Origin of the sequence: Oxalicibacterium faecigallinarum, from assembly GCF_014635705.1 — a bacterium.
GTDB classification, from domain to species: domain Bacteria; phylum Pseudomonadota; class Gammaproteobacteria; order Burkholderiales; family Burkholderiaceae_D; genus Oxalicibacterium; species Oxalicibacterium faecigallinarum.
Genome location: NZ_BMDI01000001.1, coordinates 450,008 through 911,380, shown reverse-complemented (window position 1 = coordinate 911,380; position 461,373 = coordinate 450,008). Strand labels below are relative to the sequence as shown.

At 54.3% G+C, this 461,373-nt stretch carries 434 protein-coding genes, 4 tRNA genes and 2 pseudogenes (1 of these 440 running past the window's edge); 222 read left to right on the top strand and 218 right to left on the bottom strand.

Going from position 1 to position 461,373, the window contains the following annotated elements; translation table 11 throughout:
* Positions 1–142: the 3' portion of a cold-shock protein gene (locus IEV29_RS04385; RefSeq protein WP_188380026.1), read on the top strand. Its footprint begins 62 nt before the window's first position; 142 of the gene's 204 nt are visible here — the last part of the coding sequence; its start codon lies beyond the left edge, outside the window; the stop codon is at positions 140–142.
* 65 nt (positions 143–207) lie between these two features.
* Here the strand turns inward: IEV29_RS04385 and IEV29_RS04380 are convergent, their stop codons facing one another.
* Positions 208–627 (bottom strand): thioredoxin family protein, encoded by a 420-nt coding sequence (locus IEV29_RS04380; RefSeq protein WP_188380025.1) that lies wholly within the window; start codon positions 625–627, stop codon positions 208–210.
* 96 nt (positions 628–723) lie between these two features.
* On the opposite strand from IEV29_RS04380, the gene tsaB reads away from it, so the two are divergent.
* From tsaB to IEV29_RS04360, 4 genes are read left to right on the top strand one after another with little or no spacing between them, the layout of a single operon-like run.
* Entirely contained in the window at positions 724–1,422 is a 699-nt protein-coding gene (tsaB, locus tag IEV29_RS04375; protein ID WP_188380024.1) for a tRNA (adenosine(37)-N6)-threonylcarbamoyltransferase complex dimerization subunit type 1 TsaB, read from the top strand.
* On the top strand, positions 1,419–1,916 hold the full coding sequence (rimI, locus tag IEV29_RS04370; RefSeq protein ID WP_188380023.1) for a ribosomal protein S18-alanine N-acetyltransferase: 498 nt from the start codon (positions 1,419–1,421) through the stop codon (positions 1,914–1,916). The genes tsaB and rimI overlap by 4 nt, the downstream gene beginning before the upstream one ends.
* Positions 1,913–2,722 (top strand): uracil-DNA glycosylase, encoded by an 810-nt coding sequence (locus IEV29_RS04365; protein ID WP_188380022.1) that lies wholly within the window; start codon positions 1,913–1,915, stop codon positions 2,720–2,722. Before rimI ends, IEV29_RS04365 begins: the two co-directional genes overlap by 4 nt.
* Position 2,723: 1 nt before the next feature.
* The gene (locus IEV29_RS04360; protein ID WP_229726229.1) at positions 2,724–3,695 is read left to right on the top strand and encodes a DUF1853 family protein; all 972 of its coding nucleotides are present in this window, start codon (positions 2,724–2,726) and stop codon (positions 3,693–3,695) included.
* Between the two features lie 2 nt (positions 3,696–3,697).
* Here the strand turns inward: IEV29_RS04360 and lplT are convergent, their stop codons facing one another.
* Positions 3,698–4,957 carry a lysophospholipid transporter LplT gene (gene lplT, locus IEV29_RS04355; RefSeq protein ID WP_188380021.1) on the bottom strand — a complete coding sequence of 420 codons (1,260 nt, stop codon included), beginning with the start codon at positions 4,955–4,957 and terminating at the stop codon, positions 3,698–3,700.
* A gap of 145 nt (positions 4,958–5,102) precedes the next feature.
* Between lplT and alr the strand changes: the two genes are divergently transcribed.
* The gene (alr, locus tag IEV29_RS04350) at positions 5,103–6,185 is read left to right on the top strand and encodes an alanine racemase (RefSeq protein WP_188380020.1); all 1,083 of its coding nucleotides are present in this window, start codon (positions 5,103–5,105) and stop codon (positions 6,183–6,185) included.
* 11 nt (positions 6,186–6,196) lie between these two features.
* Positions 6,197–7,570: a DNA repair protein RadA gene (gene radA / locus IEV29_RS04345; RefSeq protein ID WP_188380019.1), complete on the top strand. Its 1,374-nt coding sequence runs from the start codon at positions 6,197–6,199 to the stop codon at positions 7,568–7,570.
* A gap of 28 nt (positions 7,571–7,598) precedes the next feature.
* Here the strand turns inward: radA and hpnE are convergent, their stop codons facing one another.
* The 3 genes from hpnE to hpnC all read right to left on the bottom strand — a co-directional run bounded on the left by hpnE (position 7,599) and on the right by hpnC (position 10,687).
* The gene (gene hpnE, locus IEV29_RS04340; protein WP_188380018.1) at positions 7,599–8,924 is read right to left on the bottom strand and encodes a hydroxysqualene dehydroxylase HpnE; all 1,326 of its coding nucleotides are present in this window, start codon (positions 8,922–8,924) and stop codon (positions 7,599–7,601) included.
* A gap of 25 nt (positions 8,925–8,949) precedes the next feature.
* Complete coding sequence (gene hpnD / locus IEV29_RS04335; RefSeq protein ID WP_188380017.1) at positions 8,950–9,783, bottom strand: presqualene diphosphate synthase HpnD; 834 nt, start codon at positions 9,781–9,783, stop codon at positions 8,950–8,952.
* Positions 9,784–9,868: 85 nt separating this feature from the next.
* Positions 9,869–10,687 carry a squalene synthase HpnC gene (gene hpnC / locus IEV29_RS04330; RefSeq protein ID WP_188380016.1) on the bottom strand — a complete coding sequence of 273 codons (819 nt, stop codon included), beginning with the start codon at positions 10,685–10,687 and terminating at the stop codon, positions 9,869–9,871.
* A 262-nt stretch (positions 10,688–10,949) separates the two neighbouring features.
* Here hpnC and IEV29_RS04325 point away from each other — a divergent pair.
* The 5 genes from IEV29_RS04325 to lon all read left to right on the top strand — a co-directional run bounded on the left by IEV29_RS04325 (position 10,950) and on the right by lon (position 17,163).
* Positions 10,950–11,036 (top strand) — tRNA-Leu (locus IEV29_RS04325).
* A gap of 29 nt (positions 11,037–11,065) precedes the next feature.
* Positions 11,066–12,415: a trigger factor gene (tig, locus tag IEV29_RS04320; protein ID WP_188380015.1), complete on the top strand. Its 1,350-nt coding sequence runs from the start codon at positions 11,066–11,068 to the stop codon at positions 12,413–12,415.
* Between the two features lie 31 nt (positions 12,416–12,446).
* A complete protein-coding gene (clpP, locus tag IEV29_RS04315) occupies positions 12,447–13,076 on the top strand; it encodes an ATP-dependent Clp endopeptidase proteolytic subunit ClpP (RefSeq protein ID WP_308632705.1) in 630 nt (209 codons plus the stop codon).
* A 146-nt stretch (positions 13,077–13,222) separates the two neighbouring features.
* The gene (clpX, locus tag IEV29_RS04310; protein WP_188380014.1) at positions 13,223–14,494 is read left to right on the top strand and encodes an ATP-dependent Clp protease ATP-binding subunit ClpX; all 1,272 of its coding nucleotides are present in this window, start codon (positions 13,223–13,225) and stop codon (positions 14,492–14,494) included.
* A 254-nt stretch (positions 14,495–14,748) separates the two neighbouring features.
* Positions 14,749–17,163, top strand: coding sequence for an endopeptidase La (lon, locus tag IEV29_RS04305; protein WP_188380013.1), 2,415 nt, complete (start codon positions 14,749–14,751; stop codon positions 17,161–17,163).
* On the opposite strand, the gene IEV29_RS16135 is transcribed toward lon, so the two are convergent.
* Positions 17,153–17,386 carry a hypothetical protein gene (locus IEV29_RS16135; protein ID WP_229726228.1) on the bottom strand — a complete coding sequence of 78 codons (234 nt, stop codon included), beginning with the start codon at positions 17,384–17,386 and terminating at the stop codon, positions 17,153–17,155. The two genes, lon and IEV29_RS16135, sit on opposite strands and share 11 nt — an antisense overlap.
* 23 nt (positions 17,387–17,409) lie before the next feature.
* Between IEV29_RS16135 and IEV29_RS04300 the strand changes: the two genes are divergently transcribed.
* The 4 genes from IEV29_RS04300 (at position 17,410) to IEV29_RS04285 (ending at position 19,966) form a co-directional block, all read left to right on the top strand.
* A complete protein-coding gene (locus IEV29_RS04300) occupies positions 17,410–17,682 on the top strand; it encodes an HU family DNA-binding protein (RefSeq protein WP_188380012.1) in 273 nt (90 codons plus the stop codon).
* 96 nt (positions 17,683–17,778) lie between these two features.
* Positions 17,779–17,854: transfer RNA gene (locus IEV29_RS04295), tRNA-Val, on the top strand.
* Between the two features lie 41 nt (positions 17,855–17,895).
* Positions 17,896–17,972: transfer RNA gene (locus IEV29_RS04290), tRNA-Asp, on the top strand.
* 80 nt (positions 17,973–18,052) lie between these two features.
* Positions 18,053–19,966, top strand: a complete 1,914-nt coding sequence (locus IEV29_RS04285) for a SurA N-terminal domain-containing protein (protein ID WP_188380011.1) — start codon at positions 18,053–18,055, stop codon at positions 19,964–19,966.
* Between the two features lie 77 nt (positions 19,967–20,043).
* On the opposite strand, the gene IEV29_RS04280 is transcribed toward IEV29_RS04285, so the two are convergent.
* Entirely contained in the window at positions 20,044–20,694 is a 651-nt protein-coding gene (locus tag IEV29_RS04280; protein ID WP_188380010.1) for an arylesterase, read from the bottom strand.
* Between IEV29_RS04280 and IEV29_RS04275 the strand changes: the two genes are divergently transcribed.
* Positions 20,693–21,376, top strand: a complete 684-nt coding sequence (locus IEV29_RS04275; protein WP_188380009.1) for an ABC transporter ATP-binding protein — start codon at positions 20,693–20,695, stop codon at positions 21,374–21,376. The genes IEV29_RS04280 and IEV29_RS04275 overlap by 2 nt on opposite strands.
* On the opposite strand, the gene IEV29_RS04270 is transcribed toward IEV29_RS04275, so the two are convergent.
* From IEV29_RS04270 to IEV29_RS04260, 3 genes are all read right to left on the bottom strand, one after another.
* On the bottom strand, positions 21,377–22,903 hold the full coding sequence (locus tag IEV29_RS04270) for an NAD(P)H-hydrate dehydratase (RefSeq protein WP_188380008.1): 1,527 nt from the start codon (positions 22,901–22,903) through the stop codon (positions 21,377–21,379).
* Positions 22,904–22,999: 96 nt separating this feature from the next.
* Positions 23,000–24,247 (bottom strand): D-amino acid dehydrogenase, encoded by a 1,248-nt coding sequence (locus IEV29_RS04265; protein WP_188380007.1) that lies wholly within the window; start codon positions 24,245–24,247, stop codon positions 23,000–23,002.
* Positions 24,248–24,479: 232 nt separating this feature from the next.
* A complete protein-coding gene (locus IEV29_RS04260) occupies positions 24,480–24,629 on the bottom strand; it encodes a lmo0937 family membrane protein (RefSeq protein WP_188380006.1) in 150 nt (49 codons plus the stop codon).
* 272 nt (positions 24,630–24,901) lie between these two features.
* Here IEV29_RS04260 and IEV29_RS04255 point away from each other — a divergent pair, with 272 nt between their 5' ends.
* The 3 genes from IEV29_RS04255 to purL all read left to right on the top strand — a co-directional run bounded on the left by IEV29_RS04255 (position 24,902) and on the right by purL (position 30,804).
* Positions 24,902–26,092, top strand: a complete 1,191-nt coding sequence (locus IEV29_RS04255; RefSeq protein ID WP_229726227.1) for an AI-2E family transporter — start codon at positions 24,902–24,904, stop codon at positions 26,090–26,092.
* 115 nt (positions 26,093–26,207) lie between these two features.
* A complete protein-coding gene (locus IEV29_RS04250) occupies positions 26,208–26,612 on the top strand; it encodes a DoxX family protein (RefSeq protein WP_188380005.1) in 405 nt (134 codons plus the stop codon).
* Positions 26,613–26,796: 184 nt separating this feature from the next.
* Positions 26,797–30,804, top strand: coding sequence for a phosphoribosylformylglycinamidine synthase (purL, locus tag IEV29_RS04245; RefSeq protein ID WP_188380004.1), 4,008 nt, complete (start codon positions 26,797–26,799; stop codon positions 30,802–30,804).
* 214 nt (positions 30,805–31,018) lie between these two features.
* Here the strand turns inward: purL and IEV29_RS04240 are convergent, their stop codons facing one another.
* From IEV29_RS04240 to IEV29_RS04220, 5 genes are all read right to left on the bottom strand, one after another.
* Positions 31,019–31,792, bottom strand: a complete 774-nt coding sequence (locus tag IEV29_RS04240) for a peptidylprolyl isomerase (RefSeq protein WP_188380003.1) — start codon at positions 31,790–31,792, stop codon at positions 31,019–31,021.
* Between the two features lie 70 nt (positions 31,793–31,862).
* Positions 31,863–32,132, bottom strand: coding sequence for a BolA family protein (locus IEV29_RS04235; protein WP_188380002.1), 270 nt, complete (start codon positions 32,130–32,132; stop codon positions 31,863–31,865).
* Between the two features lie 10 nt (positions 32,133–32,142).
* Positions 32,143–32,763, bottom strand: a complete 621-nt coding sequence (locus IEV29_RS04230) for a septation protein A (RefSeq protein WP_188380001.1) — start codon at positions 32,761–32,763, stop codon at positions 32,143–32,145.
* A gap of 61 nt (positions 32,764–32,824) precedes the next feature.
* A complete protein-coding gene (gene msrB, locus IEV29_RS04225; RefSeq protein ID WP_188380000.1) occupies positions 32,825–33,232 on the bottom strand; it encodes a peptide-methionine (R)-S-oxide reductase MsrB in 408 nt (135 codons plus the stop codon).
* Positions 33,229–34,779, bottom strand: a complete 1,551-nt coding sequence (locus IEV29_RS04220) for a protein adenylyltransferase SelO (RefSeq protein WP_188379999.1) — start codon at positions 34,777–34,779, stop codon at positions 33,229–33,231. Before IEV29_RS04220 ends, msrB begins: the two co-directional genes overlap by 4 nt.
* 121 nt (positions 34,780–34,900) lie before the next feature.
* Between IEV29_RS04220 and IEV29_RS04215 the strand changes: the two genes are divergently transcribed.
* From IEV29_RS04215 to IEV29_RS04195, 5 genes are all read left to right on the top strand, one after another.
* The gene (locus IEV29_RS04215; protein WP_188379998.1) at positions 34,901–36,154 is read left to right on the top strand and encodes a branched-chain amino acid ABC transporter substrate-binding protein; all 1,254 of its coding nucleotides are present in this window, start codon (positions 34,901–34,903) and stop codon (positions 36,152–36,154) included.
* Positions 36,155–36,248: 94 nt separating this feature from the next.
* On the top strand, positions 36,249–37,184 hold the full coding sequence (locus IEV29_RS04210) for a branched-chain amino acid ABC transporter permease (RefSeq protein ID WP_188379997.1): 936 nt from the start codon (positions 36,249–36,251) through the stop codon (positions 37,182–37,184).
* Positions 37,185–37,226: 42 nt separating this feature from the next.
* Entirely contained in the window at positions 37,227–38,444 is a 1,218-nt protein-coding gene (locus IEV29_RS04205; RefSeq protein ID WP_188381068.1) for a branched-chain amino acid ABC transporter permease, read from the top strand.
* On the top strand, positions 38,441–39,214 hold the full coding sequence (locus IEV29_RS04200; protein ID WP_188379996.1) for an ABC transporter ATP-binding protein: 774 nt from the start codon (positions 38,441–38,443) through the stop codon (positions 39,212–39,214). Before IEV29_RS04205 ends, IEV29_RS04200 begins: the two co-directional genes overlap by 4 nt.
* Complete coding sequence (locus IEV29_RS04195) at positions 39,211–39,912, top strand: ABC transporter ATP-binding protein (protein WP_188379995.1); 702 nt, start codon at positions 39,211–39,213, stop codon at positions 39,910–39,912. Before IEV29_RS04200 ends, IEV29_RS04195 begins: the two co-directional genes overlap by 4 nt.
* Positions 39,913–39,961: 49 nt before the next feature.
* Here IEV29_RS04195 and cls read toward each other — a convergent pair whose 3' ends face one another.
* The gene (gene cls / locus IEV29_RS04190) at positions 39,962–41,371 is read right to left on the bottom strand and encodes a cardiolipin synthase (protein ID WP_188379994.1); all 1,410 of its coding nucleotides are present in this window, start codon (positions 41,369–41,371) and stop codon (positions 39,962–39,964) included.
* A 277-nt stretch (positions 41,372–41,648) separates the two neighbouring features.
* On the opposite strand from cls, the gene IEV29_RS04185 reads away from it, so the two are divergent.
* Both IEV29_RS04185 and IEV29_RS04180 read left to right on the top strand, forming a co-directional pair.
* The gene (locus tag IEV29_RS04185) at positions 41,649–41,849 is read left to right on the top strand and encodes a YjfB family protein (RefSeq protein WP_188379993.1); all 201 of its coding nucleotides are present in this window, start codon (positions 41,649–41,651) and stop codon (positions 41,847–41,849) included.
* 56 nt (positions 41,850–41,905) lie between these two features.
* Positions 41,906–42,520, top strand: a complete 615-nt coding sequence (locus IEV29_RS04180) for a DUF924 family protein (RefSeq protein ID WP_188379992.1) — start codon at positions 41,906–41,908, stop codon at positions 42,518–42,520.
* 22 nt (positions 42,521–42,542) lie between these two features.
* Here IEV29_RS04180 and IEV29_RS04175 read toward each other — a convergent pair whose 3' ends face one another.
* The 5 genes from IEV29_RS04175 to IEV29_RS04155 form a co-directional block, all read right to left on the bottom strand.
* Entirely contained in the window at positions 42,543–43,319 is a 777-nt protein-coding gene (locus tag IEV29_RS04175) for a phosphatase PAP2 family protein (protein ID WP_229726226.1), read from the bottom strand.
* A complete protein-coding gene (locus tag IEV29_RS04170) occupies positions 43,309–44,997 on the bottom strand; it encodes a phosphoethanolamine transferase (RefSeq protein WP_188379991.1) in 1,689 nt (562 codons plus the stop codon). The genes IEV29_RS04175 and IEV29_RS04170 overlap by 11 nt, the downstream gene beginning before the upstream one ends.
* 102 nt (positions 44,998–45,099) lie before the next feature.
* Entirely contained in the window at positions 45,100–46,347 is a 1,248-nt protein-coding gene (locus IEV29_RS04165) for a sensor histidine kinase (protein WP_229726225.1), read from the bottom strand.
* Positions 46,334–47,014 carry a response regulator transcription factor gene (locus IEV29_RS04160; protein WP_188379989.1) on the bottom strand — a complete coding sequence of 227 codons (681 nt, stop codon included), beginning with the start codon at positions 47,012–47,014 and terminating at the stop codon, positions 46,334–46,336. The genes IEV29_RS04165 and IEV29_RS04160 overlap by 14 nt, the downstream gene beginning before the upstream one ends.
* Positions 47,015–47,130: 116 nt before the next feature.
* Positions 47,131–47,760 carry a TetR/AcrR family transcriptional regulator gene (locus IEV29_RS04155; RefSeq protein ID WP_188379988.1) on the bottom strand — a complete coding sequence of 210 codons (630 nt, stop codon included), beginning with the start codon at positions 47,758–47,760 and terminating at the stop codon, positions 47,131–47,133.
* Between the two features lie 252 nt (positions 47,761–48,012).
* On the opposite strand from IEV29_RS04155, the gene IEV29_RS04150 reads away from it, so the two are divergent.
* The 5 genes from IEV29_RS04150 (at position 48,013) to IEV29_RS04130 (ending at position 55,735) form a co-directional block, all read left to right on the top strand.
* Positions 48,013–48,198, top strand: coding sequence for a hypothetical protein (locus IEV29_RS04150; protein ID WP_188379987.1), 186 nt, complete (start codon positions 48,013–48,015; stop codon positions 48,196–48,198).
* Positions 48,199–48,431: 233 nt separating this feature from the next.
* Positions 48,432–49,649, top strand: coding sequence for an efflux RND transporter periplasmic adaptor subunit (locus tag IEV29_RS04145; protein ID WP_188379986.1), 1,218 nt, complete (start codon positions 48,432–48,434; stop codon positions 49,647–49,649).
* Positions 49,650–49,704: 55 nt separating this feature from the next.
* Positions 49,705–52,920, top strand: coding sequence for an efflux RND transporter permease subunit (locus IEV29_RS04140; RefSeq protein ID WP_188379985.1), 3,216 nt, complete (start codon positions 49,705–49,707; stop codon positions 52,918–52,920).
* Position 52,921: 1 nt separating this feature from the next.
* Positions 52,922–54,355 (top strand): efflux transporter outer membrane subunit, encoded by a 1,434-nt coding sequence (locus IEV29_RS04135; RefSeq protein WP_188379984.1) that lies wholly within the window; start codon positions 52,922–52,924, stop codon positions 54,353–54,355.
* Positions 54,356–54,550: 195 nt separating this feature from the next.
* Positions 54,551–55,735 (top strand): multidrug effflux MFS transporter, encoded by a 1,185-nt coding sequence (locus tag IEV29_RS04130; protein WP_188379983.1) that lies wholly within the window; start codon positions 54,551–54,553, stop codon positions 55,733–55,735.
* An 18-nt stretch (positions 55,736–55,753) separates the two neighbouring features.
* On the opposite strand, the gene IEV29_RS04125 is transcribed toward IEV29_RS04130, so the two are convergent.
* From IEV29_RS04125 to IEV29_RS04115, 3 genes are all read right to left on the bottom strand, one after another.
* Positions 55,754–56,581 (bottom strand): DUF3014 domain-containing protein, encoded by an 828-nt coding sequence (locus tag IEV29_RS04125; RefSeq protein ID WP_188379982.1) that lies wholly within the window; start codon positions 56,579–56,581, stop codon positions 55,754–55,756.
* Positions 56,582–56,732: 151 nt separating this feature from the next.
* On the bottom strand, positions 56,733–57,845 hold the full coding sequence (locus IEV29_RS04120; protein WP_188379981.1) for an alpha-hydroxy acid oxidase: 1,113 nt from the start codon (positions 57,843–57,845) through the stop codon (positions 56,733–56,735).
* 25 nt (positions 57,846–57,870) lie between these two features.
* Positions 57,871–58,551 carry a Fe2+-dependent dioxygenase gene (locus tag IEV29_RS04115; protein ID WP_188379980.1) on the bottom strand — a complete coding sequence of 227 codons (681 nt, stop codon included), beginning with the start codon at positions 58,549–58,551 and terminating at the stop codon, positions 57,871–57,873.
* Positions 58,552–58,776: 225 nt separating this feature from the next.
* Between IEV29_RS04115 and IEV29_RS04110 the strand changes: the two genes are divergently transcribed.
* On the top strand, positions 58,777–60,294 hold the full coding sequence (locus IEV29_RS04110; protein WP_229726224.1) for a TonB-dependent receptor: 1,518 nt from the start codon (positions 58,777–58,779) through the stop codon (positions 60,292–60,294).
* A complete protein-coding gene (locus IEV29_RS16130) occupies positions 60,194–61,003 on the top strand; it encodes a TonB-dependent receptor (RefSeq protein WP_229726222.1) in 810 nt (269 codons plus the stop codon). Before IEV29_RS04110 ends, IEV29_RS16130 begins: the two co-directional genes overlap by 101 nt.
* A 77-nt stretch (positions 61,004–61,080) precedes the next feature.
* Here IEV29_RS16130 and IEV29_RS04105 read toward each other — a convergent pair whose 3' ends face one another.
* Complete coding sequence (locus IEV29_RS04105; RefSeq protein WP_188379979.1) at positions 61,081–61,293, bottom strand: hypothetical protein; 213 nt, start codon at positions 61,291–61,293, stop codon at positions 61,081–61,083.
* A 228-nt stretch (positions 61,294–61,521) separates the two neighbouring features.
* Between IEV29_RS04105 and IEV29_RS04100 the strand changes: the two genes are divergently transcribed.
* Positions 61,522–62,403, top strand: coding sequence for a DNA ligase (locus IEV29_RS04100; protein WP_188379978.1), 882 nt, complete (start codon positions 61,522–61,524; stop codon positions 62,401–62,403).
* Between the two features lie 49 nt (positions 62,404–62,452).
* Complete coding sequence (locus IEV29_RS04095) at positions 62,453–63,148, top strand: DUF4197 domain-containing protein (protein ID WP_188379977.1); 696 nt, start codon at positions 62,453–62,455, stop codon at positions 63,146–63,148.
* A 104-nt stretch (positions 63,149–63,252) separates the two neighbouring features.
* Here the strand turns inward: IEV29_RS04095 and IEV29_RS04090 are convergent, their stop codons facing one another.
* Both IEV29_RS04090 and IEV29_RS04085 read right to left on the bottom strand, forming a co-directional pair.
* Entirely contained in the window at positions 63,253–64,257 is a 1,005-nt protein-coding gene (locus IEV29_RS04090; protein ID WP_188379976.1) for a zinc-binding alcohol dehydrogenase family protein, read from the bottom strand.
* A gap of 94 nt (positions 64,258–64,351) precedes the next feature.
* Entirely contained in the window at positions 64,352–65,275 is a 924-nt protein-coding gene (locus tag IEV29_RS04085) for an NAD-dependent epimerase/dehydratase family protein (protein ID WP_188379975.1), read from the bottom strand.
* Between the two features lie 121 nt (positions 65,276–65,396).
* Between IEV29_RS04085 and IEV29_RS04080 the strand changes: the two genes are divergently transcribed.
* Positions 65,397–66,278 (top strand): LysR family transcriptional regulator, encoded by an 882-nt coding sequence (locus IEV29_RS04080; RefSeq protein WP_188379974.1) that lies wholly within the window; start codon positions 65,397–65,399, stop codon positions 66,276–66,278.
* A gap of 62 nt (positions 66,279–66,340) precedes the next feature.
* Here IEV29_RS04080 and IEV29_RS04075 read toward each other — a convergent pair whose 3' ends face one another.
* Positions 66,341–66,883, bottom strand: a complete 543-nt coding sequence (locus IEV29_RS04075; RefSeq protein WP_188379973.1) for a M15 family metallopeptidase — start codon at positions 66,881–66,883, stop codon at positions 66,341–66,343.
* 129 nt (positions 66,884–67,012) lie between these two features.
* Between IEV29_RS04075 and IEV29_RS04070 the strand changes: the two genes are divergently transcribed.
* On the top strand, positions 67,013–67,606 hold the full coding sequence (locus tag IEV29_RS04070) for a restriction endonuclease (RefSeq protein WP_229726216.1): 594 nt from the start codon (positions 67,013–67,015) through the stop codon (positions 67,604–67,606).
* Positions 67,607–67,760: 154 nt separating this feature from the next.
* Here IEV29_RS04070 and IEV29_RS04065 read toward each other — a convergent pair whose 3' ends face one another.
* The 3 genes from IEV29_RS04065 to IEV29_RS04055 all read right to left on the bottom strand — a co-directional run bounded on the left by IEV29_RS04065 (position 67,761) and on the right by IEV29_RS04055 (position 69,710).
* Positions 67,761–68,219, bottom strand: coding sequence for a PAS domain-containing protein (locus tag IEV29_RS04065; RefSeq protein WP_188379972.1), 459 nt, complete (start codon positions 68,217–68,219; stop codon positions 67,761–67,763).
* A gap of 53 nt (positions 68,220–68,272) precedes the next feature.
* The gene (locus IEV29_RS04060) at positions 68,273–69,460 is read right to left on the bottom strand and encodes an HPP family protein (protein ID WP_188379971.1); all 1,188 of its coding nucleotides are present in this window, start codon (positions 69,458–69,460) and stop codon (positions 68,273–68,275) included.
* A 79-nt stretch (positions 69,461–69,539) separates the two neighbouring features.
* Entirely contained in the window at positions 69,540–69,710 is a 171-nt protein-coding gene (locus IEV29_RS04055) for a hypothetical protein (RefSeq protein ID WP_188379970.1), read from the bottom strand.
* Between the two features lie 51 nt (positions 69,711–69,761).
* On the opposite strand from IEV29_RS04055, the gene IEV29_RS04050 reads away from it, so the two are divergent.
* Together IEV29_RS04050 and IEV29_RS04045 are read left to right on the top strand one after the other, a co-directional pair.
* On the top strand, positions 69,762–70,928 hold the full coding sequence (locus IEV29_RS04050) for an alpha-hydroxy acid oxidase (protein ID WP_188379969.1): 1,167 nt from the start codon (positions 69,762–69,764) through the stop codon (positions 70,926–70,928).
* A 62-nt stretch (positions 70,929–70,990) separates the two neighbouring features.
* Entirely contained in the window at positions 70,991–72,157 is a 1,167-nt protein-coding gene (locus tag IEV29_RS04045) for a PA0069 family radical SAM protein (protein WP_188379968.1), read from the top strand.
* A gap of 6 nt (positions 72,158–72,163) precedes the next feature.
* Here IEV29_RS04045 and IEV29_RS04040 read toward each other — a convergent pair whose 3' ends face one another.
* Positions 72,164–72,919: an SDR family NAD(P)-dependent oxidoreductase gene (locus IEV29_RS04040; RefSeq protein ID WP_188379967.1), complete on the bottom strand. Its 756-nt coding sequence runs from the start codon at positions 72,917–72,919 to the stop codon at positions 72,164–72,166.
* Positions 72,920–73,046: 127 nt separating this feature from the next.
* Between IEV29_RS04040 and IEV29_RS04035 the strand changes: the two genes are divergently transcribed.
* From IEV29_RS04035 to IEV29_RS04020, 4 genes are all read left to right on the top strand, one after another.
* A complete protein-coding gene (locus IEV29_RS04035; RefSeq protein WP_188379966.1) occupies positions 73,047–73,955 on the top strand; it encodes a LysR family transcriptional regulator in 909 nt (302 codons plus the stop codon).
* A gap of 184 nt (positions 73,956–74,139) precedes the next feature.
* Entirely contained in the window at positions 74,140–74,451 is a 312-nt protein-coding gene (locus IEV29_RS04030) for an ArsR/SmtB family transcription factor (protein ID WP_194428270.1), read from the top strand.
* Between the two features lie 29 nt (positions 74,452–74,480).
* The gene (locus tag IEV29_RS04025) at positions 74,481–75,659 is read left to right on the top strand and encodes an MFS transporter (protein ID WP_188379965.1); all 1,179 of its coding nucleotides are present in this window, start codon (positions 74,481–74,483) and stop codon (positions 75,657–75,659) included.
* Positions 75,660–75,706: 47 nt separating this feature from the next.
* A complete protein-coding gene (locus IEV29_RS04020; RefSeq protein WP_308632704.1) occupies positions 75,707–76,762 on the top strand; it encodes an alkene reductase in 1,056 nt (351 codons plus the stop codon).
* Here IEV29_RS04020 and IEV29_RS04015 read toward each other — a convergent pair.
* Positions 76,744–77,070, bottom strand: coding sequence for a GNAT family N-acetyltransferase (locus IEV29_RS04015; protein WP_188379964.1), 327 nt, complete (start codon positions 77,068–77,070; stop codon positions 76,744–76,746). The genes IEV29_RS04020 and IEV29_RS04015 overlap by 19 nt on opposite strands.
* A gap of 81 nt (positions 77,071–77,151) precedes the next feature.
* On the opposite strand from IEV29_RS04015, the gene IEV29_RS04010 reads away from it, so the two are divergent.
* Positions 77,152–77,580 (top strand): YybH family protein, encoded by a 429-nt coding sequence (locus IEV29_RS04010; protein ID WP_188379963.1) that lies wholly within the window; start codon positions 77,152–77,154, stop codon positions 77,578–77,580.
* Between the two features lie 19 nt (positions 77,581–77,599).
* On the opposite strand, the gene IEV29_RS04005 is transcribed toward IEV29_RS04010, so the two are convergent.
* The 4 genes from IEV29_RS04005 to IEV29_RS03990 all read right to left on the bottom strand — a co-directional run bounded on the left by IEV29_RS04005 (position 77,600) and on the right by IEV29_RS03990 (position 80,738).
* On the bottom strand, positions 77,600–77,998 hold the full coding sequence (locus tag IEV29_RS04005) for a lysozyme inhibitor LprI family protein (protein ID WP_188379962.1): 399 nt from the start codon (positions 77,996–77,998) through the stop codon (positions 77,600–77,602).
* Positions 77,999–78,149: 151 nt separating this feature from the next.
* On the bottom strand, positions 78,150–78,911 hold the full coding sequence (locus IEV29_RS04000; protein ID WP_188379961.1) for an ABC transporter permease: 762 nt from the start codon (positions 78,909–78,911) through the stop codon (positions 78,150–78,152).
* 41 nt (positions 78,912–78,952) lie between these two features.
* A complete protein-coding gene (locus IEV29_RS03995; RefSeq protein ID WP_188379960.1) occupies positions 78,953–79,873 on the bottom strand; it encodes an ABC transporter ATP-binding protein in 921 nt (306 codons plus the stop codon).
* A gap of 76 nt (positions 79,874–79,949) precedes the next feature.
* On the bottom strand, positions 79,950–80,738 hold the full coding sequence (locus IEV29_RS03990) for an oxygen-binding di-iron domain-containing protein (RefSeq protein ID WP_188379959.1): 789 nt from the start codon (positions 80,736–80,738) through the stop codon (positions 79,950–79,952).
* 209 nt (positions 80,739–80,947) lie between these two features.
* Between IEV29_RS03990 and hemN the strand changes: the two genes are divergently transcribed.
* The 4 genes from hemN to IEV29_RS03970 all read left to right on the top strand — a co-directional run bounded on the left by hemN (position 80,948) and on the right by IEV29_RS03970 (position 90,189).
* Positions 80,948–82,396, top strand: a complete 1,449-nt coding sequence (hemN, locus tag IEV29_RS03985) for an oxygen-independent coproporphyrinogen III oxidase (protein WP_188379958.1) — start codon at positions 80,948–80,950, stop codon at positions 82,394–82,396.
* 319 nt (positions 82,397–82,715) lie between these two features.
* Positions 82,716–84,992: a cellulose biosynthesis cyclic di-GMP-binding regulatory protein BcsB gene (gene bcsB / locus IEV29_RS03980; RefSeq protein ID WP_188379957.1), complete on the top strand. Its 2,277-nt coding sequence runs from the start codon at positions 82,716–82,718 to the stop codon at positions 84,990–84,992.
* A 23-nt stretch (positions 84,993–85,015) separates the two neighbouring features.
* Positions 85,016–86,179 carry a cellulose synthase complex periplasmic endoglucanase BcsZ gene (gene bcsZ, locus IEV29_RS03975; RefSeq protein ID WP_188379956.1) on the top strand — a complete coding sequence of 388 codons (1,164 nt, stop codon included), beginning with the start codon at positions 85,016–85,018 and terminating at the stop codon, positions 86,177–86,179.
* Positions 86,176–90,189, top strand: coding sequence for a cellulose biosynthesis protein BcsC (locus tag IEV29_RS03970; RefSeq protein WP_188379955.1), 4,014 nt, complete (start codon positions 86,176–86,178; stop codon positions 90,187–90,189). Before bcsZ (IEV29_RS03975) ends, IEV29_RS03970 begins: the two co-directional genes overlap by 4 nt.
* A 63-nt stretch (positions 90,190–90,252) precedes the next feature.
* Here IEV29_RS03970 and bcsG read toward each other — a convergent pair whose 3' ends face one another.
* The 4 genes from bcsG to fnr form a co-directional block, all read right to left on the bottom strand.
* Positions 90,253–91,812, bottom strand: coding sequence for a cellulose biosynthesis protein BcsG (bcsG, locus tag IEV29_RS03965; RefSeq protein WP_188379954.1), 1,560 nt, complete (start codon positions 91,810–91,812; stop codon positions 90,253–90,255).
* 19 nt (positions 91,813–91,831) lie between these two features.
* The gene (gene bcsA / locus IEV29_RS03960) at positions 91,832–94,456 is read right to left on the bottom strand and encodes a UDP-forming cellulose synthase catalytic subunit (protein WP_229726214.1); all 2,625 of its coding nucleotides are present in this window, start codon (positions 94,454–94,456) and stop codon (positions 91,832–91,834) included.
* Between the two features lie 154 nt (positions 94,457–94,610).
* Positions 94,611–95,378 (bottom strand): YoaK family protein, encoded by a 768-nt coding sequence (locus tag IEV29_RS03955; protein ID WP_188379953.1) that lies wholly within the window; start codon positions 95,376–95,378, stop codon positions 94,611–94,613.
* A gap of 116 nt (positions 95,379–95,494) precedes the next feature.
* Positions 95,495–96,247 (bottom strand): fumarate/nitrate reduction transcriptional regulator Fnr, encoded by a 753-nt coding sequence (gene fnr / locus IEV29_RS03950; RefSeq protein WP_188379952.1) that lies wholly within the window; start codon positions 96,245–96,247, stop codon positions 95,495–95,497.
* 306 nt (positions 96,248–96,553) lie between these two features.
* Here fnr and IEV29_RS03945 point away from each other — a divergent pair, with 306 nt between their 5' ends.
* A complete protein-coding gene (locus IEV29_RS03945; RefSeq protein WP_373868083.1) occupies positions 96,554–98,971 on the top strand; it encodes a penicillin-binding protein 1A in 2,418 nt (805 codons plus the stop codon).
* Between the two features lie 87 nt (positions 98,972–99,058).
* Here the strand turns inward: IEV29_RS03945 and IEV29_RS03940 are convergent, their stop codons facing one another.
* Entirely contained in the window at positions 99,059–100,606 is a 1,548-nt protein-coding gene (locus IEV29_RS03940; protein WP_188379951.1) for a sensor domain-containing diguanylate cyclase, read from the bottom strand.
* Positions 100,607–100,791: 185 nt separating this feature from the next.
* On the opposite strand from IEV29_RS03940, the gene IEV29_RS03935 reads away from it, so the two are divergent.
* Positions 100,792–101,118, top strand: coding sequence for a hypothetical protein (locus IEV29_RS03935; protein ID WP_188379950.1), 327 nt, complete (start codon positions 100,792–100,794; stop codon positions 101,116–101,118).
* A gap of 2 nt (positions 101,119–101,120) precedes the next feature.
* On the opposite strand, the gene def (IEV29_RS03930) is transcribed toward IEV29_RS03935, so the two are convergent.
* From def (IEV29_RS03930) to cadR, 4 genes are all read right to left on the bottom strand, one after another.
* Entirely contained in the window at positions 101,121–101,624 is a 504-nt protein-coding gene (gene def, locus IEV29_RS03930) for a peptide deformylase (protein ID WP_188379949.1), read from the bottom strand.
* 132 nt (positions 101,625–101,756) lie between these two features.
* Positions 101,757–102,182: an OsmC family protein gene (locus IEV29_RS03925; RefSeq protein ID WP_188379948.1), complete on the bottom strand. Its 426-nt coding sequence runs from the start codon at positions 102,180–102,182 to the stop codon at positions 101,757–101,759.
* Positions 102,183–102,396: 214 nt separating this feature from the next.
* A complete protein-coding gene (locus IEV29_RS03920) occupies positions 102,397–102,780 on the bottom strand; it encodes a response regulator (protein WP_188379947.1) in 384 nt (127 codons plus the stop codon).
* 127 nt (positions 102,781–102,907) lie between these two features.
* Complete coding sequence (gene cadR / locus IEV29_RS03915) at positions 102,908–103,363, bottom strand: Cd(II)/Pb(II)-responsive transcriptional regulator (protein ID WP_308632703.1); 456 nt, start codon at positions 103,361–103,363, stop codon at positions 102,908–102,910.
* A gap of 104 nt (positions 103,364–103,467) precedes the next feature.
* On the opposite strand from cadR, the gene IEV29_RS03910 reads away from it, so the two are divergent.
* From IEV29_RS03910 to IEV29_RS03830, 17 genes are all read left to right on the top strand, one after another.
* Complete coding sequence (locus IEV29_RS03910; protein ID WP_188379946.1) at positions 103,468–105,687, top strand: heavy metal translocating P-type ATPase; 2,220 nt, start codon at positions 103,468–103,470, stop codon at positions 105,685–105,687.
* Positions 105,688–105,739: 52 nt separating this feature from the next.
* Positions 105,740–106,084 carry a DUF2946 family protein gene (locus IEV29_RS03905; protein WP_188379945.1) on the top strand — a complete coding sequence of 115 codons (345 nt, stop codon included), beginning with the start codon at positions 105,740–105,742 and terminating at the stop codon, positions 106,082–106,084.
* A gap of 95 nt (positions 106,085–106,179) precedes the next feature.
* Entirely contained in the window at positions 106,180–107,514 is a 1,335-nt protein-coding gene (locus tag IEV29_RS03900; protein ID WP_188379944.1) for a TolC family protein, read from the top strand.
* 11 nt (positions 107,515–107,525) lie between these two features.
* Positions 107,526–108,812: an efflux RND transporter periplasmic adaptor subunit gene (locus IEV29_RS03895; RefSeq protein ID WP_188379943.1), complete on the top strand. Its 1,287-nt coding sequence runs from the start codon at positions 107,526–107,528 to the stop codon at positions 108,810–108,812.
* A gap of 12 nt (positions 108,813–108,824) precedes the next feature.
* On the top strand, positions 108,825–111,980 hold the full coding sequence (locus IEV29_RS03890) for an efflux RND transporter permease subunit (RefSeq protein WP_188379942.1): 3,156 nt from the start codon (positions 108,825–108,827) through the stop codon (positions 111,978–111,980).
* Positions 111,961–112,173 carry a hypothetical protein gene (locus IEV29_RS03885; RefSeq protein WP_188379941.1) on the top strand — a complete coding sequence of 71 codons (213 nt, stop codon included), beginning with the start codon at positions 111,961–111,963 and terminating at the stop codon, positions 112,171–112,173. Before IEV29_RS03890 ends, IEV29_RS03885 begins: the two co-directional genes overlap by 20 nt.
* A gap of 54 nt (positions 112,174–112,227) precedes the next feature.
* Complete coding sequence (locus tag IEV29_RS03880) at positions 112,228–112,947, top strand: DUF4198 domain-containing protein (RefSeq protein ID WP_188379940.1); 720 nt, start codon at positions 112,228–112,230, stop codon at positions 112,945–112,947.
* 20 nt (positions 112,948–112,967) lie between these two features.
* Entirely contained in the window at positions 112,968–113,258 is a 291-nt protein-coding gene (locus IEV29_RS03875) for a DUF3649 domain-containing protein (RefSeq protein ID WP_188379939.1), read from the top strand.
* A complete protein-coding gene (locus IEV29_RS03870; protein ID WP_188379938.1) occupies positions 113,255–114,898 on the top strand; it encodes a PepSY-associated TM helix domain-containing protein in 1,644 nt (547 codons plus the stop codon). The genes IEV29_RS03875 and IEV29_RS03870 overlap by 4 nt, the downstream gene beginning before the upstream one ends.
* The gene (locus IEV29_RS03865; RefSeq protein WP_188379937.1) at positions 114,895–115,248 is read left to right on the top strand and encodes a DUF3325 domain-containing protein; all 354 of its coding nucleotides are present in this window, start codon (positions 114,895–114,897) and stop codon (positions 115,246–115,248) included. Before IEV29_RS03870 ends, IEV29_RS03865 begins: the two co-directional genes overlap by 4 nt.
* 281 nt (positions 115,249–115,529) lie before the next feature.
* The gene (gene ggt / locus IEV29_RS03860) at positions 115,530–117,122 is read left to right on the top strand and encodes a gamma-glutamyltransferase (protein ID WP_188379936.1); all 1,593 of its coding nucleotides are present in this window, start codon (positions 115,530–115,532) and stop codon (positions 117,120–117,122) included.
* A 24-nt stretch (positions 117,123–117,146) separates the two neighbouring features.
* Positions 117,147–118,469, top strand: coding sequence for an amidohydrolase family protein (locus IEV29_RS03855; RefSeq protein WP_188379935.1), 1,323 nt, complete (start codon positions 117,147–117,149; stop codon positions 118,467–118,469).
* A gap of 27 nt (positions 118,470–118,496) precedes the next feature.
* Positions 118,497–119,051: a DUF1097 domain-containing protein gene (locus IEV29_RS03850; RefSeq protein ID WP_188379934.1), complete on the top strand. Its 555-nt coding sequence runs from the start codon at positions 118,497–118,499 to the stop codon at positions 119,049–119,051.
* A gap of 18 nt (positions 119,052–119,069) precedes the next feature.
* On the top strand, positions 119,070–120,767 hold the full coding sequence (gene ggt, locus IEV29_RS03845; RefSeq protein WP_188379933.1) for a gamma-glutamyltransferase: 1,698 nt from the start codon (positions 119,070–119,072) through the stop codon (positions 120,765–120,767).
* Between the two features lie 129 nt (positions 120,768–120,896).
* Complete coding sequence (locus IEV29_RS03840; protein WP_188379932.1) at positions 120,897–121,961, top strand: PAS domain-containing sensor histidine kinase; 1,065 nt, start codon at positions 120,897–120,899, stop codon at positions 121,959–121,961.
* Positions 121,958–122,596: a response regulator gene (locus tag IEV29_RS03835; protein ID WP_188379931.1), complete on the top strand. Its 639-nt coding sequence runs from the start codon at positions 121,958–121,960 to the stop codon at positions 122,594–122,596. Before IEV29_RS03840 ends, IEV29_RS03835 begins: the two co-directional genes overlap by 4 nt.
* A 220-nt stretch (positions 122,597–122,816) precedes the next feature.
* Positions 122,817–123,233 carry a response regulator gene (locus IEV29_RS03830; protein ID WP_268234302.1) on the top strand — a complete coding sequence of 139 codons (417 nt, stop codon included), beginning with the start codon at positions 122,817–122,819 and terminating at the stop codon, positions 123,231–123,233.
* A 66-nt stretch (positions 123,234–123,299) separates the two neighbouring features.
* On the opposite strand, the gene IEV29_RS03825 is transcribed toward IEV29_RS03830, so the two are convergent.
* The 6 genes from IEV29_RS03825 to IEV29_RS03800 all read right to left on the bottom strand — a co-directional run bounded on the left by IEV29_RS03825 (position 123,300) and on the right by IEV29_RS03800 (position 132,650).
* The gene (locus tag IEV29_RS03825) at positions 123,300–125,651 is read right to left on the bottom strand and encodes an ATP-dependent DNA helicase (RefSeq protein WP_229726213.1); all 2,352 of its coding nucleotides are present in this window, start codon (positions 125,649–125,651) and stop codon (positions 123,300–123,302) included.
* Positions 125,648–127,303: a VRR-NUC domain-containing protein gene (locus IEV29_RS03820; RefSeq protein ID WP_188379929.1), complete on the bottom strand. Its 1,656-nt coding sequence runs from the start codon at positions 127,301–127,303 to the stop codon at positions 125,648–125,650. The genes IEV29_RS03825 and IEV29_RS03820 overlap by 4 nt, the downstream gene beginning before the upstream one ends.
* A 299-nt stretch (positions 127,304–127,602) precedes the next feature.
* A complete protein-coding gene (locus IEV29_RS03815; RefSeq protein ID WP_188379928.1) occupies positions 127,603–130,005 on the bottom strand; it encodes a hypothetical protein in 2,403 nt (800 codons plus the stop codon).
* 44 nt (positions 130,006–130,049) lie between these two features.
* A complete protein-coding gene (locus IEV29_RS03810; RefSeq protein ID WP_188379927.1) occupies positions 130,050–130,799 on the bottom strand; it encodes an ABC transporter permease in 750 nt (249 codons plus the stop codon).
* 1 nt (position 130,800) lies between these two features.
* Complete coding sequence (locus IEV29_RS03805) at positions 130,801–131,835, bottom strand: ABC transporter substrate-binding protein (protein WP_188379926.1); 1,035 nt, start codon at positions 131,833–131,835, stop codon at positions 130,801–130,803.
* Positions 131,832–132,650 (bottom strand): ABC transporter ATP-binding protein, encoded by an 819-nt coding sequence (locus IEV29_RS03800; RefSeq protein ID WP_188379925.1) that lies wholly within the window; start codon positions 132,648–132,650, stop codon positions 131,832–131,834. Before IEV29_RS03800 ends, IEV29_RS03805 begins: the two co-directional genes overlap by 4 nt.
* A gap of 196 nt (positions 132,651–132,846) precedes the next feature.
* On the opposite strand from IEV29_RS03800, the gene IEV29_RS03795 reads away from it, so the two are divergent.
* Positions 132,847–133,587 (top strand): GntR family transcriptional regulator, encoded by a 741-nt coding sequence (locus tag IEV29_RS03795; protein ID WP_188379924.1) that lies wholly within the window; start codon positions 132,847–132,849, stop codon positions 133,585–133,587.
* Between the two features lie 30 nt (positions 133,588–133,617).
* Here the strand turns inward: IEV29_RS03795 and IEV29_RS03790 are convergent, their stop codons facing one another.
* Positions 133,618–133,971 (bottom strand): S24 family peptidase, encoded by a 354-nt coding sequence (locus tag IEV29_RS03790; RefSeq protein ID WP_188379923.1) that lies wholly within the window; start codon positions 133,969–133,971, stop codon positions 133,618–133,620.
* 156 nt (positions 133,972–134,127) lie between these two features.
* On the opposite strand from IEV29_RS03790, the gene IEV29_RS03785 reads away from it, so the two are divergent.
* The 5 genes from IEV29_RS03785 (at position 134,128) to IEV29_RS03765 (ending at position 139,349) form a co-directional block, all read left to right on the top strand.
* Entirely contained in the window at positions 134,128–134,562 is a 435-nt protein-coding gene (locus IEV29_RS03785) for a DUF2231 domain-containing protein (RefSeq protein ID WP_188379922.1), read from the top strand.
* Positions 134,563–134,591: 29 nt separating this feature from the next.
* Positions 134,592–135,851, top strand: a complete 1,260-nt coding sequence (locus IEV29_RS03780; RefSeq protein ID WP_425531689.1) for a PQQ-dependent sugar dehydrogenase — start codon at positions 134,592–134,594, stop codon at positions 135,849–135,851.
* 118 nt (positions 135,852–135,969) lie between these two features.
* Entirely contained in the window at positions 135,970–138,096 is a 2,127-nt protein-coding gene (locus tag IEV29_RS03775; RefSeq protein WP_229726212.1) for a TonB-dependent receptor family protein, read from the top strand.
* Between the two features lie 91 nt (positions 138,097–138,187).
* Positions 138,188–138,766: a TetR/AcrR family transcriptional regulator gene (locus tag IEV29_RS03770; RefSeq protein ID WP_188379920.1), complete on the top strand. Its 579-nt coding sequence runs from the start codon at positions 138,188–138,190 to the stop codon at positions 138,764–138,766.
* Between the two features lie 91 nt (positions 138,767–138,857).
* Positions 138,858–139,349, top strand: coding sequence for a hypothetical protein (locus tag IEV29_RS03765; protein ID WP_188379919.1), 492 nt, complete (start codon positions 138,858–138,860; stop codon positions 139,347–139,349).
* Positions 139,350–139,489: 140 nt separating this feature from the next.
* Here the strand turns inward: IEV29_RS03765 and gdhA are convergent, their stop codons facing one another.
* A complete protein-coding gene (gene gdhA, locus IEV29_RS03760) occupies positions 139,490–140,851 on the bottom strand; it encodes an NADP-specific glutamate dehydrogenase (protein WP_188379918.1) in 1,362 nt (453 codons plus the stop codon).
* Between the two features lie 574 nt (positions 140,852–141,425).
* Between gdhA and IEV29_RS03755 the strand changes: the two genes are divergently transcribed.
* Both IEV29_RS03755 and IEV29_RS03750 read left to right on the top strand, forming a co-directional pair.
* Positions 141,426–142,298 carry a hypothetical protein gene (locus tag IEV29_RS03755; protein WP_188379917.1) on the top strand — a complete coding sequence of 291 codons (873 nt, stop codon included), beginning with the start codon at positions 141,426–141,428 and terminating at the stop codon, positions 142,296–142,298.
* A gap of 65 nt (positions 142,299–142,363) precedes the next feature.
* Positions 142,364–142,984 carry an N-acetyltransferase gene (locus IEV29_RS03750; RefSeq protein ID WP_188379916.1) on the top strand — a complete coding sequence of 207 codons (621 nt, stop codon included), beginning with the start codon at positions 142,364–142,366 and terminating at the stop codon, positions 142,982–142,984.
* Positions 142,985–143,043: 59 nt separating this feature from the next.
* Here IEV29_RS03750 and IEV29_RS16125 read toward each other — a convergent pair whose 3' ends face one another.
* On the bottom strand, positions 143,044–143,415 hold the full coding sequence (locus IEV29_RS16125) for a c-type cytochrome (protein ID WP_229726209.1): 372 nt from the start codon (positions 143,413–143,415) through the stop codon (positions 143,044–143,046).
* A complete protein-coding gene (locus IEV29_RS16120; protein ID WP_229726208.1) occupies positions 143,412–143,954 on the bottom strand; it encodes a c-type cytochrome in 543 nt (180 codons plus the stop codon). The genes IEV29_RS16125 and IEV29_RS16120 overlap by 4 nt, the downstream gene beginning before the upstream one ends.
* A 186-nt stretch (positions 143,955–144,140) precedes the next feature.
* On the opposite strand from IEV29_RS16120, the gene IEV29_RS03740 reads away from it, so the two are divergent.
* The 4 genes from IEV29_RS03740 to IEV29_RS03725 are packed head-to-tail and all read left to right on the top strand — an operon-like array spanning position 144,141 to position 148,510.
* Positions 144,141–144,536: a c-type cytochrome gene (locus IEV29_RS03740; protein WP_229726206.1), complete on the top strand. Its 396-nt coding sequence runs from the start codon at positions 144,141–144,143 to the stop codon at positions 144,534–144,536.
* Positions 144,533–145,525 carry a cytochrome c oxidase subunit II gene (locus tag IEV29_RS03735; protein ID WP_188379915.1) on the top strand — a complete coding sequence of 331 codons (993 nt, stop codon included), beginning with the start codon at positions 144,533–144,535 and terminating at the stop codon, positions 145,523–145,525. The genes IEV29_RS03740 and IEV29_RS03735 overlap by 4 nt, the downstream gene beginning before the upstream one ends.
* A gap of 53 nt (positions 145,526–145,578) precedes the next feature.
* Positions 145,579–148,152 (top strand): cytochrome c oxidase subunit I, encoded by a 2,574-nt coding sequence (gene ctaD, locus IEV29_RS03730; protein WP_188381057.1) that lies wholly within the window; start codon positions 145,579–145,581, stop codon positions 148,150–148,152.
* A 10-nt stretch (positions 148,153–148,162) separates the two neighbouring features.
* Entirely contained in the window at positions 148,163–148,510 is a 348-nt protein-coding gene (locus tag IEV29_RS03725) for a hypothetical protein (RefSeq protein WP_188379914.1), read from the top strand.
* A 26-nt stretch (positions 148,511–148,536) separates the two neighbouring features.
* Here the strand turns inward: IEV29_RS03725 and urtE are convergent, their stop codons facing one another.
* The 8 genes from urtE to atzF all read right to left on the bottom strand — a co-directional run bounded on the left by urtE (position 148,537) and on the right by atzF (position 160,771).
* Complete coding sequence (urtE, locus tag IEV29_RS03720) at positions 148,537–149,235, bottom strand: urea ABC transporter ATP-binding subunit UrtE (protein ID WP_188379913.1); 699 nt, start codon at positions 149,233–149,235, stop codon at positions 148,537–148,539.
* 26 nt (positions 149,236–149,261) lie between these two features.
* A complete protein-coding gene (gene urtD / locus IEV29_RS03715) occupies positions 149,262–150,071 on the bottom strand; it encodes an urea ABC transporter ATP-binding protein UrtD (RefSeq protein ID WP_188381056.1) in 810 nt (269 codons plus the stop codon).
* 38 nt (positions 150,072–150,109) lie between these two features.
* Positions 150,110–151,219, bottom strand: a complete 1,110-nt coding sequence (gene urtC, locus IEV29_RS03710; protein WP_188379912.1) for an urea ABC transporter permease subunit UrtC — start codon at positions 151,217–151,219, stop codon at positions 150,110–150,112.
* On the bottom strand, positions 151,216–152,832 hold the full coding sequence (gene urtB, locus IEV29_RS03705) for an urea ABC transporter permease subunit UrtB (protein WP_188379911.1): 1,617 nt from the start codon (positions 152,830–152,832) through the stop codon (positions 151,216–151,218). Before urtB ends, urtC begins: the two co-directional genes overlap by 4 nt.
* Before the next feature lie 147 nt (positions 152,833–152,979).
* On the bottom strand, positions 152,980–154,233 hold the full coding sequence (gene urtA / locus IEV29_RS03700; RefSeq protein WP_188379910.1) for an urea ABC transporter substrate-binding protein: 1,254 nt from the start codon (positions 154,231–154,233) through the stop codon (positions 152,980–152,982).
* Positions 154,234–154,562: 329 nt separating this feature from the next.
* Positions 154,563–155,285, bottom strand: coding sequence for a GntR family transcriptional regulator (locus IEV29_RS03695; RefSeq protein WP_188379909.1), 723 nt, complete (start codon positions 155,283–155,285; stop codon positions 154,563–154,565).
* Positions 155,286–155,325: 40 nt separating this feature from the next.
* Positions 155,326–158,925, bottom strand: a complete 3,600-nt coding sequence (gene uca / locus IEV29_RS03690) for an urea carboxylase (protein ID WP_188379908.1) — start codon at positions 158,923–158,925, stop codon at positions 155,326–155,328.
* A gap of 25 nt (positions 158,926–158,950) precedes the next feature.
* On the bottom strand, positions 158,951–160,771 hold the full coding sequence (gene atzF / locus IEV29_RS03685) for an allophanate hydrolase (RefSeq protein WP_188379907.1): 1,821 nt from the start codon (positions 160,769–160,771) through the stop codon (positions 158,951–158,953).
* 473 nt (positions 160,772–161,244) lie between these two features.
* On the opposite strand from atzF, the gene IEV29_RS03680 reads away from it, so the two are divergent.
* Both IEV29_RS03680 and IEV29_RS03675 read left to right on the top strand, forming a co-directional pair.
* A complete protein-coding gene (locus IEV29_RS03680) occupies positions 161,245–161,826 on the top strand; it encodes a M23 family metallopeptidase (RefSeq protein WP_188379906.1) in 582 nt (193 codons plus the stop codon).
* A gap of 67 nt (positions 161,827–161,893) precedes the next feature.
* A complete protein-coding gene (locus tag IEV29_RS03675) occupies positions 161,894–162,967 on the top strand; it encodes an alpha/beta fold hydrolase (RefSeq protein WP_188379905.1) in 1,074 nt (357 codons plus the stop codon).
* Here IEV29_RS03675 and IEV29_RS03670 read toward each other — a convergent pair.
* Both IEV29_RS03670 and IEV29_RS03665 read right to left on the bottom strand, forming a co-directional pair.
* The gene (locus IEV29_RS03670; protein WP_188381055.1) at positions 162,939–163,427 is read right to left on the bottom strand and encodes a gluconokinase; all 489 of its coding nucleotides are present in this window, start codon (positions 163,425–163,427) and stop codon (positions 162,939–162,941) included. The two genes, IEV29_RS03675 and IEV29_RS03670, sit on opposite strands and share 29 nt — an antisense overlap.
* A 170-nt stretch (positions 163,428–163,597) precedes the next feature.
* A complete protein-coding gene (locus IEV29_RS03665) occupies positions 163,598–163,882 on the bottom strand; it encodes a PsiF family protein (protein WP_188379904.1) in 285 nt (94 codons plus the stop codon).
* Positions 163,883–164,115: 233 nt separating this feature from the next.
* On the opposite strand from IEV29_RS03665, the gene gntA reads away from it, so the two are divergent.
* From gntA to IEV29_RS03615, 10 genes are all read left to right on the top strand, one after another.
* Positions 164,116–164,922, top strand: a complete 807-nt coding sequence (gene gntA, locus IEV29_RS03660) for a guanitoxin biosynthesis heme-dependent pre-guanitoxin N-hydroxylase GntA (protein ID WP_188379903.1) — start codon at positions 164,116–164,118, stop codon at positions 164,920–164,922.
* Positions 164,922–165,524, top strand: coding sequence for a DUF1989 domain-containing protein (locus IEV29_RS03655; protein WP_188379902.1), 603 nt, complete (start codon positions 164,922–164,924; stop codon positions 165,522–165,524). Before gntA ends, IEV29_RS03655 begins: the two co-directional genes overlap by 1 nt.
* A 249-nt stretch (positions 165,525–165,773) precedes the next feature.
* Positions 165,774–166,067 carry a hypothetical protein gene (locus IEV29_RS03650; RefSeq protein ID WP_188379901.1) on the top strand — a complete coding sequence of 98 codons (294 nt, stop codon included), beginning with the start codon at positions 165,774–165,776 and terminating at the stop codon, positions 166,065–166,067.
* A 90-nt stretch (positions 166,068–166,157) separates the two neighbouring features.
* Positions 166,158–169,229, top strand: coding sequence for a formate dehydrogenase-N subunit alpha (gene fdnG / locus IEV29_RS03645; RefSeq protein WP_188379900.1), 3,072 nt, complete (start codon positions 166,158–166,160; stop codon positions 169,227–169,229).
* 12 nt (positions 169,230–169,241) lie between these two features.
* Positions 169,242–170,189: a formate dehydrogenase subunit beta gene (gene fdxH / locus IEV29_RS03640; RefSeq protein ID WP_188379899.1), complete on the top strand. Its 948-nt coding sequence runs from the start codon at positions 169,242–169,244 to the stop codon at positions 170,187–170,189.
* A gap of 9 nt (positions 170,190–170,198) precedes the next feature.
* A complete protein-coding gene (locus IEV29_RS03635) occupies positions 170,199–170,819 on the top strand; it encodes a formate dehydrogenase subunit gamma (RefSeq protein ID WP_188379898.1) in 621 nt (206 codons plus the stop codon).
* A gap of 22 nt (positions 170,820–170,841) precedes the next feature.
* Positions 170,842–171,855, top strand: coding sequence for a formate dehydrogenase accessory protein FdhE (gene fdhE, locus IEV29_RS03630; RefSeq protein ID WP_188379897.1), 1,014 nt, complete (start codon positions 170,842–170,844; stop codon positions 171,853–171,855).
* On the top strand, positions 171,855–173,303 hold the full coding sequence (selA, locus tag IEV29_RS03625) for an L-seryl-tRNA(Sec) selenium transferase (protein WP_188379896.1): 1,449 nt from the start codon (positions 171,855–171,857) through the stop codon (positions 173,301–173,303). The genes fdhE and selA overlap by 1 nt, the downstream gene beginning before the upstream one ends.
* A gap of 7 nt (positions 173,304–173,310) precedes the next feature.
* A complete protein-coding gene (gene selB, locus IEV29_RS03620; RefSeq protein WP_188379895.1) occupies positions 173,311–175,221 on the top strand; it encodes a selenocysteine-specific translation elongation factor in 1,911 nt (636 codons plus the stop codon).
* 9 nt (positions 175,222–175,230) lie between these two features.
* Positions 175,231–175,326 (top strand) — tRNA-Sec (locus IEV29_RS03615).
* 43 nt (positions 175,327–175,369) lie between these two features.
* Here IEV29_RS03615 and IEV29_RS03610 read toward each other — a convergent pair.
* The 7 genes from IEV29_RS03610 to mnmH form a co-directional block, all read right to left on the bottom strand.
* On the bottom strand, positions 175,370–175,984 hold the full coding sequence (locus IEV29_RS03610; protein ID WP_188379894.1) for a class I SAM-dependent methyltransferase: 615 nt from the start codon (positions 175,982–175,984) through the stop codon (positions 175,370–175,372).
* An 18-nt stretch (positions 175,985–176,002) separates the two neighbouring features.
* Positions 176,003–176,800, bottom strand: coding sequence for a phosphonate ABC transporter, permease protein PhnE (gene phnE, locus IEV29_RS03605; protein ID WP_188379893.1), 798 nt, complete (start codon positions 176,798–176,800; stop codon positions 176,003–176,005).
* Positions 176,797–177,627: a PhnE/PtxC family ABC transporter permease gene (locus IEV29_RS03600; RefSeq protein WP_188379892.1), complete on the bottom strand. Its 831-nt coding sequence runs from the start codon at positions 177,625–177,627 to the stop codon at positions 176,797–176,799. The genes phnE and IEV29_RS03600 overlap by 4 nt, the downstream gene beginning before the upstream one ends.
* A gap of 11 nt (positions 177,628–177,638) precedes the next feature.
* Entirely contained in the window at positions 177,639–178,463 is an 825-nt protein-coding gene (locus IEV29_RS03595) for a phosphonate ABC transporter ATP-binding protein (protein WP_188379891.1), read from the bottom strand.
* A 60-nt stretch (positions 178,464–178,523) separates the two neighbouring features.
* Positions 178,524–179,399: a putative selenate ABC transporter substrate-binding protein gene (locus tag IEV29_RS03590; protein ID WP_188379890.1), complete on the bottom strand. Its 876-nt coding sequence runs from the start codon at positions 179,397–179,399 to the stop codon at positions 178,524–178,526.
* Positions 179,400–179,534: 135 nt separating this feature from the next.
* Positions 179,535–180,590, bottom strand: coding sequence for a selenide, water dikinase SelD (selD, locus tag IEV29_RS03585; RefSeq protein WP_188379889.1), 1,056 nt, complete (start codon positions 180,588–180,590; stop codon positions 179,535–179,537).
* Between the two features lie 55 nt (positions 180,591–180,645).
* Entirely contained in the window at positions 180,646–181,710 is a 1,065-nt protein-coding gene (gene mnmH / locus IEV29_RS03580; RefSeq protein ID WP_188379888.1) for a tRNA 2-selenouridine(34) synthase MnmH, read from the bottom strand.
* A 149-nt stretch (positions 181,711–181,859) separates the two neighbouring features.
* Between mnmH and IEV29_RS03575 the strand changes: the two genes are divergently transcribed.
* The 4 genes from IEV29_RS03575 (at position 181,860) to IEV29_RS03560 (ending at position 188,701) form a co-directional block, all read left to right on the top strand.
* Complete coding sequence (locus IEV29_RS03575) at positions 181,860–183,989, top strand: response regulator (RefSeq protein WP_188379887.1); 2,130 nt, start codon at positions 181,860–181,862, stop codon at positions 183,987–183,989.
* Positions 183,990–184,187: 198 nt separating this feature from the next.
* On the top strand, positions 184,188–186,185 hold the full coding sequence (locus IEV29_RS03570; protein WP_188379886.1) for a hypothetical protein: 1,998 nt from the start codon (positions 184,188–184,190) through the stop codon (positions 186,183–186,185).
* A 21-nt stretch (positions 186,186–186,206) separates the two neighbouring features.
* Positions 186,207–187,208, top strand: a complete 1,002-nt coding sequence (locus IEV29_RS03565) for an ATP-binding protein (RefSeq protein WP_188379885.1) — start codon at positions 186,207–186,209, stop codon at positions 187,206–187,208.
* Between the two features lie 17 nt (positions 187,209–187,225).
* A complete protein-coding gene (locus IEV29_RS03560) occupies positions 187,226–188,701 on the top strand; it encodes a hypothetical protein (protein WP_188379884.1) in 1,476 nt (491 codons plus the stop codon).
* A gap of 521 nt (positions 188,702–189,222) precedes the next feature.
* Here the strand turns inward: IEV29_RS03560 and IEV29_RS03555 are convergent.
* From IEV29_RS03555 to IEV29_RS03545, 3 genes are all read right to left on the bottom strand, one after another.
* The gene (locus IEV29_RS03555; protein WP_188379883.1) at positions 189,223–189,876 is read right to left on the bottom strand and encodes a hypothetical protein; all 654 of its coding nucleotides are present in this window, start codon (positions 189,874–189,876) and stop codon (positions 189,223–189,225) included.
* 199 nt (positions 189,877–190,075) lie between these two features.
* The gene (locus IEV29_RS03550; RefSeq protein ID WP_188379882.1) at positions 190,076–191,236 is read right to left on the bottom strand and encodes a hypothetical protein; all 1,161 of its coding nucleotides are present in this window, start codon (positions 191,234–191,236) and stop codon (positions 190,076–190,078) included.
* A 65-nt stretch (positions 191,237–191,301) separates the two neighbouring features.
* Positions 191,302–192,213, bottom strand: coding sequence for a sulfite exporter TauE/SafE family protein (locus tag IEV29_RS03545; RefSeq protein WP_188379881.1), 912 nt, complete (start codon positions 192,211–192,213; stop codon positions 191,302–191,304).
* Here IEV29_RS03545 and IEV29_RS03540 point away from each other — a divergent pair.
* The 9 genes and pseudogenes from IEV29_RS03540 to arsH all read left to right on the top strand — a co-directional run bounded on the left by IEV29_RS03540 (position 192,185) and on the right by arsH (position 197,903).
* Positions 192,185–192,565, top strand: a complete 381-nt coding sequence (locus IEV29_RS03540; protein WP_188379880.1) for a winged helix-turn-helix domain-containing protein — start codon at positions 192,185–192,187, stop codon at positions 192,563–192,565. The genes IEV29_RS03545 and IEV29_RS03540 overlap by 29 nt on opposite strands.
* A 14-nt stretch (positions 192,566–192,579) precedes the next feature.
* Entirely contained in the window at positions 192,580–193,563 is a 984-nt protein-coding gene (locus tag IEV29_RS03535; RefSeq protein ID WP_373868082.1) for an arsenic resistance protein, read from the top strand.
* A complete protein-coding gene (locus IEV29_RS03530; protein ID WP_373868081.1) occupies positions 193,535–193,909 on the top strand; it encodes a DMT family transporter in 375 nt (124 codons plus the stop codon). Before IEV29_RS03535 ends, IEV29_RS03530 begins: the two co-directional genes overlap by 29 nt.
* Positions 193,910–194,020: 111 nt before the next feature.
* Positions 194,021–194,422: a hypothetical protein gene (locus tag IEV29_RS03525; RefSeq protein ID WP_373868080.1), complete on the top strand. Its 402-nt coding sequence runs from the start codon at positions 194,021–194,023 to the stop codon at positions 194,420–194,422.
* 73 nt (positions 194,423–194,495) lie between these two features.
* Positions 194,496–194,831, top strand: a complete 336-nt coding sequence (locus IEV29_RS03520; RefSeq protein ID WP_188379878.1) for an ArsR/SmtB family transcription factor — start codon at positions 194,496–194,498, stop codon at positions 194,829–194,831.
* 32 nt (positions 194,832–194,863) lie between these two features.
* Positions 194,864–195,376 carry an arsenate reductase ArsC gene (locus tag IEV29_RS03515; RefSeq protein ID WP_188379877.1) on the top strand — a complete coding sequence of 171 codons (513 nt, stop codon included), beginning with the start codon at positions 194,864–194,866 and terminating at the stop codon, positions 195,374–195,376.
* Positions 195,377–195,437: 61 nt separating this feature from the next.
* Entirely contained in the window at positions 195,438–196,724 is a 1,287-nt protein-coding gene (locus IEV29_RS03510) for an arsenic transporter (RefSeq protein ID WP_188379876.1), read from the top strand.
* Positions 196,725–196,766: 42 nt separating this feature from the next.
* Positions 196,767–197,099 (top strand): annotated as a pseudogene (gene arsC / locus IEV29_RS16115) (arsenate reductase (glutaredoxin)); the annotation flags it as partial.
* A 111-nt stretch (positions 197,100–197,210) separates the two neighbouring features.
* Complete coding sequence (gene arsH / locus IEV29_RS16110; RefSeq protein ID WP_268234301.1) at positions 197,211–197,903, top strand: arsenical resistance protein ArsH; 693 nt, start codon at positions 197,211–197,213, stop codon at positions 197,901–197,903.
* Between the two features lie 30 nt (positions 197,904–197,933).
* On the opposite strand, the gene istB is transcribed toward arsH, so the two are convergent.
* The 7 genes from istB to IEV29_RS03470 all read right to left on the bottom strand — a co-directional run bounded on the left by istB (position 197,934) and on the right by IEV29_RS03470 (position 205,725).
* Positions 197,934–198,641 (bottom strand): IS21-like element helper ATPase IstB, encoded by a 708-nt coding sequence (gene istB / locus IEV29_RS03500; protein ID WP_229726205.1) that lies wholly within the window; start codon positions 198,639–198,641, stop codon positions 197,934–197,936.
* Between the two features lie 576 nt (positions 198,642–199,217).
* Positions 199,218–200,129 (bottom strand): cation diffusion facilitator family transporter, encoded by a 912-nt coding sequence (locus IEV29_RS03495; RefSeq protein ID WP_188379873.1) that lies wholly within the window; start codon positions 200,127–200,129, stop codon positions 199,218–199,220.
* Between the two features lie 82 nt (positions 200,130–200,211).
* Positions 200,212–201,846 (bottom strand): phosphoethanolamine transferase, encoded by a 1,635-nt coding sequence (locus tag IEV29_RS03490; RefSeq protein WP_188381052.1) that lies wholly within the window; start codon positions 201,844–201,846, stop codon positions 200,212–200,214.
* 138 nt (positions 201,847–201,984) lie between these two features.
* Positions 201,985–202,971, bottom strand: coding sequence for a glycosyltransferase family 2 protein (locus tag IEV29_RS03485; RefSeq protein WP_188379872.1), 987 nt, complete (start codon positions 202,969–202,971; stop codon positions 201,985–201,987).
* Between the two features lie 176 nt (positions 202,972–203,147).
* Positions 203,148–203,531, bottom strand: a complete 384-nt coding sequence (locus IEV29_RS03480; RefSeq protein WP_188379871.1) for a hypothetical protein — start codon at positions 203,529–203,531, stop codon at positions 203,148–203,150.
* Positions 203,532–203,650: 119 nt separating this feature from the next.
* Positions 203,651–205,057, bottom strand: a complete 1,407-nt coding sequence (locus tag IEV29_RS03475; protein ID WP_188379870.1) for a heavy metal sensor histidine kinase — start codon at positions 205,055–205,057, stop codon at positions 203,651–203,653.
* Positions 205,054–205,725: a heavy metal response regulator transcription factor gene (locus tag IEV29_RS03470; protein ID WP_188379869.1), complete on the bottom strand. Its 672-nt coding sequence runs from the start codon at positions 205,723–205,725 to the stop codon at positions 205,054–205,056. Before IEV29_RS03470 ends, IEV29_RS03475 begins: the two co-directional genes overlap by 4 nt.
* A 205-nt stretch (positions 205,726–205,930) precedes the next feature.
* Here IEV29_RS03470 and IEV29_RS03465 point away from each other — a divergent pair, with 205 nt between their 5' ends.
* The 9 genes from IEV29_RS03465 to IEV29_RS03425 all read left to right on the top strand — a co-directional run bounded on the left by IEV29_RS03465 (position 205,931) and on the right by IEV29_RS03425 (position 215,068).
* Positions 205,931–206,242, top strand: coding sequence for a DUF4148 domain-containing protein (locus IEV29_RS03465; RefSeq protein WP_188379868.1), 312 nt, complete (start codon positions 205,931–205,933; stop codon positions 206,240–206,242).
* A 103-nt stretch (positions 206,243–206,345) separates the two neighbouring features.
* On the top strand, positions 206,346–206,705 hold the full coding sequence (locus IEV29_RS03460; RefSeq protein WP_188379867.1) for a hypothetical protein: 360 nt from the start codon (positions 206,346–206,348) through the stop codon (positions 206,703–206,705).
* Positions 206,706–206,779: 74 nt separating this feature from the next.
* Complete coding sequence (locus IEV29_RS03455; protein ID WP_188379866.1) at positions 206,780–208,084, top strand: TolC family protein; 1,305 nt, start codon at positions 206,780–206,782, stop codon at positions 208,082–208,084.
* Between the two features lie 2 nt (positions 208,085–208,086).
* Positions 208,087–209,397, top strand: coding sequence for an efflux RND transporter periplasmic adaptor subunit (locus IEV29_RS03450; RefSeq protein ID WP_188379865.1), 1,311 nt, complete (start codon positions 208,087–208,089; stop codon positions 209,395–209,397).
* A gap of 9 nt (positions 209,398–209,406) precedes the next feature.
* The gene (locus IEV29_RS03445) at positions 209,407–212,577 is read left to right on the top strand and encodes an efflux RND transporter permease subunit (protein WP_188379864.1); all 3,171 of its coding nucleotides are present in this window, start codon (positions 209,407–209,409) and stop codon (positions 212,575–212,577) included.
* A gap of 123 nt (positions 212,578–212,700) precedes the next feature.
* Positions 212,701–213,498, top strand: coding sequence for a hypothetical protein (locus IEV29_RS03440; RefSeq protein WP_188379863.1), 798 nt, complete (start codon positions 212,701–212,703; stop codon positions 213,496–213,498).
* A gap of 75 nt (positions 213,499–213,573) precedes the next feature.
* Complete coding sequence (locus IEV29_RS03435; RefSeq protein WP_188379862.1) at positions 213,574–213,951, top strand: hypothetical protein; 378 nt, start codon at positions 213,574–213,576, stop codon at positions 213,949–213,951.
* Between the two features lie 178 nt (positions 213,952–214,129).
* Positions 214,130–214,555, top strand: a complete 426-nt coding sequence (gene flgB / locus IEV29_RS03430) for a flagellar basal body rod protein FlgB (protein WP_188379861.1) — start codon at positions 214,130–214,132, stop codon at positions 214,553–214,555.
* 108 nt (positions 214,556–214,663) lie between these two features.
* Entirely contained in the window at positions 214,664–215,068 is a 405-nt protein-coding gene (locus IEV29_RS03425; protein ID WP_188379860.1) for a diacylglycerol kinase, read from the top strand.
* A gap of 371 nt (positions 215,069–215,439) precedes the next feature.
* On the opposite strand, the gene IEV29_RS03420 is transcribed toward IEV29_RS03425, so the two are convergent.
* Complete coding sequence (locus tag IEV29_RS03420) at positions 215,440–216,642, bottom strand: hypothetical protein (RefSeq protein WP_188379859.1); 1,203 nt, start codon at positions 216,640–216,642, stop codon at positions 215,440–215,442.
* A complete protein-coding gene (locus tag IEV29_RS03415; protein WP_188379858.1) occupies positions 216,639–217,658 on the bottom strand; it encodes a DNA-binding protein in 1,020 nt (339 codons plus the stop codon). The genes IEV29_RS03420 and IEV29_RS03415 overlap by 4 nt, the downstream gene beginning before the upstream one ends.
* A 184-nt stretch (positions 217,659–217,842) precedes the next feature.
* On the opposite strand from IEV29_RS03415, the gene IEV29_RS03410 reads away from it, so the two are divergent.
* The 9 genes from IEV29_RS03410 to IEV29_RS03370 all read left to right on the top strand — a co-directional run bounded on the left by IEV29_RS03410 (position 217,843) and on the right by IEV29_RS03370 (position 230,518).
* Positions 217,843–218,790, top strand: coding sequence for a tyrosine-type recombinase/integrase (locus tag IEV29_RS03410; protein ID WP_188379857.1), 948 nt, complete (start codon positions 217,843–217,845; stop codon positions 218,788–218,790).
* A gap of 87 nt (positions 218,791–218,877) precedes the next feature.
* Entirely contained in the window at positions 218,878–220,035 is a 1,158-nt protein-coding gene (gene iteA / locus IEV29_RS03405; protein WP_188379856.1) for an anti-phage ATPase IteA, read from the top strand.
* Positions 220,001–222,334, top strand: a complete 2,334-nt coding sequence (iteS, locus tag IEV29_RS03400; RefSeq protein WP_188379855.1) for a S8 family anti-phage peptidase IteS — start codon at positions 220,001–220,003, stop codon at positions 222,332–222,334. The genes iteA and iteS overlap by 35 nt, the downstream gene beginning before the upstream one ends.
* 64 nt (positions 222,335–222,398) lie before the next feature.
* Positions 222,399–223,505, top strand: coding sequence for a hypothetical protein (locus tag IEV29_RS03395; protein WP_188379854.1), 1,107 nt, complete (start codon positions 222,399–222,401; stop codon positions 223,503–223,505).
* Positions 223,506–223,817: 312 nt separating this feature from the next.
* A complete protein-coding gene (locus tag IEV29_RS03390; protein ID WP_229726201.1) occupies positions 223,818–224,117 on the top strand; it encodes a hypothetical protein in 300 nt (99 codons plus the stop codon).
* Positions 224,118–224,320: 203 nt separating this feature from the next.
* Positions 224,321–225,496 (top strand): TolC family protein, encoded by a 1,176-nt coding sequence (locus IEV29_RS03385; RefSeq protein ID WP_229726200.1) that lies wholly within the window; start codon positions 224,321–224,323, stop codon positions 225,494–225,496.
* The gene (locus IEV29_RS03380; protein ID WP_188379852.1) at positions 225,493–226,983 is read left to right on the top strand and encodes an efflux RND transporter periplasmic adaptor subunit; all 1,491 of its coding nucleotides are present in this window, start codon (positions 225,493–225,495) and stop codon (positions 226,981–226,983) included. Before IEV29_RS03385 ends, IEV29_RS03380 begins: the two co-directional genes overlap by 4 nt.
* Entirely contained in the window at positions 226,980–230,132 is a 3,153-nt protein-coding gene (locus IEV29_RS03375; RefSeq protein WP_188379851.1) for an efflux RND transporter permease subunit, read from the top strand. Before IEV29_RS03380 ends, IEV29_RS03375 begins: the two co-directional genes overlap by 4 nt.
* Positions 230,133–230,149: 17 nt before the next feature.
* Positions 230,150–230,518, top strand: a complete 369-nt coding sequence (locus tag IEV29_RS03370; protein ID WP_188379850.1) for a copper-binding protein — start codon at positions 230,150–230,152, stop codon at positions 230,516–230,518.
* 182 nt (positions 230,519–230,700) lie between these two features.
* Here IEV29_RS03370 and IEV29_RS03365 read toward each other — a convergent pair whose 3' ends face one another.
* Positions 230,701–232,149, bottom strand: coding sequence for a Cu(+)/Ag(+) sensor histidine kinase (locus tag IEV29_RS03365; protein WP_188379849.1), 1,449 nt, complete (start codon positions 232,147–232,149; stop codon positions 230,701–230,703).
* Entirely contained in the window at positions 232,139–232,822 is a 684-nt protein-coding gene (locus IEV29_RS03360; protein ID WP_188379848.1) for a heavy metal response regulator transcription factor, read from the bottom strand. Before IEV29_RS03360 ends, IEV29_RS03365 begins: the two co-directional genes overlap by 11 nt.
* A 229-nt stretch (positions 232,823–233,051) precedes the next feature.
* Here IEV29_RS03360 and IEV29_RS03355 point away from each other — a divergent pair, with 229 nt between their 5' ends.
* The 14 genes from IEV29_RS03355 (at position 233,052) to IEV29_RS03290 (ending at position 244,171) form a co-directional block, all read left to right on the top strand.
* The gene (locus IEV29_RS03355) at positions 233,052–234,878 is read left to right on the top strand and encodes a copper resistance system multicopper oxidase (protein ID WP_188379847.1); all 1,827 of its coding nucleotides are present in this window, start codon (positions 233,052–233,054) and stop codon (positions 234,876–234,878) included.
* 2 nt (positions 234,879–234,880) lie between these two features.
* Positions 234,881–235,954 carry a copper resistance protein B gene (locus tag IEV29_RS03350; protein ID WP_373868079.1) on the top strand — a complete coding sequence of 358 codons (1,074 nt, stop codon included), beginning with the start codon at positions 234,881–234,883 and terminating at the stop codon, positions 235,952–235,954.
* Positions 235,955–235,975: 21 nt separating this feature from the next.
* A complete protein-coding gene (locus IEV29_RS03345) occupies positions 235,976–236,458 on the top strand; it encodes a DUF411 domain-containing protein (protein ID WP_229726199.1) in 483 nt (160 codons plus the stop codon).
* 25 nt (positions 236,459–236,483) lie between these two features.
* Positions 236,484–236,870, top strand: coding sequence for a copper homeostasis periplasmic binding protein CopC (gene copC / locus IEV29_RS03340; protein ID WP_188379846.1), 387 nt, complete (start codon positions 236,484–236,486; stop codon positions 236,868–236,870).
* 4 nt (positions 236,871–236,874) lie between these two features.
* Positions 236,875–237,813 carry a copper homeostasis membrane protein CopD gene (copD, locus tag IEV29_RS03335; RefSeq protein WP_188379845.1) on the top strand — a complete coding sequence of 313 codons (939 nt, stop codon included), beginning with the start codon at positions 236,875–236,877 and terminating at the stop codon, positions 237,811–237,813.
* A 54-nt stretch (positions 237,814–237,867) separates the two neighbouring features.
* Positions 237,868–238,197 (top strand): glutaredoxin family protein, encoded by a 330-nt coding sequence (locus IEV29_RS03330; RefSeq protein ID WP_188379844.1) that lies wholly within the window; start codon positions 237,868–237,870, stop codon positions 238,195–238,197.
* A 72-nt stretch (positions 238,198–238,269) separates the two neighbouring features.
* Positions 238,270–238,536, top strand: coding sequence for a copper-binding protein (locus IEV29_RS16105; RefSeq protein ID WP_188381048.1), 267 nt, complete (start codon positions 238,270–238,272; stop codon positions 238,534–238,536).
* Positions 238,537–238,881: 345 nt separating this feature from the next.
* Positions 238,882–239,217, top strand: a complete 336-nt coding sequence (locus IEV29_RS03320; RefSeq protein WP_188379843.1) for a four-helix bundle copper-binding protein — start codon at positions 238,882–238,884, stop codon at positions 239,215–239,217.
* Between the two features lie 160 nt (positions 239,218–239,377).
* Positions 239,378–239,716 carry an ISC system 2Fe-2S type ferredoxin gene (fdx, locus tag IEV29_RS03315; RefSeq protein ID WP_188379842.1) on the top strand — a complete coding sequence of 113 codons (339 nt, stop codon included), beginning with the start codon at positions 239,378–239,380 and terminating at the stop codon, positions 239,714–239,716.
* Between the two features lie 104 nt (positions 239,717–239,820).
* Positions 239,821–240,147, top strand: a complete 327-nt coding sequence (locus IEV29_RS03310) for a hypothetical protein (RefSeq protein ID WP_188379841.1) — start codon at positions 239,821–239,823, stop codon at positions 240,145–240,147.
* A 51-nt stretch (positions 240,148–240,198) separates the two neighbouring features.
* Positions 240,199–242,601 carry a heavy metal translocating P-type ATPase gene (locus IEV29_RS03305; RefSeq protein ID WP_188379840.1) on the top strand — a complete coding sequence of 801 codons (2,403 nt, stop codon included), beginning with the start codon at positions 240,199–240,201 and terminating at the stop codon, positions 242,599–242,601.
* Positions 242,602–242,621: 20 nt separating this feature from the next.
* On the top strand, positions 242,622–242,984 hold the full coding sequence (locus IEV29_RS03300; RefSeq protein WP_188379839.1) for a hypothetical protein: 363 nt from the start codon (positions 242,622–242,624) through the stop codon (positions 242,982–242,984).
* A gap of 60 nt (positions 242,985–243,044) precedes the next feature.
* Positions 243,045–243,593: a c-type cytochrome gene (locus tag IEV29_RS03295; RefSeq protein WP_188379838.1), complete on the top strand. Its 549-nt coding sequence runs from the start codon at positions 243,045–243,047 to the stop codon at positions 243,591–243,593.
* A gap of 128 nt (positions 243,594–243,721) precedes the next feature.
* Entirely contained in the window at positions 243,722–244,171 is a 450-nt protein-coding gene (locus IEV29_RS03290) for a DUF305 domain-containing protein (RefSeq protein WP_188379837.1), read from the top strand.
* A gap of 175 nt (positions 244,172–244,346) precedes the next feature.
* Here the strand turns inward: IEV29_RS03290 and IEV29_RS03285 are convergent, their stop codons facing one another.
* The 4 genes from IEV29_RS03285 to IEV29_RS03270 all read right to left on the bottom strand — a co-directional run bounded on the left by IEV29_RS03285 (position 244,347) and on the right by IEV29_RS03270 (position 247,040).
* Positions 244,347–244,823 carry a 3'-5' exoribonuclease gene (locus IEV29_RS03285; RefSeq protein WP_188379836.1) on the bottom strand — a complete coding sequence of 159 codons (477 nt, stop codon included), beginning with the start codon at positions 244,821–244,823 and terminating at the stop codon, positions 244,347–244,349.
* Positions 244,824–245,255: 432 nt separating this feature from the next.
* Positions 245,256–245,576 (bottom strand): DUF4148 domain-containing protein, encoded by a 321-nt coding sequence (locus tag IEV29_RS03280; protein WP_188379835.1) that lies wholly within the window; start codon positions 245,574–245,576, stop codon positions 245,256–245,258.
* Between the two features lie 187 nt (positions 245,577–245,763).
* Positions 245,764–246,540 (bottom strand): tyrosine-type recombinase/integrase, encoded by a 777-nt coding sequence (locus IEV29_RS03275; protein WP_188379834.1) that lies wholly within the window; start codon positions 246,538–246,540, stop codon positions 245,764–245,766.
* Positions 246,541–246,725: 185 nt separating this feature from the next.
* A complete protein-coding gene (locus IEV29_RS03270; protein ID WP_188379833.1) occupies positions 246,726–247,040 on the bottom strand; it encodes a DUF3693 domain-containing protein in 315 nt (104 codons plus the stop codon).
* A 229-nt stretch (positions 247,041–247,269) separates the two neighbouring features.
* On the opposite strand from IEV29_RS03270, the gene IEV29_RS03265 reads away from it, so the two are divergent.
* The 23 genes from IEV29_RS03265 (at position 247,270) to IEV29_RS03155 (ending at position 257,756) form a co-directional block, all read left to right on the top strand.
* Entirely contained in the window at positions 247,270–247,485 is a 216-nt protein-coding gene (locus IEV29_RS03265) for a hypothetical protein (protein WP_188379832.1), read from the top strand.
* Between the two features lie 2 nt (positions 247,486–247,487).
* Positions 247,488–247,892, top strand: a complete 405-nt coding sequence (locus IEV29_RS03260; protein WP_188379831.1) for a hypothetical protein — start codon at positions 247,488–247,490, stop codon at positions 247,890–247,892.
* Positions 247,889–248,164 (top strand): DUF3850 domain-containing protein, encoded by a 276-nt coding sequence (locus IEV29_RS03255; protein ID WP_188379830.1) that lies wholly within the window; start codon positions 247,889–247,891, stop codon positions 248,162–248,164. Before IEV29_RS03260 ends, IEV29_RS03255 begins: the two co-directional genes overlap by 4 nt.
* On the top strand, positions 248,164–249,987 hold the full coding sequence (locus tag IEV29_RS03250) for a replication endonuclease (RefSeq protein ID WP_188379829.1): 1,824 nt from the start codon (positions 248,164–248,166) through the stop codon (positions 249,985–249,987). Before IEV29_RS03255 ends, IEV29_RS03250 begins: the two co-directional genes overlap by 1 nt.
* A gap of 142 nt (positions 249,988–250,129) precedes the next feature.
* Positions 250,130–250,267 (top strand): hypothetical protein, encoded by a 138-nt coding sequence (locus IEV29_RS03245; protein ID WP_188379828.1) that lies wholly within the window; start codon positions 250,130–250,132, stop codon positions 250,265–250,267.
* Between the two features lie 204 nt (positions 250,268–250,471).
* Positions 250,472–250,819: a hypothetical protein gene (locus tag IEV29_RS03240; protein ID WP_188379827.1), complete on the top strand. Its 348-nt coding sequence runs from the start codon at positions 250,472–250,474 to the stop codon at positions 250,817–250,819.
* Positions 250,819–251,343 carry a hypothetical protein gene (locus IEV29_RS03235; protein ID WP_188379826.1) on the top strand — a complete coding sequence of 175 codons (525 nt, stop codon included), beginning with the start codon at positions 250,819–250,821 and terminating at the stop codon, positions 251,341–251,343. The genes IEV29_RS03240 and IEV29_RS03235 overlap by 1 nt, the downstream gene beginning before the upstream one ends.
* A complete protein-coding gene (locus IEV29_RS03230; RefSeq protein WP_229726198.1) occupies positions 251,330–251,938 on the top strand; it encodes a hypothetical protein in 609 nt (202 codons plus the stop codon). The genes IEV29_RS03235 and IEV29_RS03230 overlap by 14 nt, the downstream gene beginning before the upstream one ends.
* A gap of 126 nt (positions 251,939–252,064) precedes the next feature.
* Positions 252,065–252,217 carry a hypothetical protein gene (locus IEV29_RS03225; protein WP_188379825.1) on the top strand — a complete coding sequence of 51 codons (153 nt, stop codon included), beginning with the start codon at positions 252,065–252,067 and terminating at the stop codon, positions 252,215–252,217.
* A gap of 104 nt (positions 252,218–252,321) precedes the next feature.
* Positions 252,322–253,152 (top strand): major capsid protein P2, encoded by an 831-nt coding sequence (locus IEV29_RS03220; protein WP_188379824.1) that lies wholly within the window; start codon positions 252,322–252,324, stop codon positions 253,150–253,152.
* 53 nt (positions 253,153–253,205) lie between these two features.
* Positions 253,206–253,463 carry a hypothetical protein gene (locus IEV29_RS03215; RefSeq protein ID WP_188379823.1) on the top strand — a complete coding sequence of 86 codons (258 nt, stop codon included), beginning with the start codon at positions 253,206–253,208 and terminating at the stop codon, positions 253,461–253,463.
* Positions 253,460–253,753 (top strand): hypothetical protein, encoded by a 294-nt coding sequence (locus IEV29_RS03210; protein ID WP_188379822.1) that lies wholly within the window; start codon positions 253,460–253,462, stop codon positions 253,751–253,753. The genes IEV29_RS03215 and IEV29_RS03210 overlap by 4 nt, the downstream gene beginning before the upstream one ends.
* Complete coding sequence (locus IEV29_RS03205) at positions 253,732–254,142, top strand: hypothetical protein (RefSeq protein WP_188379821.1); 411 nt, start codon at positions 253,732–253,734, stop codon at positions 254,140–254,142. Before IEV29_RS03210 ends, IEV29_RS03205 begins: the two co-directional genes overlap by 22 nt.
* Positions 254,129–254,521 carry a hypothetical protein gene (locus IEV29_RS03200; protein ID WP_188379820.1) on the top strand — a complete coding sequence of 131 codons (393 nt, stop codon included), beginning with the start codon at positions 254,129–254,131 and terminating at the stop codon, positions 254,519–254,521. Before IEV29_RS03205 ends, IEV29_RS03200 begins: the two co-directional genes overlap by 14 nt.
* Positions 254,521–255,069 (top strand): hypothetical protein, encoded by a 549-nt coding sequence (locus tag IEV29_RS03195; protein WP_188379819.1) that lies wholly within the window; start codon positions 254,521–254,523, stop codon positions 255,067–255,069. Before IEV29_RS03200 ends, IEV29_RS03195 begins: the two co-directional genes overlap by 1 nt.
* 2 nt (positions 255,070–255,071) lie before the next feature.
* Positions 255,072–255,503 carry a phage tail protein gene (locus IEV29_RS03190; protein WP_188379818.1) on the top strand — a complete coding sequence of 144 codons (432 nt, stop codon included), beginning with the start codon at positions 255,072–255,074 and terminating at the stop codon, positions 255,501–255,503.
* A gap of 4 nt (positions 255,504–255,507) precedes the next feature.
* Positions 255,508–255,924 (top strand): hypothetical protein, encoded by a 417-nt coding sequence (locus tag IEV29_RS03185; protein WP_188379817.1) that lies wholly within the window; start codon positions 255,508–255,510, stop codon positions 255,922–255,924.
* Positions 255,917–256,570: a glycoside hydrolase family 24 protein gene (locus IEV29_RS03180; RefSeq protein ID WP_188379816.1), complete on the top strand. Its 654-nt coding sequence runs from the start codon at positions 255,917–255,919 to the stop codon at positions 256,568–256,570. The genes IEV29_RS03185 and IEV29_RS03180 overlap by 8 nt, the downstream gene beginning before the upstream one ends.
* Positions 256,571–256,578: 8 nt before the next feature.
* Positions 256,579–256,947 (top strand): hypothetical protein, encoded by a 369-nt coding sequence (locus IEV29_RS03175; RefSeq protein ID WP_188379815.1) that lies wholly within the window; start codon positions 256,579–256,581, stop codon positions 256,945–256,947.
* Positions 256,944–257,249: a hypothetical protein gene (locus IEV29_RS03170; RefSeq protein WP_188379814.1), complete on the top strand. Its 306-nt coding sequence runs from the start codon at positions 256,944–256,946 to the stop codon at positions 257,247–257,249. Before IEV29_RS03175 ends, IEV29_RS03170 begins: the two co-directional genes overlap by 4 nt.
* A gap of 2 nt (positions 257,250–257,251) precedes the next feature.
* The gene (locus IEV29_RS03165; protein ID WP_229726196.1) at positions 257,252–257,425 is read left to right on the top strand and encodes a hypothetical protein; all 174 of its coding nucleotides are present in this window, start codon (positions 257,252–257,254) and stop codon (positions 257,423–257,425) included.
* A 14-nt stretch (positions 257,426–257,439) separates the two neighbouring features.
* Positions 257,440–257,622, top strand: coding sequence for a hypothetical protein (locus IEV29_RS03160; RefSeq protein WP_188379813.1), 183 nt, complete (start codon positions 257,440–257,442; stop codon positions 257,620–257,622).
* The gene (locus IEV29_RS03155; protein WP_188379812.1) at positions 257,619–257,756 is read left to right on the top strand and encodes a hypothetical protein; all 138 of its coding nucleotides are present in this window, start codon (positions 257,619–257,621) and stop codon (positions 257,754–257,756) included. Before IEV29_RS03160 ends, IEV29_RS03155 begins: the two co-directional genes overlap by 4 nt.
* Positions 257,757–257,857: 101 nt before the next feature.
* Here the strand turns inward: IEV29_RS03155 and IEV29_RS03150 are convergent, their stop codons facing one another.
* Positions 257,858–258,040, bottom strand: a complete 183-nt coding sequence (locus IEV29_RS03150; protein WP_188379811.1) for a hypothetical protein — start codon at positions 258,038–258,040, stop codon at positions 257,858–257,860.
* A gap of 289 nt (positions 258,041–258,329) precedes the next feature.
* On the opposite strand from IEV29_RS03150, the gene IEV29_RS03145 reads away from it, so the two are divergent.
* Entirely contained in the window at positions 258,330–258,497 is a 168-nt protein-coding gene (locus IEV29_RS03145) for a hypothetical protein (RefSeq protein ID WP_188379810.1), read from the top strand.
* On the top strand, positions 258,497–258,691 hold the full coding sequence (locus IEV29_RS03140) for a hypothetical protein (protein ID WP_188379809.1): 195 nt from the start codon (positions 258,497–258,499) through the stop codon (positions 258,689–258,691). Before IEV29_RS03145 ends, IEV29_RS03140 begins: the two co-directional genes overlap by 1 nt.
* Positions 258,692–258,805: 114 nt before the next feature.
* On the opposite strand, the gene IEV29_RS03135 is transcribed toward IEV29_RS03140, so the two are convergent.
* From IEV29_RS03135 to IEV29_RS03110, 6 genes are all read right to left on the bottom strand, one after another.
* Positions 258,806–259,147 (bottom strand): copper-binding protein, encoded by a 342-nt coding sequence (locus tag IEV29_RS03135; RefSeq protein ID WP_188379808.1) that lies wholly within the window; start codon positions 259,145–259,147, stop codon positions 258,806–258,808.
* A 19-nt stretch (positions 259,148–259,166) separates the two neighbouring features.
* The gene (locus tag IEV29_RS03130) at positions 259,167–260,444 is read right to left on the bottom strand and encodes a multicopper oxidase family protein (protein WP_188379807.1); all 1,278 of its coding nucleotides are present in this window, start codon (positions 260,442–260,444) and stop codon (positions 259,167–259,169) included.
* Between the two features lie 21 nt (positions 260,445–260,465).
* Positions 260,466–261,887, bottom strand: coding sequence for a TolC family protein (locus IEV29_RS03125; RefSeq protein WP_188379806.1), 1,422 nt, complete (start codon positions 261,885–261,887; stop codon positions 260,466–260,468).
* On the bottom strand, positions 261,877–262,218 hold the full coding sequence (locus IEV29_RS03120; protein WP_188379805.1) for a hypothetical protein: 342 nt from the start codon (positions 262,216–262,218) through the stop codon (positions 261,877–261,879). The genes IEV29_RS03125 and IEV29_RS03120 overlap by 11 nt, the downstream gene beginning before the upstream one ends.
* Positions 262,219–262,304: 86 nt before the next feature.
* A complete protein-coding gene (locus IEV29_RS03115) occupies positions 262,305–262,730 on the bottom strand; it encodes a hypothetical protein (RefSeq protein WP_188379804.1) in 426 nt (141 codons plus the stop codon).
* A gap of 75 nt (positions 262,731–262,805) precedes the next feature.
* Complete coding sequence (locus tag IEV29_RS03110; protein ID WP_188379803.1) at positions 262,806–263,078, bottom strand: metal/formaldehyde-sensitive transcriptional repressor; 273 nt, start codon at positions 263,076–263,078, stop codon at positions 262,806–262,808.
* 63 nt (positions 263,079–263,141) lie between these two features.
* On the opposite strand from IEV29_RS03110, the gene dmeF reads away from it, so the two are divergent.
* The gene (dmeF, locus tag IEV29_RS03105; protein WP_188379802.1) at positions 263,142–264,074 is read left to right on the top strand and encodes a CDF family Co(II)/Ni(II) efflux transporter DmeF; all 933 of its coding nucleotides are present in this window, start codon (positions 263,142–263,144) and stop codon (positions 264,072–264,074) included.
* 24 nt (positions 264,075–264,098) lie between these two features.
* Here the strand turns inward: dmeF and IEV29_RS03100 are convergent, their stop codons facing one another.
* The gene (locus tag IEV29_RS03100) at positions 264,099–264,800 is read right to left on the bottom strand and encodes an alpha/beta hydrolase (RefSeq protein WP_188379801.1); all 702 of its coding nucleotides are present in this window, start codon (positions 264,798–264,800) and stop codon (positions 264,099–264,101) included.
* Positions 264,801–264,956: 156 nt separating this feature from the next.
* Positions 264,957–266,537, bottom strand: a complete 1,581-nt coding sequence (locus IEV29_RS03095) for an OpgD/OpgG family glucan biosynthesis protein (RefSeq protein WP_188379800.1) — start codon at positions 266,535–266,537, stop codon at positions 264,957–264,959.
* A 278-nt stretch (positions 266,538–266,815) separates the two neighbouring features.
* Between IEV29_RS03095 and IEV29_RS03090 the strand changes: the two genes are divergently transcribed.
* Positions 266,816–267,043: a hypothetical protein gene (locus IEV29_RS03090; protein ID WP_188379799.1), complete on the top strand. Its 228-nt coding sequence runs from the start codon at positions 266,816–266,818 to the stop codon at positions 267,041–267,043.
* A gap of 286 nt (positions 267,044–267,329) precedes the next feature.
* Positions 267,330–268,151 (top strand): D-alanyl-D-alanine carboxypeptidase family protein, encoded by an 822-nt coding sequence (locus tag IEV29_RS03085; RefSeq protein ID WP_188379798.1) that lies wholly within the window; start codon positions 267,330–267,332, stop codon positions 268,149–268,151.
* Between the two features lie 60 nt (positions 268,152–268,211).
* Here IEV29_RS03085 and IEV29_RS03080 read toward each other — a convergent pair whose 3' ends face one another.
* Genes IEV29_RS03080 through IEV29_RS16100 form a run of 3 tightly spaced genes read right to left on the bottom strand, consistent with a single transcriptional unit; the run spans position 268,212 to position 270,609 of the window.
* A complete protein-coding gene (locus tag IEV29_RS03080) occupies positions 268,212–268,520 on the bottom strand; it encodes a DUF6587 family protein (RefSeq protein WP_188379797.1) in 309 nt (102 codons plus the stop codon).
* Between the two features lie 7 nt (positions 268,521–268,527).
* Positions 268,528–270,360: a ferrous iron transporter B gene (feoB, locus tag IEV29_RS03075; RefSeq protein WP_188379796.1), complete on the bottom strand. Its 1,833-nt coding sequence runs from the start codon at positions 270,358–270,360 to the stop codon at positions 268,528–268,530.
* Between the two features lie 9 nt (positions 270,361–270,369).
* Positions 270,370–270,609 carry a FeoA family protein gene (locus IEV29_RS16100; RefSeq protein WP_229726194.1) on the bottom strand — a complete coding sequence of 80 codons (240 nt, stop codon included), beginning with the start codon at positions 270,607–270,609 and terminating at the stop codon, positions 270,370–270,372.
* Positions 270,610–270,772: 163 nt separating this feature from the next.
* On the opposite strand from IEV29_RS16100, the gene IEV29_RS03065 reads away from it, so the two are divergent.
* Entirely contained in the window at positions 270,773–270,991 is a 219-nt protein-coding gene (locus IEV29_RS03065) for a DUF3820 family protein (RefSeq protein ID WP_188379794.1), read from the top strand.
* A 13-nt stretch (positions 270,992–271,004) separates the two neighbouring features.
* Here the strand turns inward: IEV29_RS03065 and IEV29_RS03060 are convergent, their stop codons facing one another.
* Positions 271,005–271,658, bottom strand: a complete 654-nt coding sequence (locus IEV29_RS03060; protein ID WP_188379793.1) for a TetR/AcrR family transcriptional regulator — start codon at positions 271,656–271,658, stop codon at positions 271,005–271,007.
* A 98-nt stretch (positions 271,659–271,756) separates the two neighbouring features.
* Here IEV29_RS03060 and IEV29_RS03055 point away from each other — a divergent pair, with 98 nt between their 5' ends.
* From IEV29_RS03055 to IEV29_RS03045, 3 genes are read left to right on the top strand one after another with little or no spacing between them, the layout of a single operon-like run.
* Positions 271,757–272,191: a YybH family protein gene (locus tag IEV29_RS03055; protein WP_188379792.1), complete on the top strand. Its 435-nt coding sequence runs from the start codon at positions 271,757–271,759 to the stop codon at positions 272,189–272,191.
* A gap of 12 nt (positions 272,192–272,203) precedes the next feature.
* Positions 272,204–272,395: a hypothetical protein gene (locus tag IEV29_RS03050; RefSeq protein WP_188379791.1), complete on the top strand. Its 192-nt coding sequence runs from the start codon at positions 272,204–272,206 to the stop codon at positions 272,393–272,395.
* Positions 272,392–272,886: a VOC family protein gene (locus tag IEV29_RS03045; protein WP_188379790.1), complete on the top strand. Its 495-nt coding sequence runs from the start codon at positions 272,392–272,394 to the stop codon at positions 272,884–272,886. The genes IEV29_RS03050 and IEV29_RS03045 overlap by 4 nt, the downstream gene beginning before the upstream one ends.
* Before the next feature lie 12 nt (positions 272,887–272,898).
* On the opposite strand, the gene alkB is transcribed toward IEV29_RS03045, so the two are convergent.
* From alkB to IEV29_RS03025, 4 genes are all read right to left on the bottom strand, one after another.
* Positions 272,899–273,555, bottom strand: coding sequence for a DNA oxidative demethylase AlkB (gene alkB / locus IEV29_RS03040; RefSeq protein ID WP_188379789.1), 657 nt, complete (start codon positions 273,553–273,555; stop codon positions 272,899–272,901).
* 18 nt (positions 273,556–273,573) lie between these two features.
* Positions 273,574–274,656 carry a bifunctional DNA-binding transcriptional regulator/O6-methylguanine-DNA methyltransferase Ada gene (gene ada, locus IEV29_RS03035; RefSeq protein WP_188379788.1) on the bottom strand — a complete coding sequence of 361 codons (1,083 nt, stop codon included), beginning with the start codon at positions 274,654–274,656 and terminating at the stop codon, positions 273,574–273,576.
* 130 nt (positions 274,657–274,786) lie between these two features.
* Positions 274,787–276,100 carry an MFS transporter gene (locus IEV29_RS03030; RefSeq protein WP_188379787.1) on the bottom strand — a complete coding sequence of 438 codons (1,314 nt, stop codon included), beginning with the start codon at positions 276,098–276,100 and terminating at the stop codon, positions 274,787–274,789.
* A 181-nt stretch (positions 276,101–276,281) separates the two neighbouring features.
* Complete coding sequence (locus IEV29_RS03025; protein WP_188379786.1) at positions 276,282–277,190, bottom strand: LysR family transcriptional regulator; 909 nt, start codon at positions 277,188–277,190, stop codon at positions 276,282–276,284.
* 105 nt (positions 277,191–277,295) lie between these two features.
* Here IEV29_RS03025 and IEV29_RS03020 point away from each other — a divergent pair, with 105 nt between their 5' ends.
* From IEV29_RS03020 to IEV29_RS03000, 5 genes are all read left to right on the top strand, one after another.
* The gene (locus IEV29_RS03020; RefSeq protein WP_188379785.1) at positions 277,296–277,910 is read left to right on the top strand and encodes an NAD(P)-dependent oxidoreductase; all 615 of its coding nucleotides are present in this window, start codon (positions 277,296–277,298) and stop codon (positions 277,908–277,910) included.
* Positions 277,911–278,022: 112 nt separating this feature from the next.
* Positions 278,023–278,718 carry a tRNA-uridine aminocarboxypropyltransferase gene (locus IEV29_RS03015; protein WP_188379784.1) on the top strand — a complete coding sequence of 232 codons (696 nt, stop codon included), beginning with the start codon at positions 278,023–278,025 and terminating at the stop codon, positions 278,716–278,718.
* 162 nt (positions 278,719–278,880) lie between these two features.
* Positions 278,881–279,126, top strand: coding sequence for a hypothetical protein (locus tag IEV29_RS03010; RefSeq protein ID WP_188379783.1), 246 nt, complete (start codon positions 278,881–278,883; stop codon positions 279,124–279,126).
* 361 nt (positions 279,127–279,487) lie between these two features.
* Complete coding sequence (locus IEV29_RS03005; protein ID WP_188379782.1) at positions 279,488–280,078, top strand: TetR/AcrR family transcriptional regulator; 591 nt, start codon at positions 279,488–279,490, stop codon at positions 280,076–280,078.
* 34 nt (positions 280,079–280,112) lie between these two features.
* Positions 280,113–281,393 (top strand): MFS transporter, encoded by a 1,281-nt coding sequence (locus IEV29_RS03000; protein WP_188379781.1) that lies wholly within the window; start codon positions 280,113–280,115, stop codon positions 281,391–281,393.
* Between the two features lie 24 nt (positions 281,394–281,417).
* Here IEV29_RS03000 and smpB (IEV29_RS02995) read toward each other — a convergent pair whose 3' ends face one another.
* Entirely contained in the window at positions 281,418–281,867 is a 450-nt protein-coding gene (gene smpB, locus IEV29_RS02995; protein WP_188381045.1) for an SsrA-binding protein SmpB, read from the bottom strand.
* A gap of 147 nt (positions 281,868–282,014) precedes the next feature.
* Between smpB (IEV29_RS02995) and IEV29_RS02990 the strand changes: the two genes are divergently transcribed.
* The gene (locus IEV29_RS02990) at positions 282,015–282,740 is read left to right on the top strand and encodes a sulfite exporter TauE/SafE family protein (protein ID WP_188379780.1); all 726 of its coding nucleotides are present in this window, start codon (positions 282,015–282,017) and stop codon (positions 282,738–282,740) included.
* A gap of 265 nt (positions 282,741–283,005) precedes the next feature.
* Positions 283,006–285,228, top strand: a complete 2,223-nt coding sequence (locus tag IEV29_RS02985; protein WP_188379779.1) for an ATP-binding protein — start codon at positions 283,006–283,008, stop codon at positions 285,226–285,228.
* On the opposite strand, the gene IEV29_RS02980 is transcribed toward IEV29_RS02985, so the two are convergent.
* Positions 285,208–285,657: an NUDIX hydrolase gene (locus tag IEV29_RS02980; protein ID WP_188379778.1), complete on the bottom strand. Its 450-nt coding sequence runs from the start codon at positions 285,655–285,657 to the stop codon at positions 285,208–285,210. The genes IEV29_RS02985 and IEV29_RS02980 overlap by 21 nt on opposite strands.
* 427 nt (positions 285,658–286,084) lie before the next feature.
* On the opposite strand from IEV29_RS02980, the gene IEV29_RS02975 reads away from it, so the two are divergent.
* Together IEV29_RS02975 and IEV29_RS02970 are read left to right on the top strand one after the other, a co-directional pair.
* Positions 286,085–286,501: a GreA/GreB family elongation factor gene (locus IEV29_RS02975; RefSeq protein ID WP_188379777.1), complete on the top strand. Its 417-nt coding sequence runs from the start codon at positions 286,085–286,087 to the stop codon at positions 286,499–286,501.
* Positions 286,498–286,635 (top strand): hypothetical protein, encoded by a 138-nt coding sequence (locus IEV29_RS02970; RefSeq protein ID WP_188379776.1) that lies wholly within the window; start codon positions 286,498–286,500, stop codon positions 286,633–286,635. Before IEV29_RS02975 ends, IEV29_RS02970 begins: the two co-directional genes overlap by 4 nt.
* Before the next feature lie 111 nt (positions 286,636–286,746).
* On the opposite strand, the gene IEV29_RS02965 is transcribed toward IEV29_RS02970, so the two are convergent.
* From IEV29_RS02965 to IEV29_RS02940, 6 genes are all read right to left on the bottom strand, one after another.
* Complete coding sequence (locus tag IEV29_RS02965; RefSeq protein ID WP_188379775.1) at positions 286,747–287,427, bottom strand: MarC family protein; 681 nt, start codon at positions 287,425–287,427, stop codon at positions 286,747–286,749.
* A gap of 12 nt (positions 287,428–287,439) precedes the next feature.
* Positions 287,440–288,375 carry a DedA family protein/thiosulfate sulfurtransferase GlpE gene (locus tag IEV29_RS02960; RefSeq protein WP_188379774.1) on the bottom strand — a complete coding sequence of 312 codons (936 nt, stop codon included), beginning with the start codon at positions 288,373–288,375 and terminating at the stop codon, positions 287,440–287,442.
* Between the two features lie 160 nt (positions 288,376–288,535).
* The gene (asd, locus tag IEV29_RS02955) at positions 288,536–289,396 is read right to left on the bottom strand and encodes an archaetidylserine decarboxylase (protein WP_188379773.1); all 861 of its coding nucleotides are present in this window, start codon (positions 289,394–289,396) and stop codon (positions 288,536–288,538) included.
* A 51-nt stretch (positions 289,397–289,447) separates the two neighbouring features.
* Positions 289,448–289,669 carry a hypothetical protein gene (locus tag IEV29_RS02950; protein ID WP_188379772.1) on the bottom strand — a complete coding sequence of 74 codons (222 nt, stop codon included), beginning with the start codon at positions 289,667–289,669 and terminating at the stop codon, positions 289,448–289,450.
* Positions 289,670–289,775: 106 nt separating this feature from the next.
* On the bottom strand, positions 289,776–291,671 hold the full coding sequence (locus IEV29_RS02945; protein ID WP_188379771.1) for an AsmA family protein: 1,896 nt from the start codon (positions 291,669–291,671) through the stop codon (positions 289,776–289,778).
* A 180-nt stretch (positions 291,672–291,851) separates the two neighbouring features.
* Positions 291,852–293,045, bottom strand: a complete 1,194-nt coding sequence (locus IEV29_RS02940) for an NAD(P)H-dependent flavin oxidoreductase (protein ID WP_229726193.1) — start codon at positions 293,043–293,045, stop codon at positions 291,852–291,854.
* 162 nt (positions 293,046–293,207) lie between these two features.
* Here IEV29_RS02940 and IEV29_RS02935 point away from each other — a divergent pair, with 162 nt between their 5' ends.
* The 3 genes from IEV29_RS02935 (at position 293,208) to IEV29_RS02925 (ending at position 295,276) form a co-directional block, all read left to right on the top strand.
* The gene (locus IEV29_RS02935; protein ID WP_188379770.1) at positions 293,208–293,906 is read left to right on the top strand and encodes a VIT1/CCC1 transporter family protein; all 699 of its coding nucleotides are present in this window, start codon (positions 293,208–293,210) and stop codon (positions 293,904–293,906) included.
* A 106-nt stretch (positions 293,907–294,012) separates the two neighbouring features.
* Complete coding sequence (locus IEV29_RS02930) at positions 294,013–294,948, top strand: DnaJ C-terminal domain-containing protein (protein ID WP_188379769.1); 936 nt, start codon at positions 294,013–294,015, stop codon at positions 294,946–294,948.
* Positions 294,949–294,958: 10 nt separating this feature from the next.
* The gene (locus IEV29_RS02925; RefSeq protein ID WP_188379768.1) at positions 294,959–295,276 is read left to right on the top strand and encodes a chaperone modulator CbpM; all 318 of its coding nucleotides are present in this window, start codon (positions 294,959–294,961) and stop codon (positions 295,274–295,276) included.
* A 12-nt stretch (positions 295,277–295,288) separates the two neighbouring features.
* On the opposite strand, the gene IEV29_RS02920 is transcribed toward IEV29_RS02925, so the two are convergent.
* The 6 genes from IEV29_RS02920 to IEV29_RS02895 all read right to left on the bottom strand — a co-directional run bounded on the left by IEV29_RS02920 (position 295,289) and on the right by IEV29_RS02895 (position 301,021).
* A complete protein-coding gene (locus tag IEV29_RS02920) occupies positions 295,289–296,185 on the bottom strand; it encodes an efflux RND transporter periplasmic adaptor subunit (RefSeq protein WP_188379767.1) in 897 nt (298 codons plus the stop codon).
* A 9-nt stretch (positions 296,186–296,194) separates the two neighbouring features.
* Complete coding sequence (locus tag IEV29_RS02915) at positions 296,195–296,395, bottom strand: DUF1656 domain-containing protein (RefSeq protein WP_188379766.1); 201 nt, start codon at positions 296,393–296,395, stop codon at positions 296,195–296,197.
* The gene (locus IEV29_RS02910) at positions 296,385–298,601 is read right to left on the bottom strand and encodes an FUSC family protein (protein WP_188379765.1); all 2,217 of its coding nucleotides are present in this window, start codon (positions 298,599–298,601) and stop codon (positions 296,385–296,387) included. The genes IEV29_RS02915 and IEV29_RS02910 overlap by 11 nt, the downstream gene beginning before the upstream one ends.
* A 2-nt stretch (positions 298,602–298,603) precedes the next feature.
* On the bottom strand, positions 298,604–299,095 hold the full coding sequence (locus IEV29_RS02905; protein WP_188379764.1) for a MarR family winged helix-turn-helix transcriptional regulator: 492 nt from the start codon (positions 299,093–299,095) through the stop codon (positions 298,604–298,606).
* Positions 299,092–300,582: an efflux transporter outer membrane subunit gene (locus tag IEV29_RS02900; protein WP_188379763.1), complete on the bottom strand. Its 1,491-nt coding sequence runs from the start codon at positions 300,580–300,582 to the stop codon at positions 299,092–299,094. Before IEV29_RS02900 ends, IEV29_RS02905 begins: the two co-directional genes overlap by 4 nt.
* Before the next feature lie 148 nt (positions 300,583–300,730).
* A complete protein-coding gene (locus IEV29_RS02895; protein ID WP_188379762.1) occupies positions 300,731–301,021 on the bottom strand; it encodes a DUF378 domain-containing protein in 291 nt (96 codons plus the stop codon).
* A 260-nt stretch (positions 301,022–301,281) separates the two neighbouring features.
* Here IEV29_RS02895 and hpf point away from each other — a divergent pair, with 260 nt between their 5' ends.
* Complete coding sequence (gene hpf / locus IEV29_RS02890) at positions 301,282–301,632, top strand: ribosome hibernation-promoting factor, HPF/YfiA family (RefSeq protein WP_188379761.1); 351 nt, start codon at positions 301,282–301,284, stop codon at positions 301,630–301,632.
* Between the two features lie 58 nt (positions 301,633–301,690).
* On the opposite strand, the gene IEV29_RS02885 is transcribed toward hpf, so the two are convergent.
* The 3 genes from IEV29_RS02885 to IEV29_RS02875 all read right to left on the bottom strand — a co-directional run bounded on the left by IEV29_RS02885 (position 301,691) and on the right by IEV29_RS02875 (position 303,515).
* Entirely contained in the window at positions 301,691–302,590 is a 900-nt protein-coding gene (locus IEV29_RS02885; protein WP_188379760.1) for a DMT family transporter, read from the bottom strand.
* Between the two features lie 69 nt (positions 302,591–302,659).
* On the bottom strand, positions 302,660–303,052 hold the full coding sequence (locus IEV29_RS02880) for a tautomerase family protein (protein WP_188379759.1): 393 nt from the start codon (positions 303,050–303,052) through the stop codon (positions 302,660–302,662).
* 46 nt (positions 303,053–303,098) lie between these two features.
* Positions 303,099–303,515 (bottom strand): MarR family winged helix-turn-helix transcriptional regulator, encoded by a 417-nt coding sequence (locus tag IEV29_RS02875; protein WP_188379758.1) that lies wholly within the window; start codon positions 303,513–303,515, stop codon positions 303,099–303,101.
* Positions 303,516–303,618: 103 nt separating this feature from the next.
* Here IEV29_RS02875 and dbpA point away from each other — a divergent pair, with 103 nt between their 5' ends.
* Positions 303,619–305,016, top strand: coding sequence for an ATP-dependent RNA helicase DbpA (dbpA, locus tag IEV29_RS02870; protein ID WP_188379757.1), 1,398 nt, complete (start codon positions 303,619–303,621; stop codon positions 305,014–305,016).
* Here dbpA and IEV29_RS02865 read toward each other — a convergent pair.
* Positions 305,010–305,225, bottom strand: coding sequence for a hypothetical protein (locus tag IEV29_RS02865; RefSeq protein ID WP_188379756.1), 216 nt, complete (start codon positions 305,223–305,225; stop codon positions 305,010–305,012). The two genes, dbpA and IEV29_RS02865, sit on opposite strands and share 7 nt — an antisense overlap.
* Positions 305,226–305,255: 30 nt before the next feature.
* Complete coding sequence (locus IEV29_RS02860) at positions 305,256–306,395, bottom strand: N5-glutamine methyltransferase family protein (RefSeq protein ID WP_188379755.1); 1,140 nt, start codon at positions 306,393–306,395, stop codon at positions 305,256–305,258.
* On the opposite strand from IEV29_RS02860, the gene IEV29_RS02855 reads away from it, so the two are divergent.
* The 3 genes from IEV29_RS02855 (at position 306,394) to ppnN (ending at position 309,167) form a co-directional block, all read left to right on the top strand.
* Complete coding sequence (locus IEV29_RS02855; protein WP_188379754.1) at positions 306,394–306,582, top strand: hypothetical protein; 189 nt, start codon at positions 306,394–306,396, stop codon at positions 306,580–306,582. The genes IEV29_RS02860 and IEV29_RS02855 overlap by 2 nt on opposite strands.
* A 139-nt stretch (positions 306,583–306,721) precedes the next feature.
* Positions 306,722–307,678 (top strand): DnaJ C-terminal domain-containing protein, encoded by a 957-nt coding sequence (locus IEV29_RS16320; RefSeq protein WP_188379753.1) that lies wholly within the window; start codon positions 306,722–306,724, stop codon positions 307,676–307,678.
* Between the two features lie 118 nt (positions 307,679–307,796).
* Positions 307,797–309,167: a nucleotide 5'-monophosphate nucleosidase PpnN gene (gene ppnN, locus IEV29_RS02845; protein ID WP_188379752.1), complete on the top strand. Its 1,371-nt coding sequence runs from the start codon at positions 307,797–307,799 to the stop codon at positions 309,165–309,167.
* 30 nt (positions 309,168–309,197) lie between these two features.
* Here the strand turns inward: ppnN and IEV29_RS02840 are convergent, their stop codons facing one another.
* Positions 309,198–311,666: a DUF1631 family protein gene (locus IEV29_RS02840; RefSeq protein ID WP_188379751.1), complete on the bottom strand. Its 2,469-nt coding sequence runs from the start codon at positions 311,664–311,666 to the stop codon at positions 309,198–309,200.
* Positions 311,667–311,903: 237 nt separating this feature from the next.
* Between IEV29_RS02840 and IEV29_RS02835 the strand changes: the two genes are divergently transcribed.
* Both IEV29_RS02835 and IEV29_RS02830 read left to right on the top strand, forming a co-directional pair.
* The gene (locus tag IEV29_RS02835) at positions 311,904–313,532 is read left to right on the top strand and encodes a tetratricopeptide repeat protein (protein WP_188379750.1); all 1,629 of its coding nucleotides are present in this window, start codon (positions 311,904–311,906) and stop codon (positions 313,530–313,532) included.
* A 1-nt stretch (position 313,533) separates the two neighbouring features.
* Positions 313,534–314,139 carry a sensor histidine kinase gene (locus IEV29_RS02830; protein WP_188379749.1) on the top strand — a complete coding sequence of 202 codons (606 nt, stop codon included), beginning with the start codon at positions 313,534–313,536 and terminating at the stop codon, positions 314,137–314,139.
* A gap of 52 nt (positions 314,140–314,191) precedes the next feature.
* On the opposite strand, the gene apbC is transcribed toward IEV29_RS02830, so the two are convergent.
* On the bottom strand, positions 314,192–315,280 hold the full coding sequence (gene apbC / locus IEV29_RS02825; protein WP_188379748.1) for an iron-sulfur cluster carrier protein ApbC: 1,089 nt from the start codon (positions 315,278–315,280) through the stop codon (positions 314,192–314,194).
* Between the two features lie 231 nt (positions 315,281–315,511).
* On the opposite strand from apbC, the gene moaA reads away from it, so the two are divergent.
* The 3 genes from moaA (at position 315,512) to moeA (ending at position 318,644) form a co-directional block, all read left to right on the top strand.
* On the top strand, positions 315,512–316,624 hold the full coding sequence (moaA, locus tag IEV29_RS02820) for a GTP 3',8-cyclase MoaA (RefSeq protein WP_188379747.1): 1,113 nt from the start codon (positions 315,512–315,514) through the stop codon (positions 316,622–316,624).
* A gap of 31 nt (positions 316,625–316,655) precedes the next feature.
* Positions 316,656–317,246, top strand: coding sequence for a molybdenum cofactor guanylyltransferase MobA (gene mobA, locus IEV29_RS16070; RefSeq protein ID WP_195805469.1), 591 nt, complete (start codon positions 316,656–316,658; stop codon positions 317,244–317,246).
* A gap of 99 nt (positions 317,247–317,345) precedes the next feature.
* Positions 317,346–318,644 carry a molybdopterin molybdotransferase MoeA gene (gene moeA / locus IEV29_RS02815; protein ID WP_229726312.1) on the top strand — a complete coding sequence of 433 codons (1,299 nt, stop codon included), beginning with the start codon at positions 317,346–317,348 and terminating at the stop codon, positions 318,642–318,644.
* 293 nt (positions 318,645–318,937) lie between these two features.
* Here moeA and IEV29_RS02810 read toward each other — a convergent pair whose 3' ends face one another.
* Genes IEV29_RS02810 through mltG form a run of 7 tightly spaced genes read right to left on the bottom strand, consistent with a single transcriptional unit; the run spans position 318,938 to position 324,031 of the window.
* Positions 318,938–319,627 carry an ankyrin repeat domain-containing protein gene (locus IEV29_RS02810; RefSeq protein ID WP_188379746.1) on the bottom strand — a complete coding sequence of 230 codons (690 nt, stop codon included), beginning with the start codon at positions 319,625–319,627 and terminating at the stop codon, positions 318,938–318,940.
* A 10-nt stretch (positions 319,628–319,637) separates the two neighbouring features.
* The gene (locus IEV29_RS02805; RefSeq protein ID WP_188379745.1) at positions 319,638–320,417 is read right to left on the bottom strand and encodes a TatD family hydrolase; all 780 of its coding nucleotides are present in this window, start codon (positions 320,415–320,417) and stop codon (positions 319,638–319,640) included.
* Between the two features lie 57 nt (positions 320,418–320,474).
* The gene (locus tag IEV29_RS02800) at positions 320,475–320,993 is read right to left on the bottom strand and encodes a GNAT family N-acetyltransferase (RefSeq protein ID WP_188379744.1); all 519 of its coding nucleotides are present in this window, start codon (positions 320,991–320,993) and stop codon (positions 320,475–320,477) included.
* An 18-nt stretch (positions 320,994–321,011) separates the two neighbouring features.
* Positions 321,012–321,386, bottom strand: coding sequence for a PilZ domain-containing protein (locus tag IEV29_RS02795; protein WP_188379743.1), 375 nt, complete (start codon positions 321,384–321,386; stop codon positions 321,012–321,014).
* A gap of 10 nt (positions 321,387–321,396) precedes the next feature.
* A complete protein-coding gene (locus IEV29_RS02790) occupies positions 321,397–322,419 on the bottom strand; it encodes a DNA polymerase III subunit delta' (RefSeq protein ID WP_188379742.1) in 1,023 nt (340 codons plus the stop codon).
* A complete protein-coding gene (gene tmk, locus IEV29_RS02785) occupies positions 322,416–323,042 on the bottom strand; it encodes a dTMP kinase (protein WP_188379741.1) in 627 nt (208 codons plus the stop codon). Before tmk ends, IEV29_RS02790 begins: the two co-directional genes overlap by 4 nt.
* A 5-nt stretch (positions 323,043–323,047) precedes the next feature.
* Positions 323,048–324,031: an endolytic transglycosylase MltG gene (gene mltG / locus IEV29_RS02780; protein ID WP_188379740.1), complete on the bottom strand. Its 984-nt coding sequence runs from the start codon at positions 324,029–324,031 to the stop codon at positions 323,048–323,050.
* A gap of 116 nt (positions 324,032–324,147) precedes the next feature.
* On the opposite strand from mltG, the gene ygfZ reads away from it, so the two are divergent.
* Genes ygfZ through IEV29_RS02765 form a run of 3 tightly spaced genes read left to right on the top strand, consistent with a single transcriptional unit; the run spans position 324,148 to position 326,289 of the window.
* Positions 324,148–325,194: a CAF17-like 4Fe-4S cluster assembly/insertion protein YgfZ gene (ygfZ, locus tag IEV29_RS02775; protein WP_188379739.1), complete on the top strand. Its 1,047-nt coding sequence runs from the start codon at positions 324,148–324,150 to the stop codon at positions 325,192–325,194.
* Positions 325,195–325,213: 19 nt separating this feature from the next.
* The gene (locus tag IEV29_RS02770) at positions 325,214–325,507 is read left to right on the top strand and encodes a DUF4936 family protein (RefSeq protein ID WP_188379738.1); all 294 of its coding nucleotides are present in this window, start codon (positions 325,214–325,216) and stop codon (positions 325,505–325,507) included.
* Positions 325,498–326,289 (top strand): NRDE family protein, encoded by a 792-nt coding sequence (locus IEV29_RS02765; protein WP_188379737.1) that lies wholly within the window; start codon positions 325,498–325,500, stop codon positions 326,287–326,289. The genes IEV29_RS02770 and IEV29_RS02765 overlap by 10 nt, the downstream gene beginning before the upstream one ends.
* A gap of 52 nt (positions 326,290–326,341) precedes the next feature.
* Here the strand turns inward: IEV29_RS02765 and IEV29_RS02760 are convergent, their stop codons facing one another.
* Positions 326,342–327,238 carry an SDR family oxidoreductase gene (locus IEV29_RS02760; protein WP_188379736.1) on the bottom strand — a complete coding sequence of 299 codons (897 nt, stop codon included), beginning with the start codon at positions 327,236–327,238 and terminating at the stop codon, positions 326,342–326,344.
* A gap of 13 nt (positions 327,239–327,251) precedes the next feature.
* On the bottom strand, positions 327,252–327,674 hold the full coding sequence (locus IEV29_RS02755; RefSeq protein WP_188379735.1) for a PaaI family thioesterase: 423 nt from the start codon (positions 327,672–327,674) through the stop codon (positions 327,252–327,254).
* Between the two features lie 342 nt (positions 327,675–328,016).
* Here IEV29_RS02755 and IEV29_RS02750 point away from each other — a divergent pair, with 342 nt between their 5' ends.
* The 5 genes from IEV29_RS02750 to nadB all read left to right on the top strand — a co-directional run bounded on the left by IEV29_RS02750 (position 328,017) and on the right by nadB (position 335,914).
* Positions 328,017–329,678, top strand: a complete 1,662-nt coding sequence (locus tag IEV29_RS02750; RefSeq protein ID WP_229726191.1) for an MFS transporter — start codon at positions 328,017–328,019, stop codon at positions 329,676–329,678.
* 222 nt (positions 329,679–329,900) lie between these two features.
* Positions 329,901–331,121, top strand: coding sequence for a formate-dependent phosphoribosylglycinamide formyltransferase (gene purT / locus IEV29_RS02745; protein ID WP_188379734.1), 1,221 nt, complete (start codon positions 329,901–329,903; stop codon positions 331,119–331,121).
* Complete coding sequence (locus IEV29_RS02740; RefSeq protein WP_188379733.1) at positions 331,121–333,778, top strand: putative bifunctional diguanylate cyclase/phosphodiesterase; 2,658 nt, start codon at positions 331,121–331,123, stop codon at positions 333,776–333,778. Before purT ends, IEV29_RS02740 begins: the two co-directional genes overlap by 1 nt.
* On the top strand, positions 333,775–334,173 hold the full coding sequence (locus IEV29_RS02735) for a GFA family protein (protein ID WP_229726189.1): 399 nt from the start codon (positions 333,775–333,777) through the stop codon (positions 334,171–334,173). The genes IEV29_RS02740 and IEV29_RS02735 overlap by 4 nt, the downstream gene beginning before the upstream one ends.
* A 139-nt stretch (positions 334,174–334,312) precedes the next feature.
* Entirely contained in the window at positions 334,313–335,914 is a 1,602-nt protein-coding gene (gene nadB / locus IEV29_RS02730; RefSeq protein WP_188379732.1) for an L-aspartate oxidase, read from the top strand.
* Positions 335,915–335,982: 68 nt separating this feature from the next.
* Here nadB and nadC read toward each other — a convergent pair whose 3' ends face one another.
* The 14 genes from nadC to cydD form a co-directional block, all read right to left on the bottom strand.
* Complete coding sequence (gene nadC / locus IEV29_RS02725) at positions 335,983–336,843, bottom strand: carboxylating nicotinate-nucleotide diphosphorylase (protein WP_188379731.1); 861 nt, start codon at positions 336,841–336,843, stop codon at positions 335,983–335,985.
* On the bottom strand, positions 336,840–337,979 hold the full coding sequence (gene nadA / locus IEV29_RS02720) for a quinolinate synthase NadA (RefSeq protein ID WP_188379730.1): 1,140 nt from the start codon (positions 337,977–337,979) through the stop codon (positions 336,840–336,842). Before nadA ends, nadC begins: the two co-directional genes overlap by 4 nt.
* Positions 337,980–338,204: 225 nt before the next feature.
* Positions 338,205–339,806: an ABC-F family ATPase gene (locus IEV29_RS02715; protein ID WP_188379729.1), complete on the bottom strand. Its 1,602-nt coding sequence runs from the start codon at positions 339,804–339,806 to the stop codon at positions 338,205–338,207.
* An 84-nt stretch (positions 339,807–339,890) separates the two neighbouring features.
* Positions 339,891–340,874 (bottom strand): muramoyltetrapeptide carboxypeptidase, encoded by a 984-nt coding sequence (gene ldcA, locus IEV29_RS02710; protein WP_188379728.1) that lies wholly within the window; start codon positions 340,872–340,874, stop codon positions 339,891–339,893.
* Positions 340,875–340,876: 2 nt separating this feature from the next.
* A complete protein-coding gene (locus IEV29_RS02705; protein ID WP_188379727.1) occupies positions 340,877–341,791 on the bottom strand; it encodes an alpha/beta fold hydrolase in 915 nt (304 codons plus the stop codon).
* A gap of 139 nt (positions 341,792–341,930) precedes the next feature.
* Entirely contained in the window at positions 341,931–342,446 is a 516-nt protein-coding gene (tadA, locus tag IEV29_RS02700; RefSeq protein ID WP_188379726.1) for a tRNA adenosine(34) deaminase TadA, read from the bottom strand.
* Positions 342,447–342,456: 10 nt separating this feature from the next.
* Positions 342,457–342,906, bottom strand: a complete 450-nt coding sequence (queD, locus tag IEV29_RS02695) for a 6-carboxytetrahydropterin synthase QueD (RefSeq protein WP_188379725.1) — start codon at positions 342,904–342,906, stop codon at positions 342,457–342,459.
* Positions 342,907–342,908: 2 nt separating this feature from the next.
* Positions 342,909–343,544: a 7-carboxy-7-deazaguanine synthase gene (gene queE, locus IEV29_RS02690; RefSeq protein WP_188379724.1), complete on the bottom strand. Its 636-nt coding sequence runs from the start codon at positions 343,542–343,544 to the stop codon at positions 342,909–342,911.
* Positions 343,545–343,672: 128 nt separating this feature from the next.
* Positions 343,673–345,316, bottom strand: a complete 1,644-nt coding sequence (locus IEV29_RS02685) for a Na+/H+ antiporter (RefSeq protein ID WP_188379723.1) — start codon at positions 345,314–345,316, stop codon at positions 343,673–343,675.
* Between the two features lie 196 nt (positions 345,317–345,512).
* The gene (gene cydX, locus IEV29_RS02680) at positions 345,513–345,635 is read right to left on the bottom strand and encodes a cytochrome bd-I oxidase subunit CydX (protein ID WP_188379722.1); all 123 of its coding nucleotides are present in this window, start codon (positions 345,633–345,635) and stop codon (positions 345,513–345,515) included.
* A 50-nt stretch (positions 345,636–345,685) separates the two neighbouring features.
* On the bottom strand, positions 345,686–346,840 hold the full coding sequence (gene cydB, locus IEV29_RS02675) for a cytochrome d ubiquinol oxidase subunit II (protein WP_188379721.1): 1,155 nt from the start codon (positions 346,838–346,840) through the stop codon (positions 345,686–345,688).
* Positions 346,837–348,438, bottom strand: coding sequence for a cytochrome ubiquinol oxidase subunit I (locus tag IEV29_RS02670; RefSeq protein ID WP_188379720.1), 1,602 nt, complete (start codon positions 348,436–348,438; stop codon positions 346,837–346,839). The genes cydB and IEV29_RS02670 overlap by 4 nt, the downstream gene beginning before the upstream one ends.
* Before the next feature lie 76 nt (positions 348,439–348,514).
* Positions 348,515–350,254 (bottom strand): amino acid ABC transporter ATP-binding/permease protein, encoded by a 1,740-nt coding sequence (locus IEV29_RS02665; RefSeq protein ID WP_229726187.1) that lies wholly within the window; start codon positions 350,252–350,254, stop codon positions 348,515–348,517.
* Complete coding sequence (gene cydD, locus IEV29_RS02660; RefSeq protein WP_188379719.1) at positions 350,251–351,939, bottom strand: thiol reductant ABC exporter subunit CydD; 1,689 nt, start codon at positions 351,937–351,939, stop codon at positions 350,251–350,253. The genes IEV29_RS02665 and cydD overlap by 4 nt, the downstream gene beginning before the upstream one ends.
* 228 nt (positions 351,940–352,167) lie before the next feature.
* Between cydD and IEV29_RS02655 the strand changes: the two genes are divergently transcribed.
* From IEV29_RS02655 to IEV29_RS02645, 3 genes are all read left to right on the top strand, one after another.
* Positions 352,168–352,785 carry a TetR/AcrR family transcriptional regulator gene (locus IEV29_RS02655; RefSeq protein ID WP_229726183.1) on the top strand — a complete coding sequence of 206 codons (618 nt, stop codon included), beginning with the start codon at positions 352,168–352,170 and terminating at the stop codon, positions 352,783–352,785.
* 130 nt (positions 352,786–352,915) lie between these two features.
* The gene (locus IEV29_RS02650; RefSeq protein WP_188379718.1) at positions 352,916–353,395 is read left to right on the top strand and encodes a nuclear transport factor 2 family protein; all 480 of its coding nucleotides are present in this window, start codon (positions 352,916–352,918) and stop codon (positions 353,393–353,395) included.
* A gap of 116 nt (positions 353,396–353,511) precedes the next feature.
* On the top strand, positions 353,512–353,916 hold the full coding sequence (locus IEV29_RS02645; RefSeq protein WP_188379717.1) for a group III truncated hemoglobin: 405 nt from the start codon (positions 353,512–353,514) through the stop codon (positions 353,914–353,916).
* Positions 353,917–353,932: 16 nt separating this feature from the next.
* Here IEV29_RS02645 and IEV29_RS02640 read toward each other — a convergent pair whose 3' ends face one another.
* The 4 genes from IEV29_RS02640 to IEV29_RS02625 form a co-directional block, all read right to left on the bottom strand.
* Entirely contained in the window at positions 353,933–356,248 is a 2,316-nt protein-coding gene (locus IEV29_RS02640; RefSeq protein WP_229726181.1) for a TonB-dependent siderophore receptor, read from the bottom strand.
* 140 nt (positions 356,249–356,388) lie between these two features.
* Positions 356,389–357,375, bottom strand: coding sequence for a FecR domain-containing protein (locus IEV29_RS02635; RefSeq protein WP_188379715.1), 987 nt, complete (start codon positions 357,373–357,375; stop codon positions 356,389–356,391).
* A 2-nt stretch (positions 357,376–357,377) separates the two neighbouring features.
* Positions 357,378–357,881, bottom strand: a complete 504-nt coding sequence (locus IEV29_RS02630; RefSeq protein ID WP_188379714.1) for a sigma-70 family RNA polymerase sigma factor — start codon at positions 357,879–357,881, stop codon at positions 357,378–357,380.
* 149 nt (positions 357,882–358,030) lie between these two features.
* On the bottom strand, positions 358,031–360,172 hold the full coding sequence (locus IEV29_RS02625) for a TonB-dependent siderophore receptor (RefSeq protein ID WP_188379713.1): 2,142 nt from the start codon (positions 360,170–360,172) through the stop codon (positions 358,031–358,033).
* Positions 360,173–360,573: 401 nt separating this feature from the next.
* Here IEV29_RS02625 and IEV29_RS02620 point away from each other — a divergent pair, with 401 nt between their 5' ends.
* Both IEV29_RS02620 and IEV29_RS02615 read left to right on the top strand, forming a co-directional pair.
* Positions 360,574–362,115, top strand: a complete 1,542-nt coding sequence (locus tag IEV29_RS02620; protein WP_229726179.1) for a DUF1800 domain-containing protein — start codon at positions 360,574–360,576, stop codon at positions 362,113–362,115.
* Between the two features lie 17 nt (positions 362,116–362,132).
* Positions 362,133–363,371 carry a DUF1501 domain-containing protein gene (locus tag IEV29_RS02615; protein ID WP_188379712.1) on the top strand — a complete coding sequence of 413 codons (1,239 nt, stop codon included), beginning with the start codon at positions 362,133–362,135 and terminating at the stop codon, positions 363,369–363,371.
* A 43-nt stretch (positions 363,372–363,414) separates the two neighbouring features.
* Here IEV29_RS02615 and IEV29_RS02610 read toward each other — a convergent pair whose 3' ends face one another.
* The 6 genes from IEV29_RS02610 to IEV29_RS02585 all read right to left on the bottom strand — a co-directional run bounded on the left by IEV29_RS02610 (position 363,415) and on the right by IEV29_RS02585 (position 370,943).
* Positions 363,415–365,742 (bottom strand): TonB-dependent siderophore receptor, encoded by a 2,328-nt coding sequence (locus tag IEV29_RS02610; protein ID WP_188379711.1) that lies wholly within the window; start codon positions 365,740–365,742, stop codon positions 363,415–363,417.
* Between the two features lie 97 nt (positions 365,743–365,839).
* A complete protein-coding gene (locus tag IEV29_RS02605) occupies positions 365,840–366,181 on the bottom strand; it encodes a DUF4880 domain-containing protein (RefSeq protein ID WP_188379710.1) in 342 nt (113 codons plus the stop codon).
* Between the two features lie 3 nt (positions 366,182–366,184).
* Positions 366,185–366,694, bottom strand: coding sequence for a sigma-70 family RNA polymerase sigma factor (locus IEV29_RS02600; RefSeq protein ID WP_188379709.1), 510 nt, complete (start codon positions 366,692–366,694; stop codon positions 366,185–366,187).
* A 258-nt stretch (positions 366,695–366,952) separates the two neighbouring features.
* A complete protein-coding gene (locus tag IEV29_RS02595; protein WP_188379708.1) occupies positions 366,953–369,295 on the bottom strand; it encodes a TonB-dependent receptor in 2,343 nt (780 codons plus the stop codon).
* Positions 369,296–369,432: 137 nt separating this feature from the next.
* A complete protein-coding gene (locus IEV29_RS02590) occupies positions 369,433–370,440 on the bottom strand; it encodes a FecR domain-containing protein (RefSeq protein ID WP_188379707.1) in 1,008 nt (335 codons plus the stop codon).
* Positions 370,437–370,943 carry a sigma-70 family RNA polymerase sigma factor gene (locus tag IEV29_RS02585; RefSeq protein ID WP_188379706.1) on the bottom strand — a complete coding sequence of 169 codons (507 nt, stop codon included), beginning with the start codon at positions 370,941–370,943 and terminating at the stop codon, positions 370,437–370,439. Before IEV29_RS02585 ends, IEV29_RS02590 begins: the two co-directional genes overlap by 4 nt.
* Positions 370,944–371,153: 210 nt before the next feature.
* Here IEV29_RS02585 and IEV29_RS02580 point away from each other — a divergent pair, with 210 nt between their 5' ends.
* Both IEV29_RS02580 and IEV29_RS02575 read left to right on the top strand, forming a co-directional pair.
* Positions 371,154–371,510, top strand: a complete 357-nt coding sequence (locus tag IEV29_RS02580; protein ID WP_188379705.1) for a type II toxin-antitoxin system prevent-host-death family antitoxin — start codon at positions 371,154–371,156, stop codon at positions 371,508–371,510.
* On the top strand, positions 371,510–372,136 hold the full coding sequence (locus IEV29_RS02575) for an ATPase (RefSeq protein WP_188379704.1): 627 nt from the start codon (positions 371,510–371,512) through the stop codon (positions 372,134–372,136). Before IEV29_RS02580 ends, IEV29_RS02575 begins: the two co-directional genes overlap by 1 nt.
* Positions 372,137–372,184: 48 nt before the next feature.
* On the opposite strand, the gene IEV29_RS02570 is transcribed toward IEV29_RS02575, so the two are convergent.
* From IEV29_RS02570 to guaB, 11 genes are all read right to left on the bottom strand, one after another.
* Complete coding sequence (locus tag IEV29_RS02570; RefSeq protein WP_188379703.1) at positions 372,185–373,642, bottom strand: efflux transporter outer membrane subunit; 1,458 nt, start codon at positions 373,640–373,642, stop codon at positions 372,185–372,187.
* An 11-nt stretch (positions 373,643–373,653) separates the two neighbouring features.
* Entirely contained in the window at positions 373,654–376,782 is a 3,129-nt protein-coding gene (locus IEV29_RS02565; RefSeq protein WP_188379702.1) for an efflux RND transporter permease subunit, read from the bottom strand.
* A 10-nt stretch (positions 376,783–376,792) separates the two neighbouring features.
* Entirely contained in the window at positions 376,793–380,014 is a 3,222-nt protein-coding gene (locus IEV29_RS02560; RefSeq protein ID WP_188379701.1) for an efflux RND transporter permease subunit, read from the bottom strand.
* 6 nt (positions 380,015–380,020) lie between these two features.
* On the bottom strand, positions 380,021–381,229 hold the full coding sequence (locus IEV29_RS02555; protein ID WP_188379700.1) for an efflux RND transporter periplasmic adaptor subunit: 1,209 nt from the start codon (positions 381,227–381,229) through the stop codon (positions 380,021–380,023).
* A 259-nt stretch (positions 381,230–381,488) separates the two neighbouring features.
* The gene (locus tag IEV29_RS02550) at positions 381,489–382,655 is read right to left on the bottom strand and encodes a methionine aminotransferase (protein ID WP_188379699.1); all 1,167 of its coding nucleotides are present in this window, start codon (positions 382,653–382,655) and stop codon (positions 381,489–381,491) included.
* 128 nt (positions 382,656–382,783) lie between these two features.
* A complete protein-coding gene (locus IEV29_RS02545) occupies positions 382,784–383,113 on the bottom strand; it encodes a DMT family transporter (protein WP_188379698.1) in 330 nt (109 codons plus the stop codon).
* Positions 383,114–383,124: 11 nt separating this feature from the next.
* Positions 383,125–384,114 (bottom strand): arsenic resistance protein, encoded by a 990-nt coding sequence (locus IEV29_RS02540; protein ID WP_188379697.1) that lies wholly within the window; start codon positions 384,112–384,114, stop codon positions 383,125–383,127.
* A gap of 50 nt (positions 384,115–384,164) precedes the next feature.
* Positions 384,165–386,372, bottom strand: a complete 2,208-nt coding sequence (locus tag IEV29_RS02535; protein ID WP_188379696.1) for an OsmC domain/YcaO domain-containing protein — start codon at positions 386,370–386,372, stop codon at positions 384,165–384,167.
* A gap of 93 nt (positions 386,373–386,465) precedes the next feature.
* The gene (guaA, locus tag IEV29_RS02530; protein WP_188379695.1) at positions 386,466–388,085 is read right to left on the bottom strand and encodes a glutamine-hydrolyzing GMP synthase; all 1,620 of its coding nucleotides are present in this window, start codon (positions 388,083–388,085) and stop codon (positions 386,466–386,468) included.
* Positions 388,086–388,149: 64 nt separating this feature from the next.
* On the bottom strand, positions 388,150–388,542 hold the full coding sequence (locus IEV29_RS02525) for a GAF domain-containing protein (protein ID WP_188379694.1): 393 nt from the start codon (positions 388,540–388,542) through the stop codon (positions 388,150–388,152).
* An 18-nt stretch (positions 388,543–388,560) separates the two neighbouring features.
* Positions 388,561–390,021, bottom strand: coding sequence for an IMP dehydrogenase (gene guaB / locus IEV29_RS02520; RefSeq protein ID WP_188379693.1), 1,461 nt, complete (start codon positions 390,019–390,021; stop codon positions 388,561–388,563).
* Between the two features lie 175 nt (positions 390,022–390,196).
* On the opposite strand from guaB, the gene IEV29_RS02515 reads away from it, so the two are divergent.
* On the top strand, positions 390,197–390,670 hold the full coding sequence (locus IEV29_RS02515) for a DUF4124 domain-containing protein (protein WP_188379692.1): 474 nt from the start codon (positions 390,197–390,199) through the stop codon (positions 390,668–390,670).
* A gap of 33 nt (positions 390,671–390,703) precedes the next feature.
* On the opposite strand, the gene IEV29_RS02510 is transcribed toward IEV29_RS02515, so the two are convergent.
* Complete coding sequence (locus IEV29_RS02510) at positions 390,704–391,018, bottom strand: RnfH family protein (protein WP_188379691.1); 315 nt, start codon at positions 391,016–391,018, stop codon at positions 390,704–390,706.
* Positions 391,011–391,442, bottom strand: a complete 432-nt coding sequence (locus IEV29_RS02505; protein WP_188379690.1) for a type II toxin-antitoxin system RatA family toxin — start codon at positions 391,440–391,442, stop codon at positions 391,011–391,013. The genes IEV29_RS02510 and IEV29_RS02505 overlap by 8 nt, the downstream gene beginning before the upstream one ends.
* Positions 391,443–391,504: 62 nt before the next feature.
* Here IEV29_RS02505 and smpB (IEV29_RS02500) point away from each other — a divergent pair, with 62 nt between their 5' ends.
* Positions 391,505–391,954 carry an SsrA-binding protein SmpB gene (smpB, locus tag IEV29_RS02500; RefSeq protein ID WP_188379689.1) on the top strand — a complete coding sequence of 150 codons (450 nt, stop codon included), beginning with the start codon at positions 391,505–391,507 and terminating at the stop codon, positions 391,952–391,954.
* 61 nt (positions 391,955–392,015) lie between these two features.
* On the opposite strand, the gene IEV29_RS02495 is transcribed toward smpB (IEV29_RS02500), so the two are convergent.
* The 3 genes from IEV29_RS02495 to ppsA all read right to left on the bottom strand — a co-directional run bounded on the left by IEV29_RS02495 (position 392,016) and on the right by ppsA (position 395,967).
* Positions 392,016–392,942: an SPFH domain-containing protein gene (locus tag IEV29_RS02495; RefSeq protein ID WP_188379688.1), complete on the bottom strand. Its 927-nt coding sequence runs from the start codon at positions 392,940–392,942 to the stop codon at positions 392,016–392,018.
* A gap of 52 nt (positions 392,943–392,994) precedes the next feature.
* A complete protein-coding gene (locus IEV29_RS02490; RefSeq protein ID WP_188379687.1) occupies positions 392,995–393,432 on the bottom strand; it encodes an NfeD family protein in 438 nt (145 codons plus the stop codon).
* 96 nt (positions 393,433–393,528) lie between these two features.
* Positions 393,529–395,967, bottom strand: coding sequence for a phosphoenolpyruvate synthase (gene ppsA / locus IEV29_RS02485; RefSeq protein WP_188379686.1), 2,439 nt, complete (start codon positions 395,965–395,967; stop codon positions 393,529–393,531).
* A gap of 173 nt (positions 395,968–396,140) precedes the next feature.
* Here ppsA and ppsR point away from each other — a divergent pair, with 173 nt between their 5' ends.
* Positions 396,141–396,980, top strand: a complete 840-nt coding sequence (gene ppsR / locus IEV29_RS02480; protein ID WP_188379685.1) for a posphoenolpyruvate synthetase regulatory kinase/phosphorylase PpsR — start codon at positions 396,141–396,143, stop codon at positions 396,978–396,980.
* 19 nt (positions 396,981–396,999) lie between these two features.
* On the opposite strand, the gene IEV29_RS02475 is transcribed toward ppsR, so the two are convergent.
* From IEV29_RS02475 to rpsB, 16 genes are all read right to left on the bottom strand, one after another.
* Complete coding sequence (locus IEV29_RS02475) at positions 397,000–397,788, bottom strand: TrmH family RNA methyltransferase (protein WP_188379684.1); 789 nt, start codon at positions 397,786–397,788, stop codon at positions 397,000–397,002.
* Between the two features lie 2 nt (positions 397,789–397,790).
* Positions 397,791–398,429 carry a ribonuclease HII gene (rnhB, locus tag IEV29_RS02470; RefSeq protein WP_188379683.1) on the bottom strand — a complete coding sequence of 213 codons (639 nt, stop codon included), beginning with the start codon at positions 398,427–398,429 and terminating at the stop codon, positions 397,791–397,793.
* A 13-nt stretch (positions 398,430–398,442) separates the two neighbouring features.
* Positions 398,443–399,579, bottom strand: coding sequence for a lipid-A-disaccharide synthase (gene lpxB / locus IEV29_RS02465; RefSeq protein WP_188381038.1), 1,137 nt, complete (start codon positions 399,577–399,579; stop codon positions 398,443–398,445).
* A 25-nt stretch (positions 399,580–399,604) separates the two neighbouring features.
* Positions 399,605–400,390, bottom strand: coding sequence for an acyl-ACP--UDP-N-acetylglucosamine O-acyltransferase (gene lpxA / locus IEV29_RS02460; RefSeq protein WP_188379682.1), 786 nt, complete (start codon positions 400,388–400,390; stop codon positions 399,605–399,607).
* 2 nt (positions 400,391–400,392) lie between these two features.
* A complete protein-coding gene (gene fabZ, locus IEV29_RS02455; protein ID WP_188379681.1) occupies positions 400,393–400,878 on the bottom strand; it encodes a 3-hydroxyacyl-ACP dehydratase FabZ in 486 nt (161 codons plus the stop codon).
* Between the two features lie 9 nt (positions 400,879–400,887).
* Positions 400,888–401,943, bottom strand: coding sequence for a UDP-3-O-(3-hydroxymyristoyl)glucosamine N-acyltransferase (gene lpxD / locus IEV29_RS02450; protein ID WP_188379680.1), 1,056 nt, complete (start codon positions 401,941–401,943; stop codon positions 400,888–400,890).
* Between the two features lie 14 nt (positions 401,944–401,957).
* Positions 401,958–402,485, bottom strand: coding sequence for an OmpH/Skp family outer membrane protein (locus IEV29_RS02445; protein ID WP_373464199.1), 528 nt, complete (start codon positions 402,483–402,485; stop codon positions 401,958–401,960).
* A gap of 50 nt (positions 402,486–402,535) precedes the next feature.
* Positions 402,536–404,938, bottom strand: coding sequence for an outer membrane protein assembly factor BamA (gene bamA, locus IEV29_RS02440; RefSeq protein WP_188379678.1), 2,403 nt, complete (start codon positions 404,936–404,938; stop codon positions 402,536–402,538).
* A 48-nt stretch (positions 404,939–404,986) separates the two neighbouring features.
* Positions 404,987–406,351, bottom strand: a complete 1,365-nt coding sequence (rseP, locus tag IEV29_RS02435) for an RIP metalloprotease RseP (RefSeq protein WP_188379677.1) — start codon at positions 406,349–406,351, stop codon at positions 404,987–404,989.
* Entirely contained in the window at positions 406,351–407,520 is a 1,170-nt protein-coding gene (gene ispC, locus IEV29_RS02430) for a 1-deoxy-D-xylulose-5-phosphate reductoisomerase (RefSeq protein ID WP_188379676.1), read from the bottom strand. Before ispC ends, rseP begins: the two co-directional genes overlap by 1 nt.
* A 7-nt stretch (positions 407,521–407,527) precedes the next feature.
* Positions 407,528–408,346, bottom strand: coding sequence for a phosphatidate cytidylyltransferase (locus tag IEV29_RS02425; RefSeq protein ID WP_188379675.1), 819 nt, complete (start codon positions 408,344–408,346; stop codon positions 407,528–407,530).
* Positions 408,340–409,104, bottom strand: a complete 765-nt coding sequence (uppS, locus tag IEV29_RS02420) for a polyprenyl diphosphate synthase (RefSeq protein ID WP_188379674.1) — start codon at positions 409,102–409,104, stop codon at positions 408,340–408,342. The genes IEV29_RS02425 and uppS overlap by 7 nt, the downstream gene beginning before the upstream one ends.
* 49 nt (positions 409,105–409,153) lie before the next feature.
* The gene (gene frr, locus IEV29_RS02415; RefSeq protein ID WP_188379673.1) at positions 409,154–409,714 is read right to left on the bottom strand and encodes a ribosome recycling factor; all 561 of its coding nucleotides are present in this window, start codon (positions 409,712–409,714) and stop codon (positions 409,154–409,156) included.
* 70 nt (positions 409,715–409,784) lie between these two features.
* Positions 409,785–410,501 carry a UMP kinase gene (gene pyrH, locus IEV29_RS02410; RefSeq protein ID WP_188379672.1) on the bottom strand — a complete coding sequence of 239 codons (717 nt, stop codon included), beginning with the start codon at positions 410,499–410,501 and terminating at the stop codon, positions 409,785–409,787.
* Between the two features lie 193 nt (positions 410,502–410,694).
* On the bottom strand, positions 410,695–411,576 hold the full coding sequence (tsf, locus tag IEV29_RS02405; RefSeq protein ID WP_188379671.1) for a translation elongation factor Ts: 882 nt from the start codon (positions 411,574–411,576) through the stop codon (positions 410,695–410,697).
* Between the two features lie 128 nt (positions 411,577–411,704).
* Positions 411,705–412,451, bottom strand: a complete 747-nt coding sequence (gene rpsB / locus IEV29_RS02400; RefSeq protein WP_188379670.1) for a 30S ribosomal protein S2 — start codon at positions 412,449–412,451, stop codon at positions 411,705–411,707.
* A 253-nt stretch (positions 412,452–412,704) separates the two neighbouring features.
* Here rpsB and map point away from each other — a divergent pair, with 253 nt between their 5' ends.
* The 3 genes from map to IEV29_RS02385 all read left to right on the top strand — a co-directional run bounded on the left by map (position 412,705) and on the right by IEV29_RS02385 (position 416,901).
* Positions 412,705–413,535, top strand: a complete 831-nt coding sequence (gene map / locus IEV29_RS02395) for a type I methionyl aminopeptidase (protein WP_188379669.1) — start codon at positions 412,705–412,707, stop codon at positions 413,533–413,535.
* A 1-nt stretch (position 413,536) separates the two neighbouring features.
* Entirely contained in the window at positions 413,537–416,089 is a 2,553-nt protein-coding gene (locus IEV29_RS02390) for a [protein-PII] uridylyltransferase (RefSeq protein WP_188379668.1), read from the top strand.
* Between the two features lie 65 nt (positions 416,090–416,154).
* Positions 416,155–416,901 carry a pseudouridine synthase gene (locus IEV29_RS02385; protein ID WP_188379667.1) on the top strand — a complete coding sequence of 249 codons (747 nt, stop codon included), beginning with the start codon at positions 416,155–416,157 and terminating at the stop codon, positions 416,899–416,901.
* A 52-nt stretch (positions 416,902–416,953) separates the two neighbouring features.
* Here IEV29_RS02385 and def (IEV29_RS02380) read toward each other — a convergent pair whose 3' ends face one another.
* The 4 genes from def (IEV29_RS02380) to smc all read right to left on the bottom strand — a co-directional run bounded on the left by def (IEV29_RS02380) (position 416,954) and on the right by smc (position 424,437).
* Positions 416,954–417,490 (bottom strand): peptide deformylase, encoded by a 537-nt coding sequence (gene def / locus IEV29_RS02380; protein ID WP_188379666.1) that lies wholly within the window; start codon positions 417,488–417,490, stop codon positions 416,954–416,956.
* A gap of 29 nt (positions 417,491–417,519) precedes the next feature.
* Complete coding sequence (gene ligA, locus IEV29_RS02375; protein ID WP_188379665.1) at positions 417,520–419,592, bottom strand: NAD-dependent DNA ligase LigA; 2,073 nt, start codon at positions 419,590–419,592, stop codon at positions 417,520–417,522.
* A gap of 8 nt (positions 419,593–419,600) precedes the next feature.
* Entirely contained in the window at positions 419,601–420,713 is a 1,113-nt protein-coding gene (locus IEV29_RS02370; RefSeq protein WP_188379664.1) for a cell division protein ZipA C-terminal FtsZ-binding domain-containing protein, read from the bottom strand.
* A 208-nt stretch (positions 420,714–420,921) separates the two neighbouring features.
* The gene (smc, locus tag IEV29_RS02365; protein ID WP_188379663.1) at positions 420,922–424,437 is read right to left on the bottom strand and encodes a chromosome segregation protein SMC; all 3,516 of its coding nucleotides are present in this window, start codon (positions 424,435–424,437) and stop codon (positions 420,922–420,924) included.
* 262 nt (positions 424,438–424,699) lie between these two features.
* On the opposite strand from smc, the gene dapC reads away from it, so the two are divergent.
* The 8 genes from dapC to IEV29_RS02325 all read left to right on the top strand — a co-directional run bounded on the left by dapC (position 424,700) and on the right by IEV29_RS02325 (position 433,429).
* Positions 424,700–425,908, top strand: a complete 1,209-nt coding sequence (dapC, locus tag IEV29_RS02360; RefSeq protein WP_188379662.1) for a succinyldiaminopimelate transaminase — start codon at positions 424,700–424,702, stop codon at positions 425,906–425,908.
* 56 nt (positions 425,909–425,964) lie between these two features.
* Complete coding sequence (gene dapD / locus IEV29_RS02355; protein ID WP_188379661.1) at positions 425,965–426,789, top strand: 2,3,4,5-tetrahydropyridine-2,6-dicarboxylate N-succinyltransferase; 825 nt, start codon at positions 425,965–425,967, stop codon at positions 426,787–426,789.
* Positions 426,790–426,846: 57 nt separating this feature from the next.
* Positions 426,847–427,971 carry a PilT/PilU family type 4a pilus ATPase gene (locus tag IEV29_RS02350; RefSeq protein ID WP_188379660.1) on the top strand — a complete coding sequence of 375 codons (1,125 nt, stop codon included), beginning with the start codon at positions 426,847–426,849 and terminating at the stop codon, positions 427,969–427,971.
* 5 nt (positions 427,972–427,976) lie between these two features.
* A complete protein-coding gene (locus tag IEV29_RS02345; protein WP_188379659.1) occupies positions 427,977–428,330 on the top strand; it encodes an ArsC family reductase in 354 nt (117 codons plus the stop codon).
* A gap of 4 nt (positions 428,331–428,334) precedes the next feature.
* Positions 428,335–429,462 (top strand): succinyl-diaminopimelate desuccinylase, encoded by a 1,128-nt coding sequence (gene dapE / locus IEV29_RS02340; RefSeq protein ID WP_188379658.1) that lies wholly within the window; start codon positions 428,335–428,337, stop codon positions 429,460–429,462.
* 84 nt (positions 429,463–429,546) lie between these two features.
* Positions 429,547–430,437, top strand: coding sequence for a 50S ribosomal protein L3 N(5)-glutamine methyltransferase (gene prmB / locus IEV29_RS02335; protein ID WP_188379657.1), 891 nt, complete (start codon positions 429,547–429,549; stop codon positions 430,435–430,437).
* A gap of 129 nt (positions 430,438–430,566) precedes the next feature.
* Positions 430,567–432,567, top strand: a complete 2,001-nt coding sequence (locus IEV29_RS02330; protein WP_188379656.1) for an ATP-binding cassette domain-containing protein — start codon at positions 430,567–430,569, stop codon at positions 432,565–432,567.
* A gap of 19 nt (positions 432,568–432,586) precedes the next feature.
* Complete coding sequence (locus IEV29_RS02325; RefSeq protein WP_188379655.1) at positions 432,587–433,429, top strand: Rossmann-like and DUF2520 domain-containing protein; 843 nt, start codon at positions 432,587–432,589, stop codon at positions 433,427–433,429.
* Positions 433,430–433,464: 35 nt separating this feature from the next.
* On the opposite strand, the gene ehuA is transcribed toward IEV29_RS02325, so the two are convergent.
* The 8 genes and pseudogenes from ehuA to phaR all read right to left on the bottom strand — a co-directional run.
* The gene (ehuA, locus tag IEV29_RS02320; RefSeq protein ID WP_188379654.1) at positions 433,465–434,244 is read right to left on the bottom strand and encodes an ectoine/hydroxyectoine ABC transporter ATP-binding protein EhuA; all 780 of its coding nucleotides are present in this window, start codon (positions 434,242–434,244) and stop codon (positions 433,465–433,467) included.
* Positions 434,241–434,924, bottom strand: coding sequence for an ectoine/hydroxyectoine ABC transporter permease subunit EhuD (ehuD, locus tag IEV29_RS02315; protein ID WP_188379653.1), 684 nt, complete (start codon positions 434,922–434,924; stop codon positions 434,241–434,243). Before ehuD ends, ehuA begins: the two co-directional genes overlap by 4 nt.
* Positions 434,924–435,580, bottom strand: a complete 657-nt coding sequence (ehuC, locus tag IEV29_RS02310; protein WP_188379652.1) for an ectoine/hydroxyectoine ABC transporter permease subunit EhuC — start codon at positions 435,578–435,580, stop codon at positions 434,924–434,926. The genes ehuD and ehuC overlap by 1 nt, the downstream gene beginning before the upstream one ends.
* Positions 435,580–436,425, bottom strand: coding sequence for an ectoine/hydroxyectoine ABC transporter substrate-binding protein EhuB (gene ehuB, locus IEV29_RS02305; protein WP_188379651.1), 846 nt, complete (start codon positions 436,423–436,425; stop codon positions 435,580–435,582). Before ehuB ends, ehuC begins: the two co-directional genes overlap by 1 nt.
* A 336-nt stretch (positions 436,426–436,761) precedes the next feature.
* Positions 436,762–437,928, bottom strand: a complete 1,167-nt coding sequence (locus IEV29_RS02300; RefSeq protein WP_188379650.1) for a cystathionine beta-lyase — start codon at positions 437,926–437,928, stop codon at positions 436,762–436,764.
* Positions 437,929–437,946: 18 nt separating this feature from the next.
* Positions 437,947–438,411 carry a hypothetical protein gene (locus tag IEV29_RS02295; RefSeq protein WP_188379649.1) on the bottom strand — a complete coding sequence of 155 codons (465 nt, stop codon included), beginning with the start codon at positions 438,409–438,411 and terminating at the stop codon, positions 437,947–437,949.
* On the bottom strand, positions 438,408–439,772 hold the full coding sequence (rimO, locus tag IEV29_RS02290) for a 30S ribosomal protein S12 methylthiotransferase RimO (RefSeq protein WP_188379648.1): 1,365 nt from the start codon (positions 439,770–439,772) through the stop codon (positions 438,408–438,410). The genes IEV29_RS02295 and rimO overlap by 4 nt, the downstream gene beginning before the upstream one ends.
* Before the next feature lie 219 nt (positions 439,773–439,991).
* Positions 439,992–440,333 (bottom strand): annotated as a pseudogene (phaR, locus tag IEV29_RS02285) (polyhydroxyalkanoate synthesis repressor PhaR); the annotation flags it as partial.
* A 270-nt stretch (positions 440,334–440,603) separates the two neighbouring features.
* On the opposite strand from phaR, the gene IEV29_RS02280 reads away from it, so the two are divergent.
* The gene (locus IEV29_RS02280) at positions 440,604–440,831 is read left to right on the top strand and encodes a hypothetical protein (RefSeq protein WP_188379646.1); all 228 of its coding nucleotides are present in this window, start codon (positions 440,604–440,606) and stop codon (positions 440,829–440,831) included.
* A 46-nt stretch (positions 440,832–440,877) separates the two neighbouring features.
* Here the strand turns inward: IEV29_RS02280 and pgeF are convergent, their stop codons facing one another.
* Together pgeF and IEV29_RS02270 are read right to left on the bottom strand one after the other, a co-directional pair.
* A complete protein-coding gene (gene pgeF, locus IEV29_RS02275) occupies positions 440,878–441,642 on the bottom strand; it encodes a peptidoglycan editing factor PgeF (protein ID WP_229726177.1) in 765 nt (254 codons plus the stop codon).
* A 7-nt stretch (positions 441,643–441,649) separates the two neighbouring features.
* Positions 441,650–442,645, bottom strand: coding sequence for an RluA family pseudouridine synthase (locus tag IEV29_RS02270; RefSeq protein ID WP_229726175.1), 996 nt, complete (start codon positions 442,643–442,645; stop codon positions 441,650–441,652).
* A 77-nt stretch (positions 442,646–442,722) separates the two neighbouring features.
* Between IEV29_RS02270 and IEV29_RS02265 the strand changes: the two genes are divergently transcribed.
* Positions 442,723–443,523 (top strand): outer membrane protein assembly factor BamD, encoded by an 801-nt coding sequence (locus tag IEV29_RS02265; protein WP_188379643.1) that lies wholly within the window; start codon positions 442,723–442,725, stop codon positions 443,521–443,523.
* 105 nt (positions 443,524–443,628) lie between these two features.
* On the opposite strand, the gene IEV29_RS02260 is transcribed toward IEV29_RS02265, so the two are convergent.
* From IEV29_RS02260 to IEV29_RS02215, 10 genes are all read right to left on the bottom strand, one after another.
* Positions 443,629–444,777 (bottom strand): alginate O-acetyltransferase AlgX-related protein, encoded by a 1,149-nt coding sequence (locus tag IEV29_RS02260; protein ID WP_188379642.1) that lies wholly within the window; start codon positions 444,775–444,777, stop codon positions 443,629–443,631.
* A 14-nt stretch (positions 444,778–444,791) separates the two neighbouring features.
* Positions 444,792–446,207 carry an MBOAT family O-acyltransferase gene (locus IEV29_RS02255; RefSeq protein ID WP_188379641.1) on the bottom strand — a complete coding sequence of 472 codons (1,416 nt, stop codon included), beginning with the start codon at positions 446,205–446,207 and terminating at the stop codon, positions 444,792–444,794.
* A gap of 18 nt (positions 446,208–446,225) precedes the next feature.
* Positions 446,226–446,897 (bottom strand): cell division protein FtsQ, encoded by a 672-nt coding sequence (locus IEV29_RS02250; RefSeq protein WP_188379640.1) that lies wholly within the window; start codon positions 446,895–446,897, stop codon positions 446,226–446,228.
* Positions 446,894–447,562, bottom strand: coding sequence for an SGNH/GDSL hydrolase family protein (locus IEV29_RS02245; protein ID WP_188379639.1), 669 nt, complete (start codon positions 447,560–447,562; stop codon positions 446,894–446,896). The genes IEV29_RS02250 and IEV29_RS02245 overlap by 4 nt, the downstream gene beginning before the upstream one ends.
* A gap of 17 nt (positions 447,563–447,579) precedes the next feature.
* Positions 447,580–451,587, bottom strand: coding sequence for a cellulose biosynthesis protein BcsC (locus tag IEV29_RS02240; protein WP_188379638.1), 4,008 nt, complete (start codon positions 451,585–451,587; stop codon positions 447,580–447,582).
* Positions 451,563–452,804: a cellulose synthase complex periplasmic endoglucanase BcsZ gene (gene bcsZ / locus IEV29_RS02235; protein WP_229726174.1), complete on the bottom strand. Its 1,242-nt coding sequence runs from the start codon at positions 452,802–452,804 to the stop codon at positions 451,563–451,565. Before bcsZ (IEV29_RS02235) ends, IEV29_RS02240 begins: the two co-directional genes overlap by 25 nt.
* On the bottom strand, positions 452,797–455,046 hold the full coding sequence (gene bcsB / locus IEV29_RS02230) for a cellulose biosynthesis cyclic di-GMP-binding regulatory protein BcsB (protein WP_188379637.1): 2,250 nt from the start codon (positions 455,044–455,046) through the stop codon (positions 452,797–452,799). The genes bcsZ (IEV29_RS02235) and bcsB (IEV29_RS02230) overlap by 8 nt, the downstream gene beginning before the upstream one ends.
* A complete protein-coding gene (bcsA, locus tag IEV29_RS02225) occupies positions 455,043–457,265 on the bottom strand; it encodes a UDP-forming cellulose synthase catalytic subunit (protein ID WP_188379636.1) in 2,223 nt (740 codons plus the stop codon). Before bcsA (IEV29_RS02225) ends, bcsB (IEV29_RS02230) begins: the two co-directional genes overlap by 4 nt.
* A 5-nt stretch (positions 457,266–457,270) precedes the next feature.
* Positions 457,271–458,503 carry a cellulose biosynthesis protein BcsQ gene (gene bcsQ, locus IEV29_RS02220; protein ID WP_188379635.1) on the bottom strand — a complete coding sequence of 411 codons (1,233 nt, stop codon included), beginning with the start codon at positions 458,501–458,503 and terminating at the stop codon, positions 457,271–457,273.
* Positions 458,504–459,257: 754 nt separating this feature from the next.
* On the bottom strand, positions 459,258–461,373 hold a 2,116-nt coding region (locus IEV29_RS02215), incomplete at its 5' end, for a beta strand repeat-containing protein (protein WP_188379634.1).

The window sequence follows — 461,373 nt, the reverse complement described above, 5'->3', positions numbered from 1 at the left end:
CGAAGGCGGCGAAGATCTGTTCGCACACTTCTCGGCAATTCAGTCGACCGGCTTCAAATCTCTGCAAGAGAACCAACGTGTTTCCTTTGAAGTGACTTCGGGTCCTAAAGGCAAACAAGCTTCGAACATTCAAGCAATCTAAGCTGAATCGAATTCAAAGCAAAAGCCCCGGCATGCCGGGGCTTTTTTGTTTCTGGTCGCCTGTTCTCAGGCAGATAACGTGCGTCGCAGATTACGTTCTTCCTGCCATGCCCGATAGTCCGGATTGCTGACCGATTGTGCGGCGCGTTGTTCTGCCGTGCTGTCTGCATGTGCATTGAGAAGACGCAGTGCAATACGTGGATCTGGCAGCGTCGTGCCGTAAAAGGCTACTTCGTCACCGCGCTGTATCAAAATGGTCGGGAAATTCTCGACATCAAAATCACCGATCAAATCGGCACGATCCTCGATATCGATCCAGACGAACAGCTTGTCCGCATGTTCGCTGGCAAGTGCATCAAAGCCGGCACGGTAAGAGGTGCAGACATCGCACCATGCTGCACACAGACAGGCAACGACCCACGTGTCATCGCGCATCTTTTGCAGCAGATCGTTGCGATTGTTTTCTTCAAGAATGAGGCTTGGCATGCCGCTATTTTAGCTGCTTGTTGTTCAGCGTGCGAATTGCAAATAAGGCGTGGACTGGCATTACGAAGCCTGGCGGCACACGGTAAAATACGACTTATGTCTACGATTCTCGCCATCGAAACCTCTGCAGAACGCGCCTCGGCAGCACTTTTGCACCGCGATACGCTTATTTTTCGTGAAGTGGATGGCGTGACGACGCATTCGCAGACGATTTTGCCCATGGTGCAGAGCTTGCTGCAAGAGGCGCACATTACGCTCAAGGATTGTGATGCGATCGCCTATGGCGCAGGGCCCGGTTCGTTCACGGGTGTGCGCACCGCATGCGGGATTGCACAAGGTTTGGCGTTTGGTGCGCAGCGTCCGGTAATTCCTCTGGTGACCTTGCTGGCGCTGGCGCATGCTTGCCGGGAGAAGAGCGGTGCATCGGATGTGCTGGCCGTGATGGATGCACGTATGGGCGAGGTCTACTGGGCGCAATACCGGTACGAGCAGGAATGGCAGATCGTTGTGCCGCCGACTTTGTCTGCGCCATCTGATGTGATTCCGGTGCGTGAGGTGACTGCATGTGGCAATGGATTGCGCGCTTATGCCGCAGACTTCAAGGATAAGCCTTATTACTCGCCCGTCTGGCAGGATCTGATGCCGCACGCAGCCCAGCTTGCTGTGCTGGGAGCTCGCGCTTTTGCAAATGGGCAGATTGTTGATGCTGCACATGCCGAGCCGTTGTATCTGCGTAATAAGGTGGCACTTACAACACGGGAGCGGCAGGAAAAAGCGGAGCGTACGGCAGCATGAGTTCTGTTCCAAGTCCTATCCGCTTGCACGAGCCGGCTTCGGCACATGGGCTCTTCTTCTATCGTATGCAGCTGTCGGATATCGATGATGTGCTGGCGATTGAAAATGACTTGTACCCTTTCCCGTGGACACATGGCAATTTTGTGGATTCCATCCGCAGTGAGTATGAAACCTGGGTGCTGCGTGATGGTCGCGGCACAATGTATGGCTATTTTCTGTTGATGCTGCTGGTGGATGATGCGCATTTGCTGAATATCAGCGTGCATCGCAATTTGCAGGGAAAAGGTATCGGTTTGCTGTTGCTGGACAAAGCGCGTTCAATCGCCGTCGATAACAAACTGGAGTCGATGTTGCTGGAAGTGCGTCCTTCCAATGAGCGTGCGGCCAAGATTTATGTGCGTTATGGTTTTGACCGTATCGGAATCCGCAAAGGGTATTATCCGGCACCGAATAACACGCGCGAAGATGCAATCGTCATGAAGCTGATGCTATGACGGATCCCGCACGCCGTTTTGCTTTCCTGCAGGAAATGGGCTTGGGGCCGATCTGGTCCCGACGCGATATCGTTTCGGGCACCGTGAGCGAGTTTCAAGAAGCGCCCGCTTTGGAACAGGTTCAGCCTGTGCCGAGCGTGCCGGCGACGGCATTGATCCCGACCGCCGACGCGGTACAAGAGCAATCCGTTCAGGTTACGCCACGCGTTTCGGTCGATGCCTCTGTACAGCACATGGATTGGCTGCAACTGCAATCTGCCGTGAGTGGATGCCGGCAATGTACCCTGTGTCATAGTCGTACACAGACTGTTTTTGGCACGGGAGACCAGAAGGCGCGCTGGTTGTTTGTCGGCGAGGGCCCGGGTCGGAATGAAGATATTCAGGGTGAGCCATTTGTCGGCCCGGCGGGCAAGCTGCTCGATAACATGATGGGAGCGATGGGGCTTAAGCGTGGCGAGAACACCTACATCGCAAATATCGTCAAATGCCGTCCGACTGATGGCAACCGCAAAGATCGTCCACCTGCACTGGATGAAGCGACGGCTTGCATGCCGTACCTCGAACGGCAGATTGCCCTGATCGATCCGACGGTCATCGTTGCACTGGGCAAGACGGCCGCACTGTCATTATTAAAGCTGGATCCGGCAACGCCTGTCAGCCGTCTGCGCGGATCGGTGCATCGCTACGGTGACAAGCCGGTGATCGTTACCTATCATCCTGCCTATCTCTTGCGAAACCTTGCTGACAAGGGAAAGACGTGGGCCGACCTGTGCCTGGCAATGCGTTCTTTCGAAACAGCTGACTAGCGTGTTTGTTTCGCACAATTTCCAACGTGAATTCCATCAGCGCTGGAGTCATCTCACTCATCCGCATGTACGCAGTCTGGCGTGGTTGCTCGATGCACCAGATTTACTTGATCAGGATGCCAGTCAATGGCATGGGCAGATTGCAACGCTCAATCAGGTAACCGGCTCGCGGGATATCAATACGTTTCTCACTGCACTTGATCAACAGCCGGCACCATTGCTGGCTTCTCTCGAAATCAACCCTTTCACCAGATTGGGCCGTTATGCAGAAGCACTGATGGCGTTCTACCTGCGTGAGGAAGGCCTGCTGGTTCAGCATGGTTTGCAGGTACGTGCGGATAAAAATAGCACGATAGGCGAGTTCGATTTTCTGCTACGGTTGAACGATGCGCTGGTGCATTGGGAGTTTGCGACCAAATTTTATCTGCTGGAATCCAGCGGAGCCGGTCACGATGCCGATTACTTTGTCGGTCCGAATCTGGCGGATACGCTCGGTGCAAAAATGAACAAGATCTTTGCGCGCCAATTGCATCTTTCACGGCATCCTGCCGCGCAAGCCTTATTACCCGAGCCTGTTGCAACAGCACAGGCATTGGTCAAAGGCTGGTTGTTCTACAAGGATGGGGATTCCGAGCAGACTTTGGACGGATTGAATGCAGCTCATTGCCGTGGATTCTGGGCCACGAGTTCCGATTTGTTTGCGAGAGCTGATATTGATAGCATGCGTTTTGCCGTTCTTCACAGGCTGGCCTGGCTGGCACCAGCACGGATGTCATTGGATCATGTGCTGTCAGCCGACGCATTGGCAGACATGCTGCAGGCACATTTCATCGATGAGACGATGCCGGTGATGGTCGCCCTTATGGAAGTCAGGGGGAACGAAGCGCTGGAAGTCGAGCGAGGTTTTATTGTGCCGGACGACTGGCGCACACGCGCCGGTCAACGCATTGGACTAAGTCGCCAGCAGAGCTGAGATCAATGCTTTGCTTCGCCGATCAGTGAGAGCGAGTCATGCTGACGTTGGTTTGCCGCATGTCTGCGCATGATCAGATACATGATGCCGGAAACAAACAGGCCAAACATGCCGATCACGATATTGATGTTGAGATCGATCTTCACCATCAGGGCATAGATCATCAGCATCGTCAGCACAGACAGATTTTCGTTGAAATTCTGTACCGCAATGGAGTGACCTGCGCTCATCAGAACGTGGCCACGATGTTGCAGCAAGGCGTTCATCGGCACGACGAAGTAGCCGGACAGCGCACCGATGATGACGAGCAGTGGATATGCATACCAGATCGAGTCGACCATGGTCATGGCCAAAACCACGAATCCCATGATGACGCCGAGCGGCATGACAGTCAGCGATTTTTTCAACGGCACGAAGCGGGCGGCAGCGACGGCGCCAAGTGCAACGCCAACAGCGACGATACCTTGCAAGATTGCAGCCTTGTCGAGCGGCATGCCGAGTGAGCTTTCTGCCCACTTCAGCACAATGAATTGCAAGGTTGCGCCGGCACCCCAGAACAGCGTAGTCACAGCCAGCGAGATCTGGCCTAAACGATCTTTCCAGAGCGTCTTGAAGCAGCCTGCGAAATCGACAATCAACTTGATCGGATTGCGTTCCTGATGTGCATAACGTGCGCCGGTGTCCGGAATCTTCAGATTGAAAAGCGCTGCCAGTACATACGCAAGCGAAATGATGCATAGCGCCGCTTCTGCCGGCGTATCAATGCCGATCATGTGAAAGCCGTCAAAGGACAACAAGTAGGCAGCGACCTTGGGATTGACGAGGGCGCCCCCCATGACAGTGCCGAGAATGATCGATGAAACGGTCAGGCCTTCAATCCAGCCGTTGGCGGCAACCAGTTTTTCAGCGGGCAGTAGTTCGGTCAGGATGCCGTATTTGGCGGGCGAATAGGCAGCCGCGCCAAAACCCACCACTGCGTAAGCCAGCAAAGGGTGAACATGGAAGAACATCATGGTGCAGCCGGCGATCTTGATCAGGTTCGTGATGAACATGACACGACCTTTGGGCAGAGCATCAGCAAAAGCGCCCACAAAAGCGGCGAGCAGCACATAGGAAAGGACGAAGAAAAGCTTCAGTAATGGCGTCATCCATTCCGGTGACTCCATGACCGTTAATAAGGCGATTGCCGCTATGAGGAGAGCATTGTCGGCGAGCGAAGAAAAAAACTGCGCCGCCATGATGGTGTAAAAACCGCGATTCATTGGATCGATCTTATTTTTAAGCTTTGTCTCTGTTCTGCTTTATACCATATAAAGGGTAGGCGAAATATGACAACCGTTGCCGCGAGCCAGCGGCGTGTCCGGTAAAATACACGCTTGACTGATTGACTACGTTTTTGATTAATCCATGCCAAGACCGCTTGTTGCCACTGTCGATATCGCTGCACTCCAACATAATCTCGACGTTGCAAAGGCACATGCGCCCCACGCAAAGATCTGGGCGATCGTCAAAGCCAATGCCTACGGACATGGCCTGGAACGCGCGATACGCGGGTTTTCCAAGGCAGATGGCCTGGGGCTGATTGAGCCCGAGGCGGCGCTTGCCCTGCGTGAATTAGGCTGGAGCAAGCGTATCCTGTTGCTGGAAGGTTGCTTCGACGCTGCAGACCTGCATGCCGCCGCCGCCCATCACATCGATATTGTCGTGCATTCGATGGAACAGCTGGTACTGCTGGAGCGCGCTGAGCTGGCTGAGCAGGTCGATGTACACCTGAAAATCAATTCCGGAATGAATCGTTTGGGCTTCATTCCGGCAATTTGCCGCGATGTGTATGAAAGACTGCGTTCCTTGCCGTATGTTCGCAATATCTCTTTTCTTACGCATTTTGCCAATGCCGATGATGCATTCAATCCTGCCTTGCCATTGAGCGAGCAGATGCATCGTTTTCAGATGGCAACGCAAGGTTTGGAGGGCGAGCGTTGCCTGTCCAATTCGGCAGCTGATTTATTGCATGCCGATTGCGCGGCGGACTGGGTACGCCCCGGCATCATGTTATACGGTGCGACGCCGTCACCGCAAACCGCTGCCTCCTTTGGTTTGCAACCGGCGATGACGTTACGCAGCGAAATCATTGGTATCCAGCATATCGCCCGGGGTGACGCGGTTGGCTACGGCAGCCGCTTTGTTGCGGAAAGCCCGATGACTATTGGCGTTGTTGCATGTGGTTATGCCGACGGTTATCCACGCCACGCACCAACCGGCACGCCTGTTCTCGTGGATGGCATCAAGACACGTATGGTGGGGCGCGTCTCGATGGATATGATTACGGTCGATTTGACACACCTGCAGAACGCGAAAGTTGGCAGCAGCGTGACCTTGTGGGGGGACGGCTTGCCAATCGATGACGTTGCCAGTGCCGCCGGTACGGTTGGATATGAGCTTATGTGTGCGGTAGCACCACGTGTTCGCATGATTGAAGTAAACGGATAAGAAAACAGAGCATGGCCAAGGTTAAAACGAATTACACCTGCACGGAATGCGGTGGTGTCACGAGTAAGTGGACGGGCCAATGTCCGGCGTGCTCAGCCTGGAACACGCTGGTGGAAACCGTGATCGAGACAGGTGCCAACAATCGTTTTTCCAATCAACATCAGGGGCTGGCACAAAGTGCGCCCGTGCTGAGTCTGGCTGACATTGAAGCCATTGATGTGCCGAGATTTGGTACGGGCATTGAAGAGTTTGATCGCGTACTGGGCGGAGGGCTTGTATCTGGCGGCGTCGTCCTGATCGGTGGCGATCCAGGTATTGGCAAGTCGACCTTGCTGCTGCAGGCACTGGCAAATCTTTCCAAACTGAAGAAGGTGCTCTATGTCAGCGGTGAAGAGTCCGGCGCACAGATTGCCCTGCGAGCCAAACGTCTGGCTGTGGATGCCAAAGAGCTCAAGCTGCAGGCAGAGATTCAACTGGAAAAAATCCTGGGAACGCTCGCCGAGCACAAGCCAGATGTTGCCGTGATCGACTCGATCCAGACCATGTATTCCGACGCCTTGAGTTCGGCACCAGGCTCGGTGGCGCAGGTGCGCGAATGCGCAGCGCAATTGACGCGTGTGGCGAAACAAAGTGGCGTGACGATCATCATGGTCGGTCATGTGACCAAGGAAGGGGCGCTGGCCGGACCACGTGTGCTGGAGCATATCGTGGATACCGTTCTGTACTTTGAAGGCGATACCCATTCCAGTTTCCGTCTGGTACGGGCGATCAAGAATCGTTTTGGTGCCGTCAACGAACTCGGTGTGTTTGCGATGACAGAAAAAGGATTGAAGGGAGTTTCCAATCCTTCTGCACTGTTTTTGTCGCAGCATGACAATCCTGTTCCCGGTTCCTGCGTGATAGTCACGCAGGAAGGAACACGGCCGCTTCTGGTCGAAATTCAGGCGCTGGTCGATTCTTCGCCTTTGCCAAACGCAAGACGCTTATCCGTTGGTCTGGAACAGAATCGTCTGGCAATGCTATTGGCGGTCATGCATCGACATGCAGGTGTCGCGGCCTATGATCAGGATGTGTTCATCAACGCGGTGGGTGGCGTCAAGATAACCGAGCCGGCAGCTGATCTTGCCGTTCTGCTGGCGATTCAGTCGTCGATGCGCAGTAAGCCGTTACCACGCGGTCTGGTGGTCTTTGGCGAGGTTGGTCTGGCGGGTGAAATTCGTCCTGCACCACGTGGTCAGGAGCGTTTGCGCGAGGCAGCCAAGCTGGGCTTTTCTCTCGCGCTGATTCCCAAATCAAATGCGCCCAAACAGAAAATCGAAGGCTTGAAAGTCGTGGGTGTCGAACGTATTGACGAGGCGATCAACCGCATTCGAGAATTTGAATAAGGTCATTCATTTCGTTTGGCGGCGATGCTCAGGCGAAATGCTTGGTCAGTAATGCCGCAGCTTTTTTGCCGCTGCGCACTGCAGATTCAATCGTCGCCGGGTAAGGGCCGTTCAAGTAATCACCTGCAAGTGCAAAGCTTGCATACGCTGTTTTTTCCTCAGCACGTTGCAGCGATGGTGTACAGGAGAACGTGGCGCGTTTTTCCGTGATGACCTGTCCCCAGAGTGGCTGTGCCAGTTGTGGTTGCTGCAGCGCGTCGGCAAGCTGTGCGGCAACTGCCTGTATTAATTCGCTATGTGTCAGGTCGGTCGCGGCGTTCGCCGTGCTGATGACGACAGCCAACAGGCCTTTGTTGTCATCCTGCAGTTGGCCGCGATCAAAAACAAACTGGCCCCAATGGCCGATGGCTGGATCATCGAGCAAGGCAAACATAGGTTGCGCGAGGCTTGTCTCTTCCGTGTACTGCAAATAACAGGTTGTAATGGGTTCAAACGTCATTGCCGGAATGGGGATATCGTCGATCGATTGCAGCAACCCAGACGCGATCGAAGGCGAGGTGGCGAGTACGATCCCATCGAACGTTTGTGTCTCGCCGATACTTTTTTGTAGTGCCCATCCATCGTCTGTCTTCTGGATGTTTTTGATGCTGCAAGCGGTGGTGACCTTGCCGCCCAGATTTTGCACGTATGCCGCGGCGCGTTCCGGATACAGACTGCTCAGATCGATGCGTGGCAGCAGCATGTCCGATGCGGTACGTTTTTTGGCACCCAGGCTGTCGCGTAGCACGTTGAGGAATACTTGCGCCGATGCTTGCTCGATCGGTGTATTGATAGCGGCAATACACAATGGGCGCCATAGCAATCTGATCAGGCGCTCGGTCTGATCAAAACGTTCCAGCAAGGTGAGGACGTCACAGTCTTCGTTGAGCTGCCAGTCCATCCAGCGTGCGCTGGTGCTGAAGCGTGCCAGCGCCATTTTGTCATCGCGCGCCAGGCCGCTTGCGCGGAACAGGGCAACCAGCATGTGCAGCGGCGCAGGTAAACGCGGCGCAAGGAAATCCATGCCGTCGCATCCTGCCGGGTAACGCATTTGCAAGGGCAGACGAAGCAGGGCAGATTCGGGATCGACGCCGACTTTGCGCAGCTGAGCGAGGGTGTCGGCATAAGCACCGAGCAGAATATGCTGGCCGTTGTCGAGAAGCTGGTCATGGATGCTGACAGCGCGGGCGCGTCCACCCAGCGTGCGTGATGATTCGAACAAGGTGATGTGAAAGCCGGCATCGGCGAGTTCCACGGCAGCGGTGCAACCAGCCCAGCCACCGCCAATTACTGCAATCGATGTATGCGTTTTCATGCAGCGAGGGCAGCAGACACCATCATCAACCGCGGATGTAGGTGATCCACGCCAGCCACAGTTTGCGGATAGGCGTCAGCGAGATGCGTTGATTCAACACATGGAATCCATCGCGCTGAATTTCGTTGAGCAAGGCGCGATAGATCGATGCCATGATCAGGCCCGGACGCTGTGCGCGGCGATCCTCTTTGGGCAGAATCGACAGGGCCTCGTCATAGCAGTGTTGTGCACGCTCGGCTTGAAACTGCATCAGCTTTTCAAAATCTTCGGTATGGCGCGCATTGAGAATATCGGCCGCTGTTACATTGAATTGCTGCAACTCATTGATGGGCAGATAGATGCGACCCTTGCGTGCGTCTTCACCCACGTCACGGATGATGTTGGTGAGTTGAAATGCGAGTCCCAGTTTTTCTGCGTATTCAAGCGTGCGGATGTTGGTTACACCAAAAATCTTGGCGGAAAGAATCCCGACCACACTGGCGACATGCCAGCAATATTTGCGCAGGCCGGCGAAGTCCAGATAGCGTGTCTGGTCCAGATCCATTTCCATGCCATCAATGATCGCCAGCAGATGGGTCACTTCCAGTGAATAGACGTCTAGATGAGGTTGCAAAGCCTTGGTGACAGGATGCGTGGGCGTGCCGTTGACCATGGTGCCGATTTCTGTGCGCCACCAAGCCAGTTTGGCGCGCGCAATGGACACATCCGTGCACTCATCGACCGTGTCATCAACTTCGCGACAAAATGCGTAGAGTGCCGTGATGGCACGGCGTCTCTCCGGAGAAAGAAACAGGAAGCTGTAATAAAAGCTCGAACCGCTTTGGGCTGCTTTTTGCTGGCAGTATTCGTCAGGTGACATAAGATGGACGCGCTTCGGGCGAAAACAATCCGCTATGCTAGCCGACTACGTCGCGCAGGACAAATAAAGTAAAGGCGAGACGACATTAATATCGACGCATACGCCATGCGCGCGCGGCCAATAGAAACCAGTCAAGCTTGCCTAGTGTAGGGCGGCGATGAAAAACGTCGTAATCGACGGCTTCAATTTTTTCCAGGATACGCAACCCGCCTTGCACGACAAGTCGCAGTTCCCAGCCAACGCGTCCCGGTAATCGGGTTGCGAGCGGGGCACCCGAAAGGAGCAGAGCGCGTGCGCGATCCACTTCAAAGCGCATCAGCTTTTGCCAAGCGGCATCCGTGGTTCGCGCTGCAATCTGCTGTTCGCTGACCCCAAATTGCATGCGATCGTCGTTTGGCAGATAAATACGTGCCTTGGCCCAGTCGATCGCCACATCCTGCCAGAAGTTGGTTAGCTGCAAGGCGGAGCAAATCGCATGCGAGTCACGGAGGTTATCTTCTGTCGCTGCACCATAAAGATGAAGCATCAGGATGCCAACCGGATCGGCGGAACGGCGGCAGTAATCAAGCAAACGTGGATAGCTCTCGTAACGCGTTGTCACGACATCCTGGCTAAACGCAGATAGCAGATCGTGAAAGGGTTGCAAAGGTAACCGGTAATCCGCAATAACAGCAGCCAGATCCCGGAATAGCCTTGTTTCCGGCGTTCTTCCTTCCGCAATGCGTCTCAACTCTTGTTGATAGGCGTCGAGCGCTTGCAGGCGTTCCGCAGGCGATGCGTCACCTTCATCGGCCAGATCGTCTGCGCTGCGGGCAAAGGCATAGATGACTTGTACCGGTGCACGTAATCTTGCGGGAAGAAGAATGGATGCGACGGGAAAATTTTCGTAGTGATCAACGGACATGGGAAGGCAGGGCTGCCGGGCGGCGGTGGAAAGAAAGCTCGGATGATCGAGTACGCATGGTAAATGAAAATGGCGGCACGCTTGCAATTTCGTCATGGCAGGGACAGGCATCATGGTCAAGTTGTCAAAAATAAGCGCAAGATAGGCAAAATCCGTTAAAATCGCGGGCTGAAGTCGAGCAGCCGATCAAAAAGTAGTCCGGGCGACCCCATTTTCACTTCGCGGTCGCCTTTTGCTTTTTATAACGCTGCAAGCACATCCTGCGAGGATGGCGAAATTGGTAGACGCACCAGGTTTAGGTCCTGACGCCAGCAATGGTGTGGGGGTTCGAGTCCCCCTCCTCGCACCACAGAATTCTTTATTTTTTGGACAAAACACATGGCAACTGCAGTCGAAACTCTGGACAAACTCGAACGCCGTATCACGATCACCGTGCCGACCGCCGATATTCAGGCTGAAGTCGAAAAACGCCTCAAGGTGCAAGCACGCAAGGCCAAGGCACCTGGTTTCCGCCCAGGCAAAGTGCCGATGAAAATGGTTGCTGCACAATACGGCTACCAAATCGAAAACGATGTGCTGAATGACAAAGTCGGCAAGGCATTCAACGATGCGGCTACCGAAAACAACCTGCGTGTCGCAGGCTTCCCGCGTATCGAGCCCAAGTCGGATGACGTGGCTGAAGGCACCGTCGCATTCAACGCGACGTTTGAAATCTATCCGGAAATCAAGGTCGGCGACCTGGCAACAGCCGATGTTGAGAAAACCGTTGCAGAAGTCAGCGACGCCGAAATCGACAAGACCATCGACATCCTGCGCAAGCAGCGTGTGCATTACCACGTCAAAGGCGAGCAGAGCGCGCACGGCGATGGTGGTTCCGATCTGACCGCGCAGAATGGCGATCGTGTGACGATCGATTTCGTTGGTACGATCGATGGCGTTGAATTCCAGGGCGGTAAAGCGGACGACTACGCATTTGTATTGGGCGAAGGCCGCATGCTGGCTGAATTTGAAGCCGGCACCATCGGTTTGAAAGTGGGCGAATCCAAAACCTTTCCGTTGTCGTTCCCGGCTGATTACCACGGTGCGGACGTCGCTGGCAAAACGGCTGAATTCACGATTACCCTGAAGCAGATCGAGTGGGCACACCTGCCGGAAGTTGATGCGGAATTTGCCAAGTCGCTCGGTATTCCAGACGGCGATCTGGGCAAAATGCGCGAAGACATCAAGGTCAATTTGCAACGCGAAGTCAGCAATCGCGTCAAAGCCCGTACCAAAGAAAGCGTCATGGATGCGTTGATCAAGATCAGCGAACTGGATGTGCCGAAAGCGCTGATCGATCAGGACGTCGAGCGCTTGATGGAAATGACCCGTCAGGACATGCAGCAACGCGGCATGAAAGTTTCCGACACGCCTTTCCCACGTGAGTTGTTCACCGAACAAGCGGAGCGTCGCGTTCGTCTGGGCCTGATCCTGGCGGAAGTCGTGAAAGCCAATGAACTGCAAGCCAAGCCAGAACAGGTCAAGGCGCAGGTTGAGGAATTTGCGCAAAGCTACGAAGACCCGCAGCAAGTTCTGAAGTACTATTTCAGCGATCGCAGCCGTCTGGCTGAGGTGGAAGCTCTTGTATTGGAAGAAAACGTCGTCAATTACGTGCTTGGCAAAGCCAAGGTTGCCGAGAAGTCGGTTGCCTTCGACGAATTGATGAGCAATAACGCACCACAGGGTTAATCACCCTTGTGCGTCTCCTGAGGAAAGCACAATGACTACTAGCATGATTCGTACTTCCGCTCTCGATACCGATATGCTCGGTATGGTTCCAATGGTGGTCGAGCAGAGCGGTCGCGGCGAGCGCGCCTATGACATCTATTCCAGATTGTTGAAGGAACGCATTATTTTTCTGGTTGGGCCGGTCAATGACCAGATGGCCAATCTGATCGTCGCGCAGTTGCTGTTCCTTGAAAGCGAGAATCCGGACAAGGATATTTCGCTGTACATTAACTCGCCAGGCGGCTCGGTTTCGGCCGGAATGGCGATTTATGACACCATGCAGTTCATCAAGCCGAATGTCTCGACGCTGTGTACCGGTCTGGCGGCATCGATGGGTGCTTTCCTGCTGGCTGCCGGTGAAAAAGGCAAGCGTTTTTCGCTGCCGAACTCGCGCATCATGATTCACCAGCCTTTGGGTGGTGCACAAGGTCAGGCTTCCGACATCGAAATTCAGGCACGTGAAATTTTGTATCTTCGTGAGCGTTTGAACGGCATTCTCGCGGAACGTACCGGTAAATCGGTCGAAGAGATTGCAAAAGACACGGATCGCGACAATTTCATGTCTGCTGAAGCGGCCGTCAGCTACGGTTTGATTGATGCGGTATTGACACACCGCGAATAAATCCGGTTTGCCTTGACAAGACGCCCGGACGGTAACGTTCGGGCGTTTTTATTTGGATGTTGCTATTATTCAAACGGATGCCTGCGTGACGAATTTCCAATTCGCAGGTAATATCAAAGCCATACTTAACCAGAGAAACGCGCACCATGTCAGACAAAAAATCTTCAAGCGGCGAGAAACTGCTTTACTGCTCGTTCTGCGGCAAGAGTCAGCACGAGGTGAAGAAATTGATCGCCGGTCCTTCGGTGTTCATCTGCGACGAGTGCATTGACCTCTGTAACGATATCATCCGCGATGAAGCAGCCAGCGTGGAAACGGTTGGCGGTTCGCCGCGTAGTGATCTGCCGACACCGCTGGAGTTGTGTGAATTGCTGGATCAATACGTGATCGGGCAGCAATCCGCCAAGCGTATTCTTTCTGTTGCGGTCTATAACCATTACAAACGTCTTAAGCATCTGGGTAAAAAGGACGATGTCGAATTGGCCAAGAGCAATATTCTGCTTGTTGGCCCGACCGGTTCCGGTAAAACCCTGTTGGCGCAAACGCTTGCACGTACCCTGGACGTGCCATTCGTGATCGCTGATGCAACCACCCTGACCGAAGCGGGTTATGTCGGCGAGGACGTTGAAAACATCATTCAAAAGCTTCTGCAGAGCTGCAACTATGAAGTTGAGAAGGCGCAGAAGGGGATTGTTTATATCGATGAAATCGACAAGATTTCGCGTAAATCCGACAACCCCTCGATTACCCGTGACGTCTCGGGTGAAGGTGTGCAGCAGGCCTTGCTCAAGCTGATCGAAGGCACGATGGCTTCCGTGCCACCGCAAGGCGGCCGTAAGCATCCGAATCAGGATTTTGTGCAGATCGATACCACGAATATTCTGTTTATTTGTGGCGGCGCGTTTGATGGCTTGGCCAAGATCATTTCGGAACGTTCGGAAAAGAGCGGCATTGGCTTCTCGGCAAGCGTGAAAAGCCGGGAAGAGCGCTCAACCAGCGCGGTGATGATGGATACCGAACCGGAAGATCTGGTCAAGTTTGGTCTGATTCCCGAATTGGTTGGTCGTCTGCCTGTGATCGCTACGCTGCGTGAACTCAACGAGGACGCGCTGATTCAGATTCTGGTTGAGCCGAAGAATGCGCTGATCAAGCAGTACACGAAGCTCTTGCAAATGGAAGGTGCAGAACTTGAGATTCGTCCTGCAGCCTTGCAGGCCATTGCCAAAAAAGCGATTGCGCGCAAGACGGGTGCACGTGGTCTTCGTTCCATTCTTGAACATGCTCTGCTCGACGTGATGTTCGAGTTGCCAAGTGAGCAAGATGTTGCGAAGGTTGTCATTGATGAAGGCACGATTACCAATGGCGCCAAACCTCTGCTGATTTATCACGAGCAACCGAAGGTTTCTGGGTCGAAATGATAAGAAACGAACAAATATCCGTATAAATCGTATGGAAATCATGAAAAACAGGCCAAAAAGGCCTGTTTTTTTTTGAAAAGCAGTACAATAAATTCAGCAGGACACAATTCAGGCTTCCATCGTAGAGCCACTTCGAAGATTTCCCTTCGTAGGTGGCTTTTTTGTTGGCTAAATTGCGTTTTTGTTTGCTGTTCGGGCTTGTGTTTTGGCCATTAGCGCCAACATCATCAACACGTTTAACGATAAGGCTCGCCATGACGACTACTACTTCACTCGAACAAACTCAATTGCCGTTATTGCCTCTGCGGGATGTCGTTGTCTTCCCGCACATGGTGATTCCGCTTTTTGTCGGTCGTCCCAAATCCATCAAGGCGCTTGAAGCGGCCATGGAACAAGGCAAGAGCATCATGCTTGCTGCTCAGAAGGCGGCTGCCAAGGACGAACCATCCGCATCCGACATTTACGAGATCGGTTGCGTTGCCAATATTCTGCAAATGCTGAAGCTGCCGGACGGCACCGTCAAGGTGCTGGTCGAGGGCGCGCAGCGTGCACGCATCCATCACATCAGTGAACTCGAAACGCATTTCGTCGCTGATCTGACGCCAATCGAATCCGAAGCCGGCGATGAGTCGGAAGTGGAAGCAATGCGCCGCGCGATTGTTCAGCAGTTTGATCAGTACGTCAAACTCAACAAGAAGATTCCGCCAGAAATCCTGACTTCGCTGGCTGGCATCGATGATGCAGGTCGCCTGGCGGACACCATTGCTGCTCACTTGCCGCTCAAACTCGAGCAGAAGCAGGTCATTCTGGAAATCTTTGATGTCGCCAAGCGTTATGAGCATCTGCTGGGACAACTCGAAGGCGAACTCGACATTCTGCAAGTCGAGAAGCGTATTCGTGGGCGCGTCAAACGCCAGATGGAAAAATCGCAGCGCGAGTACTATCTGAACGAGCAAGTTAAAGCGATTCAGAAGGAACTGGGCGAGGGCGAAGATGGTGCCGATCTCGAAGAACTCGAGAAGAAAATCATCGCAGCCAAAATGCCAAAAGAGGCATTGGCAAAAGTACAGAGCGAGCTCAAAAAGCTCAAGCTCATGTCGCCCATGTCTGCCGAGGCGACTGTTGTGCGCAATTACATCGACACCTTGCTCGGTTTGCCATGGAAGAAAAAATCCAAGGTCAACAATGATCTGGCAAATGCCGAAAAAGTGCTCGACGCGGATCATTACGGCCTTGAAAAGGTCAAGGAACGCATTCTCGAGTATCTTGCTGTGCAACAGCGCGTTGATAAAGTGAAAGCGCCGATCCTGTGCTTCCTCGGGCCTCCAGGTGTGGGTAAGACTTCGCTGGGTCAGTCGATTGCCAAGGCAACGAACCGTAAATTCGTTCGTATGGCATTAGGTGGTGTGCGCGATGAAGCAGAAATCCGCGGCCACCGTCGAACCTACATCGGCTCGATGCCAGGCAAGATTCTGCAAAGCCTGTCGAAGACTGGCGTGCGCAATCCATTGTTCCTGCTTGATGAGATCGATAAGCTGGGCATGGACTTCCGCGGCGATCCTTCATCGGCATTGCTGGAGGTTCTTGATCCTGAACAGAACCACACGTTCTCTGATCACTATGTCGAAGTCGATTTCGATTTGTCGGATGTGATGTTTGTTGCGACATCAAACTCGTACAACATTCCACCGGCATTGCTGGATCGTATGGAAGTCATTCGCCTGTCCGGTTACACGGAAGATGAAAAGACCAATATCGCCCAGCGTTATCTGTTGCCGAAGCAGATCAAGAACAACGGTCTGAAAGAAGATGAGATCAGCGTCAGCGAAGCAGCGATCCGCGACATCATTCGTTATTACACGCGTGAAGCAGGTGTACGTTCGCTCGAGCGCGAGATTTCGAAAATCTGCCGCAAGGTCGTCAAGATGCTGCTGTTGAAAAAGCAGGATCGCAAGATCAGCGTTACACCAAAGAACATCGACAAGTTTCTCGGTGTCCGTCTGTTCGACTTCGGTGTGGCCGAGAAAGAAAATCAGATCGGTCAAGTCGTTGGTCTCGCATGGACGGAAGTGGGTGGCGATCTGCTGACCATCGAATCGATGAGCATGCCGGGTAAGGGTGGTGTCATTCGTACCGGTACCTTGGGCGATGTGATGAAAGAGTCGATCGAGGCGGCACGTACGGTTGTACGCAGTCGCGCGAGGAAGCTCGGCATCAAACCTGACGTGTTCGAGAAGAGTGACATCCACATTCACGTTCCGGAAGGGGCGACACCCAAAGACGGCCCGTCCGCAGGTATCGCGATGACTCTGGCGATGGTGTCGGTCTTCACCGGTATTCCTGTTCGTGCCGATGTTGCCATGACTGGTGAAATCACCTTGCGTGGCGAAGTATTGCCAATTGGCGGCTTGAAAGAGAAGCTGTTGGCAGCGCATCGTGGCGGCATCAAAACGGTCTTGATTCCTGAACAGAACGTGAAGGATCTTGCGGAGATTCCAGACAATGTGAAGAACAAGCTCGAGATCGTGCCAGTAAGATGGATCGATAAAGTGCTTGAGATTGCATTGGAGCGTGCGCCGGAACCATTGTCGGACGAAGAGATTGCAGCGATTGATAATGCCGTTGCCAAGCCTGCAGAATCGACAGAGTCTTCACAAGTCAAACACTAAAGTGATATGTCGCTAAAAGCGCTCTTCGGAGCGCTTTTTTTTCGTCTACTGCGCTGGAATGCATGTTTTCTGATCCGCAAACAAGCGCAAACATGCAGTTTTCCAGAGGGGAATCTTGGGTAAAGCGCTTGACACATGGCGTTGCCGCTTGTTTAATACTTGCTGCAGATTTTGCTGCCACCGCACGATCGTGATTCCAGATTGGTTTGGCGATGTGCGGCATTCAACCTTTGTGAGGGGACGTAAGTGAACAAAACCGAATTGATCGACCACATTGCTGGTTCCGCCGATATTTCCAAAGCTGCCGCAACGCGTGCACTTGACTCCATCATTGGTGCAGTCAAGACCACGTTGAAAAAGAACGGCACCGTGACCCTCGTTGGTTTCGGTACTTTCTCGGTTGGCAAACGTGCTGCACGTACCGGCCGTAATCCACGTACCGGCGAAGCGATCAAAATCAAATCGGCTAAAGTGCCTAAGTTCAAACCAGGCAAGGCACTGAAAGACGCCGTCAACTGATAAGAATTGCGTAGTGCAAATTACGCGGTCCTGTTGTAAAATCTTTGTTCTTTGCGGCGTGGTGACAACGCTGTATGTTTGACGGGTCAAGCGCTTGGGTGCTTAGCTCAGTTGGTAGAGCGGCGCCCTTACAAGGCGTAGGTCGGGAGTTCGAGCCTCTCAGCACCCACCACCAACGCTCCGTCAGGCTCGCAAGGAATCTTCAAGTAGTCAGGAGTGGTAGTTCAGCTGGTTAGAATACCGGCCTGTCACGCCGGGGGTCGCGGGTTCGAGCCCCGTCCACTCCGCCAAGAAAAAGAAAAGGCGAACGAGAGTTCGCCTTTTTTTACATGCAACGTACGCATCGTGTTTTATCCGTGATTGGTTAGTCATGTTTGAATATATCCGTTCCCACCAGCGCCTGATGATGCTGCTTTTGCTGCTCATCATCTTTCCCTCCTTTGCATTCTTTGGTCTTGAGAGCTACACCAGCATGGGAGATGCGCGCGATACCGTTGCCAAAGTAGATGGCAAGGAAATCACGCAGCCTGAACTTGATGCCGCACAACGCGAGCAAACCGATCGCATGCGTCAGATGTTTGGTGCGCAGTTCGACGCCAGCATGCTCGAAACGCCGGAAGCGAAACAGGAAATTCTCGACGACCTGATCGCACGTCGCGTACTCGCTTCTGAAGCGCGTCGCAATGCACTTTCCGTGTCGGACCGCACATTGCAGCAGACAATTGGCGGCATGGCCGGCTTGACCCTGCCGGATGGCAAATTCGATATCGAACGTTACAAGGCATTGTTGGCAGCGCAAGGCATGACGCCAGCGATGTTTGAAGCGCGTCTGCGTCAGGACATGGCGATTCAGCAGGTCAACGCAGCGATTCAGACCACCGCATTTGCGCCAGTTTCGCTGGCACAGCGTTTGTCCGAACTGAATGAGCAAGAGCGCGAAGCGCAGCAATTGCTGTTCAAGTCATCCGACTATGCGTCGCAGGTCAAGGTAACGGATGAGATGCTGCAGTCCTACTACGACAACAGCAATGCATTTAATGTCCCGGAACGTGTCAAGGCGGAGTACGTCGTCCTGAGCATGGATGCACTGGAATCCCAGGTCACGGTCAGTGATGCAGATATCCAGTCCTACTACGACCAGAACAAATCGCAGTACGGCGTGCCTGAACAGCGTCGTGCGAGCCATATCCTGATCGCGGTCGATAAGAATGCACCGGAAGCGGACAAGAAAGCGGCAAAGGAAAAAGCGGAAAAATTATTGGCAACACTGAAGCAAAGTCCTCAGGAGTTTGCAGAGCTTGCCAAGAAAAACTCGGATGATCCGGGTTCTGCCGAGCGTGGTGGTGACCTGGACTTCTTCGGTCGCGGCATGATGGTTAAACCGTTCGAAGATGCTGCCTTCTCCCTCAAGCAGAATGAAATCAGCAATCTGGTGCAGTCTGATTACGGTTACCACATCATCAAGGTAACGGGCATCAAGGCGGCATCGGAGCGTCCTTTGGCGGAAGTGAAAAACGAGATCGCCAAGGAAATCAAAAAGCAACTGGTTGCCCGCAAGTTCACCGAGACTGCAGAAGTCTTTGGTAATACGCTCTATGAGCAGTCGGAAAGCCTGCAGCCTGTCGCCGAGAAACTGCAACTGAAAATTCAGTCTGTCGACAATCTGTCGCGTCAGGTGAGCCAGACAGCGGGCGCCAGCGCACCTTATAACAATCAACGTTTCCTGTCTGCCTTGTTCTCTGACGATGCACTGCGTAACAAGCGCAATACTGAAGCCGTGGAAATCGCGCCGAATACGCTGATTGCTGGTCGTGTCGCGGATTACAAACCGAGCAGCAAACGACCATTCGAGGAAGTCAAGGCAGCGGTGCGTGAGCGCGTCGTGCAGGCAGAAGCACAAGTACTGGCAAAGAAAGCTGGCGAGGCCAAGCTGGCTGCACTGAAAGAAAAAGATGATGCCACCGGTTTTGCGGCGGCTCAGACATTTTCACGTGCCAAGAGCCAAAATGCCAATCCTGCTGTCTTTCTCGCTGTCATGAAGGCGGATACGAGTGCGCTGCCATCGTATGTTGGTGTCGAAACGCCGGGCGGATACAGCGTTTTGCGTTTGATGCGCGTGGTCCAGCCGACCAATATCGATCGCGCTAAGCGTGATGCCGAAAAACAGCAGATTGCAGAAGTGCTCGCGCAGGAAGAAACGCTGGCTTATATCGACGTCTTGAAAGAGCGTGCGAAGGTCAAGATCGTTAAGCCGATTGCGCAGGGCAACAAGGAAACAGATTAATACGCCGCCTTGTTCGTAGAAAAAAGCCGCATGTCATGCGGCTTTTTTATGCGGTTTTTCCTGGTGATGGATGAAGTCTATTTTGCGACCAGCAGAGGTTTGATCTCGGGCCAGATGTTATCGAGAATGATTGGGTGCGCAGCCGGAGCGGGATGAATGCGATCGGCCTGAAATAAATTAGGATTCTCCGCCACGCCTTTCAGCATGAAGGGCACCAACGCGGCATTGGTTTCCTTGGCAACAGCCGGAAACACGGCGCTGAACTGGCGTGTGTAATCACCCCCGTAATTCGGTGGGATCTGCATGCCGACTATGAGCACCTTGGCTTTGATTGCTTGTGCATTCTGCGTCATGGTCATCAGATTGTCGCGCGTTGACGAGAGTGCCAAGCCGCGCAAGGCATCATTTGCGCCCAGTTCGACGACAACCACATCAGGCTTGTGCTTATTGAGAAGGGCGGGCAAACGCGCACGTCCGCCACTGGTGGTTTCTCCACTGATACTGGCGTTGACGATACTGGCCTGAATGTTTTCCTTGGCCATGCGCTGTTCCATCAGGTGTACCCATCCTTCTCCACGGGCAAGACCATATTCGGCAGACAGGCTATCGCCAAGCACGAGCACCACTTTTGATGCAGAATGGGCATTCAAGGAAAACGCCATCGATACAACCAGCAAACCTGTGCGCAGCCATTTTCCTGCTGCGTCGCCAACAATCTTATTCCGCATGCCTGAATCCTTTCTTTCGTTTCCTGCAATTGAAGCAATCAGCCTGACCAAACGCGTTGCCGACGCAACGGGAGAGCTCATCATTCTGCATGGCATTGATTTTACCGTGCAGGCTGGTGACACGCTGGCGATTGTCGGTGCCTCGGGTTCTGGAAAATCGACCTTGCTTGGCCTGCTTGCCGGGTTGGATACACCTTCGGCCGGAACAGTTCGACTCGGCGGTACGGATATTTTCGAGATGGATGAAGATGGCCGTGCCGGTCTGCGCAAGGAACGGCTTGGATTTGTATTCCAGTCATTTCAGTTGCTGGGGCATTTGAATGCGTTGGAAAACGTGATGTTGCCGCTGGAACTCCGCGGTGATGCCGAAGCGCGCAGCAAGGCAGAGGCGATGTTGGCACGTGTTGGTTTGGCCAGTCGCCTCAAGCATTACCCCAAATATCTGTCGGGTGGCGAGCAGCAGCGCGTTGCCCTGGCGCGGGCATTCGTGAGCGAACCACCGTTGCTGTTTGCGGATGAGCCGACGGGCAGTCTGGATGCGGCAACCGGCGAATCGGTCATCAAGCTCATGTTTGAATTGAATCAGGAACGAAATTCGACACTCGTGCTGGTGACGCATGACAAGTCGATTGCGGCATTGTGTAAGCGCACGATCACAATTGCAGCAGGGCGACTTGCCTGATCAGATCTGCCTTGGTTGATGCGCGTTTACCAGCTGATTGAGAGTGCTGCGTATTGCGGGAATCAGCTCACTCGCTGTCAGGCCGATCGGTCCGATGCCTTGTTCGACGAGATCGTCGGCCGCATGACCGTGCATCCATGTTGCCGCAAGCGCGGCCTCCCACGCTGGCCAGTCTTGCGCCAGTAGTGCGCCACATACACCAGCGAGTACGTCTCCTGCGCCGGCCGTTGCCAGACCAGGATTGCCGGTTGGATTGATCATGATCTCGCCATCCGGTTTGGCAATGATGGAGCCGGCCCCTTTCAGAATCACAATGGCATGCAGGCGCGAGGCGAGCGTTCGTGCTGCGGCGACGCGATCAGACTGTACGGCTGCCGTATCGCAGTCCAGCAGCCGTGCTGCTTCAAGCGGGTGGGGCGTCAGAATGAGTGGACGTCGCGTGCCTTGCAGCTTTTTTTGCAGGCTCATTTCCATGGCCAGAAGATTCAGTGCGTCGGCATCCAGAACCAGTGCGGCGTTCGTTTGCAGGGCTTTTGCCAGTACATCGTGTGCCGCACGTGCGGTACCGAGGCCGGGGCCGACGACGAGTGTCTTGGCGTCCGATGGCATGTTGTCGATGGCGCGACACATGATTTCCGGCTGCTGCAAGTCCAGCGAGAAGTGAGGGTCCAGCATCGCCAGAAACACGCGTCCCGTACCCAGTTTGGCTGCCGTGCGAGCGGAAAGAATCGCCGCGCCGAGCATGCCCGCCGCTCCGCCGATGATCACCGCATTCCCGTAGCTGCCCTTGTGCGTATTCTGTCGGCGTGCACGCAGCATGTTGCCGAAATCTGCGATACGAGTGCGTTGCATGCGTGTCGTATGCAGCAGCGCCGGATCGAGCGAAAGATCGGCAACATGCACGATCCCCGCATGATCCGGCCCATCGCCCGTATGCAGACCAGCCTTGTTTCCGATGAAGGTCAGGGTATGCGTTGCCTGGATCGCGCATCCGCTTGTCAGGCCGACGATATTGCCGGTGTCGGCATCCAGTCCGCTCGGTACATCCAGTGCAAGTACGTAGCGTGCGTGCAGTGCGTTGATCGTCCGGATCAGTTGCGCATTATTTTCTGTGACCGCACGCATCAGGCCGATGCCAAATAAGCCGTCGATGACCAGGTCCCAGGATGTTTGCTTCAGCTGATCCTGATTGTCTTGGGCAAGCCAGTGCACATGGCTGTCTTGCGCATGTCGCCATGCTGTCTGCGCATCTGTCGGCAGGTTGCCGGGTGCAGTGGTCAGGACGACGGTCACGTCGCCTGTCTTGGACAACAGATGTGCCGCCTCCAGCGCGTCACCACCATTGTTGCCGGGACCAGCGATGATCAGAATTTTTGGAGCGTCAAGGTCTTGCAACAACTCGCTGGCCAATGCCGCGCTGGCGGCACCGGCACGCTGCATCAGGGTAAAAGGTGGCAGGGTACGCAATGCGGATTGCTCGATACGCCGAATCGCACCAACGGTGTACAGCCTGTGAGCAAGCGTCATGCAGTAAAGTCCTTCACGCGGCGAGAGGGAGTCAATGCGTACGACATGTGGAGTCGTATCGTGCGCATGCTGTCGTCGATTTTAGCCGATCCCTGTTCAGGACTGGTAACGCAAGGCTGTCAGGCCATCCATGTCAATCTCGGTGGCGCGATCCGAGATGATGTCGGCAACGACCTTGCCGGAACCCGCCGCCATGGCCCAGCCAGAGGATCCATGACCGATGTTGAGGAAGACATTCCGGATACTGGTCGCGCCGAGCAGGGGGACGCCATCCGGCAAGGAAAGACTGCTGCCGCTCCACAAAGTCGCCGTGTTGTAATTTGCCGCATCCGGTAACCAGTCATAGGCAACCTGAAACAGGGTATGCATGGCAGGATTTTTCAGGCCTGCCGATCGTGTGCCGAGTTCAGCCGTGCCAGCGATACGGATGCGATTGCCCAGTCGCGTGATGGAAACCTTGTGCTGATCATCAAACAGCGCCTGATTGGGCAAGGACTCAAAATTACGGACGCTTGCTGTCACTGCATGGTGGTGATGGGTGATGGCAGGCAAGGCGAGCTTGAGCGGTTGCAGCAATTTTTTGCTATCTGCGCCGGTTGCCAGCACGACCGCATCTGCCGAGTAGTGGGCACCATCGACTTCCAGCATGACACCACGATGCGATTGCTGAATGCTTTCGACCTTGCAGCCAAAGTGAAACTCGACGCCCAACTGCTGCGCGAGCTGTCTGATATACCGTGTGAAGAGCGGACAATTACCGGATTCGGCGTCAGGTAAATGTAAAGCGCCCGCAAACGATGTTTGCGGTGATAGTGCAGGTTCGATCGCACGTGCCTGTTCTGTTGTCGCAACGGTATGCGGAATTCCCGCCGTTTTCATGAATTCGATTGCTGTTTGCGCGCGTTGCCAGTCCTGCTCGCTGCGGAATAGCTGCAGCAAGCCGTTGCTTTGCTCGTAATCAAACTGATAGTGCTCGCGCAGTTGCACCATCAACTGATGGCTGTATGTTGCCAGCCGATGCATGCGTGAGCGATTGAGCTGGTAGCGCGTGAGTTCGCATTCGCGGCTCCATTGTCGCAACCAGCGCCAGATTTCCGTATCCCATTTCTTGTTGATCAGAAAAGGAGCGTTGGCTTTGTGCAGAAGGGCGAGTACGCTGGTCGGCATGCCGGGAGCCGCCCACGGTGAAACGGCATCGGCTGCAAGCAGACCAGCATCGCCGAAGGTCGCTTCTTCGGCAACATGGTTGCGACGTTCCATGACGACGACGTCATGACCGGCTTCTGCCAGAAAATAAGCGGTACATACGCCAATGACACCTGCACCGATGACCGCAACTTGCATTTACTCTGCATCCGTCTCTTGAGAAGGCGCCATGTTACCAAGCCGATGCCGGTTTCGCAGTAGCCATGTGGAAATTTTGCCTAAACAATCGTAATTTACGTTGCGTTCAGGAGGGCCTGGCATCAACTTGAAGGCAGAGTTCGTTCGGCCGCCGGTGTATTGGCCATATTCATAATAAAAACGTAAAAAAGCCGCTTTCAGAGCGGCTTTTATTTGCTTCTCATTGAGAGAGCTACATGGGTTTGCGGCCAGAGATAATGCGCAGCAGAACCAGGACAATGGCAATGACCAGCAGAATGTGGATAAACCCGCCAATCGTGTAGGCACTCACCAAGCCCAGCAGCCAAAGGATAAGCAGTACGACAGCAATGGTATAGAGCATGATCTTTCCTTTCTTATTGATGGTTGTCTGCGATGTGGAAGACATGTCTCAAAGGCTTGAAATGAGCTTCTGGCAATCCAAAAAATCGTTTCAAACGCTCTTTTCACATCAGGCCCATGTGCAGAAGCAGCAACTTTTCTTGAGCTTCGAGGCCAGTCTAGCGTCCGCATCCTGCGCAAATCTGTACGTTAGCGAACATTGATGCATTCCGGAACGGGTGCATCATCTTGTTGCAGGCGGTCGGTGACAAGACCGTTCATACGATAAAAAACATGAACAATAAAAAAGAAGAAAATCCATCCTTGCCAGCCGAGGTCACAAGCGGTGCTGTTGACGCGCGCGCAGTTGCCGCGCCGACCAACGCGCGTTCATCGCTGATGCACTTTCCGGTTGATGCGCGGGGCTTGTCGCTCAAGATTCTGGCTACCGTTGCTGCCATCTTTGCGCTTTCTGCCGGCCATAGTTTTTTCATTCCACTGGTATTCGGCATTTTTCTCGCGTACACGCTGAATCCGGTGGTGAAGTGGCTGGAGCGCTGTCATGTGCCGCGGCTGATCGGTACAAGTCTGCTGCTGTCCGTCATAGTATGTGGCACGCTGGCGGGTGCGTACAACCTGCGTGATGAGTTCAACTCGATTCTCAAGGATTTGCCGATTGCGACCCAGAAGATTTCTCGGGCGCTGAAGACGACGGAAAACGGTGAAGTCAGTACTTTCCAGCAAATGCAAACGGCAGCGGCCGAGATTGAAAAGGCGACCAATCAGGTGGCTGGCATGCGTACGGTGCCAAAGAAAAGCATGACCGATCAATCGGTGTTCAATATCACGCAATGGTTGTGGGCAGGTTCGATGGGGGCGATGGCGTTTGTCGGGCAGGCACTGGTGGTGATTTTTCTGGTGTTTTTCTTTCTGCTATCAGGCGATTTGTTCAAACGCAAGATCGTCAGGATCAGCGGACGTTCTCTGTCCTCACGCAAGATCACCGTGCATATTCTGGATGCAATCAACACCTCGATTCAGAACTACATGCTGATTCTGCTGGTAACGAACGTCTTGTTTGGACTGTTGATGTGGGGCGTGCTGCAATTGGTCGGACTGGAAAACGCAGGTGCCTGGGCAGTGGCCGCCGCGTTGTTGCATGTGATCCCGTATTTCGGCACCGTACTGATCATGGGCGCGATGAGTCTCGCTGCGTTCATGCAGTTTGAAACGATCTCTTCCATTCTGACGGTCTCTGCCGCGACGCTGGTGATTGCAACCATCATTGGTACTTTTGTTACGACCTGGATGACCGGGAAAATGGCGAAGATGAACGCAGCAGCGGTCTTCGTTTCGCTCTTGTTCTGGACATGGTTGTGGGGGATATGGGGCATGTTACTGAGTATCCCGCTGATCTTTATCATCAAGGTGATTTCAGATCACGTGGAAGAGTTGTATGCCGTCTCGGAATTGCTGGGCGAATAGCACCGGCATTTCACTATGTTGTTCTTGTCTTTGTCACGCTGCGGCGTATGATGCTGACCCCATAAGACCTCGCACGGCAGCGATGTCATCAGCGTGATTTTCAAGGAGAGGCATCATGAACAGTAGCGATGATCTGGGTAAGTTGTTGTTGCGGGTCACCTTGGGTGTCCTGATCCTGTTGCATGGCGTTGCCAAGGTCATGTCCGGGCCGGGCTTTGTGTTGAGCGCGACAGCCAGTGCCGGTCTGCCTTCGGTGATCGGCTATCTTGTCTACGTGGGTGAGGTACTGGCGCCGGTTTTGCTGATTCTGGGCGTCTGGTCACGCGTTGCGGGTCTGATCGTCGCCGGCAATATGGTATTTGCCATCTTCCTCGTTCATATGAAACAGCTTTGGTCGATTAATTCGACCGGTGGCTGGGCGCTGGAATTGCAAGGCATGTTCCTGATGGCAGGTCTGGTGGTTGTCTTGATCGGTGCAGGGCGTTTCAGCATCGGTGGCCGTGGCGGGCGCTGGAACTGAGATTTTTGTCAGTCTCTTCTGATTCCCCGCCATTTTGGCCAGCCCGGCTGATTCATGGCGGTGGCATCGAAGGGCAGGTTTTGTTCGATTGGAAAGCGGCGGCGCGGTATAATCTCGCTTTCTGATTCAACCTGCAGGAAAGCGGCAAACTGCCCATTTTTCCTGCCACAACCATCTTCTAGCCATGCTCATTCTGCCAGGTTCCAACGCCCTGTCTGCCTTCCGTACCGAACGCCTTCTGCAGCAACTCCATCAGCTTGACTCATCGATCGCCGACGTTAGTGGTCGTTATCTGCATTTTATTGACTCTTCGGCGCCAGTTTCTGAAGGGGATCAAAAGCGTCTGGATGGCCTGCTCACATACGGCGACCCGTTTGAGGGCAGTACTGAAGGTGAAGAATTTGTCGTGATTCCGCGCTTTGGCACAATTTCGCCATGGGCCAGCAAGGCCACCGATATTGCCCATAACTGCGGCATGCAGCAGATTCGCCGTATCGAACGGGGGATCAGCTACAAGGTGCAGATGAAAACCGGTCTATTGGGCGGCGAGAAAAAACTGTCACCCGAAGTGGCCGAGCAGGTTCAGGCACTGCTGCATGACCGCATGACCGAAATGGTGTTGCGTAGCGCTGACGAGGCTGCCAATCTGTTTAATGAACTGGAAGCGAAGCCGCTGGCCTTTGTTGATCTCCTGCAAGGTGGTCGCGAGGCGCTGGTCAATGCCAATAGCGAACTTGGTCTTGCCTTGTCGGAAGACGAGATTGATTACCTGCTGAATGCCTTTACCGCAGCCAAACGTAATCCGACCGACGTCGAGTTGATGATGTTTGCGCAGGCCAACAGCGAACATTGCCGTCACAAGATTTTCAATGCCGACTGGACGATCGATGGCGAGAAACAGGATAAGTCGCTGTTTGCCATGATCAAGAATACGCATCAGCTGGCGCCACGCGGCACCGTTGTTGCCTACAGCGATAATTCTTCGATCATCGAAGGTGCTTCGGTCAAGCGCTTCTATCCACGCGGGGGTGCGACCGGCAATCTGTACGCCGAGTCGGAAGAGCTGACGCATATTCTGATGAAGGTCGAGACGCACAATCACCCGACCGCGATTTCGCCATTTCCGGGTGCATCGACCGGTGCCGGGGGAGAAATCCGTGATGAAGGTGCAACCGGTCGCGGTGCCAAGCCCAAGGCAGGTCTGTGCGGCTTTACGGTGTCCAACCTGATGCTGCCGGATGCAATGCAACAATGGGAAAACCGTCACGATGTCACTCAACCGACCGAAGGCAAACAGGTTGACGACGTTTACGGCAAACCGGACCGTATCGCCTCGCCATTGCAGATCATGATTGATGGCCCGATTGGCGCCGCATCGTTCAACAATGAATTCGGTCGCCCGAATCTGGGTGGTTATTTCCGTACCTACGAACAGAATGTCGGTGGCACGGTGCAGGGTTATCACAAGCCGATCATGATCGCCGGTGGCATCGGCAGCATTTCGGCCAAGCACACCAAGAAACATGATCTGCCGGTTGGCAGTCTGCTGATTCAGCTCGGTGGTCCGGGCATGCGCATCGGTATGGGCGGTAGCGCGGCATCGTCCATGGCGACCGGTGCCAATACGGCTGATCTGGATTTTGACTCGGTACAACGCGGCAACCCGGAAATGGAGCGCCGTGCGCAGGAGGTTATTAACGCATGCTGGGCGATGGGCGACAACAATCCGATTCTGTCGATTCACGATGTCGGTGCGGGCGGTCTGTCCAATGCATTCCCGGAAATTACCAACGATGCCAAACGTGGCGCAATCTTTGATCTGCGCAAAGTACCGCTGGAAGAAAGCGGCATGGCGCCAAAGGAAATCTGGAGCAATGAATCGCAAGAGCGCTATGTCCTGGCGATCGCGCCGGAAAGCCTGCAGCAGTTCACCTATCTGTGTGAACGTGAACGCTGTCTGTTTGCTGTCGTCGGTACCGCGACAGAAGAACGTCAGCTCAAGGTGATCGATCCTGAACATGGCAACAATCCGGTTGATATGCCGATGGAAGTCTTGCTTGGCAAACCACCGAAAATGCATCGCGATGTGCAGCATGTGAAACAGAATCTGCCCTCCCTGGAACTGACGGGCATTGATCTGCTGGAAGCTTCGATCCGGGTCTTGCGTCTGCCAACGGTTGCCGATAAATCCTTCCTGATCACGATCGGTGATCGTACCGTGGGCGGCATGACAGTGCGCGACCAGATGGTTGGTCCGTGGCAGGTGCCGGTTGCCGATTGCGCGGTGACAGCAATGAGCTTTGAAGGCTATCTGGGCGAAGCGATGGCGATGGGCGAGCGTACGCCGCTGGCCGTGATCGACGCCGCGGCTTCGGGTCGTATGGCCGTGGGTGAAGCGCTGACCAATATTGCCGCAGCGCCGATTGCCGAGATCGGTAACATCAAGCTATCGGCTAACTGGATGGCCGCGTGCGGTCAGCCGGGGCAGGACGCTGCCTTGTTCGATACCGTCAAGGCCGTTGGCATGGAGTTGTGTCCGGCACTGGGCATCAGTATTCCGGTCGGCAAGGATTCCCTGTCGATGCGTACCACGTGGAAAGAGGACGGCGAAGACAAGGCGGTTGTCTCGCCGGTTTCGCTGATTGTGTCCGCTTTTGCACCAGTGACCGATGTGCGTAAATCGCTGACGCCGCAGCTGCGTACCGATGCGGGTGACACTGCACTGATTCTGATCGATCTGGGTAAAGGCAAGAACCGTCTTGGCGCATCCGCCTTTGCGCAAGTCATGCAGCAGATCGGTAATGAAGTGCCGGACGTCGATAGTGCGGAAGACCTCAAGGCCTTCTTCAATGCGATCCAGCATCTGAACCGCGATGGAAAGCTGCTGGCCTATCACGATCGTTCGGATGGTGGTCTGTTCACTACCTTGTGTGAAATGGCTTTTGCCGGTCACACGGGTCTGTCGGTCAATCTGGATATCCTGACCCTGGAGGGCGCTGCAAGCGATGAAGGCGATGCCAAGAACTGGGCAGCGCAAGTAGCCGAACGTCGTAACGAGATGACCCTGCGTGCCTTGTTCAACGAAGAGCTGGGTGCGGTCATTCAAGTACGCGAAAGTGAAAAATCGGATGTGATGAACGTGCTGCGCGAGTACAACCTCGGCGCCTGCAGCCACATCATCGGTAAACTGCATCCTGAACAAAGCATCGAATTCACACGCGATGCCAAAGTGATCTACAGCCAGTCGCGTATCGACCTGCATCGTTTCTGGAGCGAGACGAGCTGGCGTATCGCGCGTTTGCGTGACAATCCGGATTGTGCGGATGAAGAATACAAGCGCCTGCTCGACAAGCTCGATCCCGGCATGACTCCACTGGTGACGTTTGATGCGCAGGAAGATATCGCCGCGCCATTCATCGCCACCGGCAAGCGTCCGAAAGTGGCGATTCTGCGTGAGCAGGGCGTCAACTCGCATATCGAGACGGCGTATGTCATGCATCAATCCGGTTTCGATGCAGTCGACGTGCACATGAGCGATCTGATCGCTGGTCGTGCCGATCTGTCGGACTTCAAGGGCGCGATTGCAGTTGGCGGCTTCTCATATGGCGACGTGCTGGGAGCGGGTGAAGGCTGGGCCAAGACCATTCTGTTCAATTCCAGACTGGCGGATGACTTTGCCATGTTCTTTGATCGTGCCGACACATTTGCATTGGGCATCTGTAACGGTTGCCAGATGATGAGTAATTTGAAGTCCATCATTCCGGGAGCGGAAGCCTGGCCGAAATTTACGCGCAACAAGGCCGAGCAGTTCCAGGCACGCTTCTCCATGGTGGAAGTGGCTTCTTCGCCGTCGATCTTCTTCAATGGCATGGCAGGCACGCAGGCACCGATTGCGATTGCGCACGGCGAAGGCTTTGCTGATTTCTCGCAAACTGGCGATATCGACAAGGCGATTGTGGCGATGCGTTTTATCGACAACAAGGGTGCCGCCACGGAAGTGTATCCATACAATCCGAATGGCTCGCCACAGGGCATTACGTCCGTGACGACCCCGGATGGCCGCTTTACAGTACTGATGCCGCATGCCGAACGTGTATTCCGCACGGTACAGAATTCCTGGCATCCTGACGGCTGGGGCGAGTATTCGCCATGGATGCGCATGTTCCGCAATGCACGTAAATGGATCGGCTAATCGGTTTGATTCAACCTGATGCGTGAATTTAAAAGGAGAGGCGATGCCTCTCCTTTTTATTTGGGCAATGACACTTACTTGAATGTCTCCTGCCCATTGCCGGCGGCAAATTCGTCGCGTTGTACTGCACTTTTCAACGTGATGATGCGCCTTCGATATTGGGCGAGCAATAAAAAAGCGCTCCGAAGAGCGCTTTTATTCCGTGTCATTCGACTTACTTGATGACAGCCTTGGCACGCAGTTGCTGTTGGTATGCCTGCAGTTTTTTCTGCTGCAGGGATTCAGCGATTTGCGGTTTGACTTCATCCAGGGTCGGGATTTTTGCGGTACGCACATCATCCAGACGGATCACGTGGTAACCAAACTGGGTTTTAACTGGGGTCTCTGCCAGTTGACCTTTTTTCAGTGCCACCATGGCATCCGAGAATGGCTTCACAAATGCAGATGGCGGTGCCCAGTCCAGATCGCCGCCATTTGCAGCAGAACCTGGATCCTTGGATTGCTTGGCCAGCTCTTCAAACTTGGCGCCGCCTTTGAGCTTGGTGATGATGGCTTTGGCTTCATCCTCGGTTTCCACCAGGATGTGGCGAGCATGGTATTCCTTGTCGCTGGCTTGTGCACGGAACTTGTCGTATTCAGCCTTGATGTCGGCATCCTTGACCGGATTTTTCTTCAGGTAATCAGCGACCAGTGCACGGATCAGGATGGATTGACGTGCAATTTCCATCTGTGCCTTGACGTCAGCGGTGTTGCCCAGACCGAGCTTGTCGGCTTCCTGAATCAGGATTTCGCGGTTGATCAGTTCTTCCTTGACCATGGCGCGCAGTTCAGGCGTGTCTTGCTGGCCTTGAGCAGCCATCTGTTTGATCATGACATCGGCACGGGACGACGGCACGTTTTTGCCATTCACGACAGCAAGGTTTTGTGCCATCACTGGCACGGAAGCGGATACGAGTAATGCGACCAGCAAATGTGCGGGTTTGATCATGTTATTTCCTAAGGAATTTTTAGAGTCGTTATTAGGTGGCAATTTGGACGGCTGCCCGGAACGGCGCATGTCAGACTTCGGATGGCGCCAGTGCCGTAATAGCCAATGCATGGATGTCTTTTTTCATCATGTCATCCAGGCAATCATACACCAGCCTATGCCGCTTAACGCGACTCTGATTTTCAAATTGCGCTGAAACAATGGTCAGACGGAAATGCCCGCCGCCAGATGCAGCACCTGCGTGGCCGGCATGTAAAGCCGACTCGTCTTCCAGTTGACACACCTGTGGTGTGAAAGTTTCAACAAGTCGGTTGCGGATCAGTTCGATTCGGGAGGTCATTCGATACTTTCTACTGCGGTTCTTTCAGGTATTTTGACAACATCATGCTCTGAACGATGATGAACAGAAACATCAATCCCATGCCCCCAAACATTTTGAAGTTGACCCAGATATTGGTCGGAAAGCTGTAGGCAACATAAAGGTTGAGCAACCCCATGGTCAGGAAAAAGGCGACCCATGACAGGTTGACGCGACGCCAGACACCTTCGGGCAGCGACATCTGCTTTTCCAGCATGGTACGTACCAGATTCTTGTTGAAGAACATCTGGCTAAACAGCAGTACAGCGGCAAAGCACCAGTACAGAACGGTCGGCTTCCACTTGATGAAGGTTTCATTGTGAAAGTAGATCGTTGCACCGCCAAATACCGCAATGATCACCAGCGAGATCCACAGCATCTTGTCGACCTTCTTGCCGCGCACCAGCAGATAACCGATTTGCGCAAAGGTGGCGATGATGGCGATGGCGGTTGCCAGCAGAATGGGTGCTTGCGCTGCGGTGACAACACCGCCAGACACGATGCCGGACAGATATTGCTGAGCAAATGCCTGCGCAGCGTCTGCGTTGCCTTCCCCCCATTTGAAAACGCCAAAGAACAGGATGACGGGAAAAAGATCAAACAAAAACTTCATGAAAGACTCACTGAAGGAAACAAGAAAAACGCTGCAATAAAGGACAGATAATCAACGCGGTCTATTTCAGTTCCGGCATTGGCGAGAAACGCAGTGCACCGGAGTTGATGCAGTAACGCAGGCCGGTGGGTGGCGGACCATCGTTGAAGACATGGCCCAGATGCGCATCGCATACGTTGCAGATGACTTCGGTACGTACCATGCCGTAGCTGTAATCAACTTTTTCCTTGACCATGTTGGGATTGAGCGCCTTGAAGTAGCTGGGCCAGCCACAACCGGAATCAAACTTGGTATCCGATGCAAACAGCGGCGTATCGCAACAGACGCAGGTATAAATACCGGCCTCATGATGGTCCCAGTAGCGGCCGGAAAAGGGTGCTTCGGTTGCGGCGTGGCGGGTGATTTCAAATTCCTCGTCACCGAGCAGGTCGCGCCATTCGGCTTCGGTCTTGACTACTTTTTCGATCATGATGAGCAACTCACTTCAAGGTCGTTGGCCCAGTCGGGCGGCAGGTCTGCGTACTGTTCGTTCTCCGGCTGTTCGTCGAATGGTCGTTCGAGGATGGACAGCAGTTTCGCTACTTCGGAGAAGTCCTTGTTCTGGGCTTTTTCAATCGCTGTCTGCGCCAGATAGTTACGCAGGACGTATTTGGGGTTGACGGCATCCATTGCAAGCTTGCGCAGGGTGTCATCACTGGATTCCGCTTGCAGGCGTGCCGCGTATTGTAGCGCCCATTCATCGAAAGCGGGACGATCAAGAAACAGATCGCGTACGGCTTCCACGCCAGTCGGATTGGCTATTTTCAGGTCGCTCAGTTTGCGGAAGAAGAGGGTGAAATCGACGTGGCTGTCCTGCATGATGCCGAACAGATGGTCGAATAGTCCGGTGTCTTCCGGCTGGCGAGTCTGCAGTCCCACTTTTTCACGCATCAGATCGACAAAATGTTCGCCAAATGCGGGTTTGTAAATCCGCAGGGCCGACTGCACGTCCTCGATTGTACCGATCAGCGGCAGCATCGCCTGCCCAAGCGCATAGCAATTCCATTCACCGATTTGTGGCTGGCGTGCGTACGAGTAACGACCTTGCTGATCGGTATGGTTGCAGATGTGATGCGGGTCAAAGGCTTCCATAAAGCCGAACGGGCCGTAGTCGAGTGTCAGGCCAAGAATCGACATATTGTCCGTGTTCATCACGCCATGCATGAAGCCGACCGCCTGCCAGTGGGCCATCAAGCGTGCGGTGCGTACGGTCACTTCGGTCAGCAATGCCTTGTACGGATTGCCGGTCTCGCGCAACGAAGGGTAAAACTGATCGATCACATAATCGGCTAGTGTCTTGAGCTCATCATGCTTCTGGTTATAGAACCAGTGTTCGAACGAACCGAAACGAACGAAGCTGGGCGCCATGCGCGTCACGACGGCAGCGGTCTCCGGCTGCTCACGCAACACCAGCTGATCCGAGCCGGTGATACACAGTGCGCGTGTAGTGGGAATGCCAAGTGCTGTCATCGCTTCCGAGCACAGGAATTCCCGGATCGATGAGCGCAGCACGGCACGGCCATCGCCCATGCGGGAATACGGCGTCAGTCCTGCGCCCTTGAGCTGCAGTTCGTAGCGCCCCTCACCATTTGCTGCAGCGACATCGCCCAGCAAAATGGCACGACCATCGCCGAGCTGGCCTGCCCACACGCCGAACTGATGACCCGAATAGACGGCGGCGAGTGGTGTGACTTGCTCCGGCACGACATTGCCGGTGAAGAGCGCAAGGCTGGCATCGGTTTGCAGCGACGTGACATCCATGCCGATCAGTGCCGCGGCACGCGCACTTGCAGCCACCAGATACGGTTCCGGCAGCGGGGTAGGCATCAGGCGCGTGTAATGCGCTGGCGGCAAGGTCGTGAAGCCGTTGGAAAACGTGAGTGGGTCAGCGTGGCGTGGTGAGATAGACGAGGTCAAGGAAACGATCCTGTGTAGAGACAATGGGTGCACATCGCGCGACAGTCGCGCATACCGCATTTTGACAGAGACGGCGAAACCCTGTTGGCAAGGCGAACGGGGTGGTTTTTTCTCTATGGCGATACCATGAATATGGTATAAACATACCGACTTTCTCTCAGGAATTTTTATTTCACGCTCTATGAAAAATTCTTCTCTTTTTCATGCATGGCGTTCCGGTGCGTTAGCACTTGCGTTTTGCAGTGTTTTTGCCGGTGCAAAAGCAGAGAACATTCGCATTGCTTTCATCGATCCCCTGTCCGGTCCATTTGGTCCGGGCGGAAATAATGTGCTTAACAGTTTCCAGTTTGTTGCCGATCGCGCCAGTCGCGAAAAATGGGCTGGCGACCACACTTTCGAAGTGGTCGGTTTTGACAACAAGGGTAGCCCGCAGGAATCGCTGTTGCAGTTGAAATCGGCAATCGACAAGGGCTATCGCTATGTGACACAGGGAAATGGCTCCGGTGTTTCGCTGGCGTTGATCGATGCGATCAACAAGCACAATGAGCGCAATCCCGGGAAAGAAGTGGTTTTCCTGAATCATTCGGCAGTTGATCCTGCGCTGACCAACGGCAAATGCAGTTTCTGGCACTTCCGTTTTGATGCCAACTCCGAGATGAAGATGGAATTGCTGACGAGTTATATCGCTTCCAGGCCGGAGATCAGCAAGGTCTACGTCATCGGCCAGAACTATGCGCTGGGACAGGAAATTTCGCGTTCGTCACGCGCCTATCTGCAGCGCAAACGTCCGGATATCGCAATTGTTGGCGATGATCTGCATCCGATTGGACAGGTCAAGGATTTTTCACCTTACATCGCCAAGATCAAGGCGTCCGGTGCGGATACCGTGATTACTGCCAACTGGGGTGCGGATCTGGTCCTGCTGATCAAGGCGGCTCGAGATGCGGATCTGAAGGCCAACTTCTATACCTTTTATGCGAGCACAACCGGCGTGCCGACTGCGATGGGTGATGCAGGGCTGGAGCGCGTCAAGTACATCGGCTACTGGAACGCGAACAACGAGGGTTATGTCGGGCGTGAACTCGTCGAGCAGTTCAAGCAGAAGTACAACGACGACTTCTATGCCATGAGTAGCTATACGATTCTTGCCATGCTGGGCAAGGCAATCAAGCAGTCCGGCTCCACCGATCCGGTCAAGGTCGCGTATGCGATGGAGGGTATCAAAGTCACCAGCCTGAACGGCGAAGTGGCCATGCGTGCCACCGATCACCAGATACAACAGCCGCTTTATATCGCCACATTTGTCCCGCAAAACAAGACCGATGTGCGTTTCGACTCTGAAAATACCGGGTTTGGCTGGCGGACCGAGCGTAAAATTGACGCCTATGTCGCCGCGCAGCCGACATCCTGCCAGATGGTGCGTCCTTCGCGCTGATCCTTGCAAGGACGGTCTGCGTGGTTCACGCGTGGCATAAGGGGAGAATAAGTTCCTGCCACGCGCCTTCTCCCGGGACTGTCGAGAGCGCACTTTGGAATTTTTTCTGATTTCACTTTTGAATGGCGTCAGCTACGGCTTGCTGCTGTTCATGCTCTCATCCGGTCTCACCCTGATCTTCAGCATGATGGGTGTGCTCAATTTTGCGCATGCCAGTTTCTACATGATCGGTGCCTATTTTGCGTACGCCATCAGTAATGCAGTCGGATTCTGGCTTGCATTGCTGATTGCGCCGCTTGCGGTTGGTGTGCTGGGGATGCTGGTGGAACGCTATGGTCTGCGTGCCGTACATCGTTACGGCAAGGTGCCAGAGCTGCTGTTCACGTTTGGTCTGTCCTATGTCATCGTCGAACTGGTGCAACTATGCTGGGGGCGCATGGCTGTACCTTACGCCATTCCTGCCGAATTGCAGGGTTCGCTGTTCACCCTCTATACGACGACTTTTCCGGTTTATCGTGCCTTCATGATGGCGATCGCGGTGTTGATGCTGATTGCAGTCTGGCTGTTGCTGACGCGATCACGTATCGGGCTGGTGATTCAGGCATCGCTCACACATCCACACGCGGTCGAGGCACTCGGACATGACGTGCCCCGCATCTTCACCTGGGTCTTTGGCGGTGGTTGTGCATTGGCGGGACTGGCAGGCGTGATCGGTGGTAACGCATTTGTGACCGAGCCCGGTATGGCGCATGCCCTTGGCAGCATTATTTTTGTCATTGTGGTGGTGGGCGGCATGGGTTCGCTCGGCGGCGCATTGCTTGCCTCGTTACTGGTCGGCATCCTGCAAACCTTTGCGGTTGCACTGGACTATTCGCTTGCCGATCTTTTCAGTCTGGTTGGCATTCACGCTGGCCATGTCCCGGTATTGGCGTTGACGATTTCGCAGGTGGCGCCCATCCTGCCATATCTGTTGATGATTCTGGTGCTGATCTGCCGACCACGCGGGTTGCTCGGCCAGCGGGAGGGCTGAGTGAAGACGCCTCCTGTCTTTCCTCGCTGGCTGACATGGGCCATGTATGCAGCGGTGCTGATGACGGCACCGTTACTGTTTAACGGTGGTGCCGAAATTTCACTCTTGTGCCAGATGGGCACATTCATTCTGCTGGGGTTGTCGTACAACATGCTGCTGGGACAGGGCGGCATGCTGTCATTCGGACATGCCGTCTATGCTGGCCTTGGCGCGTTCTGCAGCATGCATGTGTTGAACATGGCAACCAATGGGTTGCCAGTGCCGGTCTCCCTGATTCCTCTGGTAGGCGGCGTGGCCGGCATGTTGTTCGGTGTCTTGTTTGGTTACGTGACGACGCGCAAATCCGGCACCACGTTTGCGATGATCACACTTGGCATCGCAGAGCTGGTATTTGCCAGTGCCTTGATGTTCCCGGGTTTCTTTGGTGGCGAAGGCGGCATCATGGGAGATCGCGTTGTCGGGCAGCCGTTTCTCGGTATCAGCTTTGGTCCGCAGATCGAGGTGTACTACCTGATCGCTGCCTGGTTGTTTGTCTGTACGCTGGCGATGTACGGTTTTACCAGAACGCCCCTGGGACGCATTTTGAACGCGGTGCGCGACAATACGGAACGTGCTGAATTCATCGGCTACGATGCGCGCCTGGTTCGCTATCTGACGTTGATACTGTCGGCCTTCTTTGCCGGGATTGCCGGTGGGCTGACGGCAATCAATTTTGAAATCGTGAGCGCCGAGAATGTCGGTACCTTGCGTTCTGGCGCCATTCTGCTTTTTACATTCATTGGTGGCATCGGCTTCTTTTTTGGCCCGATCATCGGCGCGATCGTCGGCGTTTTCATGACCGTCAGCCTGTCTTCCTTTACGCATGCGTGGCAGCTTTATCTTGGCTTGTTCTTCATCGTTATCGTGATGTGTTTTCCGGGTGGCATCGCCGGACTGCTGATGCAGGCGCTGCCTAGCCGACGCGATCAGTGTGGATGGCAACTGGTGGGTTGCGTTGTTGCCGGCTTGTTGACTGGTATGTCGCTGTTGGCAGGTATCGTTCTCATGGTCGAGATGCTGTACTTTCTTCATCTGGGTACGCCGGGCTCGGCGACGGTCACCATGCATCTGTTGATCTGGGAGATCAATCCTCGAAACGCTTTGCCATGGCTGTCGGCACTGATGCTGCTGGCAACAGGCGTGATGGGCTGGTGGATGCTACGCCGTCACCTGCACATGGTTTCAAACAAGGCCCCGTGCGTAGTGAGAGGGCAACCATGAATCGCCGCGAGCATGCGCCCGTGATCGCGCTGTCGCAGGTCGGCAAACGTTTTGGCAAAACGGTCATTTTGCACGACGTCAGCTTGCAGGTGAACAAGGGAGAGCGGCTGGCGTTGATCGGACCCAATGGTGCAGGAAAGTCGACGCTCTTCAATCTGATCTCCGGACGTCTTGCCATGAGCGACGGCGACATCGAGCTACATGGGCAGAGTATTCGCAACTGCAAGCCGAACCAGATTCATCGACGTGGATTGGCACGCAGTTTTCAGATCACCAGTGTTTTTCCGAAACTCAGCGTGGCGGAAAATCTGCAATGCGCTGTGCTCTGGTCACATGGCTACAAGTATTCCTTCTGGCATCGTGTAAGCAAGTTGCGGGATGTACATATCCGTGTCGATCAGGTCATGGAGGAAATCGGCCTTGCCGCCCGACGTGATGTTGCTGCTGCGGCCCTGAGTTATGCCGAGCAGCGTGCGCTGGAAATCGGCATCACGATTGCCGGTGATGCCGATGTGATTTTGCTGGACGAGCCGACTGCCGGCATGAGTCGTTCTGAATCCGAAGCGGCGATTGCGCTGATCCGCAAGGTCACGACAAACAAGACATTGCTGATGGTTGAGCATGACATGAGCGTGGTGTTTGAACTGGCAGACCGGATCGCCGTGCTGGCAGATGGCGCGCTCCTCGCTTGTGATACGCCCGCTGCCATACGCGCCAATGCGCAAGTACAAAAAGCCTATCTCGGGGCATTGCTCGGAGAGAAAGCATGAGCGATTTGCTGCGCATCACGGATTTGTTTGCAGGGTATGACAACAGCAGTGTCTTGCAAGGGATCAACCTGTCTGTCCGTTCCGGTGAAATCGTGGCGCTGCTCGGGCGGAACGGGGCAGGACGTTCAACACTGGTCAAATCAATCATGGGCCTGATCAAGGCACGTGGCAGTATCCGTTTCCATGATCAGGAGATACTGGGCTGGCCGACGTACAGGATTGCGCGTGCAGGGATTGCCTACGTTGCGGAAAGCCGCGATGTCTTCCCGACGCTTACCGTTGCCCAGAACTTGCAGCTGGGCGAGAAGCGTCGAGGCACATCACGCTGGTCGATGACGGACATGATCAGATTATTTCCGCATCTGGAAAAACGCCTGCAGGTGCCTGCTGGCGTCTTGTCAGGCGGCGAGCAGCAGATGCTGGCGTTGGCACGCGCCATGCTGATTGATCCGGCGTTGCTGATTGTGGATGAGCCAACCGAAGGGTTGGCGCCGCAACTGGTCGAGTTGATTGCCGCTTTTCTGCAGGAAGTGAGAGATCAGGGCACAGCGATTTTGCTGATCGAACAAAAACAGTCGATCGCGCTATCGATCTCGCAGCGCGTGTATCTGATGGGGCATGGACAAATCGTGCACGAGGGTACGCCGGAAAACCTGATTGAGCACGATGTGCTTTGCCGGGAATGGCTGACGATCTGAGCGCCTCGTCAGAGCGCTCATGGAACGACAGATTTCACTCCCGCGAATCTTATAGCCAGTATTCGAAACGGCGTGCAAACCATTCACGCAGACGATCGCTGCTTGGGCGGTTTGCCCATTCTTCTGGCAAGACTTCAATGGAGTTGCGTAGATCTTCCTGAAACGCATCTTCCATGATGCTGCCAAATGCCTGATCCAGCGCGATCAGATTGACCTCCGTATTGTGCAGAAAACTGCGCATGTCCAGATTGGTCGAGCCTACAGTGGACCAGTAACCGTCGATCACCGCGGTTTTTGCATGAAGCACGGATGCCTGCAACTCAAAGATGCGCACGCCGGCCGCAAGCAGCTCCGAGTAGAACGAGCGTCCTGCATACATCACCAGACTGGCGTCGGACATGCCAGGGAATATCAGCTTGACGTCTACGCCACGCTTTGCCGCTCCGGTCAGTGCTTCGATCATCTGTGTGTCCGGAACGAAGTACGAGTTGGTAATGTGAATGGTTTTTTTGGCTTCCTGCATGGCTAGCACATACGCTTTGTAGACTTCGTAATCACTTCCCGGCTCACTCGCAATCACACGGACAATCTTGTTGCCGACGGCCGTCAGAGGAGGGAAGTAGTTGCGTTGCGTCAGATCGTCGTTGCGCTGGCTGGCCCAGGTTTGCATGAACAACCACTGGAAGGATGCAACGGCAGGCCCTTCGACGCGGATATGCGTATCCCGCCAGCCGAGGTCGGTCTTGTTCTTGGAGCGCGCGCCAAACAGCGATCCGGAAGAATATTCGTTGGTGATGTTGATGCCGCCGGTAAAGGCGATCTTGCCGTCGACCACCAGAATCTTGCGATGATCACGATTGTTGAGTTTCCAGCGGCCGAAGCGGGCAAACGGATTGATGGGGTTGAATTCGACCAGCGCGACACCAGCGTCGCGCAAGCGATTGAAAAATTCGGTCGGTGTTTTCATGGAGCCGACGCTGTCGTAAATCACATTGACCTGTACCCCTTCTTTCTGCTTTTCGATCAGCAGATCGGCAAATTCCTTGCCGAGCCCTTCATTACCGAAGATATAGGTTTCCAGATTGACGTGATCCTTGGCTGCGCGGATGGCTGCCATCATGGCTTCCATGGTTTGCGGCCCGTCGATCAGCAGCGTCAGCTCATTGCCCGCGATGAGCGGGCTGCCGGTCGCGGCTTCTTCCAGCGCTGCCAGTCGTGGCACATCAATCTTGTCGCCACGCAGACGTTTGGCCAGCAGGGATTCGGCTTTCTTATCGGGGAGCGCGCCACTGGCAGTCTTGACGGTGGGCGAGCCTTGCGCGTCTAGCGACGTATTCAGGTAGCGCACATCGGGCAAGGACGCACAGCCGCTGATGAGCAGACAAATACCGATTGCCCAGAGATGACGGAGCCATTGAACACGCAGGGCAGAAATCTGTGGGCAAAGCGCTTCGGTCATGTGTTTATCCTGATTATCAGCAGCGGCACGTAGGAAGATACGTTCGATAGACGGCGAGTTGGCCAAGATAACGGCGCATGGCGGGAAGCACAGTCTACAAGTCAATCATAGACAAACTGCAGATAAAAAAGTTGACGTGTGGACAAATTTCTGTTGCCGGATGTGGGGTGGCGCACACTCACGTGACCGGAGAGGGATGTTTTTGCTTGCCGTATAACCCGGCGTGCTCCAACATGTATCGCATCACGGCATTTGCGCACTTGCATGAGGAGAAGGCATGGATAGCTATGGTATTGCTGGCGCCGTTACCGCGATGGCGCAGGAAAGAACAATGTATGCCGTATCGATAACGATGCTGAAGAAAACGCTCGACATGCAGGGTGACACGGCCTTGACGCTGATAGCCGGTGTCACACAAGCACCGGTCGCGCAGAATTTACCTGCCCACCTTGGCAACAACATCGATGTCACCGCCTGACCAGTGAGTGAACTGCTGGTTCACGTGCTTGTCCAAACTCATCACCCATTCTTTAAATGAGTTCTCCTTTGACTGAAACATCGGAATCCATATTGACCTTCTGGTTTGGTACCAGCCATGACGACGCCACGACAGCCAAAGCGCAAGCGTCTCTCTGGTGGTCCAAAAACGAACACACCGATCAGGAAATCCAGCGCCGGTTCGAAAGCAGTACGGAAGCCATGGGGCGGGGCGAACTGGATCACTGGGCCGAATCGCCACGTGGCTTGCTGGCGATGGTGCTGTTGGTGGATCAGTTTCCCCGCAATATGTATCGCAATCTGCCCGAGGCATTTGCCTTCGACACATTGGCATTGCGCTGGACATTGCATGCGCTGGAGCGTGGCATGGATAATCATCTGCTCCCGATCGAACGCGTCTTTCTGTACCTGCCGCTTGAGCATTCCGAATCGCGTGCCGATCAGCAACGCTCGGTCTTTCTTTTCGAGCAGTTGTTGAAGGATGTGCCGACCGAGCACAAGGAGGTATTTTCCGGTTTTCTGGACTACGCTATCCGCCATCGGGATGTGATTGACCGTTTCGGTCGCTTTCCCCATCGCAATCGCATTCTCGCGCGGGAATCGACCGCAGAAGAAGTGGCGTTCTTGAAAGAGCCGGGCTCGTCGTTCTGACTTCTGAACTGCTTTGCATCTTTTATTTATGGTGGCCAAGCGCACGTTGTGCAATGGCGGACCATACGCGATCAAGTGCAAAGCAGACTGCCCACACGATCCATAAGCTCCATAGGTTGTGGCTCAGGAAATGCGCGCCGCGCATCATCTGTATCAATCCCATCAGGCAGCCGAGATACAGACCAAGCAACAGGCCACTGAGTGCCAGCGTCGGCCTTGTGGTGCGTGCCGCGAAATAAATTGCCACCAATGCAAATCCGCCCGAGGCATGACCGCCAGGCCAGCATCGTCCGTCTGTTGATGTAGCGCCGGTCATGTCGAACAAGGGAAACCAGTGTGCTTGACCACCGAATTGCGTGACATCCCATGGACAGGCATGCGGGCTGCCTGACTTCAGGGATTGCACGACATATGCTGTACAGCCGGCAAAGATCACAAATTTAAACAGAATGGATCGCCATTGATAGAGAGGGCGATACCAGAAACTGGCGATGGCCAGTGGCATGCAAGCCAGCCAGAACAGGGTGGTGAGATTCTTGAGCCAGGTGTGGCCATAAGTGGCCAGAATAGGAAGATCGCGTAATGGAAACTCATCCCCTTTGTGATCGAAAAACAGATCTGCCAAAGCAAAATCGATCTTGCCATCACGGCTCAACATGGTCAGCAGGAGGGCACTGATCAACAGAATGGCAATATTCCACAGAATGAAACGATGTTCATCGTGAGGAGCGCTGGTGTCGTCACTCAGCGCAGGAAGCGTAAATCCGGCATGAGCGCGCATGGCATGATCACGAGACATGTGATTTCCTGCAGTCGGTAAAGGCATCCCATGCTGCATCGTAGTAGCGAGACTCGATCTGCAGCATGCCCAGTACGGAGTGGAATAAATGATCTTGCGAGATTGGCTGGCCGGCACGCTGTTGCAGGCAGGCGGTATTGAAGCCAAAGTCCGACATGAAACCGGGCGACATCCACATCACCATCGGTACCTGTTTCTGTTCCTTCGGTGCAATCGAGTACGGCAAACCATGCAGGTAGATACCGTTTTCACCAAGTGACTCGCCATGGTCGGACAGATACAGCATGGCAGTATCGTATTTGCTTTGCGTCTTCAGCCAGTCGATGGTTTGCGCGAGGAAGTGATCGGTGTAGCGTACGCCGTTGTCATAGGTATTGACGATCTCGGCTTGCGAGCATTTGCCAAGGTCCGCCGTATCGCAGGTGGGCGAGAACGAGCGCATGGCGGCAGGATAGCGTTTGAAATAAGCCGGTCCGTGATTGCCAAGCTGATGCAAGACCACAAATAAATTGCCATTCCTGGCCTCGTGAATCTCGCCGTCCATGCCTTCCAGCATGATCTCGTCGAGGCACCGCTCGCCGTCGCACAGTGGCGATACGCGATTGCTTTCGATCTGCCTGAGAGTCAGGCCATCGCATACGCCTTTGCAACCGGACTGGTTGTCACGCCATACGGTTTTGATGCCTGCATGCTCAATGATGTGCAGCAGCGACTCATGCGAGCGGATCTTGTCTTCGTTATAGTCGTGACGGCCAAATGGCGAAAACATGCAGGGAACAGAAACCTCCGTGTTGGTGCCGCATGACGTGGCCTGTGAAAAATTGATGACGTCGCGTTTTGCCAGTTCCGGTGTGGTTTGCCGCTCGTAGCCGTTCAAGCCCCAGTTGGCTGCCCGTGTGGTTTCCCCGACCACTAAAACAAACAGCATCGGTTTGTCGCGTCGCTGCCATGCTGCAGCTAGATGGGCGTCTTCGCTGATCGGCGTGCGTGGACGCGTCGCGGCATTGCTGTCGCTGGCAAGTACGCGTGCAAAGGAAGTCAGGTAGGCGGCCGGCATGATCAGAAAACGCGCTTCCTTCTGATTGCGCATCAATGCCGAGAAATCCTGGAACATCATCATCACGGCAGCAATCGTGAGGATGACTGTGCCGAGAATCGTCAAGGGGCGAATCAACAGGGTACGTTTCCATGGACGTGTCGTGATTCTCACGCGCCATAGCAACAGAGCGGGCAGGCCACCAAACAACAGGATATGCACGAACATGTTCAGCGAAAGCAGTTCGGACGCTTCACGCACATCGGTGCGCAGAATGTTGCGGACCATTTCGCCATTGAAGAAAATGGTGTACCGATCCATGTAGTACGCGGCGGCGGCAGTGGTCAGCAAAAGCAGCGTCAGCAGTGGCTTGGCATTCCAGCGTGCCAGCACGAACAGAAAAATGGCGGTATGTGCTGCCGTCAAGGCGACAAAAAGACAGAGGGCGAACAGCCACGTACCAGCGAGCAGCCAATCCGCCTGCGCCAAGGCGGTGGAAAGGAAAAGATGGTTGGCGGTGAGTGTGAAGAACAGGCTGCTGATGACGGCCAGCCATTCAATCGATAGCGCCGGGCGCTTCTCGAGTAGCCAGAAAGGCCATGTGCCCGGCTGGTGTGAAGAAACGACAGAAGTTGATTTCATGACGTACGCACTTCGTGGAAGAAGTCCGTACGCTATCGGTGACGCCGTTAATGCGGCGTTAAGGCTGGTGAGATGCGGGTGATCCGCGTTTTGTCAGTTTGATCAACGGGGCGTTGTCGCGGCAAACTGCAGGATGAAGCGACTGCCGCCACTGACCGGCGATTCATGGTGAATTTGCCAACCAAGATGATCGGCAACCCGTTTGACGATCGCCAGTCCCAGACCGGAGCCGACATGCTGGCTATCGGCGCCACGTACGAAGCGTGAAAACAGACGTTCACGTACATTTTCCGGCAAGCCCGGGCCATTGTCTTCGATGACGAGTCGATCTTGCGTCAGCTTGATCCGCACGCAGCCTTGTTCGGTGTACTGGCAGGCATTGCGGATCAGATTGCCGATCGCAATGCCTGCCAGCTCGACACGCGCCGGTACCAGCACGTCAGGCGATCCCGTAAATTCGACCGTGACGGGTTTGCCTTCGATCATGGGCCGATAACGCTCGATTTCGCGTTCAATCACATGTGTGATCGGTAATGGCGCGCTGCCGAGCATTTCTGGCGACTGTGATAGCAATAGCAGGGCGCCGACGCGTTCGGATGCTTCGCTGGCAATACGACGGATGCGCGTTGCCACTTCCAGATCATCAGGAGACTGCGCCAGTCGCGTTTCCAGCAATTCCGCTGCGCCGAGCATGATGGTCAGCGGTGTGCGCAGTTCGTGACTGACATCGCCGGTGAACAGTTTTTCATCGGCCAGAAATTGTTGTAACTGTTCGGTGCGCGCTGCAAAAGTACGTGCCAGCATGCCGATTTCGTCCTGCGCATCCAGCGACGGCAATTTGCCCGGCTCTTCATTGCGCGCGACAGCATCCGCCAGCTCGGTTACGGGCGACACGATGCGCCGGGCAAAGGCCATGCCGAGAATGATCGCCAGCAGGATGCTGGCAAGAAAACCGGCACCGATCGACATGAAGATCAGGATTTCCGTGATCTCGAAATCACTGGTGTCATCGGTAATGACAAAAGTTTCATCATTGACCTTGCGGACGATGACGGTGATTTCCTTGCCGTCATGCATGACCTCGTGCAGGCCTTCAGGCAGGTCGCTCAGGTAATCCGGGATGTCGCTGTTGATGAAAAAATTGACCTCTTCCGGATCCGGTGGCCGATTGTTGATGTGCTGATCAATCAGCCGGTCCGCTTCCTTGTCGAGCCTGTGATCAATCAGTTGGGATTCCGATATCTCGACTGCGACATAAGCGACCAGAGAAAAGAAGGAGCACAGCGCAAACGCCATCAGCAGCATGGCGGTCGTGATCCTGCGTTGCAGAGAGAATTTACGTTTCATCATGTACCAGTTTGTAGCCGTTGCCGGGCAAGGTCACCAGCATGGGTTTGACGAAAGGTCTGTCCATTGCCGTGCGCAAGGCATGGATGTGCGTGCGCAGGGCATCGCTGTCGGGTGGATCATCCCCCCAGATTTCGCGTAACAAGGCGTCGCGCGTGATGATGGCAGGTGCCATGCGCATCAGTGCTTCCAGCAATTTGTAGCCGGTGGGTGTCAACGCCAGTACGCGCCCGGCACGTTTTGCCTCGCAGCGACTGAGGTCAAATTGCAAGTCACCGAATTCGAGGATGTGCTCGACGCTTTCATTCCGTGCTCGGCGCACGAGCGCGCGCAAACGCGCTTCGAGTTCAACCAGCGAAAACGGTTTGACCAGGTAATCATCGGCACCGACGTCAAAGCCGACCAGCTTGTCCTTGACCGTATCGCGTGCAGTCAGCATTAAAACGGGCGTTGCCTTGCGGGCTTCCTTGCGCAGTTTGCGGCAGACTTCGACGCCATCAAGGCCGGGCAATTCCAGATCCAGCACGATCACGTCGTAATTGGTATTGCGCGCCAACTCGAGCCCGGCATTGCCGCTGTAAGCGACATCCAGGGTAAATCCCTGTGGCTCGAGAAAGCCGAACAGGTTGGCAACGATATCCGGATTGTCTTCAATAATGAGTGCGTACACAGCATTCCTGCGGCATGGATGATTGCCGCAATTCTAGAGCATGTGGGCGCTCGGCAATCTGCCTGCAAATAAAAAACGCCTGTCGGTGACAGGCGTTTGAAGAGAACGAAAACAGGTCAATGATTCTTTGCGGGCCATGCACGCATTGCAGCATTTGCAATCGCCAGCAGACGATCACGGTTGCCGCCGGTGTCCCGCGCCTGCGAAGACATGCCTTGCATCACGGTGCTGTAAAAGCCGGCCAGTACGCAGGCATTGGTATCCGCTGGTAGCTCCCCGTCGGCGATGGCTTTTTCCAGACGTTCGCGAATGATGGTTTCCACATTGTCACGACGTTCGCTGACCGCTTCCTGCACATGCGAGGCGGAGGCGGAGCAGTTGGTGGCCGATGTGGCAACCAGACAGCCGGGAGGATGGCTGGGGCAGGTCATCTCGACGGCGCTGCTTTGCAGCAGGCGCTCGATCGCATCGCGTGCGGTCGGCGCTTCGTCGAACAGGCAGTGCAGGGTGCTGCAGCGCTGCGAGGAATAGCGTTCAACTGCTTCCAGATAGAGCTTTTCCTTATCGCCAAAGGCGGCATACAGGCTTGGCGGCGTGATACCCATGGCCGACGTCAATTCCTGCAGCGACGCCGCCTCGTATCCATAGCGCCAAAAAACCAGCATGGCGCGTTCCAGCGCCGCTTCGCGATCGAACGACAGAGGGCGTCCGGACTTCTTGCGTGGTTTTTTAGTAACTTCTTCCATTTTCATAGCGATCGTTATTAAATGCCTTGACAGCTTAATCCAAGCTGGCTAAAGTCTCAATCATATTACGTAGTGATTGATACAAAATATCTGAATTGGTTCAATTTCTGCTGCATTTCAACGGTTTCTTGCCGAAATGCAAATGACGTAATCGGCTGCGCAATCCATGCATTCATTATTTGTATATTGGCTTGGCTACAGGGAATTGGGATAACGCTGTAACAGAAGCTGCAATAAGGTCAGGGGCTAAAAATGAAAAAGAGAATATACCAAGTAACCGTACTTGCTGCAGGGTCATTGGCACTTTCCGCCGTTGTGCACAGCGGTCCGGTGCAGGACACCCTCGTTGATGGCGCGATGACAGGCGGTGCACTCTGGGCGACGGCGACCGCGTCGCTTGGCAATATCGGTCAGTTGCTATCCGTTCAGGATTACTGATTGTCCGACCTTTTTCCCGGAACGGTACTGTCCATGCTGCGATGTTGATTTCGTCATCCAGCTGATCTTGCTGGTCAGCCCCTAGCGGCTGGGCAGTCATGACCGGCACGCTCCCTTAACTCACAACCGTTTTTGATCTCGATGCGTTGGCTTGCCACGCGTCAGGGCTTCGTTTTACCTAATTTTTTTGCTTATTCAATCGTTTCGTTATTGTTTAGTAGACAGGAAAATCCATGAAAACCACGACTCTCCGTTTTTCCCGCAGCACGATTGCCATCGCTGTCGGTGCCCTGGTTGTTGCCGGTGCCATTACGTTCTCCTTAGCCGGTCACGCCGAAAAACCGGATGCCGCTGCACCGCAGGCGCCGAGCGTGACCGTTGCTGCCGTGCTCGAGCGTTCCGTGACGGAATGGGATGATTTTTCGGGACGCGTCGAATCCATTGAACGCGTCGAGATTCGTCCGCGCGTCTCCGGCACGATCGAAGCCGTGCATTTCAAGGATGGTCAGCTCGTCAAGAAAGGGGATTTGCTGTTCACCATTGATCAGCGACCTTACAAGGCAGAACTGGCACGTGCCGAAGCAGCACGGGCAGGGGCCCAGGCTCGCGCGGCCCTGGCCAAGACAGAACTGGAGCGCACCAAGCGCCTGATCGAGGATCGTGCTGTTGCACGACGCGAACTCGACGAGCGTGAAAATGCCCAGCAGGAAGCCGACGCCAATCTGAAAGCTGCAGAAGCAGCAGTGCTGACCGCACGTCTGAATCTGCAATACACGGAGATTACCGCGCCGGTTAGCGGTCGCGTTTCGCGTGCCGAGATTACAGTCGGCAATCTGGTGGCCACCGGCGCGACGGCGCCGACACTGACGACGGTCGTCTCCGTGTCACCGGTCTACGTCAATTTTGAAGTCGATGAGCCGACTTACATCCGCTACGCCAGTGGCGGTGCCGTCGGTAATGCCGGTGTCCAGCGTATTCCGGTCGCCATCGGTCTGACCAGCGAAACCGGTTATCCGCGCGAAGGCCATATCCAATCGTTTGACAACCGTCTGGATATCGGTTCCGGCACGATCCGTGTGCGCGCCGTTTTCGATAATGCCGATGGCACGCTGACACCGGGCATGTATGCACGCGTCCGTACTGGTGACGCCAATGCCAAGAATGCCTTGCTGGTTGATGATCGCGCAGTCGGTACCGATCAGGACAAGAAGTACGTGATGGTCGTTGGTGCCGATAACAAGGCCACGTATCGGCAGGTCACTTTGGGACCGATGGTCGAAGGCTTGCGTGTCGTGCGCGATGGCGTGAAAAAGGATGAGCGCATCGTCGTCAATGGCCTGCAACGCATCCGTCCAAACGACGTTGTCGCACCGGAAGTGGTTGCCATGGATGCACGTGTAGCCGGTCTGGGCAAATCCGTATCGGGTCAGCAGGTGGCGACTGCGCAGTAATTCCTCCGACTGCATCGATTTACTGCATCGCTCCATTTAAAAAGAAGAATGTCTTATGAATATCTCGCGATTTTTTATTGACCGCCCCATTTTCGCGGGCGTGTTGTCGGCTCTTATTCTGCTTGGTGGTTTGATTTCCATGCTGAATTTGCCGATCTCCGAATATCCGGAAGTCGTGCCGCCTTCGGTAGTGGTGAAAGCCAACTTCCCGGGCGCCAATCCGCAAACCATTGCGGAAACAGTAGCGACGCCGATTGAAGAACAGATCAACGGTGTCGAAGGCATGTTGTACATGTCGTCGCAGGCAACCTCGGATGGCCTGATGACATTGACCGTGACTTTCAAACTCGGCACGTCGCCGGATCTGGCGCAACAGCTCGTGCAAAACCGCGTGAATCAGGCTTTGCCACGTCTACCAGATGTGGTGCAGCGTTTAGGCGTGACGACGGTCAAGAGTTCACCGGACATGACGATGGTGGTGCACCTGGTGTCGCCAAACGATCGTTACGACATGACGTATCTGCGCAACTACGCCGTGCTGAACGTGAAAGACAACATTGCGCGTCTGCCGGGTGTGGGCTCGGTGCAGTTGTTTGGTGCAGGTGATTATTCGATGCGCGTCTGGCTCGATCCCCGCAAGGTGGCGGAACGTGGTCTGGCCGCAAACGACGTGGTCGAAGCGATCCGCGAGCAGAACGTCAACGTTGCAGCCGGCGTGATCGGTGCATCGCCATCCGTGCCGGGTGTCGACTATCAAATGTCGGTCAATGCACAAGGCCGCCTGAAGACCGAAGACGACTTCCGCGATATCGTCATCCGTACCTCGCCGGACGGCGTGGTGACGCGCTTGCGCGACGTCGCTCGGGTTGAGCTCGGCGCCAGCGAATATGCATTGCGTTCCTTGTTGAACAACAAGCCTGCCGTGGCGATGCCGATCTTCCAGTCGCCGGGTTCCAATGCGCTGGAGATTTCCGACAACGTGCGCAAGCTGATGGCGGAGCTGAAGAAAGACATGCCGGAAGGCGTGGACTACAGCATCGTCTACGACCCGACACAGTTCGTGCGTGCGTCGATCAAGGCGGTTGTGCATACCTTGCTGGAAGCAATTCTGCTGGTCGTGATCGTGGTGATCGTGTTCCTGCAAACCTGGCGTGCATCGATCATTCCCTTGCTGGCGGTGCCGGTCTCGGTGATCGGTACATTCGCCGTGATGATGGGCCTGGGTTTCTCCATCAATGCGCTGAGTCTGTTTGGCTTGGTGCTGGCGATTGGTATTGTGGTCGATGATGCAATCGTGGTGGTAGAGAACGTCGAACGGAATATCGAGGAAGGGCTGTCAGCGCGCGAAGCAACCTACAAGGCGATGCGCGAGGTGTCGGGTCCGATCGTGGCAATTGCGCTGACGCTGTCGGCCGTGTTCGTGCCGCTCGCATTCGTATCCGGTTTGACGGGTCAGTTCTTCAAGCAATTTGCATTGACGATTGCCATCTCGACTGTGATCTCGGCAATCAATTCGCTGACCTTGTCACCAGCCTTGTCGGCCTTGCTGCTCAAAGGACATGGCGCGCCGAAAGACAAGTTCCAGTTGCTGATTGATCGTCTGTTTGGCTGGTTCTTCGTGCGCTTCAACCGCGTGTTCCATCGCGGCTCCACCAAATACGGTGGTGGCGTGCAGGGCATCCTCAAGCGCAAATCGGTTTCGCTGGTGGTCTATGCGGTGCTGATCGGTGCGACGATGTTCCTGTTCCATAAGGTGCCTGCCGGTTTCATTCCGGGTCAGGACAAGCAGTATCTGGTCGGTTTTGCACAGTTGCCGGATGCCGCGTCACTGGATCGCACGGAAGAAGTCATTCGCAACATGTCCGACATTGCGATGAAAACACCCGGCGTTGAATCTGCTGTGGCCTTTCCTGGCCTGTCGATCAACGGCTTCGTCAACAGCCCCAACTCCGGCATCGTGTTCGTCACGCTCAAGCCGTTTGACGAGCGCAAGAGCAAGGAGCTGAGTGGCAACGCGATTGCCCAGCAATTGAACATGCAATACGCGGGCATCAAGGACGCGTTCATTGCGATGTTCCCGCCACCACCTGTGCAGGGTCTGGGGACGATCGGCGGCTTCAAGTTGCAGATTCAGGATCGTTCGGCATTGGGCAAGGAAGCGCTCAACGATGCGTTGAAGGCATTCATGACCAAGGCGTATCAGACACCGGAGCTGGCCGGCATGTTCTCCAGCTATCAGATCAGCGTGCCGCAACTGTATGCGGATCTGGATCGCACACGTGCGCAGCAACTGGGTCTGTCGATCCCGTCTGTATTCGATACCTTGCAGATTTATCTGGGTTCCTTGTACGTCAACGACTTCAACAAGTTTGGACGTACTTTCCAGGTGCGCGTACAGGCCGATGCGCCATTCCGTGCCCATGCTGAAGACATTGGCTTGCTGAAGGCGCGTAACAAGAATGGCGAGATGGTGCCGCTGTCGTCGGTGCTGAAAATGACGCAGAGCTACGGTCCGGATCAGTTCGTGCGTTACAACGGCTTCCCGGCAGCAGACGTCAATGGTGGTCCGGCTCCCGGCTATTCGACTGGTCAGGCGCAGGCCGCGATCGAACGCATTGCCGCAGAGACGCTGCCACGCGGTATCAGCTATGAGTGGACCGAGATCACGTATCAGGACAAGATCGCCGGCGACACGCTGTTCATCATCCTGCCGTTGGCCATGTTGCTGGTGTTCTTCGTGCTCGCTGCGCAATACGAGAGTCTGACCTTGCCATTGGCGGTATTGCTGATCGTGCCGATGGGCTTGTTGTCTGCAATCTTTGGCGTCTGGTTGACGGGTGGCGACAACAACATCTTTACGCAGATCAGTCTGATCGTGCTGGTGGGGCTGGCGTGCAAGAACGCGATTCTGATTGTCGAGTTTGCTCGCGAACTTGAACATCATGGTCGCAGTACCTATGACGCCGCAATCGAGGCAGCACGCCTGCGTCTGCGTCCGATCCTGATGACATCGATTGCATTTATTGCCGGTGTCGTCCCGCTGATCCTGTCATCCGGTGCCGGTGCGGAAATGCGTCATGCGATGGGTGTTGCGGTGTTCTCGGGGATGATCGGCGTGACAGCGTTCGGCCTGTTCCTGACACCAATCTTCTACGTCCTGCTGCGTACGCTGGAAAAGAAATTCACCGGCAGGCATGAACCGGAAGAGGTTGCCTATGGCTCGCATCCGACGCCTGCACTGGTTGAAGCACCACATCATTACGAGGGTTAACATGAAAAGAACAACACTTACCTTGACCACACTGATGGCGGCACTCGTGCTGGCCGGTTGCTCGACCGCACGTCCACCAGAAAATGTGCAACTGGATTTGCCTGCCGGTTACAAGGAGCAGGCAACATTGGATGGCGCATGGAAAGTGGCAGCGCCATCGGATGACAAGGACAAGGGTGCATGGTGGACGGTGTATGGCAACGAAGAGCTTAACAAGCTTGTCGTCGCTGCGACTGAATCCAACCAGAATCTGGCAATGGCATTGGCGCGGGTGAAGGATGCACGCGCGTTAGCCGGCGTGGTGGACGCGGATCGTGGCGTGCAGGTGAATGCCGGCGTCGGCCCGACACGGACAGGTAACGCACAGGGCGCATCGACCACGTATCGTGCACCGCTGTCGTTCTCGTACGAGGTTGATCTGTTCGGACGCTTGTCCGATGCGAGCCGTGCTGCGCGTCTGGATGCACAAGGACAGGAGGCTGCCTATCGTTCCGTGCTTCTGGCCTTGCAGTCGGACGTGGCCCAACTGTATTTCACGATTCGCTCACTCGACTCCGAAATGGATGTGCTGCAGAAAACAATCGAACTTCGTCAGGAAGCGCTGAATCTGGCGCAACGTCGTTACGATGCCGGCGATACCAGCGAGCTTGATGTGGCACAGGCAAAAACGGAATGGGCAACGACCAGTGCAGAACTCGAAGGCGTGACGCGTGAGCGTGCGCAACGTGATCATGCGCTGGCACTGTTGCTTGGCAAGGCACCTGCAGAATTCTCGTTGCCGGTTGCATCGTTCAGCGCACCGATTGTGACGGTGCCAGCCGGTTTGCCATCCGATTTGCTGGAACGTCGTCCCGATATCGCACAGGCGCAGCGGCAGCTTGCTGCATCCAGCGCACGTATCGGTGCGGCCAAGGCGGCGTTCTTTCCGAAACTGGTGCTGACCGGAGCAGCTGGTTATGAGTCGAATGAGTTGCGTGACCTGTTCAAATGGTCGAGCCGTAGCTGGATTCTGGGGCCGGTCGTCGGCACGATGCTGAGCATGCCGATTCTGGATGGCGGGCGTAATCGTTCCAATCTGGCGCGCGCCGATGCCAACTACGAAGGCATGGTGGCGAATTATCGTCAGCAGATCCTGATCGGCTTCCAGGATGTGGAAGACAATCTGTCTGCCTTGCGGACGCTGGACCGTCAGCTGGTTTTTGAAGAGCAGGCGATTGGCTCGGCCCAACTGGCAGCGCGTCTTGCCGATTCGCGTTACCGCAATGGTTCGGCCAGCTACTTTGAAGTCATCGATGCGCAGCGCTCCAGTCTGTCTTCGCAACGTGCGCGCATTCGTAGTGCAGGACAACGTGCGGTGGCATCGGTTGGTCTGATTCGCGCATTGGGCGGTGGCTGGACAACGGACAAGGCTGTTGCACCGCTGGCGCAAAAGTAAGGTCGACAGACAGGACGATCGCCATGCCTATGATTTGAAATCCGTCATGGCGGTCTGCCGCTTCTTTCGCAAGTGATCTTGTGCTGCAAAAGAAGCGCGAACGTGAAATAATCACGTGCCGGCGAGCCCTCTGGGTTTCGCCGGTTTTTCTTTTTGCATGCTGTCTCTCCCGGCAGCCTGTTCCTCTCGAGCATCATGAATAATCATTTTTTCAAAAACGCCCTGGTTCTGGGATTGCTATCTGCCATTGGCCCGTTCGCCATTGACATGTATCTGCCTGCCTTGCCTTCGATTGGTCAAAGTCTGAATGCGCAGATGCCCGCGGTACAGGCCAGTCTGATGGCGTTCTTTATCTCGCTCGCAATTGGACAATTGTTTTATGGTCCGATTTCCGACATGTTCGGGCGCAAGCTGCCGCTGTACTTCGGCCTGGCGCTGTTCGCCGTTTGCAGTGTGGGTTGTGCACTGGCACCGGATATTGAAACGCTGATCGTTCTGCGCTTTCTGCAAGGATTGGGTGCGAGCGCCGGGATGGTGATTCCGCGTGCGATTGTGCGTGACCTGCATACAGGTAACGATGCTGCAAAGCTGATGGCTTTGCTGATGCTGGTATTTAGCGTGTCACCGATTCTGGCACCGCTGGCTGGCAGCTTTCTGATCGAATGGATGGGATGGCGCAGTGTGTTCTGGTCGGTCACGGTGGCAGCCGTGCTTGCGCTGATTCTGCTGGCGACCGGTCAGAAGGAAACACGTCCGGCGCATGAGCGCGCCGGCAGCAGTGTGCGTGGTGCATTGCAGGCTTACTGGCTGCTTTTGCGCGACTGGCGTTTTCTTGGGCTGGTGTTTATCGGTGCGTTTGGTATCTCCAGCTTTTTTGCCTATCTGGCGAACTCGTCTTTCGTACTGATCAACCATTACGGTTTGACGCCAAGGCAGTACAGTATTGCCTTTGCGGCGAATGCTGCCGCGTTTATCGGTGTATCGCAATTGACCGGCAATTTGACGCGACGTTTCGGACTGGTACCGCTCGTCAAATTTGCCGTGCGTGGCTATGCCTTGTTCATGCTGGCATTGCTGGCAATGAACCAGATCGGTATTGAGCGCCTTGATGTCATGCTGGCCATGCTGTTTGTCGGCTTCGGTTTCCTTGGATTGGTGATTCCTACCACGGCGGTATTGGCACTCGAAGAGCATGGTGCGATTGCGGGCACGGCATCGGCCTTGATGGGCACCTTGCAGTTCGTGACCGGCGCCGTCGTCATGGCAGTGGTGGGTTTGTTTGCCGATGGCACGGCAAGCCCGATGGTGGCGGGCATTGCCGGATGTGCCGTGCTGGCAGCACTCGTCTCCCGGCTGACACTGCCACACGTCAAACTGTAGAAATACTGATGACCTTGCCTAGCGAGTCAAGCCTGTCTGCGATTGGGTAATCGCGGCGCGCAATTCACGCAAACGCATTTTGACAATCTGCGCATTTTCGACACCGATGCGTAGCATGATCTTTTGTCCTGCCGATCGGTTTTCCAGGTCGGGGTCAACAAACTGATACACGACTTTTTTCTGCATCAGCTTGGGCGCTTCTAAAGGTTCTGGCGTGGCCAGCAGATGATCGATCGTTTCTACCAGACGATCATTGAAGTATGCGTCAGGGTAACCAAGATCAGCATAGGCACGCTGGAACAGAGGATAGAACTGACGATAGATGGCAGCCAGTCTGTCGATCGAGATGTTCTGCACAATCAGCATGTAGTTGCTGTAACGCTCGGCATTGATTGGCGAGATGATCATGTTCTCGTCTTCGCCTGCAGTTTCCATCCATGTGCCGGCGGGTTGCACGGGCCAGAGTTTGGACGAGGCTTCACGGCGCGGCAGATTATCAACTGTCGTGACGATACGCCGGACGATTTCTTCCGGCACAAAGAGAGCGCGCCACAAGTCGGTGCCCAGCAGCGCTTTTAGCGGAGGCGTGATCAAGGCGTCGCTTTCCTTGACTGCAGGCAGAGGTGCTTCAGATGGCGGTGAGTCGATTGGATGCTGAATGGGCTGAGGCACATCCAATGCTGGTGGTGCTGTTTCCGCGGAGGCGAGTTCTTCCGGTGCGACAGGCGTATCTTCCTGGCGTGCAGCAACGGGGTCAGGCGTATTTTTCTGTGCCCAGTAATAATAAGCAGCGCCGATTGCGGCGATAACGACAAGGATGATGAGGATGCGTGCGGCGAGTTTCAATATCGACTCCTGATTGTTGAAGGCGTGTCAGCGCCTGCGGAATGTTCCGCTGCGATGCAAGGAGGTGGGGGAGTGATCAGTGTACCGCAGGCTGCTGATGCAGGTTGGACGTGGAATCAGTCTTGTCCTTGGAGAAACAAGTCAGAAGGTGTTACGACTGATCACGGTAAATCAGTTCAGGCGTAATCTGGTCAATGGTGGCGACGCCGCTTAATGCCATGGCGACTTCCAGCTCGTCACGCAACAGACGCAATACATGGGCTACGCCCACCGCACCGGCATTGGCGAGGCCATAGATATAGGGTCGGCCAATCAACACAGCCGTTGCACCGAGCGCCAATGCTTTCAGCACATCGGTTCCACGCCGGATCCCGCCATCGACCAGAACAGGCAAATGATCCGCAGCATCCACGATACGGGCAAGCACGTTTGCGGTGGCCGGTACCGTGTCGAGCGTGCGGCCACCGTGGTTGGATACGATGATGCCATCCAGACCCAGTTCGACCGCCAGTCGGGCATCGCCCTCATGCAAGACGCCTTTGATCAGGATAGGGAGATGGGTGACGGATTTCAGCCAGACCAGATCGGGCCAGCCAGGTGCGGCAAGCAGCAGATCGTCAAACAATGCGCTTTGTCCCGCATTGAGTGGACGATTGCGATGATACTGTCCTGCCAGATGCACGGCAGAGACATCGTCAGGAAGACGAAAACCGGTACGGCGTTCGCGATCCCGCACGCCACTGACTGACGCATCGACGGTGACAACCAGTCCTTCGTATCCGGCTGCTTCCGCCTGCTTGACCATATCGACGACAAAACCACGGTCATAGTGCAGATAGAGCTGCAACCACATCGGACCACGCCCGGGTTCCGCATGGACCGCCTGTGCAATCGTTTGCATGGTTGTGCTGGTTTGCATGCTGAGGACAAAACCTGCACCTTGCGCGGCCGCGGCATAGGCACTGGCCAGTTCACCATCGGTATGCACCATGCGCTGGTAGGCGACCGGCGCGAGCAGAATAGGGTGGGCCAGTGTTTTTCCCAGCAGGGAAAGTCGCGTATGTCCGCCCGTCATCGGACGTAGTACGCGCGGATGCAAACGCAGATCAGTCCATGCCTGCCGGTTGTGATGCAGCGTGTGCTCGTCTGCGGCGCCGCCACTGAAATAGGCCCAGGCCACGTCATCCAGGCGCTTCTGCGCTTGCTGTTCGTGGTCTTCCAGGTTGGTCAGCCCGTGCGGGAGCGATTCGAGTTTGGCTGTCATGGGGTGCGTGCCTGTGCGTCGTCGTTCAGGTATCGGACCATTGTCGCAGCAGGTTGTGATAGACGCCACTTAGTTTCAATGGAGCGGGATGGTCGGGAACATCGACGACCAGCTGCTGAATCGATGTATCGAGTTCAAACAGCATGGTGCGCTGTGTATCGTCTCGCACCAGACTTTGCACCCAGAAAAAACAGGCGAGTCGAACGCCACGGGTGACCGGACGCACATGGTGCAGACTGGTGCCCGGGTACAGAATCATATCGCCAGCGTTCAGTTTGGTCGCGCGCTCGCCATAGGTGTCGTTGACCACCAGTTCGCCGCCATCGTAACTATCCGGATCGGATAAAAAGAGCGTTGCCGAAATGTCTGTCCGTATCCGATGAGGTGTCCCGGCAATGCTGCGGATGGCGCCATCCACATGATCCCCATACGTGCCGCCGCTTTCATAGCGGTTGAACATCGGTGGCACCACCTTTAATGGCAGCGCTGCCGACATGAACAGCGGATTGCGGCCGAGTGCTTCCAGTACAAAGTTGGAAAGCTGCGTGCCGACCGGATTGTCATGCGCCAGTTGCTGATTGTTCTTCGCCTTGGCTGCCATGTGGCCGGCAGTCTGCCGTCCGTCTTCCCAAGTCTGTTCCGACAAAGCTGTTTGAAACTGTCTCAGTTGATCCGGCGAGAGAAAGCCGGGGATCTGCAACATCATGATGAGCGCCCTTTAGATATGCGAAGCCGTCGGAACGAGGGTAGAAGTAGAGCAGAAGTTGTAAAAAGTGGACATTTTAGCCAGTTTAATAAGCTAAAACTTACGGATGTGAAATTAATGTTAAAAAAACGTTATAAATTTATTAGAAATATTAATGAGAAGTATTACTATTCGTTTCGATGTTAGTCATCAATCGAATTAGTCAAAATTGAATAAGGGACATGCATGAAAGCCGTTCACGTTTTCCGATTAACGCCGGTTGCGTTTGCAATCATCTCGATGGGCGCGCATGCCCAGACCACGCCTGCGAATCAAACCACCTTGCCCGCCGTACAAGTGTCCGCGGATCAAGAGCGTCAATCGTCGCCGAAAGCAACCGCACCTTTGGTCGATACCCCGCAAACGGTTCAGGTCATCACGAAAGAAGTCTTCAATGAACAGGGTGCACGCAACCTAACAGAAATCCTGCGCAACACGACAGGCATTACCTTCAACGGCGGCGAGAACGGGTTTGCGACGAGTTCTGCCAACTTCAGCCTGCGCGGCTTCGATACCAGCGGCAGCATTTTCGTGGATGGTTTCCGTGATTCCAATAGCTACAACCGTGATGCTTTCAATCTGGAACAAGTGGAAGTGATCAAAGGACCCGCAGCAGATAACGGTCGCGGCACAGCAGGTGGTTATGTAAATCTGGAAACCAAATCGCCAAAGATGCAGAACTTTGCGACTGGTACCGCAAGTTTCGGATGGGATAATTACCAGTCAGACAATCGTCAGCGTATTACAGCCGATATCAATCGCGTAGTCGGTGATACCACAGCTGTTCGCCTGAATTTGTTGACGGAAGACAGTGGCGTTGCTGGCCGCCAGCATGCCCAAGCCAAATCGCTCGGTATTGCACCCTCGGTGGCATTCGGCGTTGGTACGCCAACGACGGTGACGCTGTCATATCAACACGTCACGCAAAAAGATCGTCCAGACTTCGGTGTGCCGGGTCAGATTGCCCGTGGCATGCAAGCATACAATCCGGCATTTTCCGGGGTGAGCCGCGATAATTTCTACGGGCTCACGACTGACTACGATGACACAAAGACGGATTCTTTCCTTGCCAAGGTTGAGCATCGCATTTCCTCTAATGTCATTTTGAGCAATCACACGCGCTGGGTACGCACGGATCGTGATGCTCGCTTCATGGTGTTCGGTAATCCGGCTGTCACGCCAGGAACCGAGAACGTGGTGACGCAACGCGCAGGCTATCAGCGCAAAAATCACGCAATCGCCAACAACACCAATGTTTCGGTCAAGCTTGATCAGGGCGGCCTGAAACACAACATGGCGTTCGGTTTGGAACTCTCGCGCGAAGAGGCGGATGCAACGGGTTTTGGCAATCCGGCTTCGGGGCCAACCAATATCTTCAATCCGAATCCTGGTCGTTCCAATCCGATTCTTGCGCCAACACAGGTGTCGAATGTAAAGGTCGATACAGCGGCGTTGTATGGTTATGACACCATCGAGATCAATCCACGCTGGCAAGTCACGGGTGGTCTGCGTGCTGAACACTACAAGGTCAGAATCGGTAGTTCGCTTGGTACGAGTCACTGGCTACGATGTCACCGAAACGACATTTGGCGGCAAGGTTGGTGTGGTTTTCAAGCCAGCATCGAACGGCAGCATTTATGCTTCCTTTGGTCAGTCGGCATTGCCACCTGGCTCCTTCCTCGCCAACTCGGATATTTCTCGTAGCAACGATCAGGCTTTCCCTGGGCTGACGGGCCAGAACAATCAGGGTTCCAAGGTGCAAAAAGCCGAGAACTTTGAGATTGGTACCAAGTGGAATCTGTTCGATAACCGACTGTCAACGACGGCTGCCGTCTTCCGCACTGAACGTAGCAACATTGGTATGGGCACCACCTCTGTTGTCGGCTACGGCAAGCAGATCGTGGAAGGCATTGAACTGGGTGCCTCGGGTTCCATCACCAGGGCATGGAACATTTCGGCCGGTTTGACCTTGATGGATAGCAAACGCAAGCATAGTGCTGCTGTGGATGCGGCAATTGCAGGTGGCGGTGGCGGTGCGGATTATGGTGGTGCGACGACGACGAACGGTGATGAACTGGCTTTCACGCCGAAAATTGCTGCCAACCTGTGGACGACGTATCGCGTGTTGCCTGATCTGACCGTCGGTGGTGGCGTGCAGCATCTTGGCACTACCTATGTTGGGCGTCCTGATACCGCAGACCGTGTGATCAAAAATGGCGTCTACGGCAAGACCCCGAGTTACACCGTGCTGAACCTGATGGCGGCGTATCAGGTAAGCCCCAAACTGACATTGCGCTTCAATATCGATAATGCGACCGACGAAGAGTATGTGGCAGGATCGAGCTGGAACGGGCAACGGGTCATGCTTGGTGCACCGCGTACATTCCTGGTCAGTGCAGACATGAAATTCTGATGCGAAGTTAAACGTGGCATCCTGAAAAGCCTCTTCTTAGAAGAGGCTTTTTTTTCTCGGCCCAATTTTCCGGTGCGCTATAAGACCAGTAGCTTGGCGCGCGCGATCGCTTCAGTTTCCAGCTGACGAATTGTCAGACCTTCCGCATCGGTTTCCGAAATGGCAATGGTAAAGACAGCGTAGTCCGTCTTGCGCGTCGCCTCATCCTCTTCATAGAAGGTGGCACTGAGTTTGATGAGATAACCGGGCGTGAGTAAATCATGCTCGATGGAAATGAGTTCCAGCTTCATATTGTCTTTCTCGATTTTGATCGTCAACTGGCGAATTGAAAACGCCAGTATTGTTAAGACACACCCGTGACCGTGGTCGTTCCATTGGCGAGCAAGGCCATGCGTCTTGCCTGCGCCTACCCAATTCTTGGTATGTTGTCAAAAAATATATGGTTTTATCATCCGACTCATCTTGAGTACCTCGGGTGAGTCATGCGCCGGTTTTCCAGAAGGTGGTTGTCTTCCTGCATGCTGTGCGTTTTGCTGTGCGCGTGTATGGTCGCGCCAGCGTTTGGCCAGCTGAAGAGCCCGCCGCTTCTTCTCGCCAATCTCTATCATCCCGGTATCGATCTCAATGATTATTGGGTCAGTGAAAAGTACGATGGCATGCGTGCCTATTGGGATGGCACGCAATTAAAGACACGCGGCGGCGAGACAATTCATGCCCCCCATTGGTTTGTATCGAACTGGCCGAAAGTGCCCATGGATGGTGAGTTGTGGGCCGGACGAGGCAATTTTGCTGCGGTAATCTCGACAGCGCGCATGCAGAAACCCGATAACCGCTCATGGCGCCAGTTGCGCTTCATGGTCTTCGATTTGCCCGCGCATGGCGGGCCGTTCAATGAACGTCTGCCTGCATTGCAGCACATCGTCGGTGCCATCAATGTGTCCTGGGTGCAGGCTGTGCGGCAGGAAAAAATGGCTAGTCACACCGCCTTGCGTGAAAAGCTGTTGGCGGTTGACCGTTCCGGTGGCGAGGGCGTGATGCTGCATCGGGGCAGTTCCTATTACAAGGCCGGGCGTAGCGACGATCTGCTCAAGATGAAACTGCACGACGATGCCGAGGCGCGTGTCCTTGCGCATTTGCCGGGCAAAGGAAAGCATGAAGGGCGACTTGGTGCCTTGCTGGTCGAGATGCCGAATGGCTTGCGTTTTCGGATAGGCACGGGCTTTAGCGATGCGCAACGTGCAGAGCCGCCAGATATCGGTGCATGGGTAACCTATCGTCACCAGGGTTTTCATGCGAGCGGCTTGCCGCGCTTTGCCAGCTTTTTGCGTATCCGTTCCGATATGTCTTCAGATGGAGTAGAGTCTCTGCATTCCTTGTCGTCAGCACAAGTCTCGCGTTGACTGTCGTTGACTACATAAGGCCGGATAAATCATCAGTCGGAGAGTACTCATGTTCCCTTGCAAGTTGTCCCATGCGGTGTGCGCTGCGTTGCTGGTTTCTGCTGCCTCGTTTGCGTCGGCATTATCGCTGTCCGATCTCAGTTCCAAGGACGCAACCAGTGGCGTCAAGGCGGCGCTGGAGAAGGGTGCGGATGTTGCGGTCAACAAGCTGGGTGTCGAAAACGGCTTTCTGAATAATGACAAGGTCCGGATCGGTTTGCCGGCCTCGCTCGACAAGGCCATGCCCATCTTGCGCATGATGGGGCAAAGCAAGAAAGTCGACGAGTTGCAGACATCGATGAACCACGCCGCAGAAGCTGCTGTGGCACAGGCCAAGCCCTTGCTGCTCAACGCGGTCAAATCGATGAGTGTGACGGATGCAAAGAATATTTTGACGGGTGGCGAAACCTCGGTGACGGAGTTCTTCCGCCAGAAAACGGCAACCCCGCTGAGCACGCAGTTTTTGCCCATCGTTAAAAAGATCACGGACAAAAATGGCTTGTCTGCCAAGTACAACACGCTGATGGGTAAAGCCAGTTCTTCCGGTCTGGTATCGAAGGACGAGGCGACGGTGGAAAATTACGTGACCCAGCGCGCGTTAGACGGTTTGTACAAGATCATTGGTGAAGAAGAAAAATCGATTCGCGCCGATCCGGTCGGGACAGGCAGCGCGATCCTTGGCAAGGTTTTTGGTGCTGTGAAGTAAGGATAGTTGCTGCTCGACAGAACGGCACTGCATGAGGAATGCAGTGCCGTTTTTTGTTGGTGTGCCGGGTGGCATGCCCATTTGCGTGCAGGGACTACTGCGGATCAAAACCCTTCAAGCACGATTTTTCCCTTGGCCTGATTGCTCTCGATCAATGCATGCGCGCGTTTCAGGTTTTTTGCATTGATGGTGCCGTAGTGTTCTGCCAGCGTGGTACGCAAGGTACCGAGATCAATCAGGCTGGCGACTTCATTCAGCAAGTCATGCTGTTTCTGCATATCCGGTGTTTCAAACATCGAGCGGGCAAACATGAATTCCCAGTGAAGCGATGCGCTTTTGCGTTTGAGCGGCATCGCATCCAGCGAGGCAGGATCGTCAATCAATGCCAGATGACCTTGCGGCGCGATCAGTTTGACGATCTCGTCGTAGTGCAGGTCGGTCTGGTTCAGACTGGCGACATACTTGACGTTCTCGAAACCGATTTTCCTGAGCTCTGCCGACAAGGGCTGGGTGTGATCGATAACGTGATGCGCGCCGAGTTTTTCGACCCATTCTCTGGTATTGCTACGCGAGGCGGTACCGATCACGGTCAGATTGGTCAGCTTGCGGGCCAGTTGTACGAGAATGGAGCCGACACCCCCTGCGGCACCAATGACCAGAATCGCATCCTTGCTGTCGGTTGGCACGTTGAGCCGATCGAAGAGCAATTCCCATGCGGTGATCGACGTCAGCGGCAAGGCAGCCGCCTGAGCAAAATCCAGTGACGAAGGCATAGAGCCCACGATACGCTCATCAACCAGATGCAATTCGCTGTTCGCACCCGGACGTGTAATTGATCCGGCGTAATAGACATGATCGCCAGCCTTGAAAAGTGTGACCTGGTCGCCGACGGCACGCACGACACCTGCTGCATCCCAGCCGATGACCTTGGTTTCGCCTGCCGGTGGAGTGGCGCTGGACCGCACCTTGACGTCAACCGGATTGACCGAGATTGCATGTACTTCAACCAGTAGATCGCGCGGGCCAGGTACCGGATCTGGCAGGGTGATATCCAGTAAGGACTGTGGATCATTGATTGGCAAGGGTTGGCGATAGGCGATGGCTTTCATGGTGTTTCCTTTTTTATGTGTATGCAGGATCGTGCTTTTTGTCGAGCGGGACGTCAGGAGATACTGAATTGTGCCCGGTTCTCCCGATTACGGTTTAGCGTGGATTGACTACGTGGGTATCGAGTTTCATATCGTGTTCGATCCAGTCGAACACCGATGTATGCGTTGGTTTCCAGCCCAGCTCCTTGCGTGCCTTGTCGGCGTTCACGCGGCTGTTGGAGCCAAATGAGTAGACCGCGTGGCCGAATCCCCATTCCTTGATGGCCTCTTCCACTGGCCAGGCTTGCGGTTCACCGAGATTCAGGCGGCGCGCAATTGCAGCAACGATGTCGGAATAGGAAGCCTCGCCGTTTTCGACAAAGTAGAACGACCCGGCTGGCGCATTTTTCAAGGCGAGCAGATAAAGCTCGGTGACGTCGGCAATATGGACGTTCGACCAGACGTTGAGACCTTTGCCAACGTAGCGTGCGACACCGCTCTTCTGTGCCTGTGCCACCAGAGGCGGTATCTGTACGCTGTTCGAGCTGGCACCCAGGCCGGTGCCATAAATCATGGTGTTGCACAGAATGACTGAGCGCACGCCGTGCTGAGCTGCATCGCGGATCAACTGATCGAGAGAAGCACGTGCGGCTTTTTCCGGCACCACTGCGACTGGCGTGTCTTCCGTATATATCTTGTCTGATTTCCATTCGCCGCGCGCATCGTCGCCGACGACACTGGAGCCGCTGGTGTGGATGAAGGCTTTGCCCGATCCCTCCAGTGCATGCAACATGGCTTCAACGGAAGGGCGGTGATCCGAGCTGGCAGCATTGATGACTGCGTCGGCAGCCTGTGCCTCACGTGCCAGGATATCGGCATCGTCCAGTGTGCCGATCACCGGGCTGATGCCGAGTTGGGCGATGCGATTTGCCTGTTCTTGCGTACGCACCAGTCCGCGAATCTGATAACCGGCTTTCATGAGTCGGTCGGCCACCGAACCGCCAATATAACCTGCTGCGCCTGTGATGAAGACGTTCATAGTCTATTCCTTTGTTTTGAATGAATGCCGTACTGACGTGCGGCGATGGAATTACTATGTCGCTTTTCATTCTTGTTAAAAATAGCGATATCATCAAAATATATTTGCTTTTGGAGCAACAATGGATCTCAGTTCGGATGATTTGAAGGTATTCGTCGCTGTTGTCGATAGCGGCACGCTCGGAGCCGCCGCAGCCAATCTGGGACAAACCACGTCGGCAATCAGTCGCGCCCTGGCACGGCTGGAAGAGAAACTGGCGACGTCCTTGCTGACACGGACGACGCGTCGCATGGAGTTGACGGAAGAGGGCGATTGGCTACTCGCCAAGGCGCGGGCGATTCTGGCAGCGTTGGACGAAGCGGAAGAATCGATTCGCATCCGGCGACAGCGACCAAGCGGTCGCTTGCGTATCGATGCTGCGTCACCTTTTATCCTGCACGTGATCGTGCCGCATGTTGCCGAGTTCCGCGCCCGCTACCCAGAGATCACATTGGAACTGACGAGCCATGATCAGATTGCCGACCTGCTGGAACATCGAACGGATATTGCAATCAGGGTTGGCGAGCTTGCCGATTCCACTTTGCATGCGCGCGCGTTGCGATCTGGTTGCATGTCGGTATTGGCCAGTCCTGCCTATCTGCAGCGACATGGCACGCCGCAAACGCCCGCCGATCTGCAAGCGCATCAGACACTTGGGTTTTTACAGTACGAAACGGGAAACAAATGGCCATTGCGACACGAAAACGGCGAATGGCTGACCATCAAGCCAGCCATGCTGGCATCGAGCGGAGAAACGTTACGTGCCTTGGCGCTTGAAGGACAAGGGATTGTGTGCCTGTCCGAATTCATGACGCGCAAGGATATTGATACCGGAAGACTGGTGTCGATTCTGGGAAATTATTACACCGGTTATCAGCGTCCTATCCAAGCGGTGTACTACCGCAACACACAGTTGTCGCGGCGCATCAGCTGTTTTCTCGATTTTCTGCAGGAAAAAATATAAATTCTTTTTTAATTCAAATAGATATGGAATTAAATTAATGTAATTTATCTTATAAATTGCATTCAAATTTCATTGTGAAACCAGTGCCAAGGCTCATGGATAAAGCCCAGGGTATTGTCCTTTGGATACGATAAGGTAAAGCCGAACCGGCCGGCATGCGTTTCGAGCCAGCGATAGGCAGCGGTATGTTCGAATTCCGGCTCGGTTGCCGTGCAGCCCGGCGTGTTGATGTCGAGCGCGCAGCCGCTGTGGTGTTCGCTATAACCGGGCGGTGCGCTGAGCGTCAGGATGGTTTCCATCGGCATGTTGCGATTCAGCTTGGCTTGAATAATGTCGATCTGTCGCTCAATCGTTCTGAATGAAGAAACGACTTCCAGCACGATGCCATCCTGTCTGGCGGCATCCTTCATGTCAGCCCATGCCTTGCTGGTTGCGGGCGTCATCAGGCATTCCCGTCCATCGGGCGCAAAATCACCGAGCACCAGCTCAGTCGCTTCCGGATAGAACGGTAATTTCTTGTCTGTGATCCAGGACATCGGGATCCCCAGGCGATGCAACTCCTGATGGATGCGTTCCTTGCAGGTATCGGATTGCTCAGTATTCATGCGGTTTTTGCCAGATTCGTCCAAAAAATGAGGGTTTCTTCATACCGTTTTATACGAAAACCTACGGGAAAACCCGTACTCCGCCGGTGAAGTTTGCTATTATGCCGCCTGCAAACAAGAGAGGTGGTTGTGAAATTCAAGATGGCAAAGAACTCGGTGTTTGCCCAGCTTTTGCGTGCCAACTGGTATGTAAGCGGCTTCATCGGTGCGTTCATGGGTTTGATTGGCGTGGTTTCCATGCCGCCGGGTTACCGACTGTTCGGTACCATCATGGGTATTCCGTTCATCATCATCAGTTTTATTCGCTTCAAGCAGCAGTGGGACGAGCCGGGCCCGATGCGCACTGAAGAGGTGCTGCAGGCAATGCGCAAGCTGAACTGGGAGCAGTTTTCGGCCGAAGTGGAAATGGCGCTGGTACGCGATGGCTACGTCGTAAAACGACTCAATACCCCGGATGCAGACTTCGAAATCAAGGCAGATGGTCGTACCGCACTGGTGAGCTGCAAGCGCTGGCGCGTCGTCAATACCGGTATCGAGCCCTTGAAGGAATTGCAGAAAGCGGTAGAAAAGCAGGGCGCGACTGAAGGTTTTTACATCACGGCAGGCGAATATACGCAAACCGCACTGAATTTTGCCGCCGAGAAGAAGATTCGTCTGATTAACGGCATGCCGCTGGTGAAGCTGTTGCGCGAGTTGCGCTATACCGAAACGGGCAAGGTCTGATCAGAACTTGTAACGATTTCCGAGGCTGGGTGCTCTGTCAGGAGCGCGCAGCAGTGGAGGAGGCAGAAGAGTCGGCATGAGCTGACCTGAAGCATGGAACCGGCGGGCCGAGTGGCTCGCCGGTTTTTTTACGCCTGTTCTGCCTGCTTTTGCCTTAGTCTGCCTTGTCGGCTTTTTCGGCCAGTGCCTTTTCAAGTTCAGCCATCTTGACGCGCGTGGCAGCATCATTGGCCTGACGTTCGGTGACATCCCGTGCAATCGCCAGCGCGCCCAGAATCGTGCCATTGGCATCGCGCACCATGTCAAAGCTCATGTCGATATAGATGCGGCTGCCATCTTTGTGCATGGAGCGTGTGGTCAGCACTTTGTTGACGTACTTCATTTGCCCGGTCGCAAGAGCGTGATTGAAACCCTTGTTGTGGGCATCGACCATGCGTTCCGGAATGATGATGTCGAGCGTGCCGCCGATCACGTCTTCCGCCTTGTGACCAAAAATGCGTTCCGCGCCGGCATTCCACACGCGTACAAGTCCATCGCGGTCGGCAAAAATGATGGCATCCGTGGCCTGATCGACAATGTTTTTGGCAAGCGCTGGATCGTAATCGGTGTGCATGGCTATCTCCCTGAATTGGCTGTGCGTGTTGGTTGGATTGGATTGTCTGTGATTCAGTTGCTCAGATGACGCTCGGCCATGGTGGTTTCGTAGAGGGCGGCGATCAGATCGCTTTGCGACAGAATCCCAACCAGTTGTCCTTTGGCATCGACGACCGGTACCTGATGCAGTTCCTGATTGGACATCAGTGGCACCAGATCGACGATCGACTGCGTTGCCTGTGCCGTGATGACTTCGCGGGTCATGATCTGTCCGACGACTTCCTGTTTTTCGGTGTGACTCAATTGCGAAGGGCGGATCAGATGCGCGATGCGCTGGCCGAGTCCTTCGTGGGTCTGTGCTTCCGCATGCGCCAGGTAATCCGCCTTGGTGATGATGCCGATGACGTGACGACCGCGGTCGATGACCGGTAGCGCGGTCAGATCATGACGCTGCAGTAGTTGCCATGCCTCAGCAAGAGGCGTGCCGAACTCGGCGGTGACGACATCCTTGGACATGATGGTGGCGCATGTGGTTTCGCCAACCTGGCGACGATACGCCTGCATTTCGGTCTGCAGCATGATGGCTTCCAGATCGCCGCGGCTGATATCAAGCACCTGATTGTAGCGTTTGAGCACTTCGTCCAGATCCTGTGCAGTGATGCCGGCGCGTTCGGTCGGCGCGGCATCAGTGGTTTCGTGCTTACGCGGCTGATCGGCGGCAGGCTGGGGACGATGCGGATAAGGGCGGCGTGTCGCGTTGTTGTAGAACAGGGCGGACAGCACCATTAGCACGGAATTCAGCAGAACCGGCGCAAGTACGAAGGTGTATCCCATGTCGTGGATGACCGGTCCGCCGAGAACTGCTGTCAAGGCGACTGCGCCACTTGGCGGGTGAATGCAGCGGAACCAGAACATGGCGCCAATCGAGAGGCCTGCCGCGACACCTGCCGCCAGCACGGGTGCATCAAGCAATTTGGCGCAGGTAATGCCAATGATCGCTGCCAGCAGATTGCCGCCAATGATCGACCATGGTTGTGCCAATGGGCTGGACGGCACTGCAAACAGCAGAACCGACGAAGCCCCCATCGGCGCAATCAGCCACGCCGTGCCGACGCCGTCGCCGAGAATCAGATATGTGACGGAACCGGTCAGAACCAGCCCGAACAAGGCACCCGCCGAACCGCGCATGCGTTCAAAGCGATCGACATAACCTTGGGTGGGGAGAAACGAGCGGAGCCAGTTGAGTACGGAGGGATGCATATTTTTCTTGAACAATATCAGTGCCTGCAAAAAGCAGGCAGGTGCCTTGGTATGTTCACAAGTTTATATATTATGCATTTTAAATGCTATTTAAAAAGATTTGTTGCAAGGATTCATCCTGGCGGATCAAACAACCCGGATGAGTAAATTCTTCGTACTGTTTAAAAGCATTCATCGCTGCGCTGTGTCGCCAAACGGCAAGAACACATAGAATGCCTGAACCAAAATCAAACGCCTGTTGAATCGTCATTCACGCGTACGGCAACGCCGGATGAGCCGAAGCCAAAACGGAGGAGACCTGATGCCCGTCATTACCTGTATTGAAGATTTGCGTGTCCTTGCCCAGAAACGCGTACCGCGCATGTTCTACGATTATGCCGACGCGGGCTCATGGACCGAATCGACCTATCGCGCCAATTGCAGTGATTTTGAGCCGATCAAGTTCCGCCAGCGTGTGGCGGTCAATATGGAAAACCGCAGCTTGCGGACCACCATGATTGGTCAAGAGGTACGTATGCCGGTCGCAATCGCACCAACCGGCTTTACCGGCATGCAGCATGCCGATGGCGAGATTCTGGCGGCGCGTGCAGCCGAAAAATTTGGCGTGCCCTTCACCTTATCCACCATGAGCATCTGCTCGATCGAGGATATCGCCGCCCATACCAGCAAACCGTTCTGGTTCCAGTTGTACATGATGAAGGATCGCGCCTTTATCGAGCGCCTGATCGCACGCGCCAAGGCCGCCAATTGTTCGGCACTGGTCTTGACGCTGGATTTGCAAGTGCTGGGGCAGCGCCACAAGGATCTGAAAAACGGCCTGTCGGCACCGCCCAAGCTGACGCTGCCGAATATTCTCGACATGATGACCAAGCCACGCTGGTGCATGGGCATGTTGCAGACGCCGCGACGCGGCTTTGGCAATATCGTGGGGCATGCAACCGAGGTTTCGGACTTGTCTTCGCTGTCTGCCTGGACTGCGCAGCAGTTCGATCCGGCCCTGTCATGGGCTGACGTGGAATGGATCAAGCAGCGCTGGGACGGCAAGCTCATCATCAAGGGCATCATGGATGCCGAAGATGCACGTCTGGCGGTTAATAGTGGTGCCGATGCCATCGTGGTTTCCAACCATGGTGGTCGCCAGCTCGACGGTGCGCTGTCCAGCATTGCGGCTTTGCCGGCGATTGTCGATGCAGTCGGCCGCGAGATCGAAGTACATATGGACAGCGGCATTCGCTCGGGGCAGGACGTCATCAAGGCGCTTGCCCTGGGTGCCAAGGGTGTCTACATCGGTCGTGCGTTTCTCTATGGGTTGGGTGCGATGGGGGAAGAGGGCGTCACCAAGACGCTCGACATCATTGAGCGCGAACTCGATCTGACCATGGCATTTTGTGGCCTGACCGATGTGCGCAAGGTAGACAAATCGATCCTGATTCCCGGCACCTGGCTGACGCCGCAAAGCGCGGTTTAAGTAGAGCGACGATGTCGGTGATGTTCTAGAATACTGTATTTATATACAGTATTTGGTGGATCATGGTCGATCAGGAAGAACAGCCGATTTTCATTCAGCCCGCGCCCGGTGCCCGCAAGGGCCGCGGCGCCGTCTCCAACCTGCAAGGCCGTTACGAATTGCAGGCACGCGAACGTTTCGACGATGGCTGGGACGAGCATGAGGAAGCCGGAGATGCTGCAGCGGATGCGCCGCGTCTGCGTACCCAGATCATTCACGAAACTGCACGCAGCATTCTGAGCCGCAATGCATCGCCGGATATTCCATTCGGCGTTTCGCTCAATCCTTATCGCGGCTGCGAGCATGGCTGCATTTACTGTTTTGCGCGGCCAACTCACAGCTATCTCGGACTGTCGCCGGGACTGGATTTCGAAACCCGCATTTACGCCAAGATCAATGCGGCCGAATTGTTGCGGCAGGAACTGGCGCGGCGCACTTATCAGCCCGAGCCGATTGCGCTGGGCGTCAATACCGATGCCTATCAGCCCGGCGAGCGGGCGTTGCGCCTGACACGCGGCGTGCTGGAAGTGTTGCGCGAGTGCGCGCATCCGGTCGGGTTGATCAGCAAGTCATCATTGATCGAACGCGATATCGATCTGCTGGCACCGATGGCCGAACGCAGCCTGGCCGCAACTGCCATCACCCTGACCACACTTGATCCTGTCATTGCCCGTACGCTCGAGCCGCGCGCCGCTTCGCCCGAACGACGATTGCGCACGATTCGCACGCTGGCTGCTGCCGGCATTCCGGTCAGTGTCAGCATCGCGCCGGTGATTCCGTTTGTGACCGAACCGGATCTCGAGCGCATCGTGGCCGCGGCTTTCGATGCCGGTGCAACGAGCGCGCATTACATCGTGCTGCGTCTGCCGTGGGAAGTCAGCCCCCTGTTTCGGGAGTGGTTGCAGGCGCACTTTCCGGACCGTGCGCAACGCGTGATGAACCGCATTCAGGAAATGCGTGGCGGCAAGGACTATGACAGCGCCTTTGGCAATCGCATGCGCGGTGAAGGGATTTGGGCTGACCTCATCAGGCAGCGATTCGAAAAGGCCGTCGCACGTTATGGCAGGCGAGGCAGCAATCGATTCAAGGGGCTGGATAGCAGCCAGTTCCGGCGCCCGGTGATCGTGCCCGCAGGCAGAACGAGCCCCCGTCATCTTGCGAAAAATGACGGCCAGCTCGATCTGTTCTGATACCGCTTAGAGAAACATGCCGCCGGATGCCTCGATGCGCTGCGCATTGATCCAGCGGTTGTCTTCCGACAGTAGCGAGGCGATGACGCCGCCGATATCGTCCGGCAGACCGACGCGGCCCAATGCGGTTTGTGCGGCAACAAAGTCATTCAATTGCTGATTGTCCCGCACGGCACCACCACCAAAATCGGTTTCGATCGCGCCCGGCGCAACGGTATTGACCGCAATCCCGCGCGCACCGAGCTCCTTCGCCATATAGCGTGTCAACACTTCAATCCCACCTTTCATCGTGGCGTATGCCGCGTAGCCGGGCAGGGCGAAGCGCGCCAGACCGCTGGAGATATTGATGATGCGGCCGCCGTCGGCAATCAGCGGCAGCAATTTTTGCGTCAGAAAGTACGGACCTTTCAGGTGAATGTTCACCAGATGATCGAAGTCTTCTTCCGTGGTGTCGGCAAAGCTGGCGTGGATGCCGATTCCGGCATTGTTGACCAGCGCATTCAATTGTTCTCGCTGCCAGGTCTGTTGCAGCGCTGTGCGCACGTTGTCAGCGAACTCCGCGAAGCTGGCAGCATTGCCGACGTCGAGTTGCAAGGCGACGGCTTTACGTCCCAGGGAGTGAATTTCCTGCACGGTCTGTTCTGCCTGCTCGCGTGCGCTTTGGTAGGTCAGGATGATGTCCGTACCTTTGCGAGCCAGATGCAGGGCAGCGTTCTTGCCGAGGCCGCGGCTACCGCCGGTGATGAGTGCGATGTTGGTCATGCTGTTCTCCTGTAGATGGGTTGATGAATCAAGAATGCGATGAAGGGCAGTGTATGACTGGTTATTGGATAGATAAATTGGATAAAAATAGTTAGACTGTTCATAAATAACGAACAATTGCTGACAAATGAATAAACTCGAAGCGATGCAGGTATTTCAGCGGGTGGCGGAGCTGGCGAGCTTTACACGGGCTGCGGAGAGTCTGGGTTTGCCCAAGGCCAGCGTCTCGACGTCCGTACAGCAACTGGAAAGCCTGCTCGGAACGCGTCTGTTGCACCGAACGACACGAAAAGTGCAACTGACGCAGGATGGCATCGCCTTTTATGCGCGTTGTCGCGATCTGTTGTCGGACGTCGAAGAGCTGGAAACGCTTTTTGCCCACACACCGGGGGCGCTGCATGGGCGATTGCGTGTCGATATGCCGACTGGTGTTGCCAAGAATCTGGTGATTCCACAGTTACCGGCGTTTCTGGAACAGCATCCGGGAATCGAAATTGAATTGAGCAGTACGGACCGGCGTGTCGATCTGGTTCAGGAAGGTTTCGATTGCGTGCTGCGCATCGGGACGCTGAGCGATTCGGGCTTGATTGCGCGTTCGCTGGGGGAATTCGATATGGTCAACTGTGTCAGCCCTGCTTATGTGGCGCGTTACGGCATGCCCATGCATCTCGATGATCTGGATGCGCATGTGATGGTTGGCTACGCGACCACGTTGGGTACCAAGCCATATCCCTTTGAGTATCTTGATACAACGGCCGGTTCAGGCGTGTACGCCTGGCGCATGCTGAAAGCCAATGTGACGGTCAACAATGCCGAGTCGTACAGCAATGCCTGTCTGGCCGGACTCGGTATCATCCAGGTGCCGCGGGTGAGTGCACGGGAGCAATTGCTGGACGGCTCGTTTATCGAAGTGCTTCCTGCGTTGATGGCACGTCCGATGCCGATCTCCCTGCTGTATCCCAATCGTCGTCATTTACCCAAGCGGGTCCAGGTCTTCATGGACTGGTTGAGTGAATTGATGCAGACATATCGATAACGATGTGCAGTGCATTTTGAATTTCGTCGTTCCCGATTCTTTCGCTGACATCGCTGTAGCGGCCTGACGGCTGAAAGGCGATTTTTCCACGTCCGGCAACATTTCCATTTATATCGTAATATGACGATATTAAATTTTATATTTCCCGATATTTGATTCGGAATTGTTCGTTTTGTCTGAAGCCATGACCAAACCATCCATTGATATTGATGCCATTCACAAGGCGCTGGCCAATCCCGTGCGTCGTCAGATTCTTGCCTGGCTCAAGGATCCGGAAGTGAATTTTCCTGAACAGGAGCATCCGCTCGACTTTGGCGTGTGCTGCGGTCAGATCGACAAACGCAGCGGCTTGTCGCAATCGACGATATCCGCGCATTTGTCGACGCTGCAGGCGGCTGAACTGATTACGCCGCGCCGCGTCGGGCAGTGGGTTTTCTTCAAACGCAATGAAGAGACCATCGCCGCCTTCCTTGAATCCATTCACGGCGATCTGTAAGACCTGCCTTTCTTCCTCGAAAGTTTTTCATGCCTTTAGCTCTTCTCGTTCTTGCGCTTAGCGCTTTCGCCATCGGCACCACCGAATTTGTCATCATGGGTTTGCTGCCCGATGTTGCGCGCAGCTTGTCTGTTTCCATTCCGAGTGCGGGGTGGCTGATCAGCGGTTATGCGCTTGGTGTGGCGATCGGTGCGCCGATCATGGCGGTGGCGACGGCATCCTTGCCGCGCAAGCGCGCCTTGCTGATTCTGATGAGCATCTTCATCGTCGGTAATGTGCTTTGCGCCATTGCGGACAGCTATGGCTTCCTGATGGTGGCGCGTGTGATTACCTCGCTGTGCCACGGCGCTTTCTTTGGTATCGGGTCGGTGGTTGCAGCCAGTCTGGTGCCGGAAAATCGCAAGGCATCCGCAGTTGCGCTGATGTTTACCGGTTTGACGCTGGCCAATGTGCTGGGTGTACCGCTTGGCACGGCATTGGGCCACCTGGCTGGCTGGCAAATGCCGTTCTGGGGTGTGGCGATTCTGGGGGTGTTGTCGCTGGCCGGTTTGTGGGTGGTCATGCCGAGGCAGGCGGTGGAAGAGAAAACTGATCTGCGCGCGGAAATCGGTCAGTTGCGTAGCGCAGGTCTGTGGGTCGCCTTGTCGATGACGGTTCTGTTTTCGGCTGCAACCTTTGCCTTGTTCACGTATGTGGCACCGTTGCTGGAAGAAGTCACACATTTGCCGCCGCAAGGTGTGACGTGGTCCTTATTCCTGATCGGGCTGGGTTTGACGGTCGGCAATTACATTGGCGGTCGTCTGGCTGACTGGCGGCTTGGTACCGCACTGACCGGCATTTTCATCGCACTGGCAGTGAGCAGCGCCATTGTGCGCTGGACCAGCCCGCATTTGATTCCAATGGAAATCAATCTGTTCCTGTGGGCGCTGGCCAGTTTTGCTGCGGTGCCGGGTCTGCAGATCAATGTCATGACGTTTGGCAAGGGTGCGCCGAATCTGGTGGCGACTCTGAACATCGGTGCGTTCAACGTCGGTAATGCGCTAGGCGCATGGGCCGGCGGCATGGCGATCGATGCCGGATATGGTTTGCAGGCCGTCCCCCTGGTGGGCGCGGGCTTGGGAGTGGCTGCGATGCTGGCGACACGCCTGTGCATGCGGCTGGCGGCAAAAGAAAGCAAACAGGCAGACGCTGTTGCAGTCTGCGGTTGAGCGAAGTTGACTGAAACGATTTCCTGACTGATTAATCAAGGAGCATCATGAGTACATCCCTTTATACGCCGATCAAGGTTGGTGATCTGGAACTGAAAAATCGCATCTTCATGGCACCGCTGACGCGTCTGCGCTCAAGTGAAGGCCGTGTGCCGAATGCCTTGATGGCTGAGTACTACGCGCAGCGCGCATCGGCCGGCATGATCCTGACAGAGGCAACCTCGGTCACGCCACAAGGGGTTGGCTATCCGGATTCGCCGGGTATCTGGTCGGAAGAGCAGGTCGCAGGATGGAAGCTGGTGACCGAAGCCGTGCATAAGGTTGGCGGTCGTATTTACCTTCAGCTCTGGCACGTCGGCCGTATTTCCGATCCGATCTATCTGAATGGTGAGTTGCCGGTCGCGCCAAGTGCCATCGCGGCAGAAGGACATGTCAGCCTGGTGCGTCCAAAGAAAGAGTATGTCGTACCACGCGCGCTGGAGCTCGATGAGATTCCAGGCATCGTCGATGCCTATCGCAAAGGTGCGGAAAATGCCAAGCGTGCCGGTTTTGATGGTGTGGAAGTGCATGGTGCGAATGGCTATCTGCTTGATCAGTTCCTGCAGGACAGCACGAACAAGCGCACCGATGCTTATGGCGGTTCAATCGAAAATCGCGCGCGTTTGATTCTGGAAGTCGTCGATGCGTGCATCGACGTGTGGGGCAAGGATCGTGTCGGCGTGCATCTGTCGCCACGTGGTACGTCGCATTCGATCAGCGACAGCGATCCGCTGGCGACCTTTGGTTATGTGCTGACCGAACTGGACAAACGCGGCATTGCCTTCGTCTTCATTCGGGAAGTGCTGGGCAGCGATCGGCTTGGACCGCAGTTTAGGAAGCTGTTCCGCGGCGCCTATATCGCCAATGATGGTGTTTCCAAAGAAGCGGCCGAACAGGCCGTGCAGTCGGGCGAGGCAGATGCCGTGGCATTTGGCCGTGCCTTCATTGCCAATCCGGATTTGCCGGCGCGGTTGCAAAAGAATGCCGAACTCAACCCGCAGGATGCACAGACATTCTACGGTGGCGGCGCACCCGGCTATACGGACTATCCGGCGCTGGCCTGACCGATTTCCAGAATCCGCCTGCCTTCCGGGGTCAGCATGTCGTGATGCTCGGGGTGGGTGCGAAGGAAGTGGGCAAAAAAGCTGCATACCGGCATGATGCGTTGCCCGTTCAGTCGACAATGCATCGTGATGCGCTCGGCAAGTGCGCTACCGTGACTTTTCCCCGGCAATTCCGGATTGGTCTCGGTATGCGTCAGAATCACAATATTGCCAAACAGGTGATAGTCGACAAAGCCAAGCAAACGTCCTTCATCGAATAGCTGATGCCGACGGCTGGTCGGGGAACGGTTTTCGAAAGATGGATTCATACTCTTCAGAGTCGTATGGCTGCACTTGTACGTATGGGCAGAGCATACCCTGTTTGATCACAGCGAAATTGGAGACCACGCATGCCAGCCGATCGCGCACCTGACACCCGTGTTGCACGGACACCTGACGACAGCAGTCGCATTCTCGTCGCAGCGATCGAACGCGGCGATATCGATACGGTGGTGTCATTGTACGAACCTGACGCCATTCTGTTTTCAAAATCGGGCCGCCTGATGCATGGCCTTGATGCAATCCGCGAGAACAATCTAGGATTGATTGCGTTGAAGCCGACCTTCACGATTGATTTCATTACGGCGACAATCAGTGCGGATGGCACGCTGGCTACCAACCGGATGAAGGCAGAGCTGAACTGGACTGACAAGGATGGCAATCCGAAGCAGGCAAGTGTGGATACGCTGGAAGTATTGAGAAAACAGCCGGACGGATCATGGCTCTACGTGATAGACGATCCGTACGGCAGTATGCGGGCAGGAATGGAAAAACGCTGACCATTCCTGCTAGACGTCGTTAAGACTTGGGCTTGCGAACGAAGCGGCTCAGATCGGAAATGCGTTGTTCGGTATGAACACGCAAGCAGCTGTAGTATTCGATTTCTTTCAGTGCGCTGCCGCGGTTGTAGATGCTGACCGCTTTGCAGTCCTCTTCCACAAAGCTCTTCCAGGATTTTTGCGCCGTGGCCATTTGTTTTTTCACGGCTTTGTAGGGAATGCCATCTTCATCTTTCTCCGGCATCTGATTCAGCAAGGCGGCATGGGTTGCGTTGAGTTCTTTTTCCGCTTTGTGAAAAGCATCCTTGGCACATGCACTCATTTCCTGCGCGCTACCCTTGGTTACACAAGGATCGACTTGTTGAGCCATCGCGGACAGTGGCAGCAAGGCCAGAGCAAACAGGAGGTTTTTTTTCATTTTGCGTGATCCTGAAGAAGTGAACAAATCAGTGAGAAGAAGACGAAGCGCATTCAGCCGAATGACTTCATCATGCGCGAACAGCTTGCGTGAAAATTTGCGCAACGTCAATAAAACACATGTTTTCCGTGCGGGATCACCATGTCGACGATCAGTTCTTCAAACGATAACCCGTCTTGAAAATCCAGCCAACAAGCGCAAGGCAGACCGCTAAAAAGAACAGTGTCATGCCGATGCTGATGCCGACATGGACATCGGCAACGCCAAAGAAACTCCAGCGGAAGCCGCTGATCAGATAGACCACCGGATTGATCAGGGCAATCTTTTGCCAGATCTCAGGCAGCATCGTGATCGAGTAAAAGCTGCCGCCTAGAAACGCCAACGGCGTGACCACCAGTAACGGAATGATCTGCAGCTTTTCAAATCCGTTTGCCCAGATACCGATCACAAAGCCGAACAGGCTGAAGGTGATGGACGTCAGAAACAGGAAGAACAGCATCCAGAACGGATGCTGGATCGTGAAGCTGACGAAGAATTCGGACGTCAGCAGGATCAGCAGGCCGAGGATGACGGACTTGCTGGCCGCCGCGCCGACATAGCCGATCACGATCTCGACATAGGAGATCGGTGCCGACAGGACTTCATAAATCGTTCCGGCATACTTGGGCATGAAGATGCCGAACGATGCATTCGAGATGCTTTGCGTCATCAGCGTCATCATGATCAGGCCCGGCACGATGAAGGCGCCGTAGCTGACGCCATCGATCTCGGCCATGCGCGAACCGATGGCAGCACCAAACACGATGAAATACAGCGACGTCGAAATGACAGGTGACGCAATGCTTTGCATCAGCGTGCGCCAGGCACGTGACATTTCGAAATGATAGATGGCGCGGATTGCGTAAAAATTCATGATGTTTTCTTGTTGCCTTCTTTGATCGTCGGGCCTGCAGTTCAGGAATGAACCAGATTGACGAAGATTTCTTCGAGTGAGCTCTGGCTTGATTGCAGATCCTTGATTGCAATGCCGTGTTCATCCAGACGACGCAACAATTCGGCAATACCGGTTTGTTCACTCTGGCCGTCGAAGGTGTACACCAGTTCGTTGCCGTCATCAGCCAGTTCGAGCTGCGTGCCGGCCAGCGCTGCAGGAACAGCGGTCAACGGCTGTTGTAACTGAATGCGTAACTGCTTCTTGCCCAGCTTGGTCATCAGTGCGTGCTTTTCCTCGACCAGAATGATCTCGCCTTTGCGAATGACGCCAATGCGGTCGGCCATTTCTTCGGCTTCTTCAATATAGTGCGTGGTCAGGATGATGGTCACACCGTTCTCGCGCAGGGCGCGCACCATGTCCCACATGTCGCGCCGCAATTCCACATCCACCCCGGCAGTCGGTTCATCGAGGAACAGGATTTGCGGATCGTGCGAGAGCGCCTTGGCGATCATCACGCGCCGCTTCATGCCGCCGGACAAGGCGAAGATTTTGGAATCCTTCTTGTCCCACAGCGACAGCGAGCGCAGAACCTTTTCGATGTGCGCGTGATCCTTGGGCTTGCCAAAGATGCCGCGGCTGAAATTGACGGTTGCCCACACTGTTTCAAACGCATCGGTGCTCAGTTCCTGCGGGACGAGTCCGATCTTGCTGCGCGCGGCGCGAAAGTCGTTGATGATGTCGTGCCCATCTGCCAGCACGGTGCCGCTGCTCGGGTTGACGATGCCGCAGATGATATTGATGAGGGTGGATTTGCCAGCACCGTTCGGACCGAGCAGGGCGAAAATTTCACCACGCTTGATCTCGAGGTTCACGCCTTTCAGGGCCTGATAGCCGGATGCGTATTGCTTGGTCAGCTGTTGGACCGAAATGATGGACTGCAAGCGAACTCCAATGTGCTGTTGATCCACAGCATTGTAATGCGATGCATGAAAGCCTGCCGCGGAGCGTCCGGATCGGTCAGAGCGCAATGCTGACCTTGTGTGGCGGCATGTACATGCTGCGCGTCATGAGGTCGACACCACAGTCCAGCGTATCGATCCAGTCGAGAAATCTGGTAATGACCTGGCGACCTTTCATCGGCGCGCCATGTTGCGGCACGATCCATTCAGGATCGATTTCCCGGACCATCGCTGCCCAGTACCGGCAAACCTTGTTCGATACCATGTAGCGTGTATGAAAGCCTTTCATGTACGGGACATGGCTGTCGAAGTCGGTGACGATGGCGGCCGCATGCTCAGGCTTCATCATCGACGCACCCATGTCGCCGGAAAACAGAATGCGGCTGGTCGGGTCGTAGAACTGCAAGTTGCCCTCGGCATGCAGGAAGTGCGCCGGCAATATTTGAAAAGTCGTGGTGCCGAAAGGAAACAGTGTGCCTTCATCCGGCAGGGCAATGATGCGGTCTTCGGTTTTTCCTTGCGGGCAGAAATGAGGAACGAAGCGGGACCAGATACGGGAAATCAGTAACTTGGTTTGCGAACCGTTGAGCCAGCGTGGCAGCGACGCAATGATGTCGGGATCGGCATGAGAGGCAAAGATGTACTGCAGTTGCTTGGGTGGAAAGTATTTGCTCATCGCCATGTAGAGTTCGTTGTAGGTCAGCACGCCTCCAGGATCAAGCAGGATGCCGTTATCGCCTTCCACAATGAGGAACTGATTCGACTGTACCGATTCGCCATCTTCATCCGCCAGATCGGAAAACATCAGGCAGATATGCCTGCCGTTATTGAATAGTTCGATTGCCATAGTTGTCCTGATCCATAAGTCTTTACGCCTCCAGCACGCGCTGATGGATTATCGAATCGCTGACACTCTTGTCCGTTGATTTACATCAAAGTCCGGTCGCTCCTGTCTCTTTGGCGTTTTTGATGTAAATCAATGGGTCGTGCAGGGCTGTCCCTACACTGCATGCATGGGTCGTAAGTATCGACACCGACCTGACTACGGAGCCATGCATGACCGATCTGATCACAATCACGAACAATCTGGATGTCGAGTTCGATGCGGCACTCATCCAGAAGCTGGATCGCAAGGGACCACGCTATACCTCATATCCGACCGCTGACCGCTTTACGCCCGAGTTTGCCTATCGGGATTATCTGCAGGCGGTAAACGGTGCGATTACGCGCGGCAATGTCCATCCGTTGTCCTTGTATATCCATATCCCGTTTTGCGAATCGGTCTGCTATTACTGCGGCTGTAACAAGATTGTGACGCGTGATCGCAGCAAGGCAGCGACCTATCTGCGTTATCTGAAACGCGAGATCGATATGCAAGGGCGCTTGCTGGCAGGGGCCAATCGCGTCGAACAGTTGCATTTTGGTGGCGGTACGCCGACCTATATCAACGACAGGCAGATGGGTGACCTGATGGCGCATCTACAGCGCTGGTTTGAGTTTGTGCCGGATGCGGAAGGTGAATTTTCGATTGAGGTTGATCCACGCACCGTCTCGCGTGAACGCGTGCTGAGTTTGCGTAATCAGGGATTCAATCGCATCAGTCTGGGTGTGCAGGATTTTGATCCGGAGGTACAGAAGGCGGTCAATCGTGTGCAGCCGGAAGAGGAAACGCGTGCCGTGATCGCTGCAGCGCGTGAGGCGGGCTTTCGCTCGGTGAGTATCGATCTGATTTACGGTTTGCCCAAACAGAATCTGGCAACCATGCAGCGCACGCTGGACAAGGTGATTGCAGCCGACCCCGATCGTATCTCGGTTTACAACTATGCACACATGCCGCACCTGTTCAAGCCGCAACGCCGGATTGCCGATATCGATCTGCCGGTCGGCGATACCAAGCTGGCGATGCTTGCCTTGTGCATTCAGCGACTGACCGATGCGGGGTATGTTTACATTGGCATGGATCATTTCGCCAAGCCGACCGATGATTTGGCTGTTGCCCAACGGCAGGGACGCTTGCATCGCAACTTTCAGGGTTACTCAACCCATGCGGAAGCCGATCTGATTGCGTGCGGTGTTTCCGCCATCAGTGCAGTCGGTGCGACATACAGCCAGAACGCCAAAACGCTCGATGAGTACTACGATCGCATCGAGCAGAATGAATTACCGATCGTGCGCGGTATGCGACTGAGCATGGACGACCTGCTGCGTCGGATCGTGATCCAGATGCTGATGTGCCATTTTGAGCTGTCAATCCATGCAATCGAACTGGCGTATCCGATTGTCTTCAACAGTTACTTCAGGACGGAACTGCTGGAGTTGCAGCACCTTGAAGAGAACGGCTTGCTGGTCATGGATGAAGACTGGATCACGGTCACACCGAAAGGCAGATTGTTAATCCGCAATATCTGCATGGTTTTCGATCATCATCTGCGCACCGCAGAAAAAGACGTCGGACTGATGCATACGACTTCGCCAACGCCGCAAAATTATTCGCGCACGATTTAGCCGTACGACCTTCCATTTTTTCTCACATCGCCATCGAAAGCCGCATGCAGATTAGGTTTGCATGCGGCTTTCATCCTATGCAGCTGGATTGGCATCTCCCATAAACAACGTAATTGCATTTTGTTAATAGAAATTCGTTAAATTAATTAGTGAAGATTTTTGTTTCTCTGCATACAATCGAGGCAGTATCGCTCTATATACCGGAGTGATCTTGCGCGGCAGAAAGCTGTTTATTCAAGAACGATCAATAAAGAACAGACGTTTCTGATGTGCATGTAAGCGATGTTGATTGCGACCTGAACGACAATTCATTCACTTTATGCGACCAATTTCTCTCGGTAAGTCTTTTATCACCCTGGCTTTGTTGATCGGCGTTGCCATGCCGGCATGGGCGCAAGGTTTTGGCGATGAAAGCAATGATTATTCTGAACAAGCAGCGACCTCCACTTCATTACGCAAAACATCCACCACATTGAGGCGGTTGGGGATGGCGCGTCCGATGGAACTGCGGGGCATCGATGGTGCCGGCGAGATCGGCTTCAGCGTGCGTCTCGATGAAGTCGTGGCCAAAGCAAGGCTCAATCTCAGCTACACCTTGTCACCGGCATTGTTGCCGGGGATTTCGCATCTCAAGGTTTTCATCAACGATGAGATCGTGCAGATTGTGCCCGTCACACGCGAGACGGTGCTGGCACCACAGCGTGTGGTGCTGGATCTCGATCCGCGTTACATGACGGACTACAACAAGCTGCGGATACAGTTGATCGGTCACTACACGATGGAATGCGAATCGCCATTCCATTCCAGCCTGTGGGCCACGATCAGCAATGAAAGCACGCTGGAGATGGAATATCAGTCAGCCACGCTGACCAATGATCTTGCCATCTTTCCGGCACCGTTCTTCGATGCACGTGACAACAGCCGGCTGAATCTGCCCTTCGTCTTTGATGGCACGCCGGACCTGGCGACGTTGCGGGCGGCGGGTGTGCTGGCGTCATGGTTTGGCAGTCATGCGGATTACCGTCAGGCACGCTTTCCGACCTTCCTGAACAGTTTGCCGAACAAGCATGCGATTGTGTTTTTGACCAATGCGCATCGTCCCGCCTATTTGCCGAACATTGCACCGGTCAATGGGCCAACGATTTCGATGGTGGCGCATCCGACACAGCCGGGACAAAAGCTGCTGCTGATTCTCGGGCGCGATGCGGCGGATCTGCAACTGGCAGCAGATGCGATTACCTTGGGCAAGGCAGCCATGACGGGTGCCAGCATGACGGTCAAGGATCTGCAATATCCGAAACGTAAGGCCGCCTACGATGTGCCACGCTGGATACCGGTCGGTCGTCCCGTGCGTTTTGGCGAACTGGTCAAAAATCCTTTTGATCTGCAGACTCGCGGTATCACGCTGGGCGGCGTGACCCTGAATGCTCGTATGCCGGCTGATCTGTTCGGATGGGACACGAAGGGTGTGCTGATCAATCTGAAATACCGTCATACACCCGTACGCGAAGGCGAAACGGCGCGTCTGAATGTGGAGATCAATGACGAGTATGTCGATACGATCTTGCTTGGCAATCAGCGTCGGGACGGTGCGAGCCGTCTGCAACTGCCGATTCTTGGCGAGGACATGGCATCGGCGCATAGCGATATCAACATCCCGGCATTCCGGATCGGCAGCAATAATCGTCTGTACTTCCGATTCGATATGCCACCATCGGATTCCGGCCATTGCCGGGCGACTAATCTGAGTGAAAATCGTGCCGAGATCGATCCCGACTCCACACTGGATCTATCGCGCTTCGATCACTATGCGGCCATGCCGAATCTGAGCTTCTTTGCCAACAATGGTTTTCCGTTCACCAAATTTGCCGATCTGGCCGAGACCACGGTGGTGATTTCCGACCAGCCGAAACTGGCCGAACTTTCGACCTTTCTGGGCGTGATGGGCAGCATGGGTGCCTCGACGGGCGCGCCTGCCACTTACTTCAAGCTGGTCAATACGCGTGATCTGGACAATGTGGGTGATACCGACATCCTGCTGATTTCGGATGGCACCGCCAGCAATGTGCTCGAAAAGTGGGGCAAGTCGATGCCGGCCCTGATCCGGGCGACCGAGCGCAGTTTTGCGCCATTGAGTGGTGCGGTCAATGCGTTCTATGACTGGTTTGGCTTGGGGCGCAAGCCGGCACCGATTCTGGGCGCCACATCGACCTGGACTGGCGATGGCCCGCTGGCCGCGATCCTTGGCTTTCAGTCGCCGATCAGCAGTGGTCGCAGCGTCGTGGCATTGACGGCGACCAGTGCGGATCTTTTGCCGGATGCCCTCAATGCGATTCAGGATCCGGGCAAAATGCGGAGTGTGCGCGGTGATCTGGCGTTGATTGGCGGCGCGGAAGTGCAGAGTTTCCGTACTTCCAACGATGTCTATTATGTCGGCCATCTGCCATGGTGGCGCTGGATCTGGTTCTACTTCAACAATCATCCTTTCCTGGTTGCCGTGCTCGGCATTTTTGTAGCGATTCTGGTTTCCCTGTTTGCCTTCCGTACCTTGCGTGGCATTGCGGCGCGTCGCCTGCAACAGAATAAAAAGGATTGATGTTGCGTGAACTGAGGATGTCCATGCCGCGTCGTCGGGTCCTGCGCCAACTCGGTGGAGGATTCGGTGCCTTGCTCACGGGTGCCATGCTGCCGTCCTCGGTCGCCATGGATGCGACGGCGATCTCATGCAAACAAAAGTGGCCGGCATGGGAAGCCTTTAAATGGAATTTCATCTCACGTGACGGTCGCGTCATCGATGCCAGTCTGGAAACCGAAGGCACGACATCGGAAGGCCAGTCCTATGCCTTGTTTTTTGCATTGGTGGCCAACGATCAGCCGATGTTTGAAAAGGTCCTGAACTGGACTGAGAACAATCTTGCCGATGGTGATCTGACCGCGCGTCTGCCCGCATGGTTATGGGGAAAAAACAAGGAAGGTCAATGGGGCGTGATCGATAGCAACGCCGCCTCTGATTCTGATTTGTGGATTGCCTATGCGCTGGGTGAGGCAGGGCGGTTGTGGGACAACCGTCGTTACATCGCCCTGTCCTCCTTAATGGCCAGTCGCATTTTGCGTGAAGAAACGGCGAATATTCCGGGACTGGGACTGACGCTGTTGCCGGGACCGATCGGCTTTACGCTGAGTCCGACCAGCTGGCGTCTGAATCCCAGCTACATGCCGCTGCAACTGATGCAGTGGTTTGCCGAGGTCGGCAAAGACACGCGTTGGGCAAAGTTGCTTCAGTCTTCACGGCGCATCATTTTCGAATCAGCTGAACAGGGTTACTCGCCGGACTGGATCATTTACGAGCAGGACAAGGGCTTTCGCATCGATACCGAAGGCGATGAAAAAGGCGAGGGTGCGTACAACGCGATCCGGGTTTATCTGTGGGCAGGCATGCTGGCGCACGAGAGTGAAGACAGACAGCGTCTGTTGGACCGGTTTGCGCCGATGGCCAATCTGGTGGAGCAGCAAGGCTATCCGCCCGAGTCCGTCAATATTCAGACCGGCAGGTCCAATCGTGCCGGGCCGCCGGGCTTCTCGGCTGCCATGCTGCCGTTCCTGGCGGCGTCTGGACGCACCGAGGCAGTGACGCAGCAGCTACAACGGCTGCAAGCCAGCCCGATTGCCGCCGACTCCTATTACGGGCAAGTGCTTGGTCTGTTCGGGCTTGGCTGGCGCGAGCAGCGCTATGTATTCAAGCGAAGCGGACATCTCAAACCGATGTGGGAGGGGTGTCGATGAAGTTACGTTCGGTGCTGCTGGCGATGGTGATGGCAGGAGCAGCCAGTGTTCCCATGTTGTCCTTCGCCGCGTCGCAAAACGACAATGTGCAGTCGCTGCTGCAAGCCGCCACCTTGTGGGATGGCAAGGACAGGCCGGATATCGCGCGCGAATTCCTGCTGAAGGCTTTGCTGATTCAACCCAACTCGCCGGCGGTGCTGGCGATGCTGGGTGAGATGGAGTTACGCAGCAATCGGCCGCAGGAAGCTCTGCGCTATCTGCAGCAACTGGAAAAGAGCGCGCCAACCAGTCCCTTGCTGGCGGATCTGCGTAACAGCTATCGACTGGCAACCTACGACAAGGAAACAGTCGCGCGCATGCGGCTGCTGGCGCGTGCCGGGCAGATTGACGAGGCAGAAAAGCTGCTGCGACAACTGTATCCGGATGGACCACCGCGTGGCGAAGCGGCCCTTGAATATCACAGTATCATCGGCAGCGCGCCACGTAATGCTGCATCGTCTGCTGCTGCGCTGGGAGCACTGTTTCGGGAAACCGGGGATGTCCGTTACCGGCTCGGGCAACTGAATCTGCTTGCCAACAGTTACGAGAATCGATACGCCGCCATCAGCGGCTATGAGTCGCTTGCCCGTGCGCCCGGCATTAACACGCGTCGCCTGCAGGATGCATGGCGCCTTAACCTGTATCGACTGCCGAATGATGCGCGTGCCGTTGCAGCGATTCGCCGTTATCTCGAAGTATTCCCCGACGATCAGGCGATGGTGTCGCAAATCGCGACGGTCCAGCGCAACGCCGAAGACGAGCGCAAGGTTGCTGCAGTGGGTGGCGCCGCCATCTATGGCGATGAACAATCAAGCGATCCACAGATCGTGGCACGAGGTCGCGCGCTGGAAGCGCTGAACAAAGGCGATCTGACCACAGCAGAAACGCAATTACAGCGCTTGTTGCGCACGCGTTCTGATGATCCGGTCATTTTGGGCAATCTGGGCATGATTGCGTTCAAGCGTGGTGATCATGCCGCTGCAGAGAGTTGGTTTGCGCGTGCTGACCGCGCGACGCCTGGCGGCAGTCGTGAATGGCGCAACATGATTGTATCCGCCCGATTCTCGCAACACATGCGAGCCGCGGATGAATTGCTGGAGCAGCAGCGTTTGCTGGAAGCAGAAGCGATGGTGCGCAACGCGCTGAATCTGCGCGCCAATGATGCGGATGCGCTGACCCTGCTGGCAAACATTCGGCTTGAAGCGGGTGATGCCAGAGATGCGGAAAAACTGTTCCGCACTGCGTTGCAGCGTGAACCGGATAACAGTCGCGCCTTGCGCGGACTGGTCAGCTTGCTGGCACGCAGCGACAGACGTGATGAAGCCAATGCCATGCTGGATGCATTTGCCAGACGTTATCCCAAGCAAGAAGGCAGATATGCCGATGTGCGCGCCGATTTGCTTAGGGAAGAGGCCGACAATTACATCGCCGCCGGGCGTCCAAGTCACGCGATTCAGGCACTGGAAAATGCGATTGTCCTGCAGCCGGACAATGCCTGGAATCGTTTTGCACTGGCGCGCCTGTATGACAACCTGAGTCTGCCCGAATTGGCACGCAAGGTCATGGACGACGGCGTTGCTCTGGCACCCAGAGCGGCAGATATGCGTTATGCAAATGCGCTCAATCTCATCAGTCAGGGAGACAATCAGCGCGCCTTGCAGGAACTGGCCGTGATCCCCGAGAAGGAACGCACGCAAGGCATGAAGGATACGGAAGTACGGGCCGTCATGAATCTTGCCGTTGCGCAGGCACGCGCGGCGATGGCACAGGGCGATGTGGAGGAAGTACGCCGCATCATGGCCGATGCCGAACGGATTGCTGCTGCGCAGCCTGGCATGGGCGCAACCGAGCAAGTGGCTGAAGCCTGGTTCTCTTTCGATCAGCCAGATCGCGGACTGGCCTTGATGAAGTCACGTTTGCGGCCGTCGAGCCCGGCCGATGATCAGTTGTACTACGCCTCACTGCTGGATCGTGCTGGCAAGGATGCGGAACTGACTGCTTTCCTGCCACAGCTTGAAGAAGTGATTGCCCAACAGAGTACAGGTGATGCCGCATCCTCCAGTGCAGCGCGCTTGCGCGAGATTCGCAATGCCATGCTGGATCGGGATCTGGTCCGTATGGTGGATGCCGGCATGATGGGCGATGCGCGTTATCGTGTCGCGCAACGTGCCGAGGGCGAGCAAAACGAGAGTTCGCAGCGTACGGTTGCGCGGCAGTGGTTGATCGTACGTCAGCCGGAAAAGGCGATTCCGATACTGAAGGAATTGAAGGCGCGTCACCCAGATGACGTGAGCGTGCGGAATGATCTGGCAATCGCCTATTACGATGCCCGCGAACGACGGCAGGCACGTGAAGAAGCTGTGGAGCTGATGGGCATGACGCGCGCCGACGACTTGCAAGGCAGACTGGATGTGGCCCGTCTGTTGATCCGCATTGACGACTATGCATCTGCCCGACGTCTGCTTGCTGATTTATCGCAACGGCATGAAAACAATGCGGAGATCCTGTTTCTGCAGGGACGCGCCGCGCGCGGCGAACGGGATTATGCTCAGGCTGTCCAGTACCTGAAAATGAGCGAAGCCCTGACGATTGCACCAGGGCAGCCGCAAGTGCAAACGCAGACACGCCCGGATGTCTTGCTGGATTTACTGCCCGCAGACACCACACGTCCGCCGGAAAGCGTCGTGAGCGGACAGGAACGACCATGGCTGCGGATGGCCAGCAGTCTTGGCGAATCCGGCACGACCAGCGATTTGCCGATGCTGGTATCCAGCGGAAACACGGCACGTGATCGCGCGCGCCGAGAAATTCTTGAAATAGAAGAGCGCCGCCAGCCTCGCATTGAGATGGGTTTCGATCTGCTGTCCAAGTCCTCGTCGGATGGCACATCGACCTTCCGTGGCCGCGAGATTCCATTGGTCGCATGGATACCGGTCGGCTACGACGGACATGCCTTCCTGCACGCCGACAAAGTCAATCTTGACGCCGGTAGTCTGCCGTCCGATTTTTACGATGCCTCGCTATTCGGTACGGTCGATCTGACGCAGGCCAATCTGGCGGCGCCAGTTTCTCAGCGTGCTTCCGGAACCAACGTTGGTGTCGGTTATCAGGGTGATGAGTGGCGTTACGATATTGGTGTCATTGGCATGGGGTTCCCTGTTTCCAATGTGGTCGGCGGCGTGCAAAGGAAATGGTCGATGGATGGCATCGATTATTCGGTAGGTTTTTCGCGACGGCCTCAGGTATCAAGCCTGCTGTCCTACGCCGGTGCAGTCGATCCGGTGAGCGGCAGAAAATGGGGCGGCGTGACAGACAATGCCATCACCGCAAGCATGTCGACGAAGATCGACGACAACTACCTGTTTGCCAGCGCATCCTATGGCTTGCTGCGGGGAGAAAACACCAAGGACAACGATCGTCTGAGCGTGCGCACCGGTGTGGACCGCGATGTGTATCGCAGCAAGGATCTGATCATCAATACGGGACTTACCCTCTCTTATCTGCGTTACGACAACAATCAGTCGTTCTACACCTTTGGTCATGGTGGTTACTACAGCCCGCAAAGCAGTACCTCGCTGTCGCTGCCATTGCAGATCAACGGACGTGAAGAAAAACTGTCCTACATGGTACGTGCCAGCGTGGCGTACTCGCACACCAGGGAAGACGACGCACCGCTGTTTCCCAACGATCCTGCATTGCAGTCCGCTGCAGAAAACCTGGCGTTGTTTCCTGCGTATTACGACAACGCCTATCATCCGGGGGGCAACGGCGGCGGCTTGGGTTACTCGTTTCGGGCAGTTACCGAATATCGTCTGACCCCGCATTGGACACTGGGCGGTCGGGTCGATATTGATCGCTCTGCGTACTACACACCAAACTCGCTGCTGGTGTATTTGCGCTATCACTTCAAATCGCAGCTAGGCGATATTTCCTTGTGGCCGACAACGGTGACACCTTATTCACGGTACTAGGAAACGACACAAAAAAGCCGATCGGATGATCGGCTTTTTTATTCCCCCTCGCTGTCGCAAAACTCAGTTTGCGTAATTGATCCACGTGCCTTCCGGTGAGCGCATGAAGTAATCACGATCATTCTGCATCACGATGATTTTCTCGTTCTCGGCAACAAAGCGTGTTGTCGGCAAGGCACGTGCCAGATCGGACAACTGCATCTGATCGAGGTTGCTGACGTCACGATTCATGATGTCTGCCAGCAGCGTGAAGACAGCGCTGTAACTGGTGGGACGGTCCACGAAAATCGGTGGCGCACCTTCTTCATTCGCTTTCATGCCAATCACCTTGACGGCAACCGGTACCATCGTGACCTTGGGATTGGGAATTTCGCGCATGCCGGAAATCTGGATTTTGTCGCCACGCAGCGCTGCGCCATGTTCCGGAATCAGGATCACCACAACAGGTTTTCCAGCCGCTTCGAGCTGCGAGATGAAACGATCGAAATCTGCCAGTAGCTTGTCCAGGCGTGGCTTGTACGTCTGCAGACTGCTGCCTGGTGTGCCTGCAACGATATTGCCGTCGTGCAGCGTGATGGTGTTGTAGTACAACGCGGTTGGCTTGGCCGATGCAGAGGCATTCAAGCGATTGTCCTGCCACCATTTGGAAAGCACGGAGAGATCACCATAAATCGGACGACCATCAAAGCTGCGCATGGCAATATCGCCCCATTTGCCTTCTTCCAGCGGAGAAGGCAGGCCGCTGTAAGACTGGATATCCCCAGCGAAGTGACCAAAAACACCGTCGTGATTCAGTATGCCTCTGACGTCATAGCCTGCTGTCGTGAAGTTGTGGAACAGCGAACAGTCATCCGGATCAGCGCCATACAAGGTGGCGTGAGGCACTTGACCGCATGTACTGCGTAACAGGCGCAAAGCCGCGGGTCCGCTGTAGCTGGCGGCAGAATTAAAATTGCGGAAGATCACGTCGAAGCGTTTGAGAATCGCCGGATTGCCTTCACCAACGAAAGCGAGATCGTCCCACGACAGCGAGCAGACGTGCAGCAAAACGACGTCGAACGGCAATTTCTCGGTCGATACGGCCGGGAACTTGATTGGTGCGCGGGCACGCTCTTCGGTATAAAAATTATCGAGCAGGCTCGCCGGGTCTTTGCGGTTGGCGACGGCTTCGTTGGCCTTGGTTGCCAGATAGTGCGCGCGATCATCCTGCTGTTTGGTGAAGTGATTGATCAGCGGCACGAGCATGATCACGCCAAAGGCAAAGCTGGTAAAACGAACGCGGCTCGACAACAGGCGATAAACGACCAGCATTGCGAGCACGATCAGAATATCGGTAACGCTGATGAAGCGACCAATCAGCTCGAACAGATAAGTGGGACTGAAACCAGCCAGATCCTTGGCGGCCGCAAACGCACGACCGATTGGCGGCAGATTGGATTCGCTATAGAGCAATGCCAGCGCAAGCGGCGCGGCAATCGCGTTTTGGGTGATACGCCATTTGCGTTCGCGAAAACGGATACTGACAAAAATCGCCAGTAGCAGATTCAATTGCCAGCTGAACCGAATGGATTCATTCAGAAACAGTGCAAATTTGGCAAAGAAGTAAAGACTCCAGTAGTGCATACGGTCGACCCCGATTTCTTTATCCGCCGAAACGTTTGCCCAGCAGGGCAAGCAGATCGGCTTGTTTTGTTTTCAGTCCATCCGAAAGCATGAGAAGCAGTTTTTTGTAACCGGCCACACCAAGCGTAAAGATTTCATGCAGGCCTTGCATCGGGCGGTCGGCATCCTGCTCGTTTTTCCAGCCGACCCATGCGTCTGCGCGGGCAAATGTACATTGCACCAGATCAGCCTCCTGTTCGGTCGTCAGCGGATCGAACTGAATGCCAAGACTACCAATCTTGCGCACGATCACGTGCGCAGGGAAGATGTGTTCGCGTTCCTTGTCATGCAGGGAGATCGCGACATGGTCGCCGACATGGACCTGCTGATCGCTTGGCAGTTCGAGCCCTAGACCGGTGAGCGAATAATCCTGTGTAAAGGTGCTGACGCGGCGACCGTCTTGCAGGATCAGCGTTGCTGGCAGGCGGGACGAAACCCGATGCGAGGTACGGACCTGACGCGTTTCGGTGGCGACGCCAACCGCAACCCCGAGCATCAGAAAGTTATACAGCGTCCAGATCATATTCAGCAGCACGGTGCCGGCTTCGTATGTATTCAGATAGAAAAGACGCACGATACCGAAGACCAGTCCGGCAAAGTTCAGCACGATGAGCAGAATGTACGGTTTGGAGATGCTCCAGTCGAAATAGGTACGCGTGATCAGACCGCCTTTTGCCGTGACATTGAATGAGCCTGCGGAAGGGTTGAACATCGCAATCGTGGTTGGCAAGGCGATATACCAGGCCAGTACGGTTTCGTACACTTCTGCCCAGAACGAATGCCGATGCGCACCCTGGATATGCGCATTGGCCAGATTGGACTGAATGATATGCGGCAGCACGTAGAGCGCAATCATGCCGGCCGCCGCGTTGATCAAATGCAGTTCAAAGAACAGGTAGGCAAGCGGCGCGGTCAGGAAGATCAGGCGTGGAATGCCGTAGAAAAAGTGCAGCATCGCATTGCCATAGCAGATGCGCTGAAAGAAGCTCAGGCCTTTGCCGAGAAACGGATTGTCGATACGGAAAATCTGCGCCATGCCACGCGCCCAGCGGATACGCTGTCCCACATGACCGGACAGGCTTTCCGTGGCGAGGCCTGCCGCAAGCGGAATATTGATATATGCGGTGGTGTAGCCGAGTCGATGCAGCTTGAGCGCCGTATGCGCGTCTTCGGTCACGGTTTCAACCGCGATCCCGCCGATCTGTTCGAGCGGCCCGCGTTTGATGACTGCACACGATCCGCAGAAGAAGGTCGCGTTCCAGAGATCGTTGGCATCCTGAATCAGACCGTAGAAAAGCGCACCTTCATTGGGAACGCGGCGGAAAGTCGACAGATTGCGTTCGAAAGGATCCGGTGAAAAGAAGTGGTGCGGTGTTTGCAGCATGGCGCATTTTTCATCGCGTTCAAACCAACCCATGGACTCGCGCAGGAAACTGCGTGTCGGCAAGTGATCGCAATCGAAAATGGCAATGTATTCGCCTTTGGTTTGCTTCAGCGCGCTGTTCAGGTTGCCCGCTTTTGCATGGTGGTTGTTATCACGGATCATGTACTCCACACCCGCTTCTTCGGCAAAGGCCCGGAAGGCAGGACGACGGCCATCATCAAGGATGTAAATGCGGAGTTTGTCCTGCGGCCAGTCCAGTCCCTTCGCCGCCAGTACGGTCGGTTTGACCACGCTTAGCGGTTCGTTATAGGTCGGGATGTAGATATCTACTGCCGGGAAATCCGATACGTCGGCAGGCAGGGCCGCGACCGGGCGCTTGAGCGGCCACGCGGTCTGCAGATAGCCAAGCAGCAGGATCACCCAGGTGTAGATTTCTGCCATGAGCAACAGCGTGGCAAAAAAGATTTCCCAGCCGGTCTCCAGATCCAGCGTGGAGGTCATGCGCCACCATGCATAGCGTGCAGAAGCCATGAGGGACAGGCCGATCAGGATCAGCTTGGACATATTGCCGGGCACGCGGCGAATGAACATCGCCGCGGTCCACAGGGCCACAAGAAACATCATCTGGCCCTGCAGTGAAAACGGGGTGGTACACACAACCGCAAAGACGGCCAGCGAAAGCAGTAGCGCAGCCCAGCGGATCAGCGGATGCGCCAGAGGCGCGGACAAGGCCGCACGGTCGAGACGCTGCTCAAGGTTCAGGAAGTCGCCGTCCGGCAGGCGCGCATTGACGAAATTACCGATTTTCTGAATGAACAGAATGACATAGCCGAATGCAGCCAGCGCCCCGCGGCTGCCAAGATCCAGCGACGTGCCTGCGCTTTGTACGGCAAAATTGGCGGGATTGAAGCGACTGGTGTAATGCGCGCGTTGCGAGGACGGGATGAAAAACAGGCAGCGCAGCCATTCAGCGGATGAGCGATAGTCGGTGATGCCGAAATGGGCTGCCAGACGAACGGGGATGTTTGCGATCTGCTCTGTATCGACCCAGATTTTCTCTTTGCGCTTAGGCCGCAGCATGATGCCGGTCAGCCAGGCACGCAGTTCGCCGGGATTGGCGACCCCCAGCCGGATTGCCAGCCAGAGCACACCAAGAAACCAGGCAGGTCGCGGGTCGGTCGGGTCGTTGTAGTCAGCTTCGAGAGAAATGAATCGTTCCACTGATGATCGGCCTGCGTTCAGGTTGAGAGAACAATCAAATAGATTGTGCCATGAAGCGTGCGATATTTTAACGTTCCGTCACAGAGAAGTGACCGTTTTTTTATGGTGTTAATCGATCCTGTACGAGAGCGGCAAACAGGTTAGGTCGTTTGTGTTATCGGTTGCGCAGCTTCTGCCGCGACAGGGCGATCACGTCGTCCAGTACCGGCACCAATGCCGCAAGGATCAGCAGGGCCGCAAAAGGCAGAACGGCTGAAAACCCGAATATCTTGAAGCCGATGGCACCGATCAGGCAGCCGATGAAGAACATCAGCAGAATGGCGATCAGGGTCAGCAATTTGTCGCGGTCGGCATGAATGTGGCCTTCGGCGTGTGGCTGATTGCTGCGATTCCAGTACAGCATCTTGCCGAATTCGATGCCAAGGTCGGTGATGACGCCCGTCACGTGCGTGGTGCGGATTTCGGCATTTGATAACTGGGTGGCCAGCGCATTCTGCAAGCCCATGATGAAACACAGCAGCAATACGGTCGCCGGCAATGTAATGGCAACAAAGGCATGCAGATTGGCACCTAGCAGGCCGAACTGCAGCAGCAGAAAGGCTTCGACCACAAGTGGCAGCGCATATTCGCTATGTAGTCCACGATGACGGCTCCAGCTGATCATGACGGATGCGGCTGATGCGCCACATAAAAATGCGATAAGTGAACCGACACCGCCCAGCACCAATAACAAATTGCCCAGTACCAGATTATCGGCAATCGCCGAAACGAAACCGGTCATGTGGGACGTGTATTGATGTACGGCAAGAAAGCCGCCGGCATTGACGGCCCCGGCGATCAGGGCGAGGAGCGCGCCCAACTGCCGATTGGCGCTGCGCGTGCGCCGATGGCCAGATAAACGACGCAGGTAATTCAGGAGCATGCGACATCCATGGAAGAACTGTGGCGTGAACCATTGTTACCTTAACGCAAAACCGGACGAGGTTCCAGTCACGCGCCAGAGAAATGCGTCCCGACGAGTGACCGGTATCGTGTTGGCTAGCCGCAGACTTCGTTACCGGCAGCCATGGCCTTGAGGGTCGGCATGTCCAGCAGTTCGATATGGCGATTGTTCACCTTCAGCAGCTCCTGTTTTTTGAACTTGGAGAGCAGACGGCTGATGCTTTCGATGGTCAGGCCGAGATAATTGCCGATGTCCTCACGCGACATGCGCAACTGAAAGCTGGTCGAGGAGTAACCACGCGTGTTGTAACGCGAAGCCAGATTCACCAGAAATGCGGCGAAGCGCTGTTCTGCACGCATATTGCCAAGCAGTAGCATGACGCTTTGCTCGCGTGTGATTTCCTGACTCATCATGCGATGGAAGTGGCGTAGCAGTGTCGGCATGGTGCCGAACAGTTCTTCCAGACGTTGAAACGGAATTTCGCAGACCTCGCTGTCTTCCAGTGCGATGGCGTCGCAATGATGACGATCTGTGCTGATGGCATCCATTCCCAGCAACTCCCCCGTCATTTGAAAACCGGTAATTTGCTGCTCGCCGCCGGCGTTGATCTGGCAGGTCTTGAAGTGTCCAAGACGGATCGCGTACAGATTGGTGAACGGATCGTTCATGCGATACAGATGACCATCACGCGGCACTTTGCGGCGACGGCCGATGATCTGATCGAGTCGGTCCATATCGTTTTCACCCAATCCCATGGGCAGGCACAACTGATGCATGCTGCAGGTAGAACAACTGGCGCGCAAGGCCTTGACGCTGAGATCGGAAGGAGAAGACGTTTTTTCAAGCATTGTCGGATGGAGTCGTTGCAGAGTCGTGTGCCATTGTAAATGGTCTTGCAAGAAGTGCTTTATTAGTTTGCCGTTAAAACCGCACGATTTTCCTGCCGCAACCGCATGAAATTATTTAACGCAGTGCTGATTCCCCGCGCAGTCAATGGAAGGGAATATGCATCCATTTGCCAATAAATCACACAAAACTGTGCTTTTCAGAAGAAGAAACCGATTTTTTGCTGTCGAATGCGAAACAAATCGTTGCAACTCGGATGGGTAATGCCTGCTAGAGTTGCGTCGGAGCAGAATTAACAGGGGTTCGCATTGCGTTTCATCAAGTTCATTTCATCTGAAATCGTTGCATGGTCGGAGCGTCCGACCGATATCAAGCTGCGGCAGGCCGCGGTCGCTGCAGCAGTCGCATTTGCCGGCATCATCTTGCTGATGGCGATCTGGGTATTCGCCTTCATCATGCCCAACCTGCCATCGATCAATGCGCTGACCGATTACAAACCTAAAATTCCCCTGCGTGTCTACACCGCCGATAACGCGCTGATTGGTGAATACGGCGAAGAGCGCCGTGACTTTGTACCGATTGCGCAGATGCCGGACAACCTCAAAAAAGCGATCATCGCGATTGAGGACAACAATTTCTACGAACACGGCGGTGTCGATTTTCTCGGTATCGTCCGTGCGGGGCTGGCCAACCTGGTGCGCAGCCGTTCGCAAGGTGCCTCGACCATCACCATGCAGGTCGCTCGGACTTTCCTGTTGACGCGCCAGAAGACCTATAGCCGCAAGCTGCAGGAAGTACTGCTGTCGTATCAGATCGAGCGCAATCTGACCAAGGACCAGATTCTTGAGCTGTACATGAACCAGATTTATCTGGGCCAGCGCGCTTATGGTTTCGGTAGTGCCTCGCGCATCTACTTCGGCAAGCCGGTTGGACAACTGACGCTGGCAGAAGCGGCCATGCTGGCAGGTCTGCCCAAGGCACCGGCAAGTGCCAATCCGATCGTCAACCCGAAACGCGCAATTGAACGCCAGCAGTACATCCTCAAGCGTATGCGTGATCTGAATTTCATCACCGATGCGCAGTTCGAGCAGGCGAAGAAAGAGGAGCCGGGTGTGCGGAAAGACGGCGGTCAGTATCGTACCCATGCGGAGTACGCCGCCGAGTCAGTGCGTCGCTTCATGTATGAAAAATACGGTGATGCAATCTATACCAGCGGCTTTACGGTGTACACGACCTTGCTCAAGGCCGATCAGGATGCCGCATATGCCGCGCTGCGTCGTGGCGTTCTGGACTACGACCGTCGTCATGGCTATCGCGGGCCGGAAGCTCATGTCGAGTTGTCGGGTGATCAGGAGGAGCGCGAACAGGCAATCGAAGATGCCCTGGTTCGTTTTCCGGACAGCGATGATTTGAAGGCTGCCGTGATTCTGGACGCCACCCCAAAGAAAGTGCAGGCAGTGCTGCTGTCGGGTGACGTGATTGAGGTGACCGGGGACGGTTTGAAGTTTGTTGCATCGGCTTTATCGCCTAAAGCGGCAGAAGCCAAAAAACTCAAGCCCGGCTCCGTGATTCGTGTCGTGTCCGTCAAGGATAAATGGTCGATTGTGCAGTTGCCGGAAGTCGCGGCAGGCTTTGTGTCACTTAATGGTCAGGATGGTTCGATCAGAGCGCTGGTGGGTGGTTTCGACTTCGCACTGAATCAGTACGATCACGTCACGCAGGCGTGGCGTCAGCCGGGTTCGACGATCAAGCCGTTTGTGTATTCGGCCGCGCTGGAAAAGGGCTTTTCTCCAAGCACTTTGGTCAACGATGCCCAGCTTTCCGACGATGGTGGTGTGCAACAGGATGGCAAGGTCTGGAATCCGGGTAATGATAACGGTCAGTACGATGGCCCGATTACCATGCGCAACGGCCTGAAGCGTTCCAAGAATCTGGTGTCCATCCGCATTCTGCGCAAGATTACGCCGCAGTACGCGGGCCAGCACTTGTCTCTGTTTGGTTTCGACCCAGCCAAACAGCCCATGAATCTGACGCTGACGCTGGGTACCGGCTCGGTCACGCCATTGCAAATGGCAGGTGCGTATGCGGTGTTTGCGAATGGTGGCTTCCGTGTTACCCCGTATCTGATTGAAAAAGTCGTGGATCATCAGGGCAAGGTATTGCTGGAAGCCGACCACGCCAAGGCGGGTGATGAAACGATACGCGCCATTTCGCCACGGAATGCGTTTGTTACCGATTCCATGATGCGTGACGTGGTGCGCTCAGGTACGGGCTATCTGGCAAGCCAGCGTCTTGGTCGCAGTGATCTGGCAGGCAAGACCGGTACCACCAATGAGTCGATGGACGGCTGGTTTGCCGGTTACGGACGTGATGTGGTCGGTGTCGCCTGGATGGGCTATGACAAGCCGCGTTCTCTTGGCGGGCGCGAGTTTGGTAGTACGCTGGCGCTGCCGATCTGGACGGATTACATGCGTACCGCCTTGCGTGGCAAATCGGAACTGCCACCAGTCGTGCCGACCGGCCTGATCCGCGCCGAGGACGACTGGATGTATAGCGAATATCTGGATAGTGACGCCGCAGTGCGCTCGCTGGATGTGGATGAGGAGAAGAGCTTCTGGGAGCGTTTCTTTACCCCAACGCCGGAGCAGCCAGGGTCCACTACACCCGCACCGGGTACGCCGGAAGAGCGGGAAAAGAAACGTATGGACGAGCTATATCGCGGCTAAAACAGTTGACGCAGCCCTGAAATGAAAAGGCGAAATGGATTTCCATTTCGCCTTTTTGTTTGGTTTGTCGTGTTTCAGAAGGTCCGGTCAGGAAGCCGTCTCGACCCGGCTGCGACCTTTTTCCTTGGCGCGATACATGGCCGTATCCGCGCGTTGCAGAAGTGCGTCGACCGTAACGCCTGATTCCGGATAACTGGCGACACCAATACTGGCGGAGATGTGCAGCGTCAGATCATCGATTTCATACGGATCGGACAGTTTTCTGACGAGCTTGCGCGCGACCACGCTGCTGTCCTTCATGGTCGAACCGACCATCATGATGACGAACTCATCGCCGCCCAGACGCGCCACCATGTCCGAATGCCGGCTACCGGCTTTTAGTCGAGCCGCCACCATGCACAGCAGACGATCACCAATTTCATGGCCGTACTGGTCGTTGATCGGTTTGAAACCATCAAGGTCGAGATACAGAATCGACAAGGTAGAGTTGTTGCGTTCGCATAGTGACAGATGTTGTTCGACCATTTCATTGAACAGCGCGCGGTTGGCAAGTCCGGTCAGCACATCGTGATTGGCCAGATGCTGTGCGCGATGCAGCATTTCCGATACCTTGATCAGCGAGCTGCCGACTTCATCGGCTTCGCGCAAATGTAAAGGTGGAATGCTCACCACTTCGCCAGACCCCAGTGCAAGGGCGGGGCCGGTCAGTCCGCGAATGGATTCTGCAATGCGCCCGCCAATGAGCCAGGCGGCGCCCAGACTCGTCGCCAGCAACGTGATCGTCGCCAGTACCAGCCACCACAGCGTGACGCGTAACTGATTGTCGATCAGCCGTGTCGGGATGCCGATACCCAGCGACCAGTTGGAAACACTGGAATGACTGATCACCGTATAAACGGTCACCCCATCATGCGTCGTGGAAACGAAGGAGTTGTTGCCCGCAGCGATGTTTTCAAGCAGATCGGGCGAGCCTTTGCGGCCGACAAAGCGTGACATCTCGCGATTGCGCGCAATGATGGTACCGCTACTGTCGAATACGGCAGAGATCCATTCTGCCGGCAAGCCTTGCTGTTGCAACAGCTTCTCCAGTCGTTCCGGGTTGATGGTTGCATGCAAGGTGTAGCGATTGGCATGGCCGCCGGCTTGTACCGGTACGCCGATTGCCAGTAACGGACGCGGATTGATCTTGCTCACAAAGAGGTTCGAGATCAGTGGTTTTCCCGTATCCTGTATCGTCTGAAATTCGTCAGACAGACTGTAGTCGGCCAGCATCTCGTTATACGGATAGCGCGTATTGAATACCTGCGTACCGCTGGCATCCAGCAGCGTAATGCTGATATTCTCGCTGGCGTCCTGAATACGTTTTGCCTGCGTATAAAACGCGCCGAAGTTATGGTCGTCGAGATGTTGCGAAGTCGCCAGCGCATTCAGCGCGGATTCGATACTCGCGATGTCCCGATCAACGACAGCCATCATGGTGCGTGCCGTCGTCAGCAGATTGAAGAGCAGATGATCGCGCGCGCGTTGATAGTCATGTGCGATGAACAGCACAGCCATGAGCGAAGCGGGTACCACGCATGCCAGCACGAGCGTGATGAGCTTGAAACGGATGGTAGGCGCACGCTTGGTTTTCATTGGAAGAAGACGTGACGGAGGAAGTGACCCTGACCAATTCTAGCGGAAGGCACAGAGCGCAATTGTTGTGAAAGCGTAATGAAGTGTGGACAATTGTTAAATTAAAGAAAAATGTGTTTAACGTCTGTGCCGACATCAGTCACATGCTGTTTAACCCTGTATTTGCGTAGAAAAGTTGTCCCTCAATGAAGACCTGGATTGAAATCAAAGATTGTTTTCCCGTTCTGCGTGCCCTGGATGCACGCCAGTTTGCCAATGCGATCGAGCAGCGTCTGATCGATGTCCGTAGCCCCGTGACTGGTTTGCAGATCGATTTGTTCGGCAAAGTGAATGAGGTCAGGATTCTGGAAGAGCAGGGCGTGGTACGCGCCGAGCTGGATATCGATGATGCGTTCTTTGCACGTAACGGACTGACGCGGGAGCAGGTAGATCCGCTGCTGGCAGCGCGCGTTTCCAAACTGCGCCACCCGGCCACCGGGGCCATGCATCCGGTGGCTGCTATCGTGATCTGATTTTAGCGGCGGCGATTGCCGCTCTCCGACATGTCCTTGCGCAAGCGCGATTGCTGTGCCGCAGGTAAATGGTCGGTAAAGACAATGCCTTGCAGATGATCCATCTCGTGCTGGATGCACATCGCTTCCAGTCCATCCGCGCGAAATTCCTGAAGCGCGCCATCCTCATCAATTGACTGCACCTGAATCCACTCGGCACGCCGTACACGCACCGTTACGCCGGGTACGGACAGGCAGCCTTCCTCCTGGCTGGCACTGCCGCCGGCACGGATGATTTCAGGATTGATGAGCACCAGCAGATTTTTGCCCGTGTCGGACGTGTCGATCACAATGACGCGCCGATGCACATTGATTTGTGTTGCCGCCAGCCCAATGCCCTGGCTGGCATACATCGTTTCCGCCATGTCGGTGATCAGGGAGCGCAAGGCATCATCGATCACTTCTACGGGACGGGCGACTGTGTGCAATCGCGGATCGGGATAACGGAGAATCTTGCGGCGCACCATGTGGAAAGGATGGAAGAAGAGATTGCGGCAATGCCAAAGCTGACAAGGATACCGTTTCTGCCGCCATCATGAAAATGCCTGTGGACTTTATCAGTCGACAGGCATTGATTTCTTGCCGCATTGCGAGCGTGGCTACTTGACGAGACTGGCATCCAGCGTGATGTTGGCAGTCAGCAGTTTGGAAACCGGACAATTGGTTTTCGCGGTATCTGCAATGCTTTGAAACTGCGCATCGTCGGCGCCTGGAATTTTCGCAGTCAGCTTCAGATGGACAGCGCTGATTGAAAAACCGCCTGGCACCTTGTCCAAGGTCACTGTTGCAGTGGTTTCCAGTTTTTCCGCAGTCAGGCCCGCCTTGCCCAGTTCACCAGACAGCGCCATCGTGAAGCAACCTGCATGCGCTGCACCGATCAGCTCCTCCGGATTGGTGCCAGGGCCATTTTCAAATCGGGTATTAAAACCATACTGTGTATCCTTGAGTACACCGCTTTGGGTCGAAATGGCGCCTTTGCCATCCTTGATGCCGCCGCTCCAGACGGCCGATGCTGAACGTTCCATCACATGCTCCTTGTTGGTTGGTGAAGTTAAGTAGAGTCCAGCCGTCAAGCGGGGTTCCTTTTGCTGAACGAAAACTGGCGGGATGGCAGGCTGATCGGTATTGCTGGCGATGAAAGTGCTTTATGCATGCCGGTTGAACGATTGAATGCTGACACCCATGGTCATTCCTTTCCAGCGCCGCATGTTCGCAAGAACGCCTTTCGTGCCGATCAAATTAAATGCTGACCTCGTTCTTGTAATCGGGCGGTGGCGACGCAAAGCATTGCGTCAGCACTTGCTGCAACTCTTCGCTGCTAAACGGTTTCCTGACCACGGGAACAGGATCGGTATCAGACGTTGGCGCATAAGCAGTCATGTACACGACCCGCACGCCGCGGGTTAAAGGCGATTGCTTGATCAGGTGCCTTACATGCGTTCCTGGCTTGCCGGGTAACAAAACATCGACCAGCACCAGATCGACGTTTTGACGCACGATGATATCGAACGCCTCTTTTGCGGACTGCGCACTATAAGTGTCGTATCCAAGCTCATTGACTGTCTTGCAGATGTCGCTGGTTACCGTGAGGTCATCATCTACAACCAAAATTGATTTGGGCATGTCGTACTCCAGTAAGGCTTTTACGGAAGTTAAACATGTGCAGACTGGCCTGACCGTTAGCTACGCAACATAAGCCAAGCCGTCACTCAGATCGTTTTGATGCATAGAGACTGAAGGTCGTTCTTTCTTAATGACACCCACCGGAATGCGATCCCAAATTGCGCGGTTCTGTACCATCGCCGTTTTCCAGCTCTTGCAGAATGCCGCAAGCGTCCGTGGACTGAACCCTGCCACAGCGGCTGCGTAGTTCCAGCAATTGCTGTTGCAAACCTTTCAACTCCTCAATGCGATGCGCGACATGGTTGATATGGTGATCGAGCACGGCGTTGACGCCTGCACAATCGGCATCCGGTTGATCGCGAAACGTCAGCAGAGTGCGAATTTCGTCCAAGGCCATATCCAGCGAACGGCAATGGCGAATGAACTGCAGGCGCCGCACATGCGTGTCGTTGTATAGCCGGTAGTTTGCGGCAGAGCGGGAAGGTGGCGGCAGCAATTGTTGCTGCTCGTAATAGCGGATCGTCTCCACGGAAGAGCCGGTCTGGCTTGCCAGTTCGCCGATTTTCAAGGTTTGGGATGTCATTTTCATACCTTTTTGAAAAATTCCCGGAAAGATGCTTGACCCTATAGTAGCTACAGAGTCTTTAATTGCAAGTGTGAATTGAGGTTATCTGTCAGGAGAATTGCATGGGTTGTTGTGATCACGATCATTCCTGTTCTGCATCAAAAGCTGCGGAAGCCGCGCCGGCTCAGCCGATGGCTGCGGTCGCTGGTGCAGCGCAAGCGGTATTGCTGATCCAGAAAATGGATTGTCCGACCGAGGAAAAGCTGATTCGCGACCGCTTTCAGGAGATGGACGGCATTGTCGGCATGCAGTTCGACCTGATGGCGCGCGAACTGACGGTACAACATACCTTGCCGTCGACCGATGATATTGTCCGCGCCCTGACCAGGCTGGATCTGGAGCCCGTCATCAAGTCGGACTCGCTCAATGCCGAACATGTTACCGATAGCGCAGCCGTGTCCGGCGATTTCCGCATTTCGCGGCGTAAATGGATTCTGATGGCGATTTCGGGCATCACGGCCATTGGTTCGGAAATAGTCGCATGGACGACCGGCACGGACAGTTCCATTCCTGTTGTGCTGCTGGCGCTGACTGCCATCATGACAGGTGGTCTGGATACCCTTAAAAAGGGCTGGATCGCTCTGCGGCATTTTTCCCTGAACATGAACTTTTTGATGTCGCTGGCCGTGATCGGTGCAGTGATCATCGGGCAATGGCCGGAAGCGGCGGTCGTGATTTTCCTGTTTGCAGCGGCCGAGATGATCGAAGCCATGTCGCTGGACCGTGCACGCAATGCGATCAAGAGTCTGATGGCAATGACACCGGACATGGCGACGATCCGTGCCGAAGACGGATCATGGACGGACGTGGCTGCGACGACGGTTGCGCTGGATGCGATTGTGCGTATCCGTCCCGGCGAACGTTTGCCGCTGGATGGCGTGATTGTGGAAGGGCAGAGCAGTATCAATCAGGCGCCAATTACCGGCGAGAGCATGCCTGTCGAGCGTGCTGTCGGCGATGCGGTCTTTGCCGGCACGATCAATGAGCATGGTGCTTTTACCTACCGTGTAACGGCTGCACAGTCAGAGTCGACACTGGCGCGCATCATTCGCAGCGTGCAGCAGGTGCAAGGCGAGCGTGCACCGACGCAGCGCTTCGTTGACCAGTTTGCACGTTATTACATTCCGGTCGTGGTGGTGCTGGCTTTGCTGGTTGCCTTGTTGCCACCGTTGCTGACAGGCGCTGCCTTTCAACCGTGGTTGTACAAGGCGCTGGTATTGCTGGTGATTGCGTGCCCGTGTGCGCTGGTAATTTCCACGCCGGTTACAGTGGTAAGTGGATTGGCGGCTGCCGCGCGGCACGGCATTCTGATCAAAGGTGGCGTCTATCTGGAGATGGGTCGCAAGCTCAGGGCCATTGCGCTTGATAAAACGGGCACGATCACGGTTGGGAAGCCGGCTGTCGTCGATGTGTTGCCGCTGCATGGTGCAGTGGGTGATCTGTTCAGAATCGCGGCCAGTCTTGCACATGTATCCGATCATCCGGTATCGACGGCAGTCTTTACGGCCTGGCGTCAGGGATCGGTCGAGTCGCCGTTTGATGTTGCTGCCTTTACAGCCTTGCCGGGACGTGGCGTGCAGGGGGAGATCAATGGGCAGAACTGGGTATTGGGCAATCATCGGCTGATTCACGAACTGGGTATCTGCAATGACGCTCTGGAAGCCACGCTGGACAAGTACGAACGCGAAGGCAAAACAGCGGTCGTGCTGGCCAGTGATCAGGGACCGCAGTTGATCGTGACGGTTGCAGACAGCGTACGTGAAGGGGGCGATGCAGCGATCAAACGTTTGCAGGCAATGGGCGTCCATGTCGCCATGCTGACAGGCGATAACGTGCATACCGCCAGTGCAATTGCAGGCAAGGTGGGGATCACCGATGCACGCGGCAATCAGTTGCCGGATGACAAGTTGTCAGCAGTGAATGACATGGCGTCACAATACGGACCGGTCGGCATGGTGGGTGACGGTATCAACGATGCGCCTGCGCTGGCGCGTGCCGATATCGGTTTTGCAATGGGTGCGGCTGGTACCGACACGGCGCTGGAAACGGCAGACGTCGCGTTGATGGATGACCGTCTGAGCAAGCTGGCCGACTTCATTGCGCTGAGCAAGACCACGCATCGCGTTCTGATGCAGAACATCACGATTGCACTGGGTATCAAGGCCATGTTTCTCGTGCTGGCTTTGAGCGGGCAGGCAACCCTGTGGATGGCGGTGTTTGCCGATATGGGGGCAAGCCTGATCGTGGTGGCGAACGGGTTGCGTTTGCTGCGCGCGGTATGAGGTTTGCAGAGACGTTCGCCATAAAGTCGCATTCCACGTTATGATGCCTGCCGTGAAAAAACTATTTGTCATCGCGATGTTGCTGATTCTGCCATTCCACTTTTCGTGGGCGGCGGCGGCGGTCTATTGCGAGCATGATGACAAACCAGTCAGCCATTTCGGTCATCACACGCATGCCGAAGATGCCGATTTTCATGCCGCCAATGGCGATGTGAATGGCAAGGTACATGGCGATTGCGGTTACTGCCATGCGGCTGCAGTGCAGGCTTCGATCTTTGTGCCGGGTAAGCCGCCCGTCATGCAGCCATCACGCGTGTATGCGGACGATCCGCCTGCCGTATTCACTTCCCATATTCCCGAGGGCCCCAGACGGCCTGATCGTTTGTCCGTCGCTTAACGCGACGGGACGATTCTTCCTTGTCTCTGCCTGGTAACTGATTGGCAGAGCACGTCCTGTCGAATTCACTCCGTCTTTTTCTTCAGGAGAATTCGATGTACAGGGTTTCCGTGTCATCCGGCATGCTGGCGCTTGCGCTGCTGCCGGTCTGGACTGACGGTGCCGTGGCACAAATCGTTGCGCCACCACCAGTTCATGTTTCAGAAAGCAAGTCGGTTCCGACCGCATCACCATCATCCGCACCATCCACGCCAGCGCTGACATTACCGCAGGCGCTGGAGCGTGCGCTGGCAGCCAATCCGGAATTGTCTGCCGCGCGTCGCGAAGCCGAAGCAGTTGCAGCGACAATCAGGCAGGCCGGCGTTATTCCCAATCCCAACGTGTCGATGGCCGTCGAGGATCGTCGGCGCGATACGCGCACGACCGCATTCGAGCTGAGTCAGCCTATCGAACTGGGTGGCAAACGTGCCGCACGTGTGGCGGCAGCGAGCCGTGCTTATGACACGGCCCAGGCAGAGCTGCAGGCCAAGGCCGCGGATATTCGTGCGCTGGTCATCACCGCATTCTTCTCGGTATTGCTTGAGCAGGAACGTGTGCGCCTTGCCAATGCCGCCTTGTCGATTGCGCAGCGGGGAACGGACATTGCCGGACGCCGTGTCATGGCAGGCAAGGTATCGCCGGTGGAAGAAACCAGAGCGCGTATCGCCGAAGCGGGGGTGCGGCTGGAGTCGCAGCAAGCAGCCAGTGACCTGATTCTGGCGCGCCGCAAACTGGCGGCAACCTGGGGCGGCAACGCGATGGGCATGCAAGCCGCTGTTCAGGTGGATGGCAACCTGAACAGCCTGCCACCGGAACCAAGCTGGGACGCGATATACGCACAACTGCAGGATGCACCGCTGATGCAGCGTGCACGTACCGAGATTCAGCGCTGGCAGGCACAGGTCGATGTCGAAAAGAGCAAGCGCATTCCGGATGTGACCGTCAGCCTGGGCATGCAGCGCAACAACGAACTGGGGCGCGATCAGGCCTTGTTTGGCGTGTCGATTCCATTACCGGTCTTTGATCGCAATCAGGGCAACCTGCTGGAAGCCTTGCGCCGTGCCGACAAGGCGGGGGATGAGCTGGCGGCGGTCGCCATTCGTCTGGATGGCGAGTTGGCGCAGGCATATACCACCTTGCACAACGCACGCGAACAGGCACGTGTGCTGCGCGATGACATCTTGCCGGGCGCCCAAAGTGCATATGACGCGGCAGCGCGTGGCTTTGAGTTCGGCAAGTTCAGCTTTCTGGATGTACTGGATGCACAACGCACCTTGCTGCAGACCAGAACACAACACTTGCGCGCCATGGCGGATGCCTATGCTGCCGCTGCCGAGATCGACCGCGTGCTCGGCGTGTCGGCCAGTGCTTCCTTCAACCCAAGCAAGTAGCGGGAACCATCATGATCTTCAATTTGAAAAAGAAACAGGCGATTGCGATCGCCATCATCGTTGTGACCGGTCTGCTGGCAAGTGTGCTGATTCTGTTTTCCGACAAGCATGAATCGTCAGCGGATGGTCATGCCGGTCATGCGCATGGTACGACCAGGAGCGAAGATAAAAACGATGTGAAGACAACCGGAGGCGCACCTGATGCGACAGGTGGCAACGGTCGCGACCATCGCGACCAGGACGCGGAAAAACCGGCAGCGGCCAAAGCCAAGACCGTCGTCCTGACGGATGCGCAAATCAAGGCGGCGGGCATCAAGATTCTGGCAGCAGATGGCGCCACGATCCGAGTAGCGAGTCAGTTGCCGGGCGAGATCCGTTTTAATGACGATCGCACCGCGCACATCGTGCCGCGTGTGGCCGGTGTGGTGCAAAGCGTACCGGCCGATCTTGGACAAAGCGTGAAGAAAGGACAGGTGCTGGCGGTAATTGCCAGTACGGCTGTTTCCGAACAGCGTAGTGAGCTGGCCGCAGCGCAGAAGCGTTTGCGACTGGCGCAACTGACTTACGAACGTGAGAAAACCTTGTGGCAGGACAAGATATCTGCCGAGCAGGATTATCTGCAGGCACGACAGGCGTTACAGGAAGCCGAGATTGCCTCGCAAAACGCCCGGCAGAAGCTGGCGGCGATTGGCGCAGAGGGTGTCGGCAATGGTGAACTGAATCGTTTCGAAATCCGCGCCCCCTTTGACGGCATGGTGGTGGAAAAGCATATTTCACTGGGCGAGGCACTGAAGGAAGATGCGCCGATTTTCACCGTATCCGATCTATCGACCGTGTGGGCAGAGATTGCCATTCCCGCGCGAGACCTGAATCGTGTGCGTGTCGGTGAAAAGGTGCTGGTCAAGGCCGATGCCTTTGATTCTTCCGCCGCAGGTACGGTGTCGTATGTCGGTTCGCTGCTGGGTGCAGCAACACGTACGGCAACGGCGCGCGTCACGCTGGTGAATCCGCAAGGCACGTGGCGCCCGGGTCTGTTCGTCAATGTCGAGGTCGTCACCGCAGAAGCGGAGGTGGCGGTTGCGGTGCCAGTCGGTGCCTTGCATCGCATCAATGAACGTGACGTGATTTTCGTCCGTACGGCCGATGGATTCAAGGAGCAGGTCGTCAAGACCGGCCGCACCGACGGCAAGCTGACCGAGATCGTCGATGGGCTGAACGCGGGAACCGAGTACGCGGCAGACGGCAGCTTTATCGTACGCTCCGAGCTCGGCAAGGCCGATGCGGTGCACGTGCATTAAGGAGGCGACATCATGTTTGAAAGACTGATTCGCTTCGCCATCGACCAGCGCTGGCTGGTCATGCTGCTGGTGCTTGGCATGTCTGCACTCGGTATCTACAACTACCAGCGGCTGGCGATTGATGCCGTACCGGATATCACCAACGTGCAGGTACAGATCAATACATCCACGCCCGGTTACTCGCCACTGGAAACCGAACAACGCATCACCTATCCGCTTGAAACTGTTCTTTCCGGTTTGCCTGGACTGGAGCAGACGCGCTCGCTGTCGCGTTACGGCCTGTCGCAGATCACCGTCATCTTCAAGGACGGTACCGATATCTACTTTGCGCGGCAGATGGTCAGCGAACGTTTGCAGGAAGCGCGTCAAAGCCTGCCACCCAATATCTCACCGACCATGGGGCCGATTTCAACCGGTCTTGGGGAAATCTACCTGTGGACGGTCGAAGCAGCGGATGATGCACGCAAGCCGGACGGTACGCCTTATACGCCGACCGATCTGCGCGAGATTCAGGACTGGATCATCAAGCCACAGTTACGCAATGTACGGGGTGTTACCGAGGTGAATGCGATTGGCGGCTTCGCGCGTGAGTATCAGGTGGCGCCGGTGCCGGAGCGCTTGGCATCGTACGGATTGACCCTGCAGGATGTGGTGCTGGCGCTGGAGAGCAACAACGCCAACGTCGGTGCCGGTTACATCGAGAAGAATGGCGAGCAGTTGCTGATCCGTACACCGGGCCAAGTATCGACGATGGAAGATATCGGCAACATCATTCTTGGCAACAGTGCCGGCATTCCGATCCGGATTCGGGATGTGGGCGAAGTCGGTCTGGGGCGCGAGTTGCGAACCGGTGCCGCAACAGAGAATGGTCGTGAAACCGTGCTGGGCACGGTATTCATGCTGATTGGCCAGAACAGTCGTGCCGTGTCGCAAGCGGTGGATGCGCGCATGCAGGAAATCAATCGCAATCTGCCGAAAGGTGTGCAGGCCGTGACCGTGTATGACCGGACCAATCTGGTCGACAAGGCAATCTCGACCGTCAAGAAGAATCTGCTGGAAGGCGCGATTCTCGTCATCGTTGTGCTGTTCCTGTTCCTCGGCAATGTGCGGGCGGCATTGATCACGGCCTTGGTGATTCCCTTGTCGATGCTATTCACGTTCACCGGAATGGTCGGCTACAAGGTCAGTGCCAATCTGATGAGTCTGGGCGCGCTCGACTTCGGCATCATTGTCGATGGTGCTGTGGTGATTGTCGAAAACTGCGTGCGACGACTTGCACATGCACAGGCAGGGTATGGCAGGACGCTCACACGCGAAGAGCGCTTCAAGGAAGTCTTTGCCGCAGCCAGAGAAGCACGTCGTCCACTGATCTATGGTCAGCTCATCATCATGGCCGTGTATCTGCCGATCTTCGCACTGACCGGTGTGGAAGGGCGCATGTTTCATCCGATGGCGTTGACGGTCGTGATTGCACTGGCGAGCGCCATGATCCTGTCGATCACCTTTGTGCCGGCCGCAGTGGCCTTGTTCATTGGTGAGCGCGTGGCGGAAAAGGAAAACTTCCTGATGACCAAGGCGCGCAACTGGTATGCACCGGTACTGGATCGCGTGATGGAGAACAAACCGGTTGTGCTGACCTTTGCGGTTGTGCTGGTCATCGTTTCCGGCTTGCTGGCGACGCGTGTGGGCAGCGAGTTCGCGCCCAATCTGAACGAAGGCGATGTGGCGATTCAGGTACTGCGTGCACCCGGCACCAGTCTGTCGCAATCGGTACTGATGCAGCAGCAGCTCGAGAAAGCCTTGCTGAACGCACACCCGGAGATCGAGCGTGTGTTTGCGCGGACGGGCACGGCAGAGATTGCCTCCGACCCGATGCCGCCAAACATCAGCGACACACTCGTGATGCTGAAGCCGAAGGATCAATGGCCTGAACCAAGACAGTCACACGCCGAGCTGGTTACCGCGATGCAGAGGACTGCCGCATCCATTCCGGGCAGCAATTACGAGTTTTCACAACCGATCCAGCTGCGCTTCAATGAGTTGATCTCCGGTGTGCGTAGTGATGTGGCAGTCAAACTGTTTGGTGACGACATGGATGTCCTCAACAAAACGGCCGAGACCATTGCGGATGCCTTGCGCAGCGTCACTGGTGCATCCGAAGTCAAGGTTGAGCAGACGACTGGTTTGCCCGTGCTGACGGTCGAAATCGATCGCGTCAAAACATCGCGCTACGGTTTGAACGTGGCCGATGTCCAGGCGGCCATTGCAACCGCGATTGGCGGCACCGAAGCCGGTACGGTATTCCAGGGGGATCGTCGATTCGACATCGTGGTGCGTCTGCCGGATCGTGTACGTCAGGATCTGGATGCCATCTCGCGCCTGCCGATCGCCTTGCCGCGCGGTGCCAATGGTGCGGATGGCGCAGGTGCTGCCGCGGTGCGCTTCATTCCTCTGGGCGAAGTGGCAAGTCTGTCGGTTGCGCCGGGACCGAATCAGGTCAGTCGTGAAGATGGCAAGCGTCGGATCGTGGTCAGTGCCAATGTGCGTGGCCGCGATATGGGCTCGTTTGTTCGGGAAGCGGAAGAGCGGCTGCGTGAGACGGTTGAGATTCCGGCCGGTTACTGGACCACATGGGGTGGACAGTTCGAGCAATTGCAATCCGCAACAGCGCGGTTGCAGGTCGTGATTCCGTTGGCTTTGCTGATCGTACTGACGTTACTGTTCTCCATGTTCGGCAATCTGCGTGATGGTTTGCTGGTGTTCAGTGGTATTCCGTTTGCATTGACTGGCGGCATCATTGCCTTGTGGTTGCGTGGGATTCCCTTGTCCATTTCCGCAGCGGTGGGATTTATCGCCTTGTCCGGTGTTGCCGTGCTGAACGGCCTGGTGATGATTTCCTTTATTCGTACCTTGCGGGAGGAAGGCAGGGCAGTGGCCGAGGCGGTGCGTGAGGGTGCGTTGACGCGCTTGCGTCCGGTGTTGATGACGGCACTGGTCGCGTCACTCGGCTTCGTACCAATGGCGCTGGCGACGGGAACCGGGGCCGAGGTGCAACGGCCACTGGCGACGGTCGTGATTGGGGGCATCCTGTCGTCCACCTTCCTTACGTTGCTGGTGTTACCGCTACTGTATCGACTGGCTTACCGGAATGAAGGGCGCACAGGCTGATCGGCATACATTTCTTTTGAAGCAAGGAAAGGCGCGGATTGGCAACAATCACGCGCTTTTTCTTTGTTCTTCGCGTGATGGGGTGTTGCTTGCAAGCGCACTGACCCTGGTGTGGGCATGGTTTCAATTGCAGGAGTGGCTGATTCCTCTTAAAATAGCAACGATAATTGTTCTCATTTGTATTTATTCCTGATATGCCGGTTTATTCACGCCGGCATTCTCCTTATTTCCAAAGAAGGATGTATTCATGAAACGTCTCGCATTGCTGCCGCTGATTTCCGCCTTGATGTTTGCTGGTTCCGCTCAGGCGCACCAGGTCTGGCTTGAACAAAATGCCAAAAGCGCAAGCCTCTATTTCGGTGAATTTGGTGAAAACCTGCGTGAAACATCGCCTGGCTTGCTCGACAAATTTGTAAAGCCAAGCGCGACGCTGGTTGGTGCAAAAGGCGAACAGGCACTGACTCTGACGAAAGGCGAGAAATCGTATGTGCTGTCGGGACGTGCAGGCAAGAATGAAACGATCTATGCAGAAGAAGCCAACTATCCAGTCATTGAGCGCAAGGAGGGTGACAAGATTGTCTCGCGCATGATCTGGACGCCTGCAGCCCGTCTGATCACATCCAATGCAGCCGTCGAGCCGAAACTGACACTGGATATCGTGCCGACCGGCAAGCAGGGCGAATTCAAAGTGACCTACAAAGGTCAGCCGCTGCCGAAGGCAAAAGTCGGCATCATCGTGCAGTCGGGTTGGGGCAAGGAAGCCTACTCGGATGAGCAGGGGCTCGTCGATTTCGACACGCCATGGGCCGGCACCTATGTGCTGGAAGTGCATCACACCGACAAAACACCGGGTGAACGCAATGGTGCTGCTTACGATTCAGCCAGCTTTGTGACGACCTTGTCCTTGACGCAGCCAACCGGCGTCAAGGCATTGCCGGCCCCTCCGGCTGCAACGCCGAACAAGTGATTGCGGGTCGTTGAGTCAACATGAAATCGAATGAAGGACTGCGCTATCGCGTGGGCGTGGCTTCGCGTGCCATCGCTGCCATTCTGGGTGGCTACGCACTCGCGGCAGTGTCTACCGCCATGATGGCGCTCGCTTTGCCGATGGCGCGGGCAGATGCAGTACTGACCGCCACACTGCTATCGTTCACTGTCTATGTTTGTGCCGTCATCTGGGTATTTGCGGCGCGCGATGCCGTGCGTGCCTGGTTGGGAATTGGTGTGCCGACGTTGTTGCTCGGGCTTGGTGTCATGGCGTTGCGGAGTGCGGGATGAAAGAGGGATTTCGCCAGTCGATGGCGTGGTTGCACACATGGTCCGGCTTGCTGGTGTGCTGGATCTTGTTGCTCGTATTTACGGCAGGAACATCGGCGTACTACCGCGATGAGATTTCATTGTGGATGAAGCCGGAGCTGCACGAAGCTGCAGCAGCGAAAGTCAGCAGTGCGGTTGCGATCGAAAACGCGATCCGCACCATGGAAAAAGAGGCGGGGACTGCGTCGCGCTGGTTCATTAGCGCACCGAGTGATCGCAACCCGGCCGTGTCGGCAGGTTACTCCTTGCCCCCAGCGCCGGGTGAAAAAGGTCGCGGCAAGTTCGTACGTCAGGAACTGGACCCTGCTACCGGTGCGCCGATGGCCGAACCGCGTGAAACGCGTGGCGGTGATTTCCTGTATCGCCTTCATTTCGATCTGCATTACATGCCTGTTCTATGGGCGCGCTGGCTGGTCGGCTTTTGCGCCATGTTCATGCTGGCGGCGATCATCAGTGGCGTGATCACGCATAAGCGCATCTTCAAGGATTTCTTTACCTTCCGCCCGAAAAAAGGTCAGCGTTCTTGGCTTGATGCACACAATGCTGTCGCTGTACTGGCATTGCCGTATCACCTGATGATTACCTACACCGGCCTGATTACGCTGATGTTCATGTACATGCCGGCAGGTGTACAGGTTGCGTATAACGGCGATCAAAAGACTTTCCAGTCGGAAGTATTTCCAGGTGCAGAGAACAAGAAGCCGGCTGGCGTGACTGCACCATTGGCACCGCTTGGTCCGATGATTGCCCAAGCCCAAAAGCATTGGGGTGGTGGCGAGATTGATCGCATCACCGTCAACAATCCGGGTGATGCCAATGCGACCGTCAACATCTCGCGCCAGCAAGGACAGAAACTGTCGTCCTTGCGGCAGGCAGTCCAGTTTGATGGCGTGACCGGTGCAATGACGTCAAGCACCGGCGATGTGCCAAGTGGGGCCGCTGAATCGCGCGGTGTTCTGATGGGCCTGCATCTGGCCGGCTTTGCCGATCCGTTGTTGCGCTTTCTGTTTTTTATCTGCGGTCTGGCGGGTTGCGCGATGGTTGCGACCGGGGCCTTGCTGTGGGCGGTGAAGAAACGTCAGGAATCTGCCAAGGTATTGGCCAAAGGTGGCAAGGTCGGTTTTGGTCTGCGACTGGTTGAAGGTTTGAATCTTGGCGCGATTGGTGGCTTGCCGATTGCCTACGCAAGTTACTTCTGGGCCAATCGTCTACTGCCGGTTGGCATGGAAAAGCGTGTCGAGGCAGAAATCAGCTGGTTCTTCATTCCTTTGGCGGTGGTCATGGTTATCGGGTTGGTACGTGCCACACGCGGCATGTGGCAGGTCGTGCTGGGCGTGGGTGGTGCGATGTTCATGGCTTTACCGGTACTGAATGTGTTCACCACGCAGTCCCATCTTGGCGTCACCCTGCTGCAAGGCAAAGGGCCGTGGCCGGTCGTTGGTTTCGACCTGTTTGCTCTGGTATTTGGTGTTGCTCTGCTGTATGCAGTGCGCCATTTGCAGAAAAAGAAAACCGCATTGAAGTCAGTCGCCAAGACGCGTCCGCAACCCGCTCAATCTGTCGTCGAAGGTGATGAACTTGTGACGCGGGAGGCAACATGACCGGCTTCGGATTTGTCGCCAGCCTTGCATTGGCATATGCAGGCTGGACTGCCTTGAGCGTGGGTATGGATCGGCACTACGCGGATATCCACGGCCGCGGCAAGGAGCCTGACCGAAAGACGCGCAATGTCTGTCGTCTGCTCGGTACGATTGCCTTGTTGCTGACGTTTGCGGTCAGCGTGCGTTTACAGGGCTGGACGGTTGGCAGCGTGCTCTGTCTGGGTACGATGACAGCCGGCGCACTGATGCTGGTGCTGCTGTTGACGTATGCCCCGCAACGAGCGATTGGGTTGGGGCGGGGCGCAAGCATCGCTGCCTTGATTTTCGGGATAATCTGGTTGGCCTGGTAAGCCGGGCGATCATTGAAAAGCGAGCTTTCGAGCTCGCTTTTTTGTTGGGAGCTGATGATTTCCCGTCCATGGCAGGCAGCGTATCTTTTGCATCGCTGACGGCATGACTCGGGACAGCGTATAACTCAAAACGCTTATCAATTTCCGCGCAGGCCTTAGCGTATTGATCTGCCCCGTGGCAATCTAGGAAAATCCCTAGATGCGAATCAGGTAATCCCGATTTTCCACGGGACGTTTGATCCGTATGCTCATCTTCCATGAACCCGATTCCTGGAGCCGCGATGAGAAGCACCCGTCCCGTCAGTTACGCCGAGCATGGCATGGTTGCCACCGCGCACTATCTTGGCACGGGTGCCGCACTGGATGTGTTAAAGGAAGGCGGCACGGCGGTTGATGCTGCCATCTGCGCTGCCGCCACATTGAGCGTGGTTTTGCCTCATATGATCGGAATCGGTGGCGATGCCTTCTGGCTGATTCATGACGCACGCTCGAATTCACTGTCCGCATTGAACGGCAGCGGAACCTGCGGTCGCAATATTTCCCTCAACGATTATCAGGGTCTGGATGCGATTCCGCATCGCGGTCCGCGTGCAGCGATTACGGTGCCGGGCGCCGTCGATAGCTGGGGCCTTGCCCATGCGCGTTTCGGTACCCTGCCATTATCGCGTTTGCTCGAACCTGCTATTCGTTATGCGAGGGAAGGCGTGGCGGTTACACAGGACATCAGCCAATGGATTGCGGATGATGCCGACGTATTTCGTCAGGACCCGGGTTCGGCGGATATCTTCCTGAAGAACGGACAGGCGTATCGCCCCGGGGAACGTCTCAAGCAGACCGCATTGGCTGATACGCTGGAAGGCATTGCCAGACATGGTACACGTCACTTCTACGAACAGACTGCGCATTCCATCGTCGACTATCTGAAGCAGCAGGGGGGCTTGCTGACCATCGCAGACTTCCAGCAGTACCACGCCAAGTGGGTGGCACCGATTTCGACCAGTTATCGCGATGTGCAGGTGTATCAGGTACCGCCACCTTCGCAGGGCATCGCCGGATTGCTGATACTGAATTTTCTCAATGGAATCGATTTCAGCGGTATCAAGTATGACTCGCCTGAGTACTACAACGCGATGATTCAGGCGATCAAGTGGGCGTTCAACAAGCGCGACCGCTATCTGACTGATCCCGATTTTTACAATATCCCAATCGAGAAATTGCTTGATCCTGCCTTGGCAAATGCAGAACGCGACGAATGGCTGAACGACACGCAACGCACGCATGAGAATCGTGCAGGCGGCAGTGATACAACTTTCATCAGCATAGCGGATCGCTATGGTAATGCGGTCGGTCTCGTGCAGAGTTTGTATTTCGACTTCGGTGCGTGTGTGACCGATCCGGGTTCGGGCGTGTTGATGCAGAACCGCGGCAGTTTCTTTTCGCTGCAACCCGATCATCCTAACGTGCTCAAGGCAGGCAAGCAAAGTGCCTCTACGCTGATGTCCGGCATGGCATTCAAGAACGGCAAGCCGTTCATGGTGTACGGGACGCAGGGTGGTGAGGTGCAACCGCAGACACAGACGTCGGTACTGACCCGTGTGGTCGATTTCGGACTGAATGTGCAGCAGGCGATTGATGCGCCGCGCGTGTTGTATGGACGTTCTTGGGGCGATGACGGCAATCGTTTATTGCTGGAGTCTGCCGTGCCGGCTTCTACGTTCACGGCGCTGCAGGGACAAGGACATCCGGCTGAGTCGGCGCAGTGGCCGTATCCGCGCATGGGAACGGCACAGGCAGTGCGCTTGCCGGGGCCATGGTCCGCATTTTTTGAAGGCGGTGCAGATCCGCGTGGCGAGGGGATTGCATTGGGTTTCTAGTGGTTTTATCCAAAGGAGATGGTGATGGAGATGGACCTGTTAGTACGCAATGTGCGCATCTGGGACGATAAGCCCTTGATGGACATTGGCGTGAAAGGCGGAAAGATCGTCGCAATCGAAGAAGGCCTTGAAGCCTCCGCGACGCAAACAATCGATGCGCAGGGAAGAGCGGTCATTCCAGGGCTGGTAGAACCGCATCTGCATATTGAGAAGGCATTTTTGCATCGGCGCATGCCACCGGTGCAAGGGACCCTCGACGAGGCAATTCGCGTCACGGGCATCCTCAAGGGCAAGCAGGAACGCAAGGATGTGCTGGCACGTTCGCGCCAGATTCTTGACATGGCTGTCAAAAACGGCACGGTCGCGATTCGTGCGCATCCCGATGTTGATCTGATTCAGGGATTGATCGGTGTCGAAACGCTGGTCGAGCTGCAGGATGAATATCGTGATCTGCTCGATATCCAGATCGTGGCGTTTCCGCAGGAAGGCATACTCAAATCACCGGGTACGACCGAACTCATGGAGCAGGCGGTCAAGATGGGTGCCGATGTAATCGGTGGTTGTCCATACAACGAACTGTCATGGGACGATACCAAACGTCATATCGATATCGTCTTCGAGATGGCACAGAAGCACGACATGCCGATCGACATGCACGCCGATTTTTCGGACGAATGCAAGGATCAGCGTTTTGCAGCAACGGCTTACATTGCACAGAAGACCATTGATACCGGTTACAACGGTCGTGTCTCGCTGGGGCACGTGACCAGTCTGGGTTCGATGGAGCCGGATCAGTTGAAACCCGTGATCGAGCTGTTGCAGAAGGCCGACGTCAGCATGGTGACCTTGCCGGCGACCGATCTTTATCTCGGTGGCCGCAATGACACGAAGAATCGTCGACGTGGTTTGACGCCGGTGCGTGCCTTGCAGGAGGGGGGCGTCAACGTTGCCTACTCTTCCAACAACATTCGCAATGCATTCACGCCATTTGGCAAGGCCGACATGCTCGTGATCGGAAGCATGCTGGCGCACGCGATCTCGTACGGTACCCCTGCACATCAGGCTGCGATTCTCGAGATGGGAACAACGAATGCCGCGCGATCCATCGGTATCGGTAGCGATTACGGGATTGCAGTCGGCAAGCAGGCCGATCTTGTCATTCTCGATACCTATGCCGTGGCTGACGTGCTGCTGGATATGCCGCCGCGCTCATGGGTAATCAAGCGCGGCAAGGTCACCGTTACGACGCACTACCACTGCGAGATTCACGGGCGTGGCTGTTGCGGTCACGACCATGCACAAGAACACAAGCACGATCAAACAGAAAAGAAAACTGCAAAAAATTAAAACTGCGCAGTCCAACAGGAGACAAACATGAAAAAGCCACCACACGAAGTCGTTGCATCGCTGCTCGCCGTTACCACCGTACTTATGGTTCAACTGCCATGGCATCTGCCGGTCTGGGCAATCTTTATCAGCTGGGCGGGCACATTCGCCATGGGCGGGCCGTCGCCGGAAAATCTCAAGCGCATCTGGCCGACATTGCCGATTGGCTCCATCGCCGGTTTTCTGGTGGTCACAGGATTCGGCATCGCCGGTCAGCATTTCTCGGGCAGCAGCCTGGTCATCGCCGAGATGATCATTCTGTTTTGTCTGAACGCCGGCATGATGTTGCTTGCACGTTTGCCGGGCCTTGGTTTTATTCCCGGCATGTTCTTCGGCTTTGCCTCGTTCTTTGCCACCATGTTCGGCGGCTTTGGTCCAACGCCGAAAGATCCCTTGTCTGCGCTCGGCATCGTGATTGTGATGAATGCCATCGGTCCGCTCTACGCATGGATCACGGCCAACTTCTCGCATCGTCATACGCCACTGAAAAATACCTTCCCTGAAAAGGTACACGGCGAAGTACACGCACGTCACAAGGCTTGATTGAGCAAAGGAGATGCTATGGAACACAAGACAAGGTTTGCAGAGATGACACGTCGCAGTTTTCTGACTGCATCGGGTGCGCTTGCTCTCGGCTCGGTGGCCCCGATGGCGCTGAGCCGGGAGGGCACCGACAAGAACGGTCTGGCGCAATCGACCAAGGGCATGGCGACCAGTCCGCATGAGTTGGCAACGCAGGCCGGACAGCGTGTGTTGCAGGAGGGAGGAAATGCGATCGAAGCCGCTGTTGCAATCGCCGCCTGCCTCAATGTGACTTACCCGCATTTTTCAGGCTTTGGCGGTGATGGTTTCATGATCATCAGTGACAGCAACGGTAAGGTGCGTACCTTGTCCGGTATCGGACAGGCACCGGCTGTGTTGCCGCAATACGGCAACAGCATTCCGGTACGCGGTGCCGCCTCCATGCTGACGACGGCGGCCAATGTGGATACCTTGGGCAAGGCATTCGATATCAGTCGCAACGAACTGGGCGGCAAGCGCAGCTGGGCCGAGTTATTGACGCCTGCGATCGGTTTGGCGCGTAACGGTTTTCCGGTCACACCATCCGAGCGTTTCTGGATGGATTTTCGGCAGAAGGAGCTGACCGATCTGCCTGCCATCGCACATCATTTCATGCAGGATGGCAAGGCGCCCGAGATCGGCGCGACGTTCCGTCAGCCACAATTGGCCGATACGCTGGAGACCTTGGCAGCACGCGGCTATCGCGATTTTTATGAAGGCCAGTTGGCAGAGCGTATCGCCAGAGGCCTGCGCGAAGCCGGTTCACCGATTACGGCAAGCGATCTCGCAAAAACGCAGGCACGTGTGGAAGCGCCATTGCAGGTCGCTTATCGTGAAGGTTTCCTGCTTGCGAATCAGCCTCCGACGCAGGGCATGACGACGCTGGAAATCATGGGTATCCTCAATCAGTTCGATCTGCGGAAGATGCGCGAGGGCAGTGCCGACTACTATCACCTGCTGGTCGAAGCGGTGAAGCAGGCCTTCATTGACCGTAATCGGTATGTCGCCGATCCGGAGTTTGTGGATGTGCCGGTCGCGAAGCTGCTCTCCACCGAGCACCTGAAGAAACGCGCGCAGGCGATCGACATGAAAAAGGCACTGGCCTGGCCGCATGTCTTCCGTACCGGCGATACCGTGTTTATCGGTGCAGCAGATGCGTATGGCAATGCAGTCTCGATGTTGCAAACGGTGTATTTCGATTGGGGCAGCGGCGTGATGGCCGGCGATACGGGGATTCTCTGGCATAACCGTGGTGCGTCGTTCAGCCTCAAGCCCGGACATCCAAACGAACTCAAGCCCGGCAAGCGTCCGTTCCATACGCTCAATCCGGGCATGTTTATGCAGAATGGCAAGCCGCGGATTTTGTATGGAACGCAAGGTGCCGATGGCCAGCCACAAACGCTGACGGCGATTCTGACGCGCATGATCGATTACGGTCTGGATCCTTATACGGCGCTTTCCAAGCCGCGTTTTCTGCTTGGAAAAACCTTCTCGGATACGCGCGATACGCTCAAGCTGGAACAGGATGCAGGCGAGGAGGTATTTGCAGAGCTGGCCAAGCGTGGGCACGAGATCAGTACATTGCCGGCACAAAGCCCGCTGTCCGGTCATCCGGGTGCGATTGTGATTGATGCATCAGGCAAGAAATTCTCTGGTGCACACGATCCGCGCAGCGATGGTCGTGCATTAGCGGTGTAAAACAGGGTGAATGTAAAGGACAGGCTGGCCTGTCCTTTTTTATTCTGTATTTTCCGTAAATGCGCGATGTATGGGGCTGCACGATGTAGCAATTGATCGTACAGTGTAAGAAAAACATGGAGATCAGGCATGACGCATCATGACGATGAGCTGCAACGGGCCATCCTCAACAATATCCCCGATCAGGCTTGGCTCAAGGATGTGGAGTCGCGTTACATTCTCGTCAATGATGCCTTCATGGCTGCCTGCCAGAAGAGCGAAGCGGAAATCATCGGCAAGACGCCGGACGAAGTCTGGCCAGTTGCGTGGGGCGAGAAATACAAGATTTCGGACCGGCAAGTCATGCAGAGCGGTCAGCGATATCGCTATGAAGAGCAACGCCGTGGCGCCGATGGTCATATGCGGTGGTATGACACGATCAAGACGCCGATCTACAACGAGTCGGGCGAGGTGATCGGCACGACCGGCATTTCGCGTGACATCACCGACCGCAAGAGCGCTGAACAGGCCTTGCTGGAATCACGGACCCAATTGCGCGAACTGTCTGCCTACCTGCAATCCGTACGCGAGGAAGAGCGCACACGCATAGCGCGCGAACTGCATGATGAATTGGGGCAGTCACTGACGGCAATCCGTATCGGTCTGGACGTGATTGATGCTCAACCCGGCATGCCGGATCAATCCCGACAGCAACAGGTAAAACGCTTGCAGGCGATCGCCGGCTCGACGATGGAATCGGTGCAACGCATCGCCGCCGACTTGCGCCCGCAGATGCTGGATGAACTGGGCTTGCATGCGGCAGTGGATTGGTTGCTCGAATCGTTTTCTGAACGAACCGGTATCGCCTATGCCTTGCATACACCTGCGCTGCCAGACGATGTGTCCTCTGATATCAGCACTGCGATCTTTCGTGTCTTGCAGGAGGCATTGACCAACGTCAGCCGGCACAGCAAGGCAAGTCATGTCGACGTGGCGATTGATGTGGATGGGGCAGTGCTCGTGATGCAGATTGCCGACAACGGTCGCGGTATCGAGCCGTCCACCATACGTAGTAAAGGGTTGGGGCTGGTCGGCATGCGCGAACGCGTCTTCATGCTTGGCGGGCGTCTTGAAGTGGAGAGCCAGTCTGGTGAAGGCACGCGGATTCTTGTTCATATTCCATTGCATGCAGCGACTGACGGAGGTGCACCATGATCCGCATCATCATTGCAGACGATCACGCCATCATTCGTGACGGCCTTAAACAGATTATTTCCTTTGTGCCCGAGATGCAGGTTGTGGGTGAGGCCGGTGATGGTGATGAAGTATTGCAGAAAGTACGCACCTGTCAGTTCGAGGTGTTATTGCTCGACATGTCGATGCCCGGCCGTAGCGGCATTGCATTGATTCAGCAATTGCATGCCTTGCAGCCTGCATTGCCGATCCTGATCCTCAGCATGCATCAGGAAAGTCAGTATGCCGTGCAGGCCATGCGTGCCGGCGCCTCTGGTTATATTTCAAAGAACACGGCATCGAGTCAGTTGATTGAAGGCATACGTGCTGTCGCAAAGGGAGAGACCTACGTGTCTCCGGAAATATCTGCCAAGCTGATTCGGCAGATGCACAAGCGGGAAGAGGCTTTGCCGCATACGCAACTGACGGCGCGTGAGTTTCAGATCTTTAACATGTTGGTCGAAGGTCATGCGGTAAACGATATCGCCAAGATACTTTCCCTAAGCAACAAGACCATCAGCACGCACAAAGCGGCCATCCTGCAAAAGATGGATGCGACAACTACCACGCATCTGGTGCATTACGCGCTCAAGCATGGCTTGATCGATGAAGCCTGATTTTCATTGACTTGTCGTTAGCGACTGCCCCAGAAGCCTGCATTCAACATGATTTTACTTGGCAAGGTTTTCACTTTGACGGGAAGGATGACTTCTGCTATCGATCCCAACTTGTATTTTTTACTATCGACTCATGTATTTTTGACCTTGTGAGGCCTATCTAACAAAGAATTTTCAGAGGGACGTGTTCAAATTGACTGTCAGAACGAGAGTCAAGTATATGAAATGCACAGTCCTCATTGTCGATGACGAAATCGAAATTCTCGAAGTCATGAAAGAGCTGCTGACGTATCACGGCTTCCGTGCGATCACAGCCGCATCCGTCAAGGAAGCGCGTATCGCGCTTGAAAGTGAATCGATTGACCTGGTGCTCAGCGATGTATTGATGCCCGAGGCGACAGGGACGGTACTTCGTCGATACATGCAAAACGACGAGAGATATCAGGGCATCCCATTTGTCTTTATTACCGCGTTTGCACCTACGTCAGAAGCTTTATCTGGGCCTGTGCTTGGAAAGCCGTTTCAAACGGAAGACCTGTTGACTTTGATCGACAAGGTTTTATCGGCAACGTATCGCGTACCTTATTATTCGGCGTATGCATCCTCGCGATCTGTTTCAAATGATGTCTATCACTAGTGTGGTGTGATTGGCATACGGGCATAGCCATCAAGGTCACCATGTGAATCGATCAAAGCAACGTGGCTAGCCTTCATTTTTCTTCTGACAATATTCTTTAGCTTCGCTTTTCCCCATCCCCCACCATCGTGGCAGCAGGTCCAGTACTTTTTCCCTTCCGAATCGATCATCCATCAGATGAATGACGCCTTGGTCCTGCTGTGTACGAATGACGCGCCCAGCGGCCTGTACGACCTTCTGTAAGCCGGGATACAGATACATGTAGTCGTAGCCATCACCAAAAGATTCCTGCATGCGATAGCGCATCTGTTCGTTGATTTCATTGACTTGCGGCAGTCCGAGCGTCGCGATAAATGCACCGATCAGGCGATTGCCTGGCAGGTCAATGCCTTCTGCAAAAGCGCCGCCCAAGACGGCGAAGCCAATGCCATTACCGTCTGGCGTAAAGCGATCAAGAAACGCCTTGCGCTCATCTTCCGCCATACGACGCGATTGTTGCCAGACAGGGATATCGGGATAGCGTTCTACAAACAAGGTGCAGACCTTGTTTAGATAATCGAAACTGCTGAAGAAAGCGAGGTAGTTGCCAGCTTGTGTGCTGTATTGCCGTGCGATCAGATCGACAATTGCCGATAAGGAGTGTTCACGATCCTGATAGCGGGTAGAAATTGTGTGAGCGATGTGGACGGAAAGCTGTCTTGTTTCAAACGGCGCTTCGACTTCAATCCAGACTGTATTGTCCGGCATGCCCAACGTGTCGGCATAAAAATGCCAAGGACTGAGCGTCGCCGAGAACAGCGTGCATGCATGCGAGCTGGTAAAGTGCTTCTGCAAAAAAGGGGCCGGGATTACATTGCGCAGGCAAAGCCGGCCATTCTTGCGACCGCCTTGTGCATTCGTCTTGGTAATGTCAAACAGTGAATGGTCACCAAAACATTCTGCCAGACGTGTGAAGTGCAAGGCATCGAAATAGAACTGTTGCAAGTCAGCATGCATGCTCTCCGGATTTTCTGCAATGAAGTCGGCGATATCGGCGCCGACTTGCTGGAGCGAGAGCAGAAACTTGCTGCTGATCCCGGCATGCACCTGATAGTCGCTCGTTTGTTCAGCGTGTAACGCTTGCCATTGTCGATGGAGGCGATCAAGCGGGCCCTTGAGTGACTTGGGTGCCGTCTGCCGCAATGAACGAAACTGCTGTTGATCCAGTTCGGCGGAGTACATTTTGCGGGCACGTTCGAGCAAATTGTGGGCTTCGTCGATCAACAGGCTGATGCGCCACTGGTTCTCAGTCGTCAGCGCGTAAAGCATGGCACTGCCGTCAAAGTAATAGTTGTAATCCCCAATGACTACATCGCTCCAGCGTGCCAGTTCCTGACTGAGATAGTAGGGACATACCTGGTGGGCCAGCGCGATGGCGCGCAGGCTGGCCTGATTGAGCATGACGACACGGACTGCCGCCTGCCGTGCCTGACCAACACGGTCATAAAAGCCTTTGGCCAGCGGACATGACTGGCCATGGCACGCCTTGTCCGGATGCTCGCAGGATTTGTCGCGCGCGACCAGTTCGAGCACGCGCAAGGGCGAAGCGGGTTGATGCTGCCGGATAAGGTGAATGGCATCCAGCGCCAATGCACGGCCAGAGGTCTTGGCGGTGAGGAAGAAAAGCTTGTCGATTTTTTGCGTGGCGCTGGCTTTCAGCAAGGGAAAGATGGTGCCGATGGTCTTGCCAATGCCAGTCGATGCCTGGGCCATCAGACATCTGCCGGCCACTGCTGATTTGTAGACGGCTTCTGCAAGTTGCCGCTGACCTTGCCGGAAATCTGCATGCGGAAAAGTCAGGCTGGTCAAGGCGGCATCGCGCACAGTGCGATGTTGTACTTCCTGTTCTGCCCAGGCGATGAAGTCTTCACAGTGTTCCTCGAAGTACTGTTGCAGCATGCTGGCGGTACAGGTTTCGACCAGTACGGTTTCCTTCTGTGTACCGATATCGTAGTAGACCAGCGCGGTCTCGATTTCTGCAAGGCTGCGCGACTGACACAGCAACCATCCGTAGATGCGTACTTGCGCCCAGTGCAGATGCCGGTGATTGTCCGGCATTTTTTCCAAGTCGCCACGGAAGGTCTTGATTTCTTCCACCCGGTTTCGTTTTGGATCATAGCCATCTGCGCGGCCACGGACGTGCAGTTGTTTGTAGTCACCGGACAGACTGACTTCAGATTCGTAATGTTTGGCACGACGGGAGGTTACGGTGGTGTGCCCGGCCATACCTTCCAAGGCAGAAGGCGAGGGTGTGAAGCGTAGATCGAGGTCCCCTTGTTTGGCTGTGAATTCGCACAAGGCGCGTACGGCTACGGTATAGATCCGGCCTTTGTCGGGATCCGATGCATCGTCACGCATATGGCAGATACCATCCGTCATGCCGCTTCTTCCCATTGCACGTAGCAGACAGCAACAGGCATTGCATGTGCGACACAGTATTCCAGCCAGCGGATCTGGTTGTCTTGCAGACGATCACGGGGGCCTTTGACCTCCAGCATGCGGTACCGGTTTTCTTGCGGCCAGAACTGGATCAGATCAGGAAAACCCGAGCGGTTGGAGGGAATGTCAAGCAGGATGCGTTCAAACCATTTTCTTAGATGGGCAGCAGGCAGACAGGAGAGCGCCAGTGTCAGCAGGGCTTCGTCCATTGCATGCCAGAAAACAAACGGCGACTGGATGCCGTGCTTGGTATGAAATGTTTGCAGTATCGCATCTCGATACGCATCACTATCAAGTTGCGCCAGACATGCGTCAAACAGTACAGCGCGACGCGAATAAAAATCGGGACTATGCAAATCGGCCGGACCATGATGAAACGGATGGAAGAACGCACCTGGCAGAGGCGCGAAAATCGCCGGCCAGCACAACAGGCCGAACAGGGAATTGATTAAGGTGTTTTCCACATACAGCGTCGGCGCACGTTCGCAAGAGTAATGCTTGCACACCAGATGTTCGACGCTGGTTGGCTGTGCGGGGTAGGGCAGCACCAGATTGAATTGCTCGATCGCTGCACGTTTGACCGGTAGGTGTTTGACAAGCCCGCGCTTCTTGATCAAACGTGGCAGGATGCGCTGCAGGGATTGATGTTCGGCCTCGCTCTCTGGTATCTGGCTGGCGAGCTGTGCCAGCGTATAGGCTGCATCGATTTCATGACAACGTTCCAGAACGCGAATCTGACGCAGGCGCGCACCTGGATAGCGGCATTGCCGATAGATGGTCAGGGCGGTGTCGGTTTCGCCACAGCGCTCATATTGATAGGCGAGCTTGAATAGCAGTTTGTTGCGACGGCTTTCGATCCACGGATTGGTAGAAGGCGTATTCGGGATCTTTGACAGGATGTCATCAAGCGCCTCGCCCTGATCAAAGCATTCGCGACAATTGTGCAGATGAAGATAATCGTCCACATCCTGGCGTGACAGAAAGCCACGCGCCGTATCAGTCAGTTCGACCTGCTCGTAACGATAAATTCCCAGATCGGACAGCACGAATTCCGACCAGTTCTGATGCAGATTGCCAAAGAACATGAGACGCAGTCGTTCGCACCAATTTGTAATGCATACCTGATATACCTTGTCATCCAGACGTGTCGACCACGCCGAAAATGCGCGCGATTCGGAAAACGTATCTCGCACATGCTCCAGTAAGTCAGCCTTGCGTGCCGACTTTGCGTGCGTCTCGAACTTGAATGTATCAAGCACCTCTGCTTTTTTCAGCAGGCCAAACAGCTCTTCAATGGAGATGACAGGGTTGGGCACCACCCAGCCTTGGGCGATCAAGGGTTGTACGGCTGCATCTGAACAGCCAATCTCGTCGTAACGAAGTTTGCTGCTGCGGAAAAGCGTCCCTTTGCGCATGACCATGCGCACCAGCAAGGCCTGGGAAACCTGCGGTAATCGGGAAAAACGTTCGATAAAATCCTGCTCTTCGCTTACGAGCAGATCGCTGTAGCGTTGAGTGATCCAATCCAGTACGCGCCGGAAGTTATCCAGGTAATACAAAGGGTTCGGCTGATCGGTCAAGATGATGGTCATGCTCGGCTATGCTTCAGATTAATGCCGACAGTGATAGTCACGAGGCGGGAGCTGCGCATTGTCCCGTCCGCCTGCTTGTGAATCGACGCGACAAATCAGGATTAAATAATCACCAGGTCTCATCGACGGTGATTTTCACTGGCAATCGTTAAATACTGTTTATATGTACAGTATAAACCAATCGCATGAATTTGCCATTTAAGGAGAGGAAATGCAGCGAAGGCGGCAAATGGATAGAGAAGAAATTTGATTTGCGATAAAAAACGGCGCTGAAGAGCGCCGTTTTTTATAGAGTCTTGCTAACCGAATGTAACGAACATTGCAGACGACCATATCTTTGCATCATCGCGCTGGCGTGCATGCAGATAGACAGGACGATGGCCAAATTCTGCATTCTTCGGATCGATCGTCAAGGAGCCGGTCAAGGAGATCGGCAATGCCTTTTCGGTCAAACGTTCCAGTGCAAGGAAGAGTTCGGTGCCGCCAAGTTCCTGACGTAATGCACCGCCTGCCATCAGTTCTTCGCCGCTTATCTCCCACACGAATTCCGGCGCATGCACGAAAGGATTTCGTTTGAGCGGATCACCAACCTTGACGTAGCTGTCAATTGTTCCCTCGATACGAATCTTGCAATTACGCAGATTATTGAGGTCGATTTCGATACTATCGGCATCGCCATAAGTATCGCTACGAAAACCGATATCGGTTGCACCTTCTCGCCAGCAGGTTTCTTCACCGTGCTCGAAACCATGTGACTGGAAGCGATTGATGATGCCATTTGTGATCGTGATGCGACCGCGCCAGGAAGCCCAGCGGTAGCGATCCGGCACGCGTGCGCCACCCCAACGCAGGCGAATGAGGCGATCCGAGTAACCGAGTTCTTGATGCAAATTGCGTTTCCAGATCAGTCCCGTATGGTCATAGGCTGCAATCTCATCCCATCCGGTGGTGCCGAGCAACTTGTAATCGATCTCTAGCGGCCCCTGCTGCGTGAATTCATCGCCTTGCCGGTGTTGCCCGGCAGTGACCAGCAAGGCGGTATGTTCACCGGTGGTTGCCCATGTATGGCGATTGCGTAACGCACGACCGATGCTCTTGCGGTCGAGCGTGTCTGCAATGATGCCAGTCAAGCCGCCGTGTACACCAAACACTTGGGTGCCAGGCGGGCCGCCACCTGGACGTCCGCGATGCTCATCGCCGCTGGCTGCGACGCCGATACGATATCCGCGTGAAATGACGTCCTGGTACAACCAGCCAAAGTGACCCCATGCCGATGCGATTTCAACGAGGCGTTCAAGTTCCGGATGATGCCAGTCGGGGATGTAACGACGGCCACCGACATGCGGCATGATCAAGTGATGCTGAGGATCATGCAGGTAGGCGTCCCATAGTTCTTCCACCGGCCAGCGACCTGTTTCGACAGCGCTGCCTTTCATGTCCTCGTTCCAGAGGAATGTGCGGTTATGTTCGCCGCGCGCGTTGTAAGGGAATCCCGGCTTGTCGTCGCCAAGGAACACGACGTTGTGATCGCCACCTGCGGTCGAACTTCCGCACCACTCCTGAACCGGATAGCAGACAAACCGTCCGGGTTCGTTGAATTCCTCGACAGTGCTCACGCCAAGTTGCCAGTTCTCGTCCGTAATCTGGAAATCATTGGCCGTGTAGCCCAGTACGTCCATGCCGCCAATGTCGCGCGCATAGGCCGCATTGCTGGCCGGACTGTTGGTGCCAACGGTATCGCTGGCATGTACGTGCAGATCGGCATAGAAGGAACGCGGTGCCGGATAATCGTCGTCAATGTCCAGATAGGCCGTTGCCGGCTTGACTGCCGGGAGTCCCGATGTTTCTGCAACGATGGTTAATGTGCCGCGCACGCTTGGCAAATCATCGATTCCTATGCTTGCCCAGCCTTCTGAAGGAAATGCATGGGTGCGTGAATAGACTTGATGACCTTTGGCATCGAAGGCCTTCAGCAAAAGATCACCACCTTGCGCGGTACATGCATTGCCCCAGCGATCCTGCAGCGAAACGCGGAACGGTGCGACCTCTCCTGTTTTCGAAAAGCGAGAACCGGCAATCAGAATACGCGCCGGATCACCTGCCACCATATCGATCACGATATCGCCGGGAACGGCCGCAAAACGCGATGTGCCGAGTGGGTCGACATAGCAGCGGAAACGGAAGCGATCTTCGGTAAACGTCTGTACACGTGTGCCTGGCCCACCGCCACGTCGATCACCAAGCCGAATGATGATGTGGTCGCCCGCATTCAGGTAGCCGTCTACGACATCGACGATGATCGCTTTTTGAAAGGGACGTTCGTGACCTTTCTGGTCAAAGCGCACCGCTAGCGACTGCACGGTTGCCGGGCTCTGGCCAGCTACCAGTGGACCAGCCTGATATTCGGCACTCACGTAGTTGGCTGCCGAAGGATCGCTCGTTTGAAACAAGGCCCAGTCCGAGTAGAACTTGAAGGTCGTCTTGAACCAGCCGCCATCGGCAAGTCCGGCAGCACCGACTTCATAGTCGATCACGATCTCGTTCCAGCTGCCGGTTTCCAGCTGCGAGACATTGCAGTTTACGCGACCGACAAATGGCAATTGCTTGTTACGTTCGTATAGCCCCTGCGGCGCATAATGCGGGCCGAGTCTTTCGCGTAATGCCTGATACTGCACAGAAAGGGAAGATGTTTTATCGCTCATAAAATACTTTCGTCGATCAGCGATGCCGATCACATGGGTGAAGATTAGTGACTGCGCCAGACTTGGTAATGGCGTTCGATCCTTCGAAACACGAGGCTTTCGGCCAGCCAGGCAATGAGGCCGATCAGTACGATGCCAAGCAGAACCTGGCTGGCATTTCCGATCTGACCACCGGTCGATACCATCCAGCCGATGCCTTGCGAGGCGCCGATCATTTCAGCGGCGACCAGGGCACGCCATGCCTGGCTAAAGCCCACACGCAATGCGGTTGTGAATGCAGGCAGTGAAGCAGGGAAGTACACGTGCACCAGCAATTGCATGCGGTTCGCACCCAGAATGCGTGCTGCGCGTACTTCGCCACCCCGAATGGCCTGTACGCCATCCTGGATCGCCAACGTCATCGGACATACGGCCGCAATGAAGATCACGCTGACGATCGATAGATAACCGAGTCCGAAGATGATCATCGTCAACGGCGCCCACGCAATCGGTGGAATCGCCATAAAAAGGCTGTTGAGCGGTGTGAGAAAACTGCGGAATGCAGGCGATATGCCGGCGGTAACACCAAGCAAGACTGCCGCCACGATAGCGGCAAAAAAACCGCCAAGCTCTTCCAGAAGACTGGTGCCTAGATGCGGCCATAGTTTGCCGTCACCCAGCCAGCGCCATCCTTCCACGGCAACTTCCCAGGGCTGCGGAAGAATATAGGAAGGAAAACGCGTAGCAATGAGACTCCATAGCAAAACAAGGGCGGGTAACGAAGCCCAACCCCAGGAAGGACGTGGAAGACGCATCTTAGTTCTGTCGTGCAGCAGCAGGTTTGGCCGGGGCTTGTACTGCGCGCTGCTGCCATGACGTGTCAATGAACTCGGTCGCCTTGAGGTCTTTGTTCAGGAAGCCCAATGAGCGCGAGTAGTTGATCAGACGCTGAATGAATTGCAGATCGGTATTTTCGATACGATCCGACCATCCGATCCGCTTGCGTGCTTCTTCGATCACCTTGACCGGTGCAATTTCACGGCCATCAGCCGTCTTCACCGGCGCAATCTCGAACGCTTCTGCCAGGATACGATTTGCTTCATCCGGATGCTTGTTCAAAAAATCGATTGCACGATGATGTGCGCGGAGCACTTTGAGCACATCGTCAGGACGTTGCGCCAATGTGCGAGGCATGCCCATCACGATATACCACGGATATTCCGGAATGGCTTTGTTGACATCCAGCACGACCCGGCTGGTGCCGCGTAATAGCGCTGTCGAGATGAAAGGCTCCCATGTGAATGCGGCATCCACAAGATTGCGGTCGAGCGCTGCTGTCATGTTGCCTGCCGGCATACTGACCACATTGATGTCGCGATCAGGCTCGAGGCCAGATGCCTCTTTCAGTACGTAACCGCGCAGCAGGACGTCCATGCCACTACCTTTGGCAATACCAGCGATCTTGCCACCTTTCAGATCTTTTACTTCCTTGATCTTGCTGTCGGCTTGCGTGATCACGGCAGCCTGACCATAGTTGACCTTGGCCAGAATGCGACTATTCAATCCGCGTGCATACCACTGGTAGACAGGCGGTACGCCAATGTAGGCCATATCGAGTTCACCAGAGGAGAGTGCTTGTTGCACGACAGGGCCATCGCCAAAGGATTTGATTTCGACATTGACACCTTCTTCACGGAAAAATCCCTTGCGGTCGGCAATCACTGCGGGCGCATTACCAAGTGCATATACCCAGCCGATACGCAAGGGTTTATCTTGTGCATGCGTACTCAGACTGGCGCCAAGAAAGGAAAGGCCGAGCGTGGCCGAGAGAAGAAGCTTGGTGGTTCTCATAAGGTGCTTTCGAAAATGAAATGAGGTATGAACGAAGCAACAGGTCGTGCTGCGGTGGATATCTTGTCCAGTAATGAGGTGCTGTATTCGTGGAAAAGCGGCAGACGACGCGTCTCTATCTGCGTCCGCGGACGTGGCAAGGCGATAGGAAGTTCGTGCTGAAGGCCGGCGGGAGCGGTACCTAGCACCAGCACGCGGTCGGCAAGAAAGACGGCTTCGTCAATGTCATGCGTAATAAAGACAACCGTTTGACCTAAGGTGGACCAGAGTCTCAACAACTCTTCGTTCATGAGTTGACGAGAAATTGCATCCAGTGCCGCAAACGGCTCATCCATCAAGAGGAGTGATGGTTCCATCGCCAGCGTGCGTGCGAGCGAAACGCGTTGCTGCATGCCACCTGACAATTCGTGCGGCAGTTTTGATTCTGCATGCGCCAGACCAACCATATCCAGATAATGGCGCGCCTTTTCCAGCTGCTCTGTTGTCGAGCCTCTTTCTCCCATGCGAAGGCCAAATCGCACATTGTCGAGTGCGCTCAGCCAGGGGAACAGTTGCGGCGACTGGAAAACGTATCCCAGTTCCGGTGACTCCGGTTGCAGGGACTTGCCATTCAAGGTGATCTTTCCGGTTTTCGGTTGAAGAAAGCCGGAAAGCAGATTCAACAGCGTGCTTTTACCGCAGCCGGAAGGGCCAAGAAGAGCGATGAACTCACCCGGACGTGCCTCGAATGAAAAGTCATTGAATACCGTGTGTTCTTCCTGATAGGAGAAGCCGATTTTCTCAACGGTGAGGTGAGCATTGCGAGCGACAGTCATCGTGTTGGCGGGTTCTGGCAGTGATATTCGGACAAGATGAATAACGAAAATTCGGGTCATTCATGCGATTTTTGTCATAATACGTATTAATACAAGTTGGGCCAACGAAGGTTTTTGCATATTCTTATTCGCTTTCCTTTTTATATACTTGTCCGCAATGCGTAATAATCGCGACTACTTTTTTTGAATGCTTGCCATGTCGGATCTGCTCGTTAGAAAGAATGTCACTTCGCTGTATGAACAGATCGCCTCTCATCTTCGGGAAGAGGCGTTGAGTGGCATCTTTGATCCGTCTGGAAAACTGCCTTCGGAAGCCGAGCTGATGGCACGTTTTGATGTGAGCCGCGTCACCGTCAGACTTGCATTGAAGAAGCTGGAAGACGAGCGGGTGGTTGAGCGCAAGCAAGGTAAGGGCACCTATGTAGCCGGACGTCAGGTGCGCCACGCACTGGATGCATTACGCAGCTTTCATGACTCCTTGTTGATGCAAGGTCTTCAGCCAACAATGCAGTTACTGGCAAAAGATCTGATTCCTGTACCAAAGGAACTATCTGTCCGATTCGGCCGTCGCGTAACCCACTGCACGTTCATGCAGCGTCTGCATCTGGTAGACGGTGAGCCGATTGCAGTGGGTGGAAGCTACTTGCCTCAGGCTGTGGCTGATTTGCCCTGGGAAGAAGCGGAGATGCTGCCGAACTACACCATCCTGCGCAAGCTGGACGGGCAGGGCGTGGCGCGCGCCGATGTGGCTGTTCGTGCGCAGTTGGCTGACAGGCAAATGGCCAAGCTGCTACAGATTAAGACGGGAAGTGCCGTGCTGGTTATGACGCGAATATCTTGCTTTGCCAATGGTGATTGCTGCGACTACTCGACTTTCTACATCCGTCCCGAGCGTTATGAGTTCGTCGCCAGTTGTACTTTCAATACGGTTCGATGACCGTTTTGTTTGAATGCGTAAAACCCGGATTCACAACAACGCACCTCTCCACACCAGACGTCCAACGATTTCCAGGCTGCTTCTTGCCACCTCAAATTCTCGATGAGAGGGGTTGTCGCAAAGAGTGCGTACCTTGTCGCCGGGTTCCAGTTGCAAGCGTCTCACCAACAAGTTGCCTGCATCCTGAATGACATAGATTTTGTCATCCTCAATGTCGGTTGCCTGTATGTCGATCAGGACAATATCACCATCACCAATCGTCGGTGCATTGCTGTCACCGCGAATCTGCATTGCTGCCAGTGAGCGACTGTCCAGCCCGTGGCTACCCAGCCAGTGGCGACAGAATGATTGAGAAGTAAGCGTTGTCTTTCTCGTTGCAACCACTTCATCTCGTGATGATCGAGACTGCGTTCTCGGTTCACTTTAAGCATTTGTCTGACGCAAGGATAGGAATTCTTCTTACGGGTAGGGCAATCACATGCTTATAGACTGATGAGCAGTTTGCTTTCCGTCTTCAGGCACACCCTAAAGGATCACGCAATGTATTCCTCTGTATCCGCCGCTCCCGTCTATTACCGTCATCCCGGTCCGTTCCACGCAATACTGCTTGCAGGGACTGTTCCTCTTTTTCTGGGGTCCTTGCTGGGTGACATTGTTTATTACAAGACCTACCAGATTCAATGGATCAATTTTGCGGCCTGGCTGAATGCAGGGGGCCTGCTGTTCTGTGGTCTGGCCTTGTTATGCGCACTTGTGCAGCTTTTTACCGCATCACGTAAGACAGGACGCCCCCTGATGCAGGTCCTGCTCTTGGCGGTGACGTGGATCATCGGATTGTTCAATGCGTTTGAACATGCCAAGGACGCCTGGGCCGCCATGCCATCAAGTCTGATTCTCTCTGCGATCGTTGCTGCGCTGGCTGTTGTCGCTGCCTGGATTGGCTTGAGTGTGCCGCGTAGTGGAGGTGTGCAATGAGATTTTCATATACCCTCTCGATGGCGAGCATGGTGTTGTTGTTGAGCGCCTGCAGTGATCACGGAGACAGTGTGCAGTCGCGCGGTCCCGATCCCAAATTGCCGGAGCCTCGGCAGACCATTCTGCCTTCGATGAAAATTGCCCAGCCTGCGGAGTGGGGTGATCGGAAGCCGACGGTACCTGACGGATATGCCATTAGTGCAATCGCGACCGATCTCAAGATTCCTCGCCAGACATTGGTGTTGCCCAATGGCGATATTCTTGTCGCAGAAGGGCGCGGAGGGAATGCCGCCAAGCTGAAACCAAAGGATGTCATCGCGGGCTACATCAAGGCGCAAGGCAACACCAAGGTCAAAGGCGGCAATCGTTTGACCTTGCTGCGTGACGCGGATGGTGATGGCACGTATGAGACTCAAACCGTGTTTGCCGAGGATCTGAATGCACCGTACGGGCTGGCCTTTGCCAATAACAAGATCTATGTTGCCAATCAGGATGCGCTGGTCAGCTTCGATTACAAGAGCGGAGAGACAAAGGCCAGCACGCCACCCGTGAAAGTCGTGGCGTTGCCTGCGGAAATCAATCACCACTGGACAAAGGCGATGACCGTCAGTCAGGACGGGCGCTTTCTGTACGTTGGCATCGGGTCCAACAGCAACATTACCGAACGTGGAATGGAAGCCGAAGTCGATCGTGCCATGGTATGGCAGGTGGATGTAAACACCGGCGCGTACAAACCGTACGCGACCGGTCTGCGCAACCCGACGGCAATGGCAATGCAACCCCAGACAGGACAGTTATGGACGGTAGTCAACGAGCGTGACGAGCTGGGGCCGGATCTCGTGCCCGACTATCTGACTTCCGTACGCGAGGGGGGATTCTACGGCTGGCCATACAGTTATTGGGGTCAGCATGTCGATCCTCGCGTCAAACCGCAAAATCCGGAGAAGGTTGCTGCCGCCATCACGCCGGATTACAGCCTGGGTTCGCATGTTGCCGCCCTGGGATTGAGTTTTTCGCTTCCTGTCATGGGAGAGAAATTTGCTGATGGTGCCTTTGTCGGTGAGCATGGCAGCTGGAACCGCGATCAGCCGGTGGGATACAAAGTCATTTTCGTTCCGTTCAGTAACGGGCGGCCTGCCGGCGAGCCCATTGATTTTGCAACAGGCTTCCGTGGTGAAGATGGAAAAACGAGAGGGCGGCCTGTGGGTGTCACGGTTGATCCACGCGGTGCCTTGATCATTGCGGATGATCTTTCCAATACGATCTGGAGAGTCACGCGCACGCGGTAGATCCGCATGGAGCAATACTGACTTGCGCGATGCCGTACACAGTCGTGTGCGGCATTTTTTTGAGCTGTGCGATAGTCGTTCTGCTCATTCTCTACGTGGTGACCTTGCCTGCTTCCCAATGCAAAAAGATATCGTCAAACGCCTTATTTTTTCCGTACGCGTCAGTCCTGCGCTGACCGTTCTTGGCATGATGGCGTCGACTTCCGTCGTCCATGCCCAAGAGCAGGCGGCATCCTCGGCGGAGAGACTTCCCGAAATCGTCGTTAGTGGAAGCCGTTCCGAAAGTAATCGTTTTGATGTGCCTGCTGCCATTGATGTCATACCGCTCAATGGGTTTACCGCACAATCTCCGCTGGTGAATTTGTCGGAAGTACTTGGCGCAGTCCCTGGCATCCAGATACGTGAGCGTCAGAACTATGCGCAGGATCTGCAGGTGTCCATACGCGGTTTTGGCACACGATCGACCTTTGGTGTGCGCGGTGTACGTATTCTGGTAGATGGCATTCCGGCGACGATGCCGGACGGGCAGGGACAGTCATCGAATGCAAGCCTGGCGTCAGCCAGTCGCATCGAAGTCTTGCGCGGTCCGATGGCACAGCTGTACGGCAACGCTGCCGGGGGCGTACTGCAGGTTTTCACAAAGGATCCTCCAGTGAAACCGGAGGCATCCTTTTCCCTGGGAGCAGGATCGGATAACCAGCGTGTGCTCGGTGTGGCTGTTGGTGGAGGCAGTGACATTCTGGGCGGCACGCTGGACGTTACCCGTTTCTCAACAGATGGATATCGGGATCACAGTGCGACAAGGCGGACGACCGTGAATGCCAAAGTGGTCGCACGTCCATCCAGCGACACCAAGGTGACTGCCGTCTTTAACAGCATCGATCAACCACTGTCTCAAGATCCCCTTGGGCTCACGCGTGCCGATTTCCAGATGAACCCACGTCAGGTGACGCCGCGCGCCATGACGTTCGATACACGCAAGACCATTACCCAGCAGCAGGCAGGTTTGGTGCTTGAGCAGCGTTTGAGCAGCAGCGACGTACTGAACGCCCGTGTGTATGGTGGCGAAAGAAAGGTTTTCCAGACGTTGGCATTTCCGGGTGATGCTCTGGTTCAGGCTGGTGGCGTGATCGATCTGGATAGGGGCTATGGTGGACTTGGCCTCGACTGGCGCCACGAGACACAGGTCAATGGCTTGCCGTTAAATTGGACGCTCGGTATGGAAATGGATGCCTTGAGCGAACGGCGCAGAGGCTTTGTAAATGACAATGGTGTGCAGGGCGCACTGCGTCGCGACGAAAAGAATAAGGCGAGAAGTACAGATGTGTTTGCTCAGGCAGACTGGACCTTTGCACCGCAGTGGCGTGCGATCGCCGGTGTACGTTTGAGTCGCGTCAGGATGCTTGTTGATGATGACTATGTTGTCCGCAACCCTGATCCAAGCCTGGATAATCCGGACGATAGCGGCAAGGTCGTCTACACCCAGACCAGTCCGGTCGTTGGACTCGTGTGGCATGCACGTGACAACATCAATCTCTATGCCAACCTTGGACAGGGATTCGAGACGCCCACACTGGCAGAGCTTGCTTATCGCACGAATGGTACGGGACCTAATCTTGGCCTGCGTGCATCGACGAGCACGCAGGCAGAGATCGGCGCGAAGATCAGACAGGGCCGTCATCTGCTGGATGTAGCTGTATTCCAGTCCCGCAGCAAGAATGAAATCGTGCAGGAGCAGTCCCAGTTCGGACGCGCCATTTTTCAGAACGTCAATGGCGTGGAACGTCGCGGTGCAGAGGCATCATGGCGTAGCGAATGGAACAATCAGTTATCGACCAGTCTCGCCTACACATGGCTTGATGCGCGTTTTCGGCAGGCGTTCAACAGCAGCAACGGCGTGACCGACGCGGGCAATCGATTGCCAGGCGCGCCGCAGCACAGTCTTTATACGGAGCTGCAGTATCGCTGGCAGAACGCAGTGACGGCAGCAGTGGAGATGCGTGCCGATAGCAAGGTCTATGTGGATGACATCAATAGCGATGCAGCAAGCGGTTATGCAGTAATTAATTTAAGAGCCGGCTATTCATTTGATGCGGGCGCGGCCAGGATGATGCTGTTTGGGCGGATCGATAACGTCTTTGACCGCTCCTACGCAGGATCAGTGGTTGTGAATGAAAGCAATCAACGGTTTTTTGAGCCTGCGCCTGGCCGTCGCTTGTATATCGGAGTACGAACGCAATTCTGATTGTCTGATTTCGTTCGGAGTCTGAGCCTCTTCGCACCGGCTCAAGCAAAAGATCCTTGACTATCTACCTACTAGTTAGTAGAGTGCGGTCATGAAACCAAATAATACTGCCGAAGAGATCCTGACTTGCACCCGTTCGCTGATCATGTCTAGCGGCTATAACGGATTCAGCTATGCAGACATTTCCAAGGTGGTCGGTGTTCGTAATGCAACCATCCATCATCATTTCCCGACCAAAGCCGATCTGGTCCGCGCCTTGATCGTTGATTACCGCTGGAAAGCACAGGTTGGCATGGCTGAACTGGAGCGAAATGTTCCTGCACCTGACGATCAGCTGCGCGCCTACGTTCACTACTGGGAATCATGCATCGCTGACGGCACTGCACCGTTGTGCATTTGTGCGCTGCTGGCAGCACAAGTGCCTGCGTTGCCAGACGATGTGGTTCTTGAGGTGAGGGCGCATTTCAAGGCATTGGCTGACTGGTTTGCTTCTGTCCTGGAGCGGGGCGCGCAGCAAGGCACAATCAGACTGACGACTTCTGCGGCGGCGGAGGCGGAAAGTTTCATGGCCACCGTACATGGCGCGATGCTGTCGGCTCGCGCGAGTGGTGATGCGCATGTTTTTACCGTAATTACCGAGCCATTACTCAAGCGCTTGCTGCAAGCCTGAGAGCGGCTTTTTTTTGATTCTATTATCTACCTACTAGTAGGTATTGTTGGTGAGCTGATGGAGTCAGTCTTGTTCTTGAAAGGGCGTCGTTATGTTTGGAATTTCACCAGTCGGCTGGTTGCACACACTTGGCAGTTTGCCGGCCATCCCGTTGGCCATTTACATGTTGATCCGTTATGGGCGAATCACCCCTCGCGGCCCTGCAGGTATGGCTTATCTGCTATCCATGCTTGTTGGCGCGTTGTCCGTGTTTCTGGTTGCGAAACAACCGGTGAGTTACGCAATTGGCGTGGCAACCTTGCTATTTCTGGCTGCAGGTTATACGGCAGGACAGATGACATTTCTGGGAAGAGGGCGCAAGTACATTGAAACGATCAGTCTTAGCGTCACGGTGTTCTTGTTGATGGTGCCCACGGTCAGCGAGACGCTTCGTCGTGTTCCTGATGGTCATCCCTTCGTCACCGACCTGGCATCGCCGCTTCTAATGGGCGCGCAGGGGCTGCTACTGCTGGCTCTCGTTGTTGGCGTAACCGTACAGATAGTCATGCTAAGAAATGGCCGCAGACAATTCTGTGAAACTTGATGGCACCGGTCGCGTTCATGTCGATTCCCGGATCAGGGCTTTCCTTCGGACGCATAAAAAAGCCCGGCATGACCGGGCTTTTGACTCTGCCTCACGCCTTCACGCGGATGAAAGAGAAAGGCAGCAATATCCGGATCGGTTTAATAAACGCCTTGTGCAATCATGGCATCAGCCAGTTTGACAAAGCCTGCAATGTTGGCACCGTCAACGTAATTGATCGATCCGTCCGACCGTTTGCCGTGGTGCGCGCAGTTGGCGTGGATCTCCTTCATGATGCTGTGCAGACGTTCGTCCACTTCAGCGTGATGCCATGACAGGCGCAGGGCATTCTGCGACATCTCCAGACCCGAGGTGGAAACGCCTCCCGCATTGCTTGCCTTGCCCGGTGCGTACAGGGTTCGGGCATGAATGAATGCATCGACTGCTTCCAGCGTCGACGGCATGTTGGCACCTTCGGCCACGCAGATCACGCCGTTTTCAATCAATGTGTTGGCGTCATTTGCATCGAGTTCATTCTGTGTTGCACAAGGCAGCGCGATCTGCACCGGAATGTGCCAGGGACGTTTGCCTGCTTCGAATTGCATGTTGTGCTGGCGCGCAAATTCTTCCAGACGACCACGCTTGACGTTCTTCCATTCCTTCAGTGCCTGCAAGGTTTCTTCGGTAAAACCATCGGCGACGTACAACGTGCCACCGGAATCGGAAACCGTCACGACCTTGGCGTTGAGCTCCATGGCTTTTTCGGCAGCAAACTGTGCCACGTTGCCCGATCCCGAGACTGAAACGGTCATGCCATCGAATGATTTTCCAGCGCGACGCAGCATTTCTTCGGCAAAGTACACGGTGCCGTAGCCGGTTGCTTCAGGCCGCATCAGACTGCCGCCGTAGGCCAGACTTTTGCCGGTAAAAATGCCGGACGTATCGTTGGCGAGCTTTTTCATCATGCCGGCCATGTAGCCGATCTCACGCGCGCCGACGCCAATGTCGCCCGCTGGAATATCGGTATCCGAGCCCAGGTGACGATACAGCTCGAACATCAATGCCTGGCAGAAACGCATGACTTCACCATCGCTTTTTCCCTTGGGATCGAAATCGGAGCCGCCTTTACCGCCGCCCATCGGCAGGGTGGTCAAGGCGTTTTTGAATGTCTGCTCGAAGGCGAGGAATTTCAGGATGGACAGATTGACCGAGGGGTGGAAGCGCATGCCGCCTTTGAACGGACCAATTGCGGAATTGTGTTGAATACGGAACGCGCGATTGACTTGCACCTGTCCGGCATCGTCTACCCACGAGACACGAAACTGAATGACACGTTCCGGCTCCACCAGACGCTCCAGCAATCCTGCTTTTGCATACTGCGGATTGTTGCTCACAAAAGGCCAGAGACTTGTGATTACTTCACGCACGGCCTGCAAGAATTCCGGCTGATGCGGATCACGTCGAGCGATCGTTCCGATGAAATCATCTACACTGCTATACCCCACAATTACCACCCCTCTCATTCATGTTCAGTGATTCATCGCGTCCCAGTAGGACTGAAACGGTACGACGCGCCACGGCAAAAGGTGGGTAATATAAATGATTAAGCACTTAAATAGTGCAATTCCATGTCGTTAATCCGTGTATTAATTCATATTTTGGTGCGAATGCTGGCCTTATTTTCACCAAATTTGATCAAAATTCCATAAACGCCTATACTTGGTGCATGGCATTTCCCGTTTCATCCTTTTGCGCATCAGCTTCCAAACTGTCGTTCATGACGGTTTTGTTTTCGCTCGTGCTCAAGTTCCAGGGCATGACCCACGCCCTCCAGCCGGCAGCAGACTCCTAAGCCCGGCGATACTTTCCTTCTTCCTTGACGCAACTCATTGATCGCCGGGCCTAAGCCAGGTGCGATAGCGGCCGTTTGTTTTTTCGCATTCGCCCGTACCGGGAACAATTTCATCTTCGATCACTTGCGGTGACTAGACTCGCCGGGTATTGGCTCGCGCCTGCCTGCCGTTACTGCCGCACGTTTTCTGTTTGGCATGCCTGCTTGACGCAGCGCGTGTGTTGTACCTTTTCTCTTGAGTCTTCATGGAACTGACCAAAAATTTTGTAAAGCACAAGAATCCTTGCGCCAACGGTTTTCGCTGGTTTTTACGCAATTATCAGGAAGGCTGCGATTACCAGCCACTTCTGAACGCACTGGTAGATGCGGGGCGTGTTGACGACGCCTGTTGGTTGCTCACGCAGTTCGGTCCTACGGACACCATTTTGAAAGTCGATGCGATTGAGGCGGATGCCATCGTGTTTGCCGGTTCACTCGAGGTCGTGGGCAACATTGATGTTGCATCGATAGTCCGGACCGGTCGCACCATGCGTGCTGGTGGTGGCATTCGCGCCGGTCACTCGATCGTCGCGGGAGAGGATATCCGCTGTGGCGGCAGCATCCGCAGTGAAGGTCTTCTGACTGCTGGCGGCAATGTCAGGGCAGGCTGGGGAATCGAGGTGCAAACGTATTTGCACTGCGGTGGCGATGTGCGCACCGAATGGGATCTGTTTTGCGGCAGTGATCTGTCGGTCGACGGCAATGCCCTGGTGGGGCGCGACCTGACGACCAGGGGCACGCTCCGCTGCAGCGGCAATATTCGCGCAGGCGGAGCGATCAACAGTGCTGATCGCATCTGGGTCGGCAATGGTATTGAGTGCGGCATGAGCATCCATTGCGGCAGTCATCTGGAAGCCAGCTGGGGTATCAAGGCGAACGAAACCATCGTTTCAATCGGATCGATCAAGGCAGGCGAAAGCTTGCAGGCGGAAGGAGAAATACAGGCCGGGGATGGCTATGGCATCTATGCCGGATTGAATGTGCATGTAGACGCATGGGAGGCCAGTGCACGCGTACGAGCAAGGACGAAACCGGTGCGCTTGATGAGCGGATGGTGGAGTGGTGATGGCTTGGTTTGATGCCATGCAATCGGTCCTGACCCACCTGTTTCGTTCAACTTGATCCGGAGACTATCTTGCAAAGTATGTCCTTATCCATTCCTTATCTGCTCTGGCTGTCGCGCATTATGGCGTTGCGCATTGATGTGCAACTCCCTTTGTCGGAATTGAAAAAAGAACTGGAGACCTTGTATCGGCGATTGCATCAGCCGGGCGATATTCTTTTTGACCTGCCTTGCCTGGACATTCAGTTTTCTGATCTGGCCTTCCGTTACCGCGAGGCAGACGGAGAGCATTATGTCTATGTCGAAGACAGAAAAAATGGCTGTCTGGCTGGTTATACGGTTTTTAATCGGCTGATCGAGTTGAATCGCCGTCAGGATAAATATCTGCGTGCAACGCATTCCAAGTACGCGCCAGCATATCAACGCAAAGGTATTGCAAGCACGCTGTATCGATGGTGGCTCGATGGCGGAAACTGCCTGATTAGCGGAGCACGTCAATCCGCCGGTGCGTATGGCTTATGGCATTCGCTGAGCGAGGACTATGCGCTGATTTATGTTGATTTGCGTTCCAAGACGTTGCGTTTTCTCGGGCGCGAGGTAAGTCCGCATGTCCGTGAAGATCTTCACACCAGAATGATCATGTTGGGGAAGGATGTGGCGCTTGAGACACTGGCAACGCATACGGAGATGATCATGCGGTGAAATGCTACGGTGCGAAGGAGGGCAAATTTCGCTTGCAGCGTCGTTCTTTTGATCGGTGGTCATTTCAACGAGTCGAGATAGGTCACCATATCGCGTGCATGTTGTTCGGTGACCCCCATGTCCGGCATGGCGTTGCCGGGGTCGACATCCTGCGTCTGCATGATCCAGCGCATCATGTTGTCGCGTGAATTGGGCAGCTTGCCGGCAATCATCGGGCGCGATGCCATGCCGGACAGACTAGGCCCGACAAAAGTGCTCGACCCTGTGATCCCGGGAATGACATGACAGGAATGACAAGCGTACTGCGTCAGGGCGAGTCGACCGCGCTCAAGATCTCCTTCTGCATGAACCGGTTTGACCTCACTGTCGTTGCGGCATGCGGTCAGCGCCAACAAGGTCAAGGCGATCAGGGCAATCTGCGATCTTGTCATCGCGCATCCTCCGATCGCGTCATCTCCTTGTACTCGGCAGGCGAGAGTTGCGGAAGATGCTGCATGAATGCGACCACTTCCCAGAGTTGTTCTTCGCTCATTCGATATTCCCAGGCCGGCATGCCACTCATCTTGATGCCGTGGCGCACGATCCAGTACAACTCCCTTGCTTCCCATTTTTTGGCGCTCTCAACAAGTGGCCCCGGCACAGGTTGCATACCCATGCCGATCCCATGCGGTGCGACACCTGGTGCGCCATGACATTGCACGCAGGCTCCATGAAAGGTAAGTGCGCCGCGTTTGACCATCTGCATGTCGTCTGTCGGTGGCGCTGTGATATCAGCTGCGTGATAACGCACCGAATAATGCATCCCTTTCTCAAGAATGGAATAGATCGGCTGCAAGTGCTGAGAAGTGGCAGAGATGTTGTAGATGCCGGTGCGCATGAACGCATAGCCGCCTACGACGCCGGCAATCATCAGCACGAGCAGCGTGGCGAGCACGGTCCTGAAGACGAGTTTTTTCTCGGAAGGCGTCATGCTGGATCGAAGGGAAGGGGGGATGACTGCAGTCTAGGCAGTGTGATCGCCGTTGTCTGTTAGACAGCGCACTGTGTCGTCTTGGGCGCACAACGACAATGATGCAACGCGTCATGTGTTGCCGGGTCGCACGTGACATCCTTGATCGGGCCGCCGGCCTGCGAGTAATCATTTCCAGTGCCAGCCATGCCCATCTATCATGTCGCTCCAACCTGGATACAAATCTGTTCTGTCGCACTATTCCTGATGGCGACCACAAGTGCGTTGGCGCAGACAGTTGCGCCTTCTGCCGACATCGCGCGTGGTGATATCGAGCAGGGTCGCCGTTTGCTGGATCAATATCAATGTGGTGCCTGCCATGCGATTCCGGGCATTCCTGCCGCGCGCGGTACAGCCGGTCCGCCGCTAGGGCAGTTCGGTCGTCGCAGCTACGCTGCCGGACGCGTCCCGAATACGGAGGCCTTGCTTGCACGCTGGATCGTCAATCCACACAGCATGAATCCTGCAACGACCATGCCGGCCATGGGTGCTTCAGAACAGGAAGCACGACACATGGCGGCCTATCTGCTGTCGTTGCAATGAAGCGCACATTTCCTCTTTTTCTCCTGCCCGCGCTCGCAGCATGTAGCGATGTGAACTGGCAATCCGTCCTGCATCCGGCCGGCAACGATGCAGAAGTGATTGTCGAGATTGCCTGGGTTTTGTTCGGCGGCGGCACACTGATCTTCGTCGGCGTCATGATCATGCTGGCCATGAGTTTGCGACATGGTCGCCCGCACGTCCGTCCGGCGGTATGGCTGATCGGCGCAGGTGTCGTCTTCCCCGTGACGGTGTTGTCGGCACTGCTTGTGTACAGCATTCATCGGAGTCAGCAATTGCTGGCGCCGGTATCGCACGACGCGCTGGTCGTTTCTGTCACGGCAAAGATGTGGTGGTGGGAGGTACGTTACCGTGATCCCGTTACAGGGCGCGACATCGTCACCGCCAACGAGATTCGTCTGCCGGCGAACAAGCCTGTTTATCTGGCGTTGACCAGCGATGATGTGATCCACAGTTTCTGGGTGCCTGCGTTGGCAGGCAAGGTCGATATGCTGCCAGGCCGTTTGACACGACTGCGTGTCAAAACCGGTGCACCAGGCATTTATCGCGGCCAGTGCGCCGAATACTGTGGCGAGCAACACGCAAAAATGGCTTTGCATGTCGTGGTCGAGGAAGCGCCAGCCTTCGATGCCTGGCTGAGCAATCAGGCGCAACCTGCGCGCGCGACGAACGATCCCTTGCTTGCCGCCGGTCGCCAGGTCTTTCTGACGCAGCGTTGCGCTGCCTGCCACACCATCCGGGGTGTCGCCGATGAAAACCTGATCGGCGGGCAAACATTGGCACCCGATCTCACGCACATCGGCAGTCGCCTGTATCTGGGTGCAGGAATCTTGCGTAACGAGGGGGAGAACATGCGTGATTGGATTGCCCAGACGCAGCGCTTCAAGCATGGTGCGCGCATGCCTGGTTTTGCCGATATGCCGGAACATGAGCTGGATGCGTTGGCACGGTATCTGGAGTCGCTTCAATGAGCACACAAGATCAACGTCCGCAGCATGACGGTCACTATGTCTTCAGCGACAAGATGCAGTCGGAGGTCGAACGCGTGCAGGAACGTGCGCTAGCCGGCACGCCGTTGCCGAATTCGCTGCCGCGTCCCGAAGGTGAATTGCAGCGTTTGATGGCGGTCTGGAAAACGCCGCCCGGCTGGCGATTCTTCAAATCGGTCAACAACGTCAACATCGGTTTTCTGTACATCTGCACGGCACTGCTGTTCTTCGTGCTGGCTGGCATTCTGGGCTTGCTGATCCGCGCGCAACTGGCGGTGCCCGATAACGATTTCCTGTCTGCGGGTACCTACAATCAGATCTTTACCATGCATGGCACGGTGATGATGTTCCTGTTTGCCATCCCCATCATCGAGGCGATTGCCGTTTATCTGCTGCCGGGCATGCTGGGTGCGCGCGATCTGCCGTTTCCACGCTTATCTGCTTATGCATACTGGGCATACACGATAGGCGGATTGGCATTTTTCTGTACCTTGTTTTTCGGGCTGGCACCCGACGGCGGCTGGTTCATGTATCCACCGCTGACGAGCAAGGAGTACTCGCCGGGCATCAATGCCGACTTCTGGCTGCTCGGTATCGGCTTCATCGAAATCTCGGCGATCGCCGGTGCGATCGAGATCATCATCGGCATTCTGTTCACCCGCGCACCGGGCATGAAGCTTTCGCGCATGCCGATCTACGCGTGGACCATGCTGGTCGTGGCACTCATGATCGTGGTTGCCTTTCCGGCGATCATTGCAGCGACCATGCTGCTTGAACTCGAACGTGCCTTCGACTGGCCGTTCTTCATTGCATCACGTGGTGGCGATCCGCTGATCTGGCAGCATCTGTTCTGGTTCTTTGGTCATCCCGAGGTCTACATCATCTTCCTGCCCGCTGCCGGCATGATCTCCACCATGATCCCGACCATCGCGCGTACACGGCTGGTTGGCTATCGCAGTATCGTGGTGGCACTGATCGGTGTTGGTATATTGAGTTTCGGCTTGTGGGCACATCACATGTTCACCACCGGGCTGGGTGCGATGGAGCTCAGCTTTGTCTCGGCTGCCAGCATGGCGGTTGTGATCCCCACGGCGATTCAGGTCTTTGCATGGATTGCCACGTTGTGGAGCGGACGGGTACGGATGTCCACACCGATGCTTTTTCTGCTCGGCTTCATGTTCATCTTCGTGCTGGGTGGTTTGACCGGCGTGATGGTCGCCGTGCTGCCGTTTGACTGGCAGGCGCACGATACCTATTTCATCGTGGCACATCTGCATTACGTGCTGATCGGTGGCATGGTGTTTCCAATGTTTGGCGGGTTGTATTACTGGATGCCGCTTCTAAACGGCAACACAATGTCCGAGCGCCTCGGAAAATGGGTGTTCGGTCTGATGTTCGTCGGCTTCAACGTCACGTTTTTCCCGATGCACATGGCGGGCTTGTGGGGCATGCCACGTCGGGTCTTTACCTATAGTGCCGAAATGGGATGGGACGTGTGGAATCTGATTTCCACAGTTGGTGCGTTCATGATGGCGTTGGGCATTCTGCTGTTCTTCATCGATGCGATTCGTGTGTTTCGCGCCAGGCCGCGTCAGAACGACAATCCATGGGGTGCATCAACGCTCGAATGGCTATCGTCTGCCGATTACTCGTCACGCAGCATTCCACAGATCAACTCGCGAGAACCGCTGTGGGATAACCCGGAACTGACCAGAGAGGTAGAGGAAGGCCGTCACTGGTTGCCCGGCGCTGCGACCGGCGGGCGTGAAACGCTGGTTACAAGTCCGGTCAAGGCCTTACCCACGCATGTACAGATTCTTCCCGGTGATAGCTGGTTGCCCCTGATCGCCGCTGCGGGTACTGCCGCTTTCTTTCTGTTGCTGACCATGGAGCTGGTGGTACCCGCTTTCATTGGTGGCATTGCCGCGATCGTTTCCATTATTCGCTGGCTGTGGGAAGTCGATAAGAAACCGCAAATGGAAAAAGTCGAAGTCGGCGACAACCTGTGGCTGCCTGTGGGCGCAACCGGACCGGCTGCACACGCATGGTGGGCCACCATCATCATGCTCATTGTCGATGCGGTTATCTTCTCGGCGCTCGTCTATGTCTTCCTGCATATCTCCATGCTGCTGCAAGTGTGCCCACCACCCAACGCTGCATTGCCAAAGACGATCTGGCCGTGGACAAGCGCAGCGCTGCTGATAGCAGGATCGTTCTGCATCGAATGGGCGCGGCGGCGCTCACGTTCCTTGTATGGCGATACCCATGTGGATTTTCAGCCTTGGTTGCAACTTGCTCTTGTGATCGCGTTGGGATTGCTCTGCTTGGCTTACGCGGCGGATTTCTTTGGTCACGTGCAGGCAGGTTTGACGCCGACCGCGCAGGCATGGAGCGCCGGTGTGGCGGTGCTGGTCGCGTATCAGGGGTTTCATGTCGTCGTGCTGCTGCTCGCAGGCGGATACCTGCTTGCACGCTCACTGGCTGGTCATGTCACACCGACCAGCCACAGCACATTGGACAATGTCAGTCTCATGTGGCACTACACGACGTTGCAAGGAGTGGCGGCCATTTTCTTTATCAACGTACTGCCGCGTTTCATGGATCTGTAAGGAGCGTGCCATGCGACATGAAGACAGATTCTTTCAACCACTGCTCGATGCCAATGCACCATTGATTCTCTGGGGCGTTTATCTGTTCGGCATCTACGCCTTTTCGGCGGTTGCCTGCGATACGGCACTTGCCAATAGGGAGTGGGGTGGACTACCGGCAGTAAGCGTGATGCTCGTGGCAATCAGCGCGCTTGTCTTGGTTGCTGCCCTGAGCATGCTTTGGCGCACCTTGCTTGGCTTGCAACGTCAGCCGCAAGGCTTGCTGCCTTTTGCTCGCCTGGGCATTGCCATCCTTGCGACGCTGGGCATCGTGTGGTGTGCCATGCCGGTTTTTCTCATGACGAGCTGCATCAAGTAGAGGAACAGGCGATTTCGTTCTGAATATCAGACAGCAAGGTGTCTTTTTACATCATCGCTATCCATCTGATCTTGTGTACCGCTGGCAACGACTTCGCCACGCGACATGACGATGAAGTCATCGGCCAGTTCGCGTGCGAAATCGAAGTACTGCTCGCATAGCAGGATGCCGATATCGCCACGTTCACGCAGCAGGCGAATGACACGGCCGATATCCTTGATGATGGAGGGCTGAATGCCTTCGGTAGGTTCATCCAGGATGATCAGTTTGGGATCGGCAAGCAGGGCACGTGCGATCGCCAGTTGCTGTTGCTGTCCGCCAGACAGGTCGCCGCCTCGTCGATGCAGCATCTCTTTTAATACCGGAAACAGCTCATAGACTTCGCCACGGATTGTCGATGCCTTGCGTCCCGACTTGGTTGCCATGCCCATCAGCAGATTTTCTTCGACGGTCAGGCGCGCGAAGATTTCACGACCTTGCGGCACGTAAGCGATACCGAGCGCGGCGCGCTGATGCGGCTTCAGGCGTGTGATGTCCTGACCTTCGAGCGTAATGCTGCCTTTGGCGACCGGCAATACACCCATCAGGCATTTGAGCAGCGTCGTCTTGCCGACGCCATTGCGACCGAGCAGCGTCATGCACTTGCCTTTTTCCAGCGACAGTGAAACGCCGCGCAGCGTATGCGCCGCGCCATAGTATTGATTGAGTTGATCGACTTGCAGCATAGTGTTCCCGTGGATTTGGTTGATCCCTAGCGACCCAGATAGACTTCGATCACGCGTTCATTTGACTGCACCTGCTGCATATTTCCCTCGGCCAGTACCGAGCCCTCATGCAACACCGTGACCTTGCCGCCTTGCGCGATCTCCTCGACGAAGCCCATGTCGTGCTCAACCACCATGATGGAATGTTTGCCGCGCAATTCATTCAGCAGTTCTGCCGTACGTGCAGTTTCCGCATCGGACATGCCAGCGACTGGTTCATCGAGTAAAAGCAACAGCGGCTCCTGCATCAGCAGCATGCCGATTTCCAGCCACTGCTTTTGGCCGTGCGAGAGCAGGCCGGCGGGACGACGTTCCTGACCGTTCAGGCGAATCAGGCGCAGGATTTCATCGATACGATCGCGCTGCTCTGCATTCAGGCGAGCAAACAAGGTGGTCTTGACGCGCTTGTCCATCTTCATCGCGAGTTCAAGATTTTCAAACACAGTATGTTGCTCGAAAACGGTGGGGCGCTGAAACTTGCGGCCAATACCTGCATGTGCGATTTCGTATTCGGTCATGCGGGTCAGATCGATGGTCTGGCCGAAGAAAACCGTGCCGGAAGTCGGGCGTGTCTTGCCGGTGATGACATCCATCATGGTCGTCTTGCCGGCACCGTTGGGACCGATGATGCAACGCAGTTCACCGACGGAGATGTCCAGATTCAGATTGTTGATGGCCTTGAAACCGTCGAAGTTGACGACGATATCTTCCATATACAGGATCGCACCATGGGCGGTATCCAGGCCTTCCGGTTTGACGCGTCCGTAGTTGGCTTCTGCCTGATCACCACCCGGCATTGCGATCACGCCATCATGGCCAATAGGGTTCCTGACCTTCATGCGGCGTCTCCTTCTTTTGAGCGTTTCTTCAGTTTCTGCACCACGCCGAGAATGCCTTGCGGCATGAACAGTGTGACCAGGATGAAGATCAGGCCCAGTGCATACAGCCAGAGATCAGGGAAGGCAGCAGTGAACCAGCTCTTCAGACCATTGACGCTGAAGGCACCGATGATCGGTCCGATCAGCGAGCCACGACCACCGACGGCAGTCCAGATCACCATTTCAATCGAATTGGCCGGCGACATTTCCGACGGATTGATGATGCCGACCTGCGGCACATACAAGGCGCCCGCAATCCCACACAGGACTGCGGACAAGGTCCAGACAAACAGCTTGAACCACAGCGGGTTATAGCCGATGAACATCAGGCGCGATTCGGAATCACGCACACCCTGCAACACGCGTCCGAGTTTGGATGTGACGATGGCACGGCACAGGAAGAGCGCGCCAAGCAGGGCAGCCAGTGTGACCAGGTACAGGACAGCCTTGGTTTCCGGTGCCGTGATCGAGAAGCCGAGAATGCGCTTGAAGTCGGTAAAGCCGTTATTGCCGCCAAAGCCCGTGTCATTGCGGAAGAACAGCAGCATGAAGGCAAAGGTCATCGCCTGCGTGATGATCGAGAAGTACACGCCCTTAATACGCGAGCGGAAAGCAAAGTAACCGAACAAGAAGGCCAGGGCGCCTGGTACCAGTACAACCAGCAGCATCGCAAACCAGAAGTGCTCGGTCATCCACCAGTACCACGGATATTCGCTCCAGTTCAGGAACACCATGAAGTCTGGCAAATGACTTTGATAGACACCATCCTTGCCAATGGCGCGCATCAGATACATGCCATGCATGTAACCACCCAGCGCAAAGAATACGCCGTGGCCAAGCGACAGGATGCCGGTGTAACCCCACACCAGATCAAGCGCCAGTGCTGCCATTGCATAGCACATGAACTTGCCGATCAGACCGATGGTATAGCTCGAGATGTGCAGGGCATGGCCGTAGGGAAACAGCAGATTCATGATCGGCAAGGCGGCCAGCACGATGCCGCAGAGGATGATGCCAATCATGGCCGGACGGGAGAAAAGGGATTCCTTGATCACGAGGGTACTCATTCCACACTCCTGCCTTTCAGCGCAAACAGGCCTTGCGGACGCTTTTGAATGAAGATGATGATCACGACAAGAATCGCGATCTTGGCCAGCACGGCACCGGCAACCGGCTCGAGGAATTTGTTGACCTCGCCGAGTCCGAATGCGGCGATGACGGTCCCGGCCAGTTGTCCCACGCCGCCTAGTACCACGACCATGAAGGAATCGACGATATAGGCTTGACCGAGATCAGGTCCGACATTGCCAAGCTGCGACAGCGCGACGCCACCAAGACCGGCGATGCCGCAGCCAAGTCCGAAAGTCATCATGTCGACCCGACCGGTCGAGACGCCGACGCAGTCAGCCATGCGGCGATTCTGCGTAACGGCGCGCACAAACAGCCCGAGACGCGTCTTGTTCAGGATCAGCCAGACAGCGAGTACGACCAGCAGCGAGAACGCGATGATCACGATGCGGTTCCACGAGAGCGACAGTGAACCCAGTACCGTAAAGCCGCCGGACATCCAGCTGGGGTTGGCCACTTCCACGTTTTGCGCCCCAAAGATCGAGCGTACGGTTTGCATCAGCATCAGGCTGATGCCCCAAGTGCAAAGCAGTGTTTCCAGCGGACGTCCGTACAACCAGCGAATCACCAGACGCTCGATGACGATACCAACTGCAGCGGTTACGATGAAGGCGGCGGGCAGGGCGACAACCAGATAGGCATCGATTGCATCCGGAAAGTAATTGCGAAAAATCAGTTGGCAGACGTAGGTGGTGTAGGCACCGATCATCAACATCTCGCCATGCGCCATGTTGATGATGCCCATTAGACCGAAGGTGATGGCAAGACCGAGTGCTGCCAGCAATAGCACGCTGCCAAGCGACAGGCCATAAAACACTTTGCCTGCAAAGTCGGTGACACGTAAATGATTTTGCAAGGCAGCCATGGTTTTGGCTGCTTCGGCACGTACGCCTGCATCCGGTTCCGCATAGTTGCCGTCGCCACTTTTCTCGGCCATCTGCTTGAAGGTGGCCATCAGGCTGGCATCGGTTGTACTGCGCAAGGCGATCAGGGCTTCCTTGCGTTCACTGGCGTTCTCTGAATGCAAGTTGGCAATGGCGCGCACCTGATGCAGCAGATCGATGACTTGTGTATCGTCTTCCTTCGCCAAGGCCTTGTCGACCAGTGGCAATTGCGCGGGATCGGCGTTGCGCAGCATGCTGCGTGCGGCAGCGATGCGTTCGCTGCGATCATCGGAAAACAGGCGCATGCCGGACAGCGCGCCTTGCAATACGCCGCGCAGGCGATTGTTGACGCTGATGTCTTCGGCATCGTCGGGAATGGCGATGGTTTCATCCGTGGCCGGGTTCCAGGCATCACTGTCGCCAACGACCAGTACATCGCCTGCCGGTGTGACATACAGTGTTTCGCGGTTGAGCGCGTCGAGCACCTTGCGCGCATCAGCATTGGCGAGCGCAGCGATCAGGCCGACAGCTTCGATCCGCGCATCCGGATCGTCGCCACCCAGCGGCTCGAGCAGGGCGCGGTCGATCGCTGCATGCGCAGTAACCGCGCTCAGACAGAGCAGGGCGACCAGCCATGCCTGAGAAAAGATTCTTGAAAAACGTGTCATGGCAACTCTTGATGTGCGAACGATCAAAGTCATTCGTCGGAGCATTTGCAGAATCGGGCAGCATGCAGCGGCGCTGCCCGACGATGACGATCAGGGATGCTGCTGGTTACACGCGCATCGGCAGCGCATGCAACCAGCTTGTTGCAATTACATCTTCTGTTTGCCCTCGTTACCCTTGATGTATGGGCTCCAGGGTTGTGCACGGATCGGTTCTTTGGTCTTGTAGACGACATTGAACTGACCGTTGGCACGGATCTCGCCGATCATCACAGGCTTGTGCAGGTGGTGATTGGTTTCATCCATCTTCAGCGTGTAGCCCGATGGTGCCTTGAAGGTTTGACCAGCCATCGCTGCGATGACCTTGTCGGTATCGGTCGACTTGGCTTTTTCGACAGCCTGCTTCCACATGTGGATGCCAACGTAGGTTGCTTCCATCGGATCATTGGTCACGACGGTGCTGGCGTTCGGCAATTTCTTGGCGACCGCGTAGGCTTTCCATTTCTTGATGAAGTCGGCATTGACCGGATTCTTCACGGACTGGAAGTAGTTCCATGCAGCGAGGTGACCAACCAGCGGTTTGGTATCGACGCCACGCAGTTCTTCTTCACCGACCGAGAATGCAACGACGGGAACATCAGTTGCCTTCAGACCTGCATTACCCAGCTCTTTGTAGAATGGCACGTTGGAGTCGCCGTTGATGGTGGAAATCACAGCCGTCTTGCCGCCAGCCGAGAAGCGCTTGATATTGGCAACGATGGTCTGATAATCGGAATGGCCGAACGGGGTATAGACCTCATCGATATCGGAATCCTTCACGCCCTTGCTATGCAGGAAGGCGCGCAGGATCTTGTTGGTGGTGCGTGGATAGACATAGTCGGTACCGAGCAGGACAAAACGCTTGGCTTCGCCGCCTTCTTTCGACATCAGGTATTCAACTGCCGGGATCGCTTGCTGGTTTGGCGCTGCGCCGGTGTAGAACACGTTTTTCTCGAGTTCTTCACCTTCGTATTGCACGGGATAGAACAGCAGGCTGTTCAGTTCCTTGAAGACTGGCAGAACCGATTTGCGCGAGACAGAGGTCCAGCAGCCGAAGACCACCGACACCTTGTCTTGCGAGATCAGCTGACGTGCGCGTTCGGCGAACAGTGGCCAGTTGGATGCGGGATCGACGACCACAGGCTCAAGCTTCTTGCCCATGACACCACCGTTTGCGTTGATTTCCTCAATCGCCATCAGGGCGACGTCTTTCAGCGAGGTTTCCGAGATTGCCATGGTGCCGGACAGCGAATGCAGGATGCCGACCTTGATGGTGTCGGCTGCAAAGGCAGACGGCATCCAGGATGAAGCAGCAAGTGTGAAGGCACCGAGTGCGGTTGCTTTCAGGATCAGACGACGTGACATATTGGTGTGCTCCTAAGTAATTGAACGAAACGAGGGACAAACAAAAACCACGAAAAAACAACCTGCATACAAACGTATTTCTTGGACTGCATCGGGTATGTCAGATGAACGTTTTGTTGTATTTCATCTTGGATACAAGACCTGTTTTCAAAAGCAAATTCCAGACCAGTTGTTAACAATCGTTGCATTGGGCAAATCAATCTGCTTCGCCTGGGAAAATGACGTTCTACTGATGGATTTCGCGTGCATGAACGGTGATTTGTTAACCATGTTGTGCATTGCATGCACCATTGATGCGCCATCGTGTCGTGCTGGTGCATCCCGTGGAATCAAGCGTTGCTCGTTGCCTGCGATCCGTACTGTGTGCGTGCGTTCTGCAGCATGAAGAGCGTGATGCGTTTGACCTCATCGCGACTTTCAGCGATGTGTTCACTCAGCATCTGCTGGGCGGAGGCCGCGTTGCCAGCCGCAATGAGATCAAGAATGTCGGCGTGCTCGCGATAGGTCGCATCGATACGGGGTGCCTTGGTAAAGTCGAGGCGGCGAATGATGCGGATACGTTCGGTCACGTCCTGATGCATGCGTACCATTTCATGGTTGTCGATCGCCGCAACCAGTCGTGCGTGGAAGGCTTCGTCCAGTGCCGCTACCTTGCCGGGTTCGCCAAGATGAGTGGAAGCAGGGCCGCACCAGATTTCACGCAAGGTGTCGAGCTTGTGGGTTTCATTACGCTGAACCAGCGTTCCGATGGCGGCGGTTTCCATCATGATGCGGACTTCATACAAGTCTTCGAAATACTTGAAATCGAAGCTGCGTACTTGCCAGCCGCTACGGAAGTGCACATCCACGTAACCTTCGCGTTGCAGCCAGAACAAGGCCTGACGTACCGGTGTGCGGCTGACCTGCATGCGGGTCGCAATGTCGCCTTCGCTGAACTTGTCACCGGGTAGCAAACGGAAATCGAAAATGTCCGCCTTCAATTGCGTATAAATCTGAACGGCCAGATTGTTGGCGTTCTTGCCGGTCGTGGCTGGTGCCTTGATATCGATCATGCCGATGCCTCGTTGCGTGCGGTTGTGGGACTGTCTGTGCTTACTCGATGGAAACCAGTGGATCGCCCGCATTGATCATCATGCCGGGCTTGCAATGGAAGTTCTTGACAATGCCATCGCATGGTGCCGAGATATGGAATTCCATCTTCATGGCTTCCAGAATCAGCAGCGGATCACCCGCCTTGACGGTTGCGCCGGCTTCGGCAATCAACTTCCAGACATTGCCGGTGATATCTGCCGAAACGACCGAGCCAGTCAGCTCGGCTGCATCGACCGGACGTTGTGCAGCCATCGCGGCAGCCGCCGTGTCGGCTTCGCTGGCCCAGCGTGCAACTTCCAGATCGAATGCGGCTTTCTGCCTGGCGCGGAAGCCTTCCATTTCCGGCTCGATACGTTGCAGGAAGGCGTTGTATTTGCCGAGATCGAATATTTCCTCCTCGATCTGCACGCCGCTGCGACCTTCGCGGAAATCGTTGCGCAGTGCATCGAGCTCTTCTTCCGTCACGGGATAGAAACGTACCTGATCAAAGAAGCGCAGCAACCATGGCTTGCCATCGATGAAGGCTTTGTTCTTCATGAACTTGTTCCAGATCGGCAGCGTGCGGCCAACCAACTGGTAACCACCGGGGGAGTCCATACCGTAAATGCACATGTAGACACCACCGATGCCGACCGTGCCTTCAGCGGTGTAGGTGCGGGCAGGGTTGTACTTGGAGGTCAGCAGGCGATGACGCGGATCGACAGGGACGGCACATGGCGCGCCGAGATATACGTCACCCAGACCGAGCACCATGTAGCTGGTTTCATAGATCGTGTCGCGCACATCGTTTTCGGAACCCAGTCCGTTGATGCGGCGAATGAATTCGGTATTGCTTGGCAACCACGGTGCCGTGTCACGTACCGACTGGCGATAGCGTGCGACTGCATCCAGCGTGGCCGAATCGTTGTACGCCATTGGCAGGTAAACCACGCGGCTGGCTACCTGCATGGTAGCGATGCCGCTGAGATCACCATCGGTGTCGGCCAGTACCTTGACCAGTGCGGCTTGTGGAATGATGCGGCTGTCATACCGGACCTGCAAAGAACGCACGCCTGGGGACAGTTCAAGAATGCCGTCGTGTGCATCGCGCTTGAGCGCTTCCATCAGTGCGTGGATGCGGAAGCGCAGATTCAGGTCGAGAATGTTTTCACCGTACTCGATCAGGATGTACTTGTCGCCTGCCTGACGGAATACCGTCTTCGGATGTTCGCCTTGGGCTGCCTGTTCAAACAGGATTGGTTCGCCCCGCTTCTTGGAAAACACGGGGGGCTTGAGCAGACCCGCATTCATGTTCTGCAGGAAGGCATCCTGACGTTGCTCCAGCGCCAGTGCTTCGTCAAACGACATTTCAACAAAGCGGATTTTGTCGCCCGGCTTGACCTGGCCGACTTTCCAGAGTTCGCCCTTGACAATGGTGGCAGCGCAGACGAAGCCGCCAAGGCTCGGGCCATCGCGCGTCAGGATGACGGGCATATCACCGGTGAAGTTGATGCTGCCGATTGCGTACTCGCAATCATGCACATTGGATGGATGCAGGCCGGCTTCGCCACCATCGGAACGCGTCCAGGATGGCTTCGGACCATTGAGACGAATGCCGAGACGATTGGAGTTGTAATGTACTTCCCATTCGCTGGCGAAGAAGGTTTCGATCGATTCCTGTGTGAAGAAGTCCGGTGCACCATGCGGGCCGTACAGCACACCGATTTCCCAGGTTTTGCCGTACTCGGGAACCAGACCGGATGGCAGCGGTGCAGGGTCGTACAGTGGCTTCAAGTCCGCCGTTGCCGGCAAGTCCGGATTGGCAACCGGCAGCACGTCGCCCGGTCGCAATGTGCGACCGGCATGTCCACCAAACTGGCCCAGTGCAAACGTGGCACGGCTGCCCAGATACACCGGCAGATCAAGACCGTTGCGAACGGCCAGATAGCTGCGGCAACCGCTGGTAGCTTTGCCGACCTTGAGTACCTGGCCTGCCTTGACGTTGATCGGCATCCAGAAGGCAATGGCGGCGTCATCGAGAGTGGCGTCGGTCGGTGCGCCTGTCAGCGCAATCACGGTATCGCAATGGAAGCGTAATGTCGGGCCGAGTACGGTGGTTTCGATGCCGGCTGCATGCGGCTGGTTGCCGACGATACGATTGGCCAGACGGAACGCCCAGTCATCCATCGGGCCGGATGGCGGCATACCAATATCCCAGTAACCGACACGACCCGGATAGTCTTGCACCGTGGTGTAGGTACCGGCGTCGATAATTTCAACGACGTTCGGACGATAGTCAAAGCTGTCCAGATAACGTGTGGAGACATCGCCGGCCTTAAAGCCGGCGCTGCCAACCACCTGTCGCAGATAGTCGAGATTGGTGGCGATGCCGGACAAACGCGTGGCATCGAGCGCACGTGACATCGCGGCAATTGCCTCATCACGATCCTTGCCGTGCACGATCAGTTTGGCAATCATCGGATCGTAATGTGCCGATACTTCGGTGCCGGTTTCGACCCAGCCATCGACACGAATATCAGCGGGGAAGAAGACTTCTGTCAGCGTGCCAGGACTCGGGGCAAAGTTGCGCAAGGGATTTTCTGCATAGACACGCACTTCGATCGATGCCCCCTTTGAGGCGATGCGACGATCAAGCAATGGCGGATTGCCGGCTGCAGTCATGATCATCCACTCGACCAGATCGATGCCGGTCACGCTTTCGGTGATCGCGTGTTCGACCTGCAGGCGAGTGTTGACCTCAAGGAAGTAAAACGCCTGCTTCTCGGAGTCGAAGATGTACTCGACCGTACCCGCAGAGCGATAACCGACCGAGCGGCCCAGATTTTCCGCGGAGGCGAGGAGGGCACGGCGCAGTTCATCCGACAATCCCGGCGCGGGCGTTTCTTCGACGACTTTCTGGTTACGGCGTTGCAGCGAGCAGTCACGTTCGCCGATCGCAATCACGTTACCGCGTCCATCGCCAAAGATCTGCACTTCAACGTGACGTGCGTTGGCGACGAACCGTTCGACAAACACGCCAGCATTGGCGAAGAAGGATTGACCAAGACGCTGCACCGATTCGAATGCGGCAATCAGTTCGGCTTCGCTGTTGCAACGTGTCAGGCCGATGCCACCGCCACCAGCGGTACTCTTGAGCATGACCGGATAGCCGATCTCGCTGGCACGCGCCTGTGCTGATGCCAGATCAGGCAGCAAACCGGAGCCCGGCACCAGTGGCACGCCGGCTTTTTCCGCCAGTTCGCGCGCGGCATGCTTGAGGCCGAATTGTTCCATCTGTTGCGGCGTCGGGCCGACGAAGGCAATACCTTCGGCTTCGCACCGTGCTGCAAAGTCAGCGTTCTCTGAAAGAAAGCCATAGCCAGGAATGATCGCCTGCGCGCCAGTCTGCTTGGCCGCTGCGATGATGAGATCGGCACGCAAGTAACTTTCTGCTGCTGTCTGCCCGCCGAGCGAGACGGCAACATCGGCGGCAGAGACGTGCAGGCTGTTGCGATCGGCGTCGGAATAGACGGCGACCGAACGGATGTTCATTTTCTTGAGGGTACGCGCGATGCGACAGGCAATCTCACCGCGGTTTGCGATCAGGACGGTATTGAACATGCGATTGATCCTTGGATGATGGAATTCAGGAATTGGCTTTTTGCTTGCTGGCGATATAAGCCGCCCAGCCGCCCAGTTCGGTGATGTCGGTGGCACCTTCGAGACCGGCTGGCTCGCAGATAAATCCTTTGACGCTGCTGCCATTGGCCAGCGTCAGCGTGCCGATGCCGAGCGGCGCAGGCACACCTGCGACGAAAGAGCCGAACGCTTCCGCCGGGACATCCCACAACTCGATACGGATGGCCGCACCTTTGTCTGCGCGCAGCAGTCCAGGTTTGGGCGGCGTCGTATTGGCGAGCGCGTACAGACGATAGTTGTCTGCGGTGGTGGTGGCGTCGACAAAGCGGGCGTTACGCGAGGTCAGCTCGTGATTGAGCGGCATGCCACGCAGATGGGCACCGACGACCGCGACGCGGATCATGCCGGCTTCGGCAGGTGTGTTGAGTGCATCAGATGGCATTGCAGAAAGGGCAAGTGGCAGGCCAGTTGCCCCACGCGCGAGGCCTGTAGCTGCATGCCACTGTGCGGCGAAGATACCCAATGCGCGTTCACGCCATGCATCGGCGATAAAGGTAATGCCAAAAGGCAGACCATCCTTACGCAAGCTGGCGGGGACGGCAAAGGCGCTCCAGTCCAGCAGATTGACGAAGTTGGTGTACTTGCCCATCTGGCTGTTGAGTCGGATCGGATCAGCCAGTACAGCGTCAATACGATGATGCGTCGGTGCTGTTGGTACGACCAGACCATCGAATTGAGCGAGCAATGCATCGGCCTGACGCTTGAGGTCGGCAAGGCGATACACGCCATTGAACGCATCGGCGGCGCTGAACTGTCTGGCCTTGAAGATGATGTCGCGTACGACGGGATGTATTTCGCTTTCCTGTGTTTTCGCAAAGTCCTCAATTGCGGCGTAACGTTCGGCTACCCATGCACCGTCATACAGCAATTGAGTGACCTCATCGAACAGCGAGAAATCAACCGGGGTACAGGTTGCTCCCTGTTCTTCCAGTTTTTTAATGGCTTTGGCAAATTCTTCAGCTGCCAATTTATCGCCATAAAATTCCGGAGCAGCGGGGATGCCGAAGCGCGGCTTGGCCGGCAGACGGCGGCTTTGTGTATCGGCCGGCATGGCACGTGAAAGGCCGTCGGTCAAATCAAGTGCAGCCGCAACGTCATAAACCGTCACTGCGTCATCACATGTGGTTGCGAAGATCGAGACGCAATCCAAAGTGCGACAGGCTGGGACGACACCGGTATTGCTGAATGCGCCTCTTGTCGGTTTCAGACCAACGATGTTGTTCAGGCCGGCAGGGACACGGCCGGAGCCGGCTGTATCGGTGCCTAACGAGAACGGGACGATGCCACGCGCAACCAGCGATGCAGAACCGGAACTCGATCCACCTGAAACATAGGCTGGATCAAAGGTATTGGTTGGAATGCCGTATGGCGAACGAACCCCGACAAGGCCGGTCGCAAACTGATCGAGATTGCTCTTGCCGATAACGATGGCACCGGCATCAGCCAGTCTGCGCACGATTGTTGCATCGCGATCCGGCGAATAGGCAAAGGCAGGGCAGGCCGCAGTGGTTTGCAGGCCGGCTACATCTATATTGTCCTTGACTGCGTAAGGCACACCGTACAGGGGCAGCTTGGTGCGATCACCGCCAACGGCTGCGAGCTTGTCAGCCAGTTTCGCGAGCTGTGTATCCAGCATCGATTGATTGATGACGGAAATCCATGCTGCATCCGGTGTGGGAAGTGATGCGAGCAGTTTGCCAAGTAACGCGGCAGGTGTATTTCCCTCTTGATAGGCGTGTTGCCAGTCCTTGATTGTCCATCCGAGCATTTGGTATCCCTTCTTGTGTACAAGATGGGATTCAGCAAATCCTGTGCCATGTATTTATTCAATAACAAGCCCCAAAAATGTTCGTTTTTTGGATGTGGAACGAGAGGAGGGTGATGCGCATGCACTTGAATTGCACATCATTCGGATCGACCGCACCAATTCAGATGGCAACGAACATGTCCTGATGGAAATTTATCTGTGTATATGGGATCCACAGATGCTGCTGCGGTCGTAGTCGTGTATTGGCGAAGCAGGCGCAGCAGCCGAACGCACATGCAAGCATATGGCGCCAGATGAAGCTGCGCGAACACGGCTTGTAGAAGCAGTCAACGGCACGTTGTGCGCCGGTGATATTGCTTTACAGATTGCGGCTGCAATAGATTCGGCACGTCAATGCCTTCCGTTTTTACCCATCTTGTCGTTAATGCCAGATAGTGAGTAGAACGCATGATGCTTCATGTGGTCTGACTCCCATGACTCAGACCACACACTTTCCGGTTAAACCTCGCACCTCACGCTGGCGCACCGTGATCGTATGGGGTCTGTTGCTTTTTCTCGGCTGGCTGGCGTGGCCTCATCTCCCTCCCATTTCCAAAACACCGTTCTATATCGTTAAGCTGTCCATGATGGAGGCACCGATGTCTTTGCCTATTCCTGTCGATGGCGTAACGGAAAAACAGTTGCGTGACACCTGGAATGCATCGCGCAGTGGCGGACGGGTACATGAGGGCATCGATATTTTTGCCAAGCGTGGCACACCGGTCAGATCGACGACGGAAGGCATTGTCACCAGTGTCGGTACCAATAATCTGGGTGGCAAGGTGGTCTGGGTATTGGGGCCCGCTGGACAACGACACTATTACGCCCATCTTGACGACTATGCCGACATCAAGACCGGCGATCGTGTCGTGCCGGGCACGATGCTGGGGATGGTGGGCAATACCGGAAATGCACGCGGCACGCCGCCGCATCTGCATTACGGTATTTACAAGAATGGGGCATTCAATCCCTATCCCTTGCTGAAACCGGAAGCCTCCGGACCAGTCACACCGTGATATATGGCGGAACCAAAGTGGTACTTGGGTACTCGATAAGTCGCTCATTCACTTTCAGGATATCGCCATGGTCCTAATCTCCTCTTGTTTATCCGCTCGTTATTTATTCGTCGCTACACTCGTGCTGGGATGGCCGTTCATCGCATCGGCACAGATGACACCTGCGTCGCCTGCTTATGGCGCTGAGCTGGAAGGTTTTACATACCCGTTTGAAGTGAAGACCTACGCATTCACCTCACAGGGAAGAGCGCTGCAAATGCGTTACATGGATATCTCGCCCACTCAGCCGGATCAGGCAAATGGCCGGACCGTCGTACTCATGCATGGCAAGAATTTTTGCGCAGCAACCTGGGAAGGTACGATCACGGCTCTGACCGGCGCTGGATATCGCGTGATTGCACCGGATCAGATTGGATTCTGCAAATCGAGCAAACCGGATCACTATCAGTACAGCTTTCATCAATTGGCAGCCAATACCAATGCCTTATTACAAAGCCTTGGTATCCAGCGGGTGACGGTGATGGGCCATTCGATGGGCGGCATGCTGGCAACACGGTATGCCTTGCAGTACCCGCAGCAAACGGAGCAGCTTGTCATGGTCAATCCGATTGGTCTGGAAGACTGGAAAACCAAAGGCGTGCCTTATCTGACGCCCGACCAATGGTATGAAAACGAGCTGAAAACCAATGCACAAGGGATTCGCAACTATCAGCAGAGCACGTACTACGTGGGCCAATGGCGTCCGGAGTTTGATCGCTGGGTCAATATGCAGGCAGGTATGTACGCAGGTCCCGGCAGGGAAATCGTGGCGTGGAATTCTGCCTTGACGTATGAAATGGTTTACACGCAACCGGTCGTTTATGAGTTCCCCACACTAACCGTGCCGACATTGCTGCTGATTGGTACTAAAGACAATACCGCGATTGGCAAGAACTTTGCACCGCCTGCAATGCGTGGTTATCTCGGTAATTACGCTGCATTGGGCAAGGCGGCAGCGGCTGCGATTCCCAATGCAAAGTTGATCGAGTTTGAGTATCTGGGACACTCGCCACAAATTCAGGAGGCAGACCGCTTTCATGCGGCGTTGCTCAATGGATTGGTTTTAACGCAACCTAAACAAGGACAACCTTTAACGCGTTGAAGGCTTGCTCTACCAGTTCGTCTGGGGAGTGTTTTACATCCAGTACGATGCCATGTTCGTCGGCTTGCAAGGGTTCCAAGTCAGCAAACTGGCTGTTGAGCAAGGTCGAGGGCATGAAGTGTCGATTTCTCGATTGCATGCGTTGTACGATCAAATCGTGGTCGCCATGCAGATGGACGAAGAATACTTGCGGATCACCTTCGCGCAAACAATCACGATAGCGACGTTTGAGTGCAGAACAGGTGAGGACAACGCTCATATCCGCAGCGGCATGATGCCGCAAAGTCTGTTTGAGTGTGATTAGCCAGTCATGACGATCAGCATCTGTGAGAGGGATGCCTGCAGACATCTTGCTGATATTTTCTTGCGAATGTGCGTCATCGCCTTCAATAAAATCGCACGACAATCGTTCAGCCAGAAGTTTGGCAATTGCACTCTTTCCACAGCCGGAAACACCCATGACAACAATACGGCGACTCGGGATCAATGGTTTTGCTCACTTTAGTCCGTTGATAGAGACTTCACTCTAGCATGTATCGTCATGCTGCTTTTATGCGCTCACGCACGTAAGCGGAGCAAAATAAAAGCCCGCAAGTTGCGGGCTCGATCATGCTGCTGTTGAAGCTTGCGTCAGTTACCTTTGAGGCAGGTGCTCATAAATGCCTTGCGTTCGTCACCTTTCTTATCTTTGGCTTGTGCATTGCAGGCTGTCATCTTGTCGCGTTGCGCCTGTTGTGCCTCGGAGACCTTTGGTTTGCTCAGGCAGCTTTTCATGAATGCCTTGCGTTCCTCTCCCTTCAAACCGGTCGCCTCCTTGTTGCAGGTTGTCATTTTTTGCTGCTGCTCTGTCTCGGCATGCGCCGTAGAAAGAAGCATTGGTAGCAATAAAGCGGAAATTCCAAGCAATTTTTTCATGGTGAAATCCCTTTCATTCCGTGCAATTCTGGTTGTTTTTGTGCTGACTGGTCAGCCCAGGCATTACAGCACGAAATCCTCCGCATGCGGTGTCAATTTTCGCAAACGAACGGCTGGCCAGATATTCATCTCGCAGCTTCATGAAGCCCTACATCGATTGCGGAAGTTGTCCGATATCCATCGCCCTTCGTCATCGTTTATGTTGATTTCATCGACTATTTCGGGTGAAAAGAATGCAGAGCGAGACATTATCAAGACAGAAAAATCCCTTCGATAGCAGAGACGCGATCGAAAGTAGCAATTACGCGGCATTTATTGACAAGAAACTGGTGGCTGGCGACGAGTTGAATGAAAAGCCGGAGGTATTGCTTGATTTCATCCATGATTCCTTCCGTTCGCTGGTATTGAATCCACAGTTTTCCTGCGTGGGCGCGAAATCTGCCATTCAGCAAGGAGGTTATCGCATCGGCCATTACGACAAATTGGGCAGCAAAAAAGCGACGGCGGGGCTGGCACATGATCTGTTCCACTTCCTACAGGAACAACCGCAACTGAATGGCGAATTTTCGACTTTTGTCGCAACCTTTTCGAATCCAATCATCGAATCGGAACAGCAATTTGAGCAATTGCTTTGGCAGCAATTACAGCAACTGCATGAAATCGATGCACCTTTGCACGCCTGGGATCCGGCGGTAAGCGATGATCCGGACAATCCGCATTTTGCCTTCAGCTTTTCCGAACACAGCTTTTTCGTCGTCGGTATGCATCCGGCGGCATCACGTTATACACGCCGCTTTGCCTGGCCGACACTCGTGTTCAATCTCCATGCTCAGTTTGAAAGGCTGCGCAAGGAAGGGCGTTTTGAACGCATGCAACAAGTGATCCGATCGCGTGAGGAGAAGCTGCAGGGATTTGTAAACCAAAGCCTGAGCGAGTACGGCACCATGTCGGATGCCCGTCAGTACGCGGGCAGGGTAGTCGAACAGGAATGGAAGTGTCCATTCAGCAAAAAGGCTTTTGAATCGGGAAAGAAAGACTGATGACACATTCACATACGCTGGAATGTCGCCATATCGAGCGACAAAGTGGTACGGCTTTTCGACTGAAACGCGGGCAGATACTGCGCGTGATTGATCCGATGGGAGAGCAGGTTTCCGACCTCATGGCATTTCGGGAAGATGATCTTGATGAAGTGCTGTCTTCGGGCAGAACGATTGATTATGCCAATACGATTTATGTCACCACCGGCCATATTCTGTATTCCAACCGCAGCAATCCAATGTTCACCATTCTGGAAGATCAGGTCGGGCGGCACGATTTCCTTCTGACGCCATGCAGCCCGGAGACTTTCCAGATCATCTACGGTAATCATGAGCCGCATCCGAGTTGTTTCATGAATCTTGTCAATAATCTGGCACCGTTCGGTATCGCGCCCGATCGCATTCCCACTACGTTTAATATTTTCATGAATGTGGTGGTTGCGCCCGACGGCGAGTTGACGATAGGACCACCTTTGTCCAAGGCGGGTCAGTTCATTGAGCTGCGCGCAGAAATGGATCTGATCGCTGGTGTCACGGCCTGTTCGGCGGAAATGTCCAATAATCACTCCTTCAAGCCGATCGATATTGAAATCCGCGAATAGCCTGCCTTTCGCTCTTCTCTCAAGAACTAATTTCCCTACTGCATGTCCAGTTCGTAGTGATATGCATCGCTTCGTCAGGCAAGCTTGCTGACTTACGTGATGCTTACAAACAGGGCAGGTTCAATTTCTTTCATGCACATTTTGGTGCAAAGCGCATTGAACCTTGCCGATATGCCTGTTATATTAAAAATAGCCAAACCCCAACATTGGGGGCGAATTAGATGTTTCACATCACGTTCGGGATAGCCAATGAATAAGCTGTACACCTATACGAGTCTCGTGCTCGCACTGTTTGCTCTCGCTGCCTGCGACAGTAAATCGCCAGCCAGTACGCCGTCGGCGGCTGATGCTGCATCCAGTTCCAATTCCATTACCCCCGCACCCAGCACGTTACCTGATGCCGTTCCCGGTTCCGGACCGGCGGATGGCGGTACAGCCATTGGTGGCGTGAGCAGTACCCACCAGGATGACGAGGGCGCTTCCAAGACGGATTCGCCAGCCAGCACAGGTGGGGATGGAAATGGCCCGACGCCAAGCAAGTAGGGAGAATGAAGCGAGCCTGTTACCTTGCGGTCTCGCCAGTTTTCAATACGACGCGTTCAAAAGAAACGCTTTATTCAAGGAGGTGATCAGATGGACATGAACCGAAGGCAGTTTTTCCGCGTGACGACGGCGGGCCTGATGGGCTCAAGCCTGGTTGCGCTCGGCTTTTCGCCGACGGAAGCGCTGGCCGAGACGCGACAATTCAAACTCTCGCGCGCGACGGAGACACGGAATACGTGTCCGTATTGTTCGGTAGGTTGCGGCCTCATCATGTACAGCCTTGGCGATAAGGCCAAGAACGTCACCGCCAGCATCATGCATATCGAAGGCGATCCGGATCACCCGGTCAATCGTGGCACACTGTGCCCGAAAGGCGCTGGTCTGCTGGACTTTGTTCATAGTCCTTTACGCCTCAAGTATCCGGAAGTCCGCGAGCCCGGCAGCAAGGAGTGGACGCGCATTTCGTGGGACACCGCGATGGCGCGCATTGCCAAGCTCATGAAAGAAGATCGCGACGCCAATTTTGTCGCCCGCACCGACGACGGCAAGCTGGTCAATCGCTGGACGACAACCGGCATGCTGGCTGCTTCAGCATCTCCCAATGAAACCGGCTACATCACCCATAAGGTGATGAGATCGATGGGGATGCTCGTCTTCGACAATCAGGCGAGGGTCTGACACGGTCCTACGGTAGCCAGTCTGGCTCCGACGTTTGGACGAGGCGCGATGACCAACCACTGGGTTGACATCAAAAACGCCGATCTCGTACTTATCATGGGCGGTAATGCCGCCGAAGCCCATCCTTGCGGTTTCAAATGGGTTATTGAAGCAAAGCATCACAACAAGGCACGTCTGATCGTTGTCGATCCGCGCTATACGCGTTCGGCTGCGATGAGCGATTACTATGCGCCGATTCGCGCGGGTAGTGATATCGCCTTCCTCGGTGGTGTGCTCAACTATCTGCTGTCCAATAACAAGATTCAGACGGAATACGTTCGTCATTACACCAACGCGACGTTTATTGTCGGCGCGGACTATGGCTTCGAGGATGGCCTGTTCACTGGCTACGACGAAACCAAGCGACGCTACGACAATAAAAAATGGGCTTACGAGCTGGACGAGCAGGGATTCGCCAAAGTCGATATGACAATGGAAAATCCGCGCTGCGTGCTGCAGATCATGAAGCAGCATTACTCGCGCTACACGCCGGAACTGGTCAGTCGCATTACCGGTACGCCGAAGGACAAGTTCCTTAAGGTGTGCAGCATGATTGCCGAGACTGCAGTGCCAAACAAGGCCATGACCATCATGTACGCGCTGGGCTGGACACAACATAGCCAGGGCTCGCAGATGATCCGTACCGCGGCCATCATGCAGCTGTTGCTCGGCAATATCGGTATTGCAGGCGGTGGCATGAACGCCTTGCGTGGTCACAGCAATATTCAGGGTCTGACCGACCTTGGATTGCTGTCCAACTCCTTGCCTGGCTACCTGTCGCTGCCGAACGAAGCCGAGCAGGATCTGGAAACCTACTACAAGCCGCGCGCGCTCAAGCCTTTGCGTCCTAACCAGATGAGCTTCTGGCAGAACTATCCGAAGTTCTTCGTCAGCTTGCAAAAAGCGTGGTGGGGAAATGCGGCGACCGCAGAAAATAACTGGGCATTCGATTATCTGCCCAAGCTGGACAAGGTTTACGACATTTTGCAGGCCTTCGAGCTGATGAATCAGGGCAAGATGAATGGCTACATCTGTCAGGGTTTCAATCCGGTCGGCTCTTTCCCGAACAAGGGCAAGATCATTGCCGGTCTGTCCAAACTCAAGTTCCTGGTCAGCATCGATCCACTGGCGACGGAGACTGCCGAGTTCTGGAAGAACCATGGCGAGTACAACGACGTCAAGACGGAAGAAATCCAGACCACAGTGTTCCGTCTGCCTTGCGTCTGTTTTGCAGAAGAAGATGGTTCGCTGACCAATTCCGGTCGCTGGCTGCAATGGCACTGGAAAGGCGCGGAACCTCCGGGTGAAGCGCGTGGTGATGCCGAGATCATCGGTGATCTGTTCCATCGCATGAAGACCGCTTACCAGAAGGAGGGCGGTGCATGGGCAGATCCGATCCTGAATCTGACCTGGCCGTACAAGATTCCACACAGTCCGTCGCCTCAAGAGTTGGCCATGGAATTCAATGGCAAAGCCTTGGGTGATGTGTTCGATCCGAAGGATGCAACCAAGGTGCTGGCAAAGTCGGGCGAGCAGTTGTCCGGCTTCGGTCTATTGCGTGACGATGGCAGTACGGCTTGCGGATGCTGGATTTATGCCGGTAGCTGGACGCAGGCGGGCAATCAGATGGCACGTCGCGACAACTCCGATCCGTGGGGCATAGGTCAGACGTTGAACTGGGCCTGGGCATGGCCAGCCAACCGCCGCATCCTGTACAACGCCGCATCGTCAGCGCCGGATGGCAAGCCATGGGATGCCACACGTAAGCTGGTGCAGTGGAATGGCACGACGTGGGGCGGTTCGGATATTCCGGATATTCGTCCGGATGCCAATCCAAATGATCCGGATCGTGTCCAGCCGTTCATCATGACGTCGGAAGGCGTGGCGCGTCTGTTCGCACCAAGCGGCATGGCAGACGGTCCGTTACCGGAGCACTATGAGCCGTTCGAATCACCATTGGTCAACAATCCAATGCATCCGAACAATGCGAAGGCGCGTGCCAATCCGGCAGCGCGTGTCTTCAAGAATGACATGGAGGCTTTTGGCAAGCCGGATAAATTCCCTTACGTTGCGACCAGCTATCGACTGACCGAGCATTTCCACTACTGGACCAAAAACGTCAAGACCTCGGCGATCATCCAGCCGCAGCAATTCGTCGAAATCGGCGAAGAGCTGGCCAAGGCCAAGGGGATCGCCAATGGCGACTGGGTCAAGGTCTCGTCAAATCGCGGCTTCATCAAGTGTGTTGCCGTGGTCAGCAAACGTATTCCGCAACTGGATGTGGATGGCAAGAAGATCGATACCGTGGGCTTGCCCAATCACTGGGGCTTTGTGGGTGTGGCCAAGAAAGGCTATCTGGTCAATACACTGACGCCGTTCGTTGGCGATGCCAATACGAACACGCCTGAGTACAAGTCGTTCACCGTCAACATCGAGAAGGCATAAGGGAGAACGCACATGTCATCACTACAATCCCTCGATATCGCACTGCGCTCGGCGACCACCACGCCGACGCCGCAGGTGCGTAGTAATGCGCCGGCACTGGCGAAACTGATTGACGTGCCAAGTTGCATTGGCTGCAAGGCATGTCAGGTCGCTTGTATGCAATGGAACGACTTGCGTGACGAAGTCGGCGAAACGCACGGTACCTACGATAATCCGCGTGATCTGACGCCGGAATCATGGACAGTCATGCGTTATTCCGAAGTCGAAATGCCGGTCAAGGATGAAGGCACGCGACTGGAATGGCTGATCCGCAAGGATGGCTGCATGCACTGCGAAGATCCTGGCTGTCTGAAAGCCTGTCCGGCACCAGGCGCGATCGTCAAATATACCAACGGCATTGTCGACTTCATCAGTGAAAACTGCATCGGTTGCGGTAATTGCGTGATCGGCTGCCCGTTCGATGTGCCGCGTATCAGCAAGAAAGACGACAAGGCCTATAAGTGCTCGTTGTGTTCCGACCGCGTTACAGTCGGTCTGGAGCCAGCATGCGTGAAGGCTTGCCCGACCGGTGCAATTCGCTTCGGTACGAAAGAGGCAATGCATGAGTATGCGGCTGACAGGATCGTCGATCTGAAGGAGCGCGGCTACGAAAATGCCGGTGTCTATGACCCGCAAGGCGTTGGCGGCACACACGTGATGTATGTGTTGCAACATGCCGATCAGCCGAAGCTGTATCACGGCTTGCCGGAAAATCCGACCATCAGCCCGTTGGTTGCGTTGTGGAAGGGCGCTGCCAAGCCGCTGGCCGTTGCTGCCATGATCGGCGCGGCGTTCGCTGGTTTCTTCCATTACATCAAGGTTGGCCCGCTGGATGCGGATGCACACGCTGACGAGGAAGAGAAAAGCGAAGCCGAGCGTCTGGCTGCAGAGCGACGCAAGAACGATGCTGACATCGTCTAGGAGACCGACATGACCAAACGCATTCGTCGATATGGTGATGCCACCCGCATGAATCACTGGGCGGTGGCCATCCTGTTTATCTGCGCCGGCCTGTCGGGTCTGGCAATTTTCCATCCCTCGATGTACTTCTTCAGTGCCTTGTTTGGTGGCGGTTCATGGACGCGTATCCTGCACCCGTTCTTTGGCGTGTTGATGGTGCTGGGCTTCGTGTTCCTGTTCTTTCAGGTCTGGCGGGACAATTTCTGGACCAGAGAAGATACGGCCTGGCTCAAGCATTCACCTGATCTGCTGAAAGGCGATGAGGATGCCATGCCGCCGGTTGGCAAATACAATGCCGGACAGAAGATCGTGTTCTGGATTTTCGGCATCAGTCTGATCCTGTTGCTTGTGACAGGCTTCATGTTCTGGCGCCCTTGGTTTGCCGATCTGTTCCCGATTGTCGTGCGCCGGATTGCGGTACTGGTTCACGCGATTGCTGCAACCTTGCTGATCGTCAGCGTGATCATTCACATCTATGCAGCAATCTGGGTCAAGGGATCCGTACAAGCGATGACACGTGGCACCGTCAGTGAGAACTGGGCGCGCAAACATCATCCGCTCTGGTACAAGAAAATCACTGGAAAAGAATGATCTTTGAGGGCACAATCGCTGCATGACTATCAGCCAAGCGAGCAGACTGCTCAGCCCTGAAGAAATCGCGGTCCGTGCCGGACATCAGGTCGAATTCCTGCGCTTGCCGCAGGCGTTCGACTTGTTTTCCTCGCGGGAAGCCCGTCTGCGCCAGGTGGCGCATGATCACGCAATGCGTGATTTTCTTCTATTCGCCGCCGATATCGCACATGCGCAACACGTCGCATTGCAATCGTTCCCAACCGTTTCACTGCCTGACACTGCCGCACTGGAGGCTGCCGCTATGGCCGGCAAGCCTGCATTGCCTGCACCGCTATGGCCGCGCGATCCGCAGTGGATTGCCGTGTTGCGCAAGATGCTTGAAGGCATGTTGCCTGCCATGCAAACGCAAGAAGCCGCAGGCACGGTTATTCGCAATGTCCTGCAACTGACCGATCAGGAAATTGAACAGCAGGCAGATCGTCTGTTGAACAACATCATGTTCGGGCTCGACATGGCTGCAGCGCCGCTGATTGCCGCTGGCCTGCAGGTTTATTGGGTACACATGGTCACCGCCGTGCAAAAGGCGCACGGCGCGGATCGTACCGCACCATTTGGTCGTACGGACGATGCGACGCGTTGTCCATGCTGCGGCAGTCTGCCGACAGCATCCATCTCACGCATTGATGCGGATGGCACTTACCGTTACGTACATTGTTCCCTGTGTTCTGCGCAGTGGCATGTAGTGCGTATCAAATGTACGCATTGCGAAGGAACGAAGGGGATTCACTACCAGTCCTTGCAGGCAGAAGAGGTCAGCTCTGCAGCAGCAAAGAAGGAAGCCATCGAAGCCGAGACCTGTGACGAATGCGGTCATTATCTGAAGATAGTGCGCATGGAGCGCAATCAGGTCGTCGAACCTGTGGCCGATGACCTGGCTTCATTAACACTGGATCTGCTGGTGTCCGAAGCAGGTTTTCAACGTCACGGCATCAATCTGATGCTGTTGTTTGGCGATCCGGAAGCTCCCGAGACTGATCCCGGCGGAGGCCACTAATGGCAACGACCGGAGAGTCCGTGGTTCACGGCTCGAAGGCAAGGCCCCAGGATCTGCCTTCGATCGACAAGCTGCTGCGATTGCCTGCAACACAGGCACTCATTGTTACGCATGGACATACGCTTGTCGCTGATCATGCGCGTCATCTGTTAGAGCAACTTCGTACGCAGATCAAGGTGGATGCCTTGCCAGTACAAGAGATTCAACCCGAATCTCTGACCCTCAAACTGCAAACAGCCATTGATGCACGGCTAACGCCGCGCATGCAGCGCGTCATCAATCTGACAGGTACTGTCATTCATACCAATCTGGGGCGCTCGGTATTGCCCGAGACTGCGATCCGTCACCTGACAACGATGATGGAGGGGCCGAACAATCTTGAATACGATCTGACCAGCGGCGGTCGAGGAGATCGCGACAGTATTGTCGAAGGATTGTTGTGCGAGATTACCGGTGCAGAAGCCGCTACGGTCGTCAACAATAATGCCGCTGCCGTGCTGCTATCGATTGCAGCTCTGGCCGGTGGCAAGGAGGTGATTGTCTCGCGTGGTGAACTCGTCGAAATCGGCGGTGCCTTTCGCATGCCGGATGTCATGGCAAGCGCCGGTGCCAGCATGGTGGAAGTCGGCACGACCAATCGCACGCATCTGGCCGATTATCAACGTGCAATCACTTCCCGCACGGCGATGTTGATGAAAGTCCACACCAGCAATTACGCGGTACAGGGTTTTACGTCATCGGTAACCGAAGCCCAGTTGGCGCCGCTTGCGCGCGAACATGGCGTTGCGCTGGTGACTGATCTGGGTAGCGGCTCGCTGGTCGACATGGCGCAGTATGGTTTGCCACACGAACCAACACCGCAGGAGATGTTATCCGCCGGATGTGGCGTTGTAACGTTCTCTGGCGACAAATTGCTCGGCGGCCCGCAAGCAGGTTTGATTGTCGGCGAACGTGACCTGATTACACGTATTCGCAAGTTTCCGATGAAGCGCGCCTTGCGTCTTTCCAAGTTGCCGCTGGCAGCACTTGAGGCAACGCTCATGCTGTATCTGCAACCGGAATTATTGACCCGTGATCTGCCTACCTTGCGCTGGCTGACACGATCACAAGAGCAGGTGGCACAAATGGCGGCCACCTTGCTGCAACCTTTGCAGACTGCGCTGGCAGGGCGTTACACGGTGAGTTTGCAAGAGACGTCGAGTCAGATTGGGTCCGGCTCATTACCGGTTGACCGTCTGCCATCGAGCGGACTGGCAATTGCGCCGATTCTGTCTGGCAAGCGTGGTACCGGCTCGGCACTGGATGGTCTGGCTGAAGCCTTGCGTCGCTTGCCCGTTCCGATCATAGGTCGCGTATCCGACGATCGCTTATTGCTCGATTGCCGCTGTCTGGACCGGGCAGAGGACGTGCTGATCCAACTCGACGCCTTACATACGCAACTCGCATGAGGCACGCATGATTGTCGGCACAGCGGGGCACATTGATCATGGCAAGACAGCGCTGGTACGCGCACTGACCGGTATTGATGGTGATCGTCTGCCGGAAGAAAAAAAACGTGGCATTACGATTGAGCTGGGCTATGCCTACCTGCCGACTGACCAAGGCGGCATGATCGGTTTTGTCGATATGCCCGGCCATGAAAAACTGGTGCGTACCATGGTGGCAGGCGCAAGCGGCATCGATTTCGGTCTGCTGCTGGTGGCGGCAGATGACGGCATCATGCCGCAAACCATCGAACATCTGACCGTACTGTCTTTACTCGGTGTGCAGCGCGGTGCAGCCATCCTGACCAAGATCGACAAGGCAGACACCGCCTTGCGGGAAGAAAGAATCAGGCAAGTCACTGATTTGCTTGCATTGCACGGACTCGAGGATTACCCGGTGCTGCCTGCATCGGCAATCAGCGGTGAAGGTATTGATGCCGTGCGCAACCTGTTGCTGACACAGGTCCAGGTGACCAATGTCACGGCTCCCACACACGCTGCTTTCAGGATGGGACTGGATCGTGTGTTCACGCTCGATGGTGTCGGCACGGTAGTGGCAGGCAGTATTGGGGAAGGCAGCGTACATATTGGCGATGCATTGTGCTTGGCACATGATCCGGATCATTCGTATCGTGTTCGCAGCCTTCATGTTCACAACCACGCTGTCGAACAGGCCAATGCAGGGCAGCGTTGTGCAATCGGTCTTGTCGGTCTGGATCGTAGCAAGGTCGAGCGTGGGCAAATTTTGTGCGATCCGGCAATCGCACAGAGTTCGCAGCGCATGGATGTTTGGTTGCAGGTAGCAGCAACGGAGGCGAACGTACTGCGATCAGGTACCCAGGTCCATCTGCATCTGGCGACACAGGACTGCATGGCATCGGTAGCGATTCTGGGACAAGCTTCATTGGCACCGGGCGAATCAGGGTTGGTGCAACTGGTATTGCAGCAAGCAATGCATGCATGGCAGGGCGATCGATTCATCCTGCGTGATGCATCCGCTACGCGTACGATTGCCGGCGGCAAGGTGTTGGATACACAGGCGCCTGCACGGTACCGTCAGACCGAAGAGCGTCTGCGTTTTCTGAAATCGCAGGAACAGGATGATCCGGCGGTACGATTCGCCGGATCGCTGGCATCTTCTGCCTTCGGGATTCACGGCGGTGATTGGTTGCGCAGTGCCGGATTGAAAGACTGGCCATTCGATCCCGCTTCGCTTACCGATGCGGTGACCGATGAGAAGAATCAATGGATCATTGCGCAAGCACGTTTATCCGAGAGCCAATCTGCAATCGTGCAAACGCTGGAAGCATTTCATGCGCGTTTTCCCGAAGATATCGGTCCGGATCGACAACGTGTCAGAAGGCTGGCGATTCCGCGCATGCCGGACGCGTTATGGCAGAGATTGGTGCAGCGCCTGGTCACGCACAAGGTGGTACAGGAGCGCAACGGCTTTGTACATTTGCCTGCGCACGGCGTACAGTTGCTGGCGGCGGAAAAAATCGTCAGCGAGAAAACCTTGCCGTTGTTACGCGAAGGGCGTTTCGATCCGCCGTGGGTGCGTGATATTGCCAGCAGCAGCAACCTGCCCGAGACCCAGGTACGTCATGTCATGATTCGCATGGCGAAGGCGGGCGAGGTATACCAAATCGTGAAGGACCTTTATTATCATCCTGATGTCGTACAGCAACTGGCTGATCTGGCGAAGCAGATTGGTGCGACGGATGGCAAGGTCACGGCAGCAAGGTATCGTGATGCAACAGGGCTGGGGCGCAAGCGCGCGATTCAGATTCTGGAGTTTTTTGATCGTATCGGTTTTTTGCGGCGCGTCGGCGATGAACATTTGCTGCGCCCGGGCAGTATCCTGTTTCAGAAGCAGGGCTGAGAAGAACAAGGAAGGAAATCGTCCCTGGTGGGGCGGCCGGGCTTCAAACCCGGTTGGTGGCGCCACGCGTCGCCGGGTGGGTTCGACTCCCGCTTCCTTCCGCCACTATTTCATGGCAGCACCCGAACGTAGCAGCCATCGGAGCCGATCAGGCGACCTTGCAGTAGCAATACAAAAATTGCTGGGTCGATCCAAACGGGGTTGCATGCAGTTCGATCGCACTTTCCACCAGCTTGAAGCGCTCGCCAAACTCACCATGCAGCCCGTCACTGTCATAGCGCACGGTTTCCAGTCCGCTGCAACTCAGTGGACCTTCCGGGCCAAACGTCGCCACAATCACATTGCCTCCCGGTTTCATGGCGCGAATGACTTGGCGCACATAGGCTTCGCGTTGCCATGCCTCGGTCAGGAAATGAAAAACGGCACGGTCATGCCAGATGTCATAGCGTTGCGCCGGTAGTTCTATCTGTGTGATATCTGCCGCCAGCCAGGAAATACGATCTGCCGCGTCACCGAGCCTCTTTTTGCAACCATCGATGGCTGCCTGCGAAATATCCAGCATGCTCAGATCGCGATAACCGCGTGCCAGCAGGTCATCGATGAGCGTCGCCTCGCCACCGCCGACGTCGATAATCGCGGCATCCTTCGATTCAGCTGTGCGCTCAATCAGAGCCAGCGATTTGTCCAGATGCGGCGCATACCAACTGACAGTGTCAGGCGCCTTTTCGGTATAAACCTTATCCCAATGTGATGTCTTGCTCATGTTCGTAAAAAAGAATGCCTATCGCGTCATCTTACGCCGCAATGCAAAACTCGTTGCATCGACCACGCAAACCAGCAGAAGCATGGCGATGATGACGGTCGCTGCCTGATGCATCTGAAACAAGGACAGATGATATTTGAGCATTTGCCCAAGACCACCCGCACCAACCACCCCAAGGATCGCTGCCGCCCGAATATTGTTTTCCCAGCGATAGAGCACGTACGACATCATCTGCGGGCTGCAATGCGGCAACGTGGCATAGAGAAAAGCCGCACTTGGTCGAACACCATTCAGCCGCAAGGTGTCTTCAGAATGCGGCGGACAGTTTTCCAGCGTATCGGCGAATAAACGTCCGAGTACACCCGTGGTATGGATTGCCAGTGCAAGCGTACCGGCAAATGGACCCAGCCCGGCGGCAATCAGCAGAATCGCTGCCCACACGAGCTCCGGGATGGAGCGCAACACATTCAATATGCCGCGTGTGATCAGTCGCAACGCGAGACCGAACCGTCCACTGGCAAACAGGCATAACAACATGCCGAACAAGGCCGCCAGCAGGGTACCGATTGCCGACATCGCCAAGGTTTCCAATGTGGCTTCTGCGATACGGGCAAGAAAGGGCGTAGCCATCTCCGGTGGCGAAAAGCCGCGCAGAAATTCGATGGTGGTGTCGATCGCTTCCTTGCTGAAGAAGGCTTGCCATTTCAATGACAAGGACACAAAGCTGGCAATCACCAGCAACACGATACCGATCAGTAATGCCTTGGTCGATGTACGCATGCGTGGCGCGACGGGAAGCGATATCTGATCGCTCATGCCAGCCTCCGTCGCAGCATGGCGGAAACGCCATCGGCGCAAGCCACCAAAAGAATAAATACCAGCAGCATGGTTGCCAGTTCGTCGCCAGCCAGCATCTTCATCGACTCATCCATGCGCTGGCCCAAACCGCCTGCGCCGACAAAGCCCATGACGACCGAGCCGCGAATCGCGCATTCCCAGCGATAGACCGTATAGGAAACCAGTTCGGAGGCAGAAGAGGGCAGTGCGCCATAGAAAAAGGCCGCGAGCCGTCCGCTGCCATTGCGCAGCAGGTTGTCGCAGGCTGCCGCATCCGATGATTCAAGAATGTCTGCATAGACTTTGCCAAGCATCCCGCAATAGGTCAGTGCGATGGCAATCACGCCGGCGGTCGGACCAAGGCCGACAATACGTACAAGCAGTAACGCCCAAACCAGCTCGGGCACACTGCGCAGCAAAATCAGTATCCAGCGCACCGCCTGACGTATTGTCATCGCCCAGATGGCAATACGTCCCGTACCGAGACGCGAAATGGACAAGCGTTCGGTCGCAATCAGGGTCATCGGAAACGCACCGAGCAATGCCAGTGTCATGCCGGCTGTTGCCATGGCAATGGTTTCCCACGTGGCTTGCCACACCATTTCCAGAAATTCGAGCGAATGCGCAGGCGGAAAAAACGTGCTCAGAAACTGCCAGGTCGCGCCCAGACTTTGCGCATCGAGCAGAATCCAGGGCTTGAACTCGGCCATGACCAGCATCGGCCAGAGGATGACGAGCACGATCAGACAGGCGGTGATCCTGCCATTCCAGGCCGGATCGCGTTCAGGCATGCTAGAGAAAGTCATGGCAGCCTGGTTTAGCAACGCGGAACCAGCGTAACCACTGCTTGGGCAGAAGTCTCCTGCACCGGCGCGTCGTCACGGCGATTGCGATACAAAGCGGCGATGTCAGCATCGCTGATCTGATCGCTGGCTGCGTCGAAAACAATCCGTCCATCGCGCAGGCCAATCACGCGCGGAAAATGCGCACGTGCAAGCTCCACCTGATGCAAGCTGCAAATCAATGTGGCATGGCGCGTACGCGCCTCCGCCTGCAAGACTTCGAGCGTCTGGACAGCGAGTGTCGGATCGAGCGCCGATAATGGTTCATCGACCAGAAACATCTCGGCAGAAGAAATCAGTGCGCGTGCCATGCCACAGCGCTGACGTTCGCCGCCTGACAAACGGTCCACACGCGCGTACAACTTGTCCTGCAGATTGAATCTGGATAGTGCTGCGTAAGCGCGTGCCGGATCGATCGGCTTGATCAGAGAACGCATGGCTTGCCACAGACTCCATTGCGGCAAGGCACCCGCCAGTACGGCGTTGACCACCCGCTGGCGTGGCGGAAGTGGCGGTGTTTGTGGCGCCAGAAAGAGCTTGGCGCGCAATGCATGCCGTTCTGTACTGGATAACTGCCAGGGATCTAGCCCATAAAGAAGAAATTGCGCCTCCGCCTGTGACTGAGCAGGCTTGAGTGCGCATGCCATCGTATGCAGCAAACTGGTTTTTCCCGCACCGGAAGGACCGATGAGCGCAACCTGTTCACCCTGCGCGATGGCAAGCGTCAACTCGCGCAAGGCAAACGCGGAGGAGGCTGCGCCATCATGGCGGACGGACACGGATTTAAGCAGAATGGTCATGACGAGGCTTCCATCCGCCTGCCTCCTTCAAGACAAGCGGACAGGTTTACAAGATGAGACTTACTTCAACAGACCGGCATTACGTGCTGCCGCTTCGATATCCTTGTAGTTTTCTGCGCGGGTCGGAATGAAACGGGTGGCGCGCTGCAGTTCCAGAATCTGCTTGCCTTCCGGGGTATCTGCATTCAGCGCAAGAAAGGCATCCGTGATTTTCTTGCGGATTTCGGGATTCATGTCGGCGCGTACGCTCCAGTTGTAATCGTAGTAACCGGGCGTGGTGTAGAACACACGTACCTTGGCTGGATCAACCTTTTTGCCTTCCACCAGTTTTTCCCAGACCGAAATGTTCAGTGCACCGGCATCGACTTTGCCGCCCGCGACGGCTGCCACCGTCGCATCATGTGCGCCAGAAAAGGCGATACGCTTCATGTCTGTATCAGGATTGAGTTTGGCCGCCAGCAGAAAATAACGTGGCATCAGGTGACCGGACGTGGATGATTCGGAACCGAAGCTGAAGGTCTTGCCTTTCAAATCTTCGAGTTTATGGATGGAGGCATTGGTCGTGATGAAAACCGAACGGAATTTTTCATCCTCTTCGCGCTGGACCAATGGGACGACCTTGCCACCACTACGTACATTTGCCTGCACGAAGGTAAAGCCGCCAAACCAGACCATGTCGAGTTTATTGGTAATCAGGCCTTCCACCGACGCAGCATAATCGGTCACGGGGGTGAACTCGACCTTCATGCCCGTCTTCTGTGCCAGGTAGTCACCCAATGGCTTGAACTTTCGCTGCAGCTCTGTCGGCGACTCATCAGGAATCGCAGACACACGCAAGACCTGCTGCGCATGTGCCATGCCGGTCGCACCAATGACTGCAGTTGCCAGTACCGAAGCGAGGAGGGTGGAAAACTTGGGCAGAGATAGACGAATCATGTAACACCTCATGGTTGTAGAGAAATTGATCGTATGGCGCTCTTGCTGATGCGGCCTCGTGCTGCTGTGCCGCTTGATCGGATGTATCCATCCGAAGACTGAATTCTTGTTTTTGTAGTCTTCCCGTTGAATGAATCAGGCAACCTGCACGCGAGCCGGCCCTTGCTGGAGATGGCCGATCACCGCAGCATCGGCGAAACCTTCGGCGCGGAACAGGGCCAGTACTTGCTCGACGGCGTCCGGTGCACAGGCAACCAGCAAGCCACCAGCCGTTTGCGGATCGGTCAGCAAGGCTTTCTGTACCGCAGTAATGGATTGCGGCAGGTCAACTTCGTTCCCGTAGCCATTCCAGTTTCTGTCGGATGCGCCCGTAATGCAGCCTTTTTCTGCCAATGCCTGTACTTGCGGCAGCAGCGGAATGGCGCATAAATCAAGGCACACATGCAGGTTGGATCCGCGTGCCAGTTCCAGCGTATGTCCGAGCAGACCAAAGCCGGTCACATCGGTAAGGGCATGAACGGCTGACATTTCAGAAAGCTTCTTGCCTGGCGTGTTGAGCTTGGTGGTATTGGCAAGCATGGCCGCGTAGCCGTCGGTATTCAGCAGATTTTTCTTCAGTGCTGCCGAGAGGACGCCAACGCCAAGCGGTTTGCCGAGAATGAGTGCGTCGCCTGCTTGCGCACCGCCGTTGCGTTTGACGCGGGACGGATGCACCAGCCCAAGCACCACCAAACCATAAATCGGCTCGACCGAATCAATCGTGTGACCACCGGCGATCGGGATGCCGGCCTCGGCACAAATCGACTCGCCACCGCGCAGAATCTGGCCGATGACATCAACGGGTAACTGATTGACGGGCATACCGACCAGTGCCAGCGCCATGATGGGTGTGCCACCCATCGCATACACGTCCGAAATCGCGTTGGTCGCAGCAATGCGGCCAAAGTCGAACGGATCATCGACGATCGGCATGAAGAAGTCGGTCGTGGCAATCAGTGCCTGCTCGTCATTGAGCTTGTAGACGGCGGCATCGTCAGACGTTTCAATGCCGACCATCAGTTGTTCCGGTATCGGAAAGCCGCCAGTGTTCTTGAGAATATCGCGCAAAACGCCCGGCGCAATTTTGCAGCCGCAGCCGCCACCGTGAGAGAAACCGGTCAACCGAATACCGGATGCGTGCATATCTGCCATGTCTATCCTGTGAAAATGCGTACCACGTGGCGCGGCAACTTGATGTTATGCGTTCTTATGTTGCGGTAGCGATCAATTGTGCTGCCGCTTGTTCAAAAGTCTGTGTCGAGCCGTCAGCCAGCGGAAGCATGGTTGCGGAACCAAGTTCGGAAAAATTGCGTTTGACGGACTGAGCGTATAACGCATCGTAATGGCTTGCAAGCAGCGCCTCAACAAGTTTGGGCATCTCGCCGGATTCTGCCAGCATTCGCCACTGCGCAATGCGATCCTTGCCATGTAGTGGCGCCAGCAAATCGAGCTGATGCGTCAGATGCGCGGCATCCTGAACGAAATGTGCATACTCGTCCAGCAACAAATGCACGCGATCAGCGAGTGGCAAGGCAATTACCGTACAGGCCGAGGCGCGCATGCATGTCATCAAACTATCTGGCACGCGCAATTTTCCAACTTTCTTGCTTTCCGCCTCGATGAAGACGGGCCTGTCGGGATCAAACTGACGCAGGGCATGCCAGATACCCGTTTCAAACCATTTTTGCGATGGTTGCTCACTATCTGGAACATTGCCCAGCACCGAACCGCGATGATTGGCCAGCTGTTCCAGGTCCAGCACCTGTGCGCCCTGTTGCACGAGCGTGCGCAAGAGACGACTCTTGCCACTGCCAGTTGGTCCGCACAAAACCTGATAATGAAATGTGGCGGGCAGGGAAGTCAGCTCTGTGTTTACATGCGAGCGATAAGCCTTGTAGCCACCATCAATGCGCGTCACGGGCCAGCCGACCTTGGCTAAAATATGCGCCATGGCACCACTGCGGTTGCCGCCGCGCCAGCAGTACACCAAAGGCTTCCAGCTTTGTGGATGACTGTAAAACAGCATTTCGATATGCTGGGCGACATTTTTTGCGACCAGCGCTGCGCCGAGCTTTTTCGCCTCAAACGCACCGACCTGACGATAATGTGTACCGACGCGAATGCGTTCTTCGTTATTCAGGACAGGGCAATTGATTGCACCGGGTACGTGATCTTCCGCAAACTCAAGCGGACTGCGGACGTCAATGATGGCGTCGTACTGACCAAGCTCCGGCAGCAAGTCGGCAAAAGATCGGAGCAGTGGGTATTTCATGGCAAAAAGAGGCGCTTTGAACAGACCGACACTATATCGCATGCCGCCTTTGCGCTCCTGGCGCGACAAAACCGCAAGGTGGGAATCAATTGCCTTATCGTGGATCTTATTTTTATACGGATGCGTTACCTGAGCATTTATCCGCCACAATGGATGCTCTGTTGATCGCTGCCATTTTTCCTGTCCAAGCCGATATTGTCGTGACCATTGAATCCAAGTCATCCAACCAGCGCACATTGCAAGAAGAGATCGCGCTAAACCGAATCCAGCGTGAGGCCCTGTTCGAGGCGATCGATGACGGTTTTTGCATCATCGAATTCATCGATGGTCCGCACGGTCCCTTGAGCGACTATGTGCATATCGAAGCCAACTCCGGCTATCAGCGCCACACTGGCATCAGCGACATTATTGGCAAACGCCTGCGTGAGATTGAACCGGACAACCCTGACACATGGCTCGCTATCTATGGCAAGGTTTTGCAAACTGGTGAGCCGGTTCGCTTCGAGCAGGAATTCGTCGCCATTAAGCGGCATATCGAAGTGGCTGCAACAAGGGTCGGTTCGCCGGAAATGCGGCAGGTCTCTGTCCTGTTTCGTGACGTCACCGCGCGCGTTCGCCTTGAAACCGCCTTGCGTGAAAACGTGCAGCGCGTACAACTTGCGTTGGCGGCAGGTGCCATTATTGGTACCTGGCTTTGGGACGTCCCCGCGGATCAGTTTAATATCGACGAAGGATTCGCAAACGCTTTTGGCCTTGATCCCGAGCAGCCACGTACCGGCGTCAAGCTGGAAAAAATCATCGAAACGGTACATCCGGAAGACAGGGAAGGTCTGTTAGCTGCCATCACTAAAGCACTGGCACAAGGCGGGCCCTATGCGCATCAGTATCGGACGAAACGGCGCGATGGTCGTTATTACTGGCTGGAAGCGAATGGCCGTGTGGATCTGGACGTCAATGGGGCACCAAGCAAGTTTCCCGGCGTTCTGATCGATATGGAAGGGCGCCGCGCCATCGAGGCGGAGCGTGATCACGCCATTGCGTCCCTCCGCGCACTCAATGAAACGCTGGAATTACGCGTCGAAGAGCGCACCTCGGCGCTTCTCAAGGCCGAGGAAGCATTGCGCCAATCGCAAAAGATGGAAGCAGTCGGCCAGCTCAGCGGCGGCCTCGCCCATGATTTCAACAACATTCTGGCCGGCATCAACGGCAGTCTGGAGCTATTGAAAATCAGGCTGGCGCAAGGGCGTCTGGCCGATGTTGATCGTCATCTCAGCGGCGCGCAATCGGCGATCAAGCGTGCAGCAAGTCTGACACAGCGCATGCTGGCGTTCTCGCGCCGTCAAACGCTTGATCCTAAACCAGCCAATCCCAACCATATCGTCGCCGGCATGACCGAACTGATCGGCCGCAGTGTTGGCCCGTCGATTGCGATCAGGATGAGTGCTGCCAGCGACCTGTGGAACACCTTTGTCGATATCGGCCAACTCGAAAATGCCTTGCTTAATCTGTGCATCAACGCTCGCGATGCCATGCCGGACGGCGGAACGCTCACAATAGAAAGCAGTAACTGTCATCTGGATGACGCCCGGGCAAGCCAGCTTGGCCTAAGTACAGGTGCCTATGTCTCGTTATGCGTCAGCGATACCGGCATTGGCATGAGCAAGGATGTCGTTGCACGCGCGTTCGATCCCTTCTTCACGACCAAACCGGTTGGTCAAGGCACCGGTCTGGGATTGTCCATGGTCTACGGTTTCGCCGGTCAGTCCGGCGGTACGGCACACATCGATTCCGAACCGGAACAAGGCACGAGAATCTGCATCTATCTGCCACGCTACGAAGGCGAGGAAAGTCTTGAGAACAACGTACAGCTGGCTGCAGCCGTTGCCGCAGCTGGTGAGCGCAAGACAATTCTGATCGTGGACGATGAGCCTTTGGTGCGTACCGTTTCAGCGGAAATACTCAAGGATCTTGGCTATCGGTTGATCGAGGCAGAGGACGGTCCATCGGCACTGAAACTCATGGCACTGGATTTACAGCCCGATTTGTTGATTACCGACGTCGGCTTGCCAAATGGATTGAACGGGCGACAACTGGCAGATGCGATCAGGGCGCAACGCCCGAATCTGCCGGTTTTGTTCATCACGGGTTACGCGGAGAACGCCGTTCTCAATCATGGCGATCTCGAAGCCGGCATGCAGATTTTGACCAAGCCATTTGCAACGGATGCATTGACGGCGCGTGTTGAATCGCTGATTGGCGGCAAGAGCGGTGTGGCATGAGATGGGCCAGCGTATGAATAACTAAATTTGTAAATTGAAGAATCTGCTATCTCTTTGATTCATATGGATTTTTAATTTTTTCATTTACAACATTTTTTTTCTAAAAATTAAATAAAACCAGTACATCCTTCACCTTTTTAAATAATTTTGTATAGTTCATAGACAGGGGTGGCCTTGCTTCTTTCAAGGAGTACAGATGTGCCTAAAAATACCCATCGTATGACTCGCGATGAACTTAATGTTGCTGACTGGAAGTATCCAGATGAGGGCGCACTTGAGGGGATCGACAAAAAAAGGTACTTCTCTCGTAAACATGCGATCAATCTTTATCTAGATGGTGCGTCTGCCGAACAGATTAAGGATAAGGCAGGCATAGGCGGTGCGCAAACTTACCGTTTATTAAAAGAACGATGTTTGGCTGTTCATAGTGACGGTGAAGTTTGGGGATGGCGTGCATTGGTTCCTTGGGAACGAATTCGACCTTATCGTCGCAAGCATCAAGTCTGTATCGACAAATACGGGAAGGGTGGTGCAGGCGCTTTGACGACACTGTTCCTAACACACCCTGAACTACGTCATCGATTCGATAAGCGAGTCCTCTCGGCTGGACGCGTCACAAGTCTGTCGCATCTTAAACGTGGTCGAATTAATCACTGGAATTGGCTATTAGAAGAGCTGCGAACCCTAGGCTACGAGGCAAAGCATGCTTGGCCCTTCAATACACATAATCGTGGTTACGTATCGATCTGCCAATACATCAAAAGGCTACTTGATCAAAATCCGGTGGAAGCCGCATTAGTTGTTGGCGGACCTGATGCTAAGAAAAAACTGATGACGGGAGATGGTACAAAACGCCCCATTACCCATCTCTTCGAACGCGTTGAAATGGACGGGCACAAACTTGATGGAATATTCAGTGTTCTGATTCCTCAACCAAGTGGGGGATATCTTCAGAAGATTGTTCATCGTCTGTGGGTAGTTGTAATTATAGAGGTCATGTCGCGAAACGTGATTGGCTACCACCTGAGTATGCGAGAAGAAGTATCAAAAGTAGATGTTTTGAGAGCTATAAAAATGGCTCTAACAAGATACAAACGTCCGATTATCAGTTTTAGTGATGAAGGGTATCGCCAGAACGCGAATCTGCCATCCGGAGTATCAGAAGATTTTGTGGGCATCTGCTGGGATCAAACCAGCGTCGATGGCGCGTTGGCTGAGACATGCAAACATGTCAAAGAGGTTCTCCGTGACGTGGTAGGTTCAGAGCTCATTGATCCAAGTAGCGGTTATTCAGCGCGGCGTAGCAAAGATGACCGCCCCTTCATTGAAACGTATTTTCGTAGGCTCAGTACGTACGGTTTTCAGAAGCTTTCGAACACGACTGGTGCAGAACCGAAGAAAAAACGTGGACGCGATCCAAAAGCAGTAGCACTTACAAGCCAGTTTCAATATGAATACGCACATGAGCTACTGGCTGTTCTCATCGCGAACTACAACGCTCAGCCACATAACAGCCTGGGGGGACGCTCACCGCTCGAATACTTGCAGTTTAGAGCAATGTATCCAGAGCGCCCGTTCCGATATGCTGATCAAACTACAGTTAGTGATCTGCTCAGTTTTCGCAAGCTCTGCACGGTTCACGGTGGCTACAAAGTCGGGAGACGTCCTTTTATTAATTTTGCCCATGGGCGTTACACTAGCGACACTCTCGGCCAACGCCATGACCTCGTTGGTAAGAAAATTTGGGTGGTAGCGCATATCGAAGACGATGTCAGACTCGTGCGCGCCTCTACTGAAAATGGCCAGTCACTAGGTTTACTGCATGTTGCCCCTCCATGGAACAAATTACCTCACAGCATTGAGGTTAGAAATGCTGTGGCATCCTATGTGTCCTCGGGAAAGATCCGGGCATCAGCTGGTCACGATGCGGTTGAACTGTTTATTCAGTTTTGTGAAGATCAGAAAAATAAAAAGTTACCTGTTCACCCTGCTTATATGGAGGCACGTCGTATTTTGACGGAAGTTGCGGAATCAATCACTGGCCGCTCCATGCTCGAGCTTGCCAAAGAGCGTCAATCGGCTCAAAGCTTAGCAAGAAATGATTTATCTGGTGAGAGTTCCTCGCCATTGGAACGACACGCAGCGGGTGAAAAAAAGCGCCCACTTCCGGCACCGCGTAAAGCGGCAAATCACTGAACATTGCGCCAGGAGTCCGTCATGCGTTTTACTCGGCCCTCCCATATTGAGTCAGATCATCCGATTGCCACGCAGGAATACGCGGTCTACACGCCACCAATCAGTGAGTTGATCGATACGATCGGGGAATGGGTCCAATGCATGGAGTCTGGGGGGTACATCTTTGGACCATCGCGTTTTGGCAAATCTCGTGGCGTGAAATGGTATGTGCATGCTGCACTTGAAGAACGCTTTAAATGTTCAATTCCGCTTGTAACCTGGATACGCCTTCCAGATATGCAAGTCAGCGAAACATGGTTCTGGAAGGAGCTTTTAATCAGCTCACGTTTCTGTTTTGCCGGCGTAAGCAAAAACGGAAACCGGGCGACTCTGCGAGCGCTATTTCGCGAGAGGATGATTTCTTTAGCGAAAGCTGCGAATAGCAACTACGTTGTATTACTCATCGATGAGGCTCAAGATGTCACCTTACGTGAGTGGCATTGGCTTTTAGGATTACAGAACTCCTTAGATCATGCAGGGTACCGTCTCAGCGTGTTCTCGGTAGGCACACAACAAATTGGCTATCAGCATGATTACTTGGCCAAGTCCGGCAATATCCATATTGCTGCAAGATTCTTCGTCTTGCATTCCAAGTTTCATGGTTTACGTGGACTAGATGAATTCCGTTTTGTACTCGAAGGCTATGATCAGGAGTCCGAATGGCCCAAGGGATCAGGCAAGTCCTACTTGCACTATTTTGCAGAGAAAGACTTTAAACGCGGGCATCGGTTAGCGCAGTGTGCAGAAGTTGCGTGGCAGGCATTTGAAGATCTTATTCCTGAGGATGTGCGCAATTTTTTTACTTCAAAAAAAATCGAAATAGAAATTCCAATGAAACACGTGGCGCTGTCAGTCGAAGAAATATTATGGCGATTGGCAAACGGACATGAGTGGGAAGAGGTGACGAATTATGAGTCATGGCTTCAGGTTATTTCCGAACGAGGATTTTCGGCACACATGCAAGCTATTACTCGCGCAGCATGACGGACGAGGAGATTGCGATGGATCAGACGACAGCTCTTGCGGGTCCGGGAGCAATTTCTAGACATAGGATTGCTGAAAATGTAGACCGCACCAGTTCGACCTATCCACCTCTCAATTGGTGGCGAGGTAGGCTTCGCAACCATGAGTCTACTTTGTCATTTACTGCGTCATTTTGCGCATTAAACAAACTCACATTGAAAGACTTTGAGAACTTTTTTGGATATAAAGTGGGTAAAGAAGGCGGATTGCAACAAGCTGATTTTGAACGTATTGCTAACTTAATTCGAGAAGACATCGCATCGGTCCAAGCGCTTTTTATCCCTTCGATATCAATCCGATTATCTAGTTACTGCGAAGTACTTTCCACAGACCATGTAAGGTATTGCCGCCACTGTATCGCTCTTGGTTACCATAGCTACCTTCATGAGCTTCCTTGGATCCAGCGTTGTCCAATTCATCTGACAACGCTGGACTTGGTCCCAACCGATCGAAAGGGGACTACAAAGGCGCAGATGAGGGCGCATACTTTAGCTAAATTACTGCAGTCAAATTGTCAGGGGTGGCCTCTCACTGACGACGGCGACATGGTGATGCAGCAAGAAAGGGAAAACGATTACATCTCGTTGCTCCAAATGTGGACCGACTATGCTCGCAAGGCAGCCAGCTCTTTTTCTTTCATCACTAGTTGGGACAATCCCTCACTCCCAAAAGAGCTATACGATCTTGGGCAATTACAATGGCTGGAGCCAATGCCATCCATACTCGATATGCTCGTCAAACAAAGCGAAGTGATATGGGATGTCGACATCCGGCATTTCTCAGACGAAGTAAAGAGCGAGTTACGGCGCCTCAGTGCAGGTACACCGTTTTGGACAATCTTTGATTTCTACAAAAGAGTAACCGGATATGAGAGTGTTCCACCGCCTTATGTTCTCAAGATGCGTCAGGCACGAAGCGCTCTCCGAGAGCAACACGGGGTGTGTCAGTGCTTTTGGGGGAAAGAATTAGTCTCTTCGACTGATCGCTGGATCAGTACGGGAGGTTGGCCCCATTGGAACAACAGGTGCCCATATCAAGTCGTTGATAAAGAACTGGAGTTGCGATGGGGCGCGCGTACAAATGTCCTATCGAGCACACGTGCATCTAAAGAGATAGTGGATTTCGTTCAATCGTCATATCCGCTGCACTACGCAGGTCTTATCCATCATCTTGAATACGCAAATGTGCCACATCCGCAATTTATCTTTAAGCGGGTGCCTGATGTATGGCCTTGTAGCAAATGGAATTATTCATCAGCGTTGACCCCTTTGCTGCAAGCGGCTGCAGAATTTGAAGTTGATTCAGCTATTGTAGAAATTTCTGCATGGCTAGAGGAGATCGACCCCTATACGCCTCCGAATGACGCTAACCTTTTCAACGATATGATCCGCCTTGTTAATCAAAACGAGGGATTGAGTCTGGTCAGATGGATCAAAAAGAAAAGAAGTAAATAACGCGCTAAAGCGAGCCATAGTGTCGCTTTACACATAATCGAACTGCATAGCGCAACCTGGAGCTAGGCTTCAGGTGAGACTTTACGGGTTCTCAGGTGAGACTTTACGGGTTCATGTGATAGATCGCATCAACATCGCCACTGATGCGCGAGAGTATGTTTGCTATCAGCCAAAAGAAGACATTAAACAAAGGTAAAAGGCGACCAACTGGTCGCCTTTCATTTCGAGTCCTACTTTGGAATGCTCTATCTCACAATGTATGTCGTTCATTCAAGAAACTGCAAATATGAAGGCAAAGCTAGTTACCTAGCCTAGCGGTCATACTTTAGATTTCGAAACTTAGTATTCAAACTTGTCCGATGGCCTGTGTAGCTATAGAGATTTAGCTTTTCGAGCCATCTTCATTAAGACATGAATCTTGGGGGGAATTATTCCCCATTCGACAGAAACGACTGAGCCATTGAGTATTCGCATGTAAATTGCCACCCATCCGCATTTCAAACCTGCCGCCTGTTCGCATTTCAAACTTGCCATTTACATTTGTTATAAAGATCAAGATTTTCTGGAGACGGTGGCCCAATATCCAAATCCGGTCCGATCAGCGGCTCAAAGAATTTTTTGGAAGATTGAATTCTTTGTCCATTCAAAATTTGCATAGCATAGTCGCAAGCCATTTTTCTATCTCGTAAGTGGAAACTTCGTTGTCGTAAATGTTCTGATAACTCGTGAAACGCTCCTGCTAGAACAGGATAATTAAACTCTTCGAGATACATGCGACGACCATTGAAGCGAGCGAGATTAAAAACTCGTTCGCGATAAAGCCCAAATACTCTCGCACTAATACCTCGTTCGTTAAATTCATGTCCTATGATTAGCAAGACTCGGAATATGCTTTTCGAGCATTCCCACACTTGTTCATAGTCACCACGCTCATGATTTAGAAGCAAGATGATTGTTAGTGCTGTCAAGCTGTCGAGGCTGGCCCGTCGCTCAAGTGCACCAAGGAAGTGGCGGTCACCTCTCAGACGAATGTCATTTCTTGTACCAAATGTTAAAGACTGAATATTTCCTACTAGCTGGTGAAGCCATTCGTGGGCATATTTTTCTACGGAGCTTTTGTGACGCAGAACAGACCACAAGGTATGGTTCAGTTCCCAACTAGAACCTTCGACCAACTTTTCTGCACATAGTGAGTATTCGCATGAAGTTAGCCATGTATTCGCATTCGAAAGTAGCCATCCATCCGCATTTCAAAATAGCCACTTATTCGCGTAGGTAGTGCACAAAGGGTGAAGGTAATCAATCTGTACAGATGCGAATAATCGGAATTTCCTGTGGAAGGAGGAGGCTAAGTTTGCGATATGCAAAGATCCGCTAGGTTTTTTTGCGTGCGAAGGATGGTGGCCTTACAGCTAGTATCTTCTTACGCTCTTCCATCTGCTCAGCCGTAGGCATGTAGATAGACATTTCTTTTTTCCACCGACCTAGGCCTTTGATCTCGCAATCAACATGAATTGGGAGTCTATTATCAGTAGGTGCGCTGGCCAAGATTTCAAAGCTATGGACGCGAGTTACACATCGTAGAGGCGTATTACGCTGCTCCTGATATGTATTAAAGAAAGGTATAGAGGCTTGGCGAACCATATCGAGCTTGAACAATAATGCCAACCACGGCGAACCACTGTATTCCGAAAAATACTCAAAAATGCGCATGCCAAAGCTTGGATCAAAAACGCTTTCACCTACCTGAATTGACAAGTTTTGCCGTATGAGTTGAGGCAAGTAATCCAGCCCAGAGACACGCGCAATACTGCCTCGTTCATCGAGATACAAATCGTTAGTCTCAGCACTGATCGCAAGACTGCTTCCGATCTTTTGGACATCTGAACGCGGGAAATTGGACTCAACCGGACACAATAAACTGATGCCCGTGGCATCCTTGATCAAACTTGGTGGTGCGCTGAGAATGCGGCCGTCACCAAGTTCATTGCTGAGAATATATTTATGATCAGCAGACGCATCTCCGAACTCGCTGATGTAAGACGCCACCTGATGAATATCACCTGATAGAAAGTGCGTCAGTTGCAAAGTCCATTGAGTAGCCTCAATGCGTGTGAAAACTCCCGTGCATACAATATTTGGGCCGATTGCAAATAATCCGCTTCCAAATGCCACGCCTGATCCACTACTGATCGCTCTAGCGCAACTAGCCTCATGTGCTTCCTTCATGGTATGAAGGTTCTCTACACTAAAGGTCGCTTCATCACGATCAATGAGCCTTGCATGAAGCACACAAAGCCACATCGCATTATTTATATCGCTCCGTTGTTCATGTGTCATTTTGGGATCGTAACGACGTCCGCCTGGAGACGCCGCGCAAATATGTGCTGCTTCACCAATGTTCGCAGATGCATCGGGGGCTTCTTCGCTAGGCCCTACAGTCAGTCTTCCACATTCGGCAAAAGAGCAATGCCATCCAGAGCGGGCGGCGACAGCACGCTTGGTTTTTTCAGAAAAATTGCCTGGACGATCCATTCGCGCATTATATCTTTGCGGTTTAACTTCAGATTACATCTGACTACCATCGATAGCTCTCATGCTCAGTGATGCTTCCAAACCTTCACTGACGAAATAAGCAGAATAGCCGCCAGCAGTGGTAGCAACACGCCGTTAGGTACGACGCCTACCAAATGCCCTCCAATGGCAGTTCCAACCAACGAGCCAGCAGCCATGTATGCCACGAACGCTTTGTTTTCTTTGATGATGCTAAATGCAGCATCTTTGCTGAAGCGGAAAAATGCTACGAGCATCGTAGGTAGACTGATCGCCAGTGAAAGACTGCCAGCTAGCTTTATATCCACTCCGAATAGCAAAATGAGCATAGGGATTAGCAACTCACCCCCAGCCACACCCATAATGGCCGCAACAACACCGATCCCGAATCCAGCGATGATGCCCGCAACTATCAGTGCTGCGCCTTTGAACAATGGCTGAGTGGTTGCTGCTTGGTGCCCAAAAAGCAGGACCAACGCTATCAAGACCAACATGACTGCCAAAGTCTGATAGAGCGTGCGGTTTTTCATCTTGACTGCCCAACTAGCGCCCATCCACGCGCCTATCAAACTGCCGCATAAGACATTTGCGACGGTCATCCAATTCGTCATTAACAAATCGAACGGCACTGCTCCTGCGCGGAATATCAACGCTGAAGACACCACTACCAAACTGATTGTTTTGTTTAGCATGACTGCAGAGATGGCTGCGAAACCGAATAAACCGATAAGTAATGGCAGCCTAAATTCGGCACCACCCAACCCAATTAATCCGCCCAATGCTCCCACCGCTGCACCGGCAGTGAAAATAAGAAATGCGTTCTGAGCATGATTTGATCCATGTGGGCGGTCAGGAAAGAGCGATGACATCTGAGAAATTCCGATATAAAATAATTTATATATCGAAGTATAACCAGAACCAATGCCAAATATGAAGACAGAATTGGAAACAGACCTCAAACAGCCCCATCCCAAATTCAGGGTATCGATTGATCATGGAATTGCTATAGGACCTGGTAAAGCTGATGTTTTAGAATGGATCGCTACGACTGGCTCACTGGCAGCCGCAGGCAGAGAGATGGGCATGAGCTATCAGCATGTGTGGACGCTTGTCAAAGCGATGAACGAACACTTTGTTGAGCCACTTGTGGAGAAAAAGCGCGGTGGTGCTGCTCGTGGTGGTGCAAGTCTTACTCCTACGGGTCACAAGGTTCTTGATCTGTATCGCGCTGCACAAAGCGATGCCGCCGATGCAATCGGCAAATATTTGCCGATGTTCGAACAACTACTGAACGATAAAGTTAGCCGCTAATCAATGGCGAAATGATGAATATTGGAAAATTGCGGGATGCCCTTGAGAAGAATCAAATCCTCATCTATTTCACGGCAGTTATAGTGGCCGCAGCGGTTGCAGTACTGCTCACTGGTACGACTGCAGCAGAGAGCGCAATTAACCCTGCGTTGGCATTCATGCTCTTCGTCACATTTTTACAAGTGCCTTTAGCGGAACTTGGTCAGGCTCTCAAGCAAGTTCGCTTCTTAATTACACTGCTTATCGCAAATTTTTTACTGATTCCGCTACTCGTCTTCGCTTTGGTCGGTTTTTTCTTGGAAGATCCGATGCTTCGCTTGGGAGTAATGCTGGTGCTGCTGGCTCCATGCATTGATTACGTGGTCACATTTGCCCATTTGGGACGTGCTGATGCGCGATTACTATTGGCCTCCACGCCAATATTACTCATTGTCCAAATGGTGATGTTGCCTGCCTATCTAAGTTTAATGCTCGGCAGCGATGTGGGAAGTTACGTCGAAGTAGGCCCATTTCTCCATGCATTCGTCTGGTTAATTGCAGTTCCGCTTTTGCTTGCTGGAGTCACACAACTTTTTGCCAAGAAAAGAGATTCTGGAAAATATATAGCAGATGTCCTAGGTCTGACGCCTGTTCCAGCCACTGCCCTAGTACTGTTCATTGTGATTGTCGCCGTGCTACCGCAGCTTGGGCCAGCAATGGAAGCGGTTTGGCAAGTTTTACCAGTTTACGTTGCCTATGCAGTTATTTCTCCCCTTATTGGTTGGTGGGTAGCGCGGCGGGCAAAGCTCGAGGTTTCGTCTTCTAGATCGATTGCCTTCAGCGCTGCTACCCGAAACTCGTTGGTGGTATTACCACTTGCATTAGCCGTGCCTGGCGCAATTCCCGTCCTACCCGCGATCATCGTGACGCAAACGCTTGTGGAGCTGGTTAGCGAGCTGGTGTATGTACGCGTGATTGCAACATGGGGGGATGGACAAGGAAAAAGAGCAGATATTTAATCGTTGGAAGGATTACTTAATGGGATGGTTTTATCTAGTACTCGCCGGAATTTGCGAAATTTTCTATGCGGCTGCAATGCCTAGAACCGATGGATTTACGAAACTTTGGCCTAGTCTATTTTGCGCGGTGTTCATTGGCTTGAGCATGTATCTTCTCTCCCTTGCGACACGTTCTATACCGGTTGGAACAGCTTACGCGGTGTGGGTTGGCATCGGCGCTATTGGCACAGCTATCTATGGCATCGTTGCTTTGGGTGAAGATAAAAGTTTTCTAAGAGTCGTCTGTTTCGGCCTGATTCTAGCTGGCATAGTCGGACTGAAATTGGTATCTCATGAACGTCATTAAACAAGCACATTGAATCAGTCATTATCAGTGTCATAGGCATCAAAAATTATGAATGTATTCATAGATACGGAATTCACCGACTTTCTGGACCCTCAACTTATTAGCTTGGGTATGGCTTCCGAGTACGGTGAAGATTTCTACGCAGAAGTGCCGTACTCCGATCATGCGTGCTCTGCCTTCGTTCGGGAAGGAGTGATCCCTCTGTTACGCAAAATTCCGCATGCCTACTATTCGCGCCCCAATCTACATTTAGAGATCATCAAATGGTTAGAGATTGTGCGTCGAGACAAAGAGGATGTGTATATCTGCGTGGATTACCAGACCGATTGGGATTTGTTTTGTGATGTGCTGGATTACCGCGTACCACCATGGTGTCACTACAAATTAGTGAGTAACGAAATCGTCGAACTCATGCTTTACGATTTTTTCAAAAACTCTAAATTGCCGGAGCATCATGCACTTTACGATGCGCAGGCGAATCGCCATGCTTACCGCGCATCGCTCTCAAAATAAAAAACGGTCATCGTTTTGTCATATAATTCAATTATTATTGAAATGTGGAATTATGGAAATGAAGGATAGTTTGATGAAAGATTCACAGGTCATTGCAGCGCTATCTGCCCTAGCTCAGGAATCACGTCTTGGGATTTTTCGTGTTCTGGTTCAATGCGGGCCGGAAGGCATGGCCGCTACCAAGATCGGCGATCACTTATCAATACCGCCTTCATCGATGTCGTTCCATCTCAAAGAACTGACCCATGCTGGACTCATCTCCTCCCGTAACGAGGGCAGATTTGTTATTTATTCAGCAAATTTTCAGACCATGAATGGCGTGATCGGCTTCCTCACAGAGAACTGCTGTGGCGGCAATGTATGTACACCTGGGTCGACATGCACCACTGAGTCTGCAAGTCAGTCTTGAGCTCCAAACCAATTTCAATCAAGGATACTTTTATGAGCAATACAGACGCCACAAAGACATACAACGTGCTGTTTCTCTGCACAGGCAACTCTGCCCGCAGCATCATGGCTGAAGCTTTTTTGACCTCGATCGGTAAAGGACGCTTCCGTGGCTTCAGCGCTGGTAGTCATCCAGGAGGAACCGTCAATCCATTCGCGATCGAACAGATCGCAGACACCGGCTACCCGATTACGAACCTGCGCAGCAAGAGCTGGGATGAGTTTGCGGCTGCTGATGCGCCGCAGATGGATTTCATTATTACCGTCTGCGACAACGCTGCTGGTGAAGTCTGCCCGATCTGGCCTGGCCATCCTGTGTCTGCTCACTGGGGCTTTGAAGATCCAGCAGCGGCTGTCGGTAGCGACGAAGAAAAGCGTGCGGTGTTCTCCAAGGTCGCGAAGCAGATCGTTTCGCGTATCAATCTGCTTAACAATCTGCCGATTCACCAGCTCGAAAAAACAGCGATCAAGCACGAGATGGACGCGATCGGCTCGAAGCACTCATAGCAACAAGGGGCGCACATCGCCCCATTTTTATCTTCTATCTTCCAGTCACCAAGGACGTTCCGTGCTTACCGCTTTTCTGGTTTTTCTCATCACGCTTACCCTCGTTATATGGCAACCCAAAGGGCTCGGCATCGGCTGGAGCGCAATAGGCGGTGCCTTAGCAGCGTTGGTACTTGGGGTAATTCAACTTTCGGATATTCCAGTCGTATGGAACATCGTCTGGAACGCGACGGCCACTTTCATCGCCATCATCATCATTAGCCTGCTGCTCGACAAGGCAGGATTCTTTGAGTGGGCAGCCTTGCACGTAGCGCGATGGGGCAGCGGCAGCGGTCGCAAGCTGTTTGTATTGCTGGTCTTACTTGGTGCAGTTGTCGCGGCCTTGTTTGCGAACGATGGTGCCGCTCTGATACTGACGCCCATCGTCATTGCGATGCTGCTTGCCTTGAAATTCTCAGGACGTGCCACGCTGGCATTTGTGATGGCAGCTGGATTCATTGCGGACACAGCCAGCCTGCCGCTTGTCGTCTCCAATCTAGTGAACATCGTCTCGGCAGATTATTTCGGCATCGGATTTGCGCAATACGCGGCTGTCATGGTGCCGGTGAATGTCATCTCGGTCGGCGCAACTTTGCTTGTGCTGTATTGGTACTTCAAGCGCGATATTCCTGCCAGCTATGCAATTAGCGATGTCAAAGAGCCTAGCAGTGCCATTCAAGATTACGCGACATTCACAGCCGGTTGGTGGGTGCTAGGTCTGTTGTTGATCGGTTTCTTCTGGCTTGAGGATGCGATCGGCGTGCCAATCAGTGTCGTTGCCGGAGTCGGTGCTCTGATTCTCTTGCTGGTAGCTGGGAAGGGACATGTGATCTCGACACGCGCTGTCATTCGGGATGCGCCCTGGCAGATCGTTTTCTTCTCTTTGGGAATGTATCTGGTCGTTTATGGCTTACGCAATGCAGGCCTGACAGATTATCTCGCTAATCTGCTGAACGAATTTGCGCATTACGGCGTATGGGGTGCGGCGCTGGGAACAGGCCTCCTGACCGCGATACTGTCTTCGATCATGAATAACATGCCGACAGTACTCATCGGTGCGCTTTCGATTGATGCCAGCAATGCTGAAGGTGTGGTACGCGATGCAATGATCTACGCCAATGTCATTGGTAGTGATTTGGGTCCTAAGATCACGCCGATAGGTAGCTTGGCGACCCTGCTTTGGTTGCATGTGCTATCGACCAAAGGCATCAAAATTACGTGGGGCTACTATTTCCGAGTCGGTGCAGTGCTGACCTTGCCAGTACTTTTCATCACGCTCTGTGCATTGGCCATAAGGCTCAGCATCTAAAGATGCACTTATCTAGAATTCCACATTAGAAACGGTAAAAATATGCACGTGAAGATATTTCACAACCCTGATTGCGGGACATCAAGAAATACGTTGGCACTCATCCGACATGTCGGTATCGAACCTGAGGTCGTTGAGTACTTGACTAGCCCGCCTGCGCGGGACGAACTACGCTTAATGATCAAGAAAGCGGGGTTATCTGTTCGAAATGCGCTGCGCCAAAAAGGTACGCCGTATGCAGAGCTGGGCCTAGATAACCTAGAGATCGACGATGACGCATTACTGGATGCAATGATGGCGCATCCGATTTTGATCAATCGCCCGTTCGTCATTACGCCGATCGGCACACGGCTATGCCGACCGTCTGAGTTGGTGCTGGACATCTTGCCTCCTTCTCCAGCCAAAGCATTCATCAAGGAAGACGGTGAACTTGTCATTAACGATCAAGGGCAGCGCGTTGCGCATTCAACAGATGGACTTCCGAATATCTCGCAGGAGCTTTTCCGGCAACCACAGGAAACCGACTTGTTGGCACAAACAAGAGCAAGTCATCGGCCTCGGTTCCTGTTGTTGTATGGATCTGTCCGTGAACGTTCTTTTAGCCGTCTGGTAACAATGGAAGCAGCCCGACTACTCGAAACGATGGGGGGTGAGGTCAGGATTTTTGATCCGAGAGGCTTGCCATTACCTGATAGCGAAACCGAATCTCATCCAAAAGTGCAGGAGCTACGAGATTTGGCACAATGGGCAGAAGGCATGGTCTGGTGCTCGCCAGAGCGTCATGGTGCTATGACCGGCATTCTCAAAGCGCAGATCGACTGGATTCCACTTTCAATCGGAGCCGTGAGGCCAACTCAAGGAAAGACACTTGCCGTCATGCAGGTCTCTGGCGGATCTCAGTCTTTCAATGCCGTCAATCAAATGCGAATCTTGGGGCGCTGGATGCGTATGATCACGATCCCGAATCAATCTTCTGTGGCTAAAGCGTTTCTGGAGTTTGACGATGCTGGCCGGATGAAGCCATCCGCTTACTACGATCGTATCGTTGATGTGATGGAAGAACTGTTCAAATTTACTTTAATGACGCGAGATGTTGCCGATTACCTAGTTGACCGTTACAGCGAGCGCAAAGAAAGTGCTGAAGAGCTAAGTAAGCGCGTTAATCAAGCATCGATATAAGCCATCTAATACCGGATCGCCAGTTCCCCCTCACTCAAGAGGAACTGGCAGATCAGTATGATTACGACAGTACTTTGAAGATCTCGTTTTCTTCGTGTTCACGCTTTTGTTTCTTCTAAGAGATTCTCCGCTTAGCTCAAGGAGATAAGAGCTATGAGCAATCCGATCCATGATTGCATCCGCGACCGTTTTATTATCCAGCTCATCATGCCAATGACTTATCGGAAATTGGCTGGTAATGATCATTGACCTCATACCCAAACGTTTATCGACCAGCTCCAGCAAATCGTTTTGGGCTCTTTTCGATAAAGGCTCAATCCCCCAGTCATCTAGTATCAGCAAATCAATCTTATTGAGCTGCTCAAGTCGCAAACTGAAAGATCCTGACGCTCTTGCAGAAAGCAGTGATTCCATCAATATGGGAACGCGATAAAATTGGCTAGACAACCCCAGTCGGCATGCATAATTGGCCAGCGCACACGCTAACCAAGTCTTACCCGTACCGGTTGGCCCTGTGATTACTAAATTATGCTGCTTCCGCACCCAATCCAAAGTGGATAGCGAGAGCATCAAGGCCTTGTCTAATCCACGTGGCGATCGATAATCAATATCTTCGATTGAAGTGGTTAGTGGAAGTTTTGCCTTTTTTAAGAGTATCTGCAGGCGTTTGTTTTCCCGTACAGTCGTTTCATGATCCACCATGTTGCGGACACGCTGCTCGAATGGCATCTCATGCATTGTTGGATTTCCAATTTCGACCATAAAGTTCGTCTATTCGCAGATAGGCATGCAAGATCTTGCTGACCTTGCATGATGAAAATTTGCGCGATCGCACAAGTCACCATAAGCAGGATGAGTTGCGTGAAATCTGATACGGAGACATCGTGAAGGATGTCCCCGTGTGGAGTCAGATGAACAAAACTCTTGGTGGTCGGAAGGGCGGAGGGGGCGAGGAAGAGAGTGCGTGAATAGCGTAGCCACTATATTGAATAGAACGGCCGTGGGGCTCGTTATGAAGACTAAACTCTTCAATCAAAAATAACGACATATGGCTAGCTGCATGTAGAAGCTCATGTTCAACCGCCTTGTAATTACCGTTACGTAAAGAAGGTTTGGAGTTATGCGCAGAATCTTCAAGATAGGCGATTCCGCCTAACTCTTTAGTTAGCCAGCGAGAGTCTTTGTCCCAAATGCTTACGTTTGTCGTGAAAAGAACGGCAAACGTCATGATAAAAACTATGAGCCGCCTCATCGTGATGCATAAGTCAGGAAAACGAAACATATTCAGATGGATCTATTTATCGCGTAAGAGATCTATTGCACAGCGCATTGGCTATCCACATCATCCCAGTCAATTGCGATTGTCGCGTGTTGAATTCCGAACTTCTTATCGAGCTCTTGTTCGACTGATTTGACAGTAGATCGAGGATCAGCAGCTGGCTTTAATGCTATATGCATCGTTGCCAAGGTACTTCCAGATGTCAGAGACCATATATGCACATGTTTAACCTTTGCGACTGTTGGTATTGTTTCCAATATGTGAGTCTCAATGATGGATGCACTTAATCCGCTAGGAGCACCTTCAAGCAATATATGAAGAGAATTCTTCAGCAGCCTCCATGCACTATTCAAAATCAGTAACGAGACGAATACCGACAAGAGTGGATCAATAGGTGTCCAGCCAGTAAAGTAAATGGCAATTGAGGCGGCAATCGCTCCAATGGAACCAAGCAAGTCTCCCATAACGTGTAATGCAGCGCCTTTAATATTTACGTGCTCGCTATCTCCACGTGTCAAATACCAATAGACCGCTATGTTAACGACTAAGCCAATAGACGCTACGATAAACATTGGTCCAGTGAGAATTTCTTTCGGTTCAGTAAATCGCTTCACTGCTTCGTAAACGATCCAAAAGAAAATGATGAAGAGCGTGAGCGCGTTTAAAAATCCTGCGATAACTTCAAATCTTCCGTAACCAAAGGTACGTTTGATATCAGCAGGTTTTCTTCCTAGTCTAAAAGCACCGTAAGCCAAAGCGAGTGACATGGCATCGGTAAGCATATGGCCAGCATCTGCGATGAGCGCCAAGGAGCCTGAAATGGCGCCGCCTACCGCTTCCACCACCATGAAACTAAAGGTAATGACGAATGCGATTAGTACTTTACTTTCATTCGCATTGCTACCATGAGAATGTCCTGCGTGAGATTGTCCGTCGTGATCATTCATTTCAAACCTCTAAAGAGAGTTTTCTATCGGGCTAAAAGTTCTTTCTAAGGCACTTCTTTCAAACACTGTAATGCTTCATATGTCATTGCCTGCATGCGCTGAGAAGATCAAGTTCTCTACGATAGGTATGCGTTTGTGCATTGAGCATTCCGATCACAGTATGAAAGTAATTGTCATGCGATATCAAAGCGTCTTCCTTTCTTTGATTTAGGCAAGCAATAGATGCACCTGTCTGGTCTTGCATCTTGTCAGACATCCAGAGGATCCAAGGAATTTTTTTCTGAGTTTCAGGTGCGAATACATAAGGAAGCCCATGTAAGTAGATATTTCCTTCACCTAATGATTCGCCATGGTCTGAAACATACATCATGCTAGTGGCCCGATCTTTGTAAGTCGTGTCTAGCCACTTAATCACGTTTTTCAGAAAGTAATCGGTCTCGAGAATGCTGTTGTCATATGCGTTCATGACAGACTCTCTGCTACACGACTGTAAGTTGGCGGATTTGCACTCGGGAAGAAATTTCTTGCGCTCAGGCATAGAACGCTTAAAGTAGGCTGGTCCGTGACTTCCCATTTGATGCATCACAAGGACGATTCCGTGCTTTCGTCGATCAGCTGGAAGTGTATCTATACGCTCTTTCAAATTTTCAAGCATGAAAGAGTCCTGGCATGTTCCGTCTTGTGTGCAAAATTTAGATGATGGATTGGGGATCGCCTGCTGGGTAGGAATGCGCTCGCATACCCCTTTGCATCCCGATTGATTATCTAACCATAGGACAGCCATGCCCGCACGTTGAATAACGTCTAGAAGATTTTCATAATCTGCTTTACGACTCAAGTAGCCTTCACGTCCAAGATTGGAGAACATGCATGGAATCGACTCTGCAGTGCTGGTGCCGCAAGACCATGCATTTTCTGCAGAGAACAGATTTTTCTCCTGAGAGAGTAGCGGAGTCGTTGTTCGTTGATAACTGTTTAACGACAAATTTTGGGCGCGCACAGTTTCACCGACGATGAGAATCATTATAGGTGGCTGTTCTTCTTTCTTCAGCTCAGATAGCCTTACGTCCTCTCCCAACGTCTTGAATTCCTTGGGACTATTAATCAATGGTTCTACGCCCAATTTCGTGAGGGCATAAAACGAATTAAGTGGGTTGATCAAATAGCGCACCTGTGGATGGTTTCGCATAGTCGAGGAGAATGGCTGGTATGCCATAAGCAGAACAGCAACTAACAGCGCTAGCGCTCCTAAGATGATTCCGATTTGTTGGAGTAATGCGAGTTTTATCGTTCTTGGTCTGATATTTGCAAACCAGATGATCACGAGCGGTGGACCAGACAGCAATAGCAATGTTATTGGCAATCGAATGTCTAGGAGATCCTTAACTTCACGGACATCGGTTTGGATTACATTTCTGATCATCCCAGTGTCAATCACAATCCCATATGTCAACATGAAGTAACCGCCAAATCCTGCAGCAACAGTACTTAGAGCAAGCACTGGCTTAAGAAAAACTCCCCATGCCAGCACTCCTAATGCAATTGCGTTAAGCGATGCGATGATGATGGAGAATGAAAAAATGAAAATCCAGTATTGACTTCCATGGTTATCCGGCATCAGCGTGAGCGTTCTCCATAACGGAAAATTTGCGATCGTCGCGAGCCAAATGCTAATAACGACAATTAAGCCAATGGGCGTGTTTAACCACGACGCCATACGTGGATGCATGCGTTTGAGCATTGATATATGACTGATACGATTTGGCTTGCTTCTCTAATACGGATAAAAAATGCTATCCGCTACTAGATGAGCAGCTTCTCGATCAGCTCCGACAAATTGATGAATTGGGACCAGCTATTTTTTATGGTCTTGCAATGGCGCTCGATAGTTTTCGAGCAAATAGAGTGGACGTCTCTTACTCTCTATAAAAAGTCGTCCAAGGTATTCACCAATTATTCCAATGGCCATCAACTGCAATCCACCAAGAATCATTACTGTCACAATCAATGTCGGAAATCCCTTTACATCATCTCCAATAATCAATGTTTTCAAAAAAAAGTAGGCGGCATATAAGAACGCCATACCCGCGCACATCACCCCAACGTAACTTGATATTTTTAAGGGCGCGATAGAAAAGCCTGTAATACCTTCGAGGGCAAAATTCCATAAGCGCCAGTATTTCCATTTAGACGTGCCGGCAAATCTTGGTTCTCGGTTGTATTCCAGTGTGACTGAGTGATACCCAACCCAGGCAAACAGACCTTTCATAAAGCGATTTCTTTCTTCCAGAGAATTAATCGCATCAACAGCTCTACGACTCAGTAATCTGAAATCTCCAACGTCTGCAGGAACAGGAACATCGCTTATACGATTAATCAGGCGGTAGAAGATATGCGCCGTGGCCTTCTTCATCCAAGATTCACCGTGACGCTCCAATCGTTTCATATTGACAATATCAGCACCGCTTGCCCATGCGTATGCCATGGCAGAGATGAGCTCAGGAGGATCCTGTAAGTCCACATCAATAATGACGACGGCATCTCCTGTTGCCAGTTTTAATCCGGCACTCATCGCTTCTTCTTTACCAAAGTTACGAGTAAAGCTCGCCACACCGACGTTTGTTGCGTTGTTACGGATACCTTCCAGGATCAATCTTGATCGATCAGTACTGCCATCATTGACATAAATTACTTCCCAGTTCCAAGGTGAGCTGTCTAAAGCTTTTTTTAGACGTGTATGAAACGGGGTGATCATTACTTCTTCGTTGTATAGCGGGACAACAACGCTAATTTTTCGTGCAGAGACTATGTCCGCAACCTGAACTGGATATTCGGTTTCCATCGTGACTTCTCATGTTCTGAGCATGACCACTGACATGCATGTTTCGAATGAAACAATGCCATTTTTGTTAGGTCATTACAGATTGATGTAATTAAGAATCCGAATCGTGGTTTAACGATCGAATTGACTATGCGAGAGGAATTCCAGCGCGGTAAGTGAATTACACGCGGCTCGAATTAGATGGTGATGCGAGGAGGGCGGAGAGGAGGTTTAGTAGAGGTGAAAGCGACGACTGTTGAATACAAGACGTGCTTTTTTGACTCTGCTAGCGGCAAACGAAAATCAAATGCTTCTTCCCCCCAATAAAGTGGGAGGTGACTGGCCGCATGTAGTAGCTCGTGTTCTATGGATAGTGAATCGTGAACTTGCGGTTTCGCCACGGATTCAATATCGTGAAGCACTATGTATTCATCCGCCCATTCTTGCTGTTCAACGTGCGAATGCTGTTCCAATTCTTTGAGCAGCCAATTTGAATGCTCATCCCAAATACTCACATTCGTCATAAACAAAAAAACGAATGCGAGGGGAAGGATAAGAAATTTGGAGACCAATTTGGTCATGAGCTGCGTTGTCCGACAGATTACTGGGAGGTACGAATAGGCGAAGAATACACCAAATATTTGATTACAATTTCTATTTAATAAAAATCGTTCTCAATGCATTGCATTCTCGATAACTTTCAATCGCCTTCTTTTGGAAAGCATAGGTCGAAGGACGTGATGCCGTCGTGTGAGCAACTGACTTTTACGCTGCCATTATGTAAATTCATAATGGAGCGCACAATTGCTAGCCCAAGTCCGGTTGAGGTTGCAGCGTTTGAGCGCGCTGAATCAACACGATAAAAGCGATCAAAAAGATGTTCGATATGATCCGCTGCTATGGCATTTCCTTGATTTTTAACTTTGAGAATTGTTTGATTATTCTCTGTGACGGTCATGATTTGAATGACAGAATTAGCGGAAGCGTGTTTTATGGCATTTGCTACCAAGTTATGCATGGCACGGCGCAGCAGAATTGGGTCTGCATATATGTTTCCCGTAGCGTGTATTTCGATAGATAGTCCAGCCTCATCCGCAATACCTTCAAAATACTCTGCGATTTTGCTCAATTCTTCATCACAAGAGAGACTCTTTTTCTTAAGTACGATATGTGTGTTTTCTGCACGAGCAAGGAAAAGCATGTTGTCGACCATGTGAGACAGCCGTTCATACTCCTCGATATTTGAATCTAGTAACGCTTGATAGTCTTCTACACTTCTCGCCTTAGATAACGCAACTTGAGTCTGCAGCATCAAATTATTTAGCGGTGTTCGGAAATCATGCGCAAGGTCCGCAGAAAACTGATTCAATCGCTGAAAGCTGCCATTTAGGCGATCCATCATTTCATTAAATGCGAGCACTAGTTCAGAGAGTTCCTGCGGAACTGATGACGTATCTAGATGCGTATCCAAACGATGCGCTGTAATTGATTTAGCTTTATTCGCCATGCTTCGAATCGGTAGCAAGCTACGTCGAGCAAGGATAAAGCCTGATAGGGCCGCTATGAGCGTTCCACAAATGGAGGCGAGCCAAACTTCGATGTAATACGACTTCAATAGTCGCATGCGATCCGAGGTGGTGCGCGCCACGATTAATTCAACGATGTCACCGTTCCTAGTCCTTCCTTGAGCGCCGATGGCACGGGCAGTTAGGCCAGCTGTGGTATCGATCATCTTGATTGAGTTTTCATTAACCTCGCTATTAAGCGGGATGAGCGGGATGGTTGGAACACCACCTTGTTCCTCATTCATGTGCAGTACAACGGCACCAGTTTGATTCTTAAGAAGAAGGATCAAGTTATCGTGACTGGCTGCGGCATCCCTAAAAGAATGAGGGTCTCGTTGAATATCGGCGATTGAGTCTTTTTCTGCTGCGAGGTGCCGCATTACAGAGATTTTCCCGATTAATTCCTGGTCATCGCGCCATTCGAGTTTTACAGAGAGTGATTTGTAAAGATAGGTACCTACGCCAGCAAAGGTAACGATCGCGACCAAGGCAAATAAAATGCCAAGTTTGGTTGTGAGCGATTGCCTTCTTAGGGAGGTCATTCTTTCTCCTCCAACACATAGCCAATGCCTCGTGCTGTATGAATCAGTTTCAGAGGGTAGGGGTCATCCAACTTTGCACGAAGTCTTCTAATGGCGACATCCACTACATTGGTGTCACTATCAAAATTCATGTCCCAGACTTGAGAAGCGATCAATGTTCGAGACAACACCTCACCTGGCCGTTTCGCCAACAGAACCAATAAAGAAAATTCTTTTGCCGTTAAATCAATACGGTCTATGCCACGTGTGACGCGGCGTTTTAGAAGATCAATTTGAACGTCTGCGATCGCAATATGCTCAGATTCTCTTGATGGTCCGCGCTTTAACAGGGTTCGTATTCGTGCGATCAACTCCATGAACGAAAAAGGTTTGATTAGGTAGTCATCCGCACCTAGTTCAAGTCCCTTTACGCGATCATGCACATCATCACGGGCGGTTAAGAACAAAACTGGCGTGTCCTTGGTCTTTCTTAGCTCGCCAAGAACTTGCCATCCGTCTAATCCTGGCAACATGACGTCAAGCACGATGAGATCGTGTTCTGAGTGTTGGGCCTCATGCAACCCATCCACTCCATTTTTCGCCCAATCAACAATGAATCCGGCCTCCATAAGCCCTTTGCGAAGATACTCGCCAGCTTTATGTTCGTCTTCAACTAGAAGAATGCGCATAATTCATCTCATTTGTAGAAAAACGTATTTCACCTCATTACGACCAAAGTTTCATTACAAAGTTGTAATCGTCGTGTCATGTTGACGTCGGCATCCGCTTCTTAGAATCACTTCTAACGATACATAGCTTCAAAGAGACCAAGCAGTATGTATCGCTCTGAAAAGGCCCAGAACAAGCGCCTAAAAGACTAACTAGGAGTGAACCATGAAAGCCAAATCGAAAGCTATTCTTGCTGTACTGGCCGCATCCGTCGTCTCAATGGCGCCTCTCGCGCAGGCGGGGAGTGTAGATAATTTTCCAGTTATTCCTAAAGCGGAACAACAGAAAACGCGTGCAGAGGTGAAGCAAGAGTTGAACGAGGCTCGCCAGCATGGGATGCTGTCTTCAAATGACAGCAATTACCCAATGAAGGTACAAAAGCCACAATCGAAATCGCGCGAACAAGTTAAACAGGAACTGAAACAGAGCCTTAATAATGGTGAGAAAAAAGAGCTTGAGAGATTTTATCGCGGTTAAGCTATCGCTAAATTGACGCAAAAATGCCGACTTTACAGGTCGGCATTTGAAATTCTGGGCAGAACAAACCACAAATTAAATTTTTCGTCGTAGAATCTTGGCCATGTTGCGCAAACTTTTTATCATCAGCATTATTTGCTTTCTGCCTCTCCAGATGGTTTGGGCGGCGGCTGGTAACTATTGCTCGCATGAAGAAGGTTCTGCTTCTCAGCATTTTGGACATCATGACCATGTTCACAAGTCATCTGAATCAGGTGACTCTAAATCCACTAAAGCTAAAGTGGATCCAGATTGTGGCTATCATAGCCATGCCGGATTCCTTTCTGTGCCTATCACGTCACAGTCGCTTCCACTCTTAAGTTTCAATGACTCTCCGTCTACTGAAACAATTTTTCATATTCAATCGCTCCAATCTTCCTTAGAACGACCTAAGTGGAGTGCCGCCTTTACGGCGGCGAGCTGATCAACCTTAGAGAGATTCCTCTTTAAGACCTGCCAGTCTCGCCGGATTCATAACTGTCTTCACAGGAGAATTCGATGGGACGTCTTGTCCTGCCGCTTGGATTGGCGGCATTACTACACCTCAATCCGTTATTTGCTCAGAACAATGTCGTACAGACTGCGCCTGCTGTTGTCATTTCACAAAATGAACAAGCGTCAGCCTTAACGTTGGAGCAGGCCAAGAATTTGGCCATAGAAGCCAATCCAAGCCTTGCAATTGCAAGAAGAGAGCTTGAAGCGGTTGCCGCTGCGCGTATTCAGGCCGGCGTTTTTCAAAATCCACAGATTTCTATGGATGTGGAAGATACACGACCTGCAACGCGTACTACGACTTACACGATTGGTCAGCCGTTCGAGCTTGGGGGAAAGCGTGGTGCTCGGATTGAGAGCGCGGAGCGTGCACGCGATGTGGCAGACGCTGAACTTTCCATTCGGATTGCAGAGGTTTTTGGCACAGTCAGTCAAACTTTCAATGAGGTTCTGACAGCACAAGAGCGACTACGGTTAGCCAACGACTCAATGAAATTGGCCACTAGAGGTCTGGACGTTGCGAGCAAACGTGTACTCGCCGGCAAGATATCGCCTGTTGAAGAAACGCGTGCACGCGTTGCTGTTTCAGCCGCCAAGATCGAGTTGGATCAAGCCTCTTCAGATTTAAATAATGCACGGCGTCGTCTTGCGGCTTTATGGGGAAATCCAACCCCAAATTTTGTAGAGGTGCGAGGCAATCTTGATTTACTTCCGCTGTTGCCAGATCTGAATAATCTTAATGACTTGCTTAATGATTCTCCTCAATTTACGCGGTCGCGATTAGAGGTGCGCCGCACAGATGCGGTTGTAAAGCTAGCGGAAACGAAGCGTTATCCGGACATCACCATAAGTGGTGGCGTTCAAAAAGATTCTGCAGCGCGCAGCAATATTGGCGTGGTCGGACTGGCAATAAATATCCCTATATTTGATCGAAATCAGGGTGGGATCTTAGAAGCCCAACGTCGTGCCGACAAGGCGCGTGACGAGCAATTCGATACTGAAGTGCGTATGCGTAGTGAACTTGCGCAAGCGCATCAACGCTTAAAGACGGCCTTAAATCAGGCTAAAGATATTCGATCTGAAATTCTCCCAAGCGCTCAAAGTGCATTGAATGCGACAACAACTGGATTTGAATTAGGGAAGTTTAGTTTTCTTGAAGTACTGGATGCGCAACGAACATTGTTCTCGACTCGCATTCAATACATCCAAGCGCTCAGTGAAGTGCAACGTGCCGTATCTGAGATTGAAACCATGATCGGTCCACAAATGACACCACTCGCCCAATCTCAAGCTATCGGGGACAGGAAATAATCATGAAACAGAATCAGAAATTCGCCATTATCGGCATCATCCTTGCGACTATCGCGCTTGCTGCTCTTGTCTACTTCACTACCGGAACATCAGATTCAAAATCAAATAAGGAAGATGCTCATCAGCATTCTGAAGACGAAGGAAAAGATAGCAAGTCCAAGTCGGAAAAAGAACATAAAGCAGGCGATGGAGACAACCACGCAAAATCAAGCGATGGAAAAGATGACGGTCATGGTCATTCGGACTCAGATGGTGATGACCATTCTGCCGAGGAAGCGGAGGCAGATGCTGTTTCAATAACTGAAGAGGCGATGAAGTTATCGGGAGTAGAAACAGAAAAAACCGGTGAAGCCATTCTGGAATCGAAGTTAACACTGCCTGGCGAAATCCGATTCAATCAAGATCGTACTGCGCATATTGTTCCTAGAGTAGATGGTGTCGTAGAGAACGTTTACGCAGAGCTTGGGCAGCAGGTTAAGAAAGGGCAGCTGCTGGCGACTATCGCCAGCACAAGCGTCTCTGAAATGCGTAGTGAGGCACGTGGCGCACAAAAGCGTCTAGCTCTCGCCAAGATTACCTACGAGCGTGAGAAAAAACTTTGGGAAGAAAAAATCTCTGCGCAACAGGACTATTTGCAGGCAGAACAAGTTTATCAAGAGGCTATGATCGCAGCACAAAATGCGAGCCAGAAGCTGATTGCTATCGGTGCAGATACAAACGGATCGACTGCAATGAATCGCTTTGAACTTCGCGCTCCGTTCGATGGCATGCTCGTCGAGCGACATCTTTCTATGGGAGAGGCCGTAACTGCAAGTACGAACGTCATGACGCTTTCGGATTTGTCTAATGTATGGGCGGAAATCGCGGTACCTGCAAAAGAGCTGAATTCAGTTCTTGTCGGCATGTCGGTGAAGGTCAGGGCTACATCCTTCGAATCTGAGGTGATGGGTAAAGTCTCTTATGTTGGCTCCTTACTTGGAGAACAAACCAGAACGGCGACAGCACGCGTCACATTGCAAAATCCGAAGTTGTCTTGGCGTCCAGGTCTATTCGTAAATGTAGATATCGTTTCGAGCGAAACGAAGGTGCCTGTCACGGTAACGTCCGATGCAATTCAAAGCGTGGAAGAACGGACTGTTGTTTTCGTTCGTACTCCTGATGGCTTCAAAGCGACACCTGTGGAAACGGGGCGCACTGATGGAAAACATACCGAGATCAAGAAAGGTCTCGAAGCTGGAACTGTCTATGCATCAAAAGGTGCATTCATCCTGAAATCCGAACTCGGCAAGTCTACTGCCGAACACGCACACTAGGAGAATGTCATGTTTGAACGCATTCTTCGTGCATCAATTGATCACCGATGGTTAGTTATTGCCGTAGTCATGGCCATGGCGGCTCTTGGTATTTACAACTATCAACGTTTAGCAATCGATGCTGTACCTGATATTACAAATGTACAGGTTCAGATCAATACACAAGCTCCTGGCTTTTCGCCTCTGGAAGTCGAGCAACGTGCGACATATCCTATTGAAGTAACGATGGCGGGACTGCCTCATCTGCAGCAGGTCCGTTCTATCTCTCGTTATGGTCTTTCACAGGTTACGGTTGTCTTTAAAGACGGCACGGACATTTACTTTGCACGCCAGCTTGTTAATGAGCGACTGCAGAGTGCAAAGGATGATCTCCCGCCTGGAATTTCGTCGGAAATGGGACCAATTTCTACTGGCCTAGGTGAAATTTACCTGTGGACCGTGGAGGCAGAGGAGGGGGCCAAAAAGCCAGATGGCACGGCATACACACCGACCGATTTGCGTGAGATTCAGGATTGGATCATTAAACCGCAGATGCGTACCGTTCCTGGTGTCACCGAAATTAATAGTATCGGTGGATTTGCAAAGGAATATCAGGTTGCCCCCAATCCTTCCAAATTGTCTTCTTATGGTTTGAATCTTCAAGACATTCTGACGGCACTTGAGCGTAACAATAACAACGTTGGTGCGGGATATATCGAAAAAAATGGCGAGCAGTACCTTGTTCGTGCTCCTGGCCAAGCGCAATCTATTGAAGACATTAATGACATTATTGTTACTAATGTCGGCGGTGTGCCGGTGCGGATACGCGATATTGGCGAAACTACGATTGGACGTGAGCTTCGTACGGGCGCTGCAACTGACAACGGACGTGAAGTCGTTCTGGGTACGGTATTCATGCTGATTGGCGAGAATAGCCGCACCGTGTCACAAGCTGCTGCGGCACGTCTCAAAACCATCAACACAACCTTGCCTGAAGGTGTAAAGGCAATTCCTGTCTATGACAGAACTGTGCTCGTTGATAAGGCAATTAATACCGTCAAGAAGAATCTGACGGAAGGTGCGTTGCTCGTCATCGTGATTTTGTTCCTATTCCTCGGGAATATTCGCGCGGCACTTATTACTGCAATGGTCATTCCACTTGCAATGCTGTTCACGTTCACTGGCATGGTAACCAATCAAGTAAGTGCAAACCTAATGAGTCTTGGTGCACTTGATTTCGGCATCATCATCGACGGTGCGGTTGTGATCGTCGAAAACTGTATCAGACGACTTGCGCACGCTCAGCAAGAGCGAGGGCGATTGCTGACCAGATCCGAACGTTTCGAGGAAGTGTTTGCAGCAGCGCAAGAAGCACGACGTCCTCTGATCTTCGGTCAGTTAATTATTATGGTTGTTTATCTGCCGATCTTCGCGCTTACTGGTGTCGAAGGGAAGATGTTCCATCCGATGGCGTACACAGTGGTCATTGCTCTGATTGGTGCAATGATTTTGTCGGTCACCTTTATTCCTGCAGCAGTTGCGTTGTTCATCACGGGACGTGTAGAAGAAAAGGAAAATCGCATCATGTCCTTTGCTAAGAAGCGATATGAGCCGATTCTTGATTGGGTGATGGATAACAAGCCGGTGGTCGGAACCTTCGCTATTGCAGCGATTCTTCTTACAGGCTTTATGGCGACGCGAATGGGAAGTGAGTTCGTGCCTAGTCTCAATGAAGGGGATATTGCGGTACAAGCTCTCCGCGTACCTAGTACGAGCTTGACGCAGTCTCTTGAGATGCAAAAGCAACTTGAGAAAACCATAATCGCGAAATTTCCTGAAGTGGAGCGTGTCTTTGCTCGTACGGGCACGGCTGAAATTGCATCTGACCCAATGCCGCCGAATATCTCAGATGGCTATATCATGCTAAAGCCAGACGCAGATTGGCCAAAGCCGAAGAGAACACGTGGAGAGTTATTGGCTGACATTCAAGAGGAGCTCGCGAAGTTACCCGGTAATAACTACGAGTTTTCTCAACCTATTCAACTGCGATTCAATGAGTTGATCTCTGGTGTTCGTAGTGATGTTGCGGTCAAGATCTTTGGCGATGACATGGATGTGCTGAACGATACAGCCAACAAAGTTGCTACGGTGCTTAATACCATTCAAGGTGCCTCCGAAGTCAAAGTCGAGCAAACGACAGGTTTGCCTGTCTTGAGTGTAAATGTCGATCGCAACAAGGCTTCGCGTTATGGGCTAAATGTTGGCGATATTCAGGACGCGATTAACATCGCGATTGGTGGGCGTGAGGCGGGTCTGATTTTCCAAGGCGATCGTCGGTTCAATATCGTGGTTCGTTTGCCTGAGAACCTACGCGGAAATATGGACACGCTTGGCAATCTTCCTATTCAGTTGCCTCGAGCACCGAATAGTGTCGCACCTGCTTACGTTCCATTGAGTGAGCTTGCGACCTTAGAGGTGAAGCCAGGTCCGAATCAGGTTAGTCGAGAAGATGGAAAGCGCAGAATTGTGGTTAGCGCAAATGTCCGTGGACGTGATCTAGGTTCGTTCGTGTCAGATGCTGAGCAAGCAATTAATGAACAGGTGAAAGTGCCTACAGGTTACTGGACGGCATGGGGCGGTCAATTTGAAAATCTTCTGTCTGCAGCTAAACGTTTGCAGATTGTGGTTCCTATTTCATTGGCACTCGTTTTCATGCTTCTTTTCGTCATGTTTAACAACATGAAGGATGGCCTTCTTGTATTTACTGGCATTCCATTTGCACTTACCGGCGGAATTGTGGCGCTTTGGCTGCGTGGTATCCCGCTGTCGATCTCTGCCGGCGTAGGTTTTATCGCGCTATGTGGTGTGGCGGTGCTGAATGGCTTGGTGATGATCTCCTTCATCCGCCATCTTCGGGAAGAAGGAAAGCCGCTGATGGAAGCCATTCATGAAGGCGCTTTGACACGTCTACGTCCGGTCCTCATGACAGCTTTGGTTGCATCACTCGGATTTGTGCCAATGGCGATCGCCACAGGAACTGGTGCTGAGGTACAGCGTCCATTAGCGACGGTTGTTATTGGTGGGATTCTTTCGTCTACCGCTTTAACCCTGCTCGTTTTGCCGATGCTTTATCAACTTGCGTATCGCAAAGAGGAGGAGCTCGATAACTCTGCAGCTGAGACTAAGAACTCTATAGTTTGATTTTGACAGCGATAGGCCTTCAAGGCCTATCGCTGTTTTTCATTCAGATATTGATTAATACGAATCTCAGTAATTGTTTAATCAAGCTCTTAACTGAGCATTGAAAAGCTATAAAGAGAAATCATGTCTCGTTTGCGTAAAACGATAAAGCGGTTGAGTAATGTGCGATTGCGTTACGTCATATTAGGCTCTGCTTTGATTTGTATATTCATGCTAACCATGGCGATACTTCAATTAGATCGACGTATGGGAGCCATAGATAAAGAAACGTATTGCCCTTTGTATGGACCTATGGGGCATTACGTCATTCTTCGAGATAAATCCGGCCCGATTGGTGCTGTTCACGGTAGTGAGATTGGAGCTTATTTTCAACGTTTGTTGCGGGACGAGATTCCTCAGTCTTATCTTGTGTCGATGTTTACGCTGGAAGCGACAACGCCAATGGTACTTAAACCAAAGTTGCAACTTTGCAATCCTTGGTCAGATAAAACACATGCGGTTTTAGAGAGAAATTTAAGAAATCAAAAAATCGATTTCGAAAAGAAAATGATGGAAGTTCTGATGGCCCCTGGTGTCTTTAGTGGTCGTGTTCTTGAAGTTTCATTTTTTGCCGATATCGAAGATATGGTAAAAAAACTTCAAGAATCAAATGTGGATGGACCCAAAAGACTGTATCTCGTATCTCGTATGGATTTCGAGGGAAGTACATCTGTAAACGGTTGGGATTTTAAAAAATCTAGAAGTGAAGAAGTTTGGGGGAAATCTTTGCCCGACTTGAGCGGGATTGAGCTTCAAGTTGTGATTCTAGATGGTGCATCCGACGATCTGGGACGCTACAAGTTTGATGAGTTTTGGAAAGAATATGCAAATCAAACGGGCGCATCAAAAATAGTTGTGCAACATGTACCAAGTATTTCTTAGATAGTTGTATTTTCTTTTTTATGTTGTACGCTGTAGCGATAGCAGATAGATTGAGGTTTTAATCTCCATTTTTCTATGACCGGTTCAATTGATAAGCGGCTTACTTTTTTGCTCATAGTCATAATGCTATTTATGACTAATGTCAGCTTATGGAGCAAGCATTCAAACTGGTTAACTCATGAATTGGAACATACCGTTTCAACTGCTTATTCTTCGGCAGTCACGGACTATGTCTTATTGCATAACTTGAATATAGAATCAAGTGATGAAGCAACAAGCTCATCTGCTATTGAGCATGAATTGCTTCATGCTGCGAGCCATCTCCCTCTTTTTTTAATAGAAGTACTCAATACTGCTACATCTGATATTTTCGAAGCTGTAAGGTCCTACCAATACAACGCGCAGATTCCTGCATTTAAGTCAGAGCCTCCTTTTCGTCCTCCTTGGTTTTGATGCCATAGATCTAGCATGCGTTAAGTCATAGTCAATGATTTAACTCCTCGCTAGTAAAAAATTCCATTGCAATTGCCACGGATCCTTCGTTGGATTGATCCGAAATCATTCTCTATCTAAAGAGGATGTGACCATTGCAATGAACTTTTACTTCCTATGAATTCATTAGGAGCAGCTCATGGATGGCATAAAAAATAATGGCGATACGCCAGCGTTCATCAAGAAAAATGACGACAGGTTTTGGGAAGCATCAACTCAAATTCTTGAGAGAAGGATGCAAGTACTGGCGTCTAACATTGCAAATGCTGATACGCCTAACTATAAAGCGCGAGATATCGACTTTAAGAGTGCGCTAACAAAGGCTCTGTCTACGCCAGAACAACCAGTTTCAGCTGTAACGCAGGTTACGCAGGGAAGCAACTCTGTTTTACCGACATTACTTTATCGAACGCCTTATCAATCAAGTATTGACGGTAATACGGTAGAGATCGATGTCGAGCAAAGTAAGTTCATAGATACATCAATTCGGTATCAATTTTCGCTCGAACAAGCTGTTCATGAATACAAATCTGTTAGTGACCTTTTCAAGAATTTGAAAGGTTGAAGTCAAAATTCACTGCAAATTGCCAAACACAATTTCACCATGGCTGGCATCAAGGTTTTGTTTTATGGTTGCCAAAGTAGAGCCTAAAAATTTAATGAAAGTGGTTTTATGATTCCCGATGCGGAAGAGGTACAAGTCAGCCCATTTAAAAGCAAGAGAGGAGTGCGTCGAATTTTCTCAGCATTCAGTTATTCACTAGATGGTATTCACAGCGCATGGCGCAATGAGCATGCGTTTAGACAGGAAGTACTGCTTACTTTGGCCACGACTACGATCGCATGTATTCTGCCCGTGTCATCTTTGGAACGTTTGCTTCTGATTGGTGTGTTTGTACTTGTTTTAATACTAGAATTGCTTAACTCAGCAATAGAGGCTGTTGTTGATCGCGTTTCACTGGCCCCAAATCCGTTATCCAAGAATGCCAAGGATTACGGGAGTGCAGCTGTATTAATTGCTCTTCTTCTTGCAGGAGCAACTTGGATAACAATTCTATGGACGCTATGGACTAATTAAGGTCGTATGTAATGTTGAATGAACAACATTGCGGTATTTCAAATCCAGAATACTCTTTGAACTAACGTCGCATGACAGCCAGAATCGAATTATGGCGACTCCTATTTCTGTCAATGTTGCGATACCGGCCAGCACTGCAGAACGGCCATCTTCTCCAACCTGGATCCATAGCGCTTGGTAGAAAAGAGTGATTTCAAAGAGCATTCGGTACACCGCCCAAAAGGACACACCTGCCATATGCCACTAGTTTTGCCTACGCCTGCATCACGTAAAGCACAATAAGTGATAGGGAGATCAACTGGAAAGGCATTTATTCTCACAAAACGGTGCTCAACCGGCACTCGATTTTTCCTAGACTGTTTGCGCAAGAGTCAGAGCTCAATACCTATGCCACCTTCTTGGGATTTTTTATTCAAATTTGAAAGCCCAAGCTCCCCGCGATAATGACTAACCACCTGATTAACAATGTCCTTCTCATTCCATCGTCCGTAGCCACCTTCGGTTAAACCCACTACATAGAGTGGTTTGTTTTTCCCAGCATTTTTTATGAAGTTGATGACATCTCGCGGTTTCTGAAAAGAACCAAGTCCTACAACTGGAAGTGATAAAAGTGCTGTTGCCAACTCCTGGAATCGAACACCGTGCTCGGATAGGTTGATGCTATTTCCACTATGCTGCTCAGGGTATAAAGAAAGGGCTAACGCTGGTATAAACATCAACTTCGAAGAATATTGAATGTATGCCGCTAAAGAACCTTTTTCAGGAACATTTACTTTTCTCAACTCATCCAATTGAACAACTTTGGTATTTGAGTAGCTGCAATCTAATGTATATGCGTTAGCACTAGCAGCAGCCTTCTTTGCTTGAATCCACAACAATCGCGCACCGCCGCCAGAAACCAATCCAGTGCCGGCAACAATTAAAAGAAGATCAGCGCCTACATCAGCTTCTTTTAAGCTGGGTGCGGCACTGCTATAAATTGCGGAGTAAGCGATATTCAGCGATCTTCTAACATTGCCTGTCGTAGATGGTAACTGCTGAACTTGCTTCTTCAGTTCCTGAACAAACTGTTCAGTAATGGCATTTTCCACCAGAATTTTAGAGTGTGCGATTGCAGTCTGAGCTGCGTGTGTAAGGCACCAATACAGTTCCCAAGATGTTGGCATAGAAAAGTTGTCTCGCTTGTGCAATTCGTATAGAGACAGACTCCTCGGAGTTACAAGCAAACTGTTTTTGAAATTCAGGGTGTTGTTGTGCAATCTCTCTGGTGTATCTGGAGGTAGTGGTAACAAGGTCGTGTCACACCATTTACTATGCGCTAGTTCCAAGTCTGCGCGTTTCTGAAATTCGATAGAATGAGCTTGGGTCTTGGTCAAAGAAGTAGCTAAATTTAACTTCTCTGTTTCTAATTGGCGAATCTGCTCCTTCAGGGAGTCTAGCTTGGCCCTGTAGCGAACACATTCCATCTCTAACTCTTGATTCTCTTTTGAGCTTTTACATAGGGCCCAAATTAAAAGAATCACAGCTAAAAACAGGATTGCTACTCCAATTAATCCTACCGTTTGTAGACTCACGATTTTTTACTCTCTTGATTTTTCTGAAGCAAGTCACGAAAATCTTGATGAATTTTTTTATGTTCCTCGAAAGTCGACTGCATCACGGCCAGCGTTTTTTCGAGAGCAATTTTGTCTTCAATAAGATGAGCAGATGTTTTGATGGATTGCTCAAATTCGGCTTTAAGGTCTTTAAATTTGACATCTTTATCTTGTAACTGAAATCTGTAATCTTGGTTGAGTCGCTCTAACTTAGTTATTTCTTCGTTCAGCAACCTTCTTTGACGTTCTTCCTCATATAGTGCATTTTTCGCGTGTGAGAGATTTGTTAGAACGACGGCACTTTCTCTATTCAAATGCATGATCTCTTCAGCTTTAACGGAGATTGTCTGCTGCAAGACTCGCACCTCAGCCTGTAATTGTTGTAACTGGCTGTCGTGCTTCCTGTTTTCTTGGTCCCGCCGTTCCTTTATCGATTCCCGGTAGTGCTCCAGTGCATCTCTTGCATGAGCATGTTTTTCCTCAAGCGATTCGACATGTTTTTTACTCTGAGCCAAAAGCTCTTCAAGATCACTTGTCTTCTGATCACTTATGCGCCGAGCCAATGTTTCGTTATTTAATTGGTTTCGCAGACTTTCTATAGTTTGATTTGCTAGGGTGACTTGGCTGTTTAAATCTGCTCTGACATTTTGTAAATCTGCGTTATTCGCCTTAATAGCATTCAGTTCGTTTTCAAGTTTTTTTTCACGTTCTCTTAATGACACGCTCATTTCCTCGACACGAGCATCAGCTTCAATCACTAACTGATTTGCGAGATTAGCGACGAGATTCTGTATGGATTCGCTAAGGCTATCAGTGGTAGTAGGGAGGTGGGAATGTTCAAATTCAAGTTCTTTCAGATATTTGTGAATGGTCGATTTGGACCCAGTATTGCCTAGCGCAATACGTACTGCGTCCACGGATGGGTGTTTGTTTTGGGCCACGATCGAATCACGGGCTTTTTTAACATCTGATTTGTAGATTCCAGTTTTGGCCATAGAGTCACCAGCATTTAAAGTAATAAATTACGTACCACGTAATTACATAATATAAATACTAGCTCAGAACATCGATAACAATAATTTTTTATATCGGATAATGTATGCTTATCCGGTGTGAGGCTATTTTGGCGCGATGTTTTTAGCCAAGAGACGTACTACAGCGATTGGAAGAACAGAATTCATGGATAAAGTTGATCAGTACCTGATCGCTGCAACGCGCGAAAATACAAAAAAGAGCTACGCGGCGGCAGTCCAGCACTTCGAAGTAGAGTGGGGTGGATTTTTGCCCGCTACCGCTGATGCAGTCTCTCGTTATCTGGCCGATTATGGCGCGACGCTGTCCATCAATACTTTGAAGCAGCGTTTGGCGGGGCTGGCGCGCTGGCACATAGATCAGGGTTTTCCAGATCCAACGAAGGCCCCGATCGTTCGGCAGGTGCTGCGCGGCATTCGCGCTACCCACCCAGCGCAGGAACGACAAGCCAAGCCGCTGTTGCTAACTCAACTTGAAACAGCAACTCAGTCGCTAGATGCAGAGATAGCAGCCGCAATAGAGGCGCACAGCCGGCCGTTGCTCCTTCGCTTATTACGCAATAAGGCGCTGTTATTGGTTGGATTCTGGAGGGGATTTCGTAGTGATGAGTTGGTCAGGCTGAGCGTAGACAGTGTCGTCGTTCAACCAGGTCACGGCATGGTTTTCTATCTGCCTCACACCAAAGCCGATCGTCAATATCGAGGAACGCCTTTCAAAATGCCTGCGCTGGCAAAACTCTGTCCAGTGGAGGCGTATCTGGCATGGCAGAATCTGGCGCAGCTTGAACAAGGCCCCGTGTTTCGGTCCATTGACCGATGGGGTCATGTAAGCGAGGCAGCACTGCACGTCGATAGCGTTGCGCCGATCCTTCGGGCTATTCTGGCGCAGTGTGAACTGGAAGCTAGCGAGCTTTACAGCAGTCATTCATTGCGCCGCGGATTCGCCAACTGGGCGATGAGCAGCGGCTGGGATATCAAAACGCTCATGACATACATTGGTTGGAAGGACGTTCAATCAGCTATGCGGTACGTGGATGCCCAGGATCCATTCGACTCGACGCGAGCAGCTGTCTCGCCAATACTCACGTCTAAATGAAACGTTTTTAAATATAAGTGATACGGAAAAGCCAAATTCCGTTACGATATGTTCCCATATCGTTTCACTTTAACCGAAAATCGTTTCATGGCTTTTCCCCATCTTTCCGAAGTACTTAAAATTCTCGATGGCGCGTTGAAATCCAACGCGACCATGTCGACCAACTATGCTGGTTTGTTGGCAGACAAGTTAGAACAGGCAGGAGAGAGGGAGGAGGCCGCACGTATCCGCGAACGTTTGGCACGTGCCCCTACGGCTATTGCGCACGCACAAGATGCCGCACGGGGCACCTTTGGTTTGCCGGTTGATAGTGACAGCCGCCTAGAAACCATCGATGAATCGCGTCCGGCCAAAGATAGCATCCGTTTGCACTTGTCAGGTGGCACTGCAGCGCGGATCGGTGATTTTCTGGAATCGGTGCGCCACTATGATCAACTGCGGGCAGCGAAGGCCGCATCACCTCTACGTTTATTGATCTTTGGTCAACCTGGCACGGGGAAGACGCAGACGGCTAGATGGGTTGCTAGTGAACTACAGTTGCCCTTGCTTACGGTGCGTTGCGATACCTTGATCAGTAGTTTGCTGGGGCAAACCAGTAAAAACTTGCGTCGGGTATTCGATCATGCCGAACAACGACCGTGTGTCCTGTTTTTAGATGAGTTTGATGCCCTTGGAAGTGCACGCGGCAATGAGCGCGACGTCGGTGAACTGCAACGTGTGGTCATTGCGTTACTGCAAAATATCGATGCGCTTCCTGAGAATGTCATTGTGATTGCTGCCTCCAATCACGAGAAGCTGCTTGATCCTGCAATCTGGCGCCGCTTCCCATTTCAAATTTCCATGCCGTTGCCGGATCCTGCTCTGCGCGACGACATGTGGACGACCTTGCTTGGACAGTACGCTCCTGCAGATCTCGACTGGAATACCTTAATCGATAAGTCTGCTGGCGCTTCTGGCGCGTTGATTGAACAGATCGTGCTCGACACTAAAAGAAAAGCCATCCTCAATGCCAAGCCACAGATAGATAAGAGCGAACTATTTCGCCGACTGGCGCTGGCATTAGCCTTGGCACAAGGCCGTTCTATCGCCTCGATTGGTGACGAAGTGCGCTGGTTGCGAGACTGGGATGCAAAGGCATTTTCCATTCGCGAACTTGCTCGCCTGTATAACATTTCGACAAGACAAATAAACCATCTCATAAGGGGAGATCATGGCGACGAGGGGAAATACACCAGAGCGAGGTAGGGCGAACACAAATAACCCAATCGCGCACGTTTCTCATAGTCCGGGGGATTTATCGGCACCGGACACAGGCGGATCGGCCTCCAAGATACACGTTCCTGTAACGACCGAGCTTCGCGCATCTTTGAGAAATATGGCATTGGCAGCACAACCGGAATTCCATGCGGAATCGGTTGCCCATCCTGGCATTCCAAGCGTTCTCGTCATGAAGCTGCGTGACGAAGCCATTGCAAAGACGCATCGACCCGTGAAACTCGTTACGGAGGCGGGCCTGTCTCCAGCCGGTCACGGTGCGTTGAACGAATTTCTCGTTGCTGGTTATGAGAGTGAATTAGTTCGTCTCAGTCATGTTATTCAGACCCGGACGATCCAAAAGATACAGGCTAATCTGAGTGCGATCGAAGGGCTGGAACCATGGGGTGTGCGTCGTCGATTGCCCAAAGCGTATAGGCAGATTCCGTTAGATCAGGTTTTTACGTTGATGCATGCGGCCCGAAAGCGGCTAATGCTGCAGTTGTTTTCGCATTATCGGACAGAGACCACCCACCTGATTCAAGAGCGCCTCGTGGGCTTCTTGGCAGAGTTGCAGCTTGCTCCGATCTATTTAGCGCAACGTTCCGGTCCATTCATCGTTTTGATCGACATGGCGACGATGTCTTTTGAAACGTTTAAACGCATTGTTTCTTATCAAGGCATCAAGCACGTAACCCTTGAACCGGATGTGTTACCGGTAGCAACGGCGCCAGCGCGGGGCGTCCGGCAGACTTTCGCTCCGCGATTTACGGCGGCGAATCCGGCAGCTGGGCTCCCAATCGTTGCCGTCTTCGATAGTGGCGTGGCCCCTGATGCAACCGCTTTACGGCCATGGGTCGCTAGTAGTGAAACCTACATCTTGCCGCCTGATACCAACTATGAACACGGCACAGCCGTCAGCTCTCTCATCGTCGATGGCCCTGGCTTGAATAACTATCACGCTCAGTTTCCCGTCACACCATGCCGGATCCATGATGTTTGCGCTTTAGACTCCGCTGGTGCGCCGGTCAGTGATCTCATTTTGCGATTGCGCACGGCGGTGGCAAATCATCCCGAAATCAGGGTATGGAACCTGTCGCTCGGTGCAGAATTGATCGATGACGATGAATTCAGTCATTTCGGTCGTGAACTTGATGCATTGAGCGATACCTACAATATTCTGTTCGTCGTCGCTGCTGGAAATTACGTGTACGAGCCCCGGCGCGGTTGGCCAATTGATACACAAGATCGCTTTGATCGTTTGACGAGCCCAGCCGATTCGGTACGAGCATTGACCGTAGGCTCCATTGCCCACCTTGATCACGATACGACCATGGTAGGGGTTGGAGAACCTGCTCCCTACTCGCGGCGTGGGCCGGGCCCGATGTTCACGCCCAAACCTGACATCGTGCATTTCGGCGGTAACACTGATCACCAATTGGATCCGGTGGATACGGGGGTGCATGTGCTGGGACCGGGCAACACGTTTCATTGCCAATGCGGAACGAGTTTTGCCGCACCGATTGCGGCATCCGTTGCTGCACACACTTGGCAGTCGCTCTCGTCACCACTGCGGTCAACACCGCTTGCTGTGACGCCCACGATGGTCAAAGCGTTGATGATTCATAGTGCACAACTCAATTCGCCTGATCGAAACAGTTTTGAGCGACGATACTACGGCGCGGGATTGCCGGACGACCCAGTCAGCGTGCTCTACGACACCGATTCCAGTTTTACGGCGCTCTTCGAACTAGATATCGTGGACTCGACTAAATGGCGGAAAACGCCTTACCCCATTCCACCGTCGATGCGGGATGAGAATGGAAAACTCAAGGGCGAAGTCATCATAACGGTCGCCTATGCACCTCCTTTGAATCCGGGTGCCGGCGCAGAGTATGTTCGTTTCAACGTGGATGTCGGCTTTGGCGTACTAACGCAAGATGCAGCAGGCAAAATGAGTTTCAATGGCGAGGTTCCTGCAGACGGCGAACCTGGTATGTCCGGATTTGAAAAGGCTCAGTTAGAACACGGAGGAAAATGGTCCACCGTCAAAACATACCGGCGTGAATTTCAAGGTAAGAGCGGCGATCAGTGGGCTGTGCAGGCTGGATTGCTACGCCGAGAATTCGAACCACCTTTGGTAAGGCCGCTGCGTGTAATTATTCTGATTACGTTGCGTTCGACGGACGGCAATCAGAATATCTATCGTGAGGGTCGGCAGGAGCTGGAGGCACGAAACTGGATCACGCAAGATCTTTCACAACGCGTCGACGTGAATCTGCGCACGTAAGGTCAACACAGAAAACGTTTAAGGCTTTGCTGGATTAAAAGATCAAATAATAAGAGGAGGAGAGATGTTCCCTAAGCTTTTTAGTATCATCTGTGCAATGGCACTAGTCATGACCCCTGCGGTGGAATCTTGGGCATTTAAATTGTCCACTGAAGGTACGGCAATGGAGCGCAAGCTTAGTCGACTTAATGCTGGCTTTTTCGATAGGCTTCTCAATAGCGCCGCTCTAAAAGGACTCCCGTTGTTTACGGAACCGGTCCACGAGGAAATAACCCAAAGAATATTTGGGTGTGAGGGCGACTCAACGTTTTGTGGCGATCCAGATCTGGGAATGGCCAGTCCCTATGTCATTGCGGGCGTCAGGTGGAACGACGACCCACCATTCCGTCTACATCCCGATCAAGCCAAAAGCCTACCTTGCAAGACAGACGAAACAGTTCGCTTTATAACGCAACCGAAGTGCTGGGCTGGCCTTTTCTGGGACGCAGAGAAGAAAGCGAAAGAGGGGGTAAGTATGGATGCCAATAGCGGATACTCGTTGTTGCATCGCTCCCATTTTGGTGATCTTCAGTTTCTCCATGCCATGGCATCGAAAGACGGAGAGTCGCCGGAAGTCACTCGCCAAAAAATAATTATGTGGATTGAGTTTGCGTGGCGAGTTACCTCGCATGAGTACAAGTTGAATACGCGATTGCGGGATGTGGAAGTGGCAGGTTTCTCTGAACATTTCGGTAAGACGGAATGGAATGTGCAGGATCTGTTCACATTAGGAAACGTCGCCCTGAGAAGGAATGTAGATGAGGTCGCTTTTGGCAGTCTTTTGCATGTCGTTGAAGACAGCTTTGCGCAAGGCCACGTCTCGCGTCGTGAGACAGTACACAATGAAAGATGTCCTAACGGGACCTATTTGAAAGCAGGGGAGATCAGTGAGTTTCATTCCTATGGCGGCCAAGACACATCCTTGCACGCACATGCTGATTCGGCAGCAGCTTTTGATTACGCGAGAGCCTCTAGCCAAGGAGGTGTCGTTGAAGTTGGGCGGAATATAGTTGCGATGATGGACCAGAAGTTAAGCTGGATCGAGGTGAAGCCATATTTTGAATGCATTTTCGCGCTGACGCCTAACGCAACCTATTCTTCTGCGGGTGATTCATTTAAGTCAAAACAATAGTTTTCATCTTTTTCGCGATACTGGGATATCACGAAACAAGTGCGAGTAATTAAGGTACAGGCGAGTATTCGCGTCAATTTATGCACTCGGTTGTAAGGCGAAATAGCTAACGGTTTGCTTCAAATTTGTTGCCTCCAGAGTTTTTGTGGATAGAGATTTTTTAAGCTGGATAACTAGCTCAAGCAATAGATTAATTGCGCTAAACTGTAAAAAGTTTTATAAATGCTACAAATGCGCCGACACTCCTTCTCATCTTTTTGCCGCTTAATTGCTTGCTTCTTGGTCATGACTGTTCTGACTTCAGGAATAGCAATGGCTGCCTACGTCTGTCCGCAGACAACGGCTCCTGTGCAGGAGATGGCAATGGGTGACATGCCTTGTGTGGAGAAGGATATCGAGAAGCCGGTTCATTGTGCTTCCCAACAATCAGGTACGCAGTTAGCGCTTGAACATCTGGCCGCCGCACCATCGCTGGCGCCAACCATTGTTTCATTCATCATGCCGGCACCTCTGCCGGTTGTTCCTGCAGTTCTGGCTTCAGCCTGGACAGACGCTCCTCTGGAATTAGGCGTCGACCCGCCTTATTTCCGAACGCAACGACTCCGCATTTAATTTAACCCCCAGTTGTTTCGCTGACCGGCATTGTGCCGAGGTCGGCGTTCGTCTTTTCTACCGGGGGTTATATGTTTTTGAGTATCCACGCGCTATTGAATCATCAGTCGCGCACTCTCTGCCGAATCAGCGTTTTACTGACGCTGGCTTTTGGTACATCTTTTGTTCACGCCCAATCCAATGGGCTCACATTAAACGAAGCATTGCAGCTTTCCTTACAGCGTTCATCGCTGACCAAAGCCGCTAATGCGTCTGTGTTGGCCAGCCGCGAATCAGCCGCGAAAGCCGACCAGTTGCCTGACCCGATGCTGAAAGTTGGCATCGACAATCTGCCGGTGACGGGTAGCGACCGTTACAGCACCACGAGCGACTTCATGACCATGCGTCGGATTGGTATCGAACAGCAATGGGTGTCTTCGGACAAACGGATTGCACGGTCCGAACGTGCTCAACGCGCTATTGAAATGGAAGAAAGCACTTATCTGGAAAGCGTTGCTAAGGTGCGCGAAGAAGCAGCCAAGGCATGGGTCAATGTGCTGTACGGTCAGCGCACCTTGGCATTGGTTAGTGCGATGGAAAAAGTAGCCGCCGAAGACCTGAATGCGATGAATGCTGCCCATCGAGGTGCCAAGGCAAACGCTTCGGACGTAATGCAAGCGCAATTGACACTCTCTCAAGCGCAGGATGCAACGCGCAAGAACACACAGGATTTGAAGAATGCACGTCTTGCGTTAAGTCGCTGGACGGGCATGCCAGCCGCCACTGTCGCCGACGAGACACCCAAGCTGACTTCACATGTGCCTGGGTTGCCTGTCGAAGAACTCGAAAAATATCATCCGATGCTTTTGTCTGCGCGCCGAGCGGTCAATCTCGCAGATGCTGATAGCACGGTAGCGTCTCGTGAAAGTAACCCAGACTGGTCGGTTGAAGCTGCCTATAGTCAGCGCGGCAGCCAGTATTCAAACATGGTGTCATTTGGCATCAGCATTCCTTTGGCCGTTAATCGCGCACAAAAACAGAATCGCGACATCGCTGAAAAATCTGCTTTAGGCACCAAGGCTAGGATGCAGTACGTAGAGGCATTGCGTGAACTGCAGACTGAAATCGAAAACCAGTCATCCACTCTTGAAAGTCTCAAATCCCGTGTAACGCAACTAAACGCGCAGTTGCTTCCGACTGCATCACACCAGGTGGAACTGGCAAGCGCAGCCTACCGTTCGGGTGCTGGCAGTCTGAGTGCTGTTTTCAATGCGAAAAAAATGTTATTGGAACGACGGCTGCAAATAGCCGAGCTTGAAAGAGAAGCGGCGCTGACTTGGGCGACTCTGGAATATCACGTGGTTCCACACGACATGGTTTCTGCAGGAGAAATGAAATGAAATCAAAGTTCGCATTGAAAGCGATAGGCTTGGTATTTGCAGGTGCAGGTCTCGTGTTTGGCGGGTATTGGTTCGGCACGCAAAGAAGTATGGATGACGCTACATCTGGCACAGCAACTGAGAAAGTTGACCCGAAGACCGGGCGCAAAGTCCTGTATTGGCACGACCCTATGGTCCCGGGAAACAAGTTCGATAAACCTGGCAAAAGCCCTTTCATGGATATGCAGTTGGTTCCGGTTTATGCGGATGAAGCTTCGGAAGATGGTGGGGTAAAAATCAGTCCCACGCTTCAACAGAATCTCGGCATTCGCTTTGCGACCGTAAGACGGGAAGAAGTACGGGATGCATTTGAAACGGTTGGCACAACGCAGTTTGATGAAAGTGCATCGGAAGTCGTACAAAGCCGCGTGACGGGATACATCGACAAGCTGTATGCCCGTTCACCACAGCAACGCATTAAGCGCGGTGAGGCAATTGCTTCTATTTTCGTTCCCGACTGGATTGCACCGCAAGAGGAATATCTGGCACTCAAGCGTGGTGGAAATACCGAACTGGCGGAAGCCGCTCGACAAAGAATGCGAGCGATGTCTATCCCGGACGGATTGATAAATCAGGCGGACCGCAGCGGGCAATCACAAAAGCACTTCACGCTGACATCTCCAGTTGCTGGCGTCATCACCGAGTTGTCCGTACGCGATGGCGCGATGGTAACGCCAGGTATGACCATTGCAAAAGTCGCCGGTTTAAACAAGGTGTGGCTGGTAGCAGAAGTGCCCGAAGCACTGAGCAATACAGTCCGCTCCGGTATGACGGTCGAAGCTACATTCTCCGGTGACGCGAATAGAAAATACAGCGGCAAGGTCCGCGAAATCCTGCCGGGTATCAGTACTGTGACGCGGACTTTGCAGGCTCGTCTTGAATTGGATAATCGTGATGGCAGCCTCACGCCAGGCATGCTCATGCGCGTTCGCCTGAATGCCGAGAGGCCAGTTTCCCGACTTCTGGTTCCGAGCGAAGCCGTGATTGCAAGCGGCAAGCAATCCATCGTTTTAGTGGTTGGCGAAAACAACAGCATGCAACCTGTGGTGGTGACGACTGGTCGGGATACCGGAAGCGATACCGAGATTTTGAGTGGATTGAGTGAGGGGCAGAAAGTGGTCGCCTCGGGGCAATTCCTTATCGATTCGGAAGCTAGTTTGAAATCGGTGCTACCTAAGTTTGCCGGAAGCAGCCAGGCAATGCAGCCGGCAGCGTCTCCTATTCATCGGGGCATTGGTACAGTAGAGAAAGTAACGCCGAAAGCATTAACCATTTCGCACAAGCCGATTCCGGAACTTGAATGGGGTGCGATGACTATGGACTTTAACAAGTCTCGTCCTGATCTATTCAGCGAGATAAAAGCAGGACAGGAAGTGGAGTTCTCGTTCAAGGAAAACGACGACGGCTACCTGCTCGAAAGTGTGAAGCCGGTTGGAGGCAAGCAATGATTGCGCGAATTATTCGCTGGTCTATTGCCAATCGATTCTGGGTACTGCTTGCTGCGGTCGTCATCGCAGGATGGGGGCTATGTTCCTTGAACAAGACGCCGTTGGATGCATTGCCAGACCTGTCGGACACGCAGGTCATCATTCGTGCCCAGTATCCCGGCAAGGCGCCGCAGATAGTTGAGGACCAAGTCACTTACCCTTTGACCACGGCACTGTTGGCTGTTCCCGGTGCAAAGACCGTTCGCGGTTATTCCTTCTTTGGCGACTCGTTTGTGTATGTTCTTTTTGACGATGCGACGGACCAATACTGGGCACGCTCCAGAGTGTTGGAATACATCAGCCAGGTGCAAAGCCGCTTGCCTCAAGGTGTGCGCGCCGAGCTTGGGCCGGATGGAACGGGAGTCGGCTGGGTCTTTGAATATGCGCTGGTCGACCGCACGGGGCAAAACGACCTCAGTCAGTTGCGGACATTGAACGATTGGTTTTTGAAGTTCGAACTCAAAACCGTTCCCGATGTAGCCGAGGTCGCCAGCATTGGAGGCATGGTGAAGCAGTATCAAGTCATCCTCGATCCAGACAAGTTACGTGCTTTCGGTATCTCGCATGCAAAGGTGCTCGATGCATTGGCGAAGGCAAATCAAGAATCCGGTGGTTCCGTTGTCGAAATGGCCGAGACCGAATACATGGTGCGCTCGCACGGGTATTTGCATTCACTGGAAGATTTTCGCAATGTCCTACTGAATGCAAATGATGTGGGTACGCCAGTATTGCTCAGAGATGTGGCGACAGTTCGCATTGGTCCTGAAATGCGTCGCGGGATTGCGGACTTGAATGGTGAAGGGGAAGTCGCAGGTGGCGTTGTTGTCATGCGCTCCGGCAAGAACGCGCTGGAAACTATCAAGGCAGTCAAGGCAAAACTAGCCACTTTGCAAAGCTCGCTTCCCAAAAGCGTGGAAATCGTCACGACCTACGACCGCTCGAAACTGATTAAGGCGGCAGTGACCAATCTCCGCGACAAGCTGATTGAAGAATTTGTCGTGGTCGCACTAGTCTGCGCCATCTTCCTGTTTCATCTGCGCAGTGCGTTGGTCGCTATCATCTCGCTACCTCTGGGCGTTCTTGCCGCATTCATTGTGATGCGCTACCAAGGGGTCAATGCCAATCTGATGTCCTTGGGCGGTATCGCCATTGCCGTCGGTGCGATGGTCGATGCAGCAATTGTCATGATTGAGAATGCGCACAAGCATCTGGAAGCCTATTCGCACGCGCATCCGAATCAGGAAATTAGTGCGCGTGAGCGATGGGACTTGATTGCAGAGTCGGCTATTGAGGTTGGGCCGGCACTGTTCTTCTCGCTCCTTATCGTTACGCTTTCTTTCATTCCGGTATTCGCCTTGGAAGCGCAGGAGGGCAAGCTATTCGCGCCGTTGGTCTATACAAAAACCTACACCTTGGCTGCGGCGGCCGGACTGGCGATTACCTTGATTCCTGTACTGATGGGGTACATGATTCGCGGACGTATTCCAAGCGAGGCATCGAATCCGATTAATCGCGTATTGATACGCGCCTACCGGCCTTGGTTGAATGCAAGTCTGGCGCATCCGAAATGGACTATTGTGATTGCGTTTATTGCTCTTGTCCTGACGGTGATTCCGCTGTCCCAGCTAGGGGGCGAGTTCCTGCCGCGGCTGGACGAAGGTGATTTGCTGTACATGCCTTCTGCATTGCCGGGACTGTCTGCATCCAAAGCCAGTGAACTGCTGCAACAGACAGGCCGCCTCATCAAGACGGTACCTGAAGTTGCAACTGTATTTGGCAAAGCCGGCCGCGCGGAATCGGCAACTGACCCTGCGCCGTTGGAAATGTTTGAAACGACTATTCAGTTCAAACCGAAAGACCAATGGCGTGCCGGTATGACATCTGCAAAACTTATTGAAGAGTTAGACCGGATAGTCAAGGTTCCAGGACTATCGAATGTTTGGGTGCCGCCTATCCGTAACCGTATCGACATGCTTTCGACCGGTATCAAGACACCTATCGGTGTGAAAGTATCTGGTGCCGACCTCGGACAAATCGACAAAATCGCCACGCAAATCGAAGCCGTCGTAAAAAAAGTGCCGGGGGTAACTTCTGCACTGGCGGAACGTGTAAGCGGCGGACGTTATATCGATGTCGATATCGACCGAGCAAAAGCCGCACGATATGGCCTTGCGGTGGCGGACGTGCAGTCGGTGATTTCATCTGCGATTGGTGGAGAAAACATCGGTGAAGTTGTAGACGGTCGCCAGCGCTTTCCTATCAATGTCCGCTACCCGCAGGATTACCGTAACTCTGTGCAAACACTACGTGAATTTCCTATCGTCACAGAGAGAGGTGCTCAAGTAAGGTTGGGTGATATTACGAACATCAAGGTGGCCGATGGGCCGCCGATGATACGCAGCGAGAACGCACGGCTTTCTGGCTGGGTCTATGTTGATGTGCGTGGAACCGACTTGCACTCAGCTGTGAAGGCAATGCAGGCAGCGGTGGCAAAAGAAGTAAAACTCCCGCCTGGATATTCAATTGGCTGGTCGGGGCAATTTGAATATTTGGAGCGAGCCGTCGCAAAGTTGCAAACAGTGATTCCGTTGACGCTGGCGGTTATCTTCATTCTTCTGTATCTGGCGTTCCGTTCTATATCGGAAGCATTCCTTCTCATGCTGACGGTGCCTTTCGCACTTATTGGCGGCTTCTGGTTTGTGTGGCTACTCGGTCATGCCGTTTCGGTGGCTACTGCGGTTGGATTTATTGCATTGGCAGGTCTGGCGGCTGAGTTCGGCGTCGTGATGTTGGTGTATCTACGCAACTCATTGAATCAGCGATTGCAGTCCGGGCTGCCGTTGACCAATGAACTCATTGCGGAAGCGATACGAGAAGGGGCTGTACTGCGTGTGCGCCCCAAAGCCATGACAGTGGCAGTTATCTTGGCCGGACTTATCCCGATTATGTTTGGTAGCGGCGCCGGCTCTGAAGTAATGCAGCGAATTGCTGCACCTATGGTCGGCGGGATGATTACCGCACCTTTGTTGTCGCTGTTTGTGATTCCAGCAGCATGGCGTTTGCTTCAAGAACGCAAATTACGTTTAGCAGTACGAAACAAATCAATTTAACTACTAAGGAGTATCAAATGAAAAAGTCGCTTTTAAATCTAGTGGCCGTCTGTAGCTTCTCTCTGCTGACTATGACTGCTTACGCTGACCAAAGCAAAGGTATGGACATGGCAGGGATGAAGATGGATAACATGCCAGCTAAACCAACAAGTGCAACAGCTTTATCGGAGGGGGAAGTTAGAGCCATCGATAAAGAAAACAAAAGCATTACGTTGAAACATGGGCGTATCAAAAGTTCGACGGTAGAAATGGGGCCGATGACCATGCAGTTTGCAGTGAAAGACAAAGCACTGCTTTCAAATGTGAAAGTGGGAGATAAGGTGAAATTTACTGTTGAGAATATAGATGGAACCGCAACAGTAACGACTTTATCGGTTTCAAAGTAATACTCCGAGCTGCTCTACGTCACTAGACGCGCCAGGGCGTTGAAAGATAGGTCGCTCGAGATCTCGTGAAAGGCGAAATATACTCCGACGCCATTCCTTAACTAATTAGATGAGGGTCAAGAAAATCAGTAAATTCGGTGTCGAATGAAGACATTCATGGAGACTCCAGCTTGATAGAGCGCCTACTTGCAAACGATAACGGTGTCGTCGCCCACCACAGCATTAGTGGGCAAACTCACGGTAAATTTGTTCCAGCCATCGCGAGAGGTCGCTTGCACAGTGCCGTCATGAGCTTCGACAATCGATTTCACAATGGCTAAACCGAGACCGGCGCCTGATTTCCTTTGGCGGGAGGGATCTGTTCTAAAGAAGCGATCAAATAGTTTTGGCAAGTCGTCATCTGCGATTTGCTCGCCCGGATTTTCCACGCTAATGATGGTGAGCTTTTCATCCTGATGAAGGCGCACCAAAACGGATGAGCCGCTAGCTGAGTAACGAATCGCATTCGACAATAGATTGCTAAGAGCACGTAACATCATGTCTCGATCAGCGTATATAGGCTTAGCTTTGCCTACCTTGGAAAGGGTAATGTCCGCATCTTCTGCCAGGACACCAAAATAATCGAAGAGCCCTTGCACAAGCATTCCGATATCGGTCTTGGCTAACCGCAGATTACGTGGATCGTTCTCTGTCTGAGCAAGGAACAACATATCGCCGATCATCAAGCTCATCCGGTCGAACTCTTCCAGGTTGGAGTAAAGAACTTCACGATATTCGTCAACAGTACGAACTTGGCCCAATGCCACTTGTGTTTGTGTACTCAAGTTCGTAACTGGCGTACGCAGCTCGTGCGCGATATCGGCCGAAAAGTTCGCCAGTTTTGCGAAACCATCTTCGATCCTGCCTAGCATAGCGTTGAACGACAGTGCCAGTTCTGTAAGTTCTATGGGCACGTCCGCTGGATCGAGTCGAACGTCTAATTGGGATGAGCGAATAGCGCGAATGTCACCAGATACCTTGCGAATAGGGCGATGTCCCCATTGAACTGCAAGCCAGGCGACAACCAGGGCAATCAGCGCAACAATCAAGGTCGCCCACCATAGAATGCGTTTGAACATGTCGAGAAAGTCGAGATGGAAATCAATATCCATAGCAACGGCAACCACACGAGGTTCTACTTCGACATTTTCGTCGGGTATCTGCAGTGCACCGCCGCGATACGACTTACCGTCCACATTCCAGATGAGAAGTTGATCATCTTCGATACGCGTGCCGATCTTGCTGTTCTTCAAGACAGGGGACAAATCTGGTCCTACGCTTTTATAGAGTAGTTGTCCTGATGCGTTCCATACGCTATACGACATCCCGTGTCGACCCACAACGATAGCCGAGAGTCGCTGCATCATGGCATCGGTGGTTGCCTCGTCTTGGTGTACTTCGAGCGTCTTTGAAACCGCATTCGCCACAGCTTGCAGCTCCCCAGCATCCTGTTCGGCAAAATGATGTTCTAGCGAGCGGACGATAATCCAGTTAAATGTCAGAAAAACCAAGGTGGTCGTTATTCCGACCAATGCCGTGACTCGCCAAGCCAGCGAGATTGGTCGGCGTTTGGTGGTGACGTTAGTCTCCATTTGGTATGTCCAGTGTGTAGCCCATGCCTCGAACGGTATGGATCAACTTGGGTTCAAATGGATCGTCGATTTTGGCGCGCAGTCGGCGAATCGCGACATCGATCACATTGCTGTCACTGTCAAAATTCATGTCCCAGATCTGCGAAGCAATCAGCGAACGGGGCAGTACCTCGCCTTGACGTCTTGCCAGCAGTTCTAATAGAGCGAATTCTTTATTCGTAAGGATGACCTTTTGGCCCATCCTAGACGCCTTCCGGCGCGGTAGGTCGAGAACAAGATCTGCCACTTCAATACGTTCAGATTGCGTGGGTGCATTTCCCCGCCTCAGCAATGTGCGCACGCGCGCCAACAGTTCCGAAAACGCAAAAGGTTTGATTAAATAGTCGTCGGCGCCGAGTTCCAATCCTTTAACGCGATCGTCGACGCTGCCGCGTGCGGTCAGAAACAAAACGGGCATTTGCTTTCCGGATTCTCGTAACGACTTTACGATTCGCCAGCCATCGACGTCTGGCAGCATGACATCCAACAGGATCAAGTCATAGGCTTCATTCATAGCCATGTGGTGACCATCAAGCCCGTTACGTGCCAGATCAACCATGAAACCGGCCTCCATCAAGCCTTGTCGCACGTAATCCGCCGTTTTATTTTCATCTTCGACGACTAATATTTTCATTTCAACCTTAACCTCTGGTGTAAATCGGAAATCTGCACCTTTGCATGCTCTGTACTTTATGCCAGTAGGTCTTCCAGCGAGATGACACTAACATTACATAAATGTAATCCATAGGTCATATGCCGGAAAGTGACAGGTGTCTAGGATTGCGACTATGGCATATAGCCAACGCTCGTCAGCGCAACCTGCGCCCCCGTTTTCATTTGCCTGATCCTTAAGGAACGCCAACATGTCACGTCGATTACCTCTCATCGTCCCATCTTCCGGTCTGAGTCGGAGGCGTTTTGTCCAAGGCCTTGTCGCCGGCGGTGTGATGGCTGGCCTTTCCATCCCTGTTCTTGACGTGCTCGCTAGCGAAAGAAAAATCAGCCAGGGTACCGCGCCGGTTCTGCGCGGTACCGAGTTCGACCTTGTCGTCGACGAACTGCCCGTTAATTTCACAGGCAAGCCTGGTATGGCGACAACTATCAACGGTTCGCTGCCAGCCCCTACGTTGCGCTGGCGCGAGGGTGATACCGTCACGATTCGCGTACACAACAAGCTCCGTCAGCATACTTCGATTCACTGGCATGGCATTATTCTTCCGTATCAGATGGATGGTGTGCCTGGCATCAGTTTCGCGGGTATTCCACCGGGCGCGACCTTTACCTATCGCTTTAAAGTTGAGCAGAACGGTACCTACTGGTATCACTCACATTCCGGCATGCAGGAACTGACCGGCATGTACGGCGCAATCATTATCGATCCTGCTGGGCCAGAGACGATTCGCGCCGATCGCGACCACGTTCTCCTTCTTAGCGACTGGACGGACGAGGATCCGATGCGCGTCTTTTCTAAGCTCAAAGCGCAAGGCGACTACTACAACTACAACCAGCCCACCGTCATGGATTTTTTCCGTGATGCTGCCCGGGACGGCGTGGGTGCCGCGTTTGAAAAGCGCAAGATGTGGAACGAGATGCGGATGAACCCAACGGATCTTGCCGACCTTTCCTCAAAAACACTTACGTACCTGACCAATGGCATTACGCCTGCCGGTAACTGGACTGGACTATTTCGTCCTGGTGAGCGCGTGCGTCTGCGCCTGATCAATGGTACCGGCAATACCTTTTACGACGTCAGAATTCCCGGCTTGAAACTAAAGGTTGTGCACGTCGACGGACTGGACGTTGAGCCGGTCACCGTGGATGAATTCAGATTCGGTCCTGGCGAAACGATCGACGTGATCGTAGAACCTAAAGACGATGCTTACACGATCTTTGCACAGTCAATGGAACGCACCGGCTTCGCTCGCGGCACCCTGGCCGTCAGGGAAGGGCTGGAAGCGTCCGTGCCGAAGCTTGACGCTGTTGAATGGCTGACCATGCGCGACATGATGGGTGCGATGGATCATGGTTCGATGGGGCATGGAGGCATGGCTGGCATGGATCACAGCGGTATGGCTGGCATGAGCATGATGGGCGGCGACAACATGACCATGATGGGTGGAATGGATCATTCTTCCATGGCTGGAATGAATGGCCTGGCCGTACCGTCCACCAAAGCCCGGCATGCGCGCACCGAGTATGGTGCCAGTACAGACATGCGTGTCGATATGGCACGCACCAACCTGGATGATCCGGGCATTGGGCTGCGTAACAATGGGCGTAGGGTATTAACGCTGGCTGACTTGCATACACCGTCTGGCCCGATGGATAGTCGCGGCCCCGGTCGCGAAATCGAGTTGCACTTGACGGGCAACATGGAGCGCTACACGTGGTCTTTTGACGGCGTTGAATTTGGTCAGTCCACACCGGTTCATTTCAAGTATGGCGAACGTCTTCGCGTGATTCTGCATAACGACACGATGATGACCCATCCGATGCACTTGCACGGTATGTGGAGTGAGCTGGAAACGCCAGAAGGTAAATTTCAAGTTCGACGCCACACCATACCGGTTCAACCGGCGCAACGGATCAGTTTCCTTGTGACTGCCGATGCGCTTGGCCGCTGGGCATGGCATTGCCATTTGATGTTCCACATGGACGGCGGCATGTTCCGCGAAGTTGTGGTGTCCTGATCATGAGCGAGAAAATAATGAAGACCAAAAAAACCATCTATTCCCTTGCCATTGGCTTAGCGTCCGTCACAGCTGTCTCTGTTCACGCGCAATCAATGTCCGGACACGATCATGGTGGGCAGCATGGCCAGATGACCACCATGCAAGATATGCAAACTCCAGCTGCGAAAGCGCCTTCCGATCCGCATGCTGGACACAATATGTCGCAAATGGATAGTGCTGATGACATCACCACCATGCAGGATGGCCAGTCGTCCACATCAATGCCAAGCACTGACCCGCATGCGGGACACGACATGTCTCAGATGGATCAGGGTGAGATGCGCATGCAAGGCGGTTCACCGCCGCCTGATGCCAGAGATCCACATGCCTACGCCAATGGTACCAAGGTAGGCGAGGGCGTCTACGCGGTACCAGGGGTGCCGCGCTTGAGACTGCATGACGAGCATTCTTTTGCGTCATTGCGGGCTGAACGGCTCGAACGTAAGTTCAATCGTAACGCTGATGACAGCACCGCCTATGACCTTCAAGGATGGTTTGGTACCACCTACAACCGATTTGTCATCAAGGCGGAAGGCGATGTCGCCAAGCGACGGGTGCAGGAATCCCGCACCGAATTACTGTGGAGCCGTGCGATTGCAACGCATTGGGATGCTCAAGCAGGTGTTCGTATGGACACCGGGGAAGGCCCTAACCGCCAGTGGCTGGCCTTCGGCGTACAAGGGCTGGCCCCATACTGGTTTGAAGTTGACGCCACCGGTTATCTCGGCACTGACGGTAGAACAGCGCTACGCCTGGAAGCCAGCTACGAGCTTCTTATTACACAACGTCTGGTTCTCGAACCAAAGGTAGAAGTGCAAGCGTTTGGCAAGCGAGATCCACAGCGCCGAGTAGGCAGTGGATTATCCGAAGCGTCTGCTGGCCTGCGTTTGCGGTATGAATTCACGCGGCAGTTCGCTCCCTATATCGGCATCGAACGTGCAGGCAGCTACGGAGAAACAGCAGATTTTGTTCGAGCAGAAGGCGGCAAGCCACAACGAACACGGGTTGTTGCCGGTCTTCGCCTCTGGTTCTAAGCCCTACCTCAAGGATAACAAATGAAAGAAGCAATCCTAAAACTGATGCAGCTCAACTGGCTTCGGTATGCAGTATCGACGGTTGTGCTGGCATTTTCTGCAACGACTGCAATGGCGCAGACACTGCCAGTGGCAGAAGTATGGAAAGACCCGTCGTGTGGCTGCTGCGGCGACTGGGTTAAGCACATGGAAGAAGCGGGCTTCAAGGTCAAAGTTCACGATGTGGGCAATGATGCGACGCGTAAAAAATACGGCATGCCTGCGAAGTACGGTTCGTGCCATACCACCAAGGTTGGAAAGTATGTCGTAGAAGGTCACGTGCCTGCCGACGATATCAAGCGACTCCTTCGCGAAAAACCAACAGCGCTGGGCTTAGCTGCACCTGGGATGCCAATCGGCTCGCCCGGTATGGATGGTCTTGCTTACAACGGTCAGAAAGACGCCTACGACGTTGTTCTGATCAAAAACGACGGTACCTCAACCGTCTACCAATCACATCGTTAAACCACCAAATAATCTAGGAAATATCATGACAATATCCAAACTCACCTCCAAGTTGCTCATGGCATCGATGACGGCGTTGTTCGCCACTTCTGTTTTCGCCCATCCAGACCTGCTTTCCTCATCGCCTGCAGATAAGTCACAAGGACCAGCACCCGCCACCATCGAACTGAAGTTCTCCGAGACGCTCAACACGCAGTTCTCAGGTGCCAATCTCGTCATGACAGAGATGCCGAATATGCCTAATCACGGTGCCATGAAAATCGCTGCAAAAATCTCGGGTGGCTCGGATGGCAAGACCATGGTAATTACACCAGCCAATCCGCTTACAGAAGGATCTTATCGCGTTGATTGGCGTGCGGTGTCGTCTGACACACACCCAATTAAGGGCAACATTACATTTCAAGTGAAGTAAATTCATGGCCGATGATTGGCACAACATTGCACTCCGCTTTGGCCTGTACGTTGGGCTGGCGGCGCTATTTGGTATTTCTCTGTTTGGCTTTTATGGTCAACGGCTGAGTGCAAGTTTTTTATCATTTGGGCGGCGCTTCACTAGCGTTCTCCTAGTGCTGGCAGCTGTTGATATCGTTTTTTCGGCCTGCGCCATACTGGTAACTGCCAAAGCGATGTCAGGGGCAGAAACGTATTCGGAGTTGACCACACATATTGTTGGCATGGTCATTACCGGCACGGAGATGGGGGTAGCCTGGCTCGTCCGGATGGGCGTCCTGTTGGCATTCCTGATATTGGCTAGTGCGAGTATTCAACGACGTCCTCAGTTTGGACTGCTTAGCGTCCTATCAGCAATATCACTTGCGACGCTTGCGTGGTCAGGGCATGCGGTCATGCATGATGGTGTCGCAAGGTTGAGCCATCTCGCTTCAGATATCACGCATCTATGGGCAGCGGGCGCATGGATTGGGGCGTTGTTCTGTTTGATCATGCTGGCATCGATGAATCCAGCTTCCAGTCCGGATGCTGTCGAAGTTCTCAGTCAAACGTCCAGCGGCTTCGCCACTGTTGGAACAATCATCGTCGTCTTGCTCGTCATCACGGGTACGGTCAATTACTTGTTTATCGCTGGACCGACTATTCGGACATTGATCGACACGCAGTATGGATTGCTTCTGGTAGTCAAGCTGATCCTATTTGTAGGAATGCTGCTCCTGGCAGCAGCGAATCGGTATTTATTCAGCCCAAAAGTCGAACTGGCAATCAAGGCTGGCAACGGTGCTAAAGCATCGCAGTTGTTGCGGATCAGTTTATTGACCGAGACGAGTCTGGCATTGGTGGTTATTGCGTGCGTGGCGTGGCTCGGTGTTCTGTCGCCAATCGTTGCGACTCAGGCACGTTGAACGTTGGTATCTCACCCGCTTCCAAGTGATTGTTGACAGTCGAGGAGTGCAGCCATGAATGAGCTTAAGCAAGCCACCTTGTATCGAATGGTTATGCCGGAACATACCTGTCCCTATGGGTTGAAATCGCTCGATTTGCTTAAGCGTGCTGGCTACGAAGTCGATGATCATCATTTGACCGATCGGGCGCAGATCGATGCGTTTAAAAAAGCGCATGGTGTGGAAACGACGCCGCAGACCTTTGTTGATGGACGTCGCGTAGGTGGTCATAGTGAATTCTGGATAGCACAAACCGAGTTGCAAGCCGCCATCAGTGGCACGGGCAGCAATTCATTACAAATGCGTAGTGCCGCACCGGCCGCCGCTGCCGGCGCAGGCCACTAAGGAAGGAATAGAAATGGTTTCACGTAGAAATTTCTTTATGGGCGCCGGCGCAATGATTGGTGCCGGCATGGTATCGCGCGTGGGGGCAGTGGTGCTGCATCGGTAAGTACTGACAGCAATACGTCTGAAGGAACGATACGCAAGGTCGACAAGGAAAACCAGAAAATCACCATCAGGCACGGAGAGCTGAAGAATCTCGACATGCCTCCTATGACAATGGTGTTTCGGGTTCAGGATCCGGCATTCGTAGAGGCGGTGAACGTGGGCGACGAGGTCAAGTTCGTTGCCGAGAAACTGGAAGGCAAATTTACAGTGACTCATGTCGAGAAAAAGAACTAGCGGTTCTAGCTCTTTTAATGCGCGCAGCTTCTCGTTGTGCGTAGAGGATCTTCGTGCACGGGCTGGGTAGCCAGTCCGTGCTTAAACTCGTCCGTAGCCAGGGTGCATACGTGACGACGATAGTGCAGAAAAAGCCTTCTTAAAAAGGATGTGAACAAATCACTTACACGTCACTCATACGAGAGTTCACAAATGGACAAGCCGTTTAAATAAAAAGCGCGTTCATCATGCATCATCACCGACACGGTGTTGGAACTAATAGAGGAAAAAAGCGCAGCTGGAAAACGCTCAAGGAGGATACGGATTTTTTCTTAACACATGTAGTTCTTTCTTGAAGGAGAAGTCATGTCACATGAAAAATTCAAGTCATGTATCGATGCTTGTTATGACTGCGCAGCCGCATGCGACCACTGTGCCGCCGCCTGTTTGCAGGAACAGGATGTCAAGATGATGGCGCGCTGTATCGCACTGGATATGGACTGCGCACAGATTTGCCGAATGGCAGCATCTTTTATGGCCCGTGGCAGCGAGTTTGCTAAAGCCGTCTGCCAGCTGTGTGCAGATATCTGCCAAGCGTGCGGCGATGAGTGCGCCAAGCATAAGCATGACCATTGCCAGGAGTGCGCCAAAGCATGCCAACGTTGCGCTGAAGAGTGCCGGCGCATGGCCTCTGCCGCTTAACAGCGATAAAGGAAAAAGGAGGAGTGAAGGCTGAGCTTGTACCTCTCCTTTTTCTCTGAGGGCTGACTTCAGGTCCTTGACCTTGCCATCATGGGAAGGAATACAGTGGTTTCATATTCGATGACTGTGCCAATCTAACCCAGTGTCAGGAAGGCCCACCATGCCTAAAGTGACGGTCAAGCCCCACCCCGATTATGCCCCTGAAGGAGCGGCGTTTGATTCGCCTAAGAACCTCTCTCTATGCGACGCCCTGCTCGCCAACGGCGTGGAGATAGACCATGCATGCGGAAGGGTCGGCGCCTGCACCACTTGCCACGTTGTTGTGCGGCAGGGATTTGAGTCGCTAAGCACCTCGACCGAAAGTGAGGAAGACATGCTTGACCGGGCGTGGGGACTGGAGGCCACTTCTCGTCTTTCGTGCCAGGCCATCGTAGGGGATGCGGACGTAGCCGTCGAAATCCCCCGGTATTCGATTAACCATGCCAAGGAGAATGCGTGAAGCTTCAAGGCGTGACAGTGCCGCTTTTGACTTGAATCAAGCAATTTTAAAGGCCACATTCTTAGCATGCTCGCAGGTCACTATTTAACCCAAAGGAGTCTGTTATGAAATTCATCCCCCCTGTTTTCAAGCGTATTGGTGTAGTCGTCCTCGTGCTTGGTTTAGCTGGTTGTGCCGCTGCCACGGATACGCAACAACATACAGATCATCATCCTGGGGCCAAAGCGGGTTCTACATCGCCTATGGGAGGCATGATGGACGGCTGCAAAATGGGAGCGATGGACATGAAGTCCGTGTGCGAGATGCACTCGAAGATGATGACCGAGAAAACGCCACAAGAGCACAAAGCGATGATGGAAGCGCACCATGGAAAGATGTCTGCCGAGGACATGCAAAAGCACATGGACATGATGAAAGAGAAGTGCCGCTGATTCGGCCGTAGCGCCCCGACACCCGCTTGTCATAAATTGGCAGAGGTTTTTATGGATACTCGCTCGCACCAACATCAGAACCATGGCAGCCACTCTCATCACGAGGGGCACCACCATCATCGTGGCGGCGTGGAGTCGGCGCATGCTCCCACCGACACAATCGACAGCGATAAACCTTATACCGACCCTGTATGTGGCATGAAGGTGGCAGCCGTCCCCGAGAAGACCGTTGAATACGGTGGCAAGGACTACCATTTCTGCAGCAACCGTTGTGTGGAAAAATTCAAGGCTGACCCGCAGTCGTATCTCGTTCCTCAGGACGAGCGGGCGGCCGAGCCCGCACCAGCCGGGACGATTTACACCTGTCCCATGCATCCAGAAATACGGCAGCCGGAGCCAGGAACCTGCCCGAAATGCGGCATGGCGCTTGAACCCCTGATGCCGTCCCTGGACGAAGAAGAGAACCCGGAGCTGGTGGATTTTCGCAGGCGCTTCTGGTGGACGCTGCCCGCTACGGTCCTGGTTACCTTCATCGCAATGTTCGGCTACAGGATCTATCCCGGCGGCTTGCCCGGACAAAACTGGATCGAGTTTGCACTGGGTACGCCAGTAGTGCTGTATGCCGGCTGGCCCTTTTTTGTGCGCTGGGCGCAATCGATCAAGAACCGCAGTCCGAACATGTGGACGCTGATCGGTACCGGTGTCGGCGCTGCCTATGGCTATAGCATCGTCGCAACCATCGCACCAGAGCTTTTTCCGGCAAGCTTTATTGAGCATGGACGCGTGGGCGTGTATTACGAAGCCGCTGCAGTTATCGTATCGCTGACCCTGCTCGGCCAGATCCTGGAATTGCGGGCACGATCTCAAACGTCAGCCGCCATCAAGGCATTGCTGGGCATGGCGCCCAAGACGGCACGTCGCATCAATGCCGATGGCACGGAAAACGATGTGCCGCTCACACATGTGCATATTAACGACACGCTGCGGGTGCGGCCTGGCGAAAAGGTACCAGTGGACGGCGAAGTGCTGGAAGGGGAAAGTGCGCTAGACGAATCGATGCTGACAGGCGAACCGGTACCGGTGACCAAACGGTCTGGCGACAAGGTGATTGGCGCTACCATTAACACCAGTGGCAGCCTGGTCATGCGAGCGGAAAAAGTCGGCTCGCAAACCATGCTGTCTCAAATCGTCCAGATGGTCGCCAATGCACAACGTTCACGGGCCCCGATGCAAAGACTGGCTGACGTGGTTGCCGGCTATTTTGTGACGGTAGTGGTTGTTGTTGCCATCACCACGCTGTTTGTCTGGGGCTTTTTCGGACCGCAACCGTCCTGGGTCTACGGCTTTGTCAATGCCGTTGCTGTCCTTATTATTGCTTGCCCCTGTGCACTGGGCTTGGCCACGCCCATGTCTATCATGGCAGCTACCGGGCGGGCGGCGACTCAGGGCATCCTTTTTCGCGATGCAGCGGCTATCGAAGCCATGCGAAAAATCGACACCCTTATCGTCGACAAGACCGGCACCCTTACCGAAGGCAAACCAGCCTTCGATAGCGTCGTTGCCGCCCTGGACTTTACCGAGACCGACGTGCTTCAGATTGCCGCCAGTATCGACCAGGGCAGCGAACATCCGCTCGCACACGCCATTGTCAGCGAGGCCAACAAACGCAATCTGGTTCTGGATAAGCCTGAATCTTTCGAGTCCTCCAGCGGCATTGGCGTCAGGGGCGTTGTGGCCGGTCGGCGCGTAGTGCTGGGCAACACCGCCTTGATGGAGCAGGAGAAAATCGACTGGCAGCCTTTAGTGAGCCAGGCCGAAGCGTTGCGCAATGAAGGGGCCAGCGTCATGTATCTTGGCGCGGACGGTAAGTTGGCCGGTTTGCTGGCAGTCTCCGATCCGGTCAAGGAAACCACGCCGGAAGCCCTCCAAGCGCTAAAGGAAGCCGGTTTAAAAATCATTATGGCAACGGGCGATGGGCTCACGACTGCCAAATCCGTTGCCAGGCGCCTTGGCATTGATGAAGTCTATGGTGAAGTCAAGCCACAGGACAAGCTCACGTTGGTGGAGCGGCTCCAGAAAGAAGGAAAAATAGTCGCCATGGCAGGCGATGGCATTAATGATGCACCGGCTCTGGCCAAGTCTAATGTTGGTATTGCGATGGGAACTGGCACGGATGTCGCGATCAACAGTGCACATCTGACCCTCGTGAAAGGTGATTTGCGCGCAATTGTTCGTGCGCGATCGCTCTCGGTCGAGACGGTGCGCAACATGCGGCAGAATCTCGTGTTTGCGTTTATCTACAACGCCATGGGGATTCCTCTGGCTGCGGGCTTGCTTTATCCGTGGACCGGCTTATTGTTGTCACCCATGATTGCTGCGCTTGCGATGAGCCTGAGTTCCGTTTCCGTCATTGCAAATGCCTTGCGCCTACGGGGCACAGCAAATACTTCCTGAATCGGGAAGGAGATACCTCCTTGATTAGCGAGACCCTTAATAGTCGGTGTTTTTGCGTGAGCCTGGACACTCGTTTGTTAAGGGAAGCGCTGACGAAAGAGTTGGGTACGCCGGAACTGCTCGCCCTTATGGAAGAACGCTATTCCTACCTGTTTTCAGCGCGGCCCGTATTCATTTCAGACAGCCACGCTGTGCAAATGGCGGAGGTGATACAGGCGGTGGAGTCAGTCGTGGCACTGCAAGCCTATCAGGAGTACGTGTTGTTTTCTGCTCCGGCAATCGCCAGCCATAGGGCACTGGCCGCAAAAAGCGTGTTCTTTAGTTATGATTCAGAGGGGAAATCGGTTAGAAGCAGAGCATCGCTACGTCAAGAAACACGATAACGTTTGTTACAGAGGGAGATCCAAATCGAACAGTTGCCACGGAACTGAAGGGAATTGACGATGACCGTTCTAAAAACATTGATCAGCGTAGTAGTGATCGCCATTGTAGCGCTACTCATATTCGTCTACTCCGGCGTCTACAACGTCGCTGCTGATGAGCCGCACCTATCGGTGATACGGTGGGCCATGGAAACCACGCGGAGTAACTCCGTCAAGCGGCGAGACGATAGCGTAACGCTTCCAGCTGATTGGAACAGTCTGCAGCGCGTCGAACAAGGTGCCAAGTCCTATGCCGCTATGTGCCAGATCTGTCATCTTGCCCCCGGTGTGGAGCCAACCGCGATTCACAAAGGCCTTAATCCCCGTCCTCCCCGCCTTAGCGAAGAAATGTCTCATCATTCGCCTGAAAATTTGTTTTGGATTGTTAAGCATGGAATCAAAATGACTGGCATGCCGGCGTGGGGTGTTAGCCATAATGACGAAGAGCTCTGGGGCATCGTTGCGTTCTTGAAGAAGCTCCCCGAGGTGTCTGCACAAGAGTACAAGGCCATGTCACAAAGCACGTCCTCTGGACACGGCCAGGATCATGGGCATTCCTCCTCCAAGTGAGGGAGTAAGGCCCATTTCTCGAAAGGGGTACATGTGCTGCTGGAAACGCCGCCATGTCGCTTTGGGCAGACTTAGATTTTCAGCAGACTGTGCAGCTTTCATTTTCTAATTCTTGAAAGGAGTAACGTATGGGTTACGGACGTTTTGCCGCCATGATCGCCACCTCCACGGCCATCATGTTTGGCCTCATGTACTTAAACGTGTACCAGGCCGAGCATGTCTTTTTCAGTGAAACGCGTGTCTACATGGCAATTGTTATGGGTGCCACTATGGCCGTCATTATGCTGGCATACATGCTTAACATGTATAAGAACAGAAAGATCAACGTAGCCATTTTTGTGGGAAGTGTTGTGATTTTCGCGGTTGCGCTGTGGCTGGCACGCAGTCAAGACACCATTGAAGACGTCTCGTGGATGAAAGCCATGATTCCCCATCACTCCATAGCCATCCTCACCAGTGAGCGCGCCAACATCACCGATCCCAGGGTCCAGAAGCTTGCAGAAAAAATTATTGAATCCCAACGCAAGGAAATCGAAGAGATGAAAAAGCTTATTAACGAGCTAGAGCAAGAGCGCTAACGCTAATGAAACAAATCTATTCCGCTTTCCGCTCATCCAAGTCAGGAGCTTGCCTCTATGTTCCGCTTGCCGCACGTAGCTTGTCTGCTTAGCCCACCGAAAAGGCTCAGAAATGTCTAGCGAGGTGCCGATGACTCACTTTGGGCTATCGGCAGGAGGCATTAAATCAGTAGCATTAGCTTGTGGCAGAAGAACGCTCTCGAAATGCGTATCGATTTGCCATAGCATCATAGAGAGCGTGGTGTTCTGGGAGGTTGTGTTTTTTATGAAACTCATACCGAATGAGCTTATTGATGTTGCGGGCGATCATACGACCCCGGCACCACGTGGGCATTCGAGAGCCTAAAGCGTCACCAAACAAATCCCAATCCGTTTGGTAATCAAAACAGATTTCGACTTCTTTATTGTCGGGGTTGATGCACGCCAGCCAGTGAATGATCTTGTCCCGTAACTCAGTCAACGAGCATGTAGAGTCGGGCAGACGACCAAGTAGCGGTATAACGGTCTCTCGTACAAACGCGCTGCATGCGTGAGCAGGGTATGGCACTTCGGCATAAAACTCCTCCCCTGAGGCTGCAGCCATACCGATGCTGATCAAATATGGATCATTAAAATCAGTAAATTCCGTATCGATAAATACTTTTAGCGGCATGAGAACCCGTTGGCTACAGGAGGTCAGTAATCATACCGTTTTTCCCGGGAGCATAGTTTTGAGGACGGCACCGTAGGACAAAAAGCGGTGGGTGTAGGATCCGGTGAATCTCGATCTATCACTGTGGAAGGTCGCCGAAAGAGCGAGTCCAGATTGCTCTGTAGAAATAGAGGCGATAAGATACCGGTCGCCGCGTGCAGCGCTTTATTCAGCCGATCTTTGTTTATCTCAAAAAACTCCGCTAGCAACCCACCGCCAAAGTCACCTAACCCGGGAAGCAGTGCCAAACCCAGAACCGTCCCGTAAGACCCCATGACGAAGATGTTCAGCTTGCCCTTTCTATAATGCCTATAAGCTGCCTTGTTAAAATTTATTGCATCGACTCTAAATTGGCGTCAGTCTCGCCAATCCCCATGCTACGCGTCTAGGTAGTCATCCGCGATAAAGCTTATCCATCTGCGATTTCTCGCCGTTCATCTTACTTTGTTGTAGTTCCTGTTGAACCTGAGCACGTGTTTTATTCGTCGAGACTTCCATTGGTCCTGGATACTGACTGTCAGGAATATCCAGTGCGCCATTTTCCTTTGCCTCAATCAGCTCTTGCTTAACTTGTGCACGTGTTTTGGTCGACTCAGCCTTTGGCAATACAGGATACGCACTATCGCTGAAGTTAAGGTTATCTGTATGGGCAAACGCTGCCGTCGAAATAGATAAGGCTGCAAACGCCAAAATGAATTTAAAGTTAGTTTTCATGGTTACTCCGTTTCTAGAAACGTGGCTCACAGTCCGGGCCACATCAGAGCGATCAATCGATGAAGAACGATTGAAATCGACAACTACATTCTAGAAATCGGACACCCACAGGTTGATTACGCAGGCATTACATATGGGTCATCAACATTGCCTGGCTGATAGCTGAATAAGATGGGTGCCAGGCGTATTATTTCTTGATACTTGCGAAAGATGCTCCCGCCTCAATTGCCATAGTCATCAATCCCCGTCGCAAACTATGACTGGAAAGTTTTGACTTGAATTGCAGGCCCTTCGTGTAGCCGAGCTTTGCGATAATCATATTAATCGCCTCAGGACTTAGGCTCTTGATGCTAACTGCTCCCCATCTATTAATCGCTCGGAAAATGTAACCCTCTTGAATCCCTGCAGCTTCGATCCAGTCCTTAAGGGCTAAAATAGGGCAGAGCTCTTCGTCGCAGTAGATGATGGCTTTGGTTGTTCGGTTACCTTCTAGATCAGCCTTTGATCCAGGAATGGTAATGAGCAATCCGGATTTGTGCCATTTCAGATCAGACACTTTTAGCGAAACTAATTCGCTACGAACAAATGCGCCGAAGAAACTAATAAGAAGAATTGCGCGATCCCGTTTTGCTGATAACCCTTCCGTTTTTAATAGGGTCCTTGATATCAACTTTAGGTCACTGATTGGCAATGCCTCCGCTTTTTCTTTGGATTTACATAGTGGTAGCTTTATCGCTTTAAACAGCTCTTGGATTTGTGGTGTCGATGTAGGATCAGGAAAGCCATGAAGTACATGCCAACTTGAAATTGCAGCGCGTCTAATAGCCAATGTACTTAAGCTATGGGAGTGCGAAAAAGTCATCAAGTAGTCTTTGATTTCTTTTTCCGTGGCCGGCAGCAAGCCACCCCAACTCAGATAATGCGCAATCGCCGATCCATAAGCTCTGCGCGTATTGTCCGTCATGGCACTCTTCATCTAGTTTCTACAATCCAGAGTTCCCAGTATTGGTATTTACAAATTTAGTTTAGCAGTAGATACAAATTTACTTAAATAAACGTGAACAATGGTTGCAGGCTTGATTCTTAGCACTGGATCGCATTTGACATAATGTAAATTGCACCGAAAAACTGCTAATTTTTAGACTGTCGTTACCGAAGCAGGGCAGAACCCCGAATCGAATTAGCGCGTAGCGACAGCGCGTGAAAACCCTCGAAAATCTCTTTCCACATTGCTTTATCTTCCGGCGAATTGGCTCTCTCGCGGTGGATATCGAGCGTCACAATGCCGGGATGTTTGCCGATGATTTTGGCAACTTTACGCGCAACATCATCATCCATCTGGCCGCCGCGGGCGCGGTAGTTACTGATAGTAGACGTGCGAATGCCTAGTGCTTTGGCGACTGCGTAGTCGCTTTCAATGTTCAACGTCGCTTTTACGGCGTCAAGGTATTGCAGGGTATTCATGGCTATCTCCTTGGTCGAGGTGATGTGGTACGCCCGTACGATACGTCACGGGTCGAAATAGTTCAACATCCACAAACTGAAATGCATCACAGTGCTTGACATAGTTCACACGGTGAAGCATATTTCGGCTTGTCGGCAGGAAACACCTCAAAAAATGGCTTTGGTCGAGACATCTACGTGCATTGCCTGCCGACACTCTATCGACCAAGGCAAGACCAAAGGCCTAAACATGACAACTGTTGCACAAGTTACAAACGGTAACGTTCGCATTCGTTGCGGTAAAACCGATCTTTTCATTGCTGGTGCCGTCAAGAATTTCGACATCATCAGCGTCACGCATCAATCAGAAAACGCGCATGAGTTTGATGCCGTTGCAGCCGAAAAAGGCCGCAAGGTGCTTGCCGCGTTGTACCCATCGTTCGATTGGCAAACCGTACAGGCGTAATCATGGGCGCACGTCCAGATACCGACCTTGGCGACCGTGACAGCGGCGACCATGACGCAACCGAAGTGATATCGCGTCCGGTCGATATCCGTCACATGTCGCATGCACCGGCAAACCTGCCAGCAGCGCCAACGGGCAAAACGCCTATCGGGGAAAAATACTTAGAGAGCCTGCGTCAGCGGCCGACCGCGCCAGTGGCTGCGCGGTCGGTGCGGCGGGATTTGGTATCACTCACGTGCTGGAAGGACACCCCGCAACTCTATCGAAAGATGATCGCTAGGGTTGCGGGTCTGTCTGGTGATGTGGTCGAGAAGCGGGACCGCGATCTTACCGAAACAGAAAAAGCCATGCTGCGTTCGGCAATCGCTGACATGCGCCAGTGCTTTCAAGGGCTGGTGTCGCTATGAAAGTGCATGATCTGACGAAGGCCAGCGTTGCTGGAAAAATCCACGATCTGAAGTGCGACAAGGTGCCATTTTGGGCTGTCTATGACGGCACTAAAAAGGCTGAATTTCGCATCAATGACCGTGATTATCAGGTTGGTGACCATCTAGTTTTATGTGAGTACCAAGACGGCAAAAAGCTGAATAACGAACTGCTGGTACGAATTACGCACATGCAAACGGGGTACGGTATCCCTGACGGTTACGTGATGTTGTCATTCGCTGTCTGCTGGTAATGCTCGCACTTGACCAACATCCAGCGCGGCCAGAATGGGCGCAACGCATCGTGTCGGAATTACCGGCACGGTGGCAAAAGCGCTTGTTCGGAAAGTGGCAAAAGACCCGTAACGCCTTTGATGCGTCGATCCTGACTGCTGAAGGCGATGCAACGCGGTCGGCTGCACACTGGTTGTTGAATACCGTCGATCAACTCAAGACGGTAAATATCCCGCTCGACGCAACCGACGCAGATATCTGCGCACGTGCGCAGGAACTGGCCGCGCATTGCGTCGAGTTGGGCGGCATCTTCCGTGAGTGGGAATGGCGTGCGGCGCTGGAAACAGTGTGCCAGGCAAATCATGTGACAGCGCCATACATCAAAAACCGTAGTACGGCAGAAACCGAAATCAACCGCCTGACGTGTCCTATCTGGTGGCGTCGCCAATTGCGCAAGGCGCACGCAAAAGCCGTCGAAGCTGCAGCGATCAGCATCGGCTATGTGAACCGATCCCGCGATATCTACGTGTCGAACGAAAGCGTTCGGCGTCGTGCGCAACAGAATCGGCGCAACGCGGCCATGATGGAAGCGACCAAGCTACGCAATGAGGACGGCTTTGAATTGACCGTTGCAGAGGCGGCGGCAAAGGGGACGGCAAACAAGGCAATCCGTCGCGGTGAGTTGATGACGCGCATTGCCGGATTTGAGCGCATTGCTGTCGATTGTGGTCACGTGGGCCTGTTCTTCACAATGACGTGTCCAAGCCGCATGCACAAATGGCGTTCAGTAGGTGAGGGCAAGGTAATTGAAAACAAAAAATATGACGGCACTACTCCTAAAGAAGCTCAAGAGCATCTTTCGCAGGTCTGGGCGCGAATCAGGACTGCTCTTGCGCGTCGCGGTTTCAACTGGTACGGATTCCGTATCGCTGAACCTAACCATGACGGAACACCTCACTGGCACATCTTGGTTTTCTTTGATGATCGATGGTCGGGAATTTCTGCGCGTACCGCTCTCCCGCGTGTATGCGCAATGGTACGCAGATACGCACTTCAAGATTCCGGTACTGAAAGAGGGGCGAAAAAGCACCGTGTGGACTTCAGGCCCATGGATGCATCAAAGGGAACAGCAGCCGGATACATCGCCAAATACGTCAGCAAAAATATCGACGGATACCGAGTAGAAAAAGACCTGTTCGGCAACGATGCATTGACCACTGCACGCCGTGTTGAGGCATGGGCGGCAACGTGGCGCATCCGTCAATTTCAGCAAGTCGGCGGGCCACCTGTCACGGTCTGGCGCGAAATGCGCCGTATCAAGGAACTGCCAGCCGACGCGCCGGAACATCTGGTGCAGGCGCACATCGCCTGTAACAAGCATGACGCCGATTCAGACTTTCCAGCAAAAGCAGCTTGGGATGCCTACTGCAAGGCACAAGGCGGCGTGTTCACTGGCCGCAATTACCGCATCAAGCTCGCAACCGAAAGCGACGGCGGTACGGGCCGTTACGGTGAGGCGCTGGCACCGCGTCCGGTGGGTGTGCATACGATCGCCATGGTGCAGTTTCGTGATGGCATCGTGACCGGCACAAAGGCAATCGAAACGCTTGTTAAGTCAGTGCGTCACGTCTGGGAATTTTTACGCGCTGGCGGTGGATCAACAAAGGCGGGCATCGCCCGCCCTTGGACTCGTGTCAATAACTGTACGCGAGAGAACTTCGCGGGTATTGCAAAAAGGTTTGAAGCGGTACCGCGTTTGATGGGGCCGATGCAAAAAACATCGAATTTTGAGTTTTTCGGGCCTGTGAACTGGCCCGAAATAGAGAGGGGATTAAACGCATGATCAAGGGATTGGCACTTTGGCTGTTTCGTCGCGCCTATCGCGTCGAAATTGAGCATCTGCACATGGATGCCCATAGTCCGAGTCTGGGTGTGTCGCAATGCCGTGGAATTAAGCGGGCGCTCGGATATCTCGGACTTTGGTAATGGAAGATTTGGAACGTGAAGCAATTGCCGTGGTGCGGCAATACGGATTTGCGCTATCGATGGCAAAGCCGGTTAAGGCACTTTTGATAAAAATCGCTGACCGGCTTGGTTGGCATCAACTTAGAAAGGAACTGTAATGGAACGCGAAGAATTTGCGGAACTGGCGAAAAACGACATGCCAGCGGCAATGCTCTGGCTGTTCGATCAGTTGCAGGCGGCTGAATTGACCGTCGCATCACTGACCGAGTAACACACAATCCAACCATCGCGGCCAATGCTCACAAGGCAGGAAACCGCACCAGACGGCTGCACCTTACCGGGTGCAGCCGAAAGGAATCAGAATGAAAAAGCCGACTCTCGGACATATCGATTGTCCGTACTGCGCTGGCGTCCAGACCATGCGCATCACTCACGACCGGAACAATAAGCCGTTCGGCCACTGCGACGATTGCAACGGGCAATTGCGCGTCGGCGGCAACACCTTCCGCGAGAAAAAATTCATTGAGCGCTACCCATTTGCAGCAGCAAAAGCGCCGGAAATCCCTGTAACGGTAACAGAGCCGGAAAAGCCGGTAGAGCCTGTATCAGCGGATAAAACAAATCAAATCGTTTCTGAAGCTATCAAGGCGCCACCGGCAAAGCCGCGGAGCACCTTTGCAGCAGCACTCAACCTGTTAGGGGGTGTGTGATGTCCGAACAAGTCCAAGAACAGGAAATGCCGGGCGAACAGGCTGCAGAACTGGCCGCGCTGACAGCGATGGCAGGGGAGGGGCAACCGCAACCGGGTGCCACTACGCCAGAACAGGAACAGCAAGCGCCGGGCGTGTCGCTGTCGCAGGAAATTGCAGGTGCGCTGGCAATGATGGTTGGCGTCGTCGGGCCGATGTTCCCATCGGTGAAAGAGATTTACACAAAAGAAGTCTGTCAGGCCGTAGGCGAGGCCGTGGAGCCGGTGTGCATCAAGCATGGATGGCTGGCCGATGGCATCGGCGGCAAGTACGGCGAAGAGTTGATGGCGCTAATGGTGGTCGGGCCGCTGGCATACGCAACGTATGTGGGCGTGGCCGGTGATATCGCGGCGCGTCAAAAATCCAGCCAGGTCGAAAAAGTGACACCGTTACCGCTCGGACAGCAGGTAGGGCCGACGCCGGATGTGGCGCCAGCGGAAAAGGGGCTGGTGATGGGAAAGGTGCAGCCACATGAAAACAATTGACGGGCGACTGATCGTCGTTTCTGGCGCTTCTCGGTGCGGCAAGTCCACGCAAGTTGCAAGGATGGTAGCCACGTCAAAGCGTGTTGTTGCATGGGATCCGGAGGATCAATGGGCAGCGCTACCCGGATACAGAAAAATCACGACGCGGGACGAACTGTTACAGGCAATTCAAACGCCGGGGCATATGCGGCTTGCCTATGTGACGGGCGGCAATCTGAAAGACGAATATGACTTCCTTTGCCGGGCCGTTTTCTATGCAGGCCGATACATCAAGGCGTTGGACTTCATCGGAGAAGAACTGGCAGACGTATCGACACCCGGTAAAGCACCGACGCATTGGGGGATTCTGGTGCGCCGTGGACTCAAGCGCGGCATCAACATTTATGCGATATCGCAACGATGGGCCGAGGCCGATAAAACGGCCATCGGCAATGCATCGGAATACGTCTGCTTTCTGTCCCGGCCAGACGATACCGACTACGTGGCCAAGAAAACCGGCATTCCTGTAGCGGAACTGGCGGCGCTGGAAGCGTTTGAATTCATCCAATACGACCCGGTAACGAAAGAAAAAGTGAAAAAAAAGTTGCGCAGATAAGACGAAAAACAGCCTGTTTCCTGTAACGGTAACAGGCTGTTTTCAGAGTGAAAAAAGATCGACAAAATCGGCACCTGTTTTATCACTCACTTAATCATGTGTAACTGCACTGAAGGGAAGAAGGAAATGAATCAATCGCAAATCACTGCATTGGCAATCGCTGGCGGCATTCTGTTCGCCGGTTACAAGTTTGGCCCGTCCTATGTCAAGGCTGCATGTCTGGCCGTTGGCGCTGTTGCCGTCGCCAAGCGTGTGCCATACGTGAACGCTGTCCTGTAATCGGACAAAAGAAACCATCGTTTTAATCTGCGCCAACTGCTCACAAAGCAGGTAACGCACCAGACGGCGAAGCCTTACCGGGCCAGCCGAAAAGGATAAAAGAAATGTCTATCGGTCGCATCGTGCATTACGCACTGCCGTATTCCAACGTGGTCGCCACCGGCACCGCAACCAATCAAATCACGCCGGGCCAGACCATCGAATGTGTGCGTCTGAAATTGGGCGGCGGTGCATTCACCATCGCCATGATTACCCGCATCAAATTCAAGATCAACGGCAAGACGATCATTGATTTGACCGGCCCGCAACTGCTGAAAATCAACGCCTATCGCGGCGCGAACAGCACAGACGCGAAGTTCCTTGATATCCCGTTCACGGATTATTTCCTGAATAACGAATATGACCGCATGGTTGGTGCGTTGGATACGTCGCAAGGCGCTGCCATGTTGACCACGGAAGTAACCATCGCAGGCGCAACGGCACCAGAGCTTAAAGCGATCCTGATGGAATCGGCCACGCAGAAACAGCGCGGCGGCGAATGGGCACGGTTCGCGCCATTCATGTCGAAATACCTGCCGTATCCGTTCAACGTATCGACGGGCGGCAAGCTGCCGATCCAATTGCCAGTCGGCCAGACGGGTTCGACCATTAAGCGTATCCACGTTTTCCACAGCGGCAATATGACCGGCGCGACTGTCAAGCAAAACAGCCTGATCGTGCATGAGTCGGTGAAGGACGAAAACGAATTCGAGCAAAAGAGCAAAGGTCGCGTTCCACAGACGAATATGTACACGCTCGACTTCGTAGTCGATGGCGATGTCACAAAATCGTTCAACACCTCCGACGCAAAAACCGTCGAATTGCTGCTCGACTTCAGTGCTGCTGATAGCGGCGAAGTCATCGTGGAATACCTCGATCCGCTGGCAAACCTGTAATTAGGTTTCGGTGCCCGGCTTAGGTCGGGCTGATCAATGGAAAGGGGTATCTCATGGACTGGCAAAACTGGTTAGGGCAGGTCGGCACAAAGCTGGTTGACGGCGGAATCTCTTACGCCAACAACAATCAGCAAATCAAGGCCAATAACGCCGCGAACCTTATGCAACTGCAAGCCATGCAGATGCAGCAATACAACAACTGGGGCGAACCGTATATCCAAGGTCAGCCGGTACAGGGCAACGTTCTCGGCATCCCGCCGATCCTGCTTATCGGTGCAATCGTGGTCGCGGTCGTGATGGTGAAAAATTGAGCGGTGATGCAGCGTTAGCCGCAACGGCGGCGGTGAATCCATACGCGGCGGTGATTGGTGCTGCCTTGAATGCAGCGCAAGCGCCACCGGCAGGGCCGTCGAATGCGTCAAGCCTTGGCACCATCGGCGGCAATCTGTTCGACACATCCGGCTTCAATGTGACGTTCGGTGACAACGCGGGAATTTCGACAGAACGCACGCAAACGGAAACCGGGCAATTCGACAAATATCTGCCTTATCTGATCGTAGGGGCCGTGTTCCTCGTCGCTTGGCGGTACGTCAAAAAATGAGAATCGAGAAAGCCGACTGGAATCCGGTAACCGAGGCATTCATTGCCAGTGCGTTATCGACGGCCAGCATCGAGGATATAAAACTGCAGGCGCAAAACGGCGCGGTGTTGTTTGCGGTGATCGATGACAGCGAAAACACGGTAGCGGCGTTTGTGTTGCGCGTGGACACGTTGGCGAACTTCAGTCAGGGCGTGGTGGTGGCAGCGGGCGGGCGTGCAGATATCGATCTGACAAAGCACGTGTTACCAGCAATCGAACGCATGTTCATCGACTGCAAATCGGTGCGTATCCATACGGCGCGAGTCGGCCTCATAAAGAAGTTGGCAGGGCAGGGATATCGAGGCGGTGAAATTGTGCTTGAAAAGGAATTAAATCATGGGACGCAGTAGCAGCAGTTCGCAGGCGAACCAAACGACGCAAACGTCCAGCTATGACAACCGCATCGTCACCGAAAGCGGCATCGTTGCGGCGGGTGGCTCTTCCATCGTCGCCAATATCGAGTCAATGGACGGCGACATCGTCAAGGCGGCGCTGAACTTTGCAACCGATGCCAGCGACGACAACAGCGCCAATCTAGGCAAGCTGATCGAGTTCGGCACAAAGCTGTTCACGACAGGCGCGGACATGCTGCAAACAGGTCAGCAAACCGCACTCGCCGCGATGGCGTCGGCTGAAAACGATAAGCGCGGTGCGATCGATCAAAAAACCGTTGTGGTACTCGGCATCGCTGCCGCTGCTGCGCTGGTGATGACCAAAGGAAAATTCTGATGATTATTCTCGACACCATCCAAGCGGGCGGATTTTTGGAGTATTCGGAACAGGCGGATTTTTTCCGCGTTCTGGAAGCCGGTGCGCCGTTGACGGTGATTTTTTACGCGGCTGGCCGTGAAATCGCACGTGCTGAAAAAATCGGCGCTGGCTACTCCGAAAAGTTCTCTGTCGCCTTTGACAAAGTACGGCTGCTTAGCCAGGTCAACAACCCGGTAAATATCGCGATGCGATACGGGAACACGATCACATATGACCAACCGCCGAACGGCGCGGTGAATGGATCGTTTGTACAGGCGTTAAAAACGGTGGGGACCGTCAGCGGTGTTTTGCTGAATGCAAACACGTCGCGCCGATATCTGCTCATTCAAAACAATGCGGTATCAGGTGACATCTTCGTTCGGCTCGATGGAGCCGCGGCGACGATTGCAAACGGCGTCAAGATCGAGGCAGGCGGTAGTTATGAGCTGCAGGGCTTCGTGACAACCGGCGCGGTGGTAGCCATCGGCGATATTGCCAATACAAAAATCCTGACAGTCGAGGGTTAAGGATGGCGATTACTAAGGGCGGCAAAGCACGTAAGGCAGGCGATATTTTCGACCATGCCGGAACAGTCCCGCCAGCCGGTGCAATCGCGTTGCCCATCGCGCAAACGAATGTCTCGCGTGAGGCATATGCAAAGCTATTTTTAGCAATCGGAACTCGGTGGGGCGCGGGTGACGGTGTGACCACATTCGGTCTGCCTTGGCTTAAACCGGATCACACCCTTGTGCAAGCAAATGGCAACGTTGGTGAGAGTACGGCGGGTCAAGTCATTCAACACAATCATACGGTGCCAATGAGCGTGATAAGCGTCATCCGATATCCGGGCGGTGGTGGTGATACGTATCCGACATACAGCAACACAAACACATCGAATACGGGCGGCGATGCGAATTTGGCGGCGGGCGTTCGTGTCCTTAAATGCATTCAATACGCATAAGAACATGGAAAAAATTGTTTATCTCTTTGACGAAGCAACCGGTGAATTTATCTGTTCGTACAGTGCGCCGAAGTCGCCAATGGAAGAGGGCAAGTACCTGATCCCGACGCATTCGACAGAAGTTGAACCGCCTCCACATATCGATGGATCAGGTCGATTTTTCATTGACGGTGCGTGGGAATACAAGACCCTGCCGAAAGAGGAAACACAGGCGGAGCAATTAACCGAAGCGCAAAAGCGGCGCATGGAAATCATGGCGGAGCTTTGGCGCATCGACGGTGAAAGCGCAAGGCCTGCACGTGCAATCGCGTTAGCAATGGCGATAGGCGAAGAGCCAAACGCAAGCGATATCGATTTGCTTGTGTTGCTGGAAGCACAGGCGGCGACGTTGCGTGAAGAGTTAGGGGCGTTGGGTGAATAGCGCCGTCAAAGTGGCCGCTGCCACGTTCGTTGTTGGTGCCGCGTTCTACTGGATGCGTACCCGACAGGCGGCAGGCGATGGCGGCGTGGTGGACACGGTGCAGGGCATTTACGTCGATGTCACAGAAACAGCGGCGGGTGCAATCGATCAGATTACAGGTGGAACAATGAAGTTATCAGCAATGGCAAACGTGACGACAGCAGACGTACAGAACAGCAATGTTCAAGCGTTCTTGCGCGTCATTCGTCGCGGTGAGGGAACCAGCAGCGAAAACGGCTACCGCATGCATTTTGGCGGTTCGCTGTTTTCCAGCTTCGCAGACCATCCGCGCAAGGTCATCAAAAAAAGCGGCTATTCGTCGTCGGCGGCGGGTGCATATCAATTTCTCACTGGCACGTGGGATGAGACGGCACGCATCATGCGCCTGCCCGACTTCTCGCCAGCATCGCAGGATATTGGTGCCGTTGGCCGTATCGCGGCGCGTGGTGCGCTGGATGACGTGAAAGCGGGGCGCTTTACCGTCGCACTAAGCAAGGTTGCGCGTGAATGGGCAAGCATGCCGGGTTCCCCATACGGTCAACCAGTAATCACGATGGCAACGGCGGCGTATGTATATGCGCAGGCTGGCGGCGTCAGCGTTGGATAAGGGCGCATATGAAAACCGATGATTTGATGGTGTTGGGTCTGGTAGGTGCTGCGGCATTTATGATCGCCAAGGCGTCGGGATTCTCGCTGACTGGCGCGGCAAGCGTCAGCGGCAACACCGGTGCGCGTTCGTTCGCGCAATCGATCTGGAACCCGATTAACCCGCTGGCTGGCACGTCTTACGATCCGGCCAATCCGGGCGCGTATATCCCGAATAGCCAGCTTATCAACGGCACGATTCACGATGTCCTGACCGGCAACAATTCCAGCTATCAGACGCCGACAATCTCGGCCATCACAGATAGCGTGCTGACCGGTGGCGCAAACCAGAACCGGCCAGTAATGGCAAATCCGAATGCATGGTGGTATCGCCCATGAAAATCCCGACCGTCTATCTGATCGCAGGCGGCATGCTGGCCGTCGCGGTTGGCTATGCCGTTATCAAGTCGAAAGGATCGGGCATGCAAAGCATCGCCGGTGATCTTGGGTACTCGGTTGGCACGGCGGCATTCAATGCGGTTGATGGTGTGTTTGCCGGTGTGGTGTTGAACACTGGCGATGCGCTCGGCATTCCGCGTACGAATATGACCGAATGCGAGCGGGCAAAGGCCGAGGGGCGCACGTGGGATGCGTCGTTTGCATGCCCTGCAAAAGAATTTCTCTCTTACGTATTTTCCTGACCATGAAACTTAAAAACATCATTCCGGCGCCAGAAGCCGTGCTGCGTGAGGGAATCATTGTTCTCGGCGGCTTGGTGATTGCATCCATCGTGATTAGCCGTATCCCATGGCTGCAAAACTTCATCGCTGGCAACAGCATCACGATTAAAGATCAATCTGGCAACACGCTTTATTAACTCAAGGGGAAACCATGAATCAAATTTTGGAATATGCGATTGGTCGCGCAAGGCATCCATCGGCGTGGGCTGGTCTGGCCGCGCTCGGTGTGCTGGTCGGTGTGTCGCCTGAAAAGGTGAATTTGTTGGTGCAAGTGGGGACGTATGTAGCGGGTGTCGCTGCCGTGTTCTTACCTAGTCCGAACACGCCGAAATGACCTTTGTTGAGGTCTTGTTGCTGATGCAGGGTACTGGCGTTGCCGGTATCGGCGTTGGCGTTCTTAAGTGGGCTATGGGCGTCGAGAAACGCCTGACCCGAATCGAAACTGTATTGAAAATAAAGGAATTCTGATGGCTACCAAAAAGCGCACCACCAAACGTAAATCCACTCGCAAAACGTCGAGCAAGAAACCAGCACGCAGCAAGCGTACCGGTCGATTCATCAAAAAATAGTCACACGATGGCAGCGAGTGCAAGCCGTGCATGGTAAGACGGTGCTGGCCGATAGACGATAGTGTCGAAGTGGCCGGATAGTTTTGCCGCACGGATTTTGCCGGGAACATCGTAGTTGCGGACATAGGAACGATAAGAACGCTCTGGTGTGAGCCAGCGCGGGGCGACGGCCTGAACCCACATGAAGATGTCATCTTCAGTGACGGGAATTTCCCCGAATAGATCGAAACACATTATGATGTTGCACAGAAAAAAGCCCGACATTGTGTGTCGGGCGGTGGTTTGGTCTGCATCCCATGAATAGGGTATTTTTTGTGAACAATGGTTGCAGGCTTGTTTCTTAGCAGCTTCCGGCATTTGACATAATGTAAATTATGCGAAATTATATATGGATCGATGGACCGCAGGCGGCTATAATCGCTCCCACTCAAATAGGTACACAATACCGCTTCACGTTTTCAAAGGAATGGATATGACTGAACATGAATGGCGCGCTATCTGGGTAGACACCCTGGTCAAGGCCGGATCGGATTGGGAAAGCGCGGTTGACGCGCTGGATCTGGTTTATGGCGACGAGCCAATCGACACCACGCTGGATCCGATTCAGGCTGCACGCGATCTGATCGACGAAAGCAAATAATGCCGTCGCATATGGTCTGGATTATCTCCTTGCTCTTGCTGGGAGCGCTCGTGCTCGCAATCTGGGTGATCCGCGAAGTGATCGCGAGTGACAAACGGAAAGCCAAGGAAAATGCGGAGGCAATTATCGATTCGGTACAGAACAATATACGCAAGCCGGATAGAAAACGTGATCGCAAGGCCGCCAATCATTAAAACCTGATTCTTCTTTTAACTTTAAGATAGATGGATAATTGTTTGATTTAAAAGAAGAATGAGACATAAAAAGCCGTCCTTCATGCCTCGAAGGACGGCTTTTTTATTGGCGAGTCACATCTGTTTTTCGATGCGCACGATTGTGTAGATACCGTCGATGCGTTCCGCAAGGAAATGGATGCGACTCCCCTGCTCCAATCCCTCGAGCATGCCACTATCTTTGACTGCAAATACCATGGTCATGCCGGGCATGTTCAAGTTCAGTAATGGCCCGTGCCTGACGGTCAGTTTCAGATTGTCGGTATCAATTTTGCGGATCTCTCCTTCACTCAGACTGACGGCTGCTGCGCCACCTTGTACTCCGTGGGCAGCATGGCCGGCGTGGTCGTCATACTGTGCGTATGCCAACGGTGCCGCAATCAATGCGGCCGAGAACAATACTTTCGATATTTTCATTGCGAACTTTCTCAATGGGTTAATCAACAAGGCGGGCGACGGTACCGCGAGGATGCGCAAACCAGCCCGGATCCTTGAAGTCGCCAGGTTTCTGGTCCCGGCGCACCTTCACGAGGGTGAACATGCCGCCCATTTCGATCGGGCCAAAAGGACCGTGCCCGCTCATCATGGGTAATGTGTTCTCAGGGATGGGCATGGACATGTCACCCATATCGCCCATGCCGCGCTCGCCCATGACCATGTAATCCGGAATGATGCGGATGATCTTGTCCGCGATCTTGCGATGATCGACGCCAATCATGGTCGGCACATCGTGTCCCATCGCGTTCATGGTGTGATGGCCCTTGTGGCAATGGAATGCCCAATCGCCTAAATCGGTAGCATCAAATTCGATGGCACGCATCTGGCCAACCGCGATATCGGTCGTGACTTCCGGCCAGCGTGCCGTCTTTGGCACCCAGCCACCATCGGTTCCCGTTACTTCAAATTCATGACCGTGGATATGGATCGGATGATTGGTCATGCTGAGATTGCCGACGCGAATGCGCACACGATCACCCTGCCTACACGCCAGGGAATCAATGCCCGGAAAAACGCGGCTGTTCCATGTCCACAAATTGAAGTCGGTCATGGTATTGACCTTGGGCGTACTGCTACCGGGCTCGATGTCGTAGGCGTTGAGCAGGAAGACAAAGTCACGATCCACGCGATGCTGTTCGATATCCTTCGGATGCGTGATCCATGAACCCATCATGCCCATCGCCATTTGCGTGACTTCATCGGCATGCGGGTGGTACATGAAGGTACCCGGGCGTCTGGCTTCAAATTCATAGACGAAAGTTTTGCCCACCGGGATTTGCGGTTGTGTCACACCGGCTACGCCGTCCATACCGTTTGGCAAGCGCTGACCATGCCAGTGAATCGAGGTTGGCTCGGGCAACTTGTTGGTGACAAAGATGCGGACCTTGTCGCCCTCCACCACTTCAATTGTCGGACCGGGACTCGATCCGTTATAGCCCCAAAGCGTCGCTTTCATACCCGGTGCCAGCTCGCGGAGCACTGGCTCGGCGATCAGGTGAAATTCCTTCCAGCCGTTTTTCATGCGCCATGGCGCACTCCAGCCGTTGAGTGTCACAACCGGGTTGAATGGCCTGCCGTTATCGGGTGCCCTGGGTGGGATCGTATTGGGATGCTGAATGATCTGTGCCTCGGGAATGGCAGCAGCGCCAGCCTTGCTGACGAGTCCGGCGCCAAGCAATGTACCGGCACCAGCGAGAAAATGCCTGCGGGAAAGCATAGTGTGTCCTTGTTGGTGATCTTAGTGATTGCGTTGCGCGGGTGGCGACGCGGTTGCATCGCTGGCGATTGCATCATTGCTGGCAATCGTGCCGCCGTTGACGGCGGCCTGCAGGTCCGTTTCTGCAATCCAGAAATCGCGCTGCGCCTTGATCGCGGTATTGACGGCATCGATCTGTAGGCGTGCGTCACTTAGCAAATCAAATACGCTGGCAAGCATGCCGTTGTAGCGCAGCAGGACTTCTTCTGACACTTTCTTGCGTAACGGCACAACTTCGTCACGGTAATGGCGCGACACATCGTAGGCAGTGCGATAGGCTGAGTATGCCTCACGCACTTCAGACCGCGCACGGATGGCAATATCGGCCGTGTGATGCAGTGACTGCATATAGATGGCTTCTGCCCTGTGCGTTCTGGCCGTTCCCCAGTCGAAAACCGGCAGTTCCAGGCTGATCTCGTAGCCGTTATTGCGGGGTTCGCCAGTTTTGCTCTTGTTGCGATAACCGGCTTCCAGCACGTTGACGAAACGCGTGGCGCGCGTGAGGCCCAGAGAGCGAGCGGTTGATTCCGATGCACGTCTGGCGATCTGGATATCGAGTCGTTGCGTCATCGCCTGCTGCTCCATCTGACCACTGCCATGTGGCTGTGCCGGCAAATCGGGAAGACGATCGGGCAACTGCAACGTCGTATCAGCTTGCCACAATCCGAGCAGGCGAATCAGGCGTTCACGCGCAACCGCTTCCTCATGTCTGCTGCGCGCCAGCGCCGTGCTGGCATCCGCATAAAACAATTGTTCGCGGGCCGAGTCGATGCGATTCCAGTTACCAACCTTTTGCATGCGTTGCGCCAGCTCGGCTCCCGCTTCTGCCGCCAACTGCGCACGCGCCATGAAATCGGCATTCTGGCGCGCTGCAATGGCACTGAAATAAGCACGACGCGTTTCCGTCGCCAGCGCGATTGCCGTAGATGCTGCCTGTAGCTGCGCCTGATCGAACCGTCCTTGCTCGATACGGGTACGGATGGGCATGGTTAGCAGACCGGCCAGATCAAACATGATGCTGCGCTCGATTTCGACGACACCGCTACTGTTGTGCATGCGTCCAAACGAAACGCCAGGATTGCGCAGGCGCCCTGCCTGCACCAGATCCGCTTCGGCAATCCCCAGTTCAGTCAGTGATGCCTGCAAACCGCGATTGTTGAGTAAGGCGATACGCACAGCATTGTCGGCATTTAACGGTTCGGCCAGCAATGCACGCACGAGTTGATCGGTTCTATCCTGCTCGCTCATGTCGTTTGTGCCCTGCACGGGCTGACCGGTACGTGCTTGAGTCAGGTCGGCAACCTTTTGCATGCCGCCATCGGTAGAAAACGTGGCACAACCAGATAACAGCAGCACCGTCATGCCGGCAATAAGGAATGAGAAGCGACGTCGATCAATGCGCATGATGATGCTCCTCATGCCCATCGTGGGATGGCGCCGCAGGCAAGGTTTCAGGCGCGGATTGTTGAGGCGTGTGGCCGTGGGCCGGCATTGCCGCCTCGGCATGGCCAGCGTGACCGCCCAGCACACCGACCAGATCGTTGGCGGCGCGCCAGTTGCTCAATGAAGGCGCGGTGCCATCCTGATGAGGAAAATAGGCATCAAATGCAGAACGATATTGTGCAGACATTCCAGCCTGCGTCGCATCGGCCGGATCGGTGCGAGGGTTCGTTTCGGCCCGTGCGACGATCGTTGCTGCCAGCAAAGCCGGCAGCATCAAATAAAGAGTTTTCATGATGTTCTCGTAAAGGCATGACACGTACCCAAGTACGCGAGCAAAGACCGCATCCGTTGCGGTCGGCCAGGAGCTTAATGCAATGCTTAGACGAGAAGGTGCCGGGGCGGACGCTTGATGCCGTCCGGGATGTAACCGAGGAAGAAGGAGGATGGTGTGGCGACGGCAGCCGAAGCATGCTCGACCGGTTTGGCCAGGTCAGGCATGGCCGGCAGCAGTGCCATGCCAATATAGCAGGCAGCGCATACGCTGCACGTTGCATTGCCATGGGTGCCTGTTTTGTCCGCAGGCGCATGCTTGATCGTGGCAGCATCGGCGACGTCATGTGTTGCATGCATCTGGTGGTGATCGTGCGTTTGTTCAAACGCAGCTGTCGTATCGTGATGCATCATTTGCATGCCGGGCTGATGCATGGCTGGTGCACAAGCCGTTTGCGTCGCCGCAGCCCAACCCTGCACAGGCAAAGCCAGTACAAGCAGGTACAGCACGACGATACGCACAATTCGATTCATGCGGGCAAGTCTAGCATGGAGAAATCAACGACGCATAGCACGATGGCGTCATTGCGCTGTCGCGTTTGTAATTGTTCATTTCAGGTAAGAGCGCAACACGCCCACAACCTGTTCCAGATCGGCTTGCCGCGTATCGGCTGATACGTGCTCTGCCCCGAGATGTTCACGAATATGACTCTCCAGCACCTGATTCATCAACCCGTTTGCAGCGCCCCGGATGGCTGCGATTTGCTGAAGTATGTCGCCACACTCGGCACCCGACTCCAATGCTTTCTCGACAGCCTGCACTTGCCCCTTCATGCGGCGCACCCGTGCCAGCAGTTTTTTATCCCCCATTGTGTGAGCCATCCACTCTCCTTTGTGTATTGATCTATACTAGGGGGGAGTATATTCCATTCAACCGTGTCGAACATGAATCAACCCCACTTGCCCTCCAAGCAGAGCCACAGCCATCTGTTCAACCAAGGTAATCCGGTCGCGGAACGCAAGACAGCATTGGCGCTCGGGCTGACTGTCATCATGATGGTCGCGGAGATTACGGGCGGCTATCTGTTTAATTCCATGGCGCTGCTGGCTGATGGCTGGCACATGAGTTCCCATTCGCTCGCACTGGGATTGTCGGTCTGTGCCTATGTGCTGGCCAGAAAACTGGCGCAAGATCGCCGGTTCACTTTCGGCACCTGGAAAATCGAAATTCTCGCGGCATACACCAGTGCAATCCTTTTGCTGGCGGTTGCAGGACTGATGGTGTATCAATCTGTTGATCGGTTGATGCATCCGGTCACCGTTTCCTACGATCAGGCGATCGCCATCGCCATCATCGGCTTGCTGGTCAATCTGGCATGTGCAGTTTTGCTGAAAGACGATCACGCCCACCACCATCAACACCATCACGGACACGAGCATCATGCTCATGGGCACCACGATCTGAATTTGCGTTCGGCTTACCTGCATGTCGTTGCTGACGCCGCGACATCGGTACTGGCAATCATTGCACTGTTTGGCGGCAAATTATGGGGTGCCGACTGGATGGATCCGGTGATGGGGATTGTTGGTGCGGTGCTGGTAGCCGTATGGGCATTCGGCTTACTGCGCGATAGCGGACGCGTTTTGCTCGACGCGGAGATGGATGCGCCGGTTGTGCAGGAAGTACGTGATGTCATCGCCGGCAGCCCTGTACCGGCGACGATCAATGATCTGCACGTCTGGCGTGTGGGCAAGGAAAAGTACGCCTGTATTCTGAGTCTGGCTGTGACAGAGGATGTCACACCTGACTACTTTCGCCAGCAGCTGGCGATCCATGCGGAACTGGTTCACATCACAGTGGAAATCTGCCGCGATTGATCTCCCGGAACAATCGCGGAGCAATTATTCGACTGCCAGGTGTTGAGGCTCCTCGAGAAAAAAATCGATAGCCATCGCGACGATGGGTGGGTGAATGATGTGCAGTCCATTGAATTCCACGTACTGCACGTCGTAACCAGCTGCTTTCAGTTTGGTGGCATGGGCGCGACCACTGGTTTCAATTGGCAATTGCTCGTCAATCAGGCCGTGCGCGATGAACACCTTGGGTGAGCCTTCTTGCATAAAGACGGACATGAATCCGCCAGAAAACACAATCACATGGCTGGCAATATCGCCATTCGTGATGCCTGCCGACAGTGCGTAGCTTCCCCCATCCGAGAAGCCGGCAAAGCCGAGATGCGCCGGATCGATGTCGTAATGTGATGATACTTCCGTCAATGCCTGCCCCAGACGCTCCAGATCGGGACCGTTTCCGCCAATGACGATATCCCAGGTTGGATAGATGGATTGCGGCAGCAAAAGCAAAAAGCCGCGACGATCCGCATGCTCCTGCAGGAACGGCAGCACCTTCTCCGCACTACCGCCGGAGCCGTGAAACATCACGAGCAACGGAACCGGACCGTCTTTCTTCAGGTTCTCCGGTACATACAAAATCGCATCGCGCTCTTCCGCAATGCCCAAAAAGTTGCGCCCTACGGCCAGCGGTGCCTTGGTCGGTGCAGTCAGGTTGAAAGACAAACGGCCTAACAGGGAAGGATCAAACATTGCGGTCTCTCTTGTGATTTGGACGAGAACAATAACGGCAAGAGGCATTCATCGTCAATTCATCCGAGGAATGGAGGCACTTCTCAAGTGCGAGAGCAGCCATCAACAAGCCAGAAAAGCTGGCCGTCACACCCCATAATTAATTTGAATGAATATTCAGAATTTTCTTTCGGCGGGCGGTGTCCATTGGTACAGCCAGGTCTCCGTCAGAGCCTGACCATCTGCACTCAGGAACAACCGCAAATCGATTTGCTCTCTCACATGATCGGGAATGCGTAGATCGAAGATGGCGCGATAGCCCTTGATTTCATGCAGCGGCCGCGCCGAGGGAATCTCGATCTCGCCGTGGCTGCAGGAAATGATCGGCTCAACCTTGGTGTCTTTGCCCAGCAATCCCAGGTCGCCGCCGGCAAAGTCGATAACGAAGCGCCAGGAAAAATAGCTGCGTGGTTTGCCGACAATGCCGCCGATGCCGGTCCGTGTGGCGACCACCATGGCCCGGCTGGGCTGGATCGGCATCTTTTGCCCCCAGTACAGCTTGTAACCGAAAAGCAGTTCCTGCCCTGCTTGCGGCTTCGTTTCAGGATTCCAGAAGGCGACGATGTTGTCGAAGGTTTCATCGATCGTGGGAATTTCCACCAACTGGACCGAGCCCTTGCCCCAACCTGCCTTGGGCTCGACCCACAAACTGGGGCGACGCTCGTAGAACACGCCATCATCCTGGTAATGATTGAAGTCGCGATCGCGCTGCATCAGACCGAAACCGCATGGATTCGCGTCACCGAAGGCATTGAAGCGCAAATGCCCGGGATTGGTCAGTGGCCGCCAGATCCATTCGCCATTACCGGTCAACATGGCCAGACCATCTGAATCGTGGATTTCAGGGCGCCAGTCATTGTTGATACGACGATCGTTTTCCCCCGTCAAGAACATGCTGGTCAACGGCGCAATGCCAAGTCGCTCGATCGATTTGCGCGGATAAAGAGCCACATCCACATCCATCACCGTGGTCGCGGCGGGGGTAATCAAGAACCGATATGCGCCAGTCGTGCTGGGAGAGTCAAGGAGTGCATAGACAATCAGCGTACTGGACTGCTTTGGCGGCTGCTCAAGCCAGAAAGAACTGAATCGCGGAAATTCCTCCGGACGCGGCATGCCTGTGTCGATTGCCAGTCCCCGCGCAGACAAGCCGTATTGCCAGTCACCGCCCACTGCGCGGAAATAGCTCGCTCCAAGAAAGGCAACAATATCGCGTACAAGATCGGTATGAAAGTTGATGCGAAATCCTGCGAAACCGAGATCCTTGGGCAAATCCTTGCCACGCAATCCGCTTTTGCCATAGTTGAACATCTCGGGGTCGTAGGCGAGCACGCGAGCTTGTCCATCCTGTACTTCATGAATCGTGACAGACTGCGTGGCGTACATGCCGAGATGGAAGAATTTTGCCTGAAACCGTAATTGGTCAGCGCCCCACAAGGCGTGATCGTCGCGATACCCAATCGACTGATATTGATCCCAGTCGAGCTGCTTGACTCTGGCAGGCACTTTATCGACAGACGCCGCAAACGGTTTTGAGGACAACGCGCGAGCGTGTCCTTTGAGCCATGCATAATCAAACTTTTCTGCTTTACCCAGCGTGGCGAGATTGGCAACCGGTTTGTTTGCGGCATAAGAGGCGGAAGATGAAAGCCCTGCCAGTGTCAGTGCAGCGGTTTTGAGAAGGTCGCGACGTTGCATTCGATTCCTTTGCCTGTTTCCTTTATCATGCGTGTTTGCATCGCACGATTTGGCAAGATTGCAACGCGTTCGTTCCCTCCTGTCCATATTTTGCCTCGGCGCAAATTCTAGAATTTACTTTAACTATTTATTTCTTATTTAAATTCAACTGTTTGCACGGCAAAAGAAATCTATTGTATGAAGCAATGATCACCCGTGCGGATTTTGTTTGAACGATCCGGGCATCACAAAGCCAAACCAGAACAAGACCGATTAATCCTTATCAAGAAAGGCATCACATGAGCGACACCCCAATCGAGCAACCGGAAACCCTGAGCAAGAACGAAGTGTTTTCTTTCTGCCGTCATCTTGGCCGCAGCCTCAAAAATGCCGATGCCAGCGATACGCTGCTTGCCTCCAAACTGACGCGCGAAGCCGAGTATCTGGAAAAAAATGGTTTTACGAGCGCATCTGAAATGTTTATCGTCGTGGCACAAACCTTGGCACCGACCCCACCAAATAGCTGATCGCTATAAATTAGTCTAAGCAAGACTGATTAAAAAATCAGCATGCAAAGCAGCGCATTCTTGTGCTGCTTTTTTATTGCCTGTATCGATGGTTTTTTCCTCCCAACATCGTTTCATGCAAGGTGGATAACGGACGTGATCATCTCTACAACACAACCGTTTCCAAAGATTTATCACGTATGGAAATAGTGTCTGAATTACGCACTTAACTGCGAATTTGCTCGTGCTGCACCAAAAAAACGCTTTATTATTCTTGCTCGAAGTCAATTTTCTCGGGAAGAACAAGATGAAGTCTTTTTTCCTTGCAGTTCTCATGCTTGCCGCTTCATCTGCCTGGTCTTCTCCTCTCGGTTCGCGCCACGCGATCGTGCTCGATGAGCAGACGGGCGAAATCATTTTCGAGAAGAATGCATCGGACATCGTACCGATCGCATCGATTACCAAACTGATGACGGCCATGATCGTGCTCGATGCACGACTCGATATGTATGAGCCGATCATGATCACGGATGCAGACGTCGATACGCTCAAGAATAGTTCGTCACGCATTCCGGTCGGCGCCGTATTGAGCCGCCACACCCTGCTGGAGCTGGCTTTGATGTCGTCGGATAACCGCGCTGCCCATGCGTTGGCACGCACCTATCCTGGCGGGTTGTCACAATTCCGTGTTGCCGTACGCAACAAGGCATATGAATTGAATCTGCGTCGCACCAATATCGAGGAACCGACCGGACTCTCGCCTTACAACACATCGACCGCGAGCGATCTGGCGAAGATGGCAATTGCAGCGGGTCACTATCCTGAAATCGAACGTATCACGACCGCGGCTGGCGATCTGGTCGATGTGGACGGTCGATTGCAGCAATACCACAACACCAACCGCCTGGTCAGTGATCGCAACTGGACCATCATGCTGTCCAAAACCGGTTTTACGCGTGAAGCTGGCCGTTGCATCGTCATGCGCGTGCGCGAGGCTGGCCGCGATGTCATCATGGTGTTATTGAATGCGAAGGAAACGGCCATTCGGACCGCCGACGCCAATGTTTTGCAGCGTATGCTGATGGACAGAGAGCGTATGCAGATACTCGCAGATTTCAAGATGCGGTAAAAGAACTCGGCAGCTCAGGGAACGAGGAAGCGGAACGCCCACCATCTGGTGGGCGTTTTTTTATGGATTGCGGCGAAATTCCAGTGGTTTGGTTGCGGTCTGATTTTCCGATTTGGCATGCGCTTCCGGACCCGTTTCGCAACTACCGCACGTGTTGCATCCACTACCGCAGCCGCCACCGCTGCCTTGCGCTGGCATCAGCCATTGACCGATTTGACGCAGCCCTTTGCTACGCCCTTCTCGATCCAGCCATTGCGCCAGGGATTGCTGACAGCCACGCGACCATTTGGGCATCATGCGTTTCACCACTGAAACCAGGGCGGCGAAAACGATGATGCCAATTACCGCCTGTTGTACATGTTCATTCATTGGATCCTCAGCTCAGAGCCAGTGTGATGTGGTAAGTCAGGAAAGCCGCGCCATATGCCAGTGCAAACAGGTATGCAGCGGAAATGGCAACCGGTCTCCACGAATTCGTTTCACGCTTGATCACCGCCCACGTAGACAAGCATTGTGGCGCAAAGATGAACCAGGCCAGCAACGAAAACGCCGTTGCGAGCGACCATTCATTGGCAATCAGGCTACCCAACTGCTCAGCCACTGCATCTTCAGACCCGGACATGGCATAGACCGTTCCCAATGCAGCCACGGCAACTTCACGCGCAGCCATGCCGGGTACCAGCGCAATACAGATTTGCCAATTGAAGCCGATCGGCGCAAAGACCACCTCCAGCGCATGACCGATCCGGCCGGCAAAGCTGTAGTCAATCGGTGGCAGCGTTGCGCCTTCCGGTGGCCCGGGAAAGGTCGTCAGGAACCACAGAATGATGGTCAGCGACATGATGATGGTCGTCACACGGCGCAGGAAGATCAAGGCACGTTCCCACAAGCCGGTCAGAATATTGCGTGGCTTCGGCACGCGATACGAAGGCAATTCCATCAGCAAGGCGTGATCGCTCTTGTCCTTGCGGATGCGCTTAAGCACCCAGGCAACGATCAATGCGCTGGCAATGCCGGCAAAATACAGAACAAACAGCACGATGCCTTGCAGATTGAAGATGGTCCATACAGCCTGATCCGGCACAAAAGCGGCGATCAGCAAGGTATAGACCGGCAAACGCGCCGAGCAGGTCATCAGCGGCGCAACCATGATCGTTGTCATCCGGTCGCGCGGATCCTGAATGCTGCGGGTCGCCATGATGCCGGGGATGGCGCACGCAAAGCTTGACAGCAGCGGAATGAAAGCGCGACCGGTCAGGCCCGCCTTGAACATCAGGCGATCAAGCAGGAACGCTGCACGCGGGAGATAACCGGATTCTTCCAGCACCAGAATGAAGAAGAACAGAATCAGAATCTGCGGCAGGAACACCAGTACCCCGCCCAGACCTGCAAAGAGGCCGTCCAGAATCAGGCTTTGCAGCAGCCCTTCCGGAATAAAGGAGGCAACCCACTCGCCTGCCGCGCCGACGCCATCTTCGATGCCACCCATGAACGGTTCTGCCCAGGCAAACACTGCCTGAAAAATCAGGAACATGATGGCGGTCAGAATAATGAGACCAAACACCGGGTGGAGCGTCCAGCGATCAATCATGTCATCTGCCGCTGCAGTGGAGCGCGGCATAGTCACAGCGGCGGCAAGAATACGACGCACCTGTGCATGCAGATCGCTTTCCACTTCGTCCGGATTGACCGGCTGTGGAGACTCTAAGCTGTCAAGATGCTCAACCAGTGCATCGGCGCCACCGCTGCGAATCGCAACCGTCTCAATCACTTCCATACCAAGCTGCCGCTGCAGTTCGTCATGATCGATCTTGATGCCACGGCTGCGCGCCGCATCCATCATGTTCAGGGCCAGGACCATCGGACGGCCCAACCGTTTCACTTCCAGTACAAAGCGTAGATGCAAACGCAGATTGGTCGCATCGGCCACGCAGACAATCATTTCCGGCAGCGCTTCGCCCGGAATCTTGCCGAGGCAGATATCACGCGTGACCATTTCGTCGGGACTGGTTGCATCCAGACTGTAAGCACCGGGCAAATCAAGAACGCGGAAGGTACGACCGGATGGCGCACTGAAACGACCTTCCTTGCGTTCCACAGTCGCGCCGGCGTAGTTGGCAACTTTCTGACGGCTGCCCGTCAGTTGATTGAACAATGCAGTCTTGCCGCAATTCGGATTGCCGACGAGGGCGATACGGGAAATGGCCATTGGAAATAGTCAGGAAGCGAGATGAATACTGACGCGTTGCGCTTCAGTGCGACGCAAGGCAAAACGTGTGTAGCCGATTTGAACAAGAACAGGATCGGCGCCAAACGGACCGCGAGCAACGATGCTCACCGGCTCTCCCTCGACAAAACCGAGTTCACGAAGGCGTTTTGCGATGGGATCGTTGCTATCGAGACCGCTGACCGCATCGACGATGGCCGGCGTAAAGGGAGAAAGTTCGGAAAGATTCACAATGTTTAAATACAAATAAAAACTATTTACATCGCCATTGTAAGCGCATTTGCTGTTCGTTGCTCTCTGCACATAGGCAACCAGCAGATAAAACGTATGTGCGCCGCATTGTGAAAGCACCAACTTTGCGCTATGGTGCGGGCTCGCGCCCAACCGATCGACTATGAATCCCGACGACCTACATGCCCTGCTGACGACGCCGATGCCGTATGGCAAATACAAAGGCCGCATGCTGTCTGAATTGCCAGGCCATTATCTCGTCTGGTTTGCGCGCGAAGGATTTCCGGGCGGGAAACTGGGAACGCAACTCGCCTTGATGTATGAACTCGATCACAACGCCCTGCGCCATCTTCTCGATCCCTTGCGCGATCCTGCGCGTTGATCGAAGTCGGATTTCACGGAAGCCCGCGTTCGACCATATCTATCAGGCGCTGTCCGACCATCTCGGCTTGCGCATCGCTCATCACCCGTAACGGTCCGTCGATCAACAGCATCGCAAGCCCATGCACCGATGACCACGCAAGAAATTCGGCTGCCGGGCGTTTGTCCGCCGGCAGCACACCGGCTTCCAGCATTTCATCCAGTGCCAGCCCCAGCAACTGAAAAGGCGTCTTGCCACTATTGCCTGCCATCTCCGGAATGCCGGCACGTTCCAGATCCTCATGAACCGAGAATGCGGTTCTGAACAAGCCGGGTTGTTGTCGAGCAAAGCGCAGATAGCCGGTGCCGACTGCGCGCAAGTGATCCCGCGCCATTGCCGCCTTGTCACGGCGCTTCTTGCAGGCATTCCACTCCCGCTCAATGGCCAGTGCCAGTTCAGCCTGTGCAGCAGCGCACACGGCAAGCAGCAAGGCATCACGATCGGCAAAATGTCGATAGGCTGCATTTGGCACCACACCGACCTGGCGTGTGGCCTCGCGCAAGACAACAGCGGTTGGGCCGCCTTCGCGCGCAAGCTTCACGCCTGCTTCCAGCAAGGCACGCCGCAGATTGCCATGTCGAAAGGTTTCCCGCTTGTTGGGCTCTTTGGGCTTATTGACTGCAGACATATTCGTTTTTCATTTGATTTATTGTGTACACCGTACACAATATGTTTTATATTAAGTGAACACTGTACACAATAATTCTTTGCCAAGGAGTAAATCTTATGGAGAGAACTGTAGAGGAAACAGAAGTCGATGCCCTGATCGATCAATGGGCCGCAGCACTCAGAACCTGCGATGTCCCCAGAATCATGGCTTTTTATTCGGAACCACTGACCGTCTATGACGCAATCGGACCGTTGCGCTTCAAAAGTATCCAGGCATACAGCGAACATTGGGACTACTGCATGCAGTACTGCGTACCACCCATGACGTTCGATCTATCTGAACGATCCGTGACGGCAGAGGGCAAGACGGCCTTTGCAAGCTTTCTGATTCATTCCGGCGCGCAGGATAAGGAAGGAAATCACCACACGATGTGGATGCGCGGCACCGGCTGCTATCGCAAAATCGGCGGCGTCTGGAAGATCGTGCATGAGCATTTTTCGACGCCATTTAATCCTGAAACTGGCAGCGCTATTTTTGACGCGCGCCCCTGATCCGCCCAAACCATGTCCGCTCCTCTTCCCTGCTTGCATGACGTCGCCATGACGCACAAAAACTATCAGGAATGGACTGCGCGGCTGGACGCACTATGGTCGGCTGTCGATTGCGAGCGTCATCGGATGGAAATGCAAACCTTGTTGCAACTGATCGAGCACTACGAACAGACCCCTAACAACACAGACAGGAGAACACCATGAGCAATCCAGCCGTAAAGCCGATCCCCGAAAACATGCACAGCATCACACCGCATCTGGTTTGTGCCGGTGCCAGCGATGCCATCGCCTTTTACGCCAAGGCATTCGGCGCGGTCGAACTGGCGCGACTGCCGGGGCCGGATGGCCGACTCATGCACGCAATGGTCGGCATTGGTGACTCCAAGATCATGTTGGCCGATGCATATCCCGAGTTTGGCTCGCGTGGACCGAAGGCGTTGGGGGGCACGCCGGTCACGATCCATCTGTACGTCGAGGATGCTGACCAGACATTTGCGCAAGCAGTGGCTGCGGGCGCAACGAGCAAAATGCCACTGGAAGACATGTTCTGGGGTGATCGCTATGGCATCGTGGTTGATCCGTTCGGACACGAATGGTCAATTGCCACGCATAAGCGGGATCTGACGCCGGAAGAAATCAGCAAAGGTGCCGAGGCGATGTTTGCTGCTGGTGCCAAAGGCTGTGCCGCCAGCTAACAGACAGCAAGATCAACGTGCTTTGCGAAAAGTCAGATTGATGCGCACGGAACCAGTCAGGGGATGACTGTTCGCTTTCAATGGCAGAACAGCGTGATAGGCAAGGCGTGAACGGCCACCCCAGACGACGACATCGCCATGCGTCAAAGGAACACGTATTTTGGGATCGGTGCGCTGATTACCACCAAACTGGAAGATGGCCGGGATGCCAAGTGACACCGAAACAATCGGTTGATTGGTATCGGCCTCATCCCGATCCTGATGCAGAGACAAGCGTGTTCCGACCTCATAACGATTGATCAGGCAGGCATCCGGGACAAAATCATCAAAGCCGGCCAAGGCTGCGGCTTCTTTCGCGAGATTCAGAAATACCGGCGGCATGGCTGGCCAGGGCTTGCCCGTCGTCGGATCGATGGCATCGTAGCGATAACCGCGACGATCGCTGACCCACCCCAGCGGCCCGCAGTTGGTCATTGCGACCGACATCGTAAAACCGCCGGGCGTCACCAGATGTCGAAATGGCGCTTCTCTGATCACATCGTCGACAGCGCGCAGCAGGACATGCTGCTCCGCCAGCGCGTAGCCACGCAGAATCAGCGCGTCTTCGGCAAGCACTTCCTGCCACACACGCTCGATACCTTCATCCGTTTCAAACAGATCGTTACTCATGCATTCACTGTTTTTCGTCTATTTTTTTCTGTCACACCATTGCGCTTCGAGCGCAAGCAATGCCTGCTTGCGCTCCAGCCCCCAGCGGTAGCCAGCCAGATCGCCACCGATGCGCACGACACGATGACAAGGAATCGCCACTGCCAGCGGGTTGGCTGCACAGGCACCGGCGACGGCACGGACAGCCTTTGGTGAGCCGATGCGTTCCGCTATCTGCGTATAGGTTGCGGTTTCGCCGGGCGGGATCTCATTCAAGGTCTGCCAGACGCGCTGCTGGAACAGCGTCCCTTGCAAATCGAGTGGTAGCTGCAAGCCGGCACCGGGTTCTTCAATCAGGCCGACTACCTGTGCTACCAGAGTCTCGAAACGTTCGTCACCCCCGATGAATTCCGCTTTCGGGAAACGCGCCTGGACGTCTTCCAGCAAGGCGGCCGGATCGTCACCAAGCAGGATGGCACAGATGCCACGCTCACTTTGTGCAACCAAGATGCTACCCATTCTGGATTCGCCGAGCGCAAAACGAATACGCATTGCCGTCCCGCCTTCCTTGTACTTTTTCGCCGTCATCCCGAGTGTCTGGTCTGCTTTGGTGTAGAAACGGCTGTTTGCGTTGAAACCGGCATCGTAAATCGCATTCGTGACGCTTTTCTGAGAAGGCAGTGTGGCACGCAAACGCTGCGCACGCGATGCTTCGGCATATGCATGGGGCGTCACGCCGGTGATCCTGCGAAACAGTCGATGAAAGTGAAATTTGCTCATCCCTGCTTGCTTGGCCAGCGTATCCAGCGTGAGGATGGTTTTGCTTGCATCGATCATGCGGCATGCCTGTGCGACGCGGGCCGCATGCTGCTGTGCCAATGCCACCTGATCTGGCTTGCAACGTTTGCAGGGACGAAATCCTGCTTGCTCTGCCTCTGCGGGCGTCGCGTGGAAATGGACATTCTCCGCCCGGGCCAGTCGTGACGGGCACGACGGACGACAGTACACGCCGGTTGTCGCGACCGAATAGACAAAGCAACCATCCGACGACGCGTCACGCTCGACCACGCTTTGCCAGCGCGGGTCGCTACTTGCATCGCAGGAAGCTTGCTTGTAACGCATGGGGATGTTCTTTTGCAATGTCATGCAAACAGTGTAGCAAGCTCACTTCCCTGCTGCACTCCGCGCCTTGCTTTTGAATCCACAAAATAAAAATGCCCGCACAAGCGGGCATTTTTCAGAGCGAGACAACTTACTTGTTGACCATGGCACGCGGTTGCAGCAGTGCCAGAATGGCGCCGACAACCAGTGCACCAGCCACAAAGTACATGCCGGTATTGGTTGTGCCGGTGACGTCCTTCAGCCAGCCGACGATGAACGGGCTGACGAAGCCAGCCAGATTACCAACCGAGTTGATCAGACCGATGCCGGCAGCAACTGCTGCACCACTCAGGATCGCGGCCGGGTAGGTCCAGAACACCGGCATCGTCGACAGCATGCCAGCGGTACCGACGGACAGTGCGCACAGTGCGAGCACAACGTTGTCACCCCAGACCGTGCTCAGGAACAGACCAATACCGCCCAGCGCGCTGGCGATGGCGAAGTGCCAGCGACGTTCGCCGGTACGATCGGCACTGCGTGCAACCAGCAGGGTCACAACGATGGCGATCGAGTAAGGGATTGCGGTCAACAGACCGACGTCCAGCGCATCTTTGACACCGGTGGCTTTCACCAGAGTTGGCAGATAGAAGCTGATGCCGTACAGACCCATCATGCAGCAGAAGTAGATCGCAGCCATCAACCAGACTTTCGGATTGCTGAATGCATCCTTGACCGAGTGCGACTTCTGAACGCCACTGGCAGCATCTGCTTTGATGTTGGCTTCCAGGATGGCCTTTTCATTGTCCGACAGCCATTTTGCGTTTGTGATCTTGTTAGGCAGGAAGGCCAGGCACAGAACACCCAGCAGCAGCGATGGAATCGCTTCTAGCAGGAACATCCATTGCCAGCCGTGCCAGCCATTCACGCCAGCGAAGTGGTTCATGATCCAGCCGGACAGCGGGCCACCCAATACGCCTGCAACCGGGATACCAATCATGAACAGTGCGTTCATGCGGCTACGACGTGCCGTCGGGAACCAGTAGGTCAGGTACAGAACGATGCCAGGGAAGAAGCCTGCTTCGGCCACGCCCAGCAGGAAACGAATGATGTAGAACGCGGTTGGCGTGGTGACAAACATCGTTGCAGCCGACAGAATCGACCAGGTGATCATGATACGAGCGATCCAGACGCGCGCACCGACGCGATGCATGATGACGTTACTTGGCACTTCGAACAGGAAGTAACCAATGAAGAAGATACCCGCGCCCAGACCGAAGACGGTTTCGCTGAATTGCAGGTCGTTCAACATCGACAGTTTTGCGAAACCGACGTTGACGCGATCAAGATAGGCTGCGGCGTAGCAGAGGAAGAGGAAAGGCAACAGACGCAAGGTTACCTTGGCGTAGATGCTGTCTTCCAGTTTTTGACGATCGCTTGTAGCGACGTCCGGAAAAGTTGCGCTCATAATGTTTTCTAGATCCAGATGCGATAACTCCTTTGCATCGATCAACGGTGCGTGCGATGGGCAGGAGCAGATATTGATGATAGACGTTCAGATGAAAATGCAAGGTGCAAAAAATTCATCCTTAGTTGAAAAAAACTCGCGCAAACCCGCATGGATGCTAGCTTACAGCTTTCTTACAACTTCAATGCATCCTATCCCATTCCGGCTCGCCGTCAAATTTTTCAGCTAAAAAATCGAGCATCGTGCGCAAGGTCGGTGGCATATGTTTGCGTGATACGTATACGCCATAGAACGTCAATTGTTGAGGCTCGTAATCTGGCAACACGCGCTGCAATGTTCCGGCGCGCAGGTAAGGCGCTGCAAGAAAAGTGGGCAGTTGCGCAATACCGGAACCCGCAAGTGCTGCCTGCAACAAGGATGTTGCATCGTTTGCACTGATGTTGCCGCTCACCGCAACACCCGTCGTTCCGTTTTTTTTGTCTTCCAGATACCAGATACTTTTACCGTAGTGCGCATGCGTGAGGCAATTCAATGCGGACAGTTGTTCAGGCCGTTGCGGTATCCCCTTCTCTTTCAGATAAGACGGCGCGGCACAAATGACAGAACGACAGACACTCAGGCGGCGTGCGATGAGATTGGGGTCCAGCTCCTTGCTGATACGTACGGCAAGATCAATCCGCTCTTCCACCAAATTGACGGCATGATCGACCAGCAGCATATCGACTTGCACCGCCGGATAGCGCCTGACGTACTCCGCAATCGCCGCAGCAAGATGGGATTGTCCGAAAGAGGTACTGACCGTAATACGCAGAAGACCGCGTGGCTGGTCATCTGCTGTTGAGATGGCGGCTTTCATGTCATTGATCTGCTCCAGTACCTGCCGGCAATGCGGAAGCAATGCTTCGCCCGCAGCAGTGAGGCTTAAGCGCCGTGTCGTGCGATGCATCAGCCGCGCACCCATCCATTCCTCCAGTTCGGCCAGATAGCGTGATACAACCGGACGCGAGAGTGACAGTCGCTCGGCAGCCGCAATCTGACTACCTTCATCCACCACAGACACAAAGACCTGCATGGCCGTAAGACGATCCATATTATTCCAGATATAGAAACAAATAATCGCCAATACTACGCTTTTTAATGTTGGATAAAGAAACTATGCTGATCCTGTCTTGAACCCAACCTGAGGAGAAAAATCATGAGCAAGATTGCGATCATTGGTGCAACCGGTCGTGCCGGTTCCCGGTTACTGGAAGAAGCATTGCGCCGCGGCCATTCCGTCACCGCGATTGCACGTAAGGCAAGCGCGGCTCCTGCCCGTAACGGTGTGACAGCGATCGATGTCGATGTGCAGGATACCGCTGCCTTACAAAAAGCCCTGTCCGGACACGAGGCTGTTTTCAGCGCGGCGCATTTCAGTACCATCGCCTACAACAAGATCGTGACGGCAGTGCGCAATGCCGGCGTACCGCGCTTGCTGGTTGTCGGTGGCGCGGGAAGCTTGTTTGTCGCACCGGGCTTGCGTGTCATCGATACGCCTGATTTTCCGCCAGAGTACAAGGCGGAGGCCAGCGCGGGTTTCGCTTATCTGAATGCCTTGCAGGACGAAAAGGATATCGACTGGACCTTCCTGTCGCCGTCTGCCGAATTTGTTGAGGGTCCACGTACCGGCATTTTCCGTATCGGTAAAGACGATTTGCTGGTGGATGCAGCGGGACGCAGCTGGATCACCTTTGCCGATTATGCAATCGCCTATCTGGACGAACTGGAAAAACCTGTTCATTCGCGCCAACGTTTCACGGTAGGCTACTGACTCTCTGGCTTGATCCCGAAACGGACATGATCGATTAGAATGCGGTCATGCCCGTTTCCACCCTCTTCCAGTCAATGTTCTGTATTCAGTTGGCAAGTCCCATTTGCATTGCATGACGTCTACCGTACCAAACGCCGGGCGTCGCGCACTTTGCCCGAGATGTGAACGTCCGCAATCGACCTGCATCTGCCAGTGGATTCGACATACTGCAAACCAGGTAGAAGTCATTATCCTGCAACATCCGCTCGAAGTCGGTCACGCCAAAGGCACCGGAAAACTGCTGCAAAACAGTCTGCGTTACTGCACGCTGGTTGTGGGCGAGGACTTTGATCCCGCCGCACTGCGGGCCCTGCTGTTTGATCCGCATGCACATACCAAAAGCAGGCCTGTGTCACCTGCGCTGCTCTATCCGGCATCGGACGACCGAAAAGCAACTGTCACAACAACGATGCAAGAAGATTCATCCACGGGTGTTCCCATCAATCGCCTGGTCGTACTGGATGGCACGTGGCGCAAAAGTCGCAAGATGTTGTATTGCAACCCATTGCTACAGACTTTGCCTCGCGTTGCGCTGACTGACATGCCGGCAACGCGTTACACCATACGCAAGGCACATCGCTCAGATCAATTGTCGACTCTGGAGGCCACGTGCCAGGCCCTGATGCAACTGGAAGGCACTCAGGAAAAATACCTGCCGCTGCTGAATGCATTTGATGGCTTTGTTCGCCAGCAGCAGGCGTATGTTGATGCGCACTCTCATCAAGCGAACACGAGTGAAAGTTCGCAAGAGACAGGTCTGCTTTCTTGAAGAACAACCAAGTTTGATAAGAAAAGGGCTAGGCACAACGACATGACTTTCTCTTTTCCGCAACACCGCTGCACCAACCGGAATGGTTCAGCGTGTTAATTGTGTTGCCGGAGAAAAAGCACTTCTATAATGAAATCGCACAACCCGATATGCGAGGTCATCATGAGTACCAGGAAGATGTTTTCCGAGATGGACGCCGATAGCCGACGTTTCTATTCACGAATCATCAATATCGCGATGTTCAATCTGTATGCTGTCGAAAACAGATTGTTCGACTCGCTGATTTGCCAGTCCGACGATCCGCATGTGCTTGAGCGTTGGGAAGAAGCGGAACCGCTGATTCTGGACGCATTGCAAAGCCGAGCCGAAGGCGATCCGAACGAAGACAGTATCTGGGGCGATTTTTAAGATAACTGTCTGCGCCGGGTAACTGTGTCGCTGCGGATATCCGGCATGTGAAGCGACACAGCGCTTCGCGGACTTGCTCTTCTCCTTCCTGGACGCCCTCACGCGTCAGCACCCGTTTTACTCAAACGGGCCACTTCCCTGCTCTCTTCTTCAATACGCCGTCTCTGTGTTCGCAGCGCGAAAGCGGAGAATGCGCGCGTTTCCCACACCCCATACCTGAACGCTTGTGACTTCTCAGCCGGATGATTCAAGCGGCACTGCTATCGATTTTATTCATGACAATTAACATCTATTGCATTTATGATGATCGTCATTTATATTGCAGATCATTCCACCTGCAAATACCTGCCAAGGAAGCATCATGCCTCGTGTATCCAAAGAACAAACCGACCGCAATCGCGCCGCTATCGAACAAGCATCCACTCGCCTGTTCAAGGAAAGAGGCTTTAACGGCGTCAGCGTTGCCGACCTGATGGGCGCGGCGGGACTGACGCATGGGGGCTTTTACGGCCATTTTTCGTCCAAGGATGAACTGGCTGCGATTGCCTGTTCCCAGGCCTTCTCGCAGGCAGCCGATCGCTGGCAAACACGAATCAAAAACAAGACGGACGCGCAATCTGAGCTGCACGCGATCCTCGATCCTTATCTGACGAAACGCATGGCCAGAAACATGGGCAATAGCTGTCCGGCAGCGACACTGAGCGTAGACGTCGCGCGTGAGGCACCTGACAAGCCGGTGCGCGAGGCATATCAGGCGGGTACCGAACAACTGATTAACATCCTGACCGCCCTGTCATCCGCCGTCGATCCGGCAGAGCGGCGCAAACAGGCATTGGTGCAGTGGAGCACGATGGTCGGTGTCATGATGCTGGCCAGTGCTACCGACGGCAATCCGCTTGCGGATGAACTGTTGAGCGCGGTACGCGAACACCTGATGGGCGACGACGCCTGAACCAGCACTTGCCCTTCTCTCCTGATCCGACATCATGTTTTCCCAACCATTCTCGGCCTGGCTGTCTCGCAGGGGCCTGCACTTTTCCTGGCTGATTGTTGCCATTACGTTTTTAACCATGCTGACGTCATCGGCAGCACTTGGCCTGCCAGGCGCCCTGCTGCAGCCACTTGGCCGCGAGTTTGGCTGGAATACCGATCAGATATCTTCTGCGCTCGCAATCCGTTTCATGTTATTCGGCCTGATCGGTCCGTTTGCTGCCATCTTCATGGAACGCTTCGGCCTGAAGCGCGTCATTTGCATCGCTCTGATTCTGATCGCGTCTTGTCTGTTGCTATCGACAGTCATGAGCCAGCTTTGGCATCTGTTCGTGTTGTGGGGATTGATACTGGGCGTCGGCTCCGGCATGACGGCATTGGTGCTCGGCGCCGTGGTCGCCAATCGCTGGTTTGAAAAACGGCGCGGTCTGGTCATTGGCGTGCTGACAGCCAGCTCGGCAACCGGGCAATTGATCTTCCTGCCTTTTGCCGCGTGGCTGATCGAACACTACGGCTGGCGCATGGCCGTATTGCCGGTGTTCTTTGCCTGCGCCCTGGTTTGTGTGTTGGCCTTTCTCTTCATGCGTGATCGTCCGCATGATATGGGTCTGGTGCCTTATGGCGGCGCCGCGGATATGCCGCCCCCGGCAGCAGCACCTGCAGCCAGCATGACCTTGATGGAGCCTTTGCGCGTACTTGCCAACGTTTCACGCAATCGCACCTTCTGGGTATTGGCTGGCACATTCTTCATCTGCGGTTTGAGCACCAGCGGCCTGATTCAGACGCACTTCATTTCGCTGTGTGGCGACTACGGCATGGCAGCCGTACCTGCGGCCAGTGTGCTGGCGATGATGGGCGCGTTCGATTTTGTCGGCACGATCTTGTCTGGTTGGCTGTCCGATCGCTATGACAACCGCAAGCTGCTGTTCTGGTATTACGGTTTGCGTGGCCTGTCGTTGTTCTGGCTGCCGCATTCGGAGTTCACGTTGTACGGCTTGTCTTTGTTTGCCATGTTTTACGGACTGGACTGGATTGCGACTGTGCCGCCGACAGTCAAACTGGCTGGCGCAGCATTTGGCAAGGAACGTGCAGGTATGGTGTTTGGCTGGATTTTTGCCGCGCATCAGATCGGTTCTGCGGTAGCGGCGTACGGCGCAGGATTGACCCGCACTTGGCTGCTGACATACAACCCTGCCTTGTATGCAGCGGGCGCGGCTTGTTTGCTGGCCGCAGTCATCATTTTTTTGGTACGCAAGCCGCCACTTGTTCCGCGCTAGTCATTGCTCGACATGTTGCAATGCCTAGCGACGATGGATCTTCATGATCTGTTGCTGTTCGCGCAACCAGTCACGCTCGCGCTCGGTGTCGCGCTTGTCGTATTCGCGCTTGCCCTTGGCCAAGGCGATATCGCATTTCACTCGGCCTTTGACCCAGTGCAAATTCAGCGGCACCATCGTGAATCCGGCTTGCTTGACCTTGCCGACCAGTTTGTCGATTTCGCGCGCATGCAATAACAATTTGCGTGTACGACGTGCTTCCGGATGCGAGAACGACGACGTGCTGGTCAGTGAACTGACATGGGCACCAAACAGGAAAATTTCGTTATCGCGCGCGATCACATAAGCCTCTTTCAGTTGCACGCGCCCCTGGCGAATCGCCTTGACTTCCCATCCCTCCAGCACCATGCCCGCCTCGTAGCGATCAATGATGTGGTAATCATGTAGTGCCTTCTTGTTGTCGACAATAGCCATACTCATCTTTCATCTCAATGGCGAGAGTGTAACGCGCACGGCCCAAACAAACCGTGCAGACAGCAAAGGATTCGGTATTGGTCTAAGATGACAGACTTTCAATATGGACTGTCCTGCGCTACCTCTCATGTTTCCGACGCTTTACGCATGACCGCCTATCTCTTCGTGTTGCTGGTAGGACTGGCTGCCGGGATTGTCAGCGGCGTCATCGGTACCGGGTCGTCCATCATGTTGCTGCCGGTTTTGGTTTACAGCTTTGGCCCGATTGAAGCAGTTCCTATCATGGCCATTGCAGCCGTTCTGGCCAATCTGGCGCGGATACTCGCATGGTGGCAATTGATTGACTGGCGTGCGGTCGGGACGTATTCGATCACCGGTATTCCCGCCGCGGCGTTAGGTGCCACGACGCTGCTCGCACTGCCTGCTCATTTCATCAATACCTGTCTCGGTGCCTTTTTCATCCTGATGATTCCGGTCCGGCACTGGCTCAAGGCGCGGCATTTTCAGCTCCGGCTGTGGCAGCTCGCCGTTGCGGGCGCGATCGTCGGATTTTTGACCGGCATGGTTTTATCAACGGGGCCATTAAGCGTACCGGCTTTCACTGCGTATGGATTGACCAAAGGCGCCTTTATTTCAACTGAAGCCGCCAGCTCCTTGTTTCTCTATGTCAGCAAATTACTGATCTTCGGCACATCGGATGCGCTGCCATTGCACATTGTGATGAAAGGATTGCTGGTTGGCAGCGCCATCATGGCGGGCACCTTTGTGGGGAAGATTGTCATGTTGAAGCTGAGCGAAAATGCATTTCAGCATTTGCTCGATGTTCTTTTGTTATGTTCAGGCCTGGCCTTGTTGTGCGCCGCAATCAATTAGCAAAAAACACCTGTCCGCTATACGGTTTTTGATTGTCGCTGTCAGCGCTTGCAGTACAATCGTCAACGTCTGACTACGCTTTGGGATGGCTGTGCCTCTCCCTTTGTATTTTTCGGCAACGCTGATGTTTTTCCTGCAAGTGTATTAATAACTTGTAATTAATTTGCCGCTCTCATTTACGCTTTTGATTACGTTAAGTCAGACAGCTTTGAAAACGATACCTACCGTCGCCGGTCCATTGCCATCCACACTGGACTGAACAGGCATGATCACTCCGATTTCCTTTGCTGGCGGTAGCCTTCCGGTTGATCTGACCAATTGTGACCGCGAGCCAATCCATATACCGGGTTCGATTCAGCCGCACGGAGCTTTACTGGCCTTTGCGCGGAATGGCACGCTGGTCATCCATGGTGACAATGCCAATGCATTGCTCGGCGATCTGCCGGGGATAGGCGAATTGCTAACGCCGGCGCATCTGAGTGCCGCCGTGCGCGATGCCATTGCCGATGCGCTGAATATGGATGAAGTGCACGATGACTTGCTCGATACCAAGCTCTTGCAAGGCAAATTCGATGTGATTTTCAGTCACTCTGCCGGACTCGTGATTGTTGAGTTCGAACTATGCAGCACACAGAATACTGTTTCGCTAGATGCATTTGCCGTGATGGCGCAACGCGCGATCGCGCGCATCCAACGACAGAGCGACATCAATGAATTGCTGCGCGTTGCCGTCAATGAGATTCAGGCGCTGACCGGTTTTGACCGGGTCATGGCTTACCGCTTTTTGCCCGATGACAGTGGCGAGGTCGTTGCCGAATGGCGCCGCCCGCATTTGGAACCGTTTGTTGGTCAGCGCTACCCTGCTGGCGATATTCCTGTACAAGCTCGGCGTCTGTACATTCTGAATCCCTTGCGACTGATCGCTGACATTGGCTACAAGCCGGTGCCGCTTTTTCCGCAGAACAACCCGCTGACGCAAGCCCCGCTCGATTTGAGCCGCAGCGTATTGCGGAGTGTGTCGCCGATTCACGTTGAATACCTGACCAATATGGGCGTGATGGCGTCCATGAGCATTTCGATTGTGGTCAATGACCGGCTCTGGGGCATGATTGCCTGTCATCACATGTCGCCTTATCTGGTGCCTCGTGCCGTCCGCATGTCGTGCCAGTTGCTCTCACAGATCGTCAGTGTGCTTGTCGAACGCACCTTGAGTCAGGAACATACACGCGCCATTCAACGCTCGACCGCCGTGCGTATTCGCATCACCGAACGGACGACACAAGCTGGCGATCTGTTGCATGCCTTGTCCGAACAGGATCCGAGTTTTCTCGATCTCGTTGACTGCCACGGTGGTGCCGCTGCCGTCGATGGCCGTGTCGTCTTGTTTGGTCACGCGCCGTCGGAAGAAAACGTGCTGGCATGGACAGACTGGCTGCAAAGCAATAACACCAGCGATATCTTTGTAACGGATTCCATCGTGCGCGATGTACCGCATCTGTATCAACCCGAGAGTCAGACAGCAGGATTGATGGCAGCACGCTTTCATCGCGAGCGCAATGGCTATGTCTTCTGGTTCCGTGGCGAACAAATCGAAAGTGTGCGCTGGGGTGGCAATCCGGAAAAGGTGTATACCACCGGCCCGCTGGGCGCACGCTTGACGCCACGCGGTTCTTTCGCCGAATGGAAAGAAGAAGTCAAAGATCGCACACACGCCTGGCTTGCAAGCGAACATGAAATCGCAACACAGTTCCGCACTGACTTGCAGGCCATTGCGTTGGCAAAAAGTACCTTGTCCGAACGCGCGCGCGACACCTTGTTTGCCACGCTTGGTCATGATCTGCGCGATCCGCTGCAAGCCATCATGATGGCGGCGGAAATGCTGGAGCGTCAGGGTAGCGTCGATGGTTCCAGCAAATCGGCTCTCGGCAAACGAATTTCCAATTCCAGCGGCCGAATGAAACGCCTGATTTCCGAAGTGCTGGATGTGGGACAGATTCAGAATGGTTTGGGATTGAGTATCGTCCGCCAGGAAACGGAGATTGCTCCACTGATTCGGGATTTGGTACGCGAAATCATGACTGCACATCCTGATCTGACCATCGAGATGGACATTGAGCAGGCAGGCCTGGCGCATGTCGATCCGGATCGACTGAGTCAGGTAGTTTCCAATCTGCTCAGCAACGCGCGTCATCACGGCGACAACAGCAGACCGATCTCGGTCGTCGCACGCGGCGATACCGAGAAAACGCATATAGAGATTGCCAATTACGGCCCGGAGATCGATCCCCATTTGCTGTCCACCCTCTTCAATCCCTTCAAACCCGCATCGACGGGCAACAAGAAAAATCAGGGCGGGCTGGGTCTCGGTTTATATATCGTGAGTGAAATTATCAAAGGGCATGAGGGCAACATCAATGTCCGTTGTGACGCAGGTCGCGTGATTTTCACGATTCTCCTGCCAAGAATCTCAGCAGCTGACACCCGCTGATCGCGCCGCTTCCACGGCGAGTTCCGCCACACGATCGACGGCGACGATCAGTTCACGTTCCCCATTACACAAATCCTTGAGCGGTACCCATTCTGCGATCGCTGCATCATCGGCAGCCACCGGCTCGCCAGATATCCAGCGACAAGCAATAGCCGGTAAAATGAAATGGTGAGTCAGGTTGCCAGTCTCATCCTTGTGAAAAGAATCGAGCACCGTCAACACACCATCAGGTTCGGCAATGATGCCTGTCTCTTCCTGTAACTCACGTATTGCCGCTTGCTCGATCGTCTCGCCAAATTCCATTTTTCCTCCCGGAAATCCCCACATGCCTGCATCTGGCGGTGTCTTGCGACAAACCAGAAGAATTTCGTCGCCACGTAAGACAACGGCGATCACAGCGGGGACAGGGATGCGTGATGAAGAAGACATGCGACAGGATCAATTCAAGAGAGTGAACCGTCATTGTACCCAGAGCGAGGCATTCCTTCTCTGCAAGCAGTTGACGAAAAAAACCTGGCGGTTATACTCAGCCTAACTTCACTTGCATTTACTCTCTCTGCAATGCTGCCGCCATTTTTTCTGCCGACCATACTGCGTTCCGCGACGGAACAGGAGATGTCGCGTCTGCAGAACATGATGGCTGCAGGTATGACGGCTGTCATGCCTTTTGCGCACACCGCAAGCACCAAAGACCTCGCCTGCCTTTCCTTGGCTCGGTGAGCACCTGAAGCAAGTCCACCTGCGCCGCTCCCGAGCCTCTTCCTCGCTTTCTGATCATTGTTGATCGTCGTCTGACGATCGCGTTTATCTCGCATTGTTGCTGATCCAAATGAGATCGGCAGGGAGTCCTATTGCCATGAAAAATCAACGCTACCTTGCGCAGCATGATGCTGCAACGCTTTACCAACTCGCCGAACAACGGCTGCGGCTGGACGGCGCCGATATCGATGCAGCAGAACAACTAAGCGACATCGTGGCCACCGCCAACCGTCTGCAACCGACAACTCGACGAAAAAATACGGTCGCACTGTATGCCAGCGTCAGCTATGCATCCATGCTGAGCGGACAAGCCGCCTGTATCACACTGGTACCGCCGCACGAAGCCGATGGCGCTGCCGGAAAAGTCTCGGTGCTCACGCCCATCGGTCTTGCACTGATCGGACGCTGCTGCGATACCACGGTCGATGTACATCTGCCTTCAGGCCGGATAGAGAAAATCCGCATTCTGGAAGTGCGTAACGATGCCAATCTCTGTCGGGACAGCATGGCATGAAGCGCACACGTTATATTTTTTTACGGACGCAGATTGAACGCCGGCAACGACGCCGGCGCAACATGGCAGCGCTCGCCTGTGTGGCAGCCGGTGTCATGCTGGCGGGCTTGTTGGTGTTTGAAGGCGTTGTTTGATAGACGGCTGATGCCATGATTGTGTCAGGGCGCATGCGCACGGTGCGAGCGGCACGGCGCATCCGCTGTTGCGGCTCAGCTTGCTACACGTCGCCAGACTGCAACGGGACGTTATGGCTGCGCCAGCCCTGCTTCGGTCAGCAGATCCAGCGCGCCATGCCAGAAAATTTCAATGCCGATACACAGCAGAATGAATGCCGACAAGCGCAGAACAACCATGGTACCCAGGCGTCCCAGCAAGCGGATCATGCCGTTGGCATAGCGGTAACAAAGGAAGATCACCAAGGCCGTCAACGCCGCCCCCAATGCCGCGCTACCCTGCGAGATGACCTGATCAAGCAGGCGCGTGGGTGCATTCGCCCCCAGCGTGATCGAGGCCGCAATCGAGCCTGGCCCAACTGTCAGCGGAAAACTGATTGGATAAAAACTTCGTACCTTGAATTCATCATCCGACCAGACTTCAGTCTGATTGGTCGCAACCTGTGTGCGAATTGCATCCTGTCCATTGTCGTGCAACAAGCGCCAGCCAGTTGCAATGACCAGAATGCCGCCACCGACACGGACAATCGGCAGGGAAATGCCAAAGAACATCAGTACATGCGAGCCAATGAACATGGCCCCCAGCAGCAGGAAGAAGCAGTTGAGCGCGACCTGACGCGCCAGTCGCTTTTCCGCATCACGCCCGACATTTCCAAGTAGGCTGGCAAAAACCGGCGCATTACCAAACGGATTGAGAATTGGCAGCAAGGTTATGGGAACCAGAATGGCAGCCTTGAGAAAAACAATGAGCATGATCGGCTCCATCTAGGCACCCGTCTCATGGTCGACCTGATAACCCGCGGCGACCCATGCATCGATGCCACCACTCAGCGGACGCACTTTGGTATACCCGCGCTGCATCAACTTCTTCGCAACCTTGGCCGCCGATGCCTCGTTCGGGCAGGCGCAATAGATAATGACTTCCGAATTGGTATCGCTATTGACGACCAGGGCACTGAGTTCATCATCGGTCAGCACCATGGCGCCTGGAATCCGTCCGCTTTCCTGCCCGATACTGGAGCGAACATCAATGATGGTCGGTGGATTGCCCGTTTTGAGCAACTGATCGAGTTCGTCGACTGAAATGCGGGCCATGCGCAAATCCTTGAGGAAAGCATGCCGCTGCCACCACTTCTTGCCAAGATAAATGACGAAAGCCAATGCGATCAGCACGATGCCCCATTTGCCCAGTGCAGCCAGCACATCAAGCAAATCGGTTACCGCAGAACTGAACAGGGAGCCGAGAAAGATCGCCGATCCTACCCATAACATCGCACCGAGCGTATCGAACACGATGAATTTGGCAGGCCGCGTACCAATGGCGCCGGCCAGCGCACTAGCGACCGATGCAAAACCAGGAATGAACTTGGCAATCAGCAGCGAAGCAGGACCGTAGCGCACGTAGACTGACTCGGTCTGACGGACGCAGGAATCTGGCGACAAGGAAATTTTGCATAGTTTTGCCAGAACGCGACCGCCAAACTTGCGCCCCGCCATATACCAGCAATAATCGGCAATCAAGGCAGCAATCACACCGACACATAACAACATGGGCGCCGTGTAGTTGCCGCGATCAAGCAAGGCACCGGTCATGACCAGTGTGGGATAAGCGGGGATCGGCGCGCCCAACTGTTCGATCAGCACATTGCCGAATACGAAGAGCAAGCCATATTGTTCAAGCAGATCGAGCAGGAAGCTCATGACATCTTCTTTGCGGTGAGAATGGAAACGACGGATGCACCACCGACCTGCCAATCAACATGGTCGGAGAACGTATATGGGATTGTGCCTGTTTTTATAAAGAGCGCATGCACTCTTTCCCCGTTCTGAAACAGAAGCAACGACTTTGCCTACTGCGCCATCAGCCGGCTGTGCCATCCATGCGATCCGCCATTTTCTCCCCAAGTCGAATGGCATCTGCAGATTGCCAGACTGGATTGAAAGACAGCACATCTTTTTGAAACAGCATCACCACAGTGGAGCCGAGCAGAAAACGCCCCATCTCCTCGCCTTTTCTCAGGACCAGATGCTGCTTGTCGTAGCGCCACTCACGAATCTTGCCGGTGCGTGGCGGGTTGATCACGCCATGCCAGACTGTCTGCATGCTGCCAACGATGGTCGCGCCGACGAGAACGAGAATGAACGGGCCTTGCGCCCCTTCAAACACACAGACAACGCGTTCGTTGCGAGCGAACAAGTTCGGTACGCCTCTGGCCGTGGTCGGGTTGACGGAAAACAGCGCGCCCGGCACATAGATCATGCGCATCAAACGACCATCGCAAGGCATATGCACACGATGATAATCACGGGGGCTCAGATACAGCGTCGCAAAACTACCGTGCCGAAATTGTTCCGCCAGCGCGATATCGCCACCGACAAGCGCAGTCGTCAGATAATTATGCCCCTTGGCCTGGAATATCTGGTCTTCGTCAATCTTCCCGAATTGGCTGATCGCGCCATCGACCGGACTGACAAAGTCGGCATCGGCAATGGGCCGCGCGCCCGAGCGCAACGCACGCGTAAAAAATTCGTTAAACGTGCGGTAACTGTGAATGTCGGGATTAGCCGCTTCGGCCATGTTGACCTTGTATTTCCCGATGAACCAGCGAATCAGGCCGGTCGTCACGCGACCCGCCTGCGCACCGGCCACCAGACCTGCAAATGCGGTCAAGGCCTGCTTGGGCAGAAAGTATTGGGGAATGACGGGCAAACGGGTGAACACGATCAGGGCCGGCTCCAAATAAAGTAAGGGAGAAACAAACAGCGGCAGCGCTTACGTCGATACCCTGATAACGGTAATACGATCGATGAAAAACTCGCCATCGATGCACTTTCGATGCGGAACATCAGCAAGCTCAAAGCCACGCTTGTCATCCTGCATCCAGAGCTGGACCAAGGTATCGAACTCCTCTGCACCAACGCGTAACATCGGCGCAGAAATCACGAAACGGGCACCGTCCTGATACTTGGCGACGATGTCTTCCAACCTTGCCATGCAACATCCTTTTATAAAATTGCCGTCATCATAACGGTTGTTGGTCTGTTATTCCAACACATATGCCAACAGGCGGCCATCCGCACCGGTTTTAGGCTGTCGACCATCATTTACGTGCAAAGACAACCTGACAGGGATCCGACTCGGGATTAGCGCCATCCCAGATCGACGTCGCCACAATGCTGATGCCGCTCGTCACAATGGCCGCCCCAATTCGGGCGAGCGCCCCGACCGCCCCTGCCTCATCCAGGCCCACGTCCGGCTTGCCCACCCTGCCCGCAATCTTGATGTCATTGGCGAAGGTGGAAATACCCAGACTGATGCCTGCACGCGCGCGTATCTTGCCTTGCAGTTCCAGCGTCTGGGAGCGCATGTCGACAATGCCGCTCGTCAGCAGCTGACTGGCTTCGCTGCGTCCGCCAACGATACCAGAGCCTTTGGCCACGCCATTGCGAAACGGCAATCGTGCAGCAAGACATGCCATGTCAACGCGACTGGCGTCCTTGGCAGAGAAAATGCCGTTCAGCCAGTATTCCGCCTGGCCCGCCTGTTCAGAATGAATTTTGGCAGGTCCGATGCGGATATCCAGCGGCCCCGTGATGTGAGCGGCAAGCTGCTTCATGCTTTCGCCCTGTGTTTCGACACGCATATCGACCTGCATCTTTCCGCCATCGATGCGCGCTTTCTTGCCAGTTTGCGCAAACCACTGCCCCAGCTCAGTCTGATCCAGTCGCATATCCAGCGTGACATGACGACTCTTTGCCGCAAACACACCGCTGCCTTTTGCGCTGCCGCCAAGCAGCTTCCCTTCAAAGGACGATACAGTCATCACGTCATCCCGCGTACTGGCTCTGGCCTTGGCATCACGGACTTCAATGCCGTTGCGCAGCCTTAAGGCATCGATGTGGGCATCAATGCTGCCATCCATGCCTTGAAGTGCACTTAACAATTTCCACGGCAGTGGACGGTCGTAGAAGAGTTCGCCTTGCGGCTTGACGGGCAATGGCGGATTGCCCAGATCGAGCATCGTCTGCGTCATATCGATACGGTCTGCATGAAGATTGGCGTGGAAGACCGGCCGCGTTGCACTGCGATCAAACTGGATGTCGCCAAGCAGATTCCGCTTGCCCAACTGCAGTCTGATATCGCGGGCATACAGTTTTTGTCCGCTTCCCTGCACTTGCAGATCGAGCTTCAGCGGCACGGGCGGACGTCGCTCGATTGCCAGAAAGCGATAAAACGGCTCAGCCTCCGGCGCGTCGATTGTGGCAGAAAATGCATAATTCTGCGGCTCCAGCGATATCGGAAATGTCCCCTTCAGCAAGGCTGTGGACTTGGCAATCTTCGCGAAGATCATGCCTCCGGTACTCGCCCCCGGAATGCCGAACGAGGCCAGATTGGCAAACTCGCCCTTCAGTTCGAGTGATTGCCCGTTTCTGCCAAAGAGCCCATCGAATTCCACATTGCGCAGCTGCGGGCTGGCTTCGATATCCAGCTTGTCGATTTCCAAGACTACAGGCTCCGCACCACGACTACGGATCTGCACCACACTATTGGCAAGATGAAGATCCGTCAGATCGATATCCTTTGCCTGCAATTTACGGCCTGCCGACAACTCCCAGCTACGCCTCCCGTCCTCCGCGATTTCCAGGTTTCCCTTCAACCCCTCAAAACGAAGACTTTCGAGTACGAAGCGGCCACGCAAGAGCGGTAGCAAGGCAAAACGCGCACTGATGCGGGAAGCCTGAAAGAGGTGGCGATCCTGCGCCCAGTCAGGATTGTCGAGACTGACGTCTGTTGCCTGCAGATGCGGAAAAGGAAGAAGGGAAACGGACAGATCGCCGATATGCAGCTCGCGCGACCATTTTTCTTGCACCTTGTCTTGTGCGATCTGGCGGAGTTGGCCACTGTCAGCCAGGCGATGTGCATAAATGACGGCAATCGCAAACAGCAGTACTGCCAGCAATGCGCCGCCCAATGCCCATTTTTGCCATCTCCGCATCTTGTCTGTTCCCATTTTTATGGTCGGTACTATCGTACCGAGTCTGATGGTCAGTGAGAATAGACTAGTTGAGCGACGCCGTCACGGCCTCAACGGCGCTAAATCAAGTAGGAAATAGATGACAGTCAGGCGGATGATGCGAACTGTCTGCCGCAAGCCAGACTCCGCTGGGTTTCATGCTCAGGCCGATTGCATCAGCAGCGCGGGATGCGATGTCTGTTCGATCTGTGGATGGATTCCGTTGAGCAGGTAGTCAAACAGCTCACGCACCGGGCGAATGGCACTGCCAAATGGAAGGGGTTCGGCGCTACGGAAGAACAAACCGCGCTTGATATCGCCCTGGAGTGCAAATGCCAGCTGCGTGTCGATGCAAAACTGGCCTGCCTTGGCATTGCCGTCGCGCCAGCCACATTGATGCAGACAATCGAAACCGACCGTGCAATCCTTGGGACAGGCTTTGCTTTGCAGCTTCTGTTCCTTGTCGAGGTAGTTGATCAGCCATGGCGTGCGCACGGCGCGTGCCGGCAAGCCGGCACAACTCATGAACGTCACGATATCGTCAGCACGTGCTTCTGCCAGCACGCGTTTGAAATCACGATGCGCATCCCCCTCTTCCGTCACCGCGAAAGACGTTCCCAGCTGAACCGCACTCGCCCCCAGTTGCAACAAGGCTTTTACTTGCGCCGGCGTATAGATACCACCAGCCGCAATCAGTGGAATACGGTCACGTGGAATGCCAAGTTGATCAAATAAGGCGAGCGTTCCTTCAATGACGACCGAAAAGGAAAAATGCGGGTCATTGACGCTATCGATCGTCGCCGCCCCGAGATGACCTGCCGCGAATTGCGGATTTTCAATCACGATCGCATCGGGCAAGCGGTCACGACGCATCCATTTTTTCAGGATCAGGCTGATACCACGCACATCGGAAAGAATCGGAACCAGCGCCACATCCGGATAATCTGCTGTCAGCTCTGGCAGATCCATCGGCAAGCCGGCCCCCACCACGATTGCATCTGCACCGCTCTCGCATGACTGCTTCACGTAGGCAGCATAGTCTGCTACGGCCCGCATGATGTTAACGGCGATCATGCCGTTGCCCTGTGCTTTCTGTTTCGCTGCCCTGATTTCCCGATCCAGTGCGACCAGATTGGCGGCATTGATCGCTTCCTTGTCACGCGACTGTCCGGTCTGTTTCATCAAGTCAGGATGATGACGACGCAAATCAACGCTGGAGATCGTACCCAGACCGCCCAGCAGGGCCACATTGCCGGCCAGATTATGCGCAGATACACCGACCCCCATGCCACCTTGTACAACGGGAAGCAATGCTTTGTTCTTGATGATCAGTTTGGGCAAATCGGTATGCAGCACAGTCGTATCCACGAAAAAAGAGAGATGCCTGACTGTAGCAAAGCAGGTTCGGGGGCGATTGACATGGATCAAAAAGTGCGGAGACTGTTCCAATCAGGCATCCTTGTCGTATCGATACGCTCACCACAGGGGTGGATAGCAAGGAACTACGGGAGATTCATCATGTTTGGCCGCTCTCACAAAGAAAAACACTACAGTCATCGCGCTGGCTGGTTACGCGCTGCCGTTCTGGGTGCCAACGACGGCATCATTTCCACCGCCTGTCTGTTACTGGGCGTTGCTGCAGCGCAAGCGACGCACGAGGCATTGCTGACCGCCGGCATTGCCGCACTGGTTGCCGGGGCGATGTCGATGGCGGCCGGCGAATATGTTTCCGTCAGCTCACAAGCCGACGCAGAGCATTCCGATCTCATCATCGAACGTGAGGAACTGCGCACTCAGCCGGACGCAGAGTTACGGGAACTCACCGGCATCTACATCAATCGTGGTGTCTCGCCCGACCTAGCGTATCAGGTTGCCCGGCAACTGACCGCGCACGATGCATTGCGCGCCCATGCGCGTGATGAACTGGGCATATACGACAGCGGCATGGCGCGGCCATTTCAGGCTGCAGTCACCTCGGCCATCACGTTTTCTTCCGGTGCCGCACTGCCGCTGATAACGGCGTTGGTGGTACCCGGAGCATGGCTGATTCCTGCGCTGGCGCTGACTTCCCTGCTTTTCTTGCTGATTCTTGGTTCCCTGGCCGCTGCAGCAGGCGGCGCACCGATTCAGCGTGCCGCCTTGCGTGTCGGTGTATGGGGTGCTGCCGCCATGGCCATTACCGCAGCCATTGGTCATTTATTCGGGACCGTAGTATGAGGCGGTCCGACAAATTCTTGAAGCAGGACCGGCAGGCCTCATCTAACGAGCATTCGGTTGAGACATGCTTTCGCTGCTCAGCAACCTTCACCATTAAGGGTCTGACATGAAATTCAAGGACTACTATGAAACACTTGGCGTCCAGCGTGATGCCACACAGGACGACATCAAGAACGCCTACCGTAAGCTGGCGCGTAAATACCATCCGGACGTCAGCAAAGAGCCGGATGCGGAAACACGCTTCAAGGAAGTCGGTGAAGCATACAAGGTACTGAAAGACCCGGAATCCAGAACTTCCTACGATCAGCTGGGTGCCAACTGGCAGAACGGTCAGGATTTTCAGCCGCCTCCAGGCAGCGGCGGATTTGATTTCCGTAGCCAGGGCGGCTTCGATGGCATGGACTTCGGTGATTTCTTTGAACAGATGTTCAGTCAGCAAGCTGGTCATGGCTTCACACGCGGCGGGAGACGCAACATGCAAATGCCCGGTGAGGATGTGCACGCCAAAATCCAGATCGACCTGGAAGATGCCTATCACGGCGCTGAACGCGCCATCTCGCTACGCCTGCCGGAGACGGATAGCAACGGCCGCACAGTGCAGCGTGAACGCACGCTCCGTGTTTCCATTCCCAAAGGCATGTGTGCCGGCCAGAGCCTGCGCCTTAGCGGTCAGGGTGGCACCGGCTTGAATGGCGGTAAAACGGGCGATCTTTATCTTGAAATCAGCTTCCGCCCTCACCCGCACTATCGCGTGGATGGACGAGACGTCTACACGGATGTTCATCTTGCCCCGTGGGAAGCGGCACTTGGTGCACATGTCTCCGTACCGACACCAAGCGGCACGGTCGAACTCAGTATTCCGGCCAACTCTGCAGCTGGAAAGAAACTGCGTTTGAAAGGAAAGGGAATCCCCGGCAAGGAGGCCGGCGACCTGTATGCGGTGCTGTCCATTGTCTTGCCGCCTGCCAACAGCGAAGATGAACGTCAGGCCTATCGGGCATTCGCCGCGGCCTTTGCGTTTAATCCGCGTGCCGCATCCTGAGGAGACCGCCATGAATGACACGATAATTCGCCAAGTAAAAGCACAGGTCATCGATGAGGAGATCACGCTAACGCTCACCGATCTGTGCCGCAGTTGCAATACCTCTAACGAGGTGATTGAAAGCTGGGTCTATGAAGGCGTCCTTGCGCCGGTGGGCAAACGACCGCAGGAGTGGCGCTTCAACGGCATCATGCTGCGCCGCGCCAGACTGGCGCGCCAGTTGGCGGAAGAAATGGATGTCAATCCCTCGGGGATTGCGCTGGCGCTGGATCTGATGGAGCAGATCGATGCCTTGCACGCACAGATCGCGCGTCTTGGCCGATCCTGAATCCCGACCGCCTCAGCCGCCCTTGCTTTGCGCGTGACGCTCGGTGTGACCTTGCAGCACGGTCACCGTACACGTCATGCCGGCGATCAGGTCCTGCATATCGTCCGGGTGGTCCAGCTGGATTCTGACCGGAATACGCTGTGCCAGCCGTACCCAGTTAAAGGTGGGATTGACATCGGCCAGCAGTTCCTTGCCTGTGGGTCCGTCACGATCCGTGATCCCGCGTGCGACGCTGTCGATATGACCGCGCAGGATCCGTTCGCTACTCATCAGACGGACTTCCACTGTATCGCCGACCGCCAGATAAGGCAGCTTTGTTTCTTCAAAGTAGCCGCTGACATAGAAAGAATGGCTGTCAATCAGCGCCAGTTGCGCGCTACCGTTTGCCGCATAGTCGCCGGTATGAACATGCAGATTGGTCACAAAGCCATCCACCGGTGCACGTACTTCCGTACGTGCGAGATTGAGTTGCGCCACATCGCGTGCGGCTGCAGCCGCCTGATAGCGTGCCGCGGCAGCGGAAGCCAGTGACGTTGCCGCCTCACGGTTTTCGCTGGTGACGATTGCCGCATCGAGTCCCTGACGACGTGCAGCTTCCCTGCCCCGCATCGTCTTTTCTGACTGCTGCGCAGCCAGAAATGCCTGTGCCTCGCTCAGCGCATGCTGATAGCGCTCTCTATCAATGGTGAAAAGAATATCCCCTTTGCGAACGAACTGATTGTCGTGCACGGCAACCTGCGTCACGACACCCGATACGTCCGGTGCAATGTGAATGATGTCGGCCTTGATACGTCCATCGCGTGTCCAGGGCGACGTCATATTGTCATCCCACAGATATTTGCCGAACAACACGGCCATGAGCAGAAACGCTGCGGTAATCAGGTAACGAAGGTAAACGGAGGTACGCATGACAAACTCTCATCGATAAATCAGCAGCGCGACAGCGCCAAAAATACACACCAGCAAGGACAAGCGAAACAAGGAGCGATGCCAGACATGGCGATACACGCCGAAATGACCACACAACCAGTCGATGCCGACATGAATCGCGGCGCTCAGCAAAAACACCACCAGCAGAGACGGCATCAGAATGCCGAATAAGGAAATTTCACGTGGCATGAGCTTGCTCCTGATCGGATGGTTCGGTGTTTGCATCCGCGGCCGGTAACGTACTGTCGAGCAAGGATGCATGAATCATGTGCAAGTCAGTCAAGGCGCGTTGCCACAGACGTTTGCCTTTCGCATCCGCGTCATCCTGTTGTAATGACTGACGGACAATCCGACCCGCGTCTTGTGTTCCCGATAGCGCCTGCTCGGTACTGTCTTTCCCTTGACTGCGGAAATAGCTGGCAAGACGGTCAATGCATGTATCCAGCGCCTTGCCGGCTGCATCGTCTTGCGTCAGTTGCGCGCGCACATCCCGCAAATCCAGAATCGCATGACCAATCTCCAGCAAGGTCACGGCTTGGCTCAGCGTGAGACGTGTTGCCGCATCTGCCGTACCACGAATGCCCATGTTGAGCTGATTCAGCAGATCACGTACCCTGCTCTCAAAATGATGACGCAGATCCGGCTTGTTGCCGACGCAAAGATGCAAAGCCTCTTCCCATAGCGCGCTGGCGATATGCCGGCGCGATCCCTGACGGTGTTCCGGCAGGATCAACGCAAACATCAGCGCCGCCAGAATCAGGCCAAGCACTTGCGCCATGCTGTCGTTGAGGAAGGTCACCACATCGAAGCGCATCATGTTTTCGGGTGCGATCATTTGTGCAAACATCAGGTTGAAGCCAATACCAATACCGGCGATTTTCTTCCACGTGCTGAGATAAGCACCAATGAGAAGAAACGGCAGCATGGCAAGAATCAGCATCAGATAGCCTTCGACGTGATTCAGCATGAAGAAGGCGCAAAAGAAAGCAAAGGGCACGGCAAGCGTAAAGCCGACGGTCGTCTGACGAATCAAGCCATCCGGATCCGGTGATGACGACGCCAATCCACAAAAGATGACGGCGATGATGACGGCACCCACGGCGCTCGGCCAGTTCAGCGCATACCAGGCAAGTGCAAGAATCAGCAAGGCGCTGGCACTGCGCAGCCCTGCCGCCAGCGCAATCATGGGTGGCGTGCTGGGCCGGTAGGAAAGAATTTTTCGCTGCTGCCCCTTGGGGATCAGCGACAACTTCCCGGAGAGCGCGTGGTAGTCCGTCACCATCTGCAGCAACTCGGCATGAAAGCGCTGAAACAACTCCAGCGCTGTTTCCATCGCCAGCGCATCCTCATGTAGGGATGGCATGTCAGAAAAATCTGTTCGCAGTTGCGCCAATCGCTGTGGCAATGCCTGCGACAAGGCAGCAAGACGGACACGGCTTGTGCCCGCTTCCGCTGCATTGCGTGCCGGTTGCTCACCAACCAGAAGGGCTTGCGATAACTCGTCATAGAGCGGCTGCATCATCTCTGGCACACGTGTGTTCTGTTGTGCGCGCAGGCGCTGCATCAAGCGGTGCAGCGTATGAAATGTAGTCAGTGCAACCATGGCCGACGCATTGAAGGCATGCAGCTGATGGCTGCGATTACGCACATCACCGGCTTCAAACCAGGAAGCAGCACGGCCGGACTCCAGGGCGGCTACTTCGGCAGCAAACTGCAGATGCAGACGCTCCATTTGTGTATCGCTGATCGTGTCCTGCATGGCATCGTGACAGAGCTGGGTGACATTGCGATACAGCCCGCGTACCGCTTGTACCAGTTGATCACTCTGGTGACGCGGAAAAATCGCATCACTGACAAAGGCCGCACACAAAATGCCGACGGTAATTTCGGTAGCGCGTGAAACCGCCAGATCAAATACATGCAACGGTGCTTCGATCGCTGGCAAGGTAATCATGCAGGCGGTATAACCAGCGAGTACGAAGCCGTAAGAACGTGCATTGCGCAACATCGCCGAGCCACTGGTACACAGTCCGATCCATAAAGCCAGAGTCAGAAACAGCAACAAAGGCTGTTGGGGAAACATGCCGACAATCGCGAGTGAAACCACACAACCGACCAGCGTACCAAGCAAACGATAGATACTTTTTTCCAGTGCCATACCGCTACTGGGAAGTGCCACGATGAACACCGTCATCATGGCGCTTCGTGGCGAATCAAATCCGAGACGGAACGCGATCCATAAAGCCAGAAATGCGGCCAGAACGGTCTTGACAACAAAAATCCAGCGTTGTCCTTCCGTATCGGTCCAGTCCTGCACCATGCGTCTGATACCGCGCCATGCATGGCGCTGCCATGATGCTTGCTGATGCAAGCTGGATGGACGCGGGCCGGACATGATCAGGCATCCAGATTGACGAGCTGCTGACGCAACAGCGTTTCGTGTTTTTTCAGGTCACTGGCAGCGATGCTGTCATATGTTTTGTGCAGAATGGCCCAGTATTCCGGCGCGATCTGCTCAACACGCTTGCGACCAGCAGCCGTCAGACTGATAACGACACTACGTCTGTCTTCGACACTGAATCGGCGCTTGATCAAGCCCTGTTTTTCCAGGTCATCACAGATGCGTGTCAGATTTGCCGGCTTTTCGGAGCAAGCATCGCTCAATTCCGATGCACGCTGCGTTTCGTCATCCGAACCATACAACACCATCAGCACGGTATAGCTGACCGTCGTCATGCCATGCTTTTTCATGGCGGCATTCAGTTGATCCTGAGTACGCTTTTGAAGGTGATATGCCAGCCGGTTCAGTGTGACCAGTTGCGTCGGGTAATCCGGCATGCGCTCCGTGCAGCGAGCGATCCGATGATCGGTTTTTTCAAACGAGTTCATGATTGACCTGCCTTGCCGGTTAGGGTTGAAGAGTAATTGCTTGTTTCAGTCGGTACGGATGACGCAGATACTTGCGGCTGTATGCCGCCACCAAGTGCCAGCATCAACTCGGCATAGCTTTCCAGTTGCCTTGCGACCAGCCGTGCCTGATCCTGCTGGCGTGCCAGCAGGTTGACTTCGCTGTCCAGCAGGACAAGATAGTCGGTCATGCCGGCAGCAACGCCCTTTTGTGCCAGCATGCGCGTACGCTCGGCCGTTGCCAGTGCCTTGCTGTTCAGTTGCAGTTGTCGTGCAACCGACTGTGACACCGTCAGCCGCCCGGCAACACTTTCCAGCGCATGAAGCAAGGTACTGTTGTAACGCTCGACAGCCGCATCATAGGCGGCCGTACGTGCGCCGAGATTTGCCCGCAGCGCACCGCCGTCAAAAATCGGCAGGGAGATCGCTGGCCCGACACCGCGCACCGACGACTCACCGCCGAGAAAGCGGCCGAATCCAATGGCCTGAAATCCGATAAATGCGCGCAAGTTAATGTCCGGATAGAACGCCGCCTTGGCGACATTGATTTCTCTGGCAGCTGCTTCCACGCTCCAGCGGCTTGCCTGTACATCCGGACGCCGTCCAAGCAGATCGGCAGGCAGATTCGATGGCAATGCCAGGTTGTTTGCATCAGCAAGTTGCATGGCAGGACGCTGAATGTGCTCACCCGCCTGCGGTGCCTGTCCCGTCAAAGCGGCAAGACGATTGTGGAGTAGCGTGATGCGCTCTTCCTGATTTTCGATTTCCAGCTGCAGCGGTGGCAAGGTCGCATCCAGTTGCGTTGCCTCGACCTCACTCGCCAGTCCTGCGGTCAGTCGCCTGTGCATGACAGCAACCGCTTGTTTTCGATGTACGAGCCGTTCTTCCGCCATGTCTTTCAACGTATGCGCAAGGGAAAGATCCACGTAACTCCGCACGATTGCCTGTTCCAGCGTCAGCCGGGCAAGCTGCGCCTCCGCATCCGCTACCTGCTTTTCAGCGAGAGAGGCCGCCAACGCATCGCGATGTTTGCCCCACAGATCCAGGTCATAGCCTGCTTCGAGCGCCACACGGTTGTACCACGCATAATTGCCTGCCTCTGGCGCGGGAATAAAATCATGTTCTGAAAACAGTTCGCGACGTAACGACATCTTTGCTTCCAGCGTCGGCTTGCCGGCTGCTTCAGCCAGGCCGGTCATGGATGCAGCCTGGCGCGATCGGGCGTAGGCTTCCCGCAGTCCGGGACTATCCTGTAACGCACGCTGGATCAGTGCATCCAGTTGCGGATCATGGTAAGCCTGCCACCATCGCTCACACGGCCATGTATTGGCGGCCACGTTGCGCGCAAACTGCGCGCCGCCTGACAGTGTGTCTGCATCCAAAGCAGTTGCACGGGGCTGGATATGCCCCATGTCCGCACAACCGCCAAGCAAGGCGATCAGGGATAACGTGGCAATCAGATTCTTCATGGCAGCAACCAAGGCAGGATTCGATTACTTATTTTACTAAATAATATTTTATTAGTAAAGTAAATTGCTTTCACATTGTTGCTGCCGATTGGCACGCAAAATAATGCCGGCAGGACAACCATGTCCGCCGGCAGCAAAGATGACAAGTTCAGTTGGTAGCGTAATCGGAACTGCCGGACAAGCGCATGCACGTGTAAATGGCGTAGAGACCGGAGACACCAATCGTCAGATAGACCAGGCGTGCTGCAATCGACATCTCGCCAAACAGCGTGCCGATCAGATCAATCTGCATCAATCCGATCAGCCCCCAGTTCAATCCGCCTGCAATCAGCAACAACATGGCAATCCAGTCCACTGCATTCAGCTTTCGACTGGCTGCATCGCTGCGACGATCATGTCGACGCCGTCGTTCGGTAAAGTGATGATCAATCATGCTCATGACGTTCTCCTTTCAAACAGCGGTTACCGGGAAACAACATCACGCAGCCGGCACAGCGATGCGCGCGGCTGAAAAGATGATTTCACGGCAAGTCATAAATAAAACGTAAGACAAATTCCCAAATTAAGGTCAGAATCAATATCGTCGTCTCCTGAAATGCACTGCAGCCGTGGATGTGATTTGCGGACGGCAAAATTCAGGAGGAACGATTCTGTTCTGCCAGGCTCGTAGCAACAGAAACACTTTTTGGGAGATTGTGCATGAACACCTTGATTACCGGCCATCATCTTGAATTGACCCCAGCCATTCGCAACTATGTCGAAGGCAAACTGGAGCGCATTACACGCCACTTCGACAAGGTTGTGGAAATCGAAGTCATCCTGAGCGTCGATACGCTACCGCAGAAGGAAATGCGCCAGCGGGCAGAAGTCAATCTGCGTCTCAAAGGCGACACCCTGCACGCTGAAGACACTGCGCAGGATTTGTATGCCGCAATTGACGGCATGATCGAAAAGCTGGATCGTCAGGTCTTGAAAGTGAAAGGAAAAATTCAGGATCACCGTCAGGAAAGCGCCAAGCGCATGGAAGATCTGACGCCGACCGAAGAATGATCGACTGAATAAAAGCATCAGATTGACGGGCACCTTCGAAAGAAGCGTGCCCGTTTTTTCATGGCCGTGACGACACGACAATGCCACCGACGATCAACAGAAACGCAACACCGTGATAGAGATGCGGTGCCTCGCCAAGAAAAGCCAGCGACATCAGTGCCGCAAACAACGGCGTCAGATTACTGAAGAAACCGGCAATCGTTGGCCCCACGCGTTGCACGCCCAGCCCCCAGCATCGCAGGGCGACAATTGCCGGTCCGATGGCAACAAATGCCAGCGCCGCGATCAGCGGCCCGCTCCACCGGATGGCTTGCACATCAGTAAGTTGCTCAATGCCGGCAAACAATCCTGACCATATGACCCCGAACGTCACTTGCGCCAGTAAGAATGCAACCCAGTCGGCACGAAGTGCCGGCGGATCCTTGGGCAAGGTGAGCAGCCAGCTGTAGAAAGACCAGATAATGGCAGCCGCAATCATCAGCAGATCGCCAGGTACCAGACGCAGCGACAGCAAAAAGTGCCAGTCGCCGCGACTCAGTACCAGCAACACGCCACCGATCGACAGTATCGCGCCGAGCATTTGCCTGCGTGAAATGGTTGCACCAAAGAACCACGAGCCAATCAACAGCATCCAGACCGGCATGCTTGCGGCAACCAGTGTGACGTTGATGGGTGAAGACGTTTTCAGTGCCAGATATTGCAAAGCGTTATAAAGACCGACGCCCAGCAAACCGAGCAAGGCAAATCGTCGCCATGCTCCCCACATCGGACTCGTTCGCGTGAAGAGATGATGACCGAACGGCAGCAGAATCAGCATTGCCAGCGACCAGCGCAAGCAATTGAGCAAAATCGGCGGCACCATCTCATGCACTGCGCGTCCGACAATCGCATTGCCCGCCCACATGATCGGCGCCAGCGTCAGCAGGAAGATGGTCGATGGCGACAACTTTTGATGCATGGCCTGCTTATGAACTTTGTAACGAGAAAGAGCGACATTCTAGGTTACTTGCTGCAGACGCGCTTTCGCTCAGCCATGCTGGTAACGATATTCCTGCGTCAATCCGCCATAACCATACGAGGCGGCCCTGACGTCCTGCACGTAGATATAGCTTTCTTCATGCAAATTGCCGAGCAGCCGTGCAAAGCCTGCAAACGCCTCGCGTATGTACTGCGCCTTCTCCTCTTTCGTATTCGTTTCGTCCGTAATCTTGATGTCAAAGTAAACACTATTCTTGTTTTGTTCACTGAGCGGCACCCCAGCAATGATCCAGCTGTCGGGCGGCACATAGTCGATGGCGATCGCCGTGACTTCCGGCTTTTTCTTGAGGATGCGTGACGTGAGTTCCAGCAGTAAAGTCGCAATGTCCCTGGTCAGTTGTGGACTTTTTTCAGCACTGATTTTTACATTCAGGATAGGCATGACGACGCTCCATTTAGTTAGCTATACAACTATTTAATCAAAAAATTTATTCCAGTACGTCGCGGGCTTTTTTTACTTTCGAGACGGTTTCATCAAACTGGGCCGTACTCATGACCTTTTTCAAACGTCGTGTTACCTCTCCGCTTGCCGCATTCAGGGCATCATGTATTTCACGTGCGCCTGCCGAAGGCTCGATCGCAGATTCGCGACCATCACGATCAGTGGGCTTTCTTTCGAGAAAACCCAAACGCTGCAAGCCGTCGAGTGTTCTGGTCGCCGTCGAACGCGAAATTGACAAGGTGTCCGCCAGCTCACTTTGCAACATCCCGGGTCTGGACAACACCGCGCGCAACATAAAAGCCTGCGACGGCGTCAATCCGAATGGCTTGAACGCAAGCGTCCATTCACGCTCCAGTGCGCGTGCGAGTGCGGTGGTATTAAAGTAAAGGCAGTGATCAAACATGGCTGCAGCATAGGACACATTGATTGCATATGCAACTAATTAATTTAAAATCCGCAAGCGCAGCCTGCCTGTTAGACTTGCCATCCTTGCCCAATATCGAACCATGACTTCATCCGCCTTCTCCTCCCTGCCTTTATCGCCCGCCCTGCTGACCAATCTGGAAAGTCTGGGCTATCACCACATGACGGCGATCCAGGCCCAGAGCCTGCCACCCATACTGGCGCTACGCGATCTGATCGCACAAGCAAAGACTGGCAGCGGCAAGACGGCGGCATTTGGACTGGGCATACTGCAAAAGCTGAATCCTGCGTGGTTTGCGATTCAAGGCTTGGTCATGTGCCCAACACGGGAGCTTGCCGATCAGGTTGCCAACGAGCTACGTCGGCTGGCGCGCATGACCGAAAACGTCAAAGTGGTCGTCCTGTGCGGCGGTACGCCAATGCGCCCGCAGATTGCTTCGCTCGAATTCGGCGCACATATCGTGGTTGGTACGCCCGGCCGGATACTCGACCACCTTGCCCGCAAGACACTTGATTTGTCCAAGGTGCAGACACTGGTACTGGACGAAGCGGATCGCATGGTGGACATGGGCTTTTACGAAGACATGGCCAGCATCATCAGCGCCTGTCCGAAACGTCGCCAGACCTTGCTGTTTTCAGCGACGTATCCCGATGATATCCGCCGGGTCAGCGCCGAATTCATGCAAGACGCTGTCGAGATCAAGGTGGAATCGCAACATAACGAAGCGCAAATCGAACAGCGCTTTTACGCGGTGGATCACGATGGCCGCGACGCGGCAGTTGCTACACTGTTACGTCATTTTCGCCCGGCGTCGACCATCGCTTTCTGTAATACCAAAGTACATTGCCGCGAGCTTGTCGCCGAGTTGCGTGCGCAAGGCTTCAGCGCCCTGGCACTGTATGGCGATCTGGAGCAGCGTGAACGCGACGAGATTCTTGTGCTGTTCGCCAATCGCAGTTGCCCGGTTCTGGTCGCTACCGACGTCGCAGCACGTGGACTCGATATCCAGTCGCTCAGTGCGGTCATTAATGTCGATGTTTCCAAGGATACCGAGGTTCATATCCATCGCATCGGTCGAACCGGACGTGGTGGCGAACACGGACTGGCGCTCAGTCTGTGTACACCGAATGAGAAAAAATGGGTACGGTTGATTGAGGAATATCAGCAGGCGCCAGTGCAATGGCACGATCTGTGCGATGCCGCCCCGGTTTCCGACCACGACCTGCAGGCACCCATGGTGACGCTATGCATCATGGGCGGCAAGAAAGACAAGATGCGCCCCGGCGATCTGTTGGGTGCGCTGACTGGCGACGCAGGATTGACCAAGGACCAGGTCGGCAAGATCAATGTCTTCGAATTCGTAACCTACGTGGCGCTGGACAGACATGTTGCCTTTGAGGCCTACAGCAAGCTCAGTAACGGTACGATCAAGGGGCGCAACTTCAAGATGCGCCTCATTGATCCGAATGAGTATCAGTGATGATGTGACCAGTTGCCATCTTCGGATGCCAGATACGACTCAACGGCATCCTTCTGGCCGGTTGCATAGCGACGGACTTCGCCGCAATCACAAATGCCCATGTACGGTTGAATATGGGAACAAGCCGAGACTTTTTGCAGAAACACCTTGACCGGCTTCTGGCACTGAATGCATTTGAAGGTCAGGATTCGAGCGGGTTTGTTTGCCATGTATTGAGTCAATAAAAGTTAAGAAGATCCTCAGGCAACAGCCAGTCGCCAGAGCGATGTGACTTCGCGCGAGCGCGCGGCATGCAGCGCATCACTGGCATCGCTCGCACGCGCATGCACAGGGCGCGTATCCAGTCGCGCAATGACGCTGAGCCCTGCTGCCTCGATCATCTGCAGCAACTCCTCGCGCGTACGCAATTGCAGATGTTCGGCCAGGTCGGACAGGATCAGCCAGCCTTCGCCCTGTGGCGCAAGATGCGCTTTCAATCCCTGCAGAAAACCACGCAACATGCGACTGTCCGGATCATAAATCGCATGCTCGATGGCTGAACTTGGTCGTGCCGGAATCCACGGGGGATTGCACACAATCAGCGGTGCCTTGCCTGGCGGGAACAGGTCTGCCTGTATCACCTCGACACGATCACGCAGATCCAGCCGTGACAGATTGTCGCGTGCACAGGATATGGCACGTGTATCCAGATCGGTTGCCACCACCTGTTCCACGCCGCGTTGCGCCAGCAAGGCAGCAATCACGCCAGTTCCCGTCCCGATATCGAACGCCAGTGAGCGTGCCGGCAATGGCGCATCGGCGACCAATTGCAAATACTCGCCCCGTACCGGCGAGAACACGCCGTAGTAAGGATGAATCTTCGTGCCCAACGAAGCGATCTCGACGCCAGTCTTGCGCCATTCATGGGCACCAATCAAGCCAAGAATTTCGCGCAAAGACACCACGAATGGCGTTGAACCTGCTCCGTACGCTTCATTGCACGCCTGCCGGATGTCAGGCGCGCGACGCAACGCGAGCGTGTAATCGGCACTCACCTCCATCAGCAACATGCCGAGCGTACGTGCGCGTTGCGATTGCGCCTGGCGATGCAGATTGAATGCGTCCCTGGGCGCATCCGCCGTTTTACGAGGCTTGCGCTCGATGCGACGCACCATTGCCTGCAGTAATTGGCGCGCATTCTGATAGTCGCCACGCCATAATAAACCCGTACCTTCACTTGCCAGTCGGAATGCCGCATCGGCACTCATCGTATCGTCAGCAATCACCACGCGTCGGGGTGGATTGACGCCACTTTCTGACTGCCAGCGCATCGAGCGGACGGCATCGCCCTCCTCCCATTGGAGTACAGGCAAAATTTCCGTTTCAGGCAAAGAAGACATGAGCATCCGTTCAGTAGCAAAGGCAGCATTTTGGAGTAAGGATCGCACTTCAGGGAAAATTTCGATTCAAATGTCCGGCGTGTCACAAGTGATGGCGATTATTTCGACCACATCATGGGCTGCGATGCGATCAAAACCGGAGTTTCATTATTATTTTATAAACCAAACTTCATTTTTTATTGTCTGAACCGATAACAGGTCAACAATTCCCGTTTTATTCCACTGATGCAATCTGCAAGGCGTATGTCAGAATGACTCTGCACCATGCACCGTAGGCAGGAATCGGGCGCGACGATACCGCAGGCTGCCGACAAAGAATCTGACCGATGAAATTCAAGGACCACTACGCCACCCTTGGCGTGCCACAAAATGCGACGCCGGAGGCCATCAAGAAAGCCTACCGCAAGCTCGCGCGTCAGTACCATCCGGATGTCAGCCGCGAACCTCTGGCGGAATTACGTTTCAAGGAAGTGGGCGAGGCCTACGCCATTCTGCGTGACGCGGACAAGCGTGTTGCCTATGATCAGATTCATGCGTCTTACGCCGCACGCGAAGAGGTGCCTACGCCTCGCCCCAGCCGCAGCTATCACGACAAACCGAACAAGACCGCGGCGTCAGCCAGCGCGCGCCAGAACGAAGAGAATTTCGGCAACATCCTCGATGAAATAATGGGCCGCCCCGGAACCCAAGGTGCCAAGCCGCGCAACCTAAATGTGCATGGCAGCGATCAGCACGCCAAGGTGCAGATCGAACTGGAAGACACATTCCACGGTGCGGCACGCAGTATTTCGATCCCGACGTATGTGACCGATGAGTACGGCATGCCGCTTGTCAGCAAGCGCACCCTGAAAGTCAGCATTCCGCGCGGCATTCGTGGCGGACAAAGCTTGCGATTGGTCGGTCAGGGACACGCCGGCATCGGCGATGGCAAAACCGGCGACCTCTACCTTGAGGTGGTGATTCGACCGCATCGGCGCTATCGCGTCGAAGGACGTGACCTGTTCGTCGATGTGCCGCTGACGGCACAGGCAGCAAGCCTTGGCACTTCTGTCGAGGTAGCGACGCCCGATGGGACCATTCAGCTTTCCGTTCCACCAGGCTCAGCGGCCGGTCGCAAATTGCGTATCCGCGGCAAAGGCATACCGGGCGAGCCGCCCGGCGATTTGTATGCTGTCATCACACAGGCGGCCACGCCGATGCATACAGCCGTTGCAAAAAAGGCTTACCGCGCCCTGAAGGCCGCATTCGACTTTTCTCCCCGCACGACCAATTCGGATCGCTGATCCTCCGGCCGACAGCCGTCTGCAGTTCTCCGTCACGGCGAGCACATGCTGACACGAGTGCAGATATACTTGTCGTCAGAGACCGCTTCACGCGCCGATAAACAGAAATCAAATCTACATGACATACGAAGTCTTCGACACACTGCTTTCGCCCGAAGGGCGCCTCGATATTCTTTCCAAAGCCGAAGTACAACGCCTGCTCGATACGAGTCATGGAGGCCTATACCAGTTGTTCCGTAATTGCGCGCTGGCCGTGCTGAACACCGGCAACGATACGGATGACGCCAAAGAGCTGCTGGATCATTACCAATCCTTTCAGATCAACATCATCCAGCGTGAACGCGGGATCAAGCTGGAACTGAAAGGCGCTCCGGCAACGGCATTTGTCGACGGCGTGATGATCAAGGGGATCCATGAACACCTGTTTTCCGTCTTGCGCGACATCCTGTTCACGCATGACGAAATTCTGTCGAATCCCACATTCGATCTGAAGTCATCGACCGGCATCACCGATTCCGTCTTTCATATTCTGCGGAATGCCAATGTGTTGCATCCGCATCTGAATCCGAAGATGGTGGTGTGCTGGGGCGGTCATTCGATCTCGCGCGACGAGTATGAATACACCAAGAAGGTCGGTTACCAGATTGGCTTGCGCGATCTGGATATCTGTACCGGCTGCGGACCAGGCGCGATGAAAGGACCAATGAAAGGTGCCACGATCGGTCATGCCAAACAGCGCATTGCAACCGGCCGCTATCTGGGCATTTCCGAGCCTGGCATCATTGCCGCCGAAGCACCGAACCCGATCGTCAATGATCTGGTCATCATGCCCGATATCGAGAAGCGCCTGGAAGCCTTTGTCCGCACCGGCCACGGCATCATTGTTTTTCCGGGCGGCGCTGGTACCGCAGAAGAGATTCTTTATATTCTGGGAATTCTTTTACATCCGGATAACGCTGAAGTGCCCTTCCCGCTCATTTTCACGGGACCATCCGGTTCGGCCGACTATTTCCGCCAGATCGATCACTTCATCGGCATCACGCTGGGCCCCGACGCGCAAAAGCTCTACAAGATCATCGTCGATGATCCCGAACAGGTCGCGCTGGAAATGCAGGCAGGTATCGCTGCGGTACGCGCCTATCGCAAGAGCAAGGGCGACGCCTACTACTTCAGCTGGACGCTCAAAATTGATCAGGCCTTTCAACAACCGTTTGAACCGACGCATGAAAACATGCGCAATCTTTCCCTGCACAAAAATCAGGAAACCCACTTGCTGGCCGCCAATCTGCGGCGCGCTTTTTCCGGCGTCGTCGCCGGCAACGTGAAGGAAAGCGGTATCCGCGCCATTGAACAGCATGGCCATTTCGAAATCAGTGGTGATCGGGAGATCATGGAGCACATGGATGCGCTGCTTGCCTCTTTCGTGGCGCAAAGCCGGATGAAGCTGCCAGGCAAAACGTACACGCCTTGCTACCGCATCATTAAGTAATCCAGGAGATTGTCGCCGGCGTACCCGAAATCAGGTTGCGTCGGCGGTGTCCAGCAAGGAATCGATCGCACGATCGAATACAGGCGCGGTCTCTGAAATGCACACGGAGCCTTCACGCAGTGCCTTGATCAAGGCAATCGAGGAGTAAATGAGAAGGCGTGGCGGCTCCGATTGTCCTCTCAGACGGAACAGATAGAACATCTTTCGCACATCGTACGCCAGCAAGGTCACGGGCTTGTATGAATCATGCAACCAGCATTCCATCGGCGCCCCTGGCTGCAAGGTCTTGAGCCATTCCGTATCGCTATTCAGCAAGGAGCCGATTTCCTTGTCGAAGTACAGGTGGGCAGCGACATTGAGCTTGCTCAATTCAGCCTGCAACTGCTCTTCAGGAATCGCCGGCGCCTGAATGGTTGGCGTATCCAGCTCGCCCAGACCGAACAGATTGATGCTCGAAAATTGCTTGTGCAGATCCGCCATTGACATGCTGGGGGTCATCTTGTCGATCTGCCCTGCCCGCAATGCGCCTGTATGCAGCTCGACCAAAACATCGAGAATGGCGCGGATCTGTTCCTCGGACATGCCGATCAGTTGCAAACCACTCTTGATTCGTTGCACCAAGGTCAGTACCAGACGCATCAGACGGCTACGTTCGGCCAGCGAGACCGGCTGCACGCTCCAGAGCAGGTCGGGAACGACAGCCAGATAAGGCTGGCTGTCGATATCGTCACGCGACTCGACGTGCAACAGCACTTTGCTCCAGTTAATCAGAATAAAGTCATTGATGCGCGGATCGGCATGCAGCCCGATCAGATGCTCACGCAATGCATTTCTGATCTGCAAGGTGGCATCATCTTCCAGACTTTCGTTGCCATCAATCAGCCTCAGCGCAGAGATGGCGCGTGCGGCTTCGTCATCGGCCTCGGTCAATGTCTTCTGGATGCCACGATTGAACCCGTCGAGCGCATCGCCGAAAATGCCGACATTCTCATCAAAATTATGAAGAATGCTGTTGACCACACGCTGAATCTCATCGCGTACCCCCTTGCCGATCGGCGAACTTGACGACAGTCCGGTGGCTACCGTCACCATACGGTTGACGAGCAGGCGCGCAGGATGATCTGACTGCTGCAGCAAGTCTGGCGTCAGCAGCGCTGCCTTCATGAACGGTATTTGCAATTGCAGAATCGGTGCACGGAAAGTGCGAAGCAGGCTGCGCTCGTTCCCGATATAGGAAAAGAGCGTGGCAACGATATCGACCGCGACCCGCTCCAGTTCACTGAGTTTTTCATTTGCCAGCGATGCCTGCAAATTGAGCTGGGTAGCCAGTTCGTGTGCCACTTCCTGCGTCGTCACACCTGCCAGTTCCTTCTGCATGCGACTCAGACGAGCAAACAATGGCAATTGTGTTTTTGATTTATCCACCACCTCATCGGCGCGATAAGGCGTGGTTGCTGCGCCTTCCGGAATGCGCGGATTGGGTGGCACGCGTCCCGGGCTCGACTGATTGAAAATCTTCCAGATAAAATCCTGCAGCGCGGTCTGGGCATCGGCAATCGGTTCGTCCGGTTCCAGCATATTGCGCGTATCCGGTTTCTGCGGCTGCATGAAACGCAGCATGCGCCCCATCACGTCGGATGGCACCACCACCGGCATCGGCGTCAGCTCGTCTTTCTCTGCAAAACCGGTACTGGCAAATGCAGCGTGCTGCAATGTGGTTGGCTGCAGTGCCGTATTGGGAAGCGCGCCTTGTTGAAAACCGGTTGTCTGAAAACCGGCTGGCGTAGGCACAGCATTCGCCGCATGCTCTTCCCGAAACGATGCCGCCAAAGCGTCACGTTCACGTTTGCTCATCATCGATGGACGCGCGACCAGTCTTGCGCGCACACCATTCGACTCGAACACGTTGCGAATAGCCAGAAAATAATCGGGCAGATGCGAAGCCAGAGCGCCAGACAGATGGTCGAACAGCATCGTGCATACATCCGTGGTCGATGTCATTTCGGTCAGCACGTCATGCAATGCGCGCGCCATCAGGTAAGGCCGAAAAGGATTTTCCCGTTCGCGAATATCGCTTTCACCGTGAATCTGCGCAATCATCAGGTTCAGGCGACCCAGACTATTCTGATCCGCTTCGCGCAGACGCAGGACACGACGCTCCACTTCCATTTGCTGCACGACGGCTTTTTCATCCACCAGTGCCAGCGAATCAAAGGACATGTTCCGCAAACCGGGACGCAAGTCACGGTACATGGTCTGCATGCCGCGTTCCATATGCGCGCGATACTTGTTCTTGAGTTGATCGAGGAACTGTTGACCACGCGCTTCGAGAAAATCGCGGGAGATCGTTGCCGTCTTCTGCTCTGCAGGCGAGCGTGCCGCCGAAATCTGCTGCGTCACTGTCCCGATTGCCTCCGTCAGCATTTTCGAGGCAAGAATGGAGAAGCGGAACTGTGCGCGTTCCTTGGCTAGCAGAATGACAGGATTAATGGCGGCCATTGAATTCAGCTTTTCATGCGCCCTTATTTTGGGCAACGATCATGATTATTCGTCAGATAAGCTCTTCTGGATGCACAGTGTGAGAATGGGTCCGAGTGTAACTCAAATCCTTGATTGTCATATAAAAATGCATGATTATCGTTGTACGAATTCACGAGAATTTACGTTTTCTTGAAACGCGTGCCAGCCGCATTGCGCCTGCATGTATGATGAAGCTTCCCAAATTTCCGCTTTTCCATGGCAACCATTCTCAACAGTCGGCTCGCCAAACTTCGTGCAATCGTCATCGATGACATGCGCAGCATGCGCGAAAACATCCGTGGCCAACTGGGTCAGCTTGGCATCGATCAGGTCGATCAGGCCGCGACTCCGGATGATGCGCTCAAACTAATCCTCAGCAAGCGTTATGACGTGATCGTTTGCGACTACAACCTCAACAAGCAAACCAACGGCCAGCAACTGCTTGAATATTTGCGCTCCCAAGGCATTCTTCCGCCCACGGCGATGTTTTTCATGGTCACCGCAGAAAGCAGTTACGGCAGCGTTGCCAGTGCGGCAGAATTTCAGCCGGATGCCTATCTGGTGAAACCGCTGACCGGCGGACGCATTGCCGACCGTATCGAACGTCTGCTCGACAAGCAACAGGCACTCAATCCGATCACCGAACGCCTGCGTAAAAAAGACAAAACCGGAGCCGTCGCCGAATGTGAAACAGTGCAGAAGCAACATCCCAAATGGATCGTCGATATCCTGCGTATCAAGGGCAGCACCTTGCTTGAACTTGGGCAGGTCGAAGAGGCGCGCGCCGTGTATGAACAGGCGCTCGCCATGCGTCATGATCTGGTATGGGCGCAACTCGGAATTGCACGTTGCGATCAACTGTCCGGCAAGCCGGCTGCGGCGCATGCCCTGATTGAACAAATCCTCAGCAAGAACACGCAGTTCATCGCTGCCTATGACCTGTTGGCTCAACTAACCGAAGCCGAAGGCAAGGATCAGCAAGCGCTGGATGCATTGAAAAAATCTTACGATGTCATTCCGTCGGCACGTCGCAGTCGTCTGGTTGGCGATGCTGCCTACCGGACAGGCGATCTGCTACAGGCGCGAAATGCTTTTGCACAGGCGATCAGTCACACGCAGGGATCGCTGACAGCCCAAGCCTCTGACGCACTGTCACTGGCACAGATACACGTTGATCTTCACGAGGCCGCCAAGGCGCTGGAAGTGCTGAACGTCGCTGTTAGCACACATCAGGACGATCCCCATTTCGCTGCCGGCCAAGCGGCCATTGCCGCACAGGCATTCGCGCAGCTCAATGATCTGCGTTCGGCACAAGCGGCATTTGAAAGTGCGAAAGCTTTAAACGGTGATGCAAGGCCCGACCAGCAAACGCTCACCCTTGCCAAGGCTGCATTTGCCGCCGGCTTGCTGGAGGAAGGCGTACGCATCATGTCCAAGGCGATCAAGGCCGATCATGAAAACGTGCGTCTGGTCACCTCCGCGCGTAAAGTTTTGTCGGATACAGGCAATGCCGCCCTGATCCAGAGTGTGGTCGAGGATGCCATCAGCGAAAGCGCTTTGATTGTCGATCAGGCGACGCAACTGATGCGGGATGGACAGTTCGATGCGTCGCTTGCCAAACTGGAAGAAGCGATGAACGCGACGCCTGAGAATACCGGCATCCTCCTTGCGGCCGCCCAGTTGCATTTATTGTGGATGAGCCAGAAGGGACTGGATCGGGATTACGTCGTACGTGTCAACGGCTATCTGGCCAAGCTCGATACCTTGATGCCCAACAACGAACGTGTCGCCAAGATGTATCGTTTCTTGCGGGAAACGCTGGTCAAAGCCAGTCGTGAGGTCTGAGATGGACGCGCAATTGACGGCACTCATCGTGCATGATCTGAAAAACGCCTTGGGCGTGCTGGAAGGTGAACTGTCCCTATTGAAGGATGCACCCGATCAGCCGCGCGCCAGTCATGCGCATGCGCAGTGCGTCCAATTACGGGAGAAACTGGTTGGCTTTCTGACCCTCTACAAAGAGGCTGAGCAGGGATTGCTCGCACGTGTCGAAGCCGTCAGTCCGGATGATTTTTTGCGCGCTTTACTGGCTGAGCGCATTACTGACAAACCATCTATCGCCATCACGATTGACGATCGTCACATGCCGGATGTCGCGTTCTTTGATGAACATCTGGTTGGTCTGGCTTTGGAAGCCGCACTGCAAAATGCCAGCCGGTTTGCACAGACGCATATCGAACTCGGCTGTCATGGCGAGCACGGCGCGGTGGTTTTCAGCATCCGTGACGATGGGCCTGGATTGGGGACAAAAGAGACGATTCCTTCCACTGGTCTTGGCATGGCACTCTGTCAGGCCGTCGCGCGCGCGCATCAGAATGAGGGACGACAGGGCACTGTCTCGCTAGCTAACCATCCTGACGGCGGCGCCCTCTTTCGCCTCACGCTACCGTGAGATAAAAAAGCCGGCATCAAGCCGGCTTTTTAACTAGACATAGTGCAGGCAATCAGTCGTTTTTGACCACAATGCTCGGGAATTTGGACGTCATGTCCTTGGCTTTTTCTGCAACCTTGATCGCAATCTTGCGGGCAATCTGTTTGTAAACCGCCGCAATCGCACCATCAGGTTCCGCGACTACGGTTGGCTTGCCGGAATCGGCCTGCTGACGGATTGACATGGTCAGTGGCAGTTTGCCCAGGAACTCCACACCAAAATCCGCACACATCTTTTCGCCGCCACCTTCGCCGAAAATGGCCTCGACGTGACCGCAGTTGGAGCACACGTGCGTACTCATGTTTTCTACGATGCCGAGAATAGGAATGCCCACTTTCTCAAACATCTTCAAGCCCTTGCGTGCATCCAGCAACGCGATGTCCTGTGGCGTGGTCACGATGACGGCGCCGGTAACCGGCACTTTTTGCGACATCGTCAGTTGCACGTCGCCGGTACCCGGCGGCATATCAACGATCAGATAATCCAGATCACGCCAGTTGGTCTGATCCAGTAATTGCGTCAGGGCTTGCGTTACGATCGGGCCGCGCCAGACCATCGGTTCGTCCGGATCGATCATGAAACCGATACTCGACACTTGCAAACCATGGTTTTCCATCGGCTCCATGGTTTTGCCATCCAGCGTTTCAGGACGGCCGGAAATACCCATCATCATCGGCTGCGAAGGACCGTAGATATCCGCATCCAGAATGCCAACCTGCGCACCTTCGGCTGCCAGCGCCAGCGCCAGATTAACCGATGTGGTCGATTTACCAACACCACCTTTGCCGGATGCAACCGCAATGATGTTTTTGACATTGCTCATGAGCTTGACGCCGCGCTGCACGCTGTGCGCCACAATCTTCATGGTGACATTTGCCTTCACATCAGCCGCGCCATCGAGCGCACGTACTGCGGATTCCGCTGCATCACGGATCAGTTTGATCTGGCTCTTTGCCGGATAGCCGAGTTCCACGTCAAAGCTGACATTGCTGCCATCAACCTGAATATTGCGTGCCGAACGGCTGCTGATCAGATCCTTTCCAGTATTGGGGTCAATTACGCCTGCCAGCGCCGTTTTGACGGCGTCTATCGTCATACTCATTGCAACTCCTGAAATGTTTGTGCAAGTCTAAACCAATTGTCCTGTTTACGCTGTGTACCGGCTTCGCTGGCAAATCGACATTCGGCACATAATTCGGCGCTTCAGGCGTTGCAAAATGCGATTGTTGGCCCCAATTACTCTTTAAATACGCTGTGTTTGGCGTTGCTGAAGCACGGTGCATTCGACGCCAGTGAGCGAAGCCCTTACAATACGGGACTCACCTATTTCGCCATGACAGAAAAAATCATTCCGCTTGCCGACCACCGGTATCAGAACACGATACCGATTGTGCCTGCGCGCCTTGAAAAACCGACCGGTCTGTTGACGGACAGTCGCGCGCGCCCATTGCAGGATTTGCGCATTTCCATTACGGATCGATGCAATTTTCGTTGTGTTTATTGCATGCCGAAAGAGGTGTTCGACAAGGATTATGCTTACCTGCCGCACAGTTCGCTGCTGACCTTTGAAGAAATCACGCGGATTGCATCGCTGTTCGTCGCTCATGGTGTCGAGAAGATACGTCTGACTGGTGGCGAACCCCTGTTGCGCAAGAATATCGAGCGTTTGATTGAAATGCTTGCCGCATTACGCACACCAGACGGTCGCGCGCTGGATCTTACGCTGACGACGAATGGTTCCCTGCTGGCGCGCAAGGCGCAATCGCTCAAGGATGCGGGTCTCAACCGCGTTACGGTCTCGCTGGATGCACTGGATGACGCCGTCTTCAAGAAGATGAATGACGTGGATTTTGCCGTTTCCGATGTGCTACACGGACTGGATGTCGCGCATCAAGTTGGTCTTGGCCCGATCAAGGTCAACATGGTGGTCAAAGGCGGCATGAATGATCAGGAAATTCTGCCGATGGCGCGGTACTTCAAGGACACGCCATTTATTCTGCGCTTCATTGAATACATGGATGTCGGCGCGTCCAATGGCTGGAAAATGGACGACGTGATTCCTTCCAAGGAAGTGGTTCGCCGCATCAGCGAGAGCATGCCACTTGAACCGGTTGCGGCGAACTATACCGGCGAGACCGCCAGCCGCTGGCGCTATGTAGATGGCGGCGGCGAAGTTGGCGTGATTTCCAGCGTGACGCAGGCATTCTGCAGCGATTGTTCGCGTGCCCGCCTGTCTACCGAAGGCAAGCTATACACATGCCTGTTCGCAACAGGCGGACATGATCTACGGGCGCTCGTGCGCAATGGTCGTAGTGACGAAGAGATTTCCACGGTCATCGGGTCCATCTGGCGTGGTCGCGGCGATCAATATTCGGAATTACGCACCGCCAACACCGCCTCCTTGCGTGCTGAACGCAAAGTTGAAATGTCCTACATTGGCGGCTGATCGCAGACCTGTTTCCGAAAAGAGAAACGGCATGGATACCAATCAAATCACCGGACTGATCCTTGCTGGCGGCCGCGGTACGCGCATGGGCACGGTCGACAAAGGTCTGCAGACCTTGCATGATACGCCGCTGGTTAGTCATGTTATCGACCGGCTTGCACCGCAAGTCGGTCCCATGCTGCTCAATGCCAATCAGAATCAGGACGTGTATGCCCAATTTGGCATACACGTGATTGCGGATTCCCTGCAAGGATTTGCTGGCCCGCTTGCCGGCGTACAAGCCGGGCTGGAGCATTGCAAGACGGAGTTCATGGCCACGGTGCCATGCGATTCGCCCTACTTTCCGGATAATCTGGTCAGCACGCTATATCAGGCACTGAACGAACGCGAGGCAGACCTTGCGGTTGCCGTGACTGGCGAAGGAGAACAACGCCAGCAGCATCCGGTGTTCTGTCTGTTACGCCGCTCGTTGCTGCCACACTTGAACAATTATCTGCGGGAAGGCAATCGCAAATTTGCGCTTTGGTATGCGTCTTTACTGGTGGTGGAAGTTCACTTCGAAGACGAACGCGCCTTTCTCAACATCAATACGCTGGATGAGCTTCGCCAGCAAAACCAATAACAACTGACCGAGACGCCCATGAATCTGCGCGCCGCCTATCTTTTGAACGAAAAGAATCTCGACGATCTGGACAAGGAATTGTCGTCCGATAGCGATGCAATGCCTGCGCCCGACAACAACACCAAGCTCGATGACGTGGTGAGCTGCCTCTCCGCCCACGATCCTAATGCGATGCGCGTTGAGGATGCGCAAGCCGTGATTCGTCAGTTTGTGACACCCATTCATGCCGTGGAAAAAATAGCGATCCGCAGTGCACTGGATCGCGTGCTCGCCGCAGACATCATTTCCCCGATCAATGTCCCGGCGCACGACAACTCCGCCATGGATGGTTACGCAGTTCGCGGCATCGATCTGACGACAGAAGACCGTCCTTTCAGGATCATCGGCGTTGCCTACGCAGGTCACGCCTACGACGGCCCGATTGGTGCAGGCGAATGCGTACGCATCATGACCGGCGCCGTCATGCCTAAAGAGTGCGATACCGTCATCCCACAAGAATTGACGCGGGATGCCAGCGATTCGCACATCACCATTCCAGCCAATGCCGTCAGGGCCGGAGACAATCGTCGTCTGGCTGGCGAGGATCTCGCGGCAGGTTCGGTTGCGCTGCCCAAGGGCCGCATCGTTCGCCCATCCGATCTTGGATTGATGGCGTCGCTGGGTGTCGCGGAAGTTGCCGTACAACGCCGTCTGCGCGTCGCTTTCTTTTCTACAGGCGATGAGCTGCGTTCAGTTGGCGAGCCGCTTGATGAAGGCTGTGTCTATGACAGCAATCGCTACACACTGTACGGCATGCTCAAACGACTTGGCTGCGACATTGTCGATATGGGCGTCATTCGTGACGAACCGGAAGCAATGAAGGAGGCGTTCCGCACTGCCTGTGAAAATGCCGATGCCATCATTACCTCCGGCGGTGTCTCCGTCGGAGCAGCCGACTATACGAAACAGATGATGGCCGAGCTTGGCGATGTCCAGTTCTGGAAACTGGGCATGCGGCCGGGACGGCCAATGGCTTTTGGACGCATTCACTCCGAGGGGAAATCCGCTTATTTGTTCGGTTTGCCCGGCAATCCTGTTGCCGTGATGGTAACGTTCTATTTCTTTGCTCGACAGGCCTTGCTGCACATGATGGGAGCCACAGCTGAGCAAGCCCTACCTTTGATGAAAGTGCGCTCTGCACAGCCGATACGCAAGCGTGCGGGCCGCACCGAGTTTCAACGCGGCATTCTGGCTGTCGGCGCCGACGGCCAGCAGGAAGTCCGTATCACCGGGGCACAGGGCTCCGGCATCCTTCGCTCCATGTCCGAAGCCAACTGCATCGTCGCACTTGAACATGACCGTGCAGAAATCAAGGCAGGTGACATGGTCGATGTCATTTTGTTTCATGGACTGATCTGATCGCCATTGATATCAGCGTGTCCGATAGCGTCATGGAAGGAGTACGATGATGAGCAAGAAAAAATGCTGCAAGAGCAAGAAGCCATGCAAGGATTGCCCGCGCAATAGGAAAAAGGCCTAAGTGCAGAACATGGGCTGCAGAACATAAATCAACGCCCGCAACAGAGTAAGACGCGTTGCGCAAGCCATCAGGCAGCATTACATCCCGCCATCCTCGACGAGATCGACGTAAAGAATTGACAATGCCGTTTCTTCAACCAGGGTTGGAGTGAAGAAACGGCATATATTCAACCTTACAACTTGCCGGCACGCTTCAGGCGGAATGTCAGACCGTCGACAATATCCTTGGCATTTGCTTCCCGCGCAAAATCAATCGCCGTCATTCCCTGATCGTTTTTGAGCGAGGCATCGGCACCGGCATCCAGCAAGACTTTGACCATCATGATATTGCCGCTACGTGCGGCCATCATGACCGGTGTGGTTTTGTTTGGCGATAGTGCATCGACGACCGCCGAACGATCCAGCAGCATTTGCGCGATCGATGGCTCACCAGAGGCAGCCGCATAGTGCAACGGCGTCCAGCCAGAACGATTGACCAAAGCACCTTTGCCCAGCAATAACTCGACCGCAGGCTTGTTTGCGGTAAATGCGGCAATCATCAGGGCATTGTCACCATTTCCCGTCCTGGCTTCGAGGTTAATTCTTGGCGAGTCCAGCAACGCGGTGACTACGCCCATGGATTTTTCGCGTAATGCGAGGATCAAGCCCGTATCCCCACGTTCAGGTTCGATCGTGTTCGGATCAAAACCACGCTTGAGCAAGCTTTCCATGGTGCGCACGTCATCCAGCTTCGCTGCCTTGAAAAAATCATCATACGAACTGCTAAATGCAAGAGACGGCATCACACTCAGCACCAGTGCAGCAGAGGCGATATGCAGTACCGTACGACGGGTAACCAATGATGGATTGCGTTGCAGCGTCATGACACCATCCTTAATGAGCAATCTTGAAGAGCTTGAAGAAATTTTCCGTAGTCTGTTGTGCCACCTGTTCCAGCGGCACGTTTTTAAGCGTGGCGATATATTCGGCAACATGACGCACCAGTCCCGGCTCATTCATCTTGCCGCGGAAAGGTACCGGTGCCAGATACGGCGAATCCGTTTCGATCAGCATGTACTCAAGCGGTACTTCGCGTGCCACTGCCTGCAAATCCCTGGCGCTTTTGAATGTCACGATACCCGAGAAGGAAATGTAGAAACCCATCTCCATCGCGGCACGTGCCACTTCCAGTGACTCGGTAAAGCAATGCATGACACCGGCCGCGCCACCGGCATCCGTGCCGGCACCTTCTTCACGCATGATTCTGATCGTGTCCTCTGAGGCTGCACGGGTGTGAATGATCAACGGCTTGCCCGTCGCACGAGATGCCCGGATATGGGTACGAAAACGTTCTCGCTGCCATTCCAGATCACCTTCCAGCCGATAGTAATCGAGCCCGGTCTCGCCGATGGCGACGATGCGTGGACTGTTTGCCAGACGAATCAAGTCATCGACGGTTGGCTCAGGGGTATCTTCATAATCCGGGTGCACGCCAACCGACGCGTAGATATGCGGATATTGCTCCGCAATCTGCAAAATATCCGGAAAGGTCGGCAGATCGCAGGACACGCACAATGCATGCGTGACTTTGTTCTCCTCCATCTTGCCAAGGATCGCGGGCATGCGTGCGGCAAGTTCAGGGAAATTGATGTGGCAATGGGAATCGATATACATGGGTGTTATTGTACGCGCGCACTGGCTCTGACGTGCGCGAATGATGGTTTCTGAAGGTCAGGCGACGCGTTTGCCGACCATGATCAGGTCGCGTTCCACACCATCCAGCAAAGCGACTTCCGGCAAATGGCCCCACGGCACAAAACCAAAACGGGCAAACAAACCAAGACTGCGCTGGTTGTGTCCAAAAATCAAACCAATGAGGGTATGTACATTCAGTGATGGCGCAGCTGCAATGGCCTGTGTCAGTAGATAACTGGCAAGTCCCTGCCGCCTCGCTGATTCATGGACATAGATGGATAACTCTGCGGTATGCCGATAGGCCGCACGCGGATGAAAGTCGGAAAAAGATAACCAGCCAAGAATCACACCATCCCGCTCCGCGACCCAGATCGGACGATCCGCTGCAGCATGTGAGGCAAACCAGGCCATGCGCGAGGCTATAGTCACCGGCTCCAGATCCGCCGTGACTTCGCGTGAAGCAATCGTGCTGTTGTAAATGGCGACTATGGCGGGCAAGTCATCGACGGTGGCCGCACGATGCGTAAATCGGGTTTGTGCAGCAGTGATTGCCATGAAGACAACCAATGACGGTTACAAGGTATGCGTCGCGCGCGACGAGCCGAGCGCGGCACCGAGTAATTCCTCGATACGGTGTTTGACGCGCTGGCCGCTCTCATCCGCAGAGAACTGCACGCCGATGCCTTGTGCCTTGTTGTTATGGGATCCTGCCGGCGTAATCCAGGCGATTTTCCCGGCGATCGGATATTTGGTCGGATCATCCAGCAGTGTCAGAATCAGATAAATCTCGTCACCAACCTTATATTGCTTGGTAGAAGGCACAAAGATGCCGCCATTGGCAATGAATGGCATATAGGCCGCGTACAGCGCCGATTTTTCCTTGATCGGCAACGACAGAACAGACGGCCTGACGGCCGGCGCGCCGGATGGATTGCTGTTCTGCGACATGGTTGACCTCTCAGGAAAAAGCGGCTGTGTATTCCAGCAGCATATCTTCAATAAATAATTTTGGCGCAAGCGGATGATCGGCAATGGCACGACGCTCACCGATTGCCTTGATCGCCTGCAACAATGCAGCAGTATCCACGCCTTGCGCAAGACGCATCAATTCCTTGCCAAAGCGCGGATAGTAGCGAATGGTGCCGGCGAGCTTGCTCGACAGTACATCGTACAACCAACGCTGCTGCCATGCCACGAGATCCGGTACGGGAATCTTTTGCAATGCATCCGCCGTTTTCAATGCGCCTTCCACGGAAGGTTGCGCCAGTTGCCTTAGCAAAATATCCATCGCTTCACGCCCCTCACCGAGCGACGCATCCATGGCAGCGAGGGGCGCACCGCCCTGTTCGGCAAGCCAGCCATCCGCATCTTTGACGTCCTGCTCTCTCAGCCACTGCAATGCCTGTGCCTGATCCGGCATGGGTAACGCAAATTTACGGCAACGAGACAGAATCGTTGGTAACAAACGATCCAGTCCATTACTCACCATCAGAAAAATCGTGTGCGGCGGCGGCTCTTCCAGCATTTTGAGTAGCGAGTTCGCCGCAGCCGTGTTCAGTGCCTCCACCGGATGCAGCAAAACCACCCGCATGCCAGAACGATGCGTCGACACGTTCATGAAATCGCCCAGCGCACGCACCTGATCAATCTTGATGTCTTTGGATGGTGCTTTGGTCGACTTTGCCTTCTTGGTATCGGACTCTTCGTCGCCCTCTGCACCATCGTCCTCCAGTGCTTCAGGCCGGACGCGTCGGAAATCGGGATGACTGTACTGTGCAAACCAGCCGCAGGCGATACAACTACCGCAGGCATGGCCAGTTGCATCGGGTGTTTCGCATAACAAGGCTGCGGCACAGGCTTCGGCAAAGTGGGTTTTTCCCGTGCCTTGCGTACCATAGAACAGGACCGCGTGCGGCAAACGTGCACGCAGTTGTTGCCATTGCTGCCACGCATTGCCATGCCATGGATACAAGGCACTCACGGTGCCCCCTCGCCGGATAATGTCCCCATCAGCGAGGTCAATTGCGTTTGAATGTCAGCAATCGATTGCGTCGAATCGATCACGCGGAAACGTTGTGGAAATTCTGCTGCGCGACGTAGATATTCGGCGCGTGTCTTTTCGAAAAAATCCGCCTTTTCCTGTTCGAATTTATCCAGTGTCCGGGTCGCATCCAGCCGCGCACGCGCCACATCCAGCGGCACATCAAACAGCAAGGTCATATCCGGTTGCAGATGCGGATGCACCCATTGCTCCAGCATGCGCAACTTATCGAGCGACAGCTGACGACCGCCTCCCTGGTAGGCAAAACTGGCGTCGGTGAAGCGATCTGAAATCACCCAGTCGCCACGCGCGAGCGCAGGCTCGATCACTTGCGCCAGATGCTCTCTGCGTGCGGCAAACATCAGCAATGCTTCGGTTTCCAGATGCATTTTTTCATGCAACAAAAGATTGCGCAGCGCTTCGCCGAGGGTTGTGCCGCCCGGCTCACGCGTGACGATGACATTTCTGCCTGCTGCACGCAGTGCGTCGGCAACGAACGTCAGGTGCGTCGATTTTCCTGCACCGTCAATGCCTTCAAAGGTGATGAATTTGGCTGTGCTCATGCGTGTTATCGACCGCGGATATATTTATTGACGGCGTTATTGTGCTCATCCAGCGTCTGTGAAAAATGACTGGAGCCATCACCGCGCGACACGAAGTACAAGGCCTCCGTCGGCGCCGGGTTCAAGGCGGCAAACAACGATTCCGCGCCCGGCAAGGCAATCGGTGTCGGCGGCAAACCGGCACGGGTATAGGTATTGTGCGGTGTGTCCGTCTGCAAATCACGCTTACGGATACGCCCATCGTAGGCGTCGCCCATGCCATAGATCACGGTCGGATCAGTCTGCAGCAGCATGCCCACACGCAAACGATTGACGAAGACGCCTGCAATTTGCGTGCGCTCTTCCCGTCGCCCCGTTTCTTTCTCGACAATCGATGCCATGATCAGTGCCTGATAAGGACTGGCATAAGGCAGATTCTGATCGCGTTTCGCCCATTGCTCGTCCAGCCGTTTCATCATCGCGCGATATGCCTGACGATAGACCAGAATATCACTGGAGTTCTTGGCGAACAGATAGGTGTCTGGATAGAACAAGCCTTCCGGCTGTTTGTAATCGGTCGTGATCTTTGCCAGCAGTTCGGTGTCCGACAGATTCGCCGTGTCATGCTTGAGTGCCGGGTGTGCATCAATGGCCTGACGCATCTGTCGGAAAGTCCAGCCCTCGATGATGGTAACGGCTTCCTGTGCAAACTCGCCCCGCACGATTTGCTCAAGCAAACGCTTGGGTGTCGTACCCGGCTTCAGTTCATAGGTGCCGGCCTTGATGCGTGCAGTTTCTCCCTTGAACTGCGCCAGTGCCATCATCAGCAGAGGATTGACCGGCACGCCTGCTGCCTCGATCTGACGCATGCTGCTTTTGAAGCCGCTACCCGGCTGAATCGTGAATTCGATCGGTGGACCATCGGAAGTAATTGGATTGTCTGACCAGAACAGGAAGGAAGCACCGAGGATGATGCCGAGCAGAACCAATCGCCTGAGAGTTTTTTTCATTTAAAACCGGGTCTCGCTAAAACTGAGTGCAATCCGACGCGTTTTTGCCACGCCACTATAATCAGCCCTAATGATAATGGCTGAATGTCCCGCCGCCCAATTTATTCACTGAAATTATGACAACCTGGTTGAATTTCCTGAAAGAACAAGGTGCAGACCTTGCCGAAGACAATGGCATCCCATCCATCGCCTTTTCCGCCAACGCGGCCGATGAGACTGCCCGTACCAACTTTGTCACGCCGCTGGTTCATTTCGGCCTGATCACAGCAACAGGCGAGGATGCCGCCTCGTTTCTGCATAACCAACTGACCAACGATGTCACCCATCTGACCGACAATCAGGCGCGCCTTGCCGGATATTGTTCGCCGAAGGGCCGCATGATGGCCAGCTTCCTGATCTGGAAGGAAGGTGATCGTATCGTCCTGCAAATTCCGCGCGAGATTCAGGCACCTGTCCAAAAACGCTTGTCCATGTTCATTCTGCGCAGCAAGGCCAAACTGACGGATGCCACCGAAGAGCTGGTCGCGCTGGGCCTCGCAGGCCCTGCTGCTGCCAGCGCCCTGCTGCCATGGTTTCCTGAACTGCCTCTTGCCATTCTCGACAAGATCACATCCGATGCCGGCACGGTCATCCGTCAGGCGAATGCCTTCGGTATTCCACGCTATCAATGGATCACGACGCCGCAACGTGCCATCGAAGCCTGGCCGCATCTGACATCCGTACTGCAACCGGCGGGTAGTGATGCATGGAAGCTGGCCGAAATCGATGGCGGCATTCCGCACATCACGACAAGCACGCAAGAAAAATTTGTTCCGCAGATGATCAATTTCGAGCTGATCGGCGGGGTCAATTTCAAGAAAGGTTGTTATCCGGGACAGGAAATCGTGGCGCGCAGTCAATACCTCGGCAAGCTCAAACGCCGCATGATGCATGCCACAGTTGAAGTCGATAAGATCGTGCCGGGAACGGAAATTTTCGCTGCCGACGATCCCGATCAGCCTTGCGGCATGGTCGTCAACGCAGCCCGCGCCAACGCACAGCAAACCGACTGTCTGGTTGAGATCAAGTTGGCTGCCACAGAGGGTGCGGTCCATCTGGGATCTGCCACGGGACCGGTACTGAATTTTCAGCCCTTGCCGTACGAACTGACGGATCCTGTCTGAGGCCGCAAGGGTTAACGTCATGTCGACCGATCTGTACATCTACTACCGCGTACGAGAAGAAAATGCTGCGCATTTTCTGTCGAAGGCCGTGAGCATGCAAAAGGCATTGCAGCATACGCACGGTATTCAGGCGAGCCTGAAACGTCGTCCATACGCAGAGGATGGCTTGCACACCTGGATGGAAATCTATCTGGCGACGCCAGCGGATTTCGAACAGGCGATTGCCGCTGCAGTAACAACACACGGATTAGCGTCTGCCATTGAAGGTCGCAGGCATGTTGAACACTTTGTGGACGCGACATCATGTGCCTGATCGTCTTTGCCTGGCAAGTCATGCCGGATCTTCCTCTGCTTGCCGCCGGCAATCGCGATGAATTCTATGACCGTCCCGCCAGTACCGCTGCATGGTGGCCATCGCATCCGAACATTTTTGCCGGGCGCGATTTGCGTGGCGGCGGTACCTGGATGGGTATTACCCGCGAGGGTCGCTTCGCCACCATTACCAACGTCCGTGCCCCCTCCGAGATGCGTGCCGACGCGCCATCCCGTGGTGAACTGGTCGCCAATTTTCTGATGGGCAGCATGTCGGCCGCGGACTATGTATCTGCCATCGCGCCGACCGCGGGCGAGTACAACGGTTTTAATCTGCTGATTGGCGACGCCAAGGAACTGATCTGGTTTTCCAATCGCGGACAGGACGATGTCCGCAATGGCAAGCCTTTGCCACCCGGCATTTATGGTTTGTCCAATTCGTTGCTGGATTGCGCATGGCCCAAAGTCGTTCGTACCAAGGCACAGTTTGCCAGTCTATTGTGTCAGGGCGCACCGGAAGACGCCTACTTTGAAATGCTGGCCGATACGACCAATGCTTCCGACTGCCGCCTGCCCGATACGGGTGTCGGCCTTGAACGCGAACGGCTTCTTTCTGCGGTCTGCATCGAATCGCCCGACTACGGCACGCGTGTTTCGACATTGGTGAAACTCTATGCAGATGGGCGTGCGACCCTGATTGAACGGCCACCTGTTCCAATGCCGCCGGTCCCCGTACGCGAGCGTGGTCCGCGCCATGCGTGCACACGCGGCTATCAGGGATGATGCTGCAAGGATCGTTGATTGACCGCCATCTGGCCTAGCAGACAGCGGTTTTTCAGGACTTCAGACGCGCACGCAATAATTCACGGACATGCGGTACCTCCGCATAGGGATCACGCGGATTGCGTTGCGCAACCAGGTCCTCCAGGCGATGCCGCGCGTTTTCAAGCGGTGCCGTTTCGGAATACACATAAAACTGCCCATCGCGTATGGCATCAAATGCCAGTGTCGCCACCTGCGCTGCACTCACCTTCCCCGACATCACTGCTTTTTCGGAAAAAGCCTGCGCCGTGCGCTGACTGACGGTGGTGGTTGCATGGCGCGTATCCGGGCGATTACGCGCAGATTGATGAATACCCGTTGGGACGAAAAATGGGCAAAGCAGCGAGACACCGATCGGTGCCTCAATCAATTGCAGGTCCTGATACAAGGTTTCGGTCAGGGACACGACCGCATGCTTGGAAACGTTATAAATCCCCATCGTCGGCGCATTTTGCAAACCGGCGACCGACGCTGTATTCAGAATATGCCCGCGGTAATCCGGATCGGCCTTGGCTGCCGCCAGCATCAATGGAGTGAAAATTCGCACTCCATGGATCACGCCAAACAGATTGACGCCGAGCAACCACTCCCAGTCCGCTTTCGTGCTTTCCCAGATCAAGCCACCAGCGCCGACACCGGCATTGTTGAACACCACATGCACGACGCCATAATGCGCCATGGTCGCATCCGCCAATGCCTGTACCTGATCGCCGCGACTCACGTCACACTGCAGCGCGACGACGTCACAACCGGCTTCCAACAATTCCTGTTCGATCAGACGTAGCGGCTCGACTTCGATGTCTGCAAGAACCAGACGCATGCCGAGCCGTCCGCCAAGACGCGCAAATTCACGTCCGAACCCGCTGGCAGCGCCAGTAATGACAGCTACGCGACCTTCGAAATCGAACATGATGATCCTGCTATCAGCTAGTGGACATCCGCTTGGCAACTTCAGCCTTGCGAATAAATTTGAATGTACCGGCGGCCTTGGCGACCAGTCGTGACTCGTTCCACAACTCGCCCTCACAGAAATAAATGCTGGAAGAGGCATGCAGTACACGTCCTTTTGCCACAAGGCGTGCACCTTCGGTGCCGCCAGGTTGCATGAAGCTGGTCTTCATTTCGATCGTGACGCCGCTACGGATATCGGGATCAAGGGAGCGGCCGGCAAGAGACATCACATTGTCCAGCATCGTCATGACCACGCCGCCATGTGCGACGTGCCAACTGTTCAGGTGACGCTCGGCAAGAATCAGTTGCACCTCGGCCAGCCCGTTGCCGGATTCAACGACTTCAATACCAAGGTCTTGTAAAAAAGGAATGGGAATAGAGGATGAGGCAGTCATGGAATGGATACAAAGCATGGAAACATGCGCATTTTAAAGCATGCCTGAATTTGCCTGCCTGTCATCCTTTTCGATTGCATAAGCTATTTATATAGAAAGCGCATGCAAACCTGCCCTGCCTTGCCTAGTGCATTTCAGCTATAACGCCGCTAACGATGCACCATCGTTGTTCTGCCCACGCACATCCGGTGTGCATCGATAGTAAAAAATATAGACATGTAAGCAATGCGTAAGCTTGGCGAAAGTATTGCGTAAGGTTTCGGTCGCACACTTCCGCCCGTAAACACAGTGCAATTTTTTTCAACGCACATACGGAATTAATAAACTCAAAAGGAGACCAGCATGGCGACCTCTACCAATAACGCCCCTCGGCCCATGACACCGGAAGAAAGAAAAGTCATCTTCGCATCGTCATTGGGTACCGTGTTCGAATGGTACGACTTTTATCTGTACGGTTCGTTGGCAGCCATTATCGCCAAACAGTTCTTTGCTGGTACCGATCCGAATACCGCATTCATCTTCGCGCTGCTGGCTTTTGCAGCGGGCTTTATCGTCCGCCCGTTCGGCGCCGTCGTCTTCGGCCGTCTGGGCGACATGATCGGACGTAAATATACCTTCCTGGTCACCATCATCCTGATGGGTGCTTCCACCTTCATCGTCGGTGTCCTGCCGAATTATGAATCCATCGGCATCGCCGCACCAATCATCCTGATCATCCTGCGTATTCTGCAAGGTCTGGCGCTCGGTGGTGAATACGGTGGCGCAGCAACCTATGTGGCCGAACACGCGCCACATGGCAAGCGCGGTCTGTTCACTTCGTGGATTCAGACCACCGCAACGATGGGTCTGTTCATGTCGCTGCTGGTGATTCTGGGTACGCGTACGGCCATCGGTGAAGAAGCCTTCGCTGCCTGGGGCTGGCGTATTCCTTTCCTGCTGTCCATCTTCATGCTGGCCATCTCCGTATGGATCCGCATGTCGATGAACGAGTCTCCAGCCTTCCTGAAAATGAAAGCTGAAGGCAAGGCATCCAAAGCACCACTGACCGAAGCATTTGGCCAATGGAAAAACCTGAAGATTGTTATTCTGGCGCTGGTCGGTCTGACCGCCGGTCAGGCCGTCGTCTGGTACACGGGCCAGTTCTACGCACTGTTCTTCCTGACGCAAACGCTGAAGGTGGACGGCGCAACGGCCAACATCCTGATCGCTGCATCGCTGCTGCTGGCAACGCCGTTTTTCGTGATCTTTGGTTCGCTGTCGGATCGTATCGGTCGTAAGCCAATCATCCTCGGTGGCTGCCTGATTGCTGCCATCACGTATTTCCCGATCTTCAATGCGCTGACTCACTACGCCAATCCGGCACTGGAAGCTGCGCAGAAGAATGCACCGGTGATTGTCACGGCTGATCCGAAGACCTGCCAATTCCAGTTCAATCCGACTGGCGAGAAGAAATTCACCTCTTCGTGCGATATCGCCAAGGCAAAACTGGCACGCGCATCGGTTAACTACTCCAACGTCGATGCCCCGGCAGGTACCGTTGCAACCATCAAGGTTGGCAATACCACGCTGACATCGTACGACGCGAGCGGCCTGTCGAAAGAAGAAGCGACCGCCAAAGACAAGGCATTCACGGCTGAACTGACCGACGCCATCAAGGCTGCCGGTTATCCAACCAAGGCTGACCCTGATCAGATCAACTATGGCATGACGCTGCTGCTGCTGTTCATCCTGGTGATTTACGTGACCATGGTGTACGGCCCGATTGCTGCCATGCTGGTTGAAATGTTCCCGACCCGTATCCGCTACACATCGATGTCACTGCCGTATCACATCGGTAACGGCTGGTTCGGCGGCCTGCTGCCGACCACGGCGTTTGCTCTGGTGGCATTGAAAGGCGATATCTACTACGGTCTCTGGTATCCGATCATCGTTGCGCTGATGACCTTCGTCATCGGTCTGCTGTTCGTCCGTGAAACCAAGGACAACGATATCAACGACCACTAAGCATTACTGTCACCTTCCTGCTTGCGGGAAGTGTCGTGATTGGCTGCCAGGCAACGATTGCTGGCAGCCTTTTTTGCTTTTCCACCAAGTAATCGAGGCATTCTTTTCCAGATTTCAAATCTGTCCGAAGAATCTGCCCTGATTTGGGCTGTCCAAATCAGTCACAATTTGGTATTGTCGGGTCGTCAACATCTGCCATCTGCAGAGCCTACTTTTATCTCTATGAATACACGTAACAGCACGCCCCTTCGCATCGGTACCCCGCTTTCTCCATTGGCAACCAAAGTCATGCTGCTGGGATCGGGGGAACTGGGCAAGGAAGTCATCATCGCCTTGCAACGCCTTGGCATCGAGGTCATTGCCGTCGATCGCTATGCCAATGCGCCTGGTCATCAGGTTGCGCATCGCAGCTACGTCATTGACATGACCGACGGCGTGCAATTGGCCGCGCTGATCAATCAGGAAAAACCGGATCTGATCGTGCCGGAAATCGAGGCACTGGCAACAGCAACACTGGTTGAACTGGAAGAAGCAGGCAGTGCCCGTGTCGTTCCGACCGCACGAGCAACCTGGCTGACGATGGATCGTGAAGGCATTCGCCGTCTTGCCGCAGAGACACTGGGCGTGCCAACCTCGCCTTACCGATTCGCCGACAATCTGGAAGAACTGCAGGTCGGCTGTACCGAAGTCGGCTTCCCCTGCATGGTCAAACCGGTCATGTCCTCTTCCGGCAAAGGTCAGTCCAAGGTCAAGGCACTGGAAGAAGTCGAATCGGCATGGGAAACCGCGGCAGCTGGCGGACGCGTTGACGCCGGTCGCGTCATCGTGGAAGGCTTCATCGATTTCGACTATGAAATCACGCTATTGACTGTGCGTGCGCTTGGCAAGGACGGCAAGGTGCAAACGCATTTCTGTGAGCCGATCGGCCATCTGCAAGTCAATGGCGACTATGTGGAATCGTGGCAACCGCAAGCGATGCCTGCCGGCGCGCTGGCCAAGGCACACGACATCGCGCGCAAGGTCACCGAGAATCTGGGTGGTCTTGGCCTGTTCGGCGTGGAGCTGTTCGTAAAAGACGATATGGTCTGGTTCTCCGAGGTCAGCCCGCGCCCGCATGACACCGGCATGGTCACCATGAGCAGCCAGGAACAGAGCGAATTTGAACTGCACGCCAAGGCCATTCTCGGCTTGCCGGTCAATACGGTACTGAAGACGCCGGGCGCTTCTGCCGTGATCTATGGTCAGCATGAAGGCAAGCCCATCGCGTTTGAAGGTCTTGCCGATGCATTCAACATCGACACTGTCGATATTCGGCTGTTTGGCAAACCTGAGTCATTTGCCCGCCGTCGTATGGGTGTTGCGCTTGCGACCGGCCCGGATGTTGAAACAGCGCGGGCACGCGCCCGTCAGGCGGCAGGCTGCGTCCGGCCGGTAGCCGATTGATGAGAACGGAGTCACTCCGTACGCTCGCTGTCTACGCCGGCAGCGATATCTTTCGTATCGCAGCCCTTTTGCTGCATGCAACCCTGCTGCTGCATATCGTCCTGCTGATGCTGTCCAATCAGCTTGGACTCTCCCAATTGGGAACCGGTGCGGTACTGGCCGTTTCGCTGATGGTGGTACTGGCCTTCATCCGCTATTTCTGGCTGCGTACCAGCCTGCTGTTACGGACGCCATTTGTGCTGCTCGAGATGACGACGGTCACCTCGGCGATCATCGTGTTCTCTCTGCTGGATGAATTTCCCGCCAGTCCGATGCCATGGCTGATCGCCATCGCGGGCGTTTTCCCTCTTGTTCTCAACACGCGTATCGCCAGCGTGGCGATCATGATCGTCGCGGGTATTGGCTATGCACTCAATGGCGGCGTGGACGCCACCATCGAAGCATGGGGCCCCGATCTTTTTGCAACGCTGTCGATCGGCTGCCTGTCCCTTTTGCTGTCACGCACCTTGCATCTGAACCGGATCGCGCTTGATCAGGTGCGCACCAATGAACGTCGCTTCAACACCATTGTGCGCGTCACGCGCCATGTGTTCATCATCACCGACAAGGCTTTCCGCATTCAGTTTGCCAATCCGGCGTTGCAGGAAGTCATCGGATACAGTCTGGAAGACCTGACCGAGAAAGGTATTCGCCCCGCGATGCATCCGGACGATGTCGACGAGCATCGGAGCAAGATGCATTTCCTGCGCGACACACCGCATAGCGAGATTTTTTCGCGTCATCGTATCCAGCATCGTGACGGGCATTGGGTATCGCTCGAAACACGCGGCTATAACATGCTGCACGATTCGGCGATCGGTGGTCTGATCTTCAGCATCGAGGACGTCACGTTGCGCCGAAGCGTGGAAGTCAAACTGCAGCAGGAAACAGCCATGCTGCGGGCAGTGCTTGATCTCAACCCGTCGATGATCTACGCGAAAGATACGGATGGTCGATTCACGGTCAGCAACCAAAGCTTCCAGCAACGTTTTGGCTACGCCAGCGAAGCCGATCTGCGCGGCAAGACAGCCTACGATCTGTGCCTGCAAATGGCCGATCCCGGCGAAGAAATGAAGGCACTGGATATCGCCGATGAAATCCGCGAACAGGATGAACAAGTCATCCGCTCCGGCAAGCCCCTTCAAGACATTGAAGCGCGCGGTTTCTGGCGCAAGGATCTGGATCGCTGGTTCCATACCAGCAAATATCCTTTGCTGGACGCAAAAGGCAAGACAGTTGGCGTGCTGGGTGTGTCGCAGGATGTCACCAAACGCAAGCAGGATGAGTTGCAGATCGAGTATCAGGCCATGCATGACATCCTGACCGAACTGCCCAATCGCCGTTACCTGGTCAACACGCTGGACTCGGCCATCGTTGCCAGCCGCCAGCGTCAGGCCAGCCTGACATTGCTGTTTCTCGATCTTGATTTCTTTAAAAGCCTCAACGATACGCATGGCCATGATTTCGGCGACAAGTGCCTGATCGAAATCAGCAAGCGTATCGTCGACGCCCTGCCTGCCAAGGATTTTGTCGCACGCTTCGGCGGTAACGAATTTGCGATCCTGACCAATGCCTCGCTGGCGGAAGCCGCGGTCAAGGCCAACAAAGTCATGCAGGCGATTTCCGAACGTCTGATCATCGATGACGTATCCGTCAAGATTCAGACCAGTATCGGCATCGCGCAACTGACCGAAGAGCACCAGACGCCGGCCGATCTGATTCGCGATGCCGATGCCGCCATGTATCAGGCCAAGGACCATGGACGCAATCGCGCCGAGATTTATGATGCGGCCATGCAGATCAAGCTGACACGGCATGCCCGCATGGATGTCGCCTTGCGCTTTGCACTTGAACGCAACGAACTTTCGCTCGTCTATCAACCCAAAGTGTCGCTTTCGGATGGCAAGATCAAGGGTTTTGAAGTGCTGATGCGCTGGGATAGCCCCGAATACGGCAAGATTTCACCCGCCGACTTCATCCCGATTGCCGAAGCTTCCGGCATGATGGTGCCGATCGGGATCTGGGCAATGGAAAAGGCTTGCCGTCAGCTCGCGACATGGCAACATCGTTATACGCACATCGGTAATCTGACGGTGGCCATCAACGTCTCGATGCGCCAGCTGCTCCAAACCACTTTTTTCAGTCAGGTACGCGAGATTCTGGAGTCCAGTCAGGTCATCCCGAGCTCGATTGAGCTGGAACTGACCGAGACGTCGGCCATGGCGAATCCGATGCAAACCATGGAAACGCTTTCCATGCTGAAACGGCTTGGCCTGCGTCTGGCGCTGGATGATTTTGGTACGGGCTATTCGTCACTGGCGTATCTGCAGCGTCTGCCCATCGATATTCTCAAGATCGACAAGGCGTTTGTACAAGGACTGGGCACCAGTCATAGTGATCGCGAAATTATTCACCTGATGATGGCATTGGCGAAGACCCTGAATCTGGAAACGGTCGCCGAAGGTGTGGAAACGCTTCTGCAAATTCAGGAACTGCAAAAGACCGGATGCAATCTCGGTCAGGGATACCTGTTCTCGCCACCACTTTCGACCGACGAAGCGGAGGCCATGATTCGCAACAGCCATGTCTTTCCGCTTGCATCGCCGGCAGCTCGATGAGCAACGCATCGGTGATTGACTGTTTACAAGGCAGTTGTCTGTGTGGTGCTGTAACTTACCAGATCAGCAGCCGTCCCAAGGCCGTAACACACTGTCACTGCACCATGTGCCAGAAACAGCACGGTGCCGCCTTCGCCACCTATGCCAGCGTACCCAAGCCAGACTTTCGCTATTTGTCTGGGGAAGATCGTTTAACGTCATTTCGCTCTTCCAACAGGGTGACCCGCAAATTTTGCAGTGTCTGCGGCGCGAATATTGAATGGCATGGCAGCAGCGATTATCCGGACTGGGTTTCATTCACCCTGGCAACGCTGGATATGCCGTTTACATCATACAAAGCAAAACACGTGCATCTGGCAAGCAAGGTTTGCTGGCTGGATCAACCCGCCTCCTGATTGTCATACTCGCATCGTCACGCCCGTTCCTGCCCAAAAAGGCATGCCCATGTCGCTAGCGCAGTTTCTGTACCAATCAGCAGCAAATGGAATATAGTCATGGGCTGGCTTTTTACCGATTTTTCAATCGAATTGATCTATGAAATTTGATGTCGCGATTATTGGCAGCGGACTGGCAGGTTTGTCGGTTGCCCTTCATCTGGCCGAGACGCGCAAGGTCGCTGTCATTTCCAAACGCACGCTGCTGGATGGCGCCAGCAGCTGGGCGCAAGGCGGTATCGCCGCAGTACTCGACTCCAATGACAGCGTCGATGACCATGTGCAGGACACGTTGGTGGCCGGTGGCGGTTTGTGCGATGAGGCAGCCACCCGTTTCATCGTCGAAAACGGGCGCGCCGCCATTGAATGGCTGATTGCACAAGGCGTGCCATTCACGCCGGATGCCACCGCAGAACTGGGATTTCACCTGACGCGCGAAGGCGGTCATAGCCAGCGACGCATCATTCATGCGGCCGATGCGACCGGTCACGCCGTGCAAGTGACGCTGGAACAGAAAGTTCGCAATCATCCCAACATCACGCTGATGGAACATCACTATGCCATCGACGTGATTACATCCGATGCACTCGAAAGCAAGGGAAAGAAATCCTCGCCTCGTTGCCTGGGTGTCTATGTCCAGGATGTCAAGAGCGGTAAGGTACTGACCATTTCAGCCGAACATACCGTGCTGGCGACCGGTGGTGCCGGCAAGGTCTATCTCTACACGACCAATCCCGACACGGCCACTGGCGACGGGATCGCCATGGCATGGCGTGCGGGTTGCCGTATTGCGAACATGGAATTCATCCAGTTCCATCCAACCTGCCTGTATCACCCTTATGCCAAGTCTTTCCTGATTACCGAAGCAGTACGTGGCGAAGGTGGCGTACTCAAGCTGCCGCAATCTGCCGGCAAGCATGCGGGCAAGCGTTTCATGCCATCGCATGATGAACGTGCCGAACTGGCACCACGTGACATCGTGGCGCGTGCCATCGATGCCGAAATGAAAAAACGTGGTCTCGACTATGTCGATCTGGATATCAGCGACAAGTCACCGGCGTTCTTGAAAGAACATTTCCCGACCATCATGGCGCGCTGCCTTGAGCTCGGCATCGACATCACCACGCAACCGATTCCGGTCGTGCCGGCTGCGCACTACACCTGCGGCGGCATCATTACCGACTTGTCAGGCCGCACCGACCTGCCCGGCTTGTATGCCGTTGGTGAAGCGACCTGTACCGGTTTGCATGGTGCCAATCGCCTGGCGAGCAATTCCCTGCTGGAATGTCTGGTACTTGGCCGTGCCGCTGCCCACTACATTGCAGAACAACCAAAGCAGAAAGTACCTGCCTTGCCGGCATGGGATGAAAGCCGCGTGACCGATGCGGATGAAGAGGTCATCATCGCCAATAACTGGGAAGAGCTGCGCCGCTTCATGTGGAATTACGTCGGCATCGTGCGTACGACAAAACGCCTGCAACGCGCCCAGCATCGTATCCGCCTGCTCAAGGAAGAGATCGACGAGTATTATGCCAACTTCCGCATCACGCCCGACTTGCTGGAGTTGCGCAATCTGGTGGAAGTCGCGTCGCTCATCGTCAACAGTGCACTGTCACGCCGGGAAAGCCGCGGCCTGCATTACAGCCGCGACTATCCGGAGACCTTGCCCAAAGCACTGCCAAGCGTGCTTTCTCCAGACTGACCGCTACCGAGTCAAACAAAAAAGCCGCTGTCAAAAGCGGCTTTTTTGTTTATGAAAGAACGAACGACTTAAATAATGCGCAGTGAATAGTCCGTTGCCTTGACATCCTTGGTCAGTGAACCAATCGAAATACGATCCACGCCTGTTTCTGCAATCGTGCGTACTGTCGTCGCATTCACATTGCCCGACGCTTCCAGCAAGGCACGTCCTGCCGTGCGCTCGACCGCATCACGCATCATGGCAAACGAGAAGTTATCGAGCAGGATCGATTTTGCGCCGGCTTCCAGTGCCTCATCCAGTTGCGCCAGGGTTTCGACCTCGATCTGGATACTGACACCAGCATTCAGCGATTGCGCCAGATGCATGGCTGCACGGACGCCACCCGCTGCCGCAATATGGTTTTCCTTGATCAGGATACCGTCATACAGTGCCAGACGCTGGTTCTGTCCGCCACCGACACGGACCGCATATTTCTGCGCCAGGCGCAGGCCCGGCAGGGTTTTGCGCGTATCAAGAATCGATGCCTTTGTGCCTGCCACAATTTCCACATAGCGACGCGTGGCAGTCGCAACGCCAGACAGCAACTGCATGAAATTGAGTGCCGTACGCTCTGCCGTGAGCAAGGCACGCGCAGGAGCTTCAATCTCGCAGACCTCTCTATCGGCCTTCATCAGATCACCTTCGGCATAACGCCAGGTCAGCACGATACGCGCATCCAGCTGCTTCATGACGGCTTCAAACCACGGCGCACCGCACAATACCGCTTGCTCGCGCACGATCACGCGCGCCTTCATCATGTGCTCCGGTACCAGCTTGCCAGTCACGTCACCAGTGCCAATGTCTTCTGCCAGCGCAGCAGCGATATTGGCTTCGAAAGCCTGTCGCAGATCGTCATCGAATGGGGCGTATGGATTGCGCAGCAGACTCATGCGGGGCCGATTCCTGAAAAGAGTTGTTGTTCCTTGGCCAGATCGGACGAAGGACGCACATTGGCTTTTTTTGCCGCCGCAAAGTCCAGCATGCGGTCGATGCAGACAGTCGCCTTGCGACCAATTTCCGGATCGACGTGTACTTCGTTCTTGCCGGTTTCCAATACATCCGCAAGATTCTGCAATGCGTTCATCGCCATCCATGGGCAATGTGCGCAACTCTTGCAGGTTGCTGCATTACCTGCAGTCGGCGCATCGATGAAGATCTTGCCAGGTGCAGCGGCCTTCATCTTGTGTAGGATGCCGTTATCGGTGGCGACGATGAACTCAGGCGCATCCATCGTTTGCGCGGCGTGAATCAGTTGCGAGGTCGAGCCGATCGCATCGGCCAGCGCTACCACGGCCGCAGGCGATTCCGGATGCACGAGCACCTTGGCTTGCGGGTGCTCCCGCTTCAACAGTTCCAGCTCGACGGCCTTGAACTCGTCATGCACCAGACAAGAACCTTGCCACAGCAGCATGTCTGCACCCGTCTGCTTCTGGATATAGCTGCCCAGATGCTTGTCCGGTGCCCACAGGATTTTTTTCCCTTGCGCATGCAGATGTTCGACGATCTTCAGACCGATGGATGACGTCACCATCCAGTCCGCGCGTGCCTTGACCGCCGCACTGGTATTTGCATACACCACGACCACACGATCGGGATGCGCATCACAGAAGGCTGAAAACTCATCTACCGGGCAACCCAGATCAAGCGAACAGGTCGCATCCAGGTCGGGCATCAGAATGGTTTTCTCCGGGCTCAGAATCTTCGCGGTCTCGCCCATGAACTTGACGCCGGCCACGACGAGCGTCTTGGCCGGATGATCGCGACCAAAGCGCGCCATCTCGAGCGAGTCGGACACGCAGCCACCGGTTTCTTCCGCCAGATCCTGCAAGTCCGCATCGACGTAATAATGCGCAACGAGAACGGCTTCGCGCTCTTTCAGCAAGCGCTTGATGCGCGCCTTGAGCTCGGCTTTCTCTTCCGGCGATGGCGACATCGGGATTTTGGCCCATGCATGGGCGACACAACTGGTGCCACTTTCCATGATGGGACGTTCGAATTCAACGGTCTTGATTGGCTGATTCTGCATGGCTGGTCGTTAGGTTGAACGTTAGATGGCAATCGATGGTGATTGCAAGAAAACAAAGCATCCGTACTCGGATCAAAAAGTGCCTATTCGGATCGCAAATTGTAGCGCCAATCGCATAGGACGGTGATCGCGACGGATACAAGAGACGATCGAACATCCTGATAACAAGACGGCAACGTTCGCTCGCGGCGGCCAGTGTGTTGTTGCCACGAGCGGAAACGCAAATTACTCGATACCCTGGCTGGTCAGATACTCTTCGTACGTGCCTTGGAAGTCGATCACTTCGCCATCCTTGACTTCGAGAATGCGATTGGCCAGCGACGATACGAATTCGCGATCGTGCGAAACGAAAATCAGCGTGCCTGCATATTTTTCAAGCGCAATGTTCAACGATTCGATGGACTCCATATCCATATGGTTGGTCGGTTCATCGAGTAACAGCACGTTGTGACGGCCCAGCATCAGCTTGCCGTACATCATGCGGCCTTTCTCGCCACCGGACAGGACCTTGACTGACTTCTTGACGTCATCACCGGAGAACAGCAAACGGCCCAGAATCGAACGCACGGCCTGGTCGTCATCGCCTTCCTGCGTCCACTGCCCCATCCAGTCGGTCAGCGTCTCGCCTTTGGCGAATTCCTCGGTCGGATCCTGCGGCATGTAGCCGACATTGGCATTCTCTGCCCATTTGACGGTGCCACTATCGGCTTCCAGCCCCGTAATGTCATTGCCGCCGATGCAACGCAGCAAGGTCGTCTTACCGGCACCGTTGGCACCAATGATCGCAATGCGCTCACCTGCTTCGACCATGATGCTGAAACGGTCGAAAATCTTGCGGTCGTAAGTTTTGGCGATGTTTTCGGTTTCCACGGCCAGACGATGCAACTTCTTCTCGCCTTCAAAGCGCACGAACGGATTCTGACGGCTGGACGGCTTGACGTCCTCCACCTTGATCTTTTCGATCTGCTTAGCACGCGAGGTTGCCTGACGCGCCTTGGACTTGTTGGCCGAGAAGCGACGCACGAAGTCCTGCAGTTCGGCGACCTTTTCCTTGGCCTTGGCATTGTTTGCCAGTTGTTGTGCCCGCGCCTGCGACGATGCCAGCATGTAGTCATCGTAGTTGCCCGGATAGACTTTCAGCGTGCCGTAGTCCATGTCGGCCATGTGCGTGCATACCTGATTCAGGAAGTGACGATCGTGGGAAATGATGATCATCGTCGAGTTGCGCTGGTTCAAGACTTCTTCGAGCCAGCGAATCGTATTGATGTCCAGATTGTTGGTCGGTTCGTCGAGCAGCAGGATGTCCGGATTGGAGAACAATGCCTGCGCCAGCAATACGCGCAACTTCCAGCCAGGAGCAACGTTGCTCATCGGGCCTTGATGCTGTTCGATCGGCACACCGACGCCCAGCAACAGTTCGCCGGCACGCGCCTCGGCGGTATAACCGTCGTACTCGGCAAACTTGGCTTCCAGATCGGCTGCCTTCATGTAATCGTCGTCGGTCGCTTCCGGATTGGCATAGATCGCATCGCGCTCGGACATCGCTGCCCACATCTCGACGTGCCCCATCATCACGACGTCCAGCACGCGCATTTCTTCGTAAGCGAACTGATCCTGACGCAGCTTGCCGAGGCGTTCGCCCGGATCGAGACTCACGTTGCCAGCAGTCGGATCCAGGTCGCCGCCCAGAATTTTCATGAACGTGGATTTGCCGCAACCATTGGCACCGATCAAACCGTACCGGTTGCCTTCACCGAATTTGACAGAGATATTTTCAAACAGCGGCTTGGGGCCGAACTGCATCGTGATGTTGGCAGTAGATAACACTTGGGAAAAGCCTTTGCGGAAATGAAAATTGACAGCCTGCTATTCTACCACCCGCCCCAGCCAGCCCAAAGCCGGCCTGCGGCGTCAGGCAGATACAGGCAAATGCGGATAGTCGCTGACCGTCAGTGAAAAATGACCGTTCAGCGCATACAGATGCGCCGGCGCACCCACCGGCAAGGTAACCTTGTCGCGGCCATGGCCGATCGGTAGACCGCTCAAAATAGGGATAGGAACCTGCTGGCGCAACCAGAGCAGCATCTGCTCAAAGTCGTAACCGTTGTCGTAATCGGTCAGTTTGTAGCCGGAAAAATCGCCAAGAATCAACGCCTTCTGTTTCTGCAGCACACCCGCATGCAGCAATTGCAGCAACATGCGCTCAACGCGGTAGGGATGCTCGTTGACGTCCTCAACGAACAGAATGCCGCCATCGATTTGCGGCAACCATGGCGAGCCGACCAGATGGGTCAGCATCGCCAGATTGCCGCCCCACAGTGTTCCGTGCAGATCAACTTCCGGATTGCCTGTTGCAGTCCCGCGCACGACATGCTGTGAATGGCTCAGGCATTGCCAGAAATCGGTCAGAGAAAAGGCTCTGAGTTCTTCCCGCACAAAGTCGTCACACAACATCGGCGCAGAAAAGGTCACGTGCCCTTGCGTGGCCAGCAATCCCATTTGCAATGCCGTAAAGTCGCTATGCCCGACAAACAATTTGCCGCTGCGCGCCAGCAGGGAGAAATCCAGATCGGGTAACAGTCGCGTCAGACCGTAGCCACCGCGCAATGCCATCACAATGTCGACATCCGGATCCTGCGCTGCCGCGTACAACTGCGCAATCCGCTGATCATCCCTGGCACCGAAACGATGATGACGATAAACCGGATCGGTCAGATTGCGGACCTGACATCCTTGCGCCTGCAAGGTTGCAATACCGCGCGTCACAGCATCCGGATTCGGCGCATAGCCGCTGGGCGAAACAATGGCAATGCAAGGCGGCTGACATTCAGCGTCAAGCAACTCGGTGCGGATACGCTGATTCAAGGCATTATTGGCCGATTCCGTCGCACTCATGTTCATGCCGGAACCTTTGCCAGGCTTTCTTCCTGCTGATGACAATGTTCGCCGATCAGAGCAGCGAGCTGCGGATTCAACTGATCCGGCATGTCATGCCCCATTCCTTCGATCTCGTGCAGGACGGCATGCGGCACCAGTCGTGCCACATCACGCCCTCCGGCAATCGGCACCAGCGGATCAGACGTACCATGAATTACCAGAGTTGGCGCCTTGATCGTCTGCAGCAACGCTACCCGATCACCGGATGCGCCGATCGCCAATAATTGTCGCGTGGTCGCAGTCGGATCGAGACTGCGTTTGACGGTGCGTTCCACCCGCTCACGCAAATGCTCGGCAGGCGTCGGATAGGCGGGGCTACCGATTACCTGCATCGTACGCACAAAATGCTGGATCACGCCTTCGTGATTGAGCGGATCAGGCGGCGTACCGAACAATACCTTACGCGCCGCACGCGTCGGTCCGGGCAGGCCACGACGGCCACTGGTAGACATGATGGAGGTCAGGCTCAGGGTGCGTTCCGGGTAACGCGCGGCGACAATCTGCGCGATCATGCCGCCCATCGAGGCGCCAACGATATGTGCCTTGCTGATACCAAGCGCATCAAGCACACCCACTGCATCGGACGCCATGTCGTCCAGCGTATAGCCCGCCTTGAGTTTCATGCGGAAGGCCAGCTTGAGCACCGCGAGCAAGGTATTGGGCTTGCCCAGATGATGGAGTTTGGTAGACAGGCCGTTATCACGATTGTCGAAACGGATCAGATAGAAACCGCGCTGCACAAGCTCGTTGCAGAAGGACTCCGGCCATGACACGGCTTGCATGCCGAGACCGACGATCAAAAGAATCGCGGGATGACTGGGGTCGCCCTGTGTGTCGTACCAGAGATCAAGATCGTTTACGTGGAGAATCGGCAAAGCAGGTCTTTCTCAAATTGATGCAGACGGACCGGATAGGAAAGACTGCGTGACAGCGCGACCCGTTGCAATCACAAGATACCATCGCCGTGCATGAAAATCGAGATGCGTGACGCACGCGCCTGCGTCAGTACCACATTTACTGCGTGGAAGGCGTCATCTTGCGCAAGGCTTGCGCCTGACGACGTCGCTCGGCAAAGAACTCGCGCAGCAAATCACCGCACTCCTCCGCCAGCACACCGCTGGTCAGCCGGGTCTGGTGATTAAGCTGATTCTGTTCGAACAGATTGACGATCGAACCGCAGGCACCCGTCTTGGGATCGGCCGCACCGTAGATCACCCGCGACAGGCGGGCATGCAGCATGGCGCCGGAACACATGGCACATGGCTCCAGCGTGACATACAGTTCGCAACCGGGCAGACGATAATTGCCGAGAATGGTTGCCGCAGCGCGCAGCGCCATGATTTCGGCGTGTGCGGTCGGATCGTGATTGCCGATTGGTTGATTGAAGCCGGTCGCGATGACTTCGCCATCCCTGACAACCAATGCACCGACCGGCACCTCACCCAATGCCCACGCATTGCGCGCCTGATCGAGCGCCTGACGCATGAAGATCAGGTCCCGTACATCCTCTGGCGAAAACGCGTCTGTCATGGAATAGTGACTAGCTGTCCGCCGTGATTTCGGCCCAGCAATTCGGCGTTTCGTGCAGCACCAGCTTGTGCAGACGCAGACCGGTTCCATAACGATCGGTGTATGCCGCATTCAGAATTTCAAAGGCGGTCTGTGCGAGATTTTCCACTGTCGGGATACGGGTGATGACCACGGTCTTGTGACCAGGAATGCTCTCGAGAAATTCGCGCACCTTGGTGTCCTTCTCGTAAACGAGGAAGGAATGATCCCAGACATTCACCAGATGTTCGTTGGCCAGCGTCTTGATGTCGGAAAAATCCATGATCATGCCGTTGTCCGAGCTGCCTTCGACATCGATTACATCACCGATCAGCGTGATTTCGAGCGTGTAGCGATGACCGTGCAGATTGCGGCACTGGCTCTTGTGGTCAGGAATGCGGTGGCCGGCATCGAATTCCAGCTTGCGGGTAATGGTCAGCATGATCAGGGTATCTGTAAAAGTTTATGCGTCTGCAAACTCAGTTTCCATTTTGGATTGCGCTTGCAGACATCGATCGCCATCCGGGTATTCTGTTCGGCCAGTGGGCCATCCATGGGTTGCACGAAAAAGTGCTCAAAATCCAGATTCTCGTAAGCAGCCAGTGACTGCTGATTCTGCGGAATCACGACCTTGATTTCACTGCCCTTTTTCACGACCAGTTCCGATCCCATCTTGGGACTGACACAGACCCAATCCACGCCTGACGGCACAGGCAAGGTACCGTTGGTCTCAATCGCAATGGCAAAACCGGCCGCATGCATGGCATCGATCAATGACGCATCGAGCTGCAACAAGGGTTCGCCACCGGTGAAGACGACATACTTGCTTGCCGTGTACGTAGTCGGCCACAAGGCATTGATGGTTGCTGCCAGTTGCACCGCATCGGCAAACTTGCCGCCGCCCTCGCCATCCGTACCGACAAAATCGGTATCGCAGAACTGGCAAATTGCATTGGCCCGATCGCTTTCACGCCCCGTCCACAGGTTACAGCCGGCAAAACGGCAAAACACGGCGGGGCGACCGGCGTGCGCACCTTCTCCCTGGAGCGTGTAAAACATCTCTTTTACGCTGTAAGTCAAAATGGTCGCCGATCAAGTGAGGCCGGCAGGATGTGCCGGAAGGATTACGCGCAAGCATCCGAACCGATGCGCGTTTGCGGGCCGCTATTATAAATCAGCCGCCCCGCTCTTACCTACCGACGTGTCAGTCAATGGCCGCGCTCGCGACTCAGCGCATTTTCAATCAAATCGAGCTCGCGCAACAGACTTTGATGCACCTGATCGTCCAGCTTGTCGGCCAGCCACATCTGGAACAATTGCTCACGCTCTGCCCGAATGGCTTCCAGGCGGAAGCTGCGTTCGGATTCGGCCAGACGGCGCAAACGTTGCGCCTCTTCCCCTTCGCGAATCCCGTAGTCCAGGCGACGCTGATACAGTTCCATCACCCGCGCAACCGCCTCGGCGCCGGCATCATCGCTGCCGGAAACCTCTTCGTTGATTTGCCGCAAACGGATCATTGCAGCCTCAGCCGCTGCCGCGCGCGCTTCCCCTTCACCGGCACCCATGGCCGGTTCCGGCCGCAAATCCAGATCACGTGTGAGTAATGGCAAGGCAATACTGGCGGTCAGCAAAGACAACATAATCACGCCCTTTGCCAGAAAGATAAGAAGATCACGTGCCGGAAAGGCACCGCCATCCGGTAACAGGTATGGAAGGGTCAGAATGCCTGCCAGCGTCAGCGCACCGCGCACGCCGGCAAATGCCGTCACCAGCATCAGCAGGATCGACGGCTTTTTCTCGGTTGCACTGTCTTTATCCTTCTTGCGAAACAGGGTGAACTTCAGCGAGCTCCACACCCACAGAAAACGCAGTACCGACAGCACCACGGTGATTGCCAGCACATACCATGCAAGCCACCAGGCGCTTTCCAACCCAAGCTCGGCCGCCACCTGCGGCAATCCTTCCAGGGTACTGCGCAACTGAGCACCCAGAATCACGAAAATCACCCCATTCAAGGCCATCTGGATCGTGTCCCATACGGCACGGCGCTGCATGCGTGTCGCTGCCAGCCGTCGACCAACCAGATCGGTGTAATGCATGGTGATACCCGCAGTCGCCGCAGCCAGAATGCCCGAGCCGCCAATATGCTCGGCCGCCATATACGCGGCAAACGGCACCAGCAGACTAATCAGAATCTGCGTGCCCGGATCTTCACCTGCGGCGACAACCAGCCAGCGATTGAGCACACCAATCAGCCACGCCACAGCGACACCGGCCACTACGCCACCACCGGCCGCCTGCAGAAAGTCCACACCGGCATCCAGCAAGGAGAACGTACCGGTAATCACCGCCAGTACGGCAAAGTGAAAACAGACCAGACCGGAGGCATCGTTCAACAACGATTCCCCTTCCAGAATATGCATGAGCCGTGACGGAATCGGACTTTGCGACGCAATCGCCGACACGGCAACCGGATCGGTCGGCGACAAAATGGCTGCCAGCGCAAACGCCGCCGCCAGCGGCACGGCCGGAATCAACCAGTGCACAAAATAGCCGACGCCGATCACCGTAAAGAGCACCAGCCCGATCGCCAGCGTGACAATTGGCCGCGCATCACGAAAAAAGGCACTCTTGGGAATCCGCCAGCCATCGAGGAACAGCAATGGCGGAATGAAAAACAGGAAGAAAAATTCGGGATCCAGCGGCACCGTCATGCCGAAGCCGTAAGACAGGCCGGCACCTGCCGCAATCTGCACCAGTGGCAACGGCACACTCAATGGCAACAACCGGGAGAAAAAAGCACTTGCCACCACGGCAAGCAGCAGAATCAGAACGACAGTGACGTTATGCATTGGCGCGGTGTGCCGATCAGGAGTGAAGCACCTAAGAAACGCGCACGAGTCACAACGCCCGGCGCAAGACAAAACGGCCGACACGTGCCGACCGTTTCCGATTCTACGCCGCTGCTGTCCGGAAGGAAATGCGGGGATGTCCCTATTTACCTTCCGTTACAACCAACATGAATCAATACATGCCATCCCTGATCAATCAGGCACGATCCATCTTTTCACGACGGATCGCCTCATCGTCCATCAACTCATACCACATGGCATTGAGGACAGCGAAAGCGGCTGCCAGTGGCAGACCGAGAATCCAGGCGAAATACCACATACGTTTTCCTTTCCGGTTCTGGAGGCATCACCAGGATGCCTCCTCATTAATTAGTAGGCGTGACCGCTGTCGTCACGGATCGCCTGCTCATCCACCTTGCCCCACAGCACGTGATAGACCCAGCTCGTGTACATCAGAATCAGCGGCATGAAGATCGCCGTGCAGACCAGCATGATGAACAACGTCAAATGGCTGGAAGACGAATCCCATACTGTCAGACTGGCGCGAGGATCGAGCGATGAGGGCAGGATGAACGGGAACATGGATGCGCCAACGCTCAACACAATGCCTGCAATACTCAGGGTGCTGCTCAGCAAGGCAAAGAGCTCACGACGTTTGCACAAACCAATCCATGCGCCCAGCGCACCCAGCAAACCGATGGCCGGTGCGGCGATCGTCCACGGATGGGCCTGATAGTTGGCAAACCAGATCCCTGGCTGTGTTTCTGCCACTTTCAGCAAGGGATTGGACGGCCCCGTCGTATCGATGGCACTGCTGATGTGATAGCCATCGATATACAGCCACAGCAATACACCAGCAACCGCATACAACACCACGGTGGCCAGCGCTGCAATGCCGCCAAAACGACGCGCACGATCCGCTACCGCATCCTGTGTTTTCAGCTGCAACCAGGCGGCACCATGCATGACCAGCATGGCAACCGAAACCAGACCGCACAGCAAGGCAAACGGATTGAGGAGGCCGAAGAAACTGCCCTCGTAGAAAATCTGCATGCTGTCATCCAGACGGAATGGCACACCTTGCAGCACGTTGCCCATCGCCACACCAAAAATCAATGCAGGAACAAAACCGGAGAAAAACAGGGCCATATCCCATGCACGACGCCAGCCGGCATCTTCGCGCTTGCTGCGGAACTTGAATGCGACCGGACGGACGATCAAGGCCGTCAGAATCGCAAACATCGCCAGATAAAAACCGGAAAATGACACCGCGTACAACTGCGGCCACGCGGCGAAAATCGCGCCGCCGCCGAGGATCAGCCAGACCTGATTGCCTTCCCACACAGGTCCGACGGCGTTGATGACGACACGTCGCTCAACGTCGGTCTTGCCGACAAATGGCAGCAGGATTCCTGTGCCGAGATCAAAGCCGTCGGTCACGGCAAAGCCAACCAGCAGCACGCCCAACAGCAGCCACCAGATCAGACGCAGTACGTCGTAGTCAATTAAGGTATGCAGAATCATGCGAGCTCCACGGTAGCAGTTGGTGCGGAAGGTTGATTGGCGCGGACATTGACGCCTTCATTCGGATCATGTTCGGTCTGCGGTCCCTTGCGGATCGCCTTGAGCATGAGCTTCATTTCGACGATCAACAGCACGGTATAGATCGCGACAAAGCCGGCCAGCGAAATCAGCAAGGTCTTGATGCCGAGATTCGACACCGCCACCGCCGTTGGCAGCACACCTTCGATCACCCAAGGCTGACGGCCGAATTCGGCAACGAACCAGCCTGCTTCAGCGGCAATCCACGGCAGTGGAATCGACCATACGGCAACCTTCAGCAACCAGCGATGGCGATCCAGCGCACGACGTGCCGACAATACGAAGAAGGTACCCGTCAGCAGGATCATGAAGATGCCGATGGCGACCATGATGCGGAAGCTCCAGAACAGCGGCGAGACCTGCGGTACGGTATCCCAGGCTGCCTGCTTGATCTGTTCAGGCGTGGCCTGACGCGGATCATCCACGTAACGACGCAGCAGCAAGGCATAGCCCAGATCGCCGCCGTTTTCCTCGAACTGTGTCTGCAATTCATGCGTGATGTTCTTCATGCCGCCGTTTTCACGGATCTTCTGCAACGCATCGTAGGCTTTGAGACCATTGCTGATCCGGCCTTCGGCACGCTCGACCAGCTCGATGATGCCGGGGATGGAGGTATTGAGCGAACGCGTACCGATCAGACCCATGACGAAGGGAATGTGAATCGCGTAGTGATTCTCGCGCGCTTCCTGATCGGGGAAACCGATCAGCGTGAACGCAGCAGGCGCATCCTGCGTGTCCCACATGCCTTCGATCGCGGCCAGTTTCATCCGCTGATGTTCGGTCGACAGATAACCGCTTTCGTCGCCCAGCACGACAACCGACAGGGCCGCAGCCAGACCGAAGGAAGCGGCCACCGTCATCGAACGCTTGGCGATGTCCAAGTGACGACCTTTGAGCACATACCAGGCCGACACGCCCAGCACGAAAATCGCTGCCGTTACATAACCTGCCGATACCGTGTGCACGAACTTGGCTTGTGCCACCGGATTGGTCAGCACATCAAAGAAGTTGGTTACTTCCATGCGCATGGTGTCGGGATTGAGCGCGGCACCGACCGGATTCTGCATCCAGCCGTTGGCAATCAGAATCCACAGTGCAGACAGATTCGAGCCCAGTGCCACCGCCCAGGTCGTGATCAGATGGCCGACCTTGGACAGCTTGTCCCAACCGAAGAAGAACAGACCGACAAAGGTTGCCTCGAGGAAGAAAGCCATTAAGCCTTCGATTGCCAGCGGCGCACCGAAGACGTCACCGACGTAATGGCTGTAGTAGCTCCAGTTCATGCCGAACTGGAATTCCATCACGATGCCGGTCGCCACACCCATGGCGAAGTTGATGCCGAACAGCGTGCCCCAGAACTTGGTCATGTCGCGCCAGATCACACGGCCCGTCATGACATACACGGTTTCCATGATCGCCAGCAGGATCGACAAACCGATGGTCAATGGTACAAACAGAAAGTGATACAGCGCCGTCGCGGCAAACTGTAATCGCGAGAGTGAAACAATATCGAGATCCATAACGTCCTCTTTTAAAAACCTTCCCTAAAACCCGTACAACTCAAAACAAATCATTTCAATCCGCATCTTTGATGCGTCAATCACTGCGCAGCGACGCCAGCAAGGCATCAAACAAGGGATCACCGCGCCGTACATCGGCCACGATCACACCACGATGCATACGCACAATGCGATCAGCCAGTTCGGCCTCGCGACGGACATGTGTCGCCATCAAGATGGTTCGCGATTTGTTCTCTGCCAGTGCCTGCTGCAATCGCGTCAGCACATCCTTCGCAGTGCGTTGATCCAGCCCTTCTGTCGGTTCATCCAGTAACCACAGCGGCACATCGCGCAACAGCACGCGTGCCAGCGCCAGACGACGTGCCTGCCCACCGGACAAGCCGAAACCGCCCTCACCCAGTCGGCTATGCAGTCCTTGCGGCATGGCTGCCACGGTTTCTGCCAGTCCCGCTACGGCAAGCACGCGCCAGAGCAAGGGATCGTCTGCGTGTGGATCGGCCAGCAAGAGGTTGTCCCGCACGCTGTCCTGAAACAATTCGGTTCGCTGATTCAGCATGGTGTGTGGCACGACGGCACGCTGCCCGCGCAGTGCAGATAACTCGCCTGCGATCAATGCCATCAACGTCGATTTGCCGGCACCGCTATGGCCGATCAGGGCGACACGTTCACCAATCTGGATGGATAAGGAAAGATGTTGAAGATAAGGACGATGCACGCCCTCGCTGTCGTCCGGATGGACATCCACTTCACGCAAATCAATCGCCAGTCTGCTGTCCGATGGTGGCAGAGCAAGCAGTTGATCCAATGGCTGATCGATCCGGTTCGCCAGACGCTTTGCTGCCAACAAGGTACGGCCCCATTCCAGCGAGCCACGACGCAAGGCCGCAAAGGGCTCGGTCGCCGTAAGCACGAGCAGCAAGGCCAAGGCGGCGACCGGCGTATCGATATTGCCTTGCTCTACCAAGGCAGCGACAGTCAGCAAGGTGCCACACAGCATGGCTGCGCCCGCAATCACGTATGCCATGCCGGATAGCGATTCCAGATGATTGAGTGCATCGTCGGCTTCCGCGATACGTGCATCGGCAGCCCGCAACTTCTCGCATTGCATCTGCAACTGGCCATGCATGAGCAATTCGCCCTGACCAGAAACCAGATCGATGCTGCGCGCGCGCAATGCTTCCAGCGCGTGATAGCGCAAACGCGCAATATGACGTGCTCGCCATGCAACGACCACCGCGATACCCAATCCGCTCACCAGCAACCAGACCGTGATCGCAAGACCCAGCCAGGGCTGAATAAAGGCAAGGGCAATACCGGTAACGACCGCAGCAACCATCGCCGAAAGCATCGGCACCATGATCCGCAGATAAACGGAATCAAGCGCATCGATGTCGGTCGTCAGTCGAAACAGAATTTGAGCAGGACGTGCCAGTAACCGTCTGGCAGCCTGTGGCTGCGCCCAGCCGCGAAACAGACGCACACGCAGTCTGGCAAGTACGCTCAAGGTCGTATCATGCGTGACCAGACGCTCGGCATAACGCAAGCCGGTGCGTCCCATGGCCAGCAAACGGATACCGGCAGACGGCATGAAGACGTCAAATGCGAAAGCGAGCGCGACATTCAAGCCGGCAATCGCAGTCGCGGTAATGAACCAGCCGGACAGGCCAAGCAATGCCATGCCGGACAAAACTGTCAGCGCGGCAACGCCGGCACCGAGCCATGCCTGTTTGCGATGTTCGGTTGCAAACAGATGAAGAACGGCGCGAAGCTCCTGCAAGGTACGTATCCAGCCGAGGGTACCCGTATTGATATTCATGCACGCACCCTGACTTCCTCACCAAGCACAATGGATCGATCCAGTTGCTCGATCAATGCAGGGTCGTGCGTTGCAACCAGCATGGTTTTGTCTTTTGCCAGTCGCAACAAGGCACGCATCACTTGTTCGGACGTCTCGCGATCCAGATGTGCGGTTGGTTCATCGACCAGCAGAATGTCGGCATGGGGATTGGCAGCCGCACGTGCAAGTGCCAGACGCACCGCCTCACCGCCGGAGAGCCCGCCTCCCATTTCTCCCAGCATGACGCCAGGCTGTGCCTGTGGCACCTTATGCAGGGCGGCCAGATGCAAGGCCAGCTCGACATCGTCCTTGCCAATCTCTTTCCGCCCTAAAGCGATATTGCTGCGGACCGATCCGGCAAAGACGTGCGGCTTCTGACCAATCCATGCCATGCGCGCGCGCAAGGCACTGACCGTATCCGCCTGCAGCGGTACACCATCGACAAGAATGTCGCCATGCTGCGCGATGGCCATGCCCGCAATCAATGCTTGCAAGGTGGATTTACCCGCACCACTTGGTGCGACGAGCGCAACATGTTCGCCCGCGCGTACATGCGCATGCAATCCGTTGAACACTTGTACGCCATCGGGATAGGCAAAATGCAGGTTGCGAATCGTGATTGACGGGGGTGTCTTGACTGCTCTGGCAGGCGTCACGGCGTCCACCATGCGCAGACCGTTTTCAGGCATGTGCATGCCCTCTTGCATCAATTGTTCGATCTGATCGAGTGCTGCTTCGCCGGCAGCACGGTCATGCCAGACAGCGGACAGTTCACGCAAAGGCTCAAAGAACGCTGGCGCCAGCAACAAGACAAACAAGCCTTGCCCCAGCGTCAGTTTGTCGCTCCATGCCCCAAAATTCAGTTGGCCCAGCAGGTGAAAACCGACATAGACCGCGACCATCGCCACACCAAGCGCAGCAAACAGTTCCAGCACAGCAGAAGAAAGAAAGGCAATGCGCAGCACGGTTATGGTGCGACGACGCAATGCCTGTGCGGTATCGTGCAATCGCTGCGCCGTTGCGCCGACGGCATCCAGCGCGCGAATCGTCGTCAGTCCACGCAGGCGATCGAGAAGAAACGCGTTCATGTTGCCGATCTCGCCCATGTGCGCATCGCTGGCAGCTTTGGCGCGCCATCCAACCAGTGCCATGAAGATCGGAATCAGCGGTGCTGCAACCAGCAGGATCAATCCCGCCAACCACGACACGGCAAACACGACAGCAAAAATCACCAATGGCACGACGGTTGCGCGCAGACGTGCGGGCTGATAACGAACGAGGTACGGCAAGACGGCTTCCGTCTGCTCGGCCATGGCGCTGGCTGCCATGCCGGAAGCCGGTCTTTGCGGATCAATCGGTGAACGCATTGCCAGCGACTGCACGAGGTTTGCACGCAAGGCACCCAGCCTGGCGCGCGCACTTTTGAAGACAAGACGCAAACCGATCATGTCGGTCACCGCACGTGCAACAGCCAGCACGAAAATCGCCAGCGCAGGCATCACAACGGCACGAACGCCATGACCATCTGCCAGCATTTGCAAGGAGTACGCCAGCAACGCTGCCTGCGGAATCCAGATCAAGGAGGCTACCGTTTGGAAAAAGCTGCCCCGCCCTCTTCCTTGCGAAAGACGCAATTGTGAAAACATGGCGGCTGCTTGTTTCATGAGACGGAGTGTCGATCAGTCGAAATAGTCTGTCGATATGGCAAATCACCCGAGGACAATATGTCCATGCACATGCGCCAAGGACAAACTGCCCCACTTATCTTCAGTGGTTGACCGTATGTTGCGCCAACCAGAATTTCATCTTTTGAGCTACATCAACTAATCAGCAATCCTTGCTCAAGCGCAAAGTCGCGAACAACAGATTGCGAACGAAGTGCGTAAAACCGCTTGACGAAGGAGAACGATCGTTCTACCATGCGCCACATGGACGATCCGACACTCACCGAAACCCAGCGCAAGCTGCTCGCAGCGACTGAGCGGCTGATCTATGCGGGCGGCATTACCGCAACCGGCATGGACAGAATAGTCAAGGAATCGGGCGTTGCAAGAAAAACCATCTATCGCTACTACAAGGATAAAGATGAGCTGGTCGCCGATGCGTTAGCCAAGCGCGACGTACGCTGGATGAACTGGTTTATTACAACCAGCGGCAAGGCAGACACGCCAGCAGGTCGGCTGCTCTCCACCTTCGATGCGCTGGAGCAATGGTTTTTTACGCCGGATTTTCGCGGCTGCGCCTTCATCAATGCCGCAGGTGAGATCGGCGATCCTGGCGATCCGATTCGCGCAGTCGCCAAACTGCACAAGGTCAAGTTGCGTGATTACCTGCGGCAACTGGCAGAAGAATACGGCGCAGATGATCCGGATGAATTGGCAGCGGAATTTCTAATCCTGATCGATGGCGCGATCACGGTTGCACTCGTCATGGAAAAGAAAGAAGCAGCGCGTGAAGCACAAAAGCTTGCACGCAAGCTGCTCGACATGCGACCGCCACAGCGCAAGTAATGTCGTTTGGCATACATAACATTTGATGCGCAAGTTTGATACATAAGTTTGAAAGCAAGACCCAGTACACGTAGTTCTTATTGTTGTTATCAGTTGCTGTTCTTACCGTTGTTCCTAAAAGGAGATTCAGATGTCCGCCAATCCAAACGTTCGCCCGCCATTGCCACCATTTACCCGTGAGACCGCTGCACAAAAAGTGCGTCTCGCAGAAGATGGCTGGAACGGTCGCAATCCTGAGAAAGTTGCCCTCGCCTACAGCGTCGATACTAAATGGCGTAACCGGTCCGAGTTCGTCACCAATCGTGCCGAAGCACAAGCCTTCCTCGAACGCAAATGGGCCAAGGAACTCGATTATCGTCTGATCAAGGAATTGTGGGCCTTCACGGAGAACCGCATTGCTGTGCGTTACGCCTATGAATGGCATGACGATGCCGGAAACTGGTTCCGTTCGTATGGCAATGAAAACTGGGAGTTTGGTGAAGACGGTCTGATGATCAACCGCTATGCATCAATCAACGACAAACCGATCAAGGAATCGGAACGCAAGTTTCACTGGCCTCTCGGTCGTCGTCCCGACGATCACCCGGGCCTGTCCGAACTCGGCCTCTGATCCGCAGTTTCTGATTCGTTTTCACCGCTTCGCTTGATTGCATCGAACAAGCGAAGCGGCGAAAGGTTTACCATCGAGGCTGTTTTCGACTCTCGCCCTACATCACAGACCGCATCATGCTCACCCCCGACCTTTGCACCGAAGAAGAAGTCCGCACCCTCGTCCATGCCTTTTATGCCAAAGTGCGCAAGGATGATGTACTGGGTCCGATCTTCAATACACAGGTACATGACTGGGACGAACATCTGCTCACCCTGACCAGCTTCTGGTCATCCATTCTGCGGGCGACTGGTTCGTACACCGGCACGCCAATGCAAAAGCATGCAGCCATGCCACATCTGGACGAAGCATTGTTCCAGCGATGGCTGTCACTTTTTCTTGAAACGACAAAAGAACAACCGAACGAAGCCATGGGCCAGCGTGCTTATACGACCGCCCAACGAATTGCACAAAGCCTCTGGTATAGCTGGCAAATGAAAAACGAGCCGGGATCCATGCCGAAGGACCTCCGGCTCGATTGATCACATACAGAAATAATTACCAGCGATAACCCAGGGTCGCAGTAATTGTTCGCCCCTGTCCATAAAACTGCGCACGATTGGCTAAAGTCACTTTATCAAACAGATTTGCCGCATTCAGAGAAAAACGAATCGGACCTGACTGGTAATGCACCGCAGCATCAACCAGTGTGTAGCCCGGATTGAAGTAAAGATTGGCCGGTACATCTGCAACCGACTTGCCCACTTTTCTTACCCCCGCGCCGATACCCCATCCTGGCAACACATCATTGCTGAATGTGTAATCTATCCAAAGCTTGCTCGTATGTCGCACAGTCTGAAACGGCATCTTGCCAAGCTCGGCAGCAGTATTGCTTTTGGTGATTTCAGGATCAAGCCAGGTGTAGCTGGCAATCAAATCCAGCCGACGTGTCAGACTCGCCTTGCCTTCCAGTTCCAGACCGCGTGAACGTACTTCGCCCGTTTGCACGCGTCGTGCCGGGTTATTCGGATCGACTGTCGTCACATTCTGCTTGCGCAAATCAAACAGGGATGCCGCCAAAAAACTATTTGAACCGACGGGCTGATACTTCATGCCAATCTCAAATTGCTCGCCGGTTTCTGGTTGCGGTGTCCCATTGAAGTTCGTGCCTATAACGGGCGCAAAAGATGTCGAGTAACTGGCGTATGGCGCTAACCCATTATTAAACAGATAAAGCAAACCAAGATTACCTGTAGTTTTCCCGTCATCGACTTGAATCGTTGTTGCACCCGACGCGCGCGAGGTTTCAGCCTTGTCTCGACGTAACCCCGCATTGACAATCCACTGCCCCCATTTCATCTGGTCTTGCAGATACAAACCATACTGCTTGACCGTCGCTGTGCTGCGCACTAACGATGGCACCGTCACAGCGCCGCCATATACCGGATTGAAAATATCCAGTTGCGATGCCGTGCCGCTCGTATTCAAATCTTCAGTGCCAGAAAAATCCTGATAATCCACACCAACGAGCAGCTTGTGCTTGACGCTGCCTGTATTCAAATCTTTTTGCAGATGCGTATCCGCCGTCAACACACGACTATTAACGCGCGATATCAGTGCTGAGCGATTGACTCGCGTCGTATTTGCAACAACATCTCTCGCGTAAACATGCTGATAATCCAACTTGAAATCAGCATAGCGCACGTTATGGCGCAGTACCAGCGTATCGTCAAAGCGATGCTCAAACAGATAGGCTAGCGAAGCCATATCGCGATTGTAATGATCGAACCCAGGTTCGCCCGCGAATGCCCTGACCGGTATTGATCGGCCGTTATAGGTTTTCAGTAATGATTCATTCGGCCACCAGCTTTTGGGTGTCATGCGATCTTGCGTGTAATCAGCAAGGATCGTGAGCGAGGTGGCTGCATTCGGCTTCCAGGTCAGTGCGGGGGCAACATAGAAACGATTATCTTGCGAGTAATCCGTTTGCGTTTTTGCATCACGTGCCAGCCCGTTCACTCGAAACAGCAAGCTACCGTCTTCATTCAACGAACGGTTGAAGTCGAACGTGGTTTGATACCGTGCATGATTACCGGCCGACACGGTGACGTCATTGATCGATGCATCGACAGGACGCTTGGAGACCTGATTAACCAACCCACCAGGACCACCTTGTCCGTATAGCGTTGCGACAGGCCCTTTCAGCACTTCGACTCGTTCAATGCCTTGCGGATCGGCCAGCCAGTCGCCATACGTGCCAGACTTAAAAACACGCAAGCCATCGCGATACAGCGTCGCATCGAACCCACGGATGTTGAGACTGGCATAGCGCAGATCGTAGCCAGTGATTTCCGTTAAAACACCCGCCGTGTAACGCAAAGATTGCTCTACTGTTTGTACCGCCTGTGCATCCATCTGCGCGCGCGTAATGACGGATATCGACATCGGCGTTTCAAGCAATGGCGTGTCTGTTTTAGTAGCAGAGCCGCCTCGCAACGCGACATAACCAATGGCGTCACTGCCGTTCACCTGGACAACTGGCAATGTAGTTTCCGCCCCTTGCGGTGAATCAGATGTACGCGATTGAACAGTCAACGTCCCGTTGGCGGTACGAGCAAGTTCAAGTTTTTGTCCTGCCAATGCTTGCTGTACGGCCTGATTGACATGCAATCTTCCCTGAATAGCAGGCGCCTGTAGCCCTTGCACCAACTGCGGATTGACGGAAATCGTGACGTTTGCCTGACGTGCGATTTCGATCAGCGTGCTGCCGAGTGGTCCGGCAGGTATTCGATAATCGTGTAAAGCGTCAGCGGCTTTTATAGCGGGAGTCGTCGCTGTTTGCGCATAAGCATTAACTGCTGACAAAGCAAACATCAATGCCAAAACAAGCGGCCTTTTGGCAAAACGTCTTGGAGGAATCGGATGCATAAAGTGTTTTCCTGAGAGTATGTGAATAAATGCTTCACAAGACATGTGTAACAACTCAGGAAAAAGTGATCACTTGGTGTAAATTTTTATGCGACATCGATCACTGCCAACCAGCGACTGTAAAAGTCCACACGAATTGGCAGAGTTTGTACAAGTGATTCGATCAGTCTGTCGGTGTCATCAAGAACGAAAGCGCCCAGAACCCGTAGCTTGGCCGCTTCGGGTGAAATACGAATAAAACCTGCACGATAAGGACGAATCGCCGCAACGACCTCGGATAAACGCTCGTCACGCACGGTCAACATCCCCTGCTCCCAACTGGCCTTGTATCCAGCATTGCCTACTGGTTCCAGATTGGCATAACGATCAAACCAAACGCCTTCACCTGCACTGACTCGACTGCGTTGACCGTCAAGATGCGTAATCTGCGCAGGTCCGTCGAACGGCAAAACAAAGCTACGCGCATCAAGCTGTTTGACCAGAACACGTCCATCAATTGCTAAAACAGTGCCGCAATCCGTTTGAATCGATAATGGACGGCTGGCATCAGGATGGATATCAACAATGCATTCGCCTTTATAAAGACGGAGCACACGCTGATCTTGTTTGAACCGGACATCAACCGCTGAATCGGCGTTGAGCGTGACACTACTACCATCCTCCAGCTCAAAACGACGACGTTCGCCGATACCCGTTCTTAAATCCGCAGCGACAGCTTGCATATCACCTTGCTGCATGACCACCGCACTTGTCCCGCCCAAGAATCCAATGGCGATGAGGCTACGCACGACAGCGCGACGTTGCCTATTTTGTGGACGGAGAATCAGTTTTTCTGCTAGTGCAGTCTGATTTTTTTCATGAAGCGGCGAGAACGACTGATCCAGAAATCCGGTGACATGCTGCCATGCTGCTGCATGCTGTGGATGCGCATTTTTCCAAGACTCAAAATGGTACCGCTCAAGTTCGCTGACATCACCTGAGCGAAAAACGACCATCCAGTCAATCGCTGCTTCAAGAGCAGCAGGCTGAATTGTCTCGGAACCATGATTGCCGATTACAGATGCGGACGGCATATTTAGTGCTCCAGCTGCAAGCACGCTTGCAACGCACGCTTCATATAGCGCCGCACTGTAATGACCGGCATGCCGAGTTGCACTGCAATTTCGGCATAAGTCATTTCATGCAACTGATTCAATAAGAAAACCTGTTTAACCTTCTCTGGCAGAGACGCAAGCATCAGATCAACTTGCGTAAGCGCCTCCAAAACAATCACTCTGTCCTCCTGGGAAGGTGCATGCTCATCCGGCATCACTGCAAGCGCATCCAGATAAGCCTGCTCCAGATCACGTCGACGCCAGAAGTTGAACATTAACCGTTTGGCAATCACCGTCAGATACGCACGAGGTTCATGCATTTCCTGAGCATGTGCAGCACTCATTACCTGCACAAAAGTGTCTTGTGTCAGATCAGCCGCATGATCACCGCAACCCAGCTTTCTTCTTAGCCAGCCAAGCAACCAAGGCTGATGCTCTACGTAGAGTTCGGTAATGTGACGAGTGTTTGAAGTAGTAGAGGCCAAGGCGAGCAGAAGCTAATGATAGGAGACATTGGCTGGCTGCATTTAAATGACTGGCTCGCCCTTTATGAGAATGTTTCTCATTATTTCAGTTGAGGCATCCAGCGTCAATTTGGCGCAGCAAGCTTGTCGCAAGAATGCCTCATGTCCGATCAGAACCGATACGTCGCACTCGCCACTGCTGTCCGCCGTGCACCATACCAGCAATCACCACGCAACAGGCAGGCTGCGTTATACAACTTGTCGGTCAGGTTATTGATGTTGAGTGCGTAGCGCCATTGCCCGTTATCCCATGACAGCATCGTATCCAGCAAGGTGACTGATGGCGTGGTCGGCGCAATACCATCCTTGAATGAGCTCATGTAACGTACACCGGCACCAAATGACAAACCACTCACATCGCCGACATTGAGCTTCCATTTCCCCCAGGCGGCGGCCTGATGTTTGGGAATCCCCGTCAATTTATCGTCCAGATCCAGATAGTTGTAATGCGCAATCGCATCAAACGTTGGCGTCACGGCAGCACGCCATTCCAGCTCCAGTCCTTTGTTCTTTGTTGAGTCGACCTGAATTCTGAACAATGGATTGACCGGGTCATTCGTCTGCTGATTCTTTTCCTTTATTTTCCAGATGGCTGCTGTGAATTGGCTTTTACCATCGGCTGGCATGTATTTCACGCCTGCTTCGATCTGTTCGCCTTCAAGCGGCTTGTAACGCGTACCCAGACGATCCGTACCAGTCAACGGCGTAAATGACTCGCTGTAACTCACATAAGGCGACCAGCCGTTATCCATCAGGTACATCAGGCCGAGACGGCCGGTTGTAGCACTGTCCTTGTTGTCGGCACTGCCTGCCAGGCCGTTGGTCACGCGATCGTGCCTTACCCCCAGAACGGCAATCCATTTTTCACCAAACTTCATCTGATCCTGCAGATACACCCCAGTTTGTTTCTGCGTATTACGTGGCTGATTCACCAGTGTCATGGAAACCGGGTTGCCATATACCGGTGCATAAACGTCAATGGTATTGCTGCCACTACCACGTGCCGAATCAAGTTGGTAATCCGTGTAATCCAGCCCCGCCAGTACTGTGTGTTTCACGTTGCCTGTCTGCAGATTGCCTTGCAGATGCTGATCGATCGTCGTGATCCGCGTGTGATCCAGTTGTGCACCGGCGATACGACGGATCAATCGCTGATTGACAGGATCAATCGCCCAACCACCTGGCTGACCTGTCGAGGGATCGGTTGCAAAGGAATCGGCGTAGTGCGTTACGTAATCAACCTTGTTACGCGCATAACGCATGTTTTGCCGCACCATCCATTGCTCATTGAATTTGTGTTCAAGCAGGTAACCGACTGTTGTGCGATCCGTATCGTAGCGATCTGTTGGCTCACCGATAAAACGACTGGAAGGAATTTGTCCGCTTACGTTCGGGGTCACCATACCGGCCCACGGCAAGAACTGGGCGGTCGATCCGGTGCGATCACGTTGATGCGACGCCTGGAAAGTAAGTGTAGTGCGATCACTCGGCTTCCACGTCAGACTGGGGGCAAGCAAGAAGCGATCATCGCCAACAAAATCAACTTGCGTATCCGAATCGCGTGCCACGGCGACCAGTCGGTACAACCATTTGCCATCTTCACTGAGCGGACCGGTGACATCTGCCTGCAATTGCTTGCGGCCGAAGGTACCAAGCTGTACACCGACTTCACCTTGAAACGTTTCCTGCGGACGTTTGGAAACCAGATTCACTACGCCTCCCGTTGAACCCTGTCCGTACATCATCGCTGACGGGCCTCGCAACACCTCGATGCGCTCCAGCGTAAAAGGATCAGGACGCACCGAGCTTGTGTAGTAGCCATTCGTCTGTCGCATGCCATCAACATAAGTCGTCGGTGTTGCACCGCGAATGGTGAATGCATCGTTGCGAGAGTCGACTCCATACGCATCCGACCGCACACCAGCGGCGTAGGTCAGCGCATCCTGCAGATTAGTTGCACCCTGATCCGTCATCTGGTCCCTGGTCACTACGGTGACCGACTGTGGTGTCTCTGCCAAAGGCGTATCGGTCTTGGTTGCCGTGGCAGCGCGTGTGGCACGGTAGCCTTGCACCGGACTCGTTGCTGTCTCCTGCTGTCCCGTTACTTCTACCGCAGGCAACACCGCATCCCTGGCTTGCTGCTCCTGCGCGTAGGCAGGCAAAGCTGAAAACGTGGTCGTCGCGCTAGCCAGCAAGGCGTAGCGAATGGAACGTGTCAGACGTGAAAGTGAAGGTTTCTTTTCGCATGTCATGCAGAGGTTGCTCCCTGTTTGGTTGAGAAAGGAGCGAACACATCGCACGATCAGAAAGCTGATCGATGCCGGTATGGGAATGCACGACAAACTTGGAAATGACGGCAGCCTACACGGATGGTTCGCATTGGCTGGCTACCGTCTAGGTGGCTTGCTGGAGGATGAATTTGCGTGAGCATTATTGCAACTAACTGGATGCGCAGTCAAATTGCAGGGCTTTGTTTATCAGGAGAAACATCCACAAAGGAACAAAGTGATATGGAAAACAAAATCTTCACCTCTTAATCTTCACCTTTCCTTGCCATCTGTAAACGCAACGCACGATACAGTCCGTTACACACTTCACTAATGCGTCACGCATATATGGACCAAATTGCATACAGCAGGTCTACTATTGATCCATGAATAAACAGGTCGTCAATCGTCAACGCCGCATGTTGTGCCTCGGGACTGCCACAGCCGCACTCGTGCCATCCGTATCGCTCGCGGAACGCTTCTCGGATCGGCAGCCGTTGCATGTACTTAACCGCTTGGGCTATGGCCCGGTACAGGGACAGATCGAAAGCGTTCTCAAGATGGGGATCGCACAGTACGTCGATCAGCAACTGCAGCCAGAACGTATTGCCTTGCCTGCACAACTGGCATCGCGTCTGAACGCATTGGAAGTCATTCAACTGCCAGCAGGTCGCGTGGCCGCGGAATACATTGCAGCGCGCGAAGCAGCGCAAGGTGGCGATGACGCTGCACGCGTACGTTTGAAAGAAGTTACCGAACGCATCAATCGACAAACCGCAGAAGCAAGGTTGCTACGCGCAATCTGTAGTCCATGCCAGCTGGAAGAGGTGATGGTAGATTTCTGGTTCAACCACTTCAACGTCTTTGCCGGCAAAAACCTGGTCCGCCCTCTTATCGCCAGCTATGAGCGCGACGCGATTCGCCCTTATGCGATGGGCTCGTTCCGTGATCTGTTAGGTGCGACAGCACGGCATCCGGCCATGCTGTTTTATCTGGACAACTGGCTATCCACACGCGAAGCACAGGAAGGCAATGACACCTCGGCCAAAGTACAACCGAAACGTCGCACCGGTCTCAATGAGAACTACGCACGCGAACTGATGGAGTTGCATACACTGGGCGTCGATAGCGGCTATTCGCAAAAGGACGTGACCGAACTGGCACGCATACTGACAGGCTGGACATTTGACCGTCGTGCGCTCATCCAGGACAACCAATTGTTCCGTTTCGACATGGGTCGTCACGATCAAGGCGACAAGCAATGGATGGGACAACACATCGACTCGCGAGGTCAGGCGGAAGGCGAGCAGGCACTTGATTTTCTGGCGCGTCATCCGGCAACGGCACGCCATCTCTCATACCAGCTTGCCCAGTATTTTGTCAGCGACAAACCGCCTGAAACCTTGGTCAAACGCATGGCACAAGGCTATCTGCAAAGCGATGGCAATCTCCGGGAAGTGCTCCGTACGCTGTTTCTTAGCGATGAATTCATGCATCCGTCCACCTTCAACGCCAAATTCAAGACACCGTATCAATATGTAATTTCGTCCATCCGTGCCGCGGATATTCAAGTGACCAATGTCCGACCATTGCTGAATACGTTGAACCAGCTTGGCATGCCGCTCTATGGTTGCCAGACACCGGACGGCTACAAGAATACGCAAGAAGCTTGGCTCAATGCCGATGCGCTGACCAAACGCATTGCCTTTGCCGGCAACCTGGCTTCAGGCCGGCTGGTACAACGCATGCAGCAGACACCAGATTCCGACAATCAACCGACAGGCAAGCCAACACCACTGGATGCGCAACACCTGTTCGATACGCTTGGCCCGACCAGCACCGCAACCACACGTGAAACCATCATGGCGCAAGCGCCCGCACTACGTGCCTCGATGGTGCTTGGCAGCCCGGATTTCATGCAGAAATAATCGCTCAGGAGAAGACAATGCAGCGACGACATTTCCTCACCTCTTCCATGGCACTGGCGAGTGGCCTCGTCATTCCGCTTGGAAAAAATGCATGGGCAGCAACGTCCAACAACGCCACCAATCGCAAGCTCATCGTCATCATGTTGCGTGGTGCAGTCGACGGATTGAATGTTGTCACACCTTATGGCGATGCCAACTACCGTCAATTGCGCCCCACGATTGGTTTGGCCGCGCCGGGGCAGGAGGATGGCTCGATTGATCTGGATGGCTACTTTGCTCTGCACCCTGCTCTGCATGCATTGCAGCCGTTATGGGAGCAAAAGAAGCTGGCCTTCATACATGCCAGCGGCTCTCCGGACTCAAGCCGCTCTCACTTCGATGCGCAAGCCTATCTGGAAAGCGGCACACCAGGCATCAAACGTACACAAGATGGCTGGATGAATCGCCTGCTTGCTGCCCTACCCGCAGAATCATCACCGATACGTGCCATCAGCATTGGCCCGACGATGCCGGCAATTCTCTCAGGAAGGGCGCTGGCAACCAACATCGGCAATAGCAACGCCAGCAACAACAGCCCGATTGATCGCCCGCAAGTTGGCGATGCTTTTGCGCAGATGTATCGCAACAATGAAAAATTTTCCAAGACCTATCAGGATGCACGTTCGGCCCGCAAGGAAATCGCGTCTGCCGCCATGTCACCAACGATGACGCAGGAAATGATCAATGCCAACGGTGGTGCACCGCTTCCCAATGGTTTTCCCAAAGATGCCGCACATCTGGCAACACTGATGCGCAACGATTCCAGGATTCAGATGGCATTCATTGCACTTGGCGGCTGGGACACCCACGCCAACCAGGGGGCCGGCAAAGGTCAGCTGGCCAATCGGCTGGCACCACTTGGTCAGGGACTCGCCACACTGGCAGAACAGCTAGGCCCATTGTTTGACGACACCACGATTGTTGTGATGTCAGAGTTTGGTCGCACCGCACGCGAGAACGGCAACAGAGGAACCGATCACGGCCACGGCAATGTGATGTGGCTGCTTGGCGGTCGCGTTCATGGCGGGAAAGTCCATGGCGACTGGCAAGGCTTATCGAGCGACAAGTTGAATGAAGGACGCGATCTGCCAGTTACGACCGATTTCCGCTCCGTGCTAGCGCAAGTGGCAGAACGCCATTTACGACTGAATGACAATCAGCTGACGATGGTCTTTCCTTCTGGACCAGGTACATCAACGCTTTCGTTGTACGTATGAAAAACGGCTGCCCAAGCAGCCGTTTTTTATGAATAAATACGCGTTAGAACGAAGCACGCAAGCCGAGACTGATGCGACGAGGCTCACCATAGATCAAGCCATCATAAAAGCCAAACTGACGATAGTAGGTTTTGTCGAACAGGTTGCTGACGTTGAAGGTGGCAACCAGATTGTCATTGATCTGATAGCGTGCCATCGCGTTGAACAAGGCATAGCCGCCAGTCCTGAGCGGGCTGCTGTCAAACGTATTGCCGCCGAGCGGTCGGCCTGGATTAGCACTCCAGATCGAATAACTTTGGTAGGAAGCGCCACCGCCGATCGTCAGCCTGTTCCACTCACCCGGTAAGCGATAGGACGTCTGCATACGCAAGACATGGCGTGGATCACGTGTGACACTGTCAGTGTTATCCACACTTAGCAAGGTGTAGCCCACCATCCCTGTCCAATTCTTCGTCAGGTTACCGCTGACTTCCAGCTCCAGGCCTTTGGCTTCGACACCGCTCGATGCGGCAACATAGGCATTGCCACCCGTACTGGGTACCGTGTAACCCACGTCCTGAATCGCGACATTGTCTTGCCTGGACTGAAATACAGCCGCGGAGACGTTCAATGCACCATCCAGCAATTCGCCCTTGATACCGGCTTCGTAACTTGAGCCTGTTACGGGTTTGAGAAACGCGTCATTGCGATCGCGATAATTCTGCGGACTGAACAGGTCGGTGTAGCTGGCGTAGACCGAATATTGATCATTCAGATCGTAGATTACGCCGACATAGGGCGTCACGACCTCGTGACTTCTGATTGTGCTGGGTGAACCGATATTCGCAATCGTGTATGTATCGGTATAAGTCTTGTAACGGCTCAGTCGCGCACCCACAATGGTTTTCAGATCGTCCGTGATGTTGAAACGGGCAGCGGTGTAGAGCCCGATATTTTGCGTAGTCGTCTCTGCTCGCGCGTTCGTACGGTAAGTTTCAAAGTTGGCGTAATTGCCATCCCACGTAAAGACATTATCAATTGGCAGGCCAAGACGATACTGGCACGAATTGCCACCCTGGAAGGTGGTGACTCCATTGATGCTGCAGTTGCCCAGATTTGACGAGAAGGTATACGCGGTCTCTTCCGCACGATAGCCATTGAGGCCCACCATCAATTCATGCTCACGACCAAACAGCTGGAATGGTCCGCTCAAGGATGCGGACACGCTGTTGCGTTCGGATTCCGATTCCGAGTGAATACCGTTCAAAAAGCCACCGGTACCGTCCTGATTGAAAAAACCTCCCCAAGCGCCCTGTTGGTTGACCTTGACGACACCTAAATTATTGATCGCCTCGCCTTCGGTATGCGCCACAGCAAGATTGGCTTTCCAGCGATTTGCGAAACGATGTTCGAGATTGGCGAACAGAGTGGTTGTCTCCCGATCCGTGTAACTCCAGTTTGCCGCGGGATTGAAGCTGCGTGGCAGGTTGGTACGCGTACCATCTGCATACCAGATCGGCACGTTGGCACCCCATGATGCCCCGTCGGTACGACTTTTCTCGTGCTGTACACCAGCACTGATGGTGGTGCTTGATGTCATATCTGCCTCCACTACACCCAACATGCCAAGATTGCTGACATGTTCGCGATCGCGGAAGGTGTCACCATCGTCGCTGCTGATGACAAACCGCGAACGTACGCTGCCGTCTTCCGACAAAGGCAAATTGGCATCGATATCCAGATGCTTGTTATTCCAGCTACCGAAACGTACCCCACCACTGATGCTGCGCTGTGCCGTCGGACGTTTGCGCGTGAGATTAATGGTTGCCGATGGATCACCGGTGCCGCCCATCAGACCGTTTGCGCCACGGACAACTTCAACGTGATCATAAAGATCCATGTTGATGCCACTGCCCATTCCGCTGAAGTCGGAACCTCCGCTGATTTCCATGCCATCGACTCTGTAGGTCGTGATATCAAAGCCGCGCGTGCGGTAGGTGCTACGCGCACCAACATCAGTCTGTGAGGAGCTGACACCCGTGGTGATGTTCAGCAGTTGGTCAATCGACTGAATATTCTGATCATCCAGTTGCTGACGCGTGACGATGCTGACCGATTGCGGTGTATCACGCTGCGACAAGGTCAAACCCGTCGAAGAACTGTTTGCCTTGCCGCCATAGGAATGGGAACCTTCTGTGGTCGTCGTGCGCGCAGCGGTTGCCGTGACAGCGGGCAATACAGCTTCTTCCTTTGCCTGTTGCTCGGCATCTGCAGCCATGGCCAAGTGGACTGGCGAAACCACAACCAGACTCAGCAAGGCGCTACGAACGGCGCGATACATGATGGAAGGACGGAATGAAGAAAGAAAAACGTGGAGCTGGCAAGAAGCCATGAAACTTCCTTTCGTAAGTGACGTAGCGCACTTGAAACGGCGCTTTCACTCCTTCACCGTACGAAACGAAAAAAGGTATCAGGCAACTCTTAAAAAATTATATTTCGCCCACATCACCACGCCACAAGAAGTTCAAGAACGGCAGCACCGCGGATGCCACGCCCAACAAGCGCAGTACACGACTTCTAGTCGCCTTCACCGGCGACAAAGCAGCCAAAGCCTGCCGTCCAGCAGTTGCGGGAGCAACACTGAATGTTTGCATCACCTCTTCCGCTTTCTTCCATGCCGCAAGATGCAGTGCATCTGCCTTCAGCCAGCAATCGAAATCCTGCTGCTGTGCCGCATCAACCTCCCCCGATTGAAAGCGCATGAGCCAGCCAACAGCTTCATCCAGAATCGCAGGCGAGATCGACGCCGGCAAAGACGTATCGGAAGCCATCGCTTACACCGTCATCATGCAGGCAAGAAACGCCGTGCGCATATGGCGTTTGACAGTGATCAGCGCCATGCCAATCTGATCAGCGATCTCTGCGTACTTGAGTCCATCCAATTGCGCCATCAGGAAAATCTGCTGGGTCTTTTCGGGCAGATCACGCAGCATGGACTCGATGCGGCACAGCGCATCCAGCACCAGTAATCTCATCTCTTCTGACGGCATGTGTTGCTCGGGATGATGGTCAATCGCATCGAGATATGCTTGCTCGACCTCTTGCCGACGCCATTGATCGATCAACAAACCTTTCGCAATGTGTGTCAGCAAGGCGCGTGGTTCGTCACCATACCCTTCTGTCGTACGGCGACGCTGCAACAAGCGCACAAATGTCTCCTGCGCCAGATCGGCTGCATCAAATGCATTGCCCAGTTTGCGATGCAACCAGCTCTGCAACCAGCCGTGGTGTGCACTGTAAAGTGCCTGTTCGTCCGTTGCTGGTGTGAAATCCAATGCCTGCATGAGAACCTCAAACAATAATTATTCTCATTTTAAAAATTCAACTCATCGAGTTCACCTGCAAATTCAGTGACTACGGGATATCCCTCATGAGGAGATACGTAAGAACCGAAACATTTCCCCACTTCAAAATATTAAGAAATGTTTTGGCGCAACAAAAAAGCCGGACAGCATTTTGTCCGGCTTTTTTTTCACAACCAAATTCAAGGGACGATGCGCTAACAGCACCTTCTCTATATGGATTGACGACTAGGTCATGGATCAAAAATCGACGCTGGCAGACAACATGATCGTACGAGGTGCTGCTGACGACACAACCCAGAAAGCCGGCACAGCATCCCAGTAACGGCGATCCGTCACATTCTCGATCATGGCGCGCAACTGAACTGGCTTGTTGCCAATTGTTGTCGCATACCGTGCGCCCAGATCCAATCTTGTCCAGGAAGGAATACGAATTGTATTTTCTACTTTGACAGGTTGAGATGACGTGTAAAGAACACGTGCGCTGGTTGTCAGGCCGGGAACAGATGTCACGTCCCATTCGCTTCCCATGCGAACCTGTAACTTGGGTGCGCCTTCTGCCTGACGGCCATCATTTAAACCATCCTGCGTCTTGAGCATGCGCGCATGCGTCCATGCGGCACCGCCCAGTACACGCCACCCTTTTACCGGCTCCCCAAAGACTTGCAACTCAAAGCCGCGATTACGCTGCTCGCCATCGACACGGTACACATTGCCTGCATCGGTATATGCACTTGGCCGCTCGATCTGGAACAGACTCAACGTCGTTGTCCAGTTACGCCACTCATTCTTGATACCTACTTCCTGTTGTTTGGATACGAATGGTGGAAACACGTCGCCTGCATTCGCCCTTCCAGGTGGCGCGATCGTTCCTTGCGACAAGGCCTCGACGTAGTTAGCGTACAAGGACGTTGTTGGCGAATACTTGAACACAGCAGCAATCGCCGGTGTGACTTCGCTTCTGTCATACGTATTGACCTTGATACTTTGATGACGTGCACCAATCGTCAACAACAGCCGATCATTCAGCATCGACAGCGTATCGGCGATCGCATAGCTGCGCATCTTTGCCCGCGTAACCAGACCCGTCGGACCGTTGAAAGAAATACCACCGGGACCATCGTTATAAACCGGATTGTACAAATTGCTTGTGAAGTTATAGGGCAACGTCTGCTGGTATTCATAAAGCTTCGACTCAAAGTCGCTAACACTCAGCACAACCTGATGCCCAATTGAACCCGTTTGCGTTTTCCAGCGCAGCGAAGCCTGACCACTTTCCGTTTCCGTACGACTACGCAGGCCATAAGCAGAACCGGTCACAGTCCCTTGTGCATCCTGAATCGTCGGGAAGTTATCAACACGATCACGACGCGATTCAGCCTGCCCGTAAGCCATTGCCACTGTCAGGTCTTGTGTCAGATCAAACTCCCCTTTCAACACTGCGAAGTCATGCTCCTTGTCCTGAAAATTCCAGGGCTGCGCGACGTTGCGTTTGCCGGAAGGTGCCGTCGGCATTTCGGTCGAATTCACCAGAAACGTCGGCTTGTCCTGATCGATGCGTTGTCGGCTACTACCGAAATCACCACTCAGTCGCAGACGATCGCCACGGTAATCCAGACCAACAGTCAGCAAGCTGGCGCGCTGCTTTTCATAATCAACTGGAGAATCACCATCGCGATACGCCATATTGACGCGTGCGCCGAACTCATTGTTCTCACCGAAGCGACGTCCCACATCAACATGCGTTCCCAGATTGCCGTCACTCAGATAGGTACCCGTCACTCGGGTCAATGGCGTCTCACCCGCACGCTTCGGCACAAGATTGATGGCGCCACCAGCTGCACCTTTTGATGATGCGCCGTTAACAAGCGTCGTTGGCCCTTTCAGTACTTCTACGCGTTCAACACCTTGTAACAAATTACCTTCGGCACTGGCGATACCATAAAGACCATCGAAGCCAATCTCTTCGCGATTTAGCAAAAAACCACGCATGAAGAAGTTATCGAAAGTGCGTCCACCCGCATCTGCAACTGAAGGATCATTCACCAGCACATCGATGAGATTGCGTGCCTGCTGGTTCTCGATCAGTTCTGCAGTGTAGGAGGTGGTATTGAATGGCGTATCCATGATGCTGGTATTGCCCAGCATGCCAAGGCGCGAGCCGCGTGCTACCTGCCCTCCTGCGTAGGTTTGTGGCAGGTCATTTGACGCTGCTTGTGCAGCCACCTGAACGGCGGGCAAGGTTGTCACGCCAGCGGGAACACGGCGCAACACGTAACGCCCTGCCGATGTCTCTGTTGCCTCAAAACCACTGTCTGACAATATGCGCGCAAACCCGTTACTGATTGTATGTGTTCCACTCAGCCCGTTGGAACGCACCTCGCCCAGTTGCGATGCATCGAAAGAGAGCGTGACACCCGCCTCTGCTGCAAAACGCCCAAGCACCTGCGCGATTGGTCCTGCAGAGATATTGAATTGCCTCACCTCGGCCTGCACAGTCGAGGAAGACGATGATGGCGCTTGAGCAAATGCCAGAGAGCTGGCACCAAGTGCCAAAGAAAGCAACGCCGAGCGAACTGCCATGACGGATGGACGTGGTCGGCTATGTTGAGTTGAAGGATGCATAAGGTCTTTCCGGTTGAAGAGCAAAAATAACGTTTCAACAGGAGGACGTATGAGGTCGATCAGAAATGCAAATGGATCGAAATTATTTTTTGTTCTTAAACAGACTTGCCAGCCTTGAGCACCGTCCAGAAGCGCGTAAAGCGATCAATGCGCAATGGAAAGCTTTCCGTCAATGAAAGCAGTGTCTGATCAATGTCATCCAGCGGGAATGCGCCGGATACGCGGATGTTGGCAACCTCATCGTCACAAGCCAGATAGCCCGAGCGATAGCGTGACAGCTCGGCAAGTAAAGTACGTAATGGCATATCCACCACAACCAGCCGTCCGCTATGCCACGCATCTGCCGCCATCTCGTTATTGGATATCACGCCAAAACCGGTTGCCGTAAAGCTGATCTGCTGGCCAGCAGTCAGTTGCAGCGTATTTGCCGGCTGTGCCAATCGGACTTCCACGGCTTTTTCCAGTACTGTTACACGCGTTTCGTTATCCAGCATGCGCACATTGAAGCGGGTACCAAGTGCGGTAATGCGTCCATGTACGGTTTCCACAACAAACGGGCGAGACACAGTTCGTGTGTCTGGATGTGTCGTCACAAGAATCTCGCCTGCATACAGCTCGACCAGCCGTTGCGTCGCGGAGAATGCAACATCCACACGGCTTGCCGTATTCAACGACAACCGGGATAGATCGGCAAGAACGAGATCGCGGCGTTCGCCGGTACGTGTCGCATAGTCGGTATGCCATACGTGTAACGGATCGCTGCGGTAAATGGCCAAGCCACCTGCGCCACCGGCCAGCAAAATCGCAAACCCGCGCAACATGCCGCGTCGTGCGCGCGCATGCTGGACTGAACGTGCCAAGGTACTGCCTGCTACCTTGGCCGGCACACGACCAAATTGCTGACAGACCCGCTCGACCTTTTCCCATGCAACACCATGTTCTGGATCGGCAGCCAGCCATTGTGCCCACTGACCACGCAAGGCATCACTGCCCTGATTGGCTTGCAGACGCGCATACCATTGCGCTGCTTCATTAACGGCGCGCACGTGCTCTGGAGAATGAACTGTACTTGCATCCGTCAACAGTGATCGTTGCAGGCTCATGGCAAGAGCAGACAGCAATGCGCCATGGCGCGTGCCACATAGGTATTAACGGAACGTACCGAGATGTCGAGCCGCTTGGCGATCTCTACATAAGGCAGTTCATCGAATTGACTCAAAATGAATGCCTGTTTGACCTTGGCACCGAGGCCATCGAGCATGGTGTCGATTTCAATCAGCGCTTCTTTCATCACAGCTTGCGCTTCCAGCGACGGTACCTCGTCTGCCGGCAGAGTCGCCAGCACTTCCAGATAACTACGCTCAACACGTTGACGTCGGAAATGGTCGAGAACCAGTCGATTTGCCACCGTCGCCAGATAGGCACGCGGTTCCCGTAGCTGTTCGCTAACGTGCGCTAACATGACTTTGATAAAAGTATCTTGCGCCAGATCTGCAGCATCGTGGGTATTGCCTAGTTTGTGGCGTAGCCATCCATGCAACCAGCCGTGATGATCGCGGTACAGGGTATGCACTTCAGAGTGATAATCGGTTTTTGCTGCCGGCATGAGAATCACCAAATAATAACGATTCTCATTTTATACATTTCAATCAAGCCAATCCATTCGCTGTTCTGAATAACAACATAATGACGCTCGCAATTGTTCCACGTTTAAACAACGCAACGGAATTCCCTAATTTCCCTTTTTGTCCAAAATTTACCCATTTTTGCCATTTTGGGTACAATAGAAGCAATTCATTCATTTATGGAGCCGGTCATGACCTCTCCCCTTGCACCAGCAGCACTCGAAACCTTGCCTCGCACGGCAGCCTCCGATGTCAAAAAACACGGCTGGCGTGGGGTGATGCAAACCGTCTCGCACCACGGCAAGGTTCTGGTCACCAATCACAATGCGCCGGAAGCGGTCATCCTTTCCACCAGCGAATATCGCGCCATGGTCGCTGCGATTCAGGCCGCACAGGCTCACGTGCCGGCCACGCTGGATGCCTTGCGCAAACGCTTTGACGAACGTCTGGCATCCCTGAATACTGATGATGCGGGTGATCGTCTGCGTAGCTTGATGAATCAGCCATTGCAACTCGACGGCAAACTCAAAGCCGGTAGCAGCTATTGATGGCAAAGCCGGTCCTGTATGTGCTGGCCGGCGTCAATGGTGCAGGCAAAAGCTCGATTGGTGGCTATCTGCTCACCCGTGCAGGTCTGGCATGGTTCAATCCGGATACTTTTGCACGCGAGTTGATGGCGGCCACGCATTGCACGCAAACCGATGCGAATATCGCTGCCTGGAATGAAGGCGTACGCCGCCTCGATGAGGCCGTTGCAAACCGCCGCAGCTTTGCGTTTGAAACCACGCTGGGCGGTCATTCCATCCCTGCCAAACTTCTGCAGGCCTGCGATACCCATGATGTGCTGATCTGGTTTTGCGGACTGGCTTCTGCAGAACAGCATATCGCCCGCGTCAAGACACGTGTGGCGATCGGCGGACATGACATTCCGGAAGAAAAAATCAGAGAGCGCTGCACCACGGCCTTCGCCAATCTGATCGGGCTGATGCCGCATCTGGCGCAATTGCGGGCCTATGACAACAGCACCGATGTGGCGACTGGCGATACGATTCCTGATCCGCAACTGGTATTGGCAATGGAGCATGGCAAGCTGCAATGGCCACTTGCCTTGGAAGACCTGAAGAAAACACCAGACTGGGCCAAGCCCCTGGTGGAAGCAGCCATGAGCATGTGACGACATGACTGCACAGCATGGCATGACATTGCCCTGCCCATAATCGCTTCAGTCGTTGAGTGAACCATCCTCGTTGACACCCGTCCAGCCGCCACCCAGCGCCGCAACCAGTTGCATGCTTGCCGTCAAACGTGATGCCTGCACATCAAGCGCCGTACGCCGACTGTCCAGTGCCAGATTTTGTGCTGTTGCCACTTCGAGGAAAGTGATCTCGCCAGCCTGATAGCGATTGGTGACCACCGCCTCATTCTCGCTTGCCAGCTGGACCAGTTGCTGCTGCTGGGCATCCTGCACCGCCAGCAACGCCAGCGAGGCCAACGCATCTTCGGTTTCGCGCACACCTTGCAAGACAGCAGCACGCCAGGCAGCGGCACGCTCGTCATACACCGCAATCGCCTGTTCCCGCGCGGCACGGCGCGTACCGCCATCAAACAAGGTTGCTGCCAGTGACGGCCCGGCCGACCAGATGCGTGTGGGCGCATCCCACAAGGCCTCCCACCCGCCAGCACGCAAAGTACCGGAAGCGCCAAGCGTCAAGTCCGGCAACCATGCACTCTGCGCCACGCCAACACGCGCATTGGCAGAAACAACCTGACGCTCTGCCGCTGCGATATCCGGCCGCTGGATCAACAGTGCCGATGGCAAGACCGGCGGCACGACAGGTGCTTGTGGCAACGGTACATCCTTCACCGCAAGTCGCCATTGCGCGGGGGTACTGCCCGCCAGCGTTGCCAGCGCGTGTTCTTCCAGCGTACGTTGACGCTTGTTGGCCGATATCTGGGTGCGTAAAGCCTGCAACTGCGTTTCCGCCTGAATCACGTCCGCGCGCGCAACAAAGCCCGCATCATATTGATGGCGCGTCAGTTCCAAAGAACGTTCATACGCCGTCAGCGCGCGAGCCAGCAAGGCTGCCTGCTGATCCAATGCGCGGACGCGTACGTAGCCTTGTGCCGCTTCCAGTTGCAAGGCAAGACGCGCGGCATCATGCAAGGCAGCATAGGCCTGCGTATCGGCCAGTGCCGCTTCACGCTGGCGAGCCACGCGTCCCCACAGATCGGGCATCCATGACACATCCAGACGAGCGCTGTACAGATTGCTGGTCGCAGTCGTGTTACCACCACTACGGGTACGTGCCAGCGACGCGTCAACGACCGGCATGCCCAATGCGCGGGCAGAGCCGATCAGGGCGCGGGCCTGGCGCCATTGCGCCTCGGACTGCGCCAGCGTGGCGTTGCTCTTGGCGACGTCCCGCATCAGACGATCAAGATCCTCATCGGCGTAAACAGACCACCACGTATGCTGCACAGTTGTGTGGTCCTGTTTCTCAAGCAAGGTGGCCGTTGCCTGCCAGCCATCCTGATGACGAAAAGCCGGTGACAGTTCGACGTCCGGTTTCACATAATCCGGCCCGACTGCACAGCCGCTCAGGATCGCGATCGGCAACGCGGCAAACAAAATCGTCCGTCGCAACGCAACAAGACGTGACAGGGAACGTGAAGTAGTCATGGCAAGATCAATCATGAAGAAACCACCGATGAATCGGTGTGTTTGCGCAAGACACGTTGGCGCACGCGCTCGAGCAACAGATAAACGGCAGGCGTGGTGTACAGCGTCAGCAACTGACTGACCGCCAGACCACCGATGATGGCGATACCAAGCGGACGGCGCATTTCCGATCCCTCCCCCATGCCGAGGACTAAGGGCACGGCACCCAGCAGCGCCGCCAGATTGGTCATCAGAATCGGACGCAAACGACGCTGCGCGGCTTCACGAATGGCATCGAAAGGAGACAGACCGCGTTCGCGTTCGGCAGACAAAGCGAAGTCGATCATCAGAATCGCATTCTTCATCACCACACCAATCAGCAGGAACAGACCCAGCAAGGCAATCAGACTGAATTCGGTGTCCGTCAATTTCAACGCGAGCAACGCCCCCAGGCCCGCCGACGGCAAGGTCGACAGAATCGTCAACGGATGCAGCGTGCTTTCATACAAGATACCCAGCACCAGATAAACGGTCACCAGCACGCCAAGGATCAGCCATGGCTGCCGTTTGAGCGTTGCCTGCAGGCTGTTGTCATCTTCTGCTGCCTGTCCGGTATAAATATTGGAGGGCAAGGTGATGGCTGCCATCGCGCGCTCGATGGCAGCTTGCGCTTCCTGCAGGCTGAAGCCCGGGGCGACACCATACTCGATGCCAGACGCAGCAAACTGGCTGTCGTGAAAGACACGATCTGTCGCCAGACCAAAGCTCCACTTTGCAATCGCCGACAGCGGCACTCGCGATCCGTTTGCAGCAAAGACCTGCAATTGCTCCAGCGCAGTTGGCTCGGCGCCAAAACGCGGATCAAGCTCCATCACCACACGATACTGATTCAGTTCGTCATACAAGGTCGCCACCTGACGCTGCGAGAACGAATTGTTCAATGCCGCCGAGATTGCCTCCATGCGCACGCCCAGTCGACGCGCTGCTTCGCGATCAATATTGAGTGTTACGCGTTGCGCATCTTCACCACCGGGAATATTCACGTTGACCAGTTCCGGCAAGGCTTCCAGCGCCTTGCCAACCGGACGCGTCCATTTACGCAAGTCCTCCAGCGAATCGGATCGCATGACAAAGATGTATTCACCGTCGCCGCCGCGATTGGTCAGACGAATGTCCTGATCCACGTACAAGATCAGCACGCCGCCCGGTATCTGCGGCGCCTTGCTGCGAAGCCGTGTCACCACATCCGATGCCGACTCGCCACGCTCTGCCAATGGTTTCAGACGAATGCGAAACCACGAGTTGGTCAGGCCGCCACTACCGCCACTGGTACCCGTCACATCGGCAATCGCCGGATCACTGACCAGCAGCTTGCGGTATTCCTCAATTTTTGGCTGCATGATCTGATACGAGAAGCCATCGTCGCCACGCACGAAGCCACTCAGTTGCCCGGTATCCTGTTGCGGCAACAAACCTTTGGGAATCGCGACATACAACCAGACATTCAACCCGATCGAAGCAAGAAAAATCAGCAAGGTAAATATGCGCCAACGCAAGGCCCAGTCCAGCGTACGCGCATATGCTGCCTGCAGATCATGAAACATATCCAGTGCCAGTCGCGAAAGTCGTCCGGGCCTGGGCGGTTGTGCCGGTAAGGCATGCGCACACAATGCCGGCGTCAGCGTCACCGATACGGCGAGAGAAATCAGCATGGCCGCCGCCAGCGTGACCGAGAACTCACGGAACAGACGTTCGATCACGCCGCCCATGAACAGGATCGAGAGAAACACGACAACCAGCGCCAGATTCATCGCCAACAAGGTAAAGCCAACCTCACCGGCACCGCGCAATGCGGCACGGAACACCGCACGACGTCCACCGCCCTGCGCGCTCTTGCCTCGCTCCCTCTCCTGTTCGATATGCCGCTGCACGTTCTCCAGCACAACGATGGCGTCATCCACCACCAAGCCGGCAGCAACGATCAACGCCATCAGGGACAGATTGTTCAGCGAAAATCCCTGCCACCACATGACGCCGAAGGTACCGATCAGTGATACCGGCAAGGCAATCGCCGGAATCAGTGCCGTGCGCAAACTACCAAGAAATGCCCACACCACCAGCATCACCAGCAGACACGACAACATCAGCGTGAGTTGCGCCTCATGCAAGGTAGCGCGAATGCCCGGTGAACGATCCATCACGACACTCAGTCGTGCTTCCGCCGGCACCAGCGCCTGCAATTGCGGCATCTGGGCCTGAATCGCATCGATTGTTTCCACGATGTTGGCGTCGGCACGACGATTGATCAGCATGATCACCGCCGCACGGTCGTTGTGATAGCCGCTTGCATAGCGGTTTTCCACCGAATCGCTGACTTCTGCCACATCCGATAAACGCACGACCGCATCGTTATGACGATAGACCACCAGTTTGGCAAAGTCGGATGCCGAGTGCATGGACGATGACAAGGCAATCTGCCAGCGCCTGTCATCCTGTTCCACCGTACCCAATGGTCGCCACGCATTGGCTTGTGCAATGGCTGCTCGCACATCTTCCAATGCCAGACCACGATGCGCCAATGCGCCCGGATCGATCTGCACACGTACGGCTGGCAACGAGGCACCATCGACGCGCACTTCACCCACGCCAATCACTTGCGCGATTTTTTGCGCCAACACCGTGGATGCACTGTCATACAGTGCGGAAGAAGGCAGGCGCTCCGAGCTCAGAGCCAGCGCCATGATCGGCGCTTGCGACGGATTGACCTTGATATAGCTGGGATTGTCACGCATGCCCGATGGCAATTGCCCGCGCACGGCATTGATCGCAGCCTGCACTTCGCGTGCCGCTTCATCGATATTGCGATCCAGCTCGAACTCGATCGTCACACGTGTTGCGCCCTGATTGCTGCTCGACTGCAAGCGCATGATGCCGGCAATACTGCCGAGCGCACGCTCGAGCGGACCGGCAACCGTGGCCGCCATACTCTCCGGGCTGGCACCCGGCAGGTTGGCAGTGACCTGAATGACGGGAAAATCAACTGCCGGCAACGGCGCCACCGGCAACAGGCGCCAGGCCAGCATGCCGGCCAGCACAATCGCAATTGCCAGCATGATGCTGGCAATCGGCCGACGAATAAAAAGACGAGCAATCGCGTTCATTGAGGCACGTTCACTCGTCAGGCCGTTGCGGCTGATTTGCGGCTGATTGCGCCTGGCTTCTGCCAAGACGATCAAAAGCCAGATAAACGACCGGCGTGGTAAACAGGGTCAGAACCTGACTGACGATCAAGCCACCAACCATCACGATACCCAATGGCTGACGCAATTCTGCGCCGGAACCGCTGGCCAGCATCAGCGGAACGGCGCCAAACAAGGCCGCCAGTGTCGTCATCAGAATCGGACGAAAGCGCAGCAAAGCGGCACGACGGATTGCTTCTGCCGGCGTCATGTTCAGACGGCGCTGCGCATCCAGCGCAAAATCCACCATCATGATGCCGTTTTTCTTGACCAGACCGATCAGCAGAACAATACCGATGACCGCAATCAGATCCAGCGGACGCCCCATCAGCAGCAAAGCCAGCAATGCACCGACAGTTGCCGACGGCAGGGTTGAAAGAATCGTCAGTGGATGCACGGCACTTTCATATAACATGCCGAGCACCAGATACATGACAACCACCGCTGCCAGAATCAGCCACAAGGTATTCGACAGCGAACTGCGGAATGCCTCGGCTGCACCCTGAAATGCCAGCTCGACCGATGCGGGCAATCCAATCTCTGCCTTGGTGGCCTCAACCGCCGCGACCGCGTCCCCCAGCGACTTGCCGGCAGCCAGATTGAAGGACATCGTCACCGCCGGGAATTGTCCCTGATGATCAATCGCCAGCGGTGCTTTCCTCTCAACCACACGTGCTACCGATGTCAACGGTACCGGCGTGCCATACGTGATGTTGGCCGCCGTTGCCGCCGTCGTGCCGGACGTTGCCACGCTGCTGCTTGGCACAACATAAATCCCTTCCAGCGCACGCAAGCCTCCACCTTTTGCATCGTCCGTTTCGATCACGACACGATACTGGCTCGCATGGGTGAACAGGGTACTGATCTGACGCTGGCCAAAGGCATTCTGCAATGCCGTTGCCACATCACCGACACGCAAGCCAAGACGTGACGCGGCATCACGATCAATCTCGACAAATGCCTGCAAGCCATCGGTCTGCAGATTGGCCGCAACATCGGTCAGTTCAGGACGCTGCTGCAAGGCCGAGAGCATAGTGTGCGTCCAAGTTGACAGCTCCTTGCGATCCGGTGAGCTCAGCGTGAACTGATATTGCGTGCGGCTGATGCGATCTTCCATGCCCAGCTCCTGTACCGGCTGGAACCAGGCTGCAATACCGGATACTTCACGCGCACGTTCGCGCAGGCTGTCGATCAACGCGCCTGCGGATAAGCTACGGTCCGCATGCGGCGCCAGCGTGATCAGCATGCGACCACTATTGAGCGTCGCATTGTTGCCATCCACGCCGATAAAGGACGAAATGCCCACCACGCCATCCACCTTGAGCAAGGCATCGGCCAATGCTTGCTGACGATCTGCCATTGCCGAGAATGAAATGCTTTGCGGCGCTTCTGTCACGACCTGAATCGCACTACTGTCCTGCACCGGGAAAAATCCCTTGGGCACGGCCAGATAGAGCAGTACCGTCAGCAACAACGTACAGGCCATGACCAGCAAGGCGAGCGACTGGCGCGCCAGCACCCAATCCAGCGCATACGCGTAACGATCGATCGTGCTGCTGAGCCAGTCGCGCGGGCCATGCCCGCCTTCTGCACTCCGGCCATGGGACGGTGCGTGCTTGAGCATGCGCGCCGCCATCATCGGTGTCAGCGTCAGCGACACGATCAGCGAAATACCAATGGCAATCGCCAGCGTGACGGCAAATTCGTGGAACATCCGTCCGACCACATCTGCCATGAACAGCAAAGGAATCAAGACCGCCACCAGCGAAACCGTCAGCGAGATCAGGGTAAAGCCGATTTCGCGCGCGCCTTCCAGTGCCGCTTGCAGCGGCCCGGCGCCGGCCTCGCGATGTCGTGCAATGTTTTCCAGCATCACGATCGCATCGTCAACCACAAAGCCGGTTGCAATCGTCAGTGCCATCAAACTAAGGTTATTGAGAGAGTAACCGAGCAGATACATCGCCACAAAAGTACCGACCAGCGACAACGGCACGGCAACACTCGGAATGATGGTTGCAGGCAGCGTACGCAGGAATACAAACGTCACAATTACGACCAGTGCAATTGCAAACAGCAACTCATGTTGCACGCCGCGCACCGAAGCACGGATACTCTCGGTGCGATCGGACATGATTTCCACCTTGACCGATGCCGGCAGCGTGGCCCTCAGTTGCGGCAGCAACTCGCGCACCCGATCCGCCACATGAATGACATTGGCACCGGGCTGGCGCTGAATATTCAGCAGTACGGCGGGATAGACATCACAGGCTGCGCGCTTTTCCGTCTCTTTCTCTGCAGCCTTTTCCGTATTGCGCTCACAGGCATTGCCTGCCCACGCTGCGAGAAAACGATCCTCCGCGCCATTTGATACCTTGGCAATATCCTCCAGTCGCAAGGGTGCACCGTTTTCCCAGGCGACGATCAGCTTGCGATATTCCTCGATGGAGCGCAGTTGGTCATTGGCATCCAGCATCGTCGAACGCGTCGCACCGTCAAAGCTCCCTTTTGGCTGGTTGCTGTTGGCTTGCGCAATCGCGGTGCGCAATTGTTCCAGGCTCAGACCGGCTGACGCCAATGCGCGGGCATTGGCTTCCACCCGAATCGCCGGACGCTGACCGCCCGCCAGGCTGACCAGACCGACGCCCGGCAAACGCGACAATTTTTGCGCCATGCGCGTCTCGACCAGATCGACGACGGCAGGCAACGGCAAGGTATCGGAACGGATCGCCAGCGTCATGATCGGCGCATCGGCCGGATTGACCTTGCGATAGATCGGTGGCGTCGGCAAATCACCCGGCAACAAGCTGGCTGCCGTCTGAATGGCTGCCTGCACGTCCTGTTCTGCCACGCCCATCTTCACTTCCAGCGCAAAGCGCAAGGTGATGACCGACACCCCACCAGAGCTGGTGGATGACATTTGCTGCAAGCCGGGAATCTGCCCGAGACGACGCTCCAGCGGCGCCGTGACCGTACGCGCCGTCACATCGGGACTGGCCCCCGGCTGATAGGTAAACACCTGAATCACCGGATAATCAACTTGCGGTAGTGCCGATACCGGCAACAGTCGATAAGCCAGCAAACCGGCGATCAGAATAGCCAGCATGAGCAGCGAGGTCGCAACCGGCCGCAGAATGAATGCGCGGGAAATCTGCATGCCGGATCAGTGCGCGGTCGTCGCAGCCGGTGTCGCAGATGCAGCGCTCCCGGCCTCGACCAGAATCACTTCCTTGCCTTCTTCCAGGCGGTCCAGACCTTCCAGCACGACCGCCTCATCCTTGGCAATGCCCTTCAGGACCACGATACGTCCATCACTGGACGGACCGAGCTCCACCGTACGCACCCGTGCCTTGCCATCCTTGACCACATACACATAGCTGCCGCGGGATGCATGCTGAATGGCATCGGAAGGAATGGTGATGACGTCGTTCAAGGTTTCGAGCGCAAGACGCAGATTGACGAACTGGTTCGGGAACAGGCGATCATCCACATTTTCAAAACGCGCTTTCAGACGCAGGGTGCCGGTTGCCACATCGATCTGGTTGTCCAGCGTATCGAGTCGTCCTTGCGCCAGACGATCACGCATGTTGCGATCCCATGCTTCGGCAACAGGCGGCTTCTTGGCTGCATGTGCGGCACGCAATTGTTCGACCTGTGTTTCCGGCACGTTGAACTGCACGGCGATCGGCTGCATCTGTAACAGCGTAAACAAACCATTGGCGTCATTCGCCGTAACAAGATTGCCCATATCCACGCGACGCAAGCCGACACGACCGGCAATCGGCGCCTCGATACGTGTATAGGAAAGCTGCAGCCTGGCGTTATCGACCTGCGCCTGATCGGACTGCTGGGTGCCACGCAATTGCTGCACCAATGCTTCCTGACGCTCCAGTTGCTGGCGCGCGATCGAGTCCTGTTTGAATAACTGCTGATAGCGCGCCAGCTCGCTCTCGGCATTTTTCAGTTGCGCAAGATTCTGCTGTTTCTGCCCTTCCGCCTGCGCCAGTTGCACGCGATACTGTCGCGGATCGATCTCTGCCAGCAACTGACCTTTCTCGACCTGCTGTCCCTCGCGCACCAGAACACGTGCCAGCTCGCCATCGACACGACTGCGCACGGTCACCCCGACATAAGGCGTCACGGTACCGATCGCCTGAATCTTCACTTCAAAATTTTCCTGCCGTGCCGGCTCAACGCGTACTGCAACCGGCCCGCGCCATGGATTAGGTCCTTGTGCCGGATTTTCCTTGGAACGCAATAGCAGGAACAATGCGAGACCAATGAACAGCAGTGCCAGCGCAATCCAGATCAGACGGCGCGAGAAAGGCGTACGACGGGAAGCGGACGGTGAAACATCTTGAGTGGAAGACATGGGTATCAAAAAAAAGCCGACGGCAGAAGCGCACATCGGTCTGAGTCAACGAAAAGCGAGATTCACAGAATCGCAAATAAGAATTGTTCTCATTTTACTTTTTTTTGTTCATCCATGCAACTCTTCGCGCTGCAGTTGAACAACCTGCAAACCATTCAGCGGCAGCAGGAAGAACGAACGATTTCTGATACGGCAACGAATCAGGCGGGATGCCCATGCATCAATTGCTTGCAGCGCGTACCGAGCATCATGCTCAGACTCAGACCATCATGGTCTTTAAACGCTGTAACCGACTGGCCGCTTCCTGCAAGGTTTCGTCTTTCTTGGCGAAACAGAAGCGAACGACCTTTTCGTCGAAACCATCGTGATAGAAAGAAGAAAGCGGTATGCATGCAACACCGACCTCGCGGGTCAGCCATTCTGCAAATGCCAAGGCAGGCCAATCGCCCTGCTTTTCCAGATGCGCAAAGCTGGCCGACACGAAGAAGCTGCCCTGCGATGGCAGCCATTGCAGACCGCAGTCTGCGACGGCATTCAAGAACAGATCCCGCTTGCGCTGGTAGAACGACGCCAGCTGCAAGTGGGCACCTTGCGGCAGGTAGTCGGCCAGCGCGTATTGTGAAGGCGCGTGCGTGCAGAACACGATGAACTGATGCGCTTTCTGAAACTCCCGCATCAGATCAAGCGGTGCGCAGCAATAGGCAATCTTCCAACCCGTTACATGGAATGCCTTGCCGAATGAAGAAATGACAAAGGCACGTGCGGCCAGTGCAGGATGACGCGCCACACTCTCGTGACGCGCACCATCAAAAATCATGTGTTCATAGACTTCGTCACTGATGACGACAACATTTGTGTCCTTGATCAGCTCGGCCAAGGTCTGCATATCCTGTGCCGTCCACAGACGCGCGGTTGGATTGTGCGGCGTATTGATGATGATGGCGCGTGTACGTGACGACAATGCTGCGCGCACGGCCTCCCAGTCCGGTCTGTAGTCGGGCGCATGCAGACGCACGCGAACCGGCACACCCCCATTCAAACGAATCGACGGGTCGTAACTGTCGTAGGCAGGCTCGAAGAGAATCACTTCGTCCCCGGGTTGCACCAGGATGCTGATCGCCGTATGAATCGCTTGCGTGGCACCTGCGGTAATCGTGATCTCTGTTGCGGCATCATAAGTACGACCGTACAACGACGCGATCTGTCGGCTGATCTCTTCGCGCAATGCTGGCACACCGGCCATGGGCGCGTACTGGTTATGCCCATGCAGCAAGGCGGACTGCATCCGTTCCAGCAACAAGGGATCGCAATCGAAATCAGGAAATCCCTGTCCAAGATTGACCGCCCCATACTGCTGGGCGAGAACGGACATGCGGGTAAAGATGGTCGTGCCGACATCCGGCAATTTTGAATCGATCTGGATCATGGCGCGTTAACAATAAGTGATGGCGCATGATATCAACTCACCTCTGCGTTTGCTGTCACACAAGAAAAAGCCTCCATCGGCGTGGAGGCTTCAATCGGAATTTAACGAGCAGTTCTCTTGAGGGGTTGTCATTGCGGGCGATCCTGGGAGACCAGTTTCAGTCCCACAATCCCGGCGAGAATCAGGCCGAAACACAGCATCCGCAACAGGCTCCTGTCTTCTCCCAGTACGGTCATTCCATAGATTGCCGTGCCGATCGCACCGATGCCAACCCATACCGCATATGCCGTCCCTACAGGAATCGAACGCGTGGCAAGGGAAAGCAGATACATGCTCAATCCAATGAACAACGCGCAAAACAGACTGGGCCAGAGCTTGGTAAATCCATCCGTTCTGGGCATTGCTGCTGCGTAGAAGATTTCACACAAACCTGCCAGCACCAGATAGAGCCACCCCATCCTGTTCTCCTTCAAATGTCTGTTCGTTGTGGCGTACGTTCCCCGCCACCCCATCGCGCGATCACACGCATATAGACGAGCTCACTGATCAGCTCGACCAGTGTTTGGGCAACGATAATCGCAGGCAAAACGGGAATCGCACCGGGTACGGCCAACGCAAGAGGCAATACGACCAGCGAGTTACGCGTGGCTGCGCTGAAGGCCACCGAACGCGATGATGGCGCATCCAGCTTCATTCGCCGTGCAATCCACCATCCGATCACCGGTGCAAGTACAGCATACGTCACATAGACAGGCAATACCTTGGTTACTGCGTCAATCGCAGGTCCGATCTGCGGCAGGACGGCAATGATCACGATGAACAGAACAAGTGCTGTAGCCGGAACCGGCATCAGCCCCAACATCTGGCTCAACTGCTTACCCACTCTGCTTTTCCTGGCATACAGCTGCGTCAATCCTGCGAGAACCAGCGGGACGGCAATCAACCATGCAAACGCATGCACAAATGGTCCTGCTTCTATGTAGCGAGCAACATCCTTGCCCAGTATCAGTCCTAAGTAGACAGGCAACATCAGCATCTGGACGATGAGAAGTACAGGTGTCGTTGCCAGCAAAAGACGGGCATCAGCGCGCCCCAGATGCGAGAACGTCACGACATAGTCGATACAGGGAGCCAGCAACACCAACATGACACCGAGGCGTAACATCGGATCATCAAGGAAAAAACCGACCAGCGTCAAAACCAGAACCGGGATCAGGACAAAGTTGACGATCAGCAGTATGAGCAAAAAGCGGATTTGCCTGAGCGCTTGACCAAGTTCAGCCAGCGGTACCTGCAAGAAAGTCACGAAAAGCATGAATCCCAAAGCAGGATTGATGGCGCCTTCAGCTGCCGTTGTGCCAGACGTCGACATCGCAACCATGGTTGCGATCAGTACAGAACCAAAGTAGACAAAGACCTGCTTCTGTTCGAGTACGCCCCGCAACTTTTCAATGTTCATCCGTGCTACCTGTATGGATTCGCGATCCGTTTCCATGGTCGTGCGACCGTTTATTCGTCCCGGCTTGCGATCGTTTTGGCACGTGCCGCATGCAGCTTCTTGTAGCTGTCGAGCAGACGTTGATGACGATCAAGTCCTTCCAGCTGCATGCTGGTTGGTGTCAGGCCATGGAACCGTACACTTCCCTCCACCGATCCCAGCACGGCATCCATTCGTGCGTTGCCAAACATGCGACGGAAATTGATGACGTAATCGTCCAGCTCCATCTCATCGTCGAGCAGTACTTCCAGAACAACGTTCATGGCCTGATAGAACAAGCCGCGCTCCACGCTGTTGTCGTTGTATTGCAGGAAGGCACCCACCAGTTCATGCGCATCTTCAAATTGCTTCAGGGCCAGATGAATCAGCAATTTCAGTTCAAGAACGGTTAGCTGTCCCCAGTCTGTGTTCTCGTCAAACTCGATCCCGATCAGCGTTGCGACATCACCGTACTCATCAAGCTCATTGTTTTCCAGCCGATCAAGCAATGCCTTCAGTGCATCATCACTCAGACGATGCAGGTTCAGGATATCTTCACGGAACAGCAATGACTTGTTGGTGTTGTCCCAGACCAGATCTTCCACCGGATACACTTCCGAATAGCCGGGCACCAGAATGCGACAGGCGGTTGCACCGAGTTGATCGTAGACCGCCGTGTAAACCTCTTTGCCCATGCCTTCAAGAATACCCAGCAAGGTTTGTGCCTCCTGTACATTCGAGTCATCCCCTTGCCCGGAAAAATCCCATTCGACGAACTCATAGTCCGCCTTGGCGCTGAAAAAACGCCAGGACACGACTCCGCTGGAGTCGATGAAATGTTCGACAAAGTTGTAGGGTTCGGTCACCGCTTCGCTGGCGAAGGTTGGCCGTGGCAAGTCATTCAATCCTTCAAAGCTGCGTCCCTGCATCAGTTCGGTCAGGCTGCGCTCCAGTGCCACTTGCAGACTCGGATGCGCACCGAACGAGGCAAACACACCACCCGTCCGTGGATTCATCAGGGTCACACACATCACAGGGTATACGCCACCGAGCGATGCATCCTTGACCAGCACTGGAAAGCCCTGCTCTTCCAGCCCTTTGATTCCCGCCACGATACCCGGATACTTCGCAAGCACATCCTGTGGCACATCCGGCAAGGCAATCTCGCCTTCCAGAATTTCCCGTTTGACTGCACGCTCGAAAATTTCCGACAGACATTGCACCTGCGCTTCCGCCAGCGTGTTACCGGCACTCATGCCGTTGCTGGCGTACAGGTTCTCGACCAGATTGGATGGGAAGTACACAACCTCACCATCCGAGTGGCGAACGAATGGCAATGAACAGATGCCGCGTTTTGCATTCCCCGAGTTGGTATCGATCAGGTGCGATCCCCGCAACTCGCCGTCCGGGTCGTAAATCGGACGCGTGTAGTCATCGAGGATTTCCTTCGGCAATGCATCCTTGCGACCGGGCTTGAACCATTGTTCGTCCGGGTAATGCACGAAAGCCGCATTGGCAATTTCTTCGCCCCAGAATGCACCCGCGTAAAAATGATTGTTGCTGAGACGCTCGATGTACTCGCCCAACGCAGACGCCAGTGCGCTTTCCTTCGTTGCGCCCTTGCCATTGGTAAAGCACATCGACGAGTGCGCATCGCGAATATGCAACGACCATACGTTCGGCACGATGTTACGCCACGAGGCAATTTCAATCTTGATGCCCAGATTCATCAACAGCGCCGACATATTGGCGATGGTTTGCTCCAGCGGCAGATCCTTGCCGGCAATGTAGGTCGCCGCATCGGCTGCAGGCTGCAAAGTCAGCAGGGACTGCGCATCGGCATCCAGATTCTCGACTTCTTCAATCACAAAATCCGGGCCCGTCTGCACCACCTTCTTGACCGTACAACGATCGATGGAACGAAGAATACCGCGTCGGTCCGCCTCCGAAATATCGGCTGGCAACTCCACCTGAATCTTGAAAATCTGTTTGTAACGGTCTTCCGGATCGACGATATTGTTTTGTGACAAACGGATATTGTCGGTCGGGATGTTGCGCGTGTTGCAGTACAGCTTGACGAAGTACGCGGCACACAACGCGGAGGACGCCAGAAAGTAATCAAAGGGGCCGGGTGCGGAGCCATCACCCTTGTAGCGAATCGGCTGATCGGCGATCACCGTGAAGTCGTCGAACTTGGCTTCGAGACGAAGCTTGTCGAGAAAATTGACTTTAATTTCCATACTGATTTCCACACATCCAAAATAGAAAGCCCTGCTAAGACAGGGCTTTCATCATGCATCACTTGGCGAACAATACGCTCGCAACAGGGAAACTTACTCCCACTCGATGGTCGCGGGAGGTTTGCCCGAAATATCGTAGACCACACGATTGATACCGCGCACTTCATTGATGATGCGGTTCGACACCTTGCCCAGCAGATCGTGAGGCAGATGCGCCCAATGGGCCGTCATGAAATCCAGCGTCTGGACGGCACGCAATGCGACCACGTATTCGTAGGTACGTCCATCGCCCATGACGCCCACCGACTTGACCGGCAGGAACACGGCAAACGCCTGGCTTGTCGCGTCATACCAGTTTTTGTGGAAAGCCCCATGTCCCTCACCCGCTGCCAGTTCGGCCGCCAGCGGGATTGGCGTATTGCGCAATTCCTCGATGAAGATGGCATCGGCCCGACGCAGCAGGTCGGCATATTCCATCTTGACTTCACCGAGGATACGCACACCAAGACCAGGACCGGGGAACGGATGACGATAGACCATCTCGTGTGGCAGACCGAGTGCCACGCCAAGCTTGCGGACTTCGTCCTTGAACAATTCGCGCAGCGGCTCCAGCAGTTTGAGGTTCAGCGTTTCCGGCAAGCCACCAACATTGTGGTGGCTCTTGATCGTATGCGCCCCCTTCTTGCCCTTGCCGGCACTTTCGATCACGTCGGGATAGATCGTGCCCTGCGCCAGCCACTTGGCATCCTTGAGCTTGCCGGCTTCTGCCTGAAACACTTCGACGAATTCCGCGCCGATGATCTTGCGCTTGGCTTCGGGATCGGTGACGCCTGCCAGCTTGCCCATGAATTGTTCGGTCGCATCGACATGGATGACTTTCACGCCCAGGTTTTTGCCGAACATGTCCATCACCATCTTGCCTTCGTCGAGGCGCAACAGGCCATGATCAACGAAGACGCAGGTAAGTTGATCCCCAATCGCACGATGGATCAGTGCCGCCGCAACGCTACTGTCGACACCACCCGACAGACCGAGAATCACGTGATCGGTACCAACCTGTTCACGAATCTTTTCGACCGCCTCCGAAATGTAATCGGGCATGTTCCAGTCGGACTTGCAGCCGCAGATTTCATGTACGAAGCGGCCAAGGATTGCTTCGCCCTGCACTGTATGCGTGACTTCCGGATGAAACTGGAAGGCATAGAAACGACGATCTTCGTCGGCCATACCGGCGATCGGGCAATTTGGCGTGGACGCCATCAGCTTGAAACCTGGCGGCATGGCGTTGACCTTGTCACCGTGGCTCATCCAGACCTTCAGCATGCCGTAGCCTTCCGGCGTGGTGAAATCGCTGATTTCCTTGAGCAAGGCGGTGTGACCATGTGCCCGCACTTCGGCGTAACCGAATTCACGCACCAGACCGTTTTCGACCTTGCCACCCAACTGCTCGGCCATCGCCTGCATGCCATAGCAGATTCCGAGCACCGGGACGCCCAGTTCAAACACCGCCTGCGGTACACGTGGCGTATCGCCTTCGATCACCGAATTGGGACCGCCGGAAAGAATGACACCTGCTGCGCCATATTCCTTGACGAACTCGTCACTCACATCGTACGGAAACACTTCCGAAAACACGCCTGCATCGCGCACGCGACGTGCAATCAGCTGGGTCACTTGCGAACCGAAATCGAGGATGAGAATTTTCGAATGCATGGAAATAACTTTACGGGTCAGTAGGGAACGATTTGTTTCAGAAAACGTGATCAAAAAATTTGCTTCAGTGAAGCTGGCGTTCGATCAATGCCAACAGATCTTCCAGCAGGAGGCGATCACCAGCAGTAAAGGCGCGCGGGCGATCATGGATCAATGCCAACGCCCCCACGACCCTGCCTGTCGCATTTCGCACCGGATGCGACAGATAAAATCGCACATCCATCTGATCGACTTTACCCAGCGCAGGCTGAAATGGTGACGATTGCGTCGGCAATATCTGCAAGCTATCGCGCTCGACGGCCTGGGTCGTGCTGAATACGTGCGCAGCAGAGTGCTGTGCCCAATTCAGTTCAGACGCCAGCGCCTCGTCAAAGCGCAGCAGACAAACCGCGACACCAAACAGATGTTTGCCCAGACGCTCGATCCGCTGCAGTGAATCGGTTGCCAACGCGGTCATGCTCTAACGCCCGACAAATCAGTCTGCGCGGTAGTTTGGTGCTTCCTTGGTGATCTGCACGTCATGTACGTGCGACTCACGCATACCTGCCGACGTGATCTCGACAAACTCGGCACGTTCGCGGAACTCATCGATGGTTGCGCAGCCGCAGTAACCCATGGAAGAACGCACGCCACCAACCAGCTGGTACAGAATCGCAATCGCGCTGCCTTTGTATGGCACGCGGCCTTCGATACCTTCCGGCACAAACTTGTCGACGTTGTTTGCCGCATCCTGGAAGTAACGATCGGCAGAACCTTCTGCCATCGCACCCAGACTACCCATGCCACGGTACGACTTATAACTGCGGCCCTGGAACAGGATCACTTCGCCCGGCGCTTCCTCGGTACCGGCAAACATGCTGCCCATCATGACGCTCGATGCGCCGGCAGCCAGTGCCTTGGCGATATCGCCCGAGAAGCGAATGCCGCCGTCAGCGATACAAGGGATACCCGTACCTTTGAGGGCTTCGGCCACATTGGAGATCGCCGTCACTTGCGGCACACCAACACCCGCGACGATACGCGTGGTGCAGATCGAGCCTGGGCCGATACCGACCTTGACGCCATCGGCGCCATGATCTGCCAATGCCTTGGCAGCCGCAGCCGTCGCGATGTTGCCGCCGATGACATCCACATTCTTGTAGTTGTCTTTGACCCAGCGCACACGATCCAGTACACCCTTGGAATGACCATGTGCCGTATCGACCACGATGACATCGACGCCGGCCTTGACCAGCAAATCGATACGTTCATCGTTGTCAGGACCGACACCAACCGCTGCACCGACACGCAATTTACCGAGGCCGTCCTTGGACGCCATTGGGTGTTCGGTTGCTTTTTGAATATCCTTTACGGTGATCAGGCCACGCAGCTCGAACTCGTCGTTGACGACCAGCACACGCTCCAGACGATGCTTGTTCATCAGGCGCTTGGCTTCCGACAGATCGGCACCGTCCTTGACGTACACCAGCTTGTCTTTCGGCGTCATCTTGGCGCTGACCGGCGCATCCAGCTCGCCTTCAAAGCGCAAATCGCGGTTGGTGATGATGCCGACAACCTTGTTGCCTTCGACCACAGGAAAACCGCTGATGCCATGCTGTTCGGACAGCGCAATCACGTCACGAATCTTGGTATTCGGAGGAATCGTGATCGGATCGCGCACGACACCCGATTCAAAGCGTTTAACTTTGGCAACTTCACGTGCCTGTTCACGTGCCGTCAGATTTTTGTGAATGATGCCGATACCGCCTTCCTGCGCCATGGCAATCGCCAGACGTGCCTCGGTCACCGTATCCATCGCTGCCGACAGCAGCGGGATATTCAAAGTGATGTTGCGCGAAAGTCGCGTGGCAAGGGAAGTGTCTTTAGGGAGAATGTCCGAGTAAGCCGGTACCAGCAGCACGTCATCGAATGTGAGTGCTTTTTGTAAGAGACGCATAGTGTTTTCCTATTGGCGCAAAAGCGAATTATACAGAAATCCTTTTGTGCCGTCGCTGTCCGCATCAAAACAACGTCGTTTCGTCGCTAATTTGACTTCCCCTCCAAGCATGACGAAAATCAGGCTCATGGTGCATCGTCCACGTTGCGCAATATCCCGTCTACCAAGGAATTTGATGAGTTTTCCATCTGTACGCGCCGTTTCTCTGACAGTCATCCTCGCGCTCTGCAGTGGTGCGGCTGCCGCCCAGTACGTCTGGCAAGACGAAAGAGGTGTGCGACAGTATTCCGACACCCCGCCGCCAGCCTCCGTGCCGCCCAGCCGCATCCTGAAATCGCCGGGCCTGCAACTGAAAGGGCCGCCTCCGCCACCCGGGCCGAAGCCCGATGCCATCCTTGCAGAAAAAAATGAAGCCTTTCTGAAGCGGCGCGCGGAGGCAGCCGAGAAAGAAAAGCAGGATGCAGAAAAAGCGCAGCAAGAGGCAAATCGTCAGAAAGCGTGTGAGCAGATTGCGCAATATCGCCGCCAGCTGGAATCCGGTGATCGAATCCGCCAGATTACGCCTTCCGGTGAACGCACCTACATGACGGACGAAGAGCGCGCCAAGGCGTTGAAAGACACGGAACAAATGAAGGATCAGTGCAGGTAAATCACGCCAACAGCAGAAAACAAAAAAGCCGGGTTAATCCGGCTTTTTTGTTTCCCGCTCGGTTTTGTTCGCTCGCCGACGTCGTGAATCCTTGGGATCGGCAATCAGAGGCCGATAAATCTCGACTCGGTCATGCTCCCGTACGATGGTATCGAGTGTCTTGATCTTGCTGTAAATCCCTACGCGAAACACTGAAATATCAATTTCCGGCATCTTATCGATAATGCCGCTGCTCTCGATGGCCTGTTGGATGGTTGTGCCTGCTGCCACAATATGATCGACCAATACCTGCTGCTCCGGCCGTGCGTAGCAGACCTGGATATGAATCGATGGCGTCGAATCAGCCATAGACCTGTTCCGCCCGCTTGCTGAACGAGTCCACAAAACTGGTTGCGATCATGTTGAACACGGGGCCGATAATCGACTCGATAAGGCGATTGGAAAACTCATACTCCAGATCGAAATCAATCTTGCACGCATCGGCGCGCAAAGGCTTGAACGTCCAGGTGCCGTTCAAGTGCTTGAATGGCCCTTCCCGCAAACTCATCGTCATGGAAACAGGCCGCTCGTTTCTGTTCTCGGTCGTGAAACTTTGCTTGACGCCGTGAAAATTGATAATCAGTGTGGCAACCAGGCTGTTTTCCGTTCGTTCTTTGACCTCGACGCCGCCACACCAGGGAAGAAACTGAGGATAATCCTCGACCCGATCAACCAGCTCGAACATCTGTTCTGCGCTGTAACCGAGCAAGACCGATTTATGAACTGCCGCCATCGAATAGAACCGTTTGATAGAATCGCAAAGTTGCCATTTTACCTGACCCATCGCCGAAACTCATGAGCATTGTTGATAACAGAAAAGCCTTCCACGACTATTTCATCGAGGAGCGCTTTGAGGCGGGTCTTGTACTGGAAGGCTGGGAAGTCAAGTCCATACGCGATGGCCGCGTGCAATTGAAGGAAGCCTATGTCATCGTCCGCAAGGGAGAAGTCTTCCTGTTTGGCGCCCACATCAGTCCGCTGGCAACAGCTTCCACGCACATCAAGCCTGATCCGGTACGCACGCGCAAACTTCTGCTCAAGGGCGACGAAATCAAGAAACTGATCGGCAAGGTCGAGCGGTCTGGCTATACGCTGGTACCGTTGAATCTGCATTATCAGCGTGGTCGCATCAAGTGCGAAATCGGCCTCGCAAAAGGCAAGAAGCAGCACGATAAACGCGATGCCGAGCGCACACGTGATACACAACGTGAAATCCAGTCCGTCATGAAGCAGAACCGGCGCTAAGCGCTGTCACCATAAAAAACGGCACCAACTGGTGCCGTTTTACTTTCTGCTGCCAAGCGAATCAGGGCTTGCCTTGTGATTTCACTACTTGCATGGCCGTCGCAATCAGACCGCTCATATCGCTCAGATTGGCTGGCACGATAATCGAGTTATTGGTCTTGGCCAGCTTGGCAAAGGCATCGACATATTGTTCTGCCACCTTCAGGTTCACCGCATCTTCACCACCTGGCTCGCGGATGGCAGAACCAGTCTTGCGAATCGCTTCTGCCGTTGCGACCGCAATTGACAGAATTGCAGAAGCTTCGCCTTGTGCGCGGTTGATGGCCGCCTGCTTCTCACCTTCCGAACGGGCAATCGCGGCTTCGCGCTCACCATTGGCGATATTGATCTGCTCCTGCTTGCGACCTTCCGATGCGGCAATCAGCGCACGCTTTTCACGTTCTGCCGTAATCTGGGATTGCATCGCATGCAGGATTTCACGCGGTGGCGTCAGATCCTTGATTTCATATCGCAAGACTTTGACGCCCCAGTTGGTTGCGGATTCATCGATCGCGCTGACGACCGCATGATTGATCATGTCGCGCTCTTCAAATGTTTTGTCCAGTTCCATGCGACCTATCACAGAACGCAAAGTGGTCTGCGCCAGTTGCGAGATCGCGGAAATGTAATTGGACGAACCGTAGGAAGCACGCATCGGATCGGTTACCTGAAAATACAGAATGCCATCGACCTCCAGCTGTGTGTTGTCCTTGGTGATACACACCTGCATCGGCACATCCAGCGGGATTTCCTTGAGTGAGTGCTTGTAGGCAATCCGGTCGATGAAAGGCAGCACGATCTTCAGACCAGGACCGAGCGTGCCATGGTATTTGCCCAGACGCTCGACAACCCAGGCATGCTGCTGCGGTACCACATTGATCGTCTTGATGATGAAAACAATGACGACAATCAGCAAAAAAAGAACGGTAGTCGTAGTCGAACCAAACATGGGCACTCCCAGATGTTGACGTAAATGGATAGGCTGATTGCGGATCGCGCAATCAGACGTTGGAAACAATCAGGCGATTGCCACGCGCTTCACGAATCACGAACGCACCAGCAACAGGATGACCGCCCTCTTCGAGCTCGACGTCCCATAAGGCACCACGATAGCGTACGCGTGCCGTCGCAGCAGCGCCTGCAACCACATGCCACGCATGTACTTCCAGTAACTGACCGACATCGAGATTGACATTCGGGTCGCGATTGGCATCGACCACCGCTTTTTTAGCGAAGCCACTGCGACGCAACCCAAAGGTCGCAATCGCTGCCAGCAGAGCTGCCACGACACATTGCGCCAGGCCATCCAGCCCCAACAAGGCGGCGATTCCGCCTGCGGCGGCGCCAATGGCAATCATCAACAGATAAAAAGTCCCGGAAGCCATTTCGAGCCCGACCAGCACACAGGCAATGGCAAACCAAATCATCCAGTCACTCATGCATATCCTCTTGTTCTGAAAACAGCACTGCCGCTGCTTGCCAAAGGGCAAACAACGGCAGTGTAGGACAAAAAACAGACCGGTGGTGATTCTGTCTTATTTCAGTCTGGCGGCAAGTGCCTGCCAGGTTTCCACCACAGAATCCGGATTGAGAGAGAGTGAGCCGATTCCCTCCTGCATCAGCCATGCGGCAAAATCAGGATGGTCGGATGGCCCCTGACCACAGATACCGACATACTTGTTCTGCTTGCGGCAAGCTGCAATCGCCTGCGAGAACAAGACCATGACCGCAGGATCACGCTCGTCGAAATCTGCAGACAAAATTTCCATACCGGAATCGCGATCCAGACCCAGCGACAACTGCGTCAGATCGTTGGAACCGATCGAGAAGCCATCAAAGTAGTTCAGGAACTGCTCGGCCAGAATCGCATTCGACGGCACTTCGCACATCATGACAATACGCAAACCATTTTCGCCTCGCTTCAAGCCATTCTGCCCCAGCAGATCGATCACGCGTTCCGCCTGACCCAGTGTACGAACAAACGGCACCATGATCTCGACATTGGTCAGGCCCATTTCTTCCCGTACACGCTTGAGTGCCAGACACTCCATGCGGAAAGCTTCTGCAAAATCAGGTGCAAGGTAACGCGCCACACCACGGAAGCCCAGCATTGGATTTTCTTCATCCGGCTCGTAACGCGAACCGCCAATCAGTTTCTTGTACTCGTTCGACTTGAAGTCGGACAAGCGCACGATCACCGGCTTGGGCCAGAAGGCTGCGCCAATCGTTGCAATGCCTTCGGTCAGTTTGCTGATGTAGAAGTCACGCGGCGAATCGTAACCACGCGACACCGACTCAACTGCGCGACGCAAGTCGGCATCAATGTTTGGATAGCTGATGATGGCCTTTGGATGTACGCCGATATTGTTGTTGATGATGAACTCAAGACGTGCAAGACCAACGCCGGCATTCGGGATGCCCTGGAATTCGAACGCGAGTTGCGGATTACCGATATTGAGGGTGATCTTGAGTGGCAACTCGGGCAGATCGCCTCGCGAAAACTCGGTGACTTCCGTTTCCAGCACACCTTCGTAAATCTTGCCTTCATCACCCTCTGCGCACGATACGGTAACTTCGACGCCATCGCGCAACAGTTCCGTTGCATCACCGCAGCCAACAACCGCCGGCACGCCCAGTTCCCGCGCAATAATCGCCGCATGACAGGTACGACCGCCCCGATTGGTGACAATCGCCGCGGCACGTTTCATGACTGGCTCCCAGTTCGGGTCGGTCATGTCTGCTACCAGCACGTCGCCCGGTTGCACGCGTTCCATATCTGCGGGATCGAGAATGACCCGCACGCGTCCGGAGCCAATTTTTTGACCAATTGCACGGCCCGTCGTCAGAACCTTACCGTTGCCCTTCATGCGGAAACGTTGTTGCACATCACTTGCCGACTGTTGCGACTTCACCGTTTCTGGACGCGCCTGCAGGATGTAGAGCTTGCCATCCTGACCATCGCGGCCCCACTCGATATCCATGGGGCGCCCATAGTGCTTCTCAATGATGACTGCATAGCGTGCCAATTCGATGATCTCGTCATCATTCAACGAATAGCGATCACGGTCTTTATCTTCAACGTTGACCGTCTGTACGGATTTACCTGCACGGGCTTCGTCGGTGAAAACCATCTTGATCAGCTTGGAGCCAATGTTGCGACGAATAATCGGTTTCTTGCCCTGCGCCAGCATCGGCTTATGCACATAGAATTCGTCCGGATTGACCGCGCCTTGCACGACCGTTTCGCCCAAACCGTAGCTCGATGTAATGAAAACCACATCTGAAAAACCGGATTCGGTATCGAGTGTAAACATCACGCCCGCAGCACCTTTATCCGAGCGCACCATGCGTTGCACACCAGCCGACAAGGCAACATCGGCATGCACATAGCCTTTATGTACACGATAGGAAATCGCACGATCGTTATAAAGTGAGGCGAAGACCTCCTTGATGGCTTCCAGTACGTTATCAATGCCCACAACGTTCAGAAAGGTTTCCTGCTGGCCCGCGAACGACGCATCCGGCAGATCTTCTGCGGTCGCGGACGAACGCACGGCAAAGGATGTATTACTTCCGCTTTCTGCTACCAGCGCATCGTAAGATTGTTGAATCTCTTGCTGAAGGCGTGGCGGGAACGGCGTCTCGACAATCCATTGGCGAATCTGCGTACCCGCCTCTGCCAAAGCACGTACGTCTTCCACATCCAGGCCATCCAGACGATCCGCAATGCGTTGTGCCAGACTAGGCCCCGTATCCGTAAAAGAGAGGAAATCGCGAAACGCCTGTGCAGTCGTTGCAAAGCCACCGGGTACGCGCACACCCGCGCTTGCCAACTGACTGATCATCTCGCCAAGCGAAGCATTCTTGCCACCGACAGACATCACGTCTGTCATGCGCAACTGCTCGAAGGGGAGAACATAGGAATCCAGAGACGTTACCGAAGCACTGCTCTCTGGATGTAATGCGTTTGCCATACCAAACCTCTTTCAGGGGTGAGAAGAAATGTCTGTGGATGCATTGCAGCCAGCCGTTTTGACTATTTTCCTATAGCGAAACAAGCGAGCAGTTGAAAAATATTCTACCTAATCATGAACCATACGGAATATTGTGTAGATAATTTAATTGCTTACATTTTTCTTACATCGACATGCCTACTATCCCTGCTCCGCATCCTTTGCGTACCGTTTTCTTTGTGTCGGATGGCACAGGCATTACAGCGGAAACCTTCGGTCATTCGGTACTCAGTCAATTTGAAATCAAGGTACGCACGGTACGCATTCCCTTCATCGACTCCGTCGAGAAGGCTGAGAAGGCAGCACGCGCCATCAATGAAGCATTTCAGCAGGAGGGACAGCGACCGATCGTTTTTTCCACATTGGTCAAAGATGAATTGTCGGACATTTTGCGCAATTCGCAAGGTGTATATATGGACTTGTTCCAGACCTTTATTGCACCGCTGGAACAGGCATTTGGCCTCAAGGCAACGCATACCATCGGCCGCAGCCATACCAGTACCGACTCCGACGAATACAAAAGTCGGATCGAAGCCATCAATTTTTCACTGGCACATGACGATGGCCAATCCAGCAAGAATCTGGAAGATGCCGACGTTATTCTGGTGGGCGTATCGCGTTCCGGCAAAACACCGACCACGCTCTTCCTTGCCATGCAGTACGGTATTAAGGCAGCCAATTACCCCTTAACACCTGATGATTTTGAGCGAGGGAAATTGCCGTCCAGCCTCATTCCTTATCGGGGAAAGATGTTTGGCCTGTCGATTGCACCGGATCGTCTTGCGGAGATTCGCAATGAAAGATTTCCTGACAGCAAGTATGCTGCATTAAGCAACTGCCGCTATGAAGTGCATGAAGCGGAACGCATGATGCGTCGCGAAGGCATTCGATGGATGTCGTCCACCACCAAATCGATTGAAGAAATTGCGGCAACCATCTTGCAGGAGATTCGAATGGAAGCACGGGCACGATGATCGCGCGACGCTGAACACATTAACGTTGCGTCAGTTGACGCACCTGCTCGAAGAAGCAGACCGCTGCGCTCGCGGCCACGTTGAGTGACTCCATGCTGCCCAAATGCGGAATCGCAATGCGATGCGATGCCGCCGCAAGCAATGCGGGATCAACGCCCTGTCCTTCATGACCAAACAGCCAGGCAACAGGATGAGACAAATCCAGGTCATAAAGACTCTGTTCGGTATGCGAACTGGTTGCCACCACATCAATCCGTGCCGATGTAATCAAGGCATGCAAATCGACATTCTCGAAAATGTCGAGAACAAAATGCGCTCCCATACCCGCACGCAGTACCTTGGGCGACCATGCCTGCGTGGTTCCACTGGCGCAAAAGATCTGTTTGACGCCTGCAGCCGCTGCGCTGCGCATGATGGAACCAAGATTGCCCGGATCTTGCACCTGATCCAGCAACACCGCCGAAAGCGCCAATTGGGAGGGCATGGTCGGCGCAGGTGTCTTTACCAGAAAGAGAAGATCAATGCCATTTTCAACCTGACTCAAAGGCGCATACAAAGCGTCCGGCACATTGATGATACGCACGTCACTTTGCTCGCATTGCTGCACCACATCCCGTACTTCCGCATTCTGCAGTGCGCTCTCGCCAACCACACATAACAATGGCATACCGAGTTCTTGCAGCCAGGTTTTACACAGGTGTACGCCGTCCAGAATCGACTGCCCTGCTTTGCGACGTGCCTGCGCACTGGTCGCCAGTTGCTTCAGCTCCTTGTAGTGCGCATTATCACGCGAGGTAATGACATGCATCGTCACACGCTCTTGACGTAGGCTGTCATTGTCTCTTGCATCAATGCGCGCACTGGTGCATACGAGGTACGATGTACGGGCGAAATACCATGCAGACGCAAACGTTCCAGATGCAGTGCCGTTGGATAGCCTTTGTGTTGATCAAACGCGTAATGCGGATACTGCACATGTAACTCGCACAACGCGGCATCACGCGCCGTCTTAGCCAGAATGGAGGCGGCAGAAATCGCTTCCACCTTGTCGTCACCTTTGATAATGGCTTCCGAACGCACCGTCATCACGGGGCAACGATTACCATCAATCAAGGCAAGCGTTGGCTTGACCGACAAGGATTCAACTGCCCGACGCATGGCCAGCATGCTGGCTTGCAGAATATTGTGAGTATCGATTTCCTGTTCGGAGCACTGCGCTATCGACCATGCCAAGGCGTGAGACTTGATCAGTTCGGCGAGCGCATCGCGTCGTGCTTCACTCAACTTCTTGGAATCACGCAAACCAGCGATAGGCTTTGCAGGATCGAGAATCACGGCTGCCGCAAACACGGGCCCTGCGAGCGGACCACGACCCGCTTCGTCCACGCCGCAGATGATGTCGTCTTCAAACGCATCGAATAAAGACAGACTGGCTTCGCTTTTTTTCATGGCAACAAATTGATCAGGACGCTTTACTATCGGTAATCACCTGCATGACGGCTTGCGCACTTTCCGTTGCCGTATCACGCAGCAAACTGTGATGCATCGCAACAAAACGTTCATGCAGACGTGCACGATGCGGCTGATCTTCCAGTTGGAGCCAGACTGCATCTGCAAGTGCCTGCGGCGTTGCTGCATCTTGCAACAGCTCGGGGACCAAAAACTCACGCGCCAGAATATTCGGCAATCCGATCCAGGGTTGATAACCCATGTGTTTCAACACATGCCAGGACGCACGCATCATCTTGTAGGCAATCACCATTGGCTTCTTGAACAAGGCGACTTCGAGCGAGGCCGTTCCGGATGCAACCAGTACTGCATCCGCTGCCGCCAGCGCCTGATGCGACTGCCCATCGGTGACCAGCAAAGGTACATCTTGCAATCCCGCCTGTGCAATCAACTCGCGGAAATAACGATGACGTGTCTCACCCGCCATCGGCGCCACAAACTGCAGATCCGGATCGCGTTGCAATAATAATTTTGCCGCACCAACAAAAGCGGTTGCATTGTACTTGAGCTCAGACATGCGACTGCCAGGCAGAATCGCAACCACACGATTATCCTGCTTCAGGCCAAGTACATTTCTTGCCGTAACCTGATCCGGCTCCATCGGGATCACTTGCGCCAAGGGATGACCGACATAGGTCGCAGGCACACCTGCCTGCCGATAGATTTCTTCCTCGAACGGAAAAATCACCAGCATGTGCGAAACGGAGCGCTGAATTTTCTTGATGCGTCCACCACGCCATGCCCAGATCGACGGACCGATGAAATGCACGGTCGGGATCCCGGCATGTTTGAGCTGCGCCTCCAACCCGAGATTGAAATCCGGCGCATCGACACCCACAAATACCGCCGGACGTGCCTGCAGCAACTGATCCCGTAAATCGTTTTGAATCCCTTTGATTTCACGGTAATGCGCGAGTACCTCAAACAAGCCACGCACTGACAGCTTTTCCATTGGAAAATCACTGACGAAACCATACTCGGCCATGTGCGGACCACCAATGCCATGCATGTGTGCATCGGGTAATTGAGATCGCAAACCGGAAAGAAGACGGCTGGCAAGCAGATCGCCGGAAGTTTCACCGGCGACCATGGCGATGGTATGTCGCCCAGCCAGACTAGCGGATGATGCCACGAGGAGAGGCGTCGATGAATTCGCGCAACTGTTTGAGGTACGGTGCTGCCGCTGGCGAGTTCTGTTCTTCCTGCTGCAAGGAAGCCTTGGCTTCTTCCAGAGGTTGGCCTGAACGATAGACAATGCGATAACCGCGCTTGATTGCCGCGATCTGGTCGCTACTAAAGCCACGGCGCTTCAAGCCTTCGCTATTGATACCGGCTGGCGCAGCACGATTACCTGCAGCAGTCACAAATGGAGGGACGTCCTGACTGACGGCAGCAGTAAATGCGGTCATCGCATGCGCACCGATACGACAGAACTGATGCACGGATGTGAAGCCGCCCAGAAACACCCAGTCTTCCAGATGCACGTGGCCAGCAAGCGTTGCGTTATTGGCCAAGATAATGTTGTCACCAAGCTGACAGTCATGCGCGATATGCACATACGCCATGATCCAGTTATTGCTGCCAAGACGCGTAATACCACCATCCTGCACCGTGCCCAGATTGATTGTGACAAACTCCCGAATGGTGTTGTTGTCACCGATACTCAGTTGGGTCGGCTCACCGGCATATTTTTTATCCTGTGGCGCGGCACCAATTGAAGCAAACTGAAAAATATGATTGCCGCTTCCGATTGTCGTATGGCCTTCAATCACGACGTGCGGGCCAATCGTGGTATCTGCCCCGATTCTGACATTAGGACCGATAACCGAATAGGCACCGATCTCGACAGACGGATCAATATTCGCAGCAGGGTCAACCAGCGCTGTCTGGTGAATTGCCATTGTTACTGCCCTGCTGGCTGAGTCGCGTCGCTAATCGTACGCATCGTGCACATGAGTTCTGCTTCCAGTGCGATCTGACCATCGACAGTACCCACCGCCTTGTATTTCCAGATGCCACGGGCATTACGCAGAATCTCGACTTCCATCTTCAACTGATCGCCAGGTTCGACCGGACGTTTAAACCGCGCACCATCGATACCAACAAAGTAGACGACACTGTTGTCATCCGGCTTTACACCCATCGTCAGGAAGGAAAGCAAGGCTGCAGTCTGCGCCAGTGCCTCGATCATCAGGACACCGGGCATGACTGGCTTGTGCGGGAAGTGACCGTTGAAAAACTCTTCGTTTGCCGTAACGTTCTTGATTGCAGTAATCGACTTTCCCGACTCCCAGGTCAACACACGATCAACCAGCAACAGCGGATAGCGATGCGGCAGGTATTGTTTGATCTGGTTGATATCGAGTGTTTTGCTAACTGGAGTGTTCATTCTGTATTTCTATTCTTCCGTTGGATCGCCAAGCGATTTGATGTTTTTTTCAAGCTCCCGGATTTTCTCACGCATTGTCGGCAAATTGCGCACGATCACGGCAGATTTTTCCCATTCGGCATTTTTTGCCAATGGATAAAAACCCGTGTACTGACCCGGCTCGCTGATTGAGCGCGAAACCAGACTGCCAGAAGAAATATGGACTTTATCGGCAATGGTCAAATGACCAAGAATCATGGCCGCGCCGCCGAAGGTGCAATATTTTCCAATAATTGCACTGCCAGCAACACCGACGCAGCCCGCCATTGCGGTATGCGCGCCAATGCGACAATTGTGACCAATCTGGATTTGATTATCGAGTTTGACGCCATCCTCGATCACCGTATCAGCCAAGGCGCCACGATCAATTGACGTGTTGGCACCGATTTCAACATCATCACCGATAACCACGGCACCGGTTTGCGGGATCTTGATCCAGGCGCCAGCTTCATTGGCAAAACCAAAGCCATCGGCACCGATCACGGCACCAGATTGAATAATGCCACGCGCACCAATCCGACACCCATCCAGAAAACTTACACGCGGATGGAAATGCGTACCCGCACCAACATAAGCATTTCTGCCAACGACACAACCTGCATCGATGACGCAATCATCGGCGATCACGGCGCCGGCTTCAATTGCGACATGCGGACCGATCGTCGCGGTCGACGCGATCGTCGCGGCTTCATGTACGAAAGCCGTTGGATGGATACCTGCTACGGGCGGCGGCGCAGACTGAGCCACAAAATACTGTGCCGCGCGCGCAAAATAAGCATACGGATTGTCCGCGACAAGTCTGGCACCGGCGTAATCCGTGCCGATTGCCTCATTGTCTTTTTCGGAAAGAATCAGGCAGGCAGCCTGCGTCTTTGCCGCCTGTGATCTCAGCTTGGGATTGGATAGAAAGGTAATATGCGACGAAGTCGCGTCGCTTAAAGGCGCAATGCCGATCACAGACAGATCGGCATTGCCTATCAATCGGCCTCCAAAGCGTTCGACCAAATCACCTAGTCGAGTGCTCATCGTTGCCTTGCAGACTATTTACCGAGGGCCTTGATGACCTTGTCGGTGATATCGATACGATTACTGACATATGCAGCTTCCTGCAAAACAATATCGTATTTCTCTGCTTCAGCAATTTGCTTGATGACACGATTGGTGCGATCAATTGCTGCAGCGGTCTCTTCGTTGCGACGCTGGTTCAAATCTTCCTTGAACTCACGCTGACTACGTTGGAAATCGCGATCCAGATCGGACAACTCACGCTGACGACGTGCGCGATCGGACTCCGACAAGACAGGTGCATCCTTGTCAAACTTGTCCGCTGCCGTTTTCAGCCGATTCGCCATGTCCTGCAAGGCATTCTGACGCTTGGAAAATTCCTGCTCCAGCTTTGCTTGCGCAGCCTTGTACGGCGCCGCTTCACGGAATACACGCTCTGTACTGATAAAGCCGATTTTTGTGGCGTCCTGCGCCTGCGCAGTCGATACCAGGCAAAAACCTGCCAGCACCAATGCTGCACTTTTCTGGATAACTGATGATGTGATAGTGGACTTCAAAGTCATTCTCCGCATTTCATGTGTCGATCACCAAGTGGCTATTATGCCTCAGATGATCAAAAGCCCGTACCCAACTGGAACTGGAACGCTTGGGTACGATCACGTACGTCTGCATCACCTTTTGTCGGGTTGAGCGGCTTACCAAAACTGAGTTTCAACGGGCCAATCGGTGACACCCAACTCAAACCAATACCTGCTGAATATTTGAGATCACTACCAAAACTTTGTTCCCGGCCAAAACGATCTTGTCCATAGACATTACCCGCGTCAGTAAAAAAGAACCAACGCAGGGTTCGATCTGTGCCGGAACCGGGAAACGGAAATTGCCATTCGGCATTCAACACGATTCGCGAAGAACCGCCCAATGGATCGCCGTTTGCTTCTTTCGGGCCCAGCGACGCGCTTTCGTAGCCGCGAACCGAACCAATACCACCGCCATAGAAGTTCTTGAAAATCGGGTATCCCTTGTCACCAATACCTTTACCGTAGTTCACCTCACTATTCAATGCCAGTGTCGTCGCGCTAAATAACGGCATGAAATACTGGTGCTGATAGGTAGCACGGTAATATTTGGAATCGCCAGCAGGTGATACTTCAAAGTTTGCACGTTGGTAGCGGCCGCGTGTTGGAACCAGGGCACTATCCCGGCTATCACGTTGCCACGCAATCGTAAGCGGAATGCCAAGTGCCGAAGCACTATAAGTGCCCGCCACACCATTATCGATATCCGACGCAAGACTAGGATCCATGCGTTTAACATAGCTCAGGAATCGCGCCGGACTATCACGGTTACTGCCAAGGCCCTGATAAACCTCGACTTCGGTTCTTTCAATACCTGCACCGAAGAATACTCGATCAACTTCCGAGAATGGCACACCAAAATTGACCTTGGCACCCGTACTACGAAAACGATAGTCACCAACGTAAACTGTAGGCGGCCGCGTCGTACGCGTAAAGACTTCATAAGTACGGCTGACACCGTCTTCAGTGAAATAAGGATTGGTACTGGAGACTGCGATTGTACGGTTCAGACGGCTGGTATTGACGTCAATACCAATCGTGTTACCACTACCGAATGCATTCGCCTGATTGATCGAGCCGCTCAACGTCAGCTTTTCATAGCTCGAAAAACCGGCGCCCAGCATGATGTTACCGGTCGGCTTTTCTTTCACGCCAACGTTGATATCCACCTGGTCCGTGCTGCCCTGTACATCAGGCGTTTCAATCGTGACCTCCGTGAAATAATCGAGACGGTCAATACGGTCACGCGACAGTTTGATTTTTTCACCGTCGTACCAGGAATTTTCATATTGACGCATCTCGCGACGAATCACTTCGTCCCGTGTTTTGGTATTGCCGCCAATATTGATATTACGCACGTATACGCGCTTGCCCGGATCAACAAAGATCGTAAAGGCGACTTCCTTTTTCTCACGATCGATCTGTGGATTGGCATTCACGTTCGCAAAGGCATATCCGAAGTTACCCATACGATCCGAGATTGCCTTCGTACTGGCCGTCAGCTTTTCACCAGAATAGACATCACCTTTTTTGATCTGAATCAGGGAAGCCAACTCATCCTTACGGCCCAGCGTTTCACCTTCAATCTTGACATCCGACACCTTGTACTTTTCACCTTCCGTGATATTCACGGTAATGAAAATATCTTTCTTGTCGGGCGAAATCGAAACTTGTGTCGAATCGACACGCATCTCGATATAACCGTTGTTCTGATAGAAGGATTTCAGCTTCTCGATATCACCAGCCAATTTTTGCTTGGAATACTGATCCGCTTTGGAGTACCAGGTGAACCAGCCGGGCGTACGCAAACTCATATTTTTGATGAGTTCTTTTTCGCTGTAAGCCTTGGAACCGATGATGTTGATGCTTTTGATCTTGGAAACGTCGCCTTCATCAACGGCAAACGTGACGGAAACACGATTGCGCTCCAGTGGCGTCACGGTCGTCGTAATCGTGACCGCATACAAGCCACGGGACAAGTACTGACGTTTCAGTTCCTGTTCTGCGCGATCCACCAGTGCCTTGTCGTAGATACGTGACTCACCAACACCGATTTCCTTCAATGCCTTGGTCAATTGATCTTTGTCGAATTCTTTGGTACCAGTAAATTCGACACTGGCAATCGCTGGACGCTCTTCCACAAACACGACCAGCACATCGCCTTCAACCTCGATACGCACGTCTTTAAAAAAGCCGGTTGCATAGAGCGCCTTGATCGCATCGGCACCCTTCTCATCCGTAAAGGTCTCGCCGACGCGGACCGGCAGGTAACTGAAAACCGTGCCTGCTTCCGTACGTTGAATACCCTCCACACGGATATCCTTCACCGTAAACGGCTCTGCAGCCTGGGCGTACCCGGAACAGAGAGCAAAGGCGGCAATGGCAACAAGACGACGAGGGAAAATCGGCAAGGAGTAACGCTCTGAATATAATTTCATTGGTATCGTAATTAGGTTGCCTGTCAAACGCCGCAATGGTTGCAGCGCTTAAGAAACGAGCCGGTTGATGTCATTGAAAACGGCGACCAGCATCAAGGTCATCAATATCCCGATCCCTGCACGCTGCGCTACTGCACTGACACGTTCCGAGACAGGACGACCTGTTAAAACTTCCACAGCATAATACAGCAAATGCCCCCCATCCAGAACCGGAATGGGAAGCAGATTCATCACACCAAGACTAATGCTGACAAAGGCGATAAAGCTCAAATAACTGACCAGCCCGATTCGCGCAGTCTGCCCGGCATAGTCTGCAATGGTGATGGGGCCAGTTACGTTCTTCCAGGAGACCTCACCTACGATCATCTTGCCCACCATCTTGAGCGTCATGACAGCGGTATCCCAGGTTTTGACCACGCCCTTGCCTAGCGCCACCAGCGGATTACTGCCTTCTGTCACCATCTCCGGCACCATGGGCACTTCGACCTTGATTCGACCAAATTTCCGACCATCCTGCTCGACGACTTCAGGCGCAACCGCCAGCGAAAGCAAGGCATTGCCTCGCATCAGATCAAGCTGCAACGGTTTTCCTTCTGACATCCGCACCATCTCGACAAAGGCCAGTCCATCCTGCACCACCTTGCCGTCGACCGAGCGAATCAGATCGCCTTCCCTCAACCCGGCCCGCTCGGCGGGCCCATCCGGCATCACTTTGCCCAACACCGGTGCAGGACGCGCAATTTCCAGCCCCAACTTGGCCATGAAGTCACCTTCAAGCTCGTCGGCAGAAACGGAACGAACGGGCAAGGTCACAGTACGTGCCGGTGGCATATCACCTTGCTGCGATGTCGTAGCGATGCCCAAAACGACTGGCTGACGATCAATGACGGCCTGCACCATCGCCCAGCGCAAATCCGGCCAGATCTGTACGGCCTTGCCATTCACGCTGACAATATGATCTCCTCCACGCAAGCCGGATTGCCAGGCAACCGACTGTTCGGCAGGCGCACGCAACTTCGTGGAAGGCTCGGGAATGCCATGTACAAACAAAGCGGCAAATACAGCAATCGCAAGAAGAAAATTGGCAAGCGGGCCGGCTGCGACAATCGCAATACGTCGCCATACGGATTGACTGGTAAATTCCCGCTTCATGTCTGCCGAAGAGATTGGTGCGCCGTCGTGATCCCGTGCGTCCAGCATCTTGACGTAACCACCGAGCGGCAAAATCGATACCGCCCATTCCGTTTGATCAGGACCAAAACGTCGGGAATAGACGACCTTTCCCATGCCGACGGAAAAACGCAGCACCTTGACACCACACCAGCGCGCAACAAGGTAATGCCCAAGCTCGTGCACGATGATCAGCACACCGAGAACGACAGCAAAAGCAAGGATGGTTTGTAGCAAACTCATTATTGGATAAAAGTTTGGGCCAATTCTCGGGCACGTCGGTCTTGCTCAAACACACTTTCAATATCGCCGACCGCGCAGGAAGGTAAAGCGTCCATGACGCGAGCGATCAGACGATCGATAGCACGAAAACCGATACGCTCATCAAGGAATGCCTGAACGGCAACTTCATTGGCAGCGTTCAACACAGCGGGCGCCGAACCACCCGCGCGCAATGCATCATACGCCAATTTGAGACAGGGAAAACGAACCAGATCCGGCGCCATGAAAGCCAACTGCGCAATCTGCACCAGATCAATCGGCGCAACACCGGATGCAATCCGCTCCGGGTAAGCCAACGCATGTGCAATCGGCGTACGCATGTCCGGATTGCCCAGCTCCGCCAGAACGGAGCCATCTATGTAAGACACCATGGAGTGCACAACACTTTGCGGATGAATCACCACATCGATATTTTCGGCCGCGACGCCAAACAAGTAATGCGCCTCGATGACCTCAAGGCCTTTGTTCATCATCGTCGCGGAATCCACGGAAATCTTGCGTCCCATCACCCATTTTGGATGGGCAATCGCCTCCGCACATGTCACGCTTTCCAGCGTTTCCAGAGGCCGTGCCAGGAATGGACCGCCTGAAGCGGTCAACATGATTTTTGCAATACCGTACTCAGACGGCGCACGCATATATTGCGCCGGCAGACATTGGAAGATCGCATTGTGTTCGCTATCGATGGGCATCAATACGGCACCACTCGCGGCGACAGTATCCATGAACAGCTGTCCCGACATGACAAGTGCTTCCTTGTTTGCCAGCAAAATCTTCTTGCCGGCACGGGCCGCTGCCAACGTCGGCGCAAGTCCTGCACCACCAACAATCGCGGCCATGACGCTATCGCAGGCTTGAGCATTCGCCACATCACACAGCGCTTGCTCGCCATAGCACACCTCGGTCTTGAGATGCTGTTCATCCAGCAGCTTTTGCAAACGTTGAGCAGCTTGGGCTGTACCGACCACGGCAACCTGCGGCTGAAAACGTGCACATTGCGCAGCCAGTTCTTCAACACGATGCTGTGCGGTCAATGCAAACACGCGGTAACGATCGGGATGACGTGCGATAACGTCCAGTGTGGATACGCCAATGGACCCGGTCGACCCGAGAATGGTGATGTGCTGCATGAATACCTTAGAGCCAGTAACTGACAAGTACCGCAAGCGGTACGGTGGGGATCAGCGCATCCAGGCGATCCAGAACGCCACCATGGCCTGGCAACAGATTGCTACTGTCTTTCATGCCGGCACGTCGTTTGAGTTGCGATTCAAAAAGATCGCCGACAACGCTGGCAGCCACCACAACCAGCAGAATGACGACCATGCCGATCAGGCCCCATTTCTGATGCAGTTGTACAGCGAATGTATCCTGCAATGCTGGCAAAGCAAGCGAAATGCATCCTGCCAACACAACCAGCAATGCACCGCCAATGGCGCCTTCCCACGATTTACCGGGAGAAATCGACGGTGCCAGTTTACGTTTTCCAAATGCCTTACCGCTGAAATAAGCGCCAACGTCGGCAATCCAGACCAGCGTCATCACGGAAAACATGTACAGCACGGAACGTTCAAACAGCACCAGAATCGCCAAGAAGGCACCGAGCAGTGCTATGCCGTATATGCCGGCGAGCAGCTTGTTGGAAACGCTCTCCTGTGGCGGCAAACCAAGTGCCAGCGACGGGGTGAGGCGCAACGCCCAGATGGCAACACAAAGCCCTGGCAAAAGCATGTTTTGATTAAAGCTGCCGCTGTAGACCAGCCAGACAAATGCGGCGACCCAGATAACAGTACCCGCAACCGGACTCTTGTTACCGAACAGACGCAAGCATTCCCATGAAGCCACGGCAAAAAATACGGCCGTCAATGTGGCAAACGCCAGCCAGGAACCGGAGGACAAGATCGCCAGCAGCACGATCAGCAGGACGACTGCCGTGATGATTCGTGTCCTTAACATTTGGCAACCGCCATCTGTTCTACAACCTGCTGACTGGTACGGCCAAAACGGCGTTCACGTTGCTGATAAGACGATATGGCAAGCGATAATGCTTCCTGGTCGAAATCCGGCCAGTACGTATCCGTAAAATACAGCTCCGAATAGGCAAGCTGCCATAAAAGGAAATTCGAAATACGTTCCTCGCCGCCTGTACGAATAAACAGATCAGGCTCGGGCGCATAGGCCAGAGACAGATAAGGAGCAAGCTGGGCTTCGCTGAAATCGGTGCCGCCCGGATTGTCGGCAACCATCCGGTTGATCGCCTGCATGATGTCCCAGCGACCACCATAGTTGGCACAAACGGTGACAGTAAGACGCGAATTGTGTTCCGTTTTGCGCTCTGCCTCGGCAATCAGCTTTTGCAGTTTCTCATCAAAGCGACTGAGATCACCAACGATCTTGAGGCGGATACCATTGGCATGCATCTTCGACACTTCACGCTCAAGCGCAGTGACAAACAAACGCATCAAGGTCGAGACCTCATCTGCCGGACGACGCCAGTTCTCAGAGCTGAACGCAAAAAAGGTGACGTACTCAACACCCCGTGCCGCGCAGGCTTCGACCACGCCACGTACGGCTTCGACGCCTTTGACATGACCAGCCACACGCGGCATGAAGCGTTTGGTCGCCCACCGCCCATTACCATCCATGATGATGGCAATATGGCGCGGCACAGCAGAAACTTCCGGCACGACCTCGGTTGAACTCTTAGACGTCATGAATAGGCGACCAGATAAGGGTAAGAAGAAATCAGAAACAGGTGCAGCGTCAAACCGTCATGACCTCTTTTTCTTTTTCGGCGACCAGCTTGTCAACTTCTGCAACAAACTTGTCCGTCAATTTCTGAACATCATCTTGCGCACGACGCTCTTCGTCCTCTGAGCACTCCTTGTCTTTCACAAGTTTTTTCAGCGATTCATTGGCATCACGACGAATATTGCGGATCGCGATCTTCGCGTCTTCGGCTTCGGTCTTGACCAGCTTGACCATTTCCTTGCGGCGCTCTTCATTCAGCGGTGGCGTCGGCACACGAATCAGATCGCCTTGCGACGAAGGATTCAGGCCCAGATCCGCTTCACGAATCGCCTTCTCGATCACGGCACCCATTTTCTTTTCGAAAGGCTGCACGCCAATCGTACGCGCATCGATCAAGGTCAGACTGGCAACCTGGTTCAAGGCTGTCGGGTTGCCGTAGTATTCAACCATCACATGGTCAAGAATGCCAACGTGTGCACGTCCCGTACGCACTTTAGCCAGATCCGCCTTCAGAGTCTCAATGGACTTCTGCATTTTTTGTTCAGCGGTTTTCTTTGCATCTGCAACAGACATTTACTGCTCCTATTTACTGCGAATTGAATCCGAATGAATGGGATGACTGCAAGTAGCCACTGGCAGACGATCAAACGTGTACCAGGGTGCCTTCGTCCTCGCCAAGAATCAGGCGCTTGAGCGCGCCAGGCTTGGTGATCGAAAAGACCTTGATTGGCAGGCGCTGGTCGCGGCACAGCGCAAATGCGGTTGCATCCATCACCTGCAGATGCTTGGCAATTGCCTCATCAAACGAGATGGTCGAATAGCGGGTAGCTGATGCATCCTTGTTTGGATCGGCACTATAGACGCCATCGACCTTGGTGGCCTTGAGCACGATCTCCGCACCGATTTCTGCACCACGCAACGCTGCTGCCGTATCCGTTGTAAAAAACGGGTTACCGGTACCAGCGGCGAATACCACGATCTTGCCTTCTTCCAGGTATTGCAATGCCTTGGGACGTACATACGGCTCGACGACCTGCTCAATACCGATTGCCGACATCACGCGCGCTGTCATTCCACCTTGCCGCATGGCATCAGCCAACGCGAGTGAATTCATCACTGTAGCCAGCATACCCATGTAATCGGCTGTCGCGCGATCCATGCCCTGCGCACCCGGTGCCACGCCGCGGAAAATGTTACCACCGCCAATCACGATGGCCAGTTCCACGCCCATCTTTGCCACTTCCGACACATCGGCCACCATGCGTTCGATGGTGGCGCGATTGATTCCATATGCATCATCTCCCATCAACGCTTCACCCGACAATTTGAGGAGAACGCGTTTGTATGCTGGAGTTGTCATGGGCTGCATTCCTTGTCTTGCCCGGCTCTTCCGGACAGTTATTTGATTTTATTAATAATGACGACCGTTACAAATAACGGTTTTACTGCCAATTTTATCTGTGCATACAGACAGATAAAATCTTAATCGTTTGTCACATCAAGAGCATACTTGATGAAGTGAAAAAAACGGGCCTTTCGGCCCGATTTTTTTGTTACGCCTGCTTTGCTGCTGCGACCTGGGCAGCCACTTCGGCGGCAAAGTCATCCTGTTTTTTCTCGATACCTTCACCAACGATAAACATCGTGAACGATTTTGCCGTGGTTTTGGTTTCTTTCAACATCTGCTCAACCGTCTGCTTGTCGTTTTTGACGAAAGGTTGATTCAGCAGAGAAACTTCTTTCAGATATTTCTGCACCGAGCCTTCGACCATCTTGGTGACGATGTCCGCTGGCTTGCCGGATTCCGCCGCTTTTTGTTCTGCAACCGAGCGCTCTTTCGCGATCAGATCTGCAGGTACGTCATCAGACGACAGCGACACTGGTTTCATCGCAGCGATATGCATCGCAACATCTTTACCAACTTGATCGTCCGCACCATCGAAATCAACGATCACACCGATACGGGTGCCGTGCAGGTACGAAGCCAGTTTGCCGGTGGTATCGAAGCGAACGAAGCGACGGATCGACATGTTTTCGCCAATGCGGCCGATCAGCTCGGTACGGGTTTCTTCTGCGGTTTTATCACCGATCTTGACATTCGCCAGAGCGGCGACGTCAGCAGGATTGGCTTCGGCAGCCGCTTTTGCAACGGCATTCGCGAATGCCAGGAAGTCGTCGTTCTTGGTCACGAAGTCGGTTTCGCAATTGATTTCAACCATCGCGCCCACATTGCCCGACACATAAGTTGCAATGACGCCTTCCGCGGTAACGCGCGAAGCCGCTTTGGATGCCTTGCTACCCAGTTTGACACGCAGAATCTCTTCCGCACGTTCCATGTCGCCGTCGGCTTCCGTCAGCGCTTTTTTGCATTCCATCATCGGCGCATCGGTGCGTGCGCGCAGTTCACCAACCATTGCTGCAGTAATAGCTGCCATTACAAATCTCCTTGCAAGTGACGTCTCAGACGTCCTTTATTCAAACATGTTCAAAATTCGCTCAAAAAAAAGGGGCGAACGACTGTTTGCCCCTTTCTTCCTGACGCGCGAGTCATCAGAGACAGGGATTACGCCTGTTCGCTAACCTCGACGAAATCGTCACCGCCCTTGATCGATTCGACCAGATCGGTTGCTGCATTGGCACGACCTTCCAGGATTGCATCCGCAACGCCACGAGCGTACAGCGTGATTGCTTTCGAGGAGTCATCGTTACCAGGGATCACATAGGTCACGCCTTCAGGCGAGTGGTTGGTATCGACCACGCCGATGACCGGAATGCCCAGTTTTGCGGCTTCGGTGATCGTACCTTTGTGGTAGCCGACATCGATCACGAAAATCGCATCAGGAATACCACCCATATCCTTGATACCGCCGATGGATTTTTCCAGCTTGATTTTTTCACGCTCAAACATCAGCGCTTCTTTCTTGCTGAGTTTTTGAACGGAACCGTCTTCGATCGCCGCTTCCATTTCCTTCAGGCGTTTGATCGATGTCTTGATCGTCTTGAAGTTGGTCAGCATGCCGCCCAGCCAGCGCTGATCAACATAAGGCATGCCAGCGCGCTGCGCTTCTGCCGCAATCAATTCACGTGCTTGACGCTTGGTGCCAACAAACAGGACGGTGCCGCGGTTTGCAGACAGTTGACGGATGTACTTCATCGCCTCCTGGTACATACCCAGGGTTTTTTCCAGGTTGACGATATGAATCTTGTTGCGATGACCGAAAATGAACGGGGCCATCTTTGGGTTCCAGAAGCGGGTTTGGTGACCAAAGTGGACACCGGCTTCCAGCATTTCACGCATAGTGACGGACATGAATTTCTCCAGGGTTAAGGTCTGGAACCTGCTCAGTAACTTTCCAAAATGGGAAGCACCCTTTGCGAGCAGATTCGCGATTTACAAAAACTACCCGGAAACAAATCCGGGCAGCCCGAGATTCTACCTTAGATTTCCCGCCTGTTTCAAGCCCCATTGCATGCCTTGAGGCAGCAACGTCCGTGCTCGTCTATAATCGGTGCTTGCGCTATCCATAGCAATACTGGCAATTCAGGCAACTTTAAAGATTCCCATGGGCAATATTTCTATCAAAACGGCAGAAGATATCGAAGGTATGCGGCTTGCGGGGCGCCTCGGCTCCGAGGTACTCGATTACATCACGCCTTTCGTCAAAGCAGGCGTCACGACCGGTGAGCTGGATCGCCTGTGTCATGAGTACATGGTCAATGTACAAGGCACGATTCCCGCGCCGCTCAATTATTGCCCGCCCGGCTATACGCCCTATCCCAAAGCAATCTGCACCTCGGTCAATGACGTGATCTGCCACGGCATCCCGGGCGACAAGGTTCTGAAAAATGGCGATTCGGTCAATCTCGACATCACGGTCATCAAGGATGGCTATCACGGCGACAACAGCCGGATGTTTCTCATTGGTGAACCATCGATTCTGACCAGGCGTTTAAGCGAGATCACCTATGAATGCATGTGGCTTGGCATCTCCAAGGTCAAACCTGGCGCACACCTGGGTGATATTGGTTACGTCATCCAGCAGCATGCGGAGAAAGCGGGCTACAGCGTCGTGCGCGAATTTTGTGGCCACGGCATTGGCAAGGTCTTTCACGAAGAACCGCAAGTGCTGCACTACGGTCGTCCCGGCACACTGGAAAAACTCGAAGCCGGCATGATCTTCACGATCGAACCGATGATCAATGCAGGCCGCCGTGAAATTCGTGAAATGGGAGATGGCTGGACCATCAAAACCAAGGATCGCAGTCTTTCCGCGCAATGGGAACACACCGTTCTGGTTACCGAAACAGGCTACGAAGTGCTGACGCTTTCAGCGGGATCACCGCCGCCGCCAGCATTTATCACCTCACCCGCCACCCAAGCCGTCAGCGCCTGATATGCCGTCGCTCGCCATCGCCCTCAAGGAACAGCTTAAAGCCGAACGACAAATCGTTATCGATCACTTTCTGGCGACTGGCAAGGCCGAGGTCCTGCTAACGGCGCTAAAGGATCATGTCGATGTCGCGCTGACCAAGGCCTGGACTGAATTCCAGTTGCCGCCAAGCGCTGCGCTGGTGGCGGTTGGCGGCTATGGACGCGGCGAGCTTTTCCCGCATTCCGACGTCGACGTGCTGATCCTGTTGCAAGAGCAGCCGGATACCGAACTCGCTGCAAAGCTTGAAGAGCTGGTCCAATTGTTCTGGGACATCGGTCTGGAAATCGGCCACAGCATCCGCACCGTGGATGAATGCCTGACCGAAGCCAAGGCCGATATTACGGTGCAGACCAGCCTGCTCGAAGCACGTCTGATTACTGGCAACGATGCCCTGTTCCAGCAACTCAAGACACGCTGCGACGCGGCGATGGATCCGCGCGCCTTCTTTCAGGCCAAAACGCTCGAACTGCGCCAGCGTCACGTGAAATACGAAGACACCCCCTACAGTCTTGAACCCAACTGCAAGGAAAGTCCGGGCGGTCTGCGTGATCTGCAAGTCATTCTCTGGGTTGCCAAGGCAGCAGGGTTGGGCGACTCATGGCGCAAGCTGGCCGAACGCGGTTTGTTGACGTCAACCGAAGCACGTCAGCTCAAGCAAAACGAACGTGCGCTCAAGGAGGTCCGCATTCGTCTGCACATCATCACCAATCGTCATGAAGACCGGCTGGTGTTCGATGTGCAAACCGCGATCGCAGAATCAATCGGATTCAAGAGCACCAGCACCCGTCGCGCCAGTGAATATCTGATGCAGCGCTACTATCGTGCAGCCAAGGCCGTCACCCAACTGAATGCGATTTTGCTGCAGAACATTGAAGTGCAACTGTTTCCGCAGATGACCTCGCCGGTGGCGATCAATGCGCGCTTCAATGAAGTCAACGGCTTCATTGATATTGCCAACGACGATACGTTTGAAGTCACACCGTCGGCCATGCTGGAAGTATTTTTGCTGCTTTCCCTGCATCCGCAATTGAAAGGCATGACCGCGCGTACCTTGCGTGCGCTCTGGCATTCACGCTTCAAAATCGATAACAAGTTCCGTCGCGATCCGGCAAATCGTGCCCTTTTCCTGCAGATTCTGCAGGCGCCGCAAGGCATCACGCATGCACTGCGGCGCATGAACCAGACCAGCATTCTCGGTCGCTATCTGCCGAACTTCCGCGACATCGTCGGCCAGATGCAGCACGATCTGTTTCATGTTTATACCGTCGATCAACATATCATGATGGTCGTGCGTAACGTACGTCGCTTCATGCTCAGCGAACATGCGCACGAATATCCATTCTGCAGTCAGCTGGCCGCCAATTTTGACAGGCCGTGGCTGCTTTATATTGCTGCCCTCTTCCATGACATTGCCAAAGGCCGCGGTGGCGACCACTCGCAACTCGGCATGCAGGATGCGCATGACTTCTGCGTCGATCACGGCTTGTCAAAAGAAGATACGGAGCTCGTTGTCTTCCTCGTGCAGAACCATCTGACGATGTCCCATGTCGCGCAAAAGCAGGATCTGTCCGATCCCGATGTCATCCGACACTTTGCCGACGTGGTAAAGGATGAACGTCATCTGACGGCGCTCTATCTGCTGACCGTTGCCGACATACGCGGCACCAGCCCCAAGGTCTGGAATGCCTGGAAAGGCAAGCTGCTGGAAGATTTGTACAACATGACCTTGCGGGTCTTTGGCGGACAAACACCATCTGCCGAACGGGAACTCAAAAAGCGGCAAGAAGATGCACTGGCCAATATGCGTTTATATGCCTTGCCTGAACACGCCCACGAAAAATTATGGGCTCAGCTCGACGTCGTGTACTTTTTACGGCATGACGCATCGGATATTGCATGGCAAACGCGTGTGCTCTACAACAAGATCGACAGTGACATACCGATCGTCAAGTGTCGTCTGGCACCGATCGGCGAAGGCTTGCAGGTCACCGTCTACGTAAAGGACAAATCCGACCTGTTTGCACGCATCTGCAGTTACTTCGATCGCAAGAATTTCAGTATTCTTGATGCGAAGATTCACACCACAAAACACGGCTACGCACTTGATACCTTCCTCATCACCGATCCGCTTTTTGCCAAAAATTATCGCGATCTGATCAATCTGATCGAGCATGAACTCGGTGAAGTACTGTGTACGCAGGAAGAATTACCCAATCCAATCAAGGGCAGACTTTCCCGTCTTTGCCGCAACTTCCCGGCGACGCCCACTGTGGATTTGCGTCCAGACGAGCGTGGCCAGTATTTTCTGCTAACGGTCTCTGCCAATGATCGCAATGGCTTGCTGTATTCGATTGCGAATGTGCTTGCCCGTTACAAAGTCAATCTGCATACCGCCAAGATCATGACGCTGGGCGAACGTGTAGAAGACATCTTCCTCGTCGATGGTGCTGCGTTGAATAATCCGCGCAGTCAGATTCAACTGGAAAGCGATTTGCTCGACACCCTGCGCGTCTAAACGCCTATTTTCATTTTCATCCCGATGCTGTCAAACGATCGCCTCGGTCATTCCACTATTTACTTATGACAGAACCACTTCGCTTATCCAAACGCATGTCGGAACTTGGCCTGTGCTCACGTCGCGAAGCCGATGAATGGATTGCGCGCGGCTGGGTGCGTGTCGATGGCAAGGTTGTATCCGAACTCGGCACCAAGATCCTGCCAACGCAGCGCGTCACGGTTGAACGACAGGCTGCGGCAGAACAAAGCAAGCGCGTCACCATCCTGATCAACAAACCGGTTGGCTATGTCAGCGGCCAGGCGGAAGACGGCTACAAACCTGCTGTTGCGCTCGTCAAGGCGGAAACACGCTGGAATGAAGACAAGATGCCGACGCAGTTTCATCCCACGCAACTACGCAGTCTCGTTCCTGCCGGACGGCTTGATATCGACTCGGTTGGTCTGCTGGTCCTGACGCAGGACGGTCGCGTCGCCAAGCATCTGATCGGTGAGGATACCTCGGTAGAAAAAGAGTACCTGGTGCGTGTGCAGTACACCAAACCGGGAAAGTTACCTGACGAAGACCTGCGTCGTCTCAATCACGGCCTGATGCTGGATGGCAAGAAACTCCTGCCCGCCAAGGTCAAATGGCAGAACGAAGATCAGCTGAGTTTTACACTCAAGGAAGGCAAGAAACGACAGATACGCCGCATGTGCGATATCGTCGGACTCAAGGTGGTCGGACTCAAGCGCGTACGCATCGGCAAGGTCAAACTGGGCGATCTGCCGGTCGGCCAATGGCGTTATCTGCGCGAAGACGAGCAGTTCTGAGTCTCGTGTTGATCGATCCTGGCCTCGACGCACATCACGCGCCTGTTTCGCATCAATCGTCGTCGTCGGGATCGAGTTCGGGAAACAGCACTTCGGTGAAACCGAATTTCGAATAATCCTCGATGCGCATCGGATAAAGAATGCCGTCGAGATGATCGCATTCGTGCTGAACCACCCGCGCATGAAAGCCGTCGGCATCACGACTGATCGTCTTGCCGTACTGATCGAATCCTTCGTAATGCAAGGCTGAGAAACGCGGTACCACGCCGCGCATTCCGGGCACCGACAAACATCCCTCCCACGCCTCATCACGCGCCGCAGAAAGTGGCTGCAAACGCGGATTGATCAAGACCGTTTCGGGCACAGGCGGAGCATCGGGATAGCGCACATTCTGCTTGAATCCGTAAATCACGACACGCAGATTGACGCCGATTTGCGGCGCCGCCAGACCGGCACCATTGGCTGCATACATGGTGTCGAACATATCCGCGATCAAGGCATGCAATTCAGGCGTATCGAAATGCGTGACGGGCTCCGCCACCCGCAGCAAACGCGGATCACCCATTTTCAGAATTTCACGAACGGTCATACTTCATCCCCTCATTACAGGTATCGCGATCATGCAGTTGGATGTGCCAGCAAGGCCAGCAAGCCTTCCTCATCCAGAACGGGAATACCCAGTTCTTCTGCCTTGGCGAGTTTGCTGCCGGCCTCCGCCCCTGCGACGACATAATGCGTTTTCTTGGAAACAGAACCTGCGACCTTGCCGCCGGCAGCTTCGATCTTTTCCGCGGCTTCATCTCGCTTCAAGGTAGGCAAGGTACCGGTCAGGACAAACGTTTTGCCCGCCAGCGGTCTCGGTTTATTCTCGACAACATGCTCGTCCCACGTCACGCCCGCTGCGCGCAATTGGGCAATCAGTTCCTCGTTCATCGGTTCATCGAGAAAAGCGCGAATCGAGCGCGCCACGACCGGACCGATATCGGCAACTTCCAGCAACTGCTCTTCCGTCGCCGCCAACACGGCATCCAGATTGCCGAAATGGCGCGCCAATTCCTTGGCCGTCGCTTCACCGACGTGTCGAATACCCAATGCATAAATGAAGCGTGCCAGCGTCGTATTCTTGGATTTTTCAAGCGCAGTCAGAACGTTCTGTGCAGATTTGTCTGCCATGCGATCCAACTCTGCCAGCGCGCGGAAACCTATTTTGTACAAATCTGCAGGCGTCGTGATGATGTGCTTATCAACCAGTTGCTCAACCAGTTGATCGCCAAGCCCTTCCACATCCATTGCGCGACGTGAGACAAAATGCAGTAAGCCTCCCTTGCGTTGCGCGGCGCACTTGATCCAGCCGCCGGAACAACGTGCAACGGCTTCGTCTTCCGGACGGATCACGGGAGAGCCGCAAACAGGACAAGTCGTAGGCATCACAAACTCGCGCGCATCGGCGGGGCGTGCTTCCGGCACATGCGACAACACTTCGGGAATCACATCTCCGGCACGACGCACGGTGACGGTATCGCCGATGCGAATATCCTTGCGGCGCACTTCATCTTCGTTGTGCAAGGTCGCATTGGTAACGGTCACACCGCCCACGACAACGGGCGCCAAACGCGCCACTGGCGTAATCGCACCGGTACGACCGACCTGCACTTCAATATCCAGCACTTTGGTCAGTGCCTCTTGCGCCGGAAACTTGTGTGCGATGGCAAAGCGCGGCGCGCGTGACACGAACCCGAGTTGCCTTTGTTGTTCTGCCGCATTGACCTTGTAAACCACGCCGTCGATTTCATAAGGGAGATTCGCTCGCTTCTCGCCAATACTGCGATAAAAATCGATCAGGCCTTGCGCGCCTTTCACAACAGCGCGCTCGGCACAAACCGGCAATCCCAATTCTGCATACCAATCCAGCAAGGCAGAGTGCGAAACAGGCATGTCCGCACCTTGAAGCGACCCGATGCCGTAGGCAAAGAAGCGCAACGTGCGTTGCGCGGTAATGCGAGAATCCAGTTGGCGCAGGCTACCTGCGGCCGCATTGCGCGGGTTGGCGAACTCCTTGCCGCCAAGCTCACGCTGGCGTGCATTGAGTCGCTCCAGATCGGCTTTGTACATCATGACTTCACCGCGTACATCGAGGACTTTTGGCGGATGATCGGTATGCAGTCGCAAGGGAATCGCCTGGACGGTACGGATATTCGCCGTGACATTTTCCCCCGTCGCACCGTCGCCGCGTGTCGCTGCCTCGACCAGCAAACCATCCTCATAGCGCAAGTTGATCGCCAGACCGTCAAACTTCAGTTCGGTCGCGTATTCGACTGCCTGCAACGTCTTCAGCCCTTCGGTGACACGCCGATCAAAATTGACGACATCATCATCATCGAAGGCATTGCCCAGCGACAGCATCGGGACCGAATGGGTTACCTGCGGAAAGGCACTCAGCGCCAAGGCACCAACGCGTTGCGTCGGCGAGTCGTGTACCAGCAGCGCAGGATGCGCCGACTCTATTTCCTGCAGCTCCCGAAAGAGCTTGTCGTATTCCGCGTCGGGAATCGATGGTGCGTCGAGTACGTGGTAGGCGTAGTTGTGTCGATTGAGTTCGCGCCGCAACCATGCAGCGCGGGAAGGTGGATCGCTTGCATCCGGCACTGCCGGCGTGTCTTGCGATGCGGCAGAAAACAGATCCGGTTGCATCTTGATGATTAATTGAACAAGCGTAGCGCCCGCGTGGAACCGGCAGGAATATCAGACGTCTCCATGTCGGCATAAAAGGCATCGATCTGCCCGGCAATCTCGGTCAGCGATTCGTCCGACAAAGGCTGACCGCTATCATCGACCACCGCGCCATCCAGTCGTGCCGCCAACGAACGTGCGCAGGCGACCATCGCGCCAAAACCATCACGTGCGGGCAAAACAACCGGCACGTCCAGCAGCAAGGTCAGACGATTGGTCGTTTCTTCGGCCAGCGTGACGTTGGTGGAAAGCGAGAACAAGACACCGCCCTCACCATCCGGCATGACCAGACGGCCTTCCGGACGTACATCAAATCCCTGCCGCTCCAGTGCCGACAACAAGGTGCTCACCGACCACGGTGCGCCCTTGGACTGCACATTGATGCCCAGCTTGGCATCGTGCTCCGCAACGAAATGATGCAGCGAACGCGCCGTTACCATGACTTCGGTCATGTCCGGCACATCCGGATCCGCATCAAAGTCGTCAGCAATCTGGCGCAGACGCATGACAAACTCCGAGTATTCGAGTTCATTCAGGGCGTTATTACGATTGGCCAGCTGTACGCCGGCAGTCAATGATTTGTAGACGCTGCCATGGGTGATTGCTTCCCAGCCACCATCCACCCGCTGTCCCACGAAGTGAATCGGTTTGCCGCCAACCGAACGCAACGATTGTGTTGCGGCTAAAACTTTTTCGCCACGCAATTGTGCGGTCAGGGTCAAAGGGATCGTGCAATCGATCAGATAATCAACCGGCAATTCCTTTTCTTCGGCAAGATTCAGGCTCTCTACCGGCGCCGCTTCTTCAAAGGCGGCATCGCCCGATGCCTCAAGGGACATCTCCTGATCGTTCAACTCGCGTTCTGCCGCATCAACATCATGCTGCGCAAAATGCGGCTCCTGACGCTCGCCCGCAGCGGGTTGCGGCGCCGAACTTGCCCCCATCAACACATCGTCATGCGAAGAAGAAAACGCCCGCTCCACGCTTTTTTTGGCTTTATGTTCCTGCCACTTGTTATAGGCGATCACGCCCACAACAATCACGCCGCCAATAACAAACAGGCTTGCTTGCAGATCAGTCATGCGGCACCGCCTGTCATGCACTTAGTTAAAACAAAGGAGTTCATAGTTATCCGTAATCTGACAGACATGCAGGCGGTTTCAACCGTATAACGGGAACACCATCGCTGCTCACATCTGACCTTGTTGTTTTGCAATTCTGTTGCCTCGACAAAAGTATTACAAAGGCGCCCTGCCGATGCAAGCATGCAGCAGAGCAACCGCCTGCACTTTATGCCTCGGCAAAATCCGCTGCCGACTCCATATCCACCGCCACGATACGCGAGACACCCTGCTCCTGCATCGTCACACCGATCAGTTGCTGCGCCATCTCCATCGCGATCTTGTTGTGCGAGATGAAGAGGAACTGCGTATGCGATGACATACGCTTGACCATGTTGCAGAAGCGTTCGGTGTTGGCATCATCCAGCGGCGCATCAACCTCATCCAGCAGACAGAATGGCGCAGGATTCAGCTGGAACATCGAGAACACCAGCGCGGTTGCAGTCAGCGCCTTTTCACCACCGGACAGCAAGTGAATCGTTGCATTTTTCTTGCCCGGTGGCTGCGCCATCACTTGCACGCCCGAATCCAGAATCTCTTCGCCCGTCATCATCAGCTTCGCCTGACCACCGCCAAACAGGATCGGGAACAATTCACCAAAATGCTTGTTGACCTTGTCAAACGTATCCTGCAATAGCTCGCGCGTTTCCTTGTCGATCTTGGCAATCGCGTCTTCCAGCGTCGTAATCGCCTCGGTCAGATCGGCGTTTTGTGCGTCGAGGAAGTTCTTGCGCTCCGACGCTGCAGCCAGCTCATCCAGCGCCGCAAGATTGACCGCGCCCAGTGCCGCAATCGCGTTGGTCAGACGCGTGACCTCGCCCTGCAGATACGATGGACGCATATCCGCGTTCAGCTTCTCTGTCAGTGCCGCCTCATCCGCCTGTGCTTCGACAAGCTGTTGCGCATACTGTTCCTGATTCAGACGTGCGGCCTGTTCTTTCAATTGCAGTTCGGTGATGCGGTCGCGAATCGGCTGCAGACTGCGCTCTGCCTGCAGACGCGCTTCATCATGACCACGCAGCGTTTGCGTCAGTTGATCCAGTTCATGTCGTGCATCTGCCAGCGCACGCTCCTGCTCGGTACGCTTGTCCAGCAAGGTTTGCAAGCCCGCCTGCGCGGCCTGATCGTCCAGACTTTCGAGTTCGAGCGAGCCCTGCTGCATATTGGCGAACAACTGCGCCGCTTGCTCGAGCGCCGTTGCGATATTGCGTTTGAGTTCTTCGATCTTGTTGCGTTGCGATTTCTCGGAGAATTCCGCCTCCTGTGCGGCACGTTCCAGCTCACGTACACGCTGGCGTGCATCGTTGAGCTGCTGCTCCTTGGCCAGATATTCGGTCTGTCCGGTCTCGTGAGATTCCTGCAACTCGGCGAGTTCGGCATCCAGTTGTTCAAACTTGGCTTCCGACTCCGCCTTGATCATTTGCTGTTCGGCTTCCTGCGCGGCGATCTCTTCCAGATCGGCGGCGATTTGTGAACTACGCTGGTTGAAGCGCTCCTGCACCTCCGACTGTTTCATCACATCGATCTGCAGTCCGTGTACAGCCTGCGTCAAGCCTTGCACACGTTGACGGATTTCCTGCAGACGTTGCGTTGCCTGCGTCAATGCCGATTCCGAACGCACGGCACGCGAACGGGCTTCGTCAGCAAGCATCTGTTGTGCGCGCAATTGCTTGGTGATGTTTTCAATTTCCTGCTGACGCGCCAGCATGCCGTCCTGCTCCGAATCAGACGCATAGAAACGCACGCTCGAACGACCGATGACATGGCCCTGCTTGGTGACAAAGCAGGCACCAGCCGGCAATTTGTTGCGATCCACAAACGCTGCCGCCGTATCATCCGCAACATAGACGTTGTGCAGCCAGTCCTGCATCAAGGCACGTAAGCCCGGATCGTTAAGCTGTAAAAGGCTGATGAACGGCTTCAGTCCGACCACGGCCTCTGCGGCAACGCCTGTTGCCGCATTCGGCGAAAACAGGGCCAGCTTGGCCGGCGGTGCATCATTGAAGAATGCCTTGGCCCAATCCAGATTGGACATTTCCAGTGCCGAGGTACGCTCACGCAGCACGGATTCCAGCGCGGTTTCCCAACCCTGATCGATCTGCAGTTTTTGCCACAAACGCGGTAATTCACCGAGTTCATGCTTTTGCAGCCAGGGTTGCACCTTGCCTTGCGTCTGTACGTTTTCCTGCAACTGCTTCAATGCACTCAGACGCGCTTCCAGCTGTGCATTATTTGCCGTTTCCGTATTGACCTGCTGCTGTGCAGTGCGTCGCTCCTCTTCCAGACGTGGCACCTGCTCTTGCGCCTCTTCCAGCTGGGCAGTCGCTTCTTCCAGGGTTGCCTGCTTTTCTTCCAGTTGCATCTTCAGATTGGACAAATGCGTGGAATCCGGAAGATTGAGGCCTTGCTTTTCTTGTGACAGACGCTCGCGGCGCGCAGCCAGATTGGACAGGATGCTCGACGCATTGCGCTGATGCGCAGACTCGAGTTCGATCTGTTGTTGCGCCTGCATGATGCGGCCACGCGATTCGGTCGTTTTCAATTGCGATTCACGCCACGCCTGCTCCAGTGCCGGCACGCGATCATTCTCGCGCTGCGCGGTTTCCTGCGCCTGCTCGACCCGCATGGCTTGCTCTTCGAGCTGCAGCTCGGCTTCCGCCAGGTCATCCTGGAATTGCGTCCCCTGACGCTGCCATTGATCGCGTTGGGCCGTGAGCGAGTTGAGTTGCGACTGCAAGCGTGTACGCGACTCGATCACAAACTTGATCTGGGCTTCCAGACTACCGATCTCGGAATTGGTCTGATACAGATGACCTTGCGCCTGATGCATGCGGTCACCCGCAGCGTAATGCGACTGACGCATGTGCTCGAGCTCGGTTTCCACATGACGCAACTTGGCCGTCTGCTCTTCCAGATCGATTTGCGCTTTTTCGATATCGCGGAAGAATTTTTCCTGTTCCGATTTGGCTTCGTTCTTGCGCAACAGCCATAGCAGCTTTTGCTTCTCGTCCTGATCGGCTTGCAGCTCGTGGAATTTCTGCGCAACCGCAGCTTGCCCCTGCAGCTTTTCGAGATTGGTATTCAGTTCGCGCAGGATGTCTTCGACACGCAGCAGATTTTCACGCGTGTCCTGCAGACGATTTTCGGTTTCTCGGCGACGTTCCTTGTATTTGGATACACCGGCGGCTTCCTCAAGGAAGATACGCAACTCTTCCGGGCGTGCCTCGATGATGCGTGAAATCATGCCCTGACCGATGATCGCGTAAGCGCGCGGACCAAGACCGGTACCGAGGAAGATGTCCTGAATATCGCGGCGGCGCACGGCTTGATTGTTGATGTAATACGTCGACGTACCGTCGCGCGTCAAGGTACGCTTGACGGCAATTTCCGCGTACTGACTCCACTGGCCCGCGGCCTTGCCATCACCGTTATCAAACACCAGTTCGACCGAGGAACGACCGGCAGGCTTGCGGTTGGTCGTGCCGTTGAAAATGACGTCCTGCATCGATTCGCCGCGCAATTCGGACGCCTTGGACTCACCCAAGACCCAGCGCACCGCATCAATAATGTTGGATTTGCCACAACCGTTAGGACCGACCACGCCAACGAGCTGGCCCGGCACCTGGAAATTAGTCGGATCGACAAAAGACTTGAATCCAGACAATTTAATGGAAGTTAAACGCACGTTATCAACCGTTCCCTGGAGAAAACATCAAGATTCAATCATTCAGCATGATTTGCCAGAACAATCGACAGACTGGCATGCTGCACGCAGACACACCCTGAAAGGGCAACATCATAGCATTTGAAACAACGAAACCAAGCAATCAGACCATCGTGACAGGCGATAAGGAAATCCGCTGGCGGCGGCGGTATAATGTTGCCGGTTCTGAACCATGGACAATGCCCAGCGCGTCCTTTCCGACGTCAACCCATCATTTTCTGCCGTGAATCCACTCCTGAATCAGCTGCAACCCTACCCGTTCGAAAAACTCAAGCAACTGTTTGTCGGCGTGACGCCCAATCCAGCCTATCGCGCAATCAGTCTCGGCATCGGTGAACCCAAACATCCAACGCCGGCTTTCATCCAGAAAGCGCTGGCTGACAATCTGGACGGCCTGGCGACCTATCCAACCACCGCTGGCACCGATGCGCTGCGCCAGACCATTGCAGGCTGGCTGGAGCGTCGTTACAACTTGCCAAAACTGGACCCGGTCACGCAAGTTCTGCCCGTCAATGGCTCTCGCGAAGCCTTGTTTGCCTTGGCACAAACCGTCGTTGACCCACATGCCAACGCGCTGGTGATTTGCCCTAACCCGCTGTATCAGATTTACGAAGGCGCCGCCTATCTGGCCGGTGCCGAACCGTATTTCGTCAATTGCGATCCGCAGCGCAACTTTGCACCTGATTTTGCAGCAGTGCCGGAAGACGCGTGGCAGCGTGTGCAACTCTTGTATGTCTGCTCGCCCGGCAATCCGGCTGGCGCCGTGCTGACGCTGGAGGACTGGCGCGAGCTGTTCGAACTGTCCGATCGTTACGGCTTCATCATTGCGGCTGACGAGTGCTACTCGGAAATCTACTTCAAGGACGAAGCCCCTTTGGGCGGGCTGGAAGCCGCGCATAAACTCGGCCGCACCGGTTATCCGCGTCTGATCGGCTTCTCCAGCCTGTCCAAGCGCTCCAACGTGCCGGGCATGCGCTCCGGCTTCGTCGCCGGCGATGCAGACGTCATCAAAAAATTCTTGCTGTATCGCACCTATCACGGCAGTGCCATGAGCCCATCCGTACAAAGCGCTTCGATCGCGGCCTGGAACGATGAGCAGCATGTGGTTGAAAACCGGCAAAAGTACATCGCCAAGTTCAATCAGGTCACGCCGATGTTGGAGCAAGTACTGGATGTCGCGCTGCCCGACGCCGGTTTCTATTTATGGGCGCGGGTGAACAAACTCGCCGATATCAGCGACGTCGAATTCGCGAAGCGTCTCTATGCCGAATATAATGTGACAGTTTTGCCGGGCAGTTATCTGGGCCGCGAGGCGCATGGTGTCAATCCGGGCGAAAATCGCGTCCGCATGGCACTTGTCGCCGAAGTCGATGAATGCCTGGAAGCAGCGCAGCGTATCGTCGCATTTTGCAAAACCCTGACTGCGGGCTGATTTGCCGTCACGACCGTACCTTTATTCATTCCATTCACTAGAGCAAGCAAAAGAACATGACTCAACAACTCGAACAAATCATCGATCAGGCATGGGAAAACCGCACCGAGTTTTCACCTAAAAATGCACCCGCAGATGTACGCAATGCGGTTGCCGAAGTCATCGATCAGTTGAACAAGGGTTCGCTGCGCGTTGCGCAAAAAATCAATGGCGAATGGATCGTCAATCAGTGGGTCAAGAAGGCCGTGCTGCTTTCCTTCCGTCTGGAAGACAACGTTGCCTTGCCGGCTGGCGGCAACATGCAGTTCTACGACAAGGTACCAACCAAGTTTGCCAACTACACCGAAGCGGATTTTGCAGCAGGCGGTTTCCGTGTGGTCCCGCCAGCGGTGGCACGTCACGGCAGCTTTATCGGCAAGAACGTGGTGCTGATGCCTTCCTACGTCAACATCGGTGCCTACGTCGATGAAGGCGCGATGGTCGATACCTGGGCCACCGTCGGTTCGTGCGCACAGATCGGTAAAAACGTGCACCTGTCCGGCGGCGTCGGTATCGGTGGCGTGCTGGAGCCAATGCAGGCCAACCCGACCATCATCGAAGACAACTGCTTCATCGGTGCCCGTTCGGAAATCGTCGAAGGCGTGATCGTGGAAGAAAACTCGGTCATCTCGATGGGCGTCTACATCGGCAAATCGACCAAGATCTACGATCGTGCAACGGGTGAAGTCAGCTACGGCCGCATCCCTGCAGGTTCGGTCGTCGTGTCGGGCAACCTGCCTTCTGCTGACGGCAAATACAGCCTGTACTGTGCCGTGATCGTCAAGAAAGTCGACGCACAAACCCGTTCGAAAACCGCCATCAACGAACTGCTGCGCGACTGATCATTGCATCAAGACGGAATCAGCGCATTGAATCTTTATCTCTGAACTGGGGCAAGTATGGCAATGGATCGGTTGTTTCTTCTGATGAAGGAAAAAGCAGCATCAGACCTGTTCATTGCTGTTAATTCACCGATTCACGTCAAGATCAATGGTCAGCTGATTCCCGTCAATCAGACCCGCATGGACCAGGCCGCCATCATGGCCTTGCTGGCCGAAGTCGTGCCAGCCGCCAAACTGGTCGAACTGGAGCGGGAGAACGAGCTCAACATCGGCATACCGGTACCGGATATCGGCAGCTTCCGCCTGTCGGCCTTCCGTCAGCGCGGTAACATTTCTGCCGTGCTGCGCTATGTGCCCAGTGAAATTCCGCCGCTTCATACCTTGCATTTGCCGGATACGCTGGCCGATCTGATCATGGAAAAACGCGGTCTGTTGCTGGTGGTCGGCTCCACTGGCTCAGGCAAATCCACCACGATCGCGTCGATGCTTGACCATCGAAATGCACTGCGTACCGGCCATATCCTGACGCTGGAAGATCCGATTGAGTTTTTGTTCCAGAACAAGCGCTCCATCGTCAATCAGCGTGAAATCGGTTCCGATTCACGCGATTTGCAATTGGCGCTGCGCAATGCCTTGCGGCAGGCACCCGACTGCATCCTGATCGGCGAGATTCGCGACAAGGAGACCATGTCGGCAGCGTTGGCCTACGCACAATCAGGCCATCTGGTGCTGGCGACCTTGCACGCAAACAACAGCTACCAGGCGCTCACGCGCATCATGAATTTTTACGACATTGAGCACCGTCAGTCGCTTCTCAGTGATTTGTCCTCGACCTTGCGCGCCATCGTGTCACAACGTCTGCTCGGCACTGTCGATGGCAAACGCCGTCCTGCCGTCGAAGTCATGATGAATACGCGCCACATTGCCGAGCTGATCGAGCAAGGCCAGCTGACGCAGATCAGGGAAGCGATCGACAACAGCCTGTCACCCGGCTCGCAAACGTTTGAGCAAGCCTTGATGCAACTGATTCAGGATGGCATCGTCACACAGGACGAAGCACTTGCGCACGCTGATTCGGCCAGCAACCTGTTCTGGCGCCTGAACAATTCAGGCGGCAAGGTGGAAGAAGAGGCACCGCCAAAAGAAGAAGCCAGTTTTACCGAATTCACATTGAAGATGTAACGACCATGACGATCACGCTGTACGGCATTCCCAATTGCGATACGGTCAAGAAAGCCCGCACCTGGCTTGAGGACAACGGTATCGACTATACCTTTCACGATTTCAAGAAAAACGGCATTGATGCCGCGCTGGTCAAGAGCTGGCTCAAGGATGTGCCACGCGATACGCTGATCAATCGCAAAGGCACCACGTGGCGCAAGGTCTCTGACGAGCAGAAAGCGGCAGCGGATCAGGATGCGGGTGCCGTCGCCCTCATGCTCGAGTCGCCGTCCGTCATCAAGCGTCCTGTCCTCAGCGGCGCAGGCAAAATCAGTGTCGGCTTCTCTGCCGATGCCTATCAACAAATTTTCAAGAAATGACATCATGAGCAAAACGCTCGCACTGACCGAAGAACTGATTGCACTCTCCTCCGTCACGCCACAGGACAAGGGTTGCCAGGCGCGTTTGATCGAACTGCTGTCGCCGCTTGGCTTCGCCTGCGAAACGATTGAATCCGGTGGCGTCACCAATCTGTGGGCACGCAAAGGCACCGCACAACCACTGCTGGTATTTGCAGGCCACACCGATGTGGTCCCAACCGGCCCGGTCGATCAATGGACATCACCACCGTTCGAACCGACCCATCGCGACGGTAAATTGTATGGTCGCGGCGCCGCCGACATGAAGACCTCGATCGCCGCCATGGTGATTGCAGCGGAAGAATTCGTCCACGCCAATCCTGATCACAAGGGTTCGATCGGCCTGCTCATTACCAGTGATGAAGAAGGCCCGGCCACCGACGGTACCGTCATCGTCTGCGACGCCTTGAAAGCGCGTGGCGAACAACTCGATTATTGCGTCGTGGGCGAGCCAACCTCGTCCGAGGTGCTCGGTGACACGATCAAGAATGGCCGTCGCGGCACCATGTCCGGCAAGCTGACGGTCAAAGGCATTCAGGGTCATATCGCTTACCCGCAACTGGCACGCAATCCGGTGCATGAATTGGCCCCTGCGCTGGCAGATCTCGTGGCAGAGAAATGGGACGACGGCAACGAGTACTATCTGCCAACGTCTTGGCAGGTGTCGAACATTCATGGCGGTACTGGTGCCTCAAATGTGATTCCGGGCACGGTCGTGGTCGATTTCAATTTCCGCTTCTGCACGGCAAGTACGGTAGAAGGTTTGCAGCAGCGTGTGCATGCCATCCTCGACAGACACAAGCTCGAATACGATCTGGTCTGGACTGTCGGTGGGCATCCTTTCCTGACACCAAAAGGCTCGCTCAGCGATGCGATGGCCAATGCCATCAAGGCAGAAACCGGCGTCACCACCGAGCTTTCGACGACAGGCGGAACTTCCGATGGCCGCTTCATCGCAAAGATCTGTCCGCAGGTCATCGAGTTCGGTCCGCCGAATGGCAGCATTCACAAGATTGACGAACACATCGAACTACGCTTCATCGATCCGCTGAAAAACATCTACCGCAGAACCATGGAAAACCTGCTGCTGTAACACCATCAACGCGGAGCCGGCACATGCCGGCTTCCGTACTTTAGGCAGCCTCTCCGCCTCCGTCACTTTTTGAATCCTACTGTCATGTTGACCAACCCGAACGAATTCACCACCCTCCGCGATCTTCTGCGCTATGCCGTCACGCGCTTCAATACGGCCAATCTGTTTTTTGGTCACGGCAGCAGCAATGCCCTGGACGAAGCGGCGTATCTGATCCTGCACACACTCAAACTGCCGCTCGATAAGCTCGATCCATTTTTCGATGCGCGTCTGTTACAGACGGAAGTCGAAGATGTTCTGCGCGTGATCAATCAGCGTGCCGATGAACGCCTGCCAGCGGCCTACATCACGAATGAAGCGTGGCTTGGCGGTTATCGCTTTTACGTCGATCAGCGCGTCATCGTGCCGCGCTCCTTCATCGCCGAACTGATTCCCGAACAGTTTTCGCCGTGGATCAACAAACCAGACAAGGTGGAAAACATTCTGGAATTGTGTACCGGCTCGGCCTGCCTGCCGATTTTGCTGGCAGATGCCTTTGAGAATGCCCAGATCGATGCGGTCGACATCTCACCGGAAGCACTGGCCGTTGCGGAACGCAACGTCAACGACTACGAGCTGCAGGATCGCATTACACTGATCCAGTCCGATCTGTACGCCAACGTGCCGGATCGCAAGTACGATCTGATCGTTACCAATCCGCCCTACGTCAATGCGGCCTCGATGAGCAAGCTGCCGCCTGAGTATCTTGCCGAGCCGCAGATTGCGCTGGCCGGCGGCGAAGACGGCATGGATCTGGTACGCGCCATCGTTGAAGGTGCGCGTACCCGCCTGAGCCCGCATGGTTTGCTGGTTGTCGAAATCGGTAACGAGCGTGCCTACGCCGAAGCCGCCTTTGCCGATCTGGATCTGACCTGGGTGACCACCAGCGCCGGCGACGATATGGTGTTTCTGATCACCGCCGACCAGCTTCTGTAACGATCCCCAAGTCGCAATTTCATGCATTTTTTGCAACCTATGGCAGCTCGCGCTGTCATAGCGTTGCGTTCCATTCGCACCGTTTGATTTGAAAGATGGATAACACTGCCGTGTTATCTGATTCCATTCATGATCCGTTTTCAGCAAGTTTCCCTCATGCGCGGCATCAAGCCGCTTCTCGAATCAGTCGATGTCACCCTCAATCCGGGCGACAAGATCGGCCTGATTGGCGCCAACGGTGCGGGCAAATCCAGCCTGTTTGCGATGCTGCGCGGCGAGCTGCATGCGGATCAGGGCAGTATCGACTTCCCCGCGAAATGGCGCGTCGCTCACGTCGCACAGGAAACGCCGGCGCTCGAACGTACTGCCATCGACTATGCAATCGACGGCGATGCCACCTTGCGCCAGCTTGAGCAGCAACTGGCTGCGCTGGAGGCGCTCCCGGACTCTGCAGAAAACGGTACGCGTATCGGTGAGCTCTACAGCGCGCTGGCCGATGCCGATGCCTATACCGTGCGCTCGCGTGCCGAACAACTTCTGGCCGGCCTCGGCTTTACGCTGGCGCAGATGGACCAGCCCGTTGCCAGTTTTTCCGGCGGCTGGCGCATGCGGCTGAATCTGGCGCAGGCTCTCATGTGTCCATCCGACCTGCTACTGCTCGATGAACCGACCAACCATCTGGATCTCGACGCCATCATCTGGCTGGAAGACTGGCTCAAGCGCTACGAAGGTACACTGATCATCATTTCGCACGATCGTGACTTCCTCGATGGGGTCGTCAATGTGATTGTGCATATTGATGACCGCAAGCTTAAACGCTATTCCGGCAATTACTCCTCGTTCGAACGACAACGTGCCGCACAGCTTGAACTGCAGCAAGGGATGATCGAGAAGCAGCAGCGCCAGCGTGCACACCTGCAATCCTTCATCGATCGCTTCAAGGCCAAGGCTACCAAGGCACGCCAGGCACAGAGCCGGATGAAGGCGCTCGCCAAGATGGAAGAACTGGCACCGTTACGTGCCGCGGCGGAATTCTCCTTCGAGTTCCGCGAACCGGCCAGCGCACCGAACCCGCTGCTCGTCATGGAAGGCGTGGATGCAGGCTACCGCATCGAAGATCCGAAGAGCGATGCCGTCAGCGAGAAGAAGATCGTCTCGCACATCAATTTTTCGCTGCAAACCGGACAACGCATTGGTTTGCTGGGCGTCAACGGTGCGGGCAAATCGACACTCATCAAAACCATTGCCGGCGAACTTGCACCTCTTCATGGCGATGCGCGTACCGGCAAGGGATTGGCGATCGGCTATTTTGCGCAGCATCAGGTTGAAATGCTGCGTCACGACGAATCGCCACTCTGGCACCTCATGCATATCGCACCGACCGTGCGTGAACAGGAGTTGCGCAATTTTCTCGGCAGCTTCAACTTCAACGGCAACATGGTCACCAGCAAGATCGCACCATTTTCCGGTGGCGAGAAGGCACGTCTGGCACTGGCATTGATTGTCTGGCAGCGCCCCAACCTGTTGCTGCTCGATGAACCGACCAACCATCTGGATCTGGAAACACGTGAAGCGTTGACGATGGCGCTCGCGCAGTTCGAAGGCACGCTTGTGCTGGTTTCGCATGATCGTCATCTGCTGCGGGCGACCACCGATCAGTTCATCATCGTGGCCGATGGCAAGCTGCAACCCTTTGACGGCGATCTGGACGACTACAAAGACTGGCTGTTTAAAACCAAACTGGCGGCAAAGAATACGGAGGCAGCCGGCACTGTCGCGCCGGTCACGATCAAGAACGCAGAAGGCGTACAGACGAAAGCGGCGGCACCTGCACCAGTCATCGATCGACGCGAGCAAAAGAAAATCGATGCGGAGGAACGTCAGCGCTTGTCCGCCTTGCGCAAACCCATCGACTTGCGCATCAAGCGTCTGGAAGACCAGATGGCCAAATGCAATGTGCGCAAAAACGAACTGGAAGCGCAGTTGTCCGATGAAAGCATCTACGATGCCGGCAACAAGGAAAAACTGAAGCAATTGTTAACCGATCAGGCTTACTGCACGCGCGAGCTGGCAGACCTGGAAACCGAATGGCTGGAACAGCAGGAAGCGCTGGAACAGCTCACTATCTGACATACGATCGAGGCATGCCATGAGTGCACTTCCCACCCTTTCCATCATTGGTTGCGGCAAGCTGGGCCGCTCATTAGCACGCATGTTTGTCACCCACGACAGCGCCCTGCTGGCCGATGTTCTGAACGTCAATCCGGAAAGCAGTGCGCGTGCAACCGCCTTCATCGGTGCCGGCAGAGTCGCCCGTGGCTATCAGGATCTGCGCCCGGTCGACATTTTTCTGATCGCCGCACCGGATGACCAGATCGAGACCTGCTGCGCCGCGCTGGCCGAGTCCGGCACCCTGTCTGCCAGAAGCGTCGTGTTTCATTGCAGCGGCGCTTTGCCTTCCAGCGCCTTGGCACAGGCGAGTGCGCAAGGTGCATCGGTTGCCAGCATCCACCCGATCCGCAGCTTTGCCATGCCGGAGAAAGTCATCGAGGATTTTGCCGGCACGTATTGCGGCGTGGAAGGTGACCCGCGCGCACTCGATCTCCTGACAACGCTGTTCAACAGCATTGGCGCGCGTTTCGTTCCGATTGATCGCGATGCCAAGGTGCTGTATCACGCGGCAGCCGTGTTCGCCTCCAATTATCTAGTCACATTGCTGGATACGGCAATCCAGACTTACGCCAAGGCAGGCATCCCACAGGACGTGGCATTGAAAATGATGTCCGTACTGGTGCGGGAAACGACCAGCAATGTCTTGCAGACCGGTCCTGAACGCGCACTCACCGGTCCGATTGCACGCGGCGACATGGATACGGTCACCAAACAGTATCGCGCGCTCACGGCGGCGCATCCGGCGCACGGTCGACTCTACAAGCAACTCGGTATCGAGACCGTGCATCTGGCCAATCGGCGCAAACAAGGCGCAGACTGACGTCATCCATTGAGCATCAAGTTTCCGAAGTTTCTCTAGATCGCGTCCGTCACCGCGCGTAAAAAGGCCTGCGTGCGCGCATGTTGCGGGTTGCCGAATACCTGCTCCGGTGAGCCTTGCTCGACAATTTTTCCTTCCGAGAAAAAGCAGATACGGTCGGCAAACTCTTTGGCAAATCCCATCTGATGGGTGACCATCAGCATGGTCAGATCATGTTCGTCTCCGAGCTGTCGAATGACATTCAGTACTTCACCGCATAGTTCCGGGTCCAGCGCTGAAGTGACCTCATCAAACAGCATGATCTGTGGTCGCATCGCCAGCGCACGCGCAATCGCCACGCGCTGCTGCTGGCCGCCGGACAATTGCGCCGGATAATGGTCGAGCTTGTCGCCGAGGCCAACCATGCTCAGCAATTCGGCTGCACGGGCGTGTGACTCCTTTTTACTCAAACCCAGTGACGAGACCGGTCCTTCCGCCGCATTCTGCAACGCCGTCATATGGGGGAAGAGATTGAAGTTCTGGAACACCATGCCGATACGACTGCGCCCTTCACGCTTGTAACGTTCATTGGCGCGCACCAGACCATCGTTGCCTTGCATGTGCGTCAAAGGACGTCCATCCACTTCAATCAAGCCTTCATCGATCTCTTCCAGCAACATCAACATGCGCAGCAAGGTCGATTTGCCGGAACCGCTGGGACCGATCAAGGCTACTTTCTCGTTCCATCCGATATCCAGATCGAGCCGATCCAGCACCGTCAGATCGCCATATCGTTTGGTCACGCCGCTGAAGCGTACAAAGGCAGAGGTCGTCATATCGTTTTCCTTGCTGCCGTAGCCGGCAATTGCAAATGCTGTTCGAGCCGTCTGACCAGCAATGCCACCACAATGCTGATGATCAAAAAGAAAATACCGGCCATCGTGATCGGCTCCAGATAGCGAAAGCTGCGCGAGCCAATGTTCTTTGCCTGCAGCATCAGCTCAACCACCGTGATGGCGGACAGCACCGGCGTGTCCTTGAACATGGCAACGAAATAATTACCAAGCGCCGGAACGACGGGACGGATCGCTTGCGGCAGAATGACGCGACGATAGGCATGCCACGGCGACATGCTCAACGCCTTGCAAGCCTCCCATTGGCCGCGCGGCACGCCATCCAGCCCGGCGCGATAGACTTCTGCCACGTAACAGGCATAGTGCAGCGCGATCCCGGCGATACCAGCACTCCATGCTGACAGCGTAAGGCCGAACTCGGGCATGACGTAGAACAAGAAATACAACTGGATCAGCAAAGGCGTACTACGGATGAATTCAATTACCGTTGCTGCAGGCCATGACAACAGCCACAAATGGCTACGCCTCAGCAATGCCAGCAGCAGGCCCAACAACAAGGCAATGCTGAAGCCCATTATCGTGATGACTATCGTGTTTCCCGCCGCCATCAACAGCTCGGGAAAAATGCTGCGCGCAAAATCCAGATCAATCAGCGCATCCATTAGCGTGACTCCCTGACGATGCCACGGCTAAAACGTCTGGCAACGCTGCGCATGCCAAAGTTGATGCACTGTGCCAGCACAAAATAGATTAGCAGGGTCACACCGAATACTTCACGGCTCATGAATGTCAACTGCACCAATTGATTGGCACGGAAAGTCAGATCAGCCATGGTGATCAGCGAGATCAGCGAAGTACCTTTCAACAATTCGATCAAGAGATTGGTCGCGGGCGGAATGGCATTGACCAGCGCCTGCGGCAAGACGATACGGACAAAGCGCCGGTGCGGTGGCATGTTCAGTGCGACGGCTGCCTCGATCTGTCCGCGTGGCACGCTTTCCAGTGCACCGCGCATGACTTCCGCACCGTAGGCGCCAATGTGCAGACCAAGACCAATCACCGCGACGACAAACGAACTAAGCTCCAGATTGAACGGCGGCAGCGGCAATACGAAATACAGCCAGAACAACTGCACCAGCAACGAGGTCCCGCGAAACACCTCAATATAGATATTGGCCAGCCAGCGCAGGCCACGTACCGGCGACAGTTTGGCAAGTGCTGCGCCGCACGCCATGAACATCGCAAGTAACGACGCCAGTGCCGTCACTTCAATCGTGACGACCAATCCCTTCAACAACAATGGCAGCAGATCGCTCATCATGGCCGTTCAAAATCCGCCAGTGTCTTGTCCGTCAGATTGCCACGATCAAATCCGAAAGGAGCCACCGTCCGCAAGTGGTCATCGCTACCGATCCATTCCTTCAGCGCACCGTTGACTGCCTCGCGCAAATCCTCATCACCCTTGCGAAATGCCAGTGCACCGTAGCCGATATGCGCAGGATCATCATGAAACACTTCTACGGCTTCCATCCGCCCTTTGCTCTTTGATGCCATATCCTTCATGGTCAGCCGTGTCCCTACGGCAGCGTGGGCGCGTTTGGTCTTCACCGCCTGAAACTGCGCAATCGTATTGGGCACTTGCAGAATCTGGCTCTCGCGCACGCCACCCTTGATCGCATAGTCGTACTCGACCGTACCGGCCATGACGGCCAGTTTGAGCGAGGGATCGCGCGCGATATCGGCAAAGCTGTGCAGCTTGCGACTGTTTCCCTTTCGAACCAGCAGCGTATCGTCCAGCTGGTAATGCGGATCGGCAAACAGCACCTGCTGCATGCGCTCGGGCGTGATGTACATGCCAGCCGCAATGACATCGAAACGATTGGCCTGCAAACCCGGAATCAGGGCGCCCCACTCCGTCAATACCGGCTTGATTGTCTTGATACCGAGGCGGGCAAAAACAGCCTTGGCAATTTCCGGTGATTCACCCGTCACCTTGCCCTGCAGATCGCTGTATGCAAACGGCACTTCGTTTGCATAGCCAATGCGCACTTCGCCTGTGCGCTGGATACGCTCCCAGGTTGTTTCGGCATGCAGTTGAGAGGACGTCGAGAGACCGGCAAGACACAAGATCACTGCCGCAAGCCGTCCGATAGCGTGATGCATCGCGGCTCCTGATTGCAGATAGATGATGGCCGGCAAGACTTTCCATAGCCTCGCCGGCGCTTGTGCGATATTAACGAATCAATTTATATGATGTCAAATTATTCGTATTGAAATTAATTTAAAGCCATGTCCGCAACGCTTGACCTGACGCCATGCATAATGACGACCCACAATGACAACAGGCTTGCGATCCTTCTCTCTCACTGCGCAAACGGGTATGCGGGAAGAAGTAAACATTGAATTTGATCGTCGGAAACGCGCCAACTGGTTTGGCAATGCATTGAGGAAACGCCAACGCTGAGCATTACATCGACGGAGCGACCGCGACGACGATGCCTACAGTAACTGCAAGGCTTGCTCGATGTCAGCGATCAGATCGTCGGTCGCTTCCAGACCGATGTTCAACCTGACCAACTGGCCCTGATGGGGCCAACTGCCGCGCATCCCTTTCATCCGGTATGGCACGGCAAGGCTGTGCACACCACCCCAGCTGAAGCCGATCTTGAATAAGCGGAGGCCGTCGACAAAGCGATCGGTTTGCGCTTCGGTATATTGCGGATCGAACAGAATCGAAAACAAACCACCGGCCCCGGTAAAGTCTCTTTGCCAGAACGCATGACCGGGGCAGCCTGGAAATGCGGGATGCAGAATCGTCGCGATCTCGGGTCGATTGCTCAACCAGCTTGCCACTTTGCGCGCTGCTGCATCATGTGCCTCAAAACGCAGTTTCATCGTAGGCAAGCTGCGTAATAGCAGATAGGCATCATCGGCACCGATACCGAAACCAAGACGCATGTGGGCCGACTCGAGCCGACTGTTCAATGTCTTATCCTGCGTGATGACAGCCCCCATCAACACGTCCGAGCCACCGGACTGATACTTGGTCAGCGCCTGCATGACGATATCCACACCCAGTCTGAAAGCGGGCAAAGCCAATCCTGCCGACCAGGTATTGTCGAGAGCAACCAAGACACCCTTGTCATGCGCGGCCTGACAGATTGCAGGCAAGTCCGGCACTTCCATCGAAACCGAACCCGGTGCCTCGGTCCAGATCAGGCGTGTGTTCGGTTGAATCAGCCCGGCAATTCCGCTGCCGATCATCGGATCGTAGTAGCGCACCGCGATCCCGAAATCCTGCTGCAGCCAGTTAGCCAGTTCGCGGCTTGGGCTGTAGACGTTATCCGGAATCAGCACCTCATCACCGGTTTTCAGAAAAGCAAAGTTGACCAGCACGATCGCCGCGAGACCACTCGGTGCCAGCACACAGTGCCTGCCCTCTTCGATTTCGGCCAGACGTGCTTCGAGCGTGAAGGTGGTCGGCGTGCCGTGCAGACCGTAGGTGTAACCGCTTTTGTCCTGCCAGTTGCGTGCACGCATGGCAGCGACGTTGTCGAACAAAACGGTAGAGGCGTGATGGATCGCCTGCGGCAAGGCACCAAAGCCGTCCGGCGCCTGATAGTCGCTGTGAATCAGGGTGGTCTGTAACGACTGACGATCCTTCACGGCGGCTCCTTTGATGAATTAGTGTTTGAGGTTTGGCTTTCTGGAAGCCGCCGCATCCGGCGGTGGCATGATCTGCAAGGCAAACGGTTTAGTGACAGACCCATCTGCGGATACCCAGGTTCCCGCGACCTTGTCGCCCGAAACGATGCCGTCCCACTCGCCAGAAATATGCGTGCCGTCCTGCGACTCTTCCAGTTGGAAGAGCTCACCGTCAATATCACCGGCAATCAGAATCTTCAGTGATTGACCAAAGAAAAAATATTCGCCTTCAAAACCTTCGTCGGCGGGTACTTTCGGGCGAATCGTCACCTGCACACCATCGTCACCAATGGTGCCGCGCAGCGTAGCAGCTTGCCGAAAGACCGATGGCACGCCGGTGCTTTGAACCGACACAAACGGCGTCGGCCCTACCGACTCGGCCCAACCTGCAACTGAAAAAGACGACGCGCACACAAACACCAATGCTGCCAGCAGGCCCCTCATTGTGCTTCGGCCCACAGGTCATGCGCATCTGCTGCGGTAATCTTCACGTCGACAAACTCGCCGACCTTGAGCTTGCGATGCGGTTCATATGGCGGCTTGACGTACACCACGCCATCGATCTCCGGCGCATCGGCAGCCGAACGTCCCACACCACCGCTGCGGTCGATTTCGTCAATCAGCACGCGCATGGTCTTGCCGACTTTGGCTTGCAGACGCTGCCTCGAAATTTCTTCCTGCAACTCCATGACACGTGCACGACGTTCTTCGCGTACTTCTTCCGGCACCGCCCCCGGAATCTCATTCGCGGTCGCCCCCTCTACCGGCGAATAGGCGAAGCAGCCAAGACGGTCAATCTGCGCTTCCTTGAGGAAATCGAGCAGATATTCAAACTCTGCCTCGGTTTCACCCGGAAAACCGGCAATGAAGGTGGAGCGTATTGTCAAATCCGGCACCATGGCGCGCCATGCTTGAATACGTTCGATATTTTTCTCGCCGCTGGCCGGACGCTTCATGCGTTTGAGAACGTCGGGATGTGCATGCTGCAGCGGCACATCCAGATACGGCAGGATTTTTCCGTCCGCCATCAACGGCATGATCTGGTCAACGTGTGGATACGGATACACGTAATGCAGGCGAATCCACGCACCATACTGGGATGCCAGTTCGCCCAGCGCTTCCGCCAGTTGGGTCATATGCGTCTTGACCGGCTTGCCGTTCCAGAAGCCGGTACGGAATTTGACGTCAACGCCATAGGCGCTGGTATCTTGCGAGATGACCAGCAGTTCCTTGACGCCTGCCTTGAACAGGTTTTCGGCTTCCAGCATCACATCGGCAATCGGACGCGAGACCAGATCGCCACGCATGGAAGGGATGATGCAGAAGCTGCAACGATGGTTGCAGCCTTCGGATATCTTCAGATAGGCAAAATGTTTCGGCGTGAGCTTGATACCCTGTGCCGGCACCAGATCAATAAACGGCGTATGCGGCTTGGGCATATGCGTATGCACGGCATCCATGACTTCGCCAAGCGCATGCGGACCAGTGACGGCCAGCACTTTGGGATGCACTTTCTGGATGATGTCGTCGCCGTCGGCATCTTTCTTGGCACCGAGGCAACCTGTGACGATGACCTTGCCGTTTTCATTCAGCGCTTCGCCAATGGCATCCAACGATTCCTGCACAGCGGCATCGATAAAACCGCAAGTATTGACGATGACAAGATCCGCACCGTCATAGGATTTTGCCGTGTCGTAGCCTTCGGCACGCAATTGCGTAAGAATCTGCTCGGAATCGACGAGTGCTTTGGGGCAGCCAAGGGAAACGAAGCCGATCTTGGGTGCTGTCTGAGGAACGTTGGTCATGTTAAAACGGCAAAAAGCGGACAAAAATCAATCCGCTATTGTACCGCGTTCACCCTGCTGGTCTTGTGCCTATTCTTGGCTCACCTGTTGCAGATGAGCCCCAGGCGATGCCCGAACCGGCAGGTATGGCGCAAGTTAGATATCCGCCGATACGGATGGCATCGGCAGAAGCGAGTCGATTGAGGACAACCCTTCGTCATCTGCCTCCTCGTCAATAGTTGCCATCTTGTCCTGCACCAGCGCGATTGCCTGCGTGCTCGTTTCCAGACAACTGGCCAGCATGTCCTGCATGGCATGACCGTAATAGCGAATCATCAATGAAAGCATGGCGGACGACAGCAATGGCTTACCGGCCTCCTCCTCTTCCATGACGATCTGCAACAGCACACTGCGCGTCAGATCTTCACCGGTACGCGCATCGACTACCGAAAACGAAGCGTTATCCATGACGAGCTTTTTCACATCCGGCAGCGTGATGTACGCGCTCGTCTGTGTATCGTAGAGACGGCGATTAGGGTATTTTTTGATCAGACGTTCAGAAAACTGAGTGACATTCGGCATCGAGAACTCCGACAGATTGCATGGCAGATCAACGCATCAAGAGCCAGCCGACAATGTGCGAGCTGGCAAAGCATTATAGTGTGCGGAAACGCATCGATTCTAGCGGTTCAGCCGGGAATGCGTGTCAGAAAACCATTCATCTTTTCAAACAAACGCTCATCTTAAGAAAAATTATGGATAGATCACCATTCAATACGCATACCGCTGACCTGACCGCTACATGCATTTCCACATTTATCGTATCGTGACGCTTTTCCCTGTTGGCTTCCCATGTATATCATTCTGATCGCCTGGATTTATGTCGTCTTCATGATGGCCATCACCGAGACATCGGCGGTAGCGGGCGTCCTGACTTTTCTGCTTTACGGTGTGTTGCCGGCTTCCATTATTTTTTACATCGGCACCAGCGGAAAACGTAAAACCCTGCGGCAACGCCAGCAAGAAAAAGACAACGCAGAGAAAAAGGCACGCGCATCAAGTGAAGCGCAGGACAACTAATCCAGCTATCCATCTGCGCAGATAGCCGGAGCGCAGATCATCTTCTTCAGGCCGTTCGCCAGATCAGGGCCGCCATGCGTCCTGTCACACCGTCACGACGAAACGAGTAGAAGCGCTCGGGCTCACTGACCGTACAAGCCTCTCCGCCGGTCACCATCGTCACGCCCTCTTCTGCCAGCGATGCTCTTGCGAGGGCGTAGATATCGGCAAGATATTTACCCGGTTGCGTGTCGATTGCATGAAATGCGCTTGCCAGCACGACATCATGTGCAAGAAAAATCTGTCTCACATCCTCACCAACCTCAAACCGTGACGGCCCGATCGCAGGTCCCAGCCATGCCTGAATCGTACTGCCGCCAGCCGTGCGCATCCGCCGTACTGTCTGCGTCAGCACACCACTGGCCAAGCCACGCCAACCAGCATGCGCCGCAGCAACAACGTTGCCGGAAACATCCGCAAACAGCACCGGCAGGCAATCGGCCGTCATGATGCCGCACACCACGTTTGGCTGTGTCGTGTAACTGGCATCCGCTTCGGGCGCCTCGACAACCGTTGCCGCATCCACGACCTGCGTACCATGTACCTGGGTCAGCCATGCGGGCTCGGACGGAAGATGCATCCTTAATCTTGCACGATTGGCCTGCACGGCTTCGGCCGCGTCATTGACGTGGGTGCCAAGATTGAGACCACCCTGCCCGTCCAGCGCACCGTAGACGCCCTGGCTGATACCGCCAGAACGCGTGGTCATGCAGGCCGCAACATTCGGCATCGGCACGGCCCACTGGGGCACAATCAAGGGTAAGGAAGCCATCATCAGGTCAAGGCAGGCTGATATTGGAACGCGCCAGCAATTCGCTGAAATCTTCCGGCAACTCGGCTGACCATTCACAAGCCTCGCCCGATACCGGATGAATCAGACCAAGTCGTCGCGCATGCAAAGCCTGACGCGGGAACAACGTCATTAAGTGCTGCTTGCCATAGAGGCCATCGCCGACCAGCGCAAAGCCGATCGATTGCATGTGCACACGAATCTGGTGCGTACGGCCAGTCTCGAGCTGGCAACGCATCAGACTGACCGGCTTTGTATCCAGCACGCCTGTCGCCAGACGTTCAAAATGCGTGATGGCCGGCTTGGCAGAGAAATTTTCGGAAACCGCCATCTTGATGCGGTCACGCGGATGACGGCCGATCGAGGCTTCGATCCGGCCGGTAGAAGTCGGCGTACCCCACACCAGCGCCAGATACTCGCGCTTGACCGTGCGTGCTTGCAACTGGCGCACCAGATCCGTGTGGGCAACCAGTGATTTGGCAACCACCATCAGGCCACTGGTATCCTTGTCGAGCCGATGCACGATACCGGCTCGCGGCACACCGGCAATCGCCGGCAGATAATGCAGCAAGCCATTGAGCAAGGTACCGGACCAGTTTCCTGCCGCAGGATGCACCACCATGCCGACAGGCTTGTTGATGACAAGAATCGATTCATCCTCGTAGACAATCGCCAGATCCATCTTTTCCGGCTTGAATGCCTGCTCTTCCGGCGCGGGCTGCGGCTGAATCACGACTTTCTCATCACCATACAAAGTCATCTTGGCCTTGGCGACTTCGCCATCAACACTCACATGCCCCGCATCGATCCACTGCTGCAAGCGACTGCGTGAATACTGCGGCACCAGCGCTGACAATGCCTTGTCCAGACGGACACCGCAGACCTCCGGCGTCAGGTCCAGTTCGATCGCAGACTCGGCGAGCGCCTCATCCGCGTCATCGCCACCCCAGTCACCATCTAATATCGTATTATCGGGAATCGCCATCTCAGTCTGCTTCACACCCTGTCCCATCAGCTATAATCATCCATTGTTCAGCGGTCTCTTCGCACATCAAGCACATCATGCAAAAAATCACGCAAAAAATCCTTCTTGTTACCTTTGCCATTTTGATGGCAGCTTGCAGTTCCACTGCCGAGCAGGCGGACGAAACCAAGAACTGGTCGCCGTCGAAATTATACGCGGAGGGTCGCGATGAGCTGAACTCCGGTAACTACGAAAAAGCCATCAAGCACTTTGAGAAGCTGGAATCGCGTTATCCGTTCGGTACCTACGCACAACAGGCGCAGATGGAAATCGCCTATGCCTACTACCGCCAAGGCGATCAGCCACAGGCTCTGGCTGCCGTCGAGCGCTTCATCAAGCTGCATCCGGATCATGTCAATGTTGATTACATGTACTATCTGCGCGGCCTGATCAACTTTAACGATCGTGTCAGCATTTTCGACGTTTTCTCACGCCAAGACCCGACCGAGCGCGATCAAAAGGCAGTACGTGAAGCATTCGATGCCTTCAAACTGCTGGTTGAACGCTTTCCCGACAGCAAGTACACGCCCGATGCCCGTGATCGCCTCGCCTATCTGGTAAATGCAATGGCGAAATACGATGTCCACGTTGCCGATTATTACTATCGCCGTGGCGCATATCTGGCGGCCGTCAATCGTGCGCAGTCAGCAGTCAAAAACTATCCTGGCACGCCAGCCGTGGAACAAGCGCTCTACATCATGGTGAAATCCTATGAAGCGCTGAATCTGCCTGAACTGCGCGCCGACGCGGAACGCGTATTGAACCTGAACTATCCGAACAGCGTTTATTACAAAGGTGGTCCAAAGGCCAAAGAAAAACCCTGGTATCAGATCTGGTAAAACGCCGGGATGGATCTCTGATGGAATCAAATAAAAAGCCTCGCAATGCGAGGCTTTTTATTTGCCGACACGTTTCAATGTCAGGCAATCTTGCGCAGACTTGTCTCAGTCTGCTGCCGTTTGCAAAGTGATCGGCACATAAGGTGTCTGCAAGTCACGCTCGGGAATTTCCCAGATCACCAGTTTCGGTGGCGTCTGTCTGAATGCGGGATTACTGAAATACTGATTGGCGCCACCGGAAAACTCACCGCCATCCTTGGCAAAATTACCAACCGCTGCACCCAGCGCCATCTGCAGGAAATCGGCGAAATGGGAGTTACGCGAAAACGAAGTCCCGATCAGGGCGACGTTAGGCAAATGATCGTCCCCAAACAAATCATCCAGATCGTCACCGCCTGCCCCTGCTGCATCCTGCTTTTCGCTGACCCTGATGGCTTTCACACTTTCCGGTGCCGGTTGCATGCGAAGTGGCAACCAGTCGATACCGGCAAGACGCACCAGATCACCTGGCCGCAATGCAGAAGCCTGTTCATGCGCTTCAAATGTTTTGTGTGGCGTCGCATCAATGCCCATCGCCTTCACTTGTGACGCAATCGCTTCGGCCGCTGCCTGTGCGCCGGATTCACTCCAATGCGTGTCCGTGCGCAAGTAAGCGGCGGCACCCAATGGCTGCAAAGCAGGCGCCAGATTCAACACCGAGACGCCAGCACGTTGCAATGAAGCAGCCCATGTCACCGCGCGTTCGGCAATGACAGCGGGACGCGCCAGATTGCATAACTGATCTGCAGCGATTCTGCTTTTATCCGGCACGATCGCAACCAGCAAGGCAATACCCTGCCGACCCAACTTTTGCTGCAGCTCGATCACGGCATGGGCCTTGATATCAGCGTTTTCTTTCGCATGACGATTGACGCGCAGCTCATCCGTCAGGAAAAGCCAGTCCGGGCAACCGACGCGCACGCGCGCGCCAGTGTCATGCAAGACCAGCCAGCTTGCGGCGCGTTCAAGATCGGCGGCACGCTCAGGAAACCATGCCTTGGACAATTGCTTGGCGATCTTGTGCGTCACTTCGCCATGCATGACGTCATCACGCGTAAGATTCGTGGGCAGCATGTCAACCTTGCCGCTCCAGAGCAAAACACCACAGGAAACAAGGCCGATACCCAGCAAGCCAGCAAAGGCATAGGCCGACAGTTTGCTGATGCGCACCGCAAAATCGGTAGGTGGCGGCGGCAAATTATTGGATGGCTGCATGGTCGGCGTCTTTATCAGAACTGGAAGTACAGGAACGGCACAGCTTCACGACTGGCAATCAGTGCAAACGACAACAGGAATCCCGCGACCGGCCACAATGCAGCAACCCAGTTGAACAATGGATTGTCGGCAAATTTCTTTTCACAACGTACCTGCCAGATTGGCAGAACGATGCAAACCAAGCCCAGTAATGCGGCAAGGCCATGTACCGGACGCAGCGTCACAGCCAGCGCGTCCCCCAGAGCGAATCCATTCATGCCAAATTGACCTGCGTACATGGTGACCGCGGTATGGAAGTCCGGCGCGCGGAACAGGGTCCATGCGGTGCACACGAAGAACAAGGTCAGCACATGCGCCAGTACCGGCGGTATGCGCGGCAAGCTGGAGCGTGCCCACGCGCGATCCACGCATAAGGCGATGCCGTGTGCCGAGCCCCAGAGCAGATAATTCCAGCTGTCGCCGCCGTGCCACAGACCGGCAATCGCCATGGTCAGAAACAGATTGCGATAGGTATTCCAGACGCCGTGACGATTACCGCCAAGACCGATGTAGAGATAGTCGCGCAACCAGCTCGACAGCGACAGATGCCAACGTCGCCAGAAATCCTGAATGCTGTTGGCCAGGTAAGGACGGTTGAAGTTTTCGGGGAAATGGAATCCCAGCATCAGGCCCAGTCCAATCGCCATCGCACTGTAACCGGCAAAGTCGAAGAACAATTGCAGCGAGTAGGCCAGACAACCGATCCATGCATCGACGAACGATGGATGATCGAGATGGAAAGCGACGTCCACCAGTGGCGACAAGGTGTCGGCTACCAGTACCTTCATGCACATGCCGACCATGAAACGACGCGCACCGAGCGAGAAGTTCTGCCAGTTGAACCAACGCTGCACCAGCTCCTTCTGCACCCAGTCGTAACGGATGATCGGGCCGGCGATTGAATGTCCGAACATCGAGAGGTAGGTTGCGTAGTTGATCACACTACGTTCCGCCGCAACGGTCTTGCGATGGACATCCACCAGATAGGAAATCGCCTGCAAGACAATGAATGACAGACCGGCAGGCAATGCCACCTTCTGCCACTCCATCGGCATGGATCCATAGTGCATCATCAGATCATTGATGGTCGCCGCAACAATGTTGGCGTACTTGTACCAGCACAACACGACCGTGTTGAACACGACCAGCACTACCAGCAAACGCACACGGCCAAGAGAATCTTCGCGAGAACGCTCGATCATCAACCCACCGACCCAAGCCACAATCGTCAGCGCCACATGCAACAACAGGAACAGCGGGCTAAGCCAGCCATAGAAAAACCAGCTCCCCAGCAACAACACCATATTGCGACACCGGTTGGGGACCAGTGCATAGATCAGCAAAAATGTCGGCAGAAACAGCGTCAGGAATTCAAGCGAAGCAAAGACCATGGCAGTGGCGGCGTCCGATCAATGTGACAGGCTGTCTGTCGCCGATAACAGTTTCGGACCATTGGCTGAAGGCAATGCAAACACGCTATAACGCTCACCTGCTTTCAACTCGCCCAGATCCAGTGCCGGACCGGCATTGGCATTGGCACACACCAGTTGCACCGATAGCTTGACCGGATTGATCGAACGACGTTGCAGGGTACCTTCTGCCACATTCTTGAACAGATCTGCAGTCCTTCCCGCAGGGCGCAGGGTCGCATTGGCGCAATGACCATCCAGATTGAAGAAACCCAGCGATGCCTTCAGGCTGTTGAAGTCATCTGGCATGTCGCGCACGGTGATCTGCTTCAATCCTTTTTTACCGTCAGGCAAAGCAAACACGGTAGCGAATTCACCTGGCTGTGCTTTGACTTCCAGTGCCAGACGTTGCTGACCGCTGGCAAGCGTACCTTTAATCGTGCTGCTGGCAGAAACCGGGAAGAACAGCGAAGCGGGCTTGCTCGCTTCCAGCTTGAGCGGTGGTTGTCCGCGCTGCGCAATCACTTGCAGCTGATCGGTGCCACCGTTGACAAAGCGGATGAATGCCGCGTCCTCAGCAGGACCTGTCGGATACAAGGGAATATCGGCCGCCATCACATTCAGCGTCGACATCAGTGCAGCAACGCCCGCAAGCGCCTTGGCTAATTTCATTTCTTTGTTCCTTTGTTGCTGACGGCTTCCGGTGGCAACTTGCCCAGTGCATCGCCGATCGCATTGGCCCACGATTTGTAACCGGCCACCGTGAAGTGCTGACCATCAGTCGTCACCCATTGACCCGGCTTGGAAAACGTCAGTGAATCGATGTACGTGCATGGCGCCACGTTACTTGCCAGAAATTGCGACATCAGCTGCGTGCGTGCATCGTTCTTTTGATACATGCCGCCTGCCTTGCCCCAAGCAGGGCCAACCCATGCACATTTGGTGCCAGTGGCCGCAATCGCCTTGGTCAGGCCCGTGACGTTTTGCCATGCCCACGTTTTAGGGAATGCAGGCTTGTCGTAGGAAGCCATCGTGTCACCAATCACCAGCACAACCAGATCTGGTTTGTATTTGCCAATCAGCGTTGCAATCGGCGTGGTCGTGGCATCGCGCCCCTTGATCTGAATCTTGCTGGTGCCTTGCTGCTCCGCGCCACAATCCACCTTCTTCGTGATCAGCCAGTCACCCGCACTCGCGCCACATGCGCCAATCGAATGCACCTGCGCACCCTGCTGCGTCAGCTTGGCGTTGAGTGGTTCCATCAGATAGTTTTCGAGGCTCATGTGACTTTCGCCCAGAACCAGAAGGGTCAAACCTGCAAGTACAGAAGCTGCCATGTGTATTTCTCCGTCAATCAGTTGGAATAAGGGGAACGATAAGGGCTGACCGGCAATGCCATCGGGCTACCGAGCATGTTTTCAAACATGTAGCGCACATACATGCTTGCATTCAGTTGTCGATAATCACGCGCGTTATCCATTGCGAAGCGGCCGCCGACAAACAGTTTTGGTGCGAAGCGATATTCGCCGCTCGCCTCTACACCGTAACCAAGCCCGCTATTGCTTTGATCCGCATAGCGCTGGTTATTGGCGGCTTGCATCGCAGCATTGGTCGGGAAGTAATCTGCACCATCCTGCTGGAAATACTGCAGGCCAACCGAACCTTTGAGCTGGAAGGTAAACTGGTCATTACGCTTTGCCCAAGTGACTGGCACACCAAGTGCAAAGTACGTTTGCGGGCTGAAGTAACCGCCGTGACCGTAGGTATAGAAGTTCTGATTGTTGGCATAGCCCATCAGCATTGCGCTGACACCGGCTGTCAACTTGCTGTCCGGCTCATTCTGGAAGTAACGATACGCACCGGCTCCCACCTCTACACGCGTATTCGATTTGACGTTGTGTCCATCGATGCTATGCAGGGAGCCGTAACCGTAGACACCCACATCGGAATCGTCATAGCTCAATTGCACGCGACCGCCATTGGCTGTCACGCCCCCCCAAGCCAACGTACCGTCCGGTGCCGTCGCCGTTCTGATTGTGGTACCTGCAAAAGACGTGACACTATCCGTCACTGCACGACGCGACAGCGCGATGCCATAACGCACATTCGGATTGTCTTCCAACGGCCGCTCGATGCTGACGCCGCCGACGACATTGTTGTACTCAAAGCCCATCGGCGTGGTGCCGATATCCGCCTTCAGCCCCAAATCTCTGAGTTCATACGACAGCGCGATGCCAACGCCCTCTTCGCGACGTGATCCGACTGCAGATGGTGGCAACGTGGTATCGCCGAAACGTGTGGCAGCATCGGCATTCATGGTACCGGCGCTGAGTAACACCGGCGTGATGCGTAAGGCCAGACGGCTACTGCCGTCGCCAACCGGCATATTCACTTCCAGGGGCATCTGCACATCGGTCAGTTTGCTTAAGCCCGGCTCGCTGTCATTGCTGCGAATGTTGACGCCTTGCACAACGTAAGCACTACGCTCCTGCAGGATCTCATCCAGCGCACTTTGCGCAGGGCTGCTTGCAGCGGTGGCGGATCTGGCACCGCTTATTCTGGTTGAATCCACACGCGCCGTTTCGTTTCGTGCCGATCTTGGTCGTTGCTCTGCGGAGAAAGAATTTACAGGGGCGACCAGTTCGCTACGTGATGTCTGCGCAGGATACGAGGCGCGTGATCTGGTCGCCGGGGGATCGAGCAACACCTGTTCACTCCGGTATGCATCGGCAGCGAATGGATTGCCGACCGGTACGGTCGCAAGCCGGTTAAGGACCGTACGCGCTGGTGGTGGCACAACAGCAGCTGCAGCGGCAGCCGTCTGACTACGCTGACCACGGAACGGATTATTCGCCGCATTCCATGTGTCGGAATCCACTGCAAGTCCGCGCTGCTTTTCGCTTTGTTCCATGGCGACAGCCTTGCGCAGCAACGCGGTTGCTTCGCCAGTTTTCCCCATGCTGCGATAGATGCGTGCCGCTTCAGTCAGTGAGGACGCATCGGTATTCGGTAATTGAGTGAAACGCTGGAGTACCGTTTCTGCATAGCCACGGTCCTGTGCCTGTACTGCCGCATCTGCCGCACCGAGCAGCACACCGGCATCAGACTGATTGCGTTGCACCAATGGTTTATAGACTTGCAATGCCTTGGCACCCTCGCCATTCGCGGCATACATGCGTGCCAATGCCGACATCGCAGTTGCATCACCCGGCCGTTGGGTCAGTGCCGGGGCCAGCATGTCGTATGCAGCTTCCAGATCGCCGCCTTCACGCAACTGATCGGCCTGCCGTACGCGGTACAAGTACAAGGTATCGTCGTAACGTTTGCGCGTCGATACGCTCATCTGCTGATTCTGCAGGCTGCGCAAGATGGAATGGACTTGCGCATCGTCACCGGTCTTGAGCAGGATCGATGCGTATTGCAATTGCAGCTCACTCGACGGCGAGTTGTTGCGTGCAACCAGTGCACCCATCATCGATTGTGCACGTTGCGTATCACCGATATCGGCATAGGCACCAGCCAGCGTCGCCGTGCGATCGACATTGCCCGCCACGAGGGGCTGCAAGCGATCCAGCACAGCCAGTGCCTCCTGCCGTTGCCCACGCTTGGCGAGGCTGCTCGCCAGGCTGGTCTGATTGGTGAGCGTGATCTGATCAGCCAGATCATGCATATCGGCCGTACGGCGATCCGCGGGAATGCGATTGAGGACGCTTTGCGCATCTTTCCATTGCCCCATTTCCACCCACAACAAGGCGCTGGTGTACAGGCCATCCATATTGTCTGGATGATTGTAGACAAAAGTATCGATCTGGTTGCGTGCCTTGACCGTATCGCCCGACTTCAGATACAGACGCGCCAAATTGAAGCGCGTCCAGATGTCATCCGGATCATTGCGAATGGCATCCAGATAGGCGCTTTGCGCCGCAACAAAGTCACCACGCTTCTCGGCCACACTCGCCAGTTGCGAAGAGCGCAAGGCACGCAGACGCCATGCGTCGCCAAACTTGGCTTGCTCTGCAGGCGACAGGCTATCCAGCAACCTTAATGCCTCTTCCGCATGGCCTTGCTCCGTCAACACGCCGACCATGCCACGCATGGCTTGCGGGTGACCCGGCTGTACGGCCAATACCTGACGATAGTTGCGAATCGCAGCATCGTTTTCACCAGCCTGCGCCTGAATATCTGCCAGCGTCAGACGTCCTTCGATATTCTTGCCATCCAGACGAATCGCCTGATTGACCACGTCCTGCGCCTTGCGCGATTGGCCGCTGGCTTGCAGCGCACGCCCCTGTTCCAGCAGCGTCCAGTAACGCACACCGTCCAGTGCTGTTCTCCAGCGACTACCGCCTTTGTTGACTGCACGTGTCAGCAACTGCTCTGCTTCTGCATGGCGGTTCTGCTGCTGACGGACGATACCCAGGCCGCCCAAGGCATCCGTATCGTCTGGGCGCGTTGACAGACGCGCCTGAAATGCCGTCTCTGCCGCAGCAAGATCACCTTTTTCCAGCGCCTTCAAACCAGCGGCAACCTGCGGATCTTGCTGCCAGGTCGCTCCGCCACTGCTGGCTGACTGCTGGCGCCCCTTGTTCAACTGATCGCGAATTTCCTGATCGTTGGGATGCACTCTCAAAAACTCTTCAAACAACGGTACTTGCGACGGTTTTGGCGGCCCCATCCAGACCAGCGCAAGACGCCAGCTTTCATCCGCATCGCCTGCGATGTCCTCCCGCTTGGTCAAACGCTGCAACAAACGCGCACCCTCTGCACGACTGTCTTCGTGGCGAATCAGTTGTTTGCCGTAAAACAGAACAAGAATCGAATCATCCGGCATCTCGCGGATCAATCGTTCCATGCCGCGACGGGCTTCTGGCCATGACGCATCGTTGAACGCAAGGTTGTTGTAATACTCGCGACCGACCGTACCCTGCGGTGTCAGGCCGTTAAACATGCGCTGAAAAACTTCGGTTGCCTTGTCGCGCTCACCCGCATCAACCAGACGTCTTGCCTCATCCAGCAATGCCTTGTTTTCTGGCCTGGCCAGAGCGATATCCTGCTCCAGTTGCCGGGCCTGCCACGGCATCGGCGACAAGGCCTGCAGGCGCTTCAGATACTCTTGCGCCTGCTTCGCATTATTTTGTTTGACCCCGATCGCGCCCATCCCATACAACGCGTTCACCTGATTGGGATCAAGACGCAAGACCTTTTGCCAGACCTCGGTTGCGCGCTGCGCATTGGCGCGCGCCTGCCAGTACTGCCCCTGCTCGACCAGTTGCGCCTGCAAATCGCTGTTCTGCGCGTAGGCAGTCACACCGACCAGTGTCGATAAAATGGCAATGGCTAGCGTAGAACGGCGCGGACGCATGACGTCTCCCAGGACAATTTGAGTGTTCCGTCAGTGCGGAATTGATAACGTTTCTCGGCCCAACCCAAGGCAAACAGGCTGAGCATGACGTTGTAGTACAGAGGTTCGGTCAGTTGCTCGCCTTTGGCGAAGGCTGCTGCCATACTGCTTTCGGCAATACGCTTTCGCTGCTCTGCCTGCTGGTTCTGATCGCGTGCCATGAAATACGGCACCAGCGCGGCAGAGAAACCAAAAGGCGACACGCCATCGGTCTTTCCGGAATAGATTTGCACGGTTTCTGGCGGAACTCCGTTTGGCGGTGTGCTCTTTGCCATACCGTCCAGCGCATTCAATACCCGATGGAACGACGGGTCATTGCGTGGCGTCATGCCAGCCCACAGATACACGCGGATTGCATCGTAGCTGCCGGCTTCACCTTTGATCGGATCAGCGACAAAGACCCCGGATTGCGACGATGTACCGCGATAAGCAATCCAATCGGCAGAAAAACCTTTAGGACTGGTAGTACGGATCATCTTTACTGTATTGTCGGCCACCTGCTGCCACGGCCCCTGCGGCACCTCTTTGGCCAGCCGGCGCAACAGAGGCACCGGCAGATAACTGGGATTCAGGCGCCACAGATTGTTGGGTTGCACGAAGCCTTCCGGTCCGGGCAGCAGCATTTTTCCGAGACCCGGCAAATTGACGACCAGCTTTTCCTCAACGGTTTTGAGCAAACGCAATGCATCATTTCTATAGGCAGGTTTTTGCCATATGCGCGCGGCTTCCAGCAAGGCATAGACGATCCACAAATCGGCATCCGAGGCGGAATTGGCATCCTGCAATTGCCACTTGCCATCTTTCCCCTTGCCCCACAACCAGCCGGGTAACCGTGCATCCAGATCGGAGCCCATCATATTGGCTGCCGTCCATTTCCACAGTTTGTCAAAGCGCACCTGATCGTTGGCGATCAAGGCAAACAACATGCCGTAAGACTGCCCTTCTGATGTGCTGTGATTTTCCGCCATGCTTGATTCGAGCATGCGACCATCGTTCTGCACATAGCGCGACGCCCATGTTTCCCACAATGGCCATTGATTGACCGTGCAGCTTTTTTCAGCCGCGCCGACCGGACGCCAGAAAAGCGCACCCGCCATCACCAGCAACGTCATCAACAGGACGTGCATGCATGAGGACGATTGCGCTTTGCCTACGCGCTGCATTACTGCCTCAGGCATCCAGACGCCTTTTCGCCTTTGCGCGCAATCCGAAGTAGACCAGACCGGCAAGCAGCAGCACGCCGAGTGCCGTGATCAGCCACATCAGCCCCACATGACGCGACATCAACCACTGAACGTATTTGAACCAGGACATGCTGCCGACGTAATACTGTTCATCCGCAACGAGTGCCTCCACATTCTTGCCGCGAATCACGACCAGACTGCCTTGAATCAGATCGGCGTTATCGACCTTATTGGCCAATGCTTCTGTCGCATGTACCAGACCTTCTTCATCGCCGCCTGCAACCACGACGACGCTGCGACCACTTTTCAACGGTGATTCAAAACCCGTCAGGTAAGTGCCGCGCTGGTCACCAGCGAACGCCATGGCCAGACGTGTCTTGCGTACGTTTTCATCCGTATCGGGGCTGAACCAGCTACGCACACGCACCGCCAGATCGGACAGTTCAAAGCGTTGCTGCTGCCCCGTCACATAGGCCGGCAGACGATCTGCCCACTGTTTCAACAGTGGCTGATTGGCACCCGAAGCAATCACCAGAAGATCTTTATCCGATACATTGCTCACATCAGCCGCCTGCGTTACGGTCACCGCCGTTGCCGGATAACCGGTCGACTCACCGAAGCGACCCAGCATGCCAAGATAGGCACTCAGATCACTATTGCTGGCACTGTCCGGCAATACGACCGCTGTTTGCGACAAATCGGCCATGCGGGTAAACGGATAACCAGCATCCTTGAAGACCCCCAGATTCGGCATGGCAATGAAATGATCGTACGCAGTAAGATCCAGCGTCGATTCCGGATCAATCGCACCGCGCATGTTATCGATGATGATGTCGCGGCATTCACCTTCCTTGATGTAGTCGTACATGTAACGCAATTGCAGTCGGGACTGCAGCGCGGCCGAATTCATCGGCAACCAGGTACGTAGCTCGCGCGACAGGCTCTCGTTCTTGATCATGCTGAGCAGACTCTTGTCCAGCTTCTGCATGGAGGGCAGGACTTCGGATTTCACGAGCTTGTCGTTAAAGCTGACGATCAGGGACGAATTGCTCGATTGCGGTTGTGGCGTATAGCGATAATTGAGCTTCAGCGGCGCGCCTTCCTGTTTCCAGTGAAACAGGTCCGGTGGCAAATTCAATGGAATCGTGATGTTGCCCGGGTTATAGCCAGACACATTCAACTGGGCGCTCGGGATCAGTTCACCAAGCTTGATGGGACGATCGGTCGGCAGCCAGTTTGGCGCGTCGTACGGTTTGCGCGGCTTGATGTTATCCAGCTTGTCGATCAGCACCGAGGTACCCGTCATTGTCTGACTACCGACGGACACTGCCAGTGCGGCACGTTTCAGTTCCGCCGCATCACGCCCCGTCAACAACAACAGCTTGCCGTTGGCATCGTTCGGATTCGGCATGATCGCCACGGTCGGGCCTTTCGGCGCTGGCACGGACAGACCTGCCACCTGCATCGCAGCATCCCCTACCAGCAGGACAATCGCATTGCCTGTCGACGGCAGAGAATCCAGTTGTACTGGGAAAGTGGCACCACGATAACTTGCCAGTGCGCCGAACCATGATGACAAGGCACCTGCTGCTTCCAGCGTGCGATTGTCGGGTGCTGCAGCAAAGACAAACGGCAGCTTCAACGGACGGGCATCGCGACGATCAAAGAATGGCAATGGCAGGATGGCCAGATCATTGGCCAGTGCGAGTGGCGTCGTACGCAGCTGCAACGACGATTCGCTGCTGATCTTGGTCCACAGGCTGGAATGCAGCGGATCTTCGCAACTCATCGTGTAATGACCGATGAACTGCACACTCAGGCGATTGAACTCGGTAATCAGATGTGGAGGAATCTCAATCGTTGCACGCTGTTGCGAGCCTGCGGTTTCCTTTGGCAGCGGCAAAGTGGCCGCGACTTCATCGTTGACCAAAATATTGATGTGCGACAGTTCCGGCAGCAAGGCCGGCGAGTACGCATACAGCAATGTCAACGTCGCACCGGTAACAACCTGGTCGGCACGGACATTGAACGCAACGCTATCTGTCGATTCCACGCCATGCAGATTCATGGAATAGCTGCGACCCAGCTGCTTGAAAGTCAGATTGTATCCATCACTGCTGGCCTGTGCGGTCTCCGCACTGACCGCGCCACTACCGAAAGCCAGCAATGCGGCTGCAAGCAATTTGACTGAATGTCGCGCGAGCAGGCTTGTGCCTGCGAAAAGCTTCCGGGTCATTGTTTTTCCATATTGTTTTCTAGTTTCGGAGACGGCTGCCTGCGCACCGGGACAAGGTTCTTCAGCTCAACCACTGTCGCCTTGAACAATTCGCGAATGCCGCCCATGCCGATGCACGTCACTTCGTACAAGGCTTTCAGTGGCGTATCGACACGACGATTGCCCCAGCGTGATGCCCAGATATCCGCGCGGGAGAACGTCAAACGCACGAGTTCGCTTTGCTGCCGCAAAGTCATGCGATCGAACTGTGCACCCAGCAATCCACCGCGACTGAACATGACCGTCGCCATGAACTCGCTTGGCTGCTGATTGCGGAACAACACGATCTTGATCCGCTCGCCCTTTGGAATCTCGATCCCGTCCGGCAGACGGAATCCCAATCCTTTTTGCGAAAAGTCTTGCGTCACACCTTCAATCACACGTCCGTCAGCAAGCTCGACATTGACCGACAACTCCGCCGCCACGCGTGGCTCGCTACGCACCTGACGCGTTTCACTCGCCACCGCTACCGACGCCGCGGTGATGATGATGTTATAGATGGTCCACGCCATGTTGATAAGAATGGTGGTCATCGCACCTTCTTGACCATAGGCCAGTTGCCAGAAGCCGAACGCCATACCGAGCATATTCAGTGTCAGCAACACGATGTAAGGTAGCGCCAGCTTCCACTCGAAGAATTTCTGATCGATGATGCCGCCTTTGTCGGTCACATTGAAGCCACCGAATTTTGGATTCACCAGTGCCATCAGAACCGGACCCATGATGTACCAGGCAAGAACGGTCTCGTAGACTTCATTCCAGAACGAATGGCGGAAGCGTCCCTGAATTTTCGAGTTGGTCAGACTGGCATGCAGGATATGTGGCAACACATAAGCGGTAATCATCAGCGCCGACGCATGGAAAATCTGCGCACCAAAAAACAGATAGGTCAGTGGCGCTGTCAGGAAAACCAGACGCGGCAGGCCGTAGAAGAAATGCAGCATCGCATTGAGGTAGCACAGGCGCTGACCCAGGCCCAGTCCACGTCCGAGCAACGGATTATCGGTACGGAAAATCTGCGCCATGCCCCGCGCCCAGCGAATACGCTGCTTGATGTGACGCGACAAGTTTTCCGTTGCCAGACCAGCGGCCTGCGGAATCGCCAGATAGGCGGTGTTGTAGCCAGCACGACTCATCTTCAGCGCGGTATGTGCATCTTCGGTCACTGTTTCCACCGCCACACCACCGACTTCCATCAGTGCTGTACGACGCATGACGGCGCAGGAGCCGCAGAAGAAAGTGGCATTCCACAAGTCGTTGCCATCCTGTACCAGACCATAGAACAGCTCACCTTCATTCGGTACCGACTGGAAGGTATTCAGGTTTTTCTCAAACGGATCTGGCGAGAAAAAAAAGTGCGGTGTCTGCAACATTGCCAGCTTCGGATCCTTGTAGAACCAGCCGACACAAATCTGCAGGAATGAACGTGTAGGCACGTGATCGGCATCGAAGATCGCGACGAAATCGCCGTCGGTCACCTTGAGCGCCGCATTCAAATTACCTGCCTTGGCATGACGATTATTGTCACGCACCAGATAGTTCACGCCGATGTTATGGCAGAACGAACGGAAGTCTTCCCGTTTGCCATCATCCAGCACGTGGACACGCAACTTCTCTTTTGGCCAGTCGATCGCCTGCGCAGCGAAAATCGTGACTTTCACGATGTCGAGCGATTCGTTATAGGACGGAATGAAAATATCCACTGTCGGCCACTCGGACGGTGGCTGCGTCAACAGCACCGGCTGACGGCGTAATGGCCACGACGTTTGCAGATAACCGAAGATCAATACGACCAATGCATAGAGCTCGGCAGCAAGCAGCCCGTAACCGAACAGAAAATCCAGCCAGGTTTCAAAACCGAGGGTCGACGTCAGGCGCCAGTACATGTAGCGCAGTGATGCGATCAGGGAAAGGACAATCAGCAGGACAACGGGGAAACGTCCCGGCTGCTTGCGCAGGATCAGCGCGGCGATGAAACAACCCGCTGCAAAAATACATTGGGAAACAAAATCGAATGGCACGGTGATCGTCAGCAGTGCCATTGCAACGGCAAACAGCAAGACACCGGTCAACACAATCCGACGCATCTGCGATGAGAGCGCATCAAACCTGCTGGTGACGGTTTGCCCCAGATGATGCAAACGACCGAGGAATGCTTGCTGCAAATCAGACTTGGTCATCTTGCTCAGTCACCTGCCGTCTTGGAAGACTGTGCTTTGAGCGCATCGGCGATGGACAGGATAGCCTGCCGGGCAGGTGATGCATCATCGGTCAGCAATGGCATATTGCCAAACGCAAGTCCTTCGCTAATCGCATGATCAAAAGGAATCACGCCGATCAGCTTGTCACCAAGGCGACGCTTCAGGACTTCCAGCATGTCCTGACAAAAGGTGCGCGATGCATCGAACTGATTGACGATGAAACTGCAGTGATCAATCCCTTCCACTTGACGATCAAGCTGATCCAGCGTCAGGAAGGAACCGGCATCGGGCGTGATGACGACAACGACCTGATCAGCAACTGCCAGCGCGTGCTCCATGTACGGTGTCGGACCGGGCGGCGTATCCAGCACCACCGTATCAGCCGTATTGAGCTTCATCGCAATCAGCTGACGATTCAGCCATTCATTGTCATTTTCAATTCGGCGCTCGAATACCCGACGCTCTTTGTCGGCCACGATGCCATAAGGCAGCATTTTTACCCCAACCATACCGTCGCATAACGAGGACTGCCAATCTTCGCCGCTCAAACCTTCAACCGATTCCTCTTCATCAGAAACCGCGCCCAAATGATGGCGCAAGGCATTTTGAGGATCCAGATCGATGGCAAATCCATGACCTTGTGGAGCCAGTGCTCCAGCCAATGCGGCACTGATCGTTGTCTTACCGACCCCACCTTTCAAGGAAACAACGGCAACCACATGTGCAGGCGTTGACGTCACCACCTCGGCTTTTTCCTCATTACTCGCCTGGATACTTGCCTGACGAGCCAATGCCACTTCATTCAAAAGAGAACGCAATGAGGATTTAGGCGCCGGCATAACAGATACCGTTGCAGGTTCTGATGTCAGCGTTGACGGCTCCACATTTGATGCCACGCGTTCCTGCACTGGCGCTACATAGACACTCGCCAAAACCGGCTCGACTCTGGTCTCTGTCACATTTGGCGCGCTGGCCGCGACGGCCATGCGCGGAACCAGCGCGATTGGTTGTTTAGCCTGGGCTGGCGATGATTCAGCTTGGCTGACTGGTGTCATCAATCCCGCTTGTGCTGCCGGTGCTGCCACAACAACTGGCACCACAACCGGTGCCAGCGGCGCTTCCTTATATTCCAGCGCAGCTTCTACTTCCAGATAACTATCCGTCTTAGCCCCGAACCGGTTCAGCAGATTGGCGATATCGTTTTGCACCTTGCTCATAATTCTTGACCCGAATATGCGTTTCAGAAACTTCCACATCGAACACGCAACCTTTTGCACGTGAGATTGGAGCGATTGGAAAAAAGAACGGGGTATGAGCGCGGCTTCAGATGGCGTTGCTGTACGACCTGACGATCAGGCGCACATTGACCGAAACAGAAACTTGGAGATGGCAACATAGTCAGCTAATTCACGCAGTTCACGCACTCGCTTAGTCACGCCTTGCATGTGTGAATGCGAAACTCAAATCATGCAAAGACCTAATTCTTCCACCGTTTTTCAACCGCAATTTCCGAGAAGAATTAAGTTCCATTAAGCAATTAACACGCCCATTGCATCAAATTAGCAGTGGCAAGACAACCGTAAAATGAGGGGATTCCGCATAAGAAACAAAATCCGAAACTGTAAAAAGTTAATTTTATTTCCATACGGCAATTTATTTAACAATCCCTCATATATGGGATATTGCGCTCCCCTATAGCCTGCTTTGTAAATGGTACAAAACGGCGAATTTACACTCAGAATATTTAACAATTCATCGAGAATGTTAACAATTGTGTCTTCGTAGAAATTTAATTTCCCCATGGAAATTAAGTGTGGTGAAAAGGTCAAACGGGATTTTTTTCTTCTACGGAAAACACGGTTCTTCTCTTTGAATGCACCATATGCAAGCAATGTGACCGCCTGATTACCATGGTTCTTGAATGGAAAAAAACCTCGCATGACGAGGTTTTTTTAATTGCTTTCCTACGCGCTAAACGTACTGAACGTTGATACGCGCAATTTCGCTCTGATACGTGCCATCGGCGTAAAAGGCGTAATAATTTTGTCCTGCTTCCACATAGCCGCTCGTCAAAATGGTATCGCTATATCCCCCACTGTTATCCAGTCGCACAGTCAACGTTTTGTTATCAATACCAGTCAAGATGTTGAGCACGTCCGATGCAGTAAACAGCAATTTGGTTGACTGATTATCGCCAGTCACGTCGATACGATTAATACCAGTGACCTTTCCAGCCATGAAGTCCGTCATGTTCAGGATGGATTCCGCATTGGTCAGCCCAAAAATCTTGAGCGTATCGAAGGTATTGGCCGCATAGGTTGTGGCCGTGTTGCCACCGCCGCCAACAATCGAAACGATATTGCTGAGTGTTCCAGCCGTTGACTGCACGTAAAACGTATCCGCTCCCAAACCGCCAAGCAATGTATTGTTACCCCCCAGTCGTCCATCCAGCGTGTCATTACCCAATCCGCCATCCAGCGTGTTGGTGGTCGTACTACCCAAGGCAGTCAGGATATTGGCTCCGGCATTGCCGGTCAGCGAGTTATTCGCGTTATAGGCACTACCCGTCAGATTCTGAATGTTGGTATAGAGATCGACATCCGCACCGCCTGTGCCTCCCTGCCCGGTTGCAAGACTGGCCGTGACGTCACCCAACGTAGCCTGATAGCTGACCGTATTGTTTCCAAGTCCGCCATCGAATGCATTTGCCACGTCACTCGCGATAAAGATGTCATTGCCATTACTACCAATCACGTTTTGCATGTTGGCGTAGGTATCGCCGGCAGCATAGCCACCACTTCCGCTACTGCCGTTGACGGTGGTATTCACAGTTTCCGAAACTTTCACAACCAGATTCGTACTCGACAAATTCACGATTACGCCAGTATTCGAGGCAGCGTAGTTCAGCGTGTTGATGCCTGCACCGCCATCGAAATGGTTGCTCTGAACACTCGCAATAAACGTATCGTTAAAGTCACTACCCGTGATATTGCGAATATCGATATAGCGATCACCCGCTGCAAAGCCTCCGGAACCGGTTGTTCCTGCAACAGTAGCAATCGTGGCGGTATGCAGATTGACGGTAACGCCCGCCGTCGAGTGCGCATAACTGACCGTATCGGAACCACCAGATCCGGTGAAAACATTCACTGCAGAACTGGCATAGAACAAATCGTCAGATGTGCTACCGATCACATTCTGAAATCCGCTGAAAGTATCGCCGTATGATTCACTACCAACGGCAGAACCGGCACCATTTCCAGCATGCAGATTGACGACGACGCCAAGCGTAGAGCCCGCATAGTTAAGCGTGTTGTTCCCGTTGTAGCCAGTCATGATATCGGCGCCCAGGCCACCCGTCACGATGGAGCCACCGGCAGCCAGACCAACCAAAACGTCATTATGAGCACTACCGGTAAGGTTCTGAATATTGATGTAGACATCGCCGGCTGCATCGCCACTGGAACTGAGCGTCGTATTCAAATCCGCACGCACTGCGGTCGACGAGTTTTGATAACTCACCGTGTTATTGCCGCCAGCGCCACCATCAAGAATATTGACCTGCGAATTAGCGATGAAAAAGTCGTCGTATGACGAACCGATCAGATTGTTGATGAATGACAATCGGTCCCCGGCAGCATCGCCGCCTGAAGTACCGGTGCCGTCAGAATAGTTAAGATTGATCGTCACGCCGGCTGACGAACCTGCGTAGCTGGCATACGTATTGGCCCTGTTAGGCGCTATGCCTATCAATGTATCGCCTCCAGCACCACCGGTAAGCACTGTCCTGCCGCTTGCAGCGCCAATCAGGGTATCCGCGTAACTACTGCCAATCACATTCTCTATACCGACATAGGTATCGCCTGCTGCCCAGCCACCTGAACCCGTGCCAGTGGTCGCAGATAGATTGACTGTCACCCCCGCGGTTGAATTGATGTAGCTCACCGTATCGCTGCCAGCACCGCCATCAAAGTCGTTTGCCAAGGAGCTCGCAATGAAAATATCATCGCCCGATCCACCCGTGGCATCCTGAATGTTGATGTACGTATCGCCTGCTGCCGTACCTCCCAACCCAGTACCCGCCGCT

Excerpts from the sequence above, each read along its gene's own strand:
- IEV29_RS02860 (WP_188379755.1), bottom strand. The coding sequence starts at position 306,395 with ATGTCTTCTTTGCCTGAAACGGAAATTTTGCCTGTACTCCAATGGGAG.
- IEV29_RS03115 (WP_188379804.1), bottom strand. The coding sequence starts at position 262,730 with ATGAATCGAATTGTGCGTATCGTCGTGCTGTACCTGCTTGTACTGGCT.
- IEV29_RS02560 (WP_188379701.1), bottom strand. The coding sequence starts at position 380,014 with ATGCAGATTTCCCGCGCATTCATTCTGCGGCCGGTTGCGACCTCGCTG.
- IEV29_RS02840 (WP_188379751.1), bottom strand. The coding sequence starts at position 311,666 with ATGGCCGCCATTAATCCTGTCATTCTGCTAGCCAAGGAACGCGCACAG.
- IEV29_RS03085 (WP_188379798.1), top strand. The coding sequence starts at position 267,330 with ATGAAGTCTTTTTTCCTTGCAGTTCTCATGCTTGCCGCTTCATCTGCC.
- ggt (WP_188379933.1), top strand. The coding sequence starts at position 119,070 with ATGGAACACAAGACAAGGTTTGCAGAGATGACACGTCGCAGTTTTCTG.
- IEV29_RS02910 (WP_188379765.1), bottom strand. The coding sequence starts at position 298,601 with ATGTCCGGCCCGCGTCCATCCAGCTTGCATCAGCAAGCATCATGGCAG.
- IEV29_RS02625 (WP_188379713.1), bottom strand. The coding sequence starts at position 360,172 with ATGACATGCGAAAAGAAACCTTCACTTTCACGTCTGACACGTTCCATT.
- alkB (WP_188379789.1), bottom strand. The coding sequence starts at position 273,555 with ATGAGTAACGATCTGTTTGAAACGGATGAAGGTATCGAGCGTGTGTGG.
- IEV29_RS03785 (WP_188379922.1), top strand. The coding sequence starts at position 134,128 with ATGTATTCCTCTGTATCCGCCGCTCCCGTCTATTACCGTCATCCCGGT.
- IEV29_RS03125 (WP_188379806.1), bottom strand. The coding sequence starts at position 261,887 with ATGCGCATTGATCGACGTCGCTTCTCATTCCTTATTGCCGGCATGACG.
- IEV29_RS04120 (WP_188379981.1), bottom strand. The coding sequence starts at position 57,845 with ATGACAGCCAAACTCGAATCGCTCCCGCACGGGCTGACCAACCTGGAA.
- IEV29_RS03195 (WP_188379819.1), top strand. The coding sequence starts at position 254,521 with ATGATTATTCTCGACACCATCCAAGCGGGCGGATTTTTGGAGTATTCG.
- def (WP_188379666.1), bottom strand. The coding sequence starts at position 417,490 with ATGACCGTTCGTGAAATTCTGAAAATGGGTGATCCGCGTTTGCTGCGG.
- IEV29_RS04170 (WP_188379991.1), bottom strand. The coding sequence starts at position 44,997 with ATGAAATCAACTTCTGTCGTTTCTTCACACCAGCCGGGCACATGGCCT.
- IEV29_RS03175 (WP_188379815.1), top strand. The coding sequence starts at position 256,579 with ATGAAAACCGATGATTTGATGGTGTTGGGTCTGGTAGGTGCTGCGGCA.
- IEV29_RS02900 (WP_188379763.1), bottom strand. The coding sequence starts at position 300,582 with ATGAAGAATCTGATTGCCACGTTATCCCTGATCGCCTTGCTTGGCGGT.
- IEV29_RS04285 (WP_188380011.1), top strand. The coding sequence starts at position 18,053 with ATGTTTGAATATATCCGTTCCCACCAGCGCCTGATGATGCTGCTTTTG.
- IEV29_RS03815 (WP_188379928.1), bottom strand. The coding sequence starts at position 130,005 with ATGAGCGATAAAACATCTTCCCTTTCTGTGCAGTATCAGGCATTACGC.
- IEV29_RS02550 (WP_188379699.1), bottom strand. The coding sequence starts at position 382,655 with ATGATCCAGATCGATTCAAAATTGCCGGATGTCGGCACGACCATCTTT.
- IEV29_RS04000 (WP_188379961.1), bottom strand. The coding sequence starts at position 78,911 with ATGAATTTTTACGCAATCCGCGCCATCTATCATTTCGAAATGTCACGT.
- IEV29_RS03330 (WP_188379844.1), top strand. The coding sequence starts at position 237,868 with ATGAATGAGCTTAAGCAAGCCACCTTGTATCGAATGGTTATGCCGGAA.
- IEV29_RS03410 (WP_188379857.1), top strand. The coding sequence starts at position 217,843 with ATGGATAAAGTTGATCAGTACCTGATCGCTGCAACGCGCGAAAATACA.
- hpnE (WP_188380018.1), bottom strand. The coding sequence starts at position 8,924 with ATGAAAACGCATACATCGATTGCAGTAATTGGCGGTGGCTGGGCTGGT.
- IEV29_RS02240 (WP_188379638.1), bottom strand. The coding sequence starts at position 451,587 with ATGCGTCCGCGCCGTTCTACGCTAGCCATTGCCATTTTATCGACACTG.
- IEV29_RS02515 (WP_188379692.1), top strand. The coding sequence starts at position 390,197 with ATGAGTTTTCCATCTGTACGCGCCGTTTCTCTGACAGTCATCCTCGCG.
- IEV29_RS02855 (WP_188379754.1), top strand. The coding sequence starts at position 306,394 with ATGAGCATCCGTTCAGTAGCAAAGGCAGCATTTTGGAGTAAGGATCGC.
- IEV29_RS03055 (WP_188379792.1), top strand. The coding sequence starts at position 271,757 with ATGGAGAGAACTGTAGAGGAAACAGAAGTCGATGCCCTGATCGATCAA.
- IEV29_RS04230 (WP_188380001.1), bottom strand. The coding sequence starts at position 32,763 with ATGAAGTTTTTGTTTGATCTTTTTCCCGTCATCCTGTTCTTTGGCGTT.
- IEV29_RS02255 (WP_188379641.1), bottom strand. The coding sequence starts at position 446,207 with ATGGTCTTTGCTTCGCTTGAATTCCTGACGCTGTTTCTGCCGACATTT.
- IEV29_RS04035 (WP_188379966.1), top strand. The coding sequence starts at position 73,047 with ATGAATAAACTCGAAGCGATGCAGGTATTTCAGCGGGTGGCGGAGCTG.
- rnhB (WP_188379683.1), bottom strand. The coding sequence starts at position 398,429 with ATGAAAAAAAGCGAAGCCAGTCTGTCTTTATTCGATGCGTTTGAAGAC.
- ppsR (WP_188379685.1), top strand. The coding sequence starts at position 396,141 with ATGCCTACTATCCCTGCTCCGCATCCTTTGCGTACCGTTTTCTTTGTG.
- IEV29_RS03265 (WP_188379832.1), top strand. The coding sequence starts at position 247,270 with ATGACAACTGTTGCACAAGTTACAAACGGTAACGTTCGCATTCGTTGC.
- IEV29_RS02865 (WP_188379756.1), bottom strand. The coding sequence starts at position 305,225 with ATGGCAAACAAACCCGCTCGAATCCTGACCTTCAAATGCATTCAGTGC.
- ygfZ (WP_188379739.1), top strand. The coding sequence starts at position 324,148 with ATGACAACCTGGTTGAATTTCCTGAAAGAACAAGGTGCAGACCTTGCC.
- IEV29_RS03870 (WP_188379938.1), top strand. The coding sequence starts at position 113,255 with ATGAAAGAGGGATTTCGCCAGTCGATGGCGTGGTTGCACACATGGTCC.
- hpf (WP_188379761.1), top strand. The coding sequence starts at position 301,282 with ATGAACACCTTGATTACCGGCCATCATCTTGAATTGACCCCAGCCATT.
- urtA (WP_188379910.1), bottom strand. The coding sequence starts at position 154,233 with ATGTCACGTCGTCTGATCCTGAAAGCAACCGCACTCGGTGCCTTCACA.
- nadA (WP_188379730.1), bottom strand. The coding sequence starts at position 337,979 with ATGCAGAATCAGCCAATCAAGACCGTTGAATTCGAACGTCCCATCATG.
- cydX (WP_188379722.1), bottom strand. The coding sequence starts at position 345,635 with ATGTGGTATTTCGCCTGGATTCTCGGTCTGCCACTGGCAGCCGCTTTC.
- istB (WP_229726205.1), bottom strand. The coding sequence starts at position 198,641 with ATGCATGAGATGCCATTCGAGCAGCGTGTCCGCAACATGGTGGATCAT.
- IEV29_RS02390 (WP_188379668.1), top strand. The coding sequence starts at position 413,537 with ATGCCGTCGCTCGCCATCGCCCTCAAGGAACAGCTTAAAGCCGAACGA.
- IEV29_RS03825 (WP_229726213.1), bottom strand. The coding sequence starts at position 125,651 with ATGACGGATGGTATCTGCCATATGCGTGACGATGCATCGGATCCCGAC.
- IEV29_RS03740 (WP_229726206.1), top strand. The coding sequence starts at position 144,141 with ATGCCCATCTATCATGTCGCTCCAACCTGGATACAAATCTGTTCTGTC.
- IEV29_RS03235 (WP_188379826.1), top strand. The coding sequence starts at position 250,819 with ATGTCCGAACAAGTCCAAGAACAGGAAATGCCGGGCGAACAGGCTGCA.
- IEV29_RS02250 (WP_188379640.1), bottom strand. The coding sequence starts at position 446,897 with ATGAAATTAGCCAAGGCGCTTGCGGGCGTTGCTGCACTGATGTCGACG.
- IEV29_RS03770 (WP_188379920.1), top strand. The coding sequence starts at position 138,188 with ATGAAACCAAATAATACTGCCGAAGAGATCCTGACTTGCACCCGTTCG.
- IEV29_RS02640 (WP_229726181.1), bottom strand. The coding sequence starts at position 356,248 with ATGTTTGCTTTGTCAGCAGTTAATGCTTATGCGCAAACAGCGACGACT.
- IEV29_RS04380 (WP_188380025.1), bottom strand. The coding sequence starts at position 627 with ATGCCAAGCCTCATTCTTGAAGAAAACAATCGCAACGATCTGCTGCAA.
- IEV29_RS02800 (WP_188379744.1), bottom strand. The coding sequence starts at position 320,993 with ATGGCAATCACTGCTGCACAAACCCGATTTACGCATCGTGCGGCCACC.
- fabZ (WP_188379681.1), bottom strand. The coding sequence starts at position 400,878 with ATGAACACTCCAGTTAGCAAAACACTCGATATCAACCAGATCAAACAA.
- IEV29_RS03010 (WP_188379783.1), top strand. The coding sequence starts at position 278,881 with ATGAGTACCAGGAAGATGTTTTCCGAGATGGACGCCGATAGCCGACGT.
- lon (WP_188380013.1), top strand. The coding sequence starts at position 14,749 with ATGACGACTACTACTTCACTCGAACAAACTCAATTGCCGTTATTGCCT.
- IEV29_RS02565 (WP_188379702.1), bottom strand. The coding sequence starts at position 376,782 with ATGAACGCGATTGCTCGTCTTTTTATTCGTCGGCCGATTGCCAGCATC.
- IEV29_RS03395 (WP_188379854.1), top strand. The coding sequence starts at position 222,399 with ATGTTCCCTAAGCTTTTTAGTATCATCTGTGCAATGGCACTAGTCATG.
- IEV29_RS04250 (WP_188380005.1), top strand. The coding sequence starts at position 26,208 with ATGAACAGTAGCGATGATCTGGGTAAGTTGTTGTTGCGGGTCACCTTG.
- IEV29_RS02805 (WP_188379745.1), bottom strand. The coding sequence starts at position 320,417 with ATGTATATCGATTCCCATTGCCACATCAATTTCCCTGAACTTGCCGCA.
- IEV29_RS03305 (WP_188379840.1), top strand. The coding sequence starts at position 240,199 with ATGGATACTCGCTCGCACCAACATCAGAACCATGGCAGCCACTCTCAT.
- IEV29_RS03345 (WP_229726199.1), top strand. The coding sequence starts at position 235,976 with ATGAAAGAAGCAATCCTAAAACTGATGCAGCTCAACTGGCTTCGGTAT.
- IEV29_RS04005 (WP_188379962.1), bottom strand. The coding sequence starts at position 77,998 with ATGAAAAAAAACCTCCTGTTTGCTCTGGCCTTGCTGCCACTGTCCGCG.
- IEV29_RS02735 (WP_229726189.1), top strand. The coding sequence starts at position 333,775 with ATGAGCAACGCATCGGTGATTGACTGTTTACAAGGCAGTTGTCTGTGT.
- flgB (WP_188379861.1), top strand. The coding sequence starts at position 214,130 with ATGGATGGCATAAAAAATAATGGCGATACGCCAGCGTTCATCAAGAAA.
- IEV29_RS03650 (WP_188379901.1), top strand. The coding sequence starts at position 165,774 with ATGAATAAGCTGTACACCTATACGAGTCTCGTGCTCGCACTGTTTGCT.
- IEV29_RS02525 (WP_188379694.1), bottom strand. The coding sequence starts at position 388,542 with ATGACCGCGTTGGCAACCGATTCACTGCAGCGGATCGAGCGTCTGGGC.
- copD (WP_188379845.1), top strand. The coding sequence starts at position 236,875 with ATGGCCGATGATTGGCACAACATTGCACTCCGCTTTGGCCTGTACGTT.
- lplT (WP_188380021.1), bottom strand. The coding sequence starts at position 4,957 with ATGAATCGCGGTTTTTACACCATCATGGCGGCGCAGTTTTTTTCTTCG.
- IEV29_RS02610 (WP_188379711.1), bottom strand. The coding sequence starts at position 365,742 with ATGGCTTCTTGCCAGCTCCACGTTTTTCTTTCTTCATTCCGTCCTTCC.
- IEV29_RS03835 (WP_188379931.1), top strand. The coding sequence starts at position 121,958 with ATGATCCGCATCATCATTGCAGACGATCACGCCATCATTCGTGACGGC.
- IEV29_RS02620 (WP_229726179.1), top strand. The coding sequence starts at position 360,574 with ATGAATAAACAGGTCGTCAATCGTCAACGCCGCATGTTGTGCCTCGGG.
- IEV29_RS04055 (WP_188379970.1), bottom strand. The coding sequence starts at position 69,710 with ATGACGATTCAACAGGCGTTTGATTTTGGTTCAGGCATTCTATGTGTT.
- smpB (WP_188379689.1), top strand. The coding sequence starts at position 391,505 with ATGAGCATTGTTGATAACAGAAAAGCCTTCCACGACTATTTCATCGAG.
- tmk (WP_188379741.1), bottom strand. The coding sequence starts at position 323,042 with ATGAGCACAGCCAAATTCATCACCTTTGAAGGCATTGACGGTGCAGGA.
- IEV29_RS04130 (WP_188379983.1), top strand. The coding sequence starts at position 54,551 with ATGAATAATCATTTTTTCAAAAACGCCCTGGTTCTGGGATTGCTATCT.
- ppsA (WP_188379686.1), bottom strand. The coding sequence starts at position 395,967 with ATGGCAAACGCATTACATCCAGAGAGCAGTGCTTCGGTAACGTCTCTG.
- IEV29_RS04110 (WP_229726224.1), top strand. The coding sequence starts at position 58,777 with ATGAAAGCCGTTCACGTTTTCCGATTAACGCCGGTTGCGTTTGCAATC.
- IEV29_RS02650 (WP_188379718.1), top strand. The coding sequence starts at position 352,916 with ATGTCCGCCAATCCAAACGTTCGCCCGCCATTGCCACCATTTACCCGT.
- IEV29_RS02875 (WP_188379758.1), bottom strand. The coding sequence starts at position 303,515 with ATGTTTGATCACTGCCTTTACTTTAATACCACCGCACTCGCACGCGCA.
- IEV29_RS04185 (WP_188379993.1), top strand. The coding sequence starts at position 41,649 with ATGGATAGCTATGGTATTGCTGGCGCCGTTACCGCGATGGCGCAGGAA.
- IEV29_RS04100 (WP_188379978.1), top strand. The coding sequence starts at position 61,522 with ATGCTGTGCGTTTTGCTGTGCGCGTGTATGGTCGCGCCAGCGTTTGGC.
- dapD (WP_188379661.1), top strand. The coding sequence starts at position 425,965 with ATGACTCAACAACTCGAACAAATCATCGATCAGGCATGGGAAAACCGC.
- IEV29_RS04365 (WP_188380022.1), top strand. The coding sequence starts at position 1,913 with ATGACGGATCCCGCACGCCGTTTTGCTTTCCTGCAGGAAATGGGCTTG.
- IEV29_RS04195 (WP_188379995.1), top strand. The coding sequence starts at position 39,211 with ATGAGCGATTTGCTGCGCATCACGGATTTGTTTGCAGGGTATGACAAC.
- map (WP_188379669.1), top strand. The coding sequence starts at position 412,705 with ATGGGCAATATTTCTATCAAAACGGCAGAAGATATCGAAGGTATGCGG.
- IEV29_RS03215 (WP_188379823.1), top strand. The coding sequence starts at position 253,206 with ATGGACTGGCAAAACTGGTTAGGGCAGGTCGGCACAAAGCTGGTTGAC.
- IEV29_RS02295 (WP_188379649.1), bottom strand. The coding sequence starts at position 438,411 with ATGAGGGGCCTGCTGGCAGCATTGGTGTTTGTGTGCGCGTCGTCTTTT.
- urtD (WP_188381056.1), bottom strand. The coding sequence starts at position 150,071 with ATGCCGGGTGGTGATCAGGCAGAAGCCAACTACGGACGCGTCAAACCG.
- IEV29_RS16320 (WP_188379753.1), top strand. The coding sequence starts at position 306,722 with ATGAAATTCAAGGACCACTACGCCACCCTTGGCGTGCCACAAAATGCG.
- IEV29_RS03880 (WP_188379940.1), top strand. The coding sequence starts at position 112,228 with ATGAAACGTCTCGCATTGCTGCCGCTGATTTCCGCCTTGATGTTTGCT.
- IEV29_RS04060 (WP_188379971.1), bottom strand. The coding sequence starts at position 69,460 with ATGCATCCCTCCGTACTCAACTGGCTCCGCTCGTTTCTCCCCACCCAA.
- IEV29_RS03240 (WP_188379827.1), top strand. The coding sequence starts at position 250,472 with ATGAAAAAGCCGACTCTCGGACATATCGATTGTCCGTACTGCGCTGGC.
- IEV29_RS03165 (WP_229726196.1), top strand. The coding sequence starts at position 257,252 with ATGAAACTTAAAAACATCATTCCGGCGCCAGAAGCCGTGCTGCGTGAG.
- IEV29_RS04155 (WP_188379988.1), bottom strand. The coding sequence starts at position 47,760 with ATGGAAGAAGTTACTAAAAAACCACGCAAGAAGTCCGGACGCCCTCTG.
- IEV29_RS04010 (WP_188379963.1), top strand. The coding sequence starts at position 77,152 with ATGCCAGCCGATCGCGCACCTGACACCCGTGTTGCACGGACACCTGAC.
- bcsZ (WP_188379956.1), top strand. The coding sequence starts at position 85,016 with ATGCCGCGTCGTCGGGTCCTGCGCCAACTCGGTGGAGGATTCGGTGCC.
- IEV29_RS03895 (WP_188379943.1), top strand. The coding sequence starts at position 107,526 with ATGATCTTCAATTTGAAAAAGAAACAGGCGATTGCGATCGCCATCATC.
- IEV29_RS03320 (WP_188379843.1), top strand. The coding sequence starts at position 238,882 with ATGTCACATGAAAAATTCAAGTCATGTATCGATGCTTGTTATGACTGC.
- IEV29_RS04095 (WP_188379977.1), top strand. The coding sequence starts at position 62,453 with ATGTTCCCTTGCAAGTTGTCCCATGCGGTGTGCGCTGCGTTGCTGGTT.
- IEV29_RS02615 (WP_188379712.1), top strand. The coding sequence starts at position 362,133 with ATGCAGCGACGACATTTCCTCACCTCTTCCATGGCACTGGCGAGTGGC.
- prmB (WP_188379657.1), top strand. The coding sequence starts at position 429,547 with ATGTTGACCAACCCGAACGAATTCACCACCCTCCGCGATCTTCTGCGC.
- IEV29_RS02545 (WP_188379698.1), bottom strand. The coding sequence starts at position 383,113 with ATGGGGTGGCTCTATCTGGTGCTGGCAGGTTTGTGTGAAATCTTCTAC.
- IEV29_RS02670 (WP_188379720.1), bottom strand. The coding sequence starts at position 348,438 with ATGGATCTCGATATTGTTTCACTCTCGCGATTACAGTTTGCCGCGACG.
- IEV29_RS03955 (WP_188379953.1), bottom strand. The coding sequence starts at position 95,378 with ATGCTCCTGAATTACCTGCGTCGTTTATCTGGCCATCGGCGCACGCGC.
- IEV29_RS03100 (WP_188379801.1), bottom strand. The coding sequence starts at position 264,800 with ATGTTTGATCCTTCCCTGTTAGGCCGTTTGTCTTTCAACCTGACTGCA.
- IEV29_RS03680 (WP_188379906.1), top strand. The coding sequence starts at position 161,245 with ATGACTCAGACCACACACTTTCCGGTTAAACCTCGCACCTCACGCTGG.
- IEV29_RS02755 (WP_188379735.1), bottom strand. The coding sequence starts at position 327,674 with ATGACTGCCTCATCCTCTATTCCCATTCCTTTTTTACAAGACCTTGGT.
- IEV29_RS03225 (WP_188379825.1), top strand. The coding sequence starts at position 252,065 with ATGAATCAATCGCAAATCACTGCATTGGCAATCGCTGGCGGCATTCTG.
- IEV29_RS03795 (WP_188379924.1), top strand. The coding sequence starts at position 132,847 with ATGTCGGATCTGCTCGTTAGAAAGAATGTCACTTCGCTGTATGAACAG.
- IEV29_RS03565 (WP_188379885.1), top strand. The coding sequence starts at position 186,207 with ATGCGTTTTACTCGGCCCTCCCATATTGAGTCAGATCATCCGATTGCC.
- ada (WP_188379788.1), bottom strand. The coding sequence starts at position 274,656 with ATGCGTTACAAGCAAGCTTCCTGCGATGCAAGTAGCGACCCGCGCTGG.
- IEV29_RS03250 (WP_188379829.1), top strand. The coding sequence starts at position 248,164 with ATGCTCGCACTTGACCAACATCCAGCGCGGCCAGAATGGGCGCAACGC.
- IEV29_RS04270 (WP_188380008.1), bottom strand. The coding sequence starts at position 22,903 with ATGACGCTTGCTCACAGGCTGTACACCGTTGGTGCGATTCGGCGTATC.
- IEV29_RS02880 (WP_188379759.1), bottom strand. The coding sequence starts at position 303,052 with ATGCCTATCCTGAATGTAAAAATCAGTGCTGAAAAAAGTCCACAACTG.
- IEV29_RS03490 (WP_188381052.1), bottom strand. The coding sequence starts at position 201,846 with ATGGCGTCGTGGTTAAACACGCCCATTGGCTTAATTGTCGTTATTAGC.
- IEV29_RS04015 (WP_188379964.1), bottom strand. The coding sequence starts at position 77,070 with ATGAATCCATCTTTCGAAAACCGTTCCCCGACCAGCCGTCGGCATCAG.
- IEV29_RS04150 (WP_188379987.1), top strand. The coding sequence starts at position 48,013 with ATGAAAAAGAGAATATACCAAGTAACCGTACTTGCTGCAGGGTCATTG.
- cls (WP_188379994.1), bottom strand. The coding sequence starts at position 41,371 with ATGACCGAAGCGCTTTGCCCACAGATTTCTGCCCTGCGTGTTCAATGG.
- IEV29_RS02685 (WP_188379723.1), bottom strand. The coding sequence starts at position 345,316 with ATGCATAACGTCACTGTCGTTCTGATTCTGCTGCTTGCCGTGGTGGCA.
- IEV29_RS03840 (WP_188379932.1), top strand. The coding sequence starts at position 120,897 with ATGACGCATCATGACGATGAGCTGCAACGGGCCATCCTCAACAATATC.
- IEV29_RS02750 (WP_229726191.1), top strand. The coding sequence starts at position 328,017 with ATGGCGACCTCTACCAATAACGCCCCTCGGCCCATGACACCGGAAGAA.
- IEV29_RS02835 (WP_188379750.1), top strand. The coding sequence starts at position 311,904 with ATGGCAACCATTCTCAACAGTCGGCTCGCCAAACTTCGTGCAATCGTC.
- ispC (WP_188379676.1), bottom strand. The coding sequence starts at position 407,520 with ATGCAGCACATCACCATTCTCGGGTCGACCGGGTCCATTGGCGTATCC.
- IEV29_RS03350 (WP_373868079.1), top strand. The coding sequence starts at position 234,881 with ATGAGCGAGAAAATAATGAAGACCAAAAAAACCATCTATTCCCTTGCC.
- hpnD (WP_188380017.1), bottom strand. The coding sequence starts at position 9,783 with ATGTCACCTGACGAATACTGCCAGCAAAAAGCAGCCCAAAGCGGTTCG.
- IEV29_RS03530 (WP_373868081.1), top strand. The coding sequence starts at position 193,535 with ATGGACAAGGAAAAAGAGCAGATATTTAATCGTTGGAAGGATTACTTA.
- IEV29_RS03725 (WP_188379914.1), top strand. The coding sequence starts at position 148,163 with ATGCGACATGAAGACAGATTCTTTCAACCACTGCTCGATGCCAATGCA.
- IEV29_RS02510 (WP_188379691.1), bottom strand. The coding sequence starts at position 391,018 with ATGGCTGATTCGACGCCATCGATTCATATCCAGGTCTGCTACGCACGG.
- IEV29_RS03140 (WP_188379809.1), top strand. The coding sequence starts at position 258,497 with ATGCCGTCGCATATGGTCTGGATTATCTCCTTGCTCTTGCTGGGAGCG.
- IEV29_RS04205 (WP_188381068.1), top strand. The coding sequence starts at position 37,227 with ATGTATGCAGCGGTGCTGATGACGGCACCGTTACTGTTTAACGGTGGT.
- IEV29_RS03295 (WP_188379838.1), top strand. The coding sequence starts at position 243,045 with ATGACCGTTCTAAAAACATTGATCAGCGTAGTAGTGATCGCCATTGTA.
- bcsG (WP_188379954.1), bottom strand. The coding sequence starts at position 91,812 with ATGCACTACTGGAGTCTTTACTTCTTTGCCAAATTTGCACTGTTTCTG.
- IEV29_RS03190 (WP_188379818.1), top strand. The coding sequence starts at position 255,072 with ATGGCGATTACTAAGGGCGGCAAAGCACGTAAGGCAGGCGATATTTTC.
- IEV29_RS03900 (WP_188379944.1), top strand. The coding sequence starts at position 106,180 with ATGTACAGGGTTTCCGTGTCATCCGGCATGCTGGCGCTTGCGCTGCTG.
- IEV29_RS02765 (WP_188379737.1), top strand. The coding sequence starts at position 325,498 with ATGTGCCTGATCGTCTTTGCCTGGCAAGTCATGCCGGATCTTCCTCTG.
- IEV29_RS04165 (WP_229726225.1), bottom strand. The coding sequence starts at position 46,347 with ATGATGAAACGTAAATTCTCTCTGCAACGCAGGATCACGACCGCCATG.
- IEV29_RS03020 (WP_188379785.1), top strand. The coding sequence starts at position 277,296 with ATGAGCAAGATTGCGATCATTGGTGCAACCGGTCGTGCCGGTTCCCGG.
- bcsQ (WP_188379635.1), bottom strand. The coding sequence starts at position 458,503 with ATGAGCAAGGTGCAAAACGATATCGCCAATCTGCTGAACCGGTTCGGG.
- IEV29_RS03885 (WP_188379941.1), top strand. The coding sequence starts at position 111,961 with ATGAAGGGCGCACAGGCTGATCGGCATACATTTCTTTTGAAGCAAGGA.
- IEV29_RS03550 (WP_188379882.1), bottom strand. The coding sequence starts at position 191,236 with ATGGATCGTCCAGGCAATTTTTCTGAAAAAACCAAGCGTGCTGTCGCC.
- IEV29_RS03275 (WP_188379834.1), bottom strand. The coding sequence starts at position 246,540 with ATGACGGACAATACGCGCAGAGCTTATGGATCGGCGATTGCGCATTAT.
- urtC (WP_188379912.1), bottom strand. The coding sequence starts at position 151,219 with ATGAGTACCCTCGTGATCAAGGAATCCCTTTTCTCCCGTCCGGCCATG.
- IEV29_RS03540 (WP_188379880.1), top strand. The coding sequence starts at position 192,185 with ATGAAGACAGAATTGGAAACAGACCTCAAACAGCCCCATCCCAAATTC.
- IEV29_RS02370 (WP_188379664.1), bottom strand. The coding sequence starts at position 420,713 with ATGACTGATCTGCAAGCAAGCCTGTTTGTTATTGGCGGCGTGATTGTT.
- ehuB (WP_188379651.1), bottom strand. The coding sequence starts at position 436,425 with ATGCATCACGCTATCGGACGGCTTGCGGCAGTGATCTTGTGTCTTGCC.
- msrB (WP_188380000.1), bottom strand. The coding sequence starts at position 33,232 with ATGATCGAAAAAGTAGTCAAGACCGAAGCCGAATGGCGCGACCTGCTC.
- IEV29_RS02665 (WP_229726187.1), bottom strand. The coding sequence starts at position 350,254 with ATGAATATCAATACGGGTACCCTCGGCTGGATACGTACCTTGCAGGAG.
- IEV29_RS03460 (WP_188379867.1), top strand. The coding sequence starts at position 206,346 with ATGTTGCGCAAACTTTTTATCATCAGCATTATTTGCTTTCTGCCTCTC.
- IEV29_RS03185 (WP_188379817.1), top strand. The coding sequence starts at position 255,508 with ATGGAAAAAATTGTTTATCTCTTTGACGAAGCAACCGGTGAATTTATC.
- IEV29_RS03045 (WP_188379790.1), top strand. The coding sequence starts at position 272,392 with ATGAGCAATCCAGCCGTAAAGCCGATCCCCGAAAACATGCACAGCATC.
- ppnN (WP_188379752.1), top strand. The coding sequence starts at position 307,797 with ATGACATACGAAGTCTTCGACACACTGCTTTCGCCCGAAGGGCGCCTC.
- IEV29_RS02760 (WP_188379736.1), bottom strand. The coding sequence starts at position 327,238 with ATGTTCGATTTCGAAGGTCGCGTAGCTGTCATTACTGGCGCTGCCAGC.
- IEV29_RS02970 (WP_188379776.1), top strand. The coding sequence starts at position 286,498 with ATGAAGCGCACACGTTATATTTTTTTACGGACGCAGATTGAACGCCGG.
- IEV29_RS03435 (WP_188379862.1), top strand. The coding sequence starts at position 213,574 with ATGACCGGTTCAATTGATAAGCGGCTTACTTTTTTGCTCATAGTCATA.
- IEV29_RS02960 (WP_188379774.1), bottom strand. The coding sequence starts at position 288,375 with ATGAGCTTCCTGCTCGATCTGCTTGAACAATATGGCTTGCTCTTCGTA.
- IEV29_RS03155 (WP_188379812.1), top strand. The coding sequence starts at position 257,619 with ATGACCTTTGTTGAGGTCTTGTTGCTGATGCAGGGTACTGGCGTTGCC.
- IEV29_RS04065 (WP_188379972.1), bottom strand. The coding sequence starts at position 68,219 with ATGCACACCGATTACGATCCAGCGCTTGCCAAAAACATTGTCGATCAG.
- IEV29_RS03015 (WP_188379784.1), top strand. The coding sequence starts at position 278,023 with ATGACGTCTACCGTACCAAACGCCGGGCGTCGCGCACTTTGCCCGAGA.
- bcsA (WP_188379636.1), bottom strand. The coding sequence starts at position 457,265 with ATGACCAAGTCTGATTTGCAGCAAGCATTCCTCGGTCGTTTGCATCAT.
- copC (WP_188379846.1), top strand. The coding sequence starts at position 236,484 with ATGACAATATCCAAACTCACCTCCAAGTTGCTCATGGCATCGATGACG.
- IEV29_RS04045 (WP_188379968.1), top strand. The coding sequence starts at position 70,991 with ATGGTCGATCAGGAAGAACAGCCGATTTTCATTCAGCCCGCGCCCGGT.
- IEV29_RS02925 (WP_188379768.1), top strand. The coding sequence starts at position 294,959 with ATGAATGACACGATAATTCGCCAAGTAAAAGCACAGGTCATCGATGAG.
- ggt (WP_188379936.1), top strand. The coding sequence starts at position 115,530 with ATGAGAAGCACCCGTCCCGTCAGTTACGCCGAGCATGGCATGGTTGCC.
- gntA (WP_188379903.1), top strand. The coding sequence starts at position 164,116 with ATGCAGAGCGAGACATTATCAAGACAGAAAAATCCCTTCGATAGCAGA.
- bcsZ (WP_229726174.1), bottom strand. The coding sequence starts at position 452,804 with ATGCCTGAGGCAGTAATGCAGCGCGTAGGCAAAGCGCAATCGTCCTCA.
- IEV29_RS02980 (WP_188379778.1), bottom strand. The coding sequence starts at position 285,657 with ATGTCTTCTTCATCACGCATCCCTGTCCCCGCTGTGATCGCCGTTGTC.
- iteS (WP_188379855.1), top strand. The coding sequence starts at position 220,001 with ATGGCGACGAGGGGAAATACACCAGAGCGAGGTAGGGCGAACACAAAT.
- IEV29_RS03375 (WP_188379851.1), top strand. The coding sequence starts at position 226,980 with ATGATTGCGCGAATTATTCGCTGGTCTATTGCCAATCGATTCTGGGTA.
- pgeF (WP_229726177.1), bottom strand. The coding sequence starts at position 441,642 with ATGGCTTCCTTACCCTTGATTGTGCCCCAGTGGGCCGTGCCGATGCCG.
- IEV29_RS03750 (WP_188379916.1), top strand. The coding sequence starts at position 142,364 with ATGTCCTTATCCATTCCTTATCTGCTCTGGCTGTCGCGCATTATGGCG.
- IEV29_RS03080 (WP_188379797.1), bottom strand. The coding sequence starts at position 268,520 with ATGAATGAACATGTACAACAGGCGGTAATTGGCATCATCGTTTTCGCC.
- tsaB (WP_188380024.1), top strand. The coding sequence starts at position 724 with ATGTCTACGATTCTCGCCATCGAAACCTCTGCAGAACGCGCCTCGGCA.
- IEV29_RS03260 (WP_188379831.1), top strand. The coding sequence starts at position 247,488 with ATGGGCGCACGTCCAGATACCGACCTTGGCGACCGTGACAGCGGCGAC.
- IEV29_RS16120 (WP_229726208.1), bottom strand. The coding sequence starts at position 143,954 with ATGACGCCTTCCGAGAAAAAACTCGTCTTCAGGACCGTGCTCGCCACG.
- IEV29_RS02505 (WP_188379690.1), bottom strand. The coding sequence starts at position 391,442 with ATGGCGGCAGTTCATAAATCGGTCTTGCTCGGTTACAGCGCAGAACAG.
- IEV29_RS04050 (WP_188379969.1), top strand. The coding sequence starts at position 69,762 with ATGCCCGTCATTACCTGTATTGAAGATTTGCGTGTCCTTGCCCAGAAA.
- IEV29_RS02920 (WP_188379767.1), bottom strand. The coding sequence starts at position 296,185 with ATGCGTACCTCCGTTTACCTTCGTTACCTGATTACCGCAGCGTTTCTG.
- IEV29_RS02265 (WP_188379643.1), top strand. The coding sequence starts at position 442,723 with ATGCAAAAAATCACGCAAAAAATCCTTCTTGTTACCTTTGCCATTTTG.
- IEV29_RS04240 (WP_188380003.1), bottom strand. The coding sequence starts at position 31,792 with ATGATCAAACCCGCACATTTGCTGGTCGCATTACTCGTATCCGCTTCC.
- IEV29_RS03310 (WP_188379841.1), top strand. The coding sequence starts at position 239,821 with ATGAAATTCATCCCCCCTGTTTTCAAGCGTATTGGTGTAGTCGTCCTC.
- IEV29_RS04215 (WP_188379998.1), top strand. The coding sequence starts at position 34,901 with ATGAAAAATTCTTCTCTTTTTCATGCATGGCGTTCCGGTGCGTTAGCA.
- IEV29_RS02445 (WP_373464199.1), bottom strand. The coding sequence starts at position 402,485 with ATGACTTTGAAGTCCACTATCACATCATCAGTTATCCAGAAAAGTGCA.
- bcsB (WP_188379957.1), top strand. The coding sequence starts at position 82,716 with ATGCGACCAATTTCTCTCGGTAAGTCTTTTATCACCCTGGCTTTGTTG.
- rseP (WP_188379677.1), bottom strand. The coding sequence starts at position 406,351 with ATGAGTTTGCTACAAACCATCCTTGCTTTTGCTGTCGTTCTCGGTGTG.
- IEV29_RS02260 (WP_188379642.1), bottom strand. The coding sequence starts at position 444,777 with ATGCAGCCATCCAATAATTTGCCGCCGCCACCTACCGATTTTGCGGTG.
- fdhE (WP_188379897.1), top strand. The coding sequence starts at position 170,842 with ATGACTATCAGCCAAGCGAGCAGACTGCTCAGCCCTGAAGAAATCGCG.
- IEV29_RS03415 (WP_188379858.1), bottom strand. The coding sequence starts at position 217,658 with ATGGCCAAAACTGGAATCTACAAATCAGATGTTAAAAAAGCCCGTGAT.
- IEV29_RS03475 (WP_188379870.1), bottom strand. The coding sequence starts at position 205,057 with ATGACCTCCCTAAGAAGGCAATCGCTCACAACCAAACTTGGCATTTTA.
- IEV29_RS03595 (WP_188379891.1), bottom strand. The coding sequence starts at position 178,463 with ATGACCATTCTGCTTAAATCCGTGTCCGTCCGCCATGATGGCGCAGCC.
- IEV29_RS04020 (WP_308632704.1), top strand. The coding sequence starts at position 75,707 with ATGAGTACATCCCTTTATACGCCGATCAAGGTTGGTGATCTGGAACTG.
- IEV29_RS03000 (WP_188379781.1), top strand. The coding sequence starts at position 280,113 with ATGTTTTCCCAACCATTCTCGGCCTGGCTGTCTCGCAGGGGCCTGCAC.
- IEV29_RS02535 (WP_188379696.1), bottom strand. The coding sequence starts at position 386,372 with ATGGAAATTAAAGTCAATTTTCTCGACAAGCTTCGTCTCGAAGCCAAG.
- IEV29_RS02945 (WP_188379771.1), bottom strand. The coding sequence starts at position 291,671 with ATGCGGAGATGGCAAAAATGGGCATTGGGCGGCGCATTGCTGGCAGTA.
- IEV29_RS02345 (WP_188379659.1), top strand. The coding sequence starts at position 427,977 with ATGACGATCACGCTGTACGGCATTCCCAATTGCGATACGGTCAAGAAA.
- IEV29_RS16125 (WP_229726209.1), bottom strand. The coding sequence starts at position 143,415 with ATGACAAGATCGCAGATTGCCCTGATCGCCTTGACCTTGTTGGCGCTG.
- feoB (WP_188379796.1), bottom strand. The coding sequence starts at position 270,360 with ATGGCCATTTCCCGTATCGCCCTCGTCGGCAATCCGAATTGCGGCAAG.
- IEV29_RS03735 (WP_188379915.1), top strand. The coding sequence starts at position 144,533 with ATGAAGCGCACATTTCCTCTTTTTCTCCTGCCCGCGCTCGCAGCATGT.
- IEV29_RS03030 (WP_188379787.1), bottom strand. The coding sequence starts at position 276,100 with ATGAGCGCAACTTTTCCGGACGTCGCTACAAGCGATCGTCAAAAACTG.
- radA (WP_188380019.1), top strand. The coding sequence starts at position 6,197 with ATGGCCAAGGTTAAAACGAATTACACCTGCACGGAATGCGGTGGTGTC.
- lpxB (WP_188381038.1), bottom strand. The coding sequence starts at position 399,579 with ATGGTCGCCGGTGAAACTTCCGGCGATCTGCTTGCCAGCCGTCTTCTT.
- IEV29_RS03360 (WP_188379848.1), bottom strand. The coding sequence starts at position 232,822 with ATGAAAATATTAGTCGTCGAAGATGAAAATAAAACGGCGGATTACGTG.
- IEV29_RS04220 (WP_188379999.1), bottom strand. The coding sequence starts at position 34,779 with ATGCGGTATGCGCGACTGTCGCGCGATGTGCACCCATTGTCTCTACAC.
- uca (WP_188379908.1), bottom strand. The coding sequence starts at position 158,925 with ATGTTCAATACCGTCCTGATCGCAAACCGCGGTGAGATTGCCTGTCGC.
- IEV29_RS04040 (WP_188379967.1), bottom strand. The coding sequence starts at position 72,919 with ATGACCAACATCGCACTCATCACCGGCGGTAGCCGCGGCCTCGGCAAG.
- IEV29_RS03495 (WP_188379873.1), bottom strand. The coding sequence starts at position 200,129 with ATGAATGATCACGACGGACAATCTCACGCAGGACATTCTCATGGTAGC.
- IEV29_RS02645 (WP_188379717.1), top strand. The coding sequence starts at position 353,512 with ATGCTCACCCCCGACCTTTGCACCGAAGAAGAAGTCCGCACCCTCGTC.
- IEV29_RS02895 (WP_188379762.1), bottom strand. The coding sequence starts at position 301,021 with ATGAGCATGATTGATCATCACTTTACCGAACGACGGCGTCGACATGAT.
- selB (WP_188379895.1), top strand. The coding sequence starts at position 173,311 with ATGATTGTCGGCACAGCGGGGCACATTGATCATGGCAAGACAGCGCTG.
- bamA (WP_188379678.1), bottom strand. The coding sequence starts at position 404,938 with ATGAAATTATATTCAGAGCGTTACTCCTTGCCGATTTTCCCTCGTCGT.
- IEV29_RS02885 (WP_188379760.1), bottom strand. The coding sequence starts at position 302,590 with ATGCATCAAAAGTTGTCGCCATCGACCATCTTCCTGCTGACGCTGGCG.
- IEV29_RS03655 (WP_188379902.1), top strand. The coding sequence starts at position 164,922 with ATGACACATTCACATACGCTGGAATGTCGCCATATCGAGCGACAAAGT.
- ligA (WP_188379665.1), bottom strand. The coding sequence starts at position 419,592 with ATGCAACCGGATCTGTTTTCTGCCGCATCGCAAGACACGCCGGCAGTG.
- IEV29_RS03120 (WP_188379805.1), bottom strand. The coding sequence starts at position 262,218 with ATGAAAACTCTTTATTTGATGCTGCCGGCTTTGCTGGCAGCAACGATC.
- IEV29_RS03590 (WP_188379890.1), bottom strand. The coding sequence starts at position 179,399 with ATGATTCGTCTATCTCTGCCCAAGTTTTCCACCCTCCTCGCTTCGGTA.
- urtB (WP_188379911.1), bottom strand. The coding sequence starts at position 152,832 with ATGACACGTTTTTCAAGAATCTTTTCTCAGGCATGGCTGGTCGCCCTG.
- IEV29_RS03560 (WP_188379884.1), top strand. The coding sequence starts at position 187,226 with ATGGATCAGACGACAGCTCTTGCGGGTCCGGGAGCAATTTCTAGACAT.
- IEV29_RS02600 (WP_188379709.1), bottom strand. The coding sequence starts at position 366,694 with ATGCAGGCATTGGATTTCACACCAGCAACGGACGAACAGGCACTTTAC.
- phnE (WP_188379893.1), bottom strand. The coding sequence starts at position 176,800 with ATGAGCGATCAGATATCGCTTCCCGTCGCGCCACGCATGCGTACATCG.
- IEV29_RS03290 (WP_188379837.1), top strand. The coding sequence starts at position 243,722 with ATGGGTTACGGACGTTTTGCCGCCATGATCGCCACCTCCACGGCCATC.
- IEV29_RS02930 (WP_188379769.1), top strand. The coding sequence starts at position 294,013 with ATGAAATTCAAGGACTACTATGAAACACTTGGCGTCCAGCGTGATGCC.
- IEV29_RS03065 (WP_188379794.1), top strand. The coding sequence starts at position 270,773 with ATGAATCCCGACGACCTACATGCCCTGCTGACGACGCCGATGCCGTAT.
- IEV29_RS02935 (WP_188379770.1), top strand. The coding sequence starts at position 293,208 with ATGTTTGGCCGCTCTCACAAAGAAAAACACTACAGTCATCGCGCTGGC.
- dbpA (WP_188379757.1), top strand. The coding sequence starts at position 303,619 with ATGACTTCATCCGCCTTCTCCTCCCTGCCTTTATCGCCCGCCCTGCTG.
- IEV29_RS03390 (WP_229726201.1), top strand. The coding sequence starts at position 223,818 with ATGGCTGCCTACGTCTGTCCGCAGACAACGGCTCCTGTGCAGGAGATG.
- IEV29_RS02490 (WP_188379687.1), bottom strand. The coding sequence starts at position 393,432 with ATGAGTGACTGGATGATTTGGTTTGCCATTGCCTGTGTGCTGGTCGGG.
- IEV29_RS03515 (WP_188379877.1), top strand. The coding sequence starts at position 194,864 with ATGAGCAATACAGACGCCACAAAGACATACAACGTGCTGTTTCTCTGC.
- mltG (WP_188379740.1), bottom strand. The coding sequence starts at position 324,031 with ATGAAAAAAACTCTCAGGCGATTGGTTCTGCTCGGCATCATCCTCGGT.
- IEV29_RS03200 (WP_188379820.1), top strand. The coding sequence starts at position 254,129 with ATGGGACGCAGTAGCAGCAGTTCGCAGGCGAACCAAACGACGCAAACG.
- IEV29_RS03025 (WP_188379786.1), bottom strand. The coding sequence starts at position 277,190 with ATGGATCGTCTTACGGCCATGCAGGTCTTTGTGTCTGTGGTGGATGAA.
- IEV29_RS02330 (WP_188379656.1), top strand. The coding sequence starts at position 430,567 with ATGATCCGTTTTCAGCAAGTTTCCCTCATGCGCGGCATCAAGCCGCTT.
- IEV29_RS03145 (WP_188379810.1), top strand. The coding sequence starts at position 258,330 with ATGACTGAACATGAATGGCGCGCTATCTGGGTAGACACCCTGGTCAAG.
- IEV29_RS02570 (WP_188379703.1), bottom strand. The coding sequence starts at position 373,642 with ATGACTACTTCACGTTCCCTGTCACGTCTTGTTGCGTTGCGACGGACG.
- IEV29_RS02635 (WP_188379715.1), bottom strand. The coding sequence starts at position 357,375 with ATGCCGTCCGCATCTGTAATCGGCAATCATGGTTCCGAGACAATTCAG.
- tig (WP_188380015.1), top strand. The coding sequence starts at position 11,066 with ATGGCAACTGCAGTCGAAACTCTGGACAAACTCGAACGCCGTATCACG.
- IEV29_RS03990 (WP_188379959.1), bottom strand. The coding sequence starts at position 80,738 with ATGGCAATCGAACTATTCAATAACGGCAGGCATATCTGCCTGATGTTT.
- IEV29_RS03755 (WP_188379917.1), top strand. The coding sequence starts at position 141,426 with ATGGAACTGACCAAAAATTTTGTAAAGCACAAGAATCCTTGCGCCAAC.
- frr (WP_188379673.1), bottom strand. The coding sequence starts at position 409,714 with ATGTCTGTTGCAGATGCAAAGAAAACCGCTGAACAAAAAATGCAGAAG.
- IEV29_RS03920 (WP_188379947.1), bottom strand. The coding sequence starts at position 102,780 with ATGCCCAAATCAATTTTGGTTGTAGATGATGACCTCACGGTAACCAGC.
- IEV29_RS02270 (WP_229726175.1), bottom strand. The coding sequence starts at position 442,645 with ATGGCGATTCCCGATAATACGATATTAGATGGTGACTGGGGTGGCGAT.
- selA (WP_188379896.1), top strand. The coding sequence starts at position 171,855 with ATGGCAACGACCGGAGAGTCCGTGGTTCACGGCTCGAAGGCAAGGCCC.
- IEV29_RS02795 (WP_188379743.1), bottom strand. The coding sequence starts at position 321,386 with ATGTCGCAGAACAGCAATCCATCCGGCGCGCCGGCCGTCAGGCCGTCT.
- IEV29_RS03635 (WP_188379898.1), top strand. The coding sequence starts at position 170,199 with ATGACCAAACGCATTCGTCGATATGGTGATGCCACCCGCATGAATCAC.
- IEV29_RS16135 (WP_229726228.1), bottom strand. The coding sequence starts at position 17,386 with ATGCCGCACATCGCCAAACCAATCTGGAATCACGATCGTGCGGTGGCA.
- IEV29_RS03765 (WP_188379919.1), top strand. The coding sequence starts at position 138,858 with ATGTTTGGAATTTCACCAGTCGGCTGGTTGCACACACTTGGCAGTTTG.
- purT (WP_188379734.1), top strand. The coding sequence starts at position 329,901 with ATGAATACACGTAACAGCACGCCCCTTCGCATCGGTACCCCGCTTTCT.
- IEV29_RS02350 (WP_188379660.1), top strand. The coding sequence starts at position 426,847 with ATGGCAATGGATCGGTTGTTTCTTCTGATGAAGGAAAAAGCAGCATCA.
- IEV29_RS02770 (WP_188379738.1), top strand. The coding sequence starts at position 325,214 with ATGTCGACCGATCTGTACATCTACTACCGCGTACGAGAAGAAAATGCT.
- IEV29_RS03060 (WP_188379793.1), bottom strand. The coding sequence starts at position 271,658 with ATGTCTGCAGTCAATAAGCCCAAAGAGCCCAACAAGCGGGAAACCTTT.
- IEV29_RS03245 (WP_188379828.1), top strand. The coding sequence starts at position 250,130 with ATGGAAGATTTGGAACGTGAAGCAATTGCCGTGGTGCGGCAATACGGA.
- IEV29_RS03355 (WP_188379847.1), top strand. The coding sequence starts at position 233,052 with ATGTCACGTCGATTACCTCTCATCGTCCCATCTTCCGGTCTGAGTCGG.
- IEV29_RS02830 (WP_188379749.1), top strand. The coding sequence starts at position 313,534 with ATGGACGCGCAATTGACGGCACTCATCGTGCATGATCTGAAAAACGCC.
- IEV29_RS02325 (WP_188379655.1), top strand. The coding sequence starts at position 432,587 with ATGAGTGCACTTCCCACCCTTTCCATCATTGGTTGCGGCAAGCTGGGC.
- nadC (WP_188379731.1), bottom strand. The coding sequence starts at position 336,843 with ATGAGTCTGCTGCGCAATCCATACGCCCCATTCGATGACGATCTGCGA.
- mobA (WP_195805469.1), top strand. The coding sequence starts at position 316,656 with ATGGATACCAATCAAATCACCGGACTGATCCTTGCTGGCGGCCGCGGT.
- tadA (WP_188379726.1), bottom strand. The coding sequence starts at position 342,446 with ATGACAGACGCGTTTTCGCCAGAGGATGTACGGGACCTGATCTTCATG.
- IEV29_RS03450 (WP_188379865.1), top strand. The coding sequence starts at position 208,087 with ATGAAACAGAATCAGAAATTCGCCATTATCGGCATCATCCTTGCGACT.
- smpB (WP_188381045.1), bottom strand. The coding sequence starts at position 281,867 with ATGGCTATTGTCGACAACAAGAAGGCACTACATGATTACCACATCATT.
- IEV29_RS02965 (WP_188379775.1), bottom strand. The coding sequence starts at position 287,427 with ATGCTCATTGTTTTTCTCAAGGCTGCCATTCTGGTTCCCATAACCTTG.
- IEV29_RS02915 (WP_188379766.1), bottom strand. The coding sequence starts at position 296,395 with ATGCCACGTGAAATTTCCTTATTCGGCATTCTGATGCCGTCTCTGCTG.
- IEV29_RS04235 (WP_188380002.1), bottom strand. The coding sequence starts at position 32,132 with ATGACCTCCCGAATCGAACTGATCCGCAACCGACTTGTTGAAACTTTC.
- IEV29_RS03830 (WP_268234302.1), top strand. The coding sequence starts at position 122,817 with ATGAAATGCACAGTCCTCATTGTCGATGACGAAATCGAAATTCTCGAA.
- IEV29_RS03270 (WP_188379833.1), bottom strand. The coding sequence starts at position 247,040 with ATGAATACCCTGCAATACCTTGACGCCGTAAAAGCGACGTTGAACATT.
- IEV29_RS03285 (WP_188379836.1), bottom strand. The coding sequence starts at position 244,823 with ATGCCGCTAAAAGTATTTATCGATACGGAATTTACTGATTTTAATGAT.
- IEV29_RS02575 (WP_188379704.1), top strand. The coding sequence starts at position 371,510 with ATGGCAAAGCCGGTCCTGTATGTGCTGGCCGGCGTCAATGGTGCAGGC.
- IEV29_RS03465 (WP_188379868.1), top strand. The coding sequence starts at position 205,931 with ATGAAAGCCAAATCGAAAGCTATTCTTGCTGTACTGGCCGCATCCGTC.
- IEV29_RS03780 (WP_425531689.1), top strand. The coding sequence starts at position 134,592 with ATGGTGTTGTTGTTGAGCGCCTGCAGTGATCACGGAGACAGTGTGCAG.
- IEV29_RS04025 (WP_188379965.1), top strand. The coding sequence starts at position 74,481 with ATGCCTTTAGCTCTTCTCGTTCTTGCGCTTAGCGCTTTCGCCATCGGC.
- IEV29_RS03695 (WP_188379909.1), bottom strand. The coding sequence starts at position 155,285 with ATGATCGATATCAAGGCACCAGCCACGACCGGCAAGAACGCCAACAAT.
- IEV29_RS03110 (WP_188379803.1), bottom strand. The coding sequence starts at position 263,078 with ATGGCTCACACAATGGGGGATAAAAAACTGCTGGCACGGGTGCGCCGC.
- IEV29_RS03135 (WP_188379808.1), bottom strand. The coding sequence starts at position 259,147 with ATGAAAATATCGAAAGTATTGTTCTCGGCCGCATTGATTGCGGCACCG.
- alr (WP_188380020.1), top strand. The coding sequence starts at position 5,103 with ATGCCAAGACCGCTTGTTGCCACTGTCGATATCGCTGCACTCCAACAT.
- ehuD (WP_188379653.1), bottom strand. The coding sequence starts at position 434,924 with ATGGATGCGCTGATTGATCTGGATTTTGCGCGCAGCATTTTTCCCGAG.
- IEV29_RS03455 (WP_188379866.1), top strand. The coding sequence starts at position 206,780 with ATGGGACGTCTTGTCCTGCCGCTTGGATTGGCGGCATTACTACACCTC.
- IEV29_RS04145 (WP_188379986.1), top strand. The coding sequence starts at position 48,432 with ATGAAAACCACGACTCTCCGTTTTTCCCGCAGCACGATTGCCATCGCT.
- guaB (WP_188379693.1), bottom strand. The coding sequence starts at position 390,021 with ATGCGTCTCTTACAAAAAGCACTCACATTCGATGACGTGCTGCTGGTA.
- IEV29_RS03865 (WP_188379937.1), top strand. The coding sequence starts at position 114,895 with ATGACCGGCTTCGGATTTGTCGCCAGCCTTGCATTGGCATATGCAGGC.
- IEV29_RS04105 (WP_188379979.1), bottom strand. The coding sequence starts at position 61,293 with ATGAAGCTGGAACTCATTTCCATCGAGCATGATTTACTCACGCCCGGT.
- IEV29_RS02245 (WP_188379639.1), bottom strand. The coding sequence starts at position 447,562 with ATGGCAGCTTCTGTACTTGCAGGTTTGACCCTTCTGGTTCTGGGCGAA.
- IEV29_RS02990 (WP_188379780.1), top strand. The coding sequence starts at position 282,015 with ATGACCGCCTATCTCTTCGTGTTGCTGGTAGGACTGGCTGCCGGGATT.
- IEV29_RS03925 (WP_188379948.1), bottom strand. The coding sequence starts at position 102,182 with ATGGAACGTTCAGCATCGGCCGTCTGGAGCGGCGGCATCAAGGATGGC.
- atzF (WP_188379907.1), bottom strand. The coding sequence starts at position 160,771 with ATGCTCGGATGGACAATCAAGGACTGGCAACACGCCTATCAAGAGGGA.
- IEV29_RS03520 (WP_188379878.1), top strand. The coding sequence starts at position 194,496 with ATGAAAGATTCACAGGTCATTGCAGCGCTATCTGCCCTAGCTCAGGAA.
- IEV29_RS04180 (WP_188379992.1), top strand. The coding sequence starts at position 41,906 with ATGAGTTCTCCTTTGACTGAAACATCGGAATCCATATTGACCTTCTGG.
- IEV29_RS03050 (WP_188379791.1), top strand. The coding sequence starts at position 272,204 with ATGTCCGCTCCTCTTCCCTGCTTGCATGACGTCGCCATGACGCACAAA.
- IEV29_RS03670 (WP_188381055.1), bottom strand. The coding sequence starts at position 163,427 with ATGGGTGTTTCCGGCTGTGGAAAGAGTGCAATTGCCAAACTTCTGGCT.
- IEV29_RS02590 (WP_188379707.1), bottom strand. The coding sequence starts at position 370,440 with ATGAGCCTGCAACGATCACTGTTGACGGATGCAAGTACAGTTCATTCT.
- cadR (WP_308632703.1), bottom strand. The coding sequence starts at position 103,363 with ATGACATCCCAAACCTTGAAAATCGGCGAACTGGCAAGCCAGACCGGC.
- clpX (WP_188380014.1), top strand. The coding sequence starts at position 13,223 with ATGTCAGACAAAAAATCTTCAAGCGGCGAGAAACTGCTTTACTGCTCG.
- rimI (WP_188380023.1), top strand. The coding sequence starts at position 1,419 with ATGAGTTCTGTTCCAAGTCCTATCCGCTTGCACGAGCCGGCTTCGGCA.
- IEV29_RS03150 (WP_188379811.1), bottom strand. The coding sequence starts at position 258,040 with ATGTGGGTTCAGGCCGTCGCCCCGCGCTGGCTCACACCAGAGCGTTCT.
- IEV29_RS03810 (WP_188379927.1), bottom strand. The coding sequence starts at position 130,799 with ATGCGTCTTCCACGTCCTTCCTGGGGTTGGGCTTCGTTACCCGCCCTT.
- IEV29_RS04175 (WP_229726226.1), bottom strand. The coding sequence starts at position 43,319 with ATGTCTCGTGATCATGCCATGCGCGCTCATGCCGGATTTACGCTTCCT.
- IEV29_RS03890 (WP_188379942.1), top strand. The coding sequence starts at position 108,825 with ATGTTTGAAAGACTGATTCGCTTCGCCATCGACCAGCGCTGGCTGGTC.
- IEV29_RS02475 (WP_188379684.1), bottom strand. The coding sequence starts at position 397,788 with ATGCATGTCATTACCTCGCGTGATAATGCGCACTACAAGGAGCTGAAG.
- IEV29_RS04280 (WP_188380010.1), bottom strand. The coding sequence starts at position 20,694 with ATGCGGAATAAGATTGTTGGCGACGCAGCAGGAAAATGGCTGCGCACA.
- IEV29_RS04030 (WP_194428270.1), top strand. The coding sequence starts at position 74,140 with ATGACCAAACCATCCATTGATATTGATGCCATTCACAAGGCGCTGGCC.
- IEV29_RS02985 (WP_188379779.1), top strand. The coding sequence starts at position 283,006 with ATGATCACTCCGATTTCCTTTGCTGGCGGTAGCCTTCCGGTTGATCTG.
- IEV29_RS04085 (WP_188379975.1), bottom strand. The coding sequence starts at position 65,275 with ATGAACGTCTTCATCACAGGCGCAGCAGGTTATATTGGCGGTTCGGTG.
- IEV29_RS02580 (WP_188379705.1), top strand. The coding sequence starts at position 371,154 with ATGACCTCTCCCCTTGCACCAGCAGCACTCGAAACCTTGCCTCGCACG.
- gdhA (WP_188379918.1), bottom strand. The coding sequence starts at position 140,851 with ATGAGAGGGGTGGTAATTGTGGGGTATAGCAGTGTAGATGATTTCATC.
- IEV29_RS04255 (WP_229726227.1), top strand. The coding sequence starts at position 24,902 with ATGAACAATAAAAAAGAAGAAAATCCATCCTTGCCAGCCGAGGTCACA.
- pyrH (WP_188379672.1), bottom strand. The coding sequence starts at position 410,501 with ATGACAACTCCAGCATACAAACGCGTTCTCCTCAAATTGTCGGGTGAA.
- IEV29_RS03665 (WP_188379904.1), bottom strand. The coding sequence starts at position 163,882 with ATGAAAAAATTGCTTGGAATTTCCGCTTTATTGCTACCAATGCTTCTT.
- nadB (WP_188379732.1), top strand. The coding sequence starts at position 334,313 with ATGAAATTTGATGTCGCGATTATTGGCAGCGGACTGGCAGGTTTGTCG.
- def (WP_188379949.1), bottom strand. The coding sequence starts at position 101,624 with ATGGTGCGCCGCAAGATTCTCCGTTATCCCGATCCGCGATTGCACACA.
- lpxD (WP_188379680.1), bottom strand. The coding sequence starts at position 401,943 with ATGAGCACTCGACTAGGTGATTTGGTCGAACGCTTTGGAGGCCGATTG.
- moaA (WP_188379747.1), top strand. The coding sequence starts at position 315,512 with ATGACAGAAAAAATCATTCCGCTTGCCGACCACCGGTATCAGAACACG.
- IEV29_RS04115 (WP_188379980.1), bottom strand. The coding sequence starts at position 58,551 with ATGATGTTGCAGATCCCCGGCTTTCTCTCGCCGGATCAACTGAGACAG.
- iteA (WP_188379856.1), top strand. The coding sequence starts at position 218,878 with ATGGCTTTTCCCCATCTTTCCGAAGTACTTAAAATTCTCGATGGCGCG.
- IEV29_RS03610 (WP_188379894.1), bottom strand. The coding sequence starts at position 175,984 with ATGAGCAAGACATCACATTGGGATAAGGTTTATACCGAAAAGGCGCCT.
- ctaD (WP_188381057.1), top strand. The coding sequence starts at position 145,579 with ATGCAGTCGGAGGTCGAACGCGTGCAGGAACGTGCGCTAGCCGGCACG.
- bcsB (WP_188379637.1), bottom strand. The coding sequence starts at position 455,046 with ATGACCCGGAAGCTTTTCGCAGGCACAAGCCTGCTCGCGCGACATTCA.
- IEV29_RS02425 (WP_188379675.1), bottom strand. The coding sequence starts at position 408,346 with ATGTTAAGGACACGAATCATCACGGCAGTCGTCCTGCTGATCGTGCTG.
- ehuC (WP_188379652.1), bottom strand. The coding sequence starts at position 435,580 with ATGAGCGATCTGCTGCCATTGTTGTTGAAGGGATTGGTCGTCACGATT.
- urtE (WP_188379913.1), bottom strand. The coding sequence starts at position 149,235 with ATGCTGCAAGTCGATCAACTCAATCAATACTATGGCGCGGCGCATACG.
- IEV29_RS03855 (WP_188379935.1), top strand. The coding sequence starts at position 117,147 with ATGGAGATGGACCTGTTAGTACGCAATGTGCGCATCTGGGACGATAAG.
- IEV29_RS04275 (WP_188380009.1), top strand. The coding sequence starts at position 20,693 with ATGCCTGAATCCTTTCTTTCGTTTCCTGCAATTGAAGCAATCAGCCTG.
- IEV29_RS02540 (WP_188379697.1), bottom strand. The coding sequence starts at position 384,114 with ATGAACATTGAAAAGTTGCGGGGCGTACTCGAACAGAAGCAGGTCTTT.
- IEV29_RS02595 (WP_188379708.1), bottom strand. The coding sequence starts at position 369,295 with ATGGCAGTTCGCTCGGCGTTGCTTTCTTTGGCACTTGGTGCCAGCTCT.
- dmeF (WP_188379802.1), top strand. The coding sequence starts at position 263,142 with ATGAATCAACCCCACTTGCCCTCCAAGCAGAGCCACAGCCATCTGTTC.
- IEV29_RS04135 (WP_188379984.1), top strand. The coding sequence starts at position 52,922 with ATGAAAAGAACAACACTTACCTTGACCACACTGATGGCGGCACTCGTG.
- dapE (WP_188379658.1), top strand. The coding sequence starts at position 428,335 with ATGAGCAAAACGCTCGCACTGACCGAAGAACTGATTGCACTCTCCTCC.
- IEV29_RS03230 (WP_229726198.1), top strand. The coding sequence starts at position 251,330 with ATGAAAACAATTGACGGGCGACTGATCGTCGTTTCTGGCGCTTCTCGG.
- IEV29_RS02905 (WP_188379764.1), bottom strand. The coding sequence starts at position 299,095 with ATGAACTCGTTTGAAAAAACCGATCATCGGATCGCTCGCTGCACGGAG.
- IEV29_RS03525 (WP_373868080.1), top strand. The coding sequence starts at position 194,021 with ATGGCTTCCGAGTACGGTGAAGATTTCTACGCAGAAGTGCCGTACTCC.
- purL (WP_188380004.1), top strand. The coding sequence starts at position 26,797 with ATGCTCATTCTGCCAGGTTCCAACGCCCTGTCTGCCTTCCGTACCGAA.
- ldcA (WP_188379728.1), bottom strand. The coding sequence starts at position 340,874 with ATGAGTGCGACGGAATCGGCCAATAATGCCTTGAATCAGCGTATCCGC.
- IEV29_RS02280 (WP_188379646.1), top strand. The coding sequence starts at position 440,604 with ATGTATATCATTCTGATCGCCTGGATTTATGTCGTCTTCATGATGGCC.
- lpxA (WP_188379682.1), bottom strand. The coding sequence starts at position 400,390 with ATGGCAATTCACCAGACAGCGCTGGTTGACCCTGCTGCGAATATTGAT.
- IEV29_RS03480 (WP_188379871.1), bottom strand. The coding sequence starts at position 203,531 with ATGACCAAATTGGTCTCCAAATTTCTTATCCTTCCCCTCGCATTCGTT.
- uppS (WP_188379674.1), bottom strand. The coding sequence starts at position 409,104 with ATGACGTCTAAGAGTTCAACCGAGGTCGTGCCGGAAGTTTCTGCTGTG.
- fdxH (WP_188379899.1), top strand. The coding sequence starts at position 169,242 with ATGTCATCACTACAATCCCTCGATATCGCACTGCGCTCGGCGACCACC.
- queD (WP_188379725.1), bottom strand. The coding sequence starts at position 342,906 with ATGCTGACCATTACCCGCAAGCTGGAATTCGATGCCGGCCACCGCATT.
- fdx (WP_188379842.1), top strand. The coding sequence starts at position 239,378 with ATGCCTAAAGTGACGGTCAAGCCCCACCCCGATTATGCCCCTGAAGGA.
- IEV29_RS04200 (WP_188379996.1), top strand. The coding sequence starts at position 38,441 with ATGAATCGCCGCGAGCATGCGCCCGTGATCGCGCTGTCGCAGGTCGGC.
- IEV29_RS03255 (WP_188379830.1), top strand. The coding sequence starts at position 247,889 with ATGAAAGTGCATGATCTGACGAAGGCCAGCGTTGCTGGAAAAATCCAC.
- IEV29_RS03805 (WP_188379926.1), bottom strand. The coding sequence starts at position 131,835 with ATGAGAACCACCAAGCTTCTTCTCTCGGCCACGCTCGGCCTTTCCTTT.
- IEV29_RS03005 (WP_188379782.1), top strand. The coding sequence starts at position 279,488 with ATGCCTCGTGTATCCAAAGAACAAACCGACCGCAATCGCGCCGCTATC.
- IEV29_RS03365 (WP_188379849.1), bottom strand. The coding sequence starts at position 232,149 with ATGGAGACTAACGTCACCACCAAACGCCGACCAATCTCGCTGGCTTGG.
- cydD (WP_188379719.1), bottom strand. The coding sequence starts at position 351,939 with ATGAAACAAGCAGCCGCCATGTTTTCACAATTGCGTCTTTCGCAAGGA.
- IEV29_RS03940 (WP_188379951.1), bottom strand. The coding sequence starts at position 100,606 with ATGAAAACCAAGCGTGCGCCTACCATCCGTTTCAAGCTCATCACGCTC.
- IEV29_RS03485 (WP_188379872.1), bottom strand. The coding sequence starts at position 202,971 with ATGGAAACCGAATATCCAGTTCAGGTTGCGGACATAGTCTCTGCACGA.
- mnmH (WP_188379888.1), bottom strand. The coding sequence starts at position 181,710 with ATGAAATACCCACTGCTCCGATCTTTTGCCGACTTGCTGCCGGAGCTT.
- clpP (WP_308632705.1), top strand. The coding sequence starts at position 12,447 with ATGACTACTAGCATGATTCGTACTTCCGCTCTCGATACCGATATGCTC.
- IEV29_RS03425 (WP_188379860.1), top strand. The coding sequence starts at position 214,664 with ATGATTCCCGATGCGGAAGAGGTACAAGTCAGCCCATTTAAAAGCAAG.
- apbC (WP_188379748.1), bottom strand. The coding sequence starts at position 315,280 with ATGAGTATGACGATAGACGCCGTCAAAACGGCGCTGGCAGGCGTAATT.
- IEV29_RS03370 (WP_188379850.1), top strand. The coding sequence starts at position 230,150 with ATGAAAAAGTCGCTTTTAAATCTAGTGGCCGTCTGTAGCTTCTCTCTG.
- IEV29_RS03280 (WP_188379835.1), bottom strand. The coding sequence starts at position 245,576 with ATGAAAACTAACTTTAAATTCATTTTGGCGTTTGCAGCCTTATCTATT.
- IEV29_RS04080 (WP_188379974.1), top strand. The coding sequence starts at position 65,397 with ATGGATCTCAGTTCGGATGATTTGAAGGTATTCGTCGCTGTTGTCGAT.
- rimO (WP_188379648.1), bottom strand. The coding sequence starts at position 439,772 with ATGACCAACGTTCCTCAGACAGCACCCAAGATCGGCTTCGTTTCCCTT.
- fnr (WP_188379952.1), bottom strand. The coding sequence starts at position 96,247 with ATGCTTGAAAAAACGTCTTCTCCTTCCGATCTCAGCGTCAAGGCCTTG.
- IEV29_RS04090 (WP_188379976.1), bottom strand. The coding sequence starts at position 64,257 with ATGAAAGCCATCGCCTATCGCCAACCCTTGCCAATCAATGATCCACAG.
- IEV29_RS03445 (WP_188379864.1), top strand. The coding sequence starts at position 209,407 with ATGTTTGAACGCATTCTTCGTGCATCAATTGATCACCGATGGTTAGTT.
- IEV29_RS03440 (WP_188379863.1), top strand. The coding sequence starts at position 212,701 with ATGTCTCGTTTGCGTAAAACGATAAAGCGGTTGAGTAATGTGCGATTG.
- IEV29_RS02555 (WP_188379700.1), bottom strand. The coding sequence starts at position 381,229 with ATGTCTTCCACTCAAGATGTTTCACCGTCCGCTTCCCGTCGTACGCCT.
- IEV29_RS04265 (WP_188380007.1), bottom strand. The coding sequence starts at position 24,247 with ATGCAAGTTGCGGTCATCGGTGCAGGTGTCATTGGCGTATGTACCGCT.
- IEV29_RS04140 (WP_188379985.1), top strand. The coding sequence starts at position 49,705 with ATGAATATCTCGCGATTTTTTATTGACCGCCCCATTTTCGCGGGCGTG.
- IEV29_RS03090 (WP_188379799.1), top strand. The coding sequence starts at position 266,816 with ATGAGCGACACCCCAATCGAGCAACCGGAAACCCTGAGCAAGAACGAA.
- IEV29_RS03800 (WP_188379925.1), bottom strand. The coding sequence starts at position 132,650 with ATGACTGTCGCTCGCAATGCTCACCTCACCGTTGAGAAAATCGGCTTC.
- IEV29_RS03600 (WP_188379892.1), bottom strand. The coding sequence starts at position 177,627 with ATGACTTTCTCTAGCATGCCTGAACGCGATCCGGCCTGGAATGGCAGG.
- IEV29_RS02950 (WP_188379772.1), bottom strand. The coding sequence starts at position 289,669 with ATGGCAAGGTTGGAAGACATCGTCGCCAAGTATCAGGACGGTGCCCGT.
- cydB (WP_188379721.1), bottom strand. The coding sequence starts at position 346,840 with ATGATTCTGCATACCTTAATTGACTACGACGTACTGCGTCTGATCTGG.
- IEV29_RS02975 (WP_188379777.1), top strand. The coding sequence starts at position 286,085 with ATGAAAAATCAACGCTACCTTGCGCAGCATGATGCTGCAACGCTTTAC.
- IEV29_RS03130 (WP_188379807.1), bottom strand. The coding sequence starts at position 260,444 with ATGCTTTCCCGCAGGCATTTTCTCGCTGGTGCCGGTACATTGCTTGGC.
- IEV29_RS03535 (WP_373868082.1), top strand. The coding sequence starts at position 192,580 with ATGAATATTGGAAAATTGCGGGATGCCCTTGAGAAGAATCAAATCCTC.
- guaA (WP_188379695.1), bottom strand. The coding sequence starts at position 388,085 with ATGCATTCGAAAATTCTCATCCTCGATTTCGGTTCGCAAGTGACCCAG.
- selD (WP_188379889.1), bottom strand. The coding sequence starts at position 180,590 with ATGGCAGATATGCACGCATCCGGTATTCGGTTGACCGGTTTCTCTCAC.
- IEV29_RS02385 (WP_188379667.1), top strand. The coding sequence starts at position 416,155 with ATGACAGAACCACTTCGCTTATCCAAACGCATGTCGGAACTTGGCCTG.
- IEV29_RS03470 (WP_188379869.1), bottom strand. The coding sequence starts at position 205,725 with ATGCGCATTCTTCTAGTTGAAGACGAACATAAAGCTGGCGAGTATCTT.
- tsf (WP_188379671.1), bottom strand. The coding sequence starts at position 411,576 with ATGGCAGCTATTACTGCAGCAATGGTTGGTGAACTGCGCGCACGCACC.
- IEV29_RS03575 (WP_188379887.1), top strand. The coding sequence starts at position 181,860 with ATGGATGCTCTGTTGATCGCTGCCATTTTTCCTGTCCAAGCCGATATT.
- IEV29_RS03970 (WP_188379955.1), top strand. The coding sequence starts at position 86,176 with ATGAAGTTACGTTCGGTGCTGCTGGCGATGGTGATGGCAGGAGCAGCC.
- rpsB (WP_188379670.1), bottom strand. The coding sequence starts at position 412,451 with ATGTCCGTCACTATGCGTGAAATGCTGGAAGCCGGTGTCCACTTTGGT.
- IEV29_RS02810 (WP_188379746.1), bottom strand. The coding sequence starts at position 319,627 with ATGACGCTGCAACGCAATCCATCATTGGTTACCCGTCGTACGGTACTG.
- IEV29_RS03095 (WP_188379800.1), bottom strand. The coding sequence starts at position 266,537 with ATGCAACGTCGCGACCTTCTCAAAACCGCTGCACTGACACTGGCAGGG.
- IEV29_RS02605 (WP_188379710.1), bottom strand. The coding sequence starts at position 366,181 with ATGGCTTCCGATACGTCTTTGCCGGCGTCGATCTCGCCTGCGATTCTG.
- IEV29_RS03910 (WP_188379946.1), top strand. The coding sequence starts at position 103,468 with ATGGGTTGTTGTGATCACGATCATTCCTGTTCTGCATCAAAAGCTGCG.
- IEV29_RS03380 (WP_188379852.1), top strand. The coding sequence starts at position 225,493 with ATGAAATCAAAGTTCGCATTGAAAGCGATAGGCTTGGTATTTGCAGGT.
- IEV29_RS03170 (WP_188379814.1), top strand. The coding sequence starts at position 256,944 with ATGAAAATCCCGACCGTCTATCTGATCGCAGGCGGCATGCTGGCCGTC.
- IEV29_RS03220 (WP_188379824.1), top strand. The coding sequence starts at position 252,322 with ATGTCTATCGGTCGCATCGTGCATTACGCACTGCCGTATTCCAACGTG.
- IEV29_RS03935 (WP_188379950.1), top strand. The coding sequence starts at position 100,792 with ATGAAGACCTGGATTGAAATCAAAGATTGTTTTCCCGTTCTGCGTGCC.
- hemN (WP_188379958.1), top strand. The coding sequence starts at position 80,948 with ATGACCGATCTGATCACAATCACGAACAATCTGGATGTCGAGTTCGAT.
- IEV29_RS03675 (WP_188379905.1), top strand. The coding sequence starts at position 161,894 with ATGGTCCTAATCTCCTCTTGTTTATCCGCTCGTTATTTATTCGTCGCT.
- ehuA (WP_188379654.1), bottom strand. The coding sequence starts at position 434,244 with ATGACGACCTCTGCCTTTGTACGCTTCAGCGGCGTGACCAAACGATAT.
- IEV29_RS02495 (WP_188379688.1), bottom strand. The coding sequence starts at position 392,942 with ATGTTTGGTTCGACTACGACTACCGTTCTTTTTTTGCTGATTGTCGTC.
- IEV29_RS03820 (WP_188379929.1), bottom strand. The coding sequence starts at position 127,303 with ATGACCATCATCTTGACCGATCAGCCGAACCCTTTGTATTACCTGGAT.
- hpnC (WP_188380016.1), bottom strand. The coding sequence starts at position 10,687 with ATGTCCGTTGATCACTACGAAAATTTTCCCGTCGCATCCATTCTTCTT.
- IEV29_RS03775 (WP_229726212.1), top strand. The coding sequence starts at position 135,970 with ATGCAAAAAGATATCGTCAAACGCCTTATTTTTTCCGTACGCGTCAGT.
- IEV29_RS03875 (WP_188379939.1), top strand. The coding sequence starts at position 112,968 with ATGAAATCGAATGAAGGACTGCGCTATCGCGTGGGCGTGGCTTCGCGT.
- moeA (WP_229726312.1), top strand. The coding sequence starts at position 317,346 with ATGCCTGCGCCCGACAACAACACCAAGCTCGATGACGTGGTGAGCTGC.
- IEV29_RS03850 (WP_188379934.1), top strand. The coding sequence starts at position 118,497 with ATGAAAAAGCCACCACACGAAGTCGTTGCATCGCTGCTCGCCGTTACC.
- IEV29_RS02740 (WP_188379733.1), top strand. The coding sequence starts at position 331,121 with ATGAGAACGGAGTCACTCCGTACGCTCGCTGTCTACGCCGGCAGCGAT.
- IEV29_RS03160 (WP_188379813.1), top strand. The coding sequence starts at position 257,440 with ATGAATCAAATTTTGGAATATGCGATTGGTCGCGCAAGGCATCCATCG.
- IEV29_RS02585 (WP_188379706.1), bottom strand. The coding sequence starts at position 370,943 with ATGCCGGCAGCAAAAACCGATTATCACTCTGAAGTGCATACCCTGTAC.
- IEV29_RS04260 (WP_188380006.1), bottom strand. The coding sequence starts at position 24,629 with ATGCTCTATACCATTGCTGTCGTACTGCTTATCCTTTGGCTGCTGGGC.
- IEV29_RS04075 (WP_188379973.1), bottom strand. The coding sequence starts at position 66,883 with ATGAATACTGAGCAATCCGATACCTGCAAGGAACGCATCCATCAGGAG.